Below are 457,927 nucleotides of genomic sequence, written 5' to 3' on the forward strand. Positions count from 1 at the left end.
CGCCGTACGGATCCAGGCTCTCGACGTCGAGGACCAACCCGTCCCGCGGCTCCTGCGCTCCGGGCAGGCATTCCTCGAACTGTGCGCGGATCCGGCCGTCGCCCGGCTGCTCCTGCTCGACGCGCCCGCGGTGCTCGGCTACGAGCGGTGGCGGCAGATCGACGAGCAGTGGTGGCTGACGGCGACGATCCGGCTGGTGGAGCGGGCGCGCCGCACGGACGGTACCGACCTCGCCGGCACCGGCACCGGTACCGACCCCGCCGGCGACGGTGCCGAGGCGTCCCGTCAGCTCGCGCTCGCTCTGCTCGGCGCGCTGACCTATCTCGGGCACGAGGTCGCGATGAAGGGCGCCTCGACGGTTGTCAGCGCGGGGCAGACCTATGAAGCACTGCTCGCGGCCCTTCTCCGGTGATCATCGCTCATCGCTCATCGCTTCGGGTCGAGCTGGGAGACGAGCAATGCCGCCTCCACCCGGTTGGAGGCCGATAATTTGATCATCGCGTGATGGACGTGCTTCTTGACGGTGTTCTCAGCGATGTGGAGAGCGGAACCGATCTCCTTGTTCGTCATGCCGGTAGCCAGCAGTTGCAGAACGTCGTTCTCCCGCGAGGTGAGACTCGAAATCGCCGCAGAGGTCGAAGACGTCGGATATTCGGTACTGATATCGGAGAGCCGGTCACGCGGGAGGAGATATACCGCGCAGCCCCGGCTGACCATGGCGATCACGCTGGCGAAGTCCTCCTGCAGGATTTCCAGGTCCATGAACCCGGCGACCTTGGCCTGTAAAGCGTCCTGGATCGTGACGACGGAGTCGTGGCACCACAGGACGATGATCGAGGCGTGCGCGCCGATCAGCTGGACGAGACGACGAAAGCTGTCACTCGTCAGATTGCGCAGATTGAGCAGGACGATGTCGGGTTCCTCGCGGTCGACGGTGGTCACGACGCCTGCCATGTCCTGCGCCGCGCCCGCCACGTCAAGCCCTGGAGCTTCCTTGGTCATCGCCATGAGGCCGGATCGGGTCACGACCTGGTCATCGGCGATCAGCAGTTTTATCCGACCCATTACGCGGAGCCCCGTCTTCCCCTGCGAATGGCCGCCTGTGGACCTCTGTGGAGGGCCGAGTGTCAGATGCGACCACAAGATTAAATAAGACCAGAACGCCGACTCGCTGATGATCCGCGTTCCCTTTGGTAAAGGGGAGGCGCGATAACGATGTCAGCGCTCCGGGCCGTCTGCGCAGTGCCGTTCTTCAGAGAATTGGAGCGATCCGAAGGGGGCCTGGCGTGAGCGCGGAACTGGCGCGCAGCGAAACGAGGACTCAAGCGCGGATTGCCCGACTCGCCACTCTCTCCGGATGCCGAACTTTATTCGGATATCTCGTTTCGTGAGCCGCCCCAGCTTCACCACGGCCTACGGAGAACATCAGTCATGTCGTGCGAAGATTCACTTCACACCCACCACGCGTCCCTCATCCCACGCTGGATGCACAGGCAGTGTACATCACTGCATCCATAACGGCGAGATGCGAATGGTATATTCCGGATCCCGCTATTAACGAGGGTGCGGCACGTGCAAATTCGGTCAATTTTTCCGAAAGTAATCGGTTCTTCGGCCGCCAGGAATGGTTCCTCCGTCTCTCGGGAGAAACCGGCCATGACGCACTCCGGCAGAAGCCGTGATCGTGAAATCGGGCTGGTGCTACAGCGGCAGATCGTGTGACCGCTGCTCGGTCATGTCGGTGGATGTGACGGAGGGTAACTCGCCGAGTGGGCCGAGGAGTTGGCCGTACTGCCGGGTGGGCTGGATCATCTGTTCGCGCGGCCGGAGCGGCGTGAGGTGTTCGCGGACCCGGTCGGGAGAACTTCCACCCCGTGCAAGCTCGTCGACGACAGCGCGGCCTGTACCGCGCACCTGGAACTCCGGCTCACGCCCGGCATCCAGGCGTACTCGTTCACCTTCGGCTGGACCCGGACGCGGTCGGAGCCGGACGTGGTCGGAACCGGCCGGCCGACTACCCGGGTGGTCACTTCGGTCAGGCGGCCGGTGACCGTTCCAGTTCCCGCTTGAGGTTGCGCAGGGTCGTCTCGATGTTGCGGGCCTGGTAGTCGGCGAACGTCCTGCCCGAAGTGACCACCCGGTCAAAGGCGTTGGCGACGAACGCCGGCCACGCGCGCCGGTCGTCGGTCCAGGTCTCGGTCACCCGGGTGCCCTCGCCGACCGGCTCGAAGCGGTACTCCCACGTGGCGATCGGGCCGCGCAGCCGGGGACGGCTCCGGCCGATCGCGTGGACCCGGAAGGCGAAACGGTGGCCGGGGTCGGCCGCTGTGACCGTGCACCGCGTCACCCACCGGAACCGGCCCCGCTTGTTGCGCCCGACGAACGTGGTGCCCAGCGTCGCGGAGTCGCCGTCCGCCGGGTCCCCGCCCGTGGAGTCGGCCGTGGTGCCCAGGTTCTCGGGACTCCAGCGGCCCATGTCGGCGGGGCGGCTCACGGCCTGGTAGACGGCCTCGGGGGAGACGTCGACGACGATGCTGCCGCTCACGGTGAACAGACGGGCCACGGGACTTCCTCTCGTCTCGTCGGAAACACGAAGCTACTGTCGAGTAGCAATCATGGCAGGTGGTGGGGAGTGTTGGGGAGTGGTGGTGGGTGGTGGGGGTGGCGGGAATCCGTGGGAATCGGGGAGATCAGGGGGCTGGCGCGGACCATGCCTGCCAGGCCGTGTCGAGGTCCGTGTGCCAGCGCAGGCGATCGTCGTCCGGTGTGGTGCGGGAGCGGAGCAGGGGCGGGGCGAGCAGGTGGATCATGGTGGGGTCGGTCGGCCAGAGCGGGTTCGGCAGGAACTCGTCCTGCGGCAGGCGGAGTTGGCGTAGGTCGAGCCCGACCACCGTGGTGTCGGCGCACCGGGCGGTCAGTTCGATGTGCAGGGCGCGGCTCGTGGCCGGGGTGAGTCGGCCTGCCGCCGCGCACCACAGGCCCGTGTCCGAGACGGCGAGCACGCGGATGCGGAAGAGCGCCGACATGTGCCTTGCCCTCCCTGCCGGAGTCTCTGCGTGACCTGTGACCTGTGACCTGTGACCTGTGACCTGTGACCTGTGATCCCTGATCCCTGATCCGTGAACTGGCCAGGGGCTACGCGGGAGTTGTGTACAGCGGTGAGGGGCGAGGCTCTGAGTGCCTCGCCCCTCACCGTCTCCCCGTCACAGGAGTCGGGTGGCCGGGTACCGCGATGTCGGGTCCCGGCGCTGCTGGTGGTCCGTCAGCTGGTGGGCATCAGGACGGTGTCGACGATGTAGACCGTGGCGTTGGCGGTCTTGACGTTGCCGCAGACGACCTTGGAGGAGTCGTTGACGGTGTAGGACTCACCGGAGCCGGAGGTGGTGAGCTTCGACTTCTCCAGGCTGGTGAAGGAGCCCTTCTCCAGGTCCTTCGGCGTGATCGGCTGGCCGACGACGTGGTAGGTGAGGATCTTGGTCAGCTGGGCCTTGTCGGCGAGGACCTTGTCCAGGGTGGCCTTCGGGATCTTCGCGAAGGCGTCGTTGGTCGGCGCGAACACGGTGATGTTCTGGGCGTTGTTGAGGGTGTCGACCAGGCCGGCCTTCTTCACCGCGGCGACCAGGGTGGACAGGGCCGGGTTGTTGGAGGCGGCGGTGGCGACGGGGTCCTTGGCCATGCCGTCGAAGGAGCCGGCGCCGCTCTTCGGGACGCCGGAACAGGCCGTACCGAAGGGCTGGTCGGCGGCCGTGGCGCCGGCGTTGTTCATGCTGTCGCTTGAAGCGGACGCGGCTGCGGATGCCTTGGTGGAGGCGTCGGACTTCGCGGAGTCGCTGCCGCTGCTGCCGCAGGCGCTGAGGGCCAGCGGAAGCACGGCGGAGGCGGCGAGGACGACGGCGGTACGGCGGATACGGGTGCTCATGGTGTTTCTCCTGTTGAGGGTGCGGCGCGTGCCGCCTGTAGACGGGGTGAGAAAGGTCGTTCGGGGTCGGCCGGACCGACTGGTGGAGATGCCCGCGCCGGCGTACCGGAATCGCCGCGCGAAAAGCACGCTGCGCGAATTCCGCACCCGGGGGATCTGCTTGTTGTCGGTCACGTGGGGAATCCGGTTCCGAAGGCTTGGCGGATTGGCCGTCTGCCCGATCGGATGAATCTTTTTCTCAGACCAATCCGCGGCCGGACCGGCTACGGATAACCCGCTACGGATATGTGGGATGCCGGGATTCGGTTCCGCCGGGGAATATGCGTTTCCGCAGCCGTCCGCCGAGGTGTCCGTGACGGATTGCCTGTGAGAGTGGAAGGGGCTGATGTGCCGTGGAACGCACCTGCGTGAGCTTCGCTCCGCACCGGAGAACGGTCTGCGGCCTATGCGCTGTGCCGTGCGCGCCCAACTGGAACGGTGGGGGCGTGGCGAACTCACGGAAGACGCCGTGCTCGTCGTCAGCGAGCTGCTCGGCAACGCCTTCGGACATGGCGCGGGGCCGGTCCGCCTCTCGCTCGCTCTGCACGAGCGGGCGGGGCACCAGTGGCTGATGATCCAGGTCAGCGACACCAGCCCGGGCTTCGACACCGAGGTGATCCGGGCGAGGTGGACACGTCCGTCCGCCGCGCTGAGCGGAGGCGGCCATGGGCTGTTGCTGGTTGGGGCGTTGTCCCGGGCCTGGGGCGACCGGCATCACCGCCGGGGGCATGCGGTCTGGGCCGATCTGTCGCGGAGTGTCGCCTGAGGGGGCACGGGCTCGCGGCGCCGAGGGGCTGTGGGTCACCTCGGGGTTTCCTCGGGGGCCGGAGAGCTTCGGGGTGAGCGGAGGTGGCCTCGGGCTGTTGCTGGGCGTGGTGTTGTCCCGGGTCCGGGGCGACCGGCACCATCGCCGGGGGCATGCGGTCTGGGCCGATCTGCCTCGGAGCGTCTCCTCGGGGGCTCCTCGGGGGCTCCTCAGGCCGGGAAGGGTGTCAGGGTGAGTGGGGTGGTCGTGGGCTGTTTCGAGCCGCCGGCGGGTTCGACGGTGATGCCCATGCCCGAGGCTCCGTCCACGGCGCCTCGTAGGAGGACGGCCTGGTCGCTGCGGGTGGGGTTCATCAGGCCTGCCGATCGCATGGTGCCGCCGTCGTCGAACCAGAGTTGGTAGACCTTCCCGGCCGGCGCGTGGGCCATTCCGGAGACCACGAACACGGCCTTGTCCTGGCCGTGGGAGACGACCACCGTGCCGAGGGCGTTGCCGGGCAGGCTCACGGCCCGGGTACGGGCGTCCGGTGCGGCGAGTACGGCGGCGATCCGTCCTGTGCCCTGTTCGGCCCGGTGTGCCTGGGCGAGCGCGCTCTCGGCGCGCTGGTGCTGCCACACCGCCGTACCGCCCAGTGCGGTGGCCGCCGCGAGACAGGCGGCGAGCGCCCACCGTGACAACAGCCGGCCCCGCCGCGCCGTGCGGCCGGAGCGGAGCAGCGGGGTGCCGGCCGGGGCCTCCTGGCGGACGGTGGTGATACGGCCCAGGACCCGCTCGCGCATCTCCCGGCGGGGTTCCACGGACACGGCGAGGCCCAACCGGGCCACCGTGGCGGCCAGTTCGGCGGTCTCCTGGGCGCAGGCCTCACAGCCCACGAGGTGCCGCTCGAACGCCTCGCGTTCCTCGTCGGACAGGGCGTGCAGGGCGTAGGCGCCGGTCAGCAGGTGCAGGTCAGCGGTGATCACGCGGTCACTCCCAGGCAGTCGCGGAGCCGGATGAGGCCGTCTCTCAGTCGGGTTTTGACGGTGCCGAGCGGCAGCGTGAGCGCCTCGGCGACCTGGCGGTAGGTCAGTCCCCGGTAGTAGGCGAGGGTGACGGCCTGGCGCTGGATCTCGGTCAGCGTGCGCAGACAGCGCCGTACCTGTTCCCGCTCCAGCCGGGTCTCGACCTGCTCGGTCACCTCGTCGAACTCCGGGGTACGGGCGAGCAGCGCCGCCTTGTGGTCCCGGGCCGCCGCGGCCTCCACCGAACGCACCCGGTCGATGGCCCGGCGGTGGGCAAGAGTGAGGATCCAGTTGACGGCCGTCCCGCGGTCGGAGCGGTAGCGGGGTGCGGTACGCCACACCTCCACCAGCACTTCCTGGGCGACCTCCTCCGACTGCGCGTGGTCGCGCAGTACGGCACGGGCCACACCCAGGACCGGGCTGACGACGGCGTCGTAGACAGCGGCGAACGCGTCTTCGTCCCCCAGGGCGACCCGGGCCATCAGCTCTTGCAGGTCCGGCTGGGTCGAGGGATTTCCGCCGATACTGATGGCTTCTTTCACAGGGGTCCTTCGTGAGTACGACATCTCCGGACGTAATCCGAACCTGACACATCCCACGGATTGGTTCCGCCGAAGCCGAATCGAACTACCGGCTCACAGCGGCAGGTGTGCGAGCAGGCCCCGGCGGGCGGCGTCCACGTGCTCCTCGGCGCACCGGGCCAGGGTCTCCCGGTCGCCGGAGCGCAGCAGCCGGGCCAGCTCGCGGTGTTCGTCGACCACGCGGGCGCTGTAGTGCTCGTAGCCGACGGTGATCCGGCGCAGTTGGAACAGGTGGACCTGCGAGCGCACCGCGTGCCAGGCGCTGCTGAGGCGCCGGTTGCCGGCGGCGGCGTAGATCCGGTCGTGGAAGGCGATGTCGAGGGCGAGCAGTCGGGGGCCGTCCGCAGCCCCCGCCGCCTCCGCCGCCAGCTCCTGGACGAGGCTGTCCAGTTCGGCCAGCCGCCCGGCGTCCGCGGTCGCCTGCGCGCTCGTCGCCGCGAGCCGGTCGAGCGCCGCGCGCAGTGTGTAGACCTCCTCCACGTCGGCTCTCGTCACGTCGATCACGGTCGTGCCCCGGTGCCATGCGCTGCGTACCAGCCCCTCCCCTTCGAGCATGGCGAGTCCTTCGCGCACCGAGCCGCGGCTCACCTCCAGTGAGGCCGCGAGTTCGACCTCGCGCAGGGGCGAGCCGGGCGGGAAGTGCCCGGCGAAGATCGCCTCGCGGACGAGGTCGGCGGCCTCCTGGGCCAGTCCGCGTCGGTTCGCCTTGGGCAGTGCGGGAGTCATGTCCTAATGTTGACATTCGGACAAGATGCGGAGCAAGGTCGAAGCCGAACCGATGAGCAAGGTGGGAGCCGAACGAAAAGGAGTCGGCCGACGACATGGCGTCCGACCACATGCCGTGCGGCCACATGGCGTCCGGCCACACAGTGAGGAGCTGCGGTATGTCGACCCGTCCAGCGGTGCATCTGGCCGTCGCCGTCGATGATCTGAGCAGGGCACGACAGTTCTACGGGGACGTCCTCGGGCTGCGTGAAGGGCGCTCCACCGAGCAGTGGATCGACTGGGACCTGCACGGTCATCAGCTGGTGACGCACGTGGTCGCGGGCGGACCGGCGGCCCGGGGGACGAGTTCGGTCGACGGGCATGCCGTACCGATCCCGCACTTCGGTCTGCTGCTGTCGACCGAGGGATTCCACGAACTCGCCGCCCGGCTGCGCGAGGCCGGCACCGGCTTCCTGATCGAGCCCTACCTCCGCTTCCCGGGCGAACCGGCCGAGCAGTGGACGATGTTCCTCCTCGACCCGTGCGGCAACGCGCTGGAGTTCAAGGCGTTCCGGGACGAGTCAAAGGTCTTCACGCCGTGAGCGCCGTGAGCGCCGGGAGTGCGGGGAGCGCCGAGCGGGGGGTCCTGGTCACCGGGGCGTCCCGGGGCATCGGCCGGGCGGTGGCCCGGGCGTTCGCCGAGCGCGGTGACCGGGTGGCGGTGCACTACGCGACGAACCGCGAGGACGCGTCGCGCACACTGCGGGAACTGCCCGGCGACGGCCATGTGCTGATCGGCGGCGACCTCGCCGACGCCGAGACGGCCCGGACCGTCGTGGAGGAGGCCGTGGAAGCCCTCGGCGGGGTCGACGTCCTGGTCAACAACGCGGCGCTCGCGCCCGGCGCCGGCAACCGGCACCAGGTGGCCGACGTCTCCTATCCGGACTGGCAGGACATCTGGCAGCACATGCTCCAGGTCAATCTGCTGGGCGCGGTGAACGTCACGTACGGCGTCGCGCGGCACCTCATCGACCGCGGTGAGCCGGGCCGCATCGTCAACATCGGCTCCCGGGGCGCCTTCCGGGGCGAGCCCGACCACCCGGCGTACGGAGCGAGCAAGGCCGCGCTGCACGCCTTCGGGCAGTCGATGGCCGTCGCCCTGGCGCCGCACGACATCGCGGTGACCTCGGTGGCGCCCGGCTTCATCGCGACCGAGCGGCAGGCGGGCAGGCTGGCGGGCCCGGACGGCGAGGCGCTGCGCGAGCAGAGCCCCTTCGGCAGGGTCGGCACCCCCGAGGAGGTGGCCGCCGCCGTGCTCTACCTCGCCTCACCGGAAGCCGCCTGGTCGTCCGGTACGGTCCTCGATCTCAACGGCGCCTCGCACCTGCGCACATGACCCGGATCCGGGTTCCGCCCCGCCGTGTCACGCGAGGGCCGTCGGCAGGTCCTTCAGCGTCGGGTCCGTGATGCGGGACGTGAGGGCGTCGGCGAAGCGTTCGGCATGGAGGACCCGGAAGGGTCTGGAGTGGAACGGGCGGGTCGTCGGGTCCACGCGGTCGGTCAGGTTCAGTTGGTTGTGGATGCCGGCCGCCGCTTCGTAGGCGTAGGCGAGGTGCTGCTCCCTCGTGTGCCAGTCCGTGGCCGAGAGGGCGGCCGTGAGGACCGGGATCAGGCGGTGGCCGGCCGTCGTGCGGGCGAAGGCGGTGCCCAGCCATTTGTTGTACGGGGGGTAACGGCGGTCCATGAGGAGGCACAGGCGCATCAGGGTCCGGGTGAGGCCGGCCGCCGCTGTCGCCGAGCCGAGTTCGTCGCCCACCTCGCCGCAGCGGCCTACGAAGGCCTCCTCCTGGGAGATGCGGTTCCACTCGCGGGCCAGGACGTGGAGCCAGACGTCCCGGGGGTACCAGCGGAGGGCGTGGCGGGCCGGGCCGAGTTCGTGCAGGCCGTCGTGGAAGACCGCGCCTCCTGTGACCTCGGCCAGGAGTTGCGTGGGGGGTGCCAGCCAGTCGGCGGCAGTGATTTCGTGGGTGGGGTCGAAGCCGAGCGTTGCCTCGAACCAGGCCGCGGTGTGGGTGACTTCGACTCTGTGGTGGACCGGGCCGGTCGTGCTCTTCATGACTCGGACGTCGCCGTCGGTCGTCGGGGCGAAGTTCGTCGGGTAGCCGTGGAAGGTTTTCGGGAGGTGTTCGGCCAGCTGGTGCCGGATGCGGCCCGCGTGGCGGGGGACGTCGCGGGGGCGGAGGAAGAGCTGGAGGCGCGGGCCCCATTCGTGGTCCGTCGAGCGGGGGGTGTCGTAGCCCAGGACCTCGGAGCCGCTGCCGATGCGGGCGGCGGAGTGCGGGACGTCGGGGGCGGCGTCTTCGAGGAGGGGGCGGACGGCTTCTGTGTAGAAACGGCGGGAGAGTTCGAGGCCCGGTAAAAAAGTTGGCGTATCCGTGAGGCTCATGCCCCGACCCTGCCCGGTCTCGACATGATCGTGCGCGCGAATTCTCGCCGTCGCCCCTTCAACTCCCGGCCACGGACGCCCAGTCGGGCGGACGGGCAGGTGGCCGGCCGGTCAGCGGTGCCCTCCCAGCTCCCGCAACGCCCCGTCCGTCAGCCGGTACACCGTCCACTCGTCCTGGGGCCGGGCGCCCAGCGCTTCGTAGAAGTCGATCGCGGGGCGGTTCCAGTCGAGGACGGACCACTCCAGGCGTTCGTAGCCGCGGTCGACGCAGATACGGGCGAGTTCGGTGAGGAGGGCCTTGCCGTGGCCGGTGCCGCGGGCGGTGGGGCGGACGTACAGGTCCTCCAGGTAGATGCCGTGGACGCCGCGCCAGGTCGAGAAGTTGAGGAACCACAGGGCGAAGCCGACCGGTTCGCCGGTGGTGTCGTCGGTCGCGATGTGGGCGTAGGCGCCGGGGTGTCGGCCGAAGAGGGCCTCGTGGAGCTGTTCCGGGGTCGCCCTCGCCTCCTGGGGTTCCTTTTCGTAGGCGGCGAGTTCGCGGATCAGGGCGTGGATGACGGGGATGTCGGTGGGGATCGCGGTGCGGATCATGCCGAGAGGGTAGACGCGCTCGGGTCCTTGCCGGGGTCGTGGGGAGCGTGCTCGCGGCGCGGGAGCAGGAGCGGGCTGGCCAGGAGGAGGGCCCCGGCCAGCGCGATCGCCGTGCGCGGGGTCGTGGCCGCGGCCAGCAGCCCCCACGCGGCCGTCAGTGCCGCGATCGCCGCGCTGGTGCTGATGGACCAGGCGGTGAGGGTGCGGGCCACGCGGTCGGGGGCGGTGTGGGTGAGCCGGTCGGTGGCCAGGAGGGGGTTGAAGACGCCGATGCAGGTCACCAGGCCGAGTTGGACGGCGGTGACGAGGAGCATCCCGGGGACTCCGGGGCGGACGAACGCCAGGCCGATCGGCCAGCACGCGCGCAGTGTCCCGGAGACCAGCATCACCCGGTGCTGTCCGAACCGGGCCGCGAGCGGGCGCGCGAGGCGCGATCCGACGAAGCCCCCGACGCCGGAGGAGGCCGCGAGCGCGAGGGCGTACTGCCAGGGCGAGAAGCCGAGGCGACCCAGCATGAGGACGGCGAGCAGCGGCTCGGCGGCCATGATCAGGCCGTTGACCACCATCGCGTTGAGGAGCAGTGGGCGCAGGGTGGGGTGGGCGAGGATGTAGCGCCAGCCGTCGAGCAGTTCGCCCGCGCGCAGCCGCGGCGCACCGCTCCGCTCGGGGCGCGGTTCCGTCCCGCCGATGGCCCGGATGCCGAGCGCCGAGAGCAGATAGCTGACCGCGTCGGCCACCACCGTCGTCACCGGGCCGAACAGCCCGATCGCGACCCCGCCGAGCGGTGGTCCGAGCATGGTCGAGGTCCAAGTCGTCGACTCGAAGCGGGAGTTGGCGATCAGCAGGTCTTCCCGTGGTACCAGCGCTTTCAGGTACGAGCCACTGGCCGCGTTGAAGGCGATGTTCGCCGCGGCGACGACGACGGAGACCACGAGAAGTTGCGCGAAGGTGAGCAGCCCGCACGCGAACGCGACGGGGACGGTCAGCAGCGCCGCGAACCGGGTCAGGTCCATCGCGATCATCACCGGCCGCTTGCGCCGGAACTCCACCCACGGCCCCAGCGGTACGGCGGCCAGGGCGCCCACCGCCCGCCCCGAGGCGGCCAGCACCGCGACCTGGGTCGGCCCGGAGTGCAGCACGAGGATCGCCATGAAGGAGAACGCGCCGAAACCGAGCCCGGTGCCGTACGAGCTGACCGCGAACGACGCCCACAGCCACCCGAACCGGCGCCCCAGCGCTCGCCTGCCCGTCATCCCCGCCCCACCCTCTCCGGAAAAATGTGACACTTTCCGCGAAACTGACACATTCTCCGGGACACCCACCCGCAGACCACGACCACGACCACGACCACGACCACGGCCACGACTTCGGCCACCGGCATCAAAGCGAGTGCCGGACGCCGAGATCAAACAACCGACTCGCCGGGAAACTACAACCCCTGGTTGTGCCAGCAGGTGGGCGCTGATTGTCAGTGGCCGCCAGTATCGTCGCCGACGTGGATCTCGACGCTGTGCGCACCTTCGTGGCCATCGCGGACGCGGGCCGTTTCCAGCATGCGGCCACGGAGTTGTCGATCACCCAGCAGGCCGTCTCCAAGCGGGTCGCCGCGCTGGAGCGGACGGTCGGCGTACGGCTGTTCGCGCGGACCCCGCGCGGGGCCGAACTGACCGTCGACGGGCGGGCGTTCCTGCCGCACGCCCGCGAGCTGCTGCGCGCCGAGGCACGGGCGTTCGCCTCCGTCCGGCCCGGCCATCGCGCGCTGCGCGTCGACGTGATCGGCCGAGGGCTCGCCCCGGCCGCGCTGCTACGGGACTTCCACCGGGCCCGCCCCGACGTCGAGCTCGACGTCGTGACCCTCTTCGACGCCGACGCGGCCGTGGACGCCATCCGCTCCGGGACGGTCGACGCGTCCTTCCGCGCCGTCGCGACGACCGGCCGCCGACTCCCCGACGACATCGAGGTCAGCCGGGCCTTCGACGAGCCCGTCCAGCTCCTCACCGGCCCGGCCCACCCGCTCGCCGCCGCCCGCGCGGTCACCCCGGCCGACCTCGTCGGGCACCGGATCTGGATGCCCGGCCTCGTCCCCGGTACCGAGTGGGCCGCCTACTACGACGCGCTCGCCGCCGCGTTCGGGCTCGGCATCGAGAGCACCGGGCCCGACTTCGGCGTGGAGCCGCTGCTGGACACGATCGCCGGTTCGGGTGCGCTGGCGACCTTCGTCGGCGAGCAGACCCGCCTGGTCTGGCCCGCCGGCCACGACCTGCGCCGTATCGCCGTACGGAATCCGACGCCGGTCTACCCGCACTCGCTGGTCCGGCACCGGGACAATCGGCATCCGGCGTTGGCCGCGCTCCGCGATCACCTCCACGACGCCGGCGGGTCCGGTCACTCCGGCGACACGGAGACCTGGACACCGGCCTGGGCGTAGGCGCCCCGGGTCAGTCGCGCAGGCGCCGCGCGATCTCCAGGTGATCCGGCGCGGGCCGGCTCCCGTCCTCGATCGCCCACAGCGCGTTCTGCAGCACCCGGCCGAGCGTCCAGGCCCGCGCCCGTGCCCGGTCGAGGCCCATCACGTCCGTCATCGCGTCGAAGCGCCAACGGATTTCGTCGGCGTCGAAACGGTTGTCCAGCGCCGGGAAGAGCTCGAACCCGGGGTCGCCCGCCAACGGCTTCGGGTCGATGGCCAGCCAGCGCTCCCGATCGGCGGCGAGGACGTTGTCGTAGTGCAGATCCCAGTGCAGCAGCCGGTCGCCGGGCTCCGCCGCGACCTCGCGGACCGCCGCCGCACAGTCCTCGATCAGGCGCCGGTCGGCCGGGTCCGGGAGGCCGGGGAGGGCCGCGGGCACCCGTTCCAGCATGGCCGCCGCCAGCGTGCCGAGGTGTTGGCGCAGCTCCGGCGGTGCGGATACCGCCGTCAGACGCGCGAGCAGACGGGCGATCACGAGGGCCGCCGCGCGGGAGTCCGGCTCGTGCGTGAGGGCACGGGACGCGTCGAGACGCTCCAGGAGCAGGGTGCCGGTCCCGTCGTCGTACTCCAGAAGTTCTACGGCGCCGTCGCCCGCCCAGGTGCGCAGCGCGACCGGCTCGCCCGCGGTCTCCTCGTCGAGGTACTGGAGTTTCAGCGCGGCCCGGGTGCCGTCGGCGCGCAGGACGGGGAGGACCAGGGCGCAATTGCCGTACATCGAGGGGCCGTTGAGCCGTAGTGACCAGAGGTCCAGGAAGTCTGCCGCCCGCTGTGGAAGTTCCGCCACGAAGGCGCGTCCGGCCGCTCCGTTGAACCTGTCCTGGGAGGCGAGCAGCGCGGCCGGGATGTCGATCACGCCTCCGACGATACTTGCGTGCGTGAATCGGCTCATGCGAATTACCCGGGGCCTCCACAGGGTGTGGGCGTACGTCCGCAGCGCCCCCGGCACCTACGTCTGGCTGGGGATCCTCTTCGTCACCACGGTCGCCATGCACCACATGTCACCGGAGTTCGAGCAGGAGTTCCTGCGGCAGCGGTCCACCAACATCCACGAGCTGTCGAACAACCCGGTGCGGGTGCTGTTCGCGAGCGCGATGTGGATGGACGGGGGGCGCTGGCTGCCGTACGCCGCGCTGTACACGGTGTTCCACGCGCAGGCGGAACGGTGGCTCGGTACGGCGCGGTGGCTGATGGTGTGCGTGGCCGCGCATGTGCTGGCCTCGCTGATCAGCGAGGGCGCGCTGCTGGAGGCGATCAGGAGGGGCGTGGCCCCGCAGTCCGCGGTCAACACCCTTGACATCGGTGTGAGTTACGCGCTGGCCGGGGTGGTGGGGGTGCTGGCGTACCGGATCGCGGTGCCGTGGCGCTACCCGTATCTGCTGGTCGTGCTGGCCGTCTACGGGGTGCCGTTGGAGACCGGCCGGACCTTCACCGATCTCGGGCATTTCACCTCCGTGGCGATCGGGCTGGCGTGTTATCCGCTGGTCAGAGGCTGTGGAAAAGCATGGAATCCGAAGGAGACAGTCGCCGCCCTCAGGGGTTAGCGTCCGGATATGAGCAGCTCGGCGAGCGGTGTCGTGAACGGTGTCGTGAACGGTGTCGTGAACGGCGGCATCTCCTTCTGGTACGCGGACGACGGCCTCCCTGCGCGACGGGAGCCCCTCGCCGGAGACGCCTCCGCCGACGTCGTGATCGTCGGCGGCGGATACACGGGGCTGTGGACCGCGTACTACCTGAAGAAGGCGGCCCCCTCCCTCCGGGTCACCGTCCTGGAGCAGAAGTTCTGCGGCTACGGCGCGTCGGGGCGCAACGGCGGCTGGCTCTACAACGGCATCGCGGGGCGCGAGCGGTACGCGAAACTCCACGGCCGGGAAGCCGCCGTACGCCTGCAGGAGGCGATGAACGACACCGTCTCCGAGGTTGTCAGGGTCGCGGAGGAGGAGCGTATCGAGGCCGACATCCATCGCGGGGGCGTTCTCGAAGTCGCTTGTACGCCTGCTCAGTTGGCGCGGCTGAAGGCTTTTCACGAGCACGAGCTGTCGTACGGCGAGACGGATCGGGAGCTGTACGGCGCGCGCGAGACCGGCGAGCGGATCCGGGTCGTGGACGCGGTCGGGTCGACGTGGACGCCGCACGGGGCGCGGCTGCATCCGGTGAAGCTGGTGAAGGGGCTCGCGGCGGCGGTGGAGGCGCTGGGGGTCGTCGTCCACGAGTCGACGCCGGTGACGGAGATCCGGCCCCGGCAGGCGGTGACGCCGTACGGCACCGTTCGCGCGCCCTATGTCCTGCGCTGCACCGAGGGGTTCACCGCGAGTCTCAAGGGGCAGCGGCGGACCTGGCTGCCGATGAACTCGTCGATGATCGCTACCGAGCCGCTCACCGACGCGCAGTGGGAGTCGGTGGGGTGGGGTGGTCTGGAGACGCTGGGGGACATGGCGCACGCGTACATGTACGCGCAGCGCACCGCCGACGGGCGGATCGCGTTGGGTGGACGTGGGGTGCCGTATCGGTTCGGCTCGCGGACCGACAACGACGGGCGGACGCAGGCTTCGACGGTCGAGGCGTTGCGCGAGATCCTGGTGCGGTTCTTTCCGTCGCTCGCGGGGGTGCGTGTCGCGCATGCCTGGTCGGGGGTGCTGGGGGTGCCGCGGGACTGGTGCGCGACGGTGACGCTGGATCGGTCCACGGGGTTGGGGTGGGCCGGGGGTTACGTCGGGTCGGGGGTGGCCACGACGAATCTCGCCGCGCGGACTTTGCGGGATCTGGTTCAGCTGGACTCGGGGCAGGCGGGGGCGACCGAGCTGACCGGGCTTCCGTGGGTCGGGCACAAGGTGCGGAAGTGGGAGCCGGAGCCGTTTCGGTGGTTGGGGGTGCAGGGGATGTACGCGACGTATCGGGCGGCGGACCGGCGGGAGTCGGGCGGGCACAGCGCGGAGTCGTCGCGGTTGGCGCGGTGGGCGGATCGGGTGGCGGGGCGGCACTGAGGTCTGGGCTGGTTCGTTGTCGGCTGCGGGTTGTTCGTGGCTGGTCGCGCCGTTCCCCGCGCCCCTGGGTTGTGGGGGTGCGGCTCTGTCCCTGGGTGCGGGTGCGTTGTGGTTCGCCTGTTGTTCGTTGGGGGGCGGCGCCGCGCCGGGGGGTGTCCGTCCTCGGATTGGCGCGCTGACCGTTGCTCACCGGCTCGGCCGTGCTTGACGCGCCAACCGCTGCGGGCGGACACCCCCCGACACGTCGCCTTGCCGCCGTACGCGGGTGGCGGGCCGCTCGGCTCAGGTCAGTGACTCGGACGCCGACTCCGGGGCGGGTGACTGTGCCGTCGCCCCGTGTTTGGGTGCTCGTGCGGTCACCATCAGGCCCGCGACCAGGCCTGCCAGGAGCATGACGGCTACGGCCCACCAGATGGCGACCGTGTAGCCGTGGACGATGCCCTTGCTGGTGATGAGGGCCTTCTGGGCCGGGGTGTGGAGGTGGGCGACGATGTAGGCCGTGCTGCTGGTGGTGGCGATCGTGTTGAGGAGGGCCGTGCCGATCGAACCGCCCACCTGCTGGGCGGTGTTGACGGTCGCGGAGGTCACGCCCGAGTCCTGCGGGGCGACTCCGGCCGTGGCGGTGGCGAAGACCGGCATGAAGATCAGGCCCATGCCGAGGCCCATCAGCAGCAGGCCGGGGAGGAGTTCGGTCGTGTAGTCCGAGTGGACGGTGAGGCGGGTGAAGAAGGACATGCCCGCTGCGGCCAGGACCGCGCCCGGCACCATCAGGGTGCGCGGTGGGACGTGGTGCATCAGGCGGGCCGAGATCTGGGTCGAGCCGATGATGATCGCGACCGTGAGGGGCAGGAAGGCCATGCCGGTCTTCACGGGGGAGTAGTCGAGGATGACCTGGAGGTAGTAGGTCATGAACAGGAACATGCCGAACATGCCGATGACCGCGAGGCCCATCGTGAGGAAGCAGCCGGCGCGGTTGCGGTCCTTGACGATGTGCAGCGGGAGGAGCGGGCTGGGGGCCCTCGTCTGCCACCACACGAAGGAGACGAGGAGGACGACACCGGCCGCGAACAGGCCGAGGACCAGTGAGTCCGTCCAGCCGCGCGGTTCCGCCTCGCTGAAGCCGTAGACGATCGCGACCAGGCCGCCGCAGCCGAGCAGGACGCCGGGTACGTCGAGGCGGGCGCCGCTGTGGCCCGGGCGGTCGTGGAGGAGGGCGAAGGCGCCGAAGACCGCGATGATCGCGATGGGGATGTTGACGTACAGGCACCAGCGCCAGTTCAGGTACTCGGTGAGCAGCCCGCCCGCGATGAACCCGATCGCCGAACCGCTGCCCGCGAGCGCGCCGTAGATCCCGAAGGCCTTTCCGCGTTCCTTCGGGTCGGTGAAGGACGTGGTGAGGAGGGACAGCGCGGAGGGGGCCAGTACGGCGGCGAAGACGCCCTGGAGGGCGCGGGCGCCGAAGAGCATGCCCGAGCTCGTGGCCGCGCCGCCGAGTGCGGAGGCGCCGGCGAAGCCGATCAGGCCGATGATGAACGTCCGTTTGCGGCCCACCAGGTCGGCGATCCGGCCGCCGAGGAGGAGCAGTCCGCCGAAGGCGAGTGTGTACGCGGTGATGACCCACTGCCGGTTGCCGTCGGACATGCCCAGGTCGCGCTGTGCGGAGGGGAGCGCGATGTTCACGATCGTCGCGTCGAGGACCACCATGAGCTGCGCGAGAGCGATGATCACCAGGCCCCACCAGCGGCGGGGATCGGGGTCGGTGGCCGTCGTTCCGGATCCACCTGATTCGCCTGATTCACCTGATTGGGTGACACTCATCTGGTCAGAAGACCATGAATCGGTAGGTATCGCATCCGCAGTCGTATTCGTGTGTGTGTTCGATAGCGGGCCGGGCGGTGTGCTCGGTTGTGTGCCTGGTGATCGGCTCGGTGTGGTCATGGCTCCAGGACCACCTTTCCGGTTGTTTTCCGGTTCTCCAGTGCGCGGTGCGCTGCCGGCGCGCCGGCCAGCGGGAATCGTTCTACGGCCGGTACGAGTCGGCCCGCGGCGGCCTCGGCGAGTGCTCGTAGTTCCAGGGTGCGGATGGGGCTCGGGCCGCCGGTCTTTCGCATCATCACGGGCCCTAGCACCTGTTCGGACACCCCTTCGGCTTCGAGGGTGTACGGCTGCCCGCTCGACCACCCGAAGACGAGGTGCCGGCCGTTCGGCCCGAGCAGGTCGACCGTCTCCCTTGCTACGGCCCCACCCACCCCGTCGAACACGACCGTCGCGTGCCGTCCGCCCAGCCAGGCGCGTACCTTTCCCGGCCACTCCGGGGCCGTGTAGTCGACGGCGAGATCGGCGCCGTTCTTCCGTACCAGGGCGACCTTCTCCGCCCCGCCCGCGAGACCGATCACGGTCGCACCGGTCTGCTTGGCGTACTGCACGAGCAGCGTCCCGAGTCCGCCCGCGGCTGCCGGAACGACGACTACGGAGTCCACGCTCAGCTCGCTGAACTGCACGATTCCCATTGCCGTACGGCCCGTTCCGATCATCGCGACGGCCTGCGCGAAGTCCAGGTCCGCCGGGATCTCGTGGACCCGGTCGACGTCGACCACGGCCAACTCGGCGTACCCGCCCGGCGCGAAGCCGAGGTGCGCGACCACCCGCTTCCCGAGCCACAGCCCGGCGACCCCGTCCCCGAGCGACTCGACGACACCGGCGACCTCGCGGCCGGGGATCGTGGGGAGGGCGGGGAGTTCGGGCAGCGGGCCGCGCTCTCCCTTCCGTAGGACGGTGTCCAGGAGGTGCACTCCGGCCGCGGCCACGGCGATGCGGACCTGGCCGGGGTGGGGGGAGGGGGTGTCGACGGTTTCGTAGGTGAGGTTCTCGGCGGGGCCGAAGGCGTGGAGTCGTATGGCATGCATGGGGCCACTGTTCGACCTCAAGCGTGCTTGAGGTCAAGGTGTATTGGGTTTGCGCAGGTCAGGGGGATTGTCAGTGGTGGGGTGCAGGATGGGGGCATGGCGAGGAGAGCGGCGACGGGCGGGGCGGGTGGCACGCGTGGGACGGGGGGTTCCCGCGGTGCTGCGGGCGGGGTGAAGGGGGCGCGGCGGCCGGAGGTGCGGTTGCCGGCTCTGGAGGCCTACGGGGGCGGGGAGTTGGAGCCGGACGGGGACTACGACGGGTTGCAGTTCCGGGACGAGGACTTCGTCGGGCAGGACGGCGGGGGTGCCCGGTTCATGGACTGCGCCCTGACGGACTGCGCGCTGGACGAGACGCGGCTGCATCACGCGCGCGTGCTCGACTCCGTCCTCACCGGCATACGGGGTGTCGGCACCGACCTCGCGGAGTCGACCCTGCGTGACGTCGAGGTGGTCGACGCGCGGATGGGCGGGGTGCAGTTGCATGGTGCGGTGCTGGAGCGGGTGGTGATTCGGGGCGGCAAGATCGATTACCTGAATCTGCGCAAGGCGAAGCTGCGGGATGTTGTTTTCGAGGGCTGTGTCCTTGTTGAGCCGGACTTTCTCGATGCTCGGCTGGAGCGCGTCGAGTTCGTGGACTGTGCGTTGAAGGGGGCGGATTTCACGGGGGTGTCGTTCACGGATGTGGATCTGCGGGGAGCGGTGCAGTTGGAGATCGCGCGGGGGGTGGAGCGGTTGTCCGGGGCGGTGATCAGCATGGGGCAACTGGTGGATTTGGCGCCTGTGTTGGCTGTGCAGATGGGGATTCGGGTGGAGGGGTGAGGGGCGCCCTTTCCAGGGGGTGAGCTTTTCGCTTTCACGGGGGCGCAGGTTGCGGAGCAGGGGGCGTCAACCAGCCCGTCCGCCCTTTGAGTGCGGGTGGTGCGGGTGGCTGTATCCGGCTCGTCCGTCACTTGTAAAGGCAGGCCGACACCCGCATCCTCAGCCCGTCCGGCATTCCGACGCAAGCCGGCTGTCTCCAGCTCGTCTGGCGTTGAGGCCGAGCGCATGCCATCCCGATCTCCCATCCACCCGCTGGGGTCACGCCCTCTCGCCCAGGCCGGCTGTTTCAAGCTCGTCCGGCGTTTGAGCCCGCGCGTGCGCCATCCCGATCTCCTACCCATCCGCTGGGGTCACGCCCTCTCGCCCAGGTCGGCTGTCTCCAGCTCGTCTGGCGTTGAGGCCGAGCGCGTGCCATCCCGATCTCCCATCCATCCGCTGGGGTCACGCCCTCTCGCCCAGGTCGGCTGTCTCCAGCTCGTCTGGCGTTGAGGCCGAGCGTGCGCCATCCCGATCCCCCACCCACCCGCTGTGGGCACGCCCTCTCGCCCAGGTCGGCAAAATCAGCCTGTCCGGCGTTTGAGGACGAGGCCCCTTCAGGGCCGATGGGGGTCTGGGGGCGCAGCCCCCAGGGACGGTGCCACCAGGTCAGAGCAACCGGGAAGGTCAGGGCAACCGGGAAGGTCAGGGCAACCGGGAAGGTCAGGGCAACCGGGAAGGTCAGGGCAACCGGGAAGGTCAGGGCAACCGGGAAGGTCAGGGCAACCGGGAAGTTCAGGGCAGCCGGGGAAGTTCAGGGAATCCTCGGGAACCTCGCCTGCAACGTCCAGATCGCCGGATTCTCGCCGAGGGCATCGTGCAGATCAACCAGGTCGGCGATCAGATCGTGCAGGAAGTCCCTTGCCTCGCGCCGGAGTTCGGTGTGGGAGAAGGTCAACGCCTCCTCCTCCCGCCGCATCCAGTCCGCCTCGACATCGACCCACCCGAACCGGCGCTCGAACAGCATCCGGTCCGTCGACTCCGTGAAGTCCAGTTCCGCCCGCTGCGGCCGGGACGCCCGCGACCCCGCCGGGTCCTGATCGATCCGCTCCACGATGTCGCACAACGCCCACGCGAAGTCGAGCACCGGCACCCATCCCCAGGCCGTGGACACTTCCCGGTCCGCCTTGGTGTCGGCGAGGTACACGTCACCGCAGAACAGGTCGTGCCGCAGCGCGTGGACGTCCGCGCGCCGGTAGTCGGTCTGCGGGGGGTCGGGGAAGCGGTTGGAGAGGGCGTAGCCGATGTCGAGCACGTAGGAGATGGTGTCACGGTCGGGGAGGTCCGAGGTCGGTGAGGAGCCGCCCCTCAGGACGCCCCCTCCCGGCGCCCCTCGTCCCGCCCGTCACCAGGCTCCGCGGGACGCTCGCCGCCCCCGTCCCGCCAGGCAACCGCCGCCTCCAGCAGAGCCCAGCCGTCGACCTCCACGGCCCGCGTTTCCCCCGGCCCCGGCAGCCACCCGCGGGCCGACGCCGCGTCGAGGAGGGTGCGGACGGCGCCGGGTTCGTGGAGGTTCAGGGAGGCGCCGCGGACGTAGCCCACATCCCCGGAACCCAAGGGGGCCCCGCCCGGGACGTACCGCCCCGGCCCCGCGCCGAAGACGATCCGCAGCGCACCGCCGGTGCCGGCCGGCCGGGGATTCAGGGTGAGGGTGTGGACACAACCCACGGAGCCGCTGCCGTTGTCCATGCCGCTGCCGCTGCCGCTGCCGCTGCCGCCGCCGTGACGGTGACTGTGACGCAGCGACCACATATACACGCGCCCGTCGGCAACAAGTCGGCGGGGCTTCTTGGAAGAACGGGGCACGGACCCGAGCGTACGAGGACCGCCGTACTCCAGGACGACGAGCCCCGAACTCGTAGGATCGCGCACGTGTCCCGATCCGTACGGCCTGTTCCCACGGTCACCGCGTGCGCGCTGGCCCTCGTCCTGACGGCGTGCGGTGGAACAGGAGGCGTACAGGGCACCGTCGGCAGCACGGGCGTAGCCGACCCGTACTTCCCCAAGGCGGGAAACGGCGGCTACGACGTGACTCACTACGCGCTGACCCTGGCGTACACCCCGGGCACCCCTCACACCTCAACTCCCTTGACCGGTACGGCGACGATCACCGCCCGCGCCACCCAGAACCTCTCCGCCTACGACCTCGACCTCAAAGGCATGCGGGTCAACTCGCTGACGGTGGACGGCAAAAAGACCTCCTGGACCCGCACCGGCCAGGAACTGAGAGTCCGCCCACCCGACACCCTCCGTAAGGGCAAGACGTTCAAGACGACCGTGCACTACTCCGGCACCCCCGAGACGATCACCGACCCCGACGGCTCGGAGGAGGGCTGGCTGCCCACGGCGGACGGCGCGCTGGCCCTCGGTGAACCGACCGGCTCGATGGCGTGGTTCCCCGGCAACGACCACCCCTCAGACAAGGCGACGTACGACATCACGATCACCGTCCCGAAGGGCCTGCAGGCGGTCTCCAACGGTGAGTTGAGGACGGAGACGACGACCCGCGCGGGCCGTACGACCTCCACCTGGCGGACCACCCACCCCATGGCGACCTACCTGGCCACGGTCGCGATCGGCCACTACGACATCACCCGCACCACCACGAAGAACGGCCTCCCCGTGTACACGGCGGTGGACCCGCAGGAGGCGGCGGCGAGCCGCAAGGTGCTGGCGGAGATCCCCGAGATCATGGAGTGGGAGGAGTACAACTTCGGCCCGTACCCCTTCTCCTCCACCGGCGCGATCGTCGACCGCCGTGGCGACGCGGGCTACGCGCTGGAGACCCAGACCCGCCCGTTCTTCCCCGGCGCCCCCGACACCGCCACCCTCGTCCACGAGCTCGCCCACCAGTGGTACGGCGACTCCGTCACCCCGAAGACGTGGCGCGACATGTGGCTCAACGAGGGCTTCGCGACCTACGCGGAGTGGCTCTGGTCGGAGGATCACGACGGCGACACCGCCCAACAGACCTTCGACGCCCTCTACAAGGGCACCTACTTCGACGACAGGTCCGACAGCGAGGCGATCTGGTCCTTCCCTCCGGCCCGCCCCACCTCCGCCGCCCACATCTCCGACAGCCCCGTCTACGAACGCGGTGCGATGGTCCTCCACAAGATCCGCCGGACGGTCGGCGACGCGCGCTTCTACGACATCATCCAGGGCTGGGCAGCCACCCACCGCTACGGCAACGCGAACACGGCGGACTTCACGGCGTACGTGCAGAAGATGGCACCGGGCAAGGACTTCGGCGAAATCTGGAAGGACTGGCTGTACGGGGACGGAAAGCCGGCCCGTCCCTGACGGACGAACGATCCACCAGCCACCGACTCGTCGTACGTCCTCATCGCCCGTGCGAGCAAGGAGAGTCGGAGCGCGAGGTCATCCGTTCCCCGCCTCCTCTCCCGCCTTCTCTCCCGTCCCCTCTTCCGCCTCTTCCGCCTCCTCCTCCACCTTGTCGAGCAGCCCGGCGAGTTCGGGCAGCCAACCGAACTCGGTCGCCCCACGCAGCTCCTCCCGCGTCCACCACCGCCAGGCGAGGATGCCGTCCTTGGCGTGGGCGGCGGAGAGGTCGGGGCCGGTGGGTTCGCGGTGGGGGCCGTGGGTGACGTAGATGTGCTCGTGCTGCCGGATGTGGATGCCGACGCGGATGAAGTCGCGTTCCCGGGTGCAGAGGAGGGGGCCGGTGGTCAGGTCGGTCCAGCCGGTCTCCTCGCGGAGTTCGCGCAGGGCGCCCTCGCGCGGGGTCTCGTCCCCCTCGATGCCGCCGCCGGGCAGGGCCCACAAGGTGCCGTTCGCGGAGTCGTCGTGCAGGAAGAGGAAGACGGAGCCCGAGGGGTCGAGTACGGCGATGCGGGCGGCGCTGCGGAGTTTGCGGAGCTGCTTGCGCAACACGGCGCAGGGGCGGCCGAGTTGGCGCTCAGGGCGGTGGTCGATGACGTCGTAGCCGAGGGCGGTCCAGAAGGCGAGGCCGTCGGGGTTGTTGTCAAGGACGGCGAGGCGTACGGCGGTTCGGCCGGCCTCGCGGAGACGGTCCTCGACGAGGGACGCCAACTGCCGCCCGTGTCCCTGCTGTTGCTGCGCGGCGTCGATCATCAGCAGCCCGATCCAAGGGTCCCTGTCGTCCGGGTCGGGATGCGTCCCGAGGGTGATCGCGATCCCGACGAGCCGCCCGGCGCCGCGCGCGAGCAGTACTTCGACGTCCGGGTCGGCCAGTTCGTCGGCCAGCGCGGTCGCCACCTGCTCGGGCCGGATGTCCTCCGGGTCGGGGAAGTCACCGCTCAGGGCGTGGAACGCGTGGTTCGAGGCGTAGAGGGCGGTCAGCTCGGTGAGCAACTCGCCGGGGAGCGCGCCGGCCTCGGTCGGCGTGAGCGGTTCGAGGAACATGGGGGCACGCTAGCGGCCGGGGGCTCCGCCGAGCTCGAAACCCGCCTCCCAAAAAAGAAGCCCCGCGCACATAGGAATTCGGTAAGGGAACATAATTCAACCCTCACCTCCCCTCTTGAATTCGGCAACTCCCGCCCCCGTACTACCGGTTGCCAACTCCGAGAAAGGGGAACGCCGTGTCCTTCGCGAAGATCGCTCTGGCCAAGAAGGCCAAGAAGAAGGAATGTGCCAAGGAGGCGCATCACAAGCACCACGAGAAGAAGCACCACCGGAAGCACAAGAAGCACGGTAAGTGACCGCCGTGCCGGGGTCCGCCCGCCCAGCGAGTGTGGACCCCGGCACGTGCCGGGACCGGACGGCGGCGGCAGCCGAGGAGCGCCGTCCGTCCCGGCTGCGGCACGCCCGCATCTCCCCCCTCGCCGCCTTCCGCACCTTCTGGCCCCTGGCCCGCGGCAACCGCGTCGCCGTCCTCTCCTCGGCGGCGCTCCTCATCGCCTCGTCCGCCGCCGACGCCGCCGCGATCGCCATCGCGGGCCGGCTCACCGACGACGTCCTCGCCCCCGGCGACCTCGCCGCCTTCTGGGGCCCGGCCACGCTCTGGCTGGGGCTGGCCGTCGTGGGCGCCGTGGTCTCCGCCGCGGGCAGCTACCTGTCCGGCTGGACCAGCGAGCACTTCCTCCTGGGCCTGCGCGACCACGTCTTCCGGCACCTCCAGGCCATCCCGCCGGACACCCTCGACCGCTACGGCACCGGCGACCTGGTCGCCCGCCTCACCGGGGACATCGAGGTCGTGGAGACCCTGGTCGCCTCCGCTCCCGTGGAGCTGATCACCTCCGCCGCGGGCGCCCTCGTCTTCGCCGCCGCCGCGTTCTGGACCAGCTGGCAACTGGCGCTCATCACCCTCGCCGCCGCCCCCCTGATCTGGATCGGCGCCCGCGTCTTCGGCACCCTGATGCGCACCGCGAGCCGTGCCGAACGCGACAGCAACGGACGGCTCGCCTCCCTCCTGGAGGAGAGCCTCGCCAACATGCCCCTGGTGCAGGCGTACGGCCGCCAGCAGGCGGAACGCACCAAGGTGCACCGCGAGGGACGCACCTGGATGCGCGCCGGACTGCGGCAGATCCGGCTGTCGTCCGTGTACGGCCCGCTCGGCGAACTCCTCGAAACCGTCAGCGTGTTGGCGGTGATCGGCGCCGGGGCGTGGCAGATCTCCGAGCACCACCTCACCGTGGGCGGTCTCCTCGCGTTCGCCGCGTTCCTCAGCTACCTCCACCCGCGGCTCCAGGAACTCGGCGAACTCCTCGTCGGCGCCTCCACCGCGACCGCCACCTGCGAGCGCCTGATCGAGCTCCTGCGCACCGCTCCCACCCCCGAAACGGCCCCCCGCCCCGACACCCCGCCGCTCCCCGAGCCCGTACGCGGCGCCGTCACCTTCCAGGACGTCGACTTCTCCTACCCGGGCGCGGCGGGCCCCGTACTCCACCGCGTCCACCTCGACCTGCCCCCGGGTCTCCTGATCGCCGTCACCGGCCCCAGCGGCGCCGGCAAGTCCACCCTCGGCAAACTCCTGCTGCGCTTCCACGAACCCACCCGGGGCCGCATCCTCCTCGACGGCCGCGACATCGCCGAACTCCCGCCCGACGAGGTCCGCCGCCACATCACCCTGCTCCCGCAGGACAGCATGCTGTTCGACGACACCGTCCGCGCGAACATCGTCTACGGCTGCCCGGACGCCGCCGACAGCGAGGTGCTCGCCGCCGCCGTCGCGGCCGACGCGCACGGATTCGTCAGCGCGCTGCCCGAGGGCTACGACACCCCGGTCGGCAAGCGCGGCAACAACCTCTCCGGCGGCCAGCGCCGCAGGATCGCCCTGGCCCGCGCCATGCTGCGCACCGCGCCCGTCCTCGTCCTCGACGAACCCACCACCGGCCTCGACGACGCGGCCACCGCCCGCGTCATGGCCCCCCTGCGCCGGCTCACCGCCGGCCGTACGACGTTCCTCATCACCCACGACCGACGGCTGACCGCCCTGGCCGACCTCGTCCTGCACCTGGCCGACGCCACGGTCGTGGTGACATCCGACCGCGCGCTCACCGGAACGGAATGTTGAGCCAAGGGCTCCCGGGTTCGGACATCAGGATGCGATGGGCGGCGACCATGTCCTGGTACCAGTCCCCGAACTCCTCCTCGTCGAAGTGCAGGCAGCGGCCCAGGACGTAACCGGCGGAGAAGTCGGCCCAGGAGCGGTAGGCGAGGGATGCGGCCCGGCCGGCGCGGATGACGGCCGACTCCGTCTCCGGGAGGGTGGCGAAGCGGGCGCCCAGGCCCCAGCGGGCCATCTTCGAGGCGCGGCCGAGGTCCCAGGCCTCCACCGAGGTGACGTAGCGGTTCTCGGCGAGGATGCCGTCCGCCCGCATACGGGCCTCGTAGCGGGTGATGCGGCCGATCAGGCGTTGTACGCCCTCCACGCGGGCCTCGGTCTCCGACGCGGGGCGGGGGTCGGTCTTCGTCACGCCGTCCTCCGTGATCACCGTGGAGCCTTCGGAGTTGGCGCGGATGACGGTGGCCACCGCCTGGCGCCAGTACCCCGTGTCCACGTGGCCGCCGAAGTCGCGGGCGATCGTGCGGCGCAGGCTCAGTGCGAACTCCCATACGGAGCTGGACGCTTCGCAGGCGAGCAGGTTGCGCAGGTGGTGCTGCCACTCGGCGCGGGTGGTGATGCCCCACCACTCGCGCAGCCGCCGGCGCTCGCCGTCGTAGCCGCTGCCGTGCCAGGCCGGCGCGTTCCAGAGGGAACCGTTGCTGACGCAGAGGAGGGCTCCGCAGGCCAGGCCGTGGGCCACGGGGCCGTGGAGTACGCCGCCGACGTGGAGCGCGCGCAGGCGCATGGCGGTGGAAGGGGTGCCGATCCGTTCCGCCGCGCGTGACCAGTCCGTCGTGCCCAAGGGGCCGTAGGAGAGCGCCAGTTCGCACGGGGTGCCGGGGTCGATGACGATGGCGGGTGGGCAGCGCGGGTTCCAGGCTTCCGCGATCCAGTGCAGCGAGGCGCGGGAGTACACCAGGTCGGGGCGGGGCGCGGGCAGCATGCCGTCCGTGAGGAGTTCCCAGCGTTCCGCGCCGGTGCGGGGGTCGCGGGTGAACGTGCGGTGGACGCGGTCCGGTCGGTCGTCGTAGGACTCGCGTGACATCACGTAGTAGAGGCGGACCCGGGCCAGTACGTCGTAGTACGCGGACCGGTCGCCGCGCGCTCTTGCCTCGGCCAGTGCGCGTTCCGTCTCGGTCGGCGGGGTCCAGGCGGGCGGTGGGGGAGGCCCGAAACCGGCGGGGGACGGTCCGAACAACATAGGCCTCGCTGTCCTTCCAGGTGCCACAACCGCTGTTGATCCCGGCACATTGCCATACGGGGCTGGGACACCCCTGTGCGGCCCCCGCGCCCTGTTCCCTCAACTCCCGGCCCCGCGCACCGCGTTCCCTCAACTCCCGGACCCCGGTGCCGCGTTCCCCGACTCCCGGTCCGCCGCGCCGCGTTCCCGCACATGCCGAGGCCCCCGGCCGCAACCGCAGCCAGGGGCCTCGCACACGGCACTGCTTGCCAGCGCGGTGAACGTCAGACGTTGACGCCGAAGTCCTGCGCGATGCCGACCAGGCCCGAGGCGTACCCCTGGCCCACCGCGCGGAACTTCCACTCCGCGCCGCTGCGGTACAGCTCGCCGAAGACCATCGCCGTCTCCGTCGCCGCGTCCTCGGAGAGGTCGTAGCGGGCGATCTCGGCGCCGCCGGCCTGGTTCAGGATGCGGATGTACGCGTTGCGGACCTGGCCGAAGTTCTGCGAGCGGGTCTCCGCGTCGTAGATCGAGACCGGGAAGACGATCTTCTCGACGTCCGCCGGGAGGCCCGCCAGGTTGACGTTGATCGCCTCGTCGTCGCCCGCGCCCTCGCCCGTGCGGTTGTCGCCGGTGTGGACGATCGTCTGGTCCGGGGTCGACTTGTTGTTGAAGAAGATGAAGTGACCGTCCGAGTAGACCTTGCCCTCGGGGTTGACCGCGATCGCCGAGGCGTCGAGGTCGAAGTCCGTGCCGGTGGTGGTGCGGACGTCCCAGCCGAGGCCTACGGTGACGGCGGTCAGGCCCGGGGCCTCCTTGGTGAGCGAGACGTTGCCACCCTTGGACAGGCTTACAGCCATTGTTGGGAGTCCTTCCCTCGTTGCGGTGCGGGCTTCGTACTGAGGACGAAGCTACCGGTACCTGTATGAACGCCAAGAGGGGTACCGAAGGTTCCAGGCGACTTTACTTTCTTTACCCGCGCCCTCCCGGCGGTCCGCGGGACTCCTGTGGAAATGGGAGTGACGTGGACCGGACAGCTGGGCGACCATGGAGACATGTCCGGTCCCTATCCCGTCCGCGGCTCCGTCTCCCTGCCCGAGGCCGAGCTCATGTGGCGTTTCTCGCGGTCGTCAGGGCCGGGTGGGCAGCACGTCAACACCAGCGACTCCCAGGTGGAGCTGCGGTTCGACCTGGCCAGGACCGAGGCCCTGCCACCGGTGTGGAAGCAGCGCGCGCTGGAACGGCTCGCCTCGCGGCTCGTCGACGGCGTCGTCACCGTACGGTCCTCCGAGCACCGGTCCCAGTGGCGCAACCGCGAGACCGCCGCCGTACGCCTCGCGGCGCTGCTCGCCGAGGCCACCGCCCCGCCGCCGAAGCCACGCCGGGCGACCCGTATTCCGCGCGGTATCAACGAACGCCGGTTGCGGGAGAAGAAGCAGCGCTCCGACACGAAGCGGGGGCGGAACGGGCGGGACTGGGGGTGAGGCCGGCCTCGCCGGACGCGGACCTCGTCCGGCCGTGCGCCTACGGCAGCTCCAGCACCCCGACCGTCTCGCCCTCGGTCAGCTCCCCGTTGGGCCGGAAACCCAGTCCCAGGTAGAACTTCGCCGGGCCCGACGGACCCTCGTGCCACGTCACGTACAGCTCCTTGCCGCCCCGGCGGCGGATCTCCGCGGCGACCGACTCCACCGCGAACCGGCCGTATCCGCGCCCCTGTTGGTCCGCCGCGATGTTCAGCCGCCACAGGCCGGAACGGATGACGCCGCCGTCCAGGTTCCAGTCGATGTCGAAGAAGGCCATGAGGAAGCCGACCGGCCGGTTCTCGTCGACGATCAGGCGCGGCCAGGCGGTGCCGGGATGGACGTAGGCCTGGGCGAGGGACTTCATGACGGGGGAGACCGCGAACTCCTGGTCGGGGCGGACCCGAATGCCCACGGCGGCCTCGAAGTTGCTCGGGGTGATCTCTTCGAGGCGCGGGCCGGGCCCGGCGGTGGTGTTCGTCGTCATGCGTGCACGGTAAGGGGGTCGATCACCGGCGGGCCACCGAATTGGCCGGCACCCCAACTGCCGTTACCGGCCCGGAAATCCGTCCCCCGGCCCCCCGCCGCCTACCCCAACTGCCGGTACCGCCCCCGGAAATACGACAGCGGACCCCCCTCGGCACTCCCCACCTCCGCCGTCAGCACCCGCCCGATGACCAGCGTGTGGTCCCCCGCCGGAAGCCGCTGTTCCGTCCGGCACTCCAGCGTGGCCAGAGCCCCCCGCACCAACGGAGCCCCGGACGCCTCCCCGTGGACGTAGGGGATGTCGTCGAAGAGCAGCCGGTCGCTGATGCGGCCCTTCATGGCGAAGCGGCCCGCGATGTGGCGTTGGCTTTCGGAGAGGACGGAGACGGCCCACAGGGGCTGTTCGTCGAGGAGGTCGTCCATGCGGGAGCCGTTGCGGAGGCTGACCAGGACCAGGGGCGGGTCCAGGGAGACCGACATGAACGAGGTCGCCGTCATGCCCACGTCCTCGCCGACCGGGGCCTGGGGGTCGTCCGGGTCGTAGGGCTCCTCGTGCGCGGTCACCAGGACCACACCGGCGGCCAGTCGCGCGAGGGCGGCGCGGAACTCGTCGTTGCTCACCCCCACAGCATGCCCGGAGGGAACGGTCTCGGTGATCGACGCGGTGTTCAGCACGCTCGAAACGCTAGCCTCGTACGTCCGCGCACCACATCGGACCTGCGGCCCACTCGGGTCCTAGGACCAATGGCCCACGCGGCGGAACATCGTCGTGCATCATGTCCACACACCCGCACAGTTTGCGTTCAGTTAACGCACAGGGAAAAAGCAGAAACTCCACTCAATTGTTCATCTTCTGCTGTGACTTGAGTCACAAGAGGTAGTAATTGTTGACCCTGTGTACCGAGTGGGCAGCGCGCTGTGATTCAGTGGCGGGGAAGATGACCCTTGATTCACTGCGAGGTCTCGGGGGGAGGGCGAGTATGGAGACCGAGTCGGAACCCTACGTCCGTCTTGCGACCCTGCGACAACTGCACACGGTCATGGCGGACATGAACACCGCCCGCAGCCTGGCGGACACCCTGCAGACCGTCGCCGAAGGCGTCGTCAAGGGTCTCGGGTACGAGCTGGCATGCGTCAACCTCGTCCGCCCCGACGGCGACCTCGTCGTCGCCGCCTTCGCGGGCAACTCCGCCGCCGAGTCGCTCATCGCCGGCCGCGTCGGCTCGCGCACCTCCTGGGAGCGCCGGCTCGGCATGGGCGAGGCCTGGGGCGACCTCCGCTTCATCCCGCACACCGAGGGCTGGGTCCTCGACGAGGACGACGTACCGCAGTGGTACACCGACGGCCCCGCACCCCGCTTCGAGGACGAGTGGCACCCGTCCGACCGGCTCTTCGCGCCCATGTACACCCCCGGCGTCTCCGGCGGCTCGTGCGGCGAGCTGATCGGCGTCCTGTCCGTGGACCGCCCGCGCAACGGCCGGCGGCCGGGCGCGTGGGGGCGCGAGGCGCTCCAGATGTACGCGTTCCAGGCGGCCATAGCGATCAGCAACGCCCGGCTGCGCGCCAACATGCAGCGCGCCCTGGTCCGCCTGGAGCGTGAGCAACAGGCCCTGCGCGCAAGCGAGGAGAGCTTCCGGCAGGCCTTCGAGTACGCCCCCTCCGGCATGGCGATAGCCGAGATGGGCGGCGACCAGCACGGCCGAATACTCCGCAGCAACGACGCCCTGTGCCGCCTGCTGGGCCGCCCGGCGTCCGCGATGCGCCGCTACTCCTTCTCGGACCTCGTCCACCCCGAGGACATAGGCACCCTGCTCAGAACGTCGGCGGAGGGCGGACGCGCGGAGCTCCGCCTGGGCCGCCGGGACGGCACGTACGTCTGGGTCTCGCTCCGCAACTCCGTCGTCGCGGACGCCGCCGACGGACCGCGCTTCCTCCTCTCCCACGTCGAGGACATAGAGGACCGCAAGCGCCGCGAGCTGCAACTCGCCCACCGCGCCGCGCACGACGCGCTGACCGGCCTGCCGAACTCGGCGGAGCTGCGCACCCGCCTCTCCGCCCGCCTCTGCCAGCGCCCGCAGGCCACCCACCCCGGCGAGATCGAGTCCATCGACGCCGCATTCGGACATTCGGCCTACGACGCGAACGGCCACGGCTTCGACTTCCGCCCCGGCGCCGACCTCCTCGACGCCTACGACCACCACGTCCACACCATCGCCCCCGAGGGCGAGCGGGACGACGGCACCAAGGGGCTCGCGGTGCTCTTCTGCGACCTCGACGGCTTCAAGTCGATCAACGACCGGTTCGGGCACAACGCGGGTGACGCGGTCCTCATCGAGGTCGCCCGGCGGCTCGGCCGGGCCGTGCGCGACGGCGACACGGTGGCCCGGCTCGGCGGCGACGAGTTCGTCGTCCTGGCCGACGGACTCGGCAAGGCCGACGCCGCCGACCTCGCGGTACGCCTGCGGAACGAGATCATCCAGCCCATCCGGGTCGACGGCCGCGGCATGCGGGTCGGGGCCAGTTTCGGTATCGGGTGGGCCCACTGCGGCATGACGGCGGACGAGGTCCTGAAGTCCGCTGACGAACGGATGTACATCGAGAAACGATCTCGTCCCAAACAGCACAGACGCGCGGGATGATCTCCAGGTCAGCGGTTTGATGCGGTCCGAGTCACCCGTTTGGACGACGCGGAGCGGGTAGGCTCGCAGTTCTCCAGACGTATCGAAGACGTGTCTGAAGCTGACGTATCTGCACCCGCACCTGTTGAGGAGTACCTAGGGATGACGCCCGGCAACAACGGCGCGAGCACGCCCGAGGACGACGACCCGTTCGGCTACCTGTACGAGGACGGCCAGGCCGCCGGCGCCCAGCCGCCGTCCGGCGGTGGCTACGGCTACCCGGGTTCGGTCAACCGAGTGCGCCCGGTGGGCGAGCGCCAGTACGGCGGCCAGCAGGCCGCCGCGGCCCCCACCGCCCAGTACCAGCAGCCCTACGGCCAGACGGTCCCGCAACAGCAGCCCTACGGCGCCCAGCCCAACGCCCACTACCAGGCCCCGGAAACCTTCCCCGGCGGCCCCCCGTCCGGCCAGCAGCCCCCGTCCTACAACAACGGCGGCGGCAACGGCCGAGGCCGCGGCCCCAACACCAAGGGCCTCCTGATCGGCGCGATCGCGGTCGTCGCCGCGGTCGTCATCGGCATCAGCGTGGCGATGATGAACGGCAACGACGACAACAAGACCGGCGACCAGGCGGGCTCGACGCCATCGGCTTCGCAGAGCGCCTCGTCGAGTCCGTCCAGCAGCAACTCGGCTTCGACCGCGGGTGAACTGCCGAAGACCGACGCGAAGGCGCTACGCCTGGAGGGTGGCACCTCTCTGACCTCGGAGATAAAAGGCGCGAAGGCTGACGGTGGCATTTACGTGACCGGCTTCAACCAGGTTGGTGCCAAGGTCACTTGGACGGTCAACGGCGTTCAGAAGGCAGGGGACTTCCGGTTGTACGCGCGTTACAGCGTCCCCGGTGCCGATGCCAATGCGACGCTGTCGGTGAACGGCAAAGCGAACACTCAGCCCATAGGTCTGAAGAACTTCATCGGCTCCCCGAAGGGGGACTATGAAAAGGGCTGGCAGAGCACCTGGGCCCCGGTCAGCCTGACCAAGGGCACCAACGTCATCGAGATCGCCTGCGATCAGGGCAATCAGTGCGACGCACTCTTCGACCAGCTATGGCTGACCGACGGATCGTGAGGCGCCTGGTGCCGCTGCTGAGAGCCGTGAGCGCGATGCTCCGCCCGTGACGGGCGGAGCATCGTCAGTGCGGCTCAGACGGGGCCGCCGGTGTCACGGCCCGTAGACGGCGATCCCCGTGACGGTTCCGGGGTTGTCCGAGTAGGTGCCCGGCTTCAGAGTGATCAGCCGGGTGCCGACGTCGCAGCCGGTGCCGGGGGTGATGTGCCAGAACTCGATCTTGTAGGACGTCTGGTTCGAGACGGACTTGGCGGTGTCGAAGGGATAGCAACCGGGCGTCACTGTCATGACGTTCCTGGTTCCGGTCCTGTTCTTCCCCGTCCATCCGCAGACCTTCCCCTTCGGGCAGGTGTTGGGATCGGCCGCCGAAGCCGGTGTGGCGAAGATGCCGCCCACCAGTACGCCGGCCACAGCGGCCGTCGTCAGGCTCTTCCTGAGCATGCTCATATGAGGTTCCCCCTCGTGTCTTTCGCTGCTGGTCAGTGCAGCGAACGGGTGATCATCTGATCATCTGGCCCGGTGTGAGGGAAAGGGTTTTTCTCGGCCAAGCTCAATGTCAAGCCGCGCTGACCTCCCCCGTCACCGCGACCCGCCCCGCCAGTTCCTCGTACGTCGCGCGGTCGAACTCGCCCGCCACCGGGGCCAGTACGGTCGCCGCCGACAGGGCGACCGCTCGTGCCAGTCGGTCCGGCCAGGGCAGGTGTTCCACCAAGCCCGACAGCAGGCCCGCGACCGCCGAGTCGCCCGCGCCGGTCGGGTTGCCGTGGATGCGGGTCGGAGGTGTCGCGTGCCAGGTGCCCTCCGGGGTCGCCGCCAGGAGGCCCCGCGCGCCCAGTGAGGTGACCACCGTTCGGGCGCCCCGGCGTCGCGCGTCCTGGGTGGCGCGCAACGGGTCGTGGGAGCCGGTGAGTTCGGCGAGTTCGTCGGTGTTGGGCTTGACGATGTCGGGGCGGGCGGCGACTCCTCGGCGGAGGGGTTCGCCGCTGGTGTCGAGGAGGACGGGGACGCCCGCTGTTCGTGCGGTGCGGATCAGGCCGACTTAGGCGCCCACCGGCACTCCCGGCGGCAGGCTTCCGCACAGGGCCACCGCCGAGATCCCGCGGGTCAGCAGGGACCCGTACGCCTCCTGGAACGCCGTCCACTCCGCCGAAGTGACCGTCGGGCCGGGCTCGTTGAGTTGAGTCGTGTCACCAGTCAGCTCGTCCACCACCGCTATCGTGCGGCGGCTCGCCCCGGAGACCGGGATGAGCGCGTCCAACACGCCCGGTGTGCCCGTGAGTTGGTCCTGGACGATGCGTCCGGTCGCGCCGCCCGCGAAGCCGGTGACCGTCACCTCGTGGCCCAGGGCCGCCAGGACCCGCGCCACGTTCAGGCCCTTGCCGCCGGGGCGTTCCGTCACCTCGGACACGCGGTGCGAAGCGTGCGGGTGCAACTGCCGTACGCGGTAGGTGATATCGAGAGCGGTGTTCAGCGTCACCGTGAGGATCACCGGCCGACCTCCCCCGAAGTGTGTGCATCCGCCGTCCAGTTCGGGCCCGATCATGCCAAAGAGGCGGCGGTCCTCCCAGTGTCCCGGGACAACCGCCGCCTCAACAGCATTACATTTCAGCCCAGTTGGGGATCGACCACCCAAGTACCGCGCCGCATCACGCCCTTGAGGTCGAACGCGGAGTCCAGCAGCACCAGGTCCGCGTACTTGCCGGGCTCCAGCGAGCCGATCTCGTCGTAACTCCCCAGCAACCGCGCCGGGTTGGCCGAGATCGCGGCGACCACGTCCTCGACCGGGATCCGGTCGACCGTCACCGCGCGCTTGAAGGCCCGGTCCAGGGTGAGGGTCGAGCCCGCGATGGAGCCGCCCTCCACCAGCCGTGCCACGCCCTCGCTCACCTCGACCTCCAACGGGCCGAGCATGTAACGCCCGTCACCGAAGCCCGCCGCGTCCATCGCGTCCGTGATGAACGCGACCCGCTCCGCACCGGCATGGTGGAACGCCAACTCCAGTGCCGCCGGGTGCAGATGCGTACCGTCGTTGATCAACTCGACCGTGATCCGCTCGTCTTCGAGCAGCGCCGCGATCGGACCGGGGTCGCGGTGACCGAGCGGCGGCATCGCGTTGAACAGGTGCGTGGCGACCGTCGCGCCCGCGTCGATCGCCTCCACCGTCTGCTCGTACGACGCGTCCGTGTGCCCGATCGCCGCGATGACACCGAGTTCGGCGAGGAGGTGTACGGAGTCCAGGCCGCCGGGGAGTTCGGTCGCGAGGGTGACCATCTTCGCCTGCCCGCGGGCCGCGTCGACCAGCTTGCGGACGTCCGCGGGGTCAGGATCCCGGAGCAGGGCCTCGGAGTGGGCGCCCTTGCGGCACGGGGAGATGAACGGGCCCTCGAAGTGGATACCGGCGAGGTCGCCCTGCTCGGCCAGTTCGGAGAGGAGGCCGGCCCGCTGGGCGAGGAAGTCCATCTCGCCGGTGACGGTGGAGGCGACCAGAGTGGTCGTGCCGTGCCGGCGGTGGGTGTGGATGCCCTTGAGGACGTCGTCGATGGTGCCGGAGGTGAAGGAGGCTCCGCCGCCGCCGTGGTTGTGCAGGTCGACGAATCCCGGTACCAGCGTGTATCCGGTGACGTCGAGTACCTGGGCGTTGTCGGGGGCGGCGCCGGTGATGCGGGTGCCGTCGATGATGAGGCGGCCGTTTTTGACCGTTCCGGTGGGCAGGACCAGGTTGGCACCGGAGAGGATCAGGGGCGCATTGGCCATTGCGGGCTGCGGGTGCGTTGTGGCTGGTCGCGCAGTTCCCCGCGCCCCTGAGGTGGGTGCCATCAGCGTGCTACCTCCGTGCGGTCGGTTGAGTTGAGGAGATCCCAAGCCAGCAGGCCTGCGCCCAGGCATCCCGCTGTGTCGCCGAGGGCCGCCGGGACGATGGACGGCAGCTTCTGGAAGGTGATCCGGGCCCGGACCGCCTCACGCAGCGGTGTGAACAAGGTTTCCCCCGCCTCCGCCAGGCCGCCACCGATGATGATCGTGCGGGGGTCCAGGAGGGTGAGGGCGGTGACGAGGCCGTCGGCGAGGGCGTCCACGGCTTCCTGCCAGACCTTCTGCGCGCGCCGGTCCCCGGAGGCGACCGCCTTGGCGCAGTCCGCCGCGTCCGCCCCGGGGTCGCCGGAGACGGCCGCCCACGCCTCGGTCACCGCCGCCGCGGACGCGTACCGCTCCAGGCAGCCGGTCTGGCCGCAGGGACACGGCGTACCGCCCGGTCGTACGACGATGTGGCCGATCTCGCCGGCGAAGCCGTGCGCGCCCGCCTCCACCCGGCCGTCGATGCCGATCGCACCCGCTATACCGGTGCCCAGCGGGACGAACAGGAAGCGGTCGGCGCCCTTGCCCGCGCCGATGCGCCCCTCGGCGAGGCCGCCGGTGCGGACGTCGTGGCCGAGGGCGACCGGGACACCCCCGAGGCGGGCGGCCAGCAGATCGCGCAGGGGTACGTCGCGCCAGCCGAGGTTGGCCGAGTACGCGGCGATGCCCCGCTCGGCGTCGACGATGCCGGGGACGGCGACGCCGGCCGCCGTCGCGGGCTCGCCGTAGTGCTCCTCGCCGTACGCGCGCAGCTCGGCGGCGAAGCCGAGGATGTGCTCGACGACCGCGTCCGGACCGCGCTCGCGGCCGGTCGCCCGGCGGGCCCGGTGGAGGAGCTCGCCCTCCGCCCCGACCAGGGCGGCCTTCATCCCGGTGCCGCCCACGTCGAGGGCGATGACATGTCTCACGGGGGACAGTGTGGCCCGTACACCCGCGAGAGGTCTAGTCCACTCACGTGGTGTAGACCTTATGGGTTCGCAGAGCGAACGTCACGACAGCAAAGGTTGGGGATTCAGCGGTGCAGCGGCGTAGGACAGGAATGATCGCGGTGGTGTCCGCACTGGGCATGACGGCGGTCCTCGGTGGCTGTGGCCTCGGCGGGGGCTCGGGTGACGTCACCCTGAGACTCGTCGCGGCGGACTACGGCGACTCCGCGTCCAACAGTTCGCGGAAATACTGGGACGGACTCGTCAAGGCGTACGAGGCGAAGCACCCGGACGTCAAGGTCGAGGTCAGCGTCTACTCCTGGAACGACGTCGACCGCGAGGTCAAGGAGATGGTCGCGGCCGGCAAGGCGCCCGACATGGCGCAGATCGGCGCGTACGCGGACTACGCCGACGCGGGCAGGCTGTACTCCACGGCCGACCTGCTCTCCATCCCTGTAGAGGCCGATTTCCTGGAGCCGCTGCTGGACGCGGGGCAGGTGAACCACATCCAGTACGGCATGCCGTTCGCCGCGTCTACGCGCGTCCTCTTCTACAACAAGACCCTCTTCACCGAGGCCGGGCTCACCCCGCCGAAGGACTGGAGCGAACTGGCCGCCGACGCGGAGGCGTTGAAGGAGAAGGGTGTGAAGTACCCGTTCGCGCTGCCGCTCGGGTCCGAGGAGGCGCAGGCCGAGACGATGCAGTGGCTGCTCGGCGGGGGCGGTGGCTACACCGACGACATCGGCACGTACACCCTCGACTCGACGCAGAACATCTCCACCTTCACCTGGCTGCGCGACAACCTGGTCGCCAAGGGCCTGACCGGTCCCGTCGCGCCCGCCAAGCTCAACCGCGCGGACGCGTTCGCCGCCTTCGCCGACGGCGACGTCGGCATGCTCAACGGGCACCCGACCCTCATGCAGCAGGCCGCCAAGAAGGGCGTCAAGTTCGGCACGGTCGCGATGCCCGGCCGCAACGGCAAGGCCAAGACCACGATGGGTGTCGCCGACTGGATGGCCGCGTTCAAGCGGAACGGCCACCGCGAGCAGATCGGCGACTTCCTCGACTTCGTCTACAGCGAGAAGAACGTCCTCGCCTTCTCCCGCGAGTACGACCTCCTGCCGGTCACCAACTCCGCGTCCGAGGCGATGCAGGAGTCCGGGCAGGACAAGGCTCTACGGCCCTTCCTGGAGGAACTCCCGCTGTCCACGCTCTACCCGGTCGGCAACACCTCCTGGGCCACGGTCAGCGCGGACATCAAGAAGCGGATAGGGCAGGCGGTGACCGCGAACGGCAGCCCGGGCGGGGTGCTGGGGCAGTTGCAGGCGTCGGCGTCGCTGGCGGAGAGCGGGAAGTAGCGGTCGAGCAGCGTCCGGGGGCGTTGTCAGTGGCGGGGGTTACGGTTCAGGGCATGGACAAGGACCGGCCCTCGCGGCTTCCCTCGCTGAACCGGAGGGAACAGGACATCCTCGCGCTGGAGCGCCGCGGCTTCCCCGGCCCCGGCGTGAAGGAGCGCGCGATCCGCGAGGAACTGGGTCTGGCCCCCGTGCGCTACTACCAGCTGCTCAACGCCCTGCTGGACGACGAGCGGGCCCTGGCCCACGACCCGGTGACGGTGAACAGGCTGAGACGGGTCCGTGAGACGAGGCGGGCGGAGAGGTAGCAGCAGGTGTGGGTCCCGGCCCCGCCCGGATAGGGTCGTCGACATGGGCAGCCCTCAGGACTCCACCGATCCCCTGCACGCACTGCCGACCCCCGCCACCCGCGCCGGGCGCGAGGCTCTGGAGGCGATCCTCGCCAAACCGGCCTCCGCGGTGATCGGGCTCGACTTCGACGGCACGCTCGCACCGATCGTCGCGGACCCCGAGCAGGCGCGGGCCCACCCGGGCGCGGTGCCGGCGCTGGCCGCACTCGCCCCGAAGGTGGCATCGGTGGCCGTGATCACCGGCCGCCCGGCCGGTGTGGCGGTCCGCAACGGCGGCTTCGCGGGCGTGCCGGGCCTGGAACACCTGGTCGTGCTGGGCCACTACGGCACGGAGCGCTGGGACGCGGTGAGCAGCACGGTCAGCGCCCCCGCCCCGCACCCCGGGGTCGCGGCGGTCCGCGCCGAACTCCCGGGCTTCCTGGACGGGATCGGCGCCTGGCAGGGCACGTGGATCGAGGAGAAGGGTCGCGCGCTGGCGGTCCACACCCGCCGGGCGACCGACCCCCAGGCGGCCTACGAGGCCCTCCGCGCGCCCCTCACCGACCTCGCCACCCGCCACGGCCTGATCGTCGAACCCGGCCGCATGGTCCTGGAGTTGCGCCCGCCGGGCATGGACAAGGGCGTGGCGCTCCTCGACTACCTCCGCGAGACCGGCGCCGAGTCGGTCCTCTACGCCGGCGACGACCTGGGTGATCTCCCCGCGTTCGCGGCGGTGGAGAAACTCCGCTCCGACGGCGTTCCGGGTCTGCTGGTGTGCAGCGGTAGCTCAGAGGTCACGGAACTCTCGGACCGGGCGGACCTGGTGGTGGACGGCCCGGTGGGGGTCGTAGGACTGCTGGCGGCGATCGCGGCCCAACTGGGCTGAGCGGGACCGGGCAGGGGCTGTTCCGAAAATGTGACACTGGGTGGCGAGAGTGTCACATTCTTTCGGAGAGGGTGCTCCGGCGCTCAGGCTTTGAGCGCGTTCAGCTGCTCCAGGAACCACTGGGCCGGGGGCAGGGCCGTAGCCGCCGCCGCCAACCTCTTCGTGCGCTCGGCTCGTTCCCCGGCCGGCATGGTCAACGCCTCGTGGAGCGCGGCGGCCGTGCCGATCACGTCGTACGGGTTGACCGGGATCGCGTCCTCGCCCAACTCCTCGTAGGCGCCCGCCTCCCGGGAGAGGACCAGGACGCAGCTCTCGTCGGAGACGACGGGGACCTCCTTGGCGACGAGGTTCATGCCGTCGCGGATCGGGTTCACCAGGGCGACGTCGGCGAGGCGGTACGCGGCCAGGGAGCGGGCGAAGTCGTCCTTGACATGGAGGACCACCGGGGTCCAACCGGGCGTGCCGTAGCGGGAGTTGATCTCGTCCGCCACCCGCTGCACCTCGGCGGTGTAGTCGCGGTAGACGGCGAGGTCCTGCCGCGAGGGGTAGGCGAACGCCACGTGGACGACCTGTTCCAGCAACTCCGGGTGGTCGTCGAGGAGTTGGCGGTACGCCAGGAGTCCGCGCACGATGTTCTTGGACAGCTCGGTGCGGTCGACACGGACGATCGTCCTGCGCCCCTCGCCGATCTCCTCGCGGAGGGCCACGATCCGCTCCTCCACGTCCGGCTCGTGCGAGCGGGCGCGCAGGAAGTCGGCGTCGGCGCCGAGGCCGTGGACGCCGATCAGGGTGTCACCGACGCCCCCGGCGAACTCCGTGCAACAGGCCGCGAACGCGTCCGCCCAGCGGTGGGTGAGGAAGCCGAGGCGGTCCGCGCCGAGCATGCCCGTCAGCAGTTGCTCCCGGATGTCGTCCGGCAGCATCCGGAAGTAGTCCGCCGGCGCCCACGGCGTGTGCGAGAAGTGGCCGATCCGCAGGTCCGGCCTCAACTCCCGCAGCATCCCCGGGACCAGGCACAGGTGGTAGTCCTGCACGATCGCGACGGCACCCTCCGCCGCCTCCTGGGCCAACGCCTCCGCGAACGCCCGGTTGTACGTCTCGTACGACGCCCACTGGCGCCGGAACTCCGCGTCGAAGACCGGCTCCAGCGGGGTCTGGTACAGCATGTGGTGGACGAACCAGAGCACGGAGTTGGCGATGCCGTTGTACGCGTCGGCGTGCACGTCCGCCGGGATGTCCAGCATCCGTACGCCGTCCTCGCCGACCCCGCGCCGTACGGCCTCGCGGTCGCCGTCGGACAGCGCCGAGCACACCCACAGCGCACCCGCGTCCGGGCCGATCGCCGACAGCCCGGACACCAGGCCGCCGCCACCCCGCCTGGCGCGCAGCGAACCGTCGTCGCCCACCTCGTACGAGACGGGGCCGCGATTGGACGCGACGAGCACCTGAGCAGCACCGCGAGGGGGCGTGGAAGGCGTAGAAGCCGTGGAAGCCATACGCCACAACCTAGCCCGGCCCGGAAACGCTCAAACGTACGGACGGCCGTCGGCGGACTGTACGAGTCCGTATACGACCGTCCGTGAGCGTCTGTAACTGTGCGGTTATGCGACCTTGCGTGACTGGTACTCGGTGATGTCCGCCATCGGCGGCCGTTCCTCCGTGTCCACGGAGTACGTGCGCGGCTCGAAACCGTCCGGACCCCGCTCGAACTGGGTGAGCGACGGCCGGATCAGATGCCCTCGGGCCAGCCTCAGCTGAGCCGTGCGGTAGATCTGCGCGGCCATCCGCCCCAGGGCCTGACCGTCCTGGTGGCGGTGCTTGCGCACGCCCACGTCGACCTGGGCGAGGGCGTCCAGCCCCACCAGGTGCAGCGCGTCGACGAGCATGCCCAGTTCGACGCCGTACCCGACCGGGAACGGCAGCTGTTCCAGCAGCGAGCGGCGGGCCGCGTACTCGCCGCCGAGCGGCTGCACGAAACCGGCCAGCTGCGGCCAGTGCATGTTCAGCAGCGGGCGCGCCATCAGCTCGGTGACACGTCCGCCCTGGCCGGCCGCGCCGCCGAGCGGGCGGTCGTACATCGCCTTGACGAGGTCGACGCCGGGGTCGGTGAGCAGCGGGCCCACGATCCCGGTGACGAAGTCGGAGGAGAACTCCTTCAGGTCCGCGTCGATGAAGGCGACGATGTCGCCGCTGGTGACCAGCAGCGAGCGCCACAGCACCTCGCCCTTGCCGGGCACGGCGGGGATGCGGGGCAGGATGTCGTCCCGGTGCACGACCCGGGCGCCCGCCGCGGCGGCCACCTCGGAGGTGCGGTCGGTGGACCCGGAGTCGACGACGACGATCTCGTCGACGAGCGGGACCTGCTGCATGAGGTCGTGACGGATGATCGCGACGATGTCGCCCACCGTCGCTTCCTCGTTGAGCGCGGGCAGCACGACGGAGACCGACTGGCCCGTACGGTGCTTCGCGGCCAGGATCTTGTGGAGCGGCCGGTCGGTCATGGACCAGGAGCGGGTGCTCAGCCAGTGCTCGACTTCTTTCAGCACGTTGCGCGGCTCCTCTGCGTTCTCTCGGCGAGAGGCGATCACCCTGTGTAGGTGATTCGTCTCGCGGTTCGGACGGCTCACTCAACTGTCCTGGCCTTCGGTTACAGTCTTGAACAACGCTGATGACCATCGCATGTCGGGGGCCGTCAACGCTCACGCAAGTGACACAACCGCATACACAACTGAACACCGCTCATCCAGAGGGGCAGAGGGATACGGCCCGTTGAAGCCCCGGCAACCCTCCAGCCGGTCTTGTCACGTTGATGTGGCGAGGCTCCCGGCTCGGGAAGGTGCCAAATCCGTCTCATGGCGAAATGCGTCGTGAGGAAGATGAGGAAAGGGCCTCGCCTCCATGGCTGCGCAGACTGTTGCAAGCACCACGAACTCCGTAGACGCCGTCGATCTCGGCCCCGCCGTAGCGCTGTCCTGCCGCGAGTGCGGCCACCGCGTCCCGCTCGGTCCGGTCTTCGCCTGCGAGGAGTGTTTCGGCCCGCTGGAGATCGCCTACGACTTCTCGGCCTACGACACCGAAGAGCTCCGCAAGCAGATCGAAGCGGGCCCCGCGAACATCTGGCGTTACGCGCCCCTGCTGCCCGTCCCCGCCGACGTGGCCGACAAGCCGAACATCAACCCCGGCTGGACCAAGCTCGTCCAGGCCGACAACCTCGCCCGCGAACTGGGCGTGGACGCGGGCAGGTTGTTCGTCAAGGACGACTCCGGCAACCCGACGCACTCCTTCAAGGACCGCGTCGTGGCACAGGCCATCGAAGCGGCCCGCGCGTTCGACTTCACCACCCTCTCCTGCTCCTCCACCGGCAACCTCGCGGGCGCCGTCGGTGCCGCCGCCGCCCGGGCCGGCTTCCGTTCCTGCGTGTTCATTCCGCACGACCTGGAGCAGGGCAAGGTCGTCATGGCCGCGATCTACGGCGGCGAGCTCGTCGGCATCGAGGGCAACTACGACGACGTGAACCGCTTCTGCTCCGAGCTGATCGGTGACCCGGCCGGCGAGGGCTGGGGGTTCGTCAACGTCAACCTGCGGCCGTACTACGCGGAGGGCTCCAAGACCCTCGCGTACGAGATCTGCGAGCAGCTCGGTTGGCGGCTCCCGGACCAGCTCGTGGTGCCCATCGCCTCCGGGTCGCAGCTCACGAAGATCGACAAGGGCTTGCAGGAGCTGATCAAGCTCGGGCTCGTCGAGGACAAGCCGTACAAGATCTTCGGGGCGCAGGCGGAAGGGTGTTCGCCGGTCTCCGTCGCCTACAAGGCCGGGCACGACGTCGTAAGGCCGCAGAAGCCGAACACGATCGCGAAGTCGCTGGCCATCGGGAACCCGGCGGACGGTCCCTACGTGCTGGACATCGCCCGGCGGACCGGTGGGGCGGTGGAGGACGTCAACGATGAGCAGGTCGTCGACGCGATCAAGTTGCTGGCGCGGACCGAGGGGATCTTCGCGGAGACCGCGGGTGGGGTGACCGTCGGTGTGGCGAAGAAGCTGATCGAGAACGGGTTGCTGGATCCGACGCTGACCACTGTCGTGTTGAACACCGGTGACGGGCTCAAGACGTTGGATGCGGTGGCCGGTACCGGGCTCACCGCGACGATCCGGCCGAACCTTGAGTCGTTCAGGGAAGCTGGACTCGGGTCCTGAGCGTCGTTCTTTGACTGCGGGCCCGTGAGGGCTGGCCGCGCGGTTTCCCGCGCCCCTGAGGGCATCACCTGACCGGAGGTTTCATCGTGAGCGTTAGTGTCCGCATCCCTACCATTCTCCGCACCTACACCGGCGGGCAGGCCGAGGTGACCGCCGAGGGCGCGACCCTCGCCGAGGTCATCAGCGACCTGGAGAAGAACCACACCGGGATCTCCGCCCGCGTGCTCGACGATCAGGGCAAGTTGCGGCGGTTCGTCAATGTGTACGTGAATGATGACGATGTGCGGTTCGAGCAGGGGCTGGAGACGGCCACTCCGGACGGGGCCGGCGTCTCGATCATTCCGGCTGTCGCCGGCGGCTGAGCGGGGGCCTGAAGGTCCCCGGAAATTACCCTCGGTAACGCCGATTACCAAGAGTTCATCGAATTGCCCCCTCCGTGAGAGAAGCGGAGGGGGCAATTCTGTAGGGTTGAACGGGGTACAGTTGGGGAACCCGCTCCACTCCGCATGCCGGACGCATATGAGTACCCGCTCCGCGTGCGATGAGAAGTAGCCAAAGTGTGCATTCCTTTTGCGCGTTATGTTCCCTTTATCGGGCCCGACTTGCCCTAAAGTCGGACGAATTCTCCGTATATTCCCGACCGGTCCTGCCCGGAATTCTCGTCGGATTGACCTGTTGCAGACGGCAGTTGGACGGATACATTCGGCCGCGGTCGACGCGTTCCGGCGCACGCCCCCAATCCTGTGGGGGGTGAGGTCTGACCCGGATCCGCGAAGTGCGGGTCCGTGCAAGGGCCAGTAATAGGGGAGTTAGGCATGGCTCAGGGCACCGTCAAATGGTTCAACGCGGAGAAGGGGTACGGCTTCATCGCGGTCGACGGTGGTGCGGATGTTTTCGTCCACTACAGCGCGATTCAGATGGACGGCTACCGCACCCTGGAAGAGGGTCAGCGGGTCGATTTCGAGATCTCGCAGGGTCAGAAGGGGCCGCAGGCGGACATGGTCCGGCTCGCGACTACCTGAAGCACGCGCCGACGAACAGCAGCGACGTTCTTCGTTCCTCACCGAAGGGCTCGTACTCCTGGGGGGTCACCTCCTGGGGTACGAGCCCTTCGGCATGCCCGGAGGGCCGGTGTGCCTGGTGTTTCCCTCGCGCGCGCCCGTGAGGAAGAAGGCCCAGAACCTGGGAGCCGCTTGCACTCGACCATGCCGAGTGCTAATCATTGGCGTTAGCACTCTGAAGGTGAGAGTGATAACGAAGGATCGGGTCGGTGAGGCCCGCAGGCCAGGTGGCGCAAGGAGCCACGGGGCAGGCGAGCCGTCCGTCGCGGGCGCCAGCGCGGTCCGGAGCAATCCACCCCAGTCCGGGAGGACCACTTCACATGGCCAAGATCATCGCGTTCGACGAGGAGGCGCGGCGAGGCCTTGAGCGCGGTATGAACCAGCTCGCCGACGCCGTCAAGGTCACCCTCGGCCCCAAGGGCCGCAACGTCGTCCTTGAGAAGAAGTGGGGCGCCCCCACGATCACCAACGATGGTGTCTCCATCGCCAAGGAGATCGAGCTGGAGGACCCGTACGAGAAGATCGGCGCCGAGCTGGTCAAGGAAGTCGCCAAGAAGACGGACGACGTCGCCGGCGACGGTACGACCACCGCGACCGTGCTCGCCCAGGCTCTCGTCAAGGAAGGCCTGCGCAACGTAGCCGCGGGCGCCAACCCGATGGCCCTCAAGCGCGGTATCGAGAAGGCCGTCGAGGCCGTCTCCGGTGCCCTGCTGGAGCAGGCCAAGGACGTGGAGACCAAGGAGCAGATCGCTTCTACGGCCTCCATCTCCGCCGCCGACACCCAGATCGGCGAGCTCATCGCCGAGGCGATGGACAAGGTCGGCAAGGAAGGCGTCATCACCGTCGAGGAGTCCCAGACCTTCGGTCTTGAGCTGGAGCTCACCGAGGGTATGCGCTTCGACAAGGGCTACATCTCCGCGTACTTCGCCACCGACATGGAGCGTATGGAGGCCGTCCTCGACGACCCCTACATCCTGATCGCCAACTCGAAGATCGCCAACGTCAAGGACCTGCTCCCGCTCCTGGAGAAGGTCATGCAGTCGGGCAAGCCGCTGCTGATCATCGCCGAGGACGTCGAGGGCGAGGCCCTGTCCACGCTGGTCGTCAACAAGATCCGCGGCACCTTCAAGTCCGTCGCCGTCAAGGCTCCGGGCTTCGGTGACCGTCGCAAGGCCATGCTCGGCGACATCGCCATCCTCACGGGCGGCGAGGTCATCTCCGAGGAGGTCGGCCTCAAGCTGGAGAACGCGACCGTGGATCTCCTCGGCCGCGCCCGCAAGGTCGTCATCACCAAGGACGAGACGACGATCGTCGACGGCTCGGGCTCGGCGGACCAGGTTGCCGGTCGCGTCAACCAGATCCGTGCCGAGATCGAGAACAGCGACTCGGACTACGACCGCGAGAAGCTCCAGGAGCGCCTCGCCAAGCTCGCCGGCGGCGTCGCCGTCATCAAGGCGGGCGCGGCCACCGAGGTCGAGCTCAAGGAGCGCAAGCACCGCATCGAGGACGCCGTTCGCAACGCGAAGGCGGCCGTCGAGGAGGGCATCGTCGCCGGTGGCGGCGTCGCGCTCATCCAGGCGGGCCACGTCTTCGAGAAGCTTGAGCTCGAAGGTGACGAGGCCACGGGTGCCGCGATCGTGAAGCTGGCCCTTGAGGCCCCGCTGAAGCAGATCGCCGTCAACGGTGGTCTCGAAGGCGGAGTCGTCGTCGAGAAGGTCCGCAACCTGCCCATCGGTCACGGCCTCAACGCCGCCACCGGTGAGTACGTGGACATGATTGCCGAGGGCATCATCGACCCGGCGAAGGTCACGCGCTCTGCCCTGCAGAACGCCGCGTCCATCGCCGCGCTCTTCCTCACCACCGAGGCGGTCATCGCCGACAAGCCCGAGAAGGCCGGTGCCGGCGCGGGCGCCGGTGGCGGCATGCCGGGCGGTGACATGGACTTCTGATCGACCTCTGGTTGATCAACTGTCTTACCGAGGGCGGTACTTCCTGTTCCGACAGGGGGTACCGCCCTCGGGCATGTCCGGGGTCACGGTGTTCGGAGTCACAGGTGTCCGGGATCACAGGCCACGGTGCGGGACGGCCGGAATGAAGGTCTTGGCCGGACGGTTGTCGTTGACGCATGATCGATGCATACGCACATACCGGCTGGTACCCGATATCCGGTGCCTGGTCTCCCGAGGAGCCCCCACACGTGTCTACGACCGCCCCCGCCCCCCGAGCGGCCGAAATCCTCGGCCGTCCGATCACCCTCAACGGCCTGACCGTCCCGAACCGGATCGTGATGGCGCCGATGACCCGGCAGTTCTCGCCGGGCGGCATCCCCGGTGAGGACGTGGTCGGTTACTACGCCCGCCGCGCCGCCGCGGGCGTGGGCCTCATCGTGACCGAGGGCACGTACGTCGGCCACGAGTCCGCCGGGCAGAGCGACGACATCCCGCGCTTCCACGGCGAGGAGCAGCTCGCGGGCTGGGCGAAGGTCGCCGAGGGAGTGCACGCGGCGGGCGGCACCATCGTGCCGCAGCTGTGGCACATCGGCATGGTCCGCGAACAGGGCCAGCCGCCGTACGCGGACGCGCCCGCCGTCGGCCCCTCCGGGCTGCGGATCGGCAGCGACGAGGTCACCGGTACGGCCATGACGCAGCGGGACCTGGACGACGTCATCGGCGCGTTCGCCGAAGCGGCCGCCGCGGCGGAGCGGATCGGCTTCGACGGGGTCGAGCTGCACGGCGCGCACGGCTATCTCCTCGACCAGTTCCTGTACGCGGGCACCAACCGCCGTACGGACGCCTACGGCGGTGACGCGGTCGCCCGTACGAAGTTCGCGGCGGAGATCGTGGCGGCGGTCCGCGAGACGGTCTCTCCCGAGTTCCCGATCATCTTCCGCTACTCGCAGTGGAAGCAGGACGTCTACGGCGCCCGTCTCGCCGAGACCCCGGAGGAGCTGGACGCGATCCTGACTCCGCTCGCGGCGGCGGGAGTCGATGTCTTCCACGCGTCCACCCGTCGGTACTGGGTCCCCGAGTTCGAGGACACCGGCTCCGATCTCAACCTCGCCGGCTGGACCAAGAAGCTCACCGGCAAGCAGACCATCACGGTCGGTTCGGTCGGCCTCGACGGCGACTTCCTCAAGGGGTTCCGGGGTGAGGGCGCGCCGGTCAAGGGCATCGACGACCTCCTCGACAGCCTGGAGCGGGACGAGTTCGACATGGTGGCTGTGGGGCGGGCGCTGCTTCAGGATCCGGAGTGGGCTGCGAAGGTCCTTGCCGGGCGGGTGGAGGAGCTGGCGCCTTATGACGCGGCGGCGCTGAAGTCGCTCAGCTGAGCTGCTGAGTTGTGGGTGCGGGTGGATGGGGGTGCGCGTTCCTGGGGGCCGCGCCCCGTCCCCTGTCCGCCGCCCCCAACTCGGGCTAGCGTTCGCGCACATGAGGATCCTGCACCTGTCCGACACCCATCTCGAACGCACCGACGCCCCCAACCGCCACGGCATCAACGCGACCGACTCCCTGCGGCTGATGCTTGCCGAGTTGCGGCATCAGCGGGGGGTGGACGCGATCGTCGTCACCGGGGACCTCGCCAACGACGGGGCGGTGGAGGCGTATGCGGCCGTGCGGGAGTTGGTGGGTGGGTTCGCCCGGGTGATGGGTGGGGTGCCCGTCTTCTATACGACCGGGAACCATGACGAGCGGGAGGCGTTCGGGAAGGTGCTCGGGAGTGGGCACGTGGCTGCCGACGCCGTGTTTCCGGTGGAGTTCGGGTGCGCTGCCGTCAGCACCGTCGGCGGGTATCGGTTCGTCACGCTCGACTCGCTTGTGCCGGGGGAGGTTTACGGGGCGTTGAGCCGGGCCCAACTGGACTGGCTGGGGGAGGAGTTGAGGACTCCGGCCGAGTTCGGGACCGTTCTTGCCTTTCACCATCCGCCGATCAACCTCGGTACGCCGATGCAGCGGGCCTTCGGGCTGCGGAATCCGGGGGAGTTGGCGGACGCGATCCGGGGGAGTGACGTACGGGTCGTGCTCACCGGGCACTTCCACCTTCAGCTCTTCGGGTTCCTGGAGGCGACGCCGGTGTGGGTCACGCCCGGTGTCGTCAACCGGATGGATCTGACGACGGCCTACGGCACGGAGCGGGCCGTGCGGGGCGCCTCGGCCTCGCTCGTGGAGCTGGGTGGGGAGACCGGGCCGATGTTCCACACCTTCCACGCGCGGGATCCTCGGGCGCACGAGACGGTGTATCAGTTGGACGCGGAGCAGGTTCGGTCGGTCGTCGAACGGCATGCGCCCTAGGGGTCGTTGGCGGGGTATACTGGATCTTGAGCCCGTCGCCGTAACTCCGGTCGGCTGGTGCTGCGTTGGTGGTCCAAGGAAAGACGTCCCGCTTCCTGCGGGGAGATGCAGGTGCAAGGCCTGCCCGGCGCTCCGAACGAAGTCCCCGTCCCGCATCGCGCGGGGCGGGGACTTCGCGTTGTGCGGACTACGGGTACTACGGGTACTACGGGTACTAGAGATTCCCGAGCGGCTCGATGTCCACGTGGACCGGTGTGCCCCAGACCCGGAGCACCTCGTAGTCCGTGAACTCGTGCACGAGGCGGTACGCCATCGCCGGGCGGGAGCCGCGGCGGGCGGCGTTGATGTACAGCTCGGCTTCGTGGCGGTCGCGGCGCGGGGTGCCGCAGAGCTGCCAGGCCTGGCCGTTCCACAGTTCGGGGAGCCAGCGCTGCTGGGCCTGCGGGCGGTCCTCGCGGACGCCGTAGCGGGACGGTGTGGTGTCGGTGGGCCGGGGCACGGCGGGGCCGTTGAACTCGGAGCGGCGGGCCGAGCGGCGGCGGGTCTCGCAGAGCAGGCAGAGGTCGGGGGCGTCGGCGTCGACCGGGCCGTTCGGATGCTCCGGGCAGCGGGTGGTGGGCGCGGCGCCGCTGACGCTGTCGTCCAGCAGGTCCAGGGCGCGCTTCAGGTCCGCCTTGACCTCGTGGAGCTTGCCGTCGGGGGTGTCGGACGTGAGGGCCTCGCCGTGCTCGCCGAGGAGGCGGAGGGCGCGGCCTAGGGCGGTCTGCTGGGCGTGGTTCATGGTTCTGCCGACGATAGTCGGCTTTGCCGCGGGCCGTTCCCCTGGAAGGGGACGGCGGCGCCCGTTCTCCGCTCAGGTGGCCGGGTGTGCCTCCGGTACCCGGAGCCGGTGGGCGAGGTGGCCGAGCAGTACGGCGTTGGCCAGCCCGCACAGGGCCGAGGCGCCGGCGAAGACCAATGGGCTCGACGTCGGCAGGAGGAAGGCGAGGAAGCCGGCCGGTGCCGTGGCCATCAGCGGCCATATTCCGGCGAATCCCGGGTCCGCCAGGACGTACTCGGCGCAGAGGAAGAACGCCAGCGAGGTCGCGACCACGGCGAGGTATGCCCGCGCGGGCCAGTTGTCCACGGCGGGGGCGAGCAGGGTGCGTAGGCGAGCGCGAGTGCGAGTGCTGGTGCTGGTGCGGGTGGGAGGTGTCGTGGTTGTCGTCGTCGTGGATCTCTTCGCGAGGGCGCCGAGTACGGCGGCGTTCACGAGGGCGCAGAGCAGGAGCCATACCGTCCAGGAGCCGATCGCCACCGCTTGTAGCGACCCCTCGGTGCCGGGGCCGAAGGGCAGGATCACGCTCAGCAGGGAGAGGGGCGCCGTGAGGATCAACGGGCCTGCGGCGACGGGGCTTTCCGGGGCGACGAACATCGCCGCGACGGAGACGCCCACGGCGGTCAGATAGGCCCGGGCCGGCCAGTTGTCCGTGGCGAGGGCGAGGAGACGGCGCGGGCGTGAGGTCTGCGGCATCGAGGAGTCGTCCTTCGCGTCGGTCGGTCCGGGGTGGTGAGGACAACGGTGGACCGGGGGGCGCGCCTGGACATGAGTACCGGTACTCAGTGGGAGGTGCGGAAGGACTTACCTGCCTGCCTTGAGCCTGCCTGCCTTGTGCCTGCCTGCCTTGAGCCCGCCTGCCCGGAGCCTCCTGTCCCGAGCCACCCGCCGTGATCGACTGCCCCCATGCCCCTGATCCCGCCCCGCCTCCTCCGCGCCCTCGAATCCTTCAACTCCGCCCACCCCTGGAGCCACAACGCCCACTACCACCCTTGGCTGCTACGGCAGTTGCCCCGCGGGTTCGGGCGGGCCCTGGACGTGGGTTGTGGGAGCGGCGACCTCGTGCGGCTGCTGGCCGCGAGGAGTGCGGGTGGTGTGGAGGGGATCGACTCCGATCCCCAAATCATCGCCAAGGCACGGGAGTTGACCCCGCCCGGCGTCTCCGATGCCCCCGCGGCCTTCGCCGTCGTCGACGCCCGGGACGGAATCCCCGCTGGCCCCTACGACGTCATCACCTGCGTCGCCACCCTCCACCACCTCCCGTTCACCGGGACGCTGACCCGCTTCCGCGACCAACTCGCCCCGGGCGGAACCCTCGTGGTGGTCGGCTGCGCCCGTGAGGAGGATGCCGTCGACGCTCTCCTCGGAGCCGTCTCCGTCGCCCTGAACCTCGTCGTGGGCTGGGTGAAGAACCGGGGTCGTAGGGCAGGGTCCCGTCCGGTGGCCATGACCGCCGTCACCCGGCCGCCGGAGATGACCTTCGCCGAGGTCCGCCGCGAGGCGATCCGTGTCCTGCCGCGGGTCCGGCCGCGGCGGTGGTTGTTCTGGCGGTACACGCTGGTGTGGCGGGCGCCCCTGGCGTGATGAGCCCCCTGCGACACCCCTGTCATGATCGCGCGACTTCGTCACGTGGATCGCGCGGGTGAGTGGTCACCGGAGGGGTCTGAAGAAGTAGCCGATCCCGATCCCGATCCTGATTTCGATCCCGATCCCGATCCCGGAACTCCGTTGAGGCCGAAGGCGTACGTCGCCAGGAAGCCGACCAGGTATCCGGTCAGCAGGCCTCCCGCGTAGATCGCCGCCGTCAGGGGCAGCGGCCTGTTCCCCGCCAGCAGCGGGAACAGTGCCCAGCCCGACGGCCCGATCGCCGTCGCCCCGACCCTGTCGCCCAGCATCGCGAAGAACCCGACGAACGCCCCGCCCGCCGCCCCGCCCGCACAGGCGGTCAGGAACGGGCGGCCGAGGGGCAGCGAGACGCCGTAGATGAGAGGTTCGCCGACGCCCAACAGCCCTGCGGGAAGCGCCGACTTGATGGTCGTGCGGAGTGAAGTGTCGTGGTGCATACGGAAGTACACCGCCACCGCCGCACCGACCTGGCCCGCGCCCGCCATGGCCAGGATGGGCAACAGGGCGGTGTAGCCCTGCTGTTCGATGAGGGTGGTGTGGATGGGGATGAGGGCCTGGTGGAGGCCGAGCATCACCAGGGGGAGGAAGAGGCCGCCCAGGATCAGGCCGGCGAAGGGGCCGGTGGTGGACAGGAGCCAGTTCGCGGCCGTGCCGATGGCGGTGGAGATCTCGCCGGCCGCGTACATGAGGCCGTAGAGGGTCGCGAGGCCCGCGGTCAGGACCGTCAGGGTGGGGGTGACGAGGACGTCGAGGGTCGCGGGGACCCAGGTGCGGCACCACCTCTCGACGTACGTGCCGAGGACCGCGGCGGCCAGTGCGCCCAGTACCCCGCCCTGGCCGGGGGAGAGGGCGACCCCGAACGCGGTCACCTTCGCGACCCCGGGGTACACCACGACCGCGGCCACCGCCCCGCCCAGCACCGGTGTCCCGCCGAACTCCTTCGCCGTGTTGTAACCGACGAAGACCGCGATGAGGGTGAGGAACGCGGAGGGGATGACGGCGAGGGCGCCCGTCACTCCCGGGAGCCAACCCATGTTGATCAGCAGCCCGTTGAGGCCGGCGAGGACTCCGCAGCCGATCAGGGCGGGGATGAGCGGGACGAAGATGTTGGCGATCCGGCGGAGGAGCAGTTTGCCGGGGGTGGCGTTGCGCGCCCGCTGCGCTTCCTTCAACTCGGCGCCGCGCGCGGCCAGTTCACCGGCGGCACCGCGCAGCAGCTTCTCGAACTCCGGGGTCACCCGTGCCACCACCCCCGGCCCCAGCACGATCTGGTACGTGTCGTCGGCCACGACCCCGAGTACGCCGGGCAGTGCCCGCAGCGCCTCCTCGTCCACCAGCGACCGGTCGGCGAGGCCGAGCCGGAGGCGGGTCATGCAGTGGGCGACGGAGGTGACGTTCGCGGGGCCGCCGACGAGGGGGAGGAGGGCGGCGGCGGTGTCGTACGGAGTATCCACCCCCTGAGCGTGCTGGTCAGTCGGCCGTCGCGGTCAGTGCCGCGCGCAGCCGGCCGCCGGACTCCTCCAGAAGGCGGGCGGCCGTCGGGCCGTCGACCCCCGCGAGGACGACCAGGATCGCGTTCTTCACCTCGCCGTCGGTGGCCGCGAGGGCGCGCTCGATCTCCGCGTCGTCCGCACCGGTCGCGAGCGCGACGATACGGCGGGAGCGGGCGCGCAGCTTCTCGTTCGACGCGCGTACGTCGACCATGAGGTTCCCGTAGGTCTTGCCCAGCCGGATCATCGTGATCGTCGAGAGCATGTTGAGCACGAGCTTCTGGGCTGTGCCCGCCTTCAACCTCGTTGATCCGGTGAGGAGTTCGGGGCCCACGACGACCTCGATGCCGTGTTCGGCGGCTGCGGCGAGGGCGCTGTGCGCATTGCAGGAGAGCCCGATGGTCAATGCCCCGAGCCGGCGCGCGTGCGCTACGGCGGCGATCGCGTACGGGGTGCGTCCCGAGGCGGAGATGCCGACCACCGTGTCGTCGCGGGTCAGCGTGAGTGCGTCGAGGTCTGCCTCCGCCGACTCCCTTGAGTCCTCGGCGCCTTCGATCGACGTGACCAGGGCGTCCGGGCCACCGGCGATCAGTCCGACGACCTGGGTTGGGTCGGTGTTGAAGGTCGGGGGGCACTCGGACGCGTCGAGTACGCCGAGGCGTCCTGCGGTACCGGCGCCCATGTAGATCAGCCGGCCGCCGCGTCCCATCCGGTCGGCTACGGCGTCGATCGCGGTGGAGATCTCGGGGAGGCGGAGGGCTACCGCGGCGGCGACCGTGGCGTCCTCGGTGTTCATGAGGCGGGCGATGTCGGGGGTGGGGAGTTGGTCGATCCCGGCGAGTTCGGGGCGGAAGGCTTCGGTGGTGAGTGACTCCAACTCGGCGCGGACGTCACGGGGGTTGGACGTTGAGGTCATGGAGAAGCGGCTCTTTCCGTTCGTTCTTGTCTGCCGGCCGGCGGGGGCTGGTCGCGCAGTTCCCCGCGCCCCTGAGGGGTGGGGTGTCGGCGGTGTTTTCGAGTGTGCGGGGGAGTGGGGGGCTGGTCGCGCCCACGTGGCGGAGCCGCAAATAGACACAGGCTGGGCGCGCCCAGGCTTTCAGGGGCGCGGGGAACTGCGCGCTCAGCCCCCACCGGGCCCGCAGCCAACCACGAACCGTCAGCGCCTGTGCCGATGCGCCAACGCCTCGTAGGACGCCGACAACGCGGGCGCGGCCTGTTCGTACGTCCGCTGCGCCACCCCGATGAACAAACAGTCCACCACCAGCAACTGACTCGTCCGGGACGACATCGCGGCCGGCCGCAGCTCACTCTCCCGGGCTGTGGACGTCGTGAGGATGTGATCGGCGTACTGCGTCACCGCCCCGTCCGGCCGCCCGGTGATCGCGACGGTCGTAGCCCCGTGCTCGAAGGCGACGCGCAACGGTTCGATGACGTCACCGGTGGACCCGGAGTGGGTGATCGCGATGGCCACATCGCCCGCCTTCAGCTGCACGGCGTTCGTGACGGCGAGGTGCGGGTCGCTGTGGGCGTGGGCTATGAGGCTTATGCGCAGCAGCTTCTGGGCGAGGTCCTGGGCGACGAGCCCGGACGCCCCGACGCCGTAGATGTCGGTACGACGGGCCGCGGCGAGCGCGGTGACGGCCGCGCCGAGCTGGACGGTGTCGAGTGCGGCGGCCGTGTCGGCGAGGGTCTGCTGCTCGTCGTAGGCGAGTTTCGCGACGACGTCGGCGATCGGGTCGTCGACGGCTATGTCGGTGGTGAGGGCGGGCGCCCGCCCGGACTGCTGCTGCGCGGCGAGCCCGGCGAGGGCGAGGCGCAGGTCGCGGTAGCCGGGGTAGCCGAGGATGCGGGCGGTGCGGACGACCGTGGCCTCGCTGGTGCCGGTGCGTTCGGCGAGGCCGGTGACCGTGAGGGCCGCGCAGCCGGCCGGGTCGGCGGCGACGGTCTCGGCGACGCGCTGCATGGAGCGGGTCATGGAGGGGGCGAGGGTGCGCACCTTGGCGGCCAGTGCGGCGGGTGGCGTACTCCCGGAGGCGCTTCCGAAACTTTCCTTCACTTCCTGGGTCACCTCTGAAAGATATTTTCGCGGCGGTGGTCCGGTCAAGAGTGCGCACAATGGGTGCATGGCATCATCCGACAGCACCCCTGACGACGACCCCCGTGACGAGCCCGTCCGCATAAGCCCCCTGGAGCGGGCGCTGCACGCCGCCCGCGCCCTCGTGCTGGCCGATCTGGCCGCGCGCGAGGTGGTTGCGGCGGACGTGGTGTCCATGGTGGAGGAGTCCATCGTGGAGCGGCGGTGGTGGGTGGAGCAGTGGCCTGAGGGTGTCGAGTACGTCGCCGGGCTGGTCGCTCAGGACGTGCAGGACGCGCTGCTGGAGGCGTACGGACGCTGGCCGCTCTGCCCGGTCTGCGAGGCCGGCGACCCGCACGCCCTGGAGGTCGAGCCGGAACTCGGACCCGACCCGCACTGGGTCTGCCACCAGGCGGGCGTGAAGGTCGCCGCCGTGGGAACCCTGGGATCTCGGTGACCGTCTACATCGACCCGCCGACCTGGCCGGGGCACGGACGCCTCTGGTCCCACCTCGTCAGTGACGTCTCCTACGACGAACTCCACCTGTTCGCCGAGGAGTTGGGCGTACCGCGCCGGGCCTTCGAGCGCGATCACTACGACCTTCCCTCGCATCGTTACGCGGACGCGGTGGCCGCCGGGGCGGTGGAGGTCCGGAGCCGGGAGGTCGTGCGGTTGCTGACGGCGGCCGGGCTGCGGAGGCCCAAGGGGCGGGCCCAGTAGGCGAGTTGCTCAGCGCCGGAGCTCGCGGGTCACCGGCCGCCGGTCGAACGGGCTTGTTCAGCGCCCGAGTTCGTAGGCGAACTCGCCCTCCACATCGTCCTCGCTCACCTTCTTGAAGCCCGCCCGGGTGACCACGGCCTGCGACGCGAGGTTGTCGCGTTCGATCGTCGCGAAGACGGTGCGTACGTCGTCGCGGGCCAGCGCCCACTCCGAGAGCGCGCGGAGCGCCTCCGTCGCGTAGCCCTGGCCGCGGGCGCCCTCCGCGAGGTCGTAGCCGATCTCCGCGCGGCCCTCCTCGTCGGGCGCGCCGTGGAAGCCCAGGCCGCCGACCGCGCGGCCGTCCTCGCGGCGGACGAGGGCGAACACGCCGAACTCCGGGCGGTGGACGCCCGACGCGTAAGCCTTCAGCAGGAAGGTCGCGGCCTCGCGGGTGCCCTCGTACGGGCCGCCCTCGATCCACTCGAACCCGCCGTCGCCGCCCGCGACCAGGTCACCGGCGGCCGCGGGGGTGATGCCCTGGAGGGTGAGGCGGTCGGTGGTGTGGACGAGGTTGTTGTTCCACTTCCAGCCGGTGACGGGGGCACGGCCGGGGAGTTCGCCGCGGCCGGTCGCCCACAGCAGGGTGCGCCAGTGGTCGGCGTCGGGGCGGATGTGCGGGAAGATCCGGCCGAGGACGAACTCGCTCATTTCCGGGGCGGGTTGATAGGTCAGGCCCAGGCCCTCGGCGATGTCGTGCGTGTGCAGCAGCAACTCGGCGGTGCCCATCGCGGCGAAGCCCTCGCGGTTCGCGCTGCGGAACGGGTACGGGTGGAAGGCGCGCACCTCGCGCGGGGTGGTGCGGAGGGTGGCGGCGAGCAGGGCGCCGGTCGTCCGGATCACGTCCAGGACACCGGAGTTGTCGGTGCCGTCGTCGAAGGTGATCTCGAAGGGGACGTACGCCTGCTGCGCGCGACCGGCCAACTGCCCCGCGTACGCGATGAGATCACCGGCGATGTGCTCGGCTGTGTCCCGGCAACTCCACTCCAGCCGACCCGCCTTCGTCCCGTCCCAGTCGCGGTCCGTCGCCGTCCCCAGCAGCGCGAGGCAGCTCGCGACGGCCTCTTCCACCTGGTGTGCGGCTGAATGCCCGGCCATGTCTCCGCCCGTGTTCCCCATGCGGGGAGCATACGGGCGGTGGCCGGCGCCCGCCGTGATTAAGCTGCCAGCAGCTCCAGCTCCGCCGCCAGGTTGTACCGTGCCGTGGCCTCCCATTCCGCGGCCCCGAACGGCGTCCTGAACAGCCGTGGCAGGTCGAGGAGTTGCCGCAGGATCGCCGAACGGCCGTCCCGGAAGGCGTCGTTGGGGACGAAGTGGTACTCCTCGCGGACGGCGGCGGTGTAGGCGGCGTACGCGGACGGCGGCGCGGCCAGGATCGCGAGGTCCGCGTCGCACAGCACCTGGCCGTCGCGGTCGTCGTCGGCGGGATCGTGCGTGACGGTGAGCCGGACCAGGCGGGCGACCTCGGCGGTCCTCGCCTCCGGCACACCCGCCTCGGCCAGCGCCCGCTCCGCGAGCCGCGCGGACCGCTCCTCGTTCTCGGACCGGTCCGGGAGATACACCGCGTCGTGGAACCAGGCCGCGAGCCGTACGACGTCCGGGTCGGCGGCGTGCTTCTCCAGCACGTCGACGTGGTCGAGGACCGAGGTGAGGTGGGTGAGCGTGTGGTAGCGGCGCTGCGGCTCCTGCCAGCGGGCGAGGAGATTCTCGGCGTACGGCGAGGGGTCGGGACCGCCGTCGGGTGTGCGGGCGGGTGCGTGGGCGGGCGTGCGGGCGCCTTCGAGGGCGCGGGTCCAGCGGGCGCGGAGGGCGTCGAGATCGGCCATGTTCCTTATTTTCCTCCCGCGGTCGCGCCCCTAGCGTGGAACGCATGACTTACGCCGACACAGCACACGACGTACGCGACCCCGAACTGCCCGGCCGCCTCCTCGCCACCGAGCGCGACGCGCTGATCCCGCTGCTCCGCTCCCGCCCCGACGAGGACTTCGCGCTGGCGACCCGCGCGTGTCCGGGCTGGACCGTACGGGATGTGCTCGCGCACTGCTCGGCCGCGCTGACGCGGGTGGTGGAGCGCCGGTTCGAGGCGGGCGTGTTCTCGCCGGAGGCCAACGACCGGGACATCGCGGAACGTGCCGACTGGACGAACGCGCAGGTCGTCGACGAGTTGGAGCGGGGCATGACCGGGGCGGGCGCGTCGATCGCCCGCGCGGGCGGCGCGCTGGATGCGGTCGCACTCGGCGAGTGGGTGCACGCGGGCGACGTACGGGACGTCCTCGGCGTCCCCGGGGCCTACGGCGGCGAGGGGCTGTCCTCGGCTCTGACCCTTCTCACGCTCGTGACCCGTCAGAAAAACCACCGGCCGCTGCACGCGGACCTCGACGACCTGGACGACCCCCTGCGCCTGGGCGACCTTTCGGGCGACCTGACCCCGGCGCGCTACATCGGCGACGCGCCGACGCTCGTACGGCTGTATTCGGGGCGGTCGGTGCCGACCGGCACGGGGTACGAGCTGGCCGGTGCGGAACCGGCGGAGCTGAACATCTTCGGCGGCTGACGGCCGGCCCGTGGCCGACCCCGGTGGGGTGGGTGACGTCCGTCGGTGACGACGCTCGTGGGGTGGCCGGCATTCGGCCGCCGGCCTACCCCTGTGCGGTGGGCGGTGTCTGGGTGGCAGTCGACGTCCGTGCGGCCGCTGGCCCACGCCTGCGCGGTGGCCGGCATCCGGCCGTCGGTCGACATCTGTGCGGTGGGCGGTGTCTGGGTGGCAGTCGACGTTCGTGCGGCCGCTGGCCCACGCCTGCGCGGTGGCCGGCATCCGGCCGTCGGTCGACATCTGTGCGGTGGGCGGTGTCTGGGTGGCAGTCGACGTCCGTGCGGCCGCCGGCCGACACCTGTGCGGTGGCCGGCATCCGACTGGCGGCCGACGCCCGACCGGTGGCTGACGCCTGGCCGGGGGTCGGCACCCGTCGGGTAGACGGCACCTGGTCGGCGGCGCGCGGTGACGGGGGCGATCTCGCGGCCCCTCGGCCTCCCGCGTACCCTGAGATTGGACTAGACCTGTAGCCGCTCCAGGGAACACGACGGAAGGGGTCCTATGAGCACGCGTGCAGTCCTGGAGGTGATCGCTCTCGGCGCCGAGGACGCGGTCGCCGCCCAGGCCGGAGGCGCGGACCGTCTCGAACTGGTCACCGACATGGCGGCCGACGGGCTCACCCCGCCGGTGGAGACCTTCGCCACGATCCGGGCCGCCGTCGACATCGACCTGCGCGTGATGCTGCGCCTCGCGGACGGGTTCGCCGCGGGTGACGTGGACCGGCTCGTCCGGGTCGCCGGGGAGCTGCGGACCGCCGGCGCCGACCAGTTCGTGCTCGGGTTCCTCGACCAGGACGGCCGCGTCGACCTGGACGCGGTGGAGCGGGTCGTCGCCGAACTGGACGGCTGCGCCTGGACGTTCCACCGCGCGATCGACCGCGCCGCCGACCGCGACGCCCTGCGCAAACAACTCGCCGACCTGCCGGGCCTGGACGCCTACCTCACCGCCGGTTCCGCGGACGGCGTCGACGACGGCCTCCCCACCCTGCTCCGCGAGGCGGCCCTGCGCGGCGAACCCGGCTACGAGCAGCGCATCCTGGTCGGCGGCGGCCTCCGCCTCGACCACGTACCGACCCTGCTCGCCGCCGGAGTCGACGCCTTCCACATCGGCGGAGCCGCCCGCCCGGAGGGCTGGGACCGGCCGGTGTCGGCGGCAGCGGTGGGCGAGTGGCGGGCGGTGCTCGACCGAGCGTGAATCGCCCGTTCCACCGACCGCCCTTGCCGCCAACCGCCCTTTTCGCTCAGGTGGGTTGGGGCGGCAGCGGTGGGCGAGTGGCGGGTCGTGCTCGACAGTGCCCGACGTGTCCTCTCGCTGACCGCTTCTGCCGCCAACCTCCCCTTCCCCTCAGGCGAGTTGGGGCGGCAGCGGCGCCGCGTGCGTGACGATCAGGCCCGACACCGCTCGGGTCAGGGACACGTACAGGCGCCGCAGGCCGGTGCGTTCGTCCGGTTCGCCGTCGACCACGGCCTGCGGCTCGTCGAGGACCACGTAGTCGTACTCCAGACCCTTCGCGAGCGACGCCGGAACGAGGGTCAGCCGGGTGTCTACGGTCGTCTCCTCACCCGGGTCGATGTAGCCGATGCCCGCCGCCGTGAGCGCCTCCGCCAGTTCGGGGATGCGGGCGTCGGCCGCGATCAGGCCCGTCGAACCCTCGTTGCGCAGCAACTCCTCGCAGGCCGCGACCACTTCCGCCGTGGCGGTGGTCTCGCGGAGGTCGAAGAAGCCCGGGTTCTCACGGACCGACGCGACCGGGGTCAGACCCGGCGCGATGTGGGGGAGGAGCCGGGAGGCGTAGGTGATGACGTCGGTCGGCACGCGGAAACCGGCCGTCAACTCCTCGATCACGCCGTCCGACTTGCCGAGGTGTGCCAGCGCCTCGTCCCAACTCCGCGTCGCCCAGGGCGTGGTGCCCTGCGCCAGGTCGCCGAGGACGGTCGCGGAACCGGTGGTGCAGCGGCGGCCGACCGCCCGGTACTGCATCGGGGAGAGGTCCTGCGCCTCGTCGAGCACGACATGCCCGAGCGAGTGCGTCCGCTGGACCAGGTCGGTCGCCTCGTCGATCAACACGGCGTCCGCGGCGGACCACTTGGCGGCCTTCACGCTCCGCACGGCCCGTTTCCCAGATCCGGGCAGCGCCCAGAGGATCGTCTTCTGCTCGTCCTCGTCGAGGATCCCGTCCGCGTGCGCGGCGAGGAAGTCCGCGTCGGTGAGCAGCCGCAGCACGAGCTTCGCGGGTTCGACCGGCGGCCACATCGTCTTGACGGCCGCCTTCACCGCGGTGTTGCGGGCCACCGCGTCCTGTACCCGGTCGTCCGGTGCCTCCCCGGACCGCTCCATCTGCACCAGCACAACATGCGCGATGCGCTGCGGAAGAGCCTCGCGTGCGGCGCCGTAGCGGATGTCGCGGTCGAGCAACTCCCGGACGATCGCTTCGAGTTCGTACGCCGGTACCCGCCAGCGGCGCGAGCCGCGCACCACCATCACCGGCTCGGTGGGGATGGTGACGTGCGAGTAGATGGCCCGCCGGAGGACCTCGGCCATGCGAGCGTCGCCCTTGATGACGGCGGCCGGTGCCTCGTCGGTGCCGCGCACCTCGACGTGCGCGACCAGGTCGCCGACCGTGCCCTGGCGGACCGTCAACTCGCCCAGCGCGGGCAGGACTTGCTCGATGTAGTGGAGGAAGGACTTGTTCGGCCCGATGACGAGGGTGCCGGTCCGGGCGAGCCGCTCGCGGTGGGCGTAGAGGAGGTACGCGACCCGGTGCAGACCGACGGCCGTCTTTCCGGTCCCCGGCCCGCCCTGCACACAGACGGTGCCGCCGAGTCCGGACCGTACGATCTCGTCCTGCTCGGGCTGGATGGTCGCGACGATGTCGCGCATCGGGCCGACGCGCGGGCGCTCGATCTCCTGCTGGAGCAGTTTGCTGGTGGCGGCCGCCTCGGCCGGGTCCATGAGGTGCTCGTCCTCGTACGCCGTGAGGTCGCCGCCCGTGTAACCGAAGCGGCGGCGCAGCGAGATGTCCAGCGGGTCCTTCTTGGACGCCCGGTAGAACGGCTGCGAGACCGGCGCACGCCAGTCGATGACCATGGGGTCGCCGTCGGCGTCGTGCACATGCCGGCGCCCGATGTAGAACTGCTCGCCCTCCGCGCCCTCGGCCTGGTCGGCGCCGGGTGAGTGCAGGTAGTTCAGGCGGCCGAAGAACAGCGGGGTGTCGCTCAGGTCGGCCAGCGCCTTGATGCGGTCGTCGATCTGGCGGGAGAGGACCTCGGCGTTGACCCAGTTCGCGGTGACGTCCTTGATGTCGAGCGACTCGACGTCCTCGCGCATGGCGCGCAGCGCGGAACGGGAGGAGGCCAGGTGGGAGCGTTCGCGAGAGAGCGGATCGTCGGTGGGCGTGGACAAGGGGGTGCCTCCGGAGGGCCTGCTGATGCGGCTGCTGGGTGGGATACCGACCGGTTTCCGTCCGGGCGGTGGCACTCCCTGCGGGGAGGCGGGCAAGAGCGGAGATTCTAGGTCAGGGCAACTGGCGGAGGCGAATGGTTTTACGGCCGCGTTGACGCCCGCGTGTGCGTCCCCTAGGGGACGACCCCTCCACCCAGGAGGGGAACGGGTCCGCCCGGAGGCGTACACGGGCGGCCCGGAGGTTGGCTCTCTGGACCGATGCCGACCTTATGTCCCAAGACGCACCATGGAGACATGAGCGCAGCAACCATCACCCCGGTCCCCGTCCGCCCGACCGGCGCCACACCGGCCACCGGCGGCAGCCACCCCCATCGCCTCGGCAATGCCCTCCGCGCGATAAAAGTGTTCGCGGGCGCCGCGTTCAGCGTGGTCGTCCTTGGCGAGTACGGCGAGGAAGCGGGCGTTCGCCGTAAGTGACCACCGGCTCCGCCCGCTCCATCACCTTCACCCGCTTAACCCGCGCCTCACCGTGACGCTCAGTTCTCCGCGAGGATCTCGTCCGCGTCCATGATCCGGTAGGCGTACCCCTGTTCCGCCAGGAAGCGCTGGCGGTGGGCGGCGAAGTCCTGGTCGATCGTGTCGCGCGCGACGACCGAGTAGAAGTGGGCCTGGTGTCCGTCGGCCTTCGGCCGCAGCACCCGCCCGAGGCGCTGTGCCTCCTCCTGACGCGAGCCGAACGTCCCCGACACCTGGATGGCGACGGTCGCCTCCGGCAGGTCGATGGAGAAGTTCGCGACCTTGGAGACCACGAGCACGCTGATCTCCCCCTCGCGGAAGGCGCCGAAGAGCTTCTCCCGCTGCGCGTTGGAGGTCTCGCCCTTGATCACGGGCGCGTTCAAGTGCTCGCCCAGCTCGTCGAGTTGGTCGATGTACTGCCCGATGACGAGGATCTGCTGACCGGCGAACCGGCGCACGATCGCCTCCGTGACCTTCCGCTTCGTCGCGGTGGTCGCACAGAAGCGGTACTTCTCCTCGGCCTCGGCGGTGGCGTACGCGAGCCGCTCGGACTCCGTGAGATTGACGCGCACCTCGACACAGTCGGCGGGCGCGATGTACCCCTGCGCCTCGATCTCCTTCCAGGGCGCGTCGAACCGCTTCGGCCCGATGAGCGAGAACACGTCCGACTCCCGGCCGTCCTCACGCACGAGCGTCGCGGTCAGCCCGAGCCGCCGCCGCGCCTGAAGGTCGGCGGTGAACTTGAAGACGGGCGCGGGCAGCAGGTGCACCTCGTCGTAGAGGATGAGCCCCCAGTCGCGGGAGTCGAAGAGCTCCAGGTGCGGGTAGACACCCTTCCGCCGCGTCGTCAGCACCTGGTACGTGGCGATGGTGACGGGCCGGATCTCCTTCCGCGTCCCGCTGTACTCCCCGATCTCCTCCTCGGTCAGCGAGGTCCGCTTGATCAGCTCGTGCTTCCACTGCCGGGCGGAGACGGTGTTGGTGACGAGGATGAGCGTGGTCGACTTGGCCTGCGCCATCGCCCCGGCCCCGACCAGGGTCTTCCCCGCCCCACAGGGCAGGACGACGACACCGCTGCCACCGTGCCAGAAGTTCTCCACGGCCTGCTTCTGGTACGGCCGCAGCGCCCACCCGTCCTCGTCCAGCTCGATCGCGTGCGCCTCGCCGTCGACGTACCCGGCGAGGTCCTCGGCCGGCCAGCCCAGCTTCAGCAGCACCTGCTTGATCTGCCCGCGCTCGGAGGGGTGCACGGCGACCGTGTCGGGGTCGAGCCGGTTGCCGACGAGTGGGGCGACCCGCTTCGACCGCAGGATCTCCTCCAGCACGGGCCGGTCGGTGGTGGTGAGCACGAGCCCGTGAGCGGGGTGCTTGCTCAGGGTCAGACGGCCGTAGCGGTCCATGGTCTCGGCGATGTCCACGAGCAGCGCGTGCGGCACCGGATACCGGCTGTACTCCACCAGCGCGTCCACGACCTGCTCGGCGTCGTGCCCGGCGGCCCGCGCGTTCCACAGCCCCAGCGGTGTCACCCGGTACGTGTGGATGTGCTCGGGCGCCCGCTCCAGCTCGGCGAACGGCGCGATGGCGCGCCTGCACTCGTCGGCGCGCTCGTGATCGACCTCAAGGAGAAGGGTCTTGTCGGACTGGACGATGAGGGGGCCATTCACGCGCGACTGCCTTTCTGCGGGGCTCGCCGGGCCTGGAGGACTCGGGGCGGCCAAACGTCCAGTGTGCACTATCGGCCGATGATCACGGCGGCGCTCTGAGAGGGTGAGGCGATGGGAGAGCTGGGGTGGAGGCGTTGGGAGAACTGAGGGCGGAGGCCATGGGAGAACTGGTGGACCGGGTCGACGAGCAGGACCGGGTGCTCGGGGTCGTGGACCGGGGCGAGGCCATCAAGCACCACTGGCTGCACCGCGTCGCGACGATCGTGTGCCGGGACGAGGAGGGCCGGGTCCTGGTGCACCGGCGGGCGGCGGACATGTCCCGGTTCCCGGGGCAGTACAACTTCATGATCGGCGGCGGCGCGGAGGCCGGGGAGTCCTACGAGGAGGCGGCGGCCCGTGAACTCACCGAGGAACTCGGGGTGCGGGCGCCGGTCCAATTCGCCTTCAAGTACCTGTGCCGGGGCGAGATCAGCCCGTACTGGCTCGGCGTCCACGACGCGGTCATCAGCACGGACATCACCCCCGACCCGGACGAGATCTCCTGGCACGCGTGGGTCACGGAGGACGAGCTGCGGGAGATGGCCCGGCGTCCGACGTTCGTGGCGGACTCCGTCGAGGCGCTGGACCGCTATCTGACCTGAGCCGGTCCGAGCCACCCTTTCGGCGGAAATGTGACACATGGGGGCGTGAGTGTCACATTTCTCGGGCCGCCTACCCCTCCGCCAGCTCCGCGACCCCTGTCACGCGGTGCAGCGGATACGTCCGTACCTCGTCCGCCGTGTGGTCGTACGCCGTGACGAAGCCGCCCTCCACGCGGATGGGGGCGATGACGCGCTGGCTGGCGGCGCCCTCGGCGTTGACGTAGCCGATCCAGAGGGTGTCGCCGGTGAGGACGGCGGCCTGCATGGTGGCGAGGGTCTCGGCGGAACTGGTGCGGGGGAGTTCGCCGTTCGGGGACGGGGTCGATTTGAGGGGCGTAGTGGAGGCGCGGTCGCCCGCCCTGATCGCGTGGATCGCCGCAGACAGGAGGGTCGTGTCCGGGGTCGGCGGGCCGTCCGGTACCGGTTCGGGGGCCGTGCGGGGCGGGGTGCGGTGGGCGTGGGCCCGGGTGATGACGACATCGCCCTCGGCGGACTCGGCGGCCGGCGCGAAGCCCATCGCGCGCAGCCCGTCGAGGAGCGCCGCCGGGTCGGCCTGGGCCGCCAGCACGGTCGGGGCGAGGCGGCGCAGGCGCAGGCCCGCCGACCGTTTGTCCGCCAGGATCTCGCTGAGCACCGAGTCGTCGTCGCAGCGCACGTACGCCGAGGCCGCGCCGATCCGCAGATGCCCGTGCCTGCGGGCCACGTCGTCGATCAGATAGGCGAGGGGCTGCGGGACCGGCGTACGGGAGTGCGCGGTGAGGAAGTCGTGCAGGTCGGAGGCGGACCGCCCCGCGTCCAGCGCGCGGCGCACCGACCCCGGTGTGAACCGGTAGACCGTCGCCCCGCCCTTCGACTCCACGTCCGCGAGCACGTCCAGCATGTCCGCCAACGGCCGCTCCAGCGGGCCGGGGGCCACTGCCGTCAGGTCGGCCTGGAGGAGGACGTGGTCCAACGGCTCGGGGAGAAGCGGCGCGAGGAGACGAGCGGCTGCGGCACTCGCGGCGGCCTGTTCGGCGGGGGAGAGGGGTTCGGGGGGAGCGGGCGGACGGTGCTGGTGGTGATGGACGGGAAGCTTGTCGCCGGGGCCGGAGGAATCGGAGGAGCCAGAGGGGACTGAGGGGACAGGGGAGCCAGAGGGGCCAGAGGGGCCAGAGGGGCCAGAGGAGGCTGAGGAAGCTGAGGAGCCAGAAGAGGCTGAGGGGACAGACGGGGTAGAGGGGTTGGCGACGCCGGAGGAGCCGGCTGCCGCGAGCGCGCCGCCCCCGTCCTCGCCCTCCACACCTCTGCCTCTGCGTTTGCCACTGCCACTGCCACTGCCACCCGCCACCGCACCCCGCGGCCCCAACAACGCCCGCCCCTGCGCCGACAGGGCCCCCCGCCCCGTCACCCCCAACATCTCCGCCTCGCTCAACGTCCACCGGGCAAGCCGACTACGCAGATCGTCGTCCCCCTGAGCACCCGCACCCTCTGTACTCCCTGCACTCCCCGTACTCCGCTGCGCACCCCCCGCCCCCCGGACCGGCCGCTCCCACCGCAACCGCGCCAACACCGACTCGGCGGACGGCGAGGCCCCCTCCGGAAGCCCCGCAAGCAAACCCAGCACCCGGTGCCGTACCTCCGGAGCCGCCGACCGATCCAGCCCCGGCCCCAGCGCGGACAACGTCCGCTCCTTCGCGTCCCGCCCACCCACCAGCCCCGACGTCCGCGTCGCCGTCAGCCACGCCTCAGCGAGCCGGACCCAGCGCTGCGCGGCGGGCAGCTCCAGCCACTCGTCGAGGGCCGGGGTAGCCGCGTACCGCTCATCGGCGTCGCCGTCGGAGGCCAACAGCCCCGCCGCATAAGCGAGTTCGACCCAGAACGCGGCGACCGGCTCCGCCACGTCCAGCGCGACCGCCGTCCGCTTCAGATCGCGGACGCTGAGCCCGCCCGCCCGCATGACGGTCGGCCCGCCCTCGTCCCAGTCCTTCAACAGCTCCTCGACGGTCGCGAGCGCGGTGTACGCCTGCCCGGCCGCCGTCGTGTCCACAACCTGTGGACGATGCGTCGCCTTCGCCTCGACCGCCGGTGCCACCGGCTCCGTCTCGCGGTGCGCGCGCCCGGCCCGCAGATGCAGGGCAACTTCACGCGGGAGTACGACAGTTCCGGGCGCGGTGGGCAGCAGCAGCCCCCGGTCGATGAGCCAGCGCAGCCGGGCCGCGGGTTCGGCGGTCACCTGCCCGTACGGCGGCCCCCAGACCAGCCGGTTCAGCACCTCCAACGATTCCTCGGGAGCGCGCCCGAGCAGCGCCTTCATCCGCCGCCGGCCAGTGAACAGCTTGGTGAGCGAGGCCACCGCGGAAACGGAGTCATGGGTGGAGGACAGCCCGGCGGCCGTCACGATCTCCTGGATACGCCCCGGCGACATCCCCGCCGTGGCCTCCGCGACCGTGGGCCCGAGGCCGGTCGGCGACGGATGCTGCGGCGACGGCGCCAGCAGCTCACGTGCCGTCCGCACCAGCCGCAGCCGGTCGTCCGCGCCCCACACCAGCGCCTGTTCGCGCAGGGTCGCGAGGGCGCGCGGCAGCGCGTGCACGACGGCGGCATCGCGCGCGTCACCCGCCATCAGCCCGACCAACTCGTCGTACGACGACGGATCCGCCGCCACGGCCAGCGCCTCCGCCGTCTGCAGCGCGAAACGGTCCAGCCGCTCCAGCGCCCGCACGACCGACCCGCGCGTACCGGCCCGGGTCGCGAGCTGGGTGAGGTCGGTGGGCACAGGCGTGATGAGGTCGGGGCGGCTGCGCAGCAGCGCGGCCAGGGACGCGTCGTCCCTGGTTCGGAGTGCCTCCGCGAGCGAACGGGGCGGCGTGGCCGGGGTGCTCATCCGACCCACGGTAGCGGGTGCGACGGCCGGACCGGTGCCGCCCACCCGACAGTGCCCACCCGGGAAGGCCCCGCACCCTCGGCCGAAGACACCCCATGCGTGGACGGCAATCACTTCGCGGCCGGGGCCGACGCCAACCCCCGGCGGTCGGCGATCGCCGCCTCACCGCCCGCCGGGAACGCCCCGCTCGCCTACGGCGGCCCTCGTCCCCCTCGCTGGTCGGGGGCCCGTGCGCGGGCCTGATGTTGCCCGTCCGGCAGTGTGCGGCTGGCGACGCTCCGCACCCCCCGGCCGAGGACACCTCCTTCCTGGGCAGGGATCACTTCGAGGCCGGGGCCGACGCCAACCCGCGGCGGCCGGCGATCGCCGCCTCGCCGCCCGCCGAGAACGCCCCGCTCTTCCACGGCGGCCACCCTCTCCCCGGGCCGGGTGCCCCGTGCGCGCACCGCGATCACTCCCGCCCGGTCCGCGAACACCCGCCCCCGTACAGCGCCCACCCCACCCGGACCCACCTCGGCACCCCGGGCGAGGGCACCCGTGCACGTCCCGTGTGGGCGTGGCGCCCCCCGATGTCCGGGCCGACACGACGCCCGACCTGCGCTACGGTCGTTCCGGCGGGGTATCCAACGCACCCGCCCCGGAGGGGACTTCGTGGGTATCGAGAGCGATCAGGTCGTCTACGAGTATCTGAGCCGCGTCGGTGACGTGGCTCAGCAACGGCAGCTGCCCTCGGTCACGCGCATGCGGCTCGTGTCCGAGTTGCGCAACGAGATCGACCGGCGGCGTGCCGGGTCCACCGTCGACACACCGGCCGCCGTCCAGCGCATTTTGAAGGGCCTCGGCAGCCCGGACGAGATCGTCGCCGCGGCCGGCACCGGCGCCGGTGTTCCGCAGATGCCGACCGCCTCCGTCCCCGTACAACGGGACCACGAGGACGATCTACGGCCGAAGGGCCTGCGCCGGGTCGTACCGCTCCCGCGCACCCGCCTCACCAAAGCCGCACCCACTCCTGAGGCCCAGCCCGACAACTCCGCCTCCGCACCGCACCTCGCGAGCGCGTCCGAGCTCGGCGCGAGCGTCCTGCACCCCGACTGGTGGCGGCCGGAGAACGGCAACGGGTTCGCGCTCGGCGACAGCGTGCCCGGGTTCACCGGCGGGGTCGAGATCCCCGAACTGCTCAAGCCCCCGCCGCCGAAGGAGCCCCCGAAGGAGACGCCGAAGGCACCGGAGCCGGTGGTCGCACCGGTGATCGAGCAGGCGGCGCAAACCCCGGGCCGCCGACGCCGCATGGTCCCGCGCCTCCCCGCCGGACGCTGGTCCAACCCCCTCCTCCTGATCGCCGCCGCGCTGCTCGTCGTAGGCGCCGTCCTCGGCAACTGGTTCGCCCTGCTGCTCGGTTGGGTCATCGCGTACGCGTCCCGCCGGCTGACCGACGCGGAGACGAAGGCGGCGGTGATCGGCCTGCCGACGGCGGCCGTCGCGGCCGGGATCGTCTGGCTGTGGGGCAGGAACGACGGCCGCTGGGGCACCCCCATCGCGCACGGTCACATGAGCGACGCGATCGCCGAGACCTGGCCGTGGGTGGTGCGGGGCGCGGCGGTGGCGTCGGCGCTGTACCTGGTGTGGCGGTCGCAGAGACAGCGGTAGCGCGGTCGGCGGGCCCGGGTGCGGTCGGCGGGCCCGGTGGGATTGTCGTAGGGACTGGGCACAATGGCCCGTATGAGCCCGCACCCTGAGCCCGCCCTGACCGTCGGCTTCGATCTCGACATGACCCTCATCGACTCCCGGCCCGGGATCCACGCCGCCATGCTGGCGCTGGCGGAGCGGACGGGGACGTACATCGACGCCGATCTGGCCATCACCCGGCTCGGGCCGCCGCTCGGGGACGAGTTGATCAACTGGTTCCCGGCGGACGAGGTGCCCGCCGTGGCGGACCTGTACCGCGAGATGTACCCGTCGTTCGCCGTCGCCGCGACCCCCGCGATGCCCGGCGCCCCCGAGGCGATCGCGGCTGTGCGGGCGGCCGGCGGTCGGGCGGTCGTCGTCACCGCGAAGTACGAGCCCAACGCGAAGCTGCATCTCGCGCATCTCGGCATCGACGCCGACGCCGTGATCGGCAACCTGTGGGCCGAGCAGAAGGCGGAGGCACTGCGCGAGGAGGGCGCGAGCGTCTACGTCGGCGACCACGTCGGGGACGTACGCGGCGCCCGTACCGCCGAGGCCGTGTCGGTCGCGGTGGCGACCGGCCCGTGCGACGCCGACGAACTCCGCGCCGCCGGCGCGGACGTGGTCCTCGGCGACCTCACCGAGTTCCCGCGATGGCTTTCGGACTACCTTTCGGCGCGCGCCTGACGCCGCCCCGCGGCGACCGACTGGAGCACGCCTCCGGCGGCCAGCAGGAATCCGACGCCCATGAGCATGCTCAAGAGGTACATGTACGTCGGAAAAGGCGTCGTGTGGAGCAACAGCGGTACCACGGTGACGAGTGTGGCCACCGCACCGATGAAAAAGACGATGGCACCGGCACGGATCAGTCGGTCACCGGCGGCGGCGGAATTCGTTTGGGTTTTGTCGCGCACTGGACCAGGGTAGTTCCCTGCGCAAAGGAACAACCCGGCGACGTCTTGTCACCGGCCTGAAGACCATTAGCCTTGGTACCGGCGGGTCCCGACGACCCGCCGGTCTGCTATCCGAAGCAGTTTTCCGACGAGTACGAGGACGAGGACAGACGTGCCTACCGGCAAGGTCAAGTGGTTCAACAGCGAGAAGGGCTTCGGCTTTCTCTCCCGTGACGACGGCGGTGACGTCTTCGTCCATTCCTCGGTTCTGCCCGCCGGAGTTGATGCCCTGAAGCCCGGACAGCGCGTGGAGTTCGGGGTCGTCGCCGGTCAGCGCGGCGACCAGGCCCTCTCGGTGACCCTGCTCGACCCGACCCCGTCGGTCGCGGCGGCCCAACGCAAGAAGCCGGACGAACTGGCCTCCATCGTCCAGGACTTGACGACCCTCCTCGAAAACATCACGCCCATGCTGGAACGCGGCCGCTACCCCGACAAGCCCGCGGGCGCGAAGATCGCGGGCCTGCTGCGCGCGGTCGCCGACCAGTTGGACGTGTAGAAGGACGCGGACCAGGGGTCCAGGGATCCAGGAGATTCCGAGCAAGTCCGGGCCGAGGGGCGGTACCAGCCTCTCGGCCCGTGGCATGCGCGGGGGTTCTTCTTGGCGCTGGGGCGCAGCCCCCAGGGACGGCGCCCCAGTTCAGGGCAACTGGGAAGTTCAGGGCAAGCGGGGAGGGGAGTTCAGGGGAACGTGAGCGCGTCCGGTGCGAGGGCCGGTACCAGCCCCTCCGCCGCCGCCCGCGTCAGCAGACCCCGGATCGCCGCGTACCCGTCGACCCCCAGATCCGCCGTGAACTCGTTGACGTACAGCCCGATGTGCTGGTCGGCGACGCCCGGGTCCATCTCCTGCGCGTGCTCCATGACGTACGGCCGGGATGCCTCGGGGTCGTCCCAGGCGGCGCGGACCGACGTACGGACGGAGTCGGCCAGCAGGTTCAGCGCGTCCGCGCCCAACGACCGCTTCGCGATGATCGCGCCCAGCGGGATCGGCAGCCCGGTCGTGGCCTCCCAGTGCTCGCCCATGTCCGCGAGCTTGTGCAGGCCGTAGTTCTGGTACGTGAAGCGCGCCTCGTGGATGACGAGCCCCGCGTCGACCTTCCCGTCCCGCACGGCCGGCATGATCTCGTGGAACGGCATGACGACGATCTCGCCGACCCCGCCCGGGATCGTGTCCGCGGCCCAGAGCCGGAACAGCAGATACGCCGTGGACCGCTCACTCGGCACGGCGACGGTACGACCGGTCAGATCACCCGGCCCACGAGTGAGGACCAGCGGGCCGCAGCCCCTCCCCAGCGCACCCCCGCACGGCAGCAGCGCGTACTCGTCGAGGACGTAGGGCAGGACGGCGTACGACACCTTCAGCACATCCAACTCACCGCGTTCGGCCATGCCGTTGGTGATGTCGATGTCCGCGAAGGTCACGTCGAGCGCGGGCGCACCCGGCACCCGGCCGTGCGCCCAGGCGTCGAAGACGAACGTGTCGTTGGGGCAGGGGGAGAAGGCGATCTGCAGGGGCTCGGTCAACGGGGTCATACCTGTCTCCAACTCTCCAGTACGGGCGCGCACTTCCCGAATCCCTCCGTCAGGGCCGCGAGCGCGTCGCCGATGCGCCAGGCGGTGCGGTCGCGCGGGCCGACGGGGTTGGAGACCGCGCGCAGTTCCAGGACGGGGATGCCGTGGGCGGCGGCGGCCTCGGCGACGCCGAAGCCCTCCATCGCCTCCGCGAGGGCGCGGGGGTGGCGGGCCCGGAGTTCCGTGGCGCGGGCGGCCGTTCCGGTCACCGTGGAGACGGTGAGTACGGCTCCGGTGCGCGCGCCGGACGCGACCGCGAGGTCTCGTACGAGTGCACTCGGCGGACGGTGGGTGACGGTCCCGAAGCCGAGCTCGGTCACCGGGACGAATCCGTCCGGGGTTTCCGCGCCCAGGTCGGCCGCGGTGATCTCGTCGGCGATCACGAGGGAGCCGACGGGCGCCTCGGGCTGGAAGCCGCCGGCGATCCCGGCGGAGACGACGAGGGCGTACGGGGTACCGGCGAGGGCGGTGGCCGTAGCGGCGGCGGCAGCGGCGGGACCCACCCCGGCGGCGATGACATCGACCCGGCTGTCCTTCGTGAACGCCCGTGCCACCGCGTCCCGTTCGGCGGGGACGGCGGTGGCGACGAGAATCCGTACGGAGGACGGTGTGGACGCGGACGTGGTCAGGAGTCCTTCTTGAACTTGAAGGACCACAGGCCCTTGACCGTCTTGTCGCCCTCCTTGATGGAGACGACGGTCGAGTTGCCGGTCGCGCCGTACTGGGTGTTGAAGAACACGCTGCCGGGGATCGTGCGGTACGTCTTCTTGCTGGAGTCGGTCAGCGGCTGACCGTTCATCAGGATCGTCCAGCCGTTGTCGGCGATCTTCGGGTCGACACCGAAGCGCACGGTGTCGTCCGGGTCGACCGAGATCGACGTGGAGGCCTTCAGGCACTTCGGCAGGTCCGCGGTCTTCACCGCGTCGCCGTCGTTGTAGCAGGTGGCCTCGGTGTGGACCGAGTTCCTCCCGACGGTGATCGTCGAGATCGGCGTCGGCTTGTCGCACGCCGACAGGACGAGCAGTCCGGCGGAAACGGCGCCGGCGGCGGCGACGGCGCGGCGGCGTCGCACAGCGGATTGCATGGTCATGGGGCGAAGGCTATCGGGCCCGTCCGGTACTCCCCCCACGTGGGGTGCGGCGCGGCGGGCCGGGTGGTGCGGGTTAGGCCACTCGCGGGCGTCCACCGGCCCCGTGCCGGGCCGAGGCGAGCAGTCCGCGCAGGGTGGTCAGCCAGCCCAGGGCGATGACCGCGGCGGCGAGGGTGAAGCCGAGGGCGCCGTTCAGCGGCATGACGATGCCGATCGCGCCGCCGAGCACCCAGGCCATCTGGAGCATCGTCTCGGAGCGCGCGAACGCCGAGGTCCGCACCAGCTCGGGCACGTCCCGCTGGATCAGCGCGTCCAGGGACAGTTTCGCCAGCGCCTGGCAGAACCCGGCCGTGGCCGCGAGACAGGCCACCAGCACGGCCCCGAAGAAGATCGCGGCGGTGATGGCCGCGCCCAGCACCAGCGCGACGACGGTCACGATGATGAGTTCCGGTGCCCGCTGCCGCAGCCAGGAACCGACCGCCGTGCCGAGCGCGTTGCCCACGCCCGCCGAGACGGCGACGATGCCCAGTGACACGGCCGCGCTCTGCCCGGTCATCGGGTGCTCGCGCAGCAGGAACGCGAGGAAGAAGGTCAGGAACCCGGAGAGCCAGCGCAGCGCCGCGTTGGCGCCCAGCGCGTGGGTGACGGCGATGCCGACCGTGCGCAGCCCCGGACGCTTGACCTCCTTGGGATGCGGGCCGTGCAGATGGTCCTCGTCGGCCGCGAGCAGCGCCGTGTCCTCGCCCTTGGCCGAGTCGACCTTGGGGTCCAGGAAGAAACACAGGACCGTACCCGCGACGAAGATCACGAAGGCGCCGTAGAGCGGCCAGGGGTCGCCGATGGCGTGCAGACCGCCCGCGATCGGGGCGGCGACGCCGGTGGCGAGGAGCCCGGCGAGGGTGACTCTGGAGTTGGCCTTCACCAGGGAGATGCGGGGTGGCAGCAGCCGGGGCACCACGGCGCTTCTGACGACGCCGTACGCCTTCGAGGCGACCAGGGCGCCCAGGGCCGCCGGATACAGCTCCAGGCTGCCGCTGGCGACCGCGCCGGAGATGATCAGCGCGAGGAGGGCGCGGGCCAGCATCGCGGCGGCCATGGCGGCGCGCCGCCCGTGCGGAAGTTTGTCGAGCAGCGGCCCGATCACCGGCGCGAGGACGGTGAACGGAGCCATGGTGATCGCGAGATAGAGGGCGACCCGCCCCCGGGCCTCGTCGGTCGGGACGGAAAAGAAGACCGTCGAGGCGAGGGCGACGGTGATCATGACGTCGCCGGCGCCGTTCACCGCGTGCAGTTCGATGAGCCGGCCGAGGCCCGACTCGCCCGCGCCGTGGGCGTGGGTGGCCTTGCGGATGCCGCGGGCGGTACCGGTGACGGGGAAGTGCAGGGCACGACCCATCGCGCGGACGGAACCGCTCACCCGGCCCGAACCGCCACCTCGGATGTTCCCCTTCGTGCCACCGATCCCGGTGGCACCTTGGGGCGACCTCGCGGCTGCCACCCCGTCATAGTGCCCCGAGAACGGCGCCAGTAGTGCGGTTACCGCGCGTATGGAGGCGTACGGGCGTGGATTCCGAGCCGATCCACAGGTCCCCGGGGGGCCGTCGCACAGGTCTCGGTCCGGTCGCCGCGCAGCGCCCAAGAGGCTGTCGGTGTGGGCGCATGGCGCGGGAGAAGGTAGCGTGCGTAGCGCGCCGTGGCGATTGTTCTCGGCCGCGCGCCTCTCGGCCATCCCGCAGAATGGATGGCGTAGGCGTGCCCGAGCGCGATCGGGCGCGGACGTCGACGCGGCCCTCCACCAGTGCCCCCAAGGGCCTGGTACATGTCTTTCAGCCGCTCCGTCCGCTCCCTTCGTCACACCAGGCGCACCCGTGAGACGGCGTAGGAGAGAAGCGATACCTGTGAGCGCAGCGACCACGCGAAGCCGCACCCCCGACCGCCTGTGTGCCGAGGCCGTCGACCTCGCCCGTGCCGCGGCCGAGGAGGCCGCCGCACCCGGTGTGGTCGGCGAGCACGCCGGCTTCGAATCCGACGGCGACCGTGTGGTCACGCACTTCTTCGAATGCAAGGAGTTCGGCTACCGGGGCTGGCGCTGGGCGGTGACGGTCGCGAGGGCGTCCCGCGCGAAGCTGGTGACCCTGGACGAGGTCGTCCTGCTCCCCGGCCCGGACTCCCTCCTGGCCCCCGAATGGGTCCCGTGGAGCGAACGCCTCCGCCCCGGCGACATGGGCCCCGGCGACCTGCTCCCCACCGACGCGGAGGACCTCCGCCTGGAGCCCGGCTACACGGGCGAGGACGAGCCCCCGCCGAACTCGGCCGTGTCCGAGGAGATGGCGGAACTGGTCGAGTCGGAGGACGCGGAGGTGACGGCGGGCGCGCCGTCGGCTCTGCCTGTCGCGCCGACCCGCGGTTCGATCGCGGCGGTGGCGGAGGAACTGGGCATCCGCCGCGCCCGGGTCCTCTCCCGCTACGGCCTCCACGTCGCCGCCGACCGCTGGGAGGACGGCTTCGGCCCGAAGGCCCCGATGGCCCAGGCAGCGCCCGCGGCCTGTGTCAGCTGCGGCTTCCTGGTCGCGATCGGCGGCTCCCTGGGCCAGGCGTTCGGCGTCTGCGCGAACGAGTTCTCCCCGGCGGACGGCCGCGTCGTGTCCCTGGCCTACGGCTGCGGCGGCCACTCGGAAGCAGCGATCATGCCCAAACCGCCCCAGCCGCCGCCGCATGTGATCGACGAGACGATGGTCGACCCGTTCCCGCTACGGCCTGCGGCGGACTCGGGGTCGGTGTCGGTGGGCGTGGATGAGGATTCTGCGGAGTTGGGCCACTCGTAGCGGTGTGCCGGTCGGTTCACGGCTTGGGCCGGCCGGTGCCCCTGTCCTCTCCGTAGCGCGGCAGATTGTCCGTGGAGATCGTCCAGTCGGCGATAGTGACGTCCTCGCCGTAGACGAAGTCCTTGCGGGTGGCGTAGCGGGGGCCGTCGGGGGTGGCGTGGATGTCGGTGAGGACGGCGCCGGTACCGGTGCGAGGGTCGAAGACGGCGTAGGTGGGGATTCCGATCAGGGGATAGTCGCGCATCTTGCCGACCCAGTCGTTGTCCGGGTTGGAGCGGGAGACCACTTCGACGGCGGCGATGAGGGTGTGCGGGTCGATGGAGGCTTCGGTGTCCAGGTCGGTCCAGGCGATCACCATCACGTCGGGGTGACGCATGATCCCCTCGGGCTCGTCCTCCACGTCGGGAGTCCCGTTGTGAGCCAGCAACTCGTCCGGCATGGCTTTCTCAAGTCGCCGGCTGATGCGCGCTGCCGTGACCTCGTGCCGCCCTCCCGGCGACATCATGTCGTGGACGATCCCTTCCTTGGTGATCTCGAACTTGCCGGGAAGGGTGTCGTCCATGGACTGCACGACGTCCCTCATGGCCCGGTACTGGTGGGTGGCGCCCTGCTGCGCGTTGTCCGAGGCGATGGTCATGGCGCTCGCTCCTCGTGGTCTGTGCCCAGGGGCAAGGATCGTCCCCTTCATGCTAGGCGGCCCCCGGAAGATCGGTTCGGCACTCATGGCAGCGTCCTGGGGTGGGCGAGCGGAAGGCTCGGTCACAGCCGTCGCAGTTGTGGAGCGGGTGCCGTACGGCCGGTGGCGGGGCCGGGGTGCGGAACGGTGGTGGGGGCGGCAGTTGGGCCGTCAGGCGGTGGGCCAGGAGGGCTGCGGGGCGGCGCAATCCCTCGGGCGGCAGGTCCGTGGTCAGGGCATGGCGTACGGCCGTGGGGGTCACGTCCCGCTCCAGCCAGGCCGCGACTCCCGGCGCGAGGTGGGCCGTGTCGCAGGCCGACAGGAGCAGGCGGGGATCGTGCCGCCGGAGCCCCGTGAGGAGGTCCGTGGCCTGCTGGATGAGCGCGGGGGAGGGGTGGGCCGGACGCGGTACGGGCGGCAGCGCCTTGCGGGGTGCGTGCCTCTTCGGCGTACTCGGCGTACTCGCCGTACTCGGCGTCTCCGGGGCATCGCTGTCCCTACGGCCGCTGCCGGGCTGGTTGCAGGAGATCGTGCGGGTGACGATGCGGCCGTCGGGAACCCGGTGCCGTTCGCGACGCAGATAGCCGTGGGTCTCCAACTCCCGTAGCGCGGCGGCGATTCGGGTCGTGCCCTCCGGGAAACGGGCCGCCAGCGACTTGATGTCGACGCGGGACCCTGCCGGGAGCGACTGGATGTGAACGCCGAGTCCGATCGCGAGAGCCGACAGCTCCGGGTGCTGGGCGAGATGGTTGCCGATCACCGTGAAGCGGGCGGTGTGGCGGGCGTTGTCGTGCGTGAGGCCGCCGTGACCATGACCGTTGGGCCGCCGGTTCGGGTGGTTCGCGCGAGGGTTGGCGGTGTGCCGGGACTGGGCGCGCGGGGGCGCGCTAATGTCGTGCGTATCCATCGGGAAGGTGCTTTCTTCCTTGGTGGTCAGGCCCTCGCCTTGGGATTGCCGTCCCGGCGAGGGCCGTCGTATGTCTGGAGTTGTTTCTGACGTGCTGCGTCGGTGTTGCGCTGAGCGTAGATCACGCAACCTGCCCGGAATCCAGCCCAGTTGATGATGTTCACCCGGATGGGTGAATGGCGGGCCCGGCTGCCCGGAGGGTGCCCGGCTGCCGGGAGGGTGGGGTGGGGCTTGGTGATGGTCCTTTCCCTGTCGTGGTTCTTGGGAAAAGGCGCCCCTTGAACCGGAGTTCGGGTTTCTGGAGACCGGTGCGAGGTGTTGGCGGAGGGGGCGGGCGGTCACGCCTCCGCGGCGAACGGGTCGCCCAGAACACCGGCCAGCCGGATGAGCCCCGGCTTACAGCCGGTCTCCCCGCTCGGCTGGTTTCGGAGGATGCGGGCCGCCGCCGTCCTTGGCGTCCTCCTCGCAGGTTCGTCCTTGGTAGGACTGGTCGTTGGGGACCAACAGCACTCCGGCAACCTGCGCGGGGTGCTCCACGGTGAGCCAGTCGTCGCCCGTGGTGCCGCCGTTCGGCCCGAACGCCGCCGACGAGTAGACCGTCCGACACCCCAACGCCACACGCTTCTTGTCGACCGCGCAGACGTCCAACGCCGGGCCGTTGAACTCGTCGGCGCCGTCGAAGCGGAAATGGAAGTGGACCAGGTCACCTACGGACGGCTCCTGCGGATGGAGCTCAAGCCGCCAGTCGACGACCTCGGCGGTGCCCCCACGAAGCTGCCCGTACACATCCTCGACCCGCACCCTGACGCCGGCCTCACCACGCTCCACCGTCGTGTCGTCGCAGCCCCAGGTCGAAGAGCAGCCGGACCCGGCGAGAACCACCAGAACCACCAGAGCCAACGGAACACCGACAGACACCCGCACGGGAAACACTCGGACGACCCCCACTCAGAGAACCCCCACTCAGAACCCCACGCGCCCGCAGCCGCCGACGAAGCGGGAGCGGATCGTGGCGGTACGGCGCAGCCCGCCGCGTACCCGGCACCAACCCGCCCGACTCTGACAACACCAGTGGGGCCCCGCAAGCGGCGGGCTCGCCTTACCGCCACGACCCCGACCCCACCCGCACACCCGTGGGCGCACCCACGCCAACCCCCACTCACCGCAACCCCCGTCCCCACCCGCATCCCCCTCCCCACCGGCCCCGCGCCACCCCCTCCCCTCCGCGCGGTACCTTCATCGCGACGTCGATGAGGAGAGTGAACGTACGTGAGTAAGTTCGTGCGGCCCGCCGCCGAGGGTGCCGACCCGTTCGGGACCGCCCGTCTGCGGCGTGGGGTGCTCGACGCCTGGGCGACCAGCCCGGCCCGGTTCCGGGAGGACGCCAACGCCGAGGAGGACCTCGTCCTCGGCGGGTACCGGGACCGGCTCGTCGTCGAGCTCGCGCAGAACGCCGCCGACGCCGCCGCCCGCGCCGGTGTCGCCGGACGGCTCCGGCTCACCCTCCGCGACGGCGTCCTCTGCGCCGCCAACACCGGCGCCCCCCTCGACGCGACCGGCGTCGAATCCCTCTCCACCCTCCGCGCCTCCGCGAAGCGCGACGCGGGCGACAGCGCGGTCGGCCGCTTCGGCGTCGGCTTCGCCGCCGTCGTCGCCGTCACCGACGAACCCGCCGTCCTCGGACGGCACGGCGGCGTCCGCTGGTCCCTCGCCGAGGCCCGCGCCCTCGCCGACGACACCGCCCGCCACAGCCCCGGCCTCGGCACCGAGATCCGCCGCCGCGACGGCCACATCCCGCTGCTCCGCCTCCCGTTCGCCGCCGAGGGCACCGCCCCCGACTCCTACGACACGGTCGTCGTCCTCCCGCTGCGCGACACCGCCGCCGAGGACCTCGCCGAGCGCCTCCTCGGAGCCTTGGACGACGCGCTTCTCCTCGCCCTCCCGGGGCTGACCGAAGTCGTGGTCGAGGTCGGGGACCAGGAACCACGCACCCTCACCCGCCGCACCGACCGCGCCGACACGGTCGTGGACGACAGCCGGGACGGAACCACCCGCTGGCGTACGGCCGCCGCGCACGGGGAGTTGGCCAAGGAACTCCTCGCCGACCGCCCCGTCGAGGAGCGGCTGCGGCCCTACTGGTCCATCACCTGGGCCGTGCCCGTCGACAAGGACGGCACCCCGGCCCGCCCCCGCACCAGCCCCGTCGTGCACGCGCCCACCCCCAGCGACGAACCCCTGGGCGTACCGGCCCTGTTGATCGCTTCCCTCCCCCTCGACACCACCCGCCGGCACGCCGCCCCCGGCCCGCTCACCGACTTCGTCGTGGAGCGCGCGGCGGACGCGTACGTCGAACTCCTCGCCGCCTGGCGCCCGGTGACCACCGGCATCATCGACCTCGTCCCCGGCCCACTGGGCAAGGGGGAACTGGACGGCACCCTGCGCCAGGCGATCCTGAAGCGCCTGCCGCGAACGCCCTTCCTCCCGCCCGCCATCGAGCCCGCAGGTGACGACGACGACCTGCCCGAGTCGCTACGGCCCCGCGACGCCGAGGTCGTCGAGGGCGCCGGCGCCGACACCGTGCGCGTCCTCGCCGAGGTACTCCCCACCCTCCTCCCCGCCGGCCTCGAACGCCGCGTGGAACTAAGGACGTTGGGCGTCGCCCGCGTCCCCCTCACCGACGCCGTGGACCGCCTGGCGGGCCTGGAGAAGGACCCCGGCTGGTGGCGGCGCCTCTACGACAGCCTCGCGGGCGTCGACCCCGACCGGCTCACCGGCCTGCCCGTGCCGCTCGCCGGGGGCACCTCCCAGGCTTTCGGCTCTGGGGGAGGCAGGACGACGATCGGGCCACGCCACGTTCTCCTCCCCACTCCCGACTCCGCCCAGGTCGAGCCCGAAGTCCTCGCCCGACTGGGCCTGAAGGTCGCCCACCCGGACGCCACGCACCCCCTCCTGGAGAAGCTCGGCGCACTGCCCGCGACACCCCGCGCGGTGCTCACGACACCTCAGGTACGGGCCGCCGTGGCCGCCTCCCTCGACGAGGAGGGCGGGGCCATGTGGGACGAAGTCGCCCCGGACAGTGAGGAGTTGGCGGAGACCGTCCTCGCCCTCGTCCGGGACGCGGGGCTGGAACCCGGTGACGAACCCTGGCTCGGCGCCCTCGCCCTGCCCGACGAGGACGGCGAACTCGCCCCCGCCGGCGAACTGGTCCTCCCCGGCAGCCCGTTCGCCCAGGTGATGCGGGACGACGAACTGGCCTTCGTGGAAGCGGACTTGGCCGACCGCTGGGGCGAACAGCCCCTCGCCGCCTGCGGAGTCCTCGCCACCTTCGCCCTCGTCCGCGCCACCGACGTCGTCCTCGACCCGGACGAACTGGAGCCCCGCGACAGCGACTTCGCGGAACCCGACGACCCCGGCCTCCTGGACTCCGTGGACGTCTGGTCGGAAGACGTCCTCGACCGCTTCCCCGACACCCCCGTACCGCCCGTAGCCACCGAACTTGTCGCCGTACGCGACCTCGACCTCGTCGACGAGGACCGCTGGCCCCAGGCCCTCGCCCTCCTCGCCCGGCCCCCGCTCCGCGACGCGATCACCCAACAGGTCCGCATCCTCATGCCGGACGGCACCCACGAGGTCGTACGGTCCTACACGGCCTGGTGGTTGCGCGGCCACCCGGTACTCGACGGCCGCCGCCCGGCCGGCCTGCTCGCCGCAGGCGGCGACCCGCTCCTCCGCGGTCTCTATGACGAGGCCGACGCGACCGGGTTCGACGACGAACAGGTGCTCCGTGCCCTCGGCGTCCGCACCTCGGTCGCCGCCCTCCTCGACGAGCCCGGCGGCGCCGCCGAACTCCTCGACCGCCTCGCCGACCCCGACCGCGAGGTCACCGGCGCCCAACTGCACGCTCTCTACAGCGCGTTGGCCGACCTCGACCCGGAACAGGTGACCCTCCCGGACGACCTGCGCGCCGTGGTCGACGGCGAGGTGACGGTCGTGGACGCGGCGGACGCCGTGGTCGTCGACTCACCCGACCTGCTCCCCTTCACCTCCGGCACCCCCCTCCTCCCCGTACGCCCGTCCAGGGCGGCCGAGTTGGCCGACCTCTTCCAGGTCCGCCGCCTGAGCGAGTCGATCACCGGCGAGGTCACTTCCGAGGGCGCCGAGCACGACGTACCGGAATCCGTCCGGACGCTGCTGGGCCCGCTCACCCCCGCGACCTACGTCGAACACGACGAACTCGTCGTGGACGGCGTCGAGATCGACTGGCGCCGGACCCGGGACGGCGTACTGCACGCCTCGACCCTGGAAGGCGTAGCGGCCGGCCTGTCCTGGGCGGCCGGCCAGTGGCCTCGCCGCTTCGAGGTGGCGGCGCTGCTGGAAGACCCGTCGCGGACGGAGGAACTGGCCCGGGACCGGTGGTTCGACTGAGCGGGTCGACGATCTTCACGGCTGTTCCGAAAAAAGTTCACGGGTCGTACAACCATTCCCTTTCGCTGTGCATCTGATCAGCTGAGCCAATAGGCTTCACGATCACTTCTCTACCTGGGGAACCCATGCGCATGCGTGCCACCCTCGGCGTCCTGACCGGCGCCCTGGCCCTCTCCGCTCTCGCCGTGCCTGCCGCGCAGGCCGACGAGGGCCGGGGAGACACCACGATCTCGACCGTCGTGGTGAACGGCGGCAAGCCCGTCGTCGTGGGCGCGACCGCGAAGAAGACCATCACCGTCAGCTTCACGGTCAAGGACGGCTCGGGCGTCGACTGGGCGCAGGCGATCCTGTACCACGGCGCCAACATCGACTCGTCCGACAGCGGCGCCATCGCCAACGGCAGCGACGGCCGCGCCACCTGCACCAAGGTCAACGCCACGACGTCGACCTGCAAGTCGACCTTCGACCTGACGCCGCGCTCCAACCTGATCAACTCCGTGGCCGGCGGCTGGAAGGTCTGGGCGGTCGCCAGGGGCAAGGACAGCGACTACGTCCAGAAGGACAACGCGAAGACCTTCCAGGTCCAGCGCCTGTCGAAGCTCACGGCCAACGCCGCCCCGGAGCCCGTCAAGAAGGGCAAGACCATCACGGTCACCGGCAAGCTGACCCGCGCGAACTGGGACGCCGCCACCTACTCCGGTTACGCGTCCCAGCCGGTGAAGCTCCAGTTCCGCAAGAAGAGCGCCACCACGTACACCACGGTCAAGACCATCAAGACGAACTCGGCGGGCAACCTGAGCACCACCGTCAAGGCGACGGTCGACGGCTACTTCCGCTACAGCTTCGCCGGCACGTCGACCACCCCGGCCGTCAATGCCGCGGGTGACTTCATCGACGTGAAGTAGGACCCGACGCGGCCACGCCGGCCGGCGGAGTCTCCACGCTTCACCATCAGTTCGCAATACCCGCACAAATTCTCGATTCGCCGTACAACCCTCACCACGGGTCGCGAATCACAACACGTGAGCCAACAGGCTCCGCCATCACTTGGGCCCCGGCGCCGACGACGAGCCGTTCGGAACGACCAGCGCGTCGGGGCCCCCTTTCCCACTTGGGGAACGCATGCGCATAAGCGCCACCGTGGCCGCCGTCTCCGGCGCCCTGGTCCTCTCCGCCTTCGCCGTACCGGCCGCGCAGGCCGCGGGCTCCGACGCCGGCTCGTACCGCTCGGACATCGCGAAGATCCGTGAGGCCGCCCACGCCGCCTCCGGCAGGACCGCGTTCAGCAGCTCCACCGTCGCCACCCCGGCCGACGACGAGCCCTACGCCCTCAACGTCACCTTCTCCAACATCAAGGTGCACAGCGGCAAGCCGATCGTGGTCGGTGCCGCCGCCCACGTCTCCGTGCCGGTCACGTACACGCTGACGCACGGCGCCGACGTCGACATCACGGCGTCCGACTTCCTCAGCGGCCCGTACATCTACAAGGGCAGCTTCGCCACCCCGACGAACATGCTGTTCGGCGACGACGCGGGCACCTGCACGGTCACCTCGGCGACCACCGCCTCCTGCAAGGCCACGCTCGACATCTACCCGGGTGACGGCGAGCTGTCGAACACCGACGCCGGTGCCTGGAAGGCCGGTGCCGAGGCCATCGCGCTGAACGGCCAGGACCCGACGAGCAGCACCTTCGACATCACCAAGGTCGGCCTCGCCGACCAGGGCAACTTCGCCTCCCCGAACGTCCAGCGCCTGTCCAAGCTGACGGTCAACGCCGCCCCGGAGCCCGTGAAGAAGGGCAAGACCATCACGGTCACCGGCAAGCTGACCCGCGCGAACTGGGACGCCAACAACTACACCGGCTACTCCACCCAGCCGGTGAAGCTCCAGTTCCGCAAGAAGAACGCCACCACGTACACCACGGTCAAGACCATCAAGACCACCTCCAACGGCAGCCTGAAGACCACCGTCAAGGCCACGGTCGACGGCTACTTCCGCTACAGCTTCGCAGGCACCTCGACCACCCCGGCGGTCAACGCCACGGGCGACTACGTCGACGTGAAGTAGCAGCACCCAAAAGCAGCTGCCGCGCCCCAGTTTCCGGGGCGCGGCAGCTGCATTTGGAGGCACGGCCTCAAGAACAGGGGTGCGGCGAGCTGCTGTTATGGGCGCGCGCCCGAGAAGAGGGGCGCGGCAGCCGCTTTTAGGGGGCGAGGGTTTCAGAACAGCGATGCGGCGAGCTGCTTTCAAGGGCGCGCGCCTGAGAACAACGGTGCGGCGAGCTGCCTTTAAGGGCGCGCGCTTAAGGCCAGGGGTGCGGCGGCTGCCTTTAAGGGCGCGGGCTTAAGAACAGGGGTATGGGGAGCTGCTGTTATGGGCGCGCGCCTGAGAAGAGGGGTGCGGCAGTTGCTTTTAGGGGGCGGGGGTTTCAGAACAGCGGTGCGGTGAGCTGCTTTCAAGGGCGCGCGCCTGAGAACAACGGTGCGGCGAGCTGCCTTTAAGGGCGCGCGCTTAAGGCCAGGGGTGCGGCGGCTGCCTTTAAGGGCGCGGGCTTAAGAACAGGGGTATGGGGAGCTGCTGTTATGGGCGCGCGCCTGAGAAGAGGGGTGCGGCAGTTGCTTTTAGGGGGCGAGGGTTTCAGAACAGCGATGCGGCGAGCTGCTCTTAAGGCCGCGCGCCTAAGCACAACGGTGCGGCGAGCTGCCTTTAAGGGCGCGCGCCTGAGGCCAGGGGTGCGGCGGCTGCCTTAAGGGCGCGGGCTTAAGAACATGGGTGCAGCGAGCTGCTCTTATGGGCGCGCGCCCGAGAAGTGGGGTGCGGCAGCTGCTTTTAGGGGGCGCGGGTTTCAGAACGGCGCTGCAGCGAGCCGCATTTAGGGGCGCGCGCGCCTAAGAACGGCGTCGCGGCAGCCGCCTTTAAGGGGCGCGGGGAACTGCGCGACCAGCCCCCACCGGCCCGCACCCGACGAACTCGCCGCCACCGCCCCGCACCCGACGAACCACGCCCCCACCGGCCCGCACTCGACGAACTCGCCGCCACCGCCCCGCACTCGACGAACCACGCCCCCACCGCCCCGCACTCGACGAACTCGCCCCCACCGCCCCGCACCCGACAAACCACGCCCCCACCCCCCACTCAAGCCACCCCCCGCCGATCAACCAACCTCCACACCAGCTCCAACGCCACCCCCGCCACCCCCGCAATCCCCACAGCGATCCACGGCATGGTCACCCCCACCAACTTCAGCGCGAAGAAATGCTGAAGCCACGGCACGATCAGCACGACCACGAACGCGGCCCCCATCGAGGCGACCAGAGCCACCCGCCACCACGTGTACGGCCGCGCAATAATCGCCAGCACCCACATGGAGATCAGGAACAGGGTCAAGGTCGCGGCACTGGTCTCCGCCCCCAACGCCCCCTTCCCCGCGTAGTGGTGACGGGCGATCAGATACGTGACGAAGGTCGCGGCCCCGGCGATCACACCCCCCGGAATCGAATACCGCATCACCCGCCGCACAAAATGGGGTTTCGCCCGCTCCGTGTTGGGCGCCAACGCGAGAAAGAACGCCGGAACCCCGATCGTCAACGTGGACAACAGCGTCAAGTGCCGCGGCAGGAACGGATATTCGACCCGCCAGCACACCACCAGCACCGCCAACAACACCGAGTACACGGTCTTGACCAGAAACAGCGTCGCCACCCGAGTGATGTTCCCGATCACCCGCCGCCCCTCGGCGACGACCGAAGGCAACGTGGCGAAGCTGTTGTTGAGCAACACGATCTGCGCGACGGCCCGGGTCGCCTCGGACCCCGACCCCATGGAGACACCGATGTCCGCGTCCTTCAACGCGAGGACGTCATTCACTCCGTCCCCGGTCATCGCGACCGTGTGCCCGCGAGACTGCAACGCCCCCACCATGTCCCGCTTCTGCTGCGGAGTGACCCGCCCGAACACCGTCCCTTCGTCGAGGGACTTCGCCATCTCCTCCTGATCCGAAGGCAGTTGACGGGCATCCACGACCTGCCCGCTGAGCCCCAGCTTCCCGGCCACCGCGCCCACGGACACCGCGTTGTCCCCGGAGATGACCTTCGCGTGCACATCCTGCTCGGCGAAGTAGGCCAACGTCTCCGCCGCGTCGGGCCGCAACCGCTGCTCCAGCACCACCAACGCCGTCGCCTCGGCCTCCCGCGCGACCTCGGGATCGTCCAGCTCACCGGAGATTCGGGCCAGCAACAGCACCCGCAGACCCTCCTCGTTGAGCCGCCCGGTCTCCGCCAGCGCGGGATCATCCGCACCCAGCAGCACATCGGGTGCCCCGAGCAACCACGTACTCGACTCCCCGGCCCCCTCACTGAACGACGCCCCGCTGTACTTCCGCGCCGACGAGAACGGCAGCGACTCCACGCACCGCCACTCCCCGCTGTCCGGGTAGGCGGTGATGATCGCCTGAAGCGACGCGTTCGGCCGCGGGTCCGACTCGCCCAACGCGCCCAGGACTTTGCGTACGTACGTTTCGTCGGCCCCGCCGAGCGGGCGCAGCTCGGTGACGTCCATGCCACCCTCGGTCAGCGTGCCCGTCTTGTCGAGGCAGACCGTGTCGACGCGGGCGAGGCCCTCGATGGCCGGAAGCTCCTGGACGAGGCACTGTTTCCGGCCAAGCCGGATGACACCGATCGCGAAGGCCACCGAGGTGAGAAGGACCAGCCCCTCCGGGACCATCGGGACGATCCCGCCCACCGTCCGCGCGATGGAGTCCTTGAACCCGTGCTGTTTGACGACCAGTTGGCTGATGACCAGGCCGATCGCGGTCGGGATCATCATCCACGTCACGTACTTGAGGATCGTGGAGATACCGGTCCGCAGTTCGGAGTGGACGAGCGTGAACCGCGAGGCCTCCTCGGCGAGTTGGGCCGCGTACGCCTCACGCCCCACCTTCGTCGCCTCGAACGCGCCACCGCCGGCGACCACGAAACTCCCCGACATGACCGCGTCCCCCGGCCGCTTGACCACCGGGTCCGCCTCACCGGTGAGCAGCGACTCGTCGATCTCCAGCCCGTCGGCCTCGACGCACTCCCCGTCGACGACGACCTTGTCACCGGGCCCGATCTCGATGAGATCCCCCAGCACGATCTCGGAGGTGCTCACCTCCACGGCCGCCCCGTCGCGCCGTACCGTCGGCTTCGACTCGCCGATCACCGCGAGGGAGTCGAGGGTCTTCTTCGCCCGCCACTCCTGGAAGACCCCGATCCCGGTGTTGGCGATGATCACGTACCCGAACAGGCTGTCCTGGACCGGCGCCACGAACAGCATGATCAGCCACAGCACGCCGATGATCGCGTTGAACCGGGTGAAGACGTTCGCGCGCACGATCTCGCCGAGCGAACGGCTGCTGCGCACCGGGACGTCGTTGACCTCCCCGCGCGCCACCCGCTCCGCGACCCCGGCGGCGGTGAGTCCACGTGCCCGCGCCGGAGGGATGGGCACGGGGTGCACAGGATCGAGTTCGGCGCCCGCGTCGGTGTGCGTCATGCATTCGACGGTACGTGCGGTTTTACGGCTTCACCCGCCGAGTGCCCGGAAGATCCGACCACGGGAGGACGGTGGGCGGGGCTGGCTGATGCCCCGGGTGGAGAGGAGCCTCATCACTCCGCAGCGGAGGAGGGGGTCTCCGTGGCCGAAGCGGCGGCGGCCATGCGCTTGAGGGCGGCGTCGCGCCCCCGGACGTACCAGATACCGATCAGCCCGAGCCCGGCCCCGGCCAGGCAGGTCCACAGCCACCACAGATGCCCGTGGTCGTCGAACCAGCCGTAGAAGGGGAGCTGTACCAGGAAGAGGACGAACCAGAGGAGGGTGAGGCCGATGATCGTCGGGACGATCGGGCCCTCAAGGGGCTCCGGTGCCTCGTGTGTCGGTGTCCACTTCGCCATGCCCCCAGCTTACGAGGCGACACAAGGCCCGTGGATCTCCGTGTGTCTACGCGCGGAGATAGCGCCTGACGTCTTCATATGTTCATACTGAAACGGTTTCCGTCTGTCCACTTCTGCTCGTAGGAACATCCAATGCCGACCGCCCTGGACCGCTACTTCAAGATCTCCGAACGGGGCAGCACGCTCCCCCGTGAGATCCGGGGCGGCTTCGCCACCTTCTTCGCGATGGCGTACATCATCGTGCTCAACCCGATCATCCTGGGCAGCGCGAAGGACATGTACGGGCACCACCTGGACAACGGCCAGCTGGTCACCGCCACGGCCGTGACGGCCGCGTTCACCACCCTCCTCATGGGTGTCATCGGCAACGTGCCGATCGCGCTGGCCGCCGGACTCGGTGTGAACTCCGTCGTCGCCCTCCAGCTCGCGCCCCGCATGACGTGGCCGGACGCGATGGGCATGGTCGTGCTGGCCGGCCTGGTCGTGATGCTGCTGGTCGCCACCGGGCTGCGCGAGCGCGTGATGAACGCGGTGCCGTACGGACTGCGCAAGGCCATCTCGATCGGTATCGGCCTGTTCATCATGCTGATCGGGCTCGTGGACTCCGGGTTCATCTCCCGCATCCCGGACGCCGCCCAGACCACCGTCCCGCTCCAGCTCGGCGCCGACGGCCACCTCAACGGCTGGCCGGTCCTCATCTTCATCCTGGGCGTCCTGCTCACCCTCGCGCTGATCGTCCGCAAGGTGTCCGGCGCGATCCTCATCTCCATCGTCACGATGACCGTCCTCGCGCTGATCGTGAACGCGGTCGCGACGATCCCCTCCTGGGGCCTGACCACCCCGAAGTGGCCCGGGAACCCGGTCGCCACCCCGGACTTCGGCCTGATCGGCAAGTTCAGCCTGTTCGGCGGCTTCTCCAAGGTCGGCGTGCTGACCGGTGTCCTCTTCGTCTTCACGGTCCTGCTGTCGTGCTTCTTCGACGCGATGGGCACGATCATGGGCATCAGTGACGAGGCCAGGCTGACCGACGGCGAGGGCAACATGCCCGGCATCAACAAGGTCCTCTTCGTCGACGGCATCGCGGTCGCGGCCGGCGGTGCCAGCTCGTCCTCCGCGACCACCTGCTTCGTGGAGTCCACGGCGGGTGTCGGCGAGGGCGCCCGCACGGGCTTCGCGAACGTCGTCACGGGCGCGCTCTTCGCCGTAGCGCTGTTCCTCACGCCGATCGCCACGATGGTCCCGTCCCAGGCGGCCACCCCCGCGCTGCTCGCGGTGGGCTTCCTGATCCTGGCGGGCTCCGTCAAGGAGATCGACTGGGCCGACCACACGATCGCGATCCCGGCCTTCATCACGATGGTGATGATGCCGTTCACCTACTCGATCACCAACGGCATCGGCATGGGCTTCATCACGTTCGTGGTGCTACGGCTGGTGGCGGGCCGGGGCCGGGAGGTCCCGGTGCCGATGTACGTCGTAGCGGCGGTGTTCGGGTTCTACTACCTGATGCCGGCGCTGGGTCTCACCTGATCGGGCCGGGTCACGTGACCCCGTAGAACTTCTCCGTCTCCTCGACCGCGGTCTGGAACCGCTCGTCGAAGTCGTCCCGGATGAGCGTCTGGACCACATAGTCCTGGACGCTCATTCCCCTTTTCGAGGCATGGTCCCGGAGCCGTTCGAGCAGCTCCCCGTCTATCCGCAGGCTGAGCACGCTGGTCCCCATAGGGACGAGGGTCCGGGGCGGTTCCGCGTGGTGCGTGACGTTCCGCGCCGGTATCACTCATATGGGTGACGGAAGGGTTCAGTGGTCAGGGTCACGGGCATCCCGGCGTGTCGCCATTGGTCTTTAGCGAGAGTAATGAGTTACGCTAAAGAACATGCCGGACCTAACCCATGGCGACGACGCTGCCGCTGTGAACTCCTTGCGATCAGCCGTGATGCGGTTGTCCCGTCGACTCAAGCACCAGCGGGTCGACGAGTCACTGAGCCCCACCGAGATGTCGGTGCTCGGCACCCTGTCCACCTGCGGCAGCGCGACCCCTGGCGAGCTCGCTCGCAAGGAGCATGTGCAGCCGCCCTCGATGACCCGCATCGTGGCGCTGCTCGAAGCGAAGGGTCTGGTCCAGCTGGAGCCGCACCCCGAGGACCGGCGCCAGAAGGTCGTCACCAAGACCCCCCAGGCCGAGGCGATGCTCGAAGAGAGCCGCCGCAAGCGCAACGCGTTCCTGGCCGGCCTGGTCGACGGCCTCGACGAGGACGAGTGGGCGAAGATCGTCGCCGCCGCCCCCGTGCTGGAGAAACTCGCACATCTGTAAATCCCCCTAGCCTGGAGGCGACCTTTTGAGTTCGGGACCCGGAGCAGACTCCGCCCCCGCGCCAGCCACCCCCGACTCCCCGCCCACCCCACCTGGTAAGTCCTCGATGTTCAGCTCGCTGAAGATCCGGAACTACCGGCTGTTCTTCATCGGCCAGGTCGTCTCCAACACCGGCACCTGGATGCAGCGCATCGCCCAGGACTGGCTGGTCCTCAGCCTCACCGGCTCCTCCGCCGCCGTAGGCATCACGACCGCCCTCCAGTTCCTGCCGATGCTGCTTTTCGGGCTCTACGGCGGTGTCCTCGTCGACCGGCTGCCCAAGCGCCCCACGCTGCTCGTCACGCAGTCCGCGATGGCCCTCACCGGCCTCGCCCTCGCCTTCCTGACCCTCTCCGGCCACGTCCAGGTCTGGCACGTCTACGTCGCCGCCTTCGCCGTCGGCCTCGCCACGGTCGTCGACAACCCGGCCCGCCAGTCCTTCGTCTCCGAGATGGTCGGCCCCGAGCAGCTGCAGAACGCGGTCAGCCTGAACTCGGCGAACTTCCAGTCCGCCCGCCTGGTCGGCCCCGCCGTCGCGGGCGTCATGATCACCGGCGTCGGCACGGGCTGGGCGTTCCTCTTCAACGGCCTGTCCTTCGTGGCCCCGTTGGCGAGCCTGTTCCTGATGCGCAACCGCGACCTGCACTCCGTCCAGCGCGCCCCGCGCGGCAAGGGCCAGCTCCGCGAGGGCCTGCACTATGTCGCCGGCCGCCCCGACCTGATCTGGCCGATCGTCCTCGTCGGCTTCATCGGCACGTTCGGCTTCAACTTCCCGGTGTGGCTGTCGGCCTACGCGGACGACATCTTCCACGCGGGCGCCGGAGCGTACAGCCTCTTCAACACCCTGATGGCGGTCGGCTCCCTGATCGGAGCCCTGCTCGCCGCCCGCCGGGGAACCACCCGCCTCCGCGTCCTGATCGCGGCGGCTGCGGCGTTCGGCATCCTTGAGGTGGTGGCCGCGGTGGCCCCCTCCTACTGGCTGTTCGCCCTCCTCATGATCCCGATCGGCATCTTCGGCCTGACGGTCAACGTCACGGCCAACACCGCCGTCCAGATGGGCACCGATCCGGCCATGCGTGGCCGCGTCATGGCCCTGTTCATGATGGTCTTCATGGGCGGTACGCCGGTGGGCGCACCGATCGTCGGCTGGATCACCGACGCCTACGGCCCCCGGGTGAGCTTCGCCCTCGGCGGCGTCATCGCGGCCGTCGCCGCGGCCACGATCGGCGTGATCCTGGCCCGCATCGGCGACCTGCGCCTGTCGTTCGACTGGAACCACGGCCATCCGAGCGTGGCCTTCGTCCCACGCGAGCGGGACCAACTGGCAACGGCGGCCTGAGAGTTGGCAACGGCGGCCGGAGAGTCGGGGGCGCGGCCCGGAGGGTGACGGTTTACACCCTCCAGGCCGGCACCTGTCCCGGCCACCGGTCGTTCCCGACGAACGCCTCGGTGGCCGTGAACCCGTTGCTCTCGTCATAGGCGACGAGCTTGCGGTCGTCCCCCGCGTGCGCGAGCAGTGCCCTGCCGACGCCGTAGCCCTTGAACCGCCGGCCGGAACGCCGCCGACCTCGGCGATGCAGGGCGAGCCCTGCGCCACGGCCCTCGGATTCTCCGACCACGGCGTGCTGCCCCACTGCCCGGTACGCCCCTGCGCTGTCGAACATGCCGAGTATCGCGGGGATGTCGTCGGGCCACCGTCTCTGATGCTGATGCTCGTGTCGGTCTCCATCGCAGCAGGCCAGGGGTCCGAAAAGGCTGTGCTCTGAACTAACCGTCCAAGTGCGGCAGACCGGTTAGTCCAGGACACACACCTTGGGAAGTGGTGGAAGGCTGGCCCCATGAGACTCTTCGCGGCGCTGCTGCCGCCCGAGGACGTACTGGCCCAACTCGGCACGGCCGTCGACGAGTTGCACGGCCTCCCGGGTGCGGACGGCCTCCGCTGGACGGCCCGCCCGGGTTGGCACCTCACGCTCGCCTTCTACGGCGAGGTCGACGAGGACGCCGTACCCGAACTGTCGGCCGCCCTGGAGCGCACCGCGCGCCGGACCGAACCCTTCGGGCTGGCGGTGCGCGGCGGCGGGCAGTTCGGGGACGGGCGGGCGCTGTGGGCAGGGGTGGCGGGAGACGCGACGGCCCTACGACACCTCGCGGAGCGCTGCGAGGAGGCCACGGCGACGCGGGAACACCGGCGGTACCGCGCCCACCTCACCGTGGCGCGCGGCCGGGAGGCCATGGACGTACGGCCGTATCTCGACCGGCTCGACGACTTCGCGAGCCGCGAGTGGACGGCGGACGAACTGGTCCTCGTCCGCAGCAACCTGCCGAGGTCCGGTGTGCCGGGGGAACAGCCCCGGTACGAGGCGGTCGCCCGCTGGGCGCTGTCGGCGGCCGGTTAGGCTCGGGTACGTGGACCCGAAAACCCGGAACCGGATCATGGCCGGTGTGCTTGTGCTGCTGTTCGTCGTCGTGGGGCTGGCTGCCGCGCTCGGTAAGTGAGGGCGGGCGGGGCGTGGGGGACTGCGCGACCGTGGCCGGGTGCGGGCTGTATGTGGCTGGTCGCGCAGTTCCCCACGCCCCTGAAGGGGCGCCTGCCTCAACGGCGTTTACCAGGCGAAGGCCTCCGGCGACGGACCCGGCCCCGGGAAGATCTCGTCAAGTGACCCGAGAAGTTCCTCGCTCAACTCCAGCTCTACGGCCCTCAGCGCGCTGTCGAGCTGTTCGGCGGTGCGCGGACCCACGATCGGGCCGGTGACGCCCGGGCGAGTCAGCAGCCAGGCCAGGGCGGCTTCGCCGGGTTCGATGCCGTGCTTTTCGAGGAGGTCCTCGTAGGCCTGGATCTGGGCGCGTGAGGTCGGATTGGCCAGGGTGTCGGCGGCCCGGCCGCTCGCCCGGCGTCCGCCCGAGACCTCCTTCTTGATGACCCCGCCGAGGAGACCGCCCTGCAGCGGGGACCAGGGGATGACCCCGAGGCCGTACTCCTGCGCGGCCGGGATGACCTCCATCTCGGCGCGCCGCTCGGCGAGGTTGTAGAGGCACTGCTCGCTGACGAGCCCGATGGTGCCGCCGCGGCGCGCGGCGATCTCGTTGGCCTGGGCGATCTTGTAACCGGGGAAGTTCGAGGAACCGACGTAGAGGATCTTGCCCTGCTGGATGAGGGTGTCGATCGCCTGCCAGATCTCCTCGAAGGGGGTGGCCCGGTCGACGTGGTGGAACTGGTAGATGTCGATGTAGTCGGTCTGCAGCCGCTTGAGGCTGGCGTCGACGGCCCGCCGGATGTTCACGGCGGAGAGCTTGTCGTGGTTGGGCCAGGCGTCGCCGTCCGCGCCCATGTTGCCGTAGACCTTGGTGGCGAGGACCGTCCTGTCGCGGCGACCGTCGCCCTTCGCGAACCAGGTGCCGATGATCTCCTCGGTACGGCCCTTGTTCTCGCCCCACCCATACACATTGGCGGTGTCGAAGTAGTTGATGCCCGCGGCCAGTGCCGCGTCCATGATCGCGTGGCTGTCCGGCTCATTCGTCTGCGGTCCGAAGTTCATCGTGCCGAGGACCAGTCGGCTGACCTTGAGGCCTGTGCGTCCGAGCTGCGTGTACTTCATGAGTACCTAGCCAACGACTTCGAGTGCGCTCTATGCAAGGGGGGTCAGTCGCGGGGGAAGTCGGCGGTGCTGAGGGTGAGACCGACCACGGTGCCGGTGAGATCCATGTCGTCCCCGAACGCCACCTTCGTCTCCGTCGCGTAGTCGTCGCCCTTGGGGTGGGTGTAGACGTGGCAACGCCCCTGGTGCGGGTCGGCGATGACGTAGACGGGGACCTCGGCGAGGGCGTACGCGGCCTTCTTCGGGCCGTAGTCGTTGGCGGCGGTGCCCTTCGAGATGACCTCGGCGACGAACTCGACGTCCTGGTGCTGCCCGTATCCCTCGGGGCTCTTCTGCATGCCGAACTTGTCCTCCAACGCCCTTACGACCCTGCGGATGATCTCCCAGTGGGTGTCCCGCTGCGGCGACATGTAGATGTTCCCCCCGACGATCTCGACCCTGATTCCCTCGGGGATGGGCATTTTCTCAAGCCACTCGAACATGACATCAAGAGTCAGCTCGCCGCTTACCTCGGCCATCGCGATCCTGTCTTCACGGACGGTCATCGTGGCGCTCCTCGCCGGCCGCCCTCCACACAAGTGCAGCCGCGCGGTTCAACGATACGCACGGTGACCGGGATGCGTAGTGATCACGCCATCGACCGACGTGCTCACGTCCCCCGGCTCAGCGGCGGGCCGACCGCCTCAACGAGGAGTGGTGCGCCCGGTGTTGGGTGCTGTCGTCCTCGGCCGGGGCGTCCTCGCCGTACTCCCCACCCACCCCCCACGCCTGATGCATCGCCCCCGCGAACGCCCCCGTGATCTTGTGCTCGCCGGACGCGTTCGGGTGGGTGCCGTCGTACGTGTCGTGGGTGACGTCGTACGAGTCCGGGAGGGAGGCCAGGAGGAGGGGGGAGCGGGGGGCGTCGAGGTCGGCGACCGCCTTCGCCTGGAGTTCGTTGAAGAGGGCGACCTCGGTGGCGAAAGGGGCGTCGGTCTCGGCGCGGACGTTCGGGATCACCGGGAGGAACACCATGCGGACGGACGGTCTCGCGATGCGGGCCGCCGCCACGAAGGACCGCATGTTGTCGGCCGTCTGCGTCGCGTTCGTGTAGAAGCCCAGGTCGATCAGGCCGAGGGAGACCAGGAGCACGTCCGCCCGGTGCGCGCGGACCGCCTCGCCGATCAGCGGGGCCATGTGCAGCCAGCCCTCGCCCCAGCCGGCCAGGTGGAAGTGCGGGAAGTCGGGGTCGGCGTACTCGTACGACGTGGGCGTGTCCGTCGCCTTGTCGTACAGCGTCTCGCGCGGGCCGACCACGGCGAACGGGCCGCCGTAGGTCGCGCGCAGGTGCTGCCACATCCGGTAACGCCATGTGTGTTCGCCCGCGCTCCCGATCGTCATGGAGTCGCCTACGGGCATGAACCTGAGCATCCGCTCATGATGGACGATCAACCACCGAGGGATGGAACGGGTGGGGTGTGAGGCCCACCACGCCCGGCCCGCCACAGCACTCTCCGTTCCGCGCCGCACGGGATGGCAGGCTTGGGGCATGCGTCGCTTCCTCGCGTTCCTCGGTGCCGGCCTCCTCGTCGGCGCGCTCGCCCTGCCCGCAGCCGCAGCACCCTCCGACGACGGTGACGGCAAGGGCGACAAGGGGTTCACGATCACCGACTCCCGGATCACCGAGTCCAGCGGGCTCGCCGCCTCGCACCTCCACCCCGGCATCTACTGGACGCACAACGACAGCAACGACGGCCCGTACATCTACGCCGTCGACAGCGGCACCGGCAGGACGGTCGCCACGGTCACCTTCAGCGGGGTCGGCAAGCCGCGCGACGTCGAGGCGATCTCCATCGGGCCGCACAACGAGATCTACGTCGGCGACATCGGCGACAACCTCGACGGGACCTGGCCGTACGTCTGGATCTACAAGCTGCCCGAGCCGAAGGTGCTCAAGGACCAGACGATCCGGGCGACGCAGTACGTCGTGAAGTACTCGGACGGCGCCCGCAACGCCGAGTCGCTGATCGTGCACCCCAAGACCGGGCGCGTGTACATCATCGACAAGAAGGAGGACGGCGGGCATCTGTTCGAAGGGCCCGCCAAGCTCTCCTCCTCCGGCACCAACTACTTCAAGCCCATCGCCGCCGTCGACCTCTGGGCCACCGACGCCGCCTTCTCCCCCAACGGCCAACAGCTCGCCGTACGCGGCTACTTGGGCGGTATCTACTACGACTGGAACGGCGGGAGGATCAAGCGCGAGGGGCGCCTCGACGTACCGTTGCAGGGGCAGGGGGAGTCCGTCAGTTACTCGGCCGACGGCACCAAGCTGATGTACGGGAGCGAGGGCACCGACAGTCCGGTGCAGGCGGAGGACGCGCCCGGGGGTGGCTCGGACTCCTCCAAGTCGCCCTCCGGTGGCGGGAGTTCGGCGAGCGGTGACAGCGGCGGCGGCTCCGGGAGCAATGTGAAGATCGGCGCCCTGGCCATTGTGGTCGTCGGCGGGGCGCTGTTCGGACTACGGCGCCTCACGCGTCGTAGGAGCTGAACCCGCCCGTTTTCGAGGCCTGTTGGCCCTCGCCGCGCTGTCGGACCACGACCTCCAGCCCGTCCAGGATGCGCCCGAGCCCGAACTCGAAGTGGTCGAAGCCGGCGGTGAAGGTGTCGGGGGAGAGGGACGCGAGCGTCGGGTACGCGCCGGTCGCCATCGCCTTCTCCAGCGCCGGGACCTGGGCGCCGTAGAACTCCGCGTCGGTCAGACCGGTGCTGCGGGCCGCCTCCTCCTGGTGGACCTGGGTGCGGGCGGCGCCGACGACGTAGCCGTCGATCATGACGACCGTCGAGACGAGTTCCGGGTCGGTGAGGCCCATCGGGCGGATGCGGCCGAGCAGGTGTTCCAGGGTGGCGAGGGCGCGGGGGCCGAGCAGCGGGCGGGACTGGTTGACGCGCAGCAGCCAGGGGTGGCGGCGGTGGACGGCGAGCGCCTCGCGGGCGGCTGACTCCAGCGCGGTACGCCAACTGCCGCTGCCCGTACCTTCGTCGGGGCCGTCCGGGAAGCGGACGCGGTCCAGCATCAGGTCGAGGAGTTCGGCCTTGCCGGGGACGTACCGGTACAGGGACATCGCGCCGGTGCCGAGGTCGGTGGCGACCCGGCGCATGGATACGGAGTCCAGCCCCTCCTCGTCCGCGATGCGGATGGCCGCGTCCACGATCCGGTCGACGGACAGGCCGGGCTTGGGGCCCCGGCTGGGGCGGGGACCGGTGTCCCAGAGGAGTTCGAGGGTGCGGCCGATGTCACCGCTGCCGCTGGACTCCGTCGAGTGGGAGGTCGGATTGGGGGGCCTGCTCGTCATGCGGGGGAGTCTAGGTCGCCGTGCGAAAACCGAGTACACCGTACGCGCAATCGGATACGGTGCACGCAGTTCGGGAGGGAGGGTTCATGAGCGGCGGACACAGCGGCGTACACAGCGACGGACATGTCGTGGAGGCCGAGGGCCTGCGGAAGCGCTACGGCGACAAACACGCCCTCGACGGCTTCGACCTGGCCGTCCGCGAGGGCACCGTGCACGGGCTGCTCGGCCCGAACGGCGCCGGCAAGACCACCGCCGTCCGCATCCTCTCCACCCTCGTCCGGCTCGACGGCGGCCGGGCCACGGTCGCCGGCCTCGACGTGGCCCGCCATCCGCGTCAGGTCCGCACCCGGATCGGACTCACCGGCCAGTACGCGGCGATCGACGAGATCCTCACCGGCCGGCAGAACCTGGAGATGTTCGGCCGCCTCTTCCATCTCGGCCGCAGGCGGGCCAAGTTGAGGGCGTCCCAACTCCTGCGCCAGTTCGACCTGGAGGCCGCCGCCGACAAGGGCGCGGGCGGCTACAGCGGAGGCATGCGCCGCCGCCTCGACCTCGCCGCGTCGATGATCCTGGCCCCGGCCGTCCTCTTCCTGGACGAACCGACCACCGGCCTGGACCCGCGCAGCCGGGGCGAAGTCTGGTCAGCGGTACGGCAGTTGGTGGCCGACGGCACCACCGTCCTCCTGACCACCCAGTACCTGGAGGAAGCCGACCGCCTGGCCTCCCGCATCACCGTCATCGACCAGGGCCGGGCCATCGCCGACGACACCCTCGACGGCCTCAAGAACCGCGTCGGCGGCGACCGTATCGAGGTCGTGCTGTGCGAACCGGCCCACATCCCCTACGCGTTGCAGGCGGTCGCGAGGGTGGCCCGCGGCGGCCAACCCGAGGCCGACATGGGGGAGTTGCGGGTGCACGCGCCGGTGGCCGACCGGGTGGGCTCGCTGACCGAGGTCGCCCGCTACCTCCACCACTACGGCATCCCGGTCGAGGACATCGGCCTGCGCCGCCCGAGCCTGGACGACGTGTTCCTCCGGCTGACGGGCCGCCGTACGGAAGAAGAACCGGCCGCCCAGGAGCCGGAGTTCGAGGTCTCGGAGACCGAGGGGGCGGCGGCGTGAGCGGCAACGTCTCGACGGCATCCGAGGGCACCGGGCGCACCTACCGAAGACGCCCCCAACACGGCCGCGTCTTCTGGACGATCGCCGACTGCTGGAACGTCGTCCGCCGCGGCCTGACCCACTACCGGCGCCAACCGGTCAGCATCCTCTGGCAGTTGGGCTTCCCGATCCTGTCCGTCCTGCTGTACGGCTACGTCTTCGGCAAGGCGATGCGGGTGCCGGGCGGCGGCGACTACAAGGCGTTCCTGATGCCGGGGATGTTCGTGATGACGGTGGCCATGGGGTTCGTCTCCACGGCCACGATCTTCGTGAACGACGCGAAGAAGGGCGTCATCGACCGGTTCCGCTCCATGCCGATGGCGCCGTCGGCGGTCGTCGCGGGGCGTGGCGCGACCGATCTCATCGTCGCCTGCGCCGAGTTGGGCATCATGATGGCCACGGCGTACGGCATGGGCTGGCGCCCGGAGTTCGGCGCGGGCCCCGACCTGGGCGCGGGCCTCGGCATCGACATCGGCCTCGGCCTGGACTTCGTGAAGGCGGTGGCCCTGCTCCTGGCACTCCGCTTCGCGCTGATCTGGGTAGGCGTCTGGCTCGGACTCCTGCTCCCGGGCCCCGAACAGGTCGGCGGCCTGTTCGCGATCGTCTTCCCCCTGACGATGATCTCCAGCATCTACGTCTCCCCGACCCAGATGCCCCACTGGCTCGGCCAGGCCGCCCTCTGGAACCCGCTCTCGTCCACGGCGGGCGCGACACGGGCGCTCTTCGGGGCGCCGACGGGGCAGGGCACGTCGTGGCCGGAACAGCACACGTTGCTGCTCGCGGGGGCGTGGCCGGCGGCGCTGACGCTGCTGTTCCTTCCGCTGGCGATACGCAGGTTCCGCAGGCTGAGCCGATAGCCGTGGGCGACTGTCGGCGTCCATTGCCTTGACGTGTCCACGTGACGTCGCTTCCATGGGAGGCGCAGGGCGGTGGGAGCGCTCCCACCAGTTCCGGGCCCGCGCCTCCCGAGAGGAAGCAGCGACATGTTCCGCAGCTTGAGAAGAGCGCTGGGGGTTGTTGCCGCGGTGCTCGTGCTACCGCTGGCCGGTGTGCACGCGGCACAGGCGACCGGTGTGCACGCGGCACGGGCGGCCGATACGGCGAGTGCCCCCGGCGCCGGTTACTGGCACACCAGTGGCCGCCAGATCCTGGACGCGGCCGGCCGGCCGGTCCGTATCGCCGGGATCAACTGGTTCGGCTTCGAGACCGCCAACTACGTCGTCCACGGCCTCTGGTCGCGCGACTACAAGAGCATGATCGACCAGATGAAGTCGCTGGGCTACAACACCATCCGCCTTCCCTACAGCGACGACATCTTCAAGCCCGGCACGGTCCCCAACAGCATCGACTTCTCCAGCGGCAAGAACGCCGACCTCCAGGGCCTCGACTCCCTCCAGATCATGGATAAACTCGTCGCCTACGCCGGCCAGGACGGCCTGAAGGTCATCCTCGACCGGCACCGCCCGGACGCGTCGGCGCAGTCGGCGCTCTGGTACACGGCGGCGGTACCGGAGTCGACGTGGATCGCCAACCTCCGCTCCCTGGCGACCCGTTACGCGGGCCAGTCGACGGTGATCGGCATCGACCTCCACAACGAGCCGCACGACCCGGCATGTTGGGGCTGCGGCGACGTGGCGACGGACTGGCGCCTGGCGGCGGAGCGCGCGGGCGACGCGGTGCTGTCGGTCAACCCGGACCTGCTGATCTTCGTGGAGGGCGTGCAGACGTATGCCGGCGTATCGGGTTGGTGGGGCGGCAACTTGATGGGCGCGGGCCAGTACCCGGTCCGGCTGACCGTGCCCGGCCGGGTCGTGTACTCGGCCCACGACTACGCGACGAGCGTGGCCCAGCAACCGTGGTTCAGCGACCCGTCCTTCCCGGCGAACATGCCCGCCGTGTGGGACAAGTACTGGGGCTATCTGTTCCAGCAGAACATCGCGCCGGTGTGGGTGGGCGAGTTCGGTACGACGCTGGCATCGACGGTGGACCAGAAGTGGCTTGCCGCGCTGGTGAGTTACCTGCGCCCGACCTCGACGTACGGCGCCGACACCTTCTCCTGGACCTTCTGGTCGTGGAACCCCAACTCCGGTGACACGGGCGGAATCCTGAAGGACGACTGGCTGACCGTCGACACGGTGAAGGACGGATACCTGGCGAGCATCAAGGCGGCCGGATTCCCGAGCACGGGGACGGGAACGGGCGGGGGAGACGGAGGGGGCGGCGGAAGTACGGCCGCGTGCACCGCGACCTACACCGTCACCAGCGACTGGGGCACCGGCTTCAACGCCGACGTGACGGTGAAGAACTCCGGGACCTCGGCCCTCAAGTCCTGGCAGGTGAAGTGGACTTGGCCCGGCACCCAGCAGATCACGAACATGTGGAACGCGACGTACACGCAGAGCGGGACGAGTGTGACCGCGGTGAACGCGGACCACAACGGGACTGTGGGGGTGGGGGGTTCGGCGAGTTTCGGGTTCGGGGGTGCTCCGGGAGGTGGGAGCGCGCCGAGCCTGAGCTGTACGGCGACGTGAGGGCCTGACGGCCTGAGGGGACGGGGCACGGGCAGGGGGCCGAGTCGGGCGACACGGCCGACACCGCGCGCCCCGTCTCACCCCCTCGGCGTGATGCGGGCAAGCCGTACCTCACAGCGCGACGTCGGCGTCCGCATCGCCTTGTGCGCCGGCGGTACCCGCGTCCACGCCGGTGCGCCGTCCCAGGGTCGAGATAGCCGAGTCGGTCGAGTCGGCCGGGCCGGTCGAGTCGGCCGGGCCGGACACCGCACCGTCCCGCTTCGCCCCCACGCACAACCAGACGTAGACCAGGTCGAGCACGCTGCACATGATGCCGAGCCCGAGCAGGAAGCCGTCGTGCTGGAGGGCGCCGAAGAGGATCGTGGGTGCGAGCGTGCCGAGCCACTTGGCCACCGCGATGAACAGGGCGGACATCAACAGGTTCTGGAGGAACGCCGAGTGGGCGACCCCGTCCTCCGCGCCGAACTTCGCCAGGAACAGCCACTGCACGGCGAACGACATCCCGAACAGCAGCACGCTCAGCCCGGCGAACATCCGTGGCGTGACGAACGACGGGAACTCGGCGCGGCCGTACCGGAAGAACGTGTACACGATCACGGCGTCGGCGATGCCCCACACCAGGTTGATACCGCCCTGCACCGACGGGTCGAAGACCAGGTCGTGCACCGCGTACGTCCACTCCCACGCGAAGTTCAGGCCCAGCACCACGGCCGGCATGGCGTAGGTGCGCTCGCGCAAAGTCGTCGTACTCCGCGCGGCCGGGCGCCTGCGTCGAGGGCGCCGACACCGCAGCCCACGGCCGCGCCGTCCGCGACAGCAAGCACCCGGAAGACGGCTCCCCCGTCTTCGCTGTCTCCCGTGAGGGCTGGCAGGGCTTTCTCTCGCAGTTCTGACACGCGCTGCCGGCTCCCCGCCCGGCCACCCACCCCGCGAAAATGTGATACTTCCGCGCGAAGTGTCACACTTTCCCACCACACCCCTCGGCGCCCACGTCGGGAGGTTACCCGCGGGGCAACGACGTGTTGGTGATCGGCAGCTTCCGCACCGCCCCCGCCACGTACAGGTCCGTCGGGGCCGTGCGCAGCGTGAACGTGTCGTCGTAGGACGAGACACGCACCGACAGGACGAAGAAGCCGTCGTCCTCCGCGGTCACCTTCACGTGGGACTCCTGCTCCCAGTACGTCTGCAGGAAGACCTCCGTGCCCTGGGGCTCGACGCCCTGGGGGAGGGTGACCTTGCCCTGGACGGTGAGGATGTCGCCCGCCTTCACCTTCTTCTTGTTGACCGAGTAACTGACTGAGCTGGAGCGGGTGTTGGCGGCGACCGTGGTCTCCGCGAAGTAGCCGTCCTGCGGGGTGTCGAGGTCGCCGTCCTCGTCGTAGAGGGCGGTGATGTGCACGTCGTGCTGGACGTTGAGCAGGCTGCTGCCGCCCGAGTGGTCGATGTCGACGTCCGGGATCGTGAACTTCCCGTTGGCGTCGGTGACCGGCTTGCCCAGGTCGCGGGGCTCGTAGTAGTTGGGGTCGATCGGGTCGCCCCACGGGTTCCAGGTCGTGAACTGGACGACTTCCTGGAGGGTGACGGGGATGTTCGGCGCCGGGGTGCCGTCCGCCTTGGTGACGGTGCCGGTGACGTCGACGTGCCGTTCCTGGTAGTTGGTACTGGCCGGGTTGGTGGTCACGGTCAGCACGTACGCGTCGCCGGGCGCGGCGTCCGAGGGTGCCGCCGAGGCGGCCGGCGCGGACAGGACGCCTGCGGCGAGGAGCAGTGCGGCGGTCGCGGCGAGCCGCGTCGGCAGGGACTTCCTGGGCATGGGGCAACTCCAACTTCGGTCGGGAGTCGAGGAGTTGCGCCGCAGGTGTGCGACGCGTCGAGTTCGACCGGCGGGGCGGGGTGGGAGTTGTCCGCTGTGCGTTCGCTGTTACGCGGCTGTGGTGTGCGGGGGGTTTGTCCGGGTTCCGGGTTCACCTGGACTTCGGACGCAGGCTTCCCCGCATTGCCCTACGACGACGAAAGGCGCCCTGCGGTTGATCCGCGGGGCGCCCCTCGTCGTCGTAGCGAGAACGACTAGAGCTTCTCGATGACGTAGTCGACGCACTTCGTCAGCGCCTCGACGTCCGCCGGGTCGATCGCCGGGAACATCGCCACGCGGAGCTGGTTGCGGCCGAGCTTGCGGTAGGGCTCGGTGTCGACGATGCCGTTGGCGCGCAGGACCTTGGCGACGGCCGCCGCGTCGATCTCGTCGGCGAAGTCGATCGTGCCGATGACCTGCGAGCGCTTGGTGGCGTCGGACACGAACGGGGTCGCGTACTTCGACTCCTCCGCCCAGCTGTACAGACGGCTCGACGAGTCCTTCGTGCGGGCCGTCGACCACGCCAGGCCGCCCTGGCCGTTGATCCACTCAAGCTGCTCGTTGAGGAGGAACAGGGTGGACAGGGCAGGGGTGTTGTACGTCTGGTTCTTGCGGGAGTTGTCGATCGCCGTGGGGAGCGAGAAGAACTCGGGCACGTGGCGGCCGGACGCGTGGACGCGCTCGGCGCGCTCGATCGCGGCCGGGGAGAAGACGCCGATCCACAGGCCGCCGTCGGAGGCGAAGGACTTCTGCGGGGCGAAGTAGTAGACGTCCGTCTCGGCGATGTCGACCGGGAGGCCGCCCGCGCCCGACGTGGCGTCGACGAGGACGAGGGAGCCCTCGTCGGCTCCCGCGACCCGCTTGATCGGGGCCGCGACGCCCGTCGACGTCTCGTTGTGCGTGTACGCGTACACGTCCACGCCCGCCTCGGCGGCCGGGTCCGGGTGCGTGCCGGGGTCGGAGGAGATGACGGTCGGCTCGGCCAGCCACGGCGCCAGCTTGGCCGCCTTCGCGAACTTCGAGCTGAACTCGCCGAAGGTCAGGTGCTGGGACTTGTTGTCGATCAGGCCGTGGGTCGCGACGTCCCAGAAGGCCGTCGAACCGCCGTTGCCGAGGACGACCTCGTAGCCCTCGGGGAGCGAGAACAGCGCGGAGACGCCCTCACGCACCTTGCCGACCAGGTTCTTGACCGGGGCCTGGCGGTGGGACGTACCCAGCAGAGACGTACCGGTGGCGGCCAGCGCGTCCAGCGCCTCCGTCCGCACCTTGGAGGGGCCAGCGCCGAAACGTCCGTCGGCGGGCTTGATGTCAGCGGGAATCTGGATATCAGCCACGAGCCGGAGCGTATCCCCTCGGTGAAACCGGACGGAAACGCGTCCGTTCGATGAGACGACCGCTCCGGCCCGTGGACAAGTGGATCAGTCGCCCGGCGTCAGTTTTACCGGCAGCTCGAAGATGTCGTTCTGCGTCACCACCGGCTTGTTGCGGAGCTCGGCCGCCGGGACCGCCAGGTCCAGGTGCGGGAAGCGCTCGTAGAGGGCCGGGAGCGCCACGTCCGCCTCCAGGCGGGACAGCGCCGCGCCCGGGCAGACGTGCGGGCCGTGGCCGAAGGAGATGTGCCGGTTCTCGCTGGTGCGGGTGATGTCGAACTCGCCCGCCGTCGGGCCGTGGGCCTCCTCGTCACGACCGATCGCGGCGTACGACACGATCAGCGCGTCCCCGGCCGGGAGGACCTTGTCGCCGACCTGGACGTCCTCCGTGGCGAAGCGGATCAGGACGTGCGAGGTGGGCGTCGAGTGGCGCAGGGTCTCCTCGACCACCGAGGACCAGTCGGCCTCGCCGGCCAGCACCAGGGCGCGCTGGACGGGGTGCGTCGACAGGTTGACGACCGCGTTGACGATCAGTGAGATCGTCGTCTCATGGCCGGCCGCGACCATCAGCTGGAGCGTGGAGACGATCTCCTCGTCGGTGAGGTGGTCGCCGTTCTCGGACGCCGCGATCAGCGCCGACGTCAGGTCGTCGCCCGGCTCCGCCCGCTTCGCCGCGACCGTCCGCGCCATGATGCCGGCGAGTTCCGTCAGCGTCGCGATGACCTCCGCCGGCGGCGTCTGCGTCGAGAAGAACTTCTCGAACAGCTCCTTCAGGCGCGGGAGTTGGTCCTCCGCTATGCCCATCAGGTCGGCGATGACGTACATGGGGAGCGGGTACGCGAACGCCGCCTTCAGGTCGACCTCGTCCCCGTCCAGGCCGTCGAGCAGGCCCTGCGTCCGCTTCGCGATCCGCTCCCGCATCTGCTCCACCCGGCGCGGGGTGAGCGCCTGCGCGACCAGCGTGCGCATCCGGCGGTGGTCCGCGCCGTCCACGGTCAGCATCGAACGGCCCGGGTTCGCGAGCCCGATCAGCGGCCAGTCCGCGGGGATCTCGCCGCGCTGCCAGGCACCCCAGACGTTGATGTCCTTCACCAGCCGCGGATCCGTGAGCAGCTGTTTCGCCTCGGCGTGCCGCGTCACCGCCCACACGGGCACGCCACCGGGCAGTTCCACGGCGGCCAGCGGACCGGCGGCGCGGAGCCTGGCGCTCTCGCCGTCCAGGTCGCCGACGAAGGGGTCGAGGACGATACGGGTCTCTTCGGTACCGGTGCTCATACGGGAGTGCCTCCAGGGCAGGGCTCAAAGAGCAGGGATCAAAGGGGGGCAGGGCTCGAAGGGGGAGCTGGGCTCGAAGGGCGGAACTCGGATCTCAGAACTCGGAACGCGGAAGCCGGAACGCGGAAGCCGCAATTCAGAGCGCGGCGACGGGCGTGAACCGCACCGGCAGTTCGGTCAGTCCGCGCAGCCACGGCGACGGTCTCCGCGTCAGGGACTCGGCCGGTACCGCCAGGTCGATGTCCGGGAGGCGGTCCAGTACGACCTCGATCCCCGTCCGCGCGATCACCTCGGCCACCTCCTGCGCCGGGAACGGACACCGGTGCTCCCCGTGCCCGAAGGAGAAGTGCGCGTTGTTGCCGCCGGTGAGCGCGGAGCCGTCGGTGCGGACCTGGGGGTCGGAGTTGGCGCCCTGGAGACCGAGGAGGAGCAGATCGCCCGCGCGGATACGGCGCCCGCCGAGCTGCGTGTCGCGGGAGGCCCAGCGCCCGGCCACGTTCTGCGTCGGGGTGTCCTCCCAGAGGACCTCGTTCATCGCCTCGGCGACACTGTTGCGCCCGCCGAACAGCGAGGCCGCGAAACGGTCGTCGGTCAGCATCAGGCGCAGCGAGTTGCCGATCCAGTCGGCGGTCGGCTGGTGGCCCGCGGCCATCATCACCATCAAGTCCTGGGCGATCTCGACGTCGTTGAAGCCGGAGGTGTGCGTGAGCATCCTCGACACGACGTCGTCGGCCGGCTTCTCCTTCCGGTCGGCCAGCAACTGCCCCATGGACGTGGCCAGATGGGTCTGCCCGGCGATCGCGCGCTCGCGTCCGTCGATCATGTCGTTGAGCGCGGTCACCAGCCCCGGACCCTGCTCGTCCCGGAAGCCGTAGAGCCGGGCCAGGACGCGTACCGGCAGCAGCATCGCGTAGTCGCCGACGATGTCCGTCTCGCCCTTGGCGCAGATCCCGTCGATCAGCTCGTCCGCGAACTTCTCGGTGTACGAACGGAGTTCGGACGGGTCGACGGCCTCCAGCGCGTCGCTGATCATGCCGACGCGCTCGCGGTGCCGCTCGCCGACCGTGTAGAGGATCGACGGCTGCTTACGGCCGATCATCGGCAGCAGCGGCCAGTCGTCGGGGATGCCGTCCCACTGGTTCCACAGGTCGGAGTCACGGCTGAACAGCACCGGATCGCCGGTGACCTGGTGCAGCTCGCGGTAGCCGAGCACCAGCCAGGCCGGGATGTCGCCGTCGAGCACCACAGGGGTCACGGCGCCGTGCTCGCGCCGCATCTCCCGGTACAGCTGCGCCGGTTCGGTCTGGAACCTGGGTCCACTCAGCGGTACGGGCGCGGTCACAGGGCCAACTCCTGCTGGGGGGAGGGGACTTGGGGGCGGTCGGTGCCCTGGCCGTCGTGGCGGCCGGGGTCCTGGCCGTCGTAACGGCCCCTGGTCTGTTCGTTCTTGACGTGCTCGACCAGGGAGATCAGCACCTGTTTCGCGGACGCGCGGGAGCGGGCGTCGCAGTCCAGGAGGGGGACGTGCGGGTCGAGGTCGAGGGCCTCGCGGATCTGCTGCGGGGCGTAGGTCGGGCCGCCGAAGTCGTTGCAGGCCACGATGAAGGGGGTGCCGTGGTGTTCGAGGCGGTCGATGGCGTACCAGGAGTCGCCGATCCGGCGGGTGTCGACGAGCACGACCGCGCCCAGCGTCCCGGAGAACAGGCGGTCCCAGAGGAACCAGAACCGTTCCTGCCCGGGGGCGCCGAACAGGTACAGCACATTGCGGGCGTCGAGCGTGATGCGGCCGAAGTCGAAGGCGACGGTGGTCGCGGACTTGCCGCGCACCTCGCTGATGTCGTCGACGGCCTCGCCGGCCTTCGTCATCGTCTCCTCGGTGTTGAGGGGACGTATCTCGCTGACCGAGCGGACCAGCGTGGTCTTGCCGACGCCGAAGCCGCCGACGACCACGATCTTCAGGCCGTTGTCGGCGGAGGCACCCAAGGGGGTGCGCGCGTCAGAGGTTGCGGAGTCCAACGAGCACCTGTTCCAGGACGTCGGGATCGAGATCGGCCTTGCGCGGATGGCGGGCGCTGACCCGGCCGGCCGAGAGAAGGTCGGAGAGGAGGATCTTGGTGATGCTCACCGGGAGTTTCAGCTCGGCCGCCAACTCGACGACGGCCGTGGGGTGTTCGGTGATCCGCAGGATCGCCGCGTGCTCCGACTGCATCCCGGCCGCCGGATCGCACTCGGCGACCACGAGGGTCACCAGGTCGAACGGGCTGTCCGGGCCGGAACGGGTGCGGCCTCCGGTGAGCGTGTAGAGGCGGTCGGGTGAGTCGTCCCTGCCGGGGCGGCTCATCACGAACGGGGTTCCGCGCGCAGGTGCTCGCCGAGCTGTTCGACCAGCTCGCTCATGTTGTGCCCGATCAGCCCCGCGTCCGCGTCCTCGGTGGTGACCAGGGCCAGGTGAGCGCCCTCGCCCGCCTCGACGATGAACAGCACCCCGCCGTAGAACTCCGTCATCGCGGAGCGCACACCCCCGCTGCCGTCCCCGAACTCCATCGACGCGCCGTGCGACAGCGACTGGATCCCGGCGGCGATCGCGGCGAGCTGGTCGGCCTGGTCGACGGAGAGTTCGGGCGTCCGGCACAGCTTCAGGCCGTCCCGCGACAGCACGAGCGCGTGCCGCGCGCCCGGGGTGCGCTCCAGGAGGCCCTCGATGAGCCAGGTGAGCTTCTCGTCGGCGGTCGTCGTGCCGGTCATGAGGTGGGGTTGCCTTCCGGGTGGGAGAGGGAGGGGGTGGGCTCTGCTGATACGGGGAGCTCTGCTGATACGGGGAGCTCCGCTGATACGGGGAGCTCCGCTGATACGGGGCTGTCCGCGTCGGTGCCGGACGCGCGCGTGCCCTGGTCGGTCGCCGCCTCGCGCACGGCCTGGCGGAAGCTGTTGAAGCGGGCGGTGCGGGCGAGGGTGTCGTCGGCCGAGGGGGCGGGGTGCGGCTCGGGGGCCGGGGACTCCGCACGCGCGCGTGAACGTTCGGCTTCCGCGAGTGCCTGACCCCGGCGGCGCTTGGGCAGGCCTTCGGGCAACGTGTTCGCCGCGTCCATCACGGCATCGGCCGGGGCACCCCGGTCCGGCGACTCGTGCGTGGGCACCGGGTCCGGGTCCAGATCGGCGAGGGTGCGCCCGGCGGCGTAGGACATCCACGGATGGTTCCGGACGGAGGCCGCGGGCTCGGGAACTGCCTCCGGATCCACCGGTGTCGACGGCGACGACGGTGACGGCTCGGGAAGGTCCAGGGACACCTGCGGTGTCGGCGCGTCTTGGGGCACCAGGATGTCCTGCGGTACGAGCATCAGGACGCCGGTGCCGCCCCGCGCGGAGGGCCGGTACGACACCTTCAGGCCGTACTTGCGGGCCAGTCGCCCGACGACCGCGAGGCCGAGCCGGGTGCCGGTGAGGCCGCCCAGTTCGGTGGAGTCGCCGGACACCGCCCGCTCGGCGCGGCGCAGCTGGATGTCGCCCATGACCAGGCCGCTGTCCTCCACCGAGAGGATGACCCCGGCGGGCACTTCTTCTACGTAGACATGCACTTCGGCGCTCGGCGGCGAGAAGTTCGCGGCGTTGTCGAGGAGTTCGGCGAGCGCGTGCATCACGCCCTCGGCCGCGTGCCCGGCTACGGCGGTGTCGCTCGCGGAGTGCACGCGTACGCGTTGGTAGCCGCTGATCCGGCCCATCGCGCCCCGCAGGATCGACTCCATGGCGATCGGGCGGGCCCAACGGCGGCCGGAGCGGGCTCCGGTGAGAACGGCGACGGAGTCGGCGAGACGGCCCGCCTGCGCGGTGCGGTGGTCGAGGTGGAGCAGGTCGGCGAGGACGTCCTCGTCCGAGTGCCGCTCCTCCATGGCACGCAGGTCGGCGAGCATGCCTGTGGCCAACGCCTGCATCCGGCCCGCCGCGTTGGCGGTCGCGGAGAGCGCGGCGGCACGCTCGTGGGAGTCCCGGCGGGCCTTCTCGGACAGCTGCTTGTTCTCGGCGGTCAGCCGGGCGCGCTCCAGCTCGCTCTCCTCCGTGAAGCGGCCGCGCTCCTCCGCGAAGGAGGTGGTGAGCCGCATCCGCTCCTGGGAGAAGTCGGAGGTCAACCGGGCGCGTTCCTGCGAGAGTTCCGCGGTCAGCCGGGCCCGCTCGTGGGTCAGCTCCTCGGTCAGCTGCACGCGCTCCCGGTCGAAGTCCGTGCTCAGCCGGGCCCGTTCCTGCAGCAGCCGCCCCGCGTCCAGCGAGACGGCCTCAAGGCGGCGGCGGGTGATCCGGGCCGTCTGGTACGCGTGCGCGGCGAGCGCGACGGCCGCGCACAGCAGCAGCGCGCCGGCACCGGCACCGCAGGCGACCGCGAGGCGCTTCGAGCCGGGCGTCACATAGACCGCGCCGGCGACCGCGAGCCCGGCCAGCACGGCGGTGAACACAGGGGCGGGGGCGACGGTGCGGAAGGTGGGTCGTTCGCCGGGAAGTATGGGGGCGGTCATGAAAGGGGTCCTCGGTCGGGTCCTCGGGCGTCTTTGGTCGTGGTCCTCAGTCGTCCTCGGTCGTGTCCTCGGGGGGTGCTCGTCGGGTTCCTGGGCGAGAAGCGACTCCGGGTGCTCAACTGACGGTCACTATATGAGAGTTAGTGATCGAACTGGGTGGGTTCTGGATGCGTTTACGGAATCGGCCCCGTGGGCGCGAAGTTTCCCGGAACGTTTCGGCAGATGCCGGACGGTCACTGTCAGTGGTCGGGTGCATGCTGGGGGCATGGCGGATCTTGAGGCGGAGCTGCGCAGGACCGTCCGGGGCGAGGTGGGTTTCGACGTCACGTCCCGGGCGCTGATGATGATGGACGCGTCCAACTACCGGCGCGTCCCGCTGGGCGTCGTCGCGCCCCGTGACGCCGACGACGTGGCGGCGACGCTCGCGGCCTGCCGGGCGCACGGGGTGCCGGTGGTGGCCCGCGGCGGCGGCACGTCCATCGCCGGCCAGGCGACGGGCACGGGCGTGGTCCTGGACTTCACCCGCCACATGAACGGCCTGGTGTCCCTGGACCCCGCCTCCCGTACGGCGGTCGTGCAGCCCGGCCTGGTCCTCGACCGCCTCCAACAGGCCGCCGCCCCGCACGGGTTGCGTTTCGGCCCCGACCCCTCGACCCACAGCCGCTGCACCCTCGGCGGCATGATCGGCAACAACTCCTGCGGCTCCCACTCGGTCGCCTGGGGCACGACGGCGGACAGCGTGAGCGAACTGTCCGTGATCACCGCGCGGGGGGATCTCCTGCACCCCGGCCGCGACTGGGCGGGCGCCCCGGAGGGCCTGCGCCCCCTCGCGGAAGCCGAGTTGGCCCGCCTGCGCACCGGCTTCCCGGACCTCCCCCGCCGTATCTCGGGCTACGCCCTGGACGCCCTCCTGCCCGAGAACGGCGCGGACGTGGCCCGCTCCTTCTGCGGCAGCGAGGGCACGCTGGGCATCCTCACGGAGGCGGTCGTACGCCTCGTCGAGGCGCCCCGCGCGCGTGCGTTGGCGGTACTCGGATACGCCGACGAGAGCGCGGCGGCGGAGGCGGCGGCGGGCCTGCTGGTCCATGGGCCGCTCACCGTCGAGGGCATGGCGGCCGACCTGGTCCGCTCCACGGCCGACCTCCCCCGGGGCGGCGCCTGGCTGTTCGTCGAGACCGGCGGCGACACGGAGGCGGAGGCACGCGCGCGTGCGGAGACCGTCGTCCGCGCGGCCGACGTCCTCGACTCCCTGGTGGTGACGGACCCGTCGGGCCAGCGCGCGCTGTGGCGCGTCCGCGAGGACGCGAGCGGTACGGCGACGAGGATGCCGGACGGCTCGGAGGCCTGGCCGGGCTGGGAGGACTGCGCGGTACCGCCGGCTCGACTGGGCCCGTACCTACGCGACTTCAGGGGCTTGTTGACCGCACACGGCCTACGGGGCACGCCGTACGGCCACTTCGGGGACGGCTGCATCCACGTCCGCATCGACTTCGACCTGCTGACGGAGGCGGGGGTGGCCCGCTTCCGCGGCTTCTCGGAGGAACTGGCGGAGTTGGTGACGGCCCACGGTGGCTCGCTCTCCGGGGAACACGGGGACGGGCAGGCGCGGGCCGAACTCCTCCCGAAGATGTACGGCGCCGAGATGGTGACGTTGTTCGAGCGGGTGAAGGGAGTCTGGGACCCCGACGACCTCCTCAACCCCGGGATGCTGGTGAGGCCGGCCCCGCTCGACACGAACCTCCGCTTCTCCGTACTGCCCCGCGAGCCGGTGGACGTGGTGTTCGGCTACCCGTCCGACGGCGGGGACTTCTCGGCGGCGGTGCGTCGGTGCGTGGGGGTGGCCAAGTGCCGTACGACAGAGGTGTCCGGATCGTCGGTGATGTGCCCGTCGTTCCGTGCGACGGGCGAGGAGGCGCACTCCACGCGCGGGCGTGCCCGACTCCTCCACGAGATGCTCGCGGGTGAACTGGTCACCGAGGGTTGGCGGTCGACGGAGGTCCGGGACGCGCTGGACCTGTGCCTGTCCTGCAAGGGCTGCCGCACGGACTGCCCGGTCGGGGTCGACATGGCCACGTACAAGGCGGAGTTCCTGCACCACCACTACGAGGGCAGACGCAGGCCCGCGGCCCACTACGCGATGGGCTGGCTGCCGCGCTGGCTCCGGCTGGTGGCGCGCACGCGTACGGCGTGGCTGGTCAACTCGCTCGCTTCCGTACGGCCGTTGGCGGCGCTGGCGAAACGGCTGGGCGGGATCGCGGGGGAGCGGGGGATTCCGCGGGTGGCGGGGACGACGTTCACGCGGGCGTGGCGACGGCACGCGAGAGCTGGGGTGCCTGGTCGAGAGCGTGTCTTCCTGTGGCCGGACACGTTCACCGAACACCTCTCGCCGGAGGTCGGGCTGGCGGCGGTGCGGGTGCTGGAGGCGGCGGGGCTGGACGTGCTTCCGGTTGCGGCGCTTTCGGTTGCGGCGCTTCCGGTGACGGTGCCTTCGGTGACGGTGCCTTCGGTGACGGCGCCTTCGGTGACGGCGGGGAAGCCGGTGTGCTGCGGCCTGACCTACGTCTCGACGGGCCAACTGGACCGCGCCCGCGCGGTGATGCGCCGGACGCTGGACGCGATGGACGAGCTCCCGGGCAGGGGGGATGTGCCCGTCGTCGTCCTGGAACCGAGCTGCGCGGCGGCCCTCCGCACGGACCTCCCGGAGTTGCTGCCGGACGACCCACGGGCGGCCCGCCTGTCCGCCTCGGTCCTCACCTTCGCCGAGGCCCTGGAACGCCTGGCCCCCGACTGGACCCCACCCCCCATCAACCGCCCCACGGTCGGCCAGACCCACTGCCACCAGCACGCGGTACTGGGCGACGCCCCCGACCGCCGCCTGCGCGAGGCGGCCGGCCTCACGGGCGAACTGGTCGGCGGCTGCTGCGGGTTGGCGGGCAACTTCGGCTTCGAGCAGGGCCACTACGAGGTGTCGACGGCCTGCGCGGAGGAACAACTCCTCCCGGCGGTACGCCAGGCCCCGGAGCACGCACTGGTCCTGGCGGACGGCTTCTCGTGCCGTACACAGCTGGAGCAGCTGGCCGGGGTACGGGGCCGGCACCTGGCGGAGGTACTGGCGGACGCGCTGGACGGAGAGCGGAAATGACCGACGAACTGGGCCGAGTCGCCGTCCTCTCCGACATTCACGGAGTGCTCCCCGCCCTCGAAGCGGTCCTGGCCGAACCGGAAGTGGCCGCCGCCGACCGCATCGTCCTCACCGGCGACATCACGGCGGGTCCCCAACCGGCGGAAGTGGTCGACCTGTTGCGTGCGCGGGCCGACCGAGTGCTGTGGATCTCGGGCAACGCGGACCGCGAACTGGTCGAGTACCGCAGAGGCGAACGCGCCGACATCCCCGACCCCATCGCCCCCTACGCGGCGACCGCCCTCCGCCCCGACCAGATCGATTTCCTGGCCGACCTCCCCAAGACGCTCACCCTCGCGATCCGCGGCCTGGGCAGGGTCCTCTTCTGCCACGCGACTCCCCGCGACGACGAGGAAGTCGTCCTGGTCGACTCCCGCCCCGCCCGCTGGACGGAGGTCCTCACCGGCCTCGACGACGACATCCGCACGATCGTCTGCGGCCACACCCACATGCCCTACGTCCGCCTTGCCCACGGCCGCCTGATCGTCAACCCCGGCAGCGTCGGTATGCCGTACGGCCGCCCCGGCGCCCACTGGTGCCTGCTCGGCCCCGGCACGGACCTGCGTGTGACGCCGTACGACATCCCGGCGGCGATCGACCGCCTCACCCGTGAGTCCGGCTACCCGGAGATCGCCGAGTGGGCGGACCACTTCCTCAACGCGCGGGCGTCGGACCTGGACGCGCTGGAGGCGTTCGGACCCCGGGACGGGCGCGGGTGACTGCCTACGCTGGCCGTTCGACCACGGTTTCGATCCGTCAGGGAGCCCGCGTATGACCAACCTCCGTGTCCGCCCCATCACCCCCGCCGAACATCTCGCGTTCATCGCCGCCCGCCCCTCCGCCAGCCATATGCAGGTGCCGTCGTGGGGTGCGGTGAAGCCCGACTGGCGGGCGGAGAGTCTCGGGTGGTTCGAGGAGGCGAGTGGGCAACTGGTCGGGGTGGGGCTGGTGTTGTACCGGCCGGTGCCCAAACTCAAGAAGTACCTCGCGTACCTGCCCGAGGGTCCGGTCATCGACTGGCACGTCGCCGATCTCGACCGCTGGCTCGACCCGATGCTCGCGCACCTCAAGTCGCAGGGCGCGTTCACGGTGAAGATGGGCCCGCCCGTCGTCGTACGCCGCTGGAGCGCGGACGCGGTGAAGGCGGCGATCGCCGACCCGGACGCGCGCCGGCTGAAGGACGCCGCGCCCACGTCGTACGAACCGCGTGCCTACGAGGTCGCCGACCGCCTGCGCCGCGCGGGCTGGCAGCAGACGGAGGCCGGGGGAGAGGACGGCTTCGCGGCCGGGCAGCCCCGGTACGTCTTCCAAGTACCGTTCGCGGGCCGCTCGTTGGACGACATCCACCGCGGCCTCAACCAGCAGTGGCGGCGCAACATCAAGAAGGCCGAGAAGTCCGGCGTGAAGGTGGTCCAGGGCGGCTACGACGAACTCCCCGCCTTCTACGAGCTGTACGCCGAGACCGCTGAGCGCGACCGTTTCATCCCGCGCCCGCTGCCCTACTTCCAGCGCATGTGGACCGCCCTCACCGCCGAACACCCCGACCGCATGCGCCTCTACCTCGCCCACCACGACGGCGAGATCCTCGCCGCGGCCACGATGCTGACGGTCGGCCGGCACGTCTGGTACTCCTACGGCGCCTCCACCAGCCGCCGCCGCGAGGTGCAGCCCAACAACGCGATGCAGTGGCGCATGATGTCCGACGCCCACCAACTCGGCGCCGACGTATACGACTTCAGGGGCATCACCGACACCCTGGAGGAGTCCAACCACCTGCTGGGGCTGCTGCGTTTCAAGGCCGGCGCGGGCGGAGAGGCCGTCGAGTACCTGGGGGAGTGGGACTTCCCCCTCAACCGGCTGCTGCACAAGGCGCTGGACCTCTACATGGCGCGCCGCTGAGGGTCGGACGGCCTCGGGCAGGCCCTCCGTTGAGGGCGGAAGCACAGGTTCATTAAGGCTGCTCTCAGGTTTATTAGAGAACTCTCAGGTTGGCGGCTGTAACTCAGGATTCACAAAGGTATTCACAGCCCGTGTTTGCCGTTCGGTCGACGACTTTGCTGCGACTTGGCTACAGGGCCGTGTAAGTTTCTGGGTGTCGGGAATTCCCCGGGCGGTAAAACGCTCGACTTTGACGCATAAATTCCACTGCACAACCTAGGAGTTCGGAATGGGCCTCAACAAGCTCGCCCCGCTGCCCAAGCCCAAGAAGCAGCAGCTGCCGCCCCCGCCCCCGAAGCCGCGCAAGAAGCACCAGCCGAAGCCCCTGCCGAAGCCGCTGCCCGGCCAGGACAGCTGAACCGGCAGTAGAGGGAGGGCCGACCCACGCAGTCGGCCCTCTTTTCTTTCCTGAATTCGAAAATCCAAGGAATTCTGATGACGGAAAGCGAGCGTGTTATGGACATGGATGCGGATGAGGAAGACCTCGAATGCGACGAGGACTACGGAACTCCCACCATTCCCGCCCGCACCGCTTTCCGTCGTTTCTGGCCGCTGACCCGCGGCCTCAGACGCTGGCTGGTCCTCGTCTGGGTGTGCACGGTGATCGGCGCGCTCGCCGAGACCGAGGCGATCCTCCTCTTCGCCGACCTCACCGACCGCGCCCTCGCGAAGGGCTCGCTGAGCGCGTTCTGGAGCCCCGCCGTGAAGTGGCTGGGCGTCGCGATCGTCGGCGCGCTCGTCTCGTACGCCGGCAACTCCCTTGCCGCGTGGGCCACCGAACGCTTCGTGATGAGACTGCGCGAGCATGTCTTCGACCACGTACAGCAGTTGCCCCCGCACTTCTTCCAACGGCACCGCCAGGGCGACCTGTTGTCCCGCCTCACCGGCGACGTCGAGGCGATCGAGACCCTCGTCGTGTCCGGGGTCATCGGCACCGCCTCCGCGCTCTTCTCGGCCCTCTTCTACGCCGCCGCCGCGTTCTGGCTGCGCTGGGACCTGGCCGCCGCCACCTTCGTCCTCGCCCCCCTCTTCTGGCTCGCGGCCCGCCGCTTCTCCGGCTCCATCAAGGACGTCTCACGCGAGGGCCGGGTCGCCGACGGCGCGATCACCTCCGTCGTCGAGGAGTCCCTGGGCAACATCGTCCTCACCCAGGCCTACGGCCGCCGCGACGCCGAACGCCGCCGCCTGAACGAGGAGGCCGGCGCCTGGTTCCGGGCCTCCGTCCGCTCGACGCGGCTCAACGAGGCGTACGAGCAGATCGTCGCCGTCATCGAGACCGTGTGCGTGCTCGCCGTCATCGGCATCGGCGCCTGGGAGATCTCCACCGGCCGCATGACCCTCGGCCAACTCCTCGCGTTCTCCGCCTTCTTGGGCTACCTCTACCCGCCCGTCCGCGGCCTCGCCCAACTCGGCCTGACCATCACCGCCGCCACCGCGGGCGCCGAACGCCTCATCGAGATCCTCGACGTCCGCCCGTCCGTCGCCGACCCCGCCCGCGACTCCGAGACCGGCCGCCCCGACGGCACGGTCGAACTCCGCGACGTCACCTTCAGCTACCCCGGCGCCGACCGAGTCGCCCTGGAAGGCCTCTCCTTCACCGTCAACCCCGGCGAACTGGTGATCGTCACCGGCCCCAGCGGCGCCGGCAAGTCCACCGTCTCCAAAATGCTGCTCCGCTTCTACGACCCCGACGCGGGCGACGTCCTCCTCGACGGCGTCCCCCTCCGCGATCTCTCCCTCGCCCGCCTGCGCGAGTACGTGACCCTGCTCCCCCAGGAGACCCTGGTCCTGCACGACACCGTCCGCGCGAACATCGCCTGCGGCCGCCCCGGCGCGAGCGAGCAGGCGATCATGGACGCGGCTGTCGCCGCCGACGCCCACGAGTTCATCCTCCGCCTCCCCGACGGCTACGACACGAAGGTCGACCCCAACTCGGCCCGCCTGTCCGGCGGTCAGCTCCAACGCCTGGCGATCGCCCGCGCGATCCTGCGCGACGCCCCGGTCCTGGTCCTGGACGAACCGACGACCGGCCTGGACTCGATGGCGGCCCGCCGGGTCGTGAAGCCTTTGCGCCGACTGATGGCGGGCCGTACGACCATCATGATCACCCACGACCTCAACCTCGCCCCCGACGCCGACCGCATCCTGGTCGTGGACCGGGGTCGGATCGTGGAGACGGGCCGGCACGAGGAGTTGATGGCGCGAGGCGGGGCGTACTCGCGGCTGCACCGCTCGCAGAACAACGCGGTGATGGACACCGGGGAACTGCGGTTGCCGTCGCTCGCGGAGACGGGGGTTCCGGTGGAGGTGCCGGCGGCGGGCGCGGGTTACGGGTACTCCTCGGCACCGGTCTTCGTCGAGAGCTGGGCACCGCAGACGTACGGGTCGACGTACGGGCCGACGTATCAACCGACCTACCCGCAGACCGAGTACCCGGAGTACTCCGATCTCCTGTACTCCGACCCCCTGTACTCCGACCCCCTCTTCGGGCCCATGCCCACCACCCTCCCCGACGGTCGGCCCCTGTTCCGGGACCAGGCCCAGTGACAGTTGCATAAAGGGTTCTCACACCTGTCGAAGTCCATTACCATGGACCGAGCAGTGCATCGTGATGGACGAATGCGCGCTGAACGAGCCCTGGAAGCCCCGTGAGCATCCCCAGTACGCCGACCCCCGCCCCCGTGGCCAACCCGACCGCCGACCTGACCGCAGACTCGGCCGCGGCTCCGTCCCGCGTGGGTTCGCTCGGGCCGGTGGGGCTGGTGCTGGCCGGGGGGATCTCGGTGCAGTTCGGTGGTGCGCTGGCGGTGACGCTGATGCCCAGGGTGGGGGCGCTGGGTGTGGTGACGCTGCGGCTGCTGGTGGCCGCGGTGGTTCTGCTCGTGATCTGTCGCCCGAGCGTGCGGGGTCACTCGCGGGCGGACTGGAACACGGTCGTCGTCTTCGGCATCACCATGGCCGCGATGAACGGCCTCTTCTACCAGTCACTGGCCCGCATCCCCCTGGGCCCGGCGGTGACGCTTGAGGTACTGGGCCCGCTGGCCCTCTCCGTCCTGACATCCCGGCGCGCGCTGAACGCGGTATGGGCGGGACTCGCCCTGGCAGGCGTCTTCCTCCTCGGCGGCGGAGGCTTCAGCAGCCTGGACCCCGTAGGCGTGGCCTTCGCCCTGGGGGCCGGCGCGATGTGGGCCACGTACATCATTTTCAGCGCTCGTACGGGGCGTCGCTTTCCGCAGGCCGATGGGTTGGCGCTGGCGATGGTTGTGGCGGCGGTGGTGTTCCTGCCGCTAGGCATCGCGGAGTCAGGCACGGAGCTGCTGAACCCGGCGACGATCGCCCTCGGGTCCGCGGTAGCGATCCTGTCCTCGGTCCTCCCCTACACACTCGAACTCCTGGCGTTGCGCCGCCTCCCCTCCTCGACCTTCGCCATCCTGATGAGCCTGGAACCAGCCGTGGCGGCGACCGCGGGCTTCCTGATCCTTCACCAGGCACTGTCCGCTCCCGAAGCGATGGCCATTGCGCTGGTTATCGCGGCGAGTATGGGGGCGGTGCGGACGCAGGTGGGCCGGGGGAAGGCGAAAGTAGACGCGTAGGTGGACGTTGGGCCACTCGCTTCTTGGTCAGTGTCGTGCTTCCGCGTCCCGAGTAAAGGGCGCTCCCTGCGGTCGCGTCGGCTGCGCCGATTCCGCTGCGCTCCACCCTTGACTAGGGCCGCTCCAGCCCGTTTCGGAAGCGAGCGAGCGGCCCGGAAGGACGGGTGGCCAAGGTGGGCGGGCCCCTGTCTGTACTGCGTTCCGGGCCGGTGCGAAGGGGCGCGTTCGCGTCCCGCCTGCACGCCGGGTCGGCTCAGCGGCTATCGCCCGGTGGGGTGGGGGCGGGGGGTGACCGCCGCCTTGGGCAGTTCCGGGCCGGGGTGAGGGGACGCGTCCGCGTCTTGTCAGCAGGCCGCCTCGGCTCGGCGGCTGCCCGTCGGTGGGGTGGGAGGGTGCGGTGGGGACTGCCGCCTCGGGCTGATCCGGGCCGGTGCGCGGGGACGCGTCCGCGTCTCGCCTGCACGCCGGGCTGGCTCAGCGGCCAACGGCCGGTGGGGTGGGAGGGTGCGGTGGCGACTGCCCCCTGGCCTGATCCGGAACGGTGCGAGGGGGCGCGCTCGCGTCTCGCCTGCACGCCGGGCCGGCTCAGCAGCCAACCCCCGGTGGGAGAGGAGGCACGGGTGGTGACCGCCGCCTCGGGCTGATCCGGGCCGATGCGCGGGGACGCGCTCGCGTCTCGCCAGCACGCCGCCTCGGCTCGGCGGCTGCCCGTCGGTGGGGTGGGAGGTGCGGTGGGGACTCCCGCCTCGGGCGGATCCGGGCCGGTGCGAGGGGGCGCATTCGCGTCTCGCCTGCACGCCGGGCCGGCTCAGCGGCTATCGGCCGGTGGAGTGGAGAGAACACGGGAGCACAGGGCACAGGGCACGGGGCATGGGGTATGGGGGTGCGTCCTGCCGTCTCGCCCGCATGCCGTGCCTCGGCTCAGCGGCCGGCCCTGGGTGGGTGGGTGGGTGGTTGCTGGAAGCCGGGGGTAAATCTAACCACCGTCCTGACCTTTGGCCGGTTAGGAAAGACTCCGGCCTCCCGAGGAAGCGGGACCGGCGGCCGGGGTCGGGAGGGGGGAGGTGGGTCCGGGAAGTGTGACACTTCCGCTTCGAGTGTCACATTGCTGCGGACCGGGTACCCCAGGGCCCGGGGAAGGCCAGCCGGTCGACGGGGATTCACCGCCCAGACCACCCCCCCTCCTCCCCCCAGGACATCGCCCGGGCCGCCGCCCGGAACCAGTCCGGAGTCCGGAGCCTTCCGCCATGCCTACGGCCCGGAACTGCCCATCAGCCACAGCCTGTTGACCAGGACCCGATGCCCGTGACGTTGGTCCCCGCGTGCCGCACCGGCCGGTGGCCGCTGAACGGGCCCCGCGTGCGGGCGCGCCACCTCGCCCCCGACCCCACCCTCGCTGGAAACCGGGGTCTTTTCTAACCGGTAACGGCACACCACACCAGTTAGTTTTACCCACAGCCTCCACCCCCCCCACCGGCCGTTGGCCGGTGGCCGCTGAGCCGAACCGACGTGCAGGCCAGACGCCAGCGCCCCTGCCTCGACCCGGCCCACTCTTCTCTGGAAGCCGGGGTCATCTCTCACCAGTAAAATCCTGCCACGGTGGTTAGATTTACCCCCGGCTTCCCGCAACCACCCACCGACCCGCCGACCTGCCGGGGGTTGGCCGCTGAGCCCGCCCGGCGTGCTGGCGAGACGCGAGCGCGCTCCCTCACCCCGGACCAGAACGCAGCCCACCCGACGGGATTCGTGCCTGGCCACCCATCCCTCGGGGCCGCCCGCTCGCTTCTCACCACGGGATTGCGGGAGACGAGTCAAGGGTGGAGCGCAGCGGAATCGGCACAGCCGACGCGACCGCAGGGAGCGCCCTTTACTCGGCTCCCGCAATCCCGACACTGACCAAGAAGCGGGCGGCCCAACGGACACGTCACAACTCAGGCCCACGGCACTCCCCCCGGGTCCCAGATTCCCTCATCCCGCCCCGTCTAATAATGCAAGCACGCTTGATTGTTTCTAATGCCCCTGCCATGCTCCCCCCATGTCCGATCCGACGCGCGTGTTCGACGACCTGCGTGACGAGAGCGAGGAACTCGACCGGCTGGTAGCCGAGTTGAGGCCGGAGGGCTGGGCCTTCGAGACGCCCGCCGCCCGCTGGACCGTCGCCCACCAGATCGCCCACCTGGCCTGGACCGACCACTCCGCCCTGCTCGCCGTGACGGACGGGGAAGCGTTCCGCGCGCTGGTCGAGAAGGCGCTCGCAGCTCCCGAGACGTTCGTGGACGCGGGTGCGCAGGAGGGGGCCGCGAAGACGCCGGCCCAACTCCTCGCCGACTGGCGGGCCGGGCGGACGGCCCTGCTGGCAGCCCTGTACGCCGCGCCCACAGGAGTCCGTTTCCCCTGGTACGGGCCACCCATGTCGGCCGCCTCCATGGCCACCGGTCGGCTGATGGAGACCTGGGCCCATGGGCAGGATGTCGCCGACGCGGTCGGTGTGGTCCGGCCGCCTACGGACCGGCTCCGGCATGTGGTGCGCATCGGTGTGCGCGCACGTGACTTCGCCTTCGGTGTGCACGGGCTCACCCCACCGAGCGGGGAGTTCCGTGTTGAACTCCGCGCTCCCTCCGGTGAGTTGTGGGTCTACGGCCCTGAAGACGCTCCCCAACGTGTCACCGGCCCCGCCCTCGACTTCTGCCTCCTCGTCACCCAGCGCGCCCACCGCACCGACCTCGCCGTGGAAGCGGTCGGCCCCGACGCCGATCGCTGGCTCGACATCGCCCAGGCCTTCGCGGGGCCGCCTGGTACTGGACGCCCGCCGAAGCCGAAGGGGGCTGGACAGTGACCTCCACTGTCGCTCCCCTCCGCATAGGCAACGCCTCCGGCTTCTACGGCGACCGCTTCGACGCCCTCCGCGAGATGCTCACCGGCGGCCAACTCGACGTCCTCACCGGTGACTACCTCGCCGAGCTGACCATGCTCATCCTGGGCCGGGACCGGCTGAAGGACCCCGGCGCCGGGTACGCCCGTACCTTCCTCAAGCAGCTGGAGGAGTGTCTCGGGCTCGCCCAGGAGCGTGGGGTGCGGATCGTCACCAACGCCGGGGGGCTGAATCCCGCTGGACTCGCCGACGCCGTAAGGAAGTTGGCCGACCGGCTCGGGATAGCCGTACGGGTCGCGCATGTCGAGGGGGACGATCTCGCCGGGCGGTATCCGGACGCCCTTGCCGCGCACGCCTATCTCGGGGGCTTCGGGATCGCCGCTTGTCTTGATGCGGGGGCCGACGTCGTGGTCACCGGGCGGGTCACCGATGCCGCCCTGGTCACCGGGCCCGCCGTCGCGCACTTCGGGTGGGGGGCCGACGACTACGACCGGCTCGCGGGGGCCGTGGTCGCCGGACATGTGCTGGAGTGCGGGACCCAGGCGACCGGCGGCAACTACGCCTTCTTCACCGAGCACGCGCCCGAAAAGCTCCGCCGCCCCGGCTTTCCGCTCGCCGAGATCCATGAGGACGGCTCCTGCGTCATCACCAAACACCCCGGCACGGGGGGAGTCGTGGACGTCGGTACCGTCACCGCGCAGCTCCTCTACGAGACGCACGGCGCCCGATACGCCGGTCCCGATGTCACCGCCCGCCTCGACACCGTCCGGATCGGTGAGGACGGGACAGGGGCCGGGGTCGACCGGGTTCGGATCGAGGGTGTGCGGGGAGAGGCTCCGCCGCCGAGCCTCAAGGTCGGGCTCAACCGGCTCGGCGGCTTCCGCAACGAGGTCACCTTCGTGCTCACCGGCCTCGACATCGAGCGCAAGGCCACGCTCGTCCGGGAGCAGATGGAGGCCGCGTTCGGCGAGGAGAACGCCAAGTCCCGGCCCGGTGAACTCCGCTGGGATCTCGCCCGTACCGACCACGCGGACGCCTCCACGGAGGAGACCGCCAGCGCGTTGCTGCGGCTCGTCGTGCGGGATGCCGACCCGGAGGTCGTCGGACGGGCGCTGAGCGCCGCCGCCGTCGAACTCGCACTGGCCAGTTACCCCGGCTTCCATGTGCTGACCCCACCTGGAAAGGGAGCGCCCTATGGCGTCTTCGATGATGTGTATGTCCCCCATGGCGACGTCGACCATGTGGCCGTCCTCCACGACGGGCGCCGGATTCCTGTGGCCCCGGCCCACGGCACCCGCGTACTGGAAGACGTTCCGCAGCCGGCCCTCCCCGAGCCTCCGCCGGACGGGCCCACGGCGCGGGCGCCCCTTGGTCTGGTCGCCGGGGCCCGTAGCGGTGACAAGGGAGGGAACGCCAACGTGGGGGTGTGGGCGCGTACGGATGAGGCGTGGCGCTGGCTCGCCCATGCGCTGACCGTCGAGCGGTTCCAGCAACTCCTGCCGGAGACAGCCGAGTTGGGCGTCACGCGGCACGTTCTGCCCAACCTTCGCGCCCTCAACTTCGTCGTCGAGGGGATCCTCGGCGAGGGCGTCGCCGCCCAGCATCGTTTCGATCCGCAGGCCAAGGCCCTGGGCGAATGGCTGCGTTCCCGCCGTCTGGACATACCGGAGGCACTCCTGTGACCGTCCTTCCGACCGCCCTGGACACCAACGGTCCCGACTACACGGCCCACCGCGAGGCCATGCTCGCCAAACTCGCCGAACTCGACGCCGAGCACGCGAAGGCGCTCGCCGGTGGCGGGCCGAAATACGTCGAACGGCACCGCAGACGCGGCAAGTTGCTCGCCCGCGAGCGCATCGAACTGCTCCTCGACCCCGATACCCCCTTCCTCGAACTGTCCCCGCTCGCCGCCTGGGGCAGCGACTACGCGGTCGGCGCCTCACTCGTCACCGGCATCGGGATGGTGGAAGGCGTGGAGTGCCTGATCACCGCCAACGACCCCACCGTGCGCGGGGGAGCCAGTAATCCGTGGTCGCTGAAGAAGGCCCTGCGCGCCAACGACATCGCCCTCGCCAACCGCCTCCCCTGCATCAGCCTCGTCGAGTCCGGCGGCGCCGATCTCCCTTCGCAGAAGGAGATCTTCATCCCGGGCGGCGCCATCTTCCGTGACCTGACCCGGCTTTCGGCCGCCGGCATCCCGACGATCGCCGTCGTCTTCGGCAACTCGACCGCGGGCGGCGCGTACATCCCCGGCATGTCCGACCACGTGATCATGGTCAAGGAGCGGGCGAAGGTGTTCCTCGGCGGACCCCCGCTCGTGAAGATGGCGACCGGCGAGGAGAGTGACGACGAGTCGCTCGGCGGCGCCGAGATGCACGCGCGCGTCTCGGGCCTCGCGGACCACTTCGCCGTGGACGAGCAGGACGCGCTGCGCCAGGCGCGCCGCGTCGTCGCCCGCCTCAACCACCGCAAGGCGTACGGCGATCCGGCCCCGGCCGCGCCTCCCAAGTACGACGAGGACGAACTCCTCGGCATCGTCCCGGGGGACCTCAAGACCCCCTTCGACCCGCACGAGGTCGTCGCCCGGCTCGTCGACGGCTCCGACTTCGACGAGTTCAAGCCCCTCTACGGCACGAGCCTGGTGACGGGCTGGGCCGCCCTGCACGGCTATCCGGTCGGCATCCTGGCGAACGCCCAAGGCGTCCTCTTCAGCCAGGAGTCCCAAAAGGCCGCCCAGTTCATCCAGTTGGCCAACCAGCGCGACATCCCGCTGCTCTTCCTGCACAACACCACCGGCTACATGGTCGGCAAGGAGTACGAACAGGGCGGCATCATCAAGCACGGCGCGATGATGATCAACGCCGTCAGCAACAGCCGCGTACCGCATCTGTCCGTGCTCATGGGCGCCTCGTACGGCGCCGGCCACTACGGCATGTGCGGCCGCGCCTACGACCCCCGCTTCCTCTTCGCCTGGCCCAGCGCCAAGTCCGCCGTCATGGGCCCCCAGCAACTCGCCGGCGTCCTGTCGATCGTCGCCCGCCAGTCGGCCGTGGCGAAGGGGCAGCCCTACGACGAGGACGCGGACGCGGCGCTGCGCGCCATGGTGGAGCAGCAGATCGAGTCCGAGTCCCTGCCGATGTTCCTGTCGGGGCGGCTGTACGACGACGGTGTCATCGACCCGCGCGACACCCGCACCGTCCTCGGCCTGTGCCTGTCCGCCATCCACACCGCGCCCTACGAGGGCGCGCGCGGTGGCTTCGGCGTCTTCCGGATGTGACGGCCATGACCGATGTGAGGGGCCACGTGATTTCGACCGTCCTTGTCGCCAACCGGGGCGAGATCGCCTGCCGGATCTTCCGCACCTGCCGCGAGCTCGGCATCCGCACGGTCGCCGTCCACTCGGACGCCGACGAGCACGCGCTCCACACACGCGTGGCCGACGCGACGGTACGGCTGCCTGGCTCGACGCCCACGGAGACTTACCTGCGCGGGGAGTTGATAGTGAAGGCGGCCGTCGCGGCGGGCGCCGACGCGGTCCACCCCGGCTACGGCTTCCTCTCCGAGAACGCCGACTTCGCCCGCGCCGTCCAGGCCGCCGGCCTGCTCTGGATCGGCCCCCCGCCCGAGGCGATCGAGGCCATGGCCTCCAAGACCCGCGCCAAGCAACTCATGGGCATCGCCCCCCTGGAACACGTCACCGAGAACGACCTCCCGGTCCTGGTGAAGGCCGCGGCGGGCGGCGGTGGACGCGGTATGCGCGTCGTACGCCAACTCGCGGACCTGGAAGCCGAGTTGACGGCGGCCCGGGCCGAGGCGGCCAGTGCCTTCGGCGACGGCGAGGTCTTCGTCGAGCCCTACGTGGAAGGCGGCCGACACGTCGAGGTACAGATCCTCGCCGACACCCACGGCACGGTCTGGGCCCTCGGCACCCGCGACTGCTCCCTCCAACGCCGCCACCAGAAGGTGATCGAGGAGTCCCCGGCCCCGGGCCTGCCGGATCAACTCACCGAGGAGCTGAGCGAGTTGGCGGTACGCGCCGCCCGCGCGGTCGCCTACGAAGGCGCCGGAACGGTCGAGTTCCTGGTCTCTTCCGACAACCAGGCCCACTTCCTGGAGATGAACACCCGCCTCCAGGTCGAACACCCGGTGACAGAGGCCGTGTTCGGCATCGACCTGGTGGCCCTGCAACTGCGCATCGCGGAGGGCGAGCCCCTCGAAAGCGAACCCCCGAGCGCGCGCGGCCACGCGATAGAGGCCCGCCTCTACGCCGAGGACCCGTCCCACGACTGGACCCCCCAGACCGGCACCCTGCACCGCCTGGCCGTCCCGAACGGCGTCCGCCTCGACACGGGTTACACCGACGGCGACACCATAGGCATCCACTACGACCCGATGCTCGCCAAGGTCGTAGCCCACGCCCCCACCCGCGCCGAAGCCCTCCGCAAACTCGCCGGCGCCCTGGAACGGACGACCATCCACGGCCCGATCACCAACCGCGCCCTCCTCGTCAACTCCCTTCGCCACAAGGAGTTCACGACCACCCACATGGACACGGGCTTCTACGACCGCCACCTCCCGGAACTCACCCGACAAGCCCCCGACCCGCACGCCCCCCTCGCCGCAGCCCTCGCCGACACCCACGGCCGCTCCCGCTTCGGAGGAGGCGGCTGGCGCAATCTCCCCTCCCAGCCCCAGACCAAGCGCTACACCATGGCGGGCGAGGAGCACGAGGTCCACTACCGCCACACGCGGGAGGGCCTGACGGCGGACGGGGTACGCGTCATCCACGCGGACGCGGGTCGAGTCGTACTCGAAGTGGACGGCGTGCAGAGGAAGTTCGAGGTCGCGAGCTACGGCGACGACCAGGTGTACGTGAACGCGACGACCCTGACAGCCCTTCCTCGCTTCCCCGACCCAGCCGCCCAACTGGCCCCCGGTTCACTGCTGGCACCGATGCCGGGCACGGTGGTGAGAGTGGCGGAGGGCTTGGCGGTAGGAGCCCAAGTAGCAGCAGGCGCCCCCTTGTTGTGGCTGGAGGCAATGAAGATGGAACACAAGATCACAGCCCCGGTCACGGGAAGTCTGACGGCCCTGAACGCTGTACCTGGCCAACAGGTACAGCTAGCCGCCCTATTGGCGGTAATCAAGCCCACCTAAAAGGGGCGCGGGGAACTGCGCGACCAGCCACAACGAGGGAGCCACATGCCCACGACCGAAACCGAAGAACACAAGGCCCTACGTTCAGCCGTCTCCGCCCTAGGAAAACGCCACGGCCGGACCTACGACCGAGAACAACTCTGGTCCGAGGCGGCCAAACTAGGCTACCTAGGCGTCAACCTCCCCGAGGAATACGGCGGCGGCGGAGGCGGCATCTCCGAACTCTCCATAGTCCTGGAGGAGTTGGGCGCAGCCGGATGCCCCCTCCTGATGATGGTCGTGTCACCAGCAATCTGCGGCACAGTAATCGCCCGCTTCGGCACCGAAGAACAAAAGCAGACCTGGCTGCCCGCGCTGGCCGACGGCACCCGCACCATGGCCTTCGGCATCACGGAACCCGACGCCGGCTCCAACAGCCACCGCATCACCACCACGGCCCGCAAAGACGGCACGGACTGGCTCCTCACCGGCCGCAAGGTCTTCATCTCCGGCGTCGACCTGGCCGACGCGACCCTCATAGTCGGCCGCACGGAAGACTCCCGCACAGGCCGCCTGAAGCCCTGCCTGTTCATCGTCCCGCGAGACGCCCCCGGCTTCACCCGCCGCCAGATAGACATGGAACTCCAGGCCACGGAGAAGCAGTTCGAGCTGACCCTGGACGACGTACGACTCCCCGCCGACGCACTGGTCGGAGACGAGGACGCCGGCCTCCTCCAGCTCTTCGCCGGTCTCAACCCCGAACGCATCATGACCGCCGCCTTCGCGATCGGCATGGGCCGCTACGCGCTGGCCCGAGCCATCGAGTACGCGCGCGACCGCACCGTATGGGACGCCCCCATCGGCGCCCACCAGGCCATCGCGCACCCCCTCGCCCAGGCGCACATCGACCTCGAACTCGCCCGCCTGATGATGCAGAAGGCGGCGTACCTGTACGACGCCGGTGACGACGTGGGCGCGGGCGAGGCCGCCAACATGGCCAAGTACGCGGCCGGCGAGGCCTGCGTGCGGGCCGTCGACCAGTCCGTGCACACCCTCGGCGGCAACGGCCTCACGCGGGAATTCGGGCTCGCCTCGTTGATAACCGCCGCGCGCGTGGCTCGTATTGCTCCGGTGAGCCGGGAGATGATTCTCAACTACGTCTCCCACCAGACCCTGGGCCTGCCCAAGTCGTACTAGCCCAAGGCCCGAAGCCCGCCAGAAGCCCAGTGCCGCGCCAGGAGGAACCATGTTCCGCAGCGAGTACGCAGACGTTCCGGCCGTCGAACTCCCCATCCACGACGCGGTGTTGGCCCGGGCCGCCGAGTTCGGCGACGAACCCGCGCTGGTGGACGGCACGGACGGCACCACGCTCACGTACACCCAACTCGACGCGTTCCACCGGCGGATCGCGGCCGGCCTCGCGGACGCGGGCGTGCGCAAGGGGGACGTGCTCGCCCTGCACAGCCCCAACACGGTCGCTTTCCCCCTGGCGTTCTACGCCGCCACGCGCGCGGGTGCCTCCGTCACGACGGTGCACCCGCTCGCCACCCCGGAGGAGTTCGCCAAGCAGCTGCGCGACTCGGCGGCCCGCTGGATCGTCACCCTGTCACCACTCGTCGACGCGGCACGCCGTGCCGCCGAACTCGCGGGCGGCGTCGAGGAGATATTCGTCTGCGACAGCGCGCCGGGCCACCGCTCCCTCGCCGACATGCTCGGCTGCACGGCCCCCGAGCCGGTGGTCGACATCGACCCGGTGACGGACGTGGCGGCCCTCCCGTACTCCTCGGGCACGACGGGCACCCCGAAGGGCGTGATGCTCACCCACCGCCAAATAGCGACGAACCTCGCCCAGTTGGAGCCCGCGGTGCCCACCGGCCCCGGCGACCGCATCCTCGCCGTGCTCCCCTTCTTCCACATCTACGGTCTGACGGCCCTGATGAACGCCCCCCTGAGGAAGGGTGCCGCGGTCGTGGTCCTCCCGCGCTTCGAGCTGGAGACCTTCCTCGCGGCCATCGAGAACCACCGCATCACCGGCCTCTACGTGGCCCCGCCCATAGTCCTGGCCCTCGCCAAGCACCCGGCGGTCGCCCAGTACGACCTCTCGTCCCTCAAATACATCATCAGCGCCGCCGCCCCCCTCGACGCGAACCTCGCCGCCGCCTGCTCCCAGCGCCTGGGCCTGCCGCCCGTGGGCCAGGCGTACGGCATGACGGAACTGTCCCCGGGCACCCACGTGGTCCCCGTACGGGACATGCCCACCGCACCCCCGGGAACCGTGGGCAAACTCATCGCCGGCACCGAGATGCGGATCGTCTCCCTCGACGACCCCGACAAGGACCTCGGCATCGGCGAGGCGGGCGAACTCCTCATCCGCGGCCCCCAGGTGATGAAGGGCTACCTCGGCCGCCCCGACGACACCGCCGCGATGATCGACCGGGACGGCTGGCTGCGCACCGGGGACGTCGGCTACGTGGACGACGGCGGCTGGACGTTCGTCGTCGACCGGGTCAAGGAACTCATCAAGTACAAGGGCTTCCAGGTGGCCCCCGCCGAACTGGAGGCCCTCCTGCTCACCCACCCCGGCATCGCCGACGCGGCCGTCGTGGGCGAGTACAACGACGACAACAACGAGGTCCCGCACGCCTACGTGGTCCGCCAGCAGACCGCCCTGGACCTCTCCCAGAGCGAGGTCCTGATGTACGTCGCCGAACGCGTCGCCCCGTACAAACGCGTCCGCATGGTCAGCTTCGTCGATGCCGTCCCACGAGCCGCCTCCGGCAAGATCCTGCGCCGGGAACTGCGAGGCCGCGCATGACACTGATCGGTCGTACACGCGCACGTGGTATCGAGACCCTGAGCCTGGACTCACCGGCGACCAGGAACGCGCTGTCGGCGTCCCTGGTGGGCGAGTTGGCGGACGCGCTGACGGAGTGCGCGAAGGACGCCGACGTACGGGCGATCGTCCTCACCCACACCGGCAACACGTTCTGCGCGGGCGCGGACCTGCGGGACCCGCCACCCCCGGACGCCCTGGTGGCCGTACTCCGCCGGATCATCGAACTCCCCAAGCCGGTGGTGGCGCGAGTGACAGGCCACGTAAGGGCAGGCGGCCTGGGCCTGCTCGCGGCCTGCGACATCGCGGCAGCCGCGACCGAGTCCGCCACCTTCGCCTTCACAGAGGTACGGATCGGGGTGGCCCCGGCGGTGATCTCCCTCCCACTCCTTCCCCGCACGGACCCCCGACTCCTGGCCCGCTACTACCTCACCGGCGAGCGTTTCGACGCGACGGAGGCGACCCGCGCAGGTCTGCTGACGGTGGCGGGAGAGGACGTGGACGAGGCACTGGCACCGATCCTCGACGGCCTGCGCCGGGCCGCTCCCGAGGCCCTGGCCGAGACGAAACGGCTGCTCACGGCTAGGGTGCTGGAATCCTTCGACCGGGACGCGGCCGACCTGACCGCGCTCTCGGCACGGCTGTTCGGCTCCGCGCAGGCCCGCGAGGGGATGACAGCATTCCTCGAACGACGGGATCCCGCATGGGTGGTGTGAGCGCGACGACGGCGCCGGGCGCGGTCGACCGCAGACCCAAGCAGGACCGCAGCCGGGCCACCCGCCAACGCCTCCTGGAAGCCGCCGTGTCCTGCCTGGCCGAACACGGCTGGGCCGGCTCCACGGTCTCCGTCGTGGCCGAACGCGCCGGCGTCTCCCGAGGCGCCGCCCAACACCATTTCCCCACCCGCGAGGACCTCTTCACGGCGGCGGTCGAGTACGTCGCCGAGGAACGCTCCACGGCACTGCGTTCCCTCTTCCCCCAGGGCGCCGCAGACCGCCGAGCCGTGGTCGAGGCCCTCGTCGACCTCTACACCGGCCCCTTGTTCCGCGCGGCCCTCCACCTCTGGGTAGCCGCGTCGAACGAGGACCAACTCCGCCCCCGGGTAACCGAGTTGGAGGCGAAGGTGGGCCGCGAGACCCACCGCATCGCGGTCGAGCTGCTGAACGCGGACGAGTCCCGGCAGGGAGTGCGGGAGACAGTCCAGGGCCTCCTGGACATGGCGAGAGGCCTGGGCCTGGCCAACCTGCTCACGGACGACAGGGGCAGGCGGGAGAGGGTTGTGGCTCAGTGGGCGGTGCTGTTGGAACACACCTTGGGGTGAGGGCTCTTGGTCTTTCAGGGGCGCGGGGAACTGCGCGACCAGCCACATCGAGCCCGCACCCGCCCACGCTCCCAAGGCCCCCCTTCAGCGGGCGATATCCGAGAACCCCTCGATCGACTGAGGCCCACGAGACTCCGGCCCCACATACCGAGCGGACGGCCGCACAAGCCGCCCCGTCCGCATCTGCTCAAGAATGTGCGCCGACCATCCCGCCGTACGCGCACACGTGAACATCGACGTGAACATGTGCGCCGGCACCTCGGCGAAGTCCAGCACGATCGCCGCCCAGAACTCGACGTTGGTCGCCAGCACCCGATCGGGCCGCCGCGCATGCAACTCCGCCAGCGCCGCCTTCTCCAACGCCTCCGCGATCTCGAACCGCGGCGCCCCCAACTCCCGCGCGGTACGCCGCAGTACACGAGCCCGAGGATCCTCGGCCCGGTACACCCGGTGCCCGAACCCCATCAACCGTTCACCCTTGTCGAGCGCCTGCCGCACATACGCCTCGGCATCCCCGGTCCGCTCGATCTCCTCGATCATCCCGAGCACCCGGGACGGCGCCCCACCGTGCAGAGGCCCGGACATCGCACCCACGGCACCGGACAGCGCGGCGGCGACATCGGCACCGGTGGAGGCGATGACGCGAGCCGTGAAGGTAGACGCGTTCATGCCGTGCTCGGCAGCGGACGTCCAGTACGCGTCCACGGCAGCCACATGCTTCGGATCCGGCTCCCCCCGCCACCGGATCATGAACCGCTCGACGACCGAGTGCGCCTTGTCGATCTCACTCTGCGGAACCATCGCGTTCCCCTGCCCGCGCGCGGACTGGGCGACGTACGACAGCGCCATCACGGCCGCGCGGGCGAGGTCGTCGCGGGCCTGCTCCTCGTCGATGTCGAGGAGCGGCTTGAGGCCCCACACGGGCGCGAGCATGGCCAGCGCGGACTGTACGTCGACGCGGATGTCCCCCGAGTGCACCGGGATCGGGAACGGCTCGGCGGCCGGCAGCCCGGGGTCGAAGGCGCCGTCGACGAGCAGCCCCCAGACGTTGCCGAACGAGACGTGACCGACCAGATCCTCGATGTCGACGCCCCGGTACCGCAGGGCGCCGCCTTCCTTGTCCGGTTCGGCGATCTCCGTCTCGAAAGCGACGACTCCTTCGAGTCCGGGTACAAAGGAGGGGTCGAGGTCGGACATCAGGCGGCTCCTCATGCTGTGGCTCCACGGTCACGGAGGACTCGCGGGCCGAAGATAGAGACATCAGCACCATAACGCCGGGTGCCACACAAGGGGAGGGTCTACGGCACTGAGTGCCACCCGAACTCGCGACCGCACGCGACGGCCCGCGAGGGCAGGCGACCCCACGTGACCGCAGACGGGCCGCACGCAACCGCCCCGCCCCCACACCGCCGTACGGCAGGATGATCGTGTGACCGACCGCGATCCCACCGACCGTGATCCCCGCCTCGACCCCGCCGTGATGCGCGAGCAGTACCGCGCGGAGGGCCTCGACGAGAAGGACCTCGCAGCCGACCCCATGACACAGTTCGGCCGCTGGTTCGAGGAGGCAGCGCTCCAGGACCTCGTCTACGAGCCGAACGCCATGGTCGTCTCCACCGCCGACGCCGAGGGCCGCCCCAGTTCCCGCACGGTCCTCCTGAAGCACTACGACGCCCAGGGCTTCGTCTTCTACACGAACTACGACTCCCGCAAGGCCCGCGAACTCGGCGTCAACCCGTACGTCTCGCTGCTCTTCCCCTGGCACCCGATGGCCCGCCAGGTCCTGGTCACCGGCACCGCCCGCCGCACCGGCCGCGACGAGACCGCCGCGTACTTCCGCACCCGCCCGCACGGCTCCCAGCTCGGCGCCTGGGCCAGCACCCAGTCCACGGTGATCCACTCACGGGCCGAACTGGAGTCGTCGTACGCCGGCCTGCTCGCCCGCTACCCCGAGGGCGAACAGGTCCCGGTCCCCCCGCACTGGGGCGGCTTCCGCATCGCCCCCCAGACGGTCGAGTTCTGGCAGGGCCGGGAAAACCGCCTCCACGACCGCCTCCGCTACACGGCGGAACCGGCAGGCACCTGGCGAGTGGACCGCCTGAGCCCCTGACCCGCAGGGCCCCGGAAACACAGACGACCCGCGAGCTCAGGTCCCTCCGCCTCACAGCGGGGGAGCCGGCCGGACGTACCGGCGAGCTCGCGGGTCGGGTGACTGCGTTGGGTTAGGCCGGTTGCGCGCAACTCACACACGCTGGTCCGGCGCCGAACCGAGTACGACGGCGGGCCACTAGCCCGCAGTCACCTCTTCCGTCCGGTTTCCATACATCTGCCGAACCACCTCCTTTCCGAAGTACTCGCCACCCTAGGAACCCCTCGCCGACGGATCAACCGCTTTTTTCGAGTTATGAACTCACTGGACGAGAATGCGCTGGTCATCTAGGTTCCGGCCCATGACCGACCTGCGTATGGAACCGGTGGATCCGGAGGCTGAGGACGCCCTCCAGGACTGGCGGCACGTCCACAACCTGATCGTGCCGCCCGCCGCGCTGTCCCTCGACGAGGTGCGGGAGCGGAGCGGGCGGAACCGGCTGGAGAACGCCTACCTGGGGGACGTGCTCGTGGGCTGCTCCACCGTGCGGCCCCCGCAGGGCGAGGACGCGGTGGCGACCGTCATCGCGCGCGTGCTGCCCGATTTCCGGCGGCGCGGCTACGGAGTCGCCCTCTACGAAAACGGCCTCACGCGCGCGCGTGCGCTCGGCGCCGGTGCGATCGAGACCGTCGTCCTGGCCGCCAACACGGACGGGCTGCGGTTCGCCGAGGCGCGGGGCTTCGTCGAGACCGAGCGCTATGTGCTGGATGGCGAGACCGACTTGTGGATCACCCTGCGGTTGCGGTCGTGGACTCCGTAGGCCAGGGCGGGACCGTCAACTCCGGCTGCGACGAGGTTGTTTGGAAGAGGTACCTCGTGGTCGGGTTCCAGCCAGTGTCGTCCGTGGCGCGGTGAGTCGTTCGTCGAGCGGGAGACGGGCGGGCATCGGTCGAGTGTGCCGGGAGCGAGCCGGCGTCGTACAACGATTCCCTCAATCTTGCGGGAACTCGGTGTGTGCTGCGTCACGTTCGAGTTGAATGAGGGGGAGTGAGTGAACCGACGCGTCGTGTCCGCGGACGCAGCCTGCAGGGGGTCCAGGTGAGTGCTTCCCGGCGTAGTGGGACCACCGATGAGTTGGGTCCCGACGAGCCCGAGCGGGACGGTGAGCCCGAAGGGGTCGGCGGATCCGACCTGTTGGCCGCGTTGCTGGACGGGATGGACGCGGCGCTGTGCGCGTTCGACGCGGACGGGGTGCTGACGCACTGGAACCGCGAGGCGGAGCGCATCCTGGGCTGGACCGCGGCCGAGGCCGTGGGGCGGCAGGGGCTCGCCGGGTGGGCCGTGCGGAGTGCGGACGCCGAGGAGGTCGAGGGGCGGCTCATGTCCGCCATGCAGGCCCCTGGGCGGCAGGTCCACGAGTTCGCTCTGCTGACCAAGGACGGTGGGCGGGTGCTCGTGCGGACCCAGTCCGCCGCCGTGCGCGGGCCCGACGGGAAGCCCGCCGGGGTCTACTGCGCCTTCAGCGAAGTGCATGCCCAGATCGACCTTGAGCGGTCAATCGCCTTGAGTGAGGCCCTCTTTGAGGATGCCTCCTGGGGTGTTGTGCTCGTTGATGCGGACTTGCGGCCTGCTGTCGTCAACTCGCATGCCGCTCGTGCGCTTGGTACCGGGCGTACCTCCGTGCTCGGGCGGCCCCTTGGTGAGCTGCTCGCCCAAGGGGTCGAGGAGTTGGAGGCCGCGCTCACGCATGTGCTCGCCGAGGGTGCGCCGCCGGCGCCCGCGGAGATCTGGGTGAGTGTACGGACGCCGGAGGGCAATCTCCGGCGCTGCTGGCGGAGTGGCTTCCTGCGGCTCTCCTCGCCGCTCACCGAGGAACCGGTGCCGCTCGGCGTCGGCTGGCTCTTCCAGGACGTCACCGAGGCCAAGCAGTTGGAGCAGGAGGCGTCGTTGCTGCGCTTCCGCGCTCAGCAACTGCACCGCGCCGCCCGCGCCGCCGCCGAGTGCGAGGACCCGCGCGACGCGGCGACCGTCCACCTCGACTTCGCTCTCGCCGGCTTCGCCGACCACGCCCTCATCGACCGGGTCGCGGGCGGATCTTTGAACGACAGTGAGGGCCTACGCGGTGGTACGGCGGCCGTACGACTCATTCGGGTCGCCGCTACGCCCACGGGGGCACCCGGCCCCAGCCTCCTCACCGGCGCCGCCGGGCTGCCCGTGCGCTACGGAGAGGGGCATCCCGCCCTGCAGTGCGTCGAACGCGTCGGCTCCGTGCGGGCCAGTATCGGCAACGTCCCGCCCGAGCAGGCCCGCGAGTGGGCCCGGGTCAGGCAGTGGCCCACGGACGCCGTGCACGCCCTGTGCGCGGTGCTGCGCAGCCGGGGGCGCACCCTGGGCGTCGTGACGTTCCTACGGGGCGCCGGGCGCAGCCAGTTCGAACGGTCCGACTCGATCTACGCCGAGGACGTGGCCGTACGGATCGCCGCCGCGCTGGATCTGGCGGAGGCGGCGGGCGAGAAGCGAGCCGCTACCCAGTAGTGAGCCACTACTGGGCCGTCGCTCAGTACTGGTAGAAGATCCGGTCCCGGTACTCCTCGAAGACCCGGCCGTTCCACTCGTGGCCGCCGTCCACGTTCCCGGAGCGCAGCAGTGGCGGCTCGATGCCCCGGTCGGCCAGGGTCGCCGCCGCCGTCGCCATGACCGCCTGGAGGAGGGCCGTGGTGACGGCCGTGGAGGCGGGGGCGAAGGGGGCCGGGATGGTGTCGAGGGTGAGTTCAGCGTCGCCGATCGCGATCTTCGAGTCGAGGACGACGTCGCAGTGGTCCTTCAGATACGTCCCGGAGACGTGCCGGGACGTCGTCTCCGAGGCGTACGCCACCGACGTCACGCCGATGACCCGGACACCGAGGGAGCGGGCCTTCATCGCCATCTCCACGGGGAGCGCGTTGCGCCCGGACAGCGAGATGATCACCAGGGCGTCTCCGGAGCGCAGCGGTGACGTCTCCAGGACGACGCTCGCGAGGCCGTCGACGCGCTCCAGGGCGGAGCCCAGCGTGGCCGGCATGACGTCGACGCCGACGACTCCGGGGACGGTGAGCAGGTTCATCAGGGCGAGCCCGCCCGCGCGGTAGACGACGTCCTGGGCCGCGAGGGAGGAGTGCCCGGCACCGAAGGCGAAGAGGCGCCCGCCCTCGGCGACGGTGTCCGCGAGGAGCGTGCCGGCCGCCTGGACGGAGTCGGCCTCTTCGTCGCGGACCCGCTGGAGGAGGGTGATCGCGGCGTCGAAGAACTGGCCGGCCGGCGTACGGTCGCTCATGCGGAAGCCCCTTCGGTACGGTTGCCATGCGGCTGTGTCGCGGATCACCGTGCGGTCTGGACCAGCGCGCTGTCAATACGGCGGGCAAGGCCGGGGAACCCGGGTGGCGGGCCGCCGCGCAGGGGCCCACAGGTGGCCGTAACCGGCTGGTTTCAGCGGCGCGGCACGGTTGTCAGTGGTATGCGTCAGAATTGAGTCCAGGGCCAGCGCACGCGCCGCGGAGCCGTCGAGCTTCGGGCAGAGGTAATCGAGGGGCACGTATGTCCGGACTGATCGACACCACGGAGATGTATCTCCGCACCATCCTTGAGCTTGAGGAGGAAGGTGTGGTCCCCATGCGCGCCCGCATCGCCGAGCGGCTCGACCAGAGCGGCCCGACGGTGAGCCAGACGGTGGCGCGCATGGAGCGCGACGGCCTGGTGGCCGTGGCCAGCGACCGCCACCTGGAGCTGACCGACGAGGGCCGCCGGCTCGCCACCCGCGTGATGCGCAAGCACCGGCTCGCCGAGTGTCTGCTCGTCGACGTGATCGGCCTGGAGTGGGAGCAGGTGCACGCCGAGGCCTGCCGCTGGGAGCACGTGATGAGCGAGGCCGTGGAGCGCCGCGTCCTTGAGCTGCTGCGCCACCCCACGGAGTCGCCGTACGGCAACCCGATCCCCGGGCTTGAGGAGCTGGGCGAGAAGGACGGGGCCGACCCGTTCCTGGACGAGGGCATGGTGTCGCTGGCCGACCTCGACCCGGGTGTCGACGGCAAGACCGTCGTCGTACGGCGGATCGGCGAGCCCATCCAGACGGACGCGCAGCTGATGTACACGCTCCGGCGCGCGGGCGTGCAGCCCGGCTCGGTGGTGAGCGTGACGGAGTCGGCGGGCGGGGTGCTGGTGGGCAGCGGCGGTGAGGCGGCCGAGCTGGAGTCGGAGGTCGCCTCGCACGTGTTCGTGGCCAAGCGCTGAGCCGAGGGGTGAGGGGCGGGCCGAGCGCTGAGCTGCGGGTCGTTCAACTCATGGGGCGCGAGGGGTAGTTGTGGCGTCCCGGCGGGGCCGTCGGCGAACTCGGCGAATCCGAGATTCGCTGCGCTGAATCGCAGCGCTCCGGCGCTGCGCGTGCCAGGCTGTCGCGTAAGGCATATGACCGTGAGGGGGACGGGAGGATGTGCCGTAGACGTGGAGAGGGCCCCGGCGCCGTGCGGCGCCGGGGCCTGTCCTCCCCTGTGCTGACCCGGAGCCCCGAGCTCTCAAGGTCATCCCCTTCGGACCGGTTTCCCCGAGCGGTCCGCCTCCCGCTGAAGATCTCCCCTCGGCGGCGGCGATCATTCCTTGAGCCGGGTCACTCGAACGAGGGGTGTTGCGGCCCGAGACGGTATTTTCGAATCTGTATTCGATAACCTGTGGATGATGAAACCAGCGGGGCATGAGCTGTAGGAAGAGACGAGCGAGAGAAGAGACGGCGACAGGAAGAAACGGCACAGGCGGCAGAGCGTGGTTCACAGGACCGGTGGGCTCGAAGCGGGAGCGAGCGGTCCGTGCGGAGCTAGGGGGGTCCCAGGACCAATGGCGCGGCGCATCGACGTGACCGGAGCAGGCGGCGTACGCCTGGCCGCATGGGAGTTCGCGGACCCGCCCAAGTCGGGGGAGACCGAGCGGGCACCCGGAGTTCTGTTACTGCACGGCCTGATGGGCCGTGCCTCGCACTGGGCGTCCACCGCCCGCTGGCTCTCCGAACGGCACCGCGCCGTCGCCCTCGACCAGCGCGGCCACGGCCAGAGCGAGAAGCCGCCCCGGGCGGCCTTCACCCGCGAGGCCTACGTCGAGGACGCGGAGGCGGCGCTGGAGCAGCTGGGGCTCGCTCCGGTCGTTCTCATCGGGCACGCGATGGGCGCGCTCACGGCGTGGCAGTTGGCGGCGAAACGGCCCGATCTGGTGCGGGGGTTGATCATCTGCGACATGCGGGCGTCCGCGCTGGGCGCGGCCTCGCAGCGGGAGTGGGCCGACTGGTTCGAGTCCTGGCCCGCTCCCTTCGCCACGCTTGCGGATGTCCGTAAGTGGTTCGGCGAGGACGATCCGTGGGTGGAGCGGCCGAATCCGTCCCGGGGGGAGTTCTACGCCGAGGTCATGCACGAGTCTGGCGACGGGTGGCGGCCGGTGTTCGAGCCTGAGCAGATGCTGAAGTCGCGGGAGACGTGGGTGTACGACGCGCACTGGGAGGAGCTGGCTCAGGTGCAGTGTCCTGCGCTGGTCGTTCGGGGGCTCGACGGGGAGTTGGGGCGGGCTGAGGCGCAGGAGATGGTGCGGGTGCTGCCGCGAGGGGAGTACGCGGAGGTTGCCGATGCCGGGCATCTGGTGCACTACGACCAGCCCGAGGCCTGGCGGGCGGCTATTGAGCCGTTTCTTGACGGGGTGCTGGTGTGAGATCGCCTAGGAGCTCGGGGGTTGCGGCTGTGTGGCGAGTGCGGGTGCGTTGTGGCTGGTCGCGCAGTTCCCCGCGCCCCTGCAAGCCGTAGGTCCCGGGGGCTGGAAAGTTGGCGCCCCCGCGATCTTGAAAAGCGCCACCCCTGTGCCCCTGAGAAGCGCCGCTCCCGCGCCTCTGAGGGAATCGACCGCTCCCGCGCCTCTGAGGGAATCGCCAGACCCCGCGCCCCTGACGGAATCGCCAGACTCCGTGCCCCTGAGGGAATCGACCGACCCTGCGCCCCTGACGGAATCGCCCGACCCTGCGCCGGAAAGTCAGCCCTTGCTGACCGCTGCCAAGATCTCCGGTAGCCGCCTCGCTGTTCCCGGTGCTGCCAGTCGTAGCCCCGCGTACGTGAGCGCCGTCCCGTACCCCGCCCCCGCAGGCAGCAGCACCCAGCTCCACCGGTCGCCGTCCGCGCTGACGTTTGCCCAGATGGTGAGGACGATGACGGGGGCGCAGAGGAGGGCCGCGGAGATCATGCCGCCGAAGATGGAGATCCAGGCGAGGCCGGCCTGGCCGGGGGCGACGTTTTTGTGGGTGCCCTGAGGGATGGAGTAGGGGAAGCGGGCCGAGGTCCAGGCGCCGGTCGCGAGCATCGCGCCGAGGAGGGCGAAGGAGAGGCCGAGGACCTCCGGGAGCCGGGACCAGTCGCCGAGCAGCGCTGTCGTCAGGACGGTGACCAGTGCCGCGTACGGCAGGGTGATCACCAGCAACGCCAAGGCGCGGGCCCGGAGTTCGGCGTAGGCGTCCCGCGTCGTGGAGATCGTCATCGCGACCATCCAGAACGCGGACGTGTCCTGGCCGAACTGGTTGTACATCTGGATGCCGAGCATCCCGGCGGCGAAGCACGCGAAGTACACCGAGCCGGTGCCCTGCAACGCGTTGAACACCGGCACGATCAGCCCGATCGCCAGCGAGGTCACCCACGCCGCCTTGGTCTTGGGGTCGCGCCAGACGTAGCGCAGGCTGCGTTCCATGACCGTTCCGGTGCGGCCGGACGGGAGGAAGCGGGCCAGGCCACCGGTGGACGCCCTGTCCTTCGCCGCCGGTTCCGCGGACTGGAGCGTCGAGCCGTCCGGTGCCGTCATCAGCTTGGTCAGGCTGCGTGACCAGAGGAGCACGAGAGATGCCAAAGCGGCTGCCGACAGTGTCAGTTGGGCGGTCGCCAGGCCGTACGAGCCCTTGCTCACCGAGTCCACCGCGCCGATCGCCGACGCCGGTGGTACCCAGCGCAACACCTCTGCCGGCGCGTCGAGTTGGGACAGTCCGGTCGAACCCAGGCGCTGCACACCGAAGTTGACCAACTGCACGCCGACCGCGATCACCAGCCCGCTCAGCACCGCCAGGTCCCGCCCCCTGCGGCTGCTCAGCAGGCGGATGTTGGCCGCGGCGACCGCCCGCGCGAGGGCCACGCAGACCAGCAGCCCGAGGGCGACCGCGAAAACGGCCGTGACGTACGCGGCGGGCCCGTGCGCCACCGCGATCACGGACCCCAGCAGCAGTACCAGCGTGAACAGCGGCCCGATGCCGACCAACGAGGCCGCCAGCAGCGCTCGTACCAAGGGCTGGGGCCGAAGTGGCAGCATCACCAGGCGAGTTGGGTCGAGGGTCTCGTCGCCGGTCGGGAAGAACACCGGCATCACCGCCCAGCCCAGCCCCAGTACCGCCACCAGGATGACGACCACGGAGACCGCGTGCGTGTTCCCGCGCAGCGAGATCAGCCCGATCAACTGGAGCGCGGCGAGCAGCAGCGCCACGACCGCCGACGCGACGTACGCGGCCCGCCGGCCACCGGACTGCCGTAGACCGTTGCGGAGCAGGGACAGCTTCAGACGTACGACCACGGGAGTGATCGAAACCGCTGTCGTGGTGTCGCTCATCGGGTGCCGCCGCCCAGCCAGTCGAGGTCGGAACTGTGGTCGCGGGCGCCCGCGCCGACGAGTTCGAGGAACGCCTGCTGGAGGGTGGGGGATTCGCCGCGCACCTCCGCGAGGGTGCCCTGGGCGCGGATGCGGCCGGCGGCCATCACGGCGACCCAGTCGCAGAGGGACTCGACGAGTTCCATGACGTGGGAGGAGAAGACGACGGTGGCGCCGGAGGCGGTGTAGCGCTCCAGGACGCCCCGGATGGTCTGCGCGGAGACCGGGTCGACGCCCTCGAACGGCTCGTCCAGGAACAGGACTTCGGGGTTGTGGAGGAGAGCGGCGGCGAGCCCGATCTTCTTGCGCATACCGGTCGAGTAGTCGACGACGAGCTTGTGCTGCGCCCCGGCCAGGTCGAGCACGTCGAGAAGCTGCGTGGCCCGCTTGTCGACCTCGGCACCGGGCAGCCCCCGCAACCGCCCGCTGTACCCGAGGAGTTCACGCCCCGAGAGCCGCTCGAAGAGCCGCAGCCCTTCCGGCAACACCCCGATCCGCGCCTTCACCGCCACGGGATCCGCCCACACGTCATGCCCGACGACCGAGACGCTCCCCTGATCGGGCCGCAACAACCCGGTCACCATGGAGAGGGTCGTGGTCTTCCCGGCCCCATTGGGCCCGACCAGCCCGATGAACTTCCCAGCGGGCAACTCCAGATCAATCCCGGCCACGGCAACTTGCTGCCCAAACCGCTTCCAGAGCCCACGCACACTCACGGCAGCAGACGTCATACCTTGCAGCCTACGGTCAGGGGCCCTACCTGAGGGGCGCGGGGAACCGCGCGACCAGCCCCCACCGAACCCGCACCCGCCGACCTACCGATCCCGCCCACACGCATAGGCGAGCGGCGAGATCAACTCCTCCGCATCCGGCAGCCAACGATTGGCCGCAGTCGGCCGACAAGCCCACTGCACAGCCCCCCGAGACCCGAACCGAGTGGGCGGCGCGGCCACGTACCCACCCTCACCCAGCACCACAAGATCAAGGGACGCGGGCGCCCACCCGATCCTGCGCACCAGATCCGGCACCTTCACCGAAGCCCCCGGCAGCACGAAGAACTCCATCCGCCGCGCCGGCGTCAACGTCACGGGCCCCAGCGTCAACTCCATGCGCTCCATCCGGGCCAGCGCGAGGAACCCCGAACTCTCCGGAACGGAAATCGCGTCGAACGTCCGCCCCGTGGGCAGCAGGATCGAAGCCGCCGGCTGCTTCTGCCACATCCGCCGCGCGACCGTCGCACTGCCCGTCGCCTGCGTCGCCCAGTCCTCACGCGCCGGGTGTGCGCCGGGTGCGGCGCACGCGGGGTCGCCGCAGGAGCAGTGCTGCACCCCGTCGACGGCTTCCAGCCAGGTGCCGGGGAAGACGTCCCAGTGGCGCTCCTCGGCGTAGCGTACGGCTGTCTCCAGCAGCGATTCCCCGCGCTGCTTCGGAATCTGAGCGGCTTCGGTGCCCGCGATCGTCTCTTCCACGCCCAACACAACTCCCGCACCCACCTGGAGTTACGGGCGTAGCGCGCGCGGGGGTGGGGCATCGATTCCGCAACTGGGGCGCATGGAGGCATGTGCGGGGGCGCGCGGGAGGAACGACAGCGGGAGTTGGGTAGCCAGGTGTGGGGCGAGCACCAGCTTTTACCCCGGCATTCCTCGCATGCTTCGCATTTTCGCCATGTTCGCTGGGCATTGATCTTCACGGCCGGATCTTTTCGCTTCAGGGGTTGTTCCCAGGGGGTACGCCATGGCCGCAAGGCCACTTGTCGCGCGGCAGCCGAACGAACGGCTGCAGGCGCTCATCCAGGAGGCGGGGTGCTCGAACGCCGGGCTGGCCCGCCGGGTCAACATGTGCGGCGCCGAGCACGGTCTCGACCTGCGCTACGACAAGACGTCCGTGGCCCGTTGGCTGCGGGGGCAGCAGCCGCGCGGGCGGGCTCCGGCGATCATCGCCGAGGCACTGGGCCGCAAGCTGGGCCGTACGGTCACGATCGACGAGATCGGCATGGCCAACGGCAAGAACCTCGCGTCGGGCGTGGGCCTGCAGTTCTCGCCGACCGTCCTCGGGGCCATCGAGCAGGTGTGTGAGCTGTGGCGCAGTGACGTGGGGCGCCGGGACTTCCTGTCCGGTTCGTCGGTCGCCGCGTCCGCGCTGGTCGAGCCGAGCCGCGACTGGCTGATCTCCTCGCCGGACTCGCAGGTCGCGCGGGCGGCGGGACCACGTGTCGGCCAGTCCGACGTGGCGGCCGTGCGCGCGATGACCCAGGCGCTGAGCGAGCTGGACCACCAGTACGGCAGCGGGCATGTGCGCCCGGTCGTCGTGCACTACCTCAACAGCGTCGTCTCCGGGCTGCTCGCGGGGTCGTACCGGGAGGCCGTGGGGCGTGAACTCTTCGCCGCCGTCGCCCGGTTGACGGAACTCGCCGGCTACATGGCCGTCGACACGGGTCAACCCGGCCTGGCGCAGCGGTACTACATCCAGGCGCTGCGCCTCGCGCAGGCGGCGGGGGACCGTGGCTACGGCGGCTATGTGCTCGCCGCGTCCATGAGCCACCTCGCCGCGCAGCTCGGAAACCCGCGTGAGATCGCCCAGTTGGCGCGGGCGGCGCAGGAGGGGGCGCGTGGGCGCGTGACCCCGCGGGCCGAGGCGATGTTCTACGCGGCGGAGGCGCGCGGGCACGCCCTCATGGGGGACGCGCGGTCGGCGCAGCTCGCGTCGGGGCGCGCGGTGAGCGCGCTGGACGCGGCGGATCCGTCGACCGGGGACGACCCGGCGTGGATCGCGCACTTCGACGAGGCCTATCTCGCCGACGAGTTGGCACACTGCCACCGCGACCTGGGCCAGGCCGAGGCGGCGGCCCGGTCCGCGCAGGAGTCCCTGGACGGGCACCCGGAGTCGCGGGCGCGCCGCCGGGCCATCGGGTACGTCCTCCTCGCGAGCGCGCAGGTGCAGCAGCGCGAGATCGAGCAGGCCTGCAACACGGGCCTGAAAGCAGTGGAGTTGCTCGGCTCGCTGCGGTCCAACCGGGGCGCCGAGTACCTGGAGGACTTCCAGCAGCGGCTGGAGCCGTACCGGGACGAGCCGGTGGTAAGGGAGTTCGGGGCACGGATGGAGTTGCAGGCCGCCGCGTGAACGGCGGGGGGACCAGCAGGTGAACACCGCTCCGGTGCGGAAAGGAGTGCGTACAGCGGCACTTGGAGCGGATGAGGGCCCGGGACTGTTACCGGCGTCACAAGATGGCAGGTCCGGTCCAGTGCTGCGTGGCACCGGGCTCGGGGTACCCGGTAGCGTGAGCCGACGATCCCGTAGGTCCCCCATTCGTAGGAGTCCCGGTGACGCAGAGCGGACAGGGCGAGGAACCCTCGGCGCGGCCCGCGCGCGAAGGCATCGTGCTGCCCTCCGACGGAGGCGCACCCCTCCTGCCGGGTATGACGGGCGGACGCGGTGACCAGCAGTCGGGCGGGCAGCCGTCGACAGCACCTCCGACCAGTGGCCAGTCCTGGGGCGGGTCGTGGGGCCCGGACCAGCACGACCAGCACCGGACCCCGGCCCCGCCGCCGGGCCAGGGCTGGGGCGAGCGGCAACACGAGCCGCAACAGCAACCGCAGCAGTGGGGCGCCGGGCCCGAGCAGCCCGCTCCGTCCCCGTGGGGCGCCCAGGACGGCATCCCCGGCCAGCCGGGCGCCCTGCCCCAGGAGAGCGCCCAGCACGCGGCCTACGGGGTGCAGCAGCAGTCGTACGCACAGGAGTACCCGTCGGGATACGCCCAGGAGCCCGCCGCCGGGTACGTCGGCGCGGGCTACGCGTCCGACCAGTCGCCCGCGATATCCCAGTCCGCCGGCCAGGGCTACGGGACCGATGCCCAGGGCTATGGATACGGACTCGGCTCCTCCGGTTCCGGCACGCCCCTGCCGACGTCCTCCGCGCCCCTGCCCGCCGCCGCGAGCGCGTTCCCGAGCGCCCCGCTGCCGCCCGCCGACGAGGGGGCGACGCAGTACATCCCGTCGGTGGTCAACGTGCCCGGTGACGAGGGCGCCACCCAGTTCCTGCCGCCGGTCACCGCCGCCGGCATGGCCGCGATGGACGAGGGCGCGACCCAGTACATCCCGCCCGTCGGGCCCGGCGCGCTGCCGCCCGAGATGCCCGCGGGCCCGATGCCGCAGGCCTCACACCCCGACGCGCAGCCCACGCAGTTCCTCCCGCCGGTGCCCGCGCAGGGTGCCGCTCCCGGGTACGGGGCGCGGCCGGGCGGGCCGGATGACCGGCAGCCGCCCGCCGAGTTCGACAACCTCTTCCGCAACGACGCCGGAGGCGAGCAGCCCGCCGCGTCCACGCAGCAGATGCCCCGCTTCCAGCAGCCGCCGCGCGCCGAGCAGCAGGGCCAGCCGGGGCAGCAGGGCTACGGCCAGGCCCAACCGCCGTACGCGCAGCCGTCGTACGCACAGCCCGCGTACGCCCCGCCCGGGGACGGCGGCGGCCGGCGTGGGGCGCAGGGTGACGACGGCGGTCGGGGCGGGCGCCGTTCGCGGGTGCCGCTGATCGCCGGGGTCGGGGTCGGTATCGCGATCCTCGGGGTCGGCGCGGGGGCGCTGCTCAGCGGGGGCGGCGGCAAGAGCGACGACAGCGACAAGACGGTGGCCGCCACCTCGGCCGCGACGGACGGTTCCTCGTCGGCGGGTACCGATGCCGCGAAGCAACAGGCCGTCGCCCTGGACAAGTTGCTCGCCGACAGCGGCAGCAGCCGTGCCTCGGTGATCAACGCCGTCGGCAATGTGAAGGCCTGCGACAAGCTCGGCGACTCGGCCTCCGACCTGCGGGACGCGGCCAAGCAGCGCGGCGAACTGGTCACCAAGCTCTCGCAGTTGACGGTGGACAAGCTGCCGGGCAACGCGGCGCTGACGACCGCGCTCACCAACGCGTGGAAGGCGTCCGCGTCGGCCGACAACCACTACGCGACCTGGGCCGACCAGGCGGCCGGCAAGCACGGCTGCAAGAAGGGCCAGGCCCGCACCACCGGCCAGACCGCGGCCGGCAACGCGGCGAGCGGCGTCGCCAGCAACCAGAAGAGCAAGGCCGCCGCCCTCTGGAACACGATCGCGAAGACCTATGGCCTGACCCAGCGCCAGCCGACCCAGCTCTGAGCACTCACGACAGCGCGGACTTCGGCGGACCTCAGTCGAGGTCCGCGCTGTCCAGCGTCCCGGTCATGTCGAAGAAGCCTTTCTTCGCGGATACCAGCACGCCCTTCCGTACGACCTGAAGGGTCACGTTCGCGTTCACCAGCCGGGCCAGGCCGACCGAGGCGAGGTTGTCGTCGCGGGGGCTCCACTGGAGCGTCGGCGTGAGCCCGCCCGTGCTGACCTTCACGCCGTCGTCGAGGGCGCGCCGTACGGTGTCGGCGGTGATGTCACCGCTGCCGAGCGAGTTCACGACGGTCTTGAACGCGGTGTACGCGATCCAGGTGGTCTGCACCCCCGCGTCCGCGGGGTCGATGCGGTTGTCGCCGAAGGCCACCTCGTTGATGGCCTTCTTCATCGGATCCCAGCGCGCGTCGCTCGCGACCGGGTACCAGCCCGTGATGTACGACCCCTCGTACGGCCCGGACTGCCCGCCCGTCGAGTTGATCTCGGTCTGGTCGACGCTGCCGAGCACGGTCGCGGCGTGCACCGCGGGATAGTCCTGGCGGTCGCGCCGGAAGGAGTCCATGAAGGTGTCGGTGTGGTCCCCGAGCGAGGGCACCACGCAGCCCTCCTTGCCCGAGCCGCCGCTCGCGCTCTCCAGGGCGCGCGTCGACTGGCTGGAGTACTCGGTGGCGTCGTCGGCCGCGAGCTGGTCGGTCGCCGCCGCGTGGCCGCCCGCGGCGAGCCCGGCGTTCAGCAGCGGGGGCAGGTCGTCGCCGGCGATGGAGTCGGGCCGTACGAGGGTGACCGGGCCGCAGGCCGGGCCGAGTTCCTTGCCGAGGCCCGCCAGGAGCGCGGGCTGGCCGCCGTTGACGGGGTAGGACAGGGCGCGGGTGAACTCCTCGGTCGTCACGCCGTAGCCGCCTATGTACGGGATGCCGGCGCCCTCCAGCGGGGCGAAGTACGAGTCGCTGAACTCGCTGTAGGAACCGACGACCGCGACGACGTTCTCCTGCACGGCCTGCCGGGCGCACTTCGCGGCGGCCACGCTGCTGTTGTGGTCGTTGCAGGTCAGGACCTTGAGTTTGCGGCCGTTGATCCCGCCGTGCTTGTTGATCCACTTCGCGTACGCCGTCGCCATCGCGGGCATGCCCGGTTTGTTGGTCGCGCCGGTGTCCCACGGCGCCCAGGTCATGACGGTGATCGAGCCGTCCCCGGAGCCCCCCGTGACGCCGCGGACGACCCCGCAGCCGGCCACGAGCGACGCGCATGCCCCCAGAGCCACCGCCGACAGGACGGTCGCTCTGACGGGCCGGGTGAGGGTGGGGAGGAAGGTGCTGCGGTTGCGTCGCCTGCCTGTCATGGACAGACACGCTTCCGCCACACCACAAACCCGGGTGTGACTCCGGGTCAACAAGTGGTGACGCCGGGGTGAATTACGGGGGGCGTTCCTGTGTGTGTGACGAGGAACGTACGATCGATGACCGTGCAAGGTTCGGAGAACTCTTCCCGTCGCCCCCGTCGCTCCTCCACCATGGGCGGCATGCCACTGAACGACATGCCCTGGTGGCGCTGGCGCAGCAACGTGCGTTCCGCGCTGCACATGCTCTCCGATCCGGCGTTCCAGCAGAACGTCTGGCTGGCCGGTGTCGACGGGTACGGGGACGTCACCGACGCCGTCTACCGCCTCGTCGAGGACACCTGGCTCGACAACTGGTCCGCCGAGAAGTACGTCGGCACGATCTTCCGCGACTCCCAGGAGGCGGCCCTCGTGGACACCGCCGTCCTGCGCGTCCTGCGGATCATGCACCAGGTCGGCCCGGACGCCCACGTCTCCGTCTACGTCGACCACGAGGCGTGGCCGGACGCGGTACGGGCGGCGCGCGACGCGCACGTCCGGATGGCGGTGAGCGACGGGGACGATCCGGACACGCCGCCGCGGACGCTTGAGGTGCTGCAGATCATCACGCGGTCCGCGTAGGGGTGGGTTGCGGGTGGGTTCGTGGCTGTGTCGCGCCCAGGTGGCGGACGGCGGTGCCTCCGTTCAGGGGGGTATGGGACCCTGTCCTGCATGAACGCCCAGTCCACCGCCGCCGCGGCAGCCGCCGACCAGTACGTCCTCACCCTGTCGTGCCCCGACAAACAGGGCATCGTGCACGCCGTGTCGAGCTACCTCTTCATGACCGGCTGCAACATCGAGGACAGCCAGCAGTTCGGCGACCACGACACGGGACTGTTCTTCATGCGCGTCCACTTCTCGGCGGAGTCGCCGGTGACGGTGGAGAAGCTGCGGGCTAGCTTCGCGGCGATCGGTGACTCCTTCCACATGGACTGGCAGATCAACCGGGCCGCGGACCGGATGCGGGTCGTGCTGATGGTCAGCAAGTTCGGGCACTGTCTGAACGACCTGCTCTTCCGGGCGCGGATCGGGGCGTTGCCGGTGGAGATCGCGGCGGTGGTGTCCAACCACACGGACTTCGCGGAGCTGGTGGAGTCGTACCACATCCCCTTCCACCACATCCCGGTGACGAAGGACACCAAGGCCGCGGCCGAGGCCCAGGTTCTCGACCTGGTCCGCGAGGAAAACGTCGAACTCGTCGTCCTCGCGCGCTACATGCAGGTCCTCTCCGACGACTTCTGCAAGGCGCTCAGCGGGCGGATCATCAACATCCACCACTCGTTCCTGCCGAGCTTCAAGGGCGCGAAGCCGTATCACCAGGCTCACTTGCGGGGTGTGAAGCTGATCGGGGCGACGGCGCACTACGTCACCGCCGACCTCGACGAGGGGCCGATCATCGAGCAGGAGGTCGAGCGGGTGGGGCATGACGTCACGCCGGACCAGTTGGTGGCGGTCGGGCGCGATGTGGAGTGCCAGGCGCTGGCGCGAGCGGTCAAGTGGCACGCCGAACGCCGGATCCTCTTGAACGGGCGCCGGACTGTCGTGTTCGCCTAGGAGCGCGGGGGGTTGCTGATTCGGGAGCGGCTGCGGGTGCGCCGTGGCTGGTCGCGCAGTTCCCCGCGCCCCTTCGAAACGGGCGGTGCGTTCAAGGGGCGCGAGGAACTGCGCGAGCAACCACGAACGACCCGCACCCGTCGACGAACCCGAACCCCCCTGAGAGGCGCGGGGAACGGCGCGACCAGCCCCCACCCACCCACCCGCACCCGCCGACGAACCCGCGACCAACCCCTACATCCGGCTCAACGACGCCGTGGCGAACAGCACATCCCGGATCGCCTCCCGGTCACCGAGCTGCCCCGCAGCCGCCTCCTCCGGCGACACATGCCCCGCGGCCAGGTGGCAGAACTCGACCCCGTCCAGGGCGATATGGGCGACCTCCCGCTCGGCGGAGCCCACCGCGCCGGGCGAGTCGAGGGCGATCAACCACTCACCCCCGCCATGCCCCTCGATCTCCAGCCGAAGACTGCGCCCAGGCTCACCCGCACCCACCAGATGCCGCCCGCTCAACGGCGAAGCCAGCCCATGCCGCCGCCGCTCCGCCAGCACCACCGGCAACATCCGCGCGGCGAGATCGATCATCCGGTTCAGGTAACGCGGGGACGGCGGATCGTACGGATAGTCCACCGCCTCCGCGATGTCCCCCGCGTGCACCCAGCACTCGAAGGCCCGGTCGAGCATCGCATCGTGCAGCGGAAGCTCGAAGTCGCCGTAGGAGACGGCCAGTTTGCCGGTGCTGCCGCCGGTGAACGACACCGTGCGGACGATGTTGTGGCTCTGCTCGCGCCACGGCGAGCGGATGGACCGGGTCGGCGGGAAGTGCGACGACCTCCAGTACGCCTCGGTACGCGCCGCCGGCGTCATGGGCTTCGCGGTCTCCCCGGTCAGCGGGTCGTCGAGGCCGAGCGCCGCCGCGACCAGCCCGTCGACGGTCAGCAGATGCGCGATGACCCCGGCGACAGTCGTACGACGGCTCGTCGGCCCGTCGCCCTCGAACCACCGCAGCCGCACGGGCGCGTGCCACTCGGCGTCACCTATGTCCTGCAACAGGGCATCCAGACGGGCCGTCTCGGCGTCGTACGGCGCCGCCCACGCGGGTACCGGAATGCGCGGCGGCCGGCGGTCGAAGGAGCCGCTCAGTACCCGGGTGCGCAGGCCGGGGTCGAGGTCCAGGGGTTCGACGGGGTGCAGCAGCCCGACCGCGCCGCGCAGCCGCAGCGCCTCGTCCGCACAGGCCCCGCACTCGCCGAGGTGCTCCTCCACGGCCGCCGTCTCCGCCGCCGAACACGCGGCCAGCGCCCACGCCCCGAGCAGCGCCTTCAGCACCCGGTGCTCCAGCACCAGCGGCACGCCCCGGGACTCGACCGCGTCCAGCTCGGGCAACGGCCGCCCGCTGTCCTCAACGGAGGCCCGCGGCATGGGAATCCGCGGCGAGTCCCCCTCACCGCTCACGGCACCACGGTCTACGGAACCTCCGTTCCCGGAACTCCCGCCGACGGAACCGCTGTTGGCGGAACCGCCGTCACCCGGCCCGCCCGGCGCACCGCGCATGCCGTCGTCGCCGTCACCGTCGTCGTTCACCGAACCGCCGTTCCCGGAGCCGTCGTTCGCGGAGGGGCCGTCCTCGGAGCCACCAGGCCCACCGGGTCCACGCGGACCCCCGCTCGCCCCACCCTGCGCCGGCACGACCTCCTCACCTTCCCCGGCCCCTCCGCCGTACCCCTTGTGACCCTCGTACCTCTCGAAGTCCTCGCGCCACGCGTCGCTCACGCGCCACCCCCCGCTCCCGGCGGTACGCCGGCGTCGTGGGCGGTGGAGAGGAGCTGGAGGCCGAGGCGGAGGCGGCGGCGGGCCTCGTCCTCGGTGACGCCGAGGTCGACGGCGGTCTGGCGGTAGTCACGGCGCTGGAAGTAGGCCAGCTCCAGGGCGGCCCGCAGCGGGGCGGGCATGGACGTGACGATGTAGTCGGCGCGGGCGGCGACGGAGGCGCGGCGGACCGTGCGCTCCAGCTCCTCCGTGGAGCCCTCGCCGCCGTGGGCGAGGGCGACGGTCTCGGTGGTGCGCAGGCGCTGCACGGCGAGGCGGTGGGTCAGCGCGGCCACCCAGGAACGCAGGGGGCCCTGCTTGGGGTCGTAGGCGTCGGGGTGTTCCCACACGTGGGCGAAGACCTCGCGGGTGATGCCGTCGGCGGCGCGCTCGTCGCCCAGGACGCGGTGGGCGAGGGAGTGCACGAGGGAGGCGAAGCGGTCGTACAGCTCACCGAGGGCCGCCGCCTCGCCGCGGGCCAGCCGCTGCTGCATCTTGCGGTCCCAACGGGGCGGTGCGTCCTTCGTCGCCATGCGGCCCCCTCACCGTGTCCGTGCCCGGGTCAAGCGTGCGCCCACCGTTTCCTCGAATGTAGTGGGCACGTCTGACAGCGCACCCCCCATTCTGCAATTGCACGCCCCCGAAGCGGCGTGAGTGGTAACGGATCTGCGCCTACCCCACCCACATCTGATCGAACAGGATCGAAGGCGACTAAAACAAGCCTCTTCCGGACGGTTTCCGTTTCTGCCCTCGTGTTTCAGGGAACGGCCGCTGGGCAGCCGCGCTGCAAGGAAGCGTAGGTACGGCTTCCGTTTCCGGACGGTCTCCGGGAGTTCCGGCTAGCGAAAGGCGCGATGGTGGCCTTCAAAGTGAACGACGGCGAGCGCGGCGGCTGGTCCGTACTCCTCGTGTCCGGCGAACTGGACCTGGTGACCTCGCCGGTGCTGCGCCAGCGGGTGCACGACGTGGTGGCCGAGGGGCGGCACAGCCTGGTCCTGGACCTCTCCGAGGTGCTGTTCTGCGACTCCAGCGGGGTCGGCGTGCTGATCGCCTCCCGCCGTCTCATCCGCTCCTGCCAGGGCCACCTGCGCGTCGTCCTGCCCGCCCAGGGCGCGGTCGACGGCTCGCACGTCAACCGGGTCCTCGGCGCCCTCGGTGTGCGCCGTCTCTTCGACGTCTACCCCGATGTGATGACGGCCACAGAGGACGAGCCCGAGGACGAGGCGGACCCCCTCTCGGCGTGACGTCGTTGTTTCGGAGTTTCCCCGATCTTGGTACAAGCGTCGTTTTCCGCTCCCGGACCCGCCCCGGCGTCGTACGCTCCGTCCCAAGCGCACCCCCACATGAGTAAGGCGGCCCGAAAGACATGGTCAGCACCGAGTACGAGCGACGGATCGCCGCCCGGTTCGCCACCTTCGACCAGGACGGCAACGGCTTCATCGACCGGGAGGACTTCAGCTCGGCGGCCAAGGCGCTGCTCGCGGAGTTCGGTACGGCGGCCCGCTCCGACAAGGGCCAGGCCCTGTACATCGGCGCGGAGGCGTTCTGGCAGGGCATGGCCGGCATCGCCGACCGGGACGGCGACCAGCGCGTCAGCCGCGAGGAGTTCGTCAACGGCGCCGTCAAGCGGCTGCGCGACAACCCGGAGCGCTTCGCCGAGATCGGCCGCCCCTTCCTGCACGCGGCCCTCGACGTCGCGGACCCGGACGGCGACGGCTCGGCCACCATCGCGGACACCGTGCGCGTCCTCAAGGCCCTCGGCGTACCGGACGACATCGCCGCCATGGCGGCCGACGCCCTCGACACGGACAGCGACGGCAAGGTGGGCGAGGCGGAGATCATCTCCTCCTTCTCCCGCTACTTCACCGTCCCCGAATAGCGCTCCCGCAGCTTGTACTTGAGCACTTTCCGCAAGGCGTCGTTGCGTGGAAGGGCGTCCACGATCTCCAGCTGCTCCGGCAGCTTGTGCACGGACAGCCCTTCCGCGCGCAGATAGTCCGTGACGGCGGCAAGCGTCAACTCCCCGGCCCCCGGCGGCTGTTCGACCACCGCGCACACCCGCTCCCCGCGCTCCGCGTCCGGCAGCCCGACGACGGCCACGTCCCCGACGCCCGGATGCGCGGCCAGCAGATCCTCGATCTCCTTCGCCGAGATGTTCTCCCCCTTGCGGATGATCACGTCCTTCAGCCGCCCGGTGAGAATCAGATGCCCGGTCGAGGTGACTTCCCCCAGATCCCCGGTACGCAGAAAACCGTCCGCGTCGAACGCCTCCGCGGTCTGCGCCGGGTCCAAGTACCCCTGACACACGGCCTCCCCGCGCAACCGCACCTCCCCGCCCGCCGCGATCCGTATCTCCATCCCCTCCGGCGGGCGCCCCTCGGTCGTCGCCAGATTTTCCACGGTGTCGTCGGGCGCCCCCATCGTGATCATCGGCACCTCGGTCATGCCGTAGCCGTGGGTGAGCTGGACCCCCATCTCCCGGACGACGGAGTGGTAGACCTCCGGCGGCTTGGGAGCGCCGCCGCCCGCGAGCAGCCGTAGCGAGGGAATCACCTTCTGGCCGGGTTGCTTGCGCTGTTCGGCAAGGAACATGGAATAGAAGGCGGTTGACCCGCCGGCCACCGTCACCCCGTGCTTGCGGTACCCCTCCAGCGCGTCCGGCAGCGCGAACTGCTCGAACATCACCGCCGGGAAGCCGTACAGCAGCAGCATCACCGTGTAGTCGGGCCCCGCTATGTGCGCGTACGGGAAGGCCATCGAGCCCACGTCGTCCGCCGTGAGACGCAGCGCGTGTGCCAGGCAGGAGCCGCCCGCGATCAGCGAACGGTCCGTGTGCAGCACGCCTTTGGGGTCGGAGGTGGTGCCGGAGGTCCAGTAGATCCAGCGGACCGAGGTGCCGTCGGCGGGCGGCGCGGGGAGCGACGCCGGGTCGCCGTCCGGGAGTTGAGCGCTGTCGTACGCCTCGAAGATGCCCTTCGCGCCGAGCCGCCGTGCCATCTCCCCGTAGTCGAAGCCGCGCCAGACGCCCGGCACCGCGAAGTACTCCGCCTTCGACTCCCGTAGCGCGAAACCGACTTCGCGGTCCCGGTAGAAGGGGATCACCGGCGTCTGTACGGCGCCCAGGCGGGCCAGCGCGAAGGAGAGCAGGGCCGTCTCGACGCGGGTGGGCAGCTGCCAGGCGACGACCGTGCCGGGGCGCACGCCCATGCCGTACAGGCCCGCCGCCACACGCTCCGACCGGTCGCGCAACTCGCCGAAGCTCAGGGCCCGGTCGTCCTGGAGGAGGACCGGGCGGTCGGGGGTCAAGTCGGCGCGGCGGGCGACCAGTTCCCACAGGGTTCGGGAGGAACTCAGGGAGTACGCCGTCTCGTTCATGGTCCCCTCCTTGGCTGACGACTCGTCAGGTGACATGCTATCTGACGGGTCATCAGATAAGTGCCGTCCCTGCGGAGGGGAACCCATGACCACCGAACTGCCCCGCATCATCAGCGTCGACGACCACGTGATCGAACCCGCGCACCTCTTCGAGACCTGGCTGCCGAAGAAGTACCGCGAGCGCGGCCCCCAGCCGCTCACCGCCGGAATCGGCGAACTCGCCTACGTGGCGGGCAAGTACCAGATCACGATGGACCCGGACGGCCCGCCCACCGACTGGTGGATCTACGAGGACCTCAAGTTCCCGTACAAGCGCAACATCGCCGCCGTCGGCTTCGACCGCGACGAGATGACCCTGGAGGGCATCACCCGCGAACAGATGCGCCCCGGCTGCTGGGACCCGGCCGAGCGGCTCAAGGACATGGACCTCAACCACGTCGAGGGCTCGCTCTGCTTCCCGACCTTCCCGCGCTTCTGCGGCCAGACCTTCGCCGAGGCCCACGACAAGGAGGTCGCGCTCGCCTGCGTCCGCGCCTACAACGACTGGATGGTCGAGGAGTGGTGCGGCGACAGCGGCGGCCGGCTCATCCCGCTGTGCCTGATCCCCTTGTGGGACGTCGAGTTGGCCGTGGCGGAGATCCGCCGCAACGCGGCCCGCGGCGTCCGCGCGATGACCTTCTCCGAGATCCCCACCTACCTCGGGCTGCCGTCCATCCACTCCGGCTACTGGGACCCGTTCTTCGCGGTCTGCCAGGAGACCGGGACGGTCGTCAACATGCACATCGGCAGCAGCTCCCAGATGCCCGCCGCCTCCCCGGACGCGCCCCCCGCCGTACAGGCCTCGCTCTCCTTCAACAACGCCATGGCCTCGATGATGGACTTCCTCTTCAGCGGCGTCCTGGTGAAGTTCCCGACCCTCAAACTCGCCTACTCCGAAGGGCAGATGGGCTGGATCCCGTACGCCCTGGAGCGCGCCGACGACGTGTGGGAGGAACACCGCGCATGGGGCGGGGTGCGCGACCTGATCCCCGAGCCGCCGTCGACGTACTACTACCGGCAGATGTTCTGCTGCTTCTTCCGCGACAAGCACGGGGTCGCGTCCCTGGACGTCGTAGGCCGGGACAACGCCACCTTCGAGACCGACTACCCGCACGTCGACTCGACCTTCCCGCACACCAAGGAGGTCGCCCTCGACCATGTGAAGGGCCTCGACGACGAGACGGTCTACAAGCTCATGCGGGGCAACGCGATCCGCATGCTCGGCCTGGACCTCGACCGGTAATGGACCTCTCGTACACGGCCGAGGAGGACGAGTTCCGGGCACGCCTGAGGGAGTGGCTGGGCAAGGTGCTCCCCACCTTGCCCTCGAAGCCGTCACCGGACGACTGGCCCGGCCGTCGCGCCTACGACCTCGGCTGGCAGCGGATGTTGTACGACGCCGGGTACGCCGACGTGCACTGGGGCGCGTCCCCGACCACCCGGCTGATCTTCCTGGAGGAGACGGAGAAGGCGGGCGCGCCCTACGTAGGGGCCAATTTCGTCGGGCTGCTGCACGCCGGGCCGACGATCGCCGCGGAGGGCACGGCCGAGCAGCGGGAGCGGTGGCTGCCGCCGGTGCTGCGCGGTGACGAGGTGTGGTGCCAGGGGTTCAGCGAACCGGACGCCGGGTCCGACCTCGCGGCGTTGCGCACGCGCGCGTGGCGGGACGGCGACGACTACGTAGTGAGCGGTTCCAAGATCTGGACCTCGCACGCGGAAGTCGCCGACTGGTGCGAGCTGTTGGTCCGGACGGACCCGTCGGCACCCAAGCATCGGGGGATCAGCTGGCTCGCGATGCCGATGGACGCGGCGGGGATCACCGTACGGCCGTTGCGGACGCTGGCCGGGTCCGCGGAGTTCGCCGAGGTGTTTCTCGACGAGGTGCGGGTGCCGGTCGGGAATCGGGTCGGGGACGAGAACGACGGGTGGCGCGTGACGATGGTGACGCTGTCGTTCGAGCGCGGTACGGCCTTTGTGGGAGAGGTCGTCGCCTGTCGGCGCGTGTTGGGTGAGCTGGCGGTGGAGGCGCGGCGGAACGGGCGTTGGGACGATCCGGCGCTCAGGCGTCAACTGGGGCGGTTGAACGCCGAGTTCCGGGCGTTGTGGCGGCTGACTCAGTGGAACGTGAGTGCGGCCGAGGCGAGTGGGGGAGTGCCGGGGGTCGGGGGGTCGGTCTTCAAGCTGCGGTATTCGCATGCGCGGCAGGAGCTGTACGACGTCGCGGCCGACGTTCTTGGGCCGGACTCCCTTGACCTGGAACGGCCTTGGGTGCTGGACCGGCTGTCCTCGCTGTCGTACACGATCGCGGCCGGTACGTCGCAGATTCAGCAGAACATCGTGGCTGAGCGGATTTTGGGGTTGCCGAAGGGGCGGTGAGCGGTGCGGTTTCAACTGACCGGTGAGCAGAAGGCGTTGCGGGCTGCTGTGCGGGATGTGGTCGGTCGTTCGTCGGCCGCGGGTGCGTGGGGGCTGGTCGCGCCCCGCGGCGGAGCCGCTGATGTACACAGCCCCGCGCCCCTTGTGGACCGGGGTTTCTGGCGGGCTCTTGGAGAGCTGGGGGTGTTCTCGCTTCGGTTGCCGGAAGTGGACGGGGGAGCCGGACTCGGGTTGCCGGAAGCCGTGTTGGTGTTTGAGGAGCTTGGGTGGGCGTTGGTGACCGGGCCGTTGGTGGCCACCCATCTCGCGGCGGGGGTCGTGCCGGGGGCGGCTGCGGGGGAGGTGGTCGTGGCGGCCGTGGACGATGGGTTTGTGGAGTGGTTGGACGCGGCTGACGTGGTGCTCGGGGATGCCTCGGGGGCCGTGGCGCTGCGATCGGTGGATCCGTTGACGCCGTTGCATCGGGTGCCGGCTCCGGGGCGTACCGAGCCTGTCGCCGTTCTTCTCACCGCCGCCGAGCAGCTCGGGACGGCCGCGCGGGTGTGCGGGCTCGCGGTGCAACACGCCCGGACGCGTGAGCAGTTCGGGCAGCCGATCGGGGGGTTTCAGGCCGTCAAGCATTTGTGCGCGCAGTCGTTGGTGCGGGTGGAGGTGGCGCGGGCCGCCGTTTACGCGGCGGCTGTGACCGGGGACGTGGTGGACATCGCGGCGGCTCGGCTGCTCGCCGACGAAGCGGCTGTGCGGGGGGCGCGGGACTGTCTGCAGGTGCATGGCGGGATGGGCTTCACCTGGGAGTCCGAGGTTCATCTGCACCTGAAACGGGCGTGGGTGCGCGCTCGGCGTGGTGGTGGGAACACGGAGAGTGAGGAACTGCTCGCGGCGGATCTGCTGGCCCGCGCGGCCTAGCGGGGCGACTGCCTGCGAGGACCGGGACGGCCCCGACAACGGTGTCGCGGATCGTGGCACGGCGGAAATCACGCAGCGTTGATATCGGGTTGTGTCCTATGCGTGACTCGTCACGGCCTGGAGTCGTCTGTGGGCTCCGGTACCTTGTGTGGGATGCGAGTGGTTCAAGGTACGAGCCATGCCGGTGTTGCCTGTGAGGCGGCTCCGGATCGGGCGATGCGCACCCCCGCTCGTACGGCAGAACAGGCATTCACCCCGGCCTGTTCGACTGCCCGCGGCGAGCGTCGCACAGTATCCCGCACTCGTACTCCTTCGCGCTGGAATATGCCCGAAGCGCTTGTTGGGGTGACTGAACGTCAATCATGCTGTCTCGCAAGGGATTCACGTTCCGTGACCCTTGTTCTGGCCGTTGTTCTGGTCATGCAGGAAATGGCTACGATCGTGGCCCTTGTGAGGCGCGAGGCCAAGTGTCCGCCGGTTCGGATGGTGTGAGCGGTGCAGGTGCTTCAAGTGCAGCTGGAGATCCGGCCCGACCCCGCTGAGGTGGGGCGAGCCCGGCGGTGGGCGCGCTCCCGGCTCGCGGGGTCCGGGATAGAGGCCGACGAACCGCTCGCGGAGACGCTGATCCTGCTCGTCTCCGAGCTGGTCACCAACGCCGTGGTGCACACCGGCTGTCCGGCCGTGCTGAGACTCTCCCTCCCGGACGTGGCGACCGAGTCGGCCACCGTACGGCTGGAGGTGGCCGACACCAGCTGCAAGGCGCCCGTGCCGCGCTGCGCGGACGGCGACGAGACCGGTGGCCGCGGCCTGGCCCTGGTGGACGGCCTCGCCGACCGCTGGGGCTGGAGCGCCGAGGGCACCGGCAAGCGCATCTGGTGCGAGATCGACCGGGGCAGCGAACCCCGGGAGGCCACGTGCGGGGGCGCTGTCGCGGCGTACGAGGGCTTCGAGTTCGAGGGCTTCGCGTACGAGGCCGTGTAGGTGCTGACTGCAAGTGCCGGGCGGAGATGCGCCGGGCCGTGCTTCCGTGCGCGCCCTGCGATAAATGGTGCTTACGGAACAAATGCCCGGCTGGGCGTTGACGCGACGTGACCATGTGGTCACGCTTGTGGGCAGCGATTCGCCGCGAGGGGACGGCGAGGGCTTCGGTGACGGGAGCCCTCGGCGAGTGTGGGTCGCGTTCGGCGTGGGTCCCCTCGGGGCCGGGGATCAGGGCGGGGCGCCGGAGTCGGATGGCGGCACGCGGTGCCGTGCTCGGGGCGGGCAGCAGCGCGCCGCCATCCGACCGTAAGTCCGGCCCTCGTCAAAACCGGACTGCCCTAGAGGATGGCGATCGGAGCCACCGGGGTTCCCGTCGCGCCCACGAAAGGTTCGGGCATCGCCGACAGGAGGAACGCGTAGCGGTTCTCTTGTCCACAGGCTGTGGACAACTCTTCGAGATTCCAGTTCTGGCCCTGCAACATGCCCATCTCGACCAGATCGAGAGCGTGCACCGGCAGCCACAAGTCGGCTTTTTCCGGCGGAAATATCTCAAAGGTGAGGGTGTCGTTGGCGACCGCCGCGACATCCCGCGCGTGGAACCACTCCGGCGTACGGACCGACAGCCCGGGTGACGGATAGCCGTACCCGTGCTTGTCACCGGCCAGATACACCTGCACCTGCCCGGTCCGTACGAGCACGATGTCGCCCGCGCGGACCCGCGTGCCGGCGAACTCCTCGGCGGCTTCCAGGTCTTCCGGGGTGACGGCGTGCCCGCCCTCCAGTCGATCGACCCCACGCGCGCGTGCCACGTCGAGCAGGACCCCGCGCGAGACGATGTGCCGGGCCTTGTCGATGCCGCTGAACTCGGCGCCGCCGTGCGGGGTCACGGTGCCGGCCGGGCGGCCGTTGTAGAGCTTCCCGGAGTGCGAGACGTGGGTCAGCGCGTCCCAGTGGGTGCCGGCCTGCAGCCCCATCGTCACGGTGTCGTCGCTGCACGCGACCGTTCCCGGGCCGAAGAGTTCCTGGTTGATCTGCACCATCGCGTGCAACGGGTTGATCCGGCCGGGGATCAACCCCGTCTGGACTCCGTCCTGTTGGAGGGGCAGCGCGAGGGGGATGCGGCGGCCGGTGCGGATCTCGGCGGCGGCTGCTCGGACCACCTCGTCGGTGATCAGGTTCAGCGTGCCGATCTCGTCGTCCGCCCCCCAACGGCCCCAGTTGTTCACGCGCTTGGCGATGTCGTGGAACTCCGGACCAAGTGACGGCGGTGACGTCTGCGGTGACATCGGGGCCTCCCCGGGGCTTGTCCTCAGGTATCTGACGGGTCGTAGAATCTGAGTCGAATCTAACGGACCGTCAGAAACCGCGGGAGGGGCCGGACATGGGGAACTTCTTGGCTGGCAAGGTCATCGCCGTGACGGGAGCGGGGCGGGGGATCGGGCGGGCCGTCGCGCTGGGGGCCGCCGCCGAGGGGGCGCGGGTCGTCGTCAACGACTACGGGGTCTCGATGGACGGGGCGTCGCCCACGAGCGAGATCGCCGAGGGGGTTGTCAAGGAGATCCTGGCGGCGGGTGGGGAGGCCGTTGCCGTTGCCGACGACATCTCGACGATGGCTGGGGGGCAGCGGGTTGTCGATGTCGCGGTGTCTTCGTTCGGGCGGATCGACGGGGTGGTGTGCGTCGCCGGGATTCTTCGGGAGCGGATGCTTTTCAATATGTCCGAGGAGGAGTGGGATCCCGTTCTCGCCACTCATCTGAAGGGGACGTTCACTGTGTTTCGGGCGGCTTCGGCCGTGATGCGGAAGCAGCGGGCCGGGACCTTGATCGGGTTCACCAGCGGGAATCATCAAGGGTCGGTTTCGCAGGCCAATTACAGTGCGGCCAAGGGTGGGATCATTTCGCTGGTGCGGAGCGCTGCGCTGGGCCTGAACAAGTACGGGGTCACCGCCAACGCGGTGGCGCCCGTTGCTCGTACGCGGATGTCCGCGAATGTTCCCATGGAGTTGGCGGAGATCGGGTCGCCGGAGGACGTTGCGGCGCTGGTTGTTTATCTGTTGTCGGACTCGGCTCGGGAGCAGGGGATTACCGGGCAGGTCTATACCGTCGCTGGGCCGAAGATCGCTGTTTGGGCGCAGCCGCGCGAGCTGAGGGCGGCGTATGCCTCCGGCGGGTGGACGGCCGAGAAGATCGCTGAGTTTCTGCCGGGGTCTGTTGGGGTGGATCCGATGCCGATGCTTTCTCGGTTGCAGGAGATGGAGCGGGCTGCGCGGGATGGGAGTCGACCTAACGCCTAGTGGGGTGGGCGGTTCGGTTGTTGGGCGGGTGCGGGCCTGTTGTGGCTGGTCGCGCCGTTCCCCGCGCCCCTTGAGTAGCTGACCTGAACGGTGTTCTTAGGGAGCCCCCTGTGGAATTTGGATTCGCTGCCGAAGATGAAGTGTTTCGGGCTGAGGCCCGGGCCTGGCTTCTTGCGCATGCTGAGGCAGGTCAGGATCGGCGTGCGTGGGAACGGGCGCTTGGCAAGAGCGGGTGGATCGGGCTGGGTTGGCCCGAGTCCGGCTACGGGAATCGCAGTGCCACCCTCACTCAACAGGTTGCGTGGGCCGAGGAGTATGCGCGGTCGGATGCGCCGCCTCGGTCCGGGCATATCGGGGAGAACCTGCTGGCTCCCACGCTCATCGCGCATGGGAGCGACGAGCAGAAGTCCCGTTTCCTGCCTGCTGTCGCTGCGGGCGACGAACTCTGGTGCCAGGGGTACAGCGAGCCCGGGGCCGGGTCCGATCTCGCCGGGGTGCGGACCGCTGCCGTGCGGGATGCGGGGGACGGGTCCTATCGGGTCACCGGGCAGAAGATTTGGACCTCGCTCGCCCATGAGGCCGACTGGTGTTTTGTGCTGGCTCGGACCGAGGTGGGGTCTCGGCGGCATCGGGGGTTGAGTTTTCTGCTGGTGTCGATGGATCAGCCGGGGTGTGTCGAGGTGCGGCCCATACGGCAGTTGACCGGGACCAGTGAGTTCAACGAGGTGTTTTTTGACGGGGCACGCGTGCGTCCCGAGCATGTGGTCGGGGGCGAGGGGGAGGGGTGGCAGGTCGCCATGAGCCTGCTCGGGTTCGAGCGGGGGGTGTCGACCCTGGCCCAACAGATCGGGTTCGCACGGGAGTTGGGGCGGGTCGTCGAGGCCGCCGTTGCCTCGGGGGCCGTTGGTGATCCCGTCGTACGCGATCGACTCGTGCGGCAGTGGGCCGAGTTGAAGGCCATGCGGTGGAACGCCCTGCGGACCCTCGGCCGGGTCGGCGATGCGGGCGCGCCCAGTGTGGCCAAGCTGTTGTGGGGCGGGTGGCATCAGCGGCTCGGGGAGCTGGCGATGCAGGTGCGGGGGGCCGCGGCGGCGGTCGGGCCGGTGGACTGGACGCCGTCGCTGTCGTACGAACTCGACCTGTTCCAGCACCAGTTCCTCTTTTCGCGGGCCGACACGATCTACGGCGGCTCGGACCAGGTTCAGCGCACGATCATCGCCGAGCGGGTGCTCGGTCTGCCCAGGGAACCCAAGGGGGTCGTCTGATGCGCGGTGTGGTCTTCGACGGCAAGCAGATCCAGGTCGTGGACGATCTGGAGGTCCGGGAACCGGGGCCCGGGGAGGTGCTGGTCGCGATCTCGGCGGCCGGGTTGTGCCACAGCGATCTGTCTGTGGTGGACGGGACCATACCTTTTCCCGTTCCCGTGGTGTTGGGGCATGAGGGTGCGGGGGTCGTGGAGGCCGTGGGTGCGGGCGTCACCCATGTCGGGCCCGGGGATCATGTGGCTCTTTCCACGCTCGCCAACTGCGGTACCTGCGCCGAGTGCGACCGGGGGCGGCCGACCATGTGCCGGCAGGCCATCGGGCGGCCGGGGAAGCCGTTCACGCGGGGCGGGCAGCCGGTGTACCAGTTCGCTTCCAACTCCGCCTTCGCCGAGCGGACCGTGGTCAAGGCCGTGCAGGCCGTGCGGATCCCGAAGGACATTCCGATGCCGTCCGCCGCGCTCATCGGGTGCGGGGTGTTGACCGGGGTCGGTGCTGTGCTCAATCGGGCGCGGGTCGGTCTCGGGGACAGTGTCGTCGTGATCGGGACGGGTGGCATTGGGCTCAATGTTCTTCAAGGGGCGCGGATCGCGGGGGCGTTGACGATCGTCGCGGTGGACGCGAATCCCGGGAAGGAGGGGGTGGCTCGGCAGTTCGGGGCCACTCACTTCCTGACGTCGGCTGAGGGTGTGCGGGAGATCCTGCCGAACGGGGCCGACCACGCCTTTGAGTGCGTGGGACGGGTGGAGTTGATTCGGCAGGCGGTGGATCTGCTGGACCGGCACGGGCAGGCGGTGTTGCTCGGGGTGCCGTCGGCTACCGCCGAGGCGTCCTTCCTCGTCTCGTCCATGTACTTGGACAAGTCGATTCTCGGGTGCCGGTACGGGTCGTCGCGACCGCAGCGGGACATCGCGCTGTATGCCCAGCTGTATCGCGAAGGGCGTTTGCTGCTCGACGAGTTGGTGACCGAGACGTATCCCGTCGAGGACTTCGAGAAGGCGGCGGGGGACGCGGAGGCGGGGCGGGTGGCGCGGGGGGTGCTGACGTTCTGACGGCGGCGTAGGGCGTGCTTGACGGTTGCATGGCTGGAGTTATCCACAGGCGTGGGAAATTCGTGGGGCGTTGTCGGCCCCGACCCGTAGCGTTTTGGCATGACTTACCGCGATGTGGTCTCCCGACAGGTCCTGACCTGGGCCTGCACCGCCATCGGTGCCCGGATGCCGGATGCCGGTGGCCATGGCGCCGCCGGCCCTGGTCAACGTGCCGTAGCGACCGGTCAGTTGAGTGCGTCGACCGTGCCGTAGCGCGCGGAGTCGGTGTTGACCCTTGCTGTTCCCGTCGTAGCCGTCGTCCCCGTTCGGAAGGTGCGGCGGTAGCCGGTGGGGGTGACTCCGAGGGCTGTTTGCAGGTGCTGGCGCATTGACTGGGCTGTGCCGAAGCCGGCGTCCGTGGCGACCTGGTCCATGGAGAGGTCGGTGGATTCGAGGAGGTGGCGGGCTCGTTCGACGCGTTGTTGGGTGAGCCACTGGCCGGGGCTGATGCCGACCTCCTCGCGGAAGCGGCGGGTGAAGGTGCGGACCGACATCGCCTCCTGCTCGGCCATGTCCCGGAGCTGGAGGGGCTCGTGGAGGCGGGCCAGGGCCCAGGTGCGGGCGGCGGTCGTGGTCGCCACCTGCGGGTCGGGGACCGGGCGGTGGATGTACTGCGCCTGGCCGCCGTCGCGATGGGGCGGTACGACCGTGCGGCGGGCGACGTCGTTGGCGACCGCGGTGCCGTGGTCGCGGCGGACCATGTGCAGGCACAGGTCGATGCCGGCGGCGACACCGGCGGAGGTGAGGACGTCGCCGTCGTCGATGAACAGGACGTCCGCGTCGACCTCGATCTGCGGGAACAGTTCCTGGAAGCGCTCGGCGTCGGCCCAGTGCGTGGTGGCGGGGCGGCCGTCGAGGAGACCGGCGGCGGCGAGGACGTAGACGCCGGTGCAGATGGAGGCGAGGCGGGTGCCGGGGCGGATGTGGGCGAGGGCGGCGGCGAGTTCGGGGGTGAGGACGCCCTCCTCGAAGACCGGGCCGAGTTCGTACGACGCCGGGACGATCACGGTGTCGGCGGTGGCGAGGGCCTCCGGGCCGTTCGGGACGTGGATGGCGAAGTCGGCGTCGGTGTCGACCGGGCCGGGCGGGCGGACCGAGCAGGTGACGACCTCGTACAGCAGCCGTCCCTCGGTGTCCCTGGGGCGGCCGAAGATGCGGTGCGGGATGCCCAGCTCGAAGGGGAGGAGGCCGTCGAGGGCGAGGACGACGACGCGGTGGGGGCGGAAGGCGGTACCGGCGGTGGCCATGGCTCGATTGTATGGCCCGATTCTAGCGAATGCTGTCCTTCGGGCCAGTGGCTCGGGAGGGGTGGGATGCCGGAAGCTCATTGACGTGACGCAGACAACCGATGCCGCGACCGGCCCCGGCGCCGCCGAGGAGCCCGGCCCCGCGCAGGGCCCCACGCCCCGTAGCCGTATCCGCCCGCGGCGGAGCCGCATGATGTCGGTGCATCGTGCCTGGTTCGTCGCCGCCGTCACGTTCGTGACGATCATCGGGGCCGCGGCGTTCCGGTCGCTGCCCGGGCTGCTGATCGATCCGCTGCACCAGGAGTTCGGGTGGTCGCGCGGCACGATCGGGGCGGCGGCGTCCATCAACCTCGCGTTGTACGGGCTGACGGCCCCCTTCGCGGCGGCACTGATGGACCGCTTCGGTATCAGGAGGGTTGTCGCGGTCGCGCTGACCGTAATCGCGCTCGGCTCCGGCCTGACGGTGTGGATGACGGCGCCGTGGCAACTGCTGCTGTGCTGGGGCCTGTTGGTGGGGCTGGGCAGCGGTTCGATGGCGCTCGCCTTCGCGGCGACGGTCACCAACCGCTGGTTCACCGCGCGCAAGGGCCTGGTCACCGGCATCCTGACGGCGGCCTCGGCGTCGGGGCAGCTGATCTTCCTGCCGCTGCTGTCCTGGATAATCGAGGAGCACAGTTGGCGCCCGGCGGCGGTGACGGTGTCCCTCGCGGCACTGGCCGTCGTCCCCTTCGTGTGGCTGCTGCTGCGGGACCACCCGGCGGACGTGGGGGTGAAGCCGTACGGGGCGACCGAGTTCGTGCCGAAGCCGGAACCGGTGACGGGGGCGGCCCGCCGTACGATCGCGGTCCTCCTCAAGGCGGTGCGCACGGGCCCGTTCTGGCTGCTGGCCGGCACCTTCGCGATCTGCGGCGCCTCCACGAACGGCCTGATCCAGACCCACTTCGTGCCCGCCGCCCACGACCACGGAATGCCCATCACGGCGGCTGCCTCGCTGCTCGCGGTGATCGGCGTCTTCGACGTGGTCGGCACGATCGCCTCCGGCTGGTTCACCGACCGCTTCGAACCCCGCCGCCTGCTCGCCGTCTACTACGCCCTGCGCGGCATCTCCCTCCTCTTCCTCCCCATGCTGCTCGCCCCCACGGTCCACCCGCCCATGCTCTTCTTCATCGTCTTCTACGGCCTCGACTGGGTCGCCACGGTTCCCCCGACCCTCGCCCTGTGCCGCGAGCAGTACGGCGAGGACAGCGCGATCGTCTTCGGCTGGGTCCTCGCCTCCCACCAGATCGGCGCGGCGCTCGTCGCCTTCCTCGGCGGGGTCGCCCGGGACGCGTTCGGGTCGTACGACATGGTCTGGTACGTGTCCGGGGCGCTGTGCGCGGTGGCGGCGTTGATGGCGCTGGTGATCCGGCGGCGGCCGGTAGCGCGGATGGGCGCGGTCGCGGTGGCGTGACGGCTGACGGCTACGGGGCGGAGGTGATGTTCCCCTTCGCGTCCACGGTGTGGGTCTGCCAGTACGTGTCCCACTTGTCGTCGACGTGCTGCGGCATCTTCCCCTTCGGGTACCGCGCGTAGCCGCTCGGCGGGGTGTCGCCGTTCTTCACGCAGGCGCCGCCCGCGGTGCTGCCCACGGCCAGGACCGGGTACTCGCCCCCGCCGCACATGGCGTCCGCCGTGGAGAACGAGCAGGCGGACAGCAGCCCGGCGGCGGATATCAGGACGGACGTGAGAACGGACGTGAGAACGGCGACTCGCGTGCGCTTGCTCATGGTGGAGGTCCCCCGGTCAGATGCTCGAATCGGTCTGAGAGCAAGGCTGCCGGAGATGGAGCGGACCTTCATGAGTACGCGGGCTCAGCATCGGAGCGCGGGTTACTCAGGACCACTCGGAGGAACCGCCGTCCGCACGGGCGCGCTGCCGCGTCCGTGACCCCGGCCGCCGAGTTCGGCGTCGAACGTCTCCTGGGCGACGCGCATGGCCTCGGCGTACGCGGGTTGCCGCAGCCGCTCCCACATCTGGTCCTCGGGGACGTCCTCGACATGGGCGACCACCCACCAGATGTTGCCGAAGGGGTCCTTGATCCGGCCGCCGCGCTGCCCGAAGGCGTGGTTCGCCAGGGGCGTGAGGACCTGACCGCCGGCGTCGAGGGCGCGGGCGAACGCCTGGTCCGCGTCGGGCACGAACACGCGGAGCAGGCTCGGCATGACGGGCCAGTCCGGGCTGCGGTCGAAGGCCAGCACGACGGTGTCGCCGACCCGGATCTCACCGTGCCCGATCGCGCCGCCCTCGGTCACCACCCGCCCGAGTTCCTCCCCGCCGAACGCCGCGGCGACGAAGTCGAGAAAGGCCCCCGTGTCGTCGGTGACGACCCAGGGGGCGACGGTGGTGTAGCCCTCCGGGGCGGAGTCGCTCTGCTGGGGCATGGTCGCGGGTCCCTTCGTCGCTGCCGGGTTTCGGGCGCGACGATAGGGGCGGGGTAGGACAGGCCCTGTCCTGGTGACGGCCAGATGTCCTGGTGACGGTCAGAGGAAGCGCCCCTTGTGGAACAACAGGGGCACCCCTTCCCCCTCGTCGGTCCCCAGCCCGTCCACCCGTCCCACCACGATCAGATGGTCGCCCCCGGTGTGCACCGCGTGGATCGTGCAGTCGACCCAGGCCGCCGCGTCGGTGAGGCGGGGGGAGCCGGAGATCGGGGAGGCGTCGTAGGGGACGTCCGCGAACTTGTCCGTGCCGCTCACCGCGAAGCCGCGGCACAACTCGCCCTGGTGGGCGGCGAGTACGTTGACGCAGAAGACGCCGGCGCGGGCGATGCGGGGCCAGGTCGTCGACGTACGGCCGACCATGAAGACGACGAGCGGCGGATCGAGGGAGAGGGCGGAGAAGGACTGGCAGGCGAAGCCGGCGGGGCCGGGTTCGCCGGTGGCCGCGGGGGCGGTGATCACCGTCACGCCGGTCGCGAACGTGCCCAGGACGCGCCGGAACTCACCCGGGGCGACCGGTGCCCGCTCGTCGTCCGTGACACACCGAAGCTCCGGCCGCGGCAGCGCCTCGACAGGCTGCGCGGCCGGAGCGCTCCCGGACGACCTGAGGTACCGGACGGCGGCCGCTGCCGCTCCTGCGTGTCCCATCACATCACCCATTGAAGCTGACGGATCATCAGATAGGAAGGGGTACGGTCGCGCCGGCATCCGGAGCGGAGGGTTCACTCAAGTCGCCGGTCCTTCGTCTGTCCTCAGGGGAAAATCACAGGTTACGGGGCAGAACATGGGGGTTACGTCGCCCCACGGACCCCTCCGGGTCACCCTCCGCACGCCAACCCTCAGCAGAGTTACGGAACGACCGCCACCGGTACATCACCGCCGGCAGCCGTGACCTGAGGAGCACCCACACGATGAACCGTCTCACCGCCCGCGGCGGAGCCGTGGCCACCGTCGCCGGCCTCGCCCTGACGCTCGCCGCCGCCCTGCCCGCGCAGGCCGCCGACTCGACCGTGACCGAGTCCCAGTGGCTGACCGACGTCGCCGCCGTCACCGGCCCCGCGCAGACCTACATCGACTCCCGTGCCGCCGCCAACACCTCGGGCACCAAGCAGGCGATCGTCCTCGACATCGACAACACCTCGCTGGAGACCTACTTCGAGGGCGGCATCACCGTCCCCGCCACCCCGCCGGTCCTCGCCCTCGCCCAGGACGCGCACGCCAAGGGCATCAGCGTGTTCTTCGTCAGCGCCCGCAGCAACCTCTTCAACGCGGTCACCAAGTCCAACCTGAAGACGGTCGGTTACACGGTCGACGGCCTCTACGCCCGCACGGTCGCCCAGCTCCTGACCGAGTCCATCGCCGACTTCAAGACCTCCCAGCGCAAGGCGATCGAGGCGAACGGCTACGACATCATCGCCAACATCGGCAACAACACGACCGACCTCTCGGGCGGCTACGCCGACACGACGTACAAACTCCCCGACTACGACGGCCTGTTGGACTGATCCGCACAACGGCCCCGGGCCCGCGCGGAGTTCAGCGAACCAGCTTCATGATGATGTCGTCGAAGTCGGGGAACTCCCGCGTGGCCCGGTCGATCACGACAGCCGCTGTCGCGCGACGGTCGGGCGCGAACTGTTCGGCGATGGCGGCCAGTTCACGGTTGGGACGCGGGACCCAGTCGGGCTCGGGATCGTCCGCGACGGATGCCTCCAGCGGGCCGAAGCCGTCGGCCAGCAACCACAGGAACGCGCCCAGGTCGCCGGCGACGACGCCGGTCGCTCCCTCGGAGCCGAGGAAGACGACCGGCTGCTCGGCCGGCGCCCGGCCCGGGCGGACGATCCAGAACGCGGCGTTCCCGCCGGTGCCGTCCTGGCCGAACACCCGGAACGCATCGCCGTCCAGCTCGCCGTTGCCGGTCCACGCACGCAGCCAGTCGGTCGTCCCGTCGGCACTCAGGAAAGCGTCGTAGGGCTCGAAGTCGACACCGTCCTCGCCGATCCATGCGAGCCGGACCGCCATGGCGGCGGCGAGCGGGGCGGGGAACCGGCGGTCGTCGTTCGGCGTCACGCGAACAGACCAGCGGCGCGACCGTGACCGCGAACGAGCCCCACGACCGCCCCCCGACCACCCACTCCACGGCCGGTCCGCTCTCGTGACCGAGTGCCCGCGGAGCGTGTCAGAAGTGCGTGCCGATTCCGAAGACGCGTCGCAGTTGCGCCATGTCGTGCCGGTCGCGTTCCGTCGGCTCGTATCCCCGGTGGAAATGGACCTGTTGCTCGGCGGACAGGCTCGGGACCGGCGTTCCCCTGATCGTGCCTGTCACGAAGCACGAGGAGGGGTAGGTGAAGGGGCGTTCCGGTTCGGGTGAGGCCTGGGTCGCTGAACCGTCGGCGGTGAAGCGCAGGGGGTGGAGGTCGATCTCGCGCCCGTCCGGGGCCGTCACGACGAAGCGGATCGGCCGCCGGTCCAGGCTCTCGGCGAAGCCCTCGGCGGAGAGCGCCGCCAGCACCGCGTCCTCCTGGTCCCGGCGGTGCATCAGGTCCAGGTCGCGATGGTCCCGGGTCTGTTCGCCGATCAGGGCGTCGATGCCCCAGCCGCCGCCGATCCAGACGTCCGCCTCCGCGCGGCGCAGCAGCTCCACGATGAACAACACCTCGTCGGCACCCATCACTTGAGGCACGTCAGAAGTGACCGCCCGGGACACGCGAACCGTTTCGCGAGGTGAAGCCCGACGCTCACCGTCCCCGGTACTCGGGGCTCCGCCGCTCCACGAAACTCGCCACCCCCTCCCGTGCGTCCTCCGTCGTCATGTTGATCTCCTGTGCCGCCGCCTCCGCCGCGAACGCGGTCGTACGGTCGCTGTCCAGGGACGCGTTGACGAGCTGCTTGGTGAGGGCGAGGGCTCGGGTCGGGCCGGTGGCGAGACGTTCCGCCCAGTCGCGGGCCGTCTTCTCCAACTCCTCATCCGGTACGACCCTGTTGACCAGGCCGAGCCGTTCCGCGTCCGCCGCGCTCACCGTGTCGCCGAAGAACATCAGCTCCTTCGCGCGCTGCGGGCCGATCAGGCGCGGCAGCAGATACGCGCCGCCGCCGTCCGGGACCAGCCCCCGCCGTACGAACACCTCGATGAACTTCGCCGATTCCGCGGCCAGTACGAGGTCGCAGGCCAGGGCCAGCTGGGCGCCCAGGCCGGCCGCCGTGCCGTTCACCGCCGCGATCACCGGTTTCTCGCAGTCCAGGACGGCGGCGATCAGGCGTTGCGCGCCCTGGCGGATCGTGCGGGCCACGTCTCCGGCGATCCGTTCCCCGGACGAGCCGCCGCCCCGCAGGTCCGCGCCCGCGCAGAAACCGCGCCCGGTGCCGGTGAGGACCACCGCCCGTACCGAGGGGTCAGCCGATGCCTCTCCCAACAGGGTTATCAGGCGGTCCCGTTGGGCCGGGGTGATCGCGTTCAGGGCCTCGGGGCGGTTGAGGGTGAGGTACGCGACGCCGCCCGCCGTCGCGTGCGTGACCTCAGCCGTCGGATCGCTCATCGGCACACCGCCAACGCGTCCAACGCCACCGCGCCCTGCCCCCTGGGCAGCACCATCAGCGGGTTGATGTCCAACTCCGCCAGCACATCGCCCAGTTCGAGGGCCATGCGCTGCACGCGCAGGATCACCTCCACCAGGGCGTCGAGGTCGGCCGGGGGGCGTCCCCGTACCCCGTCCAGCAACGGCCGCCCGCGCAACTCGCCGAGCATGTCCCGCGCCGCCTCCTCGCCGAACGGCGGCACCCGTACCGCGACGTCCCGCAGGACCTCCACGAGCACCCCGCCCAGCCCCACCGTCACCGTCGGGCCGAACAACTCGTCCTGGGTGACGCCCACGACCATCTCGACGCCCCGTTCGACCATCTGGCAGACGAGGACACCGTCGAGGGTCACGCCCTCGTAGCGCGCGATGTCCGTCAACTCGCGGTACGCGTCCCGGACCTGGCTCGCCGAGGTCAGGCCCACCTTCACCAGGCCCAGTTCCGTCTTGTGCGCGATCTGCGCGCCGGACGCCTTCATCACCACCGGGTAGCCCACCAGCCCGGCCGCTCGTACGGCCGCTGCCGCGCTGGTCACCAACTGCTCGCGGGGGACCCGGATTCCGTAGGCCCGCAGGAGTTGTTTCGCCGCGTGTTCGCTCAGCTGCTGGCCGGGGCGCATCAGGGCCTCGGCCTTGCGGAAGGAGGGGGAGACGGTGCGGGGGGCCTCGTCGAAGGGGGAGCGGTAGGCGTGGACGAAGCGGTGGTGGGAGAAGTAGGCGTGGAGGGCCGTGATGCAGTTGCCCACCGTGCGGAAGGTCGCCACTCGGGACGAGCCCAACAACCGCTCCCGGTAGGCCGGTTCGGTGCCCACCGGTGAGCCCCACACCACGCACACCAGCTTGTCCGTCTGCTCGGCCGCCGCCACCAGGTCCTCCACCAGCTTGTCGCTCAGCGGAGGGAACGGGCCCGTGATGGGGCAGACCAGCACCCCTACCTCCGGGTCGTCCAGGATCGCGTCGATGATCTTCCGGCCGCGCCAATCACCCACCGGGTGACCGCCGTTGTCGACCGGGTTCGCCACGCTCAGGTACGGCGGTATCCACTCGTGGAGTTCGGACTGTTTCGCCTCCGACAGCCGCGGCAGTCGCAGTCCCGCCTCGCTCGCCAGGTCGGCGAAGTGGGCGCCCGTGCCGCCGGAGATCGAGTACACGACCACCCCCTCGGCCACCGGAGCCTTCGCCCGGGCCAACAGGGCTGCCGTGTCCTGGAGTTCGTCCAGGCCGTCGACGCGGATCACGCCGTACTGGCGCATCGCCGCGTCCACCACCGTGTCCGCGCCGGTGAGTTTGCCGGTGTGGGAGGCGGCCGTCCGGGCGCCGGTCTCGGTGCGGCCGACCTTCACCGCGACCACCGGGACCTTGCGGCGGGCGGCGCGGTCGGCGGCCAGGAGGAAGGAACGGCCGTCCTTGAGACCCTCCACGTAGCAGGCTATGGCGCCGACTTCGGGGCGCTCGGCGAAGTAGGAGATGAAGTCGGACGTCTCCAGGTCGGCCTCGTTGCCGGTGGGGGCCCAGTGGGAGAGGCGGATGCCGAGTTCCTGGAGGGCGAAGACCGGGCGGCCCTGGTGACCGGACTGGGTGATGAGGGCTATCGCGGGTCCTTCCAGGTCCTCGCGGAAGTTCTCGAAGGCGTTGAGGTTGGTGTTCGGGCCGAGGAGGCGGAGCCCGGATCGGCCCACGGCGGCGGCCAGTTGGGCCTGTGCCAGCGCGCCCGCCTCGCCCGTCTCCGCGAAGCCGGACGCGAAGGCGACCGCGAACTTCACCTTGGCCTCGGCGAGTTGCTCGATCACGGGGAGCGGGTCGGCCACCAACACCACGGCCAGGTCGACCTGTTCGGGGAGGTCGGCGATGGCGGGGAAGCAGGGGACGTCGAAGACCGTGGCGCGGGTGGGGTGCACCGGGTGCAGACGGGCCCCCACCCGCCCCGCCCAGGCCATGAGTTGGCGGGTGATGCCGGTGTTCGGCCGGCCCTCCGCGTCCGATGCGCCGATCACGGCGACCGACTCGGGGCGGAAGAAACGGTCCAGGTCGGGTACGCCCGCGTACAACGGCCGCCCGCTGACGTCGAGATCGTCGACGTCGGCGGGCCTGCCGTGGACGGCGGGGCCGGGTTGCTCACCGCAGGCGATGACCCGGGCCCGGCGGGAGTCGGTGGTGAGGGTGCCGTGGGTTGATCCAAGCATCGGTCCGCCCCGCTCCTGTGTGACAGTCGTGACAGTCATGCCAGCGCAATTACCTGACGCAGTGTCAGATTAACGAACTGACAGTCCGTCAGGAACTGTCGTGCACGCAAAGAACGGACGGACCCCGGGTCAGGACGCGGCCGGAGCTCCCTTGGAGGCCGCCTTCGAGGCCTTCTTCGAGAGCCTCCTGGTCTCCTTGGCGACCGCCTTCGCGATCTTCTCCGCGTCGATGGCCAGCTCGCGGAGCATGCCGCTGATGGGGTTGGTGAACCCGGTGAAGTACAGGCCGGGCGCGTCCTTCGGGGTGCGGGCCCCGTTCACGACCGGCTTGCCGCGGGCATCCAACACGCCCAGATGGCCGACCAGTTGCTCCAGGGAGCGGACGTAACCCGTGGCCGCGATCACCGCATCCGGACCGATGCGGTCGCCGCCGGCGAGGACCACCTTGCCGTCCTCGAAGCTCTCCACGGCCGGCACGATCTCGACCCGCCCCTTGCGCACGGCGTCGATCAGTCCGACGTCCTGCACCGGGATCGACCCCTCCTTGACCCGGCTGTACAGCCCGGTCTCGGGGCGCGGCAGTCCCTGCGCCGACAGGTCCGGCACGCTGACCTTGGACACCGGCCCCGCGAGCCGGTCGACCAGGCCGACCGGCAGCCGTCGTACGAGAACGCCTGTGTACTGGGCCGCCCAGCCCGCGGTCGAGCGGCGCAGGATGTGCGGAGCCGTGCGGACGGAGAGCCGGACGCGGGACGCGCCCCCCCTCCACCAGGTCCACGGCGATCTCCGCGCCCGTGTTGCCGATGCCGACGACCAGGACGTCCTGGCCGGCGTAGGGCTGGGCGGCGCGGTAATCGGCGGCGTGCAGGAGGTCGCCGGTGTAGGTGTCACGGCCGGGCCAGTCGGGGACACGGGGGGTGTGGTTCGTGCCGGTGGCGACGACGACCGCGCTGCCGGTGAGCTCACGGCCGCCGGTGGCGTGCAGCAGCCAGCCGCTGCCGTCGGCCGAGCGTTCGACGCGGGAGACCTCGACGCCGGTGACGATCTCCAGCTCGTGGACCTCGGCGTACTTCTCCAGATAGCGCACCACGTCGTCCCGCGAGACCCAGCGGCCGAACCGGCGCGGGATGGTGAGCCCGGGCAGGCTCGACAGCCGCCGGGTGGTGTGCAGGTGCAGGCGGTCGTAGTGCCTGCGCCAGGACGCCCCGACCCGGTCCGACTTCTCCAGTACGACGGCACGGATGCCCTGCGCGCGCAGCGCGTACGCGGCGGCGAGACCGCCGGGGCCGCCGCCGATGACGTACACGGGACGGTCTGCGTGGTTCTGCGCCGCGGGGGTCGGGGACGCTGTGGAGTCGGCCATGAGCGCGAGCGTAATCACGTCCCACGTTGATGGGTCTCGGTCAAGCCCGGAATTGGTTGCGGATCGATCACGGGTGTGGAGGAGTGGGTGAGGTCGGTGGCGTAGGGCCTCTGGTTGCGGGAGCGGGAGGGTTGTCTACCGGCGCTTGGCCTGGTGGCCCGTCACCCGGGCGATCCACGTGATGAAGTCGCCCGGGTCGGTGTTGGAGCCGTGGCCCTCGTCCCAGTAGTAGAGGTGGTTCACGTCGTCGCCCAGGTTGTCGAGGCGGGCGGCGAGGTTGGCGGCGACCGTCAGCGAGGTGTCCGAGTCCTTGGTGCCGAGGCGGATCCACCAGTGCTTGGAACGGTTCGGGTTGACCTTCTCGACCAGGTGGTACATCGGGTTCATCAGGTCGAGCTTCGCGGGGATGTCGCTCGGAACCCGCTTGCTGCTCAGGCCCGTTGAGTCGTTCTGCGCGCCGTACGCCGTGAAGTGGCGGGCCAGGGTCGTGCCCGTGCCGAACTCGTTGTTCTCGCCGGCCGACAGGTCGAAGGCGTCGAAGGCGGGGGCGTCCTTCTTGCGGGCGCCGACGTGGGTGAGGAAGTCGGCCCAGGTGAAGGTGGCCTTGCCGCCGGACCAGGTGATGAAGGTGTTGGCCTTCAGGTAGGTCGCGCGGGCGGAGTCCGAGAGGGCGGCGAGATAGGTGGTCGCCGAGGGCTCCAGGTACTGCTCGACCATGTACGCGTCGAGGTTGCGGGCGTTCAGCGGACCGAAACCACCGAGGCCGCGCAGCTTCAGGCCGGCCTGGTACTCGGCGAACCGCGCCCGCAACGCCTTGGAGACCGTCTGGTCGACGAGCTTGCCGGTGCTGAGGTCGTTGGCGCCCCAGTTCCACTCGTAGGCGCCGTCCGCGTGCTCCAGGTCGGTGATCGGGCACCAGGCGCCGGTCGCGAAGATCGCGTCGGAGGCGTCGGCCGCGCCCAGCGCCTTCAGGTACGTGTCGTAGATCGGGCTGTCGCCGGACGCGCCCAGCAGGGACGACAGCGCGCCGCCCGCACTGGTCCCCGCGGAGACGATGCGCTCGACGTCGCCGGGGATACGCCCCTTGTTGGACCGCACGTACCGGACGGCCGCCTTGAGGTCGACGATCGCGGTCGGTGCGGTGCCGTAGTACTCGCCGCCGGAGTTCTTGAGGGTACGGCCGCGGGCGCCGGGCTCGATGACGACGTAGCCGGCGGCCAGCGCGAGGAGCTGGTTGCTGGAGGTGGCGCCGCCGGTGGCGTTGGTGTTGCCGTTGGCGCCGGGGGCGGAGGCGCTCGCGGAGGCGGAGGCGCTCGCGGAGGCTGAGGCGGAGGAGCTGGGGGCACCGGACGGGGCCGCGCCGCCGCCCATCGCCGAACCGCCGCCGCCGACCTCGGTGGCGGTCGCCACGGAGGCGGGGAGGTAGCCGCCGATGGAGTTGGCGAACAGGATCGGGGCGTTGCTCGCGTCGACCGCCCTGCCGTCGATCGACACCGGGGAACTGACGATCAGGGACTGGTAGGTGGCGTCCACCGGGTTGGCGACGTACGTGATCGCCTTCCAGAAGTGGTAGACGACCGTGTGCTTCGTGCCAGCGGTGTCCGTGATGCTCTTCGTGAGCTTCGTGTAGGCGTCCGGGTCGAAGACCAGGGTGTCCGACGAGGAGGACGACGATTTCGAGTCGCTCGAAGCGTTCGCGCTGAGCGCGATGCCGCCGACCGCCGCGACACCGGCGGTCGCGCCGATGCCCATGACTACCGTCCTGCGCTTCACTGCCCTGTGCTTCACCGTGCTGCCTCTCGTCTTCCCGACCGCGTCTTCGTGACCGCTCCTTGGCCTTGCGCTTGCGAACGTAATCGGCGTCGAACAAAATCGTCAACAATCTGCGGGGATTCATGGCGGACCCACAGCGGCACGGTCCGCGCACAGGATTTTCATGGCTGCCCCTCGGTTTTCTTCAGCTTCTGACGTACCGTCAGATTCATGGATGCGATCTGGCTCAGCGGAGCGGACTGGCTCGCGGTCCTCCGCATAGGACTCGGGCTGTGGTGGCTGGAGAGCTGGCGGCACAAGGACAAGAAGGCCTGGTTCGAACGCGGCACCGGCATCGCCTGGGCGGCCGACGTGGCCGCCAAACACCGCTGGAAGGCGGTGCGTTCGGGCTTCGACACGATGGTCGCGCCGCGCCCGCGCACGATGGCGTACGTCGTCGTCTACGCCGAGTTGGCGGTCGGCCTGGGCCTGGTCGTGGGCTTCCTCACCCCGGCCGCGCTCGTCGGGGGCCTGCTCCTCAACGTCCTCTACTTCACGCTCATGATCCACGACTGGGCGGAGCAGGGGCAGAACGCGATGATGGCGCTCATCTCCCTGGTCGCCCTGTTCGCGATGTCCTGGCAGGTGTGGTCGCTGGACGCGGCACTGGGATGGTTCTGATGGGGACCTCCCCGCGCCACGACCTCCCCGAGCCCGACGCGTTCACCCGCACCTACTGGGACGCCGCGGCCCAGGGCCGCCTGCTCCTCCGCCGCTGCACGGACTGCGGCCGGGCCCACCACTACCCCCGCGAGTTCTGCCCCCACTGCTGGAGCGAGCACGTCACCTGGGAACCCGCGACCGGCCACGCCACCCTCTACACCTGGTCCGTCGTCCACCGCAACGACCTCCCGCCCTTCGGCGAGCGCGTGCCGTACGTGGCGGCGGTGGTCGACCTCGCGGAGGGGCCGCGGATGATGACGGAAATGGTGGCGGCCGGGCCCGCCGAACTGCACGCGGGGCTGGCGGTCGAGGTGGCGTTCCGGGACGGGGTACCGGTGTTCAGACCGAGGGAAAATGGCATACCCGGGGCGCACGACGCTTGATTCAATGGCGCGATGGCCCACATACGCGAGCGGTCTCCGCAGCAGCCCCTCCCCGAGCTCTACGGTCACGGACTGCGGCTGCGACCCTGGGACGCCGACGACGACACCGATGTGACGGACTGGCTGCGCGGGGTGTCGGACCCCGAGTTCCAGCGCTGGAACACCCCGCTGCGACCGATCACGGACTTCGTCAGCGCCCGTAACTCGCTGCGGTCCCGTGCCGAGAACGCGGAGGACGGCGTCAGCGCCTCGTTCTGTGTCACGGACGCGGCCGGCGGTACGACGCTGGGGCACATCGGCGTCAACGACATCGACCACGTCATCCGCGTCGCCCGCGTCGGCTACTGGACGCTCCCCGAGGCCCGGGGCCGCAACGTCGCCACCCGCGCCCTCACCCTCGCCGCCCGCTGGGCCCTGACCGACCTGGGCCTGCACCGCCTCGAACTGGGCCACGCCCTCGGCCACGACGCGTCCTGCCGTATCGCCGAGCACTGCGGCTTCCCGGCCGAGGGGACGCTGCGCGGGGCGATGTTCGAGGCGGGGCAACGGGACGCGTTCCGTGACGTCCACCTGCACGGCCGGCTGGCCACGGACCCGGAACCGGAGGTGAAGGTGTGACGGACCCCGACTGGCACATCACCGGGGACCTGGACCAGTTCCTCACCCGGGCAGGGGAGTTCCTGCGTTCCCGCCCCGCCCTGCACACGGTTCACCTGACGGTGACGGCGGCGCTGCGCAACCGAGGGCTGCGGATGTACGGCGAGGGCGACCCGGTGTTCGGCGCACTGGAACGGGACGGCGACGTACGGGCCGCCTTCTTCCGCACACCTCCCGGCCGCCTGATGCTGACACCCCTCGCAGCGGAGGAGGCCGTCGAGCTGGCCGCCCAATTGGCCTCGCGCGGCGACGAGTTGCCGGGAGTCATGGCTGAACTGGACACGGCATCCACGTTCGCGGAGGCATGGGCGAGCCGAACGGGCGCCCTCCCCGAACTCCACGCACGCCAACGCCTGTACCGCCTGGGCGAGTTGACGACTCCGCAGCCCTCCCCACCGGGCCGCCCGAGAATCGCGACGGCAAACGACCGCGAGCAACTCATCCGCTGGTACGTCGAGTTCACCGCGGCGATCGGCGAGAGCGGCACCTCGCAGGACCCCGGCGAGTGGGTCGACTCCCGGATCGCGTACGGCGGGATCACGCTCTGGGAAACCCCGGACGGTACGCCGGTGTCCATGGCCGGGCTCACGACGAAGGTGGCCGGCCAGGTCCGAGTGGCCCCCGTCTACACCCCGGCGGACCTCAGGGGCCGGGGCTACGCGGGCGCGGTGACAGCGGAGGTCAGCGGAATGGCCCTCGCGGCGGGCGCGGACGAGGTGCTCCTGTTCACGGACCTGGCCAACCCCACGAGCAACGCCCTTTACCAGCGCATCGGTTACCGCCCGGTGGAGGACTTCGCGGGCTACGACTTCCGGCCCGGCGCGAAGCGAAGGTGATACTCGCCCCATGGGAACGGGATCAGCATCAGCATCGGGATCAGCATCGGGATCGGGAACAGACCTTCACGAACTGCTGAAGTCACTACGGGTATGGGCCCCGGAGGTGACCAAGCTGCCGCCGCTGGACCCGACCGCGGCACCGGACACCCCCCTCGCCCTCTTCACCACCTGGTTCGCGGAGGCGGTGGCGGCGGGCGAGACCGAACCGCACGTGATGTCGCTGGCGACGCGGGACGGCGACCCGGAGTCCGAGGGCGGCGGCCTCCCGGACGTACGGATGGTCATGCTGCACGGCGCGGACGCGGAGGGCTGGTCCTTCGCGACCCACGCCACGAGCCGCAAAGGCCACCAGCTGAAGGGCTTCGCCTACGCCGCCCTCGCCTTCTACTGGCCCCTCCTGGGCCGCCAGGTCCGCCTACGAGGCCCCGTCATCCCGGCGACACCGACCGAATCCCAGGCGGACCTGCACGCACACTCGACGGGTGCGTTGGCGGCAGCGCTGACCGGCCACCAGAGCGAAGTCCTCTCATCCTTGGGCGAGTTGGCGCAGACATCGGAAGCGGCCTGGGAACTGGCACAACGAGAACCCAAAGCCGCTGCCCCCTCCTGGACCCTGTACCGCGTGTTCCCGGACGAGGCCGAGTTCTTCCAGGGCGATGCGCTACGACGACACGTGCGCCTGAGCTATGTCCGGGGGGAGCGAGGCTGGTCGAAGGGGTTGCTCTGGCCCTGAGCCGTGCACTGAACGTTGGGCCACTCGCTTCTCGGCCAGTGTCGGGCTTCCACGGCCCAAGTAAAGGGCGCTCCCTGCGGTCGCGTCGGCTACGCCGATTCCGCTCCGCTCCACCCTTGACTAGGGCCGCTCCAGCCCGTTCCAGAAGCGAGCGAGCGGCCCGGAAGGACGGGTGGCCAAGGTGGGCGGGCCCCTACCTGTACTGCGTCACCGGCCGGAACGCAGGGACGCGCTCACGCCTCGCCAGCACGCCGGGTCGGCTCAGCGGCCAACCCCGAGTGGATAGTTGGCTTCCAGATTGCGGCGTCCAGGTTGCGGCTTCCGGGGAGGGCGGGGCCCGGGGGTGAGGGGGCGCGTTCGCGTTTCGCCTGCAAGCCGGGCTGGCTTAGCGGCTATCGGTTGGTTTTGGGTGGCGCCCCAGGCGGCGGCCCTGGGCGATGCCTTGGGCGGTGGCTTCCCGTCTGCCGATCGGCTCTCCCCGGGCCCCGGCCCCCGGGCCCCGGCCCCTGGCCCCCGGGCCCTGGCCCCCGGGCCCTGGCCCCCGGGCCCTGGCCCCCGGGCCCTGGCCCCCGGGCCCTGGCCCCCGGGCCCTGGCCCCCGGGCCCTGGCCCCCGGGCCCTGGCCCCCGGGCCCTGGCCCCCGGGCCCTGGCCCCCGGGCCCTGGCCCCCGGGCCTCTGGCCCCCTGGCTCCCGGGCCTTGGCCCCCGGGCCTCTGGCCCCCTGGCTCCCGGGCCTTGGCCCCCGGGCCTCTGGCCCCCTGGCTCCCGGGCCTTGGCCCCCGGGCCTCTGGCCCCCTGGCTCCCTGGCCCCCGGCCCCCGGCCCCCGGGCTCCGGGCCCCGGGCTCCGGGCCCCGGGCTCCGGGCCCCGGCCTACGCCCCGGCCTCCGCTCCCACCCCCTCCCCCAGCCCTCGGACCCCGGGCCCGGGACCGGGCCCGGGGTACCCGGTCCGCAGCAATGTGACAGTCGAAGCGGAAGTGTCACACTTCGCGAACCCACCTCCCCCCTCCTGGCCCCCCTCTTGGCCCCCCTCCTGGCCCCGGCCTCCGGCCCTGCCCCCTTTGGAGGCTGGGGTCTTTTCTAACCGGTCAGGGGTCGTGACGGTGGTTAGATTTATCCCCGGCTTCCAGCGGCCACCCGCCCGGGGTTGGCCGCTGAGCCGACGCGGCGTGCTGGCGAGGCGGCATCGCGTGCCCTCGCTCCGGCCCGGATTCATCCACGGGGCAGTCCCCGCCCGCACCCTCCCTGGAGGTTGGGGTCCTATCTAGCCGGTCAAGGCGGCGACGGTGGTTAGATTTGTCCCCGGCTTCCGGTAACTATCCACTCGGGGTTGGCCGCTGAGCCGAGGTGGCGTGCTGGCGAGATGCGGACGCGTCTCCTGCGTTCCGGCCCGGAACGCAGTACAGGTAGGGGCCTGCCCAGCTTGGCCACCCGTCCTTCCGGGCCGCTCGCTCGCTTCTGGAACGGGCTGGAGCGGCCCTAGTCAAGGGTGGAGCGGAGCGGAATCGGCGTAGCCGACGCGACCGTAGGGAGCGCCCTTTACTTGGGCCGTGGAAGCACGACACTGGCCGAGAAGCGAGTGGCCCAACGTCCACTGGTGAGGGGCTTGTGGGTGACGAGGAGGGTCGCGATCTCGTCCTCGTCGAGTCGTAGGCAGGGGGTACGTTGATCTCCAAGTTCGTTGAGGAGAGGGCGGGGAGGCCGTGAACGTGCGCCGTCGGTCGAAGTGCGCGGCCGGCGCCGGAGCAACCGTCACCTTCCTGCTCGCGGCGCTCACCTCCTGCGGCGGCGCGGCAACCGACAAGGCGCCCTCGATCACCGCACCCGAGATGTTCTACCTCCGCCCGGTCGGCGACAAGTCCGGTCCTCATGGCAAGGAGCCGTTCCACTTCTCCGTCGATGACGGCAAGGTGCACGCCGGGGGCAGGGGACCCGCCGATCGCACCCTCACCGTGGACGTGCCGCCCGGTGCGAAGAACGCGGTCGTGCTGCGCAAGGGCGGGAACTGTACCGGCAGCCCCACACATATGACGTGTGCGGTGGGTTCCGAGTACGACAGCAGGTCGGACGGGGGTGTCTCCCTGGTCGCGGCCAAGGACAGCAAGCCGGGTGATACGGGCGAAGTCCGGTACACGTACACGGACCGGAGCGGCAAGAAGGTCACCGCGCGGACGAAAGCCGTCGTAGGCGAGCCGGTGGTCGAGGTGCTGACAACGAAGGCGGTCAGCGGGGTTCGTCCGGGGGCCGTGCTGAGCGGGCCGATCGTGGTGCGGAACACCGGTGAGGTGCCGGTCAGGGGACTGGTGCTCGAAGTCGGCCTCGAACAGCTGGAGTTCGAGGCGCGGTACGCCAACTGCCGTTATCCGGGCTTCTACAAGGGCCACATCACGGTCTGCGAGTTCCCGGATCTCCGCATCGCGCCCGGACAGACCGTGACCGTCCGGCCCGCGCTCCGGCTCCGTACGCCCAAGACCCGGATGTACGCCTCCTTCAACAACGAGGCCCGGGCGCTGGACGTGGGACCGGAATACGGCGGTGTCATGGCCGGCGGGGACCGCGGCGACGGTCCGGCCCTTCGCCCCGAAGTCACCGCCGCCAAGAAGGGCACCTACGCCAACGGCGGCGGCTGGACGAACGTGGTGCTCGACACCCACGCCGACTACTCCGTCTCCGACGTGAACCTGTACGGCACCCCCGGCACCAGACGCACCTTCAAGCTCACCGTCCGCAACAACGGCCCCGCCGACGCCGGCGCCACGGAACAGCTCGTGTTCAGCCCGCCGCTCGGCACGACCATGGTCAAGCAGCCCATGCGCGAGTACGACGACGACGCCTACGAGCCCTACTGCGAGCACGGCGCCTACGCCTACACCTGCGACGTCAACGCCCTGAAACCCGGCAAGACCCAGACCTTCATGTTCACGATGCTCCTCGGCGACCCGGGCGAGGGCACCCTGACGCTCCAGGACAGGGCTCCGGTCCGTGACTGGTACGTCGGCGATCGCGACCCGGACTCCGCCAACGACAAGGCCGTCGTCACCGTCCGGTCCGACCGGTAGCCGCTTGCCCTGCCCGTTGAACTGCTCGGCCGGGCGCCGCGTACCACTCGCTGAGGACGGCATCGAAGGAAGGGCCGAGCGATTTCAGTCTCAGTGGATGTGAGAGCGAGCGCGGCACCGGTGCGTCGGCAGGTGCTGGGGCTGGACGGCCTCCGCGGGCTGGCGGCGCTGTACGTGGTGCTGTTCCACTGCTGGCTGTACACCTTCCCGGGGTACCCCAACAGTTCGGCGCCCCGGGTGCTGGACGTGCTGATGTTCGGCCGCCTCGCCGTCGTCTTCTTCCTGGTCCTGTCCGGCTTCTCCCTCGCCATCTCCCCGGCGCGGCACGGCTGGCGTTCCGGCGGTGTCACCCAGTTCCTGCGCCGACGCGCCTGGCGCATCCTGCCGCCGTACTGGGCGGCGTTGGCCATGAGCCTCGTCGTTTCGCTGTTCGTGGTGCCGGCCTCGCACTACGGGCCGCCCGACGGTTCGTCGATCCTCGTCTACGGCCTTGTCCTGCAGGATGTGTTCTTCGCCCCGACCCCGAACGGCGCGTTCTGGTCGATCGGGGTGGAGGCCGAGTTGTACCTCCTCTTCCCCCTCATCCTTCTTGTCCGGCGGCGGTTCAGCGCCGCGGTCGCGGTCGCGTGCGTGACGCTCCCGGTGATCGTCCGCGGTTTGCTGGCCACCGGCGCGAACCCGGTCGAGGGCGACAACTGGCTCGCCCCGCATCTCGCCCCCGTGTTCGTCGCGGGCGTGGTGGGTGCGGGGGTCGTGGTCGCGTCCGAGCGGGTCCGGCGCCTGCCGTGGGGGTGGTTCGCCGTCCTGGCCGCCCTGCCCGTCGTGGCGGTCGGCGTCGTCCAAGGGGCCGTGTGGACCGTGAACCACTACTTCTGGATCGATCTCGCCATCGCCCCCGCCATGACGATGCTGATCGCCGCCGTCGCCACCGGCCAACCCGCCTTCCTCGTACGGTTGTTGACCGCCCGGCCCCTTCGGGTTCTCGGCGATGCCTCCTACAGCCTCTACCTGATCCACCTGCCGATCGTCCTGGTCGTCATCCGCCGCGTGGCCCCGCGTTTCGTCGCGCCCGGGATGCCCACGTTCTGCTTCACGCTTCTCCTGGGACTGCCCGTCTCGGTGCTGACGGCATGGCTCTTCTCCCGGATCTTCGAACTGCCCTTCAAGCGGAACCGGTCCTGGAAGTCCCTGATGGCTCAGTCCCGCCCCAACACCACCGTCCCCGAGGAGCAGAACCAGCCACCCGTTCCGGAGGCGACTCCGAGTCGCGGCAAGTCGCCGTCCGCGCCCGTCACTTGACGAGCACCGGCCTCCCCCCGCAACTGCCGCACCGCCTCCACCAGCAGGAACAGCCCCCGCATCCCGGGGTGTTGGGCCGACAGCCCGCCGCCGTCTGTGTTCACGGGCAACTCCCCGCCTGCCACCCGCAACCGTCCCTTCTCCACGAAGGCACCCCCCTCGCCCTTCGCGCAGAAACCCAGATCCTCCAGCGTCACCAACGTCATGTAGGTGAACGCGTCGTAGATCTCCGCGAAGTCGATCTCCGACGCCTCGACTCCCGCCCGCTCGAAGGCCAGTCGCCCGCTCACGGCAGCCGGTGACACCGTGAAGTCGGGCCACTCGGACATCGCCGCGTGCGAGACGTGCTCCCCGGTGCCGAGCACCCACACCGGTGCCGTACGGCAGTCCCGTACGTACTCCTCGGCTGCCAGCAGGATCGCCGCCCCGCCGTCGGACCGTATGCAGCAGTGCAGTTTGGTGAAGGGGTCGGCGATCATCGGGCCGGAGAGGACGTCGTCGACGGTGATCGGGTCGCGGAACATCGCCTCGGGGTTCAGGGCGGCGTTCGCGCGGGCCTGTACCGCCACCTCCGCCAACTGCTCGATGGTCGTGCCGTATTCGAGCATGTGGCGGCGCGCGGCCATCGCGTACTTGGCGATCAGCGTGTGGCCGTAGGGGACCTCGAACTGGAGCGGGCCCCGCGCGCCGAAGGAGAGGTTGCCGGTGCGGCGGCCCGCCTTGATGTCGGCTCGGGCCGTCGAGCCGTAGACGAGCAGGACGGCGTTCGCGTGGCCCGCCGCTATCGCGTCCGCCGCGTGGGCCGCCATCACCTCCCACGTCGAGCCGCCTACCGAGGTGGAGTCGATCCACGTCGGGCGCAGGCCCAGGTATTCGGCCACCTCGACCGGGGCCAGCGTGCCCAGGCCCGCCGACGCGAAGCCGTCCACCACCTCTCTGCCCAGGCCCGCGTCCGCCAGCGCGCGGCGGGCCGCTTGGGCGTGCAGGGCGTAGGGGGTCGTGTCGTCCACGCGTCCGCAGTCGGACAGGGCGACGCCCACCACGGCGACCTTGCGGCTCCCCGGTGTCATGAGGCGCTCCTCCCTCTGTGCATATCGTGCCCGGACTCCTAATATGACGGACCGTCAGATCTGGAGGGAAGTGCCATGGACGCCAGCTTCACCGCAGAGCAGGACGAGATCCGCCGTACCCTCCGCGAACTGCTCCAAAAGCGGTGCGGTTCCCAGGAGTCGCGCACCGCCGTCGACACCCCCGCCGGACACGACCCCGCCCTGTGGACCGTCCTCGCCCGGCAACTGGGCCTGCCCGGACTCGCTCTCCCCGAGGCCTACGGCGGGGTCGGCTGCACGGCGACCGAACTCGCCCTCGCGGCAGAGGAGACGGGCCGTTTCGTGGCCCCCTCCCCGCTCCTCGCCACCGCCGTGCTCGCCGCACCCCTCGTCCTCGCCCTCGGCACCGAGACCCAGCGCGCCCGCCTGCTGCCCCGCATCGCCGCCGGCTCCCTGACCGCCGCCCTCGCCGTACCCGGCACCGTCCTCACCACCGCCCTCACCCTCACCGCCCCCAACGCCGGGGAATGGGCCGGGGGCGGGCGCGCGGGCGGGGTGCAGGCCAGGCAGGTCGGGGACTCCGGGTGGCGGTTGTACGGGCAGGTCGCGCAGGTTCTCGACGGGCACAGCGCGGAGTTGCTGCTCGTCGCCGCCCATGCGGGGGGCTTCGCCCGGTCGCGGACACTGCTGTTCCTGGTGGCGGGGGATGCTGTCGGGCTCGTGCGCGTACGGCAGACCTCCCTCGACGCGACCCGGCCTCAGGCTCGGCTCGAACTACGGGATGTCGAAGCCGAGTTGCTCGGCGCCGACGACAGTCCGCACGTCCTACGGGAGCTTTCCGCCGCCGGTGACACCGTCGCCGCCGTACTCGCCGCCGAAGCCGTCGGAGCCGCCGACCGGGCCCTGGAGCGGACCGTTCAATACGTCAAGCAGCGTGAGCAGTTCGGGCGGGCCATCGGGTCCTTCCAGGCGGTGAAGCACCGGTTGGCCGACGTGTATGTGCAGGTGCAGGCGGCCAAGTCGGCTGCCTACTACGCCGCTTGGGCGACCGGCCAGGGGGAGCGGGTGGGAGGGCTCGCGCTCGCTCAGGCGCTGGAGGCCCTGAGGATCGCCGCCGCCGAGGGCATCCAGCTGCACGGCGGGATCGGGTTCACCTGGGAGCACGACGCCCATCTCTACTTCAAGCGGGCCGCCGGTGACGAGCTGCTGTTCGGGCCGGTGCACCGGCTGCGGGCGTACGCCGCCGAGGGTGCGCACCTTTTCGAGAACCGCGAGGTGACGGTGTGATCGGTGTGCGTGCGGTGCAGAAGGTGTCCTCGACCCGGGCGTTCGCGCGGATCGCCCCGCATGTCATCCCCGCCATGGACCGGACCGTGCACCGGCTCACGCGCGGGAAGGTGCTGCTCAGCGCCCAGATGCTGCCGGGGGTGATCCTGACCTCCACCGGGGCGCGGAGCGGGCAGGCGCGGCGCAGTCCTCTCGCCTGTATGCCGGAGGAGGGCGGCTGGGTGCTCGTCGGGTCCAACTTCGGACGTGCCGGTCATCCCGCCTGGACGCACAATCTCATCGCTCGTCCCGACGCCGAGATCAGCTGGAAGGGGCAGGAGATCCCGGTCACCGCAAGGCTGTTGGAGGGTGAGGAGCGGGCGGAGGTGTGGAAGACCGCGCTGGCGTTCTGGCCGCCGTACGCCACGTACCAGAAGCGGGTGGAGCGGGAGATCCGGCTGTTCCGGGTCGTGCGGCGGTGAACTCGGCGTAGACGCAGGGCAGGCGGTGGTCCACCGGAGTGAACCACCGCCCACGAGACAGGACTTGGGACCTGGGAAGTCAGAGCCTGGACAGCAGGAACTCCTACTTCGTCGGCTTCTTGCCGGTCACGCCCAGGTGGACCAACAGCGCCAGGTTCGGCTTGAGTTCAGCCTGCTTGACGCCCCACGTCTGGAAACCCTTCTGGTGCGAGGCGACGGCCGCGAGCATCGCGACCAGTGAACCGGCGATCGCCGCCGGGTTCACGTCCTTGTCGACCCTGCCCTTGGCCTGCAACTCGGCCACCGCGTCCGAGAGGGAGTTGTTCACGGAGTTCAGGATCTTCATCCGGATCTTGTAGAACCGTTTGTCTCCCTCGGCGGCTCCGAGATCGACGACCCTGAGGATCGCGTCGTTCCTGCGCCAGAACTCCAGGAAACCGTCCACGAGTTCCTGGGAGGTCTGCCAACCCGCCTTGCCGACCCATGACCGGCCGGCCAGCAGTTCGGTCAACTGACCGCCCTCCGTGGCCATTTGCTCGGCGATCTCCAGGACGGCGCCTTCGACGTCCGGGAAGTACTGGTAGAAGGTCGCGGGTGAAGTCCCCGCCTTCCGGGCGACATCGATGACTTTGACGTCCCGGTAAGGGGAGGAGCTGAGCATCTCGCTTAGGCAGTCGAGCAGCTTCTGCCGGGTCGCCTGCCCACGCCGGCCGGCCACGCGGCCGTCGACGGTACGCACTTGTCCTGTCATGCCGTCAGCTTACCGAGGGGTGATCGGAGCGCGATTCGGCCGACTGCAAATGGGGTGCACGGGGGTCGAGAGGGTGGTGTGCCTGGTCTGCGGGGTGCGTGCGGCGCCGTTACTTTGACGGTATGGCCGAAAACAGGGCATCCGCGAAGGAAAAGACCTACGGAGAGGGCGTCCCCTGCTGGCTGGACGCGCAGCTGCCGGACCTGGCCGCGGGCCGGCGGTTCTACGGTGAGCTCTTCGGGTGGACCTTCGAGGAGGCGTACGGCGGCTCCGTATGGGCCCGCAAGGACGGCGAGGCCGTCGCGGCGCTCGCCCACAAGGCGGACGGGCGGATGCCGACCGTGTGGACGGTGTACTTCGCGACGCCGGACGTGGTGCGGCTGAGCGGGCGCATCCGGGAGGCCGGTGGGCAGGTCGTGATGGCGCCGGTTTCCTTGGGGGAGCTGGGCACCGCCGTCCTCGCAGCCGACCCGGAGGGGGCCGTGTTCGGGCTGTGGCAGGCCGCCCGGCATTCCGGTTTCGGCACCCGGCACAAGGCGGGCACGTTCGGCTGGGCCGAGCTGTACACGCGCGACACGGAGGCCGCGAACACTTTCTACGGCGGACTTTTCACAGACGCCTTGTTCGGACCGGACGCCGCCCCCGATTTCGGGCGCGCTCCCGTCTCCGACGTCTTCCCGGTCGAGATGCCGCCGCATTTCCTCGTTCACTTCCGGGTCGAGGACATCGAGTCCGTACTGGGGGCCGTGCACCGGCTCGGCGGGCGGGTCCAGGTTCCGCTCTTCGAGACGTCGTACGGGAAAGTGGCGGTCGTCACGGACAATCAGGGGGCGTCGTTCGCGCTGCTGCAACGCTGACACCTGGACGTTTGTCCGGAGATATGGCGAGACACCCCGATTAGTCGCCGGGTTCGCAACCTGTGGCCCGGCCAGGAAGAATCAGGGTGCGTGCCGCCATGGCGGTGCGGTGGTGAGACGCTGCACGGGGTCGCGTACATATGTGGGTGGCGTGGCCCGTACGGGGAGGTGGCAGGCAAGTGGTGGATCAGCTGACGCAGCACGATCCGCGGCGGATCGGGCCGTTCGAGGTGCTGGGACGGCTGGGCGCGGGCGGCATGGGGCTGGTCTATCTCGCGCGCTCGGCGTCCGGCCGGCGGGTGGCGATCAAGACCGTGCGGACGGAACTCGCCGAGGACCAGCTGTTCCGGGTCCGCTTCACGCGCGAGGTCGAGGCGGCGCGGGCGGTCTCCGGGTTCTACACGGCCGCCGTGGTCGACGCCGATCCGCGGGCCGCCGTGCCCTGGCTGGCCACCGCGTACGTGCCCGCGCCCTCCCTCGAAGAGATAGTGAACGAGTGCGGGCCGATGCCGGCCCAGGCGGTGCGCTGGCTCGCGGCGGGGGTCGCGGAGGCGCTCCAGTCCATTCACGGCGCGGGTCTCGTCCACCGTGACCTCAAACCGTCCAACGTGCTCGTCGTCGAGGACGGCCCGCGGGTCATTGACTTCGGTATCGCCTCCGGTGTGTCGAACACGCGCTTGACGATGACCAATGTGGCCGTGGGCACCCCGGCCTACATGTCTCCCGAGCAGGCCAAGGACTCCCGCAGCGTCACCGGCGCGAGCGACGTGTTCTCGCTCGGCTCGATGCTCGTCTTCGCCGCCACCGGACATCCCCCGTTCCACGGCGCCAACCCGGTCGAGACCGTCTTCATGCTGCTGCGCGAGGGCCCCGACCTCCAGGGCCTCCCGGACGAACTGCGCCCGCTCATCGAGTCGTGCATGCAGATGGAGGCCACCGGCCGGCCCAACCCGGCCGACCTCCAGGCCCAGCTCGCCCCGCACCTCTTCGGCTCCGGCTCCGACGACAGCGGTACGGCCTCGGCCTGGCTGCCCGAGCGCGCGGTGACCCTGATCGAGACCCGGCGCGGCGGTCGCCCGCCCGTGAAACCGACGCCCACCGCCGGGCGCAGCGGTGGTGGGCGCGCTGCCGTGCCGCCCCCGCCCTCCCACGACCCCGTCGTACCCGTCCCGGTCGGCGCCCCCGACACCGGGCCCGTACGACTGGCCGGCGCCCCGGTCCCCATCGGCCCCGGTCCCCGTGTCGCCGACGCCCGCGCCGCCGCCGTGAAGGCACCCCCTCCCGAGGCCGGCCTCGTCGCCACCTGGTCCCGGCCCCGCCCCGGCGTCAACGGTGCCGACCCCGCCGCCGTACCCCCGCCCCCCGCGCTGCCACCGGAAACGGCCTCCGGCTGGCGCCCCTGGCGGTTCCGTATGTCGAACGACGTCTGGGGTACCCCGACCGTCGCCGGTGACCTCGTCTACGTCACCTCCTTCGAGGTGCACGCCCTGGACGTGCAGACCGGCCGCCGCTCCTTCAAGACCCGGGACGTCGCCTGGTCGATGGCGGTCGCGGACGGCCGTATCCACGCCTCGGACGGGCCCACCCTCTTCGCCCTGGACGCCCGCGAGGGCGGTGACCTGTGGCGGCTGTCCACCGACGCCTGGGTGTACTCCCTCAAGGCCGAGCGCGGCACCGTCGTCACCGGCACGCGCGGCGGCGGAGTGCAGGGCTGGGAGGCGTCCACCGGGCAGAAGCTGTGGCAGCTGACCGGCGCGCAGACCGACTTCGAGTCCCCGGAGGCCGGCCCGGCCCTGCACGACGGCACCGTCTACGTCTGGCAGGACGCCCGCCTCCGCGCCCTGGACGCCCGGACGGGCGACGAGCGCTGGGCGTACCCGATCGGCGACGCGGCCTCCTGCGGCGGCGTCCCCGTACGGATCACCCCCGCCCCCGACGGTCAGGTCTACGTCGCCGCCGGCACCCGTGTCCTGTCCGTCGAGGTGGCGAGCGGCCGGGTCCGCTGGCACTTCGAGGCCCCGGCCGTCTTCCTCTGCCCGCCCACCTTCGCCCCCGGACCCGCGGTCACGGGCGGCGGCATCTACCTCGCCGACCACCTCGGTACGGTCTACGCCCTCGACGCCGCCGACGGCCGCGACCGCTGGCGCATCGCGACCGAGTCCCGGGCGTCGATCGAACCGGTCCTCGTCGCCGCCGGCCACGTCCACGTCGGCAGCGGCAAGGGGCTCTACACGCTCGACGCGGTCACCGGTACACCCAAGTGGCGCTTCCAGGCGGGCGGCGACATCGTGGGCACCCCCGCGGTCGCCGAGGGCCGTATCCACTTCGGCTCCACCGACCACCTCCTCTACACCCTCAAGTCCGACGACGGCCGCCTCCGCTGGAAGCTCGCCACCGGCGGCGAGATCACCGGCGCACCGGTGGTCAGGGACGGCGTCGTGTACGCGTGCAGCAAGGACCGCTGCGTGTACGCCCTCGACGCGGAGAAGGGCACGGGCACCGCAAGGACCGCGTGAGGGAAGCCGGTTGGTCCCGGTAGGTACCATGATCCGATGCATACGCGGGGGCGCAGGCTCAAACTCACGGCGGTACTGGCACTGACGGTTCTCACCCTCACCGGCTTCTCCACGGGACGGCACCACAGCCACAGCCGTCACGGGAGCGGCGGGGGCGGGGGCGGGTGCAGCAGCTCCAGCCAGGACCACGACACGTCGACATCGTCGGGCGGTACGACGAACGGCTCGACGCACCGTTCGCGGCCCACCTACCGTTCCACCCCCACGGCGACCTCGTCCGCCACCGCCCGGCCTCTGAAGGACGGCACCGCGGTGCTCAAGCGGTGCGCGAGCGTTGCCGACCCGTACACGACTGTCGAGGTCAGGAACCCGAACGGGCGCGAGGCGCTCTTCACCGTGAAGGTCGCGTACAAGGACAGGACCGGGTTCACCCTGGCCGACGCCGGCAGCCAGGTGTCGGTGCCCGCGAACGGCAAGGCGACCCTCCGGATGGCCGCCGCCAGTACGGGGGCCCTGGACCGGCTCGATCACTGCGAGGTCGATCCACGGGCCACGGCCGATCGGTGACGCCCCTCAGTGCCGCTCACCGGGTCCGGAAGCCACCGTTCCGCCGGTCGGCGAACAACTCCGCCTGCCGTTCCGTCGGGAGATTACCGAGGGCGATGAGCGGCGGCGCCTGCGCATACGCCTGCGCCCGCGCCGCCTCCTTCGCCGCCCACAACGCCCGCACGGTCCCCTGGACCCCCTCGGTCGGATACCCGGCGATGACGGTCGCGCAGGCCACGGCCGCCGCCAACGCCCGCCCGGGTTCCGTGAGTTCGGAGACCAGTCCGAGCTCGTACGCCCGCCGCGCGGAGATCCGTTCCGCCGTCCCCATGAGCATCATCCGCGCGACCTCGCCGTACGGCATCCGGTGCGCCATCAGCACCGACTCGTACGCGCTGACCATGCCGTACGTGGTGTGCGGGTCGAAGAACACGGCGGTCGGGTCGGCGACCACGAACTCGCTCTCGCCCAGCAGATAGAAGGCCCCGCCGCAGGCCATCCCGCGCACGGCGGAGATCACCGGCTTCCACAGGTCGTTGGCCTTCGGGCCGATGTGCAGCAGCGGATCGTCCTGCATGTAGGGCGAGTTGGGCTGCGGGACCACCGCGTCCCGGTCGAGCCCGGTGCAGAAGGCGCGCTCCCCGGCGCCGGTGAGGACGACGGCCTTTACGGAGTCGTCGAACCGCAACTCCCGCCATACAGCGGTCAGTTCGGCGGCCGTGGTGAGGTCGATGGCGTTGAGCTTGCGCGGCCGGTCGAGGGTGACGACCGCGACGCCGGTGTCCTTGTCGACGGAGGTGTCGAGCGTCATGACCGCTCCAGAACCCACTGCGGAAGCCCGTCCGCGTCGAACACGACCTGCACCCGCGCCCCGATCCGGATCCGGCCGGGGGAGAGGGAGTTGATCGCGGCCCCGGCCTCGCTGACGAGGTTGCCGACCAGCCGGATGCGCGGGGCGTCGACCAGTTCGACGACGATCACGTTGTAGGGCGCGACGGCCGCGTAGTCGGGGAGAAGGGGCGGATGAGGGAAGACGTACGACCAGACCCGCCCGCGCCCGCTCACCGGCCGCCACTCGCTCGCGAAGGACTGGCAGTGGGGGCAGCAGGGGCGAGGTGGGAAGCGGGGTTCGGCGCAGTCGGCGCAGGTCTGGACGCGGAGTTCGCCCGCGCGGGCGTACTGCCAGAAGGGGGCGCCGTCGGTGTCGGTGAGCGGAGTGAGCATGGCGGTCGACTCCTCATTTCACTTCGTGAGCAGCAGGGCGGAGGTGGGGACGCCCTCGCCCGCCGTCACCAGGCAGGTGGCGGCGTTCGGGACCTGGGCGGTGCTGGTGCCGCGCAACTGCCGTACGCCCTCGTTGATCAGGTTGAAGCCGTGGACGTACGCCTCGGAGAGCCCGCCGCCGCCGGTGTTCAGGGGGAGTTGGCCGCCGATCTCCAGAGCGCCCCCCTCCGTGAAGGCGCCGCCTTCGCCGCGTCCGCAGAAGCCGTAGCCCTCCAGGGAGAGCGGGACGAGGGCGGTGAACGCGTCGTAGATCTGGGCGACATCGACGTCCTGCGGGGTGAAGTCGGCGTGTTTCCACAGGTGTCGGGCGGCGGTCCAGGCGGGGCCTGTGAGCGGGTCGTCGTTCCAGTAGTTGACCATGCCGTGGTGCTGGGCGGGGAGGCCCTGGGCGGCGGAGTGGACGTACACGGGCCGGCGCCGGCAGTCGCGGGCGCGTTCGCGGGAGACGATCACGCAGGCCAACGCCCCGTCCGTCTCAAGGCAGTTGTCGAAGAGGCAGAGGGGTTCGCTGATCCAGCGGGAGGTCATGTACATCTCGCGGGTGAGGGGCCGGTCGTACATGATGGCCGCCGGATTCTGGTTGGCCCTGTTCCGGCAGGCGAGGGCGACGTTGAACAGGTGATCCCGGGTGGCGCCGAACTCGTACATGTAGCGGCGGGTGAGCATCGCTATCTCATCGGCGGGGCGGAGGAGTCCGAAAGGGCGGGTCCACTGGGCGGGGGTGGGGAGTTGGCGGGTCGTGTTGGTCCACGGTCTCGCCCCGCTGCCACGCTTCCGGGACCGCCAGGCCACGCCGACCGTCGCCTGCCCGGCGGCGATGGCGGTGGCGAGGTGGGCGACGGTGGCGCACGAACCCCCGCCCCCGTAACCGACTTTGCTGAAGAAGGTCAGGTCCCCGAAGCCGACCGCCTTCGCCAGCTCGACCTCGTCCGTCTCCTCCATCGTGTAGGAGGCGAGGGCGTCGACCTCGCTCGGGGCGATGCCCGCGTCGTCGAGGGCGGCGAGTACGGCGCGACACGCCAAGGTCCGCTCGTCCTCGGGGAGTTGTTTGGCGAAAGAGGTCTGTCCGATGCCGACGATCGCGGTCGCGTCCTTCAGTCCGGCCATGTTCTGTGCACCTCCGCGTGACACCGGGGCTGCTGACAGGGCGTCAGGCTACAGCTAATCTGACGGGTAGTCAGCTAGTGGGTGTGGGGAGGCCGTTCATGCGCGGAGACGTGGAGTGGGGCACGGTCCCGGGCCTGGTGCGCTCGGCGGCGGAACGGTACGCGGACGCCGAGGCGGTGGTGGAGGGCCGGACGAGGATCTCGTACGCCGAACTGGGCGCCCGGGTGGAACGGGCGGCGGCCGCCTGCGTCGCCGCCGGGGTCGAGGTCGGCGACCGGGTGGGCATCTGGGCGCCGAACTCGACGGACTGGATCGTCTCGGCGCTGGGCGCGGTGTCGGCGGGCGCGGTCCTCGTGCCGCTGAACACGCGGTTCAAGGGGAGCGAGGCCGCGTATGTGCTGCGCAGCAGCGGGGCACGGTTGTTGTTCGTGACCGGGACGTTCCTGGGGACGTCGTACGTGGCGTCGCTGCGGCGCGCGGCCGGGGAGGGGGCCGGGGACGGTCCGCTGCCCGGGCTTCCGGCGCTGGAGCAGGTGGTGGTGCTGGCCGATGACGCGCCCGCCGACTTCCGTACCTGGAAGGACTTCCTGGCCGGCGGGGAGGGGGTGGGCGCGGCGGAAGTGCGGGAGCGGGAGCGGGAGTTGGACGGCTCGACCGTCTCGGACATCATCTTCACGTCCGGTACGACGGGCCGCCCGAAGGGCGCGGTGATCACGCACGCGCAGACGCTGCGGGGATACGAGATCTGGAGCGACCTGGCGGGGCTGAGGCAGGGCGACCGCTACCTCGTCGTGAACCCCTTCTTCCACACCTTCGGCTACAAGGCGGGCGTGATCGCCTGTCTGATGCGGGGCGCGACGATGATCCCGCAGTCGGTGTTCAACGTCGACACGGTGCTCGCGAACATCGCGGCGGAACGGGTGTCGGTGTTGCCGGGTCCGCCCACCCTCCACCAGTCCCTCCTCGACCACCCGGCCCGCGACGCGCACGACCTCTCGGCGCTGCGGCTGGTGGTCACGGGCGCGGCGGTGGTGCCGTTGCGGCTGGTGGAACGGTTGCGGGGCGAGCTGGGCGTGGGGACGGTGCTGACGGCGTACGGCCTCTCGGAGGCCAGCGGCATCGTGACGATGTGCCGGCGCGGGGACGACCCGGCGGTCATCGCGTCGACGTCGGGACGCGCGATTCCGGGGACCGAGGTGCGGGTGGAGGCGCCTCCCGGTTCCCCGGGCGAGGTGCTGGTCCGCGGCTTCAACGTCATGCGGGGCTACTACCAGGACGCGGCGGCCACGGCGGAGGTCCTGGGGGAGGACGGCTGGCTGCGCACCGGTGACGTCGGCGTCCTGGACGACGAGGGCAATCTCCGCATCACCGACCGGATCAAGGACATGTTCATCGTCGGCGGCTTCAACGCGTACCCCGCGGAGATAGAACAGCTCCTCGGCGTCCATCCCGACGTGGCGGACGTGGCGGTGATCGGCGTACCGGACGCGCGGCTGGGCGAGGTCGGCAAGGCGTACGTCGTACGCCGCCCGCACGTGACACTGACCGGCGACGACCTGATCGCCTGGGCGCGGCGGGAGATGGCGAACTACAAGGTGCCGCGGGTGGTGGAGTTCGTGGGGGAGCTGCCTCGGAACGCGAGCGGGAAGGTGGTCAAGGGGGAGTTGCGGGGGCTGTGAGCGGCCCCCTGTCGGCCTGGTCGTCCCGCGGTACGGCCCGGCCCGCGACCCCGCCCGCCCCCGGACGCACATCGGCCGCGACGGCTCCCCCCAGAGCAGTCGCGGCCGATCCCCCGTGCTGGGAGAAGGTCTAGCTGGGTTCGGACGTCACGTGGGTGTTGTCCGGGGTGTCGGTCCCGCCGTCCGCGAGGACGGTGACGTGGGTGTTCAGCGGCTTGATCGGGCTGCTGGTCACGTGGGTGTTGAGTGGCGTGATCTCCTCGCCGGCCGGCTCGTCGGTGACGTGCGTGTTGTCCGGCGTGACCGTGTCGTTCTCGGTGTCGCTCATGGTGGTGCCTCCCCTGTTGAAGCAAGTCGGAACTGTGAGAGACCCGTCCGGTCATTCCCCCGAGGATGACCGGACGGGTACTCGGTCGCCCACCCTAGATGCAGGAAAAGGCGACCTCACCGGCGGTCCGTCTGCCCCCCGACGCGACGGATCGACTACGCAGAGACTGCCGGGCGGGGATAAACGAACGATGAACGCCACCCGGGTCCCCGGCCGGGCGGCGGGAGCCCTCAGGAAGCCGGGACCGGGGTGAGGAGCGAGCGCACCTGTGCGGCCTCCGGGGAGTCCAGCCTCTCGTAGATCTCCAGGGCTTCCCGCAGGCAGACCTGGGCCCGCCCGGAGTGCCCGATCCCGTTCAGCGCTCTGCCCAACACGGTCAGTACGTGCGCGCGGCGCCATTCGCCGCCGATTCCCCGGAGGACGGTGAGCGCCATCTCGGCATTGCTCGCGGCGCTCGCCTGCCTGCGGGCGTCGAGGTCGACCTCCGCGAGCCGGCAGAGCGTCATGCCCTCCCACAGGCGCTGGCGGCTGGAGCGGAAGACCCGGAGGGCCTCCTCCAACTGCTCGGCGGCGTTGGCGTGTTGGCCCGTCTTGCCGAGGGCCATCCCGAGCGCGTAGTGCCCGTTCGCGCCCCGCAGGGAGTGGCCCAGGTTCTCGTAGATGTCGGTGCCCTGCCGGGCGAGCTCGACCGCCGACTCGGCACGGCCGGTCGCGAGGTGGAGCCGGGACAGGTTGCAGAGGGCCGCCGCCGCTCCCGCCATGTCGCCGCAGTGCCGGAACTTCGTGATGGCCCGGCCGAAGTGGTCCTCGGCGTCCCTGTGCCGGTTCTGGTAGAAGGCGATGCCCCCGAGGATGTTCGCCGCCCAGCAGGACGGCAGCAGGTCGTCGGTGGTCTCCGCGAGCCGGAACGCCTCCTGCGCCTCCCGGTACGCCATGTCGAAGAGTCCGGAGAAGAGGCGCGCGTTGCTCAGGACGACCGAGGCCCGTCCCTCCGCGCGGACGTCGCCCTCGGACCGCGCGGCATCACGCAGGGCCGCCGCCGCCGTCTCGTACTCCTTAGTGTTGGCACCCGACTCGGCGAGGTCGACCGACGCCCACAGGAGATCGATCGCGCGCCGCAGGGCGCCCTTCTCGGTGGACTGCCGTACGCAGGCGAGCAGCGGTACGGCCTCCAGGTAGAGCCAGTCCCAGGCCGCTTGGCGGTTCGCGAACGTCAGGCCCGCGACCGCGGTCGGCTCCAGGTGGTCCACCAGCCGGTCCCCGGGGCGTTCGATCGCGTAGACCCCCGCCGCCGTCGCCAGATAGAAGTCCAGCAGCCGCGAGAGCGCCGCCCCCCGCTCCGTCGGCGACGACTCGTCCCGTTCGGCACACGCACGCGCGTAGAGCCGCACCAGATCGTGGTACCGGTACCGCCCGGGAGCCGCCGATTCGACAAGTGACGTGTCCACGAGGGACTCCAGCACGTCCTCCGTGTCCTCGACCGGGAGGTCCAGCACCGCCGAGGCCGCCGCGAGGGAGATGTCCGGGCCGTCGGCGAGGCCCAGCAGGCGGAACGCGCGGGCCTGGGCCGGCTCCAACTGGCCGTAGCCCAGCTCGAAGGTGGCCTTCACGGCGAGGTCGCCGGCCTGGAGCTCGTCCAACCTCCGCCGCTCGTCCGCGAGTTTGGCGGCGAGGACGGAGACCGTCCAGGTGCGGCGGGCCGCGAGGCGGGAGGCCGCGATGCGGATCGCGAGGGGGAGGAAGCCGCAGGCCGCGACGACGTCGAGGGCGGACTCCCGTTCGGCGGCGACGCGTTCGGCGCCCACGATCCGGGTGAAGAGCTGGAGGGCCTCCTCGGGGGACATCACGTCCAGGTCGACGAGATGGGCTCCCGCCAGGTCCACCATCCGGACCCGGGAGGTGACCAGCGCGGCACAGCCCTCCGTGCCGGGCAGCAGGGGTCGTACCTGGGCGGCGTCCTTGGCGTTGTCCAGCAGCACCAGCACCCGGCGGCCGTCCAGCACCGACCGGTACAGCGCGGAGCGTTCCTCCAGGGAGTCCGGTATCGCGGAGTCCGCGGTGCCCAACGCCCGCAGGAACGCGCCCAGTACGGTCTCCGGCTCGGCGGAGCGGGAGCCCGCGCCCTGGAGGTCGACGTACAACTGGCCGTCGGGGAAGGCGGATCGGGACTGGTGGGCCACGTGGACGGCGAGGGTCGTCTTGCCCACCCCGCCGATTCCCGCGAGCGCCGACACCGCCATCACGCGACCCTCCGCCGAGGCCAGGACATCGCTCAGTTCGGAGACGAAGGACACGCGGCCGGTGAAGTCCGGGACCGTCGCCGGGAGTTGGTGGGGGCGGACCGGTGCCGTCACGGTCTCCGCCGCCGGTGCGGAGGGCTCCGCGAGGCCCGGGTCGGCCTGGAGGATGCGGTTCTGGAGTTCGCGCAGGCCGGGGCGCGGGTCCACGCCCAGCTCGTCGGCGAGCAGGCGCCGGGTGTCCGCGTACACGGCCAGGGCCTCCGCCTGGCGGCCGGAGCGGTACAGCGCGAGCATCAGCAGCTCGCGGAGGCGTTCACGGAGCGGGTGGGCCGCGGTGAGGGCGGTCAACTCGCTGACGGCCTCCGCGTGGCAGCCCTGCTCCAGGTCCATGTCGAGGCGGGATTCGAGGAGTTGGAGCCGCCACTCCTCCAGCCGGACCCGCTGAGCCTCCGCGTAGGGCCCCGGGAGTCCGGCCAGCGGCTCGCCGTCCCACAGCGCGAGCGCCCGGCCCAGCAGGTCCCGCGCACGGCCCAGGTCACCCGCCGACTTCGCCTTCTCCGCCTCGTTCGCCAGGTCGTGCACCTCGGCCACGTCCAACGCGCCCTCGGGCAGCCCCCGTACGGCATATCCGCCCGACTCGCTGACCAGCACCCCGGCGTCCAGCGCCTTGCGCAGCCGGGACGCGTACGTCCGCACCGCGGCCAGCGCCTGCGACGGAGGGTCGTCACCCCACAGCGCGTCGATCAGCTCACCGGCGGTCGCCGTGCGGCCCTCGCGCAGCAACAGCGCGGCCAGCAGGGCGCGTTGCTGCGGCGAGCCCGTGTTCAGCGCAACAGGGCCCCGCCAGGCACGTACCGGACCGAGCACGCTGAAGCGCAGCGCGGTCGACTCCTCCGAGCCGGACCCGGGGCGCCGCTGCTCCGGTACTCGCGGTCCACCGTCCATCGCCGTTCCCCCTAGGCAAGCCTGTTAACTACGACAGTTTGCCTTGTCCGCGGCGGATGCGTCAGCTCTGGGAGACACCGCTCACACCTGGCCGCGCGGGATATCACAAGGCCGTCACACGGCCCGCGCACAAGTCCGCACAGAACCGAGCACCCCGAACCCGGATCCAGCTAGCTGACGGGTCGTCAGATCGGCGCTACCGTGAGCGCCATGGACACCCAGAACCCCCAGCACACCGACCGGGCGACGCTCCCGCCGATCATCTCCGTCGACGACCACACCGTGGAGCCCGCCGACGTCTGGCAGCACCGGCTGCCCAAGAAGTACCTGGACACCGGCCCGCGCATCGTGCGCGCGCCACTGAAGGAAATGACCTTCCTCGGCGGCCGGTTCAAGCCCGTCATGGGCGAGCCCGGCGACGACGGCCCCATCGGCGACTGGTGGGTCTACGAGGATCTGCACCGCCCCCTCACCCGCCTCGACACCGCCGTCGGCTACAGCAGGGACGAGATCAAGCTCGAAGTCATCACTTACGAGCAGATGCGTCCGGGCTCGTACGACGTCCCGTCCCGGCTCGCCGACATGGACGTCAACCACGTCCAGTCCGCGCTCTGTTTCCCCACCTTCCCGCGCTTCTGCGGCCAGACGTTCACCGAGGCCGCCGACCGCGAACTCGGGCTGCTCTGCGTCCGCGCCTACAACGACTGGATGGTGGAGGAGTGGTGCGGCCCCGACGCGCACGGCCGCCTGATACCACTCCCTCTCATCCCGTTGTGGGACCCGGAGTTGGCAGCCGCCGAGGTCCGCCGCAACGCGGCCCGCGGCACCCGCGCCGTCGCCTTCTCCGAGATACCCCCGCACCTCGGCCTGCCCTCCATCCACACCGACGACTGGGACCCGTTCCTCGCCGCCTGCGCCGAGACCGGCACGGTCATCGCCATGCACATCGGCTCCAGCAGCCGGATGCCCTCCACCTCGGCCGACGCGCCGCCCGCCGTCGGCTCCACGATCACGTTCGCCAACTGCTGCTATTCCATGGTGGATTGGCTGATGAGCGGCAAGTTCGAACGCTTCCCGGACCTCAAAGTCATGTACGCCGAGGGCCAGATCGGCTGGATCCCCTACATCCTGGAGCGCGCCGACGTGGTCTGGGAGGAGAACCGCGCCTGGGGCGGCGTCGCCGACAAGGTCCACCGCCCGCCGTCCGAACTCTTCACCGAGCACGTCTACGGCTGCTTCTTCGACGACGCGTTCGGCCTGAAGAACCTCGACTCGATCGGCGTCGGCAACGTCCTCTACGAGACCGACTACCCCCACTCCGACTCCACCTGGCCCAAGTCCCGCGAGGTCGGCGAGGCCCAGATGGGCCACCTGGCACCGGACGTGGTCGAGCGGATCGTCCGGGGCAACGCGATCGAGCTCCTGGGCCTGACCCCGGACGGACTGTGGGAGGGCCCCAAGTGACCAGCCTCGCCTACGGCATTCAGCTGCCCGTCCAGTCCCAGAGCACCATCTACGCCGAGCCCTGGGAGGCCGACGCCGGTCCCGCCGACCTCGTCGAGATCGCGCGGGCCGCCGACCGGGCGGGCTTCGACTACATCGCGGGCTGCGACCACGTCGGCGTCCCGCGCCGCCTCGCCACCGCCATGAGCACGATCTGGTACGACCCCGTCGCCACCCTCTCCTACCTCGCGGGCATCACCGAGCACGTCCGCCTGCTGAGCCATGTCGCGGTCGTGGGCCTACGGCATCCGCTGCTCACCGCCAAGCAGTACGCCACCCTCGACCACCTCAGCGGGGGCCGGCTGATCCTCGGGGTCGGCGCCGGGCACGTACAGGAGGAGTTCGAGGCGCTGGGCGTCGACTTCGAGCGGCGCGGGCCCGTCCTCGACGAGTCGATCGACGCCTTGCGTGCCGCCCTCGGGCCGGACGAATTCCCGGAGCACCACGGCAAGTTGTTCGACTTCGAGGGGCTCGGGCAGCGGCCCCGGCCCGCGCAGGAACACGTCCCCCTCTGGGTGGGAGGGTCGTCCCCCGCCGCCGTCCGCCGGGCCGCGCTCAAGGCGGACGGCTGGCTGCCGCAGGGCGACCCCCGGGACAAGCTGCCCGCGCAGATCGAGCGGATACGGCGACTGCGCGAAGAGGCCGCCGTGGAAAGGCCGTTCGTTTTCGGGGCGATCACCGAGCCGCTGTACATCGGAGAACCGGGGTGGGAGGTCGGGCGACGCACGCTCACCGGAACGCCCGAGGCCCTCGCGGAGTCCCTGCGGGCCTACGGGGCGATGGGCGTGGACCAGATCCAGGTGCGGTTCCGCTGCCGCGACCGGGCCGAACTCACGGACCAGATAAGCGAGTTCGGGTCCGAGGTGGGGCCGCTGCTCTGATCGCGCCTCTGATCACGGCCTGTTTGAACACGGTTACGCCGAGCCGCGTATGTACGGACGTACGGACGTGATGGCTCCGGCGGAAGGACCCCCGAAGTGCGATCCTCCGAGCGGCTCGTAGTCGCCGTGGCCTCCGCCGGGGTCACCTGGCCGCACGAGGACTGGCCGCCCCAGGACGATCCGTACGTGGACCGTGTGCTGCATGTCCCCCCGCCTCACCACGGGTTGGCGGAGACCGCGGCGGACGTCGTCGTGCTGCACTGCGAGGACCCGGCCGTGTCCTTTCCGGGGCTGCTGGAGGTTCTCCGCACCCGGAGTGTCCCGGCGGTCGTGGTCAGTCCGCGCCGGGACACCGAAGCGGTCGTCGAGGTGTTCCGGGCGGGGGCGGGCTATCTGGTCGAGGGCGACCACTGCCCCGAGATGATGTCCTCGGCGATGGTGGCGGCCACCGTCGGGCACACCTACCTCTCGCCGTCGGCGTGCGACGCCCTGCGCGAGGGGGCCCGTCGGATGACCGCGACCGACGAGGCGTTGGAGCGGCTGCGAGCCCTGCTCTCGCCGCGCGAGCAGCAGATCATGGAGCTGCTGTCGACCGGCCTGGGCGCACAGCAGATCGGACAGCGCCTACGGCTGAGCGAGAAGACCGTGCGCAACAACCTCAGCAACATCTATGCCAAGTTGGACGCCAGGAGCGGCACGGACGCGGTCCTGCGCTGGCTGGGAGCCACGCCCGTGCTTCGCACCTGAGAACCGGGGAACCGGGGATCAGGGTGCCGGAACCTCCGTCAACGGTATTTCCACGTCGGTGACACGGGCGCCGCCCTGACCGAATCCGGCCTCCTCGGACTGGAGGGCCTTCGTGGAGTTCGGGGCGGCATCGGCGGCGGTCGTCTCGCATTTCACATTCCGCAGCCAAAGGCGCCCGTCAGGCGTTCCGTTGTTCAGGATCTGCGGATAGAAGACATGCACGGTGGCCGCTCCCTCGCTCGGCGCGAAGAACACCGTCCGGCCGTCCTGTGCCTCTTTGTACGTGGCTTTCAGGAATCCGCTCACATCGGTGCGCTTGGCGGACCACATGAAGAAGGCGGTGCTGTCCGCCTGCACGGTGTCCGTCCGGCTGAACGCGAGGGTGGTCGTCTTGTCGTCACGGGTGATGTTGATGGTCGACGTGCTGAATTCCAGGCCGACTTCGAAGAGCGAGTTCCCGAGTTTCGTACCGGCCTCGGTGACGGTTCCCTCCTCCACCTGAAGGGTTCTCGTCACCGACGTGCTCACGTTGAAGGTTTTCGTTGCGGTGCCCGTGGAACCGCAGTTGTCGGACACCGGGGAGACGCGTTCGTTGGGCCCGAGGCTGTTCGCCTTGAACTGGACGTCCACGAACTGGCAGTCGGCCAGTCTGTCGGAGTCCGAGGAGCAGTCGGCGCTCACTTCGGACGGGGTGGCGGCATTCGCCTGGTTCATCAGCGGGACGATCACCGCGAGCGCCGCGAGGGGGGCCAGGGCGAGGGTGATGCGCTTCTTCCTGCTCCGGTGACTTCTCGTGCGGCCGTTCCGGGACATGGGTATCTCCTCTGCGCTGTAAGGGAGTTGAGCTGCGGGTTCCTGACGGCGGGCCGGGGCTCAGCAGTCCTCCAGGACCGCCTTCGAGGTGCCGTCCACGACACCGGGAGCACCGGCCGCACCCGGCAGGACGACGGGTCCCTCGACGACGTCCGGCGCCACGAAGTTCCGCTCCGGGCTGGCCGGCAGGACGGTGGTCTGCTCCCGGGCGTCGACACGCACCCGCCATTCCCCGGTCATCCGCTGCAACTTGGGCGTGAACTCCATGTGGAGCACCTTGCCGACCGGCACGTCCCGCGCCTCCGTGTCCCCGGCCGTCGCCGATTTCACGGTCATGTCGAGGGTGCCCTTGTGCTTGGCCCAGGCCCCGCTCAGGAATCCGAAGAGGCCGCCGGCGACGCCCTGTTGGGTGGAGACGTACTTTCCCTGTCCCTGGGCGGCGGTCGACGACCAGGTGATGGAGACCTTGGCCGGATCGGTGGCGTTCGGCTCGCAGTTGGGGAAGTCGATGGACGCCTTTTCGGTGGGTCCGTCGAAGGTCTCGAAGTTCGTCTCCACGTAGTCGCAGTTGTCGGCCTGGAAACCGTCCGCGAAGGCGCCGCCGAAATCCTCCACGGACCGCTGTTCGCCATTGACCACCGCGGACCTCTCGCACATGGTCATGATCTGGTCCGGCGTCTTCGCGTCGGCCGCGTTCGCCGACGGCAGCAGTGTGATGACCACCCCGCCGGTGGCGAGTGCCGCGCCGATCGCCACGTACCTGACTTTCCTGTTGCGCAATCTCCGCTTTGCCATACCCGGCATTCTTGGAGTCAAGCCGGGGTATGGACAGAGTCAAATGTCCCTACTCCGCGGTCACTTGAAGTGCGCTTGTGCTCTTGCCGTGTGCTTGTGCAAGGTCTCCCTCTTGCGCAAGGAGCCCCCTCCCACTATCTGACGCTTCGTCAGATACGGCGCTACGATGCCCTGCATCCACCGATCCCGAGGAGGCCCGCATGGGCAAGCTGGACGGGCGTGTCGTCATCGTCACCGGGGCGGCGCGCGGGCAGGGGGAGCAGGAGGCACGGCTGTTCGCGGCCGAGGGCGCGAAAGTCGTCGTAGCGGATGTGCTGGACGAGCAAGGGGAGGCGCTGGCGAAGGAGTTGGGCGCGTCCGCGTCCTACGTCCATCTCGACGTCGGCGAGGAGGCGGACTGGAGTGCCGCCGTGCGGGCCGCCAAGGAGGCGTACGGGCGGATCGACGGGCTGGTCAACAATGCCGGGATCCTGCGGTTCAACTCCCTTGTGGACACGCCGCTCGAAGAGTTCATGCAGGTCGTGCGGGTCAACCAGGTGGGCTGTTTCCTGGGGATCAAGACCGTGGCGTCGGCGATGGAGGACGGCGGCACGATCGTCAACACCGCCTCGTACACGGCGGTCACCGGGATGGCGGCGGTCGGGACCTACACCGCCACCAAGCACGCGATCCTCGGGCTCACCCGGGTGGCCGCGCTGGAGCTGGCGAGCCGGCGGATCCGGGTCAACGCCGTCTGCCCCGGGGCCGTGGACACCGCGATGTCCAACCCGGCGCGGCTCGACCCGGACGCGGACCCGGAGGAGATGACCCGGGCGCTGGACGAGCTGTACCGCAAGCTCGTGCCGCTGGGTCGGATCGGGCGGGCCGACGAGGTGGCGCGGCTGGCGCTGTTCCTGACGTCGGACGACTCGTCGTACATCACCGGGCAGCCGTTCGTGATCGACGGGGGCTGGCTGGCCGGGGTCAGTGTCATCTGACGTCATCTGACGGGGCGTCATCTATTGACGAATCTGACGGCACGTCAGAAAGTCGTAGCACTCATAGGAACCATCTGGACTGGGACGGTGAACCTCCTTGGAATTCGGGCTCTTTGTACAGGGATACGTGGGCAAGCGTGCCGAGACCGACCCGCTGGCCGAGCACAAGGCGCTGATGGAGGAGACCGAGTACGTCATCCAGGCGGACAAGTCCGGCTTCAAGTACGCCTGGGCGTCCGAGCACCACTTCCTGGAGGAGTACTCGCACCTCTCGGCCAACGACGTCTACCTCGGCTACCTCGCCCACGCCACCGAACGCATCCACCTCGGCTCGGGCATCTTCAACCCCCTCGCCCAGGTCAACCATCCGGTGAAGGTCGCCGAGAAGGTCGCCATGCTCGACCATCTCTCCAACAACCGCTTCGAGTTCGGGAGCGGGCGGGGTGCCGGGTCGCACGAGATCCTCGGGTTCATTCCGGGGGTGACCGACATGAACTACACCAAGGAGATCTGGGAAGAGACCATCGCCGAGTTCCCCAAGATGTGGCTCCAGGACGAGTACGTCGGCTTCCAGGGCAAGCACTGGCAGCTGCCGCCGCGGAAGATCCTCCCCAAGCCGTACGGGAAGGCGCACCCCGCGATGTGGTACGCCGCCGGGTCGCCTCCCTCGTACGCCATGGCCGCGCGCAAGGGGCTGGGGGTGCTCGGGTTCAGCATCCAGAAGGTGTCCGACATGGAGTGGGTGCTGGAGCAGTACAAGACGGCGATCGTGAACGCCGAGCCGGTCGGGGCGTTCGTCAACGACAACGTCATGGTGACCACGACGGCGATCTGCGCGCCGACCCATGACGAGGCGATCCGGATCGCCACGAGTGGGGGGCTGCACTATCTGCCCTCGCTGGTGTTCCGGTACCACGACACGTTCCCTCGGCCCGAGGGGTTCCCGGTGTGGCCGGAGACGCTGCCCGAGTACACGCCGGAGTTCGTCGAACTCCTCGTGGAGGAGGAGCTGTTGATCTGTGGGGATCCGGATGAGGTGCTCACCCAGTGCAAGCGGTGGGAGCAGGCCGGGGCTGATCAGTTGAGCTTCGGGTTGCCGGTGGGGGTGCCCAAGGAGGAGACGTTGCAGACGATTCGGTTGATCGGGGAGCACGTGGTTCCGAAGATCGACACGGATCCTGTTCACCGGACCACGCGGTTCCGTCAGGCGGCTTGAGGGTTCGTTGCGGGGTGCGGGTGCGTGGGGGCTGGTCGCGCAGTTCCCCGCGCCCCTGGGCAGGGCCGCGCCCCCGGAGTCCAAGGAGGCAAGGCTCATGCTCGATCACGTCATCAAGGGCGCGACCGTCGTCGACGGGACGGGGGCGCCCGGCTTCATTGCCGACGTCGGTATACGCGGCGGTCGTATCGCCGCGATCGGCACGATCACCGAGGAGGCCCGTACCGTCGAGGACGCGCACGGCCTCTTCCTCGCGCCTGGGTTCGTCGACCCCCATACCCACTACGACGCCCAGCTCTTCTGGGATCCGTATGCCACGCCCTCCCTCAATCACGGGGTGACTACGGTCGCCGCCGGGAACTGTGGGTTCACGCTCGCGCCGCTGATGCCGGCGGACGCCGATTACACGCGGCGGATGATGTCCAAGGTCGAGGGGATGTCGCTGGTCGCGCTGGAGGAGGGGGCGCCCTGGAGCTGGCGTGGGTTCGGGGAGTACCTGGACGCGCTCGAAGGGCGGATCGCCGTCAACGCCGGGTTCATGGTGGGGCATTGTGCGCTGCGCCGGTATGTGATGGGGGCGGACGCCGTGGGTGGGCAGCCCACTGAGGAGCAACTTGCAGCCATCGTGCGGCTGTTGCACGAGGCCATGGACGCGGGTGCCTGGGGTTTCTCCACCACCCAGTCCTCCACCCACTCGGACGGTGACGGGAAGCCGGTCGCCTCCCGGCACGCGCTTCCCGCCGAACTCATCGCGCTGTCCAAGGCGGTTGGGGAGCACGAGGGGACACAGATCGAGGCGATCGTCGCCGGCTGTCTGGATCAGTTCAGTGACGCGGAGATCGATCTGTTCGTCGAGATGAGCGCGGCGGCCGGGCGGCCGTTGAACTGGAACGTGCTGACCATCGACGCCGCCGTGCCCGAGCGCGTGCCCCGGCAGCTGTTCGCCAGTGAGCGGGCTCGGAAGGCCGGGGGGCGGGTCGTCGCGCTGACCATGCCGATCCTCACGCCGATGAACATGTCGCTGGGCACCTTCTGCGCGCTGAACCTGATACCCGGGTGGGGACCGATCCTGAGCCTGCCCGTGCCCGAGCGGATCGCCAAGCTGCGGGAACCGGACGTACGCGCCGAGATGCTGCGGAACGCCAGCTCCAAGGAAGCGGGCGTCTTCCGGCGGCTCGCGAACTTCGGGCGGTATGTGATCGGGGACACGTACAGCGCGGCCAACGAGGGGCTCACCGGGCGGGTGGTCAACGACATCGCCGCCGAGCGTGGTCAGGAGCCCTTCGAGTGTCTGGTCGAGATCTGCGGCGCTGATCAACTCCGTACGGTTCTGTGGCCCATGCCCTCCGACAACGATCCCGCCTCCTGGGCGCTGCGTGCCGAGACCTGGCAGCACGAGGACGTGCTGCTCGGTGGGTCCGATGCCGGGGCACATCTGGACCGGATGTGCGGGGCGCCGTACACGACCCGGTTCATCGGGGACTGTGTCCGGGGGCGGAAGCTGGTGGGGCTGGAGCAGGCCGTGAAGATGCTCACCGATGATCCGGCTCGGTTGTTCGGGCTGCGGGAGCGGGGGCAGGTGCGGGAGGGGTGGCATGCGGACCTGGTGCTCTTCGACCCGGAGCGGATCGACGCCGGCAAGGCCACCCTGGTGCACGACCTGCCGGGCGACAGTCCGCGTCTGGACTCCACGGCGATCGGCATAACGGCCGTGTGGGTCAACGGAGTTGAGGCCATCCGGGGCGACGTGGTGAGCGGGAACGTGCCGGGGCGGGTGCTGCGGTCGGGGCGGGACACCAGGACGGTGAGCACGAAGTGAGTTCCCGAGTCGGTTCTCAAGTCGCGGACGGTCAGAGGTTGTTCGTCGGGGGTGAGTGGGTCGAGCCGGACGGTGGGTACTACGCCGTGGTCGATCCGGCTACCGAGGAGACCGTGGGGTGGGCGCCGGAGGCCTCGCGGGGGCAGGTGTTCGCCGCTGCCGCCGCGGCGCGGGAGGCGTTCGGGCCGTGGTCGCGTACGCCGGCCGAGGAGCGGGCGGCGATTCTCGGGCGGGCGGCGGACATCATCCGTCGCGGGCTCGTGCCGTACGCCGAGCTCGCCCAGGCGGAGACCGGCGCCACGACCGGGACCGCGCGGGCCATGCAAGTGGGCGTCGCCGCGGCCCGGTTCCGCCGGTACGCGACCGTGGAGCCGGCCGAGTGGGCGATCGCGCCGCAGGTCAACGAGGCGGGGCCGTTCGGGCGGGCGGCTGTCATGGGCGCGATCGCCGTGCGGCAGCCGGTCGGTGTCGTCACCTGCGTCACGTCGTACAACAACCCCTGGGCCAACCCCGCCGGGAAGATCGCCCCCGCCCTCGCCATGGGCAACACGGTCGTCGTGAAACCGGCCCCGCAGGACCCGCTGTCCGTCTACCGGATGGCGGAGGCGCTGGAGGCGGCCGGGGTGCCGCGCGGGGTCGTGAACGTCGTCAACGGGCAGTCGGTGGAGGTGGGCGAGGCCGCGGTCGAGTCCGGTGACGTCGACATGGTCAGCTTCACCGGTTCCACGGCCGTCGGGCAGCGGATCGCCGAGGTGTGCGGGCGGGGCATGAAGCGGCAGCTGATGGAGCTGGGCGGGAAGGGCGCGGCGGTCGTCTTCGACGACGCGGATGTGTCGGCCGCCGTGTCCGGGATCGGTACGACGTTCTCCTTCTACAGTGGGCAGATCTGTACGGCGCCCACGCGGGTGCTGGCGCAGCGGGGTGTGTACGAACGGGTCGTGGAGCAACTGGCCGGTTATGCCCGGGCGTTGAAGGTCGGCGATCCGCGCTCGCCGGACACGGTCGTCGGGCCGGTGATCTCGGCGGCACACCGGGAGCGCGTCGAGTCGTACGTCGAACTGGGCCGCAAGGAGGGCGCGGTGGTCGTCGCGGGCGGCGAACGCCCCTCCGACGGACCGGGGTTCCTCGTCGCCCCCACCGTCCTCGCCGACTGCGGCCCCGAGATGCGGGTCGTCCGCGAGGAGATCTTCGGCCCGGTCGTCGTGGTCGTCCCCTTCGACGACGAGGAGGAGGGAATCACCCTCGCCAACGACAGCGACTACGGCCTCATCGACTACGTCTGGTCGGGGGACGTGGCCCGCGCCTTCCGCGTCGCCCGGCTGCTGCGGGCCGGCGGGGTCGGGGTCAACACCGTGGGGCGCAACATGGAGGCACCGTTCGGGGGCTTCAAGAAGAGCGGGGTCGGCCGGGACGTGGGGTCGTACGCGCTGCACGCGTACAGCGAGGTGCAGGCGATCGTGTGGCCGGGGTGATGCCGAGCCCCCCGTCCGCCGGGCCACATCCCCCGCCCCCGGTCACTTGTCCAGATCCACCCGCACCGTCAACAGACTCGACCCCATCGCCTTCACCGCCGCGCTGTTGAAGCGGGGGAGAGTGCGCAGGCGGGCCCGGGGGTCGTCGTCGGGGAGGAGATGGGCCGTGCCGGTGTGCCAGCGGCCCAGGATGCGGACCCGGACCTTCGGGTTCGCCTTGATGTTGCGGACGTACTGGGAGAGCTCGCCGAACTCCGATACCAGCCAGAACGTGTCGCCGACGCGACGGCCGCCGAGCGGGGTGCGGCGCGGTTGACCGGAGACCCGGCCGGTGGTCTCCAGGACGGTCTGGGTGGGGAGGTGGCGGGTGACCGAGTTCAGCACGCGTTGGATCCGGCTGATGGTGCGGTACTTGGCCTCGGGGTTCGGCGTCGGCATCTTTCTCGGATCTCCTGTTGCTCGGACGGGGCGTGGACTTCAATGATCCCGTGCGCGTCGTGACGTGGAACCTGTGGTGGCGGTACGGGCCCTGGGAGGCCCGGCAGAAGGCGATTCTCGCCGTGTTGCGTGAACTGCGGCCCGATGTCGTCGGGTTGCAGGAGGTGTGGGATGCCGAAGGTGTGAACCTCGCCGGGTGGCTCGCCTCGGAACTCGGGATGCACTGGACCTGGGGAGCCTCCCACGACCCCGGGTTCTGGCAGCGCCGACTCGGCGATCCCACCGTCGGGATCGGCAACGCCGTCCTCAGCCGTTGGCCCGTCGCCGAGCGGGCCGTGCTGCCGTTGCCGCCCGGGGACGGTGACGGCGGTCGGCTCGCGCTCTACGCGGGGCTGGACGCGCCGGGGTACCGCGTCCCCTTCTTCACCGCCCACCTCTCCTCCGCCACCGACGCCTCGGCCGTACGGTGCCAACAGGTCACCGCCCTCGCGGAGTTCGTCGCTGGCCACCGTGGCGACGGGCCCTTCCCGGCCGTCGTCACCGGTGACTTCAACGCCTGGCCGGACTCGGACGAGGTGCGGCTCTTCGGGGGGTACCGGACCGCACCGGCCGTGGGCGGTCAAGTCCTCATCGACGCCTGGGACTTCGCCGAGCCGGGGACGCCCTCAGCTACCTGGGACCTTGCGAATCCCTACGTGGCGGGCACGTTCGGGCCCAGCGTGCGCGTCGACTACGTCTTCGTCGAACCGACCGGGAAGGGCGGGACCGGGCATGTGCGGGGCGTACGGCGGGCAGGAGACGGGCCGGTCGACGGGGTGTGGCCGACCGACCACGCGGCCGTTGTCGTGGACCTGAGTGACTGACGGCAGGGCCTGGTTCACCGCTTGGCTCCGCCCAGGAAGATCGGGTTCGTGAACGCCGCCAGCGCCCCCGGTACCGCCCCCGCCGCCGTCTCGTGCCTCAACTCGGCCCGTACGTACGCCGCGTAGGCAGCCGTCGTACTCCACTCGACCACCCCCGCCCCACCCACCGGCAGCGGATCGCTGGTGAACAGCACCCCCTGGTCGGTCACGAAGCGGACGGTGCAGCGCGGGGCGCCGGTGGCTTCCAGCCGTAGCGTGACCGGGGTGTCCGCATCCACCCTCAACCGCGCGCCGATTCCCGCGTGTTGGGCCCGGCCGCCGGACGCGGTGAAGGTGAGGGAGAGGTTCTTGGACTCGGAGACGTACGAACGCCCCGCGCGGAGGCCGTCCTGGATCGCCTCCCGCGTCAGGTCGTCGGCCAGGACGACGGTTTGGGGCAGGCCGATCGCGTCGGGGTCGCGGTGGGCGTCGCTGTTGCCCATCGCCGGGAGCCACTCCCGGTTCTCCCGTACGGATGCCACCAGGGTCGCGTCCCAGGAGGCCAGGGCGATCTCGTCGTCCGGCGTGTAGGGGCCGTTCCACACCTCGACGGCGTCCGCCTCGCCGAAGCCGAACTTCCAGGCGCAGCCGATGCAGGTGGCGTGCGGGTGGGCGGGGACGACCAGACCGCCGGCCCGCCGGATCTCGCGGGCGAACTTTCCGAAGCGGTTGTCGCGCGCCCGGTAACGCCAGTCGACGAAGGTGCCGGGTTCGGTGCCGAGGGCGACCACGTGACCGTTACGCGTGGTGACCTCCTCGCCGAGCATGATGAGCAGGTCGTCGCGCGCCTCCGGGGCCCAATGGGGGTGTGAGGACTGGGTGTTGTGGTCCGACGAGTTGATGAAGTCCAGGCCCGCCGCCCGCGCCAGCGCCGCGATCTCGGCCGGGGTGCGGCGTCCGTCGGAGTACCAGGAGTGCAGGTGGCAGTCGCCCCGGTACCAGGCCCGCCCGCGCCCCTTCGCCCGCTCCGGCGGATACACCGGCCGCGGCGCGACGCCCGGTTCGCCGTAGGTGAGCGTGATCGTGAGCTCGTACGACAGCCCCTGCGGGGAGACGGTGTACGGGCCCAGCGCGACGTGCCAGGTGCCGGCGCGCACCGGGCCGGGGAGGTAACCGGGCGTCGCGTCGTCCACGCGGATGAAGAACTCCGTGCGGGCGCCGCCCGACCAGCCCCGGAAACCCCTGCCGCCCAGGTCCGTGCCGTGCTGGTCGAAGACGCCGATGTCGAGCGCGTTGCCCTGGGTGCCGGCCGGGACGGACGGTCTGTCGTACGTGTAGGCCACCTTGATCTCGGCGACCCCCGTGGGGACCTCGACGGGCACGTACACATAGTCGGGCGAACCGGTCGGGAGCGTGCCCCGTACCGTCCGCGTCTCCTGGGCACCGCTTGCCGGGGTCGCCGCACCGCTCGCGAAGGTCACGCTTCCCAACGTAAGCGCGGCGGTGGCGCCCGTCACGATCAGCGCACGTCGGTTCAGGCCGTTTCCGTGATCGTCGTCGCACATGCCGCTGCTCCCGGGGTGTCGTGAGTGACAGGGATCGTGCAGGAGTGACTCGCAGGACTGCTACGACTCTGGTAGTCGGCTGTGAACTCCCGTGCAAGGGAAGGAAATCGACACCTGTCCGGAGAACGACGGCGGACCCGGCGGGAGAACGCGCCGCCGCGGCCCGTTACACCGTGTAACGAACTCGGCGGCGGGATGAATCGGGCGCCCCTCTTTGGCCTGATCAGGCCGATCGTATGCTCGAAGGATGACGACTCCCGCGAGCTCCGGAACCGGCCCGACCGAGAACTCCATGCGTCGCGCCCTCAAACGCGCCCGTGACGGCGTGGCCCTCGACGTCACGGAAGCGGCGGTGCTGCTCCAGGCGCGCGGCGAGGCCCTCGACGACCTCACCGCGTCCGCCGCCCGGGTGCGCGACGCGGGCCTGGAAACGGCCGGCCGCCCCGGCGTGATCACGTACTCGAAGAGCGTCTTCATCCCCCTCACCCGCCTCTGCCGCGACAAGTGCCACTACTGCACCTTCGTCACCGTCCCCGGCAAGCTCCGCCGGGCCGGCCACGGGATGTTCATGTCCCCGGACGAGGTCCTCGACATCGCCCGCCGAGGCGCCGAACTCGGCTGCAAGGAAGCCCTGATCACGCTCGGCGACAAGCCCGAGGACCGCTGGCCGGAGGCGCGCGAGTGGCTCGACGCGCACGGCTACGACGACACGATCGCGTACGTCCGCGCCATCTCCATCCGCATCCTGGAGGAGACGGGCCTGCTCCCGCACCTCAACCCCGGGGTGATGACCTGGACGGACTTCCAGCGCCTGAAGCCGGTGGCACCGAGCATGGGCATGATGCTCGAAACGACAGCTGCGAGGCTCTGGTCCGAGCCGGGCGGCCCGCACTACGGCTCCCCGGACAAGGAACCGGCCGTACGCCTAAGGGTGTTGGAGGACGCGGGCCGTTCATCCGTCCCCTTCACGTCCGGCATCCTGATCGGCATCGGCGAGACGTACGAGGAGCGCGCGGACTCCCTCTTCGCGCTCCGCAAGGTCTCCCGCTCCTACCACGGCATCCAGGAACTGATCATCCAGAACTTCCGCGCCAAGCCGGACACGGCGATGCGCGGCATGCCGGACGCGGAACTGGACGAGCTGGTGGCGACGGTCGCGGTGGCCCGGCACATCATGGGCCCGGCGGCCTGCATCCAGGCCCCGCCCAACCTGGTCGACTCGGAGTACAAGCGCCTGATCGGCGCGGGCATCGACGACTGGGGCGGGGTCTCCCCGCTCACCATCGACCACGTGAACCCCGAACGCCCCTGGCCCCAGATCGAGTTGCTGCGCGAACAGTCGGCGGAGGCGGGCTTCGAACTGCGCGAACGCCTCTGCGTCTACCCGGAGTTCGTGGGCCGCGGCGAACCCTGGCTGGACCCGCGCCTGCTGCCGCACGTACGGGCACTGGCGGACCCGGAGACGGGCCTGGCCCGTGAGGACGCGGTGGTCGAGGGCCACCCGTGGCAGGAACCGGAGGAGGCGTTCGTGTCGTCCGGCCGCACGGACCTCCACACGACGATCGACACGGAGGGCCGTACGTCCGACCGCCGCGACGACTTCGACGAGGTCTACGGCGACTGGGGCGCCCTGCGCGAGGCGGCGGCACCCGGCATGGTCCCCGAGCGCATCGACACGGACGTACGGCAGGCCCTGGCGACGGCCGCCGACGACCCGACGAAGCTCACCGACGCGGAGGCCCTCGCGCTGCTGCACGCGGACGGCCCGGCGCTGGACGCGCTGACGCGGATCGCGGACGACGTACGGAAGTCGGTGGTCGGCGACGAGGTGACGTACATCGTCACGCGGAACATCAACTTCACCAACGTCTGCTACACGGGCTGCCGTTTCTGCGCCTTCGCGCAGCGCCGTACGGACGCGGACGCGTACACACTCTCCCTGGACCAGGTGGCGGACCGGGCCCAACAGGCCTGGGAACTCGGGGCGGTCGAGGTCTGCATGCAGGGCGGTATCCATCCCGACCTGCCCGGCACGGCGTACTTCGACATCGCGAAGGCGGTCAAGGAACGCGTCCCCGGCATGCACGTCCACGCGTTCTCCCCCATGGAGGTGGTGAACGGCGCGACGCGCACGGGCCTCTCCATCCGCGAGTGGCTGACGGCGGCGAAGGAGGCGGGCCTCGACACGATCCCCGGCACGGCGGCGGAGATCCTCGACGACGAGGTCCGCTGGGTCCTGACGAAGGGCAAGCTGCCGACGGCGACATGGATCGAAGTGGTCACGACGGCTCACGAGTTGGGCATCCGTTCGTCGTCGACGATGATGTACGGCCACGTCGACCAGCCGAGACACTGGCTGGGCCACCTCCGGACCCTGGCGTCCGTCCAGCAACGCACGGGCGGTTTCACGGAGTTCGTGACGCTGCCGTTCATCCACACCAACGCGCCGGTGTACTTGGCGGGGATCGCCCGCCCGGGTCCGACGATGAGGGACAACAGGGCGGTGGTGGCGATGGCGAGGCTGCTCCTCCACCCTCACATCCCCAACATCCAGACGAGCTGGGTGAAGTTGGGCTCGGAGGGCGCGGCGGAGATGCTGCGTTCCGGGGCGAACGACCTCGGCGGCACGTTGATGGAGGAGACGATCTCGCGGATGGCGGGTTCGTCGTACGGCTCGTACAAGTCGGTACGGGACCTGGTCGCCGTAGCGGAGCTGGCGGGCCGCCCGGCGAAGCCGCGCACCACCCTCTACGGCGAGGTGTCGGAGGAGCGGCAGCGGACCGCTTCCGTCTCGGACGGACACCTGCCGGAGCTGCTGCCGGTGCTGGACTGAGCGGGAGGAGGGCCGGACGGGGGCCGGTACGATGATCCGACCCCTGTTCGATCGGGATGTGGGGGCTGTGAGTAGCTGAGGAGATGCGTGCCCGTGCCTGCCTCCAAGGTCTGGGTGACCGGTCTGACGGTGGGAGCGATCGCCGCGGTCACGGTCCTGGCCGTCCAGGCCAACAAGGGCCCGCACCCGAAGGCGTCCGCTGCCCGCCCGAGCGCCTCGGCGTCCGCGCACGCGTCCACGTCCCCGAAGCCGCACGCGACGGCCGCCGCCGCGGTACCGGCCTCCTCCGGTACCGGGCGGCGCATCGTCTACGCCGTCGGCCAGAAACGGGTCTGGCTGGTCGACGCGAGCGACAAGGCGGGCCGTACGTTCGCGGTCTGGCCGGGCACGGTGAGCCCCGACCCCGGCAAATACACCGTGTCGGTCCGCAAGGACGCCACGACGGGTTCCGACGGCGTCCAGATCGAGAACATCGTCTACTTCGCCACCAAGTCCGGCCTCAACATCGCCTTCTCCAACGCGGTGGACGGTTCCTCGCCCCCGCCGGCGGCGGGCAAGGAGACGGGCGGCGTCCGCATGGGCAAGGCCGACGGGGCGGCGCTGTGGGCGTTCGGGACGACGAGCACGAAGGTGATCGTGGTCAAGTAGCGGAACTCCTGGCCGGGAGCTGCACGACGAGCAGCACGACCCCGCTCAGCAGGAACACCCGGGTCGCGGCCTCCAGCCCGTTCCAGTCCTTCGACTGCCACATCGAGAACCACTCACCGCCGACCGCGATGAACCCGGCCCCGAACAACACCATGAGCATGAGCAGCCCGTAGGTGGAGAACCCCCGCGCCCGCTCGTCGTCCCGCCGGACCCACAGCCAGGTCCCACAGCCGAGCACAAGCGCGGCAAGCGTCTCCCACGCGATGATCACCACATAGGCCGCGTCCTGCGGCCCCTTGCTGGTCACCGCCCGCCACATCAGATCGTCGTCCTTGAACGTCGTGTCCATGGCCAACACATGCCGCACGAACTGCTGGTTGGTCCCGAAGTCGGTGATGTTCCCGAAGGCGACGAGGGCGATGTAGAGGGCGACGGTGGCGGTGAGCAGGGTGGCGGCGAGCTGTGCCGCGGTGAGGCCCATGCCGGCTCAGCGGCCAACGGTGAGTGGGTGGGACTGACGCGACGGACCCGAGCGCCTCTTCCTGGGGCACCCGGTCCGCGGAAGTGTGACAGTTCTGGCGGAAGTGTCACAATTCCCCGACCCACCTCCCCGCCCGGGAACGCGGTACAGGCAAGGGAATGCATGCCTGGCCGCCCGGCCCGACGCCGCGTGTCGATTCACCTCTATCCACCCCCTCAACCCACCGTCCCCGTTCGATTACAGTGCTGAACTGACTCGTACGTACGACGGAGCTCCGAGGAGGCCTTGGTGAGTACGGCGACCGCGGCCGTCTGGGGTCGGGTGGAGCAGCAGGATTTTCGGAGTCGGGTGCGGGGGACGGTGCTCGGGGCCGCCGTGGGGGACGCGCTCGGTGCGCCTGTGGATCTGTTGGCGGGGGACGAGATCCGGGAGGCCTACGGCGCTGAGGGCGTCGTGGATCTCGTCTTCGGGTACGGGCGGCGGGGGGCCGTCACTCATCTCACGCAGCTCAGTCTGTTCACCGTCGATGGGCTGATCCGCGCTCAGGTGCGGCGCGATACCGGGGCCTGGCATCCGCCCACCGATCTGCATCGGGCTTACTTGCGGTGGGCCGCGACCCAGCATGACTGGGGGCCCGACGAGCGTCGTAAGGAGGATGGATGGCTTGCGCGCGAGGAGTGGCTCTATGCGCGGCGCGATCCAACTCGGGCCTGTTTGCTGGGGTTTGGGGATGAGCGGATGGGGACGCTCGACGCGCCCAAGAATCCTGGCGAGGTGGGAGGGGAAGCCGCCGCTCGTTCCGCGCCTTTCGGGTTGCTCGTGGGGTGGGAGCCTCAGCTGGTGATGCAGCTCGCCGTGGAGTGTGCCGCTCAGACTCATGGGCATCCCGTCGGGTATCTCTCCGCCGGCGCCTACGCCGTCATCGTGCATGGACTCGCCCGCGGGGAGAGTCTCGACGCCGCCGTGCAACGGGCGCTCGGCCTGCTTGCCGCCAGATCCGGGCATCAACCCGTCTCCGTCGCCCTCCAGCGCGCCCTCGGCGCCGTACGGCAGGGGATGCCCACCTCCGCGCGGGTCGAGGAACTCGTGGGGGAGGGGAACGCGGACGGGGTGCTCGCGGGAGCTGTCTACTGCGCGCTGGTCGGCGAGGACGTACGGCATGGGCTGTGTCTGGCCGTGAACCACGGTGGGCCCTCCGGTACCGCCGGGGCGCTCACCGGTGGTCTGCTCGGGGCGTTGCACGGCGAGACGGCCCTCCCGCCGGCCTGGCTGGCCGAGTTGGAGGGCCGTCCCACGTTGCTTGTGCTCGCCGACGACTTCGCGGTGGAGATGACCCAGGGGCCCGCGTTGCACGGGCCCGCCGGGTCCGCCCCGGGGTGGATCGCCAGATACCCGAGAGGCGCGTAGCCGTAGCTACGACTGGCTGCCCACCACGTCGTCGTCCGCACCCGCCTGCGTACCCGCCTGTGCCGGTACCGCCACAGCGGCTGCCTCGCCGTCGTCGTCCCCGCCCCCGTTGATCTTCTCGATCAGCGCGTCCCGTTCAGGCGTGTCCTCGGGCTTCACGTAGCCGATGAGGATGTAGAGGACCAGGGAGACCGCGAGCGGGATCGACACCTGGTACTGGAGCGGGACCCCGCCGTCCACCTCCCAGTTGATCGGGTAGTTGACCAGCCAGAAGGCGAACAGGCCGGCCGCCCAGCTCGTCAGTGCCGCCGTAGGACCGGACTTGCGGAACGGGCGGAGCAGACCCAGCATCATCGGGATCGCGATCGGGCCCATCAGACCGGCGACCCACTTGATGACGACCGTGATGATGTCCTTGAACGTGGGCGAGTTGATCTGTGTCGCCACCGACATCGACAGGCCGAGGAAGACGACCGTCGTCACGCGGGCCGCGATGAGCCCCGAACGGTCGTCCCACGCGCGGGCCTTGGCGGATACGACCGGTGCCACGTCCCGCGTGAAGACGGCCGCGATCGCGTTCGCGTCGGAGGAGCACATCGCCATCGTGTGCGAGAAGAAGCCGACGACCACCAGGCCCAACAGGCCGTGTGGCAGCAGCTGTTCGGTCATCAGGCCGTAGGAGTCGGAGCCGTCCGGCTTCTGCGCGTGGACCAGGAGCGGGGACATCCACATGGGGAAGAAGAGGACCGTCGGCCAGATCAGCCACAGCGCCGCCGACAGGCGGGCCGAACGCTCGGCCTCGTGGGGGCTCTTGGTGGCCATGTAGCGCTGGGCCTGGTTGAGCATGCCGCCGTTGTACTCGAAGAGCTTGATGAAGAGGAACGCGAGGAGGAACACCGTGCCGTAGGGGCCGACGAGCGGTTTGCCGTGGCCCTGGAGCGCGGGTTCGTCCCAGGCGCCGAGGAATCCGATGCCCTTGTCGTGCAACTTCAGTACGACGGCCACGAACATGGAGACGCCGGCGAGCAACTGGATGACGAACTGGCCGAGTTCGGTCAGCGCGTCCGCCCACAGGCCGCCGATCGTGCAGTAGACGGCCGTGATCGCACCGGTGATGAGGATGCCCTGGTTCAGGGACACACCTGTGAACACCGACAACAGGGTCGCGATCGCCGCCCACTTGGCCGCCACGTCCACGATCTTCAGCAGCATCCCGGACCAGGCCAGCGCCTGTTGGGTCTTCAGGTTGTAGCGGTTCTTCAAGTACTCCAGCGGGGACGCCACGTGGAGCCGTGAGCGCAGCCGGTTGATGCGCGGCGCGAACAGCTTGGAGCCGATGGCGATGCCCAGCGCGATCGGGAACGACCAGGTGATGAAGGATGTGACGCCGTACGTGTAGGCGATGCCCGCGTAGCCGGTGAACATCACCGCGCTGTAGCCCGACATGTGGTGCGAGATGCCGGACAGCCACCACGGCATCTTCCCGCCGGCCGTGAAGAAGTCGCTCACGTTGTCGACGCGTTTGTGCGACCACACACCGATCGCCACCATCACGCCGAAATAGCCGATGAGCACGGCCCAGTCGAGCCCGTTCATATGCGCCCTCCCACGATTGAGCCGGTTCAGCCCGGGGCTCATCGTGGGCGTTCGCGCGTGAGCACGACAAGTAAGCGCACGGTCAAGGGGAAGTAAAATCGTTCGGATTGATGTTCCGTGTTCACCTACATGAACTCACCGCATCAGCTCCCCGGCGTTGACCAGCAACGACTGACCCGTGATCGCCCGCGCCCGGTCCGACGCCAGGAACACCGCCGCGTCCGCCACATCCCCGTCCGTCGCCAGTTCGGGCAGCGCCATCCGGCCGGCCAGCCGCTTCAGCACCTCCGCCTCCGGCACCTTCTCCGTGTGCGCGGTGAACTGCACGTACGCCTCCACCGGCGGCCCCCACATCCACCCCGGCAGCACGGTGTTCACCCGGATCCGGTACGGCCCCAACTCCCGTGCCAGCGAGTACATCGCGCTCGTCAGCGCCCCCTTCGACGCCGCGTACGCCGCCTGCCGCACCTGCGACGGGGAGGCTACGGCCGACTGTGTCCCGATGAACACCACCGAGCCGCCGCCCACCTCCTTCAGTGCCGGCAGGCAGGCCCGCGTCATCTTCAGCGTCCCCAGCAGATTCACGTCGATCACCGACTGCCAGGTCGCGAAGTCCGCGTCCTCGACCCCGCCGAAGTAGCTGTCCCACGCGGCCACTTGGACCACCGCGTCGACCCGTCCGAACCGTTCCCGCGCCACCGTCACGAGCGCCTCGCACTGCGCCTCGTCCGTGATGTCCGTCGCCCGGTACGCCGTGTGCGCGCCGTCCGGATCGATCTCGGCGGCCGACTTGGCGAGATTCGCCTCCGTGCGCGCACCGAGGACGGCGTTCCCCCCGTCCCGTACGACGGCGGCGGCGACCTGGTGGCCGAGTCCGGCCCCGACCCCCGAGACGACGACGGTCTTGCCCGCGAGCAGCGACATCCGATCCCTCCCGGGGTCTGGCGATTTATCTGACGGGGCGTCAGAGTATGGGCGACCGGCGGAGGACGGAAGGGGAGCGACGTGAGCGAGGAAACCCGGAGCGACGTGTACGCCGAACTGGCCGCCGTAGGACCGTACGGAGTCCGGCCGGGGCATGCGCTGATCACCATGGTCGAACCGCGTCCCGGCCACGAGTACGCCTACAACCGCTGGTACGAGGACGACCACTACTACGCCGGCGCGATGGCCATGCCCTGGATGTACTCGGGCCGCCGCTGGGTCGCCACCCGCGACCTCCAACTCCTGCGCCGGCCCGAGAAGTCGGCCATCGCCGAGCCCGTCACCGCCGGCTGCTACCTCTCCACGTACTGGGTCACCGAGGGGCGCTACGACGACCACATGAAGTGGACCGTCGGCATCAACAAACGGCTCAATCGGGATGGGCGGGTGTACCAGGACCGTACGCACGTCTTCACCGCGTTCCAGGACCACGAGGCGACCGTCTACCGCGACGGCGCGGCGGGCCCGCGGGACTTCCACGCCCTCGACCACCCCTACGCCGGGCTGGTGTTGGAGGTCGTCGACAGTGAATCGGCGGAGCAGCGCGCCGAGTTGCTGGAGTGGCTCCGCTCCCGGCAGCTGCCCAAGCGCCTCGCCGGGTCACCGGCCGCCATGGTGACCGTCTTCCGGCCGACCCCACTGCCGGGCGACCGCATGACCTACGTCAAGCAGGTCGAGGGGGTCGACACCCGGCTCACGTTGCTGTGGTTCCTGGAGGCGGATCCGCGGGAGTGCTGGGAGGAGCACTTCGCGGATCTTGAGACGCCGGTGGCCGAATCGGGCCTGGGGCGCGTGGAGTTGGTGGCACCCTTCATCCCGACGGTGCCGGGCACGGACAAGTACGTGGACCGGCTCCGCTGACTACTTCAGCTCATCGGGGCAGGGAGTGCCCCGGGGCAACTGGTACGGCGCCGCCAGGCGATACGTCCCCGTCTTCGGCGCCAGCAACATCGTCCACTTGTCGCCCTTGGAGTCCTCCTCCGTCTCCATCAGGCAGCCGTTGAGGTTGTCGAACGTCTTCGGCGTGCCCTCGGCGCGGTGCTTGGACGCGTCGGTCTCCTGCGGGGGCTTGAGGCTCTTGCCCTTCGCGTCGACGATGCTCAGCCACGGCGAGTACGGGATACGGATGAGGATCCGCCCCTTCTTCTTCACCTCGATGGTCAACTCGCCCTGCTCCGCCCGGTCGACGACCGAGTTCGGCTCGGCGAGCGGCGTCGGGTCGGTGACCTGGAACAGCTGCCAGTTCGTGTCGCCCCAGACCTGCTTCAGATACGGCATCCCGCGCTGGACCAGGGTCCGTTCGCGCTCGCCGCCGTCGCCGTCCAGCTTGTCCTTCGGCAGCACGACGTAGTGGACGGCCCAGCGCTGGAGCCACTCGTGGTAGTTCGCCGAGTTGAGGGTGTCGTCGTAGAAGAGGGGGTTGCGCTCCATGTCGGCCTGGCGGTTCCAGCCGCGGGCCAGGTTGACGTAGGGCGCCAGCGCGGAGGCCTCGATGTGGGACGCGGCCGGGACGACCTCGACCCGCCCGCGCTCGGCGCCGACGGTCTGTAGTTCGTTGACCAGCGGCGCGAGTTCGTGCGACCAGGACGCGGCCGGGGCGGTGTTGATGACGTCGTCGACCGACTTGAAGCCGATCCACCCGTTGAAGCCGACGAAGGCCAGCGCGATCGCGTACCACTTGCGCGAGCGCGGCACCGCGAAGGGCAGTGCGGCGATCAGGGCCACCCCGGCGAACAGCATCGCCAGCCGGCTGATGTTCGAGCCGATCTGTGAACTGACCAGCCAGACGAGGATGACGCCGATGCTGTACACGGCCGCCGTGATCCGTACGGTCGTCCACGCGCGCGGCACCAGGAAGTAGACGATCACCCCGGACGCGAGCGGCAGGATCATCGAGCCGAACAGCATCGGCTGCGTACCGGAGAACGGGAACAGCCAGGCGGAGACCGCCACCACGGCCGCGGGCGCGAGCCCGAGGGCCCACGCACCCGGGCGTCGCTTCTGCAGGAACAGCGCTACGGCGACCAGGCCCACGAACAGTCCGGCCACCGGCGACGACATGGTCGCGAGCGCGGCCAGCGGGGCGGCGCACAGGGCCTTCGCCCAGCGTTTGTAGCGCCAGCGGTACGGCCAGCAGAACACCACGGCCACCGCGCCGAGCCCGAACACCAGGCCCAGGCCGTACGTCACCCGGCCCGACGCCGCGTTGCACAGCAGCGCGAAGACGCCCGCGAGCGAGGCCCACAGCGGGTTCCGCACCGAACGGCTGCGGATCAGGATCATGGTGAGCAGGCCCGCCGAGATCGTCCCGGCGATCATCATCGTCGTACGGACACCGAGCACCGACATCAGATACGGCGAGACCACGCTGTACGACACCGGGTGCATGCCGCCGTACCAGGCGAGGTTGTACGCCGAGTCCGGGTGGCGGCCGACGAACTCCGCCCAGGCGTCCTGCGCCGCGAGGTCGCCCCCACTGTTCGCGAACGTGAAGAACCAGACGACGTGGAGGACACCGGAGAGGAGCGTGAAGCCGATCACCGGGTGGCGGAGGAAAGGGGCGCGGAGACGGTCGACGAACCGCGTCAGGCGCGTGCTGTTCTCACGGGTCCCGCCGTCGTCCGTGTGCTGGGCGTCGGCCGGCGCCGCGTCATCCGTCCTGTCTGTCGCGGTGTGCGCGGGTACGCGTATTCGCGGGCCGGTTACCGGGCCCGGATCGGCATCGTCGGCACGTGTCGGCTCCGCTGTGGCCACCTGAAGGCACTCCCCGTGTCCCGTCTTCCGTTCTCGGCCGCGTCCTGTCCCGTTCCCGGCCTGTTCGACGCCGCGTCCCGCTCGACCGGCGACGTGCCCCGATTCGCGACGCTAGCACGCACCCCGCCGACGGGCTCCCGGGTGGGGGCCCGCCGACGGGACGCGGTGACGTGCAGCGCCTCGTGGGTCAGCCGAGGCGGGTCAGCTTGGACGTCAAGGCCGGTTCCGCGAGGTCCTTCTGGAGAGCGACCGGCACCTTGACGGCACCGCTCGAACCGTCGCCCACGGTGAGCGTGCCCACCTTGGTGCCGGCCTTCGCGGTGTGCGGTACGGCGTCGGGGGCGAAGGACAGCTTCACCTTCAGGCCCGCCCAGCCGACCGCCGCGACGTCCTTGGTGACGACGACCGGGGTGTGACCGCCGAGTTGGTCGTCGACGTACCCGACCACGGTCCCCTTCTTCAGGATCTTCGCCGAGGTCATCGCGTCCTGCGCCGCGAGCATCGCCGTCTTGCTGACCGCGTTGACGGTGTCGATGATCGGCGCGGTGTGCTGGCCGAGGATCGCGCCGACGACGACGGCCGTCTCACCGCCGACCTCCTTGGTGGCGGCGAACAGCAGGTTGCCGCCGGCCGCGGTGGTGGTGCCGGTCTTGATGCCGAGCGAGTTGTTGTACGGCACCAGGCGGTTGTAGTTGGTCCACTTGTGACCCGACGGGTCGACCCAGCTCGGCAGCTTGGTGATGTCCATCAGCGCCTGGATCTTGACCAGTTGGTTGCCCAGCTTCACCTGGTCCTCGGCGGAGGAGACGGTCGTCTCCTTGAGACCGGACGCGTCGGTGTACGTCGTGTTCGTCATCCCCAGCGACTTCGCGGTGTCGTTCATCTTCTTGATGAACGCCGCCTCGGAGCCCGCGTCCCAACGGGCGAGCAGGCGCGCGATGTTGTTCGCCGACGGGATCATGATCGCCGAGAGCGCCTGCTTCTCCGTGAGGATGTCGCCGGCCTTCACGGTGTTGAGCGTGGACTCGCCGTCCTTGTCGTAGCCGCCCTCCTTCTCGGCGGTCGCGTCGACGGTGATCTTCTCGCCCTCCGTGCCCGCCTTCAGCGGGTGGTCCTTGAGGACGATGTACGCGGTCATCGCCTTGGCCACGGACCCGATCGCGACCGGGGTCTGCTTGCCGAAGTCGCCCATCGTGCCGATGCCGTTGACGTCCATCCAGCCCTGGCCCTCGCTGGGCCACGGGAGGTTCACCTTGCTGCCGTCGAAGGTGTACGCGTCGTCGGCGGTGAGGGTGAGGGAGGGGGTCGGCAGCGGGCGTACAGCCTGTACTACTGCAAACACGATCGCCAGGAGGATGACCAGGGGGGTCCAGATCTTGACCCTGCGGATCGCTGTGCGGACCGGGGTTTCCGGGGGTGGCGGGGTGTTGGTCAGTTCGGCGAGGAGGTCCAGCGGGGGCTTCGGGGGGAGGGGTTGTTGGGTGGTGTGCTCGGGGCCGAGCTGGGGGACGGGGCGGGTGGCGTCCTTCGGGGGCGTTTCCCTGCGGGGCGTTTCCTTGCGGGGCTCGTCGAGGGGCTTGAGGGCGACGAACCTACTGGTGCGTTCGGCCGGGGTCTCGGGGGTCTTGGGGGGCTTCGGGGCGGTGGGGGCCTTGAGCATGGTGGTCGGCTGGTCCACCGCGTCCTTGGGCGGGCGTAGGGCCTTGAAGACGGTGGTGGGGTGATCGACGGCCTCGGCTCCGCCCTCGGCCGCCTTCGTGTTCCCACCCGCACCGCCCGTGCGGGTCTCGTTGTCGGGTGCGGGTGGCCCTGCGGGGGCCTTCTCGCCGTCGGCGGCTCGCGGTCGTGCGTCGGAGGGAGCAGCGTCGGCCGGGGCGGCGGCGGTGGCGGCGGCAGTGGCGGCGTTTTCGGTGCCAGTGCCAGTGCCAGTGCCAGTGCCGGTGCCGGTGGTGCGGGGGTCCGCGTTCGTTTTGCCTTCGGCGGCTACTGCACCGGTGGCGGGTTCGCCTTCGCCTTCGGCGGACTCCGGGCGGTTGTCGGTCTTCGGACCGGTCGTGCCGGTGGGCGTCTCGCCTTCGGCGGACTCCGGGCGGCTGTCGGCCTTCGGCGCGGTGTCGGTGGGTGTCTTGCCTCCGGCGGACTCCGGGCGGTTGTCGGTCTTCGGACCGGTCGTGCCGGTGGGCGTCTCGCCTTCGGCGGACTCCGGGCGGCTGTCGGCCTTCGGACCGGTCGTGTCGGAGAACGTCTCGCCTTCGGCTGACTTCGGGCGGCCGTCGGTCTTCGGATCGGTCGTGCCGGTGGACGTCTTGCCTTCGGTCGAGTTCGGGCGGGCGTCAGCCTTCGGTCTGGTCGTGTCGGAGGGTGTGTCGCCTTCGGCGGGCTTCGGGCGGCCGTCAGGCTTCGCGCCGGTTGCTTGGGGGAACGTCTTGCCCTCGGCGGGCTCCGGGGCCGTGTCGGCCTCGGCTTCAGCGGACCCGGCATCAGCGGTCTCGCCCGCGGCGGTGCCCGTGGCTTCCGGGCGGGCGTCGACATCCGCACCGGCCTTGCCCGTCGTCGCTGCCGCGGGCACCTTGTCCGCCCCGGAGTCGTCCTCCGAGTCGGCGTCGGCGTTGCTCTCGGCGGCAGCGTCAGCGGCCCGCTCGCCCTCGGTCACGTCACCGTCGGCGTCGGACTCGCGCTTCCCGGCGTCAGCCGAACCGCGCGCCTTGTCACCCCCGGCGGGCTTCGCGTCCTCGGGGTCACCAGTCACCGCAGCCGCCCGCTCGGCCCGCTCGCCCGCGTCGGCTTCCTGGGCGCTCTCGGCGCCCTCGGAGGCGTCGGCCACGGAAACTTCCCCCGTGTCCTCGGCATCCCCGGTCTCCGGGCCTCCAGCGGGCGTCTCCGCGCCCTCGGCCGTAGCGACGTCCACCGAACCCTCAGCCCCGTGAGCCGCCTCGCCGCTCCCGGCCGGCTTCTCGACCGCGTCCTCGGGGCCCTCGGGGTCTTCGGCACCGGTCGGCCTCTCCCCGGTCGAGCCCGACGACACCCAGGCCGCCACAGCCGCCGCCAAGCGCGCATCGCCCGCCGGCCCGCCGGACCCGTCCTTGGCGGAAGGGTTCTGCGTATCGGCGTCCTCGGAATCGGAGGGGGGCTCCGCCCCCTCGGTCTCCTCCGACCGCAACTCCCGGATCGAGAAGATCTTCGTCGCCGTGTCCACGCCCCCGCGCCGAGCCGCGGACGACGACGATGTCGCGTCCTCTCGGGCCACCGCCAACCGGGGATCGCGCTCACCCCGTGCCTCAGGAACCGGACTCGCGCTCCCCGGCGTCGGTTCTGCCGACGACTCGCGCTTCTTCGACCTGTCGGGGGACTCGCCCGCCACCGATGCCTCCTCCATGCGCCGCACGCGCCGCGTGCGTCAACCGAACCGACCGAGATAACCGAGTTAGCTACAAAAACAGCCACAAAATCAGCTGGAAGCCAGCTGGATGTCAGCTGGAAAACCTCTTACCCGCAGTCCGGACGACGCATCAACACCGTTGTCCGAACCATGTACCAGTGTCCTGTGTGCGGGCTTAACCCCTGCGGTAGACGAGAACGACATACCTGCCGGTTCCATCACGAAGCGGTCACGCACCCTCGACAGACCAATGTGAGAGGGGTCACCCTGTCATTCATCCACGCGGGGAGGCATGGATGGGCAGGAGCCGCAGAACTCTTCCGGAAGAGCTTCTGCTGCTGGCATTGGACCCGGCCACGGGTACCACTGCACAGCCGCAGTCGCTCGACCTCGGTCTGGCCGGAGCACAGCTAGTGGAGCTGGCGCTGGCCGGACGGATAGCCCCAGACGGGGATCGTATCGCCGTGGTGGTACCACGGCCGACCGGAGATCCGACTTTGGACTGCGCGTTGGAGTTGCTGCGAAGGCGTGGCGCTCCGGTACGTGCAGTGAACTGGATTGGCGGGCCCCGACTGGGACTTCGCCAGACCTACCTCTCGCATCTGGAGCGGTGCGGCATGGTGCATGCCGTGGCGGGACAGATGTGCGGGGTGCTGCCGACGACTCGCTATCAGGCGACGGACAACGAGATCAGCCGTGAGATCAAGGGCCGACTCGATTCCGCGATCCGCACCGGTGTGCCACCGGACCCGCGGACAGCCGCGCTCGCCGCACTGGCGCACGCGGTCGGTCTCGGCAAACACCTGTATCCGGGTAACGAGGGACGCTCGTCCCGCTCCCGGCTGCGGGACCTGATCAGGCACGACCCCATGGGCGGACTCGTGGCGCACGCCGTGATGGACGTCCAGAACGGAGTGGCGGCACAGCCACGCCGTAGCCAGGCCCCGGCCGGCCGTCAGGCCGCGCCCGGATCAAGGCCACCGGAACCGGCTCGTGGTGTTCCGATGCAGCCGCACCGAGGCACCATGGCGCGCGCCGTGGCTCACTGAGCCGCAGTCCCACGGCACACGCCGGCGCCGCGGAGCGGCACGATCGGAACCGCACGACCGGTACCACCGCACGACCGCAGTACACGCCGCACCGCAGTCCCCAAGACCCGGTTCGGGAGCCGCTGGTCCGAGCGGGGTGGAGTAGACGTAACGTCTCTCCACCCCGCTCGGCCGCATCTACGGCCGCCTTCGCGGACGCCTCGGGCAACCCGAACCTGGCTCGTACCCGCCGCATATCCACCGTTTCCCAGCGGTAGAAACCACCTTGGTGGCAGTCTGCTCAACAGCAGATACGCAAAGTGGCAAGCGCGTGGCAAGCAGTGAGCAGCAAGCAGCGGTAAGCACAGCAGTAAGCAGTGGCAAGTAGAGGCATGCAGCCGGAGGTGCACGTTCCCGTGGCGTCAAGTGTCAATCCCACCGTCAGGAGACGCCGGTTGGGCCAGGAGTTGCGTCGACTCCGAGAGCTCAAGGGCATGACGGCCGAAGAGGTCGCCGAGCGGTTGCTGGTGTCGCAGTCGAAGATCAGTCGGCTGGAGAACGGGCGGCGCAGCATCAGCCAGCGCGACGTCCGCGACCTGTGCGGGGTCTACGAGGTCGAGGACGTCCGCATCGTCGACTCACTCATGCAGATGGCCAAGGACTCTCGCCAGCAAGGCTGGTGGCACTCCTTCGGCGACATCCCGTACAGCGTCTACATCGGCCTGGAGACGGACGCGGCGAGCCTGCGCGTCTACGACCCCCAGGTCGTCCCCGGTCTGTTGCAGACCCGGCAGTACGCCGAGGCGCTCATCACCGGGGCGCTGCCCGAGACCGCCCTGGCCGATGTCGAGAAGCGGGTCCAGGTGCGGATGCGGCGGCAGGAGCGGATCTCCGCGCCGGAGAACCCGCTGCGGCTGTGGACCGTGATGGACGAGTCCGCGGTGCGCCGCGTGGTCGGCAACCGGTCTTTGATGCGGGACCAGTTGGAGCATCTCGTCGAGCAGTCCCAGCTGCCGCACGTGACCGTGCAGGTGATCCCGTTCGACATGGGCGCCCATCCGGGGCTCAACGGGCAGTACGCGATCCTGGAGTTCCCCGACGCGGCGGACTCCAGCGTCGTCTACATCGAGGGCGTCACCAGCGACCTGTACCTGGAGAAGGCGAACGACGTCCAGAAGTACAGCGTGATGTACGAGCACTTGAGGGCGCAGGCCCTGAACGTGGAGCAGTCCCGTCAGTTCATCGCGGACATGGCGAAGGAATACGCGCGCTGAGAGGCCCCGTTGGCGGAAGGTGCCGCAGGGTACACCTTCCGCCGGGCGGGATGGAAGACACCAGGGGTATATGCCACCCGGTCGAGTGAATGGCCGCTTCGCGCGCCGATGTTGGCGAGTAGCGTCGATCACGCCATCGAGTAACAGGCTTTGGCGCAAACCGTGTTGTGCGTCCGGAGGGTTCGTGGCCGGACGTGCCGCGCGGTGACAGCACTCATCAACTGGCAATAACCGGAGCAAAAATGGCAATTCGTCAGGGCGCCGCGGACATGTGGACCAAGTCCTCGTACTCCACCGGGAACGGCGCATGCGTCGAGATCAAGTCACCGGTTCTCGCGGCCATGGCCGTACGGGACTCCAAGGTCGACGGGGGTCCGACGCTGGCCTTCCCCGCCGACTCGTGGAACGCGTTCGTGGCAGATGTCGCGCGGGGGGCGCACGACCTTCACTGATGCGGTTGGTTCACCTTTCACAACTCCATAAGCAGCACAGTGCAGTTCATGCACGACAAGCAGTGCAAGCAGTGCAAGCAGTGCAAGCAGTGCAAGCAGTGCAAGCATTTCAAGAAGAGCCCTCTCGACTGGCCCGCCGTCCTGGCCGAGGGGGCTCGGCTTGTGCCCGGCGCCGTACGCCGGCCGGTGCCTCATCCCACCGGGAACTCCACCGGGAACTCCACCGGGAACGCCACATCGCACACGGGATCCCCGGGCCCCGCCGCCGCCCAGTCCGCGAAGTACACCTCGCGGCACGGTCCGGCGTACCGCAGCCCCTGCGCGGCGACCCACTGCTCCACCGCCTCGAACGCGGCCAGGATCTGTGGATGCGCCACCTGCGCCTTGGTGATGCGGGCGTAGGCCAGCCGCCGGGCCGGTTCCACCCGGACCGCCGTCTGCCGGGCCCGCCCCTGCCGTGCGGCCCACGCCCGCGCCGCCGCCTCGTCCGCGACCGGTACGCAGGCCTCGGCCGGGCCGTCGCTCTCCATCGACACCTCGGCGTGGTAGACGACGAACGGTGCCGCGCTCACGCCGCCGCACTCCTTCGCGGCGACTTCAAGTCGCCCCAGGGAGGCGCCGATCCAGGCCGGCAACTCGTCCACGAGGGTGTGCCGGGTCTCGGTGATCAGCACCTGTTCCGGTACCTCGACCGTCTCGACCACGAACGTTCCGTACATCTCGGAGCTCCTCCCCGAAAGGCGTGCACGGAGGTACTCGGCGAGCGTGCGCTGCCCGGCGACCCGGGTCTCCACGTCCGTCCAGTACGCGGCGAGGAGATCGGCGGCGTCTGCCCCGTCGGCCTCCACCACCGAGGCGATCCGGGCCAGCGGCATGTCCAACTGCCGTAGCAGCGCCACGAGTCGGGCCCGCTCGACCTGGTCGGCGCGGTAGTGGCGGTAGCCGCTGACCTCGTCGACATGAGCCGGGGCCAGCAGCCCGAGCCGGTCGTACAGCCGCAGCGCCTTGGCCGAAAGCCGTGCCCGGGCCGCGAACGCGCCGATGGTCAGCAGGTCGTCGTCCACCCTCGCAGCCCCTTTTCCGGGTCGGCGCGCCCCTTTGGCTCGCTCGCCCTCCGTCACCGGGCGGTTTCTGTCCGCCCGGCGACCAGGACGCTCGGCCCTGCCCCAGGGGCAAGGTCAACACCTGCCTACGACAGTCCTAGGCGACGGCCGTCTCCACCGCCGCCACGACCTCCGCCGACTCCGGCTCGGTCTGCGGGGAGAAGCGGGCGAGCACCGTGCCGTCGCGGCCGATCAGGAACTTCTCGAAGTTCCAGCGGATGTCACCGGTGTGGCCCTCGCCGTCCGCGAAGCCCACGAGGCGGTCGTACAGCTCGTGCCGGCCGTCCCCGTTGACCTCGACCTTCTCGGTCAGCGGGAAGGTCACGCCGTACGTCGCCGAGCAGAACTCGGCGATCTCCTCGGCGCTGCCGGGCTCCTGCCCGAGGAACTGGTTGCAGGGCACGCCGAGCACGGTGAAGCCCTGCGCCGCGTACCGCTCCTGAAGCCGCTCAAGGCCCGTGTACTGGGGGGTCAGCCCGCACTTGGAGGCCACGTTCACCACGAGGACGGCCTTGCCCGCGTACTGCGAGAGGTCCGCCGAGCCGCCCGTGAGCGACCCGATCTCGACACCGAGGGGACCCGTGTTCTCTGTAGTCGTCATAACCGGATGCTAACTCCGGTAAATGTCGTTCTCCCCACGGGCCCATGAGCCTCTGTGCTCACGGGCCCCCATCCCTCTGTTCACGGGCCCCCACCCCCCTCTGCTCACGGGCTCGCACACCCCGGTACTCACAGCCCCGCCGCCTTCACCACGACCTCCCCCGCCGCCGTACGCGAATACAGCACCGACCGCCCCGCCCGCCGCCGCTCCACCAGCCCCGCGTCCAGCAGCACCCGCAGATGCCGCCCCACCGAGCCCAGCGCCTGCCCGGTCACGGCGGTCAGCTGGCTGGTGCTCATCGGTGACCCGAGCAGCATCAGCACGCCCGCCCGCGAGGGACCCAACAGCGCCCCCAGGCTCTCGGGCACCGCGCGCGGGCCGTGGTCGGCGAGGACGCCCGCGCACGGGTAGACGATGGCGTACCGGTCCGGCGCCTCCCACGACACCCACCCGCTCTTCGGCGTGACGGGCATGAGGAGCAGCTCCGCGCCGGAGACCTCCCGCGGCGGATTCGCGTGCAGATTGATCTGCAGCCGGCTCTCCCCGAGCCACCGCGTCCGCCCCGGCTGCAGGGTGTCCAGCACGGCCGCCCAGCCGCCCTGGCTCACCTGCGCGGTCCGGGCGACCACATCGGCCTCCAGGACCCGCCGGCGCCGAGCCCAGTACGGCCGTACGGTCTCCTCCCAGACGTACTCCAGGAGGCGGGCCGCCCGCTCGGGCAGATCGTCGCGTTCCAGGGCGGCGGGGAGCGGCCCGGCGAGCGAGACGCGGAGGTTGTCCCGCGCGTCCTCGGGCCGGGTCTCCCGCACCCGGGCGACGGTCTCGGCGAACGACTCCCGGTCCGTCTGCGTCGGACAGAAGAAGTCGGCGATCCAGGACCGCCCGAGCGCGGCCCGCACCAGCGCTCCGGTGGCCGGGTCGGCCGCCAACAGCGCCCGGTAGCCCGGCAGATGGTCCCGCAGCCACCCCTGCTCACCGGGGTGCGCGCCCACCCCCGCGTGCAGCAGTTTCAGCGCGGCGAAGGTCTCCGCGAACGACGACAGCACGAACCGGCTCCGCGCGAGGGTGTCCGCGTTGAGCTGCCACAACCCCATCCGCCCACCCCCGTGTTTCGCGTCCGCGCGAAAGAATAGGACCCCCGCCCACACCCCCGCAGACTCCGCGCATGCGCAGCTACCGCGAGCTCTTCCGCACCCCCGAATACACCCCGTTCTTCTTCTCCTTCGCCGCCCAGAACGCGGCCCTCACGATCAGCGGCCTGGCGCTCGCCACCCTCGTCTACAAGGCGACGGCCTCGCCCTTGCTGTCGGCCGTGAGCATGTTCGGCCCGCAGCTCGCCCAGATGCTGGGCGCGACCTTCTTCCTCTCGGGCGCCGACCGCCTGCCCCCACGGGTCACCCTGACCGGCATCAACACCGCCTTCGCCGTCTGTACGGTCCTGCTGGCACTCCCCGGCCTGCCGATCGGCGCGATCTTCGCCGTCGTGTTCCTCCAGGGCCTGATCGCCTCCCTGGGCGGCGGGGTGAGCGGCGGCCTGCTGAACGAGATCCTGCCCAAGAACGGCTACCTGCTGGGCCGTTCGGTCTTCAACATGGCCTCGGGCCTGATGCAGGTGACGGGCTTCGCGACGGGCGGAGCATTGCTGGCCCTGCTCTCTCCCCGTGTCTGTCTCCTCCTCGCGGCGGCGCTGTACGCGACGACGGCCCTGGTCCTCCGTCTCGGCCTGACCGCCCGCCCACCCCGCGCGGCGGGCCGCCCGTCGGTGGCCGCGACCTGGCGCACGAACGCCCTCCTGTGGTCCTCCCGCCCCCGCCGCCTCACCTACCTCGGCATGTGGGTCCCCAACGGCCTGATCGTCGGCTGCGAATCCCTCTACGTCTCCTACGACTCCGGGTCCGCGGGCGCGCTGTTCGCGAGCGCGGCACTGGGCATGTTCGTGGGCGACCTGACCCTGGGCCGCTTCGTCCCGCGTACCCTGCGCACCCGCCTGGACATCCCCCTCCGCCTCCTGCTGGCCACCCCGTACCTGTTCTTCGCCCTCCACCCGGGCATGCCCTGGGCCGCCCTGGCGGTCTGCGTCGCCTCCGTCGGCTACGGCGCGAGCCTCGTCCTCCAGGAACGCCTGATGGAACTCACCCCCGACGAACTGGCAGGCCACGCCCTCGGCCTCCGCTCCGCGGGCATGCTCACCATGCAGGGCGTCGGCGCGACCCTCGCCGGCACGGTCGCCCAACTCACCTCACCGGCAACGGCGATGACCTTGGTGGCCGTGGCGTCGGTAGCGGTGACCCTGGTGCTGGCGGTACTCGGCCGACAGGTGCGGGGGGAGATCCCGGAGGTGCAAACGGCTTGAGGGGAAGGGGCGTTGGGACGCCCGGCCGAACGGGCAGGAACCGTGCCGGGCGCCCCGTCTCCACCTGCACGCGGAGCGTGACGGGGTCGGCCTGGACCTGCGGTTCACCGATGTTCCGGGGCGGTTGTACCGGGGGAGGGCGATCCGTACTTTTCCGTAGCCACAGGCATCCTTGACAGCGTGCGTACTGTTTCGCGACGTTTGAGCCCTGCCGAACTGTTCGTGTCTCGTCGTACCTTGGGAGACGTAGGCAGGACGCGGACGACGCGTCGTGGGGGAAATGTGGGGGGACGGTCGCCCATGCGATCCATGCGATCCGCCGGCAAGGCGGACATCACGATCCACAGACCGGAGGAGCTCGGTACCACGCTCCGCCAGGCCTGGCACAAGGCGATGGACGAGTCGCCGGACTACGCGAACCCTTTCCTGGCACCGGAGTTCGCGGACGGCGTCGGCCGCCACCGCGGCGGCGCGCAGGTGGCGGTTCTGCACGAGGGCGGCGAGCCGGTCGGCTTCTTCCCGTACGAGCGCAACCCCGTCGGCGTCGGCCGGGCCATCGGCCTGGGCCTCTCCGACTGCCAGGCCCTGGTGCACCGGCCCGGTGTCACCTGGGACGTCCAGCAACTCCTGCGGGCCTGCGGCCTGTCGGTCTTCGAGTTCGACCATCTCGTCGAGGAACAGCAGCCGTTCGGCCGCCACGTCACCGGCACCTTCGCGTCCCCGGTGATCGACCTGAAGGACGGCGATGGCGAGGTCCCCTACCCGGAGTGGCTGCGCGGCGCGTACCCGGGTATCGCCAAGACGACCCTGAAGAAGGAACGCCGCCTCGGCCGCGACCTCGGCGAGATGCGCTTCGTGTACGACGAGCGCGACCCCGAGGTGCTGCACACCCTGATGCGCTGGAAGTCGGCCCAGTACCGCAGGACCGGCCGCATGGACCGTTTCGCGCGCCCGTGGATCGTGGACCTGGTGGACCACCTCTTCCGCGTCCGCGAGGAACACTTCACCGGCGTCCTATCGGTCCTCTACGCCGGTGACCGCCCCGTGGCGGCCCACTTCGGCCCGACGTCCCGCACGCTGTTCGCGGCCTGGTTCACGGCGTACGACCCCGAACTCCGGTACTACTCACCGGGGTTGATCATGCACCTCAGGATGGCCGAGGAGGCGGGCCGGCACGGTGTGCGCCTCATGGACCTGGGGCGCGGCGACAAGGAGTGGAAGGACTGGCTCAAGACCCGCGAACTGCGGGTCGGCGAGGGCTTCGCGACCCGCCCCCACCCGGTCGCCGCGGCCCACCGCCTGTGGCGCCGCCCGGTCCGCGGCCTGCGCAACACGGTCCTGGCCCACCAGCGCCTGCGCGAGCCGGCGGACCGCCTCCTCAAAACGGTGGGCACGCTGCGCACGACCGGCAAGGTGCCGCCGAAGAAGTGACGATGCGGCACGATCCATCGGCGAGGGGCCCCGGACCGGAAGGCCGGGGCCCCTTTCGCGCTCCGGGCCGGTCGGGTCGTGGGAGATCCGCCCCCGTCACCTGTACGACAGGCGGTCGTGGTAGACAACGCCGATGATGGTCGGGGCTGTTGATGCCCGGCCCGCGGGCGACCGCGCGACAACAGGAAGGGGCAACCCGTGCTTCTGAAGACCTTCCGCTGGTCGTTCGCGGTCACCGCGCTCGGCCTGGCCCTGGGAGTCTGGTACGGCGGCTGGACGGCGTTCGGGGTCATCGCGATCCTGGCCGTGCTGGAGATCTCGCTGTCGTTCGACAACGCGGTGGTCAACGCCGGGATCCTGAAGAAGATGTCCGCCTTCTGGCAGAAGATCTTCCTCACGGTGGGCGTCCTCATCGCGGTCTTCGGCATGCGGCTGGCGTTCCCGGTGGTGATCGTCGCGGTCACGGCGAAGCTCAATCCGTACGACGCGGTCAACCTGGCCCTGACCGACAAGGACCGCTACGAACAGCTGGTCACCGACGCCCACCCGGCGATCGCGGCCTTCGGCGGCATGTTCCTGCTGATGATCTTCCTCGACTTCATCTTCGAGGACCGGGACATCCAGTGGCTGCGCTGGATCGAGCGCCCGCTCGCCAAGCTCGGCAAGGTCGACATGCTGTCGGTCTGCATCGCCCTGATCGTCCTCCTCATCACCTCGTTCACCTTCGCGGCCCACGCCCACCAGCACGGCGGCGCGCATGCCGACAAGGCGCAGACGGTCCTGATCTCGGGCATCTCCGGCCTCATCACCTACATGATCGTCGGCGGCCTCTCGGGCTTCTTCGAGGACCGGCTGGAGGCGGAGGAGGAACGGGAGCGCGAGAGCGACCGCTCGGCGGTGGTCCTGGCCGGCCAGGCCGCGTTCTTCATGTTCCTGTACCTCGAAGTCCTGGACGCGTCCTTCTCCTTCGACGGCGTGATCGGCGCGTTCGCCATCACCAACGACATCGTCCTCATGGCCCTCGGCCTCGGCATCGGCGCGATGTACGTCCGCTCGCTGACGGTGTACCTGGTCCGCCAGGGCACCCTGGACGACTACGTCTACCTGGAGCACGGCGCCCACTACGCGATCGGCGCCCTGGCCGTGATCCTCATGGTCACCATCCAGTACCAGATCAACGAGGTCATCACCGGCCTGGTCGGCGTCGTCCTGATCGGGTGGTCGTTCTGGTCCTCGGTACGGCGCAACCGGGCGCTGGCGGAGGGGGAGGGGACGGCGGAGGCTGCGGATAGGGCGAGGGTTCCGTAGAGGGCTAGAGGGCTAGAGGGCTAGAGGGCTAGAGGGCTAGAGGGCTAGAGGGACAGGGGGCCAGGCAACTGGCTGCCGCTCGCCCGGTACTCCACGGTCAGTCGAACCAGATGACGAGCCGCACGTTCTCCGCGCCGTGGAGCCCGCCCAGCGTCCGCACGACCTCCCATGTGGGCGCCCAGTAGCTGCTGTCTCCCGCGACCGCGCGACGGCTGCGCGTGCCGGAACGGTCGGTCTCGTCCCAGTCGGCGTCGGCCAGTTCGTCCCCGGTGATCCAGGTGGCGCTGTGGACGTCGCCGGGCCCGCTGTACGCGGCGAAGGTGGCGCGCGTCTCGTCGGAGGCGTCCGCCGGCAGCCCCCGCCCCTTGGCCAGTGGCCGGAACCCGTAGGAGTTGCGCACCCCGAAGAGACAGGCGAGCGCGTCGTACGCGTTGCCGGTGTCGAGGACGGTCAGGTCGATCGCGCCCACCCAGACGGAGTCCTCGTCATCCACGCCCCAGATCCGGGCGCCCGGCCTGCACTCGATCATTCCGCTCACGTCGGTGGACATGCTCGGATTGTGGCGGGCGGGGGTGGGGGTTGTCCTGCGGGTTCACGGGGCTACGGCGATCACCGCACTCGGCGCGGACCCGGCACGGTGGCCTCCCATCCGAACCCCGAGGCATCGCGCGCGACCGAGCGGTGGAACGGCCACACCTGTTGTGTGACCTCGGGCAGGCGCCCGGCCGGTGAATCACCGTAATCCAGTGACTTCCTGTCACTGCGTCGGCGGCGAGGCTGGATGTGTCGCGGCAGGTCACTGCCGTGGCGTCATCAGTGGTCGGCGTTCGTCCGCGGACGGGGCGTGCCGGCCGGTCGAGCGCATGGCCGAGGAGACGTGGCATGGCTTTGGACAACGAGCAGATCGTCCGGCAGGCGCGCGAGGTCGCCGAGAAGATGGACATGGCCGGGTGGGCCGCGGCGTTCACCGAGGAGGGCACGTTCACCGACTCGTCCATCGGCGTCACCTGGAAGGGGCCGGCCGAACTCCCCACACAGGTCGAGAACTACCACCGGGCCTTCCCGGACATGCACCGCGAGCTGTTCCGGTTCTACTCCACCGGCAACATCGTGGTGGTCCAACCGGCGCTCCAGGGAACGCGTCTCGGCCCGCTGCACCTGCCCGCCGGAACGCTGCCGGCGACCGGCAAGCGCATCGACGCCCCGTGCTGCGACGTCTTCCCGCTGCCGGCCGGCGCCGAGACGATCGTGACCCGCTGCTCCTGGACCGCCCTGTTCAGGGCGTCCACCGGACCGTGCCGAAGGATCAGACCGGACTCTCCCCACCCCGGCACCCGGCCCGAACCCTCCACGGCGGGCCGGTCGATCAGCGCGCGCTCCAGGGGATCAGTCCGGCCGATCACGCCGGGACCGGAGAGCGGAAGGCCGACTCCAGGCTGTCGCCGGTCGGCGAGGTACGGACATCCGTGCCGTGTCTCCGCCGAGACGACAAAGACCCTCCCGTCCACCGGACGGAAGGGCCTCTGAGCAAGCCTGCGCGAACAACCACCGCGCTGTGCCCTCGGCAGGATTCGAACCTGCGACACCGGCTTTAGGAGAGCCGTGCTCTATCCCCTGAGCTACGAAGGCGGGACGGATCGCCCCGGAAGGCGGTCCAGGACAGGGTAGCGGATCCGGGGAGCCGGTTCGGTGGGGAGGGCAGGGCGCGGACGGGCAGGGCAGGCGGGAACGGCGGGCGAGGCGGGGCGCGGACGGGCAAGGCGGGGCGGTCACCGGGCTCAGGACGCCGACACCCGCGTGAAGCGCCCCGCAACCCGCACATCCGCCTCGATCGCGCTCGCCGTGGCCGTCAGTTCGGGGAGGATGTCCCGGACGTACTCCTCGACCGTTCGGCCGGTCACATGGGTCGCCGTGTTCAGGGCGGCGACCACCCTGCCCGTACGGTCCCGGATCGGTACGGCGATCGAGCGCAGGCCCGCCTCCAACTCCTCGTCCACCAGGGCGTATCCCTGCGAACGGACCGTGTCCAGCGCCGCCGCCAGCGCCACCGGGTCGGTCAGCGTGCGGGGGGTCAACGCGTGCAGCTCACCCAGGGCGGAGCGTTCCGCGGGCGGGGCGTCCGCCAGGAGCACGCGCCCCAGTGCCGTCGCGTACGCCGGGAACCGTGTACCCACCGCGATGTTCACGCTCATCACCCGGCTCGTGGCGACCCGGGCCGTGTACTGGACGTCGTCGCCGACGAGGATCGCGAGGGACGCCGACTCGTGGATGCGGGAGGCGAGGGCGGTGAGGTGGGGGAGTGCCAGGTCGGGGAGGGTCGTACGGGAGAGGGGCGGGAAGCCGAGGGACAGCACCCGGGGTGTGAGGGCGAAACGGCGGTCGCCGGAGGTGGTGATCAGGCCCAGGTGCTCGTACGTGATCAGGGCCCTGCGAGCTGTCGCCCGTGCCAAGCCGGTCGCCTGGGCGACCTCCGTGAGGGTCAGTTCGGCGCGGCCCTCGCCGAACGCCGTCAGGACCGTCAGCCCGCGGGCGAGGGACTCGACGAACTCCCGCCCGAGCTCCTGCTTGGATGCCCCCGTCCAGGTCGCGAGTCCGGAGGGGGCGGCGACCAACTCGCCCCGCGGAGTCTCGCGCAGGTCCGCCGCCAGGTCCTCCTCCATCGTCCGCACCGCCGAACGCAGCCTGGGCAGAAGGGAGTTGCGCAGATCCTCCGCCGTGTGCCGGCTCGTATGGCTGACGACGCTCGCCACGCACGCGATCGTGCCGGTACGGGGATCCCGCACCGGCACGGACACCGCCACCAGCCCCGGTTCGATCAACTGGTCGTCCAACGCCCAGCCGTCCTGGCGCACTTGGGCGACCCGGCGCTCGAAGTCGGGCCCGGGCGACGACCGTTCGGGAACGGCCGGAAACCCCTGGTCCGCCGGATCGACAGCCCGCCGCTCCCGCCACCGCCGCCACTCCAGGTCCGTCCACTCCGTCGCGAACAGCGGTCCCGGCGCGGTGCGTTCGGCGGGGAGCAGGTCGCCGATGCGGAAGCTGAGGGACATCGCGCGGCGGCGGGTGGCCTGGTGGATGAACCGGATGCCGTCCCGGTCGGCGACCGCGAGCGACACCGACTCGTCCAGCTCGTCGGCCAGGGCGTCCGCGCGGGCGTCCAGGACGGAGGGCAGGCGCAGGGCGGCGAGATAGGCGTTGCCCAGCTCCATGACCCGAGGGGTGAGAACCGCGTCCCGCCCGTCGAGACGGACGTACCCCATGCGCGCGAGCGTCGCGGTGATCCGGTCGACCGTGGAACGGGCCAGCCCCGTGGCCCGTTCGAGCCCACTGAGGCTCAACATCCCGCCCGCATCGGTCAGTTGACGCACCACCGCGACCCCGCGGATCAACGGCGCGACCGCCTCCGCGGGCACGACGACAGCAGGATCGACCAGCGCGAGGTCAGCGGCGTCAGTGGGCATCGACTCTCCGGTACGGCAATCTCGACAGCCCTACGGTAAGCCCGAGGCGCCGTGGCCCTCGTCGCCGACGGCGCTGCGGTGGCCGGGGCCGGACCTTCACCGCCGCGACAGTTCTCCGATGGGCCCGTACCCGGCACCCGCACCGCAGGAGGCCCAACGCCGCCTCGCGCCCGGTGCACTTCATCTCCGGCGAACCCGCGACACCGGCTTCAGGAGAGCCGTGCTCCCTCCACCGAGCCGCGCCCCCGCGCGCCCCGCCTGCCACGCTCGCCTACTTCTACGCCCGCCCCTCCCCTCCCCCTCGACCCCCGCCCCCTACCGCGTCCGCGTAACCGTCACCCGATAGTCCCCCGCCGCATCCGCCCCCGTCACCGCCACCCGGATTCCCCTCCCCGGGTCGTTGAAGCTCTCGCCCGCCGTGAACGGGGCGTCCGACAGTTCGGCGTGGACGTTGGGGCTTCGGGTGCAGCCGCCGCTGTCCCGGTGGGCGTCGTAGACCTTCACCGGGCCCATGCCCGTGTCCACGTCCGCCTCGACCTTGTAGATGAGGACGCCGGGGCGGCACACCGCCTCGTCGTTGCCCTCGCGGGTGCGCAGTTCCAGGGCGTAGCCCGTGCGTCGGGTGAGGGGGACGAAGACCAGGCGGGTGCCGTCGGTGCCGGGGTGTTCCAGGGGGGTCAGGGTGTACTCCGAAGTGCCTCTGCTCATCGCGCAGTTGACCTGGGACGGGTCCAGCCAGCCGAGTTTCCACTTGTGCCAGCCGAGGAGGTCGTTGTCGGCGCCCCAGTCCTCGCTCATGATGTCCCAGTGGCCGACCGCGCCCCCGCCCTCCTGGGTGTAGAGGTCGGGCAGCCCGAAGACGTGGCCGTTCTCGTGGGGGAGGACGCGGTATCCGGTCTGGGAGTACGAGCCGGAGCCGTCGTCCTGGCGGGAGTAGACGAAGGACGCGTTGGAGACGGGAACGCCGTCCGCGACCGGGGCCTCCGTGTTGCCGGCGAACGTCACCGACAGGACCGTGTCCAGGGCGGAGGGGCCCGCGTTCGGGGTGACCAGGACGTTCAGGAGGTCGTACTGGCGGAAGTCCACCGTCGGGTCGGCCGCGGCCACGATGTCCTGGACGAGCTGCCGGTACCCGGGGTCGAAGGGCGCGCCGCGCTCTATGCCGTAGGACCTGAAGGGCTTGGGCATACGGAGCCAGTGGGTGACCGGGGTCTTTGGGCGGTAGTCGAGGCGGCCGTAGGAGCTGGTGGCGAACCACTCCTGGGTCTTGGGGAAGAACTCGCGGTACCGGTCCATGGCCGTTCCCTCGCCGGGGGCGTCGGAGAAGTCGACCATCAGGGTCAGGGCGTGGACCGTGCCGGTGGAGCGGGAGTAGCCGCCCGGGGTGGGGATGCCCTCGGACATCTGGACGTCCAGGGGGCCGTTGATCATGCAGGGGCCGAGTGCGGAGGTACGGGCGAGCGCGACCGGGCCCGCCGCCGTCATGGTGCCCGGGGTGAGGTGTCCGGTGCCGGCCGAGGTGCTGACCGCGAGGGTCAGGACGGTCACGGACGCGAGGGCGGCCACGCGGCGCGGGCGTATCCGACGGCTGGGCTGCATGCAGGGACCCTTCGCGCCAACGGCAGCCGCCGGTCTCCGGCTGCACCCTTTCGATCACCCTGTGTCGTGTGCCGCGAGGGCGCGCGCTGGAGGAGACCGACCGTGTGTTTCTCGCTGGTAGGGGGCCGAACGGGGAGCCCCGCGGGAGCGCCGGGCGAAGATCCAAACCGGGATTCGGGTGAATGTGACTCAGGTCACATCAGAACAATCGCGGAGGTGGAAATAACCGGGGAGCGTCTCCCCGTTTAGCCATGTGTCCGAGCGAAACGGGGAGTGCTTCCCCGGATCGCCCCAGCAGTCCAAGACCTTCAGGAGTACGCCGTGACGACCGCGACCCCCGTACAGCGAAAGGTGACCCGGCCGCGCGCCGACGCTTTGCGCAACCGGGAGCGGATCGTCACCGCCGCCCGTGAGATGTTCGTCGAGTTCGGCCCCGATGTGCCGCTCGACGAGATCGCCCGCCGGGCCGGCGTCGGCAACGCAACGCTTTACCGCAACTTCCCGGACCGTGACGCCCTCGTTCGCGAGGTCGTGGTCTCGGTCATGGACCGTACGGCGGAGGCCGCCGAGCGGGCGCTCAACGAGACCGGCGACGCCTTCGCCGCTCTGGAGCGCTTCGTGCACGTCTCCGCGGACGAGCGGATCAGCGCACTGTGCCCGATGATCGCCAGCACCTTCGACCAGTTCCACCCGGACCTGGAAGCCGCGCGCAAGCGGGTCGAGGAGCTCATCGACGAGGTCATGGAACGGGCCAGGAGGGCCGGGCAGCTCCGGTCCGACGTGGGAGTCGGCGATCTGATGGTCGCCGTGGCCCAGCTCAGCCGGCCCCCGGCCGGCACCGGCTGCCTCAGCGCCGACCGCTTCGTACACCGACACCTGCAGCTGTTCCTGGACGGACTGCGGGCCCCGGCCCGCTCGGTCCTGCCCGGCACCGCCGCGACCATGGAGGATCTCCGGCAGCCCTGACCGATTAGTTCAGCGCTTCACCTCAGTCCCAACTCCGACACCAAGCTCCCGGCAGGCGCCGCGGAACCGGCGACAAGCCGTCCCCGAAGACACCCTTTTTCCGTCACGAAGTCCCGAAGTGGGTACCACCATGTCTGAAACAGCTCGAAGCGCCCCAGGCGCTCTCGACAAGGCCTCCGAGGCCGCCGAGCACGAAGCCCATGCCAACCGCTGGAAGGCGCTCGCGTTCATCGCGCTCGCCCAGCTGATGGTCGTGCTCGACGCGACCATCGTGAACATCGCCCTCCCGTCCGCCCAGACCGACCTGGGCATCTCCGACGGCAACCGGCAGTGGGTCGTCACGGCCTACGCCCTCGCCTTCGGTGGTCTGCTGCTCTTCGGCGGTCGTATAGCCGACCTGTGGGGGCGCAAGCGCGCCTTCGTCGTCGGTCTGACCGGCTTCGCCGCCGCGTCCGCGCTCGGCGGTGTCGCCACCACCGGCGCCATGATGTTCGGCGCCCGTGCCCTCCAGGGCGCGTTCGGCGCACTGCTCGCACCCGCCGCGCTCTCCCTGCTCGCCGTGATGTTCACGGACGCCAAGGAACGCGCCAAGGCGTTCGGCATCTACGGCGCGATCGCCGGTGGCGGCGGCGCCGTCGGCTTCATCCTCGGCGGCGTGCTGACCGAGTACCTGGACTGGCGCTGGACGTTCTTCGTGAACATCCCGTTCGCGATCGTCGCCGCGCTCGGCGCGTACTTCGTCATCCGCGAGCCGGAGGGCGGCCGCAACCGCAACCCGCTCGACATCCCCGGCGTGCTCCTGTCGACCCTCGGTCTGGTCTCGCTCGTCTACGGCTTCACCCGCGCCGAGACCGACGGCTGGGGCGACTCCTCCACCATCGCGCTCTTCATCGCGTCGGCGGTCCTGCTGGTCTCGTTCGTGATCGTCGAGTCCAGGGTCAAGGCCCCGCTGCTGCCGCTGCGCGTGATCACCGACCGTAACCGCGGCGGTATCTACCTCTCGCTCGGCATCGCCATCATCGCGATGTTCGGCACGTTCCTCTTCCTCACCTACTACCTGCAGGTCGTGAAGGGCTTCACGCCCATCAAGACCGGCTTCGCCTTCATGCCGATGATCGTCGGCATGATGGTCGGCTCGACCCAGATCGGCACCCGGCTGATGACCCGCCTGCCGGCCCGTCTGCTGATGGGCCCCGGCTTCCTGGTCGCCGCGGTCGGCATGCTCCTGATGACGCAGCTGGAGATCGGCTCGTCGTACGCCTCGATCATCCTGCCCGCGATGCTGCTGCTCGGTCTCGGCATGGGTACGGCGTTCATGCCCGCCATGTCCCTGGCCACCCTGGGCGTCGAGCCCCGGGACGCGGGTGTCGCCTCCGCGATGGTCAACACCTCGCAGCAGGTGGGCGGCGCGATCGGTACGGCCCTGCTGAACACGATCGCCGCGTCCGCGACGACCGCGTACATCAAGGACCACATCGCCGGCGCGGGCACCTCCAAGACCCAGCAGCAGCTCGTCGCGCTGCAGGGCCAGGTGCACGGCTACACCAACGCCATCTGGTTCGCCGTCGGCATGCTGGTGGCGGCCGCGGTCATCGTCTCGGTCCTCGTCAACGCGGGCAAGCAGGGTTCCGACCCGGTCGCCTCCGGTGACGACGTCGAGGACGAGTTCAGGATCCCGGTCGTCGCCCACTGACGACGCCCGGCCGGTCGTACCCCCTTCGCACCATCCGTGCCTACGGGGAAGGGGACGCCCCGTAGGCACGACTCCCAGGAACTTCCCTGGTACTCCGTTGAGTTGAGCGGCTCAGCGGAGCCAGGGCAGATCCGCGCCCGCATCGTTCGGCTGAAGTCCCTCGGTGACGATCTCCATGATCTCGCCGAGGGACTTCTGCTGTTCCGGGGTCAGCCGCGCGAACAACGCCTGCCGTACGGCGGCCACATGACCCGGCGCGGTCCGGCGGAGCACGCCGTAGCCCTCGTCCGTCAGCACCGCGAACTGGCCGCGCTTGTCGGAGGGGCAGTCCTCGCGGCGCACCCAGCCGTTCTTCTCCAGGCGCGCGATCGCGTGCGAGAGCCGGGAACGGGTGATCTTCGCGTTCATGGCCAGCTCGGTCATCCGCAGCCGGCGGCGCGGGGCCTCGGCGAGCTGCACGAGAAGGCCGTAGTAGATGTGCGGCATGCCCGCGTCGCGCTGCAGCTGGCGGTCCAGATGGTCCTCCAGGAGGGTGCTGGCGTGCATGTAGAAACGCCAGACGCGCTGCTCCTCGGCGGTGAGCCAGCGGGGTTCGTCGGAGGGTGCCGCCGCGTCAGCGGGTGCGGGTGCCGTGTTCATGCACTCCACTGTACGAGAGCCCTCCTTGAACGTTAAACAAACGAGGCGTAAGCTGCGTTTCAGGGAATTTGAGAGTTCAAGCATAGGGAGTGACCGTCATGTCCACCGCCGCACCGGAGCGCATGCCCGCCCTCTATCTCAGCCACGGCGCCCCGCCCCTCGCGGACGACCCGATCTGGCCCGGCGAACTCGCCGCCTGGTCCGCCGATCTCCCCCGCCCCAAGGCGATCCTCATGGTCTCCGCCCACTGGGAGGAGGCCCCCCTCGCCCTCGGCGCGGTCGACCCCGTCCCGCTGGTCTACGACTTCTGGGGCTTCCCCGAGCACTACTACCAGGTTCGCTACGACGCCCCGGGCGCCCCCGAACTCGCCGAGTCCGTACGGAAGTTGCTGCGCGCCCCGGGTATCCCCGTCCAGGACGTCCCGGACCGCGGCCTCGACCACGGGGCGTACGTCCCGCTCGTCGAGATGTTCCCGGCGGCCGACATCCCGGTCCTCCAGGTGTCCATGCCGACCCTCGACCCGGCGAAGCTGATGGACATCGGCCGCAAGCTCGCCCCGCTGCGCGACGAGGGCGTCCTGATCGTCGGCTCCGGCTTCTTCACCCACAACCTGGCCGCGCTGCGCCACACCGGCGGGGGAGTGCCCACCTGGTCCTCCGAGTTCGACGACTGGGGCAGGCGCGCGCTGGAGTCCCGGGACTGGGACGGCCTGCTGGACTTCCTCCACAAGGCACCGGCCGGGCGCTACGCCCATCCGCGCACCGAGCACTTCGCCCCGCTGTTCGTCGCGATGGGCGCGGCGGAGGCGGCCGGCGAGCTGGATGCGCGGGAGTCCGTGAACCCGTCCGTGATCGACGGGTTCTGGATGGGGATGGCGAAGCGGTCGGTGCAGTTCGGCTGACCCGCCCGGACCCGCGCACTCCTGGAGCTACAACTCCCGTTCGTACCAGGCGACATCCCAGTAGCGGCCGAACTTGCGGCCCACCTCCCGGTGGACGCCGATGTGCCGGAACCCGAAGCGTTCATGCAGCCGCGTGGACGCTTCGTTGGGCTGTGCGATGCCCGCGTACGCCCGGTGCACGTCCTCGTCCGCCAGGGCCTCGAACAGGGCTTTGTAGAGCAGTGTGCCGATGCCCCGGCCGCCCGCGTCGGGGGCGAGGTAGACCGTGACCTCGACCGAGGTCGCGTAGGCCGGCTTCGCCCGGTAAGGGCTGGATGTGGCGTAGCCGAGGATTCGCTGTGAGTTTCCTTGGAAGGTCCCGTCCACGGCAACCTTCAGGCGGTATGGCCCGTCTTCAGGGTGGGAGAGCAGCCAAGGGCGACGCTCCTGCGGTGTGAAGGGGACGGTGTCGAAGGTGATCGGGGTCTCGCGCACGTAGTGGTTGTAGATGTCCGTGAGGGCGTCGAGGTCACGCTCGACTCCCGCCCTGACCTGCGCCTCTGTACGTTCCGACGGCATCGTTACCCCCTTGTGGCCGGACAGGGTACTGCAAGATCAGAAAAATAGGGGACCAGGTTGGGAATTCTGTCCGGATTCCAGTCGTTGTTTCCATCAGATGCAGGGCACACGAGAAGAGTCACCGGACAAGTGCCACAGCATCGGACGAACACCTGCTGACCCGCCCCCAGTGCCAAAGGGCCTGGGGGGACCCCCATTCGCAAGGGAGCACGCATGGCAACCCGTGCCGTCGCCCGTCGTAAGTCCGCCTCCGGCGAGACCTCCGGCGTGGCGCGCAGTGTTCGCGCCCATGGCGGCGAGATCGCCGACCGCGACCTGGTCGGCATGTATCTCGACGAAATCGCGCGCACACCGCTGCTCGACGCCGCCAAGGAAGTCGAGCTTTCGCAGACCATCGAAGCGGGCGTGTTCGCGCGCCAGGTCCTTGAGGGCGAGGAGAAGTCCCAGGCGGACGCCACCCGCGCCGAGCTCGAAGCCCTGGTCGCCGAAGGGGAGCGTGCCAAGGACGTCTTCATCCGTTCCAACCTCCGCCTGGTCGTGGCCGTGGCCCGCCGTTACCCCCGTAGCGGCCTGCCCCTCCTCGACCTGGTCCAGGAGGGCAACGCGGGCCTGGTGCGCGCGGTCGAGAAGTTCGACTACCGCAAGGGCTTCAAGTTCTCGACGTACGCGACCTGGTGGATCCGCCAGGCCATCACCCGCTCCATCGCCGACCAGTCCCGGACCATCCGCCTGCCCGTCCACCTCGTGGAGGAGCTGGGCCGGATCCGCCGGGTGCAGCGCGAGTTCAACCGCAAGAACGGGCGGGAGCCCGAACACGCGGAGATCGCCGCCGAGTTGGAGTCGACCCCGGAGCGCGTGACCAACGTCCTGGACTGGGCCCGTGACCCGGTCTCGCTGAACATGTCGGTGGACGACGACGGCGACACGCAGTTCGGTGACCTCCTGGAGGACACCTCCGCGGTCTCGCCCGAGCAGTCCGTCATGACCCTGCTGCGCAGCGAGGAACTGGACGACCTGATCGGCCGCCTCGACCAGCGCACGGCCTCCATCATCAAGATGCGGTACGGCATGGAGGACGGCCGGGAGCGCACGCTCACCGAGGTCGGCAAGGAGCACGGCCTCACGCGCGAGCGCATCCGCCAGATCGAGAAGCACGCACTGCTGGAACTGAAGAAGCTGGCCAGCCAGACCGGCTTCGACGCGGCTGCGTAAGAGGCCGTGAGCGGTCGTGAGCGTGCCGGGGGCGCGAGTCCCCGGCCTCCGGCCCGGTGGACGCGGGGGCGCGTACGAACGAGGTACGCGCCGTACCGCGTACGCCTGGTGGCGGGAGGCCGCGCGAACATGGCCGTGTAACGCCGCTTCAAGCTGCTGGGCCCTGGGAACAAGACTTCAGAGCCCAGGAGTTCGGGTCCGGGGCCACGCCCCGAGATCCTCCGAGCCAAGTCCCGACGCACCACCCCCCCCGGCGCCGGGACTCTCCCGAACCGGGCTTCGGCGCCTGTCCCCCCAGGCGTCGGGGCCCGGTTCTCCTCGTTCGAGGGACGGGCGGGGCGCCGGCAGGCAGGGACGGCGGGGCACCCCGTACCTGAACCCCGGGGTGGCCCGCCGAATGGCAGATTGTGCCACATCGGCATAGCCTGCCGATGTGAGCAGCCCCACCCCAGCACCGGATTCCACCCCGGCCTCCCCCGCTGCCCCCTCGGCCTCCTCCGCACCGCTCTCGCTGACCGAGCGGCGCAAGGCCGAGACCCGGATGGAGATCGCCCGGGCCGCGGCCGGACTCTTCGTGCGACACGGGCTGCGGGCCACCCGCGCCGAGGACATCGCCCAGAGCGCGGGCATCGCCCCCCGCACCTTCTACCGCTACTTCGCCACCAAGGAAGAGGCCGTCGCCCCGCTCTACGCGGCGGGCGCCCAGCGCTGGGTGGAGGCGGTCCGCGCGGCCCCGGCCGCACTGTCGGTACCGGAGGCCCTGGAACACGGGGTCCGCCACACGCTGACCCCCGGGGTGGGAGTCTCCGTCAACTCCTGGACCTGGGTCCGCACGTTGATCGGCATGGCCGAATCCAGCCCCGCCCTGCGCCGGGTGTGGGCGGAGGTCTACCAGGCCTCGGAACGCACCCTGGGCGAGATCCTGGCGGAACGCCTCACCAAGGGCGACGACACCGACGCCGACCCGGCTCCGCCCGTGCCGTCCCCCGAGGTGCGCTTCGCCGCCGCCGTGGCAAGTGCCGCCGTACGGACGGCTGTTGAGGGGTGGGCGTCCGGGGAGGGCCGGGGGAGTCCGGTGGAACCGGCGCTGCGGAATCTGCGGGCGTTGCGGGACTTTCCCTGGGGGGAGCTGGGGGCGGAACGGGGCACGACGGGACGGGGCGCTGTGTGAAGTCCGCTCACGCCCCCCCGGAGGCTCACGCCTGCGGCTCGCCCCCATTGACCGCCCGGCTCAACCGTTCCCCCAACTCCCTTACGTACGTCACCAGTTCCTCCGGCTCGTGCACCGTGAACTCGCAGCCCAGCATGGCCAGTCGTACGGCCAGCCAGTCCACCGCGTCGCCGGTCGTGGCGTGCAGGCGGCAGCTGTGCTCGTCGAGCGGCTCCGGGGTGCCGAGCCAGGCGGGGATGCGGGCCGCGACGACGTCGGCGGGGGCGGCGAAGGTGACGGCGTACTCGTACGTCTCCTGACGCCGGTGCATCGACTGCCGTAGGTACTCCGCCGCGCTTCCCGTCGGCAGCTCGCGCGGGGTGAACCGCGCCCCGGTCGCGAAGGGTTGGCTCACCCGGTCCACCCGGAAGGTCCGCCAGTCCTCGCGGTCGAGGTCGTAGGCGACGAGGTACCAGCGCCGGCCGGTCGAGACGAGGCGGTACGGCTCCGTCCGGCGGTGGGACTCGGTGCCGTCCTTGGCGCGGTAGGCGAAGCGCAGCCGCTCGCGGCCGGCGACCGTGGAGGCCATGACGGTCAGCGTCTCGGGGGCGATGCTCGCGCCGTCGCCACTGGTCAGCGGAGTGGTGGCGGCCTGGAGGGTGGCGACCCGGTGCCGCAGCCGCGAGGGCAGTACCTGTTCCAGCTTCGCCAGCGCCCGTACGGAGGCCTCGTCCACGCCCTCGACCGCGTGCCCGGCGCCCGCGCGCAGGCCGACCGCGATCGCCACCGCCTCCTCGTCGTCCAGCACCAGCGGGGGCATCGCCTTGCCCGCGACGAGCCGGTAGCCGCCGTCGGAGCCGAGCGTCGCCTGCACGGGGTAGCCGAGTTCGCGGAGCCGGTCGATGTCCCGCCGGACCGTGCGCCGGGACACCCCGAGCCGGCCGGCCAGCTCGCCGCCGGGCCACTCGCGGGGCGTCTGGAGGAGCGAGAGGAGCTGGAGGAGCCGGGCCGGGGTGTCCGTCGTCATGAGCCCTCCGTCGTAGTCATGAGCTCTCCGTCGTCGTCATGGATTCGAGGATGTCGTAGAACTAGGACACGATCTGACCTAATGAGGTCATAGCTTCAAGCCATGACCTCCACCGAAACCCTTGTCGACAGCCCGACGGACGTGGCGGACCCGGTACGCACCGGTGACCGGCGTCGCTGGTTCGCCCTCGCGATCGTGATGACCGCGGCCTTCATGGACCTCGTCGACGTCACGATCGTCAATGTCGCGATCCCGTCGATCCAGCGGGACGCGGGCGCCTCCTTCGCCCAGATCCAGTGGATAACGGCCGGTTACGCGCTCGCCTTCGCCGCCGGGCTGATCACCGGCGGGCGGCTCGGTGACATCTACGGCCGTAAGCGGCTGTTCCTCCTCGGGATCGGCGGCTTCACGCTCGCCTCGGCGCTGTGCGGCCTCGCCGCGAACCCGGAGATGCTGGTCGCCTCGCGCATCCTCCAGGGCGGGATGGCGGCGATGATGGTGCCGCAGGTGCTGTCGATCGTGCACGCGACCTTCCCGGCGCACGAACGGGGCAAGGTGTTCGGGCTGTTCGGCGCGATCGTCGGCCTGGGCGCGGTCTCGGGCCCGCTGCTCGGCGCGCTGCTCACCGAGTGGAACCTCTTCGGTCTCGAATGGCGCCCGATCTTCCTGATCAACCTGCCGGTGGGGATCGCCGGCCTGATCCTCGGCAGCCGTTTCATCACCGAGTCGAAGGCGCCGCGCGCCCTGAAGCTGGACCTCGTCGGCGTCGCCCTGGTCACCCTCGGCCTGCTGATGCTGCTCTATCCGCTCACCCGGGGCGACGAACTGGGCTGGCCCGCCTGGGGGTTCGTGTCGATGTCCGGCTCGATCGGGGTCTTCTCCGCGCTGGTGGCGTACGAGAAGCGGAAGGCCGCGCGGGACGGTTCGCCGCTCGTCGAGCTGTCGCTGTTCGAGGTGAAGAGCTTCGCGGTGGGCATCGCCGTACAGACGGTCTTCGGCATCGGGCTCGGCATCTTCTTCCTGGTCTGGACGCTGTACATGCAGATCGGGCTGGGCTGGAGCCCGCTGCGGGCGGGGCTGACCGGCGTACCGTTCTCGATCGCGGTCTCGGTGGCGGCCGGGATGTCCGTGCAGAAGCTGGTGCCGCGGCTCGGCGGACGCAATGTGCTGCAGACCGGCGCGCTGGTGATGGTCGTGGGCGTGCTGCTCTACCTCTGGGAGGCGGACCGGTACCAACTGTCCATCGCCTCCTGGCAGATGGCGCTCCCGCTCGTCGTGATGGGCGCCGGCATGGGCCTGATCTTCGCCCCGCTGACCGACACGATCCTCTCCGAAGTGCCGCGCGAGCACGCGGGTTCGGCGTCCGGACTCATCAACACCGTTCAGCAGATGGGCAACGCGCTCGGACTCGGGCTGGTGTCGGTGGTCTTCTTCGGCTCGATCGGCGACCGGCTGACCCCGGCGCAGGTGGGCCCGGCGTTCGTGAACGCCTTCCAGAACGCGCTGGGTTGGGTGGCCGCGGTGCTGGGCTTGATCTTCCTGCTGATGTTCGCGCTGCCGGGGCGGGCGGCGGGGCGGGCGGCCAAGGAGGCTGCACAGAACGGGAGTTGACGCCGCCCGCCGCCGCACGAGATGTCGTACGACAGCGCCCCGCCCCGAGGCAGTACGGGGGCGGGGCGCTCGACGTGAACCGCCGGACGATGGCGTACGCCGGTGCGTGGGGGGAGGCGTACGCCGGGAAGATGGGACGGCGCGGGCAGCGTCGAATGTCGCGCTGTGTAGTGGATGGGTTGCTTACGGAGTGAACAGTCCGGCTCCGTGGCGGCCTGTGCGCCCAACTCGCCGGGACTGTAAGGAAATTGACGGAGTGGGAGATGGCGACGGTAAGGGCGGGGTGGAAGGGGCCGGGTGATGATGACCTTATCCACTAGTCGATATTTTGCTGTGTGCTGCGGTGAACCCCGGCTTTCCCGGCGGTAATCCGTTCCCCGTGTTGATCGACGGTATTTATTTCCGAATCGGACTGCCTCTCGGAAGGGAATTCCTGAGGCGCCGGTCAGTCAATTCTTCGGGTGCCCCGTCGGTCGATCGGATCGCAGGTCCGGTGGGGGCGTGTTGGCGGAATCTGTTTGGTCTTGAGCGATGGCTGCCATGTGAGGGTGCTGTCACACCCCTCTCGGGATGGGGGCGGTCCCGCTTTCATGTCTGCAAAAGGGATAAAGCGTGCAGTCGGGTGGGATGTCCCGACGGCGTGTGCGGGAGGGTGTGCTGTCGGTGACGGCCCCGGGTGGCGGTTGCTGCTGGCCATCCGGTGGCGGAGCGGCCTTGTCGCCCGATGGGGAGTGACCCAAAGGCCGGTCGTGGTGTTTACTGGGCAGCGGTCTGATCCCTGACGGGTCCGGGCCTTTCCGGGAGGTCCTGGGGGTGGTGCCCCGGGGCCTCTCGTCTTTGCCGCCGGTTTGTGTGGGCGTCATATGTCGCTCACCGGAGAAGTGTCCCGACGCGCCTCTGAGAAGGTGCGGACCGCGAGGATAACCGGTTTGGTAATTGCGAAATTGGTAGTCACTTTTCCGTCCGGACTACGTGTGTTCGTCAGTGGCGAAGCCCCGCTGTGAGGGGTTTCGGGCCATGATCACTATTCGTCGCGGTACCTTCGGAATCGCGACTGGCTCTTCTATCGCAACGAGCGGTACCGTTCTGTCTCGCTCAACTGTTTTCCCCCGGCCTCACCACCCGGGCGCTGCCGCACCTCCCGGAGAGGGAGGCCGGACCCGTCACCCGTGACCCCGCTGACCGGCGGGGCCGCAGAGCTTCAACAGAACAGAGAAAGGGACTCAGACCCCAATGCGTACCGTGACACATCGTCACCACCCCGCGCTTCACGGCGCGTACGCCGGGACATGCGCCGCCGCGGCCTTCGGAGCCGGGGAGTGAGGATGCTCGCGACCGACGACACCGCGCCGCCGATCGACCTTCTTCATGGGTGCGAGAGCAAGCCCCCGGGCAGCTTTCTGCGGTGTCTGGACACGGAGGACTGGCGCGCTCTGCTGGAGGCCGGTCTGCGCAGTCGTGGCTTCGCGCGGGACGAGCCCCTGCCGATCGGACCGGACGACCGGAACATCTACATCATCTGGGACGGTGTCGTACGTCAGGACCGCTTCCCGCTCGGCGAGGGGGAACATGTCCCCACCATCACGCGGTTCCGGGGCCGCGGCCAACTGGTCGGCGAGGCCAAGCTCGTCACCTCCGGCTCCGCCGTCCTCACCAGGTGCCTGGCCGAGACCGTGGCCATTCCCTGCCGCGCCCGCTACTTCAACGCCCTGCTCGGTAAGTGGCCCGACATCCGACTCGCCCTCCTGCGCAGCCTCGAAGACCGCAACCGCAGCGACGAACTCGTCTACGACATGGCTGCCCGGCCGCCCCTGGAGCGTGTCAGCAGGCTTCTGGCGCACCTCGCCGACACCGTCGGTTCCCCCGGCCCGAGGGCAGGCTCCACCACCATCACCGGCCCGAGTCAGAAGGACCTCGCCGCGGCCCTCCAACTAGCCGTCTCCACCACGGAGAACGCGATCCGGACCCTGCGCTACCACGGGATCATCGAAGCCCGGTACCGCCGGTTCGTCGTGCACGACGTCGACGCGCTGCGTCACCTCGCCGCCGGGAACTGACACCGCCCGGCGTGCCGGACCCCCCACCCCGGCGCACCGGCCTGTCCGCCGCTCACGCTCCGCCCCCGAACGGATCACCGCATGATGACCAGCACCACCACGCTGGCGATCGGTACCAGTGCCGGCACCCTTCTCCTGACCACCGCCTCCGCCCTCGTCACAGGTCTCTTCGCCGGGTTGTCCCACCGGCACCAGAGACGGCTCTTCGCCTGGATGCGGAAGGTCCGCCGCAAGGACGAGACGAACACCGACTTCGACAAGCCGGCCGAATGGCTCGGCGACCTCTACAAGGCGCAGTGCGGCCTCACCCGGAAGCCCTGCGTCGTCGACGACTTCGCGGAGATCTTCTCGATCGGCAACATGATCGAGGGCATCACCGACCACACCGAGGCACTCCGCCTCGAACTGACGAAGGTGGTCGAGTGCGTGAAGGGCTATGTCGCCACCGCCCTGCCCGACCCCGGCCCCGTCACGCGCATCACCGTTCCGTACCACCGTGCCCAGCTCACTCTCGCCATGCGTCAAGAAGCCGCCCGGGGCGAACTGGTACGCGCCATCCTCGCCGCCCAGAAGAGGATCAAGGACCTGCGCCGCGCCTGACGGCACACCGCAAGGCGCCCCCGAGAAGACACCGGACGACACACCCCAAAGGCCTCTCTGCCCGTTCATGTCCACCTAATGCCCGAACCTGTTTACTTTCCGGAAATCCGGGCGTAGCCTCCGAGCGAAACCACAAGTTCGGGCACAGGTCGGAGGCGAACGGACATGTACGCACCGGAGCGGCAGCAGGAGATCCTCCGGCTGGCCCGTGACGGCGGCCGGGTGGACGTGATCTCGCTGGCCGAGGAGTTCCAGGTCACGGCGGAGACGATCCGCCGGGATCTGAAGGCCCTCGACCGCGCGGGACTCGTCCGCCGGGTGCACGGCGGTGCCATACCCGCCGGGCGGCTGGACTTCGAGCCGGACCTCGCCGAGCGCGAGTCGACGGCGGCCGACGAGAAGGACCGCATCGCCAAGGCGGCCCTCGCCGAGCTGCCGACGCAGGGCACGGTGATCCTCGACGCCGGCACGACGATCGCCCGCCTCGCGGGCATCATCCCGCTGGAGGCCGAGCTCACCGTCGTCACCCACTCGCTGCCCATCGCGGCCCGCCTCGCGGACCACCCGGGCATGCAGCTCCACCTCGTCGGGGGGCGCGTGCGGCACCGTACGCGCGCCGCCGTCGACGCCTGGGCGCTGCGGGCGTACGGCGAGATCCGCGCGGACGTCGTGTTCGTCGCGGCCAACGGCTTCTCCGCCGGGCACGGGCTGACCACCCCCGACCTCGCCGAGGCCGCCGTGAAGCGCGCGGCGATGTCCGCCGCCCGCCGCGTGGTGTTGCTCGCCGACTCCGCCAAGCACGGCCAGGAGCACTTCGCCCGCTTCGGCGCCCTGAGCGACGTGGATCTGCTGATCACCGACAGCGGGCTGAGCCCAGAAGACGCCACCGCCATGGAGCGCGGCGGCATGGAAGTAGTGCGCGCATGATCCTCACCGTCACCCCGAACCCGTCCCTCGACCGCACCTACGAGGTCCCCTCCCTCGACCGCGGCGAGGTCATACGGGCCACCGGCGAGCGCATGGACCCGGGCGGCAAGGGCGTCAACGTCTCCCGCGCGGTCGCCGCCGCGGGCCGCCGTACGGTCGCCGTCCTGCCGCTGGGCGGTGCTCCGGGCGCGCTGGTCGCGGACCTGCTCGACGCGCAGGGCATCGAGGTCGCGCCGGTCCCGGTCGCCGGGGCCACCCGCTCGAACATCGCCCTCGCCGAGGCGGACGGCGTCCTCACGAAGATCAACGCCCCCGGCCCCGAACTGACCGCCGCCGAACAGGAGTTGCTCCTGGAGACGGTCCGGCGGCAGTCCCGTGACGCCGACTGGATCGCCTGCTGCGGCAGCCTTCCGCGCGGCCTCGCGCCGTCCTGGTACGCCGAGTTGGTCGCCCGCGCCCACGCCGTCGGCGTCCGGATCGCCCTCGACACCTCCGGCCCCGCGCTCATCGAGGCCCTGCGCGAACGCCCGGACGTGGTGAAGCCCAACGCCGAGGAACTCGCGGAGGCCGTCTCCCGCCCCCTCGCCACCGTCGGCGACGCGGTCAAGGCGGCTGAAGAACTACGGGAGTTGGGCGCCGGCGCCGTCCTCGCCAGCCTCGGCGCGGACGGGCAGCTGCTCGTGGACGGCTCCGGTGTCTGGTTCGGCAGCGCGCGCGTCGACGTCGTACGCAGCAATGTCGGCGCGGGGGACTCCTCGCTGGCCGGCTTCCTCATCGCCGGCGGCCACGGCCCCGAAGCCCTGGCCTCGGCGGTCGCCCACGGCGCCGCCGCCGTCCAACTCCCCGGCAGCGTGATGCCCACCCCGGCCGACCTGGACCCGGCCGCGGTGACGGTCACGACGGACGTCCCGGTGGACCGCGTCCTGACGGAGCCGGTGGCATGAGTGCGCACATGGTCTCTACGACCGCCCACCTCCCCTCCCTGTTAACCGCCGCCCCCTTCCGGCAGTCCCGTAGTACCCCCGTCCCCGTCCCCACCCCCGCCCACGGCAGTCCCCGGGCGATACGCGTGCGAAGGAGCCCGCGATGAGCGAGATGATCACCGCGGACCTGGTCGACCTCGACCTGTCCGCCGATACCAAAGAGGCGGCGGCACGTGCCCTCGCCGAGCGCATGGTCGCCCAGGGCCGGGTCACCGACCTCGACGGCTTCCTCGCCGACGTGGCCGCCCGCGAGGCCCAGATGCCGACCGGCCTGGACGGCGGCATCGGCATCCCGCACTGCCGCAGCGAGTACGTCACCGAACCGTCGCTCGCCTTCGGCCGCAGCGCCGAGGGCGTCGACTTCGGCGCCCCCGACGGCCCCGCCGACCTGATCTTCCTGATCGCCGCGCCCGCCGGGGCCGACGACGCCCACCTGACGATCCTCTCCGCCCTGGCCCGCCAGCTCATGAACGCCGAGTTCACCTCCGCCCTGCGCGCGGTGGGCGACGCGGAGAGCGCGGCGGCTCTGATCCGCGGCGACGAGACGCCCGCGCCGAGCACCCCCGCGCCCAGCACCTCCGAAAACTCCGCCGCGACGCCGGTGGCGGCCTCCGCCGGCGTCGCGGCGGGCAGTTCCGCGGCCGACGCCTCCCCGGCTGCTACGGCGGCCGCGGACACCGGCGCCGACGAGCAGCCGTTCCGTATCGTCGCCGTGACCTCCTGCCCGACCGGTATCGCGCACACGTACATGGCGGCCGAGGCGCTGGAGAACGCGGGGCGCGCGGCGGGCGTCGACCTCGTCGTGGAGCCGCAGGGCTCGGCCGGTTTCACCCGGCTCGACCCGGCGGTGATCGCGGCGGCGGACGCCGTGATCTTCGCCCACGACGTGCCCGTACGGGAGAAGGAACGCTTCGCCGGCAAGCCGACCGTCGACGTCGGTGTGAAGGCGGGCATCAACCGGCCCACCGAGCTGATCAGCGAGGTCCGCGGCAAGGCTGAGCGCGGCGAGGTCACCGGCGGATCCGCGCCGACACCGGTCGAGCGCGGCGGCGAGGCGGGCGAGGGCTACGGCTCGATGCTGCGCAAGTGGCTGATGTCCGGCGTCAGTTACATGGTCCCGTTCGTCGCGGCGGGCGGTCTGCTGATCGCCCTCGGCTTCGCTATCGGCGGCTACGAGATCAAGTCCGCGCCCTCGGTCATGCAGCACTTCGTGTGGACGCAGACCGACAGCTGGGCCGCGCTGACGTTCCAGATCGGTGCCGTCGCCTTCGGCTTCCTGGTCCCGGTCCTGGCCGGCTACATCGCCTACGGCATGGCGGACCGGCCCGGTCTGGTGCCCGGCTTCGTCGGCGGCATGATCGCCTCCACCATCAACGCGGGCTTCCTCGGCGGCCTGGCCGCCGGTCTGATCGCCGGTGGTGTGGTGCTGGCGATCCAGAAGGTGAGGATCCCGAAGGCGGTGCGCGGGATCATGCCGGTGGTGGTGATCCCGCTGATCTCCACGGCGATCGTCGGGTTCCTGATGTTCGTGGTCATCGGGAAACCGATCGCCTCGGCGCAGAAGGGCATGACCGACTGGCTCAACGGCCTCAGCGGTTCGAACGCGATCCTGCTGGGCGCCCTGCTCGGCCTGATGATGTGCTTCGACCTCGGCGGCCCGGTCAACAAGGTCGCGTACACCTTCGCCACGGCGGGCATCGCGGTGTCGAGCCCCAGTGACTCGGCGATGAAGATCATGGCCGCGGTCATGGCGGCCGGCATGGTCCCGCCGCTGGCGATGGCCCTGGCGACGACCGTGCGCGGCAAGCTCTTCACCGAGACCGAGCGCGAGAACGGCAAGGCCGCCTGGGTGCTGGGCGCCTCGTTCATCTCCGAGGGCGCGATCCCGTTCGCGGCGGCCGACCCGCTGCGGGTCATCCCGTCCGCGATGGTGGGCGGCGCGATCACCGGCTCCCTGTCGATGGCGTTCGGCGCGACCCTGCGGGCCCCGCACGGTGGCATCTTCGTGGTCCCGCTGATCGGCCACGCGTTCCTCTACCTGATCGCCATCGCGGTCGGCATGTGCGTCACGGCGGCCCTGGTCGTCGTACTGAAGGGCATGCGCAAGCCGGCCGCCGGCAGCGCGGCGCCCGGAGCACCGGAGGACATATCCGCCCCTACGGCGGACACGAAGCAGCCGGTCGCCGTCTAGCCGCTTTCCGGCCTCTTTCGAGCCTCTTTTGGGCCGCTGTGAGGTGTTCACGGCAACTGCGAGATACGTCACGGTCCGGGACCACGGTCCCGGACCGTGGTGTCTACTGGAACGCATGCCTGAGCACGTCTCGATCCTCCAGCTGACCGGTGTGGCCGTTCTCGCCCTGGCGACCGTCGCCTGGGTGTTCGGCCTGACGCGCGTCCTGCGCCGCTCCCTCGTCGAGCCCACCGCATGGCGCGCGGCCCACCCGCTCCACGGCCTCCCGAACCAGCGCCACACCGCGCCGCACGTGGAGTCCGTCGAACTGACCCCGGCGGAGCGGGACGCCTTCGCGGGTCTGGTACGACAGCTCAGCGACGGGCGTTGAAGCCTTCCCCGGTCACGTCGGTCAGGAGACCTGCGTCGCCCGCCGCTCCATCGCGTCGCGGGCCGCGTCCTCGCTGACGTACACCTCGCACATGTGCCGGCCGTCCGGCGTCGCCGTGTGCTCGACCTCCCACAGGGAGATCTCCGCGCCGTCCTGCAGCAGGAACGCGTGCTCGTAGAGCGAGAAGCACAGCGCGGCACGGCCCGCTCGGAACGGGCGGCCGAAGGCCTGCGTGATCTGGTGCGCGAACGCCGTCTCCAGCAGCGCGGCCGTCTCGTCGTCCGGCCGGTCCACGTTCTCCGCCCGGCGCAATAAACGGCGTGCGTGGTCCGCGGAGTCGTCCGCCAGATACGTGTGCCGGGGCTCCGGGAACGGCGCCAGCTGCACCATCACCGGCAGTTCGAAGTCCGAGGTCTCCGGTGTGTCCGGCGGCAGCGGCAGCCGCGCGGTCGCGATGCGCAGCTCCTCCTCGTCGACGTACACCTCGTGCTGTGTGTCTCTGCCCAGCACGGTGTTGTGGACGAGCTCCCACAGGGTCAGCGCCGAGCCGTCGGCGAGCAGCCAGGTGTGCCGGTACGTCTCCCGGTGCAGGCCGGCGCTGTGGTGCGCGGAGTACAGCGAACTGTCGTGCGCCAGCGCGCAGTCGAGACGCCGTATGGTCTCGTCCGGCAACTCGAAGGAGTTCAGGGCGCGGCCGAGGAGTCGCGCGAGATGCTCCTCCGGAGACTCGGGTTGTTCGTACGCTGCCGTGTCGTACGGAACGCTCAAGGCTTCTCCCGGCGTTGCTGCATGTCACCTTGTGGGTGCATACCGTAGCCCCTCGGTCGGACATCATGTCTGTGAACCGAGAAAACGTATGCCCGGAAAACGCGCGGGCCGCGCGAGATGTTCCCGCGCGGCCCGAAGTTCCGTCAAAACCCGCCGGTCAGGCGGCACTTCCGGCGGTCCACTCGCTCCACGCCATGTTCCAGCCGTTGAGTCCGTTGTCCGGGTCCACTGTCCTGTCGGGGGAGTTCTTCACGATCACGACGTCCCCGATGAGGGAGTTGTCGTAGAACCACTTCGCGTTCGTCGCGCCCTGCGCGCCCTGTACGTCCGCGAGCCCGACACAGCCGTGGCTGGTGCCCGTCTGCCCGAAGGGCGGATTGGACTTGCTGTACCAGTAGTTGCCGTGGATGAACGTCCCCGTCGAGGTCAGACGCATCGCGTGCGGCACGTCCGGGATGTTGTACTCGCCGCCCAGACCGACCGTCCGGCTGTCCATCCGCGTCTGCGTGAACTTCTCGGAGATCACCATCTGGCCGTTGTACGTGGTGTGTTCGGGGCTGCCGGACGAGATCGGCAGGGACTTGAAGGTCTGGCCGTCCCGTACGACCGTCATGGTCTGCGTGTCGACGTCGACCGTGGAGACCTGCGAGCGACCGACGTTGAACGTCACGGTCTTCTTCTGCACGCCGTAGGCGCCGTTCGCGCCCTCCACGCCGTCCAGGTCGATCTTCATCGTGACCTTGGAACCGGCCTTCCAGTAGTCCTGCGGCCGGAAGTCGAGCCGCTGCGCCCCGAACCAGTGCCCCACGACCTGCTGCCCGCTGCTGGACGTCACCGTGATGTGCGACTGCACGGCCTTCTTGTCGCTGATCACCTTGTCGAACGTGAACGACACCGGCATCCCGACACCGACCGTCGTCCCGTTGTCCGGGGTGTACGTTCCGATGAAGCTGTTGCTCGACGTGACGGTGGTGAAGATGGAGTTGGCGGCCGCGGTCTTCCCGCTGGAGTCCTTCGCGGTGGCCGATATCTGGTACTTGGTCCCGCGATCCAACTGCCCCTTGGGCTTCCAGGTGCTCCCATTGGCGGATATCGCACCGTCCACGACCTGCCCCGACCCCGCGACGGTCATCTTCACGTCGGTCAACGTGCCGTCGCTGACCTGTACGCCGGTGGAGTTGATGGACGCGTTCGTCGAACCGTCCTCGGCGGAGATGGCGATCTTCGCGGTGGACGTCTTGGCGGTCGTGTTGCCGCCGCCCTTGTTGTCGCCGTTGGCGTCCGCGCTGGCGTTGCCGCCACACGCGCTGAGGGTGAGGGTGCCGACCACCAGGGCGGCGATGGCCCCCAGTACGCGCCGCGCTGCTATGTCCGGCGTTGTCACGGGCTGCTCCAGGTTCGTGGGATGTACGTGATGCGTGATGCGTGATCCGCTGCGATGCGTGGACAAAGAGGGGCCGCACCCCCGCACGGGTTCCCCGCGTTCCCCATGGACGCCGTCCGGTGACAGAACCGGGACATGTGCGGGGCGGGGCCACTCACTTCTCAACCAGCGTCGGCCTTGCACGGCCCGAGTAGAGGGCGGCCAAGGTGGGGAACCCGTCGGGCGGACTACGTCCCGGGCCGGCGTGAGGGGACGCGCTCCCACCTCACCAGCACGCCGCCCCGGCTCAGCGGCCAGTCCCGGGTGGGTAGTTGCTGGAAGCCGGGGGTAAATCTAACCACCTCAGTGGCCTTTGACTGGTTAGAAGCGATCCCGCCTCCAGACACGGGAGGGCCAGAGCCGAGAACGGGACGAGCCCGGGTGCCTGTCGCCTCAGGGTGTCTATCGTCTCCCGTACAGCTCCTCGTACGACTGCCATGTTCCGCCCGGTCCGTCCACCGGCTCGGCGGCGCGTACCGCGCGCACGATCGCGCGGGTTACGACGTCCGCGCCGGCCGCTAGGACGGCGTTGAGGGCGAGGGGGTTCTCGGCGTCGAGGGGGCGGGACCCGGTGGCGAGCGTGAACACCGTGTCCCCGTCGTTCAGCAGGTGCACCGGACGTACGGCGCGCGCGATGCCGTCGTGCGCTGTGCCGGCGAGCTTCTGGGCCTGGGCCTTGGTGAGTTCGGCGTCCGTGGCTACCACCGCGAGCGTGGTGTTCAGCGGGGGAGGCGCGTTCTTGGCGGCTACCTCGACGAGGCGCAGCCGCGCGGCCTCATGGATGTGTGGCTCGGGATATTTCACCCTCCCCCCGAACAACTCCCCGTACAGCACGCCCGTTTCGGGGTCCGCCGCCGACCCCGCCGCGTTGGCCACCACCAGCGCCGCCACCGTGATCCCCGACTCCAGCACGACACTCGCCGTCCCGACCCCGCCCTTCAACGCCCCGACCACCGCCCCCGTACCGGCACCCACACATCCCTCACGCACCCGCACCCCGGGCCCACTGATCGCGGCAGCCTCGACCGCGGCACGTCCAGTGGCCGCGTCCGGCCTGGCCCGGAAGGCGCCGCCCCGCCCCAGGTCGAAGACACAGGCAGCGGGCACCACCGGCACGACGTGCGCCGGGTCCACGCCGACCCGAACCCCGCGCCCCTGCTCCTCCAACCAGGCCATCACTCCGGACGCGGCGTCGAGCCCGTACGCGCTGCCGCCGGTCAACACGATCGCGTCGACCCGCTGCACCAGGTTCCGCGGATCGAGCGCGTCCGTCTCCTTGGTGCCGGGCCCACCGCCCCGCACATCCACGGCGGCCACCGCGCCACCCTCCGGCGCCAGCACGACAGTGGTTCCGGTGAGCCAACCGCCCCCCGCCCGCGTCGCATGCCCCACCCGCACCCCGGCCACATCCGTCAACGCGTCAACTGTCATGGAGGTCAGTCTTGCCCAGCACCCGGCCGATTCGGGGACTGTCGGCACGGTGCGCGCCGGTGATCCGCAAACGGTCAGCCCGGCTTGGGCCACTGTTCCCGTGCCGGTCGACTGAGCTTCGGCGACTGTTTCGGGGGAGGCCGGTCCAGCGCGTGTGGTGGCCGTGCCGGTGGCGCTGGGCTCAGCGGGTGTTGTCGCTGCCGCACCGGTCGCTCTGGCGCGCCCAGCCGGTTCAGCCGCCGTCAGCCCACCGGCACCGCCGCCCCGCCGCCGTTCTCTTCGGCGGCAGCCATCCTTGCCGTCAGCGTCACCCCGACCGCCACCGTCAGCGCCGACACCAGCCCCGCTGCCGGCACCGCCCACTGCCCCAGGAACGTGCAGCAGATCACCAGCAACGCGGCCACCGGGAGGACCAGTTGCTGAGCGAGGCCCACCTTGTAGTGGCGGGCGTGGAGTGCCCAGACGCTGAGCAGGTACAGCGCTGTCGGCAGGGTCACCGCGGCGGACGCCGCCAGCGTGGAGATGTGTGACTTGCCGACCGCCTCCGTGACCGCCACCTCCAGGCCCGCGCCGATCGTGGCCGCCGAGGCGAAGATCAGGTAATGGCCGTAACCCCACAGGAACGCCTGCCGGTTGGAGCGGAGATGTCCGTGGATCGGCACCACGAAATAGATCCACCAGGCCGCGAACACGATCAACAGGCCGCCGGCCGCGATGGGCAGCAACTCGCCCAGCGCGTCGTTCTCGTCCACCCCCGACTTCACGGCGACCGTCGCCGCCGCGATCGTCTCGCCCAGCACGATGATCGTGAACAGCCCGTACCGCTCGGAGATGTGGTGCGGATGCCAGTGCGTCGTGTAGTCCTTCTCCGCGTAGAGCGGCACGCACAGCTCCGCGATCACCATCACCAGGAACACCCACACCCGCGCGTGTTCCGGCAGGACCACCAGCCCCAACCAGCCGACGAGGCAGAGGAGTACGCCACCCGCGTACCGCAGGGCCATCGTCCGCTCCGGGCCCTGAGCCGACCGTGCCGCCCGCAGCCACTGCGCGGCCATCGCCAGCCGCATGATCAGGTAGCCGAGCCAGACGACCACGTAGTCGTGCTGGTCGAAGGCCCGCGAGACCCCGGCCGCGAGGACCAGGACACCGGCGATCTGCACCAGGGTGACGACCCGGTACAGCACGTCGTCGTTGTCGTAGGCCGAGGCGAACCAGGAGAAGTTCATCCAGGCCCACCAGATCGAGAAGAACTGCATCGCGTAGTTCAGGACGCCCTCGCCCGCATGGCCCTCGGCGACGGCGTGCGCCAACTGGAGGCCCGCCTGCGCGATGGCCACCACGAAACACAGGTCGAAGAACAGCTCCAGCGGTGAGGCGACCCGGTGCGGCTCGTCCCGGCCCCGGGCGGTGAGCGGGCGCAGGGGTCGGAGGGGGCGCTGGGGGCTGTGAGTCTCGGACGTCATGGGGCCAAGCACAGCAGATAACGTCCGCCGGGGGCCGTACCCTGGAGGCATGAGTACCGTCCCCGCACCCGAGCCGCGCGATCCGAAGCCCGCGCTGGTCTTCGACGACCCGTTGAGCCGGCCGTCCTCGGACGACACGGACAGCGGGTGGGGCGAGCGGCCCGAGGGCGACAGCGCGGCCGACCTGAAGCGCTTCCTCGACGAGAAGCCGCCCCACCACATCTGAGCGGTCGGCCTCGCCTGAGCCGCCGGTCGTATCCGAACCGTCAGCCGTGCCCGAGCCGTCGCTTACGGCTCCCGGTGTCCCTCGCCACGCTGCGCCACGAGCGCGTCGCGGATCTCCTTGAGGACCTCCAGCTCGGTGATCTCGATGATCTCCTGCGTGCCCTCCTTGGCCTTCCGCTGGGCCTCCGCCCGGGCCAGGTACTTCGACATCGGCAGGACCATCAGGAAGTAGACGACCGCCGCGGTGATCACGAAGCTGAGAGCGGCTCCCATGACGGAGCCCCACATCAGCTGGATGCCCTTGTCGCCCGAGCAACTGCTGCTCAGGCACGAGCTGTAGGTGTCCAGGTTCTGTGTGCCGATCGCCCCGACGAGCGGGTTGATGATCCCCTTCACCACCGAGTTGACGATGTTCGTGAAGGCGGCGCCGATGACGACCGCGACTGCCAGATCGACGACGTTCCCGCGCATCAGGAAGGCCTTGAAGCCCTGCCAGACGCCCGATTCCTTCTTCTTCTCGCTCAACTCGGAGCCTCTTCTCGCACGCGCGGGGGGTGGAACCAACAGCTCCGCAACCTACGTCAAGGTGCGGCCGTCCTGTCCAATTCAGTAACTCGAACGAGGGACTTGACACGAATTCGCACAGGCGACGGAAGGCCCGGATCACGACGCGTAGCGTGCGGTTCACCACAGTGTCACCGCCAGCCGTGCCGTGGCGCTCGCGCCGGCCAGCCGCGCCGCCGTGGAGCGCGGCACCGACAGCACCACCAACGCCCCGCCGCCGTCCGCCACTTCGAGCGGCTCGGGCACCTTCGTCACCCGCGCACCGCGCGCGACCACATGAGCGTCACCGCCCGCCGCCGACTCCTCGGCGGCGATCACATCGACCCGGTCACCGGCCCGCAACAGCCGGACCGTGCCGGCGTCGGCGATCCGCACCGGCGCCGACACCCACTCGACCGCCCGGCGCTGCCGTACCGCATCGACCACCGGATGCCCGCGAGGCCGCTCACCGTGCCGCGCCTCCGCCACATCACGCGGGCCCGCCGCCACGAGCGCGGCCGCGGTCAGCGCCAGGCCCGCGGCCACGGCCCTCCTCCGGTGCCGTAGCAACCGGCGCAGTTGACCGCGACCGCCGCGCACCCGCACCGGCGCGAAGTGCGGCACCTCGCACGTGGGCGGAGCGTCGACGCCCAACGGGCGAGGGAAGGAGAGAGGGGAGGGAGAGGAGAGGGACATGGGGACCACCACCTGCGACGAGGGATCGGCTTGCGGTCCCACGATGCGGCAATCCGCCGAGGCCCGTCGGAGCCCGTGTGCTACCCGCCGGTTGTGGACAATTCCCTCACCCGAACGGGAAGTTCCGCATCCCCGGCCCTCTCCGCATCCCCAGCCCCAGCGTCCACGGCACCAACCGCGGCTACGGCAGCTCGAACCCCGGGTCCATCCCGCCCAGCGCGTTCGCGCACAGGCAGTCCCGCGCCCCGTTCTCCGGCAGCGCGGCCACCGTGTCGAACAGCACGCCCCGCAGCCGGTCCACGTTGGCCGCGAACACCCGCAGCACCTCGTCGTGGGAGACGCCCTCGCCGGTCTCGGCACCCGCGTCGAGGTCGGTGACCAGGGTCAACGAGGAGTAGCAGAGCTCCAGTTCACGGGCGAGCGCCGCCTCGGGGTGGCCGGTCATGCCGACCACCGACCAGCCCTGTGCTTGATGCCACAACGACTCGGCACGGGTCGAGAAGCGCGGGCCCTCGATCACCACGAGCGTGCCGCCGTCGACCGGTTCCCAGTCCCGGCCGCGCGCCGCCTTCAGCGCGGCCGCCCGGCCGGTCGGGCAGTAGGGGTCGGCCAGGGACACGTGCACCACGTTCGGCACCGCGCCGCCGGGCAGCGGGAGTCCGTCGAAGTACGTGCCCGTCCGGGACTTCGTACGGTCCACCAGTTGGTCCGGCACCAGCAGCGTGCCCGGCCCGTACTCGGGGCGCAGCCCGCCCACCGCGCACGGGCCGAGGACCTGGCGCACGCCGACGGAGCGCAACGCCCAGAGGTTGGCCCGGTAGTTGATGCGGTGCGGCGGCAGATGGTGGCCGCGCCCGTGCCGGGGCAGGAACGCGACCCGCCGGCCGGCGATCTCACCGAGGAAGAGGGAGTCGCTGGGCGGTCCGTAGGGGGTGTCCACCTGGATCTCGGTCACGTCGTCGAGGAACGAGTAGAACCCGGAGCCACCGATTACGCCGATCTCTGCGTTCGCCATGGCCAGCACCCTAGCCGCCGTCGAAAAGCCACAGGAACGGATGCGGGAACCGGCTCCGGAAACGCCGAAAACCCTGTCGTCGCACGACGACAGGGTCCCGCGGAAAGGTCCTACGCGGCGGAGCTGTTACTGCTGGACGAGGAGCCCGAGCTCGACGACTTCGCGTCCGAGGAGGACGACGAGGTCGAGGGGGTGGACGGCTTCGAGTCCGAGGACGTCGACGGCTTCGCGGGGGCCGGCGAGCTGCTCGACGAGGAGCCGCGGCTGTCGTTCCGGTAGAAACCGGAGCCCTTGAAGACAATGCCGACCGCGGAGTACACCTTCTTCAGGCGGCCACCGCAATTGGGGCACTCGGTCAGGGCGTCGTCGGTGAACTTCTGCACCGCCTCAAGGCCCTCGCCGCACTCGGTGCACTGATACTGGTAGGTCGGCACTGTTGTCTTCCTCCTGGCACTCTCACTCAATGAGTGCTAACGAACGTCCATACTGACGTATTCCCGGGGATCAGTCCACTGCCACCGGCACGCGGTGACCGACGCCACGTGCCACGGTGCGGCTGTGGGGCCGGGTCGCGAGGCGTGACCGGAGGGCCACCAGGGTCCCCAGGGCGAGCACCGTACCGGCCATCGGTACCAGAAAACCGGCGCCGCCCCACAGACGGTCCTCCAACTGTCCGGCGACCGTGACGGCGGCGGCCTGGCCCAGGGCGACCGCGCCGGTCAGCCAGGTGAAGGCCTCGGTGCGGGCGCCGGCCGGGACGAGCCCCTCGACCAGCGTGTAGCCGGTGATCAGGGCGGGCGCGATGCACATGCCGACCAGGAGACCGAGACCGGCCAGGAGCGGCACCGAGTGGGCTGTCCACAGGGCGGACGCGGTCAGCGCGAGCGCCGCGTAGCCGACCAGGAGGCGGCGCTGCGGGGCGACCTTCCAGGCGACCGCACCGCAGACGAGTCCGGAGAGCATGTTGCCGGCGGCGAACGTGCCGTAGAGGACGCCGTTCAGGCCGGGTTCGCCGATCGACTCGGTGTAGGCGGCCAGGGAGACCTGCATGCCGCCGAAGACGGAACCGATGCCCAGGAAGGTCACGATCAGCACGCGCACCCCGGGGATGCTCAGTGCGGAAACGTGCTCCACGCGTGCGTGCCCGACGAGGGCCACCTTGGGCTGGGTGCTCTTCTGGGCGGCGAACAGCAGGCCGCCGATCAGGGTGAGCCCCGCCTCCGTGATCAGGCCCGCGGCCGGGTTCACGGCGGTGCACAGGGCGGTCGCCAGGAGGGGGCCGAAGACGAAGGTCAGCTCGTCCGTGACCGACTCGAAGGCGGCCGCGGTGCTCAGCAGGGGGGAGTCCTGGAGCTTCACGCCCCAGCGGGCACGCACCATGGGGCCGATCTGCGGCACCGAGGCGCCGGTCGGGACGGCCGCCACGAACAGCGCCCACAGGGGCGCGTGGCCGAGCGCGAGGGCCGTGAACGTGAGGCCCGACAGGGTGTGCACCAGGACGCCGGGGAGCAGGACGGCCCGCTGTCCGTGGCGGTCGGCCAGTCGTCCGCTGTAGGGCGCGAACAGGGCCATGGAGACGCCGGTGACGGCCGCGGCGGCGCCCGCCGCGCCGTAGGAGCCGGTGGTGTGCTGCACGAGCAGCACGATGGAGATGGTGAGCATCGCGAACGGCTGGCGTGCCGCGAAGCCGGGGAGCAGGAACGTCCAGGCGCCACGCGTGCGCAGCAGCTGCCCGTATCCGGGACGGGATCCCGTCCCGGAGGTGACCGTGGATGCCACGGCCCGTGCCTTTCTGCCACCTGGTAGCGCGCCCTGTGCGGGGGGCGCCGAGAGCTGTCCTCTTGCGCGGAACTGCGGTAGATACCGGTGCCCACGCGGAGAGGGATTCGGCCGCCATACGGTCGCGCCAGCACTGCGTCAGGCAGAGTTGGTTCGATCAGAATGTGCCTTCATCGTACAGGTGGTGAAGGTCGGTGAGCCTGTGAAAACGGGCACCACGCGCGCGTTCACCTGTGATTGGTGAACATGTGAACCGTACGAAACATGCCCTTAACGACCGGCGCCGGTCGTGTCCGTGCCCAGCCACCCCGCCAGCTTGCCGCCGTGACCCACCGCGCGCAGCCGCCGTTCCGCCGCGTCCCGGACGGGGTCCGTGGCGACCACGAGGAGCTCGTCCCCGCGCCGCAGAACTGTCGAGGGCAGCGGGACAAACGATTTTCCGTCGCGTACGACGAGGGTGACCGCGGCCCCTGCCGGCAGCCTGAGCTCGTTGACCTCGACGCCGTGCATCTTCGACTCCCCGGGGATCGCGACGGACAGCAGATGCCCGCGCAGTCGCTCCAGGGGTGCCGATTCGATGCCGAGGTCGGCGGCCTCCGCCCCCTCGCCCAGCTTCAGTTTGCGGGCCAGCCAGGGCAGCGTGGGCCCCTGGACGAGGGTGTAGACGACGACCAGGACGAAGACGATGTTGAAGATGCGGCGGCTGCCGTCCACGCCGTTCACCATGGGGATCGTCGCCAGGATGATGGGCACGGCGCCGCGCAGCCCGGCCCAGGACATGAGGGTCTGCTCCTGCCAGGGCACCCGGAACGGCGTGAGGCTCACCACCACGCTGAGCGGCCGGGCCACCATCGTCAGCACCAGGCCGATGAGGAGCGCGGGCCAGACGTCGTCCCCCAGCTCGTGCGGGGTGACCAGCAGGCCGAGCAGGACGAACATGCCGATCTGGGCGATCCAGCCGAGCCCCTCGGCGAAACCGCGCGTGGCGGGCCAGTGGGGCAGCTTGGCGTTGCCGAGCACCATCGAGGCGAGATAGACCGCGAGGAAGCCGCTGCCGTGCGCCAGGGCGCCCGCGGCGTACGCGGTGACCGCGATCGCCATGACGGCGATCGGGTAGAGGCCGGAGGCGGGCAGCGCCACGTGCCGCATCCCCCAGGAGCCGAGCCAGCCCACCGCGATGCCCATGGCCGCGCCGATGGCCAGCTCCAGGGCTATCTCGGCAACCAGCATGTACCAGTGCTCGACCGGGCCGGCGGTGGAGAAGGCGACGACCAGGATGACCACCGGGGCGTCGTTGAAGCCGGACTCGGCCTCCAACGTGCCCGTCACGCGCGCGGGGAGGGGGATTCTCCGCAGCACGGAGAAGACCGCCGCCGCGTCCGTCGAGGACACCACCGCCCCGATGATGAACGCCTGCCGCCAGTCCAGTCCGACCAGGTAGTGCGCGCCCGCCGCCGTGACGCCGACGCTCACCGCCACCCCCGCCAGCGCCAGCGTGGCGGCCGACGACAGGACCGGCCTGACCTCTTTCCACTTCGTGCCGAGGCCGCCCTCGGCCAGGATCACGACCAGGGCCGCGTACCCGATGACCTGGGTCAGCTCGGTGTTGTCGAAGTGGATGTCGCCGACGCCGTCCTGGCCCATGGCGACGCCGATCCCCAGGTACACGAGCAGGCTGGGGAGCCCGCTGCGCGAGGAGATCCGGACCGCCGCGACGGCGACGAGCAGGACGAGCGAGCAGACGAGCAGCAGCTGGTCGAGGTGGTGGACAGTCAGTGGCCTTCCCTTCCTCGGCTGACGCGCGTGCAGCGCGGCAGCACATGTACAGGGGACGCGAGGCTGCGGCGCCATGCATCCAAGTACTTCGTTACCTTACCTAACTCTTGACGCTTTCTTGACACTTCGCGAGGCAAGATCGAACGCCCGTCCGCGTCGGTACCCGACTCCGCGTCAAGTCGCTCGGGACCCTGCGCCTATGGTTGCTCCAGCGCTCAGTCAAAAGCACAGCCCGCCCTGCCGCTCGCGTTAGGACAGCAAGGACAGCGATGCCCCCCAACACCACCGCCTCATCGGGTCATAAGCCCGGCAAGTCCGGCAGGAAAAAGGGGCGCAAAGCCCGTCTACTGGTGCTTGTTCTGGTAATGGCCATCATCGGGGGCATCGCCTACGGCGCGTACTGGTCCGTCAGCACGGTCCGTGCCTCCCTTCCGCAGACCACGGGCTCGATCACGCTCGACGGCCTGTCGGGCCCCGTCGACGTCAAGCGCGACGGCTACGGCATCCCGCAGATCTACGCGTCCTCCGACGCGGACCTGTTCATGGCGCAGGGCTACGTCCAGGCGCAGGACCGGTTCTACGAGATGGACGTGCGCCGGCACATGACCGCCGGGCGACTGTCCGAGATGTTCGGCAAGAGCCAGGTCAAGAACGACGAGTTCCTGCGCACCCTGGGCTGGGACCGGGTGGCTCAGAAGGAGTACGACACCAAGCTGTCGGCCTCCACGAAGAAGTACCTCCAGGCGTACGCCAAGGGGGTCAACGCCTATCTCCAGGGCAAGGACGGCAAGGACATCTCCCTGGAGTACGCGGCTCTCGGCTTCAAGTACGACTACACGCCGGAGAAGTGGACCCCGGTCGACTCGGTCGCGTGGCTCAAGGCGATGGCCTGGGACCTGCGCGGCAACATGAAGGACGAGATCGACCGCGCCCTGATGACCAGCCGCCTCGGCCCCCAGCAGATCGCTGACCTGTACCCGGACTATCCGTACAGCCGCAACCAGCCGATCGTCACCGAGGGCGAGTACGACGAGTACACCAAGACCTTCGACGGCGGCGACAGCTCCTCCAGCACGTCCACGAGCGGCACGACGGGCTCGACGTCGTCCTCGTCCGGTTCGGCCCTCACGAGCCAGCTGGCGGGCCTCTCGAACGTCCTGGACGACGTCCCGACCGCCGTCGGCGTGAACGGCCAGGGCATCGGCTCCAACTCGTGGGTCGTCGCCGGGAAGAACACCATCACCGGCAAGCCCCTCCTGGCCAACGACCCACACCTGGAGGCGTCGCTGCCGTCCGTCTGGTACCAGATGGGCCTGCACTGCCGCGCGATCTCCAGCAAGTGCCAGTACGACGTCAGCGGCTACACCTTCGCGGGCATGCCCGGCGTCGTCATCGGCCACAACCAGGACATCGCCTGGGGCATGACCAACTCCGGGGTCGACGTCACCGACCTCTACCTGGAGAAGCTCTCCGGCGACGGCTACCTGTACGACGGCACGACGAAGCCCTTCACGACCCGCACGGAGACCATCAAGGTCGCCGGCGGCGCCTCCAAGAAGATCGTCGTCCGGGAGACCAACAACGGACCGCTGCTCTCGGACCGCAACGACGAACTGGTGCAGGTCGGCAAGAAGGCCGCCGTCGACACCGCGGCCCCCGACAGAGGCGACGGCTACGGCATCTCCCTGCGCTGGACCGCCGAGGACGCGGGCACCACCATGGATGCCGTCTTCGCCATCGACAAGGCGTCCGACTGGAGCGAGTTCCGCTCCGCGTCCGCGAAGTTCGACGTGCCCTCGCAGAACCTCGTCTACGCCGACACCAAGAACAACATCGGCTACACGCTGCCCGGCAGGATCCCGATCCGCGGCAAGGGCGACGGCTCGCTGCCGGTGCCCGGCTGGGACTCCAAGTACGACTGGACCGGTTACATCCCGCAGGCCGCCCTGCCGTACGAGTACAACCCGAAGCGCGGCTACATCGTCACCGCCAACCAGGCCGTGATCGACAAGGACAAGTACCCGTACACGCTCACCACGGACTGGGGCTACGGCACCCGTAGCCAGCGCATCACCGATCTGATCCAGTCGAAGATCGACGGCGGCGGCAAGATCTCCACCGACGACATGCGGCAGATGCAGCTCGACGACAGCAGCGAGATCGCCAAGCTGCTCGTGCCCAAGCTGCTGAAGATCGACGAGCCCGACCCGGACGTGCGCGAGGCGCAGAAGCTCCTGGAGGGCTGGGACTACACCCAGGACGCCGACTCGGCGGCGGCCGCCTACTTCAACTCGGTGTGGCGCAACATCCTCAAGCTCGCCTTCGGCAACAAGCTGCCCAAGGAGCTGCGGGTCAAGGGCCAGTGCCTGTTCGTCTCGCCGGTCGACACCACCGGTCCCGCCGACGAGGACAACCCGAAGGTGCGCGAGTGCGGCGAGCGTGACGCCGACCAGGCCCAACCGGACGGCGGCGACCGCTGGTTCGAGGTCGTCCGCAAGCTCATGGACGACCCCACCAACGACTGGTGGAAGACCCCCAAGTCGGGCAACCGCCCGGGGGCGAGCAACATGAACCAGCTGTTCAAGCGCGCCATGATCGACGCCCGCTGGGAGCTGACCGCCAAGCTCGGCAAGGACATCGACACCTGGAGCTGGGGCCGGCTGCACCGCCTGTTCCTGAAGAACCAGACCCTGGGCGTCGAAGGCCCCGCCATCGTCCAGTACGTCCTCAACCGCGGCCCCTGGAAGCTCAGCGGCGGCGAGGCCACGGTCAACGCGACCGGCTGGAACGCGGCGGGCGGCTACGGAGTCGTCTGGGTGCCGTCGATGCGCATGGTCGTGAACCTCGACGACTTCGACAAGTCCAAGTGGATCAACCTCACCGGCGCCTCCGGACACGCCTACAGCGCGCACTACACCGACCAGACCAGCAAGTGGGTCGACGGTGAACTGCTGTCCTGGTCGTTCTCGTCCAAGGCGGTCGACGGCAGTACGAGCGACACCCTGGTGCTGAAACCGTGACTCTTTGAACAACCGGACAACCCGAAATGGCCCTCCACGCACGCGTGGAGGGCCATTTCGGTTCCTCTTCAATTCCCCGAGAACCGCCGCACACCCGAGGGCGTGACCACCGCCCGCACCGACCGGTCGTGCGCCTCCGCAGGCACGTGCTCGACGACCTCGGAGTCGTACAGCAGCACCACCGGCGCGGGATGGGCGCCCGCCCGCTCCAGCCGCGCCAGCACGCGGTCGTACGACCCTCCGCCGCGCCCCAGGCGCATCCCGCGCCCGTCGACCGCCAGACCGGGCAGCAGGACGACGTCCGCGCCGGTCACGGCGTCCGGGCCGAGCCGCCGGCCGGACGGCTCCAACAGGGCCATCTTTCCGCCGTGTCGGACCCGCGCGAGCGAGCCTTCGCCGTCGTAGGAGCCCCAGTCCAGGTCGTTGTCCGGGAGGAGCGCGGGGAGCAGGACGTCGATGTCCCGCGCGCGGAGTGCGTCCAGGAGTGCGTGCGTTCCGGGTTCGCTCCCGACGGAGACGTACGCCGCCACCGTGCGCGCGTGCGCCAACTCGGGCAGTTCCAGGGCGCGTTCGGCGAGCGCGACGGCGGCCTCCCGTACGTCACCGGCCGTCAACCTGTTCCTCACCGCGAGGAACTCTCGTCGCAACATTCGCTTGTCAGGCTCGGGTTCACGTCGTGGGTCACTCACAGGTCTCACCCGTACCCTTCCTAATGTGCTCATATGAGAGCGTTTTAACCGGAGCCACAGATTCTGCACAAAGGCACCGGATAAGGTTCGGGCATGACTCAGTCGCACCCCAGGATCAGCAAGGCTGTCATCCCCGCAGCCGGTCTCGGCACCAGATTCCTGCCGGCCACGAAGGCAACTCCCAAGGAGATGCTGCCGGTCGTGGACAAGCCCGCGATCCAGTACGTGGTCGAAGAGGCCGCGTCGGCTGGGCTCGACGACGTCCTCATGATCACCGGGCGCAACAAGCGCCCCCTTGAGGACCACTTCGACCGCAACTACGAGCTCGAATCGGCCCTCCAGAAGAAGGGCGACGCGAGCCGGCTCGCCAAGGTCCAGGAGTCCAGCGACCTCGCGACCATGCACTACGTCCGCCAGGGCGACCCCAAGGGCCTCGGCCACGCCGTCCTGTGCGCGGCCCCGCACGTCGGCCACGAGCCCTTCGCCGTCCTCCTCGGGGATGACCTCATCGACCCCCGCGACCCCCTCCTCGCGCGCATGGTCGAGGTCCAGGAGCAGCACGGCGGCAGTGTCGTCGCCCTCATGGAGGTCGCACCCGAGCAGATCCACCTCTACGGCTGCGCGGCCGTAGAGGCCACCGCGGACGACGACGTCGTCAAGGTGACCGGCCTGGTCGAGAAGCCGGACGCGGCCGACGCCCCGTCGAACTACGCGATCATCGGCCGCTACGTCCTCGACCCCCACATCTTCGACATACTGCGCAAGACCGAGCCCGGCCGCGGCGGCGAGATCCAACTCACCGACGCCCTCCAGCAGCTCGCCACCGACGAGAAGGTCGGCGGCCCCGTGCACGGCGTCGTCTTCAAGGGCCGCCGCTATGACACCGGCGACCGGGGCGACTATCTGCGTGCCATTGTCAGACTCGCGTGCGAACGTGAAGACCTGGGACCGGACTTCCGGGCCTGGCTTCGCAGTTACGTAGCCGAGGAGATGTAGCAACGTTGAGCACCGCCGCGACCCGCACCGCAGGGCCCGATCACCTCTGGACGGTGGACGAGCACCTGGAGGACATCCTCGCGACCGTCCGCCCCCTGGAACCCATCGAGCTGCAACTGCTCGACGCCCAGGGCTGCGTCCTGGTCGAGGACATCACGGTGCCGGTCTCGCTCCCGCCCTTCGACAACAGCTCGATGGACGGGTACGCGGTGCGGGTCACGGACGTCGCGGGCGCCAGCGAGGAGTTCCCGGCCGTCCTGACGGTTATCGGCGACGTCGCGGCGGGCCAGGCCGAACCGCTCCACGTGGGCCCGGGGGAGACCGCCCGCATCATGACCGGCGCCCCGCTCCCGCCCGGCGCCGAGGCCGTCGTCCCCGTGGAGTGGACCGACGGAGGCCTCGGCGGCGGCCCGGTCACTAGCATGCGGGCCCGCAGTCAGGCCCCCGAGGCGGCCACCGGGCACGTGCACGTGTACCGCTCGGCGGAGGCACGCGCGCACGTACGCGCGAAGGGCAGCGACGTGAAGGCGGGCGACCGCGCCCTGGACGCCGGCACTGTCCTCGGCCCGCCGCAGATCGCCCTGCTCGCCGCGATCGGCCGCGGCACGGTCCGCGTGCGCCCCCGCCCGCGCGTGGTCGTCATGTCCACCGGCAGCGAACTCGTCCAGCCCGATGAGCAGTTGGGCGACGGCCAGATCTACGACTCCAACAGCTTCGCCCTCACCGCCGCCGCCCGCGACGCCGGAGCCATCGCCTACCGGGTCGGCGCCGTCGCCGACGACGCCGAGACCCTCCGCGACACCATCGAGGACCAGCTCGTCCGCGCCGACCTCATGGTCACCACCGGCGGCGTCAGCGTCGGGGCGTACGACGTCGTCAAGGAGGCGCTGTCCTCCGTAGGCGACGAGGACGAGGAGGGCGCCGGGATCGACTTCCGCAAGCTCGCCATGCAGCCCGGCAAACCCCAGGGCTTCGGCACCATCGGCCCCGACCACATCCCGCTGCTGGCCCTCCCCGGCAACCCGGTGTCGTCGTACGTCTCCTTCGAGCTGTTCGTCCGGCCCGCGATCCGCGTCCTCATGGGCCTGGGCGACGTCCACCGCCCGCGGACCCGGGCCGCCCTCACCACGGACAAGGCGCTGACCTCCCCGAAGGGGCGCAGACAGTTCCTGCGCGGGACGTACGCCGACGGCGAGGTCACCCCCGTAGGGGGCGCCGGATCGCACCTGGTCGCGGCCCTCGCGCTCGCCGACGCGCTGATCGTCGTCCCCGAGGACGTCGAGTCCGTGGAGCCCGGCACCGAGGTCGAAGTGGTCCTGCTCGGCTGAGTACTCCTGGTTGGCGGTACCGTGTCGCGCACAACACGCCCGGACCGGGAGCGCCACACAGCATGACTGAGCCTTTCCGGGGGGAAACCCCTGGACCCCTTGCGCACGACCGACTGACGCACATCGACGACGCGGGCGCCGCCCGGATGGTCGACGTGTCCGGGAAGGACGTGACCGCGCGCACCGCCACCGCCAGCGGACGCGTCCTCGTCTCGCCCCGCGTGGTCGAACTGCTGCGTGGCGAGGGCGTCCCCAAGGGCGACGCCCTGGCCACCGCGCGCATCGCCGGGATCATGGGCGCCAAACGCACCCCGGACCTCATCCCGCTCTGCCACCCGTTGTCGGTGTCGGGTGTGAAACTGGATCTGTCGGTCGCGGACGACGCCGTACGGATCCGGGCCACCGTGAAGACGACGGACCGCACGGGCGTCGAGATGGAGGCCCTCACCGCGGTCTCCGTAGCGGCGCTCACCGTGATCGACATGGTCAAGGCCGTCGACAAGGGAGCGGTCATCACGGACGTGCGCGTGGAGGAGAAGACGGGCGGCAAGTCGGGCGACTGGAGCCGGACATGACGCCCGACAGCACCCTGCCCGCGCGGTACCGCGCCCTGGTGGTCACCGCCTCCAACAGGGCCGCCTCCGGGGTCTACGAGGACCGGGGCGGCCCGTTGATCGCCGACGGCCTCAAGAGCTTCGGCTTCGCGGTCGAGGGCCCGCAGGTGGTCCCCGACGGCGACCCGGTGGAGGCCGCGCTGCGGGCCGCCGTAGAGGCCGGTTACGACGCCGTCGTCACCACCGGCGGCACCGGCGTCTCGCCCACCGACCGCACCCCCGAGGCGACCCGCGCGGTGATCGACTACGAGGTGCCGGGCATCGCCGAGGCCATCCGGGCGTACGGACGGGAGAAGGTGCCGACTTCGGCGCTCTCCCGGGGCCTGGCCGGAGTCGCCCGGGGCACACTGATCGTCAACCTGCCGGGGTCCACCGGCGGGGTGAGGGACGGCCTCGCCGTCCTGGAACCCCTGCTGGCGCACGCCGTCGACCAGATCCGAGGCGGCGATCACACCAGACCCGCCGACACCAGTGGGGGTGCGAGCTGAACAGCCCATCCTGGCCCGCCGTGCTGGTGGACGGCGACATCGTCCTGAGGCCGATAAAACTGCGCGACCAGCGCGTCTGGCGCGATGTCAACCGGCGCAACCGGGACTGGCTGCGTCCCTGGGAGGCGACGATTCCGCCGCCCACCCCCAGCGGGCCGATCGCGCACCGGCCGACCTACCGGCAGATGGTCCGGCATCTCCGCTCCGAGGCTAACTCGGGCCGGATGCTGCCGTTCGTCATCGAATACCAGGGGCGCCTGGTCGGGCAGTTGACGGTCGCCGGGATCACCTGGGGCTCGATGTGCTCGGGTCACATCGGCTACTGGGTGGACGAGTCGGTGGCCGGCCGCGGAGTGATGCCGACATCCGTGGCACTCGTCGTGGACCACTGTTTCCGGGCCGTGGGACTGCACCGCATCGAGGTCTGCATTCGCCCGGAGAACGGCCCCAGCCGCCGGGTCGTGGAGAAACTCGGATTCCGCGAGGAGGGGCTCAGACCCCGCTATCTCCACATCGACGGCGCCTGGCGCGACCATCTCGTCTTCGCGCTCACCGCGGAAGAGGTGCCCGAGGGGTTGCTGGCCCGCTGGCAGCGGGCACGCTCCCGGAGCACCCCGCACGACAATCCGGCATAGCGGCAAGCCTGTTGAGCCCGAAGCCCAGAAATGGAATAAGTGTTCGAAAGTGATCGACGAATGACCGTCTTGGGGCAATGAATTCGCCAACTCGGCGGCCTGTTGATCGCATCCATCACAAAAAAAGCTCGAAATATCAGCCAGATCGTGCGACACACCGACTCAATTGGCAGATGGCCTCACGCAAACCCCTCTACCGTGTGAGGCGTGAGCAGCAGCGGCCTCATCTACGCAGTCATTGTCGGGGCCTGGGCCGCCTACTTGGTGCCGATGTGGCTCCGTAGGCAGGACGAGCTGAACGAGGCCCGTCCGACGGAACGCTTCAGCACCGCCATCCGGCTGCTGTCCGGACGGGCGGGGATGGAGCGCCGGTACGCCAAGGACCTGCGGGCGCGCTCCACCGAGGAGGAGGAGCCCAGCGCCGTCGTGCCGGACGCCGTCACCGACTCGGTGGACGTCCGGGCCTTCGCCATGCCCCCGGCCCGTCCCCAGGTGCACGCGCCCGTCCGGCAGCAGAGCCAGGAGCGGCCGGAAGCGGCGCGAGAACCGGAGCGCGGGGCGGTCCGTGAATCGGAGCGCGCGGCGGCACGGGAAGCGGCGCGCGAACCCGAGCGTGAGCCGGTCCGCGAACCGGCGCGTGAGCAGGCGCCCAAGTCGGCACCGCACCAAGCCTCCGTGCCGGCCCAGGCACCCAAGTCCGCACCCCCCTCCGCCTCCGCGCCTGCGCGCAAGCGCGTCCCGGTAGCGCGACGTTCGCCCGCCGAGGAGGCCGCGGCAGCGCGCGCCCGGCGTGTGAAGGTGCTCGCGCGCCGTCGACGTACCACCGTGATGCTCTTCCTCGCCTTCACGCTCGGCGCGATCGTCGCGGCGGTCGGCGGGCTCGCCCTGCTCTGGGCGCCCGGCGTACCGGCGATCCTGCTCAGCGGGTACATCGCCTACCTGCGCACCCAGGAACGCCGCCGCTTCGCCTACCAGATGGACCGGCGCCGGGCCGAGATCGCCGCGCAGCGACTGAGGGAGCGTCAGCCGCGCAGGCGCGCGTCCGTGGACGCCGGGATCGACGACGCCGAGGAGGGCCCGGAACCGGCGACGGACCCCGGGTTGTCCGCACTCGCCGCCGACCGTCGCGCCCTCGTCGAGCAGACCGACCACGCCGAGTGGGTCGACCAGCAGCGCGAGCGGCAGCGCCGGCCCGGCCAGGGCGACAGCTGGGACCCGGTACCGGTACCGCTGCCCACCTACGTCACCGCGCCGGTCGCGCCACGCGCCACGTCCGACGTGGACCTCGGGGCGCCGGACGCGTGGAGTTCGGCCCGCTCCAGCTCCATGGCACCGGAGCAGGAGGCGCAGTCCGCCGCACGGGACGACCGCGATGCCCGCGACACCGGGGACGTTCTGGACGAGGACGCGGAGGACCTGTCGGAGGACAGGATGACGGCGGACGGCCGCACCGACGCCCGTCGCGCAGCCTCCGCCCGCCGCGCCCGCGAGCGGGGCCGCACGCCCCTGTTCGATCAGTACGAGGACGGCGAACGACCCCGCGCTGCCAACGAGTGACCAGGCAAGGAACGGATTTCCAAGCACCCTGACGGGGATGCTAGAGTTTCACTCGTTGCAAGGGCCTGTGGCGCAGTCTGGTAGCGCACCTCGTTCGCATCGAGGGGGTCTGGGGTTCAAATCCCCACAGGTCCACCGCAGCTCAGAGCCCCAGCCGGAGAGATCCGGCTGGGGCTCTTTGGTGTTCAACTGCTCTTCCTCGACCGCTGTTCGGCAGTCGCCGCCGCTTCATTCGGCGGGGAGTCCGAACCACCGTAGATGGACGGGGCGGGCGCCGGGTGATGCGTCTTCCGGGCCGTGCGAGAAGCGGGCCAGTAGGTCCAGGTAGGCGTCGTGGAAGGCGCCGAGTTCTTCCACGGTGAGATGGCTGAGGCCCCGTGAGCCTCGCATCCACCCCTTCGAGTTCGCGTGCTCCGCCATGAAGCGGCGGGCGAGTTCGACGTCCTCTTCCATCCTCAACCGGTCGAGCGTGCTCGCTACGGCACGCTCGCCGTCCGTCATCTCGTCCTGCGCGGGCCTGCGCACGTCCAGGCCGCGAACGGCTCGCCACCAGCGTTCGCGTCCGCCGGGTTGGTCCGGGGCGTCCTCGATGAACCCGCCCTGCTCCAGCCGACGCAGGTGGTAGCTCAGGGTTCCGGTGTTCTCGCCGAGGGCGGCGGCGAGGGTCGTCGAGGTCGCCGGGCCGTGGATGCCGAGGTGACGCAGGATCCGCAGGCGCAGGGGATGGGCGAGTGCCTTGAGGGCGGCGGGGTCGCTGACCGTGCGACGGGCGTCGTCTGGCTCAGGGGCCGGGCCCGGAGCCGGCTCGGGGTTCGGCTTGGGATCCGGCTCGGGGCGCTCCTGCGATGTGCTCACGGCGGCAGCCTACAGCCGATCCTCTGCAGATTTTTCTCTGCAAGTCTTTCTATGCAGAGAAAAGTCTGCAATGCTGACAGAGGGCAGCCACTCCTTCAAGGTCCTTCAGCTCGCTCCACTCGACGCTTCATTCGGAGGTCGCCATGCTTCGTGTCGCTCGCACAGCCCGCCTGGTTCGACGTCTTGCCGTGTCGCTGGCCGCTCTGACGCTGGGAGCGGGCGCAGCGGCGGGGCCGGCCCATGCGGCTGGTGCTGCGCCCACTGTGCGAGGCGCCGACTTCGGCGCCTGTCCAGCTCTCTCCGTGCTGCCTGAAGGCGCCGATCCCGCGGCCTGGCGCTGTGAAGCCATGACCGCCGTCGGGCATCTGACCCTCGGTCGTATCGATCAGTCGCTCGGTGGGGCCATGGCGATCACCTTCGCCGAGGGCACCGTGGACGGCGAATTCCACCAGGTCTTCGGCGGGATGACGGCCGTACCCGTGCGGGTCCGGGGCATGCCGCTGGCGATCACGCCCCGGTATGCGGGCTACTTCGACTTCCAGTCGAACGACGAGCGGCGCGGAGAGCTGGACCTGACGTTCCGGCTCTCGGGACCCGCGGTGCCGTCCGGGTGCTCCATCGGTACCGACGCGGATCCGGTACGGCTGGTGCTCAAGGAGACCAAGGCGTCGACCGTCGTGTCGCAGGACCCGTTGCTCGTTGCCTTCGGGGTGGCGGACAACCGGTTCACGGCGCCGAGGACTTCGGGCTGTGGCCGGCTGGGGCCGGTGCTCGACAGGGTGCTCCGGATACCGTCCCCGGCCGGCGCGAACAGCCTCGATCTGGATGCCCGGGTGTCCTTCCGCTCGTACGGTTCTACGGCCGGTTCCACGGCCGAGATATCCCGATGAGTCGCTCGGCGGACCACGGGCACTGAACGCCCCCGCCGGGGGAGTTGCAAGGGCTCACAGGGTCTTCGCGAAGCACCGGCTGTCGTCGTGGAGGCGGTAGTAGCCGAACTTCACGCAGGGCTCGTAGCCGCTGGACGTGTAGAGGGCGATGGCCTCCGGCTGCTTGGTGCCGGTTTCCAGGACCATGCGGGTGCGGCCTGCCGTGCGGGCGTCGTCCTCCAGGGCGGCCAGCATGCGGCGGGCGAGGCCCAGGCCGCGGGCCTGCTCGATCACGTACATGCGCTTGAGCTCGGCGTCGCCGTCCTCGTTGCCCTCGCCGTTGGCGTCCTGGGAGCGCCAGCCGCCGGTGGCCACGGGGTCGTCGTGCTCGTCGTACGCGATCAGGTAGACGCCGTTCGGCGGGGTGAAGTCCGACGGGTCCAGGACCGTGGCGTCGCCGCCGTCGCCGTAGCGGTCGTGGTACTCCGCCTGGACCTGGTCGTTCAGCTTGACGGCGTCGGGGTGGTCGAACGGGACGGGGCGTATATTCATGCCAAGTATCGTACTTCTATGCGTAGGGAGGGTCTGCGGGGTTCTGTGCGGGCCCGCGAGGGTCTGCTCGGGGCGGATCCGGACTCCGTCCAGTGTGCCGGTATTGTGCCCGAGTGCTCACTGTGACCTCTGCCAATGTGAACGGACTGCGGGCCGCCGCGAAGAAGGGCTTCGTGGAGTGGCTCGCGGAGACCTCCGCCGATGTGCTCTGTCTGCAGGAGGTGCGGGCCGAGCCGGAGCAGTTGCCGGAGCACGTCCGTACCCCCGAGGGCTGGCACGTCGTGCACGCCCCGGCCGCCGCCAAGGGCCGCGCGGGCGTCTCCCTCTACACCCGCCGCGAGCCGGACCGCGTCCAGGTCGGCTTCGGATCGGCCGAGTTCGACGGGAGCGGCCGGTACGTCGAGGTCGACCTCCCCGGTGTCACGGTCGCCAGCCTCTATCTGCCCTCCGGTGAGGTCGGCACCGAGCGACAGGACGAGAAGGTGCGCTTCATGGGCGAGTTCCTCGTCTATCTGAAGGGGCTGCGCGCGCGGGCCGCCGCGGATGGGCGCGAGGTCGTCGTCTGCGGTGACTGGAACATCGCCCACCAGCCCGCCGACCTCAAGAACTGGCGCGCCAACCAGAAGAGCTCCGGCTTCCTGCCGGAGGAGCGGGAGTGGCTGAGCAGCGTCTTCGACGCGGAGGACGGGGCGTACGTCGACGTCGTACGCGCCCTGCATCCGGATGTGGAAGGGCCGTACTCCTGGTGGTCCTACCGGGGGCGGGCGTTCGACAACGACAGCGGATGGCGGATCGACTACCACGTCTCGACGGCCGGGCTCGCCGCCAAGGCGGTCAAGGGGTACGTCGAGCGCGCGGCCACGCATGACGAGCGGTGGTCGGACCACGCGCCCGTGACGGTGGTCTACGACCTCTGAGGTCCCCGGTCGCCGCCACCGGCCTGGAGTCGGCGGTCCATCGCCATCGAGAGTTCGGCCTCTACGACGCTCTTCGCCAGCGGTCGTAGGCGTTGCAGGTCCTCCGCCGAGCGGTTTCCGGAGATGACCAGGTCGGTGAAGAGTTCGGCGAGGGCGTCCGTGTGTGCGCGGACGCGGCGCCCCGCGCTGAGGACGTCGGCGAGGGGGATGCCCTCGCGGACCAGCGCGGCCGTGACGTCGAGGAGGCGGCGGCTGATGTGGACGATCTCGCCGCCGTCGGTGCCGAGGTAGCCGAGTTCCAGTGAGGCGGCGAAGTTCTCCGGGGTCGCCTGGTCGCCGAAGTAGTCGGCGAGGGCCTCCGGGGTGAGCCGGACCGGCGTCTCCTCGGTGGGGGCGCCGAGGCCCAGCAGCTCGCCCACGTTGCGGCCGTGGTCGAAGGCCTCGGCGAGTTCCGCGATGCCGTTGAGGGTGTGGCCGCGCTCCAGAAGTGCCGAGATCGTGCGCAGGCGGGCCAGGTGTGTCTCGTCGTACCAGGCGATACGGCCTTCCCGGCGCGGCGGGTGGATGAGTTTGCGCTCGCGGTAGAAGCGCAGGGTGCGCACCGTGATGCCGGCCTCCACGGCCAGTTCCTCCATGCGGTACTCGCGCTTCTCCGCCCGCTCCGCCTGTTCTGCCTTCTCCGCCACGCCCGCACCCTACGTCGTGCCGTCGGTACCCGTGGCGGCAGCCGCTGATGTAAACGTCCTCGTCCCGCCCCCTACCCATGAGTACGAAGCTGGCCTACGCTCCGATTGCGCCAGTGTTCACTGGCGCGGTTGCATGGGTCGTATGGAGGGCACGGGATGACCGAACACGAACACGAACGCGAGCATGTGCGGGTGGCGGTGATCGGGTCCGGGTTCGGGGGGCTGGGGGCCGCGGTGCGGTTGCGGCGCGAGGGCGTCACCGACTTCGTCGTCCTGGAGCGCGCCGACAGCGTGGGCGGGACCTGGCGGGACAACAGCTATCCCGGCTGCGCCTGCGACGTACCGTCCCATCTGTACTCGTTCTCCTTCGCGCCGAACGCCGACTGGCCGCGCACCTTCTCCGGGCAGGAGCACATCCGCGCCTACCTGGAGAACGTCGCGGACGTCTTCCGGCTCCGGCCGCACATCCGCTTCAACTCCGAGGTCAAGATGATGACCTGGGACGCGGAGCGGCTGCGGTGGGACATCGACACCACCGCCGGTTCCTACTCCGCCGACCTCGTCGTCTCCGCCACCGGGCCGCTGTCCGACCCCAAGATCCCGGACGTCCCGGGGCTCGACTCCTTCCCCGGCAAGGTCTTCCACTCCGCCCGCTGGGACCACGACTACGACCTGCGCGGCAAGCGCGTCGCCATGGTCGGCACCGGCGCCTCCGCGATCCAGATCGTGCCGGCGATCCAGCCCGACGTGCGGCGCCTCACCCTCTTCCAGCGCACCCCGCCCTGGGTGATGCCCCGGGTCGACCGCCCCATCAGCGCCGCCGAACGCGCCGTGCACCGCGCGCTGCCCTTCACCACCCAGGCCCGGCGCGGACTCCTGTGGGGGCTGCGGGAGTTGCAGGTCCAGGCGTTCACCAAGCGGCCCGACGAGCTGGGAATGGTCGAGCAGTTGGCCAAGCGGAACATGGCCCGCTCCATCAAGGACCCGGCCCTCCGCGCCCGGCTCACCCCCGACTACCGCATCGGCTGCAAGCGCATCCTGCTGTCCAGCACCTACTATCCCGCCCTCGCCCGGCCCAACGTCGATGTCGTGCCGAGCGGGTTGAGCGAGGTCCGCGGCTCGACCGTCGTCGCGGCCGACGGCACCACGGCCGAGGTCGACGCGATCGTCTTCGGTACCGGCTTCCACGTCACGGACATGCCGATCGCCGAACGGGTCGTCGGCGCGGACGGACGGTCGCTGGCCGAGGCCTGGCAGGGCGGGATGCAGGCCCTGCGCGGGGCCTCCGCGGCCGGGTTCCCCAACTGGATGACCATCATCGGGCCCAACACCGGCCTCGGGAACTCCTCCATGATCCTGATGATCGAGTCCCAGCTGAACTATCTCGCCGACTACATACGGCAGTTGGACGTCCTGGGCGGCCGCGTCGCCCTCGACGCCCGGCCGAGCGCGGTGAGCGCGTGGAACCGGCGCGTGCAGGACCGTATGAAGCGCACGGTGTGGAACACGGGCGGCTGCACCAGCTGGTACATGGACGCCTCCGGCGTCAACACCACTATCTGGCCCGGCACCACGGCCGAATTCCGCAAGGCCACCAGGCGAGTCGACCTCACGGAGTACGAGGTGGTCCGGGCGAAGACCGAAAGGAAGGCGGAGGTCGAGGCGGAGGTGGCGAGCGCGTGAGCCGTCTCATGCACGTTGCCTCCGGGCCGTACGCCCCGCCCGTCCCCGCCCGCGAACTCACCGCCACCTCGGCCGACGGCTCCCGGCTGCACGTCGAGGTGCACGGCCCCGAGGACGCGCCCGCCGTCGTCCTCGCGCACGGCTGGTGCTGCTCCACGGCCTTCTGGGCCGCGCAGATACGGGACTTGGCCGTCGAACACCGCGTCATCGCCTACGACCAGCGCGGGCACGGGCGCAGTCCGGTGGCCGTCGCGCACAGTACCGACGCGCTCGCCGACGACCTGGAAGCCGTACTGGAGGAGACGCTCGCGCCCGGGGAGAAGGCCGTGGTCGCGGGGCACTCCATGGGCGGGATGGCCGTGCTGGCGGCTGCCGGGCGGGCGCGGTTCCGGGAGCACGTGGTGGCCGTTCTGCTGTGCAGTACGGGGAGTTCGCGGCTGGTCGACGAGTCGCTCGTGGTGCCGTTGCGGGCCGGGCGGATGCGGACCCGGCTGACCCGGAAGATACTGGGGACGCGGGCACCGCTCGGGCCGGTCACGCCGACCGCGCGGCGGATCCTCAAGTACGGGACGATGGGCCCCGGTTCGGCCCCGCACATGGTCGAGGCGTGTGCGCGGATCGTGCACGCGTGTCCGCGGGCGGTGCGGTACGCGTGGTCGCGGGTGCTTGATTCGCTCGATCTTGACGGCGGGGTACGGGAGTTGGCGGTGCCGACGGCCATTGTCGTCGGTACGGCGGACCGGATGACTCCGCCGGTGCATGCGCGGGCGTTGGTCGCCGCGTTGCCCAACTGCGTTGGGATCACCGAACTTCCCGGGCTCGGTCATATGACGCCCGTCGAGGCGCCGGAGCCGGTCAGCGCGAAGATCCGTGAACTGGCCGCGACGTACGTGCAGTTCAGCCAGGGCGATCAGGTCAAGGAGGGTGCATGAGCAGCAGGGTGAGTCTGGAAGGGCAGGTCGCGGTGGTGACCGGGGCCGCACGGGGTGTCGGGGAGTTGCTCGCCCGCAAACTCTCTGCGCGCGGGGCCAAGTTGGCGCTCGTCGGGCTGGAACCGGACGCGCTGAAGCAGGTCTCCGAGCGGCTGCACACCGACAGCGATCACTGGTACGCCGATGTCACCGATCACGAGGCGATGGCTCGGGTCGCGGCCGAGGTCAAGGAGCGGTTCGGGAAGGTCGACATCGTCGTCGCCAACGCCGGTGTAGCCAACGGCGGGCCCTTCCTCGACTCCGATCCGGTCGCCTGGCGGCGGGTGATCGAGGTCAATCTGATCGGGTCGGCCGTGACCGCGCGGGCGTTTCTGCCGGTGCTGATGGAGAGCCGGGGGTATCTGCTGCAGATCGCCTCGCTGGCCGCGATCACGCCGGCGCCGATGATGACCGCGTACTGCGCGTCCAAGTCCGGCGTCGAGGCGTACGCGCACAGTCTGCGGGCCGAGGTCGGTTACAAGGGGGTGCGGGTCGGGGTCGGGTATCTGTCCTGGACCGACACGGACATGGTGCGGGGGGCTGATCAGGACGCGGTCATGCGGGAGTTGAGGGAGCGGTTGCCCTGGCCGTCGAACAAGACGTATCCGCTGGGGCCGGCCGTGGATCGGATCGTCGCCGGGATCGAGCGGCGGTCCAGTCATGTGTACGGGCAGTGGTGGTTGCGGGGGATGCAGGGGGTGCGGGGGTATCTGCCGGGGGTCATCGGGTCGGTGGGGCAGCGGGAGATGCGGCGGTTCGGGTCTCGGCTGGAGGGGATGCGGTCGGGGCTTGTGGGGGCGGGTGGGGCGGCGGACGAGGCGGCTCGGGCCACGGCCCGTGTCACGGAGGGTGACTGATCGAAATGCGCGCTTTGTTCTGGCGTGTGAATCTGGTCGAGGCCCCACCTGGGGGCCCCGCAAATCCCCCCCCCATCAGTACGGGAGTGAACCCACATGGGTATGAAGGACCAGTTCCAGGACAAGGCCAAGGACCTCGCGGACAAGGCCAAGGACCGTATGGACCAGGGCAAGGACCAGGCGCGGGACCGTGGTCAGCAGCGGGACGAGGACGTTGAGCGTACGGGGCAGGGTGCGCGGGAGCGTATGGATCAGGAGATGGACCAGGACTACGACGCGTAGTTGAGGTCTGGTTGCGTGGGGCGCCCTGTGTTTGGGGGCGCCCCACGTTGCGTTGTCGGGTGCGGGTTCGGTGGGGGCTGGGTGCGCGGTTCCCCGCGCCCCTGAAAGAAGGGAGTTGGCGTTCCCTTCTCAAGAGCGCGGCGGCAGTTTCGGTCTGCTTCGGTCCGGGACGGATGAGTAGTCGGGCGGGGTTGCCGCCGGGTGGAGGGACAGTAGGTCCAGGGCCAGTTTGATGGCGTCGTCCAGCTGTGCGTGGCGGCCCTCTGCCCAGTCCAACGGGGTGCGGAGGATCTCCAGGTCCGGGGTCACGCCTCGGTTTTCCACCGACCAGCCGTACGCGTCGAACCAGGCGGCGTTCATGGGGACCGTGATCACCGTGCCGTCGCCGAGTTGGTGGCGGCCGGTCATGCCGACCACTCCGCCCCAGGTTCGTTGGCCTACCACCGGGCCGAGTTTGAGGAGTTTGAAGGCGGCAGTGATCATGTCGCCGTCCGAGGATGTCGCCTCGTCGGCGAGGGCAACCACCGGGCCCCTGGGGGCGTTCGACGCGTACGACACCGGTTGGGCGTTGCGGGTCAGGTCCCAGCCCAGGATCGTGCGGGTGAGTTTCTCGACCACCAGCTCGCTGATGTGGCCGCCCGCGTTGCCGCGGACGTCGACGATGAGGGCCGGGCGGGACACCTCAAGGCGCAGGTCGCGGTTGAACTGGGCCCAGCCGGAGCCGCCCATGTCGGGGATGTGGAGGTAGCCGCAGTGGCCGCCGCTCAACTCCCGTACCACCGCCCGGCGTTTGGCCACCCAGTCCTGGTAGCGCAGAGGGCGTTCGTCGATGAGGGGGACCACGGCGACTCTGCGGGCCCTGCCCTCGCCCTCGGCCGGGGTGAAGGTCAGCTCGACCGTTGTGCCGCCCGCGCCTGCCAACAGGGGGTAGGGGCCGGTGAGTTCGTCCACCGGCCGGCCGTCCACGTGGGTCAGGATCGCGCCCTCGCGGATGCCGGTACCGGCCAGCGGAGAGCGGGCCTTGGAGTCCGAGGACTCGCCGGGGAGGATGCGCGCCACCGTCCAACCGCCCTCCCTGCGCACGAAGTTGGCGCCCAGCAGGCCCTGTCGGCGCTGGTAGTGGGGCGGGCCCTCGTTGCGGCGGGACGCGGTGACGTAGGCGTGGGACGTGCCCAACTCGCCCAGGACTTCGCGGAGCAGGTCCGCGAAGTCGTCCGGGGATGCCACCCGCTCGATCAGCGGGCGGTACTGGTCCAGGACCCCGGTCCAGTCGATGCCGCACATCCGCGGGTCCCAGTAGTACGCGCGGATCAGGCGGCCCGCCTCCTCGTACGACTGGCGCCATTCGGCGGGCGGGTCCACCTCGTGGAGGATGCGGCGGAGGTCGATCCAGACCGTCGAGTCGCTGTCGCCGGACTCCGTCGAAGGGACCGCGCGCAGTTCGTCCTCGTCGACCACGACCAGGCGTGAGCCGTCGCCGCTCACCGCGAACCAGTCGAGGTGGTCGACCAGTTCGGACTTCTTCGCCTTGCTGATGTTGAAGTATTCGAGGGTCGGACGGCCGCTGGTGTCGTCCGGGTTGGCGAAGGTCTCGCCCAGCGCGCCCGAGATCGGCCAGCGCAACCAGACCAGTCCGCCGCCCGAAACCGGGTACAGGGCCGAGTACTTGGAGGCGGACACGGGGAAGGGCGTCACCCTGTTCTCCAGTCCTTCCACCTCCACGGTCACCGTGCCGTCCGCACCGTCGTCGTCCTCCGCCGCGTCCAGGCCCCCGGCGGCCGGACGGCCCTCCGGGGTCAGCGCGAACGGGGAGGGCGTGGCCGAGGAGAGGGGGACGAGGTAGGGGCGGCAGCCGAGCGGGAAGGACAGGTCGCCGGTGTGGACGTCGTAGACCGGGTCGAAGCCGCGCCAGGAGAGGAAGGCGAGGTAGCGGCCGTCCCGCGTGAAGACCGGATTCTCGTCCTCGAAGCGGCCGTTGGTGACGTCGACGATCAGACGGTCCTTTATCCGCGCCATCTTGATCTGGCGGAGCGAGCGGCCGATGCCCGGGTGGGACCAGGTCAGCCAGCTGCCGTCCGGAGAGAAGGCCAGGTCCCGTACCGGGCCGTTGATCGAGCGGATCAGCTCCGTCACCTCGCCGTTGGAGTCCTCCGTGGCGTCCAGGAGCAGGAGCCGTCCGTCGTGGGCCGCGATCGCGAGGCGCTCGCCGGCCGGGTCCGACACCAATTCCAGTACGCGGCCCACCTCGCCGGAGGCGAGTCGGCGGGGCTCGCGTTCTCCCGAGGCGCGGGGGAGGTAGGCGATCTCGATCGCGTCCTCGCCGTCCGCGTCGGTGACGTAGGCGACCTGTCCGCCGCTGCCGAGCATCTCGGGCAGGCGGACCCGTACGCCGGGGGTGTCGGTGATGGTGCGGGCGGGGCCGTCGCGGTGGGTCAGCCAGTACAGGCTGCCGCGTACGACGACGGCGCTCGCGCGGCCCGTCTCGTCGACCGAGATGCCGTCGACGTGCTGGGCGGCGGGTACCTGGTAGGTACGGCGGCCCGCGCGCGGGCCGCTCAACCGCACGTCCAGCTTGCGGGGGACCGATGTCGGGGAGAGGTCGTCGACGATCCACAGGTCACCGGCGCACTGGTACACGACCCGGGTGCCGTCGCTCGCCGCGTGCCGGGCGTAGAAGGCGTCGTGATCGGTGTGGCGCCGGAGGTCGGAGCCGTCGTAGGAGCAGGAATAGAGGTTGCCGATGCCCTCGTGGTCGGAGAGGAAGGCGATGCGGCCGTCGACGAACATGGGGGAGTGCAGGTGGCCTTCGAGGTCGGCGAGCAGGCGGCGGCCGTGCAGCCAGAGGCGGCCCATGGCGCCGCCGCGGTAGCGCTTCCAGGCGGCCGGTTCGTGCGGCGGGGTGCCGGTCAGGAGCAGGGTCTGGAGTTCGCCGTCGACGTCGGCGAGCTGGATGTCGGAGACCGGGCCCCAGGGGAGACGGCCGCCGGGGTCGCCGTCGGTGGGGACCTTGTGGGCCCAGGTGAAGTACGAGAACGGCTCGCCGTGCGAGGCCACGGCGAGGATGTCGCCGTCCGGGGTCCAGCCGCAGACCTGGGTGTCGGCGCTGCCCCAGTACGTGAGCCGGCGGCCGGGGCCGCCCTCGACCGGCGCGAGATGGATCTCCGGGACCAGGCTGCGCCAGCTCGTGTACGCGATGTGGCGGCCGTCGGGCGAGAAGCGGGGGTGGCCGACCTTCGTGCGGTCGACGGTGAGCCGCCAGGCGCGGCCCCTGCCGTCGAGCGGGGCCAGCCAGAGGTCGTCCTCGGCCACGAAGCTCAGGAGGTCGCCACTGAGGTGCGGCAGGCGCAGATAGCTCACCTCCCTATGCTTTTCCGGGGGACGGACCCGAGCAACTTATGAAAAATCGCCGGGGTGACTCGGCGGGCGGCTCGGCGGGTGACTCTCCACACGTACGAAACGGTTTCGTTTCGTTGGAGAGTGCGCTACATTCATGACTACGCGAGGCGGTACGAAACCGTCTCGTTCGGATCCGGAGAGGTGAGTGGCATGACTGAAGTCGCAACGGCGCGTCGCAGTCGCATCACACCCGAGCGCGAGGCCGAGCTGTACGCGGCCGTGCTCGAACTGCTCCGGGAAGTCGGCTACGACGCCCTCACCATGGACGCCGTGGCCGCCCGCACTCGTTCCAGCAAGGCGACGCTCTACCGCCAGTGGGGCGGCAAGGCCGAGCTGGTGGCCAAAGCGGTGCGGCACAACAAGCCCGGCGCATCGGCCGCCGCCGTCAACACCGGTTCGCTCAGGGGCGACTTCCACGCCCTCACGATGCGGTCGGACGACTGCGAGATGGAGCAGAACTCCGCGCTCATGCGGGGCCTGGCCATGGCGATGCACGGCAGCCCGGACCTCCTCAAGGCGTTCCGGGAACACCTCGTCGAACCCGAGATGGCGGAGTTCCAGACGATGCTCCGGCGGGCGATCGACCGGGGTGAGATCCGTGGCGACAATCCGGCGATCGAGTACATCGTGCACATGATGATCGGCGGGTTCGCCGCCCGCACCATGATCGACGAGCAGCCGCCCACCCAGGCCTTCCTGCTGTCGTACATCGACGCCGTGGTGCTCCCCGCACTGGGCGCACCCGTACCCACCACCTGAACGACCCACAGCACGCCCACCTGACGTAACCGCTCACGTCGTCGGGCCGATCAACCGTGTCCCCAACCGGTCGATCACCCCTGCCCCGAAGAACCCCACGACCTGACCGGGAGTACGCCCTCGTGGCCACGTTCCTCTACAAAGTCGGCCGGCTCGCCTTCAGGCGACGGCACTACGTCGCCCTTCTATGGATCGCGCTGCTGACGCTCGCGGGAGTCGGCGCGGCCAGCGCGCCCGCGGCGGGCTCCACCTCCTTCTCCATACCCGGGACCGAGGCCCAGAAGGCCTTCGACCTGCTGGACCAGCGCTTCCCCGGCTCCAGTTCGGACGGCGCCACCGCGCGTGTCGTCTTCAAGGCGCCGAGCGGCGAGAAGATGACCGACGCCGGCAACAAGGCGACCGTCGAGAAGACGGTGAAGGAGCTGGCCGACGGCTCCGAAGTCGTCTCCGTCTCCGACCCGTTCACCACGAACGCCGTGAGCAAGGACGGGACGGTCGCCTACACCTCGGTGAAGTACGACGTCGCCGGCATGGAACTCAAGGACGCCAGCAAGAACGCCCTGGAGGACACCGCGTCCCAGGCCCGGGCCACCGGGCTGACCGTCGACGTCGGCGGTGACGCGCTCCAGGCCGCCGCGGAGATGGGCGTCGGCGAGATCATCGGTATCGCCCTGGCCGCCGTCGTCCTGCTCATCACTCTGGGTTCGCTGGTCTCGGCCGGCCTGCCGCTGCTGACGGCGATCATCGGGGTGGGGATCGGCGTCTCGACGATCACGGTCCTGGCGAAGACGCTGGATCTGGGATCGACGACCTCGACGCTGGCGATGATGATCGGCCTCGCCGTCGGCATCGACTACGCGCTGTTCATCGTGTCCCGCTACCGGGCCGAACTGGCCGAGGGCCGCGAACGCGAGGACGCGGCCGGCCGGGCCGTCGGCACCGCGGGTTCGGCGGTGGTCTTCGCCGGTCTCACGGTCGTCATCGCGCTGGCCGGTCTCGCGGTCGTCAACGTGCCGATGCTGACCAAGATGGGTGTCGCGGCGGCGGGCACTGTCGTGGTCGCGGTGTTCATCGCCCTGACCATGATCCCGGCGCTGCTCGGCTACGCGGGCCGCAGGATCAAGCCCACCGGCGAGAAGGCCAAGTGGCTGGGCGGCGGCAGCGCCAAGGAAGCGGACAAGGCGGCCAGGCCGAACATGGGCACCCGCTGGGCGAGCTTCGTCGTACGGCGTCCCGCCGCCGTCCTGATCCTCAGCGTGCTCGGCCTCGGCGCGATCGCGCTGCCGGCCAGCCAGTTGCAGCTGGGTCTGCCCGACGACAGCTCGCAGCCGACGTCCACCACCCAGCGACGGGCCTACGACCTCCTCGCGGAGGGCTTCGGTCCCGGCTTCAACGGCCCGCTGATGATCGTCGTGGACGCCAAGAACAGCGACGCGCCCAAGGCCGCCGCCACCACGGTGACCGACAAGATCAAGACCCTCGACGACGTGGTCTCGGTCAGTCCGGCCATGTTCAACAAGGCCGGTGACACCGCGACGATCACCGTCGTGCCCGACTCCAAGCCGTCGTCGGTCACCACCGAGGACCTGGTGCACTCCATCCGTGACGAGGGCGCCGGCATCAAGGCCGACACGGACGCGCAGGTGCTGGTCACCGGCACCACGGCGATGAACATCGACTTCTCGCAGAAGCTCAACGACGCCCTGATCCCGTACCTGGCCCTGGTGGTCGGACTCGCCTTCCTGCTCCTGATCGTGGTCTTCCGCTCGATCCTGGTTCCGCTGAAGGCGGCCCTCGGCTTCCTGCTCAGCGTGCTCGCCTCGCTCGGCGCGGTCGTCGCCGTCTTCCAGTGGGGCTGGCTGGCGGGCCTGATCGGTGTGGAGGAGACCGGTCCGATCATGTCGATGATGCCGATCTTCCTGGTGGGCGTGGTCTTCGGCCTGGCGATGGACTACGAGGTGTTCCTCGTGACCCGGATGCGCGAGGCCTACGTCCATGGCGAGAAGCCCAGCCAGGCCGTCGTCACCGGGTTCAGGCACGGTGCCCGGGTCGTCACGGCCGCGGCGGTCATCATGATGGCGGTCTTCGCCGGCTTCATCACCTCCAGTGAGTCCATGGTCAAGATGATCGGCTTCGGCCTGGCGGTCGCCGTCTTCTTCGACGCGTTCGTGGTCCGCATGGCGATCGTCCCGGCGGTGCTGGCCCTGCTCGGCAACCGTGCGTGGTGGCTGCCGAAGTGGCTGAACCGGATACTGCCGAACGTGGATGTCGAGGGCGAGGGCCTGCGCGAGCTGGACTCCAAGGACTCGGATCCCGACGAGGACCGGGAGTTGGTCCGGGCCTGAGGCGGCTGCCGCGAGGCACTGAGGCACCGGGCAACTGATCTGCCGCGTCACCGAGTTCGGGTGGCGCGGCAGATCGCGTCGGTCGCGGGGCCGGTTTGGGCCGAGCGGATGTCAGTGGGCCGCACTAGCGTGTTGAGCATGACCACACTCACAGAACGCCCCAACACCGCACTCCTGGTGATCGACGTCCAGGTCGGTGTCGTGGCCGACGCGTACGGGCGTGACGCGGTCGTCGCCAACATCGCCGGACTCGTCGACAGGGCCCGTGAGGAATCCGTGCCGGTCGTCTGGGTCCAGCACTTCGACGAGAACGTGCCTAAGGGCAGCGAGGCCTGGCAGTACGTCCCCGAACTGACCCGCCGCGACCCCGAACCCCTCGTCCCCAAGAGCTACCCCGACTCCTTCGAGGGCACGTCCTTGGAACAGGTACTGGCCGAGGCGCGGGTCGGACGCCTCGTGGTGGCCGGCGCGTCCACCGACGCCTGCATCCGCTCCACGATCCACGGCGCCTTCGTGCGGGGCTACGACGTGACACTCGTCAGCGATGCCCACACCACGTCGGACTTGAGTGGGTGGGGTGCGCCGCCGCCGGAGCAGGTCATCGCCCACACGAACTTGTACTGGAAGTACCACGAGGCGCCGGGTCGTACGGCTGCTGTCGCTCAGGCGAAAGAAGTCACCTGGTCGTAGGGCCGCTCCAGCCCGTTTCAGAAGCGAGCGAGCGGCCCGGAAGGACGGGTGGCCAAGGTGGGCGGGCCCCTGTCTGTACTGCGTTCCGGGCCGGTGCGAGGGGACGCGTCCGTGTCTCGCCAGCACGCGGGGTCGGCTCAGCGGCCAACCCCGCGTGGGTGGTTGCTGGAAGCTGGGGGTAAATCTCACCACCGTCGCGACCTTTGACTGGTTAGAAGAGACCCCGGCCTCCAGAGGAGACAGGGTGGGGGTGGAGGGAGGTGGGTCCGCAAAATGTGACACTTCCGCTTCGGCTGTCACATTTCTACGGACCGGTTGCCCCCCGGGGGAGTCAATCGACGGATGGGCAGCCATCACCGGGGCCATCACCCGGGCCGCCAACCGGAACTGGCCCGGAGCCCCCTTCCGCGCCCCTGGACCAGAACCGCCCGGCGTGATGGCGAGGGGCGAGCTCGTTCCCCTCACACCGGCCCGGTACGCAGTACAGGTGGGGGGATGCGTACCTGGGCCACCCATTCCTCGGGGCCGCCCGCTCGCTTCTCGTAATCCCGACACTGGCCAAGAAGCGGGCGGTCCGACGGTCGGAACTCAGTCGCAGGCCCAGTACACCCACCGCTACCGTGCCCCCATGAGCATGAACAACACCGAAGACGACAACACCGGCGCCAACCCCCGATTCGCCGCGGTGCTACGGGAGTTGGGGCTCGCGGATCTGCTGGGTCGTATTCGGCGGTTTCCGGACGCCACCCGTACCGCAGCCGAGGCCGCCGCCGCGATCGGATGCGAGCTGAGTGAGATCTGCAAGTCGTTGATCTTCGCGGCGGACGGGGTCCCGGTACTGGTGCTCATGGACGGGGCGTCCCGGGTGGATGTGGAGCTTGTCCGGCGGGAACTCGGGGTGGAGAAGGTCACTCGGGCCAAGGTGGACGTCGTACGGGAGACGACCGGGTATGCCATCGGGGGCGTGCCGCCCTTTGGGCACCGTACGAAGACTCGTGTGCTCGCCGATCGTTCGCTGCTCGCGCACGACGTCGTGTGGGCCGCCGCCGGCAATCCGCATGCCGTGTTCCCCATGGAGCCCAAGGAGCTTGTCGCGTACGCCGGTGCCACCCTCGTGGATGTGCGCGAGCAGTCCTCGTGACTCCGGAGGTCGCCGCCGCCGTCCTGCTCGCCGCTGTCACCCACGCCTGCTGGAACGCCCTCGCCCACCGCATCACGGACAAGCTCGTCGGCTTCACGCTCATCGCGGGCGGCGGGACGGTGATCGGGTTGGCGTTGGCGCCGTTCGCGGCGTTTCCGGCGGCGGGAGCATGGCCGTATCTGATCGTGTCGGGTGTCATCCACGTCGTGTACTTCCTGCTGCTGATGAAGTCCTTCCAACTGGGGGACTTCGGGCAGGCGTACCCCATCGCGCGCGGCACGGCGCCCCTCCTCGTGACCGTGCTGGCCGCCGTCTTCGCCCACGAGGTGCCGAACGCCTGGGCCGCCGCCGGCATCGCCCTGTCGTGCACGGGCCTGACCGGCGTCGCCCTGTGGGGAATGCGCGGGCGACGGCCCAACTGGCCTGCGATCGGCGCTGCGTTGGCGACGGGGGTGTCGATCGCCGCGTACACCGTCGTCGACGGACTGGGCGTACGTGCCTCGGGGTCCTCGCTCGGGTACATCTCCTGGCTGATGGTGATCGAGGGCCTGGTCATCCCGGCGTACGCACTACACCGCTGGCGAGGCCAATTCGCCGCGAAACTAAGGCCGTTCGCCACCGTCGGCTTCCTCGGCGCGGCCCTGTCCTTCACGGCATACGGCCTCGTCCTGTGGGCCCAGACCCGCGCCGAACTCGCCCCGATTGCCGCCCTGCGCGAGTCGTCGATCATCGTCGGCGCGGCGATCGGCACCGTCTTCTTCAAGGAGCGGTTCGGCGCGCCCCGTATCGCCGCCGCATTGCTGCTCGTGGCCGGGATCGGGATGATGTTGCGGGCGAGTTGACGGGTCGGAGTCCTCGTCCGTTCTTTGCCGGGCCATGCTTCTGGTTCCGGTGTGTCCCTGCCAGCCTGGGAGGTCAGGTGACTTGGCCGGCTCGCGGGTGAGGGAAGCGTGGGAGACGTCGCGGTGCGGGTGGACGGTGTCTTCGGCGGGCGGTTGAAGTGGCGCTCCCGCCGTGTCGTCCGCGAGGCCCGTCGCCGGGGCTGGATTGGCCTGTTGATTCAGGTGGACCTGCGCGACCCTCCCCGCAGCATGTCGCCCAAAGTGGTGCCGACTGTCCGTCAGGGACGGCGTACCGCCACCGCGTCCACCTCGAACAGCATCCCGGGCAGGGCGAGGGACGCGACGCCGCTGAGGGTCTGGGCCGGGAGGCGGTCGCCGAAGTTTGCGTGCAGGGCCTTGCCCAGGGTTTCGAGCTTGGTGAGGTCGTGGTCGACGATGAACGTGCCCAGGCGGACCACGTGTTCGAAGTCCAGGTCCACTCCCGCCAGCGCTGATCGCAGGCGGGTGAACGCCAACTCCACCTGTGCCGCGAAGTCGCCCGGTACCGGTGTGCCCGTCTCGTCGGAGGCGTACTGGCCGGCGATGAAGACGAGTTCACCGGGTGCCGAGACCGCGTGGCTGTAGCCGAACGGGGTCGGGTCGTGGAGCGTGGGCGGGTTGGTGATCGTGCGGGCGTCGGTGGAGGGGGCGGTGGCGGTGTCGGCGTTCTTGGGCGTCATGGACGGGGAACCCTTCGGTCGGGCCGGTTCATTCCGCTGATGCCAAAGATGTCCGTACCGCCCGTACCAGCGCCTGCGCTCTCGGGTCCGCCGTCACGCTCTTGCGGAAGCCGTTCGTGACGTAGCCGAACGCGATGCCCGACTCGGGGTCCGCGAAGCCCAGTGCGCCGCCTCGGCCCGGGTGGCCGAAGGAGGTCTCCGAGAGGAGAGGGGACGCGCTGCCGTGCAGCATGTAGCCCAGGCCGAAGCGGGTGTTCACGATGAGGACGCGGTCCGGGCCCGACGAGCGTTCTGCGCGGGCCAGTTGGACCGTCGCGGGGGTGAACAGGCATACCCCGCCGTCGACTTCACCGATCAGTGACGCGTAGAAACGGGCCAGGCCGTCCGCCGTCGCGATGCCGTTCGACGCGGGGAGTTCGGCCGCCCGGTACGCCGGGTCGTTCTCGTCCGGCATCGGGGTGATCGCCCCGAACGCGCGCCGGGTGAGGGAGTCGGGGTTCGCGTACGCCTCGGAGACCGAGCGCTTGGGGCGGGTGCGGAGAGCGCTCGCGTCCGTTGTCGCGGCTTCCAGCTGTGCGACCCGGCCCACCCGGTTCGCCGAGGACGCCGGCAGGCCCACCCACAGGTCCGCCCCGACCGGGCCCGCGATCTCGCCCGCGATCCACTCGCCGATCGACCTGCCCGTCACCCGGCGAACCAGTTCACCGGTCAGCCAGCTGTACGTCTGCGCGTGGTACCCGTGGTCCGTGCCCGGCTCCCAAGCCGGTGCCTGCGCCGCCACCGCCGTCGCGCTGAGCACCGGGTCGGCGGCCTGCTCCGGGGTCAGCGGGCGGTCCAGCACCGGCACGCCCGCGCGGTGGGCCAGCAGGTGCCACACCAGGGTGCGCTCCTTGCCGGCCGCCTTGTACTCAGGCCAGTACTCGCCCACCGGAGCGTCCAGGTCCAGTTCCCCGCGCTGCGCCAGCAGCAGGAGTACGCCGGCTGCCACGCCCTTCGTCGCCGAGCGGACGATCTGGGCCGTGTCCTGTTCCCAGGGCTCGGTGCCGTCCACGTCCTTCGTGCCTGCCCAGAGGTCCACGACCCGGTGCCCGTGCCGGTACACCGTCACCGCCGCGCCCCGGTCCCCGCGCGCCTCGAAGTTCCGTACGAACGCGTCCCTGACCGGCTCGAAGCCCTCGGCCACCACGCCGTTCACGTCCACGTCCGCGCTCCCAGTTCTGCCGTCCGGCCTCTCTCTCAACCAAGCAGGATCGTCACGTCGATGTTCCCGCGGGTCGCGTTCGAGTACGGGCAGACCTCGTGCGCCGCGTCCACCAGCTTCGCCGCGATGTCCTGGTCGAGGACCGGCAGGGACACGCTCAGGGCGACCGCGAGGCCGTAGCCGCGCTGCTTGTTGGGGCCGATGCCGACCTTCGCGGCGACCGTGGAACCGGTCAGGTCGAAGCCCGCCCTACGGCCGACCAGGACCAGCGCGTTGTGGAAGCAGGAGCTGTAGCCGGCCGCGAAGAGCTGTTCGGGGTTGGTGCCGTTGCCGTCGCCGCCCAGCGCCGGGGGCATCGCGACCTGGAGGGCGAGCTGGCCGTCCTGGCTGCTGACGAAGCCGTCCCGGCCGCCGTGGGCGGTGGCCTCGGCGACGTACATGATCTTCGTCGGGCGGGTGTCGACAGCGGTGTCGGTGGTGACAGCGGTGTCGTCGGTCATGGCGGGACCTCCCCCGGGGACGGAAAGCACGAGCGCGCGCGGCTCCTTCGCGCCCAAGATACTGACCGGTAGCACAGCCGTGTCCACCCGGGGGTGATGACCGTCGGTAACGTCACGCGCCCATCGTCACGGACCGCGGGTCGAACCCGAAGGGCAGCTCCAGGCGATGCGCCCGCATCAACGCGTCGTCGGAGAGGAGCTCGCCGGTCTTCCCGTCCGCCGCGATCACGCCCTCGCTGAGGACCAGCGCGCGCGGGCACAACTCCAGTGCGTACGGCAGGTCGTGGGTGACCATGAGGACCGTCACGTCCAACGACCGCAGGATGTCGGCCAGTTCGCGACGGGAGGCGGGGTCGAGGTTGGAGGAGGGCTCGTCCAGGACGAGGATCTCCGGTTCCATCGCCAGGACTGTGGCGACCGCGACGCGCCGCCTCTGCCCGAACGACAGGTGGTGCGGGGGACGGTCCGCGAAGCCCGCCATCCCGACCAACTCCAGTGCCGTACGCACCCGTTGCTCCAGCTCGGCGCCCTTCATCCCGGCCGCCGCCGGGCCGAACGCCACGTCCTCCCGGACCGTCGGCATGAACAGCTGGTCGTCGGGGTCCTGGAAGACGATCCCGACCCGGCGCCTGATCTCCGCCATGTGCCGCTTGCCGACCGGGAGTCCGGCCACCGTCACCGTTCCGGCGCCGGCCGTGAGGATGCCGTTGAGGTGCAGGACGAGGGTGGTCTTGCCGGCGCCGTTCGGGCCGAGCAGGGCGACCCGTTCGCCGCGCGCGACAGTGAAGTCGACGCCGAACAGGGCCTGTTGGCCGTCGGGGTAGGCGAAGGCCAGCCCGGAGACCTCCAGCGAAAGCGAACCGGTCACAGCGTCCATCCCAACAGGCATACGGCAAGGGCGGTACAGGGCAGAGCGAAGGCGTACGACCACTGGGCCCGGGACGCCGTCACCTCGTCGATCACCGGCATCGAACCGGTGTAACCCCGGCTCACCATGGCCAGATGGACCCGCTCCCCGCGTTCGTAGGAGCGGATGAACAACGCGCCCGCCGACTTCGCGAGCACACCCCAGTGGCGGATGCCCCGGGCCTCGAAACCCCGTGACTCGCGGGCGATCCGCATCCGCCGCATCTCGTCCGTGATGACATCGCCGTAGCGGATCATGAAGGACGCGATCTGGACGAGGAGGGGTGGGAGCTTCAACCGCTGGAGGCCCAGGAGGAGTTCGCGGAGTTCGGTGGTCGCGGCGAGGAGGACCGAGGCGGCTACGCCCAAGGTGCCCTTCGCGAGGACGTTCCACGCGCCCCAGAGGCCGTTCACGCTCAACTGCACGCCCAGGACGGTCACTTGGTCGCCCTCCGCCACGAAGGGCATGAGGACCGCGAACGCCACGAAGGGGATCTCGATCAGCAGGCGGCGGAGGAGGAAGGCCGCGGGGACGCGGGCCGCGTACGCGACCAGCCCCAGCAGTACCGCGTACCCGCCGAACGCCCACATCGCCTCGCGCGGGGTCGACACCACGACCACCACGAAGGCGAAGACGGCGGCCAGTTTGGTGTGCGGGGGCAGCGCGTGGACGGGGGAGTGGCCGTGTCGGTAGAGGCGGTGGGCGTGGCCCGCGCCCATGTCAGGCCGCCTGCGAGGTGGTGCTGCGACGCTTGCGGACCGCCCAGAAGACGCCCGTGCCCGCCACGACCGTGACGCCCACGCCGATCACGCCCGCGAGGCCGCCGGAGAGCCGGGCGTCGTCGATGTCGCGCACGCCGTAGTCGGCCAGCGGGGAGTCGGCCGAGGTGTGCTCCTTCGCCTTCTGGTCGATGCCGTGGTCGGCGGCCACCTTCTCCAGGCCGTCGGGGTTCGAGGAGGCGTAGAAGCTCACGAAACCGGCGAGGAGGAGGGACGTGACCAGGCCACCGATCCACAGTCCGCGGCGGGAGGTCCGGGGGGCGGCGACCGGCTCCAACCGCGGTGTCGCGTCCACGAGTTCACCGTTCACGCGCAGCTTGAGGCGCTGCTCCAGGCCGCGTGCGCCATGGACGAGATCCGGGCGTACGGCGATCACGGCGCCGACCGTCAGCGCGGTGATCGCGGCCTCGCCGACGCCGATGAGGACGTGGACGCCGATCATCGCGGTGGCGACCTTGCCGAGGGAGACGTCGGTGGTGCCGCCGAGGGCGTAGAGGAGGGTGAAGACGAGGGCGGCGGCGGGGACGGAGAGCAGAGCCGCGGTGAAGGACGCGGCGGTGATCGAGCGGCGGGTGCGGGGCAGCACCTTCACCAGGCCGCGGAAGACGGCGTAGGCCACGACCGTCGTCGTGATCGCCATGTCGGTGATGTTCACGCCGAGCGCGGTCAGGCCGCCGTCCGCGAACAGGATGCCCTGCATGAGGAGGACGACCGAGACGCAGAGCACGCCGGTGTAGGGGCCGACCAGGATCGCGGCCAGCGCGCCGCCCAGGAGGTGGCCGCTGGTGCCGGCCGCGACCGGGAAGTTGAGCATCTGCACGGCGAAGATGAACGCGGCGACCAGGCCCGCGAGCGGCGCCGTCCGTTCGTCGAGTTCGCGGCGGGCACCGCGCAGGCTCACGGCGATGGCTGCCGCGGCGACCACTCCGGTCGCGGCGGATACGGGGGCGTCTATGAATCCGTCAGGCACATGCACGGGATGATTTTAGATGCTTGTTGCGAGTCCTTTGCAAGAGCGAGGAAGTCTCTTGCCGATATGTGAGATCTGTCGCCCCGAGGGGCGCTCCCGAGAAAATGTGCGACATTTGGGTAGTGGAAGCGGATGCATAGCTTTCACACAGGTCACTCAGCGTAAGGGGCCGCCCGATGTCCGTAGTCGAACAGTACGCGCGAGCCCATATCGTCACCGACGAGGACGTGGACCGGCTGGACCGTGACGCGGTGCCGGTCGTCCTGCGGTACGACCCCGAATCCGATCCCCGAGCCGTCCGTATCGGCCTGCCCGGACCGCATGAATGGACCTTCGACCGGGCGCTGCTGGAGCAGGGGCTGCGTGCCCCGGCCGGCAGCGGCGAGGTGCGGGTGTGGCCGTGCGGGCGGGTGCAGGCCGTGGTCGAGTTCCACTCCGAACAGGGCGTCTCCGTCGTCCAGTTCGAGACGAAGACGATCATGCGGTTCCTGCGGCGGACCTATACGGCCACCACGCCGGTCGCCGGCTGACCCGCACAGAGGATCAGCTGAGCCCCGGGGACGTTCAGGGGCTCAGCGGGCTCAGGCCGGGGGTCAGCCGCCGAGGCTGCTGCCCAGCTTGAGCAGGGCCGCCACGATCGGGCCCGCCGTGTCGCCGCCGTGGCCACCCGCCTGGACGACGCCCGCGGCGACGAGGTCGCCCTTGTACGCGGTGAACCAGCCGTTGGGCTTTTTCTGGCCGTCGACCTCCGCCGAGCCGGTCTTCGCGCCGTAGTCCGGACCGAGCCCGGACATCGCCTGCGCCGCCGTGCCGTAGTCCGCCGTGTACTTCATGACCTCCTTCAGCTCCGACTGCGTCGTCGACGACATCGTGCGCGAGGCCTTCGCGATCGTGCGGTTGTCGACCGTCGGGGAGACCAGGTACGGCTGGTGGAAGGTGCCCGTGTCGACGGTGGCGGCGACCGACGCCATGTTCAGCGGGTTCATGCGGACCCCGCCCTGGCCGATCAGCGAGGCGCCCATCTGCGCGCCGCTCTGCACCGGGACCGAGCCGTCGAAGGTGGGGACGCCGATGGCCCAGTTGTTCATGCCGAGGCCGTAGACCTGCTGGGCCTCCGTCGTCAGGTCGCTGTTCGACAGCTTGGGCGCGAAGTTGATGAAGGCGTTGTTGCAGGAGGCCCCGAAGGCCATCTTGAACGTGCCCTTCTTGATCTCCGAGTCGTCGTCGTTGTGGAAGGTCCAGCCCGCCAGCTTGTACGTCTTGGGGCAGGGGTGCGACGCGTCCGGGGTGATCAGGTTCTTCTCGAAGAGCATCGTCGACGTCACGACCTTCATCGTGGAACCGGGGGCGAGGGAGCCCTGGAAGGCCACGTTGAAGCCGTGCGAGGCGTTCGCTACGGCCAGGATCTCGCCGGTCGACGGGCGCATCATCACGACCGAGGAGTTCTTCTGCTTGGTGACCTGTGTCTCGGCCGCCGCCTGGAGCGTCGGGCTGAGCGTCGTCCTCACCTTGCCCGGCGTGCCCTTGCTCAGCTCGACGAGCGTCTTGTCGGACTGCTTGGACTTCTTGCCCCGGATCACCTGGAGTTCGATGCCCGCCTTGCCGCCGGCCTTCTTGCCGAACTTCTCCCGCAGCCCGTCCAACACCGGCCCCAGCGACGGGTACTTGGCCGTCGTCAGCTCGCCGCCGTCACGGTCGTAGGCCTTGATCGGCGGAGTGCCGGACTCGCCCGTCACCAGGGTGTCGCCGTCCGCGAGGTCCGGGTGGACGACGGAGGCGTGCCACTGGACGTACGGCTTGCCGTCCTTCGCGCTGCGCACGACGGTGAGCGAAGTGGCGTACGTCATGGGCTTGTTGATGCCCTTGTACGACACCGTGCACTTCACGGAGAAGGGGACCTTGGTGCCGGTGCGGGCGCCCTCGGTGACGGTGATGCCCTTCATGTGGGCGTTCTTCGTGTACCCGGTGAGCAGGGCGGCGGCTGCCGTCGACCTGTCCGTCGTCGCGGCGGCCTGGGCGACCTTGCCCTGCTGCCAGTCGGCCAGGTACCGCTTCGCGGTCGTCTGCACCTCGGTCGCCGACAGCGGGCCCGTCCTGATCGCCTTGTGGTCGGCGGTGGTTGACGTGCCCGCCTCGGCCGAGGCCCCGCCGTCGTACAGTGCGTAGGCGCCGACGCCCGCGCCGACGACGGCCACGGCGATCACCCCGCCGACCACGGCGGGTCTCGCCTTGCGCCGCTCGGCGACGACCTTCTTCTTGCCCCTCGTGCCCACAGTTCCCGATCCTCCGCGAATCCCTTTGGGCCCCCGCCGTCACTCGGCCCCGTCTCAGCCCTCACACGCCCCAACGACGGGGCACACCTTAGAGTCCCGTCCTGTGCGGGTGAGTTCCCGTCTCACGGGGGTGAGTTCAGCCACCCGCCGCCAGTACCGCCCGGACGATCGGGCCCGCGGCGTCGATGCCGTGGCCGCCGTCCTGGGTCATGGCCGCCGCCGACACGTCGTCGCGGTAGCCGGTGAACCAGCTGTTGGACTTGGACTGCCCGTCCACCTCGGCCGATCCCGTCTTCGCGCCGATGCTGCCGCCGAGCCCGGACATGATGCCCGCCGCGGTGCCGCTGATCGCCGTGCGGTTCATCATCGCCCGCAGCTGGGCCGACGTACTCGCCGACAGGCCCCGGGCGGTGGCCAGTTGGCGGTCGTCGAGGCTCTGCGCGACGAGGATCGGCTGGCGGAACGTGCCCGTCTTCGCGGTCGCCGTGACCGACGCCATGTTCAGCGGGCTCATCTGCACCTGGCCCTGGCCGATCAGGTTGGCCGCGGTGTCCGGGCCGCCGGACGCGGGGACCGAGCCGTCGAAGGACGGGATGCCGGTCTTCCAGTTGTCCCGGCCGAGTCCGAAGCGGTCCTCGGCCTCCTTGGTCAGGGAGTCCACCTTGACCGAGTCGGCGTACTTCACGAAGGCCGTGTTGCAGGAGCGGGCGAAGCTGTCCGCGAGCGTGGCGCCCAGGTCCGGCTTGAGGCCCGTCAGATTGTGGAAGGTCTGGCTCTGCCAGACCGCGTCGGGCGTGCAGGGCGCCGGGCCGTTCATCGTCGTGATGTCGTTGTCGATGAACGTGGCGGCACTGATGATCTTCATCGTCGAGCCGGGCGCCAACTGCCCCAGGAACGCGGCGTTGAAGCCGTCGTCGCGGTTGTTGGCGATCGCCAGCACCTGCCCGGTGCTCGGCTGAAGGGCCACGACGGACGACTCCGAGTACTTCGTCACGGCCTTCTCGGCGGCGGCCTGCACGCTCGCGCTGAGCGTCGTGCGCACCTTGCCGGCCTTGCCCTTCTCCAGGGTCAGCAGCGTGGTGGCGGCCGAGTCCGCGACGGCGTGCTTGATCGACAGCTCGATACCGGGCGTACCGCCCGCCTTGTCACCGTACTTGGCACGCAACTCGTCCAGGATCGGCCCGAGGGAGGGGTACTTCTCCTTCGTCACCACGACCCCGTCCCGGTCCACGGCCTCGATCGCCGGACTCGCGGACTCCCCGGTGACGAACGTGTCGCCGGTCTTCAACTCCGGGTGCACGACGGCCGGTTGCCAGTCGACGAGGGCCCGCCCGGTCGTCTTCCCGCGTACGACGGTCAGCTGACTGCGGTAACCGAGCGGCTTGGAGATGCCCTTGTACGACACCGTGGCCCGCACGCCGAACGGCACGGTGGCCCCGGTCGCCGTACCGGGCGTGATCTTCACCTTGGTGATGTGACCGGCCCCGCTGTACGACCCCAGGACGAGGTCGGCGGCGGCGTCGTTGTTCGTGTACGACGCGGCGGACACCGCGTTCCCGCTCTCCCAGGCGGCGAAGAACTTCTTCGTCGTCTCCTTGACCTCACTGCCGCTGGGCGGCCCGGTCTTCTTGGCCGAGGCCCCACCGATCCCGTCGACCCCGTCCGAACCCCCCAACGCGGACACGACGTTGAACGCCCCGTACCCCGCCCCGCCCACCATCACAGCGAACACACTGCCGATGACGGCGGCCTTTACCCCCTTGCGCATGCCCCTGTCCCTCCCCGTTATCAGTCCTTCGAACTGTAGGTGGCGTGGGGGAAAGCTGTGAGGGGTGTTGCCTTTTGTTGTCCTAACGGAGATCAGCTGACTGAATTGCGCGGTCGGGTGGGCCACGTATGTGAACGTACGGCGAACAGTGGGGGATATCGGGCAACCGGGAGTGGGGGTTGAGGGTCGGTCGTGGTGCCGGATCCGACATCCCGGCCCACGGAGGCGGCACGATGTTCTCCCGACTCGGCGGGCACCGGGTGGTGCGGGTCGCGGTGGTGGCAACTCTGGTGGTGGCGCTGGGCGTTGTGGTGCGGGTCGTGGTGATCCCCGGGCCCGCGCCGTACAAGGGGCCGCCGGCGAAGGCCGTGGTGCGCGGCGAGGTCGTCTACACGGCCGTCCGGCATCAGGCCAACCACGTGACCGTCACCGAGACGTCGGACAGTCAGGGACTGGTCGTCACCCACCTGATCGACGACGTGGTCCCGATCCGCCCGTCGGGGCCCGGCTGCGTCTCCCCCGACGCCGAGGACCGCACCGAGGTCGCCTGCACGATCGTGATCGAGGAGATGGCGACGGACCCGTACCCCACACTCCTGCTGAACCTCGGCGACGAAGGCGACTCCGCCGTCGTGCACAACGACATCCCCGGTGACGCCCATGGCTGTCTGGGCCACAACGTGGTCCACCTCGGCGCGGGCGAGGACACCTGGACCGGCACCGCCCGCGAGGCCCAGGCCGTCTACGGCGACAACGGCGACGACACCATCACGGTGCGGGCCGGCGGGTATGCCGAAGGCGGCAGGGGCGACGACACGATCCACGCGGTCGGCGAGGGCGCCGGCGCACGAGGCGGCCCCGGCGACGACGTGCTCCGCGGCAGCGGGGGCGACCGGAGCCTGAGCGGCGAGCAGGGCGACGACACACTCTACGGCGGCCCCGGCGACGACGTGCTCCGCGGCAGCGGGGGGCGACCGGAGCCTGAGCGGCGAGCAGGGCGACGACACGCTCTACGGCGGCCCCGGCGACGACCAGCTGTACGGCGGCGTCGGCGACGACGTGCTCCGCGGCGACAGCGGCGACGACACCCTCTACGGCGACAACCGCGGCGGCGGCAGATTCGACGGCGGCAAGGACAGGCTGTACGGCGGACCCGGCACGGACGGACTGGATGGCGGGCCCGCCGACGACTTCGTCCAGCGGGACTGACGGGCGGGCTAGACCCAGGTGTCCAACCACATCCGCGACCGCCACTGGTCGATCGGGATCGCCGTGCCCGTGTACAGCGGCCAGAAGTAGATGAAGTCTGCGTGGTGGGGCCCGGTGGGGCCCCGACCAGCACGTTCACCTTGAGGCGGGGCCGGTTCAGGCGGCTTGGGCCGTCCCTGGGCCGTGATCTTGAGGATTCGACGCCAGATAGAGGCTGTCGACCGCTTTCCGGGTACGTCCCTCGCTGCTCGGCATGAGGTGCGTGTAGGTCCGGAGCGTGAACCCAGGGTCGGCGTGACCGAGGTAGGAACTCAGGGCCCGGATGCTCTCGCCGGCGTCCAGCAGGACGGACGCGTAGAAGTGCCTGAGCGCGTGCATGCCGTCCTCAGCGGCTGACGCGTACCGCTCACCTGCCTTCCGTTCCGGAATGATGCCTGCGGTGGCCAGAGCGGGCTTCCAGTGGTGATCGTTGAAGTTGCTCACCCGGACGTGCCTTCCCCCGACTCCGCTGAAGATGAGTCGCTTCGTCACCAGGGGGCCATCAGGTGTGCGCCACGGAAGCGTCACGTCGATGGGCTCGAACTCCTTCGAGTGGTCCCGGAGCGCGGTAGCAACGGCCTTGGGCAACGGCACGTTGCGAGTCTTTCCACCCTTCGGCAGTGCGAAGACGTACTTGCCCCGGATGCGCTTGAGTTGATGGCCCACGGCCAGCCAACCGCCCGTGTAGTCGAGTTCATCCACTGCGAGGCCGAAGATCTCACCCTGACGAAGTCCGCAACCTGCCCCGGCATCCACGGTGGCCCGGTAGCGGTGGGGGAGACCGGAGCGTACGGCGAATACCTGCGCTGACGTCCACGGGTCGACGCGTGGCTTGCCCGGTTTCGGGAGCGTCACCGAGCGGGCGTGGCATGGGTTCTTGCTCAGCAAGCCGTCCTCAACTGCTGCGCTCAGCGCTGCGGACACGGTGCCGACGATGATGCGGCGATGTGACTCCGCAGGCACGGTGTTTTCCAGATCGGCGATCCAGGCCCGGATGTGCTCGGGCTTGAACGAGCCGAGCGGGCGGGTGCCGATGTGGGGGTACGCGTGCAGTCGGAGTCGACGCTCCGCAGCCTCGCGGCTGTTGATCTCGCCGGTGTGAGTCTTGACCCAGCGTTCGGCGTACTGCCGGAACGTGGTCCGTGTGGTGCGGGGGTCGATGTACTGTCCGCGAGACATGTCCGCTTCGATCTGCGCGAGCCACTGCTTAGCCAGCCGCAGTTCCTTGTCACGGAATGACTTGCTCTTCTCGGTGCCGTCGGGGCCGACGTAGCGAGCGCGGTAGCGCAGGCCGGTTCCGTGGCGGTCGGTCTTGGTGCGGACGGTCCTGCCGGCAGTGGTCGTTTCGGTCTTGTACCAGCGGTCTTGGATGTGGCCTGCCATGTGGCGGTGGTCCCTTCGGAGCATGGGAAGGGAGGGCCACGGTGTGGCCCTCCCTGGGGTGTTGAGCTGTGTGGTTGTGGCTGGGTCAGGCGGCGGCCTGATCGGCGGTCTTGAGTGCGGTGACGTAGGCGCAGACGTCGGTGGGGTCGTAGCGGAGGTGTTTGCCGATGCGGAATCCGGGCGGTCCGGTGCGCTTCTTGCGCCACTGGTAGACGGTTTCGACGGGCACCTTGAAGATCACGGCGATGTCTTCGGGGGTGAGGTACCGGTCTGGCAGGCCGCTCCGGAGGGTGGCGCGGGGGTCGGCTTGAACGGTGGCGGGCGCGCTCACTGAGTCCTCCGCAGGTTGGAAATACATTGCTCTGAGTCGCAACTCATCGGCACTCAACGGCACTCAGAGGGGTCTTGAGACGCGATGAGTCGCGACTCAGGCAAATGTGGTTCGCACTGAGTGAGGGTGATCCCGTTGTAGGTGACCACCTGCCGGCCGTACTCGTCGCGGGGGCGGGTGCGGTTGAGTTGGGGGACCACGGAGAGCAGGTTGCGGCCGAAGACTTGTTTGGTGCCGGCGCGGACGCCGTTGTCTTCGGCCCACTCGCGCCAGACCGTCCACAGGGCATCTACGGGGACGCTGCATGTGGGTCCGGTGGTGCAGCGTTCGCGGACGAATGCGCTGGTGGGTGAGGCGGTGTCCTGCATGGTGGTGACCGCTTCGCGGCTGGACTGCGGTTGGGTGATTCGTCCGGTGCGTTGGAGTCGGGCGAGTCCGTCCAGTGCCCAGTTGAGGATGCCGGGCATCTCTGTGGTGAGGCGGTCGATGAGGATGGGATCTTCCTTGCCCAGCCACGACATCCGCATATTGAGCAGGACGAACCGTTTGGCGATGACGCCGGATGAGTCGCCGAAGTGCGGCAGTTCGTTGGACAGCAACATGAGCCGGGTGGGCAGTTTCCCGGTCCACACCTCGCGGTACTTGCGGTCGACGTCGATGGTGTCCTCGCCGGAGATGGTCAGCAGCCGTTCTACGACTTGGCTGTTGTCGTTGCCGGAGAGGCGGGCGTCGGAGATGACCGCGAGGGGCTTGCCGACGAGGGTGGACAGGCCGAAGTTCGTGCCGAGTCCGGCGAGTGTGGGGCCGGCGAGGTTCTCCTTTCCGACGAGGGTCTTCAGGACGCGGGCGATGGTGCCTTTGCCGGAGCGGGAGGGGCCGACGATGAGCAGGATCTTCTGTTGGTCGGTGCGGCCGGAGAGGACGTAGCCGAACCATTCCTGGAGTGCTGCGATGGCGTCGGCGTCGTCGGGCCAGACCTGCGCCAGGAAGCGTTCCCAGGTCGGTGCCTGTGCTGCGGGGTCGTAGGCGAAGGGCACGGAGCCGAGGTTGAAGAAGCCTGGTCCGTGCGGGAGTAGGGCGCGGTCGTGGATGCGCAGCAGGCCGTTCTCGCAGGCCACGATCAGGCCCTGGTCCCGCTCGGGGGCGCCCTGGTCGTCGATCCACGAGGGGGCGTCGGTGTCGGTGGGGACCAGGGTGATGGAGCCGAGGGCATCCAACAGGTTGCTGATCTTTTGCTTCGTGGGTGCCCAGTCGCGTTCCTCGGTCTCCCCGTCCTTGGTCGGGGCGAGGAAGACGACGTGTTCGAGGCGCTCGTACATGGCCTTGCGGATCTGTGCCTCGTCGATCTCGCGCCAGCAGGTACCGGTCCAGCGCATCCATGAGGCACGCCAGCGCCGGCAGACGAGCTTGCCGTCCTCGCTCTGCCAGTCGGGCAGCAGTCGGCGGGCGACCGCCAACGGGTTGGAGGGCGGGGGCAGTTCCTCGGTCTGGGTGTCGGGGCGGTTCATCATGCGGCCGTCCTCCCTTCCTGCGGGGCCCGCAGCGGGCATGCGTCGCGGTGGTCGGCGTGGTCGGTGATCAGGGCGAGTACCTTGCGGGCGCCGAACGCACGGCGGTCCCTGCCGCAGAGGCACGTCGACCGGGCGGTCGGGGTGGCGCCGCGAGGGGTGCAGATGGTCAGCCACGCGATGAGGTACCGCCCGTCGCTCTGCTGCGGGTCAGGGCGAACAGCAGTGGGGACGCCTGCGGCGACGCCCTTCGATTCGCCTAAGTCCGCCTGTGGCGAGGAGAGTTCGGCGAGACGGGGGCCGGTCGGGGTGGTGGTGATGCCTTTACCTGCGGGGCGGGGTCGAGGGGTGGTCATGCCGTCTCCCGGGGCCAGGCCGTGCGGATGGAGTAGTCCAGGGCCTTGCGGATGGTGTTGCGGCACTCGGCCGGCGAGAGTCCCGCCGACTCACCCCCGCAGGTAAAGGCCGCTTCGACGGTGGCGCGGTCGAGGTCTCCCCAGGCCACGAACCGGCCCACCGCCCGTACGGCGCGCAGGAGTTCGGCCTGGCGTCCGCCCTCGGACGTGGCCGCCACGGTGGCTACTTCGCGTTCCAGTGCCGTTGCCGCGTACCGGTCGGTGTCGCGAGGCAGTGCGGGCAGGATCGGGGCCCTGGCGGGCTTCTGTGGGGCCGTCAGAGCCTTTTGTAGCCATTCAGGCAGGTTTGCAACGGGCGCCCCGTCCAGGACCGTGTACGGGCCTTGTGGCGTCTTGCTGCCGGGGGCGACCACCTGTCCGCCCCACGCGCGGGTGTCGATGTGGTGGGCGAGTGTGCCCGTGGTGTTGGCGAACCTGACGTCGGGCGGGGTGGTGAAGTACAGGTGCTCGCCTCCGCTGGGGGTCCGGATGCGGCGGGTGGTGGGGGCGGTGTGTCCGGCGCGCTCGCAGAGCGCCAGGAAGTTCGTCGCGCCGTCAGGCGTGCCGTCATCGTCTGTGGGCTTGAGGGTGTCGAGGTCGACGACGAGCAGGCCGGCGGGGCCGGTGGCGATGCCGACGTTGAACGGGCCCGCACTCCAGCAGCGTTCGATGCGGGCGGGGTCGGTGGTGGCGCGCTGCTCGAACGTGCGGTGTCCGTCGGTGCAGGCGCCGGTGTGGGGGCAGCGGCGTTCGCCGTGCAGGGCGGGGACCTTGCTGCGGGGGCGCAGCGGGATGACGGGCCAGCCGCGCGCGGCGGCGTCCAGCGCTGCGTGTAGCAGCGCGGATCGAGCGTCATGGGTCATGCTGGAGACCTCCAACAGGTCTGTTGAGGACGGGTTGGACAAGAGCGGCCCCGGGTTCTTGGCGGAATAGGGGGCCGCTCTTGGCGTCACTGCTCGTTGTTCGTCTTGGCCCACACCCCGGTGGTCCGGGTCTGGATGTTGCGCTGGTCCTGGTAGACGGGGCCGTCGTAGTGGTGGTGGACGTCCGGGGCGGGCTTGGCGCCCTTGAGGAGCTGGGCGAGCGCGAGGACCAGGGCGGTGGGCGCTCCGAAGACGAGTCCGCACACGAGCGGGTCGGCGAACTGGGACACGTACATGAGCACGGCCGCCGTGCCGCCGACCATGGTGGTGGTAACGCCGCCGGCGAGCATGAGCACGCTCGCGTCGGTGGCGCCCTGGCTCATCGGGGGGCGTCCCGGCTGCGCGACGGGCGGGGTGTCGCCCCGGACGGGGACGGGGCTGGGGTCACGGTAGGCGGTGGGTCGGTAGGCGTCGGCGATGATCCGGCGAGCCTCGGTAGCCGCTTCGGCGTCGCTCATCACGGCGTCCTGCGGGGTAGCGTCGGGGTACATGCGGAATCCCTTCCGGATATGGGTCAGGGAGGCAGGGACACCCCCTGCCGGGGGCGCTGTGGAGGGGGTTTCAGGGGTCTGGCCTGGGATGCCTCCCTGCTTCCCTGAATGATCATTCGTGCAGGTCAGGGCGAGGGAGGCGGGTCAGGGAGGCGTTCAGGGAGTTCTCCCTGCCTCCCTGACCCGGAAGGTGTCGCCTCCCTTCGTCAGGAAGCGGAAGCGGAATCCTCGTCGGGGCGGTTGGCGAGTGCGCGGGCGACGCGGTCACGGCCAACGACCATGACCCCGTCGGACTTGTACGGCTCGTCGCCGACGTCCGCCAGAACCCGCTTCAGGTCGGCGAAGGTCCACTTGCCGTAGGCGTCACCGTCGAGCGTCGCCAGGCGGGTGATGACTTCCTGGGTCCGCACCCGGGCATCGGTGCCCAGCACGCTGAGGATGTCCGCGAGGGCGTCACGCTCCTCGCCCCGCTCGATGACGTGCAGCGTGGTGACCCCGGAGCGCAGTGCCTTTGCCCGTGCGGCGATGACGTCGGCGGGGTCGTCGTCGATGAAGTGTGTGCGCACGGTGATCGACGTCTGGCCCTTGGGGATCTCGATGCCGTCGGAGGCGACGACGAGGGTTCCCTTGTCGAGGCCCTGGCGGAGCAGGTGTGGGGCGGCACCGCCGTTGATGGCCTTGTCTCCCAGCGCCATGCGGGCCTGCGACTCCGTGCCGAGCACGAGGGAAGCGCGGGTGTGGGCGCCCTCGCGGACCAGCTTGGGGAGGTTCTGGTCGGTGGGGTCCTGGGTGCCCTGCCACAGCAGCACGTCGACCGCACGGCCCTGGTTGTGGATCTTGCGGACTGCCATGAAGTACCGCGACAGCGAGGACGAGCCGCCGTAGGGGCGCTTCTCGTCGTCCTTGACCGGGCACATGAACGCGACCTGCGCTTCGTCCACGATGACGATCAGCGGCGGGAACTGGGTGCCCGACGGTGCCAGCAGGCGCCGGTTCATCTCCGCTACCGCGTCCTCGACCATCTCGGTGACCTGGATGACGTGGTCATCGGTGGGTCCTTCGATCAGGACGTCGGCGATGCCGTTGAACATCTTCCAGTCGCCGATGCCCTTGAGGTCACCGATCCAGAACTGGACCGACTTGTCCAGCGCCAGCCACAGGGCGAGGGAGCGCAGGGATGCGGTCTTGCCCTGGTTGGACAGGCCGGTGACGAGCAGGTGGCGCTGATACAGGGACAGCAGAGCCGCGTCCCCGCGCAGGTCCTGCCCCCACGGGGCCTTTCCGGTCTTGTAGTTGGCGGTCATCGTCTCGTCGGTGACCAGGGGAGAGGGGCCGATCGGCTCGTCCAGCGCCCCGGAGTCGGCGACCCACAACCGGACGGTGCGGGCGGCCTGCGGGATGGTGATGAACACCTCGTGCTCGTGCCTCGTCAGGTTCTCTGCCAGCTTGCGGCGGCGCTGCTGGACCTCGACCGTGGACACCCCGGACGGCAGGGTGACGTCGACCTCGACCCCGCATCCGGCGATCGTGATCGGACCGAGCATGCTCGCGCCGGCGTCGCCCATCTCCTTGATGGCGTTGCGCAGCGCGGGTACTCCCAGGTCGCGCAGTGCCTTGACCACGATGGACGGGGTGATCGGTTCACCCTCGCCGTTGCGGACGCCTGCGGGGAGGGCCCACTGGGGTGCGGCCTGCTGCTTGCTGCCCACCGACCACAGGGCGAGCAGGGCGAACAGCGGACCGAGGATGACGGTGGTGGGCCAGACGACCTGGACGATGCGGATCAGGGTGGCGATGAAGTCGATCGTCGCCTTCAACGGCGTGATCACGTCGCGGATGTCGTGGTTGTTGATGGCCATGACGACCCCGAGCGCGACCAGCGCCCCGACGCTCATGCCGACGCCGACCCCGACACCCTTGGCGGCTTCCACCGGGGAGTGGAGGAGGTCCATGCGGCGGTGGTGGCGGGCCTGGCGGAAGCGCTGCAACCGCTCCTCCCACTCCTCGGCTGCTTCCAGGTTCCCCGCGGCTTCCGCCGTGCGGATCATGCGCTCGTAGCGGGCACCGGTCTTGCCGTCCCAGGTGCGGCGGGCCACGATCCGCCCGCCGTTGAATGTGTAGAGGCTGTGCCGGGCCACCGCACGGGCGGCGGACTTGGTGTTCTCGTGGGTGACCGCCGTCTTCACGGCCCGCCCGGAGCGCACCCACAGTGGGACCAGGGGCGCGGGCGGGGCGTCGGGGACCACGGTCAGGACCGTGGGACCCGCGTCCGGCTCAGAAGGGGCCGGGGGGTTCTTGACGAGTCGTACGACGTTCTCGGTCATGCTGGGACTGCTCCTGACTGCCCTGTGCGGGGCGGGAGTTCGAGGAAAGACGAGGGGGTCAGCGCTGGTGCCGGGCGCGGTTCTCGGCTCGGCTGAGCTGGGACGGCTCACTACGGGGGCCGTCGAACCAGCAGAACGGACGGGTCGTGTCGGCGGCCTTGAACACGCGGATCGCGGCGCCCTGGGGGGCGTCGGGCAGGGCGTGGACGCTGCCCCCGTCTAGGGAGGCGAGGAGGCGGGCGCCGTGGTGCTCGCATCCGTCCGCGCCGGCGCCCGCCGTGTCCAGCACGGTCACGGCGGGCGGGCCGGTGCAGGGGGTGGGGTCCTGCGGGTGGGCGGCGTGGCAACGCTGCTGGTCCACGCTCACCACCACCCCGACGCTTTCTTCGCGGCCTTCGCGCGGGCCGCCTCGGTCAGCAGGCGCTGCTTCTCGGTGTGCAGGGCGGTCAGTTCGGCGTTCAGCCGGGCCGTGACCGAGGAGTCGATCGACTCCATCCGGCTCTCGGCACCGCCCGTGCTGCGCCCCTTGTGGACGCTGCGGGCGCCACTGGTCAGCGCGCGCGTCATGGCGAGGCGTTCACGGCCGGTCAGCGGCCACCACTCGCCCCGCTGCACCGCTTCCAGCTTCTTCTGGGTCTTCTGGATCTCGCGGTCCAGGCGGCGAATCTCGGCTTTGGACACGCTCAACTCCCTTGTGGAGTAGTGGTGTTGGGGTAGGCGCACAGCACGCAGCAGCCGAGTGAGCGCGGCATGCAGTAGCTGTAGACGACCTTGCAGATGGGGCACGTTTGGCGGGCGAGCATGGCCAGCGCGAGGGCACCCCACTTCCGCGAGGTCATCGGCCGTACCGGCAGGGCGAGGTCGATGCGGTAGAGGTAGGCGACGCGGACCGTGCCGGCGCGGCGGTTGATGCGCATGACCTGCGCCGCTATCGGCTGACCCCCCGGACGCAGGCCACGCGCCCGCAGTTGGCGGCGGGTGGCGTACTGCTCGTCACTGGGGGCGTACTTCCAGGGGAAGGTGGGGACGCCGTAGCGGGCGCCGGAGGGGTCGAAGCACTTGCCGTAGGCGGCACTCATGCCGCCCCCACCGCGCGCTTCCAGGCTGCCCGCAGGCGAACCTCGGATGCGGAGTGTCCGGCTGTCCGGAACAGCGTCGCCACCTCCCGGTAGGAGACCGACCGGCCTTTCTGGGCTTCGGTGGCGATGATGTTGGTGACGATCCACTCAAGGTCGGTGTCGCTCAGCGTGGGCGGTGTCCACCCGAGAGCGGGAACGGGCTCGGAGCGGCCCCACACGGGGAGTTCCCAGGCGGGTGTGACGCCGGGTGTGACGGGCCTCGTCACGCTGGTCAGCGCCCTGCTGGTGTCCTCGCCCTGCCGGGCTGTCTCCAGCGTCGACCACGCCTGCGACAGACTCTCTGCGGTCTTGGCCTGGACGCGTGCGACGCTCGCCCCTGCCTGCGTCACGGCCGTCAACCGGGTGGTCTCCGTGGCTGCTTCGGCCCGGAGGCGGGCGCGGGCGACGGCGGCTTCGTCGCGGGCTTCCTGCTGGATGCCCCGGATCGCGTCCAGGGCGGTCGGGGTGAGTGCGGTGCGCTCCCACATGCCGTGGACCAGCCACAGTGCCTTGGCCGCGATCGGCAGCCACGCCACCGCCAACCACGCGCCGGAGGATGCTTCGGCGGTGAGGGCGTGAGCGACGAGGACGCCGGCCGCGATGGCGCCGAAGCACCAGCCGACCCCCGTCACTGTGCGGGAGTGGTCGCCCTGCGCGGCGAGGCGCCGTTCGTAGGCGAGGGTGGCGAGCCATCCGCCGTCGATGCCGAGTCCGACGACGAGGGCGACGGGCCACGGCATCGCGCTGCCGAGCCACATCATGACCACGGCGAGGGTGAGCACCATGGACACCGCCGTCATCGCCACGGCCGGCAGGACGGTCTTTGCGTTCTTGGCCCTCATGCCACACCGCCCGCTGTGTCCTCGCCACCCTGGTTGGCCAGCTCACGGCGGGCCGTCAGGAGTCGGCGCCGGGCACGGCGGATGCGCTGGCGGTCCAGCTCACTGGGGGCGCGGTCCAACGTGAGGATCTGCGCGTCGATCAGGTCGACCTCCGCCGCGATGACGGGCATCTCGGAGTCGATCGCGTCCAGTTCCGCGTCGGTGGGCTCAAGCCACGGGGCGAATGCGGTAACAGCCTCTTGAACAGTGACGATGTTGCTCATTGGGTCGTGGTTCCTCTCGAAGGTGGAACGGCCCGAACAGCACCCCCGGAGTTCCAGCTCCGGGGGTGCACGCCGTTGGGGGAAGAGCCGCACGCAGACGTGCGGCATGACCGCTGAGCAGCGGCCGGAGCGCCCCGACCGGGAGTCGAACCCGGTCTGCGACCTTCGGGGCGGCGGTGCAGGGGGTCAGGCGTAGACGTGCTCGGCGCCTGCGGTGCGCAGTGCGGTGTGTGCCACACGGGCCCGCAGGCCGGCCGCGTCCAACTCGCTTTCCGGGGCGTCCCCGAGGGCCATCGCGGCGTTCACCGCTTCCTGCGCCAGCGTCAACAGGACCGGGTCGGTGGTGGTCATGTGCAGCGTGTCCATCGCGCTGGTGACCTGCGAGCGGGCCGCGTAGCGGGCCTGTCGGGTGTCGGGGGTGTCGGGGGTGTCGGTCAGTCCGTCGCGGCGGGCCACGATCTTCAGGTACTGCTGCTCGCGGTGGCGGACCAACGCGGCGAGCAGGGCCGGTATCGCGTCGGCGAGCGCCCTGCGGCGCTGTTCGGCCGTGGCGGCGCGGGTCGTGCGAGTCGTGGTCACGTGCTGCATGAATCCGGCCACGATGGTTCCGGCGAGCGTGCCGAGTACGGCGACGAGCGTTGCGATCATGCGAACTCCCAAAGGGGGAAGGGATGTTCCGACTCCCTGCCACCCCGCCCGTACGGCGAAGAGCCGGACGGGCGGGGGAGGCAACCGGCCGCAACGCCACACGGGCACTGCGGAGTTGAGGAAACGTGCGCGGACCAGGCCGCGCGGCCGTCTTTTCGACTCGGGGAGACGGGGCCCACCTGTTGAGTTGTCAACCAACCAGCGCTTCCTTCGTACTCACCCCTGCGGGCTTTCCTCCGGGCACATCCATAGACTGGACCGGTGGACCGGTCCAGTCAAGTCCCAACTCCCCTGCATGTGCGGCGAACTGACTATCCGTCCAGCTCAGGGGCGCAAAAAGGAAAGAAAAAAGCTGGACCGGCGGACCGGTCCAGCTTCCCTATGGGTTCACTCTGGCTTACATCGCATAGCTCTCCGCATGCTCGAAGTGAGAGGAGGGCGTGACCCCTTCCTCGCACACGAGCGGCCGGCCCTCTTGGTCGTAGGCGGTATGCAGCACTACGGCAACCGCCGTCACGCCGGACAGTCCCAGATGGACAACTTCGGAATCGGTTGCCAGGCGGACCGTGGTCACGTCCACCCCCTCCGCCGGGAAGCGGCCTGTCTGCCGACGCACGTATCGAGTTGTCCCCTCCGGGATGGGTGCGGTCTGCGCAAGTCGGGGGGCCGCCTCGGCGATCTCGGGCGGGAACCATGCTTCCGCGTAGCTGTGAGGACTTCCGTCCGGGAGCTGGAGAATCCGGATGCGCCGCAACGCGGTGACACCCTGGTCCAACCCCAGTACGGCAGCCACTCGCGCAGGCGGTTCTGCCCAGTCCGGCTCGCCGACGCGCAGGAAGGGCATGCCGCCGGCGATGCGAGCAGAACCCGCTCGCCGTGCGCCCGCCGGTCGAGCGATCGGGGTCCCCGTGACTACGAAGCCTGTCCCCTGCTTGGCAACGACAACGCCGTCGTTCCGTAGGACTTCCATCGCTTTGATGACGGTCGCGCGGGAGACCGACCATTGTTCTGCCAGGTCACGGCCGGATGGCACCGTATCGCCTGCCTCGAATTCGCCAGCGGCGATGCGGGTGCGTAGTGACTCCGCGATCTCCTCGTACTTCAGTAGCGCCATGGCTGCCTCTCTCGGTGTCTCCTTGCTGGACTGGTCCACCGGTACACAGCATACTGCTGTCATGTCGAATCCTGGATTGGCTTCCTCCGTTCTGCGCTTCTACGGCGAGACCGTGGACGAGAGCAGGCGCCTGCACCGCTCGGCGGATGGGCGCCTTGAGCTGGCCCGAACCAAGGAGCTTCTGCGTCGCTTCCTTCCCCCAGCGCCGGCGAGCGTGCTGGACGTCGGAGGCGGGACCGGCGTGCATGCCGAGTGGCTGGTCGAGGACGGATACGAGGTCTCCTTGGTGGACCCCATCGCTCGCCACGTTGAGCAGGCAACTTCCATCTGTGCAGCGTCACTTGGAGACGCGCGAGCACTGGACGCGGGTGACGGTAGTTACGACGTGGTCCAGCTACTGGGCCCGCTCTACCATCTGCCCGATGCCGACGACCGTAGGCGGGCGCTCGCGGAAGCGCGTCGCGTGGTCAAGCCCGGTGGGCTGGTAGCCGCAGCAGCAATCAACCGTTACGCATCGCTCTTCGAGCACGTCACCTACGCCCACCTGCATACCGAGCGCATGTATGAGCCTGTGTCCAAGATTCTCCGCACCGCAGTGCATGACGGCGCTCACTTCACCCTGGCGTACTTCCACCGGGCAGAGGAGCTTGCCGACGAACTTCGCGGGGCGGGGCTCACGGATGTGGAAGTCTTCGGGATCGAAGGCCCGGCATGGTCACTCGTCAAGGCTGTCGAACAACAGCCCGGCGACGGACCCACCGATGAACTGATTGAGTCCGCCATGGCAGCCGCACGGATGGCTGAGCCGTATCCAGAGTTGCTGGCTGCCAGTTCGCATCTGCTCGCAGTCGGGCGGGCCCCTGCCAACGCCGTGTGAAGTGGCGCTGTCTGCTGCCCTGTGGCCAACCTCCGGCCAACAACCGCAGATGCTCGTAGGCCGACCCACTATTCATGCAGCTTAGCGGCTAGCTAGGACACCTGAACAAGGTCGTGTTACGAGCTCAAATGCGATCCGCCTGCCTTGCATATATAACCTCGGGCGCGCCATTTCGCCAACCTACCGAGCCCTCATAGCGGTGAAGTCAACCTTTGTCGGAAGACTTGTCTCGTCAGCTACGAGTCGGTCCATTGCAACTTCCCACACGTCGCGATCAAGCTCTGGCAATGCGTCGAGAAAACTGAACATAAATCTCTGCTGAACGACATCATGCGCGAGAAGGATTTGCATTGCAATATATTCCGGGTCAAGTAGCCCAGCCTTCACAGCTGCCGTGAGAACCTCAATTCTCGCAGAGAAATCTTCGTCATCCCTGCATGGCTCGAAAGAGCTGACAATAAGACAGACTGCACTTCTATGCCGAATGTCAACCGAGGCACTATTTGAGATTTTTCTCCACTCGCGAGAGATTACGCCACGATCCCCCTTAGAGATGGCACTTAGCTCTGAAGTGCAAAGCGCAAGTCCGAGTTCAACTTGAGAAAAATCATTCACCCATTCTCTATAGATAGTAGACGGGGCGTGTGGCATCCAAACAGAACGGGGATTATCTCCCAGTGCTTGATTGAGCCATGCTCCGGTACCTTTTGGAAGTTTCCGCGCGCGAGTTAGCCAAGAAAGGTCCACATGGCCGAGTCCCGCCATGGCGATCTCGGAAAGTCTCATGAGGCTTTCAACCTCTGCTATTCCAACTTGTCCTCTATCCAAGACGCGCGCAGCGCTAACCGTGAGCTGAGCGATCTGTGACCTTACATAACGAGGCGAGGCTGAGAGCAGTAGGGCCATGTCAGCTAGGTAGCCAGAGGTAACTCCTTTGCGTCCGCTGGCAGATGGCGGGTCGAAACTTCGTCCTAGGCTTGCCGACAAAGGAAGATACGGGAGTTGGCCGCGAACGCTTAGATTAAAGCTCTGTCCTAGGCGTTCAAGTGGGATTGGTTCCTGCCATGAGGCCTCAATCTGCCGCCAAATGTCAGCGTCCCCAACTTGGGATGGATCTCCGAGAGAGTCTCGGGGTGTAACCTCATATGCCACATCTTGGAGCGCCGCAAAAATCGGCCAAGGAAGAAACCAGTTGCTCCAAAGCGTTTCGAATCCAGATACGTTAACCGAAATAGCAGCTTCCTTGAGCGATGTGGTCGACGGCTCATCATGAAATCGCTTTACGGCATGCATCCAATGGTCAACAGGAACCTCATTCAGATCAATGTCACGCCAAACTTGATGATCTTCAAAGCTTGAGATGTTGCAAGTGAGCCTGCTGCCACCAACTACGAGTGATGGTGAAATGGTTCCTTGATTCGAAGGGTGCTCATAGGCGGAAATGAAATTAGATACCCATGTGGGGCCTGCATTAATCTGCAAAGGCCGAGAATAAGGGCGCCTCCACCGAGCGGCTAGAAACATTGGGAGATCCTGAATAGGAACATCTAGAAGACGCTCGGCCGAAACGCTAAGCAGTTCCGGTGAAGAAACTTCGAAGGCAAGCCCAAGGACTCTGCCTTGTGCCCGCTTGTCCATTCCTGCATAGATCGTATCAAGAGTCGTCTTGGCCCATGCGTCACCCCTGGCAGTTAGGTCAGCCAGAAAGATAAGAAGGTTCTCACTCGTCCGCTTTCCTTCAATTAGCCAATTTTCAACGTTCCCCTTGGCGGTTTGGAAGCCGCTATCGGATAGGGCTGGAACGAGCCGCTCAATATCATTGATGGACGGCAAGCCGAAGAGCTTCACGGCTTGGTCAACCAAGACAGCCTCATGCTTTGGAGCCTTCACCATACCGTCAGCCAAGATATCCAATGCGAGACGCGAACCTAGAGCCAAACGACGAGTGGGCGCCTGCGGATCTTTTGTGTGAATGTTCAACTCGGCCACAACGGCAGTCACTGAGTCGCGTAGATGACGTCTTTCGGCATAGATTTTACCCACTGCAAATAGAAACACATTTCGCCAGTGAGAACTTGAGCTAATCAAGCTAAGGCGGTCACGAACTTCCTCATCGCTAGCTGACATCAAAGCATCTGCGGCCCAGAATTCCTGTAGCGATCGGATCTCAAAACCGACTTCACCAGCGCGAGACGGAACCAGGAAGACGAGGCGATCTGTGGCCGCGAGACTAATTGACTTGGTAAGCGAATTAAGCGATCCTCCTGCGTGTCCCTCACTTTCGAGGCGCTGTCGGATTATAGTGCTAAATTCCTCAATTGAAATCCTGGATTCCGTGTCCCCAGACCGTTCGCTTCGCGTTTGAAGCAAAAGACCCACGTCGGCATGAATGGTATCAATGTCTGCTCTATGGTCCCGGAGAAGGTTGGTTGCGGCTCCCTCCTTCTCTAGCTCCCGCTCATAGATAACTCTGTAGTAATCCTTGAAAAGAGTATACCGATCCTTTGGTGCTTTTCCCATTCTGTCAAGCAGCACTGCCATGATTGTGACCTGAAGTGGCGATGACATTAGGCGTGCCGTTGATACTTCCTCGGCTGCCTGATTCAATCGATGCATGAGCCTCGTGGACCGCTCCGAATCGGCACCATGGCGAGCAGTAGCCAACTTTCCGGCATAGTGAAGCGCACGCTCTTTTCCGAGAGGCTTTAGCTCCAAGTGCATAAAATTGGAGGGAGAAAATTCCTCCGTGTATCCCTGAGGGCGCGTAGTGGCAATCAGCATCACGTCAGCAGAAATTTCGTCAACGTCCATAAGAAATTCGTTGATTGCTGACAACACTTGATCCCGGTTGCTGGAGGCCGGCACTTCATCGAGGCCGTCCAAAAGAAGAAGCCAAGGGAAGGTTGCGAGCCATTCACGGAGGTCTTGTGGGGTGATGTTGACGTCGGAGGAATCCGAGGCGCGCGCAGCAATGAATTGCAAAAGTGACTTTGCGTGACCATGTGCCAAGTCGTCTGCAAGTTGAGTGAGTGGTACTTTTACCGGCCATCGGTGAGAATTCGGCATCAAGCTTTCGCGCGCTGCCTGCTCAGTGATGAGCTTTACTGCCTGCGCAACTTCCGTGGAGCGCCCCACGGAAGTTCCCTCAATGAGCCGCGCCCGGTAAATCTGGCAAAGGAACTGACTTACAGTGCTCTTGCCTTGACCAGGCCCTCCTACAAGGACGTATCGACCATGACTTCCTTTTCTCCGGTCAGTCGTGCTCGAAGACCCCCTCTTATCGCATGAATGGACAAGGCCTCGTAGTACGTGAGCGTGCGAGGCTGAGTTACTCGCGCCCGGAGGACCCACAGGCAAATCGATGAATACCTCCGCGAGAGGAATCTGCAAGTCGTCCGCAGAGCCGGCTTGATCCAAGTTAACGTGGAGATCGCGCACCAGCTCTTTCGCTAGATATCGTAGTAGGCCTTTGCCGACCTCTTTCTTGCGTGCCGAAAACTGGGAGTACAGCTCTGCTAGCACATCGCCGGGGAGAACCCATGCCGCATAACTTGTGCGGATCTGGGGGTGGATCTCTAGCAACCGATTTACGGTTTCCCCGTGCCAGACATGCCACTTCTCAATACCCAGTGCCTCGCACTGTGTCTTGAGTTCCTTTTCTACCCGATCAATACCACCCGTGTTCGGTACTCCCGATAGTGTAACGTTTGTCGCAAGAATGAGGCAGTCTGGTTTCCTGGCTCGCTTAGCGGAAGTCTTCCAATCCTTTAGTTCATTGCGAATCTGGCTAATTAGCCAGGTTGCATCCTTTCTTGGCGTGGTGAGATTTTCGCAGTACTTCGCCTGAAGCACCCCGTATCCATCCACGGTCGGGCCGTTCCTGCCCAATCTGACAGGACCCTCGAAGGTTGCTTCTCTCCCGCCGTCTGGGCCAGGGCCGAAGACACTCAGAGCTGAACCGATTTCGGCAAGGGCTAGGGACTGAGTGAGGTTCTCGAACTCGCGAGACCCTAGCTTGGAGAGATCAAACTTCATGGCGGCATTATGGCCGACACGTTCGTTCTTTGCTGGGTTTTCGGAAGAGAGACTGTCCTGTGGTAGCCCAGATGACGTCGGACGCCGCCTTGGAGCTGTCCCGTAGGCGATCTACCACGTGTTCGTTGACCTGCCTATTTCTCCCTGTCCCTCCTGGGACGCCCCTGGGCAGTCCGAGGAGTGCCGACGACGACCAACAACGGCCAGAGGCAACCGCAACCGCGCAGTTCTCCAGTGGGGTGCTGACCAACGCCGCATCCCCGCAGCATGTCGGGTCGATATCAGCGCCTGTGGACGCCGGGCGCGCTGTGCTCTGGTCGCAACCTCAGGAATCCCAAGATCAGGACGAGACGCGGACGGTGTCCGGCTAACAGATACCTAGAGGGTGTGAACCGGCAGGTCGGACGGCATGTAGTCGCGAGATCTTGGGTGGACTGTAAATTTGCCGGGCCCAGAGCTGGGCCGTCCTCCGGCCGCGCGAGGGCGCCAAAGACAACCGCCAACGGCTGACAACGGCCAAGGGGGCGCGGCAGGTTGCCACGCCCCCTTGTTATGTCTGTGCAGCTAGACCCAGGTGCCCAGCATCTGTGGGGAGGGGAGCGCAAGGTGGTCAAGGTCTCTGGTAGGGCTCGTCTTCGGTGGAACCCGGCCTTCTGGTTGGGCTCTTTGATAGTCGCGGGCATGGTCTTCGTCCCTACCTGGTTGTGGGGAGCGTTCTCCGGTGGCCTCGATGTGGCGGAGACTTGCGCTCTTGGGGAGGGGCAGCCCTTCGACGCGAGCTACCGGCAGGGGCTTGGGCCGCAGCCGTCGGGTCCGTTCCCTTTGCACAACATGTGCAACGCCTCGTATGACCTCGTTCCAGGCTGGGTGAATCCGACGCTTGCCTGTCTGGCTGTCATCGTCACCGGGTCTCTGATCGCGACCGTCGTGACAGGTGTCGTTCAGCTCAGGCGTGCGCTCTCCGGGCGTCGAAGCGGAGAGAGGCCAACTGCGTAACGCCGCGATTGTCCTCGAAGACAACGTGGGGCGGGTGTGGGGCCAGCATGCTCGGGTCGTGGACAAGCCCGGCTCAGAGCGGGTCTCCCACACCGTCTGTAAATCTGCCGGGGTCCAGAGCCGGGCCGTCCTTGGGCCGTCCGAGGGTGGCCCACGACAACCGCTAACGACCAATAACGACCACGAGGGCGCGGCTGACAGCCGCGCCCTCGTGGTGTGTCTGCCCAGCTACACCCAGGTGTCCAACCACATCCGCGACCGCCACTGATCAATAGGGATCGCCGTCCCCGTGTACAGCGGCCAGAAGTAGATGAAGTTCCACGTGACCAGCAGGACCAGCACGCCTGCCCCGACCGCGCCCGCGACCCGGCGGGTGTCGCTGGAGCCGGGTGGGCCGATGACCGCGCCGATCAGCATCGCGACCGCCAGGCACAGGAACGGGAGGAAGACGATGGAGTAGAAGAAGAAGATCGTGCGGTCCTGGTACATGAACCAGGGGAGGTAGCCGGCCGCGACGCCGCAGGCGATCGCGCCCGCTCGCCAGTCGCGGCGGAACGCCCAGCGCCACAGGACGTACAGGAGCGCGAAGCAGGCCGCCCACCAGAGGAGGGGGGTGCCGATCGCGAGGACCTCGCGGGCGCATTTCTCGCCCGCGCTCGCCGGGCAGCCGTCCGCGCCGGGGGACGGGGACTCGTAGAAGTACGAGACCGGGCGGCCGTCGACCAGCCAGCTCCAGGGGTTGGACATGTACGTGTGCGGGGAGTGCAGGCCGACGTTGAACTCGTAGACCTCATGCTCGTAGTGCCACAGGCTGCGCGCCCAGTCGGGCAGGTAGTGGCTCCAGAAGCCGCCCTTGCCGTCGGTCGCGGCCCAGTTGCGGAAGTAGCCGCCGGTGCCGTTGGCCGGGGAGAGGATCCAGCCGAGCCAGGAGAGGACGTAGACCGAGATCGCGACCGGGGCGGTGGAGACGAAGGCGAGGCCCACGTCGTGCTTGAGGACCGCGGCGTACGGCTTGCTCGCGCCCGCGACCTTGCGGGAGCCGACGTCCCAGAGCACGGCCATCACCACGAAGGCGGCGGCGTAGAACATGCCGTTCCACTTGGTGGCCATCGCGAGGCCGAGCGTCAGGCCGGCCATCCAGCGCCAGGGGCGCCAGCCGAGGGAGAGGGTGTCCGCGATGTGCGCGTCCGGGCGGACCCGGCCGTCCGCGTCGACCGGCAGCGCCGCCGCGAGTTTCGCCCGGGCCCTGTCCCGGTCCAGGAGCAGGCAGCCGAACGCGGCCACCACGAAGAACATCAGGATGCCGTCGAGGAGCGAGGTGCGGGCCATCACGAAGGCCAGGCCGTCGAGCGACATCATGACGCCCGCGACGCAGCCCAGGAACGTGGAGCGGAACAGGCGGCGGCCGATGCGGCACAGCATCAGGATGGCGAGGGTGCCGAGCAGCGCCGTCATGAAGCGCCAGCCGAAGGGGTTGAAGCCGAAGATCAGCTCGCCGAGGCCGATGACGTACTTGCCGACCGGCGGGTGCACGACATAGGCCGCGTCGGTCGGGATGGGGATGTGACCGTTGTGCTGGAGGATCAGGTCGTTGGCGTTCTTGTCCCAGTTGACCTCGAAGCCGCGGTGGACCAGCGCCCACGCGTCCTTCGCGTAGTACGTCTCGTCGAATATCACCGCCTTCGGGCTGCCCAGGTGGTAGAAGCGCATCACGCCGGCCATGAGCGTGACCAGCAGCGGGCCGCCCCAGCCCGACCAGCGGTTGACGCGGTCGACGAGCGCCGGTGAGAAGCCGAGCGCCGCCCACAGCCGCGGGCTGGGCTCCGCGTACGGCGGCACCAGCCGGTCCCGTACGTCGCTTCTGGGCCCCGCCGTGTAGCCGAATCGGCGCAGCCGCTGCTGCCACGACGGCCGCTGGTCTTGCGGGGCCTGCCCTTGCCGGGTGTCCGTGGAGTCCATGGACGACGCTGTACTGGTCACCGCGCCATCGTAGGGAACAGGTCTGTGTGAGTCCCGCCTCTCTCCCCTGAGAGGATGGAAACGTGACAGTTGCTCCCGGAACTCTGGTCCTTGCCGGCACCCCCATCGGCGACATCGCGGACGCCCCGCCGCGCCTCGCCGAGGAGTTGGCGGGTGCCGACGTGGTCGCCGCCGAGGACACGCGACGGCTCCGGCGGCTCACGCAGGCGCTGGGGGTGCAGCCCAAGGGGCGGGTCGTGTCGTACTTCGAGGGCAACGAGGCGGCGCGGACACCGGAGTTGGTCGAGGCGCTGCTCGGCGGCTCGCGCGTGCTGCTGGTGACCGATGCGGGGATGCCGTCCGTGTCCGACCCGGGGTACCGGCTGGTCGCCGCCGCCGTGGAGAAGGACATCAAGGTCACCGCCGTACCGGGACCGTCCGCCGTGCTCACCGCGCTCGCGCTGTCGGGGCTGCCGGTGGACCGGTTCTGCTTCGAGGGGTTCCTGCCGCGCAAGGCCGGCGAGCGGCTGTCGCGGCTGCGGGAGGTCGCCGGTGAGCGGCGGACCCTCGTCTACTTCGAGGCACCGCACCGGCTCGACGACACCCTCGCCGCGATGGCCGAGGTGTTCGGCGCCGAGCGGCGGGCCGCCGTCTGCCGTGAGCTGACGAAGACGTACGAGGAGATCAAGCGCGGCCCGGTCGGTGAGCTGGCCGAGTGGGCGGCGGAGGGTGTGCGGGGGGAGATCACCGTCGTCGTCGAGGGCGCTCCCGAGAAGGCCGAGGAACTCGGTGCCGACGAGTTGGTACGGCGGGTGCGGGTGCGCGAGGAGGCGGGGGAGCGGCGTAAAGAGGCGATCGCCGCCGTGGCCGTCGAGGCGGGCGTTCCCAAGCGCGAGGTGTTCGATGCGGTGGTGGCGGCGAAGAGCGCGCAAAAACCCGTTTGAGGGCACGCGGGACTCCCGGTGGGCATACGGGAGATTCCTGCGGGGCGCACGTGAGATTCCTGTGGGGCGGTACCCGCGAACTTCTGTCGGACTTTGTGCGGGAACCGTTGTCGCCGGGCTTCGTACACGAAACCCCGCCGCGCCGAGCCTCGCGCGAGAAACCCCGCCGGGGTCGCACGGAAACCCCATCTGACCTGCGGCGAAAGTTCCTCTGAGCGAGGCGCGCCTCCCATGAGCGCGCGCCCCATGGCGGGGCAAAGCGCGGTCACGAAGTGCAAAGCCAGGACCGCCTTGACGGGGCGATTCGACAAGGAAAGTCCAAATCGCCTCCAACAGTCGACAGGACTGATGCATTCGCCCTGCCGGAAGCGTCCACTGGACGAAGGGACGCACCCGTCCCTCGCCTCCAAGGGGATTCCGGGGGGAATTCCCCAGCCGGGGCGCTTGTCCAGCGGAGAGCAAGCAGGAGCTGGCATGAGTGAGATCGCAGGGCAGACCGGCGTCCGTGGCGCTGCCACGGCCGTGGTCAACGAGTCGTACTCCTTCGCCTGCATGCGGTGCGGGCACGGCTGGGAGCAGTCGTACGAGATAGAGCACCACGTCGACACCGACGGCCACCAGTTCGTGATGTACGTGGCGGAGGGTCAGGTCGTGCCGTCACCGCTCAGCCGGCCCGCCTGCCTCAACTGTGACGGGCATGTCGTACGCATCATGCGCGCGGGCCAGGTCTCGTCGGTACGGGAGGCCGCGCAGCGGCAGTACCAGGCGCCGCGGTCCCGGGCGGCGGCAGTTGCGGACGCCACGGCCGCGGAGGACGGCGACGCCGCCGTGACCCCGCTGCCGGAGCGCGAGGACCACCACTGGCACCTCTCCGACCTCCTGCACCCGTTCCACCGCAAGGCGAGCTGACCGGCTCCGACGACCGGGCGGGCATGCCCCTTTCGTAGGATCGGGGCATGCCTTCCTCCAGAGACAGCGACAGCGGGCGCGGCGGCGATAAGAACGCGGCGCCGCCGCTCCCGGAACCCCTCCGGGTGGCCGTCGCCGACTCCCACACCCACCTCGACATGCAGTCCGGCACGGTGGACGCGGCGCTCGCCAAGGCCGCGTCGGTCGGCGTCACGACGCTCGTCCAGGTCGGCTGCGACCTGAAGGGCTCCCGCTGGGCCGCCGAGACGGCCGCCCGGTACGACGCCGTCCACGCGACGGTCGCCCTGCACCCGAACGAAGCCCCGCGCATTGTGCACGGCGACCCCGACAACTGGTCCCGGCAGGGCGCGCGCGTCCCCGGCGGCGACAGCGCCCTCGAAGAGGCCCTCGCTGAGATCGACCGTCTCGCCGGACTCCCGCAGGTCAAGGGCGTGGGCGAGACCGGCCTCGACTACTTCCGCACCGGGCCCGAGGGCAAGGCGGCCCAGGAGAAGTCGTTCCGCGCCCACATCGAGATCGCCAAGCGGCACGGCAAGGCCCTGGTCATCCACGACCGCGACGCCCACGCCGACGTCCTGCGCGTCCTCAAGGAGGAAGGCGCCCCCGAGCGCACGGTCTTCCACTGCTACTCCGGCGACGCCGAGATGGCCGAACTCTGCGCCCGCGCCGGGTACTTCATGTCCTTCGCCGGCACCGTCACCTTCAAGAACGCCCAGAACCTGCGGGACGCGCTCGCCGTGGCACCCCTGGAGCTGGTCCTGGTGGAGACCGACGCGCCCTTCCTCACCCCGGCCCCGTACCGCGGACGGCCCAACGCGCCCTACCTCGTTCCGGTCACGGTGCGCGCGATGGCCGCCGTGCGGGGCATCGAGGAGGACGAGCTGGCGACGGCGCTCGCGGCCAACACGGCCCGGGCGTTCGGCTATTGAGAGTCCTCACGACGTTTCACGGCCTCATCGAACACAACTCTGGGTAGCCGTGCCGCTTTGGAGAGTGACGGTCACTCCGCTAGGTTCTGTTGGCCCGATCCGGACCCCCGTGGCCTTCTGGAGCGTGTCGGCGTGAGCAACTACGAGACCTACGAGACCTACGAGACCTACGAGACGTACGACCGCGGTGTGCGCGCCGACGCGTACACCGACGGGCCCACCGAGGTGTACGAGGACACGTACCGCCCCGCCTACGAGGCGTACGAACCCGTGTTCCCGCGTCAGACGGGGACCGTCCCGCCGGAGAGCGAGCCACCGGCCCGGCACGGACGGCGCCGAAGAGCCGAGCGCTCGGACCCCGGCTCCGCGATGCGCCGGCTGGTGCCGCAGGCGCTGGTCGTCGCGTTCCTCGCCGGCGGCACCACCGCGTTCGTCGCCAAGGACAAGGCGATCGAGCTGAACGTCGACGGCAAGCCGCGCACCCTGCACACCTTCGCCGACGACGTCACCGAACTCCTCGCCCAGCAGGGCGTCGACGTAGGCGCCCACGACGTGGTGGCCCCCGGCCGCGACGCGCCCCTCGCCAGCGGCGACGAGGTCGCGGTGCGCTACGGCCGCCCCGTGCGCCTCACCATCGACGGCCACCGGCGCGAGGTGTGGACCACGGCCCGCACGGTCGACGGAGCCCTCGAACAACTCGGCGTACGGGCCGAGGGCGCCTACGTCTCCACCTCGCGCTCCCAGCCCATCGGCCGCGCCGGACTCGCCCTCGACGTCCGCACCGAACGCACCGTCACGATCATGGCCGACGGCCGCGCCCGTACGATCCGCACCAACGCGGCGACGGTCGGCGAGGCGGTCCAGGAGGCCGGTATCGGCCTCCACGGCGAGGACACCACCTCGGTCCCGCCCACCAGCTTCCCGCGCGACGGCCAGACGATCACGGTCCTGCGGGTGACGGGGACGCGCGAGGTCCGCGAGGAGGCGATCCCCTTCAAGGTGGAACGCTCCGACGACCCCACCCTGTTCAAGGGCACGGAGGTGGTCGAACGCGCCGGCCGGCCGGGCCTGCGCCGGGTCACCTACACCCTCCGCACGATCAACGGCGTCAAGGAGAAACCGCGGCGGGTGGGCGACGAGCTGGTGCGGGAGCCTCGCTCGCAGGTCGTGAAGGTAGGCACGAAAGCGATGCCCACGTCGGTCCAGGGCGCGGACCAGTTGAACTGGCACGGCCTCGCGACCTGCGAGTCCGGCGGCCGCCCCGGCGCGGTGGACCCGTCGGGCACCTACGGCGGCCTCTACCAGTTCGACACCCACACGTGGCACAGCCTGGGCGGCAGCGGACGCCCCCAGGACGCGAGCGCGGAGGAACAGACGCTGCGGGCGAAGAGGCTGTACGTGCGACGGGGTTCGAGCCCGTGGCCGCACTGCGGGACGAGACTGAACGGCTGAGGGCTGGGGGATAGGGGGGCGCAGCCCCCATCCCCCAGGGGCGCGGGGAACTGCGCGACCAGCCACAGCGGCCCCGCAGCCGAATGACGGCCAAGCCCAGCGCAGCGGCCCCGCCCCGTAACCTAGGGACGTGAGCAGCAACCCCGACGCCCTACTGGGCCCCGCCGAAATCCGCGAACTGGCGGCAGCCCTAAACGTCCGCCCCACAAAACAGCGCGGCCAGAACTTCGTGATCGACGCGAACACGGTCCGCCGCATCGTCCGCACCGCGGACGTCCGCCCCGACGACGTGGTGGTGGAGGTAGGCCCCGGGCTGGGCTCACTCACGCTGGCGCTCCTGGAGGTCGCCGACAGGGTCACCGCCGTGGAGATCGACGACACCCTCGCGAGCGCGCTCCCGGCGACGATCGCGGCCCGCATGCCCGACCGGGCCGACCGCTTCGCGCTGGTGCACTCGGACGCGATGCAGGTGACGGAGTTGCCGGGCCCGCCCCCGACCGCGCTGGTGGCCAACCTCCCGTACAACGTGGCCGTACCGGTCCTCCTGCACATGCTGGAGCACTTCCCGACCATCGAACGCACTCTGGTGATGGTCCAGGCAGAGGTCGCCGACCGGCTGGCCGCACCGCCCGGTTCCAAGGTGTACGGCGTCCCGTCCGTCAAGGCGAACTGGTACGCCGAGGTCAAACGCGCCGGCTCCATCGGCCGCACGGTCTTCTGGCCCGCCCCGAACGTGGACAGCGGCCTGGTGGCGCTGACCCGCAGGCCGGAGCCCCTGAAGACGACAGCTACGAGGCGCGAGGTCTTCGCCGTGGTCGACGCGGCCTTCGCCCAACGCCGCAAGACCCTCCGGGCGGCACTCGCGGGCTGGGCGGGGTCGGCGGCAGCGGCGGAGGTGGCACTGGTGGCCGCCGGGGTCTCGCCGCAGGCGCGGGGCGAGTCGCTCACGGTCGAGGAGTTCACGCGCATCGCGGAGGCCGCGTCATCCCGGGGGACGACCCCCGAACCCCCGAAGGAGCAGGGTCAGCAGTGAGCGTCACCGTCCGCGTCCCCGCCAAGGTCAACGTCCAGCTCGCGGTGGGTGCCGCGCGGGCCGACGGGTTCCATGACCTGGCCAACGTGTTTCTCGCGGTCGGCCTCCACGACGAGGTCACCGTGACCCCCGCCGACGAACTCCGGGTGACCTGCGCGGGCCCGGACGCGGCCCAAGTCCCCCTGGACGGTACGAACTTGGCGGCTCGGGCGGCCGTAGCACTCGCCGAGCGGTACGGGCACGACCCCGCCGTGCACATCCACATCGCCAAGGACATCCCCGTCGCCGGGGGCATGGCGGGCGGCAGCGCGGATGGCGCGGGCGCGCTGGTGGCGTGCGACGCGTTGTGGGGCATCGGTGCCTCGCGGACCGAACTGCTCGACATCTGCGCGGAGTTGGGCAGCGATGTGCCGTTCAGTCTGGTGGGCGGGGCGGCGCTCGGCATCGGGCGGGGCGAGAAGCTGACCGTCCTGGAGACCGGCGGCACCTTCCACTGGGTGTTCGCGATGGCCGGGCGCGGGCTGTCCACCCCTGCTGTCTTCCGGGAGTTCGACCGCCTGGGCGCGGGCACCGACATCCCCGAGCCGGTCGCCTCCCAGCCACTCCTCGACGCGCTCGCGAAGGGCGATCCGGACGCGCTCGCCGCCGCGGTCTCCAACGACCTTCAGCCCGCCGCCCTTTCGCTCTTCCCGGAACTGGCCGACACCCTCGCCGCGGGCCGCACCGCGGGCGCCCTCGCCGCACTCGTCTCCGGCTCGGGTCCCACGACGGCGTTCCTCGTCCGCGACCCCGGTTCGGCGGCGAAGGTCGCGGAGGCGCTGACAGCCTCCGGCACCTGCCGGACAGTCCGCACGACGACGGGCCCGGCGCCGGGAGCGACCGTCCTCGACGTGCCTTCGGCCTGACCGGAGTCTTCAGTTCGACCGACCCCCGCCCCGCCCCCCGTCCAGTTCGACCCGCCCTCCCCGCCACCATCTCCCCGCCAACGGCGCGACCAGCCACAACGGAGCCGTAGCCGAAAGGCGGCACTTCGTGGCGACGACACCGCGCCTGACCTGCCCGGATCGGCAGCCTTCCGTCGCGCATTACTCTGGGAGGCTGACCGTCCCCCCTGTCAGGAGAGAAATGGCCGTCAACCTGGTCAATGTCGAGAACGTCAGCAAGGTGTACGGCACCCGTGCCCTGCTCGACGGCGTCTCGCTCGGTGTCTCCGAAGGGGACCGGATCGGGGTCGTGGGCCGCAACGGAGACGGCAAAACCACCCTGATCCGGATGCTCGCCAAGCTGGAGGAGTCCGACACCGGACGCGTCACCCACTCCGGCGGACTCCGCCTCGGTGTCCTCACGCAGCACGACTCCCTCGACCCGGAGGCGACCGTCCGCCACGAGGTCATCCGGGACATGGCCGACCACGAGTGGGCGGGCAACGCCAAGATCCGCGACGTGCTGACGGGACTCTTCGGCGGGCTCGACATGCCTGGCTTCCCGCAGGGACTCGACACCGTCATCGGCCCGCTCTCCGGCGGCGAGCGCCGCCGTATCGCGCTCGCCAAGCTGCTCATCGAGGACCAGGACCTGGTCGTCCTCGACGAGCCCACGAACCACCTCGACGTCGAGGGCATCGCCTGGCTCGCCCAGCACCTGCGCGAACGCCGTTCCGCGCTCGTCTGCGTGACCCACGACCGCTGGTTCCTGGACCAGGTCTGCACGCAGATGTGGGACGTGCAGAAGGGCGACGTCTTCGAGTACGAGGGCGGCTACACCGACTACGTCTTCGCCCGCGCCGAGCGCGAGCGCATCGCCGCCACCGAGGAGACCAAGCGGCAGAACCTGGTCCGCAAGGAGCTGGCCTGGCTGCGCCGAGGGGCCCCGGCCCGTACGTCCAAGCCGCGCTTCCGCGTCGAGGCCGCCAACGAACTGATCGCGGACGTACCGCCGCCGCGCGACACCAGCGAGCTGATGAAGTTCGCCTCCTCGCGCCTGGGCCGTACGGTCTTCGATCTGGAGGACGTGACCGTCCAGGCCGGGCCCAAAGTCCTGCTGAAGCACATCACCTGGCACCTCGGCCCCGGCGACCGCGTCGGCCTCGTCGGCGTCAACGGCGCCGGCAAGACCTCCCTGCTGCGCGCCATGGCCGAGGCCGCCCGCAGCGACGGCGACACCCAGCCCGCGGCCGGCAAGGTCGTCGTGGGAAAGACGGTGAAGCTCGCCTACCTCTCCCAGGAGGTGGCCGAACTCAAGCCCACGCTGCGGGTGTTGGAGGCCGTGCAGCAGGTGCGCGAGCGCGTCGATCTCGGCAAGGGGCGGGAGATGACCGCCGGGCAGCTGTGCGAGACGTTCGGCTTCAACAAGGAGAAGCAGTGGACGCCGGTCGGGGATCTGTCCGGTGGTGAGCGGCGCAGGCTGCAACTCCTCCGTCTCCTCATGGACGAGCCCAACGTCCTCTTCCTCGACGAGCCCACGAACGACCTCGACATCGAGACCCTGACCCAGCTGGAGGACGTCCTCGACGGCTGGCCGGGGTCGATGATCGTGATCTCGCACGACCGGTTCTTCGTCGAGCGCACCACCGACAAGGTGTACGCCCTCCTCGGCGACGCTACCCTGCGGATGCTGCCGCGCGGCATCGACGAGTACCTGGAGCGGCGCCACCGTATGGAGGAAGTGGCCGCCGCTGCCGTCCCCGTCGTGGAGAAGTCCGCACCCGCCGTGAGCGCCGCCGACCAGCGGGCCGCGAAGAAGGAACTCCAGAAGATCGAGCGGCAGTTGGACAAGGTCTCCGAGAAGGAGGCCAAGCTGCACACCCAGATCGCCGACAACGCCACGGACTTCGCGAAGGTGGCCGAACTGGACGCGAAACTGCGGGACTTGAGCGGCGAGCGCGACGAGCTGGAGATGCGGTGGCTGGAACTCGCCGAGGACGCGTGAAGGGTGAGTGAAGGCGCATAACGGCGACGTCACGGGCCGGTCCTCCCTTGGGAACAGGGGTGAACCGGCCCGTTCCTCATGGACAGCTCAGTGATAGAAAGGGCCGTCTGAGAACTGTCTGAGCACTGTTGAATACGACTCTGGGTCCTTCGCGAACCTCAGGGCGTGGCTAAAAATCAGTGAACGAGGGGGAGCCGCTGATGACTCAGCCGCCCGAACAGCCGCCGTCCGGTGGTTACGGAGCGCCGCCGAACCAACCGCCACAGCCACCTTCGGGCGGCTTCGGGGCCCCGGTTCCGCCGCAGCCCGGCTACGGCTATCCGCAACAGCAGCAACCGCAACAGCCCGGCCCCTACGGCTATCCGCAGCAACCCGGACCTTATGGCCAGCCGCAGCAGCCGGGGCCGTACGGTCAGCAGCCGCCCTACGGCGGGTACGGATACCCGCCGCCCCCGCCCCAGTTCACCCCGCCGCCCCCCGGCGGTGGCTCCCGCAACCCCTTCAAGGGGCGGCCCGCGCTGGTGATCGCGGCAGCGGTGGCGGGGCTGTTGGTGGTGGGCGGCACGGTGTGGGCGGTCACGGGCGGCGGTGACGACAAGAAGCCGGTGGCGGAGAAGAGCGACAGTCCTCGGCCCTCCGGCAGCGGCGCCGCCGACGACCCCGCCAACCCCGGCGACGGCAGCGGCGACGGCCGTTCCGACCCCGAGAACCTCAACGAGGGCCGTAAGTCCGGCGAGGCGAAGGTGCTCTGGTACAAGGAGGCGCCGGACGCGCCCGGTTCCGGCGCCGACGCCCCCGGTATGTGGATCACCGGCAAGACGGCGGTGAAGGCGGCGTACAAGGAACTCGTCGCGTACAACGTCGGCAACGGCAACCCGACCTGGCCCACGGTCACCTTCCCGCAGAAGATCTGCGCGGTCACCCCGGCGAAGTCGGACGACGGCAAGATCGTCGTGGCGTACGAGAGCGGTGTCAGCGACAACGCCAAGTGCAACCAGCTCCAGCAGCTCGACCTGAGCACCGGGGCGAAGGGCTGGACGGCGGTCGTCCCGGACGGCGGCCTCTTCGACAGCGCGCTCAGCATCGGGCTGTCGGTCACCGGCAAGACGCTCATGGTGGGCCGCTCGGAGTCCGGGATCGCCTACGACATCGACACCGGCAAGAAGCTCTTCGAGAAGAAGAAGTACGGCGCCGCCTGTTTCCCGGGAGCGTTCGCGGGCGGCGCGAAGCTGATCTCGGTCGCGTCCTGCGGAGCGGGCTCCTCCACCGAGCACGACGAGGTGCAGGAGCTGGACCCGGCCACCGGCAAGGCCAGGTGGACCAAGTCGATCCCCAAGGGCTGGACGGTGGACCACGCCTACTCCGTGGACCCGGTCGTCCTCTACATGACCGACTCCGACCACAAGCACTGGAACATCTCGACGCTGAAGAGCGACGGTTCGGTCCGCTCGCAGGTCGACTCCAAGGCCGCGTTCGCGCCCTCCTGCGGTTCGTCGTTCATCGACAACGACCTCCAGAGCTGCCAGGGCGTAGCGGTCGACGCGAGCACCCTGTACCTCCCGACGGACGCGACGACCGGCGCCAACCAGATCGTCGCGATCGACCTGGCCACCGGCAAGGAGAAGTGGCGCGTCAAGTCGCCCGCGGACGAGTCGATGCTCCCGGTCAAGGTCGAGGGCGGCAAGCTCCTCGCCTACGTCGACGCCTCCTACGACGCGGGCGGCCAGATCGTGTCCGTCCCCACGACCGGCTCCTCCCACGCGACGACGAAGCTGCTGCAGATGCCCGCCGGCACCGCGCAGATCGAGTCCAGCTTCTTCTCCCGGGACATCGACTACGTCGACGGGCGCTTCTACATCTCGTCGACCCGGCTGAACGGCAATGACGACACGAAGGAGAAGTTGATGCTCGCGTACGGCAAGTGAGACCCCGACTTCTTCCCGCCCCGCCGTCCTCCCCGAGGTACTCGTCATGACCCAGCCCCCACCGCCCCCGCCGAACCAGCCCCCGTCGGGTGGCTTCGGCCCACCCCAGGACCAGCCCCCGCAGCAGCCGCAGACCCCGCCGGGCTACGGCCACCCGCAGGCGCCTCCGCCCCAACAGCCGGTCTACGGCTACCCCCAGGCACCCCAGCAGCCCCAGGGCCCGCAGCCGCCCCAGGGCCCCCCGCAGGCCCCGCCGCCCGGCTACGGCTACCCGGGCCAGCAGCCGAACCCGTACGCCCAGCCGCAGCAGCAACCGCAGCAGCCGTACGGTCAGCAGCCCAACCCCTATGGCCAGCAGCCGGGTTACGGCTACCCGGGGCAGCCGACCATGCCGCTGCACCCGCAGCCGGGCCAACCGGGCGGCGGCGGGCGGAAGTTCGGGGCGCCCGCGGTGATCATCACCGCCGCGGTCGTGGCGATCGCGCTGATCGTCGGCGGCGGGATCTGGTACGCGTCCTCGTCCGGCAAGAAGGACGACGACACGAAGAAGACCGCGACCGCCGGCGGCTCCACGGGCGGCACGAACGGCAAGGGCGGCACCGGCGGCACGACGTCGGGCGGCAAGGAGAAGGTGCCCGCCGACACCGCCTCCAAGGTCCTCTTCCAGGTCCCGATGCCCAAGGTCGCCGACACCATGGTGACCTCCGGCTCCTGGCTCACCGACAAGGTGTACGCCAAGACCGGCAGCGCCGAGGTGGTCGGCTACAACCGCGACACGGGCGCGAAGCAGTGGACGATCAAGCTCCCCGGCCCGGTCTGCCAGGCGACGAAGCACACAACGACGGACGGCAGGACAGCCATCCTCTACGAGCCCGCCATGCCGACCAAGGACAAGCCCTCGCACGGCTGCAGCCAGATCGCCGCGATCGACCTGAACGCGGGCACCAAGCTGTGGACGAAGACCGCCAACTCCGGTGACCAGCCGATCAGTTTCGAGAACGTCACCGTCAGCGCGAACACGGTCGCCGTGGGCAGCACCGACGGCGGCGCCGCCTTCGACATCTCCACCGGCAAGGTCCTGTGGAGCCCGAAGACCGCCGACTGCTACGACGCCGGCTACGGCGGCGGCGCCAAGCTGGTCGCGGTGCGCAGGTGCGGCACGTACGACTCGCCCACCCTCCACATCCAGACCATCGACCCGGTCTCCGGGAAGGTGGTCTCGGACTACAAACTGGCCCAGGGCATCGAGTACGCGAGCATCGTGTCGACCGACCCGCTGGTCGTCGCGGCCGACGTCGGCGACAGCGCGGGCGACGGCAGCGGCATCTCGGACTTCTTCTCCATCGACAACAGGACGGGCGCCCTGCGCTCGCACATCTCGGCGCCGGGCAAGCAGTACGCGGCCCGCTGCGACGGCATCACGCGCGTCGAGTACTGCACCGAACTGGCCGTAGGGAACGACCGGTTGTACGTGCCCACCGAAGAACACGACGGTTCCGGCGACTCCTACAGCCGGACCAACGAGATCGTCGCCTTCGACCTGGCCACCGGCAAGCAGACCGGCCAGCGCGCCGACGCGGGCGACGGCTACACCGTCGTCCCGCTGCGCATGGACGGCACCAACGTCATCGCCTACAAGTCCCCGCCGTACGACAAGGGCGGCCAGATCGTCAGCATCGACGGCTCCTCCTTCAAGGAGACCAAGCTGCTGGAGAACCCGAGCACGGAGACGGTACGGAGCACGGAGACGACCTTCCTCCCGGACTACGCGGAGATCCTCTACGGGGAGGGCCACCTCTACATGTCGGCGGTCTACGCGGACAAGGCCTCGACATCGTCAACAGGCGACAAGGACTTGGCGATCGCCTTCGGCACAACAAGCTGAGTCACCACGACCCCCAGGACCCCCACCACCCCCATCACTCCCGAATGCCAGGAATGCGAAAAAGTCCGTCGATCTGGGGCACTTCTCTCCAGTAGGGGCAGCGCAACGTCGAACAAGCGTGTAGCTTCCGGGGGCATGAAGAGCGGGGGTGCTGGGGGCCCTCTGTTCTTGGGGACCGGTGGGCATCCATAGTGGGCATCCATTGGGGGGACTGGGGGGTTGCTCGATGGGAGTGCGGCTGATGGTGGTCGACGACCACCGGTTGCTCGCCGAGGCACTGGCCTCGGCACTGAAGCTGCGGGGACACCGGGTGCTGGCAGCCGCCGCACCCGCGGCGGGCGCGGCCGAGCTGGTGATCACCCGCGCCCCCGAGGTATGCCTGATCGGCACGGCCACACCGGCCGAACCGGGCATCTTCGACCCGGTGGTGAAGATCAAGCGTGAGCGTCCACAGGTGGCGGTCCTGGTCCTGGGCCCGGTACCGAGTCCCCGAGGCATAGCGGCGGCGTTCGCCGCGGGCGCGTCCGGCTATGTCCGGCACGACGAGCGCATCGAGGGCGTGGAGCGGGCGATCATGAAGGCGAGGGCGGGCGAGGCGGCGGTAGCCCCGCAGCTGCTACAGGGCGCCTTCAGCGAGCTGTTGAACCCAGCGGCCCAGCCGGACGACGAGGGCCAACGGCTCTTGCAGATGCTGACCCCGAGGGAGGTGGAAGTCCTGGTCCGGGTGGCAGACGGCGAGGACACCCGCCTGATCGCCGCGGGCATGGGCATCGCTCCGTCGACGGCCCGCACGCATGTGCAGAGGGTGCTGATGAAGCTGGGGGTGGGGTCGCGGCTGGAGGCGGCGGCACTGGCGGCGCGGACGGGGTTGTTGGACCGGGCGGGGCCGGTGAACCATTCGGCGGGGCCGGATCTGTAGGGGCGCGAGGAACCCCGCGTCACGTGGGAAGCCATGGCCAAGAGCGAGCACGGGCGAACCGACACGGGACCCCGCGACCGCGCTGCTCGCACTGCAGTGGGCCTGGGCTGTCATCGGGTCGCCCGGTGCACGCAGGCGCTACCCCTACCTGCCGTTCCTGGAGTCCCTCGGCGTGCGAACGGGACAACCATGATGGTGGATACGGCAGTCCCGCTCAGCACTCCCTTTCGGCTTGGCCGGCGGACCGTATGCCGTGGAGGAGGGCGGCGAGGGCCGTGGGGGTGGTGGTGAGGTGCGTGGTGGGGGCGTCACTTTCGCGGAGGTGGAAGGCGGTGGGGGTGGTGGCGAGTTCGATGCAGTTGTTGCCGTCGCCGCTGCCGGAGAAAGACGACTTCTGCCAGTTGTTGGGGATGGCCACGGTGCGCCTCACAGTTCCTTCGCCAGCCTATGGATGAGGTCACGCGACTGTTCCGGGTCGAGTGACACCGCCTCCACTTTACGGAAGAGCGTTCGAAAGGCGCCGAGTTGGGCTTCGGAGTCGATGAAGGCCGCGCCGTGGGGTGCGTCGCGTACCGCAGTGTCGAGCTTCGGTACGGCGCCTCCCGCGTACATCATGGCGTTGGTGGCGCCGGCGAAGTCGTCCAGGGTGAAGGGGATGACGCGCACGGTGATGTGATCCGCTTCGGAGAATTCGAGAACGCGGGTGAGCTGAGCCCGTGAGCAGGTTCGACCGCCGACCTTGATGCGAAGCGCTGCCTCGTGGATCACCGCTTTGTACGGGATCGGAGTGGTGCCCTCGATGATCGCCTTGCGATCCATGCGATGGCGTACGCGCAGTTCGAGGTCGTCGGCCGGGAGTTCGGGGACTCGGTACGAGAAGACGGCGCGGGCGTAGTCCTCGGTCTGAAAGAGCCCGGGGATGTGCAGAAACTCCACGTCGAGTCGGTAGGTGGAGTGGTAGTCCAACTCGGCGAGATCCAGGAACGGTGTGGGCAGCAGACCCCGGTACTCCTCCCACCAGCCGAGCGTCCGATCGGTCGCCATGGCCACCAGCGCTTCGATCAACTCGGTATCCGTGCAGGCGTACTGGGCGGCAAGTCGCCGTAGGCGCTCCTCGCTCACGCCCGCCGTGCCGAACTCGATCTGACTCATCTGAGCCGAGTCCGTCCCGAGCAGCGCGGCGGCTTCGCGCCCCTTGAGCCCTGCGGCCTCACGGAGTTTCCGCAGTTCCGCGCCCAGACGTTCCTGGCGTGCGGTGGGTTTTTTCCTGCGCGCCACGACTTCCTCCTCGTACCTGAGTGCCCCGCGAGGGCAACTCGTTCGAGGGGCAGATTACGGGAACGGCTCGCGTGGTCCCAAATTGTGACCGTACTGTCGGTGGTGCGACGCATACCCTGCGGATTTTCGGACCCCCGGAAGCGCACCAAACCGTCCTGCCATGACGGTGTGACAGGCCACCGCCCGTGAACCGCATCAACTCCCCACGCCACCAATGGAGTTCACGCATGCCCGAAACCGAGTCCGAGCCCGATCCCTGGGAGTACTCCCTCTCCGTCCCGCACGATCGCCGTGCCGTGACCGTCTGTCGCCGCACCCTGCGCCTGGTCCTCACCGCGCACGGTCTCATCCGGGTCGTGGACACCGCCGAACTCCTCGCGACGGAGCTGGTGGCCAACGCCGTACTGCACACCGAGGGACCCGTGATGCTCCGTGTGCGGTGGTCGGCGGGGGTGTTGCGGGTCGGGGCGTGGGACGCGGACCCCGAACCCCCTGAACCGCCGGGGCAGTTGGGGGAGCTGTTGGACGCCGAGGCGGGGAGAGGGCTGGCGCTGGTGCGGGCCTGCGCCGACTCCTGGGGGTGGCAGCCGTTGTCCAGGAACGGGCAGCGCGGCAAGTACGTGTGGTGCGAACTGGGCGTGTCCTAGGGCCAAGGACGCGGCAGGCGCCAACTCCCCAGGAGTGCGGGGCTGTTACATGTGCGGCTCCGCCACGGGGGCCCGATCAGCCATAGCCCCCCCCGGGCACCCGGCATACGTGCCGCGGCGGGTTTTGCGGAGGGGATACCCAGCGTGATCGGCAGCCGGAAGGCGGCGCCAGGACTCGCGGGGCGGTCCCGGACCTCGGCAGGGCAACGACTCGCACTGACCGACGGATCCGTCGGGCCCTGGCCGACTCCGGATGCTGTTGACGAATCCGGTGCGGCCCGGCCACCCCCGTTATGTTTTCCGCGGTCCTGCAAGAGGGCCGCTGGCCTCCGGGCCCGGTATGACTGTTGCCCCCTGTCGAAGGCATGACCTGGGGGGTGGTGTCACCGGGCCCGGGAGGTGCCGTCGGAGACGCTGATGAGAGGTCCGGCCACCGCCCGGTCCGGCGCAATGCCGGACAGCTCGCGGGCGGCAGGTCTGCATAACGTGGATGCGCGCGTACGACACCAACGCCGAGGCCGGCACGTTCAACTCCCTTGGAAGGGCGCGATGTTCGACACCGAAGACGTGGGCGTGTTCCTCGGCCTGGACGTCGGCAAGAGCTTTCATCACGGGCACGGGCTGACTCCGGCCGGCAAGAAGGTCTTCGACAAGCAACTGCCCAACAGCGAACCGAAACTGCGGGCCGTGTTCGACAAACTGGCCGCGAAGTTCGGCACGGTCCTGGTGATCGTGGACCAGGCCGCATCCATCGGAGCCCTCCCGCTCACCGTCGCCCGGGACGCCGGCTGCAAAGTCGCCTACCTGCCCGGACTCGCGATGCGGCGGATCGCCGACCTGTATCCGGGCGAGGCCAAGACCGATGCGAAGGATGCCGCGGTCATCGCGGACGCGGCCCGGACCATGCCGCACACCCTGCGCGCCCTGGAGCTCACCGACGAGATCACCGCCGAACTCACGGTCCTCGTCGGCTTCGACCAGGACCTCGCGGCCGAGGCCACCCGCACCTCCAACCGCATACGCGGCCTGCTCACCCAGTTCCACCCGTCACTGGAGCGCGTCCTGGGCCCCCGCCTCGACCACCAGGCCGTCACCTGGCTGCTGGAGCGCTACGGCTCCCCGGCCGCACTGCGCAAAGCCGGCCGCCGCAGGCTCGTCGAGCTCATCCGGCCCAAGGCCCCGCGCATGGCACAGCGGCTGATCGACGACGTCTTCCAGGCCTTGGACGAGCAGACCGTCGTGGTCCCCGGGACCGGCACCCTCGACATCGTCGTGCCCTCCCTGGCCCGCTCTCTCGCCGCTGTCCACGAACAGCGCCGGGCCCTGGAAGCCCAGATCAACGCCCTGCTGGAGGCCCACCCTCTTTCCCCGGTCCTGACGTCGATGCCCGGCGTCGGCGTCAGGACCGCCGCCGTCCTCCTGGTCACCGTCGGCGACGGCACCAGCTTCCCGAGCGCCGCCCACCTGGCCTCCTACGCCGGACTCGCCCCGACCACGAAGTCGTCGGGGACCTCGGTCCACGGCGAACACGCCCCGCGAGGCGGAAACCGCCAGCTCAAACGCGCCATGTTCCTCTCCGCTTTCGCCTGCATGAACGCCGATCCCGCCTCACGCACCTACTACGACAAGCAACGAGCCCGCGGCAAAACCCACACCCAGGCCCTCCTCCGCCTCGCCCGCCAACGCATCAGCGTCCTGTTCGCCATGCTCCGAGACGGCACCTTCTACGAATCCCGCACGCCCGCGGACGTCGAGCTCGCCGCATGACCCCAGCAAGACCGAATCACCCCAAACCCCACAGGGACGCCTTGACGAAGGACATAGAGGCACCCCCCCCAGGAAAATGTGACACTTCCCGCAAGAGTGTCACATTTTCTCAGGTGGACAGGGTTGCCCCGACCCGCTGACGGGATTGGCCAACAGCGGCCGACTCCGGCCAGGGCCCGGCGCACGAGGCGGTGAGAATCTCCGGAACCGGCCCGGTGCCGGACCCCGCTCGCCAAGACTGTCCGGGTGACGACCACCCCCTCAGACCTCTGGCACCACTACGGCCGCACCCGCGCCGAGCACGACCGCGCGGTCCCCGACACCTTCCACTGGATCTGGAACTGGAGCCAGGACAGCGGCCCGGGCCCGGAAGTACTGGGTGAACTGTCAGGGCTGGTCGTCGGAGACCTCGGCGCCTCCCCGGCGCAGCACGAGATGGCGCTCGACCTGTTCGGCCACCTCGCACCACGCCTGCACCCCGGAAGGGGAAACGTGCACGATGCGTCGGTGGGTGCTCCAGGGGCAGGTCTGGGTGAAGGTCTTGGACGAGGCCGGGTTCACCGAGACAGTCGTTGACGTGCTGCCGTCGACCGCCGAAGGACCAGGCACCGCGGACACGCTGCTGGTCACCGCAGTGCGTTAGCGACCAACACCGCCGGCACCAACCCCCTTAAGGGGCGCGACCGAGGCAGGACCACTTGCCAACTCGGCGAGCCTGGGCCCCCAAGGGGCGCGGGGAACTGCGCGACCAGCCACAGTCCACCGCACCCGGCAGCCGACCTAAGCCCCCTCTTCCTTCTCCGCGACCTCCGCCACTTCCACCGGAGGTGTCGGTCGCAGCTTCAGCCAGGCCAAGAAAAAGATCCCGAGCAGCAGCATCGCGATCCCGGTCCAGAGATTGATGTTGACGCCCTCCGCCTTGTCCAGCGTCGCCTGCGACGGGCTGATCCCGGCGATCGTGACGATGACGCCGTAGACGACGAACAACCCCCCGATGATCAGCCGTAGATCGAACAGGCGGGACGCAGTCGTGGACTTGCCCTCCAGCTCGCTGACCTCGCGCTGGACGTCGTGCTCGGAGTGCCCTGAGTGTTCGGAGTGTCCTGAGTTCTCAGACATGGTTTCTCAATCCTCCCGCGACTAGAACGAGAACGGGATGTAGCAGAGGGCGGCCAGGATCACCGCGCCCCAGCCGAGGAGCGCGGGCCGGCGGTACCACGCGTCGTCGCCCGCGGCCGGCGCCTCGGTCATGCCGGGGCTGGTCGTGCCGTAGACGAGGCCCTGGAGCTGTTCCGCGGACTTGGGCCGGGTGAACAGGGAGACGGCGAACATGACCACCGCACCGGCGACGAACCCGGCGATCGCGGAGACGAAGTTGGCACCCTGGTCGGAGGGGATGGAGATGATCCCCTGCTTGTAGATCCAGAAGTAGTTCACCATCGCGGTGACCGTGCCCGCGAGCAGGCCCCAGAAGCCGGACTTCGGGGTGGCCTTCTTCCAGAACATGCCGACGATGAAGACGACGAACATCGGGACGTTGAAGAAGGAGAAGAGTGTTTGGAGGTAGCTCATGATGTTGGAGAAGGACGAGGCCAGGAAGGCCGTGCCTACTGATGCCGCTACGCCGACCACCGTGATCAGGCGGCCGAAGCGGACGTAGTACTCGTCCTCGCGGTCCGTCACGACGTACTTCGCCCAGATGTCGTTGGTGAACACCGTGTTGAAGGACGACACGTTGGCCGCCATGCCTGCCATGAACGCCGCCAGCAGGCCCGTCACCGCGATGCCGAGGACGCCGTTGGGCAGCAACTCCTGCATCAGGTACGGGATCGCGTCGTTGTACTGGAGGTCCGAGCCGCTGGTGCCGATCTTCGGGACGAGCGCAGCCGCGACCAGGCCCGGGATCATCACCAGGAAGACGATGAAGACCTTCGGGTACGCGGCGATGAGCGGGGTGCGCTGGGCCGCGGACAGGTTCTTCGCGGAGAGGGCGCGCTGCACCTCCGCGAAGTTGGTCGTCCAGTAGCCGAAGGACAGCACGAAGCCCAGGCCCAGCACGATGGTCAGCCAGTTCGCGCCGAGCGGGTTGGCGCTGCCGATGCCGGTGCCGCCCCATGCGGTCGTGAAGTTGTGACCGTGGGCCGCGTCCAGCTTGTGGGTCAGCCCGTCCCAGCCGCCGACCTTCTTCAGGCCGAGGTAGGAGATGGGGATGAGGGCCGCGAGGATCACGAAGAACTGGAGCACTTCGTTGTAGATCGCCGACGACAGCCCGCCGAGGGTGATGTACGCGAGCACGAACGCGCCGGCGACCACGATCGCCACCCACTGCGGCCAGCCCAGCAGCGCCTCGACGACGATCGCGAGGGCGTACAGGTTCACACCGGCGATCAGGATCGCGGCGAAGGCGAACAGGATCGAACTCAGGAGGTGTGCCCACTTGTCGAAGCGGAGGAGGAGGAACTCCGGGACCGAGCGCACCTTCGAGCCGTAGTAGAAGGGCATCATCACCAGGCCGAGGAAGACCATGGCCGGGATGGCGCCGATCCAGTACCAGTGGACGGTGTACGCGCCGTACTGCGCGCTGTTGGCGGCCATGCCGAGGATCTCGGTGGCGGCCAGGTTGGCCGAGATGAAGGCGAGACCGGTGATCCACGCGGGCAGCGAACGCCCGGAGAGGAAGAAGTCGAGGCTCGTCCTCACCGATCTGCGGGCGGCCAGACCGATCCCGAGGACGACCACGAAGTAGATCGCCAGGATCGTGTAGTCGAGCCCGTTGGTGGGGAGCCGGAGCTCGGCGGCGAGGGAGGTGGGGGTCTGCAGAGTCCGCATCAAGCGCTCACCTTGGTTGATGTCTGGTTGATGTCTTTGGTTGGTGTTCTTTGTTTGATTTTGATGGTGACGACTGGGGGGATCGGTGGTTTGATGTGTTTAGTTCTGTGTGAAGCCCGGATGCGGCGTGGATGTACGTACGGATGGAGAGCCCGGCGTGAAGAAGACCTCGACCCGGTTGGCCGACGGTCGTGAGCTCATCTACTACGACCTGCGGGACGACACCGTGCGCGACGCGGTGGACCGACGCCCGCTGGAGCGCACGGTCACCACTTCGGAGGTACGGCGGGACGTGCTGCTCGGCGACTCGGTGGCGATCGCCTCGCACCGCCAGGGCCGCATCTACCACCCGCCGGTCGACCAGTGCCCGCTCTGCCCGACCACGGGTGATCGGCTCAGCGAGATTCCGGACTCGTCGTACGACGTCGTCGTGTTCGAGAACCGTTTCCCCTCGCTGGCCGGGGACTCCGGGCGCTGTGAGGTGGTCTGCTTCACCTCCGACCACGACGCGTCCTTCGCCTCGCTGACCGAGGAGCAGGTGGCCCTCGTCCTCGACGCGTGGACGGACCGGACGTCGGAGCTGTCGCATCTTCCCTCCGTCGAGCAGGTTTTCTGTTTCGAGAACCGCGGCGAGGAGATCGGCGTGACGCTCGGTCATCCCCACGGCCAGATCTACGCCTACCCCTTCACCACCCCGCGCACCGCGCTGATGTTGCGTTCACTCGCGGCCCACAAGGAGGCGACCGGCGGGGAGAACCTCTTCGACTCGGTCCTGGAGCGCGAACTCGCCGGTGAGCGGGTCGTCCTTGAGGGTGAACACTGGGCGGCCTTCGTGCCGTACGCGGCGCACTGGCCCTACGAGGTCCACCTGTATCCCAAGCGTCGGGTGCCCGATCTGCTCGGGCTGGACGAGGCGGCCCGCACAGAGTTCCCCAAGGTCTATCTGGAACTCTTGAGGCGCTTCGACCGGATCTTCGGTGAGGGCGAGCCTCCGACGCCGTACATCTCCGCCTGGCACCAGGCGCCGTTCGGCACGCTGGAGGAGTTCGACGGGGTGAGCAGGGACGACTTCGCTCTCCACCTTGAGCTTTTCACCATTCGCCGTACGTCCGGCAAGCTGAAGTTCCTCGCGGGTTCCGAGTCCGGCATGAGCGTGTTCATCAACGACGTGCCGCCGGAGTTCGCGGCACAGCGACTGCGAGAGGTAGCGAGTTGATGAGCGGTAAGTACCTGGTCACGGGCGGCGCGGGTTACGTCGGCAGCGTGGTCGCCCAGCACCTGCTGGAGGCGGGCCACGAGGTCACCGTCCTGGACAACCTCTCGACGGGTTTCCGCGAGGGGGTCCCGGCGGGCGCTTCCTTCATCGAGGGCGACATCCGCGACGCCGCCAAGTGGCTGGACTCCTCCTACGAAGCGGTCCTCCACTTCGCCGCCTTCTCCCAGGTCGGCGAGTCCGTCGTCAAGCCGGAGAAGTACTGGGAGAACAACGTCGGCGGCTCGATGGCCCTCCTCGCCGCGATGCGCGAGGCCGGCGTCCGCAAGCTCGTCTTCTCCTCCACGGCGGCCACGTACGGCGAGCCGGACGAGGTCCCGATCGTCGAGACCGCCCGCACCTCCCCGACGAACCCCTACGGCGCGTCGAAGCTGTCGGTCGACTTCATGATCACCAGCGAGGCGCAGGCCCACGGCCTGGCCGCCGTCTCCCTCCGCTACTTCAACGTGGCGGGCGCGTACGGCAGTTGCGGTGAGCGGCACGCCCCCGAGTCGCACCTGATCCCGCTCGTCCTCCAGGTCGCGCAGGGCAAGCGGGACGCCATCTCCGTCTTCGGCGAGGACTACCCGACGCCGGACGGCACCTGCGTCCGTGACTACATCCATGTGGCGGACCTGGCGGACGCGCACCTGCTCGCGCTCAAGGCCGCGACGCCCGGCGAGCACCTGATCTGCAACCTCGGCAACGGCGAGGGCTTCTCCGTCCGCCAGGTCGTCGAGACGGTCCGTCAGGTCACCGGGCACCCGATCCCCGAGGTCGTGGCCCCGCGCCGCGACGGCGACCCGGCGACCCTGGTGGCCTCGGCGGCCCGGGCCAAGGAGCGCCTCGGCTGGAACCCGTCCCGCGCGGATCTCGCGGGCATCGTCGCGGACGCGTGGGCGTTCGCACAGAACGTATCGAAGGGCTAGGGATCGCACGTGGGTGTACGCGAGGGCTTCGAGGAGCTGTACGGGACCGCTCCCGAGGGCGTCTGGGCCGCGCCGGGCCGGGTCAACCTGATCGGCGAGTACACCGACTTCAACGAGGGCTTCGTGATGCCGCTCGCCCTGCCGCACACGGCGGTGGCGGCGGTGTCCCGCCGCAGCGACGGCGTCCTGCGCCTCCACTCGGCGGACATCGAGGGCCCGGTCGTAGAACTGCATGTCGACGAGCTGGCCCCGCGTACGAACACGAGCTGGGCCGCGTACCCGGCGGGCGTGGTGTGGGTGCTGCGCGAGGCGGGCCACGAGGTGACGGGCGCGGACATCCACCTCTCCTCCACCGTCCCGACGGGCGCGGGCCTGTCGTCCTCGGCGGCGCTGGAGGTGGTCACGGCCCTGGCTCTGAACGACCTGTTCGAACTGGGCCTGTCCGCACCGGAGTTGGCCCGCTTCTCCCAGCGCGCGGAGAACGACTTCGTCGGCGTCCCCTGCGGCATCATGGACCAGACGGCCTCGGCCTGCTGCGAGGAGGGCCACGCGCTCCACCTCGACTGCCGTGACCTGTCGATCCGCCAGATCCCCTTCGACCTCGCGTCCGAGGGCCTCTCGCTGCTGGTCGTCGACTCCCGCGTGAAGCACGCGCTCGGCGACGGCGCGTACGCGGAACGCCGGGAGGGCTGCGAGGAGGGCGCGCGGCAGCTGGGCGTCCCGTTCCTGCGGGACGTGGCGTACGAGGACCTGGAGTCGTCACTGGCACGCCTCTCCGACGAGCGGGTGCGGCGCTACGTCCGCCACGTGGTGTCGGACGACCACAGGGTCGACCAGGTCATCACCCTCCTGGACGCGGGCGACGTCCGCGCGATCGGCCCGGTCCTCACCGAGGGCCACGCCTCCCTTCGCGACGATCTCCGCATCTCCTGCCCGGAGTTGGACCTCGTGGTCGACACGGCGGTCGGCGCGGGTGCGCTCGGCGCGCGCATGACGGGCGGCGGCTTCGGCGGCTCGGCCGTCGTCCTCGTGGAGGCCACGGAGGCGGACACGGTCACGAAGGCGGTCGAGGAGGCGTTCGCCGCGGCGGGATACACGGCGCCTCGGGTGTTCCCGGCGGTGCCGTCGGCGGGGGCGCGGCGGGTGGAGTGACCCTGGGGTGCGGCCTGCGGGCGAGCGGGGGCGTGTGACGTCCGGGTGTGCGGTGGGGGAGGAGCCATGTGGGCTGCTGGGCCGAACTCCGTGACCGTCTCGGCCGCACACCCTCGGCATCAGCCGGGATCCCGGACGCGCTCAAGGAGCTGTGAGCCTCCGTACCCCCGGAGCCAGCAGCGCCGCGCCCGTCGCCAGAACCACCAGCCCCGCGCAGCCCGCGAGCGTGTGACCCAGGCCCACGGTCGCCGACAGCGGGCCCGCGATCAGCAAACCCAGCGGGGCGAAGGCCAGGGAGCCGAAGCCGTCGTAGGAGCTGACTCGGGAGAGGGATTCCTCGGGGATCTCTCGGTGGATCGTGGTGGCCCACAGGACGCCGAAGATGTCGCTGGAGACGCCGGCCGTGAACATCGCGGCGGCGATCAGCCAGACGGGGGCCCGTACGGCGAGGAGGGCTACCGGTAGTGCCGTCGGGAACGTGGCCAGGACCGCCACCAGGATCGGGCGGTCGACCCGGACGCGGGCGGCCAGGCCCGCGCCGGCGATCGTGCCCAGGGCCTGCGCGGCGACGATGAGCGACCAGGCGCGGGCTCCGCCGAGGTAACGGTCGGCGGTCAGGGGGCCGAGGACTCCTACGTTCGCGTTGAGCGCCGCCACCACGATCGACCACTGCGCCACCACGACCCACAGCCACTGCCGGGACGCGAACTCCCGCCAGCCCTCCCGGAGATCGGCCCAGCCGGAGGACTTCTTCGGCGGGCGGGCCGGGACCGGGAGGCGGGCGGTGAGGGCCGCGCTGAGGGCGAAGGACACGGCGTTCAGGGCCAGGGCCCAGCCGGGGCCGACCAGCGCCACCGTCACGCCCGAGAGCGACAGACCCAGGAGCAGCGCGCTGTTGGTGCCCACCCGCAGAAGGGCGTTCGCCTGCTGCAACTGGTCCGTGGGGACCACCAGCGGCATGATCCCGTTCATCGCCGGGGCGAACAGCGCGGTCGCCGTGCCCGCCGCCACCGCCAGCAGACACATCGCCGGGAGCGGGGCGTGCCGGGTCAGGACCATCGCGGCCAGCGCCGTGTAGGCCCCGGCCCCCAGCACATCCGCCAGCGCCATCAGGCGGGCGCGTGACATCCGGTCCGCGATGACCCCGCCCACCAGGATGAACACCAACTGCGGCAACGCCTGGCAGGCCAGGACCAGCGAGAGCCGGCCCGGTCCGGCGCCGGGCAGCGCCAGCACCGCGAAGGCGAGCGCGACCCGGGCGAATCCGTTGCCGAGTACGGAGACGGTGCGGGCGGAGGCGAGCAGCACGAACGGCCGCTCACGCCACAGCGTGGATTTTCCGGAGCCCTGCGTCGAAGTGAGTGTCACGGCCAGGGACTTTAGAGGGTCGGCCTCAACGCACGTCCACAACCGGCCACTTCACCGGCCCGGCCGGACGGAGCGCGTCCCCGGCGGCCAGTTCACCCGGGGTTCGTCCGGTCCAGCCTCTTCGTCAGGGTGTACTCCGTGAGCCCCGGCGGATAGTCCGGGATCACGCACACCACCTCGTACCCCTGCTTCTTGTAGAACTCCGGCGCCTGGAAGTTCCACGTCTCCAGGCGGGCCGCCCCGCAGCCGCGCTCGTCGTGGGCGACGCGTTCCGCCTCGGCGAGGAGGCGGGAGCCGAGGCCGGTGCCGCGGTGGCGGCCGTCCACCCACAGGTACGTCACGTGCAGCCAGTCCGCCCAGGTGTGGCCGACCAGCCCGCCCGCCAGTTCACCCGTCCCGTCCAACGCCCACACCTGGAGCGGAACTTCACGTTCGCGAGGGGTTCCGCGCAGGGCGCGCAGTACCGGCGATGCCGCCGTGTTGGTTTCGAGCAGCCGGGCGCGGAGCAGATCGCGTCGCTCCTTGTCGACTTCCGTCTCAATACGAAACATGCGGCTCACCATAAACGCGCCGGACGGTCAGTTCTGCAAATTGGGTTCCGCTGCTGCGCCCCAGCCGTACGCTGTGAGCAGCACCGGTGGGGGCCGGTGCTGTTCAGGGGGCGAGACAAGTCGGGTACGACGCCCGATGTGGGGGTAGCAGTGTCAGCACGGCGGCGGCCGTGCGGCGCAGGCCCTCCCGGGCGTCGTACCCGCAATCATCGCTTCGTCTCCCGACGATGAGGTATCCCCTGCTCCACCAGGAGCCTGGGGAAGGGGGTTTCGTGGTTCGCATCCGAGTCCTGGTCGTCGACGACCATCGCATCTTCGCCGAATCGCTGGCCGCGGCACTGGCCGCCGAGCCAGATGTCGACGTGTCCGCGGCGGGCAGCGGTCCCGCCGCGCTGCGCTGCATGGAGCGCGCGAACGCCGAGGGCCGCAGATTCGACGTCCTGCTCGTGGACGCCGATCTGGGCGGCAACGTGCCGGGCGTCCGGCCCGCCGTACCCGTACAGGCGGGCAACGAGGACGGGCTGGTGGACGGGATCTCCCTGGTCGCCGGGGTCCGTTCGGCCCAGCCGAGCGTACGGATGGTCGTGCTGGCGGAGAAGGACGATCCGCGCCGGGCCGCGCTGGCCCTGCAGGCCGGGGCGTCCGGCTGGGTCGCCAAGGACTGCTCGCTGTCCAGGCTTTTAACCGTCATCCGAGGGGTGCTTCGCGACGAGACGCACCTGCCACCCGCCCTGCTGACCGGCGTCCTGCGTGAGCTGACGGCCGCGCGCAAGCACCGCACCGAGAGCGAGCGCCTGGTGGAGTCCCTCACGCCGAGGGAACGGGAAGTCCTGCGCTGCATGGTGGCGGGTCTCGGGCGGAAGGCGGTCGCCGAGAGACTCTTCCTCTCCCCGCACACCGTCCGCACGCATATGCAAAACGTGCTCGGCAAGTTGGGCGTCCACTCCACCCTCGCGGCGGTGGCTCTCGCCCGGCGCGCGGGCGTGGGCCCCGTCGACCTGGCCGGGGATGTTGTCGAGCGGGGCGGTCAACTGGCGTAGCGGGTCTGCCGGTTCGGTCTGTTGGGTGCGGGAGGGTTCCGTACGTGGTGGGCGGGTTGGGTGTCCGCTTCGCCCTCGGGGTGGTGGCTTTCGCGCGGCGTGCGGGGGTGGGTCCGGTCGGTCTAGCCGGGGGTGTTGTCGAGCGGGGCGGTCAACTGGCGTAGCAGGTCTGCCAGTTCGCCCCGTTGGGCGCGGGAGGGTTGCGCGTGTGGTGGGCAGGTTGGGCGTGTGCCGCGCGGGCGCGGGTCCCGTCGGTCTAGCCGGGGATGTTGTCGAACGGGGCGGTCAACTGGCGTAGCAGGTCTGCCAGTTCGCCCCGTTGGGCGCGGGAGAGTTCCGCGAGGATCGCGCGCTCCTGGGCCAGCAGGCCGGCCAGGGCCTGGTCCGCGCGGTCCTGGCCCTCCTCGGTGAGGCGGACCAGTACGCCCCGGCGGTCGCTGGGGTCGGGGAGCCGCTCGACCAGGCCCTTCTTCGCGAGGCGGTCGATACGGTTCGTCATCGTGCCGGACGTGACCAGGGTCTGGGTCAGCAACTGGCCGGGGGAGAGCTGGTAGGGGCTGCCCGCGCGCCTGAGCGCCGTCAGCACGTCGAACTCCCAGGGCTCCAGGCTGTGCTCGGCGAACGCCAGCCGGCGGGCCCGGTCCAGGTGCCGGGCCAGCCTGCTCACCCGGCTGAGCACCTCAAGTGGCTCCACGTCGAGGTCGGGGCGCTCCCGGCGCCACGCTGCGACAAGCCGATCGACCTCGTCCTCCATGACGATCAGTGTAGTGGTTGTGTCGACATGAAGTCTCTTGATGTCAAGCATCTTGATTAAAAGTCTCTTGACATCAAGACATTCGGCCGAGGAGAGTGGACGGCATGACGACTTGGGACCCCGCTCAGTACCTGCGCCACGCCGGCCACCGCGCCCGCCCGTTCGCCGACCTCCTCGCCCGCGTCACCGACCTCCCCGGTGCCGCGCCCCGGATCGCTGACCTCGGCTGCGGCCCCGGCAACGTGACCACCGTGCTCGCCGACCGCTGGCCCACCGCGCACATCACCGGCTACGACAACTCGCCCGAGATGCTCGCGAAGACCGAGCCCTACGCCGGTCCCACCTCCGCCGGCGGCCGGCTCGACTTCGCCCACGCGGACGCGACGGAGTGGACGCCGTCGCAGACGTACGACCTGATCGTGTCGAACGCGGCGCTGCAGTGGGTGCCGGGGCACCTGGACCGGTTCGGCGACTGGGTCTCGGCGCTGGCCCCCGGCGGCACCTTCGCCTTCCAGGTGCCGGACAACATCGACGCACCCCTGCACGCCCTGATGCGCGAACTGGCCGGCAGCGCCCGCTGGAAGGCGCGGTTGGGCGAGGTCCTGCGCCGCGAGGACTCGGTCCACGCGCCCGGCGTCTACCTCGACCACCTGGCCCGCCTGGGCTGTGCCCCGGACGTCTGGCAGACGACGTACCAGCACATCCTCCCCGGCGACGACCCCGTCCTCGACTGGGTCAAGGGCACCGGCCTGCGCCCGGCCCTGACCGCCCTGGCGGACGACCCGGAGGCGCGGGACGCCTTCGTGACGGAGTACCGCGACCTCCTCCGCGAGGCGTACCCGACAGCGGACTACGGCACGGTCCTCCCGTTCCGCCGCCTGTTCGCGGTGGCCCGCAAGGAGGCGTGAGGGATGCTCGCGGCCGTGGACCATGTGCAGCTGGCGGCTCCGGCGGGGTCGGAGGACGCGCTGCGGAGGTATTACGTCGACGTCCTGGGCATGGCTGAGATCCCCAAGCCGCCTGTGCCGGCGGCGCGGGGCGGGTGCTGGTTCGGGGCGGGGGTTGTCCAGCTCCACCTAGGGATCGAGACCGATTTCCGGCCCGCGAGGAAGGCGCACCCCGGGCTCCGCGTGACCGGCATCGAGGCGTATGCGGCCCGGCTGAAGTCCCTTGGCGCGCCGGTCACTTGGGACGAGAACCTGCCTGGGTACCGGCGTTTCTACTCGGAGGATCCGGTGGGGAATCGGCTGGAGTTCCTGGAGCCCGACGTCTGATCGGTGTTTGTCCCTCGCCTTCGCGGCTACCCGGTGGGTGGCGCCGAGTTTCCGAGTACCGAGTTTCGATCCGACCGGGAGTTGATGAACCGTGGCGAAGGACGAGAAGGCCAAGGCCAAGAAGGAACAGGCCAAGGGCAAGGTCAAGGAGACCGTGGGCCGGGCCGTGGGGAACGAGACCATGAAGGCCAAGGGGCAGGCCGAGAAGTCCAAGGGCGACGCGCGCGAGGCCAAGGAGAAGGCCAAGGACGCCTTCAAGCGCTGACGCGCCAGTGGTGGACGACAGTGGCGGGGCCCCTGCTGAGAAGCAGGGGCCCCGCCACTTTGTCCGTATGTACGGGTTCAGCTTTTTCGGCGCCCTATCAGATGCGGCTTCGACTCCAGCCCGTCCAGCCCGTGCCAGGCCAGGTTCACCAGATGGGCGGCCACCTCCGCCTTCTTCGGGCGGCGGACGTCCAGCCACCACTGGCCGGTCAGGGCGACCATGCCGACGAGGGCCTGGGCGTAGAGGGGGGCGAGTTTCGCGTCGAAGCCCCGGCTCTTGAACTCGCGGCCCAGGATGTCCTCGACCTGGGTCGCGATGTCCGAGATCAGGGACGCGAAGGAACCCGTGGACTGCGGGATGGGGGAGTCGCGGACCAGGATGCGGAAGCCGTCCGTGTACTCCTCGATGTAGTCGAGGAGGGCGAAGGCCGCCTGTTCGCAGAGTTCGCGGGGGTGGCCGGCCGTGAGAGAGCTGGTCACCATGTCGAGGAGGCGGCGCATCTCGCGGTCCACGACCACCGCGTACAGGCCCTCCTTGCCGCCGAAGTGCTCGTAGACCACCGGCTTGGAGACCCCGGCCTTCGCCGCGATCTCCTCCACCGACGTCGCCTCGAAGCCCTTCGTCGCGAAGAGCGTGCGGCCGACTTCCAGCAGCTGGGCCCGGCGCTCGGCTCCCGTCATCCGGGTGCGGCGCGCGCGTCGGGGCTTCTCGTTGCTCGGGGTGCTGCTGGGATCGGTCGCCACGGCGTCAATCATGCCGCCTCCGCCGACTCCTTCCGGGGCTGAGAGCCGTCCGTACCGGAGATACGGCGCGAATCGATACGTGAGCGTGACGGCCAGCGCACGTCATGGGCCCAGCCGAGCTGCTCGCACCAGCGGATGATCCGCGCCGATGAGTCCAGCTGGCCGCGCATCACACCGTGCCGCGCGGACGTCGGGTCGGCGTGGTGCAGGTTGTGCCAGGACTCGCCGCAGGACAGGATCGCCAGCCACCACACGTTGCCGGAACGGTCACGGGACTTGAAGGGGCGCTTGCCGACCGCGTGGCAGATCGAGTTGATCGACCAGGTGACGTGGTGCAGCAGCGCGACCCGCACGAGCGAGCCCCAGAAGAAGCCCGTGAACGCGCCCCACCAGGACATCGTCGCCAGTCCGCCGATCAGCGGCGGCAGCGCGAGCGAGAGCATCGTCCAGAAGATGAACTGGCGGGAGATCGCCCGGATCGTCCGGTCCTTGATGAGATCCGGCGCGTACTTCTCCTGCGGGGTGCGCTCCTCGTCGAACATCCACGCGATGTGCGCCCACCACAGGCCCTTGATCAGCGCCGGCACCGTCTCGCCGTAGCGCCACGGCGAATGCGGGTCGCCGTCCGCGTCGGAGAACTTGTGGTGCTTGCGGTGGTCGGCCACCCAGCGCACCAGCGGTCCCTCGACCGCCATCGACCCGGCGATCGCGATCGCGATCCGCAGCGGGCGCTTCGCCTTGAAGGAGCCGTGCGTGAAGTACCGGTGGTAGCCGATCGTCACGCCGTGGCAGCCCAGGTAGTAGAAGAAGACCAGCAGGCCGAGGTCCAGCCAGCTCACCCCGCCCCAGCTCCACGCCAGCGGCACCGCCGCGAGCAGGGCCAGGAACGGGACGGTGATGAAGAGGAGAAGGGTGAGTTGTTCCAACGACCCCTTCTTCTCGCCGCCCCGCGTGGCGGCGGGGAGCGGAGTGCCGTCGTCGTTCGCCCGCGGGGCGTCGTCGATCACATCGGAGCTCGTGGTCATGGGCGTCCCCTGTGGGGTTCGGAGGTGGAGGCGGAGCGTCGGACGGCGGGAGCCGGGCAGCAACAGTTCAGCATGGACTTCCCTACGGTTCCGTAACCTACGGCGACGTAAGTATGGCAGCGCGTCGACCTGTGGACGAAGCCCGTGAGACCGCGCGTCAGAGTGGACACCTATCCTGGGTGTCGGTCGGACAGCGCGGTCCGCTCTGTTTTCTTCCCGGATGTCCGTCCCGTATGCGGCAGCCGCCGTGGGACCGCCGTCCGGGTTCCCTCCAGACGAGCTTCAAACACTGCAAGGAGCCGCACCTGTGAGCAGTGCCGACGACCAGGCCACCACGACCAACAACGAGCTGCGCGCCGACATCCGGCGACTGGGCGACCTGCTCGGCGAGACCCTCGTCCGCCAGGAGGGCCCCGAGCTGCTCGAACTGGTCGAGAAGGTCCGCCGCCTCACCCGCGAGGACGGCGAGGCCGCCGCCGAGCTGCTGCGCGGCACCGAGCTGGAGACCGCCGCCAAGCTGGTCCGCGCCTTCTCCACCTACTTCCACCTGGCCAACGTCACCGAGCAGGTCCACCGCGGCCGCGAGCTGCGCGCCCGGCGGGCCGCCGAGGGCGGTCTCCTCGCCCGTACGGCCGACCGCCTCAAGGACGCCGACCCCGACCACCTGCGCGAGACGGTCAAGAACCTGAACGTCCGCCCGGTCTTCACCGCGCACCCCACCGAGGCCGCGCGCCGGTCGGTCCTCAACAAGCTCCGGCGCATCGCCACGCTCCTGGAGACCCCGGTCATCGAGTCCGACCGCCGCCGCTACGACACCCGGCTGGCCGAGAACATCGACCTGGTGTGGCAGACCGACGAGCTGCGCGTCGTACGCCCGGAGCCCGCGGACGAGGCCCGTAACGCCATCTACTACCTGGACGAGCTGCACGCGGGCGCCGTCGGCGACGTCCTCGAAGACCTCACGGCCGAGCTGGAGCGCGTCGGCGTCAAGCTGCCCGACGACACCCGCCCGCTCACCTTCGGGACCTGGATCGGCGGCGACCGCGACGGCAACCCGAACGTGACCCCGCAGGTCACCTGGGACGTCCTGATCCTCCAGCACGAGCACGGCATCAACGACGCCCTGGAGACGATCGACGAGCTGCGCGGCTTCCTCTCCAACTCCATCCGCTACACCGGCGCGACGGAGGAGCTGCTGGAGTCCCTCCGGACCGACCTGGAGCGGCTGCCCGAGATCAGCCCCCGCTACAAGCGCCTCAACGCCGAGGAGCCGTACCGCCTCAAGGCCACCTGCATCCGGCAGAAGCTGGAGAACACCAAGAGCCGGCTGGCCAAGGGCACCCCGCACGACGACGGCCGCGACTACCTCGGCACCGCCCAGCTGCTGCACGACCTCACCCTGATCCAGACCTCCCTGCGCGCCCACCGCGGCGGCCTCTTCGCCGACGGCCGCATGGACCGTACGATCCGCACGCTCGGCGCGTTCGGCCTCCAGCTCGCCACCATGGACGTACGCGAGCACGCGGACGCCCACCACCACGCGCTCGGCCAGCTCTTCGACCGGCTCGGCGAGGAGTCCTGGCGCTACTCCGACATGCCCCGCGAGTACCGCACCAAGCTGCTCGCCAAGGAGCTCAGGTCCAGGAGGCCGCTGGCTCCCACCCCCGCGCCCGTCGACGCGGCTGGTGAGAAGACCCTCGGCGTCTTCGAGACCGTCAAGAAGGCCCTCGCCGTGTTCGGGCCCGAGGTCATCGAGTCGTACATCATCTCGATGTGCCAGGGTGCCGACGACGTGTTCGCCGCCGCCGTGCTGGCCCGCGAGGCCGGGCTGATCGACCTGCACTCCGGGTGGGCGAAGGTCGGCATCGTCCCGCTGCTGGAGACCACGGACGAGCTGAAGGCCGCCGACACCATCCTTGAGGACATGCTCTCCGACCCGTCCTACCGGCGGCTCGTGGCGCTGCGCGGGGACGTGCAGGAGGTCATGCTCGGGTACTCCGACTCCTCCAAGTTCGGTGGCATCACGACGAGTCAGTGGGAGATCCACCGGGCGCAGCGCCGCCTGCGTGACGTGGCGCACCGCTACGGCGTCCGCCTCCGCCTGTTCCACGGCCGCGGCGGAACCGTCGGCCGCGGTGGCGGTCCGTCCCACGACGCGATCCTCGCCCAGCCGTGGGGAACGCTGGAGGGCGAGATCAAGGTGACCGAGCAGGGCGAGGTCATCTCCGACAAGTACCTCGTGCCGTCACTGGCCCGCGAGAACCTCGAACTGACCGTCGCGGCAACCCTCCAGGCCTCCGCGCTGCACACCTCGCCCCGCCAGTCCGACGAGGCGCTGGCCCGCTGGGACGCGGCCATGGACGTGGTCAGCGACGCCGCCCACGCCGCCTACCGCAGGCTGGTCGAGGACCCGGACCTTCCGACGTACTTCCTCGCCTCCACGCCCGTGGACCAGCTCGCCGATCTGCACCTGGGGTCGCGGCCCTCCCGCCGCCCCGGCTCGGGCGTCTCGCTCGACGGACTGCGCGCGATCCCGTGGGTGTTCGGCTGGACCCAGTCCCGGCAGATCGTGCCGGGGTGGTTCGGTGTCGGCTCCGGCCTGAAGGCGCTGCGCGAGGCGGGCCTGACGGCGACATTGGGAGGAGAGGGCGTGCTCGACGAGATGCACGAACAGTGGCACTTCTTCCGCAACTTCATCTCCAACGTCGAGATGACCCTCGCGAAGACGGACCTGCGGATCGCCCAGCACTACGTCGACACCCTCGTCCCGGACGACCTCAAGCACGTGTTCGACACCATCAGGGCCGAGCACGATCTGACCGTCGCCGAGGTGCTCCGCGTCACCGGTGAGGCCGAACTGCTGGACGCCACCCCGGTGTTGAAGCAGACCTTCACCATCCGCGACGCCTACCTCGACCCGATCTCCTACCTCCAGGTCACCCTCCTCAAGCGCCAGCGCGACGAGGCGGCGGCCGGCGCCGAGCCCGACCCGCTGCTGAGCCGGGCCCTGCTCCTCACGGTGAACGGTGTGGCGGCGGGCCTGCGCAACACCGGCTGACCGGACACCGACGAAGGGTGCCCCCGAGCTGTCGTAGAGGCTCGGGGGCACCGTCATGTCGTACGGCGGACCGCTGCCGTCAGAGGGCGACGAACGCCGCCGTCAGCAGCGCGATGCCCGTCCCCGCCAGCACCCACGCGGCCCGGGTCAGCCGCAGCCCGCCCGCGACCACCACCGAGGCGAGCAACAGGGCGCCGCCGAGGGGCACCCAGGCGTAGAGGACACCGGCGGGACCGGAGCGCATGACCTCGTCGGTGCCGGGCCGCACGACCACCGCGTACGTCCTGCCCTTCTTCACCGCGACCGTGTGGTCGATGACGACCTCGGCGCGGGCCTTCGACCCCGTCGAGACCGGGGTGTAGGGGCCGGTGCAGGTGGCGTCGCCGCACGCGGTGACCTCGATCGTGCCGCTCTCACGGCCCTTGGTGAGCATCACGTTGTGCGCGGTCGGCCACGAACCCCACACCCCGGCGATCAGGATCAGCACGGTCACCGTGCCCATCGCCGCGAGCCGTCCGAAGTTCATGGCGGGGATCATTGGCCATACCCGCACGCGCGGTCAACTTCCGCGCGGGACAAGACGGTTAAGTCGGGCAAGCCGGGCAGGTCGGGCAGCTCAGGAGTTGTACGCGCTCTGCGCCCGCTCCAGGCCCTCGCTCACCAGGCACTCCACGGAGTCCGTCGCCCGGTCCACCAGGAAGGCCAGTTCCTTGCGCTCCGTGGAAGAGAAGTCCTTCAGGACGAAGTCGGCGACCTGCATCCGGCCCGGCGGGCGTCCGATGCCGAAGCGCACCCGGTGGTAGTCGGGGCCCATCGCCTTCGTCATCGACTTCAGGCCGTTGTGGCCGTTGTCGCCGCCGCCGAGCTTGAGGCGGAGGGTGCCGTAGTCGATGTCCAGTTCGTCGTGCACCGCGACGACGTTCGCGAGCGGCACCTTGTAGAAGTCGCGCAGCGCGTTGACCGGGCCGCCCGACAGGTTCATGAACGACGTCGGCTTGACCAGCACGACCCGGCGGCTCGCCGGACCCGGCGCGCCGATCCGGCCCTCCAGGACCTGCGCCTGTGCCTTCCCGGCCCGCTTGAACTTGCCGCCGATCCGCTCGGCCAGCAGGTCGGCCACCATGAAGCCCACGTTGTGCCGGTTGTTCGCGTACTCGGGGCCGGGGTTGCCCAGTCCCACGATCAGCCAGGGGGCATTGGCGTCGGTCGTCACGTCCATGTCTCCTTGCTGTGTTTTCGGGGGACACCCCCGGATCCTCGGCAGCCAGCCGCTGCTCCCGGTGGGAACAGCGGCTGACGAAACGGTGAGCGGTGGGGATCAGGCCTCGGAGCCCTCGGCGTCGGCGTCGGCGGACGCCTCCTCCGCCTGGGCGGCCAGGACCTGGAGGACGACCGCGTCCTCGTCGATCGCCAGCGTGGTGCCCTTGGGCAGCGGGATGTCCTTGGCGGCGATGGAGGCACCGGCCTCCAGGCCCGCGATGGACACGGTGACCGACTCGGGGATGTGCGTGGCCTCGGCCTCGACGGTGATCGTGCTCAGCACGTGCTCCAGCAGGAAGGAGCCCGGGGCCAGCTCGCCCTCGGTGTGGACGTAGACCTCGACGGTGACCTTCTCGCCGCTCTTCACGGTGAGCAGGTCGACGTGCTCCAGGTAGCCCTTGATGGCGTCACGCTGGACGGCCTTCGGGATGGCGAGCTGGGTCGTGCCCTCGATGTCCAGGGTGAGCAGGACGTTCGGGGTACGCAGGGCGAGCTGCAGCTCGTGGCCCGGCAGGGTGATGTGCAGCGGGTCGACACCGTGGCCGTAGACCACGGCGGGGACCTTCTTCTCACGGCGGATACGGCGGGCGGCACCCTTGCCGAACTCGGTGCGGGTCTCGGCGGCGAGCTTGACGTCGGCCATGGTCACTCCTCGTAGAACAGTCGGGGAAGGCGGTCACCCGGCCGAACATCGGCCTGCTACGAAGAGCGCGTCGATAACGGACCGCCGTACCCGAAAACCGGTACGGCCTCCCTCGCCGAGCAACTGTGGCAGCTTACTCGGCAGGGAGGCCGTACCGGAAATCGATCTTCTGGAAGCGCCGGTTCACGAGCGCCCCAAAGGGGCGCGGGGAACTGCGCGATCAGCCACGACGAAGCCGCGGACGATCGACGGCATATCGCGGCCCTTCCAGCGGAGCGCTCAGTGTCCCTCGAAGAGGCTTGTCACCGAGCCGTCCTCGAAGACCTCGCGGACCGCGTTCGCGATGGTCGGGGCGATCGACAGGACCGTGATCTTGTCGAGGTCGGCGCCGACCTCGCCCGGGGTGGGGAGGGTGTCGGTGAGGACGAACTCGCTGACGCGGGAGTTCTTCAGGCGGTCCGCGGCCGGGCCGGAGAGCACGCCGTGGGTGGCCGTCACGATGACGTCCTCCGCGCCGTGCGCGAACAGGGCGTCCGCGGCGGCGCAGATCGTGCCACCGGTGTCGATCATGTCGTCGACCAGGACGCAGACGCGGCCCTTGACCTCGCCGACGACCTCGTGGACGGTCACCTGGTTCGCCACGTCCTTGTCGCGCCGCTTGTGCACGATCGCGAGGGGCGCGCCGAGGCGGTCGCACCAGCGGTCGGCGACGCGCACGCGGCCGGCGTCCGGGGAGACGACGGTCAGCTTGCTGCGGTCGACCTTGGAGCCCACGTAGTCCGCGAGGAGCGGGAGGGCGAAGAGATGATCCACGGGCCCGTCGAAGAAGCCCTGGATCTGGTCGGTGTGCAGGTCGACGGTGAGGATGCGGTGCGCACCCGCCGTCTTCATCAGGTCCGCGATCAGACGGGCCGAGATCGGCTCGCGGCCGCGGTGCTTCTTGTCCTGCCGGGCATAGCCGTAGAACGGCACGATGACGGTGATGGAGCGGGCCGACGCGCGCTTGAGCGCGTCGATCATGATGAGCTGCTCCATGACCCACTGGTTGATGGGAGCCGTGTGGCTCTGGATCACGAAACAGTCCGCACCGCGCACCGACTCCTCGAAGCGGACGTAGATCTCGCCGTTCGCGAAGTCGAAGGCCTTCGTCGGGACTACCCCGACACCCAGCTGCTGGGCGACCTCCTTGGCAAGCTCGGGGTGGGCGCGGCCGGAGAAGAACATCATCTTCTTCTCGCCGGTCGTCTTGATCCCGGTCACAGCACTGTCTCCTCAGAGGTCATTCAACTGGGTGTGCGTTTATCACGGTACGCCGTGTTCGACGCGCCCGTTTCCGGTCAGTTCTCGCTCTCGCCCTGGCGGGAAGCCGTTTCCGCGGCCTTCGCAGCCGCGCTGCCTGGACGCTTGCGGGCCACCCAGCCCTCGATATTCCGCTGCTGGCCACGGGCCACGGCCAGCGAACCGGGCGGTACGTCCTTCGTGATCACGGAGCCGGCGGCGGTGTAACTGCCGTCCCCGACCGTGACGGGTGCCACAAACATATTGTCCGAACCCGTCCGGCAATGCGATCCCACGGTGGTGTGGTGTTTGTCCTTGCCGTCGTAGTTCACGAAGACGCTGGCGGCACCGATGTTGGTGTACTCGCCGATCGTCGCGTCCCCGACATAGGAGAGGTGCGGGACCTTCGTGCCCTCGCCGATCGTCGCGTTCTTCGTCTCGACGTACGTCCCGATCTTGCCCTTCGCGCCGAGCCGGGTGCCGGGACGGAGATAGGCGAACGGGCCGACGGACGCCTGCGGGCCGATGTGCGAGCTGACGGCGACGGTGTTGTCGACGCGGGCGCCGGCCTCGACGGTGGTGTCCGTCAGGCGGGTGTTGGGGCCGACCTCGGCGCCCTCGCCGATGTGGGTGGTGCCGTGCAGCTGGGTGCCGGGGTGGACGACCGCGTCCTGGGCGAAGGTGACGTCGACGTCGATCCAGGTCGTCGCCGGGTCGATGACGGTGACCCCGCCGAGCATGGCGTCGGTGAGCAGCCGGTCGTTGAGGATGCGGCGCGCCTCGGACAGCTGTACGCGGTTGTTGATGCCGGCGATCTCGCGGTGGTCGCCCGCGACGGAGGCGCCGACCCGGTGCCCGGCCTCGCGCAGGATGCCGAGGACGTCGGTGAGGTACTCCTCGCCCTGGCTGTTGTCGGTGCGCACCTTGCCGAGCGCGTCGGCGAGCAACTGCCCGTCGAACGCGAAGACTCCGGAGTTGATCTCGCGGATCGCGCGCTGCGAGTCGGAGGCGTCCTTGTGCTCGACGATCGCGGTCACCGCGCCGGAGGCGCCGTCGCGGACGATGCGGCCGTAGCCGGTGGCGTCCGGGACCTCGGCGGTCAGCACGGTCACCGCGTTGCCGTCGGCGGAGTGGTCGGCGGTGAGGGCGCGCAGGGTCTCGCCGCGCAGGAGGGGGGTGTCGCCGCAGACGACGACCACGGTGCCGTCGACGGTGCCGAGTTCTTCGAGCGCCATGCGTACGGCGTGCCCGGTGCCGTTCTGCTCGGCCTGGACCGCGGTCCGTACGCCGGGGTCGGTCGCGCCGAGGTGCGCGGTCACCTGCTCGCGGGCGTGGCCCACGACGACGACCAGGTTCTCCGGCTCCAACTCGCGGGCGGCGGCCAGCACATGACCGACGAGGGTCCGGCCGCAGAGCTCGTGCAGAACCTTCGGTGTGGCCGACTTCATACGGGTGCCCTCACCCGCTGCGAGGACGACGACGGCTGCCGGGCGAATGGCGCTCACGGGTTTGCCCTTCGGCTTCGGAATGCTGGGGGGTGGACATTCGCAGGATACCGGGGCGTTTCATGGGGGACATGAGAGTGGGCCCTGACAGTGCTGTCAGGGCCCTAACAGGGGTGTTGGGAGAGGGGGTTGCTCAGATGTCGATCAGTTGCGATCGGTTTTTGCTCCCCCGCCAGGACTCGAACCCGGACAAATGGCACCAAAAGCCACGGTGCTGCCGATTACACCACGGGGGATCAAACTCGGTTGAAACAGACATTCCGCCTGGTCGCCGAGTGGGCACAGAACACTATGCCGTACGTGATGCCCTCCGTGCGACGGGACTTGTCCCGGGTGATCGGTTTCGTGGCCGTGCGATTACGGGCCGTGGTGTAGGCCGGTGCGCCGAAACTCGCCGGAAAACCGGGCCCGTGCGCCCGTAGGCTGGAGGCATGACCACGACGGGGGAAGACCATGCCACGGCCCGGGGAGGGCCGTGGTGGTGGACCAGGTGGCGCAGTGCGGTGCTCGACACGGGGCTCGCGGCGGGGTCCGCCGCGGAGTGCGGGGCGGAGGGGGTCCGGTTCGCGCACGACGCGGGGATCCCGGCCGCCGTCGGTGTCGTCTTCGGGGTGCTGGCCGGGTCGGCGCTGATCGTCCGGCGGAAGTGGCCGATCGCGGTCGTGCTTGTTTCCATCGCCATCACCCCGGCCCAGATGGGCTACCTGATGGGCATCGTCGGCCTGTACACCCTGGCTGCTTCCGAGTTGCCGCGCCGGATCATCGGATCGCTGGCCGGGATGTCGTTCCTCGGGATGCTGATCGTCATGTTCGTGCGGGTACGCCAGGACATGCAGCGGGGGACGTGGGAACTGGGGAACTGGTTCGTTCCGTTCGCCTCCATCACCACGGCGGTCGGGATGACCGCGCCGCCCGTGCTGCTCGGGCTGTACGTGGGTGCCAGGCGGCGGTTGATGGAGAGTCTCCGGGAGCGCGCCGACAGTCTGGAGCGGGAGCTCCAACTGCTAGCCGAGCGCGCCGAGGAGCGTGCCGAGTGGGCCCGGGGCGAGGAGCGGACCCGGATCGCTCGGGAGATGCACGACGTCGTCGCGCACCGGGTGAGTCTGATGGTCGTGCATGCGGCGGCGCTGCAGGCCGTCGCTCGCAAGGATCCCGAGAAGGCGGTCAAGAACGCGGCGCTCGTCGGGGACATGGGGCGCCAGGCGCTCACCGAACTGCGGGAGATGCTCGGGGTGTTGAGGAGCGGGGACAGTCGGGGCGTCCGCGAGCGGCCGGCCGTGCCGCTGGTCGCGGTGGGCGTGGCTGCTGCTGCGGCGGCTTCGCGGGCCGTCGACGACGAGGGTGCGGGTGCGGGCGAGGGGCCCTGTCTGTCCGACGTGGACGAGTTGCTTGGGCAGTCTGCGGCTGCCGGGATGGCCGTGGACCTGTCTGTCGAGGGGGAGACCCGCTCGTATGCCGCGGAGATCGAGCAGACCGCTTACCGGGTGGTGCAGGAGGCGTTGACGAACGTGCACAAGCACGCGGCGGGTGCGAAGACGCATGTACGGCTTGCGCATCGGGTGTCGGAGATCGCGATGCAGGTCGAGAACGAGCCGCCGCCTGAGCCGGCGTCTGCGTCTGCGGCGCGGTTGCCCTCTGGGGGGAACGGGCTGGTGGGGATGCGGGAGCGGGTGCTTGCGTTGGGTGGGGTGTTTGTTTCCGGGCCTACGGATGCTGGGGGGTTTCGGGTGTCCGCGGTGATTCCGGCGGTTTGAGTTGTCGGGTGCGGGCCGGTGGGGGCTGGTCGCGCCCACGCGGCGGAGCCGCACATTGACACAGCCCGGCGCCCCTGGGTGGTGTGGGGTGCGGCTTTGTGGGTGGGTGCCGGTGCGTTGTGGTTCGCCCGTGGTGCGTTTTGGGTCGGCGCCGCGCCGGGGGGTGTCCGTCCTCGGATTGGCGCGCCGGCCGTTGCCTACCGGCTCGCCCGTGTTTGACGCGCCAACCGCTGCGGGCGGACACCCCCCGACACGTCGCCCTGCCGCCGTACGCGGCCTGCGGTCCGCTTTGCTCGGGTCAGCCCGCTGTGAGTCGTACCGGCTCTATGCCGGAGACCAGGGTGGCGAGGGCCTGGTCGATGTCGGGGCCCAGGTACCAGTCGCCCGTGTGGTCGAGGGCGTAGACGCGGCCCTCGGAGTCGATGGCCAGGAGGGACTGGGTGTCCGGTTCCTCGCCCAGGGGGCTGACGTCGGTGTCCAGGGCTCGGCCGAGGTCGCCGAGGGTGCGGGCCATGTGGAGGCCGTGCAGGGGGTCCAGGTGGAGCGTCACGGGGGAGATCTGGCGGCCGGGGCCGGAGGGCGTGATGCGCAGGCCGCCGAACTCGGCCCAGGCCTCCACCGCCGCCGGGAAGACGGCGTGCTGGTGTCCCGCGGGCGAGGTGTGGTCGCGCAGGGTGTCCGCCCAGATCTCGGCCTGTTTTATGTCCCAGCGGCCGGGCTGCCAGCCGGCGGCGCGCAGGGCGGCGTCCACGGGTACGGAGAAGCGCGTGGAGTAGTGGCGGTCGGCTTGCATCTGCCTTCGATCGTCGGCGTCAGGGACGGTGGTGCCGGTGGTGCGCTGGAGCTGTTGTGCGGTGGGGCGGTGGGGCGGTGGTGCGGTGGTGCGGTCGTGCGGTGGGGCCGTCGTGCCGGTGGTGCCGGTGGTGGGGTCGGTGGGTCGGTGGGTCGGTGGTGCGGTCGTGCGGTGGAGCGGTCGTGCTGGTGGTGCGGTGGGGCGGTCGTGCTGGTGGTGCCGGTGGGCCGGTGGGGCCGGTGGGGCCGGTGGTGCGGTCGTGCGGTGGTGTTGGTGGTGCTGGTGGGTCGGTGGTGCGGTCGTGCGGTGGAGCGGTCGTGCTGGTGGTGCGGTGGGGCGGTCGTGCTGGTGGTGCCGGTGGGCCGGTGGTGCCGGTGGTGCCGGTGGTGCCGGTGGTGCCGGTGGGCCGGTGGGCCGGTGGTGCGGTCGTGCGGTGGGGCGGGCGTGCTGGAGTTTTGTGGTGGTGCTGTCCTGGGTTGGTTTTGCGGGGGTGGGGTCAGCCCGATTCCGTCGCGGGGTCTACGACTCGGACGCCGAAGTGGGCGCTCAGGGCTGTGCAGGCCCGGCAGGGGGGCGCGAAGCTGCCGTGCAGGGGGTCGCCGTCCTCGCGGATGCGGCGGGCGGTGAGTCTGGCCTGCTTGAGGGTCTTGCGGGCCTCGCCGTTGGTCATCGGCTTGCGCGCGGCGCGCTTGCTGCGGGCCTCGTCGGCGGTGGTGATGTGCCGGGAGATGAGGATCGCCTCGGCGCAGCGGCCGGTGAACCGGTCGCGCTGGGCGCTGGTGAGGGTGTCGAGGAAGTCCCGCACGAGCGGGTGCAGCGCGGGCGGCTGGTCGCCGCGGGCGGCGGTGCCGGTGAGGGTGGTGGCGCCGCGCACGGAGAGGGCGGCGGCGACGGTCGGAAGTATGCCGTCACGGCGGTGGTTGAGGGCCGGCGCGTGCTGCGCCTCGGTGGCGCTCCAGCCGACTCTGGGGTCGCCTGAAGGTCCGGTGTGCGCCCCGGTGTGCGGTCCCGTCTGCGTCGCGTTCATGATCGTCATCCCCTCCCGAGCATCCCCCGGCGGGTCACAGAGTGCCAAATGCCGTGGCTGGTGCGGTAGCTGGGGCGGTGCGACACGCCAGGGCTTCGGCGGGCTGTCACGACGGGGTGACGGCAGGTCACGGAAGTGCGGGTTCGGTGACGGATGCGGTGCGTTCGGTGAGGGGTGCGGTGAGCGGGTGCGGCCGACCGCCGCCGGTGACCGGTGTCGCCGTACCGCATAGGCTGTCCGCACCGCGATCCATGCGGTCGACGCGTGGAGACACGCGGGGAGACGGTCGAACGCAGACGTCAAGAAGACGAGACAGGCGATACGGGGCACAGCGGGGCGAGTTGGACATTCGGCCGCTGTGAATCGTACTGAATGCCGCAGGGGGCAACCGCCATGACGACAGGTCGGCTCGGGCAGCGAGCCGCGCCACCGAACGCGGCCTACGCCGGGCAGGTCGTGCACTTCCCGGACCCGGTCCGGGCGGCCCGCCACCCCAGAGGGGTGCGGATGGACGAGCACGGCTACCCCGACTTCTCGCCGTACGCGCGCGCGGTCGCCGAGATCGCCGAGCCCCCGGAGGGCTTCGGCGTCGACGAACTGCGCCTCACGGACTACGTGTCGGCGAACGCGGCGCTCGCCGCGACCGGTCACGAGCTGTGGGGCACCGTGCCCGCGGTGGCCACCCCGCACGGCTGGACCTGGCACCACGTGGTCGGCACCCGGCGCCTCGAACTCGTCCCCGTCGACGTGAAGGCGCTGCTGCGCCACCACGGCGGGATCGCCACGGCCGCCGTCGACCACGACAAGCGCGGCACCCGCCCGCTCCAGGAGACCCGCCCCGCGCACTTCGGCCTGCCGAAGTCGACGGTCGCGGTGACCGAGGCGCAGGTCCAGGGTGTCGAGGAGGACCTCGGCTACCGACTCCCGGGCGCCTACCGCTCGTTCCTCAAGGCGGCCGGCGGCTCCGCGCCCATCGGCACCGCGCTGGACGCCGAGTTGGGGCTGCTGATCGACCAGCCGTTCTTCACGGTCCGTGACGAGGCCGCCGTCAACGACCTTGTGTACGTGAACAAATGCCTGCGCGACCATCTCACCAAGGACTACCTGGCCGTCGGCTTCGTCCAAGGCGGCCTGCTCGCCGTGAAGGTGAAGGGGCAGCGGATCGGTTCCGTGTGGTTCTGTGCCTACGACGACGCCCGCGACGTCGATCCGTCCTGGGCGCCGGCCCTGCGCGTGGAGCGGCTGCTGCTGCCCGCCGGCGACGACTTCGACCAGTTCCTCGCCCGACTCGCGGGAAATCCCCCGGAGTTGGAGACGGTGGCGAATCTGATGGTGGACGGCGGGTTCGCCCAGTCCGTTCCGGTGTCGTCCGCGGCCTCGGCGTCCGCGGCGGGGGAGTGAGCTGACCGATGGTGACCTTCGCGCAGGCGCAGGAGCGCGCCGAGGAGTGGATCAATGGCGATGTGCCGTCGTACCAGCATCGCGAGGTACGGGTGCGGGAGTTCGAGCTCGGCTTCGTGATCTGGGCCGAGGACCGCGCCGACGGACCGCGTTCGGACGGCGGCGCACAGCGGATGGTCCTCGCCCGCGACAGCGGTGAGGCCACGCTGTGGCCCGCGCTGCCGGTGGGTGAGGTCGTCCGCCGCTACGAGGAGGAGTACGGCCGATCCGACGAGATCGTCGACGCGGTACCGGCCGCTCCCGCGCGGGTGGACCTGAACCAGACCTCGTTCCTGCTGAGTCCGCCGGAGTGGTTGCAGGAGGCGGCGGACAAGCTGGGGATTCCGGACCGGCGGGGGGAGTCGGCCTCGACTCCGGCTCCTGGTGCGGGTGTCGGGGTGCAGAGTTCGGCGCGGAGTTCGCTCCCGGAGACGCAGGCCGGGGTGCCCGCCGCTTCGGCGTGGCCCGACGCCGGCGGGTCCGGGGTGCCGGACGACGCGCCCGCCGTGCCTGCCGGGGCGACTCCCTGGGCGGGGACCGACACCAACGCGGATTCCGGCGAGGACCGTTCGGTACCGCTGCCCGCGACCGTGTTCGCGCCGCCGCTGCGGGAGCCCGAGGACAACACCCCGCCCGACGCCAAGACCGCGCTGATCTCCGGGGGCAGTCAACTCCCGCGTACGGCAATGTCTCCTGCGCTCGACGAGTCCCACTCCGGCTCCAACTTCAACTCCGGTGGTGGGGTTGGTGGTTCGCAGGGGCCTGGTGGTGCGCCTCAGGGCAACACTCCGCCGTCCTACGGGTATCCGCAGGGTGCGCCGCAGCCGGCTCCGCCGTCGTACGGGTATCCCCAGGGTGCCGGCAACGTGCCTCAGCCGCCCGGTGGGCCCGGGGTGCCTGGACGGGCGCTCGCGCCCAACGCCGGGGACATCGCCGACGCCGCGACCAGCAAGGCGGCGCCTCCGCCGCGCCGGGGCGGTGGTTCCACGACGCCACCTCCGCCGGGTGCTCCGGGGGCGCCGGGTGCGCGGCCGGGTGGTCCGGCCGCATCGCCTCCGCCTCCGCCGCCGGGTGGGTATGTGGCGACGCAGATGGTTTCCGGGCTCGGGCCGGACGGGCCTGGTGGGCTTGGCGGTCAGGCGGGGCCTGGTGCGCCGCAGCCGCCCGGTGCTCCGAACACTCCCGGGGGTACGCCTCCGGGTGGGGTGCACCATGCCGCGACGATGCTTGCCGATCCGGGGCAGGGTGGGCCTGGGGCGGCGGGGCCGAGGCCTCCGCAGCCGCCGGGTGCCCCTGGTGTACCCGGGGTTCCGGGCGCGCCCAAGCCGCCTGGTGCTCCCGGAGTTCCCGGTGCGCCCCAGCCGCCGAACGCTCCCGGCGCTCCCGGCAACCCCGGTTCGCAGGGCGGTGCGCACGGTGCCGTGCATCACGCGGAGACCATGCTCGCCGGGCCCCCGATGGGTGGGCCCGGGGTGCCTCCGCCGCCGCAGTTCCCGGGCGCGCCCGGTGCGTTGGGCGCCCCCGGTAGGCCGCCGGGTGCGATGCCTCCCGGTGCTGTGCCGCCGCCGGGGCGGCCCATGCCCGGTCAGGGCATGCCGCCCGCGCCCGGGCAGCCGTTCCCCGGGCAGCAGCAGCCCGCGTACGGCTATCCGCAGCAGGGGCTGCCGACCGTGGGGCCGGGTTATCAGGCCGTGTTGCGGTACCGCGCGCCGGACGGGTCCGAGCAGCAGCTGATCCGGCGGTCCGCGCCGGGGACGCCGCACCCGGAGTGGCAGATCTTCCACGAGCTGCGCGGCATGAACATCCCGCCGGACCAAGTCCTCGAACTGCACACGGAGTTGGAGTCCTGCGAACTGCCGGGCGCGTACTGCGCGCGGATGATCCGCGAACAGTGGCCGCAGGCCCGCATCGCGAGCATCGCGCCGTACGGCACGGATCACGCGAGCCGGCAGCAGGGGATGCGCGAACTGATCGCCCACCAGGGCGAGTTGCACCAGGTCGCCGACGGACCGGCCCGACTCGCCCCGGTGCGGGCGCCGTTGCCGCCGGTGCAGCCGACGCCGCCGATCCCGCCGGAGGCGATCGCGCAGGAACTGGCGGGCGCGTTCGGGCCGGGAGTGTTCCGGTTCGAGCAGGCGGCGGTGTCCCGGCAGGGCGTACCGCCGGTCGTCGCGCACACGCTGGTCGCGGCGGGACTGCCGATGGACCTGGGCCCGTTCTTCTGGGCCCAGGCCCAACCGGGGCGCCCCGTACCGACGTTGGCCGAACTCGCGCAGGAGCGCGGGGTACGGCCGTCCGCCGACGCGGGCTCCTACCTCGTCATGGGCAGCGACTTCGGCCGCGCGATCTGCGTCCAGTACGGCACGGCCAACATCGTCGCCGTGCCCGTGGAGGCGGGGCCGGGCGGTGCGCCCGTACCGCCGCAGTTCGTGAACACGGGGCTGCCCGAGTTCGCGCGCTGTCTGGCGCTGCTCGGCCGGATGTGGCGACTGCGGTACGGGCTCAACCAGGAGCAGGCGGGCCGTTGGACCGTCGACTTCCAGGCGCAGCTCGCTTCGCTGGATCCGGCGGCGCTCGGGTCGCCGGAGAGCTGGTGGTCGGTGTTGCTGGAGCAGATGTGGGACGGGTTGTTGTGACGCCGACGGTCTGTTGAACAGGCCGTATTGAAGGATTGAAGGGCCGGACCCGGTCGCGTGATCGGGTCCGGCCCTTTTGCGTCGCGTGATGCCCGTGACCTCTCTGCGGAGTGTCGCGTTATGAACACTTACGCCCGATCCATCAAGATATGCGGCAAATCATCATGTCGTGTCCGTCGGATGGAGAGGGGTTCCAGGATGAGCAGCGCATCGGTGTCACCACGTGGCTTCGTGGCCGTACGGGGGCGCGGCTACCGCCCCGACCAGGTCGACGCGTACGCGGCGGCGATCTCGCGGTACCGGGACGTGGCCTGGGAGCGGGCCGCGCGGCTGACCGTACTGGCCAAGGACATGGAGGCGGAGGCCGAGCGGATGCGGGTCGCCGTGTCCCGGCTCGCTCCGCAGACGTACGAGACGCTGGGCGAGCGGGCTCAGCGGCTGTTCCAGCTGGGGGTGGAGGAAGCCGCGGCTCTACGGGAGTCCGCGCGGCGTGCGGCGGAGGAGCGGGTCGCGGAGGCCGAGGCGCGCGCCGCGGGTGTGCTCCAGGCTGCGCGGGAGCACGCCGACGCGCTCCGTGCCGAGGTCGAGGAACGGGCTCGGCAGCGGCTTCTCGCCGCCCGCGCCGAGGCCGACGACATTCGGATCGGGGCGCGTCGTGAGGTGAAGGAGGGGCGTACGGAGGCGTTGTCCGCCTTGCGCGAGGTGCGGCAGCGGACCGCCGCGATGTTGGGGGAGCGGGCCAAGGAGCACGACGAGCGGTGGGCGTCGGCCGAGGGGGAGGCGTCGTCGCGGGCGGCTGCGCTGGATGCGGAGTACGCCGAGCGGGTGGCTCTCGCGGAGGCCGCGTTGGGGGAGGCTGAACAGGCCCTTGCCGAGGCGGAGTTGTCGGATCGGCGGCGGCAGGACGAGGCGGCTGAGCGGGCGGCCGAAGTGGTGGCGGAGGCGCGGGTGCGGGCGGAGCGGGTTGCTCGGGATACGGAGCGGGTGCTGCGCGAGCATGGGGAGACCTGGGATGACGTCCAGGCGCATATGGATCATGTGCGGAGTAGTTTGACCGCGCTTACGGGGCGGGCTGCGGCGGAGTGATGTGGCTGCGGGCCGGTGGGGGCTGGTCGCGCCCACGCGGCGGTAGCCGCACATTGAACACAGCCCCGCGCCCCTTGGGTGGGGACAGGTGCCCGGCGTTCCAAGTCACGGGTGATCTGCGCAGCATGGTGTCGGGTTGGGGACCTCGAAGGGGGCCAGGGTGTTGCCCACCGCCGGGACCAGTGCCAGGACCAGGTGGCCCTCGCGCCACTCGGGGCGTACGTGGTCCTGGGTGAGGATCGGGGTGGTGGGGTCCGGGGTGGCCAACGGGGCGCCTACCACCGTCAGTTGGTCGATCGCCGTGGATTCCAGCAGGTCGGCCACGGTGACTGTTCCGGTGAGGCGGTCTACGCCGGCGTAGAGCACCGCCCGGCCGGATCGTCGCGCCGCGTGCTCCGCCGCGGCCAGGGCTGCGGCTTCGGACGGACCGTGTCTAAGGTCGCCCAGGGCCGCGCCCATCTCCGTCGCCGTGAGCCGTTGCCAGGCCTCCTCCGCTGAGCCCTCCTCCGGCAGGGCGAGCGAGACCGCCGTACCCCTCCGCGTATCCGTCCGGATCAGGTGGGTGCACGCGACCGTCCCCGGTGGGAGCCCGAGCGTGGTCCTCAGGTCGCGGATCAGGTGGTCCGCCTCGCGGAGCGTCGTCGTGCCGGCGTCCACCCCAATGACGGGGTGGACGCCGGACGGGTCGTAGGCGGTGGTCATGCGGGGAGGACCCACATCGGGTTGGAGTAGAACCAGAGGTCCTTCCACGGGTCGGCGTCGCCGAGGACGTCCATCGCGGGGCCTACGGGGTCTACGGAGGCGCCGTTGATGCCCACGGCGGAGCGGTTGCCGTCGGTGCCGCGGAGGCGGACGTAGACCGGCTTGTCGAGGCGGCCGAGGGAGTACGTGAGGCGGACGGTGCCGGTGGACCTGTCGACCTCGAAGGACTTGACGACCTTCGTCTTGGGGGTGGCGAACACGTCCCGGTCCTTGACCGGGCCGGTGACATCGCCCTGGATGACGTCCACGCGGGCCAACTCGGGCTGGAACTGGGCCCAGTTGGGGCCGTTCGCGAGGCTGATCCTGATGGTCAGGTCCACCTGCGCGCCTCGGCGTACGTGCAGCGTGCCGCCCAGGGTGACCTCGCGGCCACCGTAGGACAGGCGGGCGTCGAGGCCGCTGATCAGGCCGCCGTGGTCGACCCAGACGCGGCCCGCGCGGATGCCGTCCATGACCGCCTTGTAGGCGAAGGAGGTCGCGCCGACGTGCGTGCGGGAGTACTGGCCGGGCCAGAAGTCGGTGTCGGTGAGGCTGATGCCGGTGCCGTAGACCGGGTCCTCGTAACGGCCGTTGGCGTTGAAGTCGCCGCCCGGGCCGCGAACCGCCGTGTCCGCGTAGACGTTGTGGGAGTCGGAGTTGGCGGTGATCCACCAGGGCTTGCCCTCGGCGAGGAGGCTGTCCCACAGGCCGCCGACCGTCGACGTCATCCAGTCGAAGCCGCCCCAGGTGCGGTAACTCTCCAGCGGGTAACCGGGGAACGAGTCCGCGCTCGGGCTGCCGTCGTAGATGCCGCGTCCGCCGCCCGGGCCGTTCGGCTTGGGGATGCCGCCCGCCTGGTGACCGGGGGCGCCCTCCATGCCGACGGCGATCGAGGGCTGCGCGTCGCGCCAACCCCGGATCTCGTGCGGGGAGTCGATGCCCTTGCGCGCCGGGTGGTTGGCGAGGAACAGGGCGTCCTTGACCTTGCGGCGGCGGACCTGGTCGGCGAGGAAGTTGACGCCCGCGATGGCGAGGGCCTCGTTGGCGGGCGAGTTGCCGCTCGCGTTCTTCACGCTGCCGTCGAAGGAGTTCTCGAACTCCTTGAGTACGGCCACCTCGTTGGCACCGGGGTGCACGAACACCGTGCCGTGCTCGGCACCCGGGATGTTCCACTCCAGGCCCTGGAAGACGAGGGTGTCGTCGGTCTGGTCACGGGCCTCGACGATGTCCGGATTGACCTTCTCCACACCGATCTTGGCGTGCGCGACGCTGCCGTGGTCGGTGATGACCATCCAGTCCAGGCCGTGCGCGTTCGCCTGGCGTACGTGGTCGACGACCCGGTACTTCGCGTCGCTGCTGTACTGCGTGTGGATGTGGTGGTCGCCCGCCAGCCACAGGTAACGGCCGTTGTCCTTCGACGACTTGGCCGCCTGCTGCTGCACCGACGCGGCTGCCTCCCCCGCGCCCGCGAGCACGCCGCCCGCCGCGAGTCCCGCTCCCAGCAGGCCGGTTCGGCGCAGCATGCCTCTCCGCGACAGCTGACTGGGCGTCAACTCGGTGTCCGGGACGGACGTGTCGAGGGCGGGCGGCAGCGACGAGGTGTCGCCGTCCCCGTGGTGGTGATGGTGGTGACCGTGGTCGCCGTGACTGTGGCCGTGGCTCATGTTCAACTCCCGCTGATGCAGGGACCTTCACGCTCGGACGTGCAGAGTCTGGAAAGGAGCGGTGAACAGCGGGGGTCCGGGTGGTGGTGTGGCAAAGAACGAGTCATGCACGGCTACAACACCGGTCACGCGGGGCTTTTGCGTCGGTCATGCGGTGGCTCCTCGGGTGTCCCGCCGCTGTCTCTCCGTACCGCGCCCGCCAGGATCCAGCCCTCCATCGCGTCGTACCGCCGACGCTGTTCCTCCTCCTCGCGGCGGCCCGAGGCGACCGTGCCCAGCCAGCCGCAGGCGAAGCCGAGGGGGATCGTGACGAGGCCCGTCGTGGTGAACGGGAACCAGTTGAAGTCGGCGTTGGGGAAGGCGGCGGCGGCCGAGCCGGAGACCAGGTTCGTGCCCGGCATCAGGAGGAGGACCGCGAGGGTGCCGCCAATGAGCGTGCTGAGCAGGCCCGTTCGGGTGTAGCGGCGCCAGAAGAGGCTGTAGACGAGGGCGGGCGCTATGGCCGAGGCGCCCAGGCAGAAGGACAGGGTGACCAGCGGTTGCAGGCCCCGGTGCTGGACCAGCGTCGCGAGCAGGATCGCCGGAACGCCCACCGCCAGCGCCGAGTAGCGGGCCAGCGTCATCTCGCGGCGGACCGGCATGTCCTGGACGCGGGTCGCGAAGACGTCGTGGGCGAGGGAGTTGGCGCAGGCGAGGATCATCCCGGCGACGGAGGCGAGCAGGGTGAGGAAGACGGCCGTGGTGACGGTGGTGAAGAGGAGGGTCTCCGTCGTCGACATGCCGGCCCCGAACACCGCCCGCGAGCCCAGGAGATACGCCGTGTTGCCCTGCGGGTCGGCCCGCGCGATCGCCGCCCGGCCGAGCAGCGCCGTCGCACCGAACCCGACGACCGTCACGATCGCCACGAACAGCGCCACGCTCGACACCGCCCACGACATCGACCGCCGCACCTGCCGGGCGCTCGACGCGGTGTACATGCGCATGGTGATGTGCGGCAGACAGGCGCCGCCGATCACCACGGTCAGCTCCGAACTGATCATGTCCAGCCGGGGACTCGGGCCTCCGGCGAACTCAAGTCCCGAGCGCAGGAAGGCCGGTCCGGCACCGCTGCGCTCCGCCGCCGTGTCGAAGAACGAACCCAGGTCCCAGTGGAAGCGGTTCAGCAGGAGTACGGCGATCACGGCTCCCGAGCCGAGCAGCATCACGATCTTCAGGATCTGGATGAGGGCGGTGCCCTTCATGCCGCCGATCGCCGCGTAGCTGATCATCAGCGCGCCCAGGCCGATGATGCAGCCGGTCTGCAGGAAGTCGCTGGAGAAACCGAGGATGAACGCCAACAGCTGCCCAGCGCCCGCGAGTTGGACCAGCATCAGCGGCAGCAGCGCGATGATCGTCACCGCGCACGCGACGATCCGTACGGAACGCCCCGGCATCCGGCGGGCCAGCGCGTCGCCCATCGTGAACCGGCCCGCGTTGCGCAGCGGTTCGGCCAGCAGGAACATCAGCAGCATCAGCGACAGGGCCGTACTCAGCGCGAGCACCACCCCGTCGTAGCCGTACAGGGCGATCACCCCGCCCGCGCCCAGCACGCTCGCCGCGGAGATGTAATCACCCGCTATGGCAAGGCCGTTGCGGAGTGGAGAGAGGGAGCCGTAGCCCGTGTAGAACTCGTCCAGGTCGTCGCGGTCCGGGCCTGTCATCACGCAGAGCAGGAGGGTGATCGTGGCGACGGAGGTGAAGGCCACCAGCGACATCGTCTGCGAGGAGTTCCTGAGACCGGTCATCGCGGTCACGGTCGTCGTCGCGGTCGTTGCGGTCATCGTGCCGCCTCCCGTCTCGCGTCCAGTTCGGCCTGCTTGCGGAAGCGGTCAGCGAGGGGGTCGACGCGACGCCGGGCCGTGCGCTCGTAGAGCGCCGTCGCGAGCCAGGTGACGGGCAGTTGGGCCAGCGCGAGCAGCAGCCCGGTGGGCACGCCGCCGGTGCCGGTGCTCGACATCAACGAGGGCGTGAACGCGGAGAGTCCGAGGAAGAGGCAGAAGTAGCCGAGCGCCGCGCTGGTCGCCACCCGGCGCTGACGCCGGTACGCGCCGCGCAGGATGCGCAGATCGCTGTGGTTGCCGAGAGCGGGGCGACGGGGCAGACGGCGGCGCTCGGGTGGAGGCGGGGGTGGCTGCCAGGGGTAGGTGACGGTGGGCGGGGAGGTGCGCGGGGGCGGGGGCGCGGGTGGGGTCGGGGGTGAGGTCGGGGGTGGTGCGTGGTCGTACGGGGTGTAGGGGACGGAGTCGGGGTCGTACGGGGTGTACGGGTCGGCGTCCGGGTCGTACGGGGTGTGGTGGGCGGTCTCGGGGTCGTACGGGGTGTACGGGTCGGGTGACGACTGCACATCATCCGGGCGGTGCGAATCATGCGGAGGGTACGGGTCGTAGGACATCCCGTGCTCCTTGCGTGGCTCGGGTCCGTGGCGGCGGACCGCAGGGAGTGGGCGGCGGGGGTCACGCACGCTACTCGCCGGGTGGGGGATGTGGGTGGTTTTCGCCGAACCGGGCGGTCGGGGGACGCCGCCGCGTCAACACCCGCTGACCTCGGGTGTTGCCGCGGCGGCGCCCAACTCGGGCCCGCTCACTGCTCCTTGAGGACCGGGAAGCGTCGCGGTGCCAGGAACAGCAGCACCAGGAAGGCCACCGCCGCCGCGCAGCCGGCGCCGATGTACACCGCGTGCACCGCGTCCGCGATCGCCCGCCGGGTGGCCTCGGGAACCGCGCCCCCGTCGAGGCCGCGCGTGATCGAGTCCAGGTCGCTCGCGCCGCCCAGCCGGGACGCCAGCACCCCGTTGGCGACCGCCCCGAAGACGGACGCGCCGATGGTCTGGCCGGTCTGGCGGCAGAACAGGACGGACGCGGTCGTCACGCCCCGCTCCTCCCATCCGACCGTCGACTGCACCCCGACGATCAGCGGGAGTTGGAAGAGTCCGAGGGCCGCGCCGAGCAGCAGCATCAGCACCATCGGCTGCCAGGCCGCGCCCGGGTACGGCAGGAACGGGAACGCGAACAGGATCAGCGTCGCCGTCCCGATCCCGAGCATCGCCGTGTTGCGGAACCCGATCCGCCGGTAGACGTGCTGGCTCAGCGCGGCCGACACCGGCCAGCTCAACGTCCATATGGACAGCACGAATCCGGCCGCCACGGGTGCCAGCCCGAGCACCGACTGCGCGTACGTCGGCAGGAACACGCTCGGCGCCACCATCAGCAACCCCAGTGCGCCCAGGGCCAGGTTGACGGCCGCGATCGTACGGCGCCGCCACACCCACCCGGGGATGATCGGTTCCGCCGCCCGGCGTTCGATCGCGACCACCAGTCCGGCCAGCGCAAGTCCCGTACCGAACAGGGCCATTGAGGGTGCGGAGAGCCAGGGCCACGCGACCCCGCCCTGGACCAGCGCCGTGATCAGCACGCCTCCGCACGCGAACACCGCGAGCGCGCCCGCCCAGTCGATGCGGGGGCGGGAGGTGCGGGCGCGTTCCGGTTCGTGGAGGTGGCGGACGATCAGCCACAACGCCACCGCTCCGACAGGGAGGTTGACGAGAAAGATCCACCGCCAGCCGGCGTACGCGGCGAGCAGTCCGCCCACTCCCGGGCCCGCGACCGCCGACACCGCCCACACCGTGGACAGCTTCGACTGGATCTTCGGGCGTTCCTTCAGCGGGTACAGGTCGGCGGCGAGCGTCTGCACCGTGCCCTGCAACGCCCCGCCGCCCAGGCCCTGTACGACCCGGAACGCGATCAGCGTGCCCATGTTCCAGGCCACCGCGCACAGCAGCGAACCGGCGAGGAAGACCGCCGCCCCGACGATCAGCACCGGCTTGCGGCCGAAGGTGTCGGAGAGCTTGCCGTAGACGGGCAGGGTGACCGTCACGGCCAGCAGATAGCCGGAGAACAGCCAGGAGAAGACGGAGAAGCCGCCGAGGTCGCCGACGATCTGCGGTACGGCGGTCGAGACGATGGTGGAGTCGAGGGCGGCCAGGGCCATCGCCAGCATGAGGGCCGCGACGACCGCGCGCTTGCGCCGGTCGGGAGGCGCCGGCGTGGATTGCTCGGCCGCCTCGGTTCGTATCTCGGTTTCGGCGTCGGTGTCGCTGTCCCCCTGGTCCACAGGATTCCTTTCCCCTTGCATCTATCTGCCGCGCACCAGCTTCCCACTTGACCCTCACGTAGCGGCAGGGCGGAAGCTGGCCGGGCTGGTGGGTGGACCGGACCCCGAGATCGACTCCACCCGGCGGTGGAGAGCCCCTAGGGGTCCCTCCGTACTACGACCTGGGGACGGTTCGTACCGGCGGAGGAGGAGAAGGGGGAGGGGGCGTCCTTAACCTGGCTTTATGCCGCTGGGGGGCGGCAGGCCGAACCCAGGAGGGTGGGGTTTTCCCCCGGGAAAGACTGCGCTGAGCACCAGCGCGCCGGACCCCCTCCCACCGCCAGACTCATCGACGTAACCAGTTGGAACACCTCGACCGGACACCGGCACGCTTCTCTGCCGACCGACTTAGGAGACATACCGTGACATCGGCTGTGACCATTCCCAGGCACGGGGGCACTGGAGGGCGTACGGCCGTTGCCGCGCGAGCGCGGCAGGTCGTCAAGGCGTACGGGGCCGGGGAGACCCGCGTCGTCGCCCTCGACCATGTCGACGTGGACATCGCCCGCGGCCAGTTCACCGCGATCATGGGCCCCTCGGGGTCCGGCAAGTCCACGCTCATGCACTGCCTCGCCGGGCTCGACACCGTGACCTCCGGGCAGATCTACCTGGACGAGACCGAGATCACCGGCCTCAAGGACAAGAAGCTCACCCAACTGCGCCGGGACCGGATCGGGTTCATCTTCCAGGCGTACAACCTGCTGCCGACGCTGAACGCGCTGGAGAACATCACCCTCCCCATGGACATAGCCGGCCGCAAGCCCGACAAAGGGTGGCTGGCGCAGGTCGTGGACACGGTCGGACTCTCCAGCCGGCTCAAGCACCGGCCCAACCAGCTCTCCGGCGGTCAGCAGCAACGCGTCGCCGTGGCACGGGCGTTGGCCGCCCGCCCCGAGATCATCTTCGGTGACGAGCCGACCGGAAACCTCGACTCCCGTGCGGGCGCCGAGGTGTTGGGCTTCCTGCGCCGCTCCGTGGACGACCTCGGCCAGACCATCGTGATCGTCACGCACGACCCGGTGGCCGCGTCGTACTCGGACCGCGTCCTGTACCTCGCGGACGGCCGGATCGTCGACGAGATGTTCAAGCCGACCGCGGACGCCGTCCTCGACCGCATGAAGGACTTCGACGCGCGGGGGCGTACGTCATGACTGTCATGAAGACCTCGATGCGCAACTTCTTCGCGCACAAAGGGCGGATGGCGCTCTCGGCGATAGCCGTGCTGCTGTCGGTGGCGTTCGTGTGCGGCACGCTGGTGTTCACCGACACGATGAACACGACGTTCGACAAGCTCTTCGCGGCCACCGCGTCCGACGTGACGGTGCTGCCGAAGGCGGCCAAGGCCGACGGCAGCACCCCGCAGAACGGACTGCCCGAGTCGCTGCCGGCCTCCACGGTCGCGCAGGTGGCGAAGGCCCAGGGGGTCAAGTCCGTTGAGGGCGGCGTCAGTTCGATGAACGTGACTGTCGTCGACAGCGCCAACAAGAACATGGGCTCGTCGACCGGAGCGCCCACCATCGCGGGCAACTGGACGAAGAACGACCTGCGTTCGATGGAGATCACCTCCGGACACGCCCCGCGCGGCCCGACCGAGGTGATGGTCGACGCCGACACCGCCGACAAGCACCACCTGAAGATGGGCGACTCGCTGCGCACGATCTCGCAGACCGGTGACTTCACCGCGAGGATCGTCGGCATCGCCACCTTCAAGGTGACCAACCCCGGTGCGGCCGTCGTCTACTTCGACACCGCCACCGCGCAGCACGAACTCCTGGGCGCCACCGGCCGGTTCACCCAGCTCGGCGTCACCGCCGCGAGCGGTGTGACGGACACTCGGCTCAAGCAGAACGTGGCACAGACCCTCGCGTCGTCGGGGACGTACAAGATCCAGACGGCCAAGGAGAACGCCGACGAGAACCGCAAGGGCGTCGGCCAGTTCATGAACGTCATCAAGTACGCCATGCTCGGCTTCGCCGGGATCGCGTTCCTGGTGGGCATCTTCCTCATCATCAACACCTTCTCGATGCTGGTCGCCCAACGGACCCGCGAAATAGGCCTGATGAGGGCGATCGGCTCCTCCCGCAAGCAGGTCAACCGCTCGGTGCTGGTCGAGGCGACCCTGCTCGGGATCGTCGGCTCGATCCTCGGGGTCGGCGCCGGTGTCGGGATCGCCGTGGGCCTGATGAAGCTGATGAGCGCGGCGGGCATGGACCTGTCGACCCGGGACCTGACGGTGAAGTGGACCACCCCGGTGCTCGGCCTGCTCCTCGGCGTGATCGTCACCATCCTCGCCGCCTACCTCCCGGCCCGCCGGGCCGGCAAGGTCTCCCCGATGGCCGCACTGCGCGACGCCGGCACACCGGCCGACGGCAAGGCGGGCTGGGTGCGGGGGCTGATCGGCCTGGTGCTGACGGGGGCCGGTGTGGCTGCCCTGTTCGCGGCGGCGACCGCCAAGAAGGCGACGGATGGTTCGCTGGTACTGGGGGCGGGTGTCGTACTGTCCCTGATCGGCTTCGTGATCATCGGCCCGCTGCTCGCCAACGGAGTCGTACGGGTCATCAGCGTCGTACTCCTGCGGGCCTTCGGACCGGTGGGGCGCCTGGCGGAACGCAACGCGCTCCGCAACCCCAGGCGTACGGGTGCCACGGGTGCGGCCCTGATGATCGGCCTCGCGCTGGTCGCCTGCCTCTCGGTGGTCGGCTCCTCGATGGTCGCCTCGGCGACGAGTGAACTCGACAAGTCCGTGGGCGCCGACTTCATCGTCCAGGGCAACCAGCGGATCGTGCCGCAGGCGGAGAAGGCGATGGAACAGTCGCCGGACCTCGTCCACGTCACCCGCTACAAGGACATCGACGCCACCCTCACCTCGCCCGACGGCCAGAAGGACACCGACGGCATCACCGCCGCCGACCCGTCCTACGCCCAGGACCTGCGCCGCGCCACCACGGCCGGCGACCTGTCCGCCGCCTACGGCACCAACGCGATGTCGGTCGGTTCCAAGTACGCCAAGAAGCACGGCGTCCACGTCGGCGACACGATCGGCGTCGCCTTCAAGGGCGGCGAGACGGCGAAGCTGAAGGTTGCGGCGATCACGGACGACGACGTCGCCATCGACCAGGGCGCGCGGTACACCAGCATCGCGACGATGCAGAAGTACCTCCCGGCCAACAAGGTCCCGCCGAACGAGATCATGTTCGCCAAGGCCAAGGACGGCCAGGAGAAGCAGGCGTACGCGGCCCTGAAGAAGGCCATGGACCCGTACCCGCAGTACCAGGTACGCGACCAGACCGACTACAAGCAGGAACTGAAGGACCAGATCGGCCAGCTCCTGAACATGGTCTACGGTCTGCTCGCTCTGGCGATCATCGTGGCGGTCCTGGGTGTCGTGAACACCCTCGCCCTGTCGGTCGTCGAGCGGACCCGGGAGATCGGACTCATGCGAGCGATCGGCATGTCCCGCCGCCAGCTCCGCCGGATGATCCGCATGGAGTCGGTCGTGATCGCCCTCTTCGGAGCGCTGCTCGGCCTGGGCCTGGGGATGGGCTGGGGGGCCACGGCTCAGCAGCTGCTCGCCCTGGAGGGGCTGAAGGTCCTGGAGATTCCCTGGGGGACGATCATCGCGGTCTTCATCGGGTCGGCGTTCGTGGGCTTGTTCGCGGCCTTGATCCCGGCGTTCCGGGCGGGGCGGATGAATGTGCTGAACGCGATCGCCACGGAGTAGCCAATCGAGCCACTGTCCAACGGGGGCAGGCCCGGCGCCGAGAAGTCACGGGGGACTTCTCGGCACCGGGTCTGTCTTTTCTTGTCGTTTGTCTGTCGTCTTTGAGGTCGACTTCTCAGTTGCCAGTAAACGGGTGGGTGGGAAAGGCTTTTTCGGCAGTGCAGGGTGCCAAGAAAGCGAGGGTTATCCACAGGCCCCGGCACACGGCACCGCACCGACGTACGCTGGATACCCCCCGGCCCACCCTCCGCGTCGGGCCCTTCGTGTTGCCCACCCCCCCAGACGGAAAGCCCTCCATGAGCCTGCACGGTCTGCTCGACGCCGTAGTCAAGGACCCCGCCCTCGCGGAAGCCACCCGCGCCGCGACCGACGGCAACCGCATGCACGTCGACCTGGTGGGCCCCCCGGCGACCCGCCCCTTCGCCGTGGCGGCGCTCGCCAGGGAGACCGGCCGCACCGTCCTCGCGGTGACCGCGACGGGCAGGGAGGCCGAAGACCTGGCGGCAGCCCTGCGCTCACTGCTCCCGCCGGACGGCGTCGTGGACTACCCGTCCTGGGAGACCCTCCCGCACGAGCGCCTCAGCCCGCGCAGCGACACCGTGGGCCGCCGCCTCGCCGTCCTGCGCCGCCTGGCCCACCCCAGGGAGGACGACCCGGAAACGGGCCCGGTCTCCGTCGTCGTGGCGCCCGTGCGGTCCGTGCTGCAACCGCAGGTCAAGGGGCTCGGAGACCTGGAGCCGGTCGCCCTGAGGACGGGCCAGAGCGCCGACCTGAACGCGATCGTGGACGCGCTCGGCGCCGCCGCGTACGCGCGCGTGGAGCTCGTCGAGAAGCGCGGCGAGTTCGCGGTGCGCGGCGGCATCCTGGACGTGTTCCCGCCGACCGAGGAACACCCCCTGCGCATCGAGTTCTGGGGTGACGACGTCGAGGAGATCCGCTACTTCAAGGTCGCCGACCAGCGCTCCCTGGAGGTCGCCGAACACGGCCTGTGGGCACCCCCCTGCCGTGAACTCCTGCTGACCGAGGACGTCCGCGCGCGGGCGCGTGCCCTCGCCGAACAGCACCCCGAACTGGGCGAGCTGCTCAACAAGATCGCCGAGGGCATCGCCGTAGAAGGCATGGAGTCGCTGGCCCCGGTGCTCGTCGACGACATGGAACTGCTGCTCGACGTGCTCCCCAAGGGCGCGATGACCGTCGTATGCGATCCGGAGCGGGTACGCACGCGTGCGTCCGATCTCGTCGCCACCTCGCACGAGTTCCTCCAGGCGTCCTGGGCCGCGACCGCCGGTGGCGGCGAGGCGCCCATCGACGTCGGCGCGGCCTCCCTGTGGGCCATCGCGGACGTACGGGACCGGGCGCGCGAGCTGGACATGATGTGGTGGTCGGTGTCGCCGTTCGCCGCCGACGAAGAGCTGACGGAGACATTTGCCGCCGACGCGGCGGGGGACACCCTGAAGCTCGGGATGCACGCCCCCGAGACCTACCGGGGCGACACCGCGAAGGCCCTCGCCGACACCAAGGGCTGGCTCGCCGACGGCTGGCGCACGGTCTTCGTGACCGAGGCCCACGGCCCCGCCGCCCGCACGGTCGAGGTCCTCGGTACCGAGGGCGTCGCCGCCCGCCTGGAGACGGAGCTCGGCGAGATCGCCCCCTCCGTGGTGCACGTGGCGACCGGCTCGATCGACTACGGCTTCGTCGACACGGCGCTCAAGCTCGCCGTCCTCACCGAGACCGACCTCTCCGGACAGAAGGCCGCCGGCAAGGACGGCGTCCGGATGCCGGCCCGCCGCCGCAAGACCATCGACCCGCTCACCCTGGAGGCGGGCGACTACATCGTCCACGAGCAGCACGGGGTCGGCCGCTACATCGAGATGGTGCAGCGCACGGTGCAGACCGCCACGCGCGAGTACCTGGTCGTCGAGTACGCGCCCGCCAAGCGCGGCCAGCCCGGCGACCGGCTGTACATCCCCACCGACCAGCTGGAACAGATCACCAAGTACGTCGGTGGCGAGTCCCCGACCATGCACCGCCTGGGCGGCGCGGACTGGACGAAGACCAAGGCGCGCGCCAAGAAGGCCGTCAAGGAGATCGCGGCCGACCTCATCAAGCTGTACTCGGCCCGGATGGCGGCCCCGGGGTACGCGTTCGGCGCGGACACGCCCTGGCAGCGCGAGCTGGAGGACGCCTTCCCGTACGTGGAGACGCCCGACCAGTTGACGACCATCGCCGAGGTCAAGGACGACATGGAGAAGTCGATCCCGATGGACCGGCTGGTCTGCGGCGACGTCGGCTACGGCAAGACCGAGATCGCCGTACGGGCCGCCTTCAAGGCCGTCCAGGACGGCAAGCAGGTGGCCGTCCTCGTCCCGACGACCCTGCTCGTGCAGCAGCACTTCGGGACGTTCACCGAGCGGTACTCGCAATTCCCGGTCAACGTACGGGCGTTGAGCCGCTTCCAGACCGACACGGAGGCGAAGGCGACCCTGGAGGGCCTGCGCGAGGGCTCCGTGGATCTCGTCATCGGTACCCACCGCCTGTTCTCCTCCGAGACCAAGTTCAAGGACCTCGGCCTGGTCATCGTCGACGAGGAGCAGCGCTTCGGTGTCGAGCACAAGGAGCAGCTGAAGAAGCTGCGCGCGAACGTCGACGTGCTCACCATGTCGGCCACGCCGATTCCCAGAACCCTGGAGATGGCGGTGACCGGCATCCGCGAGATGTCGACGATCACGACGCCCCCGGAGGAGCGTCACCCTGTGCTGACGTTCGTCGGCCCCTACGAGGAGAAGCAGATCGGCGCCGCGATCCGCCGCGAACTCCTGCGCGAGGGCCAGGTCTTCTACATCCACAACCGCGTCGAGTCGATCGACCGCGCGGCGGCCAGGTTGCGCGAGATCGTCCCGGAGGCGCGCATCGCGACCGCCCACGGCCAGATGTCGGAGCAGTCGCTGGAGCAGGTGGTCGTCGACTTCTGGGAGAAGAAGTTCGACGTCCTGGTGTCGACGACGATCGTCGAGTCGGGCATCGACATCTCCAACGCGAACACGCTGATCGTCGAACGAGGCGACAACTTCGGCCTGTCGCAGCTTCACCAGCTGCGCGGTCGGGTCGGGCGTGGCCGCGAGCGGGGTTACGCGTACTTCCTGTATCCCCCGGAGAAGCCCCTCACCGAGACCGCGCACGAGCGCCTCGCGACGATCGCCCAGCACACGGAGATGGGCGCGGGCATGTACGTGGCGATGAAGGACCTCGAAATCCGGGGCGCGGGAAACCTGTTGGGCGGCGAACAGTCCGGCCACATCGCGGGCGTCGGCTTCGACCTGTACGTCCGCATGGTCGGCGAGGCCGTCGCGGACTACCGCGCCTCCCTGGAGGGCGGTGTCGAGGAGGAGCCGCCCCTGGAGGTCAAGATCGAGCTCCCGGTCGACGCGCACGTCCCGCACGACTACGCCCCCGGCGAGCGTCTGCGCCTCTCCGCCTACCGGTCCATCGCCTCCGCCAACACGGAGGAGGACATCAAGGCCGTACGCGAGGAACTCGTCGACCGCTACGGCAAGTTGCCCGAGCCGGTGGAGAACCTGCTGCTGGTGGCGGGCCTGCGCATGCTCGCGCGCGCGTGCGGCGTCGGCGACATCGTCCTCCAGGGCACCAACATCCGCTTCGCACCGGTGGAGTTGAGGGAGTCCCAGGAGCTGCGCCTCAAGCGCCTCTACCCGGGCACCGTCATCAAGCCGACCGCCCACCAGGTGCTGGTACCCCGCCCGAAGACGGCCAAGGTGGGCGGGAAGCCGCTGGTCGGGCGGGAGTTGCTGGGGTGGGTCGGGGAGTTCCTGGCGACGATCCTGGGGTCGTAGGGGCGATCCTGGGGTCGTAGCGAGAGCTGCAGGGAGCCGTAGAGGCGTCTTCCGGTCGGTCGGGGGCAGAGGTGCGCGCTGGTCGGTCGCGTCAGGCGGGGGGCGGGGTCGGGCCGGAGGTCGGGCGGAACAGCATGCCCGCCAGGACCCGGAACACCTCCTCCGGGTCCCGCTCACCCACCGCCCCGTCCAGGTTGTGACCCAGGAGCAGGGTCGCGAAGCCGTGCGCCAGGGACCACGCGGCGACACCGGCGAGACGGTCGTCGGGGCCGCGGCCCTCGGGGGGTACGGCGGAGACGGCGTGGCGCAGGGCGTCGGTGGCGAGGGCGCGGGCCGTGGTGAGTTCGAGGTCGCCGTCGCGCAACAGCTCGGGCGCGAACATCACTTGGAAGTGCGCCGGATGCTCGCGCGCGAAGCGCACATAGCGGACGCCCGCGTCCTTCAGGTCCGCCGCCTCCCCGATCGCGCCCGCCAGCAGCCCGAAGCCCTCCGCCGCGATCGCCGTCAACAGCCCTGTGCGGTCCTTGAAGTGATGCGCCGGCGCCGCGTGCGAGACACCGGCACGGCGGGCGAGATCCCGCAGGCTCAGGGCGGACGGGCCGTCGGCGGCGATGACGTCGAGCGCGGCGGTGAGGATCGCGCGGCGCAGATCGCCGTGGTGGTACGGGCGGCGACTGCTCTCAGAAGTCTCGGCGGTGCTCATGGTCAGCAGCGTACGCCGAATCTAGGCATTGACAAGTTCGGACGGTTGGGGCAATCTTGTCAGTGTCAAGTTGTGGAACGACCGGGATGCGACGAGGGGTTACGTCATGTCGGAAAGCGTGCGTGGAGTGGAGACCACGAAGAGCCTCCCCACCGTGGAGCTGGGCCGCGTGCGCCAGCTCTGGCATCTGCTCGAACCCCTGCACGCGGTGCTGTATTACGCGCCGGAGGTCTTCGAGGAGGCCGCCGCCCTCGGATACGACACCGGGGAGCGCTGGCCGAGCTACTTCCCGTTGCGCGCCGCGCCGTTGGGCCCGGCCGGCGGTGAGCGGGTGGCCTCCGCCTTCTACAGCTTCAACCCCCGCATGGTCGCCGAGCACATGGGCTCGGCGTGGAGCACCGCGAGCCCGGACGCTGTGTTGAAGGCGAGGCTGCGCGGCATGGACCGGGCCTACCGCGCGATATTCGGCGACCGTGTCGACAGCCCCGAGCTGGCGGAGGCCGCCGACCTCGCCCGCCGCGCCGCCGAGGCGGCTGACAACGCCGGCCGCCCCCTCGCCGCGGCCAACGCCGAGTTGGCCTGGCCCGCGGAACCCCACCTCCAGTTGTGGCAGGCGGCCACGATCCTGCGCGAACACCGGGGCGACGGCCACCTCGCCGCCCTCCTCGTCGCCGACCTGGACCCGGTCGAGTCCCTGGTCTCCTTCGCCGCGATCGGGGCCGCCTCCGTCCAGCGCTTCGAGAGCCGGGGCTGGAGCCGGGAGGAGTGGGCGGCGGCCCGCGAACGGCTGGTCGTCCGCGGCGTCATAGACGACAGGGTACGGCGACGCGGGCGGGCCGCGATCTGCGCCAGGAGGTCGAGCGCCGCACCGACCAACTGGCCGCCACGCCATGGCAGTTCCTCGGCCGGACCGACACCGACCGACTCGCCGACCTGCTGGGGGAGTTCTGGGTCGCCGTGCTCGGGTCCGGGCTGCTGCCCTCGGAGTCGACGTTGGGCATCGGCAAGGTCTGAGGGGGTGCGGGTCTGACGGTCCGACGGTCTGAGAGAGCGTGAAATCCGGGGCGGAGCAAGGGGAGTAAGGAGAGGGGGTGAGGGAAGCCGGTACTTCGGCCTGTTCCACCACTGCGATACAGGCGAGTTACGTGCCATGGGGACTTAGGACCCGTATGCCCGTGACGCGTCCGCCGCTACCGTGGGGACCAGGCAATATCCGCCCCTGCAGGGGCGGGGCCGGGTGAGCAAGGGGAGGGGCGCACGTGATGCGTCTGAGGGGTGGGGCGGCAATCGCCGCCCTGGTCATGTTGTCGGTCGCCGGATGCAAGACGGACACCACGGGAACGGGCGACTCCGGGCCCGAGGCGACGGCCGGAGGAGGCTCCGGCGGGGGCGCGGCCCTGACCGCCGCCGAGTCCCTGACCGTGAAGGGGCGTGCGCCGAAGACCGGTTACTCCCGTGAGCGTTTCGGCACCGCCTGGGCCGACACGGACTCCAACAGCTGCGACACCAGGGACGACATCCTCAAACGGGACCTGAAGCAGGTGAAGTTCACCGACGGCGACTGCAAGGTGTCGTACGGCGTCCTCGAATCCGATCCGTACTCCGGCAAGGAAGTCGTCTACAAGCGCGGCGCCAGCCTCGTCGACATCGACCACCTGGTCGCCCTCTCCGACGCCTGGCAGAAGGGCGCCAAGTACTGGGACGCCAGCAAGCGCATAGCTCTCGCCAACGACCCGCTCAACCTCCTCACCGTCGGCGCCAGCCCCAACCGCAGCAAGGGCGACGGCGACACGGCGACCTGGGTGCCGCCCAAGGCGTACCGGTGCACGTATGTCGCCGCGCAGGTCGCCGTGAAGAAGAAGTACGGGCTGTGGGTCACCTCGGCTGAGAAGGCCGCGATGGTCAAGGTCCTCTCCACCTGCTCCAAGCAGGCCCTGCCGACCGGCGGCAACCCGACGAACGCGCCGGCGAGGTTCCACGCGAACTGAGGTGACACGGCCTTGACCCGCGGCCACGGCACGCCCCGTGAACGTGCCGTAGCCGCGGGAGACTTGGTGGCTCAGCTGCCCAGCTTGTCCAGGTCCAGGATCTTGCCGGTGGGCTTCTTCGCCGGTACCGGCTTCTCGTACTCGCCGAACGTGAGCGTCCCCGGGTCCTTCGCGGAGACGCTGTCGATACGCAGCACATACGGCTTGCCCTCGGTCGCCACGTACAGCGTGTAGCTGTCCTTGCCGTCCTTCTCGTGCAGGGCGATCGCCGGGGTGCCGTCGAGGGTGGTCGTCTTCCCGCGCGTCGCATCCGAGTTGCCGTCGGCCGCGCCGCCGAGCATCGAGTTCAGGTCGCAGAAGCTCGCGATGTCCTTGGCGTCCGCGCCCTTCGCGGACATCTTGGTCCACTTCCCGGCCATCATGTCCACGACCGCATCGGTGTCCGCCTTGGACTCGCCGTCACTCTGCGCCCGCAGGAACGCCTCGTCGTACTTCATGTAGATGGTGTCGCCGGACTTGACCATGTCGGCCTTGCCCTTGCCCTGAAAGCTCAACGTGCCGGCGCACTCGCCCTTCTTGTCCAGCGCCATGTCGATCACGATCGTGCCGCCGCTCTCGTCGTCGGGTATCTCGCCCTTCAGCCGTAGCGACGAGGCGCCGGTGGTGGCGGTCAGGGACCGGTCGGCGATCTCGCCACCGGTCAGCCCGGCGAACGGTCCCTTCGGCTTGCTGTCCGCCTTGTCCTCGCCGGGCAGACACCCGGTGAGTCCCGCGGCGGCCACGGTGGTGAGGCAGAGAGCGGCAAGTGCGGTACGACGCATGGCAGTTCCTTGATGGAGTGGTGAGCGGTGACGAGATGAGGGAGGCGCCCCGAAGCGGGGTCCGGAGAGGCGCCGGGCGGGCCGACGCGCAGAGATGTGCCTACGGCGGGATGGGCACGCGTGGGGCAGAGGGACGAGCGTTGACCTGACCTGACCTGACCTGACCTGACCTGACCTGGCCCGACCTGATCAGAACGTCAGGCCGTCTTCGTCCAGTCCTTGCGGCCGGTCGTCTTGAAGTGGGCGTCCTTGGTGCTGATCGTGACGACGGCCGTGCCGGTCACGTTGTCGTTCGCGAGGATCGAGTCCAGCCCGTGCTCGGCGTCCTTCGCGCGCTCCCAGTAGCACAGGTGGTCCTTGTTGCCGGTGGACCTGTAGGTGCCGGGGGCGATGTCGGTGCCGACCTTGAACATGCCGCCGTCGCCGGCCATCCTCGTGGCGGGGGAGCCCTGCGGCTTCGCGTCGACGGTCTCCCAGTCCTTGCAGCCACTGGACTCGAAGATCTTGTCGGTGGCCTCGACGGTGACGTAACTGGCGCCGCTCACACGGTCGTTGGCCGGCAGCGAGACCGTGTCGCCCGAGGCGTCCTTGGCCCGCTCCCAGGAGCACATGCCGTCGGTGTTGCCGCTGGTGCGATACGTACCGGGCTTGATGTCCGTGCCGACCCGGAAGTCGCCGTCCCCGTCGAACGTGGCCTTCTTCGTCTCGGCGGCCTTGGTCGTGCCCGTGTTCTTCTTGCCGGTCGCCCCGTGTTCCGCGCCGGCGTTCGCCGACACGACCCCGATGACGACGACCCCCACGACGGCGCCGAGCGTGAGCCTGCCCTTCATGCCCATGGCTGTCCCCCTCCCCGATGCGGCGACCGCCTCCCTCCAGCGGCCGCTCGTTCGCTGGGTCAATGAGAGCAGAGGCTGTGAACCGAGTCAACACGATTCACGAGATGCTGTGTGTACACGGCCGTGAAGGGGTAGATCTTGCCTGCGTCGGTATGCTCGGCGTCACAGACGGACGGCAGGCGCAACGCGGACGCAATGAGGACAGAGCGCAGAGGTGGCGCGGACGCGGCGCGGCCGGTGCGACGAGGGGAGTGGGGCGAGTGCAGGACAACGCGACAGAGGTGACCGCCGCCGGAATCGCCCGGCTCGCCGGTGTCGGCCGTGCCGCCGTCAGCAACTGGCGCCGCCGTCACGCGGACTTCCCCAAGCCGGTCGGCGGCACCGAGACCAGCCCTGCCTTCGCCCTCGCCGAGATCGAGTCCTGGCTGCGCAAGCAGGGGAAACTCGCCGAAGTCCCGTTGCGCGAACGGGTCTGGCAGCAACTCGTCGGTCACCCCGAGGGTCCGGTCACCGCCCTGGTGTACGCCGGCTGCGCCCTGCTGCTCATCCATGAACGCCCCACCGTCTGGCTGGACGTGAGCGCCGGTTCGGACGAGCGGATGGCCGCGATGCTGCCCGGCGCGCTGGAGCAGGTGATCGTGCCGCGCTTCGGTGCGGTGCGCGGACGCGGAGTTCACAGGGGGCAAGAGGGGAGCGCCGCGGCGGCTGTGAACACGCCGAACACCCATGCCGCCCGAAACACCCCGAACACGCAGAAGACTGTGAACACCCCGGCCGACCCGACAACGCCCCCGGCTCCCGTGAACACTGCCCACCCTGTGAACACGGCTCTGCCCGCGAACACCGTTCCAGCCGTTCACACGCCGCCGGCCGTTCACACACCGCCCGCCGCGTACCTCGCCCCCACCCCGAGCCCCACCACACCCCCCACCCCCGCAGTCCAGACCCCCACCGGCCCCCAACTCCTCCCCTCCGCCCCCCTCCTCCGAGGCACCGCGGAACTCGCCGCGGAGCTGGGCGCACGCCAGGCGTTCGAGTTCCTGCTCGGGCGGCATCTCGACGCCAATCCGCGCCAGTACACGCTCACCCCGACCGAACTCGCCCGCCTGATGGCCGAGTTGGCCGAGTCGGCGGGCCCGGCCGGTATCGCGCTCGACCCGGCCTGCGGCACCGGCGCCCTGTTGCGTGCCGTCACCCCCCGCCCCGGCCAGGAGCTGTACGCCCAGGACGACGCCCCCGACCTCGCGGCACTCACCGCGCTCCGGCTCGCCCTGCACGCGCAGGTCACCGTCCGCGGCACGGCCGGCGACACGCTGCGCGCCGACGCGTACCCGGCGCTGCGGGCCGACGTGGTCCTGTGCCATCCGCCGTTCAACGAGCGCAACTGGGGCCACGACGAACTCGCCTACGACCCCCGCTGGGAGTACGGCTTCCCGGCGCGCAACGAGTCCGAGCTGGCCTGGGTGCAGCACGCGCTGGCCCGGCTCAAGGACGGCGGCACGGCCGTGCTGCTGATGCCGCCGGCCGCGGCCTCCCGGCGTTCGGGGCGCCGGATCCGCGCCGACCTGTTGCGGCGCGGGGCGCTGAAGGCGGTCGTAGCGCTGCCGGTCGGGGCGGCGCCGCCGTACAACATCCCGTTGCACCTGTGGGTGTTGCGGCGGCCGGAGCGGGCGGCGGCGCAGCCGGAGGTGCTGCTGGTGGACACCGGGCGGTTCGCCACCGAGGGGCGGGGCGGGCCGGACTGGCAGGCCGTGCGGGGCGCGGTGCTCGACGCCTGGAAGGCGTTCGACCGCGCGGGGCGGCTGGACGACGAGCCGGGGCTGGCGCGTTCCGTGCCGGTCATCGAACTCCTCGACGACGACGTGGACTTCGCCCCCGCCCGACACCTCCCGCCCGCGACCGCGGCCGACGGCGCCGACGAGCTCACGGCCGTCCGCGAGCGGCTCGGCGAGACGCTCCGGCTGACCGCCGACCTCACCCCGCCACCCGTAGAGCACTCCACCGACCCCGACCGCCCCACGCGCTGGCCGCTCACCACGATCGGTGAACTCGCGCGCGGGGGCGCCCTGGTGATGCGGACCGGAGGAAACGGCGGCCACGCGCGTGTGCCCGTTCTCACCGACCACGACGTCCTCGCCGGAACGGCCCCTTCCGGCATCCTCCCCGAGAGTGACGAGGACGCCGTCCTCACGGAACCAGGCGATGTCGTCGTTCCGGTGCTGGGCGGCGGTTCGATGGCCCGCGTGATCGACGGCACGACCGCGGGCGCCGCCCTGGGGCGCAGCCTCGTCCTGCTCCGGCCCGATCCCGGCGCCCTGGACCCGTGGTTCCTCGCCGGCTTCCTGCGCGGCACCGCCAACAACCGCCAGGCCAGCAGCTACGCCTCCACGGCGACCCGACTCGACGTCCGCAGGCTCCAGTTGCCGCGCCTCCCCCTGGACGAACAGCGGCGCTACGGAGCCCGGTTCCGCGCCCTGGAGGACTTCGAGCGGGCGCTGCGGCAGGCGGGCCGGCTCGGCGAGCAGCTCGTGCGCGGCATGTACGACGGCCTGACGGACGGCACGGTCACGCCCGACTGAGGCGAGCCGCCCGGCCGCCCCTCGATCCGCCCCCGTTGCCCGCCTCGTCCCGGAAGGCCCCGCTCCGCGCGCACCCGACCGCACCTGCGACGTCGTACGAAGTGATCAGCACGACAACGGTTCGGTACAACCCGGGACCGGTTGTCGGTGTCGGCCTATACGCTCGAAGCGACAATCGCACGACCGCTGTCGTCCGCGCGCCGAACACGCGCCGGACCGACGGCGGTCGCCGCACCGTACGTCCTCCGAAGGCACCAGGAGCAGCCATGCAAGGCCACGGCTACCCGCAGCCGGCGAAGCCACCGCCGCCCACCGGGGCGCTGGTCCTCGTGCGCGTGCTGTTCGTGGGGATCTCGGTGTTCTGCATCGGGTTCCTGGCCTGGACGATGCTGCTGCGGCTGGCCATCGTGACCCGCAAGTCCCTGGACTGGGGCCTGTTCGTGGCCGCGCTGGCGGCGGACGTGCTCAGTATCGTGCTGCTCGGCTCCGAGCCCGGCGAGGACGTCCACACCGCCGGCGGCTATCTGGGCATCACCCTGCTCCTGGGCACCCTGGTGGCGTCGATCGCGTACTACCTGGCGGCGGACATACGCCACTTCCAGCAACTGCGTTACGGCGGCGGCTACGGCGGGCAGCAGCCCCCGGCCCCGGCGTACGGCTATCCGCAGTCCTCGCAGCCGACGCCGACCCCGTACACCGCGACGACCGCGCCGCAGCACACCCCGCCGCCGATGCCGCACACGCCCGTGCCGCGGCAGCACACCCCGCCGCCCGTGTCGCAGCCGCCGATGAACACCCCGCCGCCGCAGCGCCCCGCGCCCGCCCGTATCGACCAAGTGCGGGCGGAGCTGGACGAGTTGAGTGACTATCTGCGCAAGCACGACGAGGGCGGAAGGTGACCGTGGCGGCAGGACGGGTCGTCGCGGACCGCTATGAACTGTCCACGCTGATCGGACAGGGCGGCATGGGCCAGGTCTGGACGGCGTACGACCGGCGGCTGGACCGGCGCGTGGCGGTGAAGCTGCTGCGCCCCGACAAGGTGGCGGGCCAGGAGGCCGACGAACTGCGCCGCCGCTTCGTGCGCGAGTGCCGGGTGACCGCACAGGTCGACCACCCCGGGCTTGTCACGGTGCACGACGCGGGCAGCGAGGGCGAGGAGCTGTTCCTCGTCATGCAGTACATCGACGGCGCCGACCTCTCCGACCACCTCGCCGAGCAGGACCCGTACCCGTGGCAGTGGGCGGTCGCCGTCGCGGCCCAACTGTGCGCCGTCCTGAGCGCCGTGCACGCCGTGCCGATCGTCCACCGCGACCTGAAGCCGCGCAACGTGATGGTGAAGCAGGACGGCACTGTCACCGTCCTCGACCTGGGCGTCGCCTCCGTCATGGACGCCGACACCACCCGCCTCACGCACACCGGCACCCCCATCGGATCGCCCGCCTACATGGCCCCCGAGCAGGCGATGGGCGGCGCGGTCGGCCCGTACACCGACCTGTACGCGCTCGGCGTGGTCCTGCACGAACTCCTCAGCGGGGACGTGCCGTTCGCGGGCTCCACGGCCCTCGGCGTGCTGCACCGGCACCTGTACGAGCCGCCGGTGCCTGTCCGCCGTATCCGCCCCGAGGTCCCCGAGTCGCTCGAAGCGCTCGTCCTGCACCTGCTCGCCAAGGACCCGCAGCACCGCCCCGGCTCCGCGCAGGAGGTCTACGAACGTCTCGCGCTGCTGCTGCCCGCGCGCGGGATGCCCACCGGGGCGCCGCTCGACCCCACCCGCCCGTTCCTGCGCCCGCACGCCCCCTGGCCGGACCGCGCCCGCACGCCCGCGTCGCAGCCCGCCCCGCTGGCGCCGCCCGCCGCCGAGAAACGCGATGTCGCCGCCGCCGTCGACGAGGTCAAGCGGCTGCTCGGCGAGGGCCGCATCACGCAGGCCGTCGACATCCTCGGCGCGATCCTGCCCACCGCCGCCGAGCAGCACGGCGTGCACTCCCCGGTCGTCCGCACCCTGCGCAAGCAGTACGCGGCCACGCTCATGGACGACGGCCAGTACCGGCGCGCGCTGCCCGAACTGCGCCGCCTCGCCGACGAACGCGCCGCCGAGGCCGGCCCGTCCGACCCGCAGTCCCTGCGCTACCGCTACGAGGCCGCCCAGTGCCTGGAGTCGCTCGGCGACCCGGCGGCGGCCCTCGCGGAGTACCGCGCGCTGCTGCCGTACTACGAGAACCAGTACATGGCAGGCGACCCCGAACTCGCCCACGAGGTCCGCCGCCGCATGGGCCACCTGCTGCTCGCCCTCGGCGACCGGGGCGCGGCCCACGAGACCCTCGCCCGCCTCCTGGTCGACGTCGAACGCCGGCACGGCCCCGGCCACCCGCTCGCGGCGGACATCCGGCGCACGCTGCAATGGCTGGGGCAGGTGCGGGGCTAGCGCGACCGGCGGCTAGATTTTGCCCAGCACGCGCGCGTAGCGCGCGACATCAAGCAGGCGTACACCAGGGGTGGGGTCTTTTCATGTCCGAGCACCGGCAGTCGAAGAAGCGCAGATACATAGCCTGGGGCGTCGCCGGTGCCGCCGTCGTCGCCGGCGGCGGTGTCGCCGCGACGGAATCGATGGCCGCCACCACCTGGCCCGCCCAGAAGACCTACACCGGCCACGCCTTCGACACCTGCGCGGCCCCCTCCCTCGCCGCGATGAAGGCCTGGCACACCGACGGCGCCTACGGTGCCGCGGCCGTCTACATCGGCGGCAGGAACCGCGGCTGCAGCCAGCCCAACCTGACCGCGTCCTGGGTCAAGTCCCTCAGCACGGTCGGCTGGAAGTTCATCCCGCTCTACGTCGGCTCGCAGCCGTCCTGCGGTTCCGGCGGCTCGGTGAAGATCAGCGCCTCCACGGCCGCGTCCGTCGGCAAGTCCGAGGCGGACGACGCGGTGACCAAGGCGAAGGCGCTCGGCTTCAAGGCCGGCAGCCCGGTCTACCTGGACATGGAGGCGTACGACATCACGAACACGGCCTGCAACAACGCCGTGCTGACGTACGTCCGCGCCTTCGACAAGGAACTGCACGCCAAGATCTACCGCACCGGCTACTACGGCTTCAGCAGCTCCAGCGCCAAGGCGATCGCGACCGCGACCAACAAGACGGACCTGCCGGGCAACCTCTGGTACGCGCTGTGGGACAAGACGTACACCACGACCTCGGACTGGCCCTGGGGCTCCACCCAGTTCACCAACCACAGCCGCGCCCACCAGTACATGGTCAACAGCAAGGAGACCCGCGGCGGTTACACGATCACCGTGGACCGCGACGCGTGGGACGCGCCGGTCGCCATCACCGGCTGAGCGCTGGGGCCCGTAGCGGGCGGGCGGGATGGAGCTCGCGGAGACCACGCGTGCGTGCCGGTGCCCGAAGTCCTGGTGAATCGTTGGTCGAATGGGTTGGCCCCAGGCGACCCACTGCCTACCATCGATCACCGCAAGACTTTGTGCACCGTCGCACAATCTCCAACGGGAGGCTCCCTTGCACCGCCGCCGTCGTACCGCGCTCGTCCTCACCGCCGTGATCGCCGCCGCGTCCCCCGCCCTGACCGCCTGCGGAAGCGAGGCGCATCCGGGCGCCGCGGCCGTCGTGGGCGGCCAGCGCATCACCGTCGCGCAGCTGCAGAGCCGGGTCAACGAGGTGCGTACGGCCCAGCGGTCGGCCGTACAGAACGAGGCACAGTACGAGCGCGCCATCGCCACCACCGGCGGCCTCACCCGCGAGACGCTCTACGGCATGGTCTTCGACCAGGTCGTCCACCGCGCCGCGCAGGACGCCGGGGTCACCGTCACCCGCAAGGACATCCAGGACATGCGGACCGCCCTCGCCCAGCAGGCGGGCGGCGCCAAGGCCCTGGAGGCGACCTGGCTCGCCCAGTACGGCGTCCCCCCGCAGCGCCTCGACGAGAACCTCCGCCTCCAGGTGGAGGGACGCAAACTCGCCGCGAAACTCGGCACCGACACCACCCAGCCCGCCTTCTGGAAGGCCCTCTCCACCGCGTCCAAGGAACTCCACGTCGACCTCAACCCGCGCTACGGCACGTGGGACGTGACCAAGAGCAGCCGGGTGGACGCGAAGACGCCGTGGGTGCGGGAAGTCACCGCGACGCAGACGCAGCAGTCTGCGTAACGGTACGGCGGCTCGGCAGGCCCGGTGGTCGGGGGCCGGCGGGGTGCAGGCCTTCGGGTCGGGCGTCGGCGGGTCGGGGTTCGGCCTGTGGACAACGGGGGTGCGCGCCGGCCTGGGGAAAACAGCGGCGCCCGTCGGCCTGTGGATAACTCCGGGGCTGTCGGCGGCGTGGGTTACGTTCGGTGGGTGAACGCAACCAGCCCCAGTTCCGACGCGACCGACCCCACCCCCGAGGGCGCCCACCCCGGCCGCATCGTCCTGCTCACCACCAGCCACCGCGTCGCCCCCGGCCTGCTCTCCTGGCCCGCCTGGCAGGCGCTGCGCGACGCCGACCGGGTGCTGTGCGCGGACGGCGCGCATCCGCAGCTGCCGTATCTGAGCGAGGCCGGCATAACCGTCGTCGAGGCCTCCCCGACCGCAGAGGAACTGGTCGCCGCCTGCGCGGACGGCTCCACGGTGGTGGTCGTGGCCACGGGTGAGGGCGAACCGGCCCTGACCGACGGCCTGGCCCGCCTGGCGGGCTCGGGCCGCGTCCAGATGCCGGACCTGGAACTCCTCCCCGCCTCCTACGACCTGCCCGGCGCCCGCCTCCTCGACCTCGTCCAGGTCATGGACCGCATCCGCGCCGAGTGCCCGTGGTCCTCCCAGCAGACCCACAAGGGCCTGGCGAAGTACGGCATCGAGGAGGCGTACGAACTCGTCGAGGCGATCGAGGAGGGCGACCGCGACGAACTCCGCGAGGAACTCGGCGACGTCCTCCTCCAGGTCGTCTTCCACGCCCGCATCGCCGAGGAGGACCCCGACACCCCCTTCTCCATCGACGACGTCGCAGCGGGCATCATCACCAAGCTGATCCACCGTCACCCCCACGTCTTCGGCGACGAGACGGCGTCAACTCCCGAGGAGGTGAAGGCGCATTGGCTCCGCACGAAGGCCGAGGAGAAGCGCCGCACCTCCATCACCGAGGGCATCCCCATGGGCCAGCCCGGCCTAGCCCTCGCGTCGAAGCTGGCATCGCGCGTGCGTACGGCGGGACTTGAGGTTCCGTTGCCTACGGGGGATGCCGGCATCGGGTACGAGCTGCTGGCGCTGGCTGTGCGGGCGGAGGCGGCCGGGGTGGATCCGGAGGCTGCCTTGCGGGCGGCGGGGCGGGCTTATCGGGATGCGATCAGGGAGAAGGAGAGCGGCAGCGAGGCCGGTAGCGGGAGTTGACTCGGCCTGCTGACGCACTCCGTGTTCGGAGCGAGGCCCGCCCGGGTGATCCACGCCTCTCAGTCGGCGGTGAACTTCACCGGGAGGTTCCGGAGCCCCCGCATGATCAGTCCGCCTCGCCAGCGCAAGTCCCCTGGATCGACGTCAAGTTGGAGATCGGGCAGACGGCGCAGCAAGGTGGCCAGCGCGGTGCGACCTTCTAGACGGGCGAGCGGGGCGCCGATGCAGTAGTGGATGCCGTGTCCGTAGCCGAGGTGCTGGTTGTCCCTGCGGGAGAGGTCGAGTGTGTCCGGTTCGTCGAAACGGGCGGGATCGCGGTCGGCGGCGGCGAGGACCACGAGCACGGGATCACCGGAGGCGATGGATTGTCCGCCGATTTCGAGGGGCTCGGTTGCGTAGCGCCAGGTGGCCAGTTCTACCGGGCCGTCGTAGCGGAGCAACTCCTCGACGGCGGTGTCGAGGAGTTGCTCTTCGCCACGCTCGATCGACTCCTGAAGTTGCGCCCTCTGTTTCGGGTTGCGCAGCAGGGCATAGGTGCCGTTGCCGATCAAATTGATGACGGTCTCAAAACCGGCGAAGAGCAGTACGAAGCACATGGCCGCCGCTTCGTTCTCGGAGAGGTGCTCGCCGTGGTCGGAGGCGCGGATGAGTCCGGAGATGAGGTCTTCGCCGGGGTCGGGGGTGTCCGGGAGCGCCTCCCGCTTGCGGTGGATCAGTTCGGCGAGGTAGGCGCGCATCTTCTTCACGGACCGTGCGACCCCGCCCCTCGGGCCGCCCTGGTGCCGGATCATCATCCCTGCCCAGTCCCGGAAGTCGTCCTGGTCCTCGCGGGGGACGCCGAGCAGGTCGCAGATGGCGTGGATGGGGAGGGGGAACGCGAACTCGTGAATGAGGTCGGCGCTTCCGGTACGCGCGAACCGATCGATGAGCTGGTCGGTCAACTCTTGGACCCGCGGCGCGAATTCGGCCACTCGACGGGGTGTGAACGCCTTGGAGACGAGCCGACGGAGCCGTGTGTGGTCCGGCGGGTCGATGTTGAGCAGATGCGTCATGAGGTTGGCGCTGCGCTCACCGGGGATGCCCGTCCTGCTCTTGCCGCGGGCGTCTTCCGCGTGGTGCACGGGATTCTTGGAGAGGCGCTGGTCGGCGAGCGCCGACTTGGCGTCCGTGTATCGGGTGACCAGCCAGGCCTCCACCCCGCTGGGGAGCGTGGTGCGGTGCACGGGCGCATGCTCCCGGAGCCATGCGTAGGCGGGGTAGGGGTCGCTGGCGAACTCCCAGGTGAAGAGTTCGGGTTCGATATGCGGGGCGCTCACGGGGAGACGGTACCGGGAGCCGCGTTGCGCGGGTGAGATCGCCGGATTGTGCGATTCCCCTTCAACTGCGCAGAGTGAAAAGTAATGTTCCCCGAAACGGCCCCGGCCCCAGAGCGCTTGCGACAGCGCGAAGGAGCCGGAACCTTCCCGGCGGCCGTTGTGGTCGCCAGGTACGCGCGCGTCTCCACTCTGGACCAACTCGACGGCTTCGGGCTGGAAGACCAGGACAGGGTCTCGGACGCATGGCTCGCCCGGCATCCTGAAGTCGCGGTCCACGACTCCTACGTGGACGAAGCGGTGTCCGGGGCCTTGGAACGCCGTCCCGAGACGGACCGCCTCGTAGCCGACGCACACCGACAGTGCTTCAACCGCATCCTCGTTCCCAAGGTCGACCGCATCGGGCGCACGGCCCGAGCCGCCTACCTGTGGGCCTGGAACATGACCGCCTCGGCATCCACTTCATCTCGGTCACCGAAGGGATCGACACCAGCACCGAAGAGGCTGGCAGCGGTTCATGCAGTACGTCACCTTCGCCGAGATGGAGTGGCGACGTATCAAGGAACGCACCGTCGCCGGCCGAGAGTTCACGAGTAGGTATGACATCCGGCGCCGGTTCGAGGGGATGCTCCACAGGCTGCGGCACGGCCTGACATGGGGTGACATGCCCCTCATCCGGGGGCCCGTCGACCCGATTCGTGTGCGGCGGCTCTCCTGGTGGCAAAAAGGTGCATGGCCTGAGGTCGTGAGGAGCCTGGGCGGCGACGCCGTCGGAGTGGCCGCCTACAGGCGGCCGTCCCTGCCGCCGCTCGTGGTGACTGCTCAGTTCGGCGCCGGGGCCCGCGATGGACCCGTCCCCGCCCGTCTCTGAATTCGGACGCGCGGGCCGCCTCCTCCCCCCCCGTAACCCCGAACCCGAACGGCCACTCCGACGCCGTGAACCCGAAGCCGAACGGGTCATCTCGCCCCCTAAACCCAAAGGTGACAGTTCTTCACCTCTGTGATCTTCACGTGATCTCCGTGGCATTAACTTGTGACAAGTGATCGACTGTGGGTACGTTCACGTACCAGCGCGGCGCCCCGCATCACCCCTCGCACCACCCGCCGCGCGGTCCCCCCGCTGTCACGCGAAAGGCCTCCGCATGCTCTCCGGGAACGGTCGTCACCGTCGCCCCCGTCAGGCTCCGGCGCTCCTCGTCGCGGCCGGGGTGACCGGCTCCGCCATCGCCATCCCCCTCCTCGCCGCCGCCTCCGCGAACGCCGCCGACGGCACCACCTGGGACAAGGTGGCCAACTGCGAGAGCGGCGGCTCCTGGAGCATGAACGACGGAAACGGCTACTTCGGCGGCCTGCAGATGACCCAGGACGAATGGGAGAAGTACGGCGGCCTCGCCTACGCCCCGAGCGCCGACCTGGCCAGCCGCTCGCAGCAGATAGCCGTCGCCGAGAAGGTCCTCGACGACAAGGGCACCTCCGCGTGGACCACCTGCGCGCTGCTCTCCGGTCTCACCACCTCCTCGGGTTCGACGGACGTCGACACCGGCCTCGCGAGCGACTCCCCGTCGGCCACCCCGACCGGCTCCTCCGACTCCGGTTCCGACTCCGACTCCGGTTCGTCCGACTCGCCCGCTTCCTCCGGGTTGTCCGACTCCGGCGCCACGGACTCGACTTCGTCCGACGCGTCCGGCGGCGACTCGTCGACCGACAGTCCCTCGCCCACCGCGACGGACAACTCCAGCAAGTCCGACAAGTCCACCACCCCTTCGGTCGGCAACGACTCGGTCGCCGCCTCCCCGAAAATCGACGAATCGGACAACCCGGCCCAGGCGGTGGGCAAATGGAGCCTCGTCGACACCGGCGCGCTCGGTGATTCCGACGACCAGCAGGGCGATCAGCAGAGCACTCAGCAGAGTGCCGGTAAGCATCGCGGCGCCAGTGCCGAGGAGAGCGTGTCGCCGCAGACCTACATCGTCCGCGCCGGCGACTCCCTCGCGTCGATCGCCGACTCCCTTGGCTACGACGGCGGATGGACTGCGCTCTACGCCGAGAACAAAAAGGTGATAGGCGCCGATCCGACCCAGATCGCCGCCGGTCAGACCTTGGACGTCGGTACGGAAGCGGACGAAAAGTAGCAAGAGAACAGCGGGAGTTCGCGTCATGCTTCGCTCGGGAATGTCCGGTTTGATCAAAGTGTGGGATGAGTCTCAGAAGCCCTGATCGTCTTTGAAATTCCGCCGATTCCGTGTCTACGGTCAAGGCCGCTCGTCACCACGAGCCCCGGTTGCCGCACACGCCGAGTCCTGCCAGCGGCCTCCGGGAACAGTCGTCGCGTCAAGCGCCGTAGGCAGGAGCGGGGGACCCAAGGTAAGCGCCGGGCCCGGGAGTTGAGAGACGACCGGAACCGGCTTGGGGTTAAGTCGTGCCGCGTACGAGACGTACGAGCACGGCCGGGCAACTCACACGGCCCGAACCCGACAGCTCACCTCGCAGGCGTCGGTGAGGGGATTGGGATTTTCCATGCTGTTTTCCAGCAAGGGCAAGCACCGCCGTCCGTCCAAGGCCACCCGCGTCGCCACGCTCGCCGGCGTCACCGGTGTCGCGATCGCCGCGCCGCTCATGGCCACCGGCAGTGCCTCCGCCGCCACCGCGTCCGAGTGGGACACGGTCGCCAGCTGCGAGTCCGGCGGCAACTGGTCCATCAACACCGGTAACGGCTACTACGGCGGTCTGCAGTTCTCCGCCTCGACGTGGGCCGCGTACGGCGGCACCGCCTACGCCTCCACCGCGAACCAGGCCTCCAAGTCCCAGCAGATAGCCGTGGCGGAGAAGGTTCTCGCCGCCCAGGGCAAGGGCGCCTGGCCCACCTGCGGCACCGGCCTCTCCGGCGCCTCGTACTCCGGCGGCAGCTCCAGCTCGTCGAGCGGCTCGAACAGCTCCAGCTCCTCCAAGAGCACCACCGAGCGTTCCACGAGCGACACCACCGCCTCCCGCTCCGCCGAGCGCCCGGCCGCCAAGAAGACCGTCACCACCCCGACCGGCAAGAAGGTCAAGAAGGGCGACGGCGAGTACAAGGTCGTCAAGGGCGACACCCTCAGCTCCATCGCCGAGAAGCACAAGGTGAAGGGCGGCTGGCAGCAGCTGTTCAAGCTGAACAAGAACATCATCGACGACGCCGACTTCATCTTCCCGGGCCAGCAGCTCCACCTGAAGTGACCTATCGGTCTCGTAGCTGAACCACAGCGCCCTCACATCCGGGGTCCCCATCATGGAGACCTCGTGAGGGTCACCCCCGTCCCCCACGGGCTCCCCGCTCCGGTGCGTGTTCCCCCGTACGCACCGGGGCGGGGCTTTTTTGCGTCCTCGGCCCGCCGCCCCCGTCCCCATACCCGCCGCTTGCCGGGACTTTTTGTTCCGTTCGGAAACAATTTACTCTCGGTTCTGTCCATCAGGCGGCCGACCGGATGGCCAATCGCCCCGAGCCGGTTAGGCTCGTCTCGCAGAGCCGCTGCGGTGTTGCCGTAGCCGCGTCAGATCCCAAGAAGGAGATGCTCGTGCCGTCCATCGACGTCGTCGTAGCCCGGGAAATCCTGGACTCCCGAGGCAACCCCACGGTCGAGGTCGAGGTCGGCCTCGACGACGGCAGCACGGGTCGTGCCGCCGTTCCGTCCGGCGCCTCCACGGGTGCCTTCGAGGCCATCGAGCTGCGTGACGGTGACCCCAACCGCTACGGCGGCAAGGGTGTCGAGAAGGCCGTCCTCGCCGTCATCGAGCAGATCGGCCCGGAGCTCGTCGGCTACGACGCCACCGAGCAGCGCCTGATCGACCAGGCGATGTTCGACCTGGACGCCACCGACAACAAGGGCTCGCTCGGCGCCAACGCCATCCTCGGCGTCTCCCTCGCCGTCGCGCACGCCGCGTCCGAGGCCAGCGACCTCCCCCTCTTCCGCTACCTCGGCGGCCCGAACGCGCACCTGCTGCCCGTTCCGATGATGAACATCCTGAACGGCGGCTCGCACGCCGACTCCAACGTGGACATCCAGGAGTTCATGATCGCCCCGATCGGCGCGGAGTCCTTCTCCGAGGCGCTGCGCTGGGGTGCCGAGATCTACCACACCCTCAAGAAGGTGCTGAAGACCAAGGGCCTGTCCACCGGTCTCGGCGACGAGGGCGGCTTCGCCCCGAACCTGGAGTCCAACCGCGCCGCGCTCGACCTCATCATCGAGGCCATCAAGCAGGCCGGTTACATCCCCGGCGAGCAGATCGGGCTCGCGCTCGACGTCGCCGCGTCCGAGTTCTACAAGGACGGCAAGTACGAGTTCGAGGGCAAGTCCCGCTCGGCCGCCGAGATGACCGAGTACTACGAGGAGCTCGTGGCGGCCTACCCGCTCGTCTCCATCGAGGACCCGCTGTACGAGGACGACTGGGCCGGCTGGAAGGTCATCACCGACCGCATCGGCGACAAGGTCCAGATCGTCGGCGACGACCTCTTCGTCACCAACCCGGAGCGCCTCGCCCGCGGCATCGAGGAGGGCACGGCCAACGCCCTGCTCGTCAAGGTGAACCAGATCGGCTCGCTGACCGAGACCCTGGACGCCGTCGAGATGGCCCAGCGCAACGGCTTCAAGTGCATGATGTCCCACCGCTCCGGCGAGACCGAGGACACCACCATCGCCGACCTCGCCGTCGCGGTGAACTGCGGCCAGATCAAGACCGGCGCCCCGGCCCGCTCGGACCGCGTCGCCAAGTACAACCAGCTGCTCCGCATCGAGGAGATCCTCGACGACGCGGCCGAGTACGCGGGCCGCAGCGCCTTCCCGCGCTTCAAGGGCTGACCCCAGGGGATCCACCGGGTCAATCCTTAGCCAGTCGCACGTACGTCCTCGCACCCGGTCCCGTACCGTGTGCGGGGACGTACGCACGTGTGAAGGGGAGGCGGGACATGGCCGTGAAGGACCGGGACCGGTTCTCCACCGCGACCAGGCTCAAGCTGCTCGGCGAGCAGACGGCGGCCCGTGTCTACCGCTCCCAGACCAAGCGGCAGGCCCGCCGCTCCCGGCTCACCGGCCGGGCGGCCCTCCTCGCCCTGGTGCTGTGCTCGCTCATCGTGGCGCTGGCGTACCCGATAAGGCAGTACGTCTCCCAGCGCGCCGAGATCTCCGACCTGGAGCGGCAGCAGGCGCAGGCGCGGCAGCGCGTCGAGCAGCTCCGCGACCTCAAGGCGCGCTGGCAGGACGACTCGTACGCGGAGCAGCAGATCCGGCAGCGGCTGCACTACGTGATGCCCGGGGAGACGGGCTACATCGTGATCGACCCGGACGCGGCGAAGCAGTCGCGCGCGGAACTGGGGGCGGCCGACCGCCCGTGGTACTCGAACGTCTGGGACGGCGTGGACAAGTCCGACGCCTCCGACCGGTGACTGAACTGCCCAGTCGCCGAACCGAATTGAACTGACAGAGAGACTTTCGTACAGGCATGGAAAAGCCCCCGCCGTCCACTCCGCGCACCGAGCCCACCGACGCGGACGTCGAGGCCTTCAAGCAGCAGCTCGGGCGTCCGCCGCGCGGGCTGCGCGCGATCGCGCACCGTTGCCCGTGCGGACAGCCGGACGTGGTGGAGACGGCCCCCCGCCTCCCCGACGGCACCCCCTTCCCGACGACGTACTACCTCACGTGCCCGCGCGCGGCTTCGGCGATCGGCACCCTTGAGGCGAACGGCGTGATGAAGGAGATGACGGCGAGGCTGGAGTCCGATCCCGAACTCGCCGCCGCGTACCGTGCCGCGCACGAGGACTACGTCGCGCGCCGCGACGCCATCGAGGTCCTGGAGGGCTTCCCGAGCGCGGGCGGCATGCCGGACCGCGTGAAGTGCCTGCACGTCCTGGTGGGCCACTCCCTGGCCGCGGGCCCGGGCGTCAACCCGCTCGGCGACGAGGCGATCGCCATGCTGCCGGAGTGGTGGGCCAAGGGGCCGTGCGTGACGGTGCCGAAGGAGGACGAGAAGTGACCCGTGTCGCCGCCGTCGACTGCGGTACGAACTCGATCCGCCTCCTCGTCGCCGACGTGGACCCCGCGACGGGTCAACTCGTCGACCTGGACCGGCGGATGACGATCGTGCGGCTCGGCCAGGGCGTGGACAGGACCGGCCGGCTGGCCCCCGAGGCGTTGGAGCGGACCTTCGCGGCCTGCCGCGACTACGCGGCGGTCATCAAGGAACTCGGCGCCGAACGCCTCCGCTTCGTCGCCACGTCGGCCTCCCGCGACGCCTCGAACCGCGACGACTTCGTCCGCGGGGTCGTGGACATCCTCGGCGTCGAACCGGAGGTCATCACCGGCGACGAGGAGGCGGAACTCTCCTTCACCGGCGCGACGAAGGAACTCACCGGCCGCGACGACCTCGCGAAGCCCTACCTGGTCGTGGACATCGGCGGCGGCTCGACGGAGTTCGTGGTCGGCGACGACGCCGTCCGGGCCGCCCGTTCCGTGAACATCGGCTGCGTCCGCATGACCGAGCGTCACCTGGTCCGCGACGGCAAGGTCACCGACCCGCCCACCCCGGACCAGATCACGGCGATGCGCGCCGACATCGAGGCGGCCCTCGACCTCGCCGAACAGACGGTCCCGCTCCGCGAGGCCCGCACCCTGGTCGGCCTGGCCGGCTCGGTCACCACGGTCTCGGCGATCGCCCAGAACCTTCCCGAGTACGACACGGACGCCATCCACCACTCCCGCGTCTCCTACGACCGCGTCCGCGAGATCACGGAGTCCCTCCTCCGCTCCACCCACGCCGAACGCGCCGCCATCCCCTCGATGCACCCGGGCCGCGTCGACGTCATCGGAGCGGGTTCCCTCGTCCTGCTCGCGATCATGGAGCGGGTCGGAGCGACGGAGGTCGTGGTGAGCGAGCACGACATCCTGGACGGGATCGCGTTCCATACGGCACTCACGTCGTGATGATGCGGTAAGCAGCGGTTCTCGGTGGAGTCGGCGGTTCAAGGTGCGCGGGCCCGCTAGGACCCGCGTGCCTCACGGGCTGCGGTAGATGTCCCGCCGGTTGCCCACCTTGACGACGAGGATGACGAGTTCACCGTCGTTCACCTGGTAGGCGACCCGGTGGTTGCCGACCCGGAGCCGGTAGAGCCCCGATGTGCCGGTGAGTTTCTTGACGTCGGCACCCTCACGGTACGGGTCGTCGCCGAGCGCGGTCAGGGCGGTCAGGATGCGCATGGCGTCGAGCCGAGCGATGTCCCCAAGCTGCCGCTGCGCCGCCGTGGTGAACCGGAACGCGTACTTCACGCGGCGCCTTCACCGTGCTCGGTGAACAGATCTGCCAGCAGCTCGGCCATGGTCACGGTGGGGCCGTTCTCGGCCAGGACCGCTTCGGCCTCTCGGGCCAACATGACGTCGGCCGCCTCTTCCAGGGCTTCGAAGTCCGCGATCGGTACCACGGCGGCTACCGGGGTGCCGTTGCGGGTGATGACCGTCGGGGTGCCTTCCTCGGCCAGGTTGATGCGCTCCGCGAGATGGGCGCGGGCTTCCCGTATGGTCACGGTCTCCTCGGTCATGACGTCAGTGTACGCGCTTGTGTGTACACGTGGTCGAAGCGGGCGCGCAGGGCGGCTGAGGCGACGGGCTCAGGGCCATGGCCGGGGTGACCTGTGGTCGGAGGGCGGAACGTGTTCGTCGGGGGGTGGCGGTGATGGCAGTGGTGCCGTTCGACATCGTGATCGTCGTCCTGATCGGGTTGCTGATCTGGGCATTGGTCCGTTCCAGTAGTCGACGTGCCCAGGCGCGACGTCAGGCCGGGACCGGACCGACCGTTCTTCCGCGCGTCCCGCAGACACGCGACCAAGGGGGTCGTACCCCTTCCGCATCTTCACCGGCCGGTGACGCGGGGCGGCGTCCGACGCTGACGGTGGCTGCCGAGACAGCCGGAATCCTCGGGCTGTTCATCGCCCTGATCGCCCTCGTCTCCACTCGCTAGGCAGGGGCGGACGCGGGCGCGCTCCCGGCATCGAGTCCGAGGCCGCCGTGCCGGTGCCGGACGCGCACCACCAGCTTCCCCGTGGCCCGATCGTGCTCCATGTCGCCGTGGGCCTGGGCCACTTGCTCCAGCCCGTCGTACACCCGGTCGACAGGGAAGGCGAGTTGGCCGGTGGCGACCGCGTCGAGGATCTCCTGGAAGACCGTCGGGGACAGGTCGGACGCGTCGCCGAAGTAGCCCGCGAGGCGAACTCCCCTCGGCAGGTACTCGTTCGGGGAGAAGTCCCGCACCGTCCACTGGTTGGAGAGGCTGCCGCCGAAGCAGGCCGTGCCGTGGACGCGTACCGCGCGCAGGGTGTCGGGGAGGGTCGGGGTGCCGACGAGGTCGAGGGCGGCGTCGACGCCGGACGGGTACAACTCCCGTACGGCGGGCGCTACTTCGCCGGTGTCGAGGAGAGGGTGGTCGACGCCCCGCTCCTTCAGCAGAGCCAGGCGATCGGGGCGGCGGGTCGTGGACAGCACCGTCGCCCCGCGCCAGGTCGCCAGCGCCGCTGCCGCCAATCCCACCGAGGACGTGCCGCCCCGGATCAGCACGGTCTGGCCGGGTCGTAGATCCAGGCCGACGGTGAGCGAGCCGTAGGCCGTCTGCACCATCTCCGGTAGCGCGCCCAGGACTTCCCAGGGCAGTTCGGTCTCGACGGGGATCACCTGGGCCAGCGGCACCGACGTGTACTCGGCGTACCCGCCGTCGTAGGTCCGCCCCATGTCCCCCATCATCGCGACGACCTTCTGCCCGGGAGTCAGCCCACTGCCGGGCGGCGCCACGTCGACCGTGCCGGTGGCCTCGATGCCCGGCACCCGGGGAAAGCCGACACCCTCGCTCACCCCCAACCGCAGCTTCAACTCGGACCGGTTGACCCCGAACGCCTCGACCCGGATACGCACCCACCCGTCCCGCTCGGGCGGCAGCGGAAGCGTGGTCAGCCGCAGGTTCTCCACGGGGCCGGGGCCGGAGAGCTGGACGGCGCGCATGGTGCTCGGCGAGGACGTCATGGGCCTGCCAACGTGCGGCCGCATCGGCTTCATTCCCGACTCGCCCCGGATCCACGGCCGTTGGCGCACATGTAGGTCAGTTGATGTACGCGCGGCTCAGAGGTCCGCGACCAGGAGCCGGTGGCCGGCGTCGAGGGTGTCGCGGGTGAGCAGGTCGGTGTGTCGGGTGTGCCGGCGGTCTGTTGTGAGGTTGTCGGCGAGTGTTGTCAGGTCGGGGTGAGGGTGTCGGTCCGGGCTGGGTGAGCATGGAGATGTCGGTGGGTACCTCGGGGTCAGAGGTCGGCCACCAGGAGCCGGTAGCCGGCGTCGAGGGTGTCGCGGGTGAGCAGGTCGGTGTACCGGGTGTGCCGGCGGCCTGTCGTGAGGTCGTCGGCGAGTGCTGTCAGGCCGGGGGCGAGGGTGTTGTCGCCCGTTTGGGCGAGCATGGAGATGTTGGTGGGTACCTCGGGGTCGAGGTAGGCGTGCGGGCGGCGCCAGTACGCCGCGCCGAAACCGTCCGTGCAGTCGTGCGGGACCGGGACGGTCTCCAGCCGTGCCCCGCCGAGCAGCGCGGCCAGCCGTTCGGTCGGGACGGCGCGGGTGTCGTCGTAGGCGGCGGCCTGGGGGAGGTAGTCGCGGACGAGCCAGAAGCGTTCGCGGAAGACCCGCTGGTCCCAGGTCAGGACGACGACGCGGCGGCGGGCGACCCGGCGGAGTTCGGAGAGGCCCGCCGCGAGGTCGGTCCAGTGGTGGACGGTCAGCAGTGCCATGACGGCGTCGGCCGCGTCGTCGCGCAGCGGGAGGTGTTCGGCGACCGCGCACACGGCGGGTGCGGAACCGGGCGGGCGCTGGGCGAGCATGGTCCGGCTGGGTTCCACGGCGAGGAGCGTGCGCGGTGACGCGGGTTCGTAGGAGCCGGGGCCCGCGCCCACGTTGATCACGTCCTCGGCGTCCCCGAGGGCCGCGTGGATCCGCGCGGCGATGCGGGGGTCCGGGCGCCGGGTTCTGGCGTACGTCGTGCCGAGCGTGTCGTAGACGGCCATGCTTCTGAGTATGGGGAGAGCAGGGTGTGCGGAGAAGCCGCTGTGCCGACCCTTGTGACCCCGAATTGTTACCGGCCGGTATTAAACTCCTGAGCAGCCCATATAACGTATGAGCGGTTGCGGGGGCGCTCGCGGACCCCCTCCGGAACGCGTCCGTAAGAAAGTTCGTGAAGTTCTTCACAAGGAATTCTGTCCTGTGGGACGACGAGACTGGCCCGGTTGGCCCTTCCGGGGTCCCGGCGGGGCTGGGAGCGTGTTCGGAGGGGTGATGCGGGAGTGATTCGGGGGAGTTTCGGGAGGGTGTCGTGGAGGTGTGGTCCAGGAGGGCCGAAGGGGTAGAGCGGCAGCTCACGCGGCCTTGACAACGGGGCGAACCGACCCGTGGTTCCCCGCCCGCGGAGTGACTTGGATCATGCAAGTCGCGGAGGATAACACACCCCCCACCGATGCTTGTGAAGGGGCGCACGAGCGACCCCCCTGGGGCAGGTGGATACTCGATGCCATGAGCACCACGGAGCGTCCCAGGATCCTCGTAGTAGGCGGTGGGTACGTAGGCCTGTACGCAGCTCGGCGCATTCTCAAGAAGATGCGCTACGGCGAGGCGACCGTCACGGTCGTCGACCCCCGGTCGTACATGACCTACCAGCCCTTCCTCCCCGAAGCCGCCGCCGGCAGCATCTCCCCTCGGCACGTCGTCGTCCCGCTGCGACGCGTGCTGCCGAAGGCGGAGGTCCTCACCGGCCGGGTCACCACCATCGACCAGGACCGCAAGGTCGCCACGATCGCCCCCCTCGTGGGCGAGGCGTACGAGCTGCCTTTCGACTACCTGGTCATCGCGATGGGCGCGGTCTCCCGCACCTTCCCGATCCCCGGCCTCGCCGAGCAGGGCATCGGCATGAAGGGCATCGAGGAGTCCATCGGTCTGCGCAACCACGTCCTTGAGCAGCTCGACAAGGCCGACTCCACCACCGACGAGGAGATCCGCCGCAAGGCGCTCACCTTCGTCTTCGTCGGCGGCGGTTTCGCCGGTGCGGAGACCATCGGTGAGGTCGAGGACATGGCCCGGGACGCGGCCAAGTACTACAACAACGTCTCCCGCGAGGACATGCGCTTCGTCCTCGTCGACGCCGCCGACAAGATCCTCCCGGAGGTCGGCCCCAAGCTCGGCCTCTACGGCAAGGAGCACCTGGAGAGCCGCGGGATCGAGATCTACCTCTCGACCTCGATGGACTCCTGCGTCGACGGCCACGTCGTGCTGAAGAACGGCCTTGAGGTCGACTCCAACACGATCGTGTGGACGGCCGGCGTCAAGCCGAACCCCGTGCTCTCCCGCTTCGGCCTCCCGCTCGGCCCGCGCGGTCACGTCGACGCCCAGCCGACCCTCCAGGTCACCGGCACCGACTACGTCTGGGCCGCCGGCGACAACGCCCAGGTGCCCGACATCGCCTCCCGCAAGGCCGGCGTCGAGAACGCCTGGTGCCCGCCGAACGCCCAGCACGCGCTGCGCCAGGCGAAGGTCCTCGGCGACAACGTGATCTCCGGTCTGCGGGGCTTCCCGCAGAAGGAGTACTCGCACGCCAACAAGGGTGCGGTCGCCGGTCTCGGCCTGCACAAGGGCGTCGCGATGATCGTCATGGGCAAGGTGAAGATCAAGGTCAAGGGCCGTCTCGCCTGGTACATGCACCGCGGCTACCACGGTCTGGCCATGCCGACCTGGAACCGCAAGATCCGCGTCTTCGCCGACTGGACGCTCGCGATGTTCCTCAAGCGCGAGGTCGTGTCGCTCGGCGCCATGGAGAACCCCCGCGAGGAGTTCTACGAGGCCGCCAAGCCGGCACCGGCACCCGCCGCGGCCGCCGAGCCCGCTGCGGGCAAGACGGAAGCGAAGGCCAAGGCATCCTGACCGCCTCCGGTCGCCGCTGACCCGTAGTACCCGTAGTACCCGTAGTCCCTGTAATACCCGTAGTCCCTGTTACGCCCGAAGGGGCCGTCCGCCATCCGTGGTGCGGGCGGCCCCTTCGGCGTGCCGCACGCGTCACCTTCATGGTCGCTACATCTATTTTGCCTACTCGTAACGCTCAAGCAGGACTGCGATCGGGCCTGGCCGGTGTTTACGTAGTGATGGACAATTCCGGGATCCGCGTCACGGAGGTGTGCGCCATGGCTGATGCCGCGCTGCGGCTCAAATCCCTCTTCGAACAGCTACTGGGAACCCCCATTCCGGTGCGCATCCGCGCCTGGGACGGTTCCGAGGCAGGGCCGCCCGATGCGCCGACCTTGGTCGTACGCAATCGCCGCGCCCTGCGCCGACTCCTGTGGAAGCCCGGCGAACTGGGCATGGCACGCGCCTGGGTCGCCGGCGACCTGGACATCGAGGGCGACCTGTACGCCGGGCTCGACCGGATGTCCGCCCTCGTGTGGGAGCGCGGCGACGACGCCCGCACCCTCACCCAGGCCCTGCGCGACCCCGAGGTACGGTCCGCCGTCCGCGGGCTGGTCAAGCTCGGCGGGCTCCCGCTGCCGCCCGCCCCGCCCCCGGAGGAGGTCCGCCGCAGCCGGGCCCACCTCCACACCAAACGCACCGACAAACGCGCCATCAGCCACCACTACGACGTCGGCAACGACTTCTACGAGATCGTCCTCGGCCCGTCCATGGTCTACTCGTGCGCCTACTGGGACTCCCCGGACGGCAGCTTGGAGGACGCGCAGCGCGACAAGCTCGAACTCATCTGCCGCAAGCTGGAGTTGACGCCGGGGCAGCGACTCCTCGACGTCGGCTGCGGCTGGGGTTCGATGGCGATCCACGCGGCCCGCGAGTACGGCGTGAGCGTCGTCGGCGTGACCCTCTCGCAGGAACAGGCGGCCTACGCCCGTAAGCGCGTTGCCGAGGAGGGAGTCACCGACAAGGTCGAGATCCGCGTGCAGGACTACCGTGACGTCACCGACGGGCCCTACGACGCCATCTCCTCCGTCGGTATGGCCGAACACGTGGGCAGCGAGCGGTACCTGGAGTACGCCAGGGACCTCTTCGCACTGCTCAGACCGGGCGGGCGGCTGCTCAACCACCAGATCGCCCGCCGCCCGTGGCAGGACGAATCGGCGTACGACATCGACGAGTTCATCGACGCGTACGTCTTCCCCGACGGTGAACTCGCCCCCATCGGCACCACCGTGACCCAGCTGGAGAGTGCCGGGTTCGAGGTGCGGGACGTCGAGGCGATCCGCGAGCACTACGCGCTCACCCTGCGCCGCTGGGTCGCCAACCTGGAGTCCGAGTGGCGGCGCGCGGTCGGGATCGTCGGCGCCAGGCGGGCCCGCGTGTGGCGCCTCTACATGGCGGCCTCCGTGCTCGGCTTCGAGCGCAACCGCATAGGGGTCAACCAGGTGTTGGCCGTCCGGACCCCCGAACCAGGTGATTCCGGAATGCCGTTGCGCGCCCGCACCTGGAACTGAGCACGCGCGGGAGAGAACAGTAAGGGGCCCCGTTCCGCACCGGAACGGGGCCCCAACTCATGTACCGCTACTCGGACTTGATGGCCGACAGCATGTTCAGCCTGGCCGCGCGCCGGGCCGGCCACAGGGCCGCCAGGACACCGACCGTGCCGGCGAGGAGCAGGAAGAGCGCCATCCGGGCCCAGGGGACGACCAGTTCGTACGTCGCCATCTTCGAGCCGATCAGCTCGCCGGCCGCCCAGCCGAAGAACACGCCGAGACCGATGCCGAGCACCCCGCCGAAGAGCGAGATCACCAGGGACTCCAGCCGGACCATCCGCTTGATGCCCTTGCGGTCGAGGCCGATCGCGCGCAGCATCCCGATCTCCTGCGAGCGCTCGAAGACCGACATGGCCAGGGTGTTGATGACCCCGAGGACCGCGACGATCACCGCCATCGCGAGCAGGCCGTAGACCATGTTGAGAATCAGGGTGAAGACCTGCGCGATGCTGTCGGAGAGGTCCTTCTTGTCCTGGACCTTGACGGCCGGGTTGGAGCCGAGGGCCTTCTCCAGCCGGTCCTTCGTCGAACTCGACGCCCCGTCGGCGGTCTTGACCAGGATCTGCATGTCGGCCGGGTCGGTCTGGTGCGGGGCGAGCGTCGCGTTGTCGAGCATGATGCCGCGGATCAGCGCGTTGCCCTCGTAGACCGCGGAGACGGTGAGTCGCTGCGCCTTACCGTCCTCGTAGTGCGTGGTGAAGGTCGAACCGGCCTTCCAGCCATAGGACTTGGCCGTGTCGTCGTCCACGACGACCTGCGTGCCGGCGACCTTGAAGGTGCCGCTGTCGACCTTGAGGTCGGTGAGCTTGCCGATGGCGGAGCCGTTGACGCCCGTCAGGAATTCGGACTCGCCGTCGATGCGCGAGGGGGCGTTGCGCAGCGGGCTGGTGGCGGTGATGCCGGAGGTGGTGGTGAGGGTCTTGTCGACGTCCGGGGAGAGCGAGTTGCCGTTCGCCATCGACACGATGTAGTCGGCGCTGATCGCGGACGAGGCCATCTTGTCGATCGCCTGCTGGAGGCTGCCCGCCATCACCGTCATGCCGGTGATGAGGGTGAGGCCGATCATCAGCGCCGACGCGGTGGCGGCCGTACGGCGCGGGTTGCGCACCGAGTTCTGGCGGGCCAGCTTGCCGGAGATCCCGAAGATCCGCAGCACCGGGGCGGAGGCCGCGATCAGCGGGCGGGACAGCAGCGGGGTCAGGATGAACACACCGATGATGAGGAGTACGGCGCCGACGCCCATGGGCGCCTGGCCGTCCGAACCGCTCATCGTGGTGGCCGCGATGACGACGGCGACGCCCGCGCCGGAGAACAGCGCGCCCAGCGTGTTGCGCAGGACCAGGGACTTGGTGGTGGCCGTCGCGTGCAGGCTGCTCATCGCGGCGACCGGCGGGATCTTCGCGGCCCGGCGGCCGGGCAGCCAGGCGGCGAGCATGGTGATGAGGATGCCGACCGCGAGGGCGCTCAGCACCGTGTTCGAGGTGATGACCAGCGGGCCGTCCGGGACGGTCGCGCCGATCGTGCCCATCAGGGCGCGCAGTCCGGCGCCGATGCCGATACCGGCGAGCAGACCGGCCACCGCGGCGATCGCGCCGACCACGAACGCCTCAAGGAGCACCGACCGCGTGACCTGCCGGCGCGAGGCGCCCACGGCGCGCAACAGGGCCAGTTCCTTGGTGCGTTGGGCGACCAGCATGGTGAAGGTGTTGGCGATGATGAACGTGCCGACGAAGAGCGCGATGCCGGCGAAGACCAGCAGCCCCGACTTCAGCCCGCTCATCGACGAGGCGATCGTCTCGGCCTGGTCGTCGGCGAGCTTCTTGGCGGTGGTGGTCTCGGTGAGGCCCTTCGGCAGGGCGCTGTCCAACTGCGTCTTCAACGCGGCCTGACTGGTACCGGCCGCGGCCTTCACATCGATCTCGTCGTACGTCCCCGCCTTGCCGAACAACTTCTGCGCGGTCGCGGTGTCGAAGAGGGCGAGGCTGCCGCCGGCGGCGACGTTGCCGTCGTCGGTGGTGAAGATGCCGGTGATCTTCGGGGTCAGCACCGGGCCGTCGACCGAGATGCGCACGGTGTCGCCGACCTTGTACCCGGCACGCTTGGCGGTCTCGGAGTCGATGGCGACCTGGTCGGAACCGTGCGGTGCGGCACCGGAGGTGAGGGGATAACGGGCGTCCTTGCCACCCCAGTAGTTCCCGCCCTCGGACTGGAAGCCGCCGCCGATGAGCTTGCCCTTCTTGTCGGCGATGGCGGTGAAGCCGTTGACGACCCCGGTCGCGGACGCGGCCCCCGGCACCTTGGCGCTGGTGTCGAGCATGGCCTGGGTCAGCTCGGGCGTCTTGCCGACCGTGTCGCCCTTGTCGTCCTGGTACTTGGCCTCCACGGCCACGTCGACCTGGTCGAAGCCCTTGGCCGAGCTGTTCTGGAACGCGTTCGAGATGGTGTTGGTGAAGACCAGGGTCCCCGACACGAACGCGACGCCGAGCATCACGGCGAGCACGGTCATGAGGAGCCGGGCCTTGTGCGCGAGTACGTTGCGCAAGGCGGTACGGAACATGGGTTGTCTCAGTCCAGGTCTACGAGGGGCTGGCCGGGCGGTGGGGATGGGTACCGGGGCGGTGAGGTCGGGGGCCGGGCTTTGACATCGCGGCCGGGGCGGTGGAGCTGGGCGCTGGGGCTGCGAAGCCAGTTGCCGGGGCAGCGAGGTCGGGCGCCCCGGCGGTGAAGCCGGGTGCGGGGGTTTTGACCTTGCGGCCGGGGTGGCGGAGTCGGGTCTGGGGCGGCGGAGTTGAGGGCCGGGCGATGGAGTCGAGGTCCCGGGCGGCGGAGTCGAAGCCCCGGTGGTGAAGCTGGAGGCGGGGGTTTTGACCTTGTGGCGAGGGTGGTGGAGTTGGTTGCTGCGGATGCGAAGTCAGTTGTCCGGGCGGTGAGGTCGTGTGTTCCGGCGGTGAAGTCGAGGGCCGGGGTGGCGGAGTCGAGGGCCGGGGTGGCGAAGTCGGGTCTGGGGCAGCGGAGTTGAAGGCCGGGCGATGGAGTCGGGGCCCCGGGCAGTGGAGTCGAAGCCCCGGTGGTGAAGCTGGAGGCGGGGGTTTTGACCTTGTGGCCAGGGTGGTGGAGTTGGTTGCTGCGGATGCGAAGTCAGGTGGCCGGGGCGGTGAGGTCGTGTGTCCCGGCGGCGGAGTCGAGGGCCGGGGTGGCGAAGTCGGGTCTGGGGCGGCGGAGTTGAGGGCCGGGCGATGGGTTCGAGGTCCCGGGCAGTGGAGTCGAAGCCTCGGTGGTGAAGCCGGAGGCCGGGGTGGTGAAGGTGGGGGGCAGGTGTCTTAGTGGCTAACCTGTGTGCCCGCCGCGCGAGTTGAGGGACCGTCAACGGGATCGCCGGGTCAGTCGGGCGCCCTGCTGATGGAACGTCAGCTGGTGCGGACCTTCGCGTCGAACTGCTTCATGCGGTCCAGTACCGAGTCCGCCGTCGGCTCGTAGACCTCGTCGACGATGCGGCCGTCCGCGAGGAAGACCACCCGGTCCGCGTACGCCGCCGCGACCGGGTCGTGGGTGACCATGACCACCGTCTGGCCCAACTCCCGTACGGAGTTGCGGAGGAAGCCCAGCACCTCGGCGCCGGAGCGCGAGTCGAGGTTTCCGGTCGGCTCGTCGCCGAAGATGATGTCGGGGCGGGAGGCCAACGCCCTTGCCACGGCGACGCGTTGCTGCTGGCCGCCGGAGAGCTCGGACGGCCGGTGCTTCAGCCGGTCGGCGAGGCCGATCATCGTGATCACCGAGTCCAGCCACTGCTTGTCCGGCTTGCGGCCCGCGATGTCCATGGGGAGCGTGATGTTCTCCAGGGCCGTCAGTGTCGGCAGCAGGTTGAACGCCTGGAAGATGAAACCGATCTTGTCCCGGCGCAACTTCGTGAGCTGCTTGTCCTTCAGGGAGCCCAGCTCGGTGTCACCGATGCGCACGGAACCGGACGAGAAGGTGTCCAGGCCGGCCACGCAGTGCATCAGCGTGGACTTGCCGGACCCCGAGGGACCCATGATCGCGGTGAACTCCGCCTGCCGGAAGGCGATGGAGACCCGGTCGAGGGCGACCACCTGGGTCTCGCCCTGTCCGTAGATCTTGGAAAGATCCGTGGCACGCGCGGCCACGGAGGTGGTCCGGTCGGCGATGGGGGTGGTGGTCACGGAGGGCGCTCCTGTCGGGACGACGGTATTGCTGGATACGCCACCCATCCTCTCCGCCCCATCGCGCCGTGTAGTCAGCCGCTGTTCCGGTTCCGGGGGCAGCCTTCAGTCGGACTGCGCTCAGCGCTGTCATACCTGGGGATGAGGACCACCCCCGAGACGGCCCCTGAGACAGCCGCCGGGACGGTCCCCGAGTCCGCCCCTGGGCCCGCCTCTGCCGGCGATCACGTCAAGAACCGGTGGAGCACCCTCGTTCGGGCGGTGAAATTCCGTCATTCCGCATACGAGGCCCCAGATCGCACGCAAGGCTGTTGGCAAGTGCTGATGGCGCATTCAGTGGTCTGATGCACCCTCAGACATCAATAAAATAAGACAACATCGGTCCGCCTGCCCGCTGTTGGGGACGCGCGCCCCGATAGGCTCGTGACCTCGATGCGGAGCCCACGGCCTGCCCGGATGGTGGAATGCAGACACGGCGAGCTTAAACCTCGCTGCCCCTTCGCGGGCGTGCCGGTTCAAGTCCGGCTCCGGGCACCATCGCAGTTACTCGGCATGACGCATGGCAACGGTGTGTTGCCTCGGTGTCCCCTCGGTGGCCGTCGCCACCCCCTTCCCGACCGTTGACAGGTGACCCGTGCGGTCGGAGACTTGAGTCGTACCGATGAGGTGAAGAGAACTTCACCAGGCGAACATCGATCAGGTCAGAGCAAGCGATCAAACAGGAACGACCGCCACCGAACGGCTCACCCCCGAAGGGAACGTCCGATGCGTACCACCGTCGGCATCATCGGAGCCGGCCCCGCCGGGCTCCTCCTCGCCCGGCTGCTGCACAACGCCGGGATCGACTCGGTCGTGCTGGAGAGCCGGGACCGGGAGTACGTCGAGCACCGGCAGCGGGCCGGGATCCTGGAGCAGGGCACGGTCGACGTGCTGCGGGCGGCCGGGGCCGGTGGGCGGATGGACCGGGAGGGGCTGCGGCACGACGGGATCGAGCTGCGGTTCGACCGGAAGCGGCACCGCGTCGACTTCCCGGCCCTCACCGGCGGCCGTAGCGTCACCGTCTACGCGCAGACCGAGGTGTGCAAGGACCTGATCGCCCTTCAACTCGCCGACGGCGGACCGCTGTTGTTCGAGGCGGAGGCGCTGGAGGTGGAGGGGGCCGACACCGACCACCCCCGCGTCCGCTTCCGGCACCAAGGCCGCGAGGACGTCCTCGACTGCGACTACGTCGTCGGGTGCGACGGCTTCTGGGGCGTCGCCCGCAACGCCGTCCCCGCCGAACTCGTCCGCGTCTTCGAACGGTCGTACCCCTACGCCTGGCTCGGCATTCTCGCCGACGTCGCGCCCTCCCACGACGAGCTGGTCTACGCCCGCCACGAGCGCGGCTTCGCCCTCCTCTCCATGCGCTCCCCGTCCGTCTCCCGTCTCTACCTCCAGGTGGAGGAGGGCGCGGACGCCGAGAAGTGGGGCGACGACGACATCTGGAGCGAACTGGAGCGACGGTTCGAGACCGAGGACGGGTGGCGGCTGGAGCGCGGCCCCATCACCCAGAAGTCCGTCACCCCCATGCGGTCGTACGTCCATGAGCCCATGCGGTACGGGCGGCTCTTCCTCGCCGGTGACGCCGCGCACATCGTGCCGCCGACCGGTGCCAAGGGGCTCAACCTCGCCGTCGGTGACGTCGTCACCTTCGCGAGGGCGCTGACGTACAAGAAGGAGACGGGGAGCGAGGAGCGGCTCGACGGGTACTCCGCCACCTGTCTGCGGCGGGTGTGGCAGGCGGAGCGGTTCTCCTACGACATGACGAGCCTCCTGCACCGCGCGCCCGACGCGACGGCCTTCGAAGGGCGGCTCCAACTGGCCAGGCTGGAGCGGATCGCGACCTCGCGGGCGGCCGAGACGGATCTTGCCGAGGCGTACACCGGGTTCCCTTTCGAGGAGCAGGGATAAGAGGGCTCCAAGGGGGGCGTCACGGCTTGGTACCAGTGTTCGCACGGCGTGCGATCCACCGCGTACCTTGGCAGGACGAGGGGAAGATCCTCCCCAAGAGGTAGGGTCAATCCTTTGCCTACCTATTACTCTTGAGCCCAAGGCCGCGCGAGGCGGCCATGGAGGAGTGAAATGAGGAGCAGAAACCCGGTCTTCTCGCGACGGGGGTTCAGCCGCGACAACGGCTACGCGGGCTTCAACACCGCGCCGCAGGCCGGGGGCCCCGCCGTAGGCACGCAGGGCAACCCCTACGCGGGCGGCAACCCGTACGCGCAGAACCCGTACGCCCAGCAGGACCTTCAGCAGGGTGCACCGCCGCAGGCCCCGGCCACCACCGGCCGGATGACCATGGACGACGTCGTCCTGCGCACCGGCACCACCCTCGGCACGCTGATCGTGACGGCCGCGCTCGCCTGGGCGCTGCTTCCGGTCGACGACGCCAACATCGGCCGTTCGTACGGCATCGGGATCGGCGCCGCGCTGGTCGCGATGGTCCTGGCGTTCGTCCAGTCCTTCAAGCGCAAGCCCGTCCCGGCGCTGATCCTGTCGTACGCCGCACTGGAAGGCGTCTTCCTCGGCGTCGTCTCCAGCGTCGTCGACAACCGCATCGCGAGCGGCGCGGCCATGCAGGCCGTGATCGGCACGATGGCGGTCTTCGCCGGTGTGCTCATCGCGTACCGCGCGGGCTGGATCCGCGTGAACCGCCGGTTCTACGGCTTCGTGATGGCGGCCGCGCTCGGCTTCGTGCTGCTGATGGTCGTGAACCTGCTGTTCTCGGTGTTCGGCGGCGGTGACGGCCTCGGCTTCCGCAGCGGTCCGCTCGGCATCTTCTTCGGCGTCGTCGGGATCATCCTCGGCGCGTGCTTCCTCGCCCTCGACTTCAAGCAGGTCGAGGACGGGATCGCCTACGGCGCGCCCAAGGAAGAGGCCTGGCTCGCGGCCTTCGGGCTCACGCTGACGCTGGTGTGGATCTACATGGAGTTCCTGCGACTTCTCTCGATCCTCAACAGCAACAACTAGCGGTCCGCACGATCGCGAAAGGGCCCCGGGTTCGTTCCCGGGGCCCTTCGTCATGTCCGTGGTGCGCGCCTAGAGCAGTTTGCGCGCGGCCCTCCTCAGGTCGTACTCGTGAATGATCGCCTTGGCGTGGCCGTACGCGAGGTCGTGCTCGGCGCGGAGCCAGCTGACCTTCTCCTCGAAGCGGAAGAGGGCGGGGCCTTCGTCGACGGTGCGCAGCCAGTCGGACACTTCACGACCGGTGCAGTGAGGGATGCGGGCGAGCATGTTGCGGTGGGTCTCCTGGGAGAACACTTGGGACATCGGCGCCTCCGGACGCATGGGGTGTAAGCCGGTCCTTCAGGTCACCGTGCCTGAGCGTTCGCCCGTTGGCAACAGTCCCGGTACGGCGCGTAGTCTCGCGACGTGGTGGATACGACGCGGTTGACTCAAGCGGTGGATCACTTTGCGGACCGGCTCAGGGCTGCGCCGCAGAGTCGGTTGCAACGGGGCGCTGCCGCGGAGGCGCTGGTGCTGGCCAGGGAAATGACTCGGCGGGCGCAGTTGGTGGAGGAGCCCGGGGTGGAGCCTCGGGAGATGCCTGACGCGGGGATGTTTGCCGCCGCCGACCAAATCACCGTGGCTGTGCATGACTTCGCGCTCGTGTTGGTGAATGACGCCGAGGTTGATGAGGCGCTCGTGTTGGTTGCGGAGGCGCAGAAGAGGGCGGGGGTCTGAGGTGCGTTGGCGGCTGCGGGCGCGTCGTGGCTGGTCGCGCAGTTCCCCGCGCCCCTAAAGACCAAAAACGCAGGGCCCGCCGTGTTTTTCAGGGGCGCGGGGAACTGCGCGACCAGCCCCCACTCGCCCGCACCCGACAACGAACCGGCGCACCCCGGAAATCAAAGCGACGCTATGACCCTGTCCGCCAGGATGTAGACGTTCTCCTCGCCGCACGCGAACGTCAACGTGTAGGCGCCCGATACTCCCGAGCCGCCCAGCAGGAACGGGGTTTCGCCCGCGTGGAGGGCCGCTGCGAGGCGTTCGGCGGTTTCGCGGTGGCCCGGGGTCATGCAGAGGGTGGTGCCGTCGGCGAAGACGTAGACATCGAGGGTGCCCAGGGGGCCCGGGCGGACGTCGGCCAGTTCTACGGCGGACTCGGCCAGCTCCTCCAGCGTCGCCACCGTGCGTTCGTGGTCGTTCGCCGTCGGCGACTGGGCCGGGACGAAGTCCGGGTGGGACGGGTGGCGGCGACGGGCCGCGGCCAGTTCGGGTGACTCGCCGGCGAACTCGTCGGCGTCCGCGGACAGCTCGGTGACCGGCTCCAGCGGTTCCAGGCCCACGAAGTCGCTCTGGCGGGGCAGGAACAGCTCGCTGTCGGGCAGACCCAGCAGGGTCGGCACCTCGGTGTCGCGGGACTCCTGGGCGGCCCAGAAGGCTCGCGCCTCGGCCAGTTCCCGCTCCCGCTCCTCGGCCAGCGCCTCGGCCACGGCGGCGCGTATCTCATCCGCGTCGGTGTGGCTGCGGGCGGCGGGCACGAGCGCCCGTACGGCGGCGGCCCGGCCCTCGGCCAGTTCGGTGTGCAGGTCCGCCACCTGTCGACGGAGCACCAAGAGGGTGCGCAGGACGGCGACGCCCACGGCGCCTGTGGCGGCCGTGGTGAGCAGCAAAGCGATCGGCATGACGCTCACTGACGTACTCCCGGTTCAAAGTCGACCCCCGACTTCCTACATCAGCTTGAGGGGCGGACTAACCAGCTGTCAGTGCGTAACGTCACGAAACGGGCAGGACTTTGGGCCCGATGTTTGGTGGTGAAACGGCCCTGACCTGGGAAAATCCCTCTTCGAAGGGAGATAGGTCACATCCTGGGGGAGATTGGATCACAAATCGGCCCAGAACCCAGGTGGTTACTGGGTTCCGGGCCAAGAGGTGACGCAAAGTTCCCGTGCGATTACGGGGAGTTGGTCAGCTGAGGCGCTCGATGACCATCGCCATGCCCTGGCCGCCGCCGACGCACATCGTCTCCAGGCCGAACTGCTTGTCGTGGAACTGGAGGGAGTTGATCAGCGTGCCGGTGATGCGGGCGCCGGTCATGCCGAAGGGGTGGCCGACGGCGATCGCGCCGCCGTTCACGTTCAGCTTCTCCAGCGGGATGTTCAGGTCGCGGTAGGACGGGATCACCTGGGCGGCGAACGCCTCGTTGATCTCGAACAGGTCGATGTCGTCGACGGTGAGACCGGCACGGCCCAGCGCCTGCTTGGACGCCTCGACCGGGCCGAGGCCCATGATCTCGGGGGAGAGGCCGGAGACGCCGGTCGCCACGATCCGGGCCAGCGGCGTGAGGCCGAGCTCGCGGGCCTTCGTGTCGCTCATGATGACCACCGCGGCGGCGCCGTCGTTCAGCGGGCAGCAGTTGCCGGCCGTGACCAGGCCGTCGGGGCGGAACACCGGCTTGAGGCCGGAGACGCCCTCCAGGGTGACGCCGGCGCGCGGGCCGTCGTCCTTCGACACGACCGTGCCGTCGGGCAGCGTGACCGGGGTGATCTCGCGCTCCCAGAAGCCGTTCTTGATGGCTTCCTCGGCGAGGTTCTGCGAGCGGACGCCGAACTCGTCCATGTCCTGGCGGGTGACGCCCTTGATCCGGGCGAGGTTCTCCGCGGTCTGGCCCATCGCGATGTACGGGTCGGGGAGCAGGCCGTCCTCACGCGGGTCGTGCCAGCTGGAGCCCTCGGACGTGGCGGTGGCGACGGTGCGCGCCTGCGCCCCGTCGAAGATCGGGTTCGTGGTGCCCGGGAGGCCGTCCGAGCTGCCCTTGGCGTAACGGGAGACCATCTCGACGCCGGCCGAGATGAAGACGTCGCCCTCGCCGGCCTTGATGGCGTGCAGGGCCATGCGGCTGGTCTGGAGGGACGAGGAACAGTAGCGGGTGATCGTGCAGCCCGGCAGGTGGTCCATGCCCATCTGTACGGCGACGATCCGGCCGAGGTTGTAGCCCTGCTCGCCGCCGGGGAGGCCGCAGCCGAGCATCAGGTCCTCGATGAGCTTCGGGTCCAGCTCGGGGATCTTGGCGAGGGCGGCCTGGATGATCGTGGCGGTGAGGTCGTCGGGGCGCAGGTCCTTGAGGGAGCCCTTGACGGCGCGGCCGATGGGGGAGCGGGCGGTCGAGACGATGACGGCTTCGGGCATCACGGCTCCATTGGCGTATGTGCGGGGACTGGCACGGCTTTCTTGGGAAGTTACCCGCACGTATGGCGCAGGTCACGGGGATCGCTGTGTGACCCTGACCGCAGTTTTCTAAGCGCTTGCTTGGGCCTTTGGAGGATGGGCGGGCGGGCCGGTGGGGGTGGGCGTCCCTCGGGGCTGCGCCCCCAGACCCCCATCGGCCCTGAAGGGGCCTCGTCCTCAAACGCCGGACGGGCTGGAAGGTGCCGCCTCGGGTTCCGGTACCCGGCGCCGCTTCCGCCGCTTCAGCAACGCCCACGGACCCCGTGGCCCGGTCGGCATCGCCGCCGTGACCTCCGTGCCCGGCTCCGAAGCCGCCTCCGCGGCGGCGCGGGCCACCGGCAGGAAGCCCTCGCGGCGGGACGCGTCCGGGCGGTCCTCTTCCGCCGGCCAGAGGCCCAGGGCGGCGCACACCGTCGGCAGGACGGCCATCGCCGCCGTCGCGTAGCCCTCCGCCGAGGGGTGGAAGTTGTCCGGGCCGAACAGCTCGCGGGGGTTCGCCGCGAACTCGGGGCCCAGCAGGTCGCCCAACGACACCGTGCGGCCGCCCTGCTCGACCGTGCCGATCGTCTGGGCCGCGGCCAGCTGTCTGGACGCGCGGCGGGCCAGCCAGCGCAGCGGCTGCTGGACCTGCTCGACCGTCCCGAGGTCGGGACAGGTGCCGACGACCACCTCGGCGCCGGCCGTGCGCAGCCGCCGTACCGTCGCCGAGAGGTGGCGGACCGAGCGGGTCGGGTGCATGCGGTGGGTGACGTCGTTCGCGCCGATCATGATCACGCAGACGTCGGGTACCCGGGTGGTGTCCGCGAGGGCGAGCGCCACCTGGCGGTCCAGGTCGTCGGACTGCGCGCCCGGGAGTGCCACGTTGTGCAGCTCGACCGGGCGTTCCGAGACCGCCGCGAGCCCGGACGCCAGCAGCGCGCCCGGTGTCTGCGCCGCCCGGTGGACACCCTGGCCCGCCGCCGTGGAGTCGCCGAGCATGGTCAGCCGGATCGGGGGTTCACCCGGGGTGTCGTAGACATGTCCGTACCGGCCGTCCGCGCTCGGCACATGGTTACTGCCCGGCGCATGGTCGTTGCCCACATGCCGTTTCACGAAGCGGACCTCGGCCAGCACCAGCCCGATCGCCGCCGCGCCCACCAGTCCGACCCCGCCACCGCCGTACGCCGCACCGGCCGCGATCCGCCGGGCCACCCGCGCCCTCGACATCCTCGTCATACGTCGCCGCCACCTCCTCGTAGCCGTCATCCACTCCTTGCCCCGAACAGCACGTCGTCCAATCTCAACGGGCGGTGAACGTCATTTCGGGGCCTTACGCTGACAGGACCATTCACGACACTTCTTTGCAGCAACCGGAGACAACGGTGCAATTCCACGACTCGATGATCAGCCTCGTCGGCAACACCCCGCTGCTGAGGCTCAACAGCGTGACCGCGGGCATCCAGGCGACCGTTCTGGCCAAGGTGGAGTACTTCAACCCCGGCGGATCCGTGAAGGACCGCATCGCGCTGCGCATGATCGAGGCGGCCGAGAAGAGCGGGGAGCTTCAGCCCGGCGGCACCATCGTCGAGCCGACCAGCGGCAACACCGGCGTCGGCCTGGCCATCGTCGCCCAGCAGAAGGGGTACCACTGCATCTTCGTGTGCCCCGACAAGGTGTCCACCGACAAGATCAACGTGCTGCGCGCGTACGGCGCCGAGGTGGTCGTGTGCCCGACCGCGGTGGACCCCGAGCACCCGGACTCGTACTACAACGTCTCCGACCGCCTGGTCCGTGAGACGCCGGGTGCCTGGAAGCCGGACCAGTACTCCAACCCCAACAACCCCCTCTCCCACTACCACTCGACCGGCCCCGAGCTGTGGCAGCAGACCGAGGGGAAGATCACCCACTTCGTCGCGGGCGTGGGGACCGGCGGGACCATCTCCGGCACCGGGCGCTACCTCAAGGACGCCAGTGAGGGCCGGGTGCAGGTCGTCGGCGCCGACCCCGAGGGGTCGGTCTACTCCGGCGGGTCCGGGCGGCCGTATCTCGTCGAGGGTGTCGGTGAGGACTTCTGGCCGACCGCCTACGACCGGACCGTGGCGGACGAGATCGTCGCCGTGTCCGACAAGGACTCCTTCCAGATGACCCGTCGGCTGGCCAAGGAGGAGGGGCTGCTCGTCGGCGGCTCCTGCGGCATGGCCGTCGTGGCCGCGCTGCGGGTCGCCGAGCGGCTCGGCCCCGACGACGTCGTGGTCGTACTCCTCCCCGACAGCGGGCGCGGGTACCTCTCGAAGATCTTCAACGACGAGTGGATGGCCGACTACGGCTTCCTGGAGGACGAGGGTCCCAGCGCCCGCGTCGCCGACGTCCTCAACGACAAGGTGCACGGCGCCATCCCGTCCCTCGTGCACATGCACCCGGAGGAGTCGGTCGGCGAGGCCATCGAGGTGCTGCGCGAGTACGGCGTCTCGCAGATGCCGATCGTGAAGCCGGGCGCCGGCCACCCGGACGTCATGGCGGCGGAGGTCGTCGGCTCGGTCGTCGAACGGGAGCTGCTGGACGCCCTGTTCACCCAGCGCGCCTCGCTGACCGACCCGCTGGAGAAGCACATGTCGGCCCCGCTGCCGCAGGTCGGCTCCGGTGAGCCGGTGGGCGACCTGATGACCGTGCTCGGCGCCGCCGACGCCGCGATCGTCCTGGTCGAGGGCAAGCCGACCGGTGTCATCAGCCGGCAGGACCTGCTGTCCTTCCTCGCCAAGGGCGGGAAGCAGTAGGAAACGTCCGGTGAACGGGCCGTGCCGACGGCGACTTTGCGGTTGCCCACCGAAATGGCGGACTTCGCGGAAGTGGTACGAGGGCGTCACGTCCACGCAGCACACGCTTAACAAGCGTCGGGCAGATTGGTGGATGTCGGCAGGGCGGGAGCGGCTCCCCGCCTCGCCGGCACAAAAACGGCGTCACGGACCTCCGGAGCGGCTCCCGGACCTCCACCGACGCCTAGGACGCGCACGCCCGGTCCTGACCCGGCACGCGTCCCTCGCGGGGACCGCCGTCGTCCCGCCCTCCCGGCAACGGGGGGTGCGGCGGTCCCCGCGCACAGCTTTTTCTACGGCCACATCGGCTACGGCCCCGTAGGTCCCGCGGGCCCCGTCGTGGCCCAACTCCCCAGCAGCGCAAGGCGCTCCGCCGTCTCCGAACCCGGCTCCGGTGTGTAGACCACGATCGTCCGGTCCAACTCCCCCGGTACCGCGAGTGTTTCGTACGGCAGCGTCAGCAGGCCCGCGACCAGGTGCCGCACGCGCTTCACGCCGTAGGCGCACTCCTTGACCTCGTGGTCGGCCCACAGGCGGCGGAAGTCCTCGCTCCGGAGGGAGAGTTCAGCGACCAAGGCGCTCAGCTCGGGGTCGTCGCCGCGGCCCGAGGTCACCCGCAGGTTGGCGACGGCCTGTGCGGCGACCTCGGCCCAGTCGGGGTAGAGGTCGCGCGAGGCCGGGTCGAGGAACACCTGGCGCGGGATGTTGCGCACGGCCGGGGGCATGCGGCTGAAGCCGCTCAGCGCGTCGGCGAGCGTGTTCCACGCCAGCACGTCCATCCGCGGGCCGAGCACGAACGCCGGCATGCGGTCCATGCCGTCCAGCAGCACCTGGACACCGGGGCGGACCCCGGGCGCGGGCGTCCGGTCCTTCTTCCCGCGTTGGGGGCGGGCCACCGTACGCAGGTAGGCGTGTTCCGTGTCGTCCAGGCGCAGCACGCGGGCGATCGCGTCGAGCACCGCGTCGGACACTCCCCCGGACTTCGTCCGGGAGGGGCTCCCCGGCCCGCGGCCCTGTTCGAGCCGGATGTAGTAGTCGACGCTCACCCCGGCCAGCTGCGCCACCTCCTCGCGGCGCAGCCCTGGCACACGACGGCGCCCGTGCGAGGGCAGCCCCACGTCCTCGGGCTGGATACGAGCACGGCGTGAGCGCAGGAAGTCTCCGATGTCCCCGTCCATGGGTTCGATGCTAGTGCCGTGTTCGAGGCGGGGAGAGGGCGGCGAGGACCTCAGCCACGACGGTGGTGACCTTCGGGTCGTGGGCGGTCTGGTTCCCGGTGACGGCGCGCGGGCTCAGTACGGGGGTCGGGGCGGGGGTGGTGCGGGCGCCGGTGGCGCGGAGGATCGTCTCCAGGTGGGCTTCCGCGCCGTGGGAGTGGTAGCCGATGACCAGGCCGGTGGCGGGCTTTCCGGCGAGGGGCGAGTCGTCGCGGGGGCGGGAGAGCCAGTCCAGGGCGTTCTTCAGGGCGGCCGAGATGCTGCCGTTGTTGACCGGGCTCAGGACCAGCAGGCTGCCGGCGGAGCTGACCTGGGCGCGCAGGGCGGCCACGCCGGGCGGGGCGGGTTCGGTGTCCAAGTCCTCGTTGAACAGGGGGAGTTGGTCCAAGGTGGCGGCCAGGATGACTTCGTGTTCGGGACGGTCCTGGGCCACGGCCGCGAGGGCGACCTGAGTGGTGACGGCCCCCGCGCGCAGGCTTCCGGACAGGACCAGGGTGCGGTGAGGGGCGGCGGATGGCTGCGGTTGCGGCATGACGGCGGACTCCAGGGGAGGTCGGGAGGAGGGGAGCGAGGAGGTCAGACGGCGGGGCCGGCGATGGCGTCCAAGGTGCGCAGCGTCTCCGACGACAGGCCGATCGTCGCGGCGGCGATGTTCTCGGCGAGGTGGGCGCGGGTGGAGGTGCCGGGGATCAGCAGCATCGTGGGGGAGCGGTGCAGCAGCCACGCGAGGGCGATCTGCCGCGCTGTGGCGCCGAGTTCGGCCGCGACCTGTTCCAACGCCTTGGCCTGTAGCGGCCGGAACCCGCCCAGCGGCCAGAAGGGCACGAACGCGATGCCCTGTTCGGCGCACCGGTCCACCAGGGCGTCGTCCTGACGGAAGGCGACGTTGTAGTGGTTCTGCACCGCGACCACCGGTGCGATCCGCCGCGCGGCCTCGACCTGCTCCGCGCTGACGTTGCTGACGCCGAGGCTGCGGATCAGGCCCTGGTCGCGCAGCTCGGCCAGGACCGTGAACGGCTCGACGATGTCGTCCGCCGCCAGGGTGTCGGTCATCCGCAGGTTCACCAGGTCCAGCGCCTCCAGGCCCAGGTGGTCCAGGTTGTCGTGGACGGCCCGCACCAGCTCCGGCCGCGACAGCGCCGCGGGCCACCCTCGCTCGGCCGTGCGGCGCGCGCCGACCTTGGTGGCGATGTGCAGGCCCTCGCGATAGGGGTGCAGGGCCTCACGGACCAGCCCGTTCACCAGGTGCGGGCCGTAGTAGTCGCTGGTGTCGAGGTGCGTGATGCCCGCCTCGACCGCGGCGCGCAGGACGGCCAGGGCCTCGTCACGGTCGCGGGGTGGGCCGTAGGCCATGGGCCCGGCCAGCTGGAGGGTGCCGTAGCCGACGCGGGTCGGGGTCAGGGTCTCGGACAGGCGCAGGGTGCCGCCGGGAAGTACGTCGCTCATCGCGAACTCCTTGCTGAGAACACACTCGGGGGTGGGTCCCAACACTGCCGCCGCGATGACGGAACCGACAGCCGATCACGGCAGAAGCGCGCCGAACCTCCAATGGGGGAGATCAGGGCGTCCGGTACTTCCGTCCCGGATCGACTCGACCGGCGTATCGTGCAGCGCCGCGCCCTGTGGTGAAGGCGTCGGTCAGGCCGGGATCAGGCGGCCGTCGCGGAGTCGGGTGCCCGCCTGCTTGAGGCGGTGCAGGACCGGGACGACGTCGACCTGATGGACCGCGTCGAGGGCGCCGACCTTGGTGGTGACGTAGGAGTAGAGGTCGTCCATGGTGCGGCAGGTGACCGTCACCAGGAGGTTGGCGGAGCCGGTGACGGCCGCGGCGAAGGTGGTCTCGGGGTGGGCGGAGAGGGCCTCGCCGGTGGCGTCCAGCCGGCCGGGGGCGACGGTGAGCCACAGGTAGGCGGGGGCGTGGAAGCCGAAGCGCGGGTAGGCCAGGTCCACGGCGACGCGCAGGGCACCCGCCGCGAGCAGTTCCTCCAGCCGCGCGGAGACCCGGGACTTCGACCAGCCGCAGGCGCGGGCGAGTTCGACGACTCCGGCGCGTCCGTCGCGGGCGAGTTCGGTCATCAGCGGGCCGTCCTGCTCGCGCGGCGCTCCCGCGTTCCGGACGTCCTGGACCACCGCTCCGCCTCTGTCTCCGTCTTCGCCGGTGGTGGCGCGCTGCCGCTGGTCGGAGGCGTGGAGCAGAGCCGCCCGGTCGTCGGTGAGAGGGTCGTCGAAAGCCAGCCACTCGGCGCCGCTGCCCAGGTACATGTGCATGACCGCACACGCGTCGAAGCCCAGCACCCGGGCGGTGCGCGGCAGGCGTTGCAGCACCGATCCGCCCTGGTCGCGGAGGCCGGTGTGGGTCTGGCACACGATTTCGGAGCCGCCGGAGGTGACGCTGACGTAGGCGGTGTCCTCGCGGGCGGCCAGCGCGTCCGCCAGGGTGTCGGTGGCGTCGGGACGGCACCGGACCCGGACGAACCAGGTCCGGTCGCCGAGCAGCGCGTGGCGGGGCAGGGCGCGCACGCGGACGGCGCCGTCGGCGACCAGGGCGCGGTAGCGGCGGGCCACGGTCTGCTCGGAGACCTCGGCCACCTCGGCGATACGCCGGAAGGACGCCCGCCCGTCACGCAGCAGGCATTGAACGATCCGCCGGTCCGTCGCATCCATGACGGAAGCGTAGGGGCTTTTCATCGAATGTCATGGAGCTTCGGCCGCCACGTGACGGTCTGGCTGGGGGCGGCGGGCGGTGCGGGGCGACCGTGGTGCCCTGGCCCACCGTGCCCTGCGAAAGGGATCCCCCGATGACGAAGTCCCCCTCCCCGACCCGGCCGCCTCCGAACCTGGTACTGCCAGACCCAGGAAAAACGCATCCCTGGGTAGCCCCGACGCACCGGACCAGTGTGGTGGGTGTCGCCGGGGAACCGCCCCGGTGGCACCCACCACAGGAGCACCTCATGTCGTACGAGAATCTGGCCGGCCGTACCGCCGTCGTCACCGGCGCAGCCAGCGGGATCGGCCAGGCCGTCGCCGTTCAACTGGCCGCGAACGGGGCGCGGGTGGCGCTGCTGGCCCGGCGCGGGGAACGGCTGGACGCGATCGTCGGGAAGATCCGGGCCGAGGGCGGAGAGGCCCTCGCGGTCGTCGCCGATGTCACCGACGACGCGTCCGTGGAGGAGGCCGCCGCGCGCGTCCACGACATGTACGGGACCGTCGACCTGGTCGTCAACGCCGCCGGTGTCATGCTGCCGCACCCCGTCGACGACGGGCGGATCGACGAGTGGCGGCGGATGCTCGACACCAACGTGACCGGCGTCCTGCGCGTCGTCCGCGCCTTCACCGGGGACCTGGTGGCGGCGGCCGGGGAGGGCCGTACCGCGGACCTGGTGAACATCTCGTCGATCGGCGCGCACGTCATGTTCCCCGGCTACGCGGTCTACGGAGCCACCAAGGCCGCCGTCACCCACATCTCCCAGTCGCTGCGCTCCGAGTTCGGGCCCCGTGACGTGCGGGTCACCAACATCGAGCCGGGGCTGACCGACACCGAGCTGGGGACGCACGTCGGCAGCGCCGAGATGAGCGCCCAACTGGACGAGCTGTTCGGGGCGTTGGGCGGACTGTCCGCCGAGGAGGTCGCCGACGTCGTGGCCTACGCGGCGAGCCGCGCCCGGCACGTCAACCTGCGACAGATCGTGGTGCTGCCGACCCGCCAGGCGTGACCGGGACGGTCAGTCCTCCCACGCGTCGTCCGCGGACCGGGAGGACTTCGCGCGTCGGCCGCCGAAGAGCCCCGGGGTGGTGCGGGCGGCCTGGACGGCGTTGACACCGACGATGCCGGCCCAGGCCACCAGCAGGCCGGGGAGGTGGGCGATGCCGCCGCCGATCGCGGACAGCGGGATCGCCAGGACCATCGAGACGATGCCGAAACCGAAGCGTTCGCCCCACGAGTCGGTGGGCTTCGGTCCGCGCGAGCCGCGGGCGGCCACCATCTGCTGCTCGGCCATCTGCCGGCGCACGCGGCGCTCCACCGCGCCGTCGATCCGCTGGTCGACCTTCTCCAGGAACGAGTCGACCAGCGCCGACTCGTACTCGTCGCCCAGTTCCCTGCGCGCCTGCAGGGTGGCGTTGAGTTCCTTCTTGAGTTCGACGTCGTTCCCGTCCATTCCCGTCATGCGACTCAGATTAGGGAGCCGCCGCGCCCGCTGCACTGGGGATAGCCCCCCTGTTGGACGTCGGGTTCACCGGGAGCACCCCGAGCGACTCCAGCACCCGGCGATGACCGTGCTCGACACCCGTGATGCTCACCTCGATACCCCGGTCCCGCAGCTCGCCCACCGCGTCCCTCAGCGCGAGCGCGCCCGTCGCGTCGACCGCCGTCAGCCCTGACAGCCGTAGATCTACGGCTGTCACGTCCTGGACGTCGGCGAGGCCGCGGCGGAAGCGGTGGGCGGCGGCGAAGAGGAGCGGGCCGTCGAAGCGGTACGTCACCGTGCCTGCCGCGCCCGGGAGTTCGTCGGTCGTGGCCGGGGTCAGGCGGGTGCCGCGCATCGCCGCGCGCAGGGCGAGCAGGACCGAGACACCGAGGCCGATGAGCACCGCGCGCACCAGGTCGAGGGCGAGGGTGCCGGCCGCGGTGAGGACCAGGACCAGGGCGTCGCCGTGCGTCGAGCGGGCCATCGCGCGGACCGCGTCCGTCTCCACCATGCGGATCGCCGTCGCCAGCAGCACTCCGGCCAGCGCGGCCAGCGGGATACGGCCCACCAGCGGCGCCGCGACCGCGACGATCCCGGCGAGGATCACGGCGTGCGCGAGCGCGGCCAGGCGGGAGGTGGCGCCGGTGCGGACGTTGACCGCGGTGCGGGCGATGGCGCCCGTGGCCGGGACACCGCCGAAGAGCGGGGCCGCGAGGTTGGCGATGCCCTGGCCGAAGAGTTCCTTGCCGGGGTCGTGGCGCTCGCCGGGGCGCATCGCGTCCGCGACCGAGGCGGACAGGAGGGATTCCAGGGCGGCCAGTGCGGCTACCGCCGCTGCGGGGAGGAGGAGCGAGGGGACCCGGGACACGTCCAGGAAGGCGAGGGACGGGGCCGGGATCGAGGACGGGAGCGTGCCCAGCCGGGTGACGTGCAGGCGCAGGGCCTCCGAGACGATCGTAGCCACGGCAACTGCCGCCAGGGAGAAGGGAACTGTGGGCTTCCAGCGCGCCCCGGCCAGCATCAGCGCGGCCGAGCCGAGGGCGAGGAGCAACGCCGCCCAGTGCGGGGTCGCGTCGAACTCCTCCGCCGCCCGGGCCGCGACCACCGCGACCTGGTCACCGCCCGGGGTGGGCACCCCCAGCGCCGACGGCACCTGCTGGAGCCCGATCACACACGCGATGCCGATCGTGAAACCGGCGATCACGGGTGCGGGGACGTACGCCATCGCCGCTCCCGCGCGGGCGAAGGCGAGCACGAGGAGCATGAAGCCGGAGACCAGACCGACCGTCAGGACGCCGTTCGCGCCGTACTCGTGGACGATCGGGACGAGGACCACGGTCATCGCGCCGGTCGGCCCGCTGACCTGGCGCGCGGAGCCGCCGAACAGCGCGGCGAGCGAGCCCGCGACGATCGCGGTGATCAGTCCGGAGGCGGCGCCGAGACCGGACGTGACCCCGAATCCCAGGGCCAGGGGGAGCGCCACGACGGCGACGGTGAGGCCGCACAGCAGATCGCGGCGCGGGGCGCGGGTCATGGTGCGGAAGTCGGCGGGGGAGGGCAGGACGGAGAGCACGCCGTTCATGTTCATGAGCTTCTTCGTGTGGGGGAAGTGGTCCTACGGCAGCGGGAGTCGGGGCTAGGGCAGCAGCGACACGAGCCCCGTGTCGAGGTCGAAGCGGGCCGCGACGACATGCGCGGAGGTGAAGGCGGGGTCGGCGCGGATCGCGTCCCGGACCCAGGCCGTGTGGGCCCGCATGGTGTGCTCGGCCCAGTCACCGGGCAGGGCGCGGGTGCGGCGCGCGGCCGGGCTGATCTCGTCGACCAGGAGGGCGAGATGGCCGGGGACGGGGGCGCCGGTCTCCAGGTGTGCGAGGGTCGCCGCCACCGCGCCGCAGCGCTCGTGGCCGAGCACCAGCACCAGGGGGATGCGCAGTTCCTCCACCCCGTACTGGATGGACGCGAGCACCGCCTCGTCCAGGACCTCGCCGGCCGTCCTTATGCACAACAGGTCGCCGAGGCCCTGGTCGAAGACCAGCTCCGGCGGCACCCGGGAGTCGATGCAGCCGACGATCACCGCGAACGGGTGCTGTGCGGTGGCCAGTTGGTGACGGAGTCGGCGGCTCTCGTCCGGGTGGCGGGAGTGGTCGGTGGCGTAGCGGCGGTTGCCGTCCAGGAGTTCGGCGAGCGCGGCGGGGGCGGTGGCCGGGTGGGGCGGTGGGCCGACGGCGACGGTGGCGGTCGTAGGGGCGGTGGCCAGCGCGCCTGCGGCGGTGGCCGTCAGAAAGGCCCTGCGGTTCGAGGCCATGCGTTTCCTCAGGTGGTGGGCGTGCAATCACCCTACGCATGCGATCAGTTACCGAGAGTGCCGATTTAACGACACTTGACTGATCCCTCGTCAGATCATCAACGGGCCATTACTTCGTGATGCCGTGCTGCTTCGCGTACGTGTTCGCCACGTCCTCCGGGTCCTTCTTGTCCTTGTCCACCTGGCGGTTCAGCTCGGTGAGTTGGGCCGTCGTGAGCAGGTTGCCGAGCCGCGCGAGCGCCTTGCGGACGGTGGGGTCGGCCACGCGGTCGGCGATCAGCGGGACGATGTGCTGACTGGGAATCAGGGTCCTGGGATCGGTCAGGACGACCCAGTCGTTGGCCTTGATGTCGGTGTCGGTGGTGAACAGGTTCGCCACGTCCACATCGCCCTTCTTCAGGGCGCCCTTCACCAACGGCCCGTCGGAATCAAGGGACTTGAACTCCTTGAACTCCACGCCGTAGACATCCTTCAGTCCTACGACGCCCACCTGACGGGTCTTCACCTCGGCGGAGGCGCCGAGGGTCAGCCTGCCGTTGTGCTTCGCCAGGTCGGCCAGCGAGGTGAGGCCGTACTTCCTGGCGGTCGCGCGGGTGACGACGAAGCAGTCCGCGTCCTCGGCGATGCCGTAGGGCAGGACCTGGAGGCCGGCGGGGAGGGCGAGGGTGAGGGCGTTCTGCATCTCGCCCGCCTCCGCGACCTTGGACCTGGGCTGGAGGTAGGTGAGCAGGGAGCCCTGGTACTCGGGGAGGAGGTCGATGTCGCCGCTCTTGAGGGCGGGGAAGACGATCTCGCGGGTGCCGAGGTTGGGGCGGACCTTGACCTTCACGCCGGCCGCTTCGAGGGCGGCGGCGTAGAGGTAGCCGAGGACCTGGTTCTCGGTGAAGTTGGCGGTGCCGACGGTGACGCCGTTCTTGCTGGAGGCGCTGCCACCGCCGGCGGAGCCCCCGCCGTCCAGCGAGGTGACGCCGCTCGCGCAGGAGGACAGGACGGGGACGGCGACGGCCGTTCCGGCGAGGGCGCCGAGGAGGGTGCGACGGTTCATTTCGGAGTTCCCGGTTTCCCTAGGCGGTGCGGTGGCGGAAGAGGAAGCGCTGCAGGGCGGACAGGCCGAGGTCCAGGACGATGGCCACCAGGGCGACGAGCACCGCCCCGCCGAGCACCTGCACGAGGTCGCGTTGGGCGAGTCCGTCGAAGACGTAGCGGCCGAGGCCCCCGAAGGAGACGTACGCGGCGACGGTGGCCGTGGAGACCACCTGGATGAGCGCGAGCCGCAGGCCGGTCATGATCAGGGGGAGCGCGAGGGGCAACTCGACCTGGAACAGCACCTGGTGGCCGCGCATGCCCTGCCCGCGTGCCGCGTCCTTCACGTCCGGATCCACGGCCGTCATCCCGGCGTAGGTGTTCGTGACGATGGACGGGACGGCGAGGGCGACCAGCGCGATGTACACCGGCCACATCGACAGGCCGCTCGCCAGGAAGACCAGGACGACCAGGCCGACGGTCGGCAGGGCGCGGCCGAAGGAGGCGAGGTTGATCGCGAGGAACGCGCCCTTGCCGGTGTGGCCGATCAGCAGGCCGAGCGGGAGACCGATCACGGCCGCGACGAGGGTCGCGAGCAGCGAGTACTGGAGGTGCTCGGCGAGGCGGTGCGCGATGCCGTCCGTGCCGGCCCACTGGGAGCCGCTGGTCAGCCACTTGCCGAGGTTCTTGAAGAGTTCGAACATCAGGCTCGCCGCCTCTTCCACGGGGTGAGGACGTACTGGAGGGCGACCAGGGCCGCGTCCGCGACCACGGCCAGCAGCAGGGTCAGGACGACGCCGACGATGACCGGCGTCGGGAAGTCGCGCTGGAAGCCGTCGGTGAAGAGCTGGCCGAGGCCGCCGTCGCCGATGTAGGTCGCGACCGAGACGAGCGAGATCGACATGACGGTCGCGATGCGGACGCCGGCCATGATCACCGGGAGCGCGAGGGGGAGTTCGACGGTGAGGAGCGTGCGCAGGGGGCGCGTGCCCATCGCCTTCGCGGCCTCCTTCGTCCTCGCGGGGACCGAGTCGAGGCCCTCGACCGTGTTCCGCAGCAGCACGACCAGCGTGTAGACCGTCAGGCCGATCACGGTCGTGGTGCGGGTCAGGCCGCTGATCGGGAGCAGGAGCACGAAGATCGCGATCGACGGGATCGTGAACAGGACGTTCGACAGGCCGAGCAGGAAGCCCCGGAGCGGGCGGACGCGGTGGGCCACGACCGCCAGCGGGAGCGAGATCAGCAGGCCCAGGAAGACGGCGGTCATCGCGGCCTGGAGGTGCGAGAACGTGAGGCTGGTGAGGTCGTCGGTGTGGTCGCCTATCCACGACCAGTCGATGGTCATGCGGCGGCCGCCTCGGTCTCCGTGTGTGTCCGCGCTTCCGCGTGGGCCTGGCCCGCGTGGGTGTGGATGTCGTCGCGGGAGGAGACGCCGGTGAGGACGCCGGCCGCGTCGACGCGGGCGATCAGGCCGTTCGGGGAGGCGACGGACTCGTTGAGGGCGGCGAGGAGGGAGTCGCCGTCCGTCAGGGGTCGTACGGGTATCTCGGCATCCTTCGCCGCCCAGTGGAGGGGCTTGCGGGCCTCGTCCACGACCAGGGTCCAGGTGCCGCCCTCGGGGGCCGGGCCCTGCGGGACCTCGGCGAGGGTCTTCAGGGAGAGCAGCTTGAGGCCGCGTTCGGCGCCGAGGAAGTCGGCGACGAAGTCGTCGGCCGGGCGGGCGAGGAGTTCGGCGGGGGCCGCGCACTGGACGAGGTGGCCGCCGGTGCGGAAGATCGCGATGCGGTCGCCGAGCCGTACGGCTTCGTCGACGTCGTGCGTGACGAAGACGATGGTCTTGTTCAAATCCCTCTGCAGGCGCAGGAGTTCGTCCTGGAGCTGAGTGCGCACGACCGGGTCGACGGCGCCGAAGGGCTCGTCCATCAGGAGCACTGGCGGGTCGGCGGCGAGCGCGCGGGCCACGCCGACGCGCTGCTGCTGGCCGCCGGAGAGCTGGTGCGGGTACCGCTTGCCGGCGTCGGCGGCGAGCCCGACGGTCTCAAGGAGTTCGGCCGCGCGGGCCCTGGCCTTCTTCCGTCCGTGGCCCAGGAGCAGCGGCACGGTGGCGATGTTGTCGAGGACGGTGCGGTGCGGGAAGAGCCCCGACTGCTGGATGACGTACCCGATGGAGCGGCGCAGTTCGGCCGCGTCCTGCTGGGTGACGTCCTTGCCGCCGACCTTGATGACGCCCGAGGTCGGGTCGATCATCCGGTTGATCATCCGAAGGGTGGTCGTCTTGCCGCAACCGGAGGAACCGACCAGTACGGTGACCCCGCCTTCCGGCATCTCCAGGGAGAGGTCGTGAACTGCTGTCGTGCCGTTGGGGAAGCGTTTGTGGACCGCGTCGAACTGGATCATGAGTTGTCCCTTGCCCGGCTGTATAACGTCATGCAGAGTTCTCGGTGTCTGAATAGTTTGTCAATGTCTCCGCGTTAATCCGAAGTAACGGATGCCCGGCAGGCAAGATCGAGTGTCCTGATTGAGGGGAGTTCGTCGCCTTATGTCGTCTCAGATCGTGGACGCCTCTGATGTGGCGCTGTCCGGAGGCACCGATCTGGTCGTCCTCGACGGGGTCGGCTTCGGGGTCACCGACGTCGTACGCCTCGCCGACGGGGACGCCCGCCCGGTCCCCGGCACCGACGCGATGAAGCGCGCGACCGAGTCCTGGGACGCGGCCCGCCAGATCGCCGCGACCGGCCGCGTCTACGGCCGCTCGACCGGCGTCGGCGCCAACCGGAACGAGGACGTACCCACGGAGGCGGCGGCCGAACACGGCCTGCGGCTCCTCCGCAGCCACGCGGGCGCGATCGGCGACGAACTCCCGGCCCGGGAGGTCCGCGCGATGCTCGCGGTCCGGGCCAACCAGTTGCTGGCGGGGGGCGCGGGACTACGGCCCACGGTCGTCACGGCCCTGTGCGAGGCACTGGAGAACGGCGTGTATCCGGTCGTCAACGAGTTCGGTTCGGTGGGGACGGGGGACATCGCGGCACTGGCGCAGGTGGGGTTGGCGTTGGTGGGGGAGCATCCCTGGCGGGGGGTGGGGCCGGGTGTGGCGGGTTCCGGCGGGCGGGGTGCGGGGACTTTCGGAGGGCTCGGTGCCGGGGATTCCGGCGGGCGCGGCGCCGGGGATCGCGACGGCGGGGGTTTCGCCGGCGCCGGTGCCGGGGCTTTCGGGGGGCCTGGTGATGGTGATGGCGAGGGCTTCGGGCGGCGTTACGCCGAGGGCCTCGATGGCCGTGGTGCGAGTGTTTCCGGTGGCCGTGGCGCTCAGGGTTTCGTCGGCCGCGATACCGAGGACTCCGGCCTTGGCGGCGTCGAGGGTTCCGGCGGCCGTGATCCCCATGCCCCAAGTGCTCGTGCCCTAGCCGGAGTTACCGATCCCCACGCCCTCGCCGGAGTTCCCGAGCCCCAGCCCCTCGACAACAATGACGCGCTCGCGCTCATCAGCAGCAACGCCCTCACCCTCGGCCAATCCGCCCTCGCGCTGCACGAGTTGCGCGGGCTGATCGGGGCGACCCAAGTCGTCGGGGCGCTTTCGTTGCTCGCCGTCGACGGGTCGCACGAGCCGTATGCCGCGCCGGTGCACGCCGCTCGGCCGCATCGGGGGTCGACCGAAGTCGCCCGGCGGATGCGGGAGTTGATCGGGGCCGCCGACCGGCCCACCCCGCCCCTCGGGCGGATTCAGGACCCGTACGGGTTCCGGTGTCTGCCGCAGATCCATGGGCCCGCGCATGACGCGGCGGACGCGTTGGAGGCGGTGCTCGCGATCGAGATCAACGCCGCCGCCGAGAACCCCTTCATCTCCGCCGAGGACATGACCGCCTACCACCACGGCGGCTTCTACCAGGCCCAACTCGTCCTCGCCCTGGACCACTTCAGGCTCGCGCTCACCCAGGTCGCCCGGCTGTCCACATCCCGGCTCTCCTCGCTGAACGAGCCCGCGTTCACCCGCCTCAAGCCGTTCCTCGCGGACAACGAGGCCGCCTCCTCCGGCGTGATGATCCTGGAGTACGCCGCTGCCGCCGCCCTCGGCGACCTGCGCGCGTTCTCGGCTCCCGCCTCGCTCGGCCACGCTGTACTCTCCCGGGGCGTCGAGGAACAGGCCAGCTTCGCCTCGCTCGCCGCACGTCAGACACTGCGCGCCTGCCGCGCGTACCGTCTCGTCGTCGGCTGCGAACTGGTCGCCGCCGTACGGGCGTTGCGACAGCGCGGACTGCGGCCCGACCCGGAACTCCCGGTCGGCCGCGCACTGGAGCTGGCCGAATCGGTGCTCGACGACGAGACGGCGGACCGGCCGCTCACGGACGATGTGACGGCGGCGGCGGGACTGCTGGACCGGTTCACCGAGATCTGGAGGGGGAGCACGTCATGAGCGTGGACAGGAGTGTGGAGGGGATGGCGGAGGGGAGCGCGGATGCGGTCGTGGACTCGGCGATGGACAGGAGTGCGGGTGTGAGCGACAGCCCGGCCGCACGGCTGCAGGCGCTCTTCGAGGGGCACCGGCTCACGCCGACCCAGCGGCGCATCGCGCACAGCATGGTGCGCCGCGCCGCCGACGTGCCGTTCCTCTCCAGCGTCGAACTCGCCGAACTCGCCGGCGTCAGCCAGCCCTCCGTGACCCGCTTCGCGGTCGCCCTCGGCTTCGACGGCTACCCGGCGCTGCGCAAACACCTCCGCGAGGTCGCGCCCTCGGAGTCGGCCCCGGACACGGCGTCGTACAACGAGTACCAGCAGGCCGTGGAAGCCGAGATCGAGAACCTGAAGCACCTCGCCGAGATACTGGCCGACCCCCGCCCGGTCGCGAAGGCCGGCCGGCTGCTCGCCGCCTCGCGCCCGCTGCCCGTCCTCGGCCTGCGCGCGGCGGCTTCCCAGGCGTACGGCTTCGCGTACTTCGCCGCCAAGGTCCACCCGGACGTACGGCTGCTCAACGAGGGCGGCACGATGATCCACGACCGGATCGACGCGGCCGTCCGGGCCGGCGCCACCACCCTGCTCTGCTTCGCGCTGCCCCGGCACCCGCGCGAGGTCGTCGACACCCTGGCGTACGCGAGGGAGGCGGGCCTGACCGTCGTCACCGTCGCGGACTCGGCGTTCGCCCCCGTCGCCAAGGTCTCCGATCTGCTGATCCCGGCCGCCGTCGGCACCGGCCTCGCCTTCGACACGGCCTGCGCCCCGATGCTGCTGGGCCGGGTCCTCCTGGAGGCGATGTGCGACGACCTGCCGGACGCGCAGGCGAGGCTGGAGGAGTTCGACGCGCGGGCGGCGGCGCGGGGGCTGTTCGTGGAGTGAGACACCCTGTCCCGTCCGGTGTCTTCCTGTCCCTTCCGGTGTCTTCTCAGACTCGTCTCACGTTCGCTCACTAGTCTCCCGGCCGGACAGAACTGTGCCGGCACGACCAGGAGGCGGGACGTGGCACGCGGAGATCGCAGAGTCCAGGGGCTGGCCCGAGTGGCAGTCGTCATACGGGCCGGAGCGGCCCCGATGTGGTGGTTCGGGGTGCTGGCGGCGGGTGTCGGGGTGCTGCTGCCCGGCATCACGGGGCGCCGGATCGGGGTGATGGCCGGGGCCGCGCTGTTCATCATCGCGGCGCTCGCGGTGTCGTACGCGCGTCGCAGGCGCTACACCGCGCTGGCCCGCGGCGCCGTCCGGGCCGGGAAGCACGACGTGCTCCAGGACCGCGCGGTGAGCACCCGGAACTGGCGTCGCGCCCACCGCTGGTGGCTCGTCCTCGCCTTCGCCCTCGCGCTGGCCAGTGGGTTCGCCGTGCCCGCGGCGGGCGGCATGCTGCTCGCCGGTGCCGGTGCCGGGCTGCGCCTCAAGGCCGCCTGGCTGGGCCGCCGCGAGCGCGCCGACGACGTGCTGCTGTGGATCCGCGTGGACTGGCTGGACAAGCGCGACGGCGCCCCCGCCGGCAAGCCGGTCAGGGGTTACCGCTCCACCGGCATCGCCGCGGGCGACGCGACCCCGGGCGGGGCGCGCCGCCGCAGCGACGTCTTCGCGTAGCCGGGGTTCTAGACCTCCAGGTCCGCCTCGATCTTCTTCAACTGGTGCCTGGCCATCGCCAGGTTGGCGCGGCCGGCATCCAGCACCAGGTAGAGGAAGAGGCCGTTGCCGCCGCGCCCCTTGAGCAGACGGATCAGGTGGTACTGGCTGGACAGGGTGATAAGGATGTCCTCGATCTCGCCCTTCAGGCCGAGGTGTTCCATCGTGCGCAGCTTGGAGCGCACGACGTCGGTGTTCCCGGCGGCGGCGACGCCGAGGTCGAAGGTCTTGCTGCCGCCCATCGTGCCGAGCGCCATACCGCTGGTGTAGTCGACGAGCGCGACCCCGGTCGCGCCCTCGATGGAGGTCAGCGCCTCTTTGAGGGAGGTTTCGGTGTTGGCCATGACAGTGCTCCTTTGGTTCCGTTCAACTTTCCGTGGTGGTACGCGCGTTGGTGCCTGTGGTGGTGCGTGGTGCGCGCGCTGTTCTCGTGCGTGCGGTGGTGGTTTTCGGGGGCGCCTTGACGGGCGGCGCCGGGTCGGTCCGCTCCTCGGCCACGGCGGCTTCGGTCTCTGCCTTCTCTGCCTCGGCCGCCGCCCCGGCGTCGACCAGCTCGCCGATCCGGGCCCCCGCGCGGCGGCCCTCCAGCAGCAGCCGGCCGACATGGACGCGGTCCTGGGCGAGCACGGTCAGCACGGCGCCGCGGCCCGCCGCGTAGGTCGCGACATAGCCGTAGACCCCGCGCACGATCAGCTCGCGGAAGTCGCCCTGCCCGGTCGCGTCCGCCATCCGTACGGCCACACCGAGCGCCGTCACGGTGAGCGCGGCCACCCGCTCCGGCTCGACGCCCGGGGTGTCCTGCGCCAGCACGAGACCGTCGACGCCCGTCGCCAGCGCCCCGGTCAGCTGGGGCACGCGGGCTCTCAACCGGCGCAGCTCGTCGAGGATCTCTGCCTCGGAGGCCATCGGCTCTCTCCTCTCGGCGCGTGCTCGCTGCCACTCAAAGGGCCTCCAGCGCATCTCTGAGCCTCTTCAGCAAGGTGATGTCGGGATCGGTGACGTCGGGCAGGGGAGCGGCGGCGGGCGCGGGCGGCCGGGGCGACACGAGCCCCGCCGACACCAGCCGCCGGACGTCCAGCAGCGTGGGGTACGTCCGCCGTCCCAGCGCCCGCGCGATGTCCGGCGCCGTGCGGACGCCGTCCACCCGCGCCAGCACCGCCGCCTGTCGGGCGGTGACCGGCGGGGGCGCGACGGGGTCGGTCCGCACCAGCGGCGCGCCGTCCGTCGCCGCGTCCGGCCACACCCGGTGCAGCAGATCGCGGCGGCGCAGCGTCTCGCGCTCCAGTGCGGCCACCGGAACCGGCCGCACACCTCCGAGCGGATGCGTGACGCCGTAGCGGAACCGGCCCGGGGTGCTGCTCGGCGCGAGCACGAAGTACGCGGCGTCGTACAGCGCCCCGAGATGGCACAGTTCCAGCGCGCCGGGGCTCAACTGGCCGCTGTCCAGCAGCAGTCGGGTCGTGGCGTGCCGGTCGTCGGTCGCTCTGGCCGCGGCCTCCCAGGCCTCGGTGCGCAGGGTGCCGTGCGCGGTGAGGAGGAGGCCGAGGCCGGGGGCGGACGGACTCTCGGCGTGCACGACGTGGCCGTCGACGAGGTGCAGGCTGCCGCGCTCGCGGACGAGGACACCGGTGGCCTCCTCGGCGGCGAGCCGGGTCAGCATCGGCGAGACACCGCCCCAACCCCGTTCGCCGGCCGCTGCCTTGGCCCGCACGGGCAGCCGGGGCGGCGGGGTGGTGGGCGTGGCCTTGACCGCGGTCATCCCAGCACCAGCCGTCCGGCCATCTCGCCGAGCCGGATGCGGGCCAGCGCGAGGTTGCCCTCCGCGCGGGTCAGCCACAGATGCAGGAACACACTGCTGTCGAACGACGTCCGCACGAACCGCAGCACGTGATAGCTGTCCCGGTTGCTGACGATCAGATCCTCCAGCGGAGGGTCGTCGGCCGTCTCACCGTCCTCCCCGACGGACGCGAACGCCCGGTGCTCCGCCGCGAGCCGCGCCAGTTCGGCGGCCTCGGCGGCACTGGCCTCCTGGTCACCCCCGGGCGACTCCCCTACGACGCCCAGGGCAAGCCCGCTCGTCCAGTCGACCAGCGAGGCTCCCCGGGCACCGGGCAGTCGCATGGCCTCCAGTAAGCACTCGTCGATTCCGGGCACCGTGGCTCCCCTCCCGCCTGCGGTTCGGCTGAGTGACGACGAAGCTACGCACCGTGTGGCCGAGGGGGTGAGGGATCTGGCATTTTCCGGTGGAACATGCCCCCGAGTGACTAAGGTGGGTCAACTGACCCCGTTTTCACACGAGTTGCATGGGTCAGTTGAACCCTGCTCGCAGGGGCGTACGTCAACGGCTCCCGGGTGCCCGCAGGGTGGTGAGCGCGGCGGCGTGCGCCCCGCCGGATTCGGCCACGATCTCCGCGACCGTCTGCGGCTTGCGCACCGTCGCGAACGACACGCCCCCGGAGCCGTCCCGCACGAAGCCGTAGATGCCCGGCCGGGCAAGGGAGTTGTAGGCGTAGTGCGCCGCGAAGTAGTACGCCCCGGTGTCCAGCGCCGCCGCGTAGTCACCCTGCTCCAGCAAGGGCAGCGCCTGCCCCTCGGCCAGCAGGTCACCCGCGAAGCACGCGGGCCCGGCGACGTCCTGCACCACGTCCGCCCCCGACTTGGGCCGCCCCTTCCCGTCGTAGGCGGCGATCCGCAGCGGCCACGACTGCGGCGCGTACACCGTCCGCGTCGCCACCTGCACGCCCGCGTGCGTGATCGCGATCGGCCGCCCGCCGGCGCTCTTCGCGTACTCGACCCGGGCCACCACCGTGCCCTGCTTGGCCAGCATCGACCGCCCGAACTCGGTCACCAGCCCGTACCGCCCGTCGAACAGCCCCGGCACCGCCTCCCGCAGCAGCCGCGCGTACTGGTCGTACGTCGGGGTCGTCGCGTCCGAACCGAAGTTCACCCCCAGGCCGCCGCCGATGTCGAGCGTGTCGATCTGCGGCCGCCCGAGCCGCGCGTTGATCTCCTCCGCCAGCTGGTACGTCTCCGCCACTCCTCGCGCCAGCAGCGACAGCGGGATGCCCTGCGACCCGGTGTGCGCGTGCAGCCGGGTCAGCCACGGTCGCTCGGCGAACGCCCGCACCACCCACTCCCGCGCCCCCTCGTCCCGCAGCGCCACCCCGAACTTCGAGGTCGCCGTCGCCGTGGAGAGCGCGGCGATCGACCCGCCGCCGATCTGCGGATTGACCCGGATCCCGAGCGCGGAGCGACTGGTCGCCGACCGCATCAGCGCGTCGATGCGCTCCAGCTCCTGCGGATTGTCGGCGTTCACGGCGATCCCCAGCGCCAGCGCCTCCCGCAGCTCCGCCGGCGTCTTCGCGGGCGCGTCCAGCACCGTCCGCTCCGGCCGTACGCCCGCCGCCCGCGCGAGGGCCAGCTCGCCCGGGCTCGCCACCTCCGCGCCGATGCCCTCCTCGTGCAGCAGCCGCAGCACCGGCACGAGCGGACTCGCCTTCACGGCGAACGCGTGCAGCACGGGCGTCCCGGGCGCCGTCACCGCGTCGAACGCCGCGCGGAGCGCCGCCGCGGACTCCCGGATGCCGGTGACGTCCAGCAGCGCGACGATGGGGGCGCCGGGCCCCAGCAGCCCCTGCTCCACGGCGGCCCGGACGGCGTCGTCCCGGCGCGCGGTCCGTTCGGCACCGGGTTCGGTGCCGGGTTCGGTGCCGGGATCCACGCCGGGTTCGGTGCCGTCCGTGTGACCCTGGTTTCCGTCGTTCACTGGAGCCCCCGTCATGTCGTCGCCCATGGTCGGTACATCCGGCCAAACACTCAGAGCCTGCCCACAGAGACGCCCTGATGTATTGACTAGTTCTATTCACGAAGTCAGGATGTGAATAGCTGTAGTAGGAAATCCGCTGAGAGCAGTCCGCTAGGAGGCAGACCATGTCAGGACCCCGCCCCGTACGAGCACCCCGCGGTACGGAACTGAGCGCCCTGGGATGGCAGCAGGAAGCCGCCCTGCGGATGCTGCAGAACAACCTGGACCCCGAGGTCGCCGAACACCCCGACAAGCTCGTCGTCTACGGCGGCACCGGCAAGGCCGCCCGCGACTGGCGCTCCTTCGACGCCATGGTCCGCACGCTGCGCACCCTGAAGCAGGACGAGACGATGCTCGTCCAGTCCGGCCGCCCCGTCGGCGTGATGCAGACCCACGAGTGGGCCCCACGGGTCCTCATCGCCAACTCCAACCTCGTCGGCGACTGGGCGAACTGGGAGGAGTTCCGCCGCCTGGAGGCCCTCGGCCTGACCATGTACGGCCAGATGACCGCCGGCTCGTGGATCTACATCGGCACCCAGGGCATCCTCCAGGGCACCTACGAGACCTTCGCCGCCGTCGCCGCGAAGAAGTTCGACGGCACCCTCGCCGGGACCATCACCCTCACCGCCGGCCTCGGCGGCATGGGCGGCGCCCAGCCCCTCGCGGTCACGATGAACGACGGCGTCGCGATCTGTATCGACGCCGACCCGCGCGCCATCGAACGCCGCATCGAGCACCGCTACCTCGACGTCAAGGCCGACAACCTGCGCCATGCGTTGGAGTTGGCTGTCGAGGCCCGCGACGCACGCCGCCCGCTCTCCATCGGCCTCCTCGGCAACGCGGCCGAGCTGCTCCCGCGGATGCTCGCCGAGGGCGCCCCCATCGACATCGTGACCGACCAGACCTCGGCCCACGACCCCCTCGCCTACCTGCCGGTGGGTATGGCCTTCGAGGACATGGCCGACGAGGCCGCCAAGGACCCGGCGGGCTTCACCACCCGCGCCCGTGAGTCCATGGCGCAGCACGTCGAGGCGATGGTCGGCTTCATGGACGCCGGCTCCGAGGTCTTCGACTACGGCAACTCGATCCGCGGCGAGGCCCAACTCGCCGGGTACGAGCGGGCGTTCGCCTTCCCCGGCTTCGTCCCCGCCTACATCCGCCCCCTCTTCTCCGAGGGCAAGGGCCCCTTCCGCTGGGCCGCCCTGTCCGGCGAGGCCTCCGACATCCACAAGACCGACAAGGCGATCCTCGACCTCTTCCCGGAGAACGAGTCCCTCCACCGCTGGATCAAGCTGGCCGGCGAGCGCGTCCACTTCCAGGGCCTCCCGGCCCGCATCTGCTGGCTCGGCTACGGCGAGCGCGACAAGGCCGGCGAGCGCTTCAACGACATGGTGGCTTCAGGCGAGTTGGCTGCCCCGCTGGCCATTGGCCGCGACCACCTCGACTGCGGCTCCGTCGCCTCCCCGTACCGCGAGACCGAGGCCATGCTCGACGGCTCCGACGCGATCGCCGACTGGCCCCTGCTGAACGCGATGGTCAACGTCGCCTCCGGCGCCTCCTGGGTCTCCATCCACCACGGCGGCGGCGTGGGCATGGGCCGCTCCATCCACGCCGGCCAGGTGACGGTCGCCGACGGCACGCCCCTCGCCGGCGAGAAGATCCGCCGCGTCCTCACCAACGACCCCGGCATGGGCGTCATCCGCCACGTCGACGCCGGCTACGACATCGCGGACCGCGTCGCGGACGAGCGGGGCGTACGGGTACCGATGCGCGAGGGTGACGACGCGTGACCGTTCGTGAGACCGGGGGCGGCAACTCCCCGGTGGGGGCGGGGCCTTTGTCGCCGACCGCGGCTCCGACCGTGCCCGATGACGAAGGACCCGCCCTGCGGAACGACTGCCCACGGTCCGTGGCGGGTGACGGCGGTCCGGAGTCCGCGCCGGGTGACGGCGGCCTGCGGCCTGTCGCGGGCGGCGGCACCACGCCGCCCGTGTCCGGCGGCGCCCAGCCGCGGCCTGCGGCGGGTGCGGGGCAGCCGCGCCCTGCGGTGAGTGACGGCTGGGCTCAGTCCGTGCCGCCCGCAGGCCCGGCCCACACCCCGCCCTCCTTCCACGAGATGTGGCGTGAGCTGCGGCCCATCGGGCGGCACGCCGACTCCGGTGGGTATCGACGGTTCGCCTGGACCGGTGCCGACGCCGAGTGCCGGGACTGGTTCAAGGCTCAGGCCGAGGCTCGCGGGCTGACCTACGAGCTCGACCGCAACGGCAACCAGTGGGCCTGGCTCGGGGATCCCGCCGCCGGGGACGCTGTCGTCACCGGGTCGCATCTCGACTCGGTACCCGATGGCGGGGCCTTCGACGGGCCCCTCGGGGTCGTGTCCTCCTTTGCCGCGCTCGACGAACTGCGGGGCAGGGGAGCGGAGTTCACCAGGCCGCTCGCCATCGTGAACTTCGGTGACGAGGAGGGGGCCCGCTTCGGGCTCGCCTGTGTCGGGTCGCGGCTGACCGCCGGGCAGCTCACCGTCGAGCAGGCGCACCGGCTGACCGACGGCGACGGGGTCACGCTGCCGCAGGCCATGGCGGCGGCCGGTTACGACGCCGACGCCATCGGCCCCGACCCCGAACGGCTGGCCCGTATCGGCGCGTTCGTCGAACTCCACGTCGAACAGGGCCGCGCGCTGGACCTGTCCGGCGACCGGGTCGGCATCGCCAGCGCCATCTGGCCGCACGGGCGGTGGCGGTTCGACTTCCGGGGCGAGGCCAACCACGCCGGTACGACGAGGCTGACGGACCGGCGGGACCCCATGCTGTCGTACGCCGAGACCGTGCTCGCCGCCCGCCGCGAGGCCCAACTCGCGGGCGCCGTAGCGACGTTCGGGAAGATCGCCGTAGAACCGAACGGCGTCAACGCCATCCCCTCCCTGGTGCGCGGCTGGCTCGACTCCCGCGCCGCCGACCAGCGGACCCTCGACACCGTGGTCACCGGCGTCGAGAAGGCGGCCCGCGAGTACGCGGAGGCGCACGGCGTCGACCTGGACATCGTCCGGGAGTCCTTCACCCCGGTCGTCGAGTTCGACCACGCCCTGCGCGACGAACTCGCCCGGGTCCTGGGGAAGGCGAACGGCGAGGACACGCATCTGAACGTCCCCGTCCTCGGCACCGGTGCCGGACACGACGCCGGAATCCTCTCCGGGAGCATCCCGACCGCCATGCTGTTCGTGCGCAACCCCACGGGCGTCTCGCACTCCCCGGCCGAGTTCGCGGCCGAGGACGACTGCGTGGCCGGGGTGACCGCACTCGCCGACGTACTGGAAGGGCTGGCCTGCAGGTGACGCACCCCACCACGCGGACGTACTGGCTGGAACACGCCTGGCTCGACACCAACGTCGAGCCGGGCGTCGCCCTGGAGGTGACGGACGGCCGTATCACCGCCGTCCGCACCGGAGTCGACACCCCACCCCCCGGCGCCGAGCCCCTCCGGGGCCTCACCCTCCCCGGCCTCGCCAACGCCCACAGCCACGCCTTCCACCGCGCCCTGCGCGGCACCGTCCAGGTCGGCTCCGGCACCTTCTGGACCTGGCGGGAGTTCATGTACTCCTTCGCCGACCAGCTCACCCCGGACACCTACCACGCACTGGCCCGCGCGGTGTACGCCGAGATGGTGCTGGCCGGGATCACGGCGGTCGGCGAGTTCCACTACGTGCACCACGCTCACGGCGGCACCCCGTACGCCGACCCCAACGCCATGGGCGAGGCCCTCGTCGCCGCCGCCTCCGAAGCCGGTATCCGCATCACCCTCCTCGACACCGCCTACCTCTCCTCCGGCTTCGGACAGCCCCCCAACCGCCACCAGCTCCGCTTCTCCGACGGAAGCGCGGACGCCTGGGCCGAACGCTGTTCACTTCTCAAGGAACGGGATCACGCGAGGATCGGTGCCGCCATCCACTCCGTACGGGCCGTGCCCGCACGGGAGTTGGCGACCGTGGCGAGGTGGGCCGAGGAGCGCCGGGCCCCGCTCCACGTGCACCTCTCCGAGCAGACCGCCGAGAACGACGCCTGCCGCACCGCCCACGACTGCACGCCGACCCAACTCCTCGCCGACCACGGGGTGTTGGGCCCCCGCACCACCGGCGTCCACAACACGCACCTCACGGACGAGGACATCGCGCTGCTGGGGCGCTCGGGCACCGGTACCTGCATGTGCCCGACGACGGAACGGGACCTGGCCGACGGCATCGGCCCGGCGGTCGCCCTCCAACGAGCCGGCTCACCCCTCTCCCTCGGCTCCGACAGCCACGCGGTGATCGACCTCCTCGAAGAGGCCAGAGCGATGGAGCTGAACGAGCGCCTGCGCACCCGCACAAGAGGTCACTGGACGGCGGCGGCACTGCTCCGCGCGGCCTCGGCCGACGGCCACGCGGCGCTGGGCTGGGAGGAAGCGGGCACGCTTGAGGCAGGCGCGCTCGCCGACTTCACGACGATCGCGCTCGACTCGGTCAGAACAGCGGGGCCGGTACCCAGGCTCGGCGCCGAGACGGCCGTATTCGCGGCGACGGCAGCGGACGTACGGCACACGGTCGTGGGCGGCCGGCACGTCGTACGCGACGGGGCGCACGCGCTCGTACCGGACGTACCGCAGGCGCTCGCCGCAGCCGTCGAAGCCCTGCGCGCGTAGAGCCGACCGCCGACCCGCGCACGCACGAGGCCACGATCCCCCGCACCCACGAGGACACGATGAGCAGCACCAGCACCAGCACCACCGTCATCACCAACATCGCCACGCTGGTCACCAACGACCCCTCCCTCGGTGACAGATCTCCCCTCGGTCTGATCCAGGACGCGGCCGTCGTCATCGACGGCGACCGCATCGCGTGGACCGGTGAAACAAGCAAAGCACCCGCCACTGACAATCGGGTCGACGCCGGTGGGCGGGCGGTCCTGCCCGGCTTCGTGGACTCCCACTCGCACCTCGTCTTCGCGGGCGACCGCACGCAGGAGTTCAACGCCCGCATGTCCGGGCGGGCGTACAGCGCGGGCGGCATCCGTACGACGGTCGCGGCGACGCGCGCGGCGAGCGACGCGGAACTGGAGGCGAACCTCACCCGCTACCTGACCGAGGCCCTCCGTCAGGGCACCACCACCTTCGAGACGAAGTCCGGCTACGGCCTGACGGTCGCCGACGAGTCCCGCGCCCTCCGCATCGCCGCCGCGCACACGGACGAGGTGACGTACCTCGGCGCGCACATCGTCTCGCCCGACTACGCCGACGACCCCGCCGCGTACGTGTCCCTGGTCACCGGCGAGATGCTCGACGCCTGCGCCCCGCACGCCCGTTGGATCGACGTGTTCTGCGAGAAGGGCGCCTTCGACGGCGACCAGGCGCGCGCGATCCTGACGGCGGGCAAGGCGAAGGGCCTCCACCCCCGCATCCACGCCAACCAGCTCTCCTACGGCCCCGGCGTCCAACTCGCCGTAGAACTGGACGCGGCGAGCGCCGACCACTGCACCCACCTCACGGACGCGGACGTGGACGCGCTGGCGAGCGGCGCGACGGTCGCGACGCTGCTCCCCGGCGCCGAGTTCTCGACCCGCGCGCAATGGCCGGACGCGCGCCGCCTGTTGGACGCGGGCGTCACGGTCGCGCTGTCGACGGACTGCAACCCGGGTTCGTCCTTCACGTCCTCCGTCCCCTTCTGCGTCGCGCTCGCGGTACGCGACATGGGGATGACCCCGGACGAGGCGGTGTGGGCGGCCACGGCGGGCGGGGCGGCGGCGCTACGACGGGACGACGTGGGGCGGGTCGCGGTGGGGTCGCGGGCGGACCTGATCCTGCTGGACGCGCCCAGTCATGTGCATCTGGCTTATCGGCCGGGGGTGCCGTTGGTGAGTGGGGTGTGGCGGCAGGGGGCACGGGTTGTCTGACTGACGTCGGGACTCGGGACTCGGGGCTCGGCGGAGGGACGGGGCGTTCGGCCGCCATCTTGGAGTTCGGACCTGCCCTGGCAGGCGGATGGCGGCTCTGAGAAACCCGGTAACTCTGCCCTGACTACGGGGTGTTGGGGCTCCCGGCGCACAACGCGTGGTCGATCAGGGCGCTGGCCGCGTTCTCCTGGGCGAGGATGTGGTCCAGGGTGTCGCCGCGGGCCTCGGACATGGAGACCACGGCGCTTCGACCGCCGGTGCCCGTGACGCCGTTGAGGGTGATGTAGCCGCCGTCTCCGCCCTCGTGACTCCAGTAGGTTCCTCCGCAGCTCAGGGGGCGTTCGGCCAGGCCGAGTCCGTATCGGCCGCCGGGCCACAGCAGTTGGACCTCCGCGCTCACCGGGACGGTCCGCTTCATCTCGGCGAGTTGCCGCGGCGGCAGCAGGTGGCCGGCGAGCAGCGCGCGGAGGAAGGTGTTCTCGTCGCGGGTGGTCGTGACGTAGGAGAGGTTCTCGTGGTCCACCGGTATCTGCTCGGTGACGTCCACCAAGGAATCGGGCCCGAAGAGCTGATAGGCCTTCGCGTGCGGACGAGGCAGGGTGGACGAACTACCGCCCCAGCGGGTCTGGTTGAGACCAAGTGGACGGAGAATACGGTCGTCGATCTCCTGGTGGGCGGGCTGACCGGTGGCCTTCTGGATGATGGTGTCGAGCAGGACGTAACCGGTGTTGGAGTAGCTCCAGCCCTCGCCCGGTGGGAAGTCCGGCGCGTGGGTCATGGCGCGGGCGATCAACTGCTCGGGGCTGTAGACGTCGTAGCGCTGCTCGTAGTACTCCTCCGGGGTGGTGTATCCGGGGAGGTCGTCGTGGATTCCGCTGGTGTGCTGGAGCAGTTGGCGGATGGTGATGCGGGTGCCGTCGTTGCCGTTGCCCCGCACCACGCCCGGCAGCCAGTGGTCGACCGTGTCGTCCAGCGACAGCCTGCCCTCGGCCTCCAGCTGGAGCACCACGGTGGCGACCAGCGTCTTGGACGTGCTGGCCATACGGAAGTAGCCGTCGGATCGGACCGGCCGGCCGGTGTCCAGGTCGGCGGTACCGCTGGTGGCGACCGACTGCCTGCCGTTCGGTGCGACCGTGCGGGCCTGGACCCCGCTGACACCGAGGGCGTGGATCGCCTCGGTGTCCTGACGCAGCTGTTTCGCGGGGGAGGGGGTGGTGGGTTGGGCTACGGCGGTGCCGGTCGCGGCGGCCAGCAGGGTGGCGATGCCGAGGGCCAGGGTGAGGGGCTTGTGCGGGGCCGGAGTCATGGCTGAACGCTAGGTTCGGGGTCCGGTGGGGGGCGATCCGGTGTGCCTCAGGATCGGGGTGGGGGATAGCCCCCGGGCGAGGGCGTGCTCAGGTGATGGTTCGGGCTGACTTGAGTTCGCGTATCAGGTGGGGCAACGGGGTTTGGGTGATGATGAGTTGGGCGTCGGGGTTTTCGCTTTCGCGGAGGTGGAGGGTGGTTGGTGAGGGCGCGCCGAGGGGTGGGCGGCTGCCATTCCGCGTACCTCCCAGCGGCGTCAGATCGACGTCCCCGTCCCCGTCCCCGCCGACGTCCGCGACCGCATCCTCGCCTCCGCCGATCTGGACGAACTCGGTACCTGGTTCGACCGCTCCCACGAGGTCGCCGACGCGCGGGAGTTGTTCACCGAGGGGTCCTGAAGCAGCGGGTTGATCCGCCGGGGCCTCACCCCGTCGTCCCCTCGCCCGGCGGACGCTCGCTCCATCGCCCCGTCCTACCACCGCACCCCGAAAGCCGAGCCCGTTTTCTCAACCTCCCGTCAAACCGCCCGTCCAACCTTCCGTGAGGCGTCGTAGCGACGCCCGCGCCGGCGGACCCCACGTCGACTTGCCCCCGGGCCGCCCGTGGTCGCCGGCATGGCCGATATGGAGGCCGCCGAGGGCGCGCAACACCGCACAACCCCGTGCACGGCGCAGGGTCGCGGTGTCGGCAGCCGGACGGTAGGCCTCGTGGAAGACGTCCGCCGCGCCGTCGGGCAGCAGGATCCACGCGGCGGCGAGGTCGTAGGCCGGGTCGCCCGCGCAGAGGTCGCCGAAGTCGATCACACCGGCGAACGTCCCGTTCGTGGTCAGGACGTTGGCCGGATGCAGGTCACCGTGGAGCCACAGCGCCGGGCCCGCCCACTCGGGTGCCGCTACGGCGTCCTCCCAGACCGCGCGGACGGCGTCCGGGTCGGGGACCAGCCCCAGTTCGGTGGCCGACGCGAGCCCGTTCGCGAAGCCTTCGGCGTCGTCGGACAGCGGGCCCCCGCGGCCCCGACCCTCCGACGCCCCCTCGGGCGCGGGGCGATGGAGCGCGGTCAGGAAGGCGGCCAGCGCTACGGCCGCTTCCGCGCCGCGCGTCACGGGGGCACGGTCGGCGGGCTCGCCCGGTACCCAGGTGGTGATGAGCCAGGGCCGCGGGAACCGTTCGGAGGGTTCACCCAGGAGCTGCGGGACCGGGACCGGCAGTGGAAGGTGCGGAGCGAGACCGGGCAGCCAGGCGTGTTCCTTGCGCAGCAGCGCGTCCGCGGACTCCGTCGCCCACGGCAACCGGACGGCGAGGTCGTTGCCGAGCCGCCACACCTGGTTGTCCCAGCCGAGCGCGCCGAGCTTCAGGGGGCGGTCCGCCAGGTCGGGGTACTGCTCGCGCAACAGATCCCGGATCAGGGCCTCGTCGATGTCCACGATGTCCGTCTCGGTGGCTGTCATGCGCGACAACCGTAGTCGGGAGGCGAGTTGACCGAAGGCCGGCCGGCGCTCCGAACGATCCGAAACGGACCGGGAACAGCCGGAGCGCGGCGCACGCACACGCGCGCCGCGCTCAGCACAGGCAGGGGAAGACCGGCTCCCGGAGAATCAAGTCGGGGCCTACTCCTCGACCGTAAGTCCCTTGCGCAGCCGCACCAGTGTCCGCGACAGCAGCCGCGACACGTGCATCTGCGAGATGCCCAGCTCGTCGCCGATCTCCGACTGCGTCATGTTGGCGACGAAGCGCAGGGAGAGGATCTGCCGGTCCCGGGACGGGAGTTCGGCGATCAGCGGCTTCAACGACTCGACGTACTCGATGCCTTCGAGCCCGTGGTCCTCGTAGCCGATACGGTCCGCGAGGGCGCCCTCGGAGTCGTCCTCCTCCGGCTGCGCGTCGAGTGAGCTGGCCGTGTAGGCATTCGACGCCGCCATGCCCTCGACGACCTCCTCCTTGGAGATCTTCAGGCGCGCCGCCAACTCGCCCACGGTGGGGGCGCGGTCGAGTTGCTGGGCCAGTTCGTCGCCGGCCTTGGCCAGGTCGAGCCGGAGTTCCTGCAGTCGGCGCGGGACGCGCACGGACCACGAGGTGTCGCGGAAGAAGCGCTTGATCTCACCCATGATGGTTGGCATCGCGAAGGTGGGGAACTCGACGCCGCGACTGAGTTCGAAGCGGTCGATCGCCTTGATCAGGCCGATGGTGCCGACCTGGATGATGTCCTCCATCGGTTCGCTGCGCGAGCGGAACCGGGAGGCGGCGAACTTGACCAGCGCGAGGTTGAGTTCGACGAGCGTGTTGCGGACGTACGAGTACTCGTGCGTGCCTTCTTCGAGTGATTCCAGCCGCTCGAAGAGGGTCTTGGAGAGCGCCCGCGCGTCGACCGCGCCGATCTCGTCGTACGGGGGGATCTCGGGGAGCCCCTCGATGGGATTGGGATCCAGTTGTGCCGGTGGGGGTGTCGACGTCGCTGTCGGGGTAGGCGATGCGTCGAGCCGGGGTGACATGGCGTCCTCCATCGTTCTCGGCATATGGCTGCCGAAGCCGGTGCGTGCACTGCGGAGTGCGGCGCCTCCAAAGCCGGTCGTGTCCATCGGTCGGTCGTTTCGACAGTCGGGTCGGCATCCGGTCGGTAACCGGACTTGTCCGTCGTATCGAATGTCCAAATACTTGTCTCTACTAGCCCTACCCGTTTTCCGGAGCCCGCCGCAAGTGCACTGTGCCCCTATATGTCCCTTTACGGGCGGTTGTTCGGGTGTTGGAGAGTGTGAGGAAGGCGTAGTGTTCCTGGGCGAACGTCAATAGCCACGACCTCGGGAGAGAGAGACGGCATGGACCGCGGGACGGTCGGCAGCGCACAGTCTGGCCGGCTTCTGGTCGAGGTGCGGAAACAGGGCCTCAGCGCTGTCGTGACACCGGCGGGTGAGTTGGATCACCACACCGCCGATCTGTTGCGCGAACCGCTGGAGGACCTGCTCGCCCATGGGGACGCACGGCTCGTCGTGGACTGCTCACGGCTGGAGTTCTGTGACTCCACGGGCCTGAACGTGCTGCTCGGCGCGCGCCTGAAGGCGGAAGCCGCAGGGGGCGGGGTGCACCTCGCGGGGATGAAGCCCGCGGTGGCGCGCGTGTTCGAGATCACTGGGGCGGAAGCGGTCTTCACCGTCCACGACACCCTCGGGGCCGCCCTCGCCGACGAGTCCGGCTGAGTCCCGTTCTCCCCCGTGCGACCGGCAGATTCCCCGTGCCTCGTCTTCCGTGCCGAGTAAGGGGTGTTTTGCCGGTTCGCTCGGGCAGGAGAACATCTGAACCTGTCGAGACCCCGAGCGACCACATCGCTCCTGATCCACGTACTGACTCTTGAACACGTACCGACTCTTGAATCGTGAACCGGTGAATCGGTGAGGTGAAGCGCTGATGAGCACCACCCGGCCCTACCCGCCGGGCGACCGCCCGGAGTCCGGTGGCGCCGCGGAGGCGCCCGCCGGAGGCGCTGCCGTGCCGTCCGTCGGGGACGACGCCGAACCGGCCGCGGGCCGGGACACCCGCAGGCTCAGTTTCGCGGGCGAGAGCGGGGTCGTACCGCTGGCCCGCGACTTCGCCCGCCAGGCCCTGTACGCCTGGGGCTGGCTGCCCGCCGAGGGCGCCGACCGGCGCGCCGCCGCCGAGGACGTGCTCCTCGTCGTCTCCGAGCTGGTCACCAACGCCTGTCTGCACGCCGAAGGCCCGGACGAGATGTGGATCACCTGCGAGAACAAGGTGATCCGGGTCGAGGTCTCCGACCGCGGCACGGGCCAGCCCGCCCCCAGAACCCCGCACCGCGCGGGCCGCCCCGGCGGCCACGGCATGTTCATCGTGCAGCGGCTCTGCCTGGACTGGGGCGTCGTCCGCGCCCCGGGAGTCACCGGCAAGACGGTCTGGGCGGAGCTGGGCGCCCCCGCCTAGCCCGCCCCCGTCTAGCCCGCCCCCATGGAGCCGATCGGCGAATCAGCTGGTCGGCTGTTCCATGGAGCCGAGAAATTCCTCTCCCCGCCCCCCCGGGCGGATCCCCTCCCGAGCGCGGGGAGGAACGGCCCGCCACCCCGGCGAACCCCGTGCCATCCCGGCGGACCCCACGCCCCGCCGACCGGCCGCCCCCGTCATCGGGCCGGAACGAGACCGTTCTACGGCGGTACGCGACCGTTTCCGCGGCCGTACGACCCCGGGACCGGTGAAGGCGTGGTGGCACCGCGAGCACCCTCCCGCCCACGCCCCGCGGGATCACCCCCGGGGCGATGCGTGTGCCCCGCCTCGAACAGCATCAGCGGGCCGACGGCGCGGTCGTGGTGCCCGCGATGCCGCGCCGCTGGAGCCTGCCCGACCGGCTCGGCTGACGCCGACCTCGGGTTACCTCCGGTCACCCCATCCACTTGTCGACCTTTTCGCACACGCTGGATCGTCACAACTCCGGCGTGCGCCTTGTCTTCCCTCCTCACGACCCCGGGCGTACCTTGACGGCCGATCTGATGTGCCGTCAGGAATGAGGGGACCGTGTCGTACCAGAAACGAACCGCAGCGCTCGCGTCCGTCGCGGCCCTGGCCGGCTCGGCGGTATTCATGGCCGCCCCCGCAGCCCGGGCCGACGTGGTCGACGTCAACTACAAGTGCCAGACGCCCATCGGCGTCAAGACCGCCGTCTCGCCGATCGACATCAAGGGTGTCAAGAGCGGCAGCGGCTACCAGCTCACGATGTCCTGGCAGAAGGGCGTCTCCTCCAGCCCCGTCGAACTCGGCAAGGGTGCGATGAGCCCGAGCGCCACCATCAAGCTGGGCGGCGCGGACAGCGGCACGGTCGCGGTGTCGGGCCCCGCCAACCAGGCCGCGATCCCCGCCAACACCCCCATCAAAATCAACGACTTGACGGGTACGTACACCCCGAAGGCGTCCGGCAAGGTCACGTTCACGGCGGCCGTCCTCACCATCAAGGCCCTCGGTACGACGACGACCTGCACCCCCACCAACAGCCCCGGCCCGTCCCTCACGCTCGACGTCACGGCGGCGGGCGGCTCGTCGGGATCCAGCGGCTCGACGGGCTCGACGGGCACGACGGGCTCGACGGGCACGACGGGCTCCACCAGTTCCGGCACCGGTACGGACTCCGGCGGCACGCTCCCGAAGACCGGCCCCGACGACTCGGTCATCGCCCTCGGCACGCTCGGCGGCACGGTCCTGCTCGCGGGCGCGGCGGGCACCCTGTGGCTGACCCGGCGCAACCAGACGGCCCGCGCCCGCCGCTGACAGCCCCCGCAAGCCCGCTGGAGCCGCCCATGATGTCGTCGACCGCCCGCGTCCTGTGTCTGTCCCTCCTAGCCCTCCTGGCGGCCACGCCGACCGCAACGGCCGCCGGGGGATGGACCGTTGCGCCCGCGGGCGGCGGACGCCCGACGTTCTACGCCGAGGGCGAGCCCGGCACGACCCTCCAGGACACGCTGTCCGTGACCAACCCCACCACCCACCCGGTCACCGTACGACTGCACGCCACGGGCGTCCCGATCACCTTCGCCGACACGGGAGTCGGGGTCCCGGCCCGCACCCGGGCGGACATCCCGTTCACGGTGAACGTCCCGACGACCGCGGCCCCCGGCGACCGGACCGCCACGATCACCGCGCGCGACACGCAGGGCCGAGAGGCGAGGGTACGACTCCAACTCCACGTACGCGGACCGGCGTTGTCGGCCCTGACCGTCGAACACGTGGCGGTCCACGGCGACCGCATCACCTACGACCTGGTCAACCGCGGCACCACACCCCTCACCCCGAACCTCGCCGTCCACGCCACCGGCCTCTTCGGCACCCTCCTGGACCGCACCTCCCGCGCCCTCCCCGTCCAACTCCCGCCCGGCCAACGCCTGAAGCTCACCGAACCCTGGCCCGACCACCCCACCCTGGACGCGGTCCACCTACGCCTCACGGTCACAGCGACAGGCGGCGCCCACGACACGGCGAACGTGTCGACACGGTTCGTGCCATGGGAAGCGGTGGCGGGTACCGGCGCCGCGCTGACGGCCGGGGCGGCCCTGCTTCTCGTACGCCTACGCCTACGACGTCGACGGCACCGTACGGATGAGGACGATGCGACGGCCGAACACCCGTACACGCAGACCGAGTTGACGGGAGCGGCGATGTGAGCGGCAAGGTGCGGATTCCGGCGCTGGTGGCGGTACTCGCGCTGCTTCTGCTGCCGTTGGCGGGGACGACGTCTGCCGCGGCGGCGGGCGGGCCGAGCGTGAAGCTCTCCAAGTCGCAGGCGGGGGCGGGCGGTTCGATCACCGTCTCCGGGAGCGGCTGGCGGCCGCACGCCCTGCTGATGATGCTGATCTGCGGACAGGCGACGCCCGCACGCGGGGTGATCGGCGGCACCAACTCCTGTGCGAACGCGAACGGCAGAGCCGTGACGACGGACGCCAAGGGCGTCTTCAGCAAGAAGCTGCCGGTGTCCGAACCGCCGGTGCCGTGCCCGTGCGTGGTGCATGTGGCGACGGTGACGGGCGCGAGCGCGTCGGCGGACACGGTCTTCCAGGTGGCCGGACACGCAGTCGAACCCCTACCCGCGGAGCCCTCCGCCGGACGTCTGTCGGTCCTGTCGGACACCCGGCTGGACGGTTCGAGCGGGCTGCTGACCTGGTTCGGGGCACCACCGTCCCGCACGCTGGTCTTCACCGTGGGCAACGCAGGTTCGTCCCCCGTCAAGAACCCCGTGTTCCAAGTCGGCACCTCCCACGGGGTGTTCGCGCCGCAGTGGGACGACCAGCAGTTCAGCGGCACGATCGCGCCCGGCGGAAAGGCGGAGATCAAACTCCCCGTCGAACTCTCGGCCGGCGCGCACGGCGACTACACCGTCTCGATGAAGTACGGCGGCCGGGTGCTCGCCGAACAACCGTGGGGCGTGGGCCGCCCCTGGGGCGTGACCCTGTTCTGGATCCTGGTCTGCGTGGTCGTACCGGCGGCGGTGTTCCGCATCGGGATGGCCGTGGTGGACCGCCTACGGCCACGCAAGGCGGCCCGCAGCATGGGCCCGCCCCGGCACCGGGGCCTGCACGTGCCTGCCCAAGTCACCCTGCGCATGCCGAAGTTCGGCAAACCGGCCGACTCTCAGGAAGCTGCCGCCCCTACGACCTCGACCCTGCCGTGGTTCACCCCGGACTCGGATCCGGGCACGGCGGCCGGTCGACTCTCCGCACCGCACGACGACAGCCCGACGAGTCCGACGACTCCCACCAGGAAGGGACTTACGTGAGCAAGCGAAGGAGAGTCATACCGGTCGGCGGAGGCGGTGTACGGAGAGCGGGCGCGGCCACGTTCGCGCTGGTCCTCGGCGGTGCGGGCCTCGCGCTCGGCCTGACCGCCGGGACCGCGCAGGCCGCCGAGGTGTCCTACGCCACCCACTGCGTGCCGCCCGCCGGCATCGACCCGGTCGACGGCACCACCAAGGTCGAGATCACCGCGCCCGCCACGGCGAGGGTGGGCGACACGGTCGACGTCGTCTGGAAGTTCACCCAGGCCGCGTCCAAGAACCCCGACATCATCGACCTGCCCGCCAACTCGGTCCAGCCGTCCGGGATTCTGAAGGCGGGCGGCGCACAGACCGCCGACATCGCGATGCTGGGCCCGCGCACGAACCCGGCGATTCCCAAGGGCGCGGTGATGACCCTGTCCGACATGAAGGGCACGTTGAAGCTGACGACGGCGGGGTCGGTGACGCTGACGCCGGACGCGTACACGGTCAACGCGTTCTCGACGGACACGAAGTGCGCACCGACGGCGACGGTCTCGCCTTCGGCGACGATCAATGTGACGGCGGGGGACGGCAGTTCGTCCAGCACGTCCCCAACCCCGTCGGACTCGACATCGGCTTCAGCATCGGCATCGGCATCGGCATCGGCATCGGAATCAGCCTCGCCCAGCGACTCGGCATCGGCGAGCTCCAGTGACGGCACCGGAACCGGTCAGACGGACTTCACCGGCAAGGAGGTCTCCGTCCCGTACGCGTGCAAGACGCCTATCGGTGACAAGAACGCGACCTCGCCCGTGCAGATCAACGCCACGAAAGACGGCGGGAGTTACGACCTCACCGTGAAGTTCAACGGGTCGGTGATGGACAGCCCGGCGGACATTCCGGCGGACTCCGTGAAGCCGTCGATGGAGGTGGTCCTGGGCGGCGCCGACAAGGGCACGGTCCACGTGGAGGGGCCGACCAACTCCGCCGCCATCAAGTCCGGCGACCCGATCGCGATCCCGGACCTGACGGGCACATACAAGCCGGGCGCGAGCGGTACGTCGACACTGTCCCCCGGCGTCCTCACGGTCAACGCCCTCGGCACGACGACCACTTGCACCCCCACGAAGTCGGAGGTCTCGCTGACCCTGGACACGACGGAACAGGCAAGCGGCGCGTCCGGCGGCTCGTCGACATCGGGCGGTACGTCAACGTCGACATCCACTTCAGGGGGCTTGGCGGAGACGGGCTCGGACAGCCACGGCGGCCTGAAAGCGCTCGGCCTCGTCT

404 protein-coding genes, 4 tRNA genes, 6 pseudogenes and 2 riboswitches (2 of these 416 running past the window's edge) are annotated in these 457,927 nt (G+C 70.2%); of the genes and pseudogenes, 212 read left to right on the plus strand and 202 right to left on the minus strand.

The features are described from left to right. Positions 1-412, plus strand: the 3' portion of a protein-coding gene (locus OG226_RS27860) for a TetR/AcrR family transcriptional regulator (protein ID WP_328682222.1). It extends 215 nt beyond the left edge of the window; only the last 412 of its 627 coding nucleotides appear in the window; the start codon falls outside the window, past its left edge; it ends in the stop codon at positions 410-412. Between the two features lie 14 nt (positions 413-426). Here OG226_RS27860 and OG226_RS27865 read toward each other — a convergent pair whose 3' ends face one another. The 4 genes from OG226_RS27865 to OG226_RS27880 form a co-directional block, all read right to left on the minus strand. Continuing rightward, positions 427-1,008 carry a response regulator transcription factor gene (locus OG226_RS27865; RefSeq protein ID WP_328682223.1) on the minus strand — a complete coding sequence of 194 codons (582 nt, stop codon included), beginning with the start codon at positions 1,006-1,008 and terminating at the stop codon, positions 427-429. Positions 1,009-2,035: 1,027 nt separating this feature from the next. Next, positions 2,036-2,563 (minus strand): SRPBCC family protein, encoded by a 528-nt coding sequence (locus tag OG226_RS27870; protein ID WP_328682224.1) that lies wholly within the window; start codon positions 2,561-2,563, stop codon positions 2,036-2,038. Positions 2,564-2,690: 127 nt separating this feature from the next. Continuing rightward, the gene (locus OG226_RS27875; protein WP_329350368.1) at positions 2,691-3,026 is read right to left on the minus strand and encodes a hypothetical protein; all 336 of its coding nucleotides are present in this window, start codon (positions 3,024-3,026) and stop codon (positions 2,691-2,693) included. 236 nt (positions 3,027-3,262) lie between these two features. Next, positions 3,263-3,919 (minus strand): fasciclin domain-containing protein, encoded by a 657-nt coding sequence (locus OG226_RS27880; protein ID WP_329350369.1) that lies wholly within the window; start codon positions 3,917-3,919, stop codon positions 3,263-3,265. Between the two features lie 457 nt (positions 3,920-4,376). Here OG226_RS27880 and OG226_RS27885 point away from each other — a divergent pair, with 457 nt between their 5' ends. Then, on the plus strand, positions 4,377-4,724 hold the full coding sequence (locus OG226_RS27885) for an ATP-binding protein (RefSeq protein WP_329350371.1): 348 nt from the start codon (positions 4,377-4,379) through the stop codon (positions 4,722-4,724). A gap of 209 nt (positions 4,725-4,933) precedes the next feature. Here OG226_RS27885 and OG226_RS27890 read toward each other — a convergent pair whose 3' ends face one another. The 3 genes from OG226_RS27890 to OG226_RS27900 form a co-directional block, all read right to left on the minus strand. Beyond that, positions 4,934-5,686: an anti-sigma factor gene (locus OG226_RS27890; protein WP_329350373.1), complete on the minus strand. Its 753-nt coding sequence runs from the start codon at positions 5,684-5,686 to the stop codon at positions 4,934-4,936. Next, positions 5,683-6,267, minus strand: a complete 585-nt coding sequence (locus OG226_RS27895; RefSeq protein ID WP_328682228.1) for a sigma-70 family RNA polymerase sigma factor — start codon at positions 6,265-6,267, stop codon at positions 5,683-5,685. Before OG226_RS27895 ends, OG226_RS27890 begins: the two co-directional genes overlap by 4 nt. Positions 6,268-6,360: 93 nt before the next feature. Then, positions 6,361-7,032 (minus strand): GntR family transcriptional regulator, encoded by a 672-nt coding sequence (locus OG226_RS27900; protein ID WP_329350375.1) that lies wholly within the window; start codon positions 7,030-7,032, stop codon positions 6,361-6,363. A gap of 158 nt (positions 7,033-7,190) precedes the next feature. Between OG226_RS27900 and OG226_RS27905 the strand changes: the two genes are divergently transcribed. Further along, complete coding sequence (locus OG226_RS27905) at positions 7,191-7,613, plus strand: VOC family protein (protein WP_328682230.1); 423 nt, start codon at positions 7,191-7,193, stop codon at positions 7,611-7,613. Next, positions 7,610-8,407 carry an SDR family NAD(P)-dependent oxidoreductase gene (locus tag OG226_RS27910; RefSeq protein WP_329350377.1) on the plus strand — a complete coding sequence of 266 codons (798 nt, stop codon included), beginning with the start codon at positions 7,610-7,612 and terminating at the stop codon, positions 8,405-8,407. Before OG226_RS27905 ends, OG226_RS27910 begins: the two co-directional genes overlap by 4 nt. A 27-nt stretch (positions 8,408-8,434) precedes the next feature. Here the strand turns inward: OG226_RS27910 and OG226_RS27915 are convergent, their stop codons facing one another. From OG226_RS27915 to OG226_RS27925, 3 genes are all read right to left on the minus strand, one after another. Further along, positions 8,435-9,457 carry a DUF4037 domain-containing protein gene (locus OG226_RS27915; RefSeq protein WP_329350378.1) on the minus strand — a complete coding sequence of 341 codons (1,023 nt, stop codon included), beginning with the start codon at positions 9,455-9,457 and terminating at the stop codon, positions 8,435-8,437. Between the two features lie 111 nt (positions 9,458-9,568). Further along, entirely contained in the window at positions 9,569-10,048 is a 480-nt protein-coding gene (locus OG226_RS27920; RefSeq protein WP_328682233.1) for a GNAT family N-acetyltransferase, read from the minus strand. Next, the gene (locus OG226_RS27925; protein ID WP_328682234.1) at positions 10,045-11,301 is read right to left on the minus strand and encodes an MFS transporter; all 1,257 of its coding nucleotides are present in this window, start codon (positions 11,299-11,301) and stop codon (positions 10,045-10,047) included. Before OG226_RS27925 ends, OG226_RS27920 begins: the two co-directional genes overlap by 4 nt. A 242-nt stretch (positions 11,302-11,543) precedes the next feature. Between OG226_RS27925 and OG226_RS27930 the strand changes: the two genes are divergently transcribed. Then, entirely contained in the window at positions 11,544-12,476 is a 933-nt protein-coding gene (locus OG226_RS27930) for a LysR family transcriptional regulator (RefSeq protein WP_329350379.1), read from the plus strand. Between the two features lie 10 nt (positions 12,477-12,486). On the opposite strand, the gene OG226_RS27935 is transcribed toward OG226_RS27930, so the two are convergent. Further along, complete coding sequence (locus OG226_RS27935) at positions 12,487-13,404, minus strand: aminoglycoside phosphotransferase family protein (protein WP_443066913.1); 918 nt, start codon at positions 13,402-13,404, stop codon at positions 12,487-12,489. Between OG226_RS27935 and OG226_RS27940 the strand changes: the two genes are divergently transcribed. Both OG226_RS27940 and OG226_RS27945 read left to right on the plus strand, forming a co-directional pair. Then, positions 13,403-14,056 carry a rhomboid-like protein gene (locus OG226_RS27940; protein ID WP_328682237.1) on the plus strand — a complete coding sequence of 218 codons (654 nt, stop codon included), beginning with the start codon at positions 13,403-13,405 and terminating at the stop codon, positions 14,054-14,056. The genes OG226_RS27935 and OG226_RS27940 overlap by 2 nt on opposite strands. Before the next feature lie 9 nt (positions 14,057-14,065). Further along, positions 14,066-15,496 (plus strand): NAD(P)/FAD-dependent oxidoreductase, encoded by a 1,431-nt coding sequence (locus tag OG226_RS27945; RefSeq protein ID WP_329350382.1) that lies wholly within the window; start codon positions 14,066-14,068, stop codon positions 15,494-15,496. A 282-nt stretch (positions 15,497-15,778) separates the two neighbouring features. Here the strand turns inward: OG226_RS27945 and OG226_RS27950 are convergent, their stop codons facing one another. Both OG226_RS27950 and OG226_RS27955 read right to left on the minus strand, forming a co-directional pair. Continuing rightward, positions 15,779-17,314, minus strand: a complete 1,536-nt coding sequence (locus OG226_RS27950) for an MFS transporter (RefSeq protein ID WP_329350384.1) — start codon at positions 17,312-17,314, stop codon at positions 15,779-15,781. Positions 17,315-17,430: 116 nt separating this feature from the next. Next, positions 17,431-18,402, minus strand: coding sequence for a zinc-binding dehydrogenase (locus OG226_RS27955; RefSeq protein ID WP_329350385.1), 972 nt, complete (start codon positions 18,400-18,402; stop codon positions 17,431-17,433). A 96-nt stretch (positions 18,403-18,498) separates the two neighbouring features. Here OG226_RS27955 and OG226_RS27960 point away from each other — a divergent pair, with 96 nt between their 5' ends. Then, on the plus strand, positions 18,499-19,221 hold the full coding sequence (locus OG226_RS27960) for a pentapeptide repeat-containing protein (protein ID WP_329350387.1): 723 nt from the start codon (positions 18,499-18,501) through the stop codon (positions 19,219-19,221). A 790-nt stretch (positions 19,222-20,011) separates the two neighbouring features. Here the strand turns inward: OG226_RS27960 and OG226_RS27965 are convergent. Together OG226_RS27965 and OG226_RS27970 are read right to left on the minus strand one after the other, a co-directional pair. Next, a complete protein-coding gene (locus tag OG226_RS27965) occupies positions 20,012-20,512 on the minus strand; it encodes a hypothetical protein (RefSeq protein WP_329350389.1) in 501 nt (166 codons plus the stop codon). A gap of 53 nt (positions 20,513-20,565) precedes the next feature. Then, positions 20,566-21,009 carry a hypothetical protein gene (locus tag OG226_RS27970; protein ID WP_443067008.1) on the minus strand — a complete coding sequence of 148 codons (444 nt, stop codon included), beginning with the start codon at positions 21,007-21,009 and terminating at the stop codon, positions 20,566-20,568. A gap of 120 nt (positions 21,010-21,129) precedes the next feature. On the opposite strand from OG226_RS27970, the gene OG226_RS27975 reads away from it, so the two are divergent. Next, positions 21,130-22,560, plus strand: coding sequence for a M1 family metallopeptidase (locus tag OG226_RS27975; RefSeq protein ID WP_329350391.1), 1,431 nt, complete (start codon positions 21,130-21,132; stop codon positions 22,558-22,560). A gap of 78 nt (positions 22,561-22,638) precedes the next feature. Here OG226_RS27975 and OG226_RS27980 read toward each other — a convergent pair whose 3' ends face one another. Continuing rightward, entirely contained in the window at positions 22,639-23,643 is a 1,005-nt protein-coding gene (locus tag OG226_RS27980; RefSeq protein WP_329350393.1) for a bifunctional GNAT family N-acetyltransferase/NUDIX hydrolase, read from the minus strand. 292 nt (positions 23,644-23,935) lie between these two features. Between OG226_RS27980 and OG226_RS27985 the strand changes: the two genes are divergently transcribed. After that, on the plus strand, positions 23,936-25,753 hold the full coding sequence (locus tag OG226_RS27985) for an ABC transporter ATP-binding protein (RefSeq protein WP_329350394.1): 1,818 nt from the start codon (positions 23,936-23,938) through the stop codon (positions 25,751-25,753). Here the strand turns inward: OG226_RS27985 and OG226_RS27990 are convergent. Together OG226_RS27990 and OG226_RS27995 are read right to left on the minus strand one after the other, a co-directional pair. Further along, entirely contained in the window at positions 25,734-26,987 is a 1,254-nt protein-coding gene (locus OG226_RS27990) for a DUF1266 domain-containing protein (RefSeq protein ID WP_329350395.1), read from the minus strand. The two genes, OG226_RS27985 and OG226_RS27990, sit on opposite strands and share 20 nt — an antisense overlap. Before the next feature lie 263 nt (positions 26,988-27,250). Then, a complete protein-coding gene (locus tag OG226_RS27995; protein ID WP_327403152.1) occupies positions 27,251-27,826 on the minus strand; it encodes a TerD family protein in 576 nt (191 codons plus the stop codon). A gap of 195 nt (positions 27,827-28,021) precedes the next feature. Here OG226_RS27995 and arfB point away from each other — a divergent pair, with 195 nt between their 5' ends. Further along, a complete protein-coding gene (gene arfB, locus OG226_RS28000) occupies positions 28,022-28,450 on the plus strand; it encodes an alternative ribosome rescue aminoacyl-tRNA hydrolase ArfB (RefSeq protein WP_328682247.1) in 429 nt (142 codons plus the stop codon). A 40-nt stretch (positions 28,451-28,490) separates the two neighbouring features. Here arfB and OG226_RS28005 read toward each other — a convergent pair whose 3' ends face one another. Then, entirely contained in the window at positions 28,491-28,973 is a 483-nt protein-coding gene (locus OG226_RS28005; protein ID WP_328682248.1) for a GNAT family N-acetyltransferase, read from the minus strand. A 101-nt stretch (positions 28,974-29,074) separates the two neighbouring features. Beyond that, positions 29,075-29,647 carry a flavin reductase family protein gene (locus OG226_RS28010; RefSeq protein WP_328682249.1) on the minus strand — a complete coding sequence of 191 codons (573 nt, stop codon included), beginning with the start codon at positions 29,645-29,647 and terminating at the stop codon, positions 29,075-29,077. Positions 29,648-29,952: 305 nt separating this feature from the next. On the opposite strand from OG226_RS28010, the gene cdgB reads away from it, so the two are divergent. Next, positions 29,953-31,611 (plus strand): diguanylate cyclase CdgB, encoded by a 1,659-nt coding sequence (gene cdgB, locus OG226_RS28015; protein WP_328682250.1) that lies wholly within the window; start codon positions 29,953-29,955, stop codon positions 31,609-31,611. A gap of 141 nt (positions 31,612-31,752) precedes the next feature. Next, the gene (locus OG226_RS28020) at positions 31,753-32,718 is read left to right on the plus strand and encodes a CBM35 domain-containing protein (protein ID WP_328682251.1); all 966 of its coding nucleotides are present in this window, start codon (positions 31,753-31,755) and stop codon (positions 32,716-32,718) included. 93 nt (positions 32,719-32,811) lie between these two features. On the opposite strand, the gene OG226_RS28025 is transcribed toward OG226_RS28020, so the two are convergent. The 4 genes and pseudogenes from OG226_RS28025 to OG226_RS28040 all read right to left on the minus strand — a co-directional run bounded on the left by OG226_RS28025 (position 32,812) and on the right by OG226_RS28040 (position 36,479). Further along, a complete protein-coding gene (locus OG226_RS28025) occupies positions 32,812-33,165 on the minus strand; it encodes a peptidase inhibitor family I36 protein (RefSeq protein WP_328682252.1) in 354 nt (117 codons plus the stop codon). A gap of 109 nt (positions 33,166-33,274) precedes the next feature. Continuing rightward, a pseudogene (locus OG226_RS28030) lies at positions 33,275-34,207 on the minus strand (1-phosphofructokinase family hexose kinase). 116 nt (positions 34,208-34,323) lie between these two features. Then, entirely contained in the window at positions 34,324-35,472 is a 1,149-nt protein-coding gene (gene nagA, locus OG226_RS28035) for an N-acetylglucosamine-6-phosphate deacetylase (RefSeq protein WP_329350397.1), read from the minus strand. Positions 35,473-35,534: 62 nt separating this feature from the next. Then, the gene (locus tag OG226_RS28040) at positions 35,535-36,479 is read right to left on the minus strand and encodes an ROK family protein (RefSeq protein WP_329350398.1); all 945 of its coding nucleotides are present in this window, start codon (positions 36,477-36,479) and stop codon (positions 35,535-35,537) included. Between the two features lie 110 nt (positions 36,480-36,589). Between OG226_RS28040 and OG226_RS28045 the strand changes: the two genes are divergently transcribed. From OG226_RS28045 to otsB, 3 genes are read left to right on the plus strand one after another with little or no spacing between them, the layout of a single operon-like run. Next, on the plus strand, positions 36,590-37,855 hold the full coding sequence (locus OG226_RS28045; protein ID WP_443066914.1) for an extracellular solute-binding protein: 1,266 nt from the start codon (positions 36,590-36,592) through the stop codon (positions 37,853-37,855). Positions 37,856-37,908: 53 nt separating this feature from the next. Beyond that, a complete protein-coding gene (locus tag OG226_RS28050) occupies positions 37,909-38,160 on the plus strand; it encodes a DUF3263 domain-containing protein (protein ID WP_328682257.1) in 252 nt (83 codons plus the stop codon). A gap of 43 nt (positions 38,161-38,203) precedes the next feature. After that, positions 38,204-39,067, plus strand: coding sequence for a trehalose-phosphatase (gene otsB, locus OG226_RS28055; RefSeq protein WP_328682258.1), 864 nt, complete (start codon positions 38,204-38,206; stop codon positions 39,065-39,067). An 83-nt stretch (positions 39,068-39,150) separates the two neighbouring features. Here the strand turns inward: otsB and OG226_RS28060 are convergent, their stop codons facing one another. After that, a complete protein-coding gene (locus tag OG226_RS28060) occupies positions 39,151-40,563 on the minus strand; it encodes an alpha,alpha-trehalose-phosphate synthase (UDP-forming) (protein ID WP_329350400.1) in 1,413 nt (470 codons plus the stop codon). Between the two features lie 105 nt (positions 40,564-40,668). Next, the gene (locus tag OG226_RS28065) at positions 40,669-41,613 is read right to left on the minus strand and encodes a glucosyl-3-phosphoglycerate synthase (RefSeq protein ID WP_328682260.1); all 945 of its coding nucleotides are present in this window, start codon (positions 41,611-41,613) and stop codon (positions 40,669-40,671) included. A 190-nt stretch (positions 41,614-41,803) separates the two neighbouring features. After that, positions 41,804-41,950: riboswitch (SAM riboswitch) on the plus strand. A gap of 15 nt (positions 41,951-41,965) precedes the next feature. Between OG226_RS28065 and thrC the strand changes: the two genes are divergently transcribed. The 6 genes from thrC to OG226_RS28095 all read left to right on the plus strand — a co-directional run bounded on the left by thrC (position 41,966) and on the right by OG226_RS28095 (position 48,611). After that, a complete protein-coding gene (gene thrC, locus OG226_RS28070) occupies positions 41,966-43,261 on the plus strand; it encodes a threonine synthase (RefSeq protein ID WP_328682261.1) in 1,296 nt (431 codons plus the stop codon). An 86-nt stretch (positions 43,262-43,347) separates the two neighbouring features. Next, complete coding sequence (locus tag OG226_RS28075; protein ID WP_328682262.1) at positions 43,348-43,623, plus strand: MoaD/ThiS family protein; 276 nt, start codon at positions 43,348-43,350, stop codon at positions 43,621-43,623. Between the two features lie 453 nt (positions 43,624-44,076). Then, positions 44,077-44,283, plus strand: a complete 207-nt coding sequence (locus OG226_RS28080; protein WP_006382349.1) for a cold-shock protein — start codon at positions 44,077-44,079, stop codon at positions 44,281-44,283. A gap of 359 nt (positions 44,284-44,642) precedes the next feature. Continuing rightward, positions 44,643-46,271 carry a chaperonin GroEL gene (gene groL, locus OG226_RS28085; protein ID WP_200690012.1) on the plus strand — a complete coding sequence of 543 codons (1,629 nt, stop codon included), beginning with the start codon at positions 44,643-44,645 and terminating at the stop codon, positions 46,269-46,271. A 248-nt stretch (positions 46,272-46,519) separates the two neighbouring features. Next, positions 46,520-47,650: an NADH:flavin oxidoreductase gene (locus OG226_RS28090; protein ID WP_328682263.1), complete on the plus strand. Its 1,131-nt coding sequence runs from the start codon at positions 46,520-46,522 to the stop codon at positions 47,648-47,650. Positions 47,651-47,750: 100 nt separating this feature from the next. Next, positions 47,751-48,611: a metallophosphoesterase family protein gene (locus OG226_RS28095; protein WP_328682264.1), complete on the plus strand. Its 861-nt coding sequence runs from the start codon at positions 47,751-47,753 to the stop codon at positions 48,609-48,611. A gap of 214 nt (positions 48,612-48,825) precedes the next feature. On the opposite strand, the gene OG226_RS28100 is transcribed toward OG226_RS28095, so the two are convergent. Beyond that, positions 48,826-49,392: a hypothetical protein gene (locus tag OG226_RS28100; protein WP_328682265.1), complete on the minus strand. Its 567-nt coding sequence runs from the start codon at positions 49,390-49,392 to the stop codon at positions 48,826-48,828. Positions 49,393-49,464: 72 nt separating this feature from the next. After that, positions 49,465-50,124 carry an SCO4225 family membrane protein gene (locus tag OG226_RS28105; RefSeq protein WP_329350402.1) on the minus strand — a complete coding sequence of 220 codons (660 nt, stop codon included), beginning with the start codon at positions 50,122-50,124 and terminating at the stop codon, positions 49,465-49,467. Between the two features lie 210 nt (positions 50,125-50,334). Here OG226_RS28105 and OG226_RS28110 point away from each other — a divergent pair, with 210 nt between their 5' ends. Further along, positions 50,335-51,012: a class I SAM-dependent methyltransferase gene (locus OG226_RS28110; RefSeq protein ID WP_329350403.1), complete on the plus strand. Its 678-nt coding sequence runs from the start codon at positions 50,335-50,337 to the stop codon at positions 51,010-51,012. Between the two features lie 41 nt (positions 51,013-51,053). On the opposite strand, the gene OG226_RS28115 is transcribed toward OG226_RS28110, so the two are convergent. From OG226_RS28115 to OG226_RS28125, 3 genes are all read right to left on the minus strand, one after another. Then, positions 51,054-52,508, minus strand: coding sequence for a PTS transporter subunit EIIC (locus OG226_RS28115; RefSeq protein ID WP_329350405.1), 1,455 nt, complete (start codon positions 52,506-52,508; stop codon positions 51,054-51,056). Between the two features lie 16 nt (positions 52,509-52,524). Further along, positions 52,525-53,460: an N-acetylmuramic acid 6-phosphate etherase gene (murQ, locus tag OG226_RS28120; protein WP_329350407.1), complete on the minus strand. Its 936-nt coding sequence runs from the start codon at positions 53,458-53,460 to the stop codon at positions 52,525-52,527. A 240-nt stretch (positions 53,461-53,700) separates the two neighbouring features. Continuing rightward, the gene (locus tag OG226_RS28125; protein ID WP_329350408.1) at positions 53,701-54,612 is read right to left on the minus strand and encodes a MurR/RpiR family transcriptional regulator; all 912 of its coding nucleotides are present in this window, start codon (positions 54,610-54,612) and stop codon (positions 53,701-53,703) included. A 55-nt stretch (positions 54,613-54,667) separates the two neighbouring features. Here OG226_RS28125 and OG226_RS28130 point away from each other — a divergent pair, with 55 nt between their 5' ends. Then, positions 54,668-55,075, plus strand: coding sequence for a hypothetical protein (locus tag OG226_RS28130; protein WP_329350409.1), 408 nt, complete (start codon positions 54,668-54,670; stop codon positions 55,073-55,075). Then, positions 55,072-55,338 (plus strand): DUF4031 domain-containing protein, encoded by a 267-nt coding sequence (locus OG226_RS28135; protein ID WP_327403183.1) that lies wholly within the window; start codon positions 55,072-55,074, stop codon positions 55,336-55,338. Before OG226_RS28130 ends, OG226_RS28135 begins: the two co-directional genes overlap by 4 nt. 57 nt (positions 55,339-55,395) lie before the next feature. Here OG226_RS28135 and OG226_RS28140 read toward each other — a convergent pair whose 3' ends face one another. Then, entirely contained in the window at positions 55,396-56,445 is a 1,050-nt protein-coding gene (locus OG226_RS28140) for a GNAT family N-acetyltransferase (RefSeq protein WP_328686448.1), read from the minus strand. A gap of 86 nt (positions 56,446-56,531) precedes the next feature. Continuing rightward, positions 56,532-57,200: an HD domain-containing protein gene (locus OG226_RS28145; RefSeq protein ID WP_329350410.1), complete on the minus strand. Its 669-nt coding sequence runs from the start codon at positions 57,198-57,200 to the stop codon at positions 56,532-56,534. A gap of 44 nt (positions 57,201-57,244) precedes the next feature. On the opposite strand from OG226_RS28145, the gene OG226_RS28150 reads away from it, so the two are divergent. Next, positions 57,245-57,928, plus strand: a complete 684-nt coding sequence (locus OG226_RS28150; RefSeq protein WP_328682273.1) for a maleylpyruvate isomerase family mycothiol-dependent enzyme — start codon at positions 57,245-57,247, stop codon at positions 57,926-57,928. Positions 57,929-58,468: 540 nt separating this feature from the next. After that, complete coding sequence (locus OG226_RS28155; protein ID WP_329350411.1) at positions 58,469-59,161, plus strand: copper homeostasis protein CutC; 693 nt, start codon at positions 58,469-58,471, stop codon at positions 59,159-59,161. Positions 59,162-59,311: 150 nt separating this feature from the next. Here the strand turns inward: OG226_RS28155 and OG226_RS28160 are convergent, their stop codons facing one another. After that, entirely contained in the window at positions 59,312-61,396 is a 2,085-nt protein-coding gene (locus tag OG226_RS28160) for a HelD family protein (RefSeq protein WP_443067009.1), read from the minus strand. A 267-nt stretch (positions 61,397-61,663) separates the two neighbouring features. Here OG226_RS28160 and OG226_RS28165 point away from each other — a divergent pair, with 267 nt between their 5' ends. After that, complete coding sequence (locus tag OG226_RS28165) at positions 61,664-61,846, plus strand: hypothetical protein (RefSeq protein ID WP_033281206.1); 183 nt, start codon at positions 61,664-61,666, stop codon at positions 61,844-61,846. Positions 61,847-61,905: 59 nt separating this feature from the next. Here the strand turns inward: OG226_RS28165 and OG226_RS28170 are convergent, their stop codons facing one another. Next, positions 61,906-63,549, minus strand: coding sequence for a DNA repair helicase XPB (locus tag OG226_RS28170; RefSeq protein ID WP_327403188.1), 1,644 nt, complete (start codon positions 63,547-63,549; stop codon positions 61,906-61,908). Positions 63,550-63,707: 158 nt separating this feature from the next. On the opposite strand from OG226_RS28170, the gene OG226_RS28175 reads away from it, so the two are divergent. Next, complete coding sequence (locus tag OG226_RS28175) at positions 63,708-64,190, plus strand: NUDIX hydrolase (protein ID WP_329350413.1); 483 nt, start codon at positions 63,708-63,710, stop codon at positions 64,188-64,190. Between the two features lie 70 nt (positions 64,191-64,260). On the opposite strand, the gene OG226_RS28180 is transcribed toward OG226_RS28175, so the two are convergent. Then, a complete protein-coding gene (locus tag OG226_RS28180) occupies positions 64,261-67,053 on the minus strand; it encodes a helicase-associated domain-containing protein (protein WP_329350414.1) in 2,793 nt (930 codons plus the stop codon). Positions 67,054-67,152: 99 nt separating this feature from the next. On the opposite strand from OG226_RS28180, the gene OG226_RS28185 reads away from it, so the two are divergent. The 3 genes from OG226_RS28185 to OG226_RS28195 all read left to right on the plus strand — a co-directional run bounded on the left by OG226_RS28185 (position 67,153) and on the right by OG226_RS28195 (position 69,405). Beyond that, on the plus strand, positions 67,153-67,296 hold the full coding sequence (locus OG226_RS28185; RefSeq protein WP_329350415.1) for a hypothetical protein: 144 nt from the start codon (positions 67,153-67,155) through the stop codon (positions 67,294-67,296). Between the two features lie 408 nt (positions 67,297-67,704). Then, positions 67,705-68,700, plus strand: coding sequence for a hypothetical protein (locus OG226_RS28190; RefSeq protein WP_329350416.1), 996 nt, complete (start codon positions 67,705-67,707; stop codon positions 68,698-68,700). Between the two features lie 63 nt (positions 68,701-68,763). Next, the gene (locus OG226_RS28195; protein ID WP_328682279.1) at positions 68,764-69,405 is read left to right on the plus strand and encodes an HAD family hydrolase; all 642 of its coding nucleotides are present in this window, start codon (positions 68,764-68,766) and stop codon (positions 69,403-69,405) included. On the opposite strand, the gene OG226_RS28200 is transcribed toward OG226_RS28195, so the two are convergent. Beyond that, positions 69,384-69,632 carry a hypothetical protein gene (locus OG226_RS28200; RefSeq protein WP_327403192.1) on the minus strand — a complete coding sequence of 83 codons (249 nt, stop codon included), beginning with the start codon at positions 69,630-69,632 and terminating at the stop codon, positions 69,384-69,386. The two genes, OG226_RS28195 and OG226_RS28200, sit on opposite strands and share 22 nt — an antisense overlap. Before the next feature lie 151 nt (positions 69,633-69,783). On the opposite strand from OG226_RS28200, the gene OG226_RS28205 reads away from it, so the two are divergent. Next, a complete protein-coding gene (locus tag OG226_RS28205; protein ID WP_019057239.1) occupies positions 69,784-70,167 on the plus strand; it encodes a cold-shock protein in 384 nt (127 codons plus the stop codon). A gap of 182 nt (positions 70,168-70,349) precedes the next feature. On the opposite strand, the gene OG226_RS28210 is transcribed toward OG226_RS28205, so the two are convergent. From OG226_RS28210 to OG226_RS28225, 4 genes are all read right to left on the minus strand, one after another. Continuing rightward, the gene (locus OG226_RS28210) at positions 70,350-71,201 is read right to left on the minus strand and encodes a 1,4-dihydroxy-6-naphthoate synthase (RefSeq protein ID WP_328682280.1); all 852 of its coding nucleotides are present in this window, start codon (positions 71,199-71,201) and stop codon (positions 70,350-70,352) included. Further along, entirely contained in the window at positions 71,198-71,896 is a 699-nt protein-coding gene (locus OG226_RS28215; protein WP_329350417.1) for a futalosine hydrolase, read from the minus strand. Before OG226_RS28215 ends, OG226_RS28210 begins: the two co-directional genes overlap by 4 nt. Further along, positions 71,866-72,330, minus strand: coding sequence for a DUF2771 domain-containing protein (locus OG226_RS28220; protein WP_266771202.1), 465 nt, complete (start codon positions 72,328-72,330; stop codon positions 71,866-71,868). Before OG226_RS28220 ends, OG226_RS28215 begins: the two co-directional genes overlap by 31 nt. A gap of 73 nt (positions 72,331-72,403) precedes the next feature. Continuing rightward, the gene (locus OG226_RS28225) at positions 72,404-73,828 is read right to left on the minus strand and encodes an MFS transporter (RefSeq protein ID WP_328682283.1); all 1,425 of its coding nucleotides are present in this window, start codon (positions 73,826-73,828) and stop codon (positions 72,404-72,406) included. A 400-nt stretch (positions 73,829-74,228) separates the two neighbouring features. Here OG226_RS28225 and OG226_RS28230 point away from each other — a divergent pair, with 400 nt between their 5' ends. Further along, on the plus strand, positions 74,229-75,155 hold the full coding sequence (locus tag OG226_RS28230; protein WP_328682284.1) for a DUF3027 domain-containing protein: 927 nt from the start codon (positions 74,229-74,231) through the stop codon (positions 75,153-75,155). A 16-nt stretch (positions 75,156-75,171) separates the two neighbouring features. Here OG226_RS28230 and OG226_RS28235 read toward each other — a convergent pair whose 3' ends face one another. The 3 genes from OG226_RS28235 to OG226_RS28245 form a co-directional block, all read right to left on the minus strand. Next, positions 75,172-75,792: a Uma2 family endonuclease gene (locus tag OG226_RS28235; RefSeq protein WP_329350419.1), complete on the minus strand. Its 621-nt coding sequence runs from the start codon at positions 75,790-75,792 to the stop codon at positions 75,172-75,174. 52 nt (positions 75,793-75,844) lie between these two features. Beyond that, positions 75,845-76,738, minus strand: coding sequence for a helix-turn-helix domain-containing protein (locus OG226_RS28240; RefSeq protein ID WP_329350420.1), 894 nt, complete (start codon positions 76,736-76,738; stop codon positions 75,845-75,847). A gap of 396 nt (positions 76,739-77,134) precedes the next feature. Continuing rightward, entirely contained in the window at positions 77,135-77,620 is a 486-nt protein-coding gene (locus OG226_RS28245) for a hypothetical protein (RefSeq protein ID WP_329353533.1), read from the minus strand. A gap of 387 nt (positions 77,621-78,007) precedes the next feature. Between OG226_RS28245 and OG226_RS28250 the strand changes: the two genes are divergently transcribed. From OG226_RS28250 to OG226_RS28260, 3 genes are all read left to right on the plus strand, one after another. Further along, a complete protein-coding gene (locus OG226_RS28250; RefSeq protein WP_329350421.1) occupies positions 78,008-81,163 on the plus strand; it encodes a sacsin N-terminal ATP-binding-like domain-containing protein in 3,156 nt (1,051 codons plus the stop codon). A 125-nt stretch (positions 81,164-81,288) separates the two neighbouring features. Beyond that, positions 81,289-82,068, plus strand: a complete 780-nt coding sequence (locus OG226_RS28255) for a calcium-binding protein (protein WP_329350422.1) — start codon at positions 81,289-81,291, stop codon at positions 82,066-82,068. 217 nt (positions 82,069-82,285) lie between these two features. After that, on the plus strand, positions 82,286-83,230 hold the full coding sequence (locus OG226_RS28260) for a hypothetical protein (RefSeq protein WP_328682289.1): 945 nt from the start codon (positions 82,286-82,288) through the stop codon (positions 83,228-83,230). Between the two features lie 1,068 nt (positions 83,231-84,298). On the opposite strand, the gene OG226_RS28265 is transcribed toward OG226_RS28260, so the two are convergent. Both OG226_RS28265 and OG226_RS28270 read right to left on the minus strand, forming a co-directional pair. Then, positions 84,299-86,695, minus strand: a complete 2,397-nt coding sequence (locus OG226_RS28265; RefSeq protein ID WP_329350423.1) for a cation-translocating P-type ATPase — start codon at positions 86,693-86,695, stop codon at positions 84,299-84,301. Positions 86,696-86,808: 113 nt separating this feature from the next. Further along, on the minus strand, positions 86,809-87,093 hold the full coding sequence (locus tag OG226_RS28270) for a DUF2530 domain-containing protein (RefSeq protein WP_329350424.1): 285 nt from the start codon (positions 87,091-87,093) through the stop codon (positions 86,809-86,811). Between the two features lie 132 nt (positions 87,094-87,225). On the opposite strand from OG226_RS28270, the gene OG226_RS28275 reads away from it, so the two are divergent. Beyond that, positions 87,226-88,620 carry an NCS2 family permease gene (locus tag OG226_RS28275; protein WP_329350425.1) on the plus strand — a complete coding sequence of 465 codons (1,395 nt, stop codon included), beginning with the start codon at positions 87,226-87,228 and terminating at the stop codon, positions 88,618-88,620. A 10-nt stretch (positions 88,621-88,630) separates the two neighbouring features. On the opposite strand, the gene OG226_RS28280 is transcribed toward OG226_RS28275, so the two are convergent. Next, on the minus strand, positions 88,631-88,813 hold the full coding sequence (locus OG226_RS28280) for a hypothetical protein (protein WP_033281377.1): 183 nt from the start codon (positions 88,811-88,813) through the stop codon (positions 88,631-88,633). A gap of 154 nt (positions 88,814-88,967) precedes the next feature. Here OG226_RS28280 and OG226_RS28285 point away from each other — a divergent pair, with 154 nt between their 5' ends. Together OG226_RS28285 and OG226_RS28290 are read left to right on the plus strand one after the other, a co-directional pair. Continuing rightward, on the plus strand, positions 88,968-89,405 hold the full coding sequence (locus tag OG226_RS28285; protein WP_026150457.1) for a MarR family winged helix-turn-helix transcriptional regulator: 438 nt from the start codon (positions 88,968-88,970) through the stop codon (positions 89,403-89,405). Between the two features lie 106 nt (positions 89,406-89,511). Further along, the gene (locus OG226_RS28290) at positions 89,512-90,783 is read left to right on the plus strand and encodes an MFS transporter (protein WP_328682295.1); all 1,272 of its coding nucleotides are present in this window, start codon (positions 89,512-89,514) and stop codon (positions 90,781-90,783) included. A 52-nt stretch (positions 90,784-90,835) separates the two neighbouring features. Here OG226_RS28290 and OG226_RS28295 read toward each other — a convergent pair whose 3' ends face one another. Then, positions 90,836-91,108, minus strand: a complete 273-nt coding sequence (locus OG226_RS28295; RefSeq protein WP_443066915.1) for a hypothetical protein — start codon at positions 91,106-91,108, stop codon at positions 90,836-90,838. Between the two features lie 174 nt (positions 91,109-91,282). On the opposite strand from OG226_RS28295, the gene thpR reads away from it, so the two are divergent. Further along, positions 91,283-91,840: an RNA 2',3'-cyclic phosphodiesterase gene (gene thpR, locus OG226_RS28300; protein ID WP_329350426.1), complete on the plus strand. Its 558-nt coding sequence runs from the start codon at positions 91,283-91,285 to the stop codon at positions 91,838-91,840. Positions 91,841-92,047: 207 nt separating this feature from the next. Here the strand turns inward: thpR and OG226_RS28305 are convergent, their stop codons facing one another. From OG226_RS28305 to OG226_RS28315, 3 genes are all read right to left on the minus strand, one after another. After that, complete coding sequence (locus tag OG226_RS28305; protein WP_329350427.1) at positions 92,048-93,040, minus strand: aldo/keto reductase; 993 nt, start codon at positions 93,038-93,040, stop codon at positions 92,048-92,050. Between the two features lie 44 nt (positions 93,041-93,084). Next, entirely contained in the window at positions 93,085-93,585 is a 501-nt protein-coding gene (locus OG226_RS28310) for a Uma2 family endonuclease (RefSeq protein WP_329350428.1), read from the minus strand. A gap of 118 nt (positions 93,586-93,703) precedes the next feature. Next, complete coding sequence (locus OG226_RS28315) at positions 93,704-94,450, minus strand: GDSL-type esterase/lipase family protein (protein ID WP_329350429.1); 747 nt, start codon at positions 94,448-94,450, stop codon at positions 93,704-93,706. A 118-nt stretch (positions 94,451-94,568) separates the two neighbouring features. Here OG226_RS28315 and OG226_RS28320 point away from each other — a divergent pair, with 118 nt between their 5' ends. After that, on the plus strand, positions 94,569-95,567 hold the full coding sequence (locus OG226_RS28320) for a WD40 repeat domain-containing protein (protein ID WP_328682309.1): 999 nt from the start codon (positions 94,569-94,571) through the stop codon (positions 95,565-95,567). Here OG226_RS28320 and OG226_RS28325 read toward each other — a convergent pair. Then, positions 95,548-96,372, minus strand: a complete 825-nt coding sequence (locus OG226_RS28325) for a TetR/AcrR family transcriptional regulator (protein ID WP_329350430.1) — start codon at positions 96,370-96,372, stop codon at positions 95,548-95,550. The two genes, OG226_RS28320 and OG226_RS28325, sit on opposite strands and share 20 nt — an antisense overlap. A gap of 86 nt (positions 96,373-96,458) precedes the next feature. Here OG226_RS28325 and OG226_RS28330 point away from each other — a divergent pair, with 86 nt between their 5' ends. The 3 genes from OG226_RS28330 to OG226_RS28340 all read left to right on the plus strand — a co-directional run bounded on the left by OG226_RS28330 (position 96,459) and on the right by OG226_RS28340 (position 100,063). Then, on the plus strand, positions 96,459-97,493 hold the full coding sequence (locus OG226_RS28330) for an ATP-binding cassette domain-containing protein (RefSeq protein WP_328682314.1): 1,035 nt from the start codon (positions 96,459-96,461) through the stop codon (positions 97,491-97,493). Further along, the gene (locus tag OG226_RS28335; protein WP_443044801.1) at positions 97,490-98,389 is read left to right on the plus strand and encodes an ABC transporter permease; all 900 of its coding nucleotides are present in this window, start codon (positions 97,490-97,492) and stop codon (positions 98,387-98,389) included. The genes OG226_RS28330 and OG226_RS28335 overlap by 4 nt, the downstream gene beginning before the upstream one ends. Positions 98,390-98,515: 126 nt before the next feature. Continuing rightward, positions 98,516-100,063: a cellulase family glycosylhydrolase gene (locus tag OG226_RS28340; RefSeq protein WP_328682316.1), complete on the plus strand. Its 1,548-nt coding sequence runs from the start codon at positions 98,516-98,518 to the stop codon at positions 100,061-100,063. Between the two features lie 111 nt (positions 100,064-100,174). On the opposite strand, the gene OG226_RS28345 is transcribed toward OG226_RS28340, so the two are convergent. Then, entirely contained in the window at positions 100,175-100,801 is a 627-nt protein-coding gene (locus tag OG226_RS28345; RefSeq protein ID WP_329350431.1) for a transmembrane-type terpene cyclase, read from the minus strand. A gap of 59 nt (positions 100,802-100,860) precedes the next feature. Between OG226_RS28345 and OG226_RS28350 the strand changes: the two are divergent. Continuing rightward, positions 100,861-100,956: pseudogene (locus tag OG226_RS28350) on the plus strand (DUF397 domain-containing protein); the annotation flags it as partial. Between the two features lie 107 nt (positions 100,957-101,063). On the opposite strand, the gene OG226_RS28355 reads toward OG226_RS28350, so the two are convergent. From OG226_RS28355 to OG226_RS28390, 8 genes are all read right to left on the minus strand, one after another. Next, a complete protein-coding gene (locus tag OG226_RS28355; RefSeq protein WP_329350432.1) occupies positions 101,064-101,876 on the minus strand; it encodes an acyl carrier protein in 813 nt (270 codons plus the stop codon). A 254-nt stretch (positions 101,877-102,130) separates the two neighbouring features. After that, on the minus strand, positions 102,131-103,249 hold the full coding sequence (gene serC, locus OG226_RS28360) for a phosphoserine transaminase (RefSeq protein ID WP_328682325.1): 1,119 nt from the start codon (positions 103,247-103,249) through the stop codon (positions 102,131-102,133). An 84-nt stretch (positions 103,250-103,333) separates the two neighbouring features. Continuing rightward, a complete protein-coding gene (locus tag OG226_RS28365; RefSeq protein ID WP_329350433.1) occupies positions 103,334-104,560 on the minus strand; it encodes a cytochrome P450 family protein in 1,227 nt (408 codons plus the stop codon). 136 nt (positions 104,561-104,696) lie between these two features. Next, positions 104,697-105,902 (minus strand): cytochrome P450, encoded by a 1,206-nt coding sequence (locus tag OG226_RS28370; protein WP_328682328.1) that lies wholly within the window; start codon positions 105,900-105,902, stop codon positions 104,697-104,699. After that, the gene (locus OG226_RS28375) at positions 105,899-106,576 is read right to left on the minus strand and encodes a GTP-binding protein (RefSeq protein WP_443066916.1); all 678 of its coding nucleotides are present in this window, start codon (positions 106,574-106,576) and stop codon (positions 105,899-105,901) included. The genes OG226_RS28370 and OG226_RS28375 overlap by 4 nt, the downstream gene beginning before the upstream one ends. After that, complete coding sequence (locus OG226_RS28380; protein WP_329350434.1) at positions 106,557-106,901, minus strand: DUF742 domain-containing protein; 345 nt, start codon at positions 106,899-106,901, stop codon at positions 106,557-106,559. Before OG226_RS28380 ends, OG226_RS28375 begins: the two co-directional genes overlap by 20 nt. Then, the gene (locus OG226_RS28385) at positions 106,901-107,305 is read right to left on the minus strand and encodes a roadblock/LC7 domain-containing protein (protein WP_328682334.1); all 405 of its coding nucleotides are present in this window, start codon (positions 107,303-107,305) and stop codon (positions 106,901-106,903) included. Before OG226_RS28385 ends, OG226_RS28380 begins: the two co-directional genes overlap by 1 nt. Further along, entirely contained in the window at positions 107,302-109,065 is a 1,764-nt protein-coding gene (locus OG226_RS28390; protein WP_328682336.1) for an ATP-binding protein, read from the minus strand. Before OG226_RS28390 ends, OG226_RS28385 begins: the two co-directional genes overlap by 4 nt. A 265-nt stretch (positions 109,066-109,330) precedes the next feature. Here OG226_RS28390 and OG226_RS28395 point away from each other — a divergent pair, with 265 nt between their 5' ends. The 14 genes from OG226_RS28395 to OG226_RS28460 all read left to right on the plus strand — a co-directional run bounded on the left by OG226_RS28395 (position 109,331) and on the right by OG226_RS28460 (position 129,939). Then, the gene (locus OG226_RS28395) at positions 109,331-112,207 is read left to right on the plus strand and encodes an FAD-binding and (Fe-S)-binding domain-containing protein (RefSeq protein WP_329350435.1); all 2,877 of its coding nucleotides are present in this window, start codon (positions 109,331-109,333) and stop codon (positions 112,205-112,207) included. After that, positions 112,204-112,965 (plus strand): metallophosphoesterase family protein, encoded by a 762-nt coding sequence (locus tag OG226_RS28400; protein WP_328682340.1) that lies wholly within the window; start codon positions 112,204-112,206, stop codon positions 112,963-112,965. Before OG226_RS28395 ends, OG226_RS28400 begins: the two co-directional genes overlap by 4 nt. Positions 112,966-113,017: 52 nt before the next feature. After that, positions 113,018-114,145, plus strand: a complete 1,128-nt coding sequence (locus tag OG226_RS28405; protein ID WP_329350436.1) for a lipid II:glycine glycyltransferase FemX — start codon at positions 113,018-113,020, stop codon at positions 114,143-114,145. Positions 114,146-114,413: 268 nt separating this feature from the next. Next, positions 114,414-114,542: a hypothetical protein gene (locus tag OG226_RS28410; protein WP_327403241.1), complete on the plus strand. Its 129-nt coding sequence runs from the start codon at positions 114,414-114,416 to the stop codon at positions 114,540-114,542. 98 nt (positions 114,543-114,640) lie between these two features. Further along, positions 114,641-116,731, plus strand: a complete 2,091-nt coding sequence (locus tag OG226_RS28415; protein ID WP_329353536.1) for an ABC transporter ATP-binding protein — start codon at positions 114,641-114,643, stop codon at positions 116,729-116,731. 101 nt (positions 116,732-116,832) lie between these two features. Then, a complete protein-coding gene (locus OG226_RS28420) occupies positions 116,833-117,777 on the plus strand; it encodes an EamA family transporter (protein WP_443066917.1) in 945 nt (314 codons plus the stop codon). 2,035 nt (positions 117,778-119,812) lie between these two features. Then, entirely contained in the window at positions 119,813-120,613 is an 801-nt protein-coding gene (locus tag OG226_RS28425) for a TIGR03084 family metal-binding protein (protein ID WP_328682345.1), read from the plus strand. Then, positions 120,610-122,331 (plus strand): acyclic terpene utilization AtuA family protein, encoded by a 1,722-nt coding sequence (locus OG226_RS28430; RefSeq protein ID WP_328682347.1) that lies wholly within the window; start codon positions 120,610-120,612, stop codon positions 122,329-122,331. Before OG226_RS28425 ends, OG226_RS28430 begins: the two co-directional genes overlap by 4 nt. Further along, a complete protein-coding gene (locus tag OG226_RS28435) occupies positions 122,328-123,926 on the plus strand; it encodes an acyl-CoA carboxylase subunit beta (protein ID WP_329350437.1) in 1,599 nt (532 codons plus the stop codon). The genes OG226_RS28430 and OG226_RS28435 overlap by 4 nt, the downstream gene beginning before the upstream one ends. A gap of 5 nt (positions 123,927-123,931) precedes the next feature. Then, positions 123,932-125,806, plus strand: coding sequence for an acetyl/propionyl/methylcrotonyl-CoA carboxylase subunit alpha (locus OG226_RS28440; RefSeq protein ID WP_329350438.1), 1,875 nt, complete (start codon positions 123,932-123,934; stop codon positions 125,804-125,806). Between the two features lie 45 nt (positions 125,807-125,851). Next, on the plus strand, positions 125,852-126,982 hold the full coding sequence (locus tag OG226_RS28445) for an acyl-CoA dehydrogenase family protein (RefSeq protein WP_328682353.1): 1,131 nt from the start codon (positions 125,852-125,854) through the stop codon (positions 126,980-126,982). Positions 126,983-127,031: 49 nt separating this feature from the next. Next, complete coding sequence (locus tag OG226_RS28450; protein WP_329350439.1) at positions 127,032-128,600, plus strand: 4-coumarate--CoA ligase family protein; 1,569 nt, start codon at positions 127,032-127,034, stop codon at positions 128,598-128,600. After that, the gene (locus OG226_RS28455) at positions 128,597-129,334 is read left to right on the plus strand and encodes an enoyl-CoA hydratase family protein (RefSeq protein ID WP_329350440.1); all 738 of its coding nucleotides are present in this window, start codon (positions 128,597-128,599) and stop codon (positions 129,332-129,334) included. The genes OG226_RS28450 and OG226_RS28455 overlap by 4 nt, the downstream gene beginning before the upstream one ends. After that, complete coding sequence (locus tag OG226_RS28460) at positions 129,322-129,939, plus strand: TetR/AcrR family transcriptional regulator (protein WP_328682359.1); 618 nt, start codon at positions 129,322-129,324, stop codon at positions 129,937-129,939. The genes OG226_RS28455 and OG226_RS28460 overlap by 13 nt, the downstream gene beginning before the upstream one ends. An 84-nt stretch (positions 129,940-130,023) precedes the next feature. Here the strand turns inward: OG226_RS28460 and OG226_RS28465 are convergent, their stop codons facing one another. Next, on the minus strand, positions 130,024-131,136 hold the full coding sequence (locus OG226_RS28465; protein WP_329350441.1) for a citrate synthase 2: 1,113 nt from the start codon (positions 131,134-131,136) through the stop codon (positions 130,024-130,026). Between the two features lie 232 nt (positions 131,137-131,368). On the opposite strand from OG226_RS28465, the gene pdxH reads away from it, so the two are divergent. From pdxH to OG226_RS28480, 3 genes are all read left to right on the plus strand, one after another. Further along, positions 131,369-132,049 carry a pyridoxamine 5'-phosphate oxidase gene (pdxH, locus tag OG226_RS28470; protein ID WP_329350442.1) on the plus strand — a complete coding sequence of 227 codons (681 nt, stop codon included), beginning with the start codon at positions 131,369-131,371 and terminating at the stop codon, positions 132,047-132,049. Between the two features lie 340 nt (positions 132,050-132,389). Then, positions 132,390-132,848, plus strand: coding sequence for a GNAT family N-acetyltransferase (locus OG226_RS28475; protein WP_328682364.1), 459 nt, complete (start codon positions 132,390-132,392; stop codon positions 132,846-132,848). Positions 132,849-133,126: 278 nt separating this feature from the next. After that, complete coding sequence (locus OG226_RS28480; RefSeq protein WP_328682366.1) at positions 133,127-134,563, plus strand: PAS domain-containing protein; 1,437 nt, start codon at positions 133,127-133,129, stop codon at positions 134,561-134,563. Between the two features lie 22 nt (positions 134,564-134,585). Here OG226_RS28480 and OG226_RS28485 read toward each other — a convergent pair whose 3' ends face one another. Continuing rightward, positions 134,586-135,341 carry an SIS domain-containing protein gene (locus OG226_RS28485; RefSeq protein WP_329350443.1) on the minus strand — a complete coding sequence of 252 codons (756 nt, stop codon included), beginning with the start codon at positions 135,339-135,341 and terminating at the stop codon, positions 134,586-134,588. Between the two features lie 260 nt (positions 135,342-135,601). On the opposite strand from OG226_RS28485, the gene OG226_RS28490 reads away from it, so the two are divergent. Then, positions 135,602-136,294, plus strand: a complete 693-nt coding sequence (locus OG226_RS28490) for a metal-dependent transcriptional regulator (protein WP_328682370.1) — start codon at positions 135,602-135,604, stop codon at positions 136,292-136,294. 597 nt (positions 136,295-136,891) lie between these two features. Further along, entirely contained in the window at positions 136,892-137,749 is an 858-nt protein-coding gene (locus OG226_RS28495; RefSeq protein ID WP_328682372.1) for an alpha/beta fold hydrolase, read from the plus strand. Between the two features lie 315 nt (positions 137,750-138,064). Here OG226_RS28495 and OG226_RS28500 read toward each other — a convergent pair whose 3' ends face one another. The 3 genes from OG226_RS28500 to OG226_RS28510 all read right to left on the minus strand — a co-directional run bounded on the left by OG226_RS28500 (position 138,065) and on the right by OG226_RS28510 (position 141,189). Further along, complete coding sequence (locus tag OG226_RS28500) at positions 138,065-139,672, minus strand: transporter (RefSeq protein ID WP_328682374.1); 1,608 nt, start codon at positions 139,670-139,672, stop codon at positions 138,065-138,067. After that, complete coding sequence (locus OG226_RS28505; RefSeq protein ID WP_328682376.1) at positions 139,669-140,442, minus strand: ABC transporter ATP-binding protein; 774 nt, start codon at positions 140,440-140,442, stop codon at positions 139,669-139,671. The genes OG226_RS28500 and OG226_RS28505 overlap by 4 nt, the downstream gene beginning before the upstream one ends. 84 nt (positions 140,443-140,526) lie before the next feature. Continuing rightward, positions 140,527-141,189 (minus strand): bifunctional DNA primase/polymerase, encoded by a 663-nt coding sequence (locus OG226_RS28510; protein ID WP_327403258.1) that lies wholly within the window; start codon positions 141,187-141,189, stop codon positions 140,527-140,529. A 256-nt stretch (positions 141,190-141,445) separates the two neighbouring features. Between OG226_RS28510 and OG226_RS28515 the strand changes: the two genes are divergently transcribed. Further along, entirely contained in the window at positions 141,446-142,831 is a 1,386-nt protein-coding gene (locus OG226_RS28515) for a transcriptional regulator (protein ID WP_327403259.1), read from the plus strand. 200 nt (positions 142,832-143,031) lie between these two features. Next, positions 143,032-144,840: a hypothetical protein gene (locus tag OG226_RS28520; RefSeq protein ID WP_328682381.1), complete on the plus strand. Its 1,809-nt coding sequence runs from the start codon at positions 143,032-143,034 to the stop codon at positions 144,838-144,840. Positions 144,841-144,871: 31 nt separating this feature from the next. On the opposite strand, the gene OG226_RS28525 is transcribed toward OG226_RS28520, so the two are convergent. Further along, positions 144,872-146,182 carry an ABC transporter substrate-binding protein gene (locus OG226_RS28525; protein WP_328682383.1) on the minus strand — a complete coding sequence of 437 codons (1,311 nt, stop codon included), beginning with the start codon at positions 146,180-146,182 and terminating at the stop codon, positions 144,872-144,874. A 117-nt stretch (positions 146,183-146,299) separates the two neighbouring features. Here OG226_RS28525 and OG226_RS28530 point away from each other — a divergent pair, with 117 nt between their 5' ends. Then, entirely contained in the window at positions 146,300-146,800 is a 501-nt protein-coding gene (locus OG226_RS28530) for an SCO4402 family protein (RefSeq protein ID WP_026150474.1), read from the plus strand. A gap of 90 nt (positions 146,801-146,890) precedes the next feature. Next, entirely contained in the window at positions 146,891-147,772 is an 882-nt protein-coding gene (purU, locus tag OG226_RS28535; protein WP_328682388.1) for a formyltetrahydrofolate deformylase, read from the plus strand. A 234-nt stretch (positions 147,773-148,006) separates the two neighbouring features. Here purU and OG226_RS28540 read toward each other — a convergent pair whose 3' ends face one another. Both OG226_RS28540 and OG226_RS28545 read right to left on the minus strand, forming a co-directional pair. Further along, entirely contained in the window at positions 148,007-149,326 is a 1,320-nt protein-coding gene (locus OG226_RS28540) for a zf-HC2 domain-containing protein (protein WP_328686453.1), read from the minus strand. 215 nt (positions 149,327-149,541) lie between these two features. Then, the gene (locus OG226_RS28545; protein ID WP_328682389.1) at positions 149,542-150,114 is read right to left on the minus strand and encodes a sigma-70 family RNA polymerase sigma factor; all 573 of its coding nucleotides are present in this window, start codon (positions 150,112-150,114) and stop codon (positions 149,542-149,544) included. Between the two features lie 321 nt (positions 150,115-150,435). Here OG226_RS28545 and OG226_RS28550 point away from each other — a divergent pair, with 321 nt between their 5' ends. Further along, entirely contained in the window at positions 150,436-150,825 is a 390-nt protein-coding gene (locus tag OG226_RS28550) for an STAS domain-containing protein (protein ID WP_328682391.1), read from the plus strand. Positions 150,826-150,947: 122 nt separating this feature from the next. Continuing rightward, positions 150,948-151,460, plus strand: a complete 513-nt coding sequence (locus OG226_RS28555; protein WP_328682393.1) for an EF-hand domain-containing protein — start codon at positions 150,948-150,950, stop codon at positions 151,458-151,460. On the opposite strand, the gene OG226_RS28560 is transcribed toward OG226_RS28555, so the two are convergent. Further along, positions 151,439-152,956: a class I adenylate-forming enzyme family protein gene (locus OG226_RS28560; RefSeq protein ID WP_329350444.1), complete on the minus strand. Its 1,518-nt coding sequence runs from the start codon at positions 152,954-152,956 to the stop codon at positions 151,439-151,441. The two genes, OG226_RS28555 and OG226_RS28560, sit on opposite strands and share 22 nt — an antisense overlap. Before the next feature lie 85 nt (positions 152,957-153,041). Here OG226_RS28560 and OG226_RS28565 point away from each other — a divergent pair, with 85 nt between their 5' ends. From OG226_RS28565 to OG226_RS28580, 4 genes are all read left to right on the plus strand, one after another. Beyond that, entirely contained in the window at positions 153,042-154,238 is a 1,197-nt protein-coding gene (locus OG226_RS28565) for an amidohydrolase family protein (RefSeq protein WP_329350445.1), read from the plus strand. After that, complete coding sequence (locus OG226_RS28570) at positions 154,238-155,371, plus strand: acyl-CoA dehydrogenase family protein (RefSeq protein ID WP_329350446.1); 1,134 nt, start codon at positions 154,238-154,240, stop codon at positions 155,369-155,371. The genes OG226_RS28565 and OG226_RS28570 overlap by 1 nt, the downstream gene beginning before the upstream one ends. A gap of 3 nt (positions 155,372-155,374) precedes the next feature. Next, complete coding sequence (locus OG226_RS28575) at positions 155,375-156,277, plus strand: acyl-CoA dehydrogenase (protein ID WP_329350447.1); 903 nt, start codon at positions 155,375-155,377, stop codon at positions 156,275-156,277. A 510-nt stretch (positions 156,278-156,787) separates the two neighbouring features. Next, positions 156,788-157,258 carry an ATP-binding protein gene (locus OG226_RS28580; protein ID WP_328686454.1) on the plus strand — a complete coding sequence of 157 codons (471 nt, stop codon included), beginning with the start codon at positions 156,788-156,790 and terminating at the stop codon, positions 157,256-157,258. 338 nt (positions 157,259-157,596) lie between these two features. On the opposite strand, the gene OG226_RS28585 is transcribed toward OG226_RS28580, so the two are convergent. Then, positions 157,597-158,544, minus strand: a complete 948-nt coding sequence (locus OG226_RS28585; protein WP_328682404.1) for a cyclase family protein — start codon at positions 158,542-158,544, stop codon at positions 157,597-157,599. A gap of 95 nt (positions 158,545-158,639) precedes the next feature. Here OG226_RS28585 and OG226_RS28590 point away from each other — a divergent pair, with 95 nt between their 5' ends. From OG226_RS28590 to OG226_RS28600, 3 genes are all read left to right on the plus strand, one after another. Next, complete coding sequence (locus OG226_RS28590) at positions 158,640-159,551, plus strand: SDR family oxidoreductase (RefSeq protein ID WP_329350448.1); 912 nt, start codon at positions 158,640-158,642, stop codon at positions 159,549-159,551. Positions 159,552-159,661: 110 nt separating this feature from the next. Then, positions 159,662-160,816 (plus strand): acyl-CoA dehydrogenase family protein, encoded by a 1,155-nt coding sequence (locus OG226_RS28595; RefSeq protein ID WP_329350449.1) that lies wholly within the window; start codon positions 159,662-159,664, stop codon positions 160,814-160,816. Beyond that, the gene (locus OG226_RS28600; RefSeq protein WP_329350450.1) at positions 160,816-161,865 is read left to right on the plus strand and encodes a Zn-dependent alcohol dehydrogenase; all 1,050 of its coding nucleotides are present in this window, start codon (positions 160,816-160,818) and stop codon (positions 161,863-161,865) included. Before OG226_RS28595 ends, OG226_RS28600 begins: the two co-directional genes overlap by 1 nt. A gap of 224 nt (positions 161,866-162,089) precedes the next feature. Here the strand turns inward: OG226_RS28600 and OG226_RS28605 are convergent, their stop codons facing one another. Further along, positions 162,090-163,151, minus strand: coding sequence for a GlxA family transcriptional regulator (locus OG226_RS28605; RefSeq protein WP_329350451.1), 1,062 nt, complete (start codon positions 163,149-163,151; stop codon positions 162,090-162,092). Positions 163,152-163,236: 85 nt separating this feature from the next. On the opposite strand from OG226_RS28605, the gene OG226_RS28610 reads away from it, so the two are divergent. Next, entirely contained in the window at positions 163,237-164,601 is a 1,365-nt protein-coding gene (locus OG226_RS28610; RefSeq protein ID WP_443044803.1) for an MFS transporter, read from the plus strand. A 10-nt stretch (positions 164,602-164,611) separates the two neighbouring features. Here the strand turns inward: OG226_RS28610 and OG226_RS28615 are convergent, their stop codons facing one another. The 3 genes from OG226_RS28615 to OG226_RS28625 all read right to left on the minus strand — a co-directional run bounded on the left by OG226_RS28615 (position 164,612) and on the right by OG226_RS28625 (position 166,276). Continuing rightward, positions 164,612-164,917: an SCO0607 family lipoprotein gene (locus OG226_RS28615; protein WP_328682413.1), complete on the minus strand. Its 306-nt coding sequence runs from the start codon at positions 164,915-164,917 to the stop codon at positions 164,612-164,614. A gap of 102 nt (positions 164,918-165,019) precedes the next feature. Then, on the minus strand, positions 165,020-165,571 hold the full coding sequence (locus tag OG226_RS28620; RefSeq protein ID WP_329350452.1) for a VOC family protein: 552 nt from the start codon (positions 165,569-165,571) through the stop codon (positions 165,020-165,022). A gap of 99 nt (positions 165,572-165,670) precedes the next feature. Beyond that, the gene (locus tag OG226_RS28625; RefSeq protein ID WP_329350453.1) at positions 165,671-166,276 is read right to left on the minus strand and encodes a flavin reductase family protein; all 606 of its coding nucleotides are present in this window, start codon (positions 166,274-166,276) and stop codon (positions 165,671-165,673) included. Between the two features lie 263 nt (positions 166,277-166,539). Here OG226_RS28625 and OG226_RS28630 point away from each other — a divergent pair, with 263 nt between their 5' ends. Next, entirely contained in the window at positions 166,540-167,133 is a 594-nt protein-coding gene (locus OG226_RS28630) for an HAD family acid phosphatase (protein WP_329350454.1), read from the plus strand. A 31-nt stretch (positions 167,134-167,164) separates the two neighbouring features. Here OG226_RS28630 and OG226_RS28635 read toward each other — a convergent pair whose 3' ends face one another. The 6 genes and pseudogenes from OG226_RS28635 to OG226_RS28660 all read right to left on the minus strand — a co-directional run bounded on the left by OG226_RS28635 (position 167,165) and on the right by OG226_RS28660 (position 174,501). Then, positions 167,165-167,698 carry an SMI1/KNR4 family protein gene (locus OG226_RS28635; RefSeq protein WP_328682420.1) on the minus strand — a complete coding sequence of 178 codons (534 nt, stop codon included), beginning with the start codon at positions 167,696-167,698 and terminating at the stop codon, positions 167,165-167,167. 109 nt (positions 167,699-167,807) lie between these two features. Beyond that, complete coding sequence (locus tag OG226_RS28640) at positions 167,808-168,299, minus strand: nucleotidyltransferase domain-containing protein (RefSeq protein ID WP_328686456.1); 492 nt, start codon at positions 168,297-168,299, stop codon at positions 167,808-167,810. A gap of 67 nt (positions 168,300-168,366) precedes the next feature. Next, complete coding sequence (locus OG226_RS28645; protein ID WP_329350455.1) at positions 168,367-169,164, minus strand: enoyl-CoA hydratase/isomerase family protein; 798 nt, start codon at positions 169,162-169,164, stop codon at positions 168,367-168,369. Next, a complete protein-coding gene (locus tag OG226_RS28650) occupies positions 169,161-171,386 on the minus strand; it encodes an acetate--CoA ligase family protein (RefSeq protein WP_328682424.1) in 2,226 nt (741 codons plus the stop codon). Before OG226_RS28650 ends, OG226_RS28645 begins: the two co-directional genes overlap by 4 nt. Positions 171,387-171,515: 129 nt before the next feature. After that, positions 171,516-172,749: pseudogene (locus tag OG226_RS28655) on the minus strand (flavin-containing monooxygenase). Positions 172,750-172,884: 135 nt separating this feature from the next. Continuing rightward, a complete protein-coding gene (locus OG226_RS28660) occupies positions 172,885-174,501 on the minus strand; it encodes a subtype B tannase (protein ID WP_329350456.1) in 1,617 nt (538 codons plus the stop codon). 231 nt (positions 174,502-174,732) lie between these two features. Here OG226_RS28660 and OG226_RS28665 point away from each other — a divergent pair, with 231 nt between their 5' ends. From OG226_RS28665 to OG226_RS28695, 7 genes are all read left to right on the plus strand, one after another. Further along, positions 174,733-175,182: a DoxX family protein gene (locus OG226_RS28665; RefSeq protein ID WP_329350457.1), complete on the plus strand. Its 450-nt coding sequence runs from the start codon at positions 174,733-174,735 to the stop codon at positions 175,180-175,182. Beyond that, positions 175,182-175,607: a Zn-ribbon domain-containing OB-fold protein gene (locus tag OG226_RS28670; protein WP_328682431.1), complete on the plus strand. Its 426-nt coding sequence runs from the start codon at positions 175,182-175,184 to the stop codon at positions 175,605-175,607. Before OG226_RS28665 ends, OG226_RS28670 begins: the two co-directional genes overlap by 1 nt. Positions 175,608-175,619: 12 nt before the next feature. Beyond that, positions 175,620-176,225: a GNAT family N-acetyltransferase gene (locus OG226_RS28675; RefSeq protein ID WP_328682432.1), complete on the plus strand. Its 606-nt coding sequence runs from the start codon at positions 175,620-175,622 to the stop codon at positions 176,223-176,225. Further along, the gene (locus tag OG226_RS28680; protein WP_329350458.1) at positions 176,222-177,100 is read left to right on the plus strand and encodes a GNAT family N-acetyltransferase; all 879 of its coding nucleotides are present in this window, start codon (positions 176,222-176,224) and stop codon (positions 177,098-177,100) included. The genes OG226_RS28675 and OG226_RS28680 overlap by 4 nt, the downstream gene beginning before the upstream one ends. 10 nt (positions 177,101-177,110) lie before the next feature. Then, positions 177,111-177,836, plus strand: a complete 726-nt coding sequence (locus OG226_RS28685; RefSeq protein WP_329350459.1) for a pyridoxine/pyridoxamine 5'-phosphate oxidase — start codon at positions 177,111-177,113, stop codon at positions 177,834-177,836. 1,702 nt (positions 177,837-179,538) lie between these two features. Then, positions 179,539-180,894, plus strand: a complete 1,356-nt coding sequence (locus OG226_RS28690) for a hypothetical protein (protein WP_329350460.1) — start codon at positions 179,539-179,541, stop codon at positions 180,892-180,894. Positions 180,895-180,993: 99 nt separating this feature from the next. Then, a complete protein-coding gene (locus OG226_RS28695; protein WP_329350461.1) occupies positions 180,994-182,193 on the plus strand; it encodes an acyltransferase family protein in 1,200 nt (399 codons plus the stop codon). Here the strand turns inward: OG226_RS28695 and OG226_RS28700 are convergent. Further along, complete coding sequence (locus tag OG226_RS28700; protein WP_329350462.1) at positions 182,091-183,263, minus strand: thiolase C-terminal domain-containing protein; 1,173 nt, start codon at positions 183,261-183,263, stop codon at positions 182,091-182,093. The two genes, OG226_RS28695 and OG226_RS28700, sit on opposite strands and share 103 nt — an antisense overlap. A gap of 75 nt (positions 183,264-183,338) precedes the next feature. Here OG226_RS28700 and OG226_RS28705 point away from each other — a divergent pair, with 75 nt between their 5' ends. Then, positions 183,339-184,529: an acyl-CoA dehydrogenase family protein gene (locus OG226_RS28705; protein ID WP_329350463.1), complete on the plus strand. Its 1,191-nt coding sequence runs from the start codon at positions 183,339-183,341 to the stop codon at positions 184,527-184,529. Next, a complete protein-coding gene (locus tag OG226_RS28710; RefSeq protein ID WP_329350464.1) occupies positions 184,526-184,990 on the plus strand; it encodes a nitroreductase/quinone reductase family protein in 465 nt (154 codons plus the stop codon). Before OG226_RS28705 ends, OG226_RS28710 begins: the two co-directional genes overlap by 4 nt. A gap of 103 nt (positions 184,991-185,093) precedes the next feature. On the opposite strand, the gene OG226_RS28715 is transcribed toward OG226_RS28710, so the two are convergent. Continuing rightward, complete coding sequence (locus OG226_RS28715; protein ID WP_327403296.1) at positions 185,094-185,741, minus strand: TetR family transcriptional regulator; 648 nt, start codon at positions 185,739-185,741, stop codon at positions 185,094-185,096. 122 nt (positions 185,742-185,863) lie between these two features. Here OG226_RS28715 and OG226_RS28720 point away from each other — a divergent pair, with 122 nt between their 5' ends. From OG226_RS28720 to OG226_RS28730, 3 genes are all read left to right on the plus strand, one after another. After that, on the plus strand, positions 185,864-186,598 hold the full coding sequence (locus tag OG226_RS28720; RefSeq protein WP_329350465.1) for a VOC family protein: 735 nt from the start codon (positions 185,864-185,866) through the stop codon (positions 186,596-186,598). 179 nt (positions 186,599-186,777) lie between these two features. Next, positions 186,778-189,114 carry an outer membrane protein assembly factor BamB family protein gene (locus OG226_RS28725; RefSeq protein WP_328682448.1) on the plus strand — a complete coding sequence of 779 codons (2,337 nt, stop codon included), beginning with the start codon at positions 186,778-186,780 and terminating at the stop codon, positions 189,112-189,114. 36 nt (positions 189,115-189,150) lie between these two features. Continuing rightward, positions 189,151-189,681, plus strand: a complete 531-nt coding sequence (locus OG226_RS28730; protein ID WP_328682450.1) for a hypothetical protein — start codon at positions 189,151-189,153, stop codon at positions 189,679-189,681. 16 nt (positions 189,682-189,697) lie between these two features. On the opposite strand, the gene OG226_RS28735 is transcribed toward OG226_RS28730, so the two are convergent. From OG226_RS28735 to OG226_RS28745, 3 genes are read right to left on the minus strand one after another with little or no spacing between them, the layout of a single operon-like run. Next, on the minus strand, positions 189,698-190,471 hold the full coding sequence (locus OG226_RS28735; protein ID WP_329350466.1) for an enoyl-CoA hydratase/isomerase family protein: 774 nt from the start codon (positions 190,469-190,471) through the stop codon (positions 189,698-189,700). After that, positions 190,468-190,884 carry a Zn-ribbon domain-containing OB-fold protein gene (locus OG226_RS28740; RefSeq protein WP_329350467.1) on the minus strand — a complete coding sequence of 139 codons (417 nt, stop codon included), beginning with the start codon at positions 190,882-190,884 and terminating at the stop codon, positions 190,468-190,470. Before OG226_RS28740 ends, OG226_RS28735 begins: the two co-directional genes overlap by 4 nt. Positions 190,885-190,902: 18 nt before the next feature. Further along, complete coding sequence (locus OG226_RS28745; protein WP_329350468.1) at positions 190,903-192,051, minus strand: lipid-transfer protein; 1,149 nt, start codon at positions 192,049-192,051, stop codon at positions 190,903-190,905. A 98-nt stretch (positions 192,052-192,149) separates the two neighbouring features. Here OG226_RS28745 and OG226_RS28750 point away from each other — a divergent pair, with 98 nt between their 5' ends. Next, complete coding sequence (locus OG226_RS28750) at positions 192,150-193,730, plus strand: FadD3 family acyl-CoA ligase (protein ID WP_328682458.1); 1,581 nt, start codon at positions 192,150-192,152, stop codon at positions 193,728-193,730. Between the two features lie 130 nt (positions 193,731-193,860). Here the strand turns inward: OG226_RS28750 and OG226_RS28755 are convergent, their stop codons facing one another. Together OG226_RS28755 and OG226_RS28760 are read right to left on the minus strand one after the other, a co-directional pair. Beyond that, positions 193,861-194,058, minus strand: a complete 198-nt coding sequence (locus tag OG226_RS28755) for a hypothetical protein (RefSeq protein ID WP_328682460.1) — start codon at positions 194,056-194,058, stop codon at positions 193,861-193,863. 230 nt (positions 194,059-194,288) lie between these two features. Further along, on the minus strand, positions 194,289-197,243 hold the full coding sequence (locus OG226_RS28760) for an AfsR/SARP family transcriptional regulator (RefSeq protein WP_328682462.1): 2,955 nt from the start codon (positions 197,241-197,243) through the stop codon (positions 194,289-194,291). A 210-nt stretch (positions 197,244-197,453) separates the two neighbouring features. Between OG226_RS28760 and OG226_RS28765 the strand changes: the two genes are divergently transcribed. The 3 genes from OG226_RS28765 (at position 197,454) to OG226_RS28775 (ending at position 200,374) form a co-directional block, all read left to right on the plus strand. After that, positions 197,454-198,707 (plus strand): amidohydrolase family protein, encoded by a 1,254-nt coding sequence (locus tag OG226_RS28765; protein ID WP_328682463.1) that lies wholly within the window; start codon positions 197,454-197,456, stop codon positions 198,705-198,707. Continuing rightward, positions 198,704-199,627 carry an LLM class F420-dependent oxidoreductase gene (locus tag OG226_RS28770; RefSeq protein ID WP_328682465.1) on the plus strand — a complete coding sequence of 308 codons (924 nt, stop codon included), beginning with the start codon at positions 198,704-198,706 and terminating at the stop codon, positions 199,625-199,627. The genes OG226_RS28765 and OG226_RS28770 overlap by 4 nt, the downstream gene beginning before the upstream one ends. 96 nt (positions 199,628-199,723) lie before the next feature. Further along, positions 199,724-200,374, plus strand: coding sequence for a response regulator transcription factor (locus OG226_RS28775; protein ID WP_328682466.1), 651 nt, complete (start codon positions 199,724-199,726; stop codon positions 200,372-200,374). An 18-nt stretch (positions 200,375-200,392) separates the two neighbouring features. Here OG226_RS28775 and OG226_RS28780 read toward each other — a convergent pair whose 3' ends face one another. Next, positions 200,393-201,187, minus strand: a complete 795-nt coding sequence (locus OG226_RS28780; RefSeq protein WP_329350469.1) for a hypothetical protein — start codon at positions 201,185-201,187, stop codon at positions 200,393-200,395. Between the two features lie 60 nt (positions 201,188-201,247). Continuing rightward, positions 201,248-201,982 carry a hypothetical protein gene (locus OG226_RS28785; RefSeq protein ID WP_328682470.1) on the minus strand — a complete coding sequence of 245 codons (735 nt, stop codon included), beginning with the start codon at positions 201,980-201,982 and terminating at the stop codon, positions 201,248-201,250. A gap of 200 nt (positions 201,983-202,182) precedes the next feature. Here OG226_RS28785 and OG226_RS28790 point away from each other — a divergent pair, with 200 nt between their 5' ends. From OG226_RS28790 to OG226_RS28805, 4 genes are all read left to right on the plus strand, one after another. Next, entirely contained in the window at positions 202,183-202,959 is a 777-nt protein-coding gene (locus OG226_RS28790; protein WP_328682472.1) for an SDR family NAD(P)-dependent oxidoreductase, read from the plus strand. Positions 202,960-203,056: 97 nt separating this feature from the next. Next, entirely contained in the window at positions 203,057-204,175 is a 1,119-nt protein-coding gene (locus OG226_RS28795; RefSeq protein WP_328682473.1) for an LLM class flavin-dependent oxidoreductase, read from the plus strand. 97 nt (positions 204,176-204,272) lie between these two features. Then, complete coding sequence (locus OG226_RS28800; protein ID WP_329350470.1) at positions 204,273-205,994, plus strand: N-acyl-D-amino-acid deacylase family protein; 1,722 nt, start codon at positions 204,273-204,275, stop codon at positions 205,992-205,994. 38 nt (positions 205,995-206,032) lie between these two features. Then, positions 206,033-207,466, plus strand: coding sequence for an aldehyde dehydrogenase family protein (locus tag OG226_RS28805; RefSeq protein ID WP_328682477.1), 1,434 nt, complete (start codon positions 206,033-206,035; stop codon positions 207,464-207,466). 42 nt (positions 207,467-207,508) lie between these two features. Here OG226_RS28805 and OG226_RS28810 read toward each other — a convergent pair whose 3' ends face one another. Then, on the minus strand, positions 207,509-207,904 hold the full coding sequence (locus OG226_RS28810; protein WP_328682479.1) for a nitroreductase/quinone reductase family protein: 396 nt from the start codon (positions 207,902-207,904) through the stop codon (positions 207,509-207,511). 50 nt (positions 207,905-207,954) lie between these two features. Here OG226_RS28810 and OG226_RS28815 point away from each other — a divergent pair, with 50 nt between their 5' ends. Then, a complete protein-coding gene (locus OG226_RS28815) occupies positions 207,955-208,767 on the plus strand; it encodes an endonuclease/exonuclease/phosphatase family protein (RefSeq protein ID WP_329350471.1) in 813 nt (270 codons plus the stop codon). Between the two features lie 14 nt (positions 208,768-208,781). On the opposite strand, the gene OG226_RS28820 is transcribed toward OG226_RS28815, so the two are convergent. Next, complete coding sequence (locus OG226_RS28820) at positions 208,782-210,311, minus strand: CehA/McbA family metallohydrolase (RefSeq protein WP_329350472.1); 1,530 nt, start codon at positions 210,309-210,311, stop codon at positions 208,782-208,784. A gap of 247 nt (positions 210,312-210,558) precedes the next feature. On the opposite strand from OG226_RS28820, the gene OG226_RS28825 reads away from it, so the two are divergent. Both OG226_RS28825 and OG226_RS28830 read left to right on the plus strand, forming a co-directional pair. After that, the gene (locus tag OG226_RS28825) at positions 210,559-213,144 is read left to right on the plus strand and encodes a bifunctional FO biosynthesis protein CofGH (protein WP_329350473.1); all 2,586 of its coding nucleotides are present in this window, start codon (positions 210,559-210,561) and stop codon (positions 213,142-213,144) included. Between the two features lie 93 nt (positions 213,145-213,237). Continuing rightward, positions 213,238-213,792, plus strand: a complete 555-nt coding sequence (locus OG226_RS28830; RefSeq protein WP_328682487.1) for a hypothetical protein — start codon at positions 213,238-213,240, stop codon at positions 213,790-213,792. On the opposite strand, the gene OG226_RS28835 is transcribed toward OG226_RS28830, so the two are convergent. Beyond that, the gene (locus tag OG226_RS28835) at positions 213,785-214,273 is read right to left on the minus strand and encodes a DUF2165 domain-containing protein (RefSeq protein WP_329350474.1); all 489 of its coding nucleotides are present in this window, start codon (positions 214,271-214,273) and stop codon (positions 213,785-213,787) included. The two genes, OG226_RS28830 and OG226_RS28835, sit on opposite strands and share 8 nt — an antisense overlap. A 285-nt stretch (positions 214,274-214,558) precedes the next feature. Between OG226_RS28835 and OG226_RS28840 the strand changes: the two genes are divergently transcribed. Next, positions 214,559-215,680, plus strand: a complete 1,122-nt coding sequence (locus OG226_RS28840) for an ADP-ribosylglycohydrolase family protein (protein WP_329350475.1) — start codon at positions 214,559-214,561, stop codon at positions 215,678-215,680. A gap of 6 nt (positions 215,681-215,686) precedes the next feature. On the opposite strand, the gene OG226_RS28845 is transcribed toward OG226_RS28840, so the two are convergent. Then, a complete protein-coding gene (locus OG226_RS28845; RefSeq protein WP_328682492.1) occupies positions 215,687-217,276 on the minus strand; it encodes a sodium:solute symporter family protein in 1,590 nt (529 codons plus the stop codon). 135 nt (positions 217,277-217,411) lie between these two features. Beyond that, positions 217,412-218,200 (minus strand): SDR family oxidoreductase, encoded by a 789-nt coding sequence (locus OG226_RS28850; RefSeq protein ID WP_328682494.1) that lies wholly within the window; start codon positions 218,198-218,200, stop codon positions 217,412-217,414. Positions 218,201-218,281: 81 nt separating this feature from the next. Between OG226_RS28850 and OG226_RS28855 the strand changes: the two genes are divergently transcribed. Then, positions 218,282-219,121 carry a hypothetical protein gene (locus OG226_RS28855; RefSeq protein WP_328682496.1) on the plus strand — a complete coding sequence of 280 codons (840 nt, stop codon included), beginning with the start codon at positions 218,282-218,284 and terminating at the stop codon, positions 219,119-219,121. On the opposite strand, the gene OG226_RS28860 is transcribed toward OG226_RS28855, so the two are convergent. Both OG226_RS28860 and OG226_RS28865 read right to left on the minus strand, forming a co-directional pair. Further along, the gene (locus OG226_RS28860; RefSeq protein ID WP_329350476.1) at positions 219,122-221,014 is read right to left on the minus strand and encodes an MFS transporter; all 1,893 of its coding nucleotides are present in this window, start codon (positions 221,012-221,014) and stop codon (positions 219,122-219,124) included. A 187-nt stretch (positions 221,015-221,201) separates the two neighbouring features. Further along, positions 221,202-224,375: a D-alanyl-D-alanine carboxypeptidase gene (locus tag OG226_RS28865; RefSeq protein ID WP_329350477.1), complete on the minus strand. Its 3,174-nt coding sequence runs from the start codon at positions 224,373-224,375 to the stop codon at positions 221,202-221,204. A gap of 314 nt (positions 224,376-224,689) precedes the next feature. Here OG226_RS28865 and OG226_RS28870 point away from each other — a divergent pair, with 314 nt between their 5' ends. From OG226_RS28870 to OG226_RS28880, 3 genes are all read left to right on the plus strand, one after another. Then, complete coding sequence (locus OG226_RS28870) at positions 224,690-225,442, plus strand: GOLPH3/VPS74 family protein (RefSeq protein WP_328682501.1); 753 nt, start codon at positions 224,690-224,692, stop codon at positions 225,440-225,442. Positions 225,443-225,837: 395 nt separating this feature from the next. Beyond that, a complete protein-coding gene (locus OG226_RS28875; RefSeq protein WP_328682503.1) occupies positions 225,838-226,695 on the plus strand; it encodes a helix-turn-helix domain-containing protein in 858 nt (285 codons plus the stop codon). 242 nt (positions 226,696-226,937) lie between these two features. Then, positions 226,938-227,147, plus strand: coding sequence for a DUF397 domain-containing protein (locus OG226_RS28880; RefSeq protein ID WP_327403331.1), 210 nt, complete (start codon positions 226,938-226,940; stop codon positions 227,145-227,147). 191 nt (positions 227,148-227,338) lie between these two features. Here the strand turns inward: OG226_RS28880 and OG226_RS28885 are convergent, their stop codons facing one another. The 3 genes from OG226_RS28885 to OG226_RS28895 form a co-directional block, all read right to left on the minus strand. Further along, positions 227,339-228,211, minus strand: coding sequence for a MerR family transcriptional regulator (locus tag OG226_RS28885; protein WP_329350478.1), 873 nt, complete (start codon positions 228,209-228,211; stop codon positions 227,339-227,341). A 136-nt stretch (positions 228,212-228,347) separates the two neighbouring features. Then, a complete protein-coding gene (locus OG226_RS28890; RefSeq protein ID WP_033287308.1) occupies positions 228,348-228,851 on the minus strand; it encodes a glutathione peroxidase in 504 nt (167 codons plus the stop codon). A 128-nt stretch (positions 228,852-228,979) separates the two neighbouring features. After that, on the minus strand, positions 228,980-229,945 hold the full coding sequence (locus OG226_RS28895) for an ArsR/SmtB family transcription factor (protein WP_329350479.1): 966 nt from the start codon (positions 229,943-229,945) through the stop codon (positions 228,980-228,982). 71 nt (positions 229,946-230,016) lie between these two features. Between OG226_RS28895 and OG226_RS28900 the strand changes: the two genes are divergently transcribed. The 3 genes from OG226_RS28900 (at position 230,017) to OG226_RS28910 (ending at position 233,943) form a co-directional block, all read left to right on the plus strand. Continuing rightward, on the plus strand, positions 230,017-231,204 hold the full coding sequence (locus tag OG226_RS28900) for an MFS transporter (protein WP_329350480.1): 1,188 nt from the start codon (positions 230,017-230,019) through the stop codon (positions 231,202-231,204). A 309-nt stretch (positions 231,205-231,513) separates the two neighbouring features. Then, positions 231,514-232,635 carry a GNAT family N-acetyltransferase gene (locus OG226_RS28905; RefSeq protein WP_403589033.1) on the plus strand — a complete coding sequence of 374 codons (1,122 nt, stop codon included), beginning with the start codon at positions 231,514-231,516 and terminating at the stop codon, positions 232,633-232,635. A gap of 198 nt (positions 232,636-232,833) precedes the next feature. After that, complete coding sequence (locus tag OG226_RS28910) at positions 232,834-233,943, plus strand: DUF475 domain-containing protein (RefSeq protein ID WP_329350481.1); 1,110 nt, start codon at positions 232,834-232,836, stop codon at positions 233,941-233,943. 97 nt (positions 233,944-234,040) lie between these two features. Here the strand turns inward: OG226_RS28910 and OG226_RS28915 are convergent, their stop codons facing one another. Next, positions 234,041-234,493: a hypothetical protein gene (locus tag OG226_RS28915; protein ID WP_329350482.1), complete on the minus strand. Its 453-nt coding sequence runs from the start codon at positions 234,491-234,493 to the stop codon at positions 234,041-234,043. Positions 234,494-234,825: 332 nt separating this feature from the next. On the opposite strand from OG226_RS28915, the gene OG226_RS28920 reads away from it, so the two are divergent. Beyond that, on the plus strand, positions 234,826-235,470 hold the full coding sequence (locus tag OG226_RS28920) for a nuclear transport factor 2 family protein (RefSeq protein ID WP_329350483.1): 645 nt from the start codon (positions 234,826-234,828) through the stop codon (positions 235,468-235,470). A gap of 29 nt (positions 235,471-235,499) precedes the next feature. Here the strand turns inward: OG226_RS28920 and OG226_RS28925 are convergent. The 3 genes from OG226_RS28925 to OG226_RS28935 form a co-directional block, all read right to left on the minus strand. Further along, positions 235,500-235,572, minus strand: a tRNA-Arg gene (locus OG226_RS28925). A 149-nt stretch (positions 235,573-235,721) separates the two neighbouring features. Beyond that, positions 235,722-237,404 (minus strand): IclR family transcriptional regulator domain-containing protein, encoded by a 1,683-nt coding sequence (locus OG226_RS28930; RefSeq protein WP_328682524.1) that lies wholly within the window; start codon positions 237,402-237,404, stop codon positions 235,722-235,724. A 315-nt stretch (positions 237,405-237,719) separates the two neighbouring features. Then, on the minus strand, positions 237,720-239,003 hold the full coding sequence (locus OG226_RS28935; RefSeq protein ID WP_328682525.1) for a M6 family metalloprotease domain-containing protein: 1,284 nt from the start codon (positions 239,001-239,003) through the stop codon (positions 237,720-237,722). A 321-nt stretch (positions 239,004-239,324) separates the two neighbouring features. Between OG226_RS28935 and OG226_RS28940 the strand changes: the two genes are divergently transcribed. Continuing rightward, positions 239,325-239,969, plus strand: a complete 645-nt coding sequence (locus OG226_RS28940; protein WP_328682527.1) for a TetR/AcrR family transcriptional regulator — start codon at positions 239,325-239,327, stop codon at positions 239,967-239,969. A gap of 130 nt (positions 239,970-240,099) precedes the next feature. Beyond that, complete coding sequence (locus tag OG226_RS28945; protein ID WP_328682528.1) at positions 240,100-241,662, plus strand: MFS transporter; 1,563 nt, start codon at positions 240,100-240,102, stop codon at positions 241,660-241,662. Between the two features lie 111 nt (positions 241,663-241,773). Here OG226_RS28945 and OG226_RS28950 read toward each other — a convergent pair whose 3' ends face one another. Next, a complete protein-coding gene (locus OG226_RS28950) occupies positions 241,774-242,301 on the minus strand; it encodes a MarR family winged helix-turn-helix transcriptional regulator (RefSeq protein ID WP_329350484.1) in 528 nt (175 codons plus the stop codon). A 98-nt stretch (positions 242,302-242,399) separates the two neighbouring features. On the opposite strand from OG226_RS28950, the gene OG226_RS28955 reads away from it, so the two are divergent. Continuing rightward, on the plus strand, positions 242,400-243,203 hold the full coding sequence (locus tag OG226_RS28955; protein ID WP_033285688.1) for a DODA-type extradiol aromatic ring-opening family dioxygenase: 804 nt from the start codon (positions 242,400-242,402) through the stop codon (positions 243,201-243,203). A gap of 27 nt (positions 243,204-243,230) precedes the next feature. On the opposite strand, the gene OG226_RS28960 is transcribed toward OG226_RS28955, so the two are convergent. Then, positions 243,231-243,761 carry a GNAT family N-acetyltransferase gene (locus tag OG226_RS28960; protein WP_329350485.1) on the minus strand — a complete coding sequence of 177 codons (531 nt, stop codon included), beginning with the start codon at positions 243,759-243,761 and terminating at the stop codon, positions 243,231-243,233. A gap of 213 nt (positions 243,762-243,974) precedes the next feature. Between OG226_RS28960 and OG226_RS28965 the strand changes: the two genes are divergently transcribed. Next, positions 243,975-244,973, plus strand: a complete 999-nt coding sequence (locus OG226_RS28965) for a sigma-70 family RNA polymerase sigma factor (protein ID WP_328682534.1) — start codon at positions 243,975-243,977, stop codon at positions 244,971-244,973. 433 nt (positions 244,974-245,406) lie between these two features. Continuing rightward, complete coding sequence (locus OG226_RS28970; RefSeq protein WP_443044804.1) at positions 245,407-246,144, plus strand: TetR/AcrR family transcriptional regulator; 738 nt, start codon at positions 245,407-245,409, stop codon at positions 246,142-246,144. Between the two features lie 25 nt (positions 246,145-246,169). Here OG226_RS28970 and OG226_RS28975 read toward each other — a convergent pair whose 3' ends face one another. Next, positions 246,170-247,150, minus strand: a complete 981-nt coding sequence (locus tag OG226_RS28975; RefSeq protein ID WP_328682537.1) for a helix-turn-helix transcriptional regulator — start codon at positions 247,148-247,150, stop codon at positions 246,170-246,172. Between the two features lie 102 nt (positions 247,151-247,252). On the opposite strand from OG226_RS28975, the gene OG226_RS28980 reads away from it, so the two are divergent. The 7 genes from OG226_RS28980 to OG226_RS29010 all read left to right on the plus strand — a co-directional run bounded on the left by OG226_RS28980 (position 247,253) and on the right by OG226_RS29010 (position 255,889). Then, positions 247,253-248,761 carry an MFS transporter gene (locus OG226_RS28980; RefSeq protein WP_329350486.1) on the plus strand — a complete coding sequence of 503 codons (1,509 nt, stop codon included), beginning with the start codon at positions 247,253-247,255 and terminating at the stop codon, positions 248,759-248,761. A 1,325-nt stretch (positions 248,762-250,086) separates the two neighbouring features. Then, positions 250,087-250,818, plus strand: coding sequence for a Crp/Fnr family transcriptional regulator (locus OG226_RS28985; RefSeq protein ID WP_329350487.1), 732 nt, complete (start codon positions 250,087-250,089; stop codon positions 250,816-250,818). A gap of 81 nt (positions 250,819-250,899) precedes the next feature. Then, the gene (locus tag OG226_RS28990) at positions 250,900-251,418 is read left to right on the plus strand and encodes a hypothetical protein (protein ID WP_328682544.1); all 519 of its coding nucleotides are present in this window, start codon (positions 250,900-250,902) and stop codon (positions 251,416-251,418) included. Between the two features lie 165 nt (positions 251,419-251,583). After that, on the plus strand, positions 251,584-252,345 hold the full coding sequence (locus OG226_RS28995) for a DeoR/GlpR family DNA-binding transcription regulator (RefSeq protein WP_327403369.1): 762 nt from the start codon (positions 251,584-251,586) through the stop codon (positions 252,343-252,345). Then, entirely contained in the window at positions 252,342-253,289 is a 948-nt protein-coding gene (gene pfkB, locus OG226_RS29000; protein ID WP_328682547.1) for a 1-phosphofructokinase, read from the plus strand. The genes OG226_RS28995 and pfkB overlap by 4 nt, the downstream gene beginning before the upstream one ends. A gap of 142 nt (positions 253,290-253,431) precedes the next feature. Next, complete coding sequence (locus OG226_RS29005; protein WP_329350488.1) at positions 253,432-255,519, plus strand: PTS fructose transporter subunit IIABC; 2,088 nt, start codon at positions 253,432-253,434, stop codon at positions 255,517-255,519. Positions 255,520-255,634: 115 nt separating this feature from the next. Further along, the gene (locus OG226_RS29010; RefSeq protein ID WP_329350489.1) at positions 255,635-255,889 is read left to right on the plus strand and encodes a hypothetical protein; all 255 of its coding nucleotides are present in this window, start codon (positions 255,635-255,637) and stop codon (positions 255,887-255,889) included. A 21-nt stretch (positions 255,890-255,910) separates the two neighbouring features. On the opposite strand, the gene OG226_RS29015 is transcribed toward OG226_RS29010, so the two are convergent. The 4 genes from OG226_RS29015 to OG226_RS29030 form a co-directional block, all read right to left on the minus strand. Next, positions 255,911-256,657, minus strand: a complete 747-nt coding sequence (locus OG226_RS29015; protein ID WP_328682553.1) for a DUF6227 family protein — start codon at positions 256,655-256,657, stop codon at positions 255,911-255,913. Between the two features lie 157 nt (positions 256,658-256,814). Then, entirely contained in the window at positions 256,815-258,041 is a 1,227-nt protein-coding gene (locus tag OG226_RS29020) for a L,D-transpeptidase (protein ID WP_328682555.1), read from the minus strand. 441 nt (positions 258,042-258,482) lie between these two features. Further along, positions 258,483-259,511: a P1 family peptidase gene (locus tag OG226_RS29025; protein WP_329350490.1), complete on the minus strand. Its 1,029-nt coding sequence runs from the start codon at positions 259,509-259,511 to the stop codon at positions 258,483-258,485. 242 nt (positions 259,512-259,753) lie between these two features. After that, complete coding sequence (locus OG226_RS29030; protein ID WP_328682559.1) at positions 259,754-260,977, minus strand: low temperature requirement protein A; 1,224 nt, start codon at positions 260,975-260,977, stop codon at positions 259,754-259,756. Positions 260,978-261,026: 49 nt separating this feature from the next. Here OG226_RS29030 and OG226_RS29035 point away from each other — a divergent pair, with 49 nt between their 5' ends. Next, positions 261,027-261,203: a hypothetical protein gene (locus OG226_RS29035; protein ID WP_328682560.1), complete on the plus strand. Its 177-nt coding sequence runs from the start codon at positions 261,027-261,029 to the stop codon at positions 261,201-261,203. 62 nt (positions 261,204-261,265) lie between these two features. On the opposite strand, the gene mscL is transcribed toward OG226_RS29035, so the two are convergent. The 6 genes from mscL to OG226_RS29065 all read right to left on the minus strand — a co-directional run bounded on the left by mscL (position 261,266) and on the right by OG226_RS29065 (position 267,086). Next, positions 261,266-261,727 carry a large conductance mechanosensitive channel protein MscL gene (mscL, locus tag OG226_RS29040; RefSeq protein WP_328682562.1) on the minus strand — a complete coding sequence of 154 codons (462 nt, stop codon included), beginning with the start codon at positions 261,725-261,727 and terminating at the stop codon, positions 261,266-261,268. Between the two features lie 159 nt (positions 261,728-261,886). Then, entirely contained in the window at positions 261,887-262,441 is a 555-nt protein-coding gene (locus OG226_RS29045) for a hypothetical protein (RefSeq protein ID WP_328682564.1), read from the minus strand. 181 nt (positions 262,442-262,622) lie between these two features. Next, complete coding sequence (locus tag OG226_RS29050) at positions 262,623-263,456, minus strand: S-methyl-5'-thioadenosine phosphorylase (protein WP_329350491.1); 834 nt, start codon at positions 263,454-263,456, stop codon at positions 262,623-262,625. A gap of 110 nt (positions 263,457-263,566) precedes the next feature. Beyond that, a complete protein-coding gene (locus tag OG226_RS29055) occupies positions 263,567-263,890 on the minus strand; it encodes an FmdB family zinc ribbon protein (RefSeq protein ID WP_328682568.1) in 324 nt (107 codons plus the stop codon). Positions 263,891-263,960: 70 nt separating this feature from the next. Further along, on the minus strand, positions 263,961-265,235 hold the full coding sequence (locus OG226_RS29060) for an MFS transporter (protein ID WP_328682570.1): 1,275 nt from the start codon (positions 265,233-265,235) through the stop codon (positions 263,961-263,963). A gap of 270 nt (positions 265,236-265,505) precedes the next feature. Beyond that, positions 265,506-267,086 (minus strand): potassium/proton antiporter, encoded by a 1,581-nt coding sequence (locus OG226_RS29065; protein ID WP_328682572.1) that lies wholly within the window; start codon positions 267,084-267,086, stop codon positions 265,506-265,508. Positions 267,087-267,280: 194 nt separating this feature from the next. Between OG226_RS29065 and OG226_RS29070 the strand changes: the two genes are divergently transcribed. Continuing rightward, positions 267,281-270,031: a penicillin acylase family protein gene (locus tag OG226_RS29070; protein WP_328682575.1), complete on the plus strand. Its 2,751-nt coding sequence runs from the start codon at positions 267,281-267,283 to the stop codon at positions 270,029-270,031. A gap of 68 nt (positions 270,032-270,099) precedes the next feature. Here the strand turns inward: OG226_RS29070 and OG226_RS29075 are convergent, their stop codons facing one another. Next, positions 270,100-270,681, minus strand: a complete 582-nt coding sequence (locus OG226_RS29075; RefSeq protein WP_328682577.1) for a 5-formyltetrahydrofolate cyclo-ligase — start codon at positions 270,679-270,681, stop codon at positions 270,100-270,102. Positions 270,682-270,813: 132 nt separating this feature from the next. On the opposite strand from OG226_RS29075, the gene galU reads away from it, so the two are divergent. From galU to OG226_RS29110, 7 genes are all read left to right on the plus strand, one after another. After that, positions 270,814-271,716: a UTP--glucose-1-phosphate uridylyltransferase GalU gene (gene galU / locus OG226_RS29080; RefSeq protein WP_033285666.1), complete on the plus strand. Its 903-nt coding sequence runs from the start codon at positions 270,814-270,816 to the stop codon at positions 271,714-271,716. A 5-nt stretch (positions 271,717-271,721) separates the two neighbouring features. After that, positions 271,722-273,044: a molybdotransferase-like divisome protein Glp gene (gene glp, locus OG226_RS29085; protein ID WP_329350492.1), complete on the plus strand. Its 1,323-nt coding sequence runs from the start codon at positions 271,722-271,724 to the stop codon at positions 273,042-273,044. 62 nt (positions 273,045-273,106) lie between these two features. Continuing rightward, entirely contained in the window at positions 273,107-273,619 is a 513-nt protein-coding gene (gene moaC / locus OG226_RS29090) for a cyclic pyranopterin monophosphate synthase MoaC (protein ID WP_329350493.1), read from the plus strand. Further along, on the plus strand, positions 273,616-274,146 hold the full coding sequence (locus OG226_RS29095; protein WP_328682587.1) for a MogA/MoaB family molybdenum cofactor biosynthesis protein: 531 nt from the start codon (positions 273,616-273,618) through the stop codon (positions 274,144-274,146). Before moaC ends, OG226_RS29095 begins: the two co-directional genes overlap by 4 nt. A 20-nt stretch (positions 274,147-274,166) precedes the next feature. After that, the gene (locus tag OG226_RS29100; RefSeq protein WP_327403388.1) at positions 274,167-274,781 is read left to right on the plus strand and encodes a GNAT family N-acetyltransferase; all 615 of its coding nucleotides are present in this window, start codon (positions 274,167-274,169) and stop codon (positions 274,779-274,781) included. Positions 274,782-274,988: 207 nt separating this feature from the next. Beyond that, positions 274,989-276,338 carry a divisome protein SepX/GlpR gene (gene sepX, locus OG226_RS29105; RefSeq protein ID WP_328682589.1) on the plus strand — a complete coding sequence of 450 codons (1,350 nt, stop codon included), beginning with the start codon at positions 274,989-274,991 and terminating at the stop codon, positions 276,336-276,338. 61 nt (positions 276,339-276,399) lie between these two features. After that, a tRNA-Ala gene (locus OG226_RS29110) sits at positions 276,400-276,473 on the plus strand. A gap of 93 nt (positions 276,474-276,566) precedes the next feature. On the opposite strand, the gene OG226_RS29115 is transcribed toward OG226_RS29110, so the two are convergent. After that, positions 276,567-277,193, minus strand: a complete 627-nt coding sequence (locus OG226_RS29115; RefSeq protein WP_328682591.1) for an ArsR/SmtB family transcription factor — start codon at positions 277,191-277,193, stop codon at positions 276,567-276,569. A 347-nt stretch (positions 277,194-277,540) separates the two neighbouring features. On the opposite strand from OG226_RS29115, the gene OG226_RS29120 reads away from it, so the two are divergent. Beyond that, the gene (locus OG226_RS29120) at positions 277,541-278,083 is read left to right on the plus strand and encodes a hypothetical protein (RefSeq protein ID WP_328682593.1); all 543 of its coding nucleotides are present in this window, start codon (positions 277,541-277,543) and stop codon (positions 278,081-278,083) included. Between the two features lie 54 nt (positions 278,084-278,137). Here the strand turns inward: OG226_RS29120 and OG226_RS29125 are convergent, their stop codons facing one another. Then, on the minus strand, positions 278,138-278,614 hold the full coding sequence (locus OG226_RS29125) for a GNAT family N-acetyltransferase (RefSeq protein ID WP_328682595.1): 477 nt from the start codon (positions 278,612-278,614) through the stop codon (positions 278,138-278,140). A 113-nt stretch (positions 278,615-278,727) separates the two neighbouring features. On the opposite strand from OG226_RS29125, the gene OG226_RS29130 reads away from it, so the two are divergent. Then, positions 278,728-279,531, plus strand: a complete 804-nt coding sequence (locus OG226_RS29130; RefSeq protein WP_328682597.1) for an exodeoxyribonuclease III — start codon at positions 278,728-278,730, stop codon at positions 279,529-279,531. Here OG226_RS29130 and OG226_RS29135 read toward each other — a convergent pair. Continuing rightward, complete coding sequence (locus OG226_RS29135; protein ID WP_328686458.1) at positions 279,519-280,166, minus strand: MerR family transcriptional regulator; 648 nt, start codon at positions 280,164-280,166, stop codon at positions 279,519-279,521. The genes OG226_RS29130 and OG226_RS29135 overlap by 13 nt on opposite strands. Positions 280,167-280,373: 207 nt before the next feature. On the opposite strand from OG226_RS29135, the gene OG226_RS29140 reads away from it, so the two are divergent. The 4 genes from OG226_RS29140 (at position 280,374) to OG226_RS29155 (ending at position 284,010) form a co-directional block, all read left to right on the plus strand. Further along, complete coding sequence (locus tag OG226_RS29140) at positions 280,374-281,900, plus strand: flavin-containing monooxygenase (protein ID WP_328682599.1); 1,527 nt, start codon at positions 280,374-280,376, stop codon at positions 281,898-281,900. After that, positions 281,897-282,832: an alpha/beta fold hydrolase gene (locus OG226_RS29145; RefSeq protein WP_329350494.1), complete on the plus strand. Its 936-nt coding sequence runs from the start codon at positions 281,897-281,899 to the stop codon at positions 282,830-282,832. Before OG226_RS29140 ends, OG226_RS29145 begins: the two co-directional genes overlap by 4 nt. After that, the gene (locus OG226_RS29150; RefSeq protein ID WP_328682603.1) at positions 282,829-283,728 is read left to right on the plus strand and encodes an SDR family oxidoreductase; all 900 of its coding nucleotides are present in this window, start codon (positions 282,829-282,831) and stop codon (positions 283,726-283,728) included. The genes OG226_RS29145 and OG226_RS29150 overlap by 4 nt, the downstream gene beginning before the upstream one ends. Before the next feature lie 96 nt (positions 283,729-283,824). Continuing rightward, positions 283,825-284,010: a hypothetical protein gene (locus OG226_RS29155; RefSeq protein WP_328682605.1), complete on the plus strand. Its 186-nt coding sequence runs from the start codon at positions 283,825-283,827 to the stop codon at positions 284,008-284,010. Positions 284,011-284,139: 129 nt separating this feature from the next. Here the strand turns inward: OG226_RS29155 and OG226_RS29160 are convergent, their stop codons facing one another. Further along, positions 284,140-287,367 (minus strand): S41 family peptidase, encoded by a 3,228-nt coding sequence (locus OG226_RS29160; RefSeq protein ID WP_329350495.1) that lies wholly within the window; start codon positions 287,365-287,367, stop codon positions 284,140-284,142. Positions 287,368-287,556: 189 nt separating this feature from the next. Here OG226_RS29160 and OG226_RS29165 point away from each other — a divergent pair, with 189 nt between their 5' ends. The 5 genes from OG226_RS29165 to OG226_RS29185 all read left to right on the plus strand — a co-directional run bounded on the left by OG226_RS29165 (position 287,557) and on the right by OG226_RS29185 (position 293,183). Continuing rightward, positions 287,557-288,165, plus strand: coding sequence for a TetR/AcrR family transcriptional regulator (locus tag OG226_RS29165; RefSeq protein ID WP_329350496.1), 609 nt, complete (start codon positions 287,557-287,559; stop codon positions 288,163-288,165). Between the two features lie 122 nt (positions 288,166-288,287). Then, complete coding sequence (locus tag OG226_RS29170) at positions 288,288-290,510, plus strand: MMPL family transporter (protein WP_329350497.1); 2,223 nt, start codon at positions 288,288-288,290, stop codon at positions 290,508-290,510. A 138-nt stretch (positions 290,511-290,648) separates the two neighbouring features. Next, the gene (locus OG226_RS29175; RefSeq protein ID WP_329350498.1) at positions 290,649-291,200 is read left to right on the plus strand and encodes a cysteine hydrolase family protein; all 552 of its coding nucleotides are present in this window, start codon (positions 290,649-290,651) and stop codon (positions 291,198-291,200) included. A gap of 628 nt (positions 291,201-291,828) precedes the next feature. After that, positions 291,829-292,341 (plus strand): YbaK/EbsC family protein, encoded by a 513-nt coding sequence (locus OG226_RS29180; RefSeq protein ID WP_328682616.1) that lies wholly within the window; start codon positions 291,829-291,831, stop codon positions 292,339-292,341. Then, positions 292,338-293,183 carry a DMT family transporter gene (locus OG226_RS29185; RefSeq protein WP_328682618.1) on the plus strand — a complete coding sequence of 282 codons (846 nt, stop codon included), beginning with the start codon at positions 292,338-292,340 and terminating at the stop codon, positions 293,181-293,183. The genes OG226_RS29180 and OG226_RS29185 overlap by 4 nt, the downstream gene beginning before the upstream one ends. A 278-nt stretch (positions 293,184-293,461) precedes the next feature. On the opposite strand, the gene OG226_RS29190 is transcribed toward OG226_RS29185, so the two are convergent. The 6 genes from OG226_RS29190 to OG226_RS29215 all read right to left on the minus strand — a co-directional run bounded on the left by OG226_RS29190 (position 293,462) and on the right by OG226_RS29215 (position 298,265). Further along, a complete protein-coding gene (locus OG226_RS29190) occupies positions 293,462-293,902 on the minus strand; it encodes a RidA family protein (protein WP_329350499.1) in 441 nt (146 codons plus the stop codon). Positions 293,903-293,930: 28 nt separating this feature from the next. Beyond that, positions 293,931-295,103: a serine hydrolase domain-containing protein gene (locus tag OG226_RS29195; protein ID WP_329350500.1), complete on the minus strand. Its 1,173-nt coding sequence runs from the start codon at positions 295,101-295,103 to the stop codon at positions 293,931-293,933. A 35-nt stretch (positions 295,104-295,138) separates the two neighbouring features. Further along, positions 295,139-295,603: an organic hydroperoxide resistance protein gene (locus OG226_RS29200; RefSeq protein ID WP_328682622.1), complete on the minus strand. Its 465-nt coding sequence runs from the start codon at positions 295,601-295,603 to the stop codon at positions 295,139-295,141. 112 nt (positions 295,604-295,715) lie between these two features. After that, positions 295,716-296,480, minus strand: a complete 765-nt coding sequence (locus OG226_RS29205) for an energy-coupling factor ABC transporter ATP-binding protein (RefSeq protein ID WP_329350501.1) — start codon at positions 296,478-296,480, stop codon at positions 295,716-295,718. Continuing rightward, complete coding sequence (cbiQ, locus tag OG226_RS29210; RefSeq protein ID WP_329350502.1) at positions 296,468-297,229, minus strand: cobalt ECF transporter T component CbiQ; 762 nt, start codon at positions 297,227-297,229, stop codon at positions 296,468-296,470. Before cbiQ ends, OG226_RS29205 begins: the two co-directional genes overlap by 13 nt. Position 297,230: 1 nt before the next feature. Further along, on the minus strand, positions 297,231-298,265 hold the full coding sequence (locus OG226_RS29215) for an energy-coupling factor ABC transporter permease (protein WP_329350503.1): 1,035 nt from the start codon (positions 298,263-298,265) through the stop codon (positions 297,231-297,233). A gap of 170 nt (positions 298,266-298,435) precedes the next feature. Here OG226_RS29215 and OG226_RS29220 point away from each other — a divergent pair, with 170 nt between their 5' ends. After that, on the plus strand, positions 298,436-298,789 hold the full coding sequence (locus tag OG226_RS29220; RefSeq protein WP_328682628.1) for an SsgA family sporulation/cell division regulator: 354 nt from the start codon (positions 298,436-298,438) through the stop codon (positions 298,787-298,789). Positions 298,790-298,852: 63 nt separating this feature from the next. Here OG226_RS29220 and OG226_RS29225 read toward each other — a convergent pair whose 3' ends face one another. Both OG226_RS29225 and OG226_RS29230 read right to left on the minus strand, forming a co-directional pair. Further along, positions 298,853-300,532, minus strand: a complete 1,680-nt coding sequence (locus tag OG226_RS29225; RefSeq protein ID WP_328682630.1) for a penicillin-binding transpeptidase domain-containing protein — start codon at positions 300,530-300,532, stop codon at positions 298,853-298,855. A 136-nt stretch (positions 300,533-300,668) separates the two neighbouring features. Continuing rightward, the gene (locus OG226_RS29230) at positions 300,669-302,300 is read right to left on the minus strand and encodes a penicillin-binding transpeptidase domain-containing protein (protein WP_328682631.1); all 1,632 of its coding nucleotides are present in this window, start codon (positions 302,298-302,300) and stop codon (positions 300,669-300,671) included. A 569-nt stretch (positions 302,301-302,869) separates the two neighbouring features. Between OG226_RS29230 and OG226_RS29235 the strand changes: the two are divergent. Continuing rightward, a pseudogene (locus OG226_RS29235) lies at positions 302,870-303,262 on the plus strand (calcium-binding protein); the annotation flags it as partial. A gap of 403 nt (positions 303,263-303,665) precedes the next feature. Here OG226_RS29235 and OG226_RS29245 read toward each other — a convergent pair. The 14 genes from OG226_RS29245 to OG226_RS29310 form a co-directional block, all read right to left on the minus strand. Continuing rightward, complete coding sequence (locus OG226_RS29245; RefSeq protein WP_329350504.1) at positions 303,666-304,931, minus strand: tyrosine-type recombinase/integrase; 1,266 nt, start codon at positions 304,929-304,931, stop codon at positions 303,666-303,668. A gap of 85 nt (positions 304,932-305,016) precedes the next feature. Further along, the gene (locus tag OG226_RS29250) at positions 305,017-305,289 is read right to left on the minus strand and encodes a helix-turn-helix domain-containing protein (RefSeq protein WP_329350505.1); all 273 of its coding nucleotides are present in this window, start codon (positions 305,287-305,289) and stop codon (positions 305,017-305,019) included. 26 nt (positions 305,290-305,315) lie between these two features. Beyond that, positions 305,316-306,773, minus strand: a complete 1,458-nt coding sequence (locus OG226_RS29255; protein ID WP_329350506.1) for a DNA primase family protein — start codon at positions 306,771-306,773, stop codon at positions 305,316-305,318. Beyond that, the gene (locus tag OG226_RS29260; protein ID WP_329350507.1) at positions 306,770-307,126 is read right to left on the minus strand and encodes a hypothetical protein; all 357 of its coding nucleotides are present in this window, start codon (positions 307,124-307,126) and stop codon (positions 306,770-306,772) included. The genes OG226_RS29255 and OG226_RS29260 overlap by 4 nt, the downstream gene beginning before the upstream one ends. Continuing rightward, a complete protein-coding gene (locus tag OG226_RS29265; RefSeq protein WP_329350508.1) occupies positions 307,123-308,028 on the minus strand; it encodes a bifunctional DNA primase/polymerase in 906 nt (301 codons plus the stop codon). Before OG226_RS29265 ends, OG226_RS29260 begins: the two co-directional genes overlap by 4 nt. A gap of 86 nt (positions 308,029-308,114) precedes the next feature. After that, positions 308,115-308,579, minus strand: a complete 465-nt coding sequence (locus OG226_RS29270) for a hypothetical protein (RefSeq protein ID WP_329350509.1) — start codon at positions 308,577-308,579, stop codon at positions 308,115-308,117. A 206-nt stretch (positions 308,580-308,785) separates the two neighbouring features. Continuing rightward, on the minus strand, positions 308,786-310,903 hold the full coding sequence (locus OG226_RS29275) for an ATP-binding protein (RefSeq protein ID WP_329350510.1): 2,118 nt from the start codon (positions 310,901-310,903) through the stop codon (positions 308,786-308,788). A gap of 58 nt (positions 310,904-310,961) precedes the next feature. Beyond that, entirely contained in the window at positions 310,962-311,264 is a 303-nt protein-coding gene (locus OG226_RS29280) for a hypothetical protein (protein ID WP_329350511.1), read from the minus strand. A gap of 2 nt (positions 311,265-311,266) precedes the next feature. Further along, complete coding sequence (locus OG226_RS29285; RefSeq protein ID WP_329350512.1) at positions 311,267-311,584, minus strand: hypothetical protein; 318 nt, start codon at positions 311,582-311,584, stop codon at positions 311,267-311,269. Between the two features lie 2 nt (positions 311,585-311,586). Then, a complete protein-coding gene (locus OG226_RS29290; RefSeq protein ID WP_329350513.1) occupies positions 311,587-311,982 on the minus strand; it encodes an RRQRL motif-containing zinc-binding protein in 396 nt (131 codons plus the stop codon). Beyond that, positions 311,979-312,863, minus strand: coding sequence for a protein spdB (locus tag OG226_RS29295; RefSeq protein ID WP_329350514.1), 885 nt, complete (start codon positions 312,861-312,863; stop codon positions 311,979-311,981). Before OG226_RS29295 ends, OG226_RS29290 begins: the two co-directional genes overlap by 4 nt. Further along, the gene (locus tag OG226_RS29300) at positions 312,860-313,126 is read right to left on the minus strand and encodes a DUF6284 family protein (RefSeq protein WP_329350515.1); all 267 of its coding nucleotides are present in this window, start codon (positions 313,124-313,126) and stop codon (positions 312,860-312,862) included. The genes OG226_RS29295 and OG226_RS29300 overlap by 4 nt, the downstream gene beginning before the upstream one ends. Positions 313,127-313,312: 186 nt before the next feature. Next, positions 313,313-313,774 carry a hypothetical protein gene (locus OG226_RS29305; protein ID WP_329350516.1) on the minus strand — a complete coding sequence of 154 codons (462 nt, stop codon included), beginning with the start codon at positions 313,772-313,774 and terminating at the stop codon, positions 313,313-313,315. Positions 313,775-314,171: 397 nt separating this feature from the next. Further along, the gene (locus OG226_RS29310) at positions 314,172-314,888 is read right to left on the minus strand and encodes a GntR family transcriptional regulator (RefSeq protein WP_329350517.1); all 717 of its coding nucleotides are present in this window, start codon (positions 314,886-314,888) and stop codon (positions 314,172-314,174) included. 61 nt (positions 314,889-314,949) lie between these two features. Here OG226_RS29310 and OG226_RS29315 point away from each other — a divergent pair, with 61 nt between their 5' ends. Next, the gene (locus tag OG226_RS29315; RefSeq protein WP_329350518.1) at positions 314,950-315,765 is read left to right on the plus strand and encodes a class I SAM-dependent methyltransferase; all 816 of its coding nucleotides are present in this window, start codon (positions 314,950-314,952) and stop codon (positions 315,763-315,765) included. Positions 315,766-315,945: 180 nt separating this feature from the next. On the opposite strand, the gene OG226_RS29320 is transcribed toward OG226_RS29315, so the two are convergent. Together OG226_RS29320 and OG226_RS29325 are read right to left on the minus strand one after the other, a co-directional pair. Beyond that, the gene (locus OG226_RS29320) at positions 315,946-318,900 is read right to left on the minus strand and encodes an NACHT domain-containing protein (RefSeq protein WP_329350519.1); all 2,955 of its coding nucleotides are present in this window, start codon (positions 318,898-318,900) and stop codon (positions 315,946-315,948) included. A gap of 2,124 nt (positions 318,901-321,024) precedes the next feature. Beyond that, positions 321,025-322,776: a dolichyl-phosphate-mannose--protein mannosyltransferase gene (locus OG226_RS29325; RefSeq protein ID WP_328682634.1), complete on the minus strand. Its 1,752-nt coding sequence runs from the start codon at positions 322,774-322,776 to the stop codon at positions 321,025-321,027. Between the two features lie 62 nt (positions 322,777-322,838). Here OG226_RS29325 and rsmI point away from each other — a divergent pair, with 62 nt between their 5' ends. From rsmI to OG226_RS29375, 10 genes are all read left to right on the plus strand, one after another. Further along, positions 322,839-323,699: a 16S rRNA (cytidine(1402)-2'-O)-methyltransferase gene (gene rsmI / locus OG226_RS29330; protein ID WP_328682636.1), complete on the plus strand. Its 861-nt coding sequence runs from the start codon at positions 322,839-322,841 to the stop codon at positions 323,697-323,699. A 474-nt stretch (positions 323,700-324,173) separates the two neighbouring features. Continuing rightward, a complete protein-coding gene (locus OG226_RS29335) occupies positions 324,174-324,608 on the plus strand; it encodes a hypothetical protein (RefSeq protein WP_329350520.1) in 435 nt (144 codons plus the stop codon). Between the two features lie 47 nt (positions 324,609-324,655). After that, complete coding sequence (locus OG226_RS29340) at positions 324,656-325,558, plus strand: TatD family hydrolase (RefSeq protein WP_329350521.1); 903 nt, start codon at positions 324,656-324,658, stop codon at positions 325,556-325,558. Between the two features lie 132 nt (positions 325,559-325,690). After that, a complete protein-coding gene (locus OG226_RS29345; protein WP_329350522.1) occupies positions 325,691-327,010 on the plus strand; it encodes a ubiquitin-like domain-containing protein in 1,320 nt (439 codons plus the stop codon). Positions 327,011-327,140: 130 nt separating this feature from the next. Beyond that, entirely contained in the window at positions 327,141-328,043 is a 903-nt protein-coding gene (gene rsmA / locus OG226_RS29350; RefSeq protein WP_328682645.1) for a 16S rRNA (adenine(1518)-N(6)/adenine(1519)-N(6))-dimethyltransferase RsmA, read from the plus strand. Next, on the plus strand, positions 328,040-328,948 hold the full coding sequence (locus tag OG226_RS29355) for a 4-(cytidine 5'-diphospho)-2-C-methyl-D-erythritol kinase (protein ID WP_329350523.1): 909 nt from the start codon (positions 328,040-328,042) through the stop codon (positions 328,946-328,948). Before rsmA ends, OG226_RS29355 begins: the two co-directional genes overlap by 4 nt. 220 nt (positions 328,949-329,168) lie before the next feature. Continuing rightward, complete coding sequence (locus OG226_RS29360) at positions 329,169-330,971, plus strand: ABC-F family ATP-binding cassette domain-containing protein (protein ID WP_329350524.1); 1,803 nt, start codon at positions 329,169-329,171, stop codon at positions 330,969-330,971. A gap of 200 nt (positions 330,972-331,171) precedes the next feature. Beyond that, entirely contained in the window at positions 331,172-332,896 is a 1,725-nt protein-coding gene (locus OG226_RS29365; RefSeq protein ID WP_329350525.1) for an outer membrane protein assembly factor BamB family protein, read from the plus strand. Between the two features lie 46 nt (positions 332,897-332,942). After that, entirely contained in the window at positions 332,943-334,781 is a 1,839-nt protein-coding gene (locus OG226_RS29370) for an outer membrane protein assembly factor BamB family protein (protein WP_329350526.1), read from the plus strand. Between the two features lie 226 nt (positions 334,782-335,007). Then, positions 335,008-335,700: a helix-turn-helix transcriptional regulator gene (locus OG226_RS29375; RefSeq protein WP_266857887.1), complete on the plus strand. Its 693-nt coding sequence runs from the start codon at positions 335,008-335,010 to the stop codon at positions 335,698-335,700. 214 nt (positions 335,701-335,914) lie between these two features. Here the strand turns inward: OG226_RS29375 and OG226_RS29380 are convergent, their stop codons facing one another. Together OG226_RS29380 and OG226_RS29385 are read right to left on the minus strand one after the other, a co-directional pair. Then, a complete protein-coding gene (locus OG226_RS29380) occupies positions 335,915-336,130 on the minus strand; it encodes a DUF397 domain-containing protein (protein WP_329350527.1) in 216 nt (71 codons plus the stop codon). After that, the gene (locus tag OG226_RS29385) at positions 336,127-336,978 is read right to left on the minus strand and encodes a helix-turn-helix domain-containing protein (RefSeq protein ID WP_329350528.1); all 852 of its coding nucleotides are present in this window, start codon (positions 336,976-336,978) and stop codon (positions 336,127-336,129) included. The genes OG226_RS29380 and OG226_RS29385 overlap by 4 nt, the downstream gene beginning before the upstream one ends. Before the next feature lie 227 nt (positions 336,979-337,205). Here OG226_RS29385 and OG226_RS29390 point away from each other — a divergent pair, with 227 nt between their 5' ends. After that, entirely contained in the window at positions 337,206-337,625 is a 420-nt protein-coding gene (locus OG226_RS29390) for an ATP-binding protein (protein ID WP_329350529.1), read from the plus strand. Between the two features lie 549 nt (positions 337,626-338,174). Then, on the plus strand, positions 338,175-339,392 hold the full coding sequence (locus OG226_RS29395) for an IS110 family transposase (RefSeq protein WP_329350530.1): 1,218 nt from the start codon (positions 338,175-338,177) through the stop codon (positions 339,390-339,392). Between the two features lie 387 nt (positions 339,393-339,779). Here the strand turns inward: OG226_RS29395 and OG226_RS51640 are convergent, their stop codons facing one another. From OG226_RS51640 to OG226_RS29410, 3 genes are all read right to left on the minus strand, one after another. Then, positions 339,780-340,022: a hypothetical protein gene (locus OG226_RS51640; protein WP_443066918.1), complete on the minus strand. Its 243-nt coding sequence runs from the start codon at positions 340,020-340,022 to the stop codon at positions 339,780-339,782. Positions 340,023-340,172: 150 nt separating this feature from the next. Continuing rightward, positions 340,173-340,511 carry a hypothetical protein gene (locus OG226_RS29405; protein ID WP_328682665.1) on the minus strand — a complete coding sequence of 113 codons (339 nt, stop codon included), beginning with the start codon at positions 340,509-340,511 and terminating at the stop codon, positions 340,173-340,175. Positions 340,512-340,532: 21 nt separating this feature from the next. Then, entirely contained in the window at positions 340,533-342,221 is a 1,689-nt protein-coding gene (locus tag OG226_RS29410; protein WP_328682667.1) for a sodium:solute symporter family protein, read from the minus strand. Between the two features lie 157 nt (positions 342,222-342,378). Here OG226_RS29410 and galT point away from each other — a divergent pair, with 157 nt between their 5' ends. Genes galT through galK form a run of 3 tightly spaced genes read left to right on the plus strand, consistent with a single transcriptional unit; the run spans position 342,379 to position 345,554 of the window. Further along, positions 342,379-343,437, plus strand: a complete 1,059-nt coding sequence (galT, locus tag OG226_RS29415; RefSeq protein ID WP_328682669.1) for a galactose-1-phosphate uridylyltransferase — start codon at positions 342,379-342,381, stop codon at positions 343,435-343,437. Beyond that, positions 343,437-344,402 (plus strand): UDP-glucose 4-epimerase GalE, encoded by a 966-nt coding sequence (gene galE, locus OG226_RS29420; protein WP_328682671.1) that lies wholly within the window; start codon positions 343,437-343,439, stop codon positions 344,400-344,402. The genes galT and galE overlap by 1 nt, the downstream gene beginning before the upstream one ends. 9 nt (positions 344,403-344,411) lie before the next feature. After that, positions 344,412-345,554, plus strand: a complete 1,143-nt coding sequence (gene galK, locus OG226_RS29425) for a galactokinase (protein WP_328682673.1) — start codon at positions 344,412-344,414, stop codon at positions 345,552-345,554. Positions 345,555-345,695: 141 nt separating this feature from the next. Here galK and OG226_RS29430 read toward each other — a convergent pair whose 3' ends face one another. Both OG226_RS29430 and OG226_RS29435 read right to left on the minus strand, forming a co-directional pair. Then, entirely contained in the window at positions 345,696-346,922 is a 1,227-nt protein-coding gene (locus OG226_RS29430) for an MFS transporter (protein ID WP_329350531.1), read from the minus strand. Between the two features lie 92 nt (positions 346,923-347,014). Beyond that, the gene (locus OG226_RS29435; RefSeq protein ID WP_328682679.1) at positions 347,015-347,485 is read right to left on the minus strand and encodes a GNAT family N-acetyltransferase; all 471 of its coding nucleotides are present in this window, start codon (positions 347,483-347,485) and stop codon (positions 347,015-347,017) included. A 260-nt stretch (positions 347,486-347,745) separates the two neighbouring features. On the opposite strand from OG226_RS29435, the gene OG226_RS29440 reads away from it, so the two are divergent. Then, positions 347,746-348,513: a LuxR C-terminal-related transcriptional regulator gene (locus OG226_RS29440; protein ID WP_033284298.1), complete on the plus strand. Its 768-nt coding sequence runs from the start codon at positions 347,746-347,748 to the stop codon at positions 348,511-348,513. Between the two features lie 256 nt (positions 348,514-348,769). Here OG226_RS29440 and tamR read toward each other — a convergent pair whose 3' ends face one another. Continuing rightward, positions 348,770-349,267 (minus strand): MarR family transcriptional regulator TamR, encoded by a 498-nt coding sequence (gene tamR / locus OG226_RS29450; RefSeq protein WP_328682685.1) that lies wholly within the window; start codon positions 349,265-349,267, stop codon positions 348,770-348,772. Between the two features lie 104 nt (positions 349,268-349,371). Here tamR and OG226_RS29455 point away from each other — a divergent pair, with 104 nt between their 5' ends. From OG226_RS29455 to OG226_RS29465, 3 genes are all read left to right on the plus strand, one after another. Continuing rightward, complete coding sequence (locus tag OG226_RS29455) at positions 349,372-350,175, plus strand: trans-aconitate 2-methyltransferase (RefSeq protein ID WP_329350532.1); 804 nt, start codon at positions 349,372-349,374, stop codon at positions 350,173-350,175. Positions 350,176-350,178: 3 nt separating this feature from the next. After that, complete coding sequence (locus OG226_RS29460; RefSeq protein WP_329350533.1) at positions 350,179-350,541, plus strand: VOC family protein; 363 nt, start codon at positions 350,179-350,181, stop codon at positions 350,539-350,541. Between the two features lie 91 nt (positions 350,542-350,632). Further along, positions 350,633-350,806, plus strand: coding sequence for a CsbD family protein (locus tag OG226_RS29465; RefSeq protein ID WP_328682690.1), 174 nt, complete (start codon positions 350,633-350,635; stop codon positions 350,804-350,806). A 77-nt stretch (positions 350,807-350,883) separates the two neighbouring features. Here OG226_RS29465 and OG226_RS29470 read toward each other — a convergent pair whose 3' ends face one another. Then, positions 350,884-351,561 carry a TetR/AcrR family transcriptional regulator gene (locus OG226_RS29470; RefSeq protein ID WP_019064642.1) on the minus strand — a complete coding sequence of 226 codons (678 nt, stop codon included), beginning with the start codon at positions 351,559-351,561 and terminating at the stop codon, positions 350,884-350,886. After that, the gene (locus tag OG226_RS29475) at positions 351,558-352,574 is read right to left on the minus strand and encodes an acyl-CoA desaturase (protein WP_328682693.1); all 1,017 of its coding nucleotides are present in this window, start codon (positions 352,572-352,574) and stop codon (positions 351,558-351,560) included. The genes OG226_RS29470 and OG226_RS29475 overlap by 4 nt, the downstream gene beginning before the upstream one ends. Before the next feature lie 307 nt (positions 352,575-352,881). Here OG226_RS29475 and ppc point away from each other — a divergent pair, with 307 nt between their 5' ends. Then, positions 352,882-355,632 (plus strand): phosphoenolpyruvate carboxylase, encoded by a 2,751-nt coding sequence (ppc, locus tag OG226_RS29480; protein ID WP_328682696.1) that lies wholly within the window; start codon positions 352,882-352,884, stop codon positions 355,630-355,632. A 79-nt stretch (positions 355,633-355,711) separates the two neighbouring features. Here the strand turns inward: ppc and OG226_RS29485 are convergent, their stop codons facing one another. From OG226_RS29485 to OG226_RS29510, 6 genes are all read right to left on the minus strand, one after another. Further along, positions 355,712-356,158: a hypothetical protein gene (locus OG226_RS29485; protein ID WP_329350534.1), complete on the minus strand. Its 447-nt coding sequence runs from the start codon at positions 356,156-356,158 to the stop codon at positions 355,712-355,714. A 90-nt stretch (positions 356,159-356,248) separates the two neighbouring features. Beyond that, a complete protein-coding gene (gene pth / locus OG226_RS29490) occupies positions 356,249-356,851 on the minus strand; it encodes an aminoacyl-tRNA hydrolase (RefSeq protein WP_327403463.1) in 603 nt (200 codons plus the stop codon). A 99-nt stretch (positions 356,852-356,950) separates the two neighbouring features. Continuing rightward, the gene (locus OG226_RS29495; RefSeq protein WP_328682702.1) at positions 356,951-357,535 is read right to left on the minus strand and encodes a 50S ribosomal protein L25/general stress protein Ctc; all 585 of its coding nucleotides are present in this window, start codon (positions 357,533-357,535) and stop codon (positions 356,951-356,953) included. A gap of 279 nt (positions 357,536-357,814) precedes the next feature. After that, complete coding sequence (locus OG226_RS29500; protein WP_327403465.1) at positions 357,815-358,795, minus strand: ribose-phosphate diphosphokinase; 981 nt, start codon at positions 358,793-358,795, stop codon at positions 357,815-357,817. Between the two features lie 77 nt (positions 358,796-358,872). After that, positions 358,873-360,318, minus strand: a complete 1,446-nt coding sequence (gene glmU, locus OG226_RS29505; RefSeq protein ID WP_329350535.1) for a bifunctional UDP-N-acetylglucosamine diphosphorylase/glucosamine-1-phosphate N-acetyltransferase GlmU — start codon at positions 360,316-360,318, stop codon at positions 358,873-358,875. Between the two features lie 164 nt (positions 360,319-360,482). Continuing rightward, positions 360,483-360,554: transfer RNA gene (locus tag OG226_RS29510), tRNA-Gln, on the minus strand. 195 nt (positions 360,555-360,749) lie between these two features. On the opposite strand from OG226_RS29510, the gene OG226_RS29515 reads away from it, so the two are divergent. Continuing rightward, complete coding sequence (locus tag OG226_RS29515) at positions 360,750-362,072, plus strand: sensor histidine kinase (protein WP_329350536.1); 1,323 nt, start codon at positions 360,750-360,752, stop codon at positions 362,070-362,072. Between the two features lie 298 nt (positions 362,073-362,370). Here OG226_RS29515 and OG226_RS29520 read toward each other — a convergent pair whose 3' ends face one another. Together OG226_RS29520 and OG226_RS29525 are read right to left on the minus strand one after the other, a co-directional pair. Beyond that, positions 362,371-362,865: an SUKH-3 domain-containing protein gene (locus OG226_RS29520; protein ID WP_328682707.1), complete on the minus strand. Its 495-nt coding sequence runs from the start codon at positions 362,863-362,865 to the stop codon at positions 362,371-362,373. A gap of 496 nt (positions 362,866-363,361) precedes the next feature. Further along, a complete protein-coding gene (locus tag OG226_RS29525) occupies positions 363,362-363,901 on the minus strand; it encodes a YwqJ-related putative deaminase (protein WP_329350537.1) in 540 nt (179 codons plus the stop codon). Positions 363,902-364,285: 384 nt separating this feature from the next. Here OG226_RS29525 and OG226_RS29530 point away from each other — a divergent pair, with 384 nt between their 5' ends. The 3 genes from OG226_RS29530 to OG226_RS29540 all read left to right on the plus strand — a co-directional run bounded on the left by OG226_RS29530 (position 364,286) and on the right by OG226_RS29540 (position 369,054). Continuing rightward, on the plus strand, positions 364,286-365,293 hold the full coding sequence (locus tag OG226_RS29530; RefSeq protein ID WP_328682711.1) for an SMI1/KNR4 family protein: 1,008 nt from the start codon (positions 364,286-364,288) through the stop codon (positions 365,291-365,293). An 8-nt stretch (positions 365,294-365,301) separates the two neighbouring features. Further along, entirely contained in the window at positions 365,302-367,968 is a 2,667-nt protein-coding gene (locus OG226_RS29535; protein WP_328682713.1) for an SUKH-4 family immunity protein, read from the plus strand. 198 nt (positions 367,969-368,166) lie between these two features. Beyond that, positions 368,167-369,054, plus strand: a complete 888-nt coding sequence (locus OG226_RS29540; RefSeq protein WP_328682715.1) for a cellulose-binding protein — start codon at positions 368,167-368,169, stop codon at positions 369,052-369,054. Between the two features lie 105 nt (positions 369,055-369,159). Here OG226_RS29540 and OG226_RS29545 read toward each other — a convergent pair whose 3' ends face one another. From OG226_RS29545 to OG226_RS29565, 5 genes and pseudogenes are all read right to left on the minus strand, one after another. After that, positions 369,160-369,756: a hypothetical protein gene (locus OG226_RS29545; protein ID WP_329350538.1), complete on the minus strand. Its 597-nt coding sequence runs from the start codon at positions 369,754-369,756 to the stop codon at positions 369,160-369,162. Beyond that, positions 369,753-371,459 carry a PHP domain-containing protein gene (locus tag OG226_RS29550; RefSeq protein WP_329350539.1) on the minus strand — a complete coding sequence of 569 codons (1,707 nt, stop codon included), beginning with the start codon at positions 371,457-371,459 and terminating at the stop codon, positions 369,753-369,755. The genes OG226_RS29545 and OG226_RS29550 overlap by 4 nt, the downstream gene beginning before the upstream one ends. Positions 371,460-371,584: 125 nt before the next feature. Beyond that, the gene (locus OG226_RS29555) at positions 371,585-373,279 is read right to left on the minus strand and encodes a sodium/solute symporter (RefSeq protein ID WP_443066919.1); all 1,695 of its coding nucleotides are present in this window, start codon (positions 373,277-373,279) and stop codon (positions 371,585-371,587) included. Further along, positions 373,276-373,731, minus strand: a pseudogene (locus tag OG226_RS29560) (DUF485 domain-containing protein); the annotation flags it as partial. The pseudogene OG226_RS29560 and the gene OG226_RS29555, both read right to left, overlap by 4 nt. Before the next feature lie 347 nt (positions 373,732-374,078). Beyond that, entirely contained in the window at positions 374,079-375,629 is a 1,551-nt protein-coding gene (locus OG226_RS29565) for an MFS transporter (RefSeq protein ID WP_443066920.1), read from the minus strand. 380 nt (positions 375,630-376,009) lie between these two features. Here OG226_RS29565 and OG226_RS29570 point away from each other — a divergent pair, with 380 nt between their 5' ends. The 3 genes from OG226_RS29570 (at position 376,010) to mfd (ending at position 383,219) form a co-directional block, all read left to right on the plus strand. Next, positions 376,010-376,798 (plus strand): ABC transporter ATP-binding protein, encoded by a 789-nt coding sequence (locus OG226_RS29570; RefSeq protein WP_317886346.1) that lies wholly within the window; start codon positions 376,010-376,012, stop codon positions 376,796-376,798. Beyond that, positions 376,795-379,368, plus strand: coding sequence for an ABC transporter permease (locus OG226_RS29575; protein WP_329350540.1), 2,574 nt, complete (start codon positions 376,795-376,797; stop codon positions 379,366-379,368). Before OG226_RS29570 ends, OG226_RS29575 begins: the two co-directional genes overlap by 4 nt. Positions 379,369-379,664: 296 nt before the next feature. Further along, entirely contained in the window at positions 379,665-383,219 is a 3,555-nt protein-coding gene (gene mfd, locus OG226_RS29580) for a transcription-repair coupling factor (RefSeq protein WP_329350541.1), read from the plus strand. Positions 383,220-383,310: 91 nt separating this feature from the next. Here mfd and OG226_RS29585 read toward each other — a convergent pair whose 3' ends face one another. Then, the gene (locus tag OG226_RS29585) at positions 383,311-383,922 is read right to left on the minus strand and encodes a TetR/AcrR family transcriptional regulator (protein ID WP_329350543.1); all 612 of its coding nucleotides are present in this window, start codon (positions 383,920-383,922) and stop codon (positions 383,311-383,313) included. 106 nt (positions 383,923-384,028) lie between these two features. Here OG226_RS29585 and OG226_RS29590 point away from each other — a divergent pair. Beyond that, positions 384,029-384,936: pseudogene (locus OG226_RS29590) on the plus strand (SCO6745 family protein). 248 nt (positions 384,937-385,184) lie between these two features. Further along, positions 385,185-385,910, plus strand: a complete 726-nt coding sequence (locus OG226_RS29595) for an HNH endonuclease family protein (RefSeq protein ID WP_329353544.1) — start codon at positions 385,185-385,187, stop codon at positions 385,908-385,910. A 71-nt stretch (positions 385,911-385,981) separates the two neighbouring features. On the opposite strand, the gene OG226_RS29600 is transcribed toward OG226_RS29595, so the two are convergent. Together OG226_RS29600 and OG226_RS29605 are read right to left on the minus strand one after the other, a co-directional pair. Continuing rightward, positions 385,982-386,731: a hypothetical protein gene (locus tag OG226_RS29600; protein ID WP_328682736.1), complete on the minus strand. Its 750-nt coding sequence runs from the start codon at positions 386,729-386,731 to the stop codon at positions 385,982-385,984. Positions 386,732-386,928: 197 nt separating this feature from the next. Then, a complete protein-coding gene (locus OG226_RS29605; protein ID WP_329350544.1) occupies positions 386,929-387,567 on the minus strand; it encodes a hypothetical protein in 639 nt (212 codons plus the stop codon). A gap of 260 nt (positions 387,568-387,827) precedes the next feature. Between OG226_RS29605 and OG226_RS29610 the strand changes: the two genes are divergently transcribed. The 6 genes from OG226_RS29610 (at position 387,828) to OG226_RS29635 (ending at position 395,520) form a co-directional block, all read left to right on the plus strand. After that, the gene (locus OG226_RS29610) at positions 387,828-390,146 is read left to right on the plus strand and encodes an N-6 DNA methylase (protein ID WP_329350545.1); all 2,319 of its coding nucleotides are present in this window, start codon (positions 387,828-387,830) and stop codon (positions 390,144-390,146) included. A 266-nt stretch (positions 390,147-390,412) separates the two neighbouring features. Next, positions 390,413-391,045, plus strand: a complete 633-nt coding sequence (locus OG226_RS29615) for a hypothetical protein (RefSeq protein WP_328682740.1) — start codon at positions 390,413-390,415, stop codon at positions 391,043-391,045. Between the two features lie 38 nt (positions 391,046-391,083). Then, the gene (locus tag OG226_RS29620; RefSeq protein WP_328686462.1) at positions 391,084-392,571 is read left to right on the plus strand and encodes a serine/threonine-protein kinase; all 1,488 of its coding nucleotides are present in this window, start codon (positions 391,084-391,086) and stop codon (positions 392,569-392,571) included. 83 nt (positions 392,572-392,654) lie between these two features. Continuing rightward, the gene (locus OG226_RS29625) at positions 392,655-393,482 is read left to right on the plus strand and encodes a glycoside hydrolase domain-containing protein (RefSeq protein WP_329350546.1); all 828 of its coding nucleotides are present in this window, start codon (positions 392,655-392,657) and stop codon (positions 393,480-393,482) included. Between the two features lie 178 nt (positions 393,483-393,660). Further along, the gene (locus OG226_RS29630) at positions 393,661-394,308 is read left to right on the plus strand and encodes a SurA N-terminal domain-containing protein (RefSeq protein WP_329350548.1); all 648 of its coding nucleotides are present in this window, start codon (positions 393,661-393,663) and stop codon (positions 394,306-394,308) included. 186 nt (positions 394,309-394,494) lie between these two features. Beyond that, the gene (locus OG226_RS29635) at positions 394,495-395,520 is read left to right on the plus strand and encodes a nucleoside triphosphate pyrophosphohydrolase (RefSeq protein WP_328682746.1); all 1,026 of its coding nucleotides are present in this window, start codon (positions 394,495-394,497) and stop codon (positions 395,518-395,520) included. Between the two features lie 59 nt (positions 395,521-395,579). Here OG226_RS29635 and OG226_RS29640 read toward each other — a convergent pair whose 3' ends face one another. Beyond that, positions 395,580-396,836, minus strand: coding sequence for a cytochrome P450 family protein (locus OG226_RS29640; RefSeq protein WP_328682748.1), 1,257 nt, complete (start codon positions 396,834-396,836; stop codon positions 395,580-395,582). An 84-nt stretch (positions 396,837-396,920) separates the two neighbouring features. Between OG226_RS29640 and OG226_RS51645 the strand changes: the two genes are divergently transcribed. From OG226_RS51645 to OG226_RS29675, 8 genes are all read left to right on the plus strand, one after another. Further along, positions 396,921-397,430 carry a recombinase family protein gene (locus OG226_RS51645; protein WP_443066921.1) on the plus strand — a complete coding sequence of 170 codons (510 nt, stop codon included), beginning with the start codon at positions 396,921-396,923 and terminating at the stop codon, positions 397,428-397,430. Then, entirely contained in the window at positions 397,351-397,704 is a 354-nt protein-coding gene (locus OG226_RS29645) for a hypothetical protein (protein ID WP_329350549.1), read from the plus strand. Before OG226_RS51645 ends, OG226_RS29645 begins: the two co-directional genes overlap by 80 nt. A gap of 271 nt (positions 397,705-397,975) precedes the next feature. Then, positions 397,976-398,965, plus strand: a complete 990-nt coding sequence (locus tag OG226_RS29650) for a transglycosylase family protein (protein ID WP_329350550.1) — start codon at positions 397,976-397,978, stop codon at positions 398,963-398,965. Between the two features lie 194 nt (positions 398,966-399,159). Further along, positions 399,160-399,341: riboswitch (cyclic di-AMP (ydaO/yuaA leader) on the plus strand. A 9-nt stretch (positions 399,342-399,350) separates the two neighbouring features. Beyond that, positions 399,351-400,046, plus strand: coding sequence for a transglycosylase family protein (locus tag OG226_RS29655; RefSeq protein ID WP_328682754.1), 696 nt, complete (start codon positions 399,351-399,353; stop codon positions 400,044-400,046). Positions 400,047-400,378: 332 nt separating this feature from the next. Further along, positions 400,379-401,665, plus strand: a complete 1,287-nt coding sequence (gene eno / locus OG226_RS29660) for a phosphopyruvate hydratase (protein ID WP_328682756.1) — start codon at positions 400,379-400,381, stop codon at positions 401,663-401,665. Positions 401,666-401,772: 107 nt separating this feature from the next. Beyond that, positions 401,773-402,249, plus strand: coding sequence for an FtsB family cell division protein (locus tag OG226_RS29665; RefSeq protein ID WP_328682759.1), 477 nt, complete (start codon positions 401,773-401,775; stop codon positions 402,247-402,249). Positions 402,250-402,305: 56 nt separating this feature from the next. Then, positions 402,306-402,836, plus strand: a complete 531-nt coding sequence (locus OG226_RS29670; protein WP_328682762.1) for a DUF501 domain-containing protein — start codon at positions 402,306-402,308, stop codon at positions 402,834-402,836. Continuing rightward, the gene (locus tag OG226_RS29675) at positions 402,833-403,783 is read left to right on the plus strand and encodes a Ppx/GppA phosphatase family protein (protein WP_328682764.1); all 951 of its coding nucleotides are present in this window, start codon (positions 402,833-402,835) and stop codon (positions 403,781-403,783) included. Before OG226_RS29670 ends, OG226_RS29675 begins: the two co-directional genes overlap by 4 nt. Before the next feature lie 72 nt (positions 403,784-403,855). On the opposite strand, the gene OG226_RS29680 is transcribed toward OG226_RS29675, so the two are convergent. Both OG226_RS29680 and OG226_RS29685 read right to left on the minus strand, forming a co-directional pair. Continuing rightward, positions 403,856-404,125 carry a type II toxin-antitoxin system RelE family toxin gene (locus OG226_RS29680; RefSeq protein ID WP_328682766.1) on the minus strand — a complete coding sequence of 90 codons (270 nt, stop codon included), beginning with the start codon at positions 404,123-404,125 and terminating at the stop codon, positions 403,856-403,858. After that, the gene (locus tag OG226_RS29685) at positions 404,122-404,394 is read right to left on the minus strand and encodes a type II toxin-antitoxin system Phd/YefM family antitoxin (protein WP_328682769.1); all 273 of its coding nucleotides are present in this window, start codon (positions 404,392-404,394) and stop codon (positions 404,122-404,124) included. The genes OG226_RS29680 and OG226_RS29685 overlap by 4 nt, the downstream gene beginning before the upstream one ends. A gap of 134 nt (positions 404,395-404,528) precedes the next feature. Here OG226_RS29685 and OG226_RS29690 point away from each other — a divergent pair, with 134 nt between their 5' ends. Next, positions 404,529-404,813 (plus strand): hypothetical protein, encoded by a 285-nt coding sequence (locus OG226_RS29690; protein ID WP_329350551.1) that lies wholly within the window; start codon positions 404,529-404,531, stop codon positions 404,811-404,813. On the opposite strand, the gene OG226_RS29695 is transcribed toward OG226_RS29690, so the two are convergent. After that, positions 404,810-405,865, minus strand: coding sequence for a zinc-binding dehydrogenase (locus OG226_RS29695; RefSeq protein WP_329350552.1), 1,056 nt, complete (start codon positions 405,863-405,865; stop codon positions 404,810-404,812). The genes OG226_RS29690 and OG226_RS29695 overlap by 4 nt on opposite strands. Before the next feature lie 272 nt (positions 405,866-406,137). Further along, the gene (locus tag OG226_RS29700; RefSeq protein ID WP_329350553.1) at positions 406,138-406,887 is read right to left on the minus strand and encodes a class I SAM-dependent methyltransferase; all 750 of its coding nucleotides are present in this window, start codon (positions 406,885-406,887) and stop codon (positions 406,138-406,140) included. Positions 406,888-407,389: 502 nt separating this feature from the next. Between OG226_RS29700 and OG226_RS29705 the strand changes: the two genes are divergently transcribed. Both OG226_RS29705 and OG226_RS29710 read left to right on the plus strand, forming a co-directional pair. After that, on the plus strand, positions 407,390-408,790 hold the full coding sequence (locus OG226_RS29705; RefSeq protein WP_328682777.1) for an NAD(P)/FAD-dependent oxidoreductase: 1,401 nt from the start codon (positions 407,390-407,392) through the stop codon (positions 408,788-408,790). Positions 408,791-409,047: 257 nt separating this feature from the next. Further along, on the plus strand, positions 409,048-410,340 hold the full coding sequence (locus OG226_RS29710; RefSeq protein WP_329350554.1) for a cyclopropane-fatty-acyl-phospholipid synthase family protein: 1,293 nt from the start codon (positions 409,048-409,050) through the stop codon (positions 410,338-410,340). A gap of 67 nt (positions 410,341-410,407) precedes the next feature. Here the strand turns inward: OG226_RS29710 and OG226_RS29715 are convergent, their stop codons facing one another. Together OG226_RS29715 and OG226_RS29720 are read right to left on the minus strand one after the other, a co-directional pair. Next, the gene (locus tag OG226_RS29715; RefSeq protein WP_328682780.1) at positions 410,408-412,936 is read right to left on the minus strand and encodes an ABC transporter permease; all 2,529 of its coding nucleotides are present in this window, start codon (positions 412,934-412,936) and stop codon (positions 410,408-410,410) included. Positions 412,937-413,786: 850 nt separating this feature from the next. After that, a complete protein-coding gene (locus OG226_RS29720) occupies positions 413,787-414,557 on the minus strand; it encodes an ABC transporter ATP-binding protein (RefSeq protein ID WP_328682782.1) in 771 nt (256 codons plus the stop codon). A gap of 450 nt (positions 414,558-415,007) precedes the next feature. Between OG226_RS29720 and OG226_RS29725 the strand changes: the two genes are divergently transcribed. The 3 genes from OG226_RS29725 to OG226_RS29735 all read left to right on the plus strand — a co-directional run bounded on the left by OG226_RS29725 (position 415,008) and on the right by OG226_RS29735 (position 417,566). Next, positions 415,008-415,094 (plus strand) — tRNA-Leu (locus tag OG226_RS29725). Between the two features lie 228 nt (positions 415,095-415,322). Next, positions 415,323-416,507, plus strand: coding sequence for a 4-hydroxybenzoate 3-monooxygenase (locus OG226_RS29730; RefSeq protein ID WP_329350555.1), 1,185 nt, complete (start codon positions 415,323-415,325; stop codon positions 416,505-416,507). Between the two features lie 171 nt (positions 416,508-416,678). After that, positions 416,679-417,566 (plus strand): Bax inhibitor-1/YccA family protein, encoded by an 888-nt coding sequence (locus OG226_RS29735; protein WP_328682785.1) that lies wholly within the window; start codon positions 416,679-416,681, stop codon positions 417,564-417,566. Positions 417,567-417,635: 69 nt separating this feature from the next. Here the strand turns inward: OG226_RS29735 and OG226_RS29740 are convergent, their stop codons facing one another. Beyond that, positions 417,636-417,866 (minus strand): DUF4287 domain-containing protein, encoded by a 231-nt coding sequence (locus OG226_RS29740; RefSeq protein ID WP_026151524.1) that lies wholly within the window; start codon positions 417,864-417,866, stop codon positions 417,636-417,638. Between the two features lie 102 nt (positions 417,867-417,968). On the opposite strand from OG226_RS29740, the gene OG226_RS29745 reads away from it, so the two are divergent. Then, the gene (locus OG226_RS29745) at positions 417,969-418,280 is read left to right on the plus strand and encodes a hypothetical protein (RefSeq protein ID WP_329350556.1); all 312 of its coding nucleotides are present in this window, start codon (positions 417,969-417,971) and stop codon (positions 418,278-418,280) included. A 161-nt stretch (positions 418,281-418,441) separates the two neighbouring features. Here OG226_RS29745 and OG226_RS29750 read toward each other — a convergent pair whose 3' ends face one another. The 3 genes from OG226_RS29750 to OG226_RS29760 form a co-directional block, all read right to left on the minus strand. Continuing rightward, positions 418,442-419,230: a hypothetical protein gene (locus OG226_RS29750; protein ID WP_328682789.1), complete on the minus strand. Its 789-nt coding sequence runs from the start codon at positions 419,228-419,230 to the stop codon at positions 418,442-418,444. Between the two features lie 274 nt (positions 419,231-419,504). Beyond that, the gene (locus tag OG226_RS29755; RefSeq protein ID WP_329350557.1) at positions 419,505-420,725 is read right to left on the minus strand and encodes an acetyl-CoA C-acetyltransferase; all 1,221 of its coding nucleotides are present in this window, start codon (positions 420,723-420,725) and stop codon (positions 419,505-419,507) included. A gap of 216 nt (positions 420,726-420,941) precedes the next feature. Continuing rightward, positions 420,942-421,979, minus strand: a complete 1,038-nt coding sequence (locus tag OG226_RS29760; RefSeq protein WP_328682792.1) for an SGNH/GDSL hydrolase family protein — start codon at positions 421,977-421,979, stop codon at positions 420,942-420,944. A gap of 146 nt (positions 421,980-422,125) precedes the next feature. On the opposite strand from OG226_RS29760, the gene OG226_RS29765 reads away from it, so the two are divergent. After that, the gene (locus OG226_RS29765) at positions 422,126-423,517 is read left to right on the plus strand and encodes a cystathionine beta-synthase (RefSeq protein WP_328682793.1); all 1,392 of its coding nucleotides are present in this window, start codon (positions 422,126-422,128) and stop codon (positions 423,515-423,517) included. A 347-nt stretch (positions 423,518-423,864) separates the two neighbouring features. On the opposite strand, the gene OG226_RS29770 is transcribed toward OG226_RS29765, so the two are convergent. The 4 genes from OG226_RS29770 to OG226_RS29785 all read right to left on the minus strand — a co-directional run bounded on the left by OG226_RS29770 (position 423,865) and on the right by OG226_RS29785 (position 427,437). After that, on the minus strand, positions 423,865-424,734 hold the full coding sequence (locus tag OG226_RS29770; protein ID WP_329350558.1) for a helix-turn-helix transcriptional regulator: 870 nt from the start codon (positions 424,732-424,734) through the stop codon (positions 423,865-423,867). A 10-nt stretch (positions 424,735-424,744) separates the two neighbouring features. Continuing rightward, a complete protein-coding gene (locus OG226_RS29775) occupies positions 424,745-425,305 on the minus strand; it encodes an NADPH-dependent FMN reductase (protein WP_329350559.1) in 561 nt (186 codons plus the stop codon). A gap of 44 nt (positions 425,306-425,349) precedes the next feature. Continuing rightward, positions 425,350-426,219 carry an oxidoreductase gene (locus OG226_RS29780; RefSeq protein ID WP_329350560.1) on the minus strand — a complete coding sequence of 290 codons (870 nt, stop codon included), beginning with the start codon at positions 426,217-426,219 and terminating at the stop codon, positions 425,350-425,352. A gap of 192 nt (positions 426,220-426,411) precedes the next feature. Beyond that, positions 426,412-427,437: an Lrp/AsnC family transcriptional regulator gene (locus tag OG226_RS29785; protein WP_329350561.1), complete on the minus strand. Its 1,026-nt coding sequence runs from the start codon at positions 427,435-427,437 to the stop codon at positions 426,412-426,414. A 287-nt stretch (positions 427,438-427,724) separates the two neighbouring features. Here OG226_RS29785 and OG226_RS29790 point away from each other — a divergent pair, with 287 nt between their 5' ends. After that, complete coding sequence (locus tag OG226_RS29790; protein ID WP_328682803.1) at positions 427,725-428,486, plus strand: SDR family oxidoreductase; 762 nt, start codon at positions 427,725-427,727, stop codon at positions 428,484-428,486. Between the two features lie 9 nt (positions 428,487-428,495). Here the strand turns inward: OG226_RS29790 and OG226_RS29795 are convergent, their stop codons facing one another. The 7 genes from OG226_RS29795 to OG226_RS29825 all read right to left on the minus strand — a co-directional run bounded on the left by OG226_RS29795 (position 428,496) and on the right by OG226_RS29825 (position 434,685). Next, entirely contained in the window at positions 428,496-428,930 is a 435-nt protein-coding gene (locus OG226_RS29795; protein WP_328686464.1) for a hypothetical protein, read from the minus strand. 19 nt (positions 428,931-428,949) lie between these two features. Continuing rightward, the gene (locus OG226_RS29800) at positions 428,950-430,548 is read right to left on the minus strand and encodes a SulP family inorganic anion transporter (protein WP_328682805.1); all 1,599 of its coding nucleotides are present in this window, start codon (positions 430,546-430,548) and stop codon (positions 428,950-428,952) included. Between the two features lie 48 nt (positions 430,549-430,596). After that, a complete protein-coding gene (locus OG226_RS29805; RefSeq protein ID WP_328682809.1) occupies positions 430,597-431,265 on the minus strand; it encodes a carbonic anhydrase in 669 nt (222 codons plus the stop codon). A gap of 109 nt (positions 431,266-431,374) precedes the next feature. Next, a complete protein-coding gene (locus tag OG226_RS29810; protein WP_328682810.1) occupies positions 431,375-432,310 on the minus strand; it encodes an ABC transporter substrate-binding protein in 936 nt (311 codons plus the stop codon). A gap of 19 nt (positions 432,311-432,329) precedes the next feature. After that, complete coding sequence (locus OG226_RS29815) at positions 432,330-432,992, minus strand: ABC transporter permease (protein WP_328682812.1); 663 nt, start codon at positions 432,990-432,992, stop codon at positions 432,330-432,332. Then, complete coding sequence (locus OG226_RS29820; RefSeq protein ID WP_328682814.1) at positions 432,992-433,633, minus strand: ABC transporter permease; 642 nt, start codon at positions 433,631-433,633, stop codon at positions 432,992-432,994. The genes OG226_RS29815 and OG226_RS29820 overlap by 1 nt, the downstream gene beginning before the upstream one ends. Further along, positions 433,630-434,685, minus strand: a complete 1,056-nt coding sequence (locus OG226_RS29825) for an ABC transporter ATP-binding protein (RefSeq protein ID WP_329350562.1) — start codon at positions 434,683-434,685, stop codon at positions 433,630-433,632. The genes OG226_RS29820 and OG226_RS29825 overlap by 4 nt, the downstream gene beginning before the upstream one ends. 142 nt (positions 434,686-434,827) lie before the next feature. Between OG226_RS29825 and OG226_RS29830 the strand changes: the two genes are divergently transcribed. From OG226_RS29830 to OG226_RS29840, 3 genes are all read left to right on the plus strand, one after another. Next, the gene (locus OG226_RS29830) at positions 434,828-436,699 is read left to right on the plus strand and encodes an aromatic amino acid ammonia-lyase (RefSeq protein WP_329350563.1); all 1,872 of its coding nucleotides are present in this window, start codon (positions 434,828-434,830) and stop codon (positions 436,697-436,699) included. Positions 436,700-436,761: 62 nt separating this feature from the next. Continuing rightward, positions 436,762-437,616 (plus strand): MurR/RpiR family transcriptional regulator, encoded by an 855-nt coding sequence (locus OG226_RS29835; RefSeq protein WP_329353546.1) that lies wholly within the window; start codon positions 436,762-436,764, stop codon positions 437,614-437,616. A 120-nt stretch (positions 437,617-437,736) separates the two neighbouring features. Beyond that, complete coding sequence (locus OG226_RS29840) at positions 437,737-438,330, plus strand: hypothetical protein (protein WP_329350564.1); 594 nt, start codon at positions 437,737-437,739, stop codon at positions 438,328-438,330. An 8-nt stretch (positions 438,331-438,338) separates the two neighbouring features. On the opposite strand, the gene OG226_RS29845 is transcribed toward OG226_RS29840, so the two are convergent. The 5 genes from OG226_RS29845 to OG226_RS29865 form a co-directional block, all read right to left on the minus strand. Next, positions 438,339-438,713: a hypothetical protein gene (locus OG226_RS29845; RefSeq protein ID WP_033284364.1), complete on the minus strand. Its 375-nt coding sequence runs from the start codon at positions 438,711-438,713 to the stop codon at positions 438,339-438,341. 22 nt (positions 438,714-438,735) lie between these two features. Next, positions 438,736-439,275, minus strand: a complete 540-nt coding sequence (locus OG226_RS29850; protein ID WP_328682825.1) for a roadblock/LC7 domain-containing protein — start codon at positions 439,273-439,275, stop codon at positions 438,736-438,738. 34 nt (positions 439,276-439,309) lie between these two features. After that, entirely contained in the window at positions 439,310-440,128 is an 819-nt protein-coding gene (locus tag OG226_RS29855) for a transcriptional regulator (RefSeq protein WP_329350565.1), read from the minus strand. Beyond that, positions 440,125-440,523, minus strand: coding sequence for a hypothetical protein (locus OG226_RS29860; protein WP_328682830.1), 399 nt, complete (start codon positions 440,521-440,523; stop codon positions 440,125-440,127). The genes OG226_RS29855 and OG226_RS29860 overlap by 4 nt, the downstream gene beginning before the upstream one ends. Before the next feature lie 184 nt (positions 440,524-440,707). Then, positions 440,708-442,162 (minus strand): diaminopimelate decarboxylase, encoded by a 1,455-nt coding sequence (locus tag OG226_RS29865; RefSeq protein WP_329350566.1) that lies wholly within the window; start codon positions 442,160-442,162, stop codon positions 440,708-440,710. 137 nt (positions 442,163-442,299) lie between these two features. On the opposite strand from OG226_RS29865, the gene hutU reads away from it, so the two are divergent. The 4 genes from hutU to hutI all read left to right on the plus strand — a co-directional run bounded on the left by hutU (position 442,300) and on the right by hutI (position 448,095). Then, entirely contained in the window at positions 442,300-443,964 is a 1,665-nt protein-coding gene (hutU, locus tag OG226_RS29870; RefSeq protein WP_329350568.1) for a urocanate hydratase, read from the plus strand. Positions 443,965-444,290: 326 nt separating this feature from the next. Further along, positions 444,291-445,505, plus strand: coding sequence for an allantoate amidohydrolase (locus OG226_RS29875; RefSeq protein WP_328686466.1), 1,215 nt, complete (start codon positions 444,291-444,293; stop codon positions 445,503-445,505). Beyond that, complete coding sequence (locus tag OG226_RS29880; protein WP_329350570.1) at positions 445,502-446,848, plus strand: formimidoylglutamate deiminase; 1,347 nt, start codon at positions 445,502-445,504, stop codon at positions 446,846-446,848. The genes OG226_RS29875 and OG226_RS29880 overlap by 4 nt, the downstream gene beginning before the upstream one ends. Before the next feature lie 59 nt (positions 446,849-446,907). Next, positions 446,908-448,095 (plus strand): imidazolonepropionase, encoded by a 1,188-nt coding sequence (gene hutI / locus OG226_RS29885; protein ID WP_329350571.1) that lies wholly within the window; start codon positions 446,908-446,910, stop codon positions 448,093-448,095. A 124-nt stretch (positions 448,096-448,219) separates the two neighbouring features. On the opposite strand, the gene OG226_RS29890 is transcribed toward hutI, so the two are convergent. From OG226_RS29890 to OG226_RS29900, 3 genes are all read right to left on the minus strand, one after another. Beyond that, positions 448,220-449,401 (minus strand): serine hydrolase domain-containing protein, encoded by a 1,182-nt coding sequence (locus OG226_RS29890; RefSeq protein ID WP_329350572.1) that lies wholly within the window; start codon positions 449,399-449,401, stop codon positions 448,220-448,222. A gap of 505 nt (positions 449,402-449,906) precedes the next feature. Further along, entirely contained in the window at positions 449,907-450,848 is a 942-nt protein-coding gene (locus OG226_RS29895) for an aminoglycoside phosphotransferase family protein (RefSeq protein WP_329350573.1), read from the minus strand. A gap of 159 nt (positions 450,849-451,007) precedes the next feature. Next, complete coding sequence (locus OG226_RS29900; RefSeq protein WP_329350575.1) at positions 451,008-451,889, minus strand: RNA polymerase sigma factor SigF; 882 nt, start codon at positions 451,887-451,889, stop codon at positions 451,008-451,010. 324 nt (positions 451,890-452,213) lie between these two features. Between OG226_RS29900 and OG226_RS29905 the strand changes: the two genes are divergently transcribed. From OG226_RS29905 to OG226_RS29930, 6 genes are all read left to right on the plus strand, one after another. Then, positions 452,214-452,591, plus strand: coding sequence for an STAS domain-containing protein (locus tag OG226_RS29905; protein WP_328682846.1), 378 nt, complete (start codon positions 452,214-452,216; stop codon positions 452,589-452,591). A 208-nt stretch (positions 452,592-452,799) separates the two neighbouring features. Further along, positions 452,800-453,327 carry an ATP-binding protein gene (locus OG226_RS29910; RefSeq protein ID WP_328682847.1) on the plus strand — a complete coding sequence of 176 codons (528 nt, stop codon included), beginning with the start codon at positions 452,800-452,802 and terminating at the stop codon, positions 453,325-453,327. Between the two features lie 585 nt (positions 453,328-453,912). Next, positions 453,913-454,659, plus strand: coding sequence for an LPXTG cell wall anchor domain-containing protein (locus tag OG226_RS29915; protein ID WP_328682850.1), 747 nt, complete (start codon positions 453,913-453,915; stop codon positions 454,657-454,659). Between the two features lie 32 nt (positions 454,660-454,691). Beyond that, a complete protein-coding gene (locus tag OG226_RS29920; protein ID WP_329353547.1) occupies positions 454,692-455,549 on the plus strand; it encodes a COG1470 family protein in 858 nt (285 codons plus the stop codon). Then, a complete protein-coding gene (locus OG226_RS29925) occupies positions 455,546-456,658 on the plus strand; it encodes a hypothetical protein (RefSeq protein ID WP_329350577.1) in 1,113 nt (370 codons plus the stop codon). The genes OG226_RS29920 and OG226_RS29925 overlap by 4 nt, the downstream gene beginning before the upstream one ends. After that, positions 456,655-457,927, plus strand: the 5' portion of a protein-coding gene (locus OG226_RS29930) for a hypothetical protein (RefSeq protein ID WP_329350579.1). The gene runs 68 nt beyond the window's last position; the window shows 1,273 of its 1,341 coding nt (coding positions 1-1,273); the start codon lies at positions 456,655-456,657; its stop codon lies off the right edge, out of view. The genes OG226_RS29925 and OG226_RS29930 overlap by 4 nt, the downstream gene beginning before the upstream one ends.

Origin of the sequence: Streptomyces sp. NBC_01261, assembly GCF_036226385.1 — a bacterium.
Classification (GTDB): Bacteria; Actinomycetota; Actinomycetes; order Streptomycetales; family Streptomycetaceae; genus Streptomyces.

Bases quoted from the DNA above. Each gene is read 5' to 3' on its own strand.
- OG226_RS28380 (WP_329350434.1), bottom strand. From the start codon at position 106,901: ATGAGCCGCCCCGGCAGGGACGACTCACCCGACCGCCTCTACACGCTC.
- OG226_RS29495 (WP_328682702.1), bottom strand. From the start codon at position 357,535: ATGGCCGACGTCAAGCTCGCCGCCGAGACCCGCACCGAGTTCGGCAAG.
- OG226_RS28385 (WP_328682334.1), bottom strand. From the start codon at position 107,305: ATGACCGGCACGACGACCGCCGACGAGAAGCTCACCTGGCTCATCGAG.
- OG226_RS28145 (WP_329350410.1), bottom strand. From the start codon at position 57,200: ATGGCCGATCTCGACGCCCTCCGCGCCCGCTGGACCCGCGCCCTCGAA.
- OG226_RS29705 (WP_328682777.1), top strand. From the start codon at position 407,390: ATGAGCACCACGGAGCGTCCCAGGATCCTCGTAGTAGGCGGTGGGTAC.
- OG226_RS29600 (WP_328682736.1), bottom strand. From the start codon at position 386,731: ATGCGTCGTACCGCACTTGCCGCTCTCTGCCTCACCACCGTGGCCGCC.
- galE (WP_328682671.1), top strand. From the start codon at position 343,437: ATGAGCGGTAAGTACCTGGTCACGGGCGGCGCGGGTTACGTCGGCAGC.
- OG226_RS28195 (WP_328682279.1), top strand. From the start codon at position 68,764: ATGGCCCGTATGAGCCCGCACCCTGAGCCCGCCCTGACCGTCGGCTTC.
- OG226_RS28755 (WP_328682460.1), bottom strand. From the start codon at position 194,058: ATGAGCGACACCGAGAACGACACGGTCACGCCGGACAACACGCACGTC.
- OG226_RS28950 (WP_329350484.1), bottom strand. From the start codon at position 242,301: ATGAACACGGCACCCGCACCCGCTGACGCGGCGGCACCCTCCGACGAA.
- OG226_RS28280 (WP_033281377.1), bottom strand. From the start codon at position 88,813: ATGGGGACCAGCGTGCTCAGCCTGCGGATAGACGGGGAGCTGCTCGAA.
- OG226_RS28835 (WP_329350474.1), bottom strand. From the start codon at position 214,273: ATGGGCCTCACCGCGGCACAGCTCGCCGCCACCCTGCTCACCGCCACC.
- OG226_RS29825 (WP_329350562.1), bottom strand. From the start codon at position 434,685: ATGATCCAGTTCGACGCGGTCCACAAACGCTTCCCCAACGGCACGACA.
- OG226_RS29780 (WP_329350560.1), bottom strand. From the start codon at position 426,219: ATGAGCGACGTACTTCCCGGCGGCACCCTGCGCCTGTCCGAGACCCTG.
- OG226_RS27990 (WP_329350395.1), bottom strand. From the start codon at position 26,987: ATGTTGTTCGGACCGTCCCCCGCCGGTTTCGGGCCTCCCCCACCGCCC.
- OG226_RS28760 (WP_328682462.1), bottom strand. From the start codon at position 197,243: ATGGACGGTGGACCGCGAGTACCGGAGCAGCGGCGCCCCGGGTCCGGC.
- OG226_RS29755 (WP_329350557.1), bottom strand. From the start codon at position 420,725: ATGCCCGAAGCCGTCATCGTCTCGACCGCCCGCTCCCCCATCGGCCGC.
- OG226_RS29820 (WP_328682814.1), bottom strand. From the start codon at position 433,633: ATGACCATCGACTGGTCGTGGATAGGCGACCACACCGACGACCTCACC.
- OG226_RS28980 (WP_329350486.1), top strand. From the start codon at position 247,253: ATGACCTCCACCGAAACCCTTGTCGACAGCCCGACGGACGTGGCGGAC.
- OG226_RS28645 (WP_329350455.1), bottom strand. From the start codon at position 169,164: ATGAGCGATCCGACGGCTGAGGTCACGCACGCGACGGCGGGCGGCGTC.
- galU (WP_033285666.1), top strand. From the start codon at position 270,814: ATGACTCAGTCGCACCCCAGGATCAGCAAGGCTGTCATCCCCGCAGCC.
- OG226_RS29340 (WP_329350521.1), top strand. From the start codon at position 324,656: ATGCCTTCCTCCAGAGACAGCGACAGCGGGCGCGGCGGCGATAAGAAC.
- OG226_RS28415 (WP_329353536.1), top strand. From the start codon at position 114,641: ATGGACATGGATGCGGATGAGGAAGACCTCGAATGCGACGAGGACTAC.
- cbiQ (WP_329350502.1), bottom strand. From the start codon at position 297,229: ATGGGCGCGGGCCACGCCCACCGCCTCTACCGACACGGCCACTCCCCC.
- OG226_RS28945 (WP_328682528.1), top strand. From the start codon at position 240,100: ATGTCTGAAACAGCTCGAAGCGCCCCAGGCGCTCTCGACAAGGCCTCC.
- OG226_RS28265 (WP_329350423.1), bottom strand. From the start codon at position 86,695: ATGACGCACACCGACGCGGGCGCCGAACTCGATCCTGTGCACCCCGTG.
- OG226_RS28660 (WP_329350456.1), bottom strand. From the start codon at position 174,501: ATGGGCATCGGCGCGACCGCCGGTGTCGCGGCGGTCGGCGGCATCGCG.
- OG226_RS29850 (WP_328682825.1), bottom strand. From the start codon at position 439,275: ATGGCCTCCGAGGCAGAGATCCTCGACGAGCTGCGCCGGTTGAGAGCC.
- OG226_RS29165 (WP_329350496.1), top strand. From the start codon at position 287,557: ATGACTGAAGTCGCAACGGCGCGTCGCAGTCGCATCACACCCGAGCGC.
- OG226_RS28455 (WP_329350440.1), top strand. From the start codon at position 128,597: ATGACACTGATCGGTCGTACACGCGCACGTGGTATCGAGACCCTGAGC.
- OG226_RS51645 (WP_443066921.1), top strand. From the start codon at position 396,921: ATGTTCCCCGAAACGGCCCCGGCCCCAGAGCGCTTGCGACAGCGCGAA.
- OG226_RS29095 (WP_328682587.1), top strand. From the start codon at position 273,616: ATGACGCCCGACAGCACCCTGCCCGCGCGGTACCGCGCCCTGGTGGTC.
- OG226_RS28295 (WP_443066915.1), bottom strand. From the start codon at position 91,108: ATGTTCGACAGCGCAGGGGCGTACCGGGCAGTGGGGCAGCACGCCGTG.
- mfd (WP_329350541.1), top strand. From the start codon at position 379,665: ATGAGCCTGCACGGTCTGCTCGACGCCGTAGTCAAGGACCCCGCCCTC.
- OG226_RS29835 (WP_329353546.1), top strand. From the start codon at position 436,762: ATGGACAGGAGTGCGGGTGTGAGCGACAGCCCGGCCGCACGGCTGCAG.
- OG226_RS28440 (WP_329350438.1), top strand. From the start codon at position 123,932: ATGACCGATGTGAGGGGCCACGTGATTTCGACCGTCCTTGTCGCCAAC.
- OG226_RS29475 (WP_328682693.1), bottom strand. From the start codon at position 352,574: ATGACCACGAGCTCCGATGTGATCGACGACGCCCCGCGGGCGAACGAC.
- OG226_RS29485 (WP_329350534.1), bottom strand. From the start codon at position 356,158: ATGAACTTCGGACGGCTCGCGGCGATGGGCACGGTGACCGTGCTGATC.
- OG226_RS27955 (WP_329350385.1), bottom strand. From the start codon at position 18,402: ATGCATGCCATACGACTCCACGCCTTCGGCCCCGCCGAGAACCTCACC.
- OG226_RS28740 (WP_329350467.1), bottom strand. From the start codon at position 190,884: ATGCTCACTCCGCTCACCGACACCGACGGCGCCCCCTTCTGGCAGTAC.
- OG226_RS27880 (WP_329350369.1), bottom strand. From the start codon at position 3,919: ATGAGCACCCGTATCCGCCGTACCGCCGTCGTCCTCGCCGCCTCCGCC.
- OG226_RS28600 (WP_329350450.1), top strand. From the start codon at position 160,816: ATGCGCGGTGTGGTCTTCGACGGCAAGCAGATCCAGGTCGTGGACGAT.
- OG226_RS27995 (WP_327403152.1), bottom strand. From the start codon at position 27,826: ATGGCTGTAAGCCTGTCCAAGGGTGGCAACGTCTCGCTCACCAAGGAG.
- OG226_RS29830 (WP_329350563.1), top strand. From the start codon at position 434,828: ATGTCGTCTCAGATCGTGGACGCCTCTGATGTGGCGCTGTCCGGAGGC.
- OG226_RS28540 (WP_328686453.1), bottom strand. From the start codon at position 149,326: ATGCGCGGTGCGCCGGGCGGGCCGGGTGACGGCGGTTCCGCCAACAGC.
- OG226_RS29530 (WP_328682711.1), top strand. From the start codon at position 364,286: ATGACGACAGGTCGGCTCGGGCAGCGAGCCGCGCCACCGAACGCGGCC.
- OG226_RS28460 (WP_328682359.1), top strand. From the start codon at position 129,322: ATGGGTGGTGTGAGCGCGACGACGGCGCCGGGCGCGGTCGACCGCAGA.
- OG226_RS29035 (WP_328682560.1), top strand. From the start codon at position 261,027: ATGAGTACCGTCCCCGCACCCGAGCCGCGCGATCCGAAGCCCGCGCTG.
- OG226_RS29735 (WP_328682785.1), top strand. From the start codon at position 416,679: ATGAGGAGCAGAAACCCGGTCTTCTCGCGACGGGGGTTCAGCCGCGAC.
- OG226_RS28340 (WP_328682316.1), top strand. From the start codon at position 98,516: ATGTTCCGCAGCTTGAGAAGAGCGCTGGGGGTTGTTGCCGCGGTGCTC.
- OG226_RS28670 (WP_328682431.1), top strand. From the start codon at position 175,182: ATGGGGACCTCCCCGCGCCACGACCTCCCCGAGCCCGACGCGTTCACC.
- OG226_RS27900 (WP_329350375.1), bottom strand. From the start codon at position 7,032: ATGACTCCCGCACTGCCCAAGGCGAACCGACGCGGACTGGCCCAGGAG.
- OG226_RS28445 (WP_328682353.1), top strand. From the start codon at position 125,852: ATGCCCACGACCGAAACCGAAGAACACAAGGCCCTACGTTCAGCCGTC.
- OG226_RS28165 (WP_033281206.1), top strand. From the start codon at position 61,664: ATGAGCGCAGCAACCATCACCCCGGTCCCCGTCCGCCCGACCGGCGCC.
- OG226_RS28530 (WP_026150474.1), top strand. From the start codon at position 146,300: ATGACCGTGCAAGGTTCGGAGAACTCTTCCCGTCGCCCCCGTCGCTCC.
- OG226_RS29255 (WP_329350506.1), bottom strand. From the start codon at position 306,773: ATGATGAACCGCCCCGACACCCAGACCGAGGAACTGCCCCCGCCCTCC.
- OG226_RS28750 (WP_328682458.1), top strand. From the start codon at position 192,150: ATGCGCGGAGACGTGGAGTGGGGCACGGTCCCGGGCCTGGTGCGCTCG.
- OG226_RS29515 (WP_329350536.1), top strand. From the start codon at position 360,750: ATGACCACGACGGGGGAAGACCATGCCACGGCCCGGGGAGGGCCGTGG.
- OG226_RS28560 (WP_329350444.1), bottom strand. From the start codon at position 152,956: ATGAACGAGACGGCGTACTCCCTGAGTTCCTCCCGAACCCTGTGGGAA.
- OG226_RS29695 (WP_329350552.1), bottom strand. From the start codon at position 405,865: ATGACGTCCTCGCCGAGCACCATGCGCGCCGTCCAGCTCTCCGGCCCC.
- OG226_RS28685 (WP_329350459.1), top strand. From the start codon at position 177,111: ATGGGAACGGGATCAGCATCAGCATCGGGATCAGCATCGGGATCGGGA.
- OG226_RS29690 (WP_329350551.1), top strand. From the start codon at position 404,529: ATGGCAGTGGTGCCGTTCGACATCGTGATCGTCGTCCTGATCGGGTTG.
- OG226_RS29310 (WP_329350517.1), bottom strand. From the start codon at position 314,888: ATGGCGCTACTGAAGTACGAGGAGATCGCGGAGTCACTACGCACCCGC.
- OG226_RS28515 (WP_327403259.1), top strand. From the start codon at position 141,446: ATGGCCGCAAGGCCACTTGTCGCGCGGCAGCCGAACGAACGGCTGCAG.
- OG226_RS29045 (WP_328682564.1), bottom strand. From the start codon at position 262,441: ATGTCCCTCTCCTCTCCCTCCCCTCTCTCCTTCCCTCGCCCGTTGGGC.
- OG226_RS29740 (WP_026151524.1), bottom strand. From the start codon at position 417,866: ATGTCCCAAGTGTTCTCCCAGGAGACCCACCGCAACATGCTCGCCCGC.
- OG226_RS29065 (WP_328682572.1), bottom strand. From the start codon at position 267,086: ATGGCGCCGCAGCCTCGCGTCCCCTGTACATGTGCTGCCGCGCTGCAC.
- OG226_RS28505 (WP_328682376.1), bottom strand. From the start codon at position 140,442: ATGACGTCTGCTGCCGTGAGTGTGCGTGGGCTCTGGAAGCGGTTTGGG.
- OG226_RS28585 (WP_328682404.1), bottom strand. From the start codon at position 158,544: ATGTCACCGCAGACGTCACCGCCGTCACTTGGTCCGGAGTTCCACGAC.
- OG226_RS28620 (WP_329350452.1), bottom strand. From the start codon at position 165,571: ATGCCCCAGCAGAGCGACTCCGCCCCGGAGGGCTACACCACCGTCGCC.
- OG226_RS28485 (WP_329350443.1), bottom strand. From the start codon at position 135,341: ATGAGCGACCGTACGCCGGCCGGCCAGTTCTTCGACGCCGCGATCACC.
- OG226_RS29545 (WP_329350538.1), bottom strand. From the start codon at position 369,756: ATGACCACCGCCTACGACCCGTCCGGCGTCCACCCCGTCATTGGGGTG.
- OG226_RS28995 (WP_327403369.1), top strand. From the start codon at position 251,584: ATGTACGCACCGGAGCGGCAGCAGGAGATCCTCCGGCTGGCCCGTGAC.
- OG226_RS29470 (WP_019064642.1), bottom strand. From the start codon at position 351,561: ATGATTGACGCCGTGGCGACCGATCCCAGCAGCACCCCGAGCAACGAG.
- OG226_RS29595 (WP_329353544.1), top strand. From the start codon at position 385,185: ATGCGTCTGAGGGGTGGGGCGGCAATCGCCGCCCTGGTCATGTTGTCG.
- OG226_RS28630 (WP_329350454.1), top strand. From the start codon at position 166,540: ATGAACCGTCTCACCGCCCGCGGCGGAGCCGTGGCCACCGTCGCCGGC.
- OG226_RS28745 (WP_329350468.1), bottom strand. From the start codon at position 192,051: ATGGCCGGACTGAAGGACGCGACCGCGATCGTCGGCATCGGACAGACC.
- OG226_RS28780 (WP_329350469.1), bottom strand. From the start codon at position 201,187: ATGTCCCGGAACGGCCGCACGAGAAGTCACCGGAGCAGGAAGAAGCGC.
- OG226_RS28880 (WP_327403331.1), top strand. From the start codon at position 226,938: ATGGCAATTCGTCAGGGCGCCGCGGACATGTGGACCAAGTCCTCGTAC.
- OG226_RS28985 (WP_329350487.1), top strand. From the start codon at position 250,087: ATGCTCGCGACCGACGACACCGCGCCGCCGATCGACCTTCTTCATGGG.
- OG226_RS29460 (WP_329350533.1), top strand. From the start codon at position 350,179: ATGCTCGCGGCCGTGGACCATGTGCAGCTGGCGGCTCCGGCGGGGTCG.
- OG226_RS28110 (WP_329350403.1), top strand. From the start codon at position 50,335: ATGCCCCTGATCCCGCCCCGCCTCCTCCGCGCCCTCGAATCCTTCAAC.
- OG226_RS28570 (WP_329350446.1), top strand. From the start codon at position 154,238: ATGGACCTCTCGTACACGGCCGAGGAGGACGAGTTCCGGGCACGCCTG.
- OG226_RS28800 (WP_329350470.1), top strand. From the start codon at position 204,273: ATGCTCGATCACGTCATCAAGGGCGCGACCGTCGTCGACGGGACGGGG.
- OG226_RS29805 (WP_328682809.1), bottom strand. From the start codon at position 431,265: ATGGCCTCGAACCGCAGGGCCTTTCTGACGGCCACCGCCGCAGGCGCG.
- OG226_RS29525 (WP_329350537.1), bottom strand. From the start codon at position 363,901: ATGACGATCATGAACGCGACGCAGACGGGACCGCACACCGGGGCGCAC.
- OG226_RS28275 (WP_329350425.1), top strand. From the start codon at position 87,226: ATGCCGACCGCCCTGGACCGCTACTTCAAGATCTCCGAACGGGGCAGC.
- OG226_RS28625 (WP_329350453.1), bottom strand. From the start codon at position 166,276: ATGGGACACGCAGGAGCGGCAGCGGCCGCCGTCCGGTACCTCAGGTCG.
- OG226_RS29535 (WP_328682713.1), top strand. From the start codon at position 365,302: ATGGTGACCTTCGCGCAGGCGCAGGAGCGCGCCGAGGAGTGGATCAAT.
- OG226_RS28020 (WP_328682251.1), top strand. From the start codon at position 31,753: ATGACGCCCGGCAACAACGGCGCGAGCACGCCCGAGGACGACGACCCG.
- OG226_RS28930 (WP_328682524.1), bottom strand. From the start codon at position 237,404: ATGCCCACTGACGCCGCTGACCTCGCGCTGGTCGATCCTGCTGTCGTC.
- OG226_RS28650 (WP_328682424.1), bottom strand. From the start codon at position 171,386: ATGCTTGGATCAACCCACGGCACCCTCACCACCGACTCCCGCCGGGCC.
- OG226_RS29865 (WP_329350566.1), bottom strand. From the start codon at position 442,162: ATGGGCGACGACATGACGGGGGCTCCAGTGAACGACGGAAACCAGGGT.
- OG226_RS28890 (WP_033287308.1), bottom strand. From the start codon at position 228,851: ATGACGACTACAGAGAACACGGGTCCCCTCGGTGTCGAGATCGGGTCG.
- OG226_RS29405 (WP_328682665.1), bottom strand. From the start codon at position 340,511: ATGTCTGAGAACTCAGGACACTCCGAACACTCAGGGCACTCCGAGCAC.
- OG226_RS28235 (WP_329350419.1), bottom strand. From the start codon at position 75,792: ATGACCATCGCCTCGGACAACGCGCAGCAGGGCGCCACCCACCAGTAC.
- OG226_RS29585 (WP_329350543.1), bottom strand. From the start codon at position 383,922: ATGAGCACCGCCGAGACTTCTGAGAGCAGTCGCCGCCCGTACCACCAC.
- pth (WP_327403463.1), bottom strand. From the start codon at position 356,851: ATGGACGTGACGACCGACGCCAATGCCCCCTGGCTGATCGTGGGACTG.
- OG226_RS29230 (WP_328682631.1), bottom strand. From the start codon at position 302,300: ATGCGCAAGGGGGTAAAGGCCGCCGTCATCGGCAGTGTGTTCGCTGTG.
- arfB (WP_328682247.1), top strand. From the start codon at position 28,022: ATGTCCGGTCCCTATCCCGTCCGCGGCTCCGTCTCCCTGCCCGAGGCC.
- hutU (WP_329350568.1), top strand. From the start codon at position 442,300: ATGTCAGGACCCCGCCCCGTACGAGCACCCCGCGGTACGGAACTGAGC.
- OG226_RS29250 (WP_329350505.1), bottom strand. From the start codon at position 305,289: ATGTATTTCCAACCTGCGGAGGACTCAGTGAGCGCGCCCGCCACCGTT.
- OG226_RS27940 (WP_328682237.1), top strand. From the start codon at position 13,403: ATGCGAATTACCCGGGGCCTCCACAGGGTGTGGGCGTACGTCCGCAGC.
- OG226_RS28975 (WP_328682537.1), bottom strand. From the start codon at position 247,150: ATGACGACGGACACCCCGGCCCGGCTCCTCCAGCTCCTCTCGCTCCTC.
- OG226_RS28895 (WP_329350479.1), bottom strand. From the start codon at position 229,945: ATGGGGTTGTGGCAGCTCAACGCGGACACCCTCGCGCGGAGCCGGTTC.
- OG226_RS28390 (WP_328682336.1), bottom strand. From the start codon at position 109,065: ATGACCGCCCCCATACTTCCCGGCGAACGACCCACCTTCCGCACCGTC.
- OG226_RS28425 (WP_328682345.1), top strand. From the start codon at position 119,813: ATGTCCGATCCGACGCGCGTGTTCGACGACCTGCGTGACGAGAGCGAG.
- OG226_RS29300 (WP_329350515.1), bottom strand. From the start codon at position 313,126: ATGAGCAACATCGTCACTGTTCAAGAGGCTGTTACCGCATTCGCCCCG.
- OG226_RS28210 (WP_328682280.1), bottom strand. From the start codon at position 71,201: ATGACCCCGTTGACCGAGCCCCTGCAGATCGCCTTCTCCCCCTGCCCC.
- OG226_RS29910 (WP_328682847.1), top strand. From the start codon at position 452,800: ATGAGCACCACCCGGCCCTACCCGCCGGGCGACCGCCCGGAGTCCGGT.
- OG226_RS28475 (WP_328682364.1), top strand. From the start codon at position 132,390: ATGACCGACCTGCGTATGGAACCGGTGGATCCGGAGGCTGAGGACGCC.
- OG226_RS29520 (WP_328682707.1), bottom strand. From the start codon at position 362,865: ATGCAAGCCGACCGCCACTACTCCACGCGCTTCTCCGTACCCGTGGAC.
- OG226_RS29005 (WP_329350488.1), top strand. From the start codon at position 253,432: ATGAGCGAGATGATCACCGCGGACCTGGTCGACCTCGACCTGTCCGCC.
- nagA (WP_329350397.1), bottom strand. From the start codon at position 35,472: ATGGCCAATGCGCCCCTGATCCTCTCCGGTGCCAACCTGGTCCTGCCC.
- OG226_RS29575 (WP_329350540.1), top strand. From the start codon at position 376,795: ATGACTGTCATGAAGACCTCGATGCGCAACTTCTTCGCGCACAAAGGG.
- OG226_RS29070 (WP_328682575.1), top strand. From the start codon at position 267,281: ATGCCCCCCAACACCACCGCCTCATCGGGTCATAAGCCCGGCAAGTCC.
- OG226_RS28320 (WP_328682309.1), top strand. From the start codon at position 94,569: ATGCGTCGCTTCCTCGCGTTCCTCGGTGCCGGCCTCCTCGTCGGCGCG.
- OG226_RS29150 (WP_328682603.1), top strand. From the start codon at position 282,829: ATGAGCAGCAGGGTGAGTCTGGAAGGGCAGGTCGCGGTGGTGACCGGG.
- OG226_RS28450 (WP_329350439.1), top strand. From the start codon at position 127,032: ATGTTCCGCAGCGAGTACGCAGACGTTCCGGCCGTCGAACTCCCCATC.
- OG226_RS29365 (WP_329350525.1), top strand. From the start codon at position 331,172: ATGACTCAGCCGCCCGAACAGCCGCCGTCCGGTGGTTACGGAGCGCCG.
- OG226_RS29200 (WP_328682622.1), bottom strand. From the start codon at position 295,603: ATGACCGACGACACCGCTGTCACCACCGACACCGCTGTCGACACCCGC.
- OG226_RS27915 (WP_329350378.1), bottom strand. From the start codon at position 9,457: ATGAGCCTCACGGATACGCCAACTTTTTTACCGGGCCTCGAACTCTCC.
- OG226_RS28905 (WP_403589033.1), top strand. From the start codon at position 231,514: ATGCGATCCGCCGGCAAGGCGGACATCACGATCCACAGACCGGAGGAG.
- OG226_RS28270 (WP_329350424.1), bottom strand. From the start codon at position 87,093: ATGGCGAAGTGGACACCGACACACGAGGCACCGGAGCCCCTTGAGGGC.
- OG226_RS29275 (WP_329350510.1), bottom strand. From the start codon at position 310,903: ATGACCGAGAACGTCGTACGACTCGTCAAGAACCCCCCGGCCCCTTCT.
- OG226_RS28615 (WP_328682413.1), bottom strand. From the start codon at position 164,917: ATGAGCAAGCGCACGCGAGTCGCCGTTCTCACGTCCGTTCTCACGTCC.
- OG226_RS28705 (WP_329350463.1), top strand. From the start codon at position 183,339: ATGGACGCCAGCTTCACCGCAGAGCAGGACGAGATCCGCCGTACCCTC.
- OG226_RS28255 (WP_329350422.1), top strand. From the start codon at position 81,289: ATGCGCATGCGTGCCACCCTCGGCGTCCTGACCGGCGCCCTGGCCCTC.
- OG226_RS29455 (WP_329350532.1), top strand. From the start codon at position 349,372: ATGACGACTTGGGACCCCGCTCAGTACCTGCGCCACGCCGGCCACCGC.
- OG226_RS27905 (WP_328682230.1), top strand. From the start codon at position 7,191: ATGTCGACCCGTCCAGCGGTGCATCTGGCCGTCGCCGTCGATGATCTG.
- OG226_RS28720 (WP_329350465.1), top strand. From the start codon at position 185,864: ATGGCCGAAAACAGGGCATCCGCGAAGGAAAAGACCTACGGAGAGGGC.
- OG226_RS29605 (WP_329350544.1), bottom strand. From the start codon at position 387,567: ATGGGCATGAAGGGCAGGCTCACGCTCGGCGCCGTCGTGGGGGTCGTC.
- OG226_RS28825 (WP_329350473.1), top strand. From the start codon at position 210,559: ATGACGACTCCCGCGAGCTCCGGAACCGGCCCGACCGAGAACTCCATG.
- groL (WP_200690012.1), top strand. From the start codon at position 44,643: ATGGCCAAGATCATCGCGTTCGACGAGGAGGCGCGGCGAGGCCTTGAG.
- cdgB (WP_328682250.1), top strand. From the start codon at position 29,953: ATGGAGACCGAGTCGGAACCCTACGTCCGTCTTGCGACCCTGCGACAA.
- OG226_RS29010 (WP_329350489.1), top strand. From the start codon at position 255,635: ATGCCTGAGCACGTCTCGATCCTCCAGCTGACCGGTGTGGCCGTTCTC.
- OG226_RS29220 (WP_328682628.1), top strand. From the start codon at position 298,436: ATGTCCGTAGTCGAACAGTACGCGCGAGCCCATATCGTCACCGACGAG.
- OG226_RS27970 (WP_443067008.1), bottom strand. From the start codon at position 21,009: ATGTGGTCGCTGCGTCACAGTCACCGTCACGGCGGCGGCAGCGGCAGC.
- pfkB (WP_328682547.1), top strand. From the start codon at position 252,342: ATGATCCTCACCGTCACCCCGAACCCGTCCCTCGACCGCACCTACGAG.
- OG226_RS29655 (WP_328682754.1), top strand. From the start codon at position 399,351: ATGCTGTTTTCCAGCAAGGGCAAGCACCGCCGTCCGTCCAAGGCCACC.
- OG226_RS29190 (WP_329350499.1), bottom strand. From the start codon at position 293,902: ATGACGCCCAAGAACGCCGACACCGCCACCGCCCCCTCCACCGACGCC.
- OG226_RS28175 (WP_329350413.1), top strand. From the start codon at position 63,708: ATGGGAGAACTGGTGGACCGGGTCGACGAGCAGGACCGGGTGCTCGGG.
- OG226_RS29625 (WP_329350546.1), top strand. From the start codon at position 392,655: ATGTCCGAGCACCGGCAGTCGAAGAAGCGCAGATACATAGCCTGGGGC.
- OG226_RS28240 (WP_329350420.1), bottom strand. From the start codon at position 76,738: ATGGATACGCACGACATTAGCGCGCCCCCGCGCGCCCAGTCCCGGCAC.
- OG226_RS28285 (WP_026150457.1), top strand. From the start codon at position 88,968: ATGCCGGACCTAACCCATGGCGACGACGCTGCCGCTGTGAACTCCTTG.
- OG226_RS28495 (WP_328682372.1), top strand. From the start codon at position 136,892: ATGGCGCGGCGCATCGACGTGACCGGAGCAGGCGGCGTACGCCTGGCC.
- OG226_RS29290 (WP_329350513.1), bottom strand. From the start codon at position 311,982: ATGAGTGCCGCCTACGGCAAGTGCTTCGACCCCTCCGGCGCCCGCTAC.
- OG226_RS29795 (WP_328686464.1), bottom strand. From the start codon at position 428,930: ATGGACGGGAACGACGTCGAACTCAAGAAGGAACTCAACGCCACCCTG.
- OG226_RS29875 (WP_328686466.1), top strand. From the start codon at position 444,291: ATGTGGCGTGAGCTGCGGCCCATCGGGCGGCACGCCGACTCCGGTGGG.
- murQ (WP_329350407.1), bottom strand. From the start codon at position 53,460: ATGACCTCAACGTCCAACCCCCGTGACGTCCGCGCCGAGTTGGAGTCA.
- OG226_RS29265 (WP_329350508.1), bottom strand. From the start codon at position 308,028: ATGACCCATGACGCTCGATCCGCGCTGCTACACGCAGCGCTGGACGCC.
- OG226_RS28765 (WP_328682463.1), top strand. From the start codon at position 197,454: ATGGACACCCAGAACCCCCAGCACACCGACCGGGCGACGCTCCCGCCG.
- OG226_RS28325 (WP_329350430.1), bottom strand. From the start codon at position 96,372: ATGACGAGCAGGCCCCCCAATCCGACCTCCCACTCGACGGAGTCCAGC.
- OG226_RS28025 (WP_328682252.1), bottom strand. From the start codon at position 33,165: ATGAGCATGCTCAGGAAGAGCCTGACGACGGCCGCTGTGGCCGGCGTA.
- OG226_RS29315 (WP_329350518.1), top strand. From the start codon at position 314,950: ATGTCGAATCCTGGATTGGCTTCCTCCGTTCTGCGCTTCTACGGCGAG.
- OG226_RS28150 (WP_328682273.1), top strand. From the start codon at position 57,245: ATGACTTACGCCGACACAGCACACGACGTACGCGACCCCGAACTGCCC.
- OG226_RS27945 (WP_329350382.1), top strand. From the start codon at position 14,066: ATGAGCAGCTCGGCGAGCGGTGTCGTGAACGGTGTCGTGAACGGTGTC.
- OG226_RS29270 (WP_329350509.1), bottom strand. From the start codon at position 308,579: ATGTACCCCGACGCTACCCCGCAGGACGCCGTGATGAGCGACGCCGAA.
- OG226_RS28920 (WP_329350483.1), top strand. From the start codon at position 234,826: ATGGCTTTGGACAACGAGCAGATCGTCCGGCAGGCGCGCGAGGTCGCC.
- OG226_RS28545 (WP_328682389.1), bottom strand. From the start codon at position 150,114: ATGGCGACGAAGGACGCACCGCCCCGTTGGGACCGCAAGATGCAGCAG.
- OG226_RS29245 (WP_329350504.1), bottom strand. From the start codon at position 304,931: ATGGCAGGCCACATCCAAGACCGCTGGTACAAGACCGAAACGACCACT.
- OG226_RS29615 (WP_328682740.1), top strand. From the start codon at position 390,413: ATGCAAGGCCACGGCTACCCGCAGCCGGCGAAGCCACCGCCGCCCACC.
- OG226_RS29760 (WP_328682792.1), bottom strand. From the start codon at position 421,979: ATGACGAGGATGTCGAGGGCGCGGGTGGCCCGGCGGATCGCGGCCGGT.
- OG226_RS27875 (WP_329350368.1), bottom strand. From the start codon at position 3,026: ATGTCGGCGCTCTTCCGCATCCGCGTGCTCGCCGTCTCGGACACGGGC.
- OG226_RS28990 (WP_328682544.1), top strand. From the start codon at position 250,900: ATGATGACCAGCACCACCACGCTGGCGATCGGTACCAGTGCCGGCACC.
- OG226_RS28955 (WP_033285688.1), top strand. From the start codon at position 242,400: ATGTCCACCGCCGCACCGGAGCGCATGCCCGCCCTCTATCTCAGCCAC.
- OG226_RS28105 (WP_329350402.1), bottom strand. From the start codon at position 50,124: ATGCCGCAGACCTCACGCCCGCGCCGTCTCCTCGCCCTCGCCACGGAC.
- OG226_RS29360 (WP_329350524.1), top strand. From the start codon at position 329,169: ATGGCCGTCAACCTGGTCAATGTCGAGAACGTCAGCAAGGTGTACGGC.
- OG226_RS29050 (WP_329350491.1), bottom strand. From the start codon at position 263,456: ATGGCGAACGCAGAGATCGGCGTAATCGGTGGCTCCGGGTTCTACTCG.
- OG226_RS29800 (WP_328682805.1), bottom strand. From the start codon at position 430,548: ATGAACATGAACGGCGTGCTCTCCGTCCTGCCCTCCCCCGCCGACTTC.
- OG226_RS29125 (WP_328682595.1), bottom strand. From the start codon at position 278,614: ATGAATATACGCCCCGTCCCGTTCGACCACCCCGACGCCGTCAAGCTG.
- OG226_RS29410 (WP_328682667.1), bottom strand. From the start codon at position 342,221: ATGCGGACTCTGCAGACCCCCACCTCCCTCGCCGCCGAGCTCCGGCTC.
- OG226_RS29895 (WP_329350573.1), bottom strand. From the start codon at position 450,848: ATGACAGCCACCGAGACGGACATCGTGGACATCGACGAGGCCCTGATC.
- OG226_RS29260 (WP_329350507.1), bottom strand. From the start codon at position 307,126: ATGACCACCCCTCGACCCCGCCCCGCAGGTAAAGGCATCACCACCACC.
- OG226_RS28155 (WP_329350411.1), top strand. From the start codon at position 58,469: ATGAGCACGCGTGCAGTCCTGGAGGTGATCGCTCTCGGCGCCGAGGAC.
- OG226_RS28900 (WP_329350480.1), top strand. From the start codon at position 230,017: ATGCGCAGCTACCGCGAGCTCTTCCGCACCCCCGAATACACCCCGTTC.
- OG226_RS28790 (WP_328682472.1), top strand. From the start codon at position 202,183: ATGGGCAAGCTGGACGGGCGTGTCGTCATCGTCACCGGGGCGGCGCGC.
- OG226_RS29565 (WP_443066920.1), bottom strand. From the start codon at position 375,629: ATGCAAGGGGAAAGGAATCCTGTGGACCAGGGGGACAGCGACACCGAC.
- OG226_RS28100 (WP_328682265.1), bottom strand. From the start codon at position 49,392: ATGAACCACGCCCAGCAGACCGCCCTAGGCCGCGCCCTCCGCCTCCTC.
- OG226_RS29905 (WP_328682846.1), top strand. From the start codon at position 452,214: ATGGACCGCGGGACGGTCGGCAGCGCACAGTCTGGCCGGCTTCTGGTC.
- OG226_RS28820 (WP_329350472.1), bottom strand. From the start codon at position 210,311: ATGTGCGACGACGATCACGGAAACGGCCTGAACCGACGTGCGCTGATC.
- OG226_RS29140 (WP_328682599.1), top strand. From the start codon at position 280,374: ATGACCGAACACGAACACGAACGCGAGCATGTGCGGGTGGCGGTGATC.
- OG226_RS28400 (WP_328682340.1), top strand. From the start codon at position 112,204: ATGACCGACGAACTGGGCCGAGTCGCCGTCCTCTCCGACATTCACGGA.
- OG226_RS28180 (WP_329350414.1), bottom strand. From the start codon at position 67,053: ATGAGCACCCCGGCCACGCCGCCCCGTTCGCTCGCGGAGGCACTCCGA.
- OG226_RS28310 (WP_329350428.1), bottom strand. From the start codon at position 93,585: ATGACCGTCCGTGAAGACAGGATCGCGATGGCCGAGGTAAGCGGCGAG.
- OG226_RS28965 (WP_328682534.1), top strand. From the start codon at position 243,975: ATGGCAACCCGTGCCGTCGCCCGTCGTAAGTCCGCCTCCGGCGAGACC.
- OG226_RS29645 (WP_329350549.1), top strand. From the start codon at position 397,351: ATGCAGTACGTCACCTTCGCCGAGATGGAGTGGCGACGTATCAAGGAA.
- OG226_RS28935 (WP_328682525.1), bottom strand. From the start codon at position 239,003: ATGCAGCCCAGCCGTCGGATACGCCCGCGCCGCGTGGCCGCCCTCGCG.
- OG226_RS28060 (WP_329350400.1), bottom strand. From the start codon at position 40,563: ATGGCTTCCACGGCTTCTACGCCTTCCACGCCCCCTCGCGGTGCTGCT.
- OG226_RS29025 (WP_329350490.1), bottom strand. From the start codon at position 259,511: ATGACAGTTGACGCGTTGACGGATGTGGCCGGGGTGCGGGTGGGGCAT.
- OG226_RS28590 (WP_329350448.1), top strand. From the start codon at position 158,640: ATGGGGAACTTCTTGGCTGGCAAGGTCATCGCCGTGACGGGAGCGGGG.
- OG226_RS29770 (WP_329350558.1), bottom strand. From the start codon at position 424,734: ATGGACGGGGACATCGGAGACTTCCTGCGCTCACGCCGTGCTCGTATC.
- OG226_RS28605 (WP_329350451.1), bottom strand. From the start codon at position 163,151: ATGGCCACCGCCGGTACCGCCTTCCGCCCCCACCGCGTCGTCGTCCTC.
- OG226_RS29890 (WP_329350572.1), bottom strand. From the start codon at position 449,401: ATGACTCCGGCCCCGCACAAGCCCCTCACCCTGGCCCTCGGCATCGCC.
- OG226_RS29305 (WP_329350516.1), bottom strand. From the start codon at position 313,774: ATGATCGCAACGCTCGTCGCCGTACTCGGCACGCTCGCCGGAACCATC.
- OG226_RS29685 (WP_328682769.1), bottom strand. From the start codon at position 404,394: ATGACCGAGGAGACCGTGACCATACGGGAAGCCCGCGCCCATCTCGCG.
- OG226_RS28845 (WP_328682492.1), bottom strand. From the start codon at position 217,276: ATGAACGGGCTCGACTGGGCCGTGCTCATCGGCTATTTCGGCGTGATG.
- OG226_RS29135 (WP_328686458.1), bottom strand. From the start codon at position 280,166: ATGGAGGAACTGGCCGTGGAGGCCGGCATCACGGTGCGCACCCTGCGC.
- OG226_RS29650 (WP_329350550.1), top strand. From the start codon at position 397,976: ATGCTCTCCGGGAACGGTCGTCACCGTCGCCCCCGTCAGGCTCCGGCG.
- OG226_RS28410 (WP_327403241.1), top strand. From the start codon at position 114,414: ATGGGCCTCAACAAGCTCGCCCCGCTGCCCAAGCCCAAGAAGCAGCAG.
- eno (WP_328682756.1), top strand. From the start codon at position 400,379: ATGCTCGTGCCGTCCATCGACGTCGTCGTAGCCCGGGAAATCCTGGAC.
- OG226_RS28675 (WP_328682432.1), top strand. From the start codon at position 175,620: ATGGCCCACATACGCGAGCGGTCTCCGCAGCAGCCCCTCCCCGAGCTC.
- OG226_RS27925 (WP_328682234.1), bottom strand. From the start codon at position 11,301: ATGACGGGCAGGCGAGCGCTGGGGCGCCGGTTCGGGTGGCTGTGGGCG.
- OG226_RS28080 (WP_006382349.1), top strand. From the start codon at position 44,077: ATGGCTCAGGGCACCGTCAAATGGTTCAACGCGGAGAAGGGGTACGGC.
- OG226_RS29030 (WP_328682559.1), bottom strand. From the start codon at position 260,977: ATGACGTCCGAGACTCACAGCCCCCAGCGCCCCCTCCGACCCCTGCGC.
- OG226_RS28500 (WP_328682374.1), bottom strand. From the start codon at position 139,672: ATGAGCGACACCACGACAGCGGTTTCGATCACTCCCGTGGTCGTACGT.
- OG226_RS28405 (WP_329350436.1), top strand. From the start codon at position 113,018: ATGACCAACCTCCGTGTCCGCCCCATCACCCCCGCCGAACATCTCGCG.
- OG226_RS28700 (WP_329350462.1), bottom strand. From the start codon at position 183,263: ATGACACCGGGGAGCCGCAAGGTCGCCGTGGTGGGCGTCGCCCTGTCC.
- OG226_RS28525 (WP_328682383.1), bottom strand. From the start codon at position 146,182: ATGACAGGCAGGCGACGCAACCGCAGCACCTTCCTCCCCACCCTCACC.
- OG226_RS27950 (WP_329350384.1), bottom strand. From the start codon at position 17,314: ATGAGTGTCACCCAATCAGGTGAATCAGGCGAATCAGGTGGATCCGGA.
- OG226_RS28850 (WP_328682494.1), bottom strand. From the start codon at position 218,200: ATGTCGCTGCTCGCGGGCAAGACCGTCGTCGTCTCGGGGGTCGGGGCC.
- OG226_RS29555 (WP_443066919.1), bottom strand. From the start codon at position 373,279: ATGACCGCAACGACCGCGACGACGACCGTGACCGCGATGACCGGTCTC.
- OG226_RS28490 (WP_328682370.1), top strand. From the start codon at position 135,602: ATGTCCGGACTGATCGACACCACGGAGATGTATCTCCGCACCATCCTT.
- OG226_RS28785 (WP_328682470.1), bottom strand. From the start codon at position 201,982: ATGGCAAAGCGGAGATTGCGCAACAGGAAAGTCAGGTACGTGGCGATC.
- OG226_RS28355 (WP_329350432.1), bottom strand. From the start codon at position 101,876: ATGCCCAGGAAGTCCCTGCCGACGCGGCTCGCCGCGACCGCCGCACTG.
- purU (WP_328682388.1), top strand. From the start codon at position 146,891: ATGAACGCCCAGTCCACCGCCGCCGCGGCAGCCGCCGACCAGTACGTC.
- OG226_RS27960 (WP_329350387.1), top strand. From the start codon at position 18,499: ATGGCGAGGAGAGCGGCGACGGGCGGGGCGGGTGGCACGCGTGGGACG.
- OG226_RS28315 (WP_329350429.1), bottom strand. From the start codon at position 94,450: ATGCTCAGGTTCATGCCCGTAGGCGACTCCATGACGATCGGGAGCGCG.
- OG226_RS29370 (WP_329350526.1), top strand. From the start codon at position 332,943: ATGACCCAGCCCCCACCGCCCCCGCCGAACCAGCCCCCGTCGGGTGGC.
- OG226_RS29375 (WP_266857887.1), top strand. From the start codon at position 335,008: ATGGGAGTGCGGCTGATGGTGGTCGACGACCACCGGTTGCTCGCCGAG.
- OG226_RS28550 (WP_328682391.1), top strand. From the start codon at position 150,436: ATGGTGGCCTTCAAAGTGAACGACGGCGAGCGCGGCGGCTGGTCCGTA.
- OG226_RS29435 (WP_328682679.1), bottom strand. From the start codon at position 347,485: ATGGTGAGCCGCATGTTTCGTATTGAGACGGAAGTCGACAAGGAGCGA.
- OG226_RS28050 (WP_328682257.1), top strand. From the start codon at position 37,909: ATGGACAAGGACCGGCCCTCGCGGCTTCCCTCGCTGAACCGGAGGGAA.
- OG226_RS28260 (WP_328682289.1), top strand. From the start codon at position 82,286: ATGCGCATAAGCGCCACCGTGGCCGCCGTCTCCGGCGCCCTGGTCCTC.
- OG226_RS27865 (WP_328682223.1), bottom strand. From the start codon at position 1,008: ATGGCGATGACCAAGGAAGCTCCAGGGCTTGACGTGGCGGGCGCGGCG.
- OG226_RS29900 (WP_329350575.1), bottom strand. From the start codon at position 451,889: ATGTCACCCCGGCTCGACGCATCGCCTACCCCGACAGCGACGTCGACA.
- OG226_RS27920 (WP_328682233.1), bottom strand. From the start codon at position 10,048: ATGATCCGCACCGCGATCCCCACCGACATCCCCGTCATCCACGCCCTG.
- OG226_RS29665 (WP_328682759.1), top strand. From the start codon at position 401,773: ATGGCCGTGAAGGACCGGGACCGGTTCTCCACCGCGACCAGGCTCAAG.
- OG226_RS28960 (WP_329350485.1), bottom strand. From the start codon at position 243,761: ATGCCGTCGGAACGTACAGAGGCGCAGGTCAGGGCGGGAGTCGAGCGT.
- OG226_RS28365 (WP_329350433.1), bottom strand. From the start codon at position 104,560: ATGAGCACCGGTACCGAAGAGACCCGTATCGTCCTCGACCCCTTCGTC.
- OG226_RS28810 (WP_328682479.1), bottom strand. From the start codon at position 207,904: ATGCCGACGCCGAACCCCGAGGCCAAGTACCGCACCATCAGCCGGATC.
- OG226_RS29670 (WP_328682762.1), top strand. From the start codon at position 402,306: ATGGAAAAGCCCCCGCCGTCCACTCCGCGCACCGAGCCCACCGACGCG.
- OG226_RS28220 (WP_266771202.1), bottom strand. From the start codon at position 72,330: ATGACCATGCAATCCGCTGTGCGACGCCGCCGCGCCGTCGCCGCCGCC.
- OG226_RS29730 (WP_329350555.1), top strand. From the start codon at position 415,323: ATGCGTACCACCGTCGGCATCATCGGAGCCGGCCCCGCCGGGCTCCTC.
- OG226_RS28640 (WP_328686456.1), bottom strand. From the start codon at position 168,299: ATGGGTGCCGACGAGGTGTTGTTCATCGTGGAGCTGCTGCGCCGCGCG.
- thrC (WP_328682261.1), top strand. From the start codon at position 41,966: ATGGCTGCGCAGACTGTTGCAAGCACCACGAACTCCGTAGACGCCGTC.
- tamR (WP_328682685.1), bottom strand. From the start codon at position 349,267: ATGGAGGACGAGGTCGATCGGCTTGTCGCAGCGTGGCGCCGGGAGCGC.
- OG226_RS28555 (WP_328682393.1), top strand. From the start codon at position 150,948: ATGGTCAGCACCGAGTACGAGCGACGGATCGCCGCCCGGTTCGCCACC.
- OG226_RS28665 (WP_329350457.1), top strand. From the start codon at position 174,733: ATGGATGCGATCTGGCTCAGCGGAGCGGACTGGCTCGCGGTCCTCCGC.
- OG226_RS29845 (WP_033284364.1), bottom strand. From the start codon at position 438,713: ATGGCCAACACCGAAACCTCCCTCAAAGAGGCGCTGACCTCCATCGAG.
- hutI (WP_329350571.1), top strand. From the start codon at position 446,908: ATGAGCAGCACCAGCACCAGCACCACCGTCATCACCAACATCGCCACG.
- OG226_RS29920 (WP_329353547.1), top strand. From the start codon at position 454,692: ATGTCGTCGACCGCCCGCGTCCTGTGTCTGTCCCTCCTAGCCCTCCTG.
- OG226_RS29855 (WP_329350565.1), bottom strand. From the start codon at position 440,128: ATGACCGCGGTCAAGGCCACGCCCACCACCCCGCCGCCCCGGCTGCCC.
- OG226_RS28330 (WP_328682314.1), top strand. From the start codon at position 96,459: ATGAGCGGCGGACACAGCGGCGTACACAGCGACGGACATGTCGTGGAG.
- OG226_RS28565 (WP_329350445.1), top strand. From the start codon at position 153,042: ATGACCACCGAACTGCCCCGCATCATCAGCGTCGACGACCACGTGATC.
- OG226_RS29295 (WP_329350514.1), bottom strand. From the start codon at position 312,863: ATGAGGGCCAAGAACGCAAAGACCGTCCTGCCGGCCGTGGCGATGACG.
- OG226_RS28305 (WP_329350427.1), bottom strand. From the start codon at position 93,040: ATGAAGTACACGCAGCTCGGACGCACAGGCCTCAAGGTCAGCCGACTG.
- OG226_RS28130 (WP_329350409.1), top strand. From the start codon at position 54,668: ATGGCATCATCCGACAGCACCCCTGACGACGACCCCCGTGACGAGCCC.
- OG226_RS29335 (WP_329350520.1), top strand. From the start codon at position 324,174: ATGAGTGAGATCGCAGGGCAGACCGGCGTCCGTGGCGCTGCCACGGCC.
- OG226_RS28395 (WP_329350435.1), top strand. From the start codon at position 109,331: ATGGCGGATCTTGAGGCGGAGCTGCGCAGGACCGTCCGGGGCGAGGTG.
- OG226_RS28730 (WP_328682450.1), top strand. From the start codon at position 189,151: ATGCATACGCGGGGGCGCAGGCTCAAACTCACGGCGGTACTGGCACTG.
- OG226_RS28870 (WP_328682501.1), top strand. From the start codon at position 224,690: ATGGGCAGGAGCCGCAGAACTCTTCCGGAAGAGCTTCTGCTGCTGGCA.
- OG226_RS29180 (WP_328682616.1), top strand. From the start codon at position 291,829: ATGAGCATGAACAACACCGAAGACGACAACACCGGCGCCAACCCCCGA.
- OG226_RS29785 (WP_329350561.1), bottom strand. From the start codon at position 427,437: ATGGATGCGACGGACCGGCGGATCGTTCAATGCCTGCTGCGTGACGGG.
- OG226_RS29550 (WP_329350539.1), bottom strand. From the start codon at position 371,459: ATGAGCCACGGCCACAGTCACGGCGACCACGGTCACCACCATCACCAC.
- OG226_RS27980 (WP_329350393.1), bottom strand. From the start codon at position 23,643: ATGTTCCTCGAACCGCTCACGCCGACCGAGGCCGGCGCGCTCCCCGGC.
- OG226_RS27935 (WP_443066913.1), bottom strand. From the start codon at position 13,404: ATGAGCCGATTCACGCACGCAAGTATCGTCGGAGGCGTGATCGACATC.
- OG226_RS29395 (WP_329350530.1), top strand. From the start codon at position 338,175: ATGTTCGACACCGAAGACGTGGGCGTGTTCCTCGGCCTGGACGTCGGC.
- OG226_RS29390 (WP_329350529.1), top strand. From the start codon at position 337,206: ATGCCCGAAACCGAGTCCGAGCCCGATCCCTGGGAGTACTCCCTCTCC.
- OG226_RS29075 (WP_328682577.1), bottom strand. From the start codon at position 270,681: ATGTTGCGACGAGAGTTCCTCGCGGTGAGGAACAGGTTGACGGCCGGT.
- OG226_RS28005 (WP_328682248.1), bottom strand. From the start codon at position 28,973: ATGACGACGAACACCACCGCCGGGCCCGGCCCGCGCCTCGAAGAGATC.
- OG226_RS29540 (WP_328682715.1), top strand. From the start codon at position 368,167: ATGAGCAGCGCATCGGTGTCACCACGTGGCTTCGTGGCCGTACGGGGG.
- moaC (WP_329350493.1), top strand. From the start codon at position 273,107: ATGACTGAGCCTTTCCGGGGGGAAACCCCTGGACCCCTTGCGCACGAC.
- OG226_RS28715 (WP_327403296.1), bottom strand. From the start codon at position 185,741: ATGACAGGACAAGTGCGTACCGTCGACGGCCGCGTGGCCGGCCGGCGT.
- OG226_RS29175 (WP_329350498.1), top strand. From the start codon at position 290,649: ATGACCACACTCACAGAACGCCCCAACACCGCACTCCTGGTGATCGAC.
- OG226_RS28465 (WP_329350441.1), bottom strand. From the start codon at position 131,136: ATGTCCGACCTCGACCCCTCCTTTGTACCCGGACTCGAAGGAGTCGTC.
- OG226_RS29710 (WP_329350554.1), top strand. From the start codon at position 409,048: ATGGCTGATGCCGCGCTGCGGCTCAAATCCCTCTTCGAACAGCTACTG.
- OG226_RS28290 (WP_328682295.1), top strand. From the start codon at position 89,512: ATGTTCAGCTCGCTGAAGATCCGGAACTACCGGCTGTTCTTCATCGGC.
- OG226_RS28095 (WP_328682264.1), top strand. From the start codon at position 47,751: ATGAGGATCCTGCACCTGTCCGACACCCATCTCGAACGCACCGACGCC.
- OG226_RS29120 (WP_328682593.1), top strand. From the start codon at position 277,541: ATGACCGCCGTCGGGCATCTGACCCTCGGTCGTATCGATCAGTCGCTC.
- OG226_RS28915 (WP_329350482.1), bottom strand. From the start codon at position 234,493: ATGTCCACCGACGTGAGCGGAATGATCGAGTGCAGGCCGGGCGCCCGG.
- OG226_RS29715 (WP_328682780.1), bottom strand. From the start codon at position 412,936: ATGTTCCGTACCGCCTTGCGCAACGTACTCGCGCACAAGGCCCGGCTC.
- OG226_RS29155 (WP_328682605.1), top strand. From the start codon at position 283,825: ATGGGTATGAAGGACCAGTTCCAGGACAAGGCCAAGGACCTCGCGGAC.
- OG226_RS29810 (WP_328682810.1), bottom strand. From the start codon at position 432,310: ATGAACCGTCGCACCCTCCTCGGCGCCCTCGCCGGAACGGCCGTCGCC.
- OG226_RS29790 (WP_328682803.1), top strand. From the start codon at position 427,725: ATGTCGTACGAGAATCTGGCCGGCCGTACCGCCGTCGTCACCGGCGCA.
- otsB (WP_328682258.1), top strand. From the start codon at position 38,204: ATGGGCAGCCCTCAGGACTCCACCGATCCCCTGCACGCACTGCCGACC.
- thpR (WP_329350426.1), top strand. From the start codon at position 91,283: ATGAGACTCTTCGCGGCGCTGCTGCCGCCCGAGGACGTACTGGCCCAA.
- OG226_RS29205 (WP_329350501.1), bottom strand. From the start codon at position 296,480: ATGGACGCTGTGACCGGTTCGCTTTCGCTGGAGGTCTCCGGGCTGGCC.
- OG226_RS29775 (WP_329350559.1), bottom strand. From the start codon at position 425,305: ATGCCGCAACCGCAGCCATCCGCCGCCCCTCACCGCACCCTGGTCCTG.
- OG226_RS29815 (WP_328682812.1), bottom strand. From the start codon at position 432,992: ATGTTCGAACTCTTCAAGAACCTCGGCAAGTGGCTGACCAGCGGCTCC.
- OG226_RS28735 (WP_329350466.1), bottom strand. From the start codon at position 190,471: ATGACGCTCGACACCTCCGTCGACAAGGACACCGGCGTCGCGGTCGTC.
- OG226_RS29700 (WP_329350553.1), bottom strand. From the start codon at position 406,887: ATGGCCGTCTACGACACGCTCGGCACGACGTACGCCAGAACCCGGCGC.